Genomic DNA, 393,474 nt, shown 5'->3' on the forward strand with positions numbered 1-393,474 from the left:
CAAAAGATCGCGGCCGAAAATCCGGAACTTGCCGGGTTTGCCTATGGCGGGTTTGCCACCGCAGTGATCGCAGAGCGTGAGGCAATCGAAAAAATGATTGCCGAACAGGAAGAAAAGATCGACGTCTTCCGCGATGAAGTTGCTGACGCCTTCAAAGAATTTAAAACTGCCGAAATTGCCGAACGTAATCGGCTTGAGGCCGAACGCGCCGAAGAAGACAAGAAAGAACAAGACGAACTTGACGAAATCGGCATGCGTTCGGCGACACGCGATGACGGGCTTATGTGATTTCCGGGATAGTTAGACGGCGATATTAACGCCGGTTTCGATGCCGGTTACGCGCTTGAGGTCGCTTGTTTTAAGCTCAAACACTGTTTTCGGTGTCCCGGCGGCAAGCCAGATGGATTTCTTTGCCAGAAGCTTTTTATCGATCAGCGTTTCCACGGGTTTGGCGTGACCAAACGGTGGAACGCCGCCAATGGCGTAGCCTGTATGTTCGCGGACTTCGGCGGCATCGGCCTTGCGGACGGATAAACGCAGCAGGGCGGCGACCTTGTCGAGATCGACCTGATCGGCACCATTCATGATGATCAGGACCGGTCGGGATGCCTCGGTCATAAAGACCAGTGATTTTCCAATGTCGCTGATATCGCAGCCAATGGCGTTTGCAGCGTCGGCAGCGGTGCGTGTGCCTTCGGGAAACTCAAATACGTCGACGTTTTCAAGTTCGCGTTCCATGAAGGCGTTTGCTAGACATAGCGGCGGATCAACTTTTTTCATCAGCCATTCTCTTGCGCACGACGTTTGAGTTTACGTTTGTGGTTCAGAAGATTGAGCGTCTCGACCGACAGGCTAAAGGCCATTGCAAAATAGATGTAGCCTTTCGGCACGTGTATTTCGACCCCGTCAAGAAGCAACACAAACCCTACCAGAATAAGGAATGATAGCGCTAACATTTTGACAGAGGGATTTTGTTCGACAAAGTCGCCAATGGTCTTGGCCGCCATCAGCATCACCAGTACCGATGCGATGACCGCGATCACCATGATCGAGATATGATCGACCAGACCAACCGCAGTGATGACGCTATCAAGCGAGAAAATCATATCAAGCAGCATGATCTGCACGATGGTCATGGCAAAGCTCGACATGATTTTGCCCGGGCCGTGTTCTTCTGGCTCGTCAATTGTGTGATGAATTTCCTTGGACGCCTTGGCAATCAGGAACAGACCACCAAAAATAAGGATCATGTCGCGGCCGCTGATTTCCTGACCGAAGGCTGTGAAAAGCGGCGAGGTCAGTTGCATGACCCAGGCGATACCGGCCAAAAGCCCAAGCCGCATGCCCATCGCCGCAAGAAGACCTATGCGGCGTGCCGATGCCTGTTGGTTTTGCGGAAGTTTCGAGACAATCACCGACAGGAAAACGATGTTGTCGATGCCCAGCACAATTTCGAGCGCGGTCAGGGTGGCAAGGCCCATCCACATGTTGGGATCACTCATCCATTCAAACATCGAAAACTTCCTAAACAGGGGCGCAAAAAGCGAACAACTTGTTGCAGACAAAGTGTGTTTGATAGGCCCCTAACGCAAGCGTGAATTGATTTTATGTGCCGTCTGTTGAAAAACTGACAGGAACAAAACCAATCAACCAGTCACGCCCGGCATGCGGGAAGGGCTTTGGGTCATCAGGTAAAAGGATTGTCCGAGATGCGATCAAAAATGCGCACTTTCGTTTCTGCTTTGGCGCTGGCAATGGGGCTTGCGACGACGACGTTGTCGACGCCTGTCTTTGCAGACCCGGCGCCGGATGTCGGGAACTGGCAATCGGTTCTGGATCAGGCCCGTGGCCAGACCGTTTACTGGCATGCCTGGGGCGGGGAGCCGCGCATTAATGATTACATCGCCTGGGCCGGTGAACAGGTGCGCGAACGCTATGGCGTTGAGGTGGTCCAAGTCAAACTGACCGACACCGCCGATGCCGTTACCCGTGTTCTGTCGGAAAAGACCGCCGGTGTTGATGATGGCGGTGCCGTCGACATGATCTGGATTAACGGCGAAAACTTTGCGGCGATGAAGCGCAATGACCTTCTGTTCGGGCCATGGGCGGAACAAACGCCAAACTTTGCCTATGTCGATGTCGAAGGCAAACCGACGGTGATCAATGACTTCACCGTGCCGACCGACGGGCTTGAAGCCCCTTGGGGCATGGCGCAGGTCAGTTTTTATTACGATACTGCCAAGCTTGATACCGTCCCGAAATCCGCCCAGCAATTGCTGGAATGGTTGGTGAAACATCCGGGGCGGTTTACCTATCCGCAGCCGCCGAACTATATGGGCTCGACCTTCCTTAAACAGATACTGACCGAACTGGTCAAAGACCCAAAAGTTTTGCAACAGCCCGCCGATGAAACCGATGCCGAGGCAACCCTGGCACCGCTTTGGGGCTATCTTGAAGACTTACAACCGCTTTTGTGGCGCGATGGTCAGGCCTATCCGCAGAACGGGGCATCGATGCGCACCCTTCTGGCCGATAACGAGGTCGATATCGCCTTTTCATTCAGTTCTGGCGAAGTGTCATCTGCGATCGAGGCGTTCGAGCTTCCCGATACCGTGCGCTCCTACGTGTTTGACAATGGCACCCTTGGCAATACCAACTTCGTCGCCATCCCCTATAACGCATCGGCCAAGGCCGGCGCAGTTGTACTGGCCGATTTCCTGATGTCACCCGAAGCGCAATTGCGTAAACAGGACCCGAAATATTGGGGCGCGGATACGGTTCTGGCGATGGATAAACTTCCCCAAGACATGCAGGAGGCCTTTGCCAATCTTGATCTTGGCATCGCATCGCTTGCGCCCTCTGAGCGCGGCACCGTCTTGCCCGAACCTCATCCAAGCTGGATGTCGCTTGTCGAAACGGAATGGCAGAAGCGTTACGGCGTTGTGCAATAATCGCGCATGCTGCGATTTATCCCGATCCTGACGATTGTTCTGATGATTGGCCCGGTTTCTGCCGGGCTGATCGGAACAATCTTGCCTGCGTTCGGGATATTGCCAGCCCTTGGCGGCACGACGCCCAGCCTTGATCCCTGGCAGGCTTTGGTGGCGCAGCCGGGCTTGGGGGCCTCGATCCGGCTTTCATTGGTCAATGGATTAACTGCAACCTTTGTCTCGGTTGCGATTGTCATGCTGTTTTGTGCCGCGTGGCAGGGCACGCGCACCTTTCACGCCCTGCAACGGATCCTCTCGCCGATCCTGTCGGTACCGCATGCGACAGCGGCGTTTGGTTTGGCATTCTTGATTGCGCCATCGGGCTGGTTTGTTCGGGTGGTGGCGCAATTCACCGGGTGGGATCGGCCCCCGGATGTTGCGATCATCCATGATCCTTGGGGTATCGCCCTGATTGCCGGGCTGGTTGCCAAGGAAATCCCGTTTCTGTTTCTGATGACGCTTTCAGCCTTGCCACAGGCCGATACAGATCGCACAGCACAGGTCACGGCAAGTCTTGGCTATGGCAGGATTGCCGGGTGGTTCAAGGCGACCTTGCCGCGCATCTATCCACAGATCCGTTTGCCGGTTCTGGCGGTTCTGGCCTATTCGACGTCGGTTGTTGATGTTGCGATCATTCTGGCCCCGACAACACCGGCCCCGCTTGCGGTGCGCATTCTGGGATGGTTGTCCGATCCCGATCTTGCCTTACGGTTCATGGCATCAAGTGCAGCCGTGCTGCAATTGCTGATCGTGATCGCAGCCATGGCAATCTGGATTGCGGGCGAGCGGCTTGTCGCCGTGATTGGTGCGCGTTGGGCCATTGATGGCCAACGGTTCAAGCAAGATGGTGCTGTGCGTGGGGTATTGGCAGTGATGGCGCTGGTTGCGGCCGGGACGGTGGTTCTTGGGCTTGTGGTCTTGCTGGTCTGGAGTGTTGCCGGGTTCTGGGCGTTTCCCGGTCTGTTGCCGCGTGGTTTTTCGCTGCGTCTTTGGGCGCGGGAACTTGATGCGATTGGTAATAGCCTGACAACCACCCTTCTGATCGGTATTCCGGCGGTTGTGATTGCCGTAACACTGGTTCTGGCCTGTCTTGAGAACGAGGTACGCACCGGCAAGGTTGCCGGACGACGGGCGATGTTTTTGATTTATTTGCCGCTTCTGGTGCCGCAAATCAGCTTCATGTTTGGTTTGCAGGTGTTCTTTAGCCTGCTTGGGCTGGAACGTACCTTGGTCTCGGTTGTTCTTGGGCATCTGGTATTTGTCGCACCCTATGTGTTCTTATCGCTGTCTGAACCGTTTCGTTCCCTTGATCCGCGTTATGGGCAGACCGCACTTTGTCTTGGCGCGTCGCCCACGCGGGTGTTTTGGCAGGTGCGCTTGCCGCTGTTGACCCGTGCGTTTTTAACCGCCGCCGCGGTCGGGCTTGCCGTCACGGTCGGGCAGTATTTGCCGACACTTCTGATCGGGGCAGGGCGCTTTGCCACCGTCACGACCGAGGCGGTTGCATTGGCCTCGGGCGGGGATCGTCGGATGATCGGGATTTATGGCCTGTTTCAGATGGTTTTACCGTTTGCCGGGTTTGCCCTGGCCTTGCTGATCCCGGCGGTTTTATTCTGTCACCGTCGCGGCATGGGTGCCCAGAACAAAGGATGACAAGGATGACACATGCCTGAAGCAGCCAAAAACGGTCTGGAATTGCATGACGTACGGGTGCGCCTTGACGGGCGTGAACTGGTTGCGGTCGATCTGACCATTGCGCCGGGCGAGATCGTGACCCTGATGGGGCCCAGCGGATCGGGGAAATCCAGTTTGCTTGGGCATATCTGCGGCACCTTGCCCGATGCGTTCGAGGTGACCGGTCAGGTGGTTCTTGATGGCAGGGTGCTTGATGGTTTGGCACCACAAGACCGCCTTGTCGGCATTCTGTTTCAGGATGACTTGCTGTTTCCTCATCTTTCGGTGGGCGGCAATCTGGCCTTTGCGTTGCCCGCGCATATCAAGGGTAGTGCGGCCCGGCGTGCGCGGGTTGAGGCAGCCCTTGGCAGTGCCGAGATGGACGGGTTTTATGATCGTGATCCGGCAACATTGTCGGGCGGGCAGCGCGCGCGGGTGGCCCTGATGCGGGTTCTGTTGTCAGAACCTTGTGCCTTGTTGCTTGATGAGCCATTTTCAAAACTCGATAGCGGCCTTCGGTCCCAGATCCGGTCGTTTGTGTTTGACCTGTGTCGCAAGAACAGCCTGCCGACCCTGATGGTAACCCATGACCCTGAAGACGGTGCGGCGGCCGGTGGGCGGGTGATTGAACTGCGTGGCTAGATACGCGGACATGGATCGATGACAGGGTTTGAATTTTCTGGTATCGCGCGATGATTGGTCTTAAGAGCATCTTGTCGCAAAGAATGATCTTGGGCCCCAGACGTTAAATCAAAAGGCCCGTGCGGCCTGGAGAGTGTCGTAAATGTTCCCTGAAGAAATGTTTGCAATTGCCCCGGATGCGCTTGATCCGGCGACCTGTGACCGCCTGATCAATGGCTTTGCCCACGAGATGGATGAAGGTGGCCTCGTACAGGGGCAGGCCGCGACCCATATTCGCCGATCCAAAATCACCTGGTTTAACGAAGAACAGGAACCGGTTGTCTGTCGACGGATTGTTGATCTGGTTGCCGAGGTCAATCGCAACGTCTTTGACTTTTCCCTGACCGAGTTTGCCGAGGATGCCCAGATTGCATGCTATGCCGGGGATTTGCGCGGGCATTATGACTGGCACAGTGATGTTGGTGCATCGGACGTTGCACGCCGTCGCAAACTGACGATGGTGATCCAGCTTTCCGAGCCTGATCAGTATGAAGGCGGACAATTGCAGCTTAACCCGGCCGGGCACTTTATCGATGCACCGATGGCGCGGGGATCTGCGATCTTCTTTCCGAGCTTTGTTTTGCACCGCGTGGCACCGACCACGGCGGGTCTTCGTTATTCCCTGACCCAGTGGGTGCACGGGAACCCGTTCCGCTGATTGCTCAGTAACGTTCAAGCCGATCCAGAAGGCGCGGGTTGCCCCATTTCGGCTGCCGGTCTTCAAGCGCGGTTTCGTGGTGGAAGACCTGATCGTTATCGGCTGTCTGTTTGTCCAGACGCAGGCTGATCCAGCGTGGGACGAGTTCGTTATTGAAATCATCCATCAACAAAACGGCGGCGGCTTCGAAATTCTCGAACTCGATACTGGCGATCTCTGCGTAATATTCTGCCAGATTGCTGGTTTTAAGGATCAGGCGGTCGGGCACATAACGCAGCGTCAGGCGGGCTGGAAAGACATCCTTGGCGCCGGTCAGATTGCTTTGCAGGGTAACGACATAATCAATCCTTGTGCCCGGGTTCGGCTCTGTCTGGATCAGATTACGGCGCTGATAAATCTCAAGCATGGCTTCCAACCGTTGTCATAAGGGATGAATTCAAGGATACGTCCGCGCCCAAGGCAGGAAAAGCATTCATTTCAGAATGATGATGCTTATGCCTCGATCCCGTGGTGGGAATGCGGGTCTTTGCCATCGGGCACCGGACCAATTTCGACAAACCGCGACCCATCCTGAAACAGGATATGGCCGGTGTAACCGGCAATTTGAAGGGCCTCGCGGAAGATGCCGCGAATGTCATCGCGGTTATGGGATTGCAACGGGTTTTCGGTGCGGACAATCAGATCAAACTTGCTGTCCTCGCCCTTGACCAGACCGTCGAGCTGGGTGTGGCCGACAACACTGAAAGACAGATCCAGTAGGAAACGCGTGCCCTGATCATCGGGTTTGTCGGGATCATTTTCACGATCACCATGCCGCCAGCCCAATTGAAGCTGTTCGATCTTGTCGCCCATATTGAAGGGCATCGCCATCACGCGCCAGCCATCCGGACGTTCTTCGGTTGCCATCGCACGCAACTGGGCAAAATCACCTTCAAGCCGTTTAAGCCCGCCACCGTCTGTATCGGATAGTGTGGCCAGGCTGGTCGCGGCACGATCGCCCAGCCAGCCACGCAAACTGCCGCCTTGGCCTGTCATGGCAGCAAAGAAGAACATCATGGTGGTGGTCAGTTTGGGGCCAGCCTGGGGAATGTTGTTCAGCATGCTGAGTGCTGCGCCGGGATCATGTTGCTGCAGGGCACTAACCGCCCTGTGCAGACTGTCCCAGTCATGGGTGAGGGCGGCGGCCTGACCGCGCGCGATCAATTGTGCCTCGGTCATCGGGACGGATGTCGATACCTTGGCACCGCCCGATGGATCAACGTTAAATGACAGGGTTGCGCCCGTTGGCGCGGGAACCGGCAATTTGATGCCAACAATACCGGCGGATGTACGAAGGGCTGTGAAACCCTGCGGCAGCAGGCGGGCCTCGGCACTATCAGGGGGCAAGACTGTCCCGGTCAGCATCAAGGTGCCAGCGGGGGCCTGCCCGGCGGCTGTTTGTGCGGCAATTGTTGGTCCCATTCCGGCAGCCACGCCGCCTGTGCCTGCGCCACCAGCCATACCCGCCGAACCAGCAGAACCGGCCTGGGCCGCAGACGCCATGGCATTGGCGGCTTGCTGTGCGGTTACCGTGCCCTGACCCAGAAAGATGACTTGTGTCTGGCCTCCGGCGGGCAATTGGGTGCCATTGGGCATGGTCAGGATGGATGTCGTCACTGCGCCAAATGTCTGGCCGGGTGTCAGGCTGCTGCCAGCGATATTTCCGTTGGCAAGGGCACCGGTTACCCCGGATCCCCCCGGCGACAGGGTTTGCGGCAGAAGTTGCAGGCGCATGCCATCGGCCGGGTTGCCGCCCGTTGCGGATTGGCCGGTGGCGGGGTTGGTTGTCGGAATGCGGGCCCACAGAAGATCGCCGAGATTACTGGGAAGCGGGGTGGGGATCCTGACCGTGACCGAACCAAGGGCAGTGGCAAGGGTCAGTTGATTGCCCGATTGCGATTGGACCGAGGCCTGCAACAACGTTTCGACCGGGAGCTTGGCCAGTGCGGCAGCGACCTGTTGCGGGGTGGCGGTTGTGACGGTTGCATTGATTTGTGCCGGAACCGAACCCTGATTGGCCTGTCCGGCAGTACCACCCGCCGAAGCATGTCCACCGACGGCAGGGCCGGGCGATATTGCTTGTGGCGGGAGCGTCATGACAACCTACTCCTCAAGAAGGGTTTGGGCGATTGCCTCTATATCCTGGGCGGCATCGCAGTTCGGATGACGGGTCAGAAGCGGCGTCTGGTTGCGAATGCATTCCGATACCTTGGAATCCGCACGAATAACGCCAAGCAACGGCGGCGAAATCTTCAAGAAACCCTCGCACGCCTTGAGAAGCTTGTTGTAGATCGCCTGACCTTCTTTCTTGTCCTTGGCCATATTGACCACCACCCGGATATCGGTTTTCGGGCGGGCCATATGGGTGATCTTGATAAAGGCATAGGCGTCAGTCAAAGAAGTCGGATCGCCGTTGGTAATCACAATCACCGTATTGGCAAGGCCGGTCATCTGACGCACGCCTTGATCAACACCGGCACCAAGATCGATCAATACCTTATCATATTCCTTGCCGGTCTGGAGCAAATCGTCCGACAGCGCCTGAAGCCGGGTGGCCGGAAGGTTGGCAAGGCTGCCCGATCCGCTGCGCCCGGCAATCATATCAAAATCGCCATCCGGGAAGTGAGTGACTGCATCTTTCAGGCTGATCCGCCCGGCAATCACGCCGCCCAGATCATATTTCGGCATCAGGCCAAGCTGAATGTCGATGTTGGCCAAGCCAAGGTCACCGTCAAACAAAAGGGTCTTGTGGCCTTCGAGAACCATCGCATGGGTGAGCGTAATGGAAAACCAGGTCTTGCCAACGCCGCCTTTGCCAGATGCAACTGCAAGGACATTGCGGCCTTTGGCCCGCGGGGCAGATTTGGGTGATGCATCAGACTTGGTAGTCATTTCACGACCTCGGAGAAGCTCGGTTTCGCGGTATCAGCGCGATGGGACGGTATCAGAAGTTTTGCCAAGGCAAGGGGACTAAGGGCGGTGAGGCCGTCCGCAACCTGGGCTGTCATACTGACATTACAAAGGGAAAGATTTCCTGAATCGGCTCCATATAGCGCACCGCCAAGTCGGGCGGCAACATCAAGTCGCGAGATCACGACACGTGTTGCGCCACCATCTGCGAAGGCATTGGCAATGTCAGCCGCCTCATAGGCATCAATCCCCGCAGGGTTCACCAGCACCGGTTCACTCGGCACCGCTTTCATGAATTCACGAAGCGTGCCAATTTCGGTTTCAAGATAGGGGTTGCAGCTTGCCGTATCGATCAGGATGACATCGGCTTCGCGGATTTCGCCAAAGCGCGCCTTGAGATCGTCCGGTGATTTCGCCGCAAGCAGATCAATCTTGAGAATTCGCGTAAAGGCCTCAAGCTGGGCCATCCCGCCGGCACGTTTGTAATCGGTTGAAAGAACAGCAACTTTGCGTTTCTTCATCACCGCACGTGCCGCGGTTTTGGCAACCGCCAGCGTTTTGCCCGATCCGGGCGGGCCAACGAAGGCCAACGCGCGCGGCGTGTTCTTTTCCGGCAGGGGCGAGAAATCAAAGATTTCATCAAGCGCACCGGCCAGCAATTGTTGCTCGGATGCAGCAGCCGTTTCGCGCCCCATCAGATCACACAGGCGAATGCGCAGCCGTTCCGGCAAATTATGCCGCGTCAAGGCGGCCTCGACCGCATCCAGCTGTTCCTGAAGGGCGGGGGCCGGGCCGTCGTCATCGCCATAGTCGGGATCACGATCAAGGGCGGCGGTCAGGCGCACGCCACTGCCGGGGATATCCTGGGTGGAGACGATGATGGCATCGGTGCCCATGTGCTCTTTAACGAGCGCCATCGCCTCGGTCATGGTAGGGGCAGTGAAGGTCTTAAGACGCATTCAGTTCCCCCCGGTTTGTCATTTCCGCAAGCAGGGCGGTTTGATTGAGCATCGCCATCACACCTGCCCCAGCGTTTTCAGCTGTGCCTTGGGGTGGATTTCGTTTTGCGACATCACCACGGTGCTCGGGCGGAATCGCTCAACGATGGATCGCACATATGGCCGGATGCCCGGGCTGGTCAGAAGAACCGGGCTTTCGCCCATCATGCCAAGGCGCTCGAACGTGGTTCTGACCTTGTTGATGAATTCCTGAAGCTGGCTTGGCGGAATGGAAAGCTGCTTTTCCTCGCCCTGACCAACAAGGCTCTCGGCAAAGATCTGTTCCCACTGCGGCGACATGGTCACCAGCGGAATGACGCCGTCCTGATTGGTATTCACATCCGACAACTGACGCGCCAGGCGTGAACGCACATGTTCGGTCATGAAGGTCGGGTTGCGGGTAAAGGCGGTGGATTCTGCAATGCCTTCAAGGATTGTCGGCAGATCGCGGATGGAAACGCGTTCGGTCAAAAGGTTCTGCAATACGCGCTGAACACCGCCAACTGAAACCTGACCGGGAACGATATCCTCGACCAGTTTTTTCTGATCTTCGTCAAGTTCATCAAGCAGCTTTTGCGTTTCGGCATAAGACAGCAGTTCGGGCATGTGATCCTTGATCACTTCGGTGATGTGCGTCGTGATCACGGTTTGCGGATCAACCACCGTATAGCCACGGAACATGGCCTCTTCCTTCATGCCCTGTTCGATCCACATCGCAGGCAGGTTGAAGGTCGGCTCCATGGTCTTTTCGCCCGACAGGGTAATTTCCTCGCCGCGCGGATCCATCACCAGCAACATGTTCGGGCGCAGATCACCACGGCCTGCCTCGATCTCCTTGACGCGGAGCACATAGGTGTTGGCGGGCAGTTGCATGTTGTCCTGAATGCGCACCGACGGCATGACAAAGCCCATGTCACCGGCAAGCTGGCGACGCAGCGCCTTGATCTGATCGGTCAGTTTCTGGCCGCGTTCGGTACTGATCAGCGATAACAAACCATAGCCAAGTTCAAGACGCACATAGTCCATGCGCAACGCATTGGCGATGGGTTCTTCTGGCGGCGGGCCGGCGGCATCTGCCGCGGCCTGGGTTTCTTTCATCTGTTCTTCGGCAACGGCTGCGTTCTGGCGTTTGCTCATGTAGTAGGCGAGATACCCCAACCCGATCGCCAATCCGAGGAACCAGATCATCGGAATGCCCGGCAGAAGGGACATGCCCCCCATCAGGGCGGCAGCAACGCCGAGGGCCGCCGGGTAGTTACTGACCTGCCCGAAAACGGCCTTTTCGGTTGCGCCATCAAGGCCACCTTTGGTGACCAGAAGGCCCGCAGCGGTCGAAACGATCAGGGCCGGGATCTGCGACACCAGACCATCACCAACGGTCAGGATCGTGTAGGTTTCGGTTGCCTCGGCAAGCGAAAGGCCCATCTGGGCGGTGCCGATGATGATACCGCCAATCACGTTGATAAACGTAATCAGAATACCTGCAACCGCATCGCCACGGACAAATTTTGATGCACCATCCATCGACCCGAAGAAGGAACTTTCATCTTCGAGTTCCTTACGGCGGGCCTTTGCCTGTTCTTCATTGATCAGGCCCGATGACAGGTCGGCGTCAATCGCCATCTGTTTGCCGGGCATTGCATCAAGGGTAAAGCGTGCGGCGACCTCGGCAATACGGCCGGAACCCTTGGTGATAACGACAAAGTTGATAATGACAAGGATGGCAAAGACGATAATCCCGATGACGAAATTGCCCGAAATCAGGAAGCTGCCAAAGGCCTCGATCACTGCACCGGCGGCGTGCGTACCTTCGTGCCCATAACCAAGGATCAGTCGGGTTGTCGCAATATTCAGCGCAAGTCTGAGCGACGTCGCCACCAGCAGGATCGTCGGGAAAGAGTTGAATTCAAGAGGTTTCTGGATGAACAGCGATGTCATCAGGATCAGCACAGAGAAGCTGATCGAAAGGGCCAGCATGAAATCAAGCAGCCATGGCGGCATCGGGAACATCATGACCACAAGGATCATGATAAAGCCGAGCGCCATGGCGATATCGCCACGCTTCATGGCCGAAGCGACACGCGACTGAATGGCGCCGAGATTTAACCCGCCCGGCGCACCGCCGCCGGGGCCGTCAGAGCCGCCGGAACCAGTCGGTGTGATGTCTTGACCTTCGGCCATTGTCTTTGCTTGTTACCCTGTTGCTTGCTCGATGTTCGTTGCGCCTTTACATGCCTTGAAGATGGGGACAGCGCGCCGAAATTTCATGTTCAGTCGTGACCGTCACCAGGAGCCGGTACAGCAAGTCCTTCGTCAGTATACTGGCGCAGTTTGTTGCGCAGGGTCCGAATGGAAATGCCAAGAATGTTGGCCGCATGGGTGCGGTTGCCAAAGCAATGCTTGAGCGTATCAATGATCAGATCACGTTCGACATCAGCAACAGTACGCCCGACCAGTGCCGAGGTCACAGAACCGTTTCCAGCAGTACTGTCATCGGACGCGCCGTCATCGCCGCTGTCTGCGTCATCATCCCGAGCAGGGGCCTCATTCGCCGGTGCGGATGGGGTAGATGGTGCAGGGGCTGGTGCGCTGGGTTGATAGGCCGATGATGCTGCGCCATAGGCGGCATTGGCACTGGCATAGGCCGAACTGGCGCGTGCCGTCGTAGACGGGGCCGGTGCAGACGCAGATGGTGCGGGGGCCTGCGATACGGGGGCTGCGGCTGCCGGGGCAGGTGCGTTGCTCTCGCCAGACAGCATGATGGCTTCTGGCCCGATTTCATCGGGACCGGCGATCAGAACCGCGCGATGCATGGTGTTTTCAAGTTCGCGGACATTGCCCCGCCAATGGTGAGACAGCAGGCGCTGTATCGCAAGCGGGCTGATCGGGCGGACCGGAACGTCATTGGCATCAGAGTATTTTTTGACAAAGAACTCGGCAAGAACCGGGATATCATCGGGACGTTCGCGCAGTGACGGGATGTCGAGATTGACCACGTTCAGGCGGAAATACAAATCCTCGCGGAAGTTGCCAGCATTGACTTCGGCCTCAAGATTGCGGTTCGAGGTCGCAAGAATTCGGACATCGACCTTGACCGGGCTTTTGCCACCAAGCCGGTCAATTTCCTTTTCCTGAATCGCACGCAGAAGTTTGGCCTGAAGGCGCACATCCATTTCGCTGATTTCATCAAGCAAAAGGGTGCCGCCATTGGCTTCTTCGAACTTGCCGATACGTCGTGCCTGGGCACCGGTAAAGGCGCCCTTTTCATGGCCAAACAGTTCGGATTCAAGAAGGTTATCGGGGATGGCCGCACAGTTGACCGCAACGAACGGCTTGTCCGAACGGTTGGACTTGCGGTGCACATAGCGCGAAATGATTTCCTTACCGGTGCCGCTTTCGCCGGTGATCAGGATGGATGCCGAACTGTTGGCCACCTGACTTGCCAGTCGGAGCGTCTCGGCCATGCGCGCATCGCGATGGATCAGCGCGTGGCTTTCTTCGGTGACGGCTTCGAAAATTGCGGCAATGAGATCGGCTTCTGGGGGCAGGGGGATGAATTCCTGGGCACCTGCCTTAATCGCATTGACCGCACCATTAACGTCATTGCCGATGCCACACGCGACCACCGGGGTTGTGATGCGCTCGGCAACCATGCCTTCAATCAGGGCGGCGACATCAAGGGTGATATCCGCCATAACCAGATCAATCCGGTTGCCCGCCCGCAGGATGTTAAGCGCAGTCGTGACACTTTCGGCCAACTGGACCGAAGCGCCGCGCGCCATTGCGATCTTGCTGGCTGCGCCTATCTGTCCGCCCAGTCCACCAACGATCAGTACCTGCATCGTATCATCTCTTTCCGATCAGTTTCGGGGACCCGGCGCATCAAAAAAGCATTGATGCGCCAGAACCACCATATTCACATTCACGATCAATCGAAGTAGCTGACGCGTTTTGACGGCGGCAGGATCGAGTTGATCAGCATTTCCAGACGACGGGGGTTTTCCTGTCGACCGATGGAAACAGCACCAACCATGTAGACCGAATTCAAAAGTTCCTCGTCGCTGGAATTGCGTTCAAGCTTCCCGGCAAGCGGCATGAACACCATGTTGGCCAGAACCGCACCATAGAAGGTCGTCAAAAGCGCAACAGCCATCGACGGACCAATCGATGACGGATCATCAAGGTTACCCAACATCTGCACCAGACCGATCAGCGTCCCGATCAGGCCCATTGCCGGTGCAACGTCACCGGCCTTTTTCATGATGTTGGCGCCTTTCTGGTGGCGGCCGATGGTGGCGTTCATGTCCTTGCGCATGATGGCTTCGACTTCCTCGGGCGGGGTGCCGTCAACGACAAGCGACAAGCCTTTCCAAAGGTATTCTTCGCTTTGCAGGCTATCAAGGTGCCCCTGAAGGGACAGCACACCGCCTTTGCGGGCGATTTCGGCAAGCTGAAGAATTTGAAGTGCCGCATCCGCCGGATTGCGCGATTTGTGGAAGATCGTGCGCATCAGCACTTTGCCAGAGCCGAGAAACTCGCCCAGCGCAAAGCTGACAGCCGTAATGGCTGCTGTACCGCCGATAACAATCAGGACAGAGGGGATATCGATAAACGCACCCGGCGATCCACCAAAGATGATTGCAGCAATCACCAACGCAAAGCCAATGGCCAGTCCCCCGACTGTCGCAATGTCAAACGACGTTTTAGTCCCCCCTTCGGCCATAGTCGGATATCCTCTCTTACGTTAGCTTTTCTCGGATTTGATGATTTCCGTCATGGTCACACCAAGCCGGTCTTCCACGACCACCACCTCGCCGCGTGCGACGAGACGGTTGTTCACATAGATATCAATAGCTTCACCAACTTTACGGTCAAGCTCTACCACGGCACCACGACCAAGTTTCAGCAATTGGCTGACTTGCATGGTTGCTTTGCCAAGAACTGCCGAAACCTGAACGGGAATATCGTACACGGCTTCGAGATCCTTGGAAGTCTTCATCTGCTCGCTGCCGGCTTCGGCCGCAGCAAGAAGTTCGGTCCCTTCGCCCTCGAGTTCGATGTTATCGTCGTCGAGCTCCGAGAGTTCCAGATCGTCATCATCAGCCATTTTCGTCTCCTGCGTCTTTGGTCGGTTGCTTCACAGCAGCCGTTTCATCGGCTGTGGTCGTCGGGTCTTCCTGTGCAGCCGTCTGTTCGGTTTCTGGGCCGGAATTACCAGGCTGTGCAGGGCCTTGCGCTGTCGCCGTTGTCTCGTCTTTTTGTGGTTCAGGCTTGTTTTCCGCCTGATCTGTAATGTTTGGTTCCGGTGTCGGCTGTGGCGGCGGTGTCGTGTCCGTTTCAGGTCCGTGCATCGCGCCATCGGTGGTTGCCGATTCAGCCTTCGTATCTTCTTGCAATGTTTGCATATTCCGCGCCGCGGTGCCATCGCCTTCTTGCGTATCAGAGCCGGACTCAGCGGGTTCTTCGGCGGATGGCATCTCGGGTGTGACCTGATTTACGGTTTCGACCTGATCCGGTGCTGGTCCGGTCGATTGAACAGGTGCAGAAGGCTGTGCCGGGACCTTCACCTCGGGGGCGAGGCGGCTTTCCTGAATTGCGGGATCGCCCATATCGCTTTCGGGCAGATCATGGTCGTTGGCATGCAGGGTCAGTGCATTGTCGATGATGGCGTTGATTTCCGACCATATCCGCGCACTGTCGCGAACAGCCGTGCCATCGCCCCAGGATACCTGACAATCACCCATTGCGACGTCGGGTTCGCCAACCACAACAACCTTGCCGGAAAAGCCACGGGAGTCTGCGATGCGCTGGGCTGCTGCACCGACTTCTGTTTCAAGGTCGGGATTGACCTTGATCATGACTTTCGGCGCTTCAAACAGGTTGGCAAGACATTGCCGGACGATGTCTTCGATTTCGGTCATCTGGTACTGTTTGGACCAGGCCGGGGCCAGCTTGCGAATGACACCAAGGGCAACATTAATAGCGTCTTCGTTGATTTTGGCGTTGGCGCGCTTCTGCTGCTCGTCAATCTGGGCGAGCTTTTCGGCAATTTCGGATTCCACATCGCCAACCGCCTTTTCAAGCGACGCCATGATTTGCTGATGGGCTTCGTCAAAGCCTTGTTTGTGACCTTCGGCAAAACCCTGTTCGTGGCCGCGCTTTTCAGCATCGGCGACCATCTGTGCGCCCTGTTCCTCTGTATATACAGGCGGCGGGGCCGGCGGGGCTTCTTCTTCTTTCTTTTTCTTCTTTTTCGTGCCCAGTTCGTAATGCTCATCCTCTTTGCCTGCCGAACGGATTACGTTGTCGGCATCGTCGAAGCTGAGTGAGAATGTGAACTTTTCAATGGCCGTCATATCGAACTGCTAAAACGCCTTGAGCAACAAAAGGAAGGCAGCCCTGCGGCTGCCAGTGAGCCGATAACTGTCAGGAGAATTAGCTCTCCTGATACAGCCAGTTGCGAATGATCGAGAGAGCTTCTTCCGGGTGCTTCTCCACGATCTCGCCAATCTTCTTGACCGAGGATGCTTTCACGCGACCTTCAACCTGCGACAGGTTGATCAGTTCTTCGCCGTCATCCATGCCAGGTGCCATCGGAACGGGTGCCGGACCTTCAAGGGCCGGCGTGCCATCGGCGGTCATGTCATCGGCAAGAAGCTGACGCTGTGCCATATCCGCCGCACTCGGCAGCGTTTCGAACGCACGCGTCAGAAGCGGGCGTACCACCAGCAGGATGACGAGGATGGCAACAATCGCCAGCACCAGCATTTCGGCGATGCGGAAGATCTCAGCCTTATCAAGGCCAAGGAAGGTCTCGATCTCTTCATCCGGGAACAGGTCGGCAGTATCAGCGAACTGCATGTTGATGACCTCGACCTGATCGCTGCGCTGCGGGTCATAGCCGATGGCACTGCGCACGAGGGCTGCGATCTTTTCAAGGTCTTCCGGGGAGCGTTCCTGATACAGGCGCTCGCCATTTTCATCAGTGGTGTAGGTGCCATCAACAAGGACGGCCACCGTCACACGAGAAATCTCGCCGATTTCCTTGATCTGGGTGGTGGTTGTTTTGGAAATCTCGTAATTGACCGTTTCTTCCGTGCGGCTTTCCTGACTTTGGGTTCCTGCACCGTTGGCGGCATCAAAATTGGCATCCGGCAGATTGTTCTGCAGCGTTACCGGATCGGTGCCCTCGGTCTCGGAATTGGTCGCGTTTTCTTCAATCGTCTGGCTGGAACGAATGACGCGCTCATCCGGATTAAACCGCTCATTGGCGGTCGTAATCTTGTTGAAGTCCATTTCGACCGAAACTTCGGCGCGGACTTCGCCGTAACCAAGGGAGCGCGACAGAAGATCTTCGATGGTATTGCGCATGCGGCTTTCGGTGCGAATGCGCATTTCATCGGCGGTCTGGGTCAGGAATGTCGACGACTGCTGTTCGCCATCACCGCGCGCAAGCAACCGGCCGCGTTCATCAATGATCGATACCTTGCCCGGATCAAGTTGGGGCACCGCGGCAGCCACAAGATGCTGAATTGCGACAACCTGTTCAGGTTTCAGTTCCCCACCGGCCATCTTGACCGCGATAGAGGCACTGGCTTCCTGGGTCTCGCGTGAGAACATCTGACGTTTTGGCAGAACCAGATGAACGCGTGCCTGCTGGATCGCCTGAATGGATGCGATCGTGCGGGCCAGCTCGCCTTCAAGGGCGCGAACATGGTTGATGTTCTGTTCGAAACTGGTGGCGCCAAAGCCGTCGGAATTGTCAAATACCTCATACCCGACAGAGCCGCCGGTCGGCAGGCCGCTTTCGGCCATGGTCAGACGCATGCGGTTGACCTGATCGGCCGGGACAAGAATTTCGGTACCGTTGTTCAGCAACTGGTACTGAACCTGCTGGTCTTCGAGGCGATTGACGATCTGGCTGGCGTCTGCCGGATCCAGATCGCGATAGAGCAGTTCCATATTGGGGGCTGAAACACGCATGATCAGGAATGCAAAGAAGACAAGCAACAGCACGCCCACGCCACTGATTGCCATCAGCCGCGTTGGTCCCAGACCCTTGAGTGTTTGTAACAAGCCGCCCACGTTCGACTGCTCCGAAACGAAAATTTACCACTGTCCCCATGCGGATCGATCCGTGCGGAATACGACCAGCATTAACAACGAATAGTTCTCCATGCTGAAGAACAGGTTAACAACCGGCAATTTTTGCCCAGTCATCGGATTCAAATTTATCAGTGATTTGAATCGCTTGGATATTTGATGACCGAATTGTTCTGCCCTTAATGTAGTGAGTCAATCGGGCAAAAAGAAGCCCGGCAATTGTGCCGGGCGAGTCTCTATTGGTGCAATGTGTTTCAGGGCGGGCTAACGCCCTGAAACAGATGTCAATTACCGTTTGATACGGATCAGCTCGTCGAGCATTTCATCGGTCGTGGTGATCGTTTTGGTGTTCGCGGAGTAGGCGCGCTGGGTAACGATCATGTTGGTGAATTCCTCACCAAGATCGACGTTGGACCCTTCCAGTGCTGATGCCACAACGTTACCGGCACCGTTCAGGCCCGGTTCACGCAGCAAGTAATCACCCGACTCACGTGTCTGGCGATAAACGTTACCAGTGTGGTTTTCCATTTCATCAGGGGCTTCGAACGTTGCGATCGCCAGTTTATAGACCGGACGTTTCACACCGTTTGCGAATTCCACCTGCAGGAAGCCTTCCTCGGTGAATGCATAATTCACCATGGTACCAGCCTGCGCACCGTTCTGGTTGATGAAGTGGGTGGTGTATTCAACAAGGTTGCCGTTCGCATCCGATCCGGCGGCGAACTGGGTAATGCCGTTGCCAAGGCCGATGGTACCGAAATCAAGGGTGAATTCGCTGGTGTCGGAACCATTGGTCCATTCAGCCGAGATATCAGTGTCGACCAGACTGCCGTTTACACCGACGGTTGTGGCACCGATGGTCGCCTGAACACCCGTAAAGCTCTGAAGGTTACCAGAGCCGTCGAATGTGATCGTACCGGCCTGGATCAAACCGTTCGGGTGGTCAGTTGTATCAAGTTCACCGGCCGTGGTGTTGCCGATAAGTTCGAAGCCCCAACGGTTCTGGCCCAGCTTGACAACCTGAAGGTTCACAGTGTGCGCCGAACCAAGGGAATCATAGATCGTGACAGGCATTGAGTTGTCCTCGGCAACCGTTCCGGTTGCAAGGTTACCTGCGGTATAGGTCGGTGCGAGGGTGCCTGGGACACCAGGAACCGTAATGCCCGTTGCACTAAATGGTGTGCCGGTGACGTTGGCAAAGGTCACTCCTTGATCGGCAAAAGCAGCAGTGAGTGTCAATGTGTCGTTCGTGCCAGTTGTGGTGGTGCTGGCATTGATGCCGGTCACCGCACTGATGGCAGTTGCGAGATCTTCGAGTGTATCACCGGTATTGATGGTGATGGTCGTCGTTGTGCCGTTGTGGGTGATACTGAACTGGTCGCCGTTGTTGATGCCGGCAAGCGTCGTCAGATCAGTCGTATCATAATCGAGACCCGTGGTGGTCGAGGTTGCCGTGCCGCCGGTAACCGCCGTTTCGTCCGAGTTCAGGTTGGCACCGAATTCGATATTGGTGGTCGATGCGGCCGCTGTCAGGATAGAGTTGATATCTAGAACCTGAAGATCGGTAACAGCAGAGCTGTTCGACGTTGTGGCGTTGCCGTTTCCATCAAGAAGGCCACCGTCACGGTCAGTCGCCCAACCCTGAACATAGTAGCCTGCGGTGTTGCGCAGATAGCCGTCATCATCCGGCTTGAAGTCTCCAGCACGGGTAAAGAACAGCTCGTCATTGGTGCCCGGCGATGCGGTACCGCGAACGATGAAGAAGCCATCACCTGAAATTGCGGCTGCCGTGGTTGACGAGGTGGCCTGCAACAGCCCCTGCTTGCTGATCAGTGCGGTCGGATGGAACCGGACACCACCGGGCGTGTAGCGGGTATCTGTGGCAGATTCAGTGACAAGGGTCGAAAAGCGTCCGACAGTCCCTTTGTAACCGATCGTGTTTAGGTTCGAGATGTTGTCCGAGATGACGCCCAGGTTCTGAGACTGGGCATTCAGGCCGGAAACACCGGAAATCATTGCACCAAAAAGGCTCATTTTTCTTCTCCTGTTTCACAGGGTGTTGATCAAATCCGGATGAATGCCCTAGGCGGCTTCTTCCTGCTGTTCAGATCCGGAGTTATCCCCGGTATTATCAGTATTATCGGTATTGTCAGTGCCAGTATCGGTGCTGTTCGCGCCCAACTTGACGTTGGTGAGCGTCGAGAACGGCACAGAGACATCGCCAAGACGGAGATAGATGTCGGTATCGTCGATATCGACACTGTCGACAGTACCGATGATCCCAATCGCGACAGAAGCCGGTCTGCCCTTGTCATCCTTGAAGGTGTCACCGTTTGCGGCCATCGGTTGAACAACCAGCGTGTAGGCACCTGCGTCCTGTTCAACACCGTTGTTGTTTTTGCCATCCCAGGTAAAGGTCTGGAGGCCAGAAACATCGGTGAGTTCTTCGGAGTAGATCGTTTTCCCGCTCTGATCCTGAATTTGCAGTTTCATACGGGGAACTTCCGGCGCGACATTGTATTTGTAGGTGAGTTCCTCGCCTTCTTCGCGCCAGTTGGTGTCACCAACTGCCTCGATTTGCGCACCGACATAAGACAGCGCAGAGAGCTGACGCTGCTGTCCCTGCATTGCGAGCAGGTCCTCGAGGTTCTTGTTACTCTGAATGCCTTGCTCAACCTGGGCGAACTGGCTCAGCTGGTCAGTGAATTTGTCACTTTCCATCGGCGAGGTCGGATCCTGATTCTTGAGCTGCGTGGTCAGCAGGGTCAGAAACGTATCGAAGTTTTGCGCTAGCTGACTGGCAGAGCTGCTTGAACCGGCATTTGTGTTGGTCTGAGAGAGGCCAACGTTTGTCAGGGATGAAACGGTCATGGGATGTGCCCTCTACCTTTTCTATATCCGGATATCGACAAGGCCGTTGGGATTAATCCCGTAGCCAATGGCGACATGTTCGGCGAGTTCGGTTCCACTCATGACGTCACCTTCATCCGGGCTGCTGCCCTGATCGGCGGTCATGCGGGATTGGCCGTTGCCTTCCTGACTCTGGCCACCTTCATTCCTGTGTTCGAAGGTGAAGCTTTGACTGTCTGCATTCAGACCGGCGTCTTTCAGCGCTTGCTGCAAGGCGCGTGAGTCCTGACGCAACATGTCGAGTGTTTCGCGTGTGTCAGCCTGAATGACACCCTGGATTCGGCCATCCTGACCGATTTCCATTTTGACATCTACGCGCCCAAGATGTTCCGGTCGAAGCTGAACAGAGATCTTGTCAACGCCTTCGCTGGCTGCATTGCGGATCGAAACGGCGACTTGCTGCTGAACCTGTTGCGACGGGGCCTGACGTGCGGTGTGCGCGGTTTGACCACCCGTGTTGGTCTGATGCAGGGTGTTGGTACTTCCCGGTTGGCCATTGGCTGTTGCTGTGGCCTCAGTGCCGCCAGTTGCGGTAACCGCACTGTTGGTTGACACATTCTGCGCGGCGGTCGGGTTATTTTGTGCGTTCGGTCCGGCTGCTGCGGCGGCCATTGCCTGCTGCGCTGCTTGGGCAGTTTGTGCCGGGTTGGCTGCGGAAGCCTGTTGGGTGCTATTATTGGTCTGGACAGTGGTTGCTGCGTTCGTGGTGCCGGTGGCATCGGTTTTACCTTTGCCGTCACCGGTCATTGAATCGACAACCCGCGAGAGGAATTTGTCAGAGGACATTTCATCGCCGGCCCCCGCATCCGCACCATTCAGAGCCATCTTGGCAGAGGACGCTGCAGCAGGCTGTGACAGGGCAGTTGAATTCATCAAGCCGTCTGTCGTGCTATCCGCAGTGGCGTTACCATTGGCGGCACCGGTTGCAGCCTGACCATTTACCAGGGCTGCATTCTGGGCATTTGCTGCACCACTAGCACCAGCAGCCTTCATTTTAGCGGCTTCTGCCTTGGCCAATTCAATGGCTTCGGGGGATCCGGGAAGCGGAACGGCTTGTGCAGGCTGGTTTGGATCAACCATGCCAGCGTCGGCCGTCAGGGTGCTGTCGCCATCTGACTTGGTATCATCTGATTCTGCTGATGTGGTTTCGTCGGATGCGGAAGCAGTGTTTTCCCCGTCCTGAGGTGCAGCTTCGTTATCGTTTGAACGATCACCGCCATCGGCAGTTTCCATGTCCTCGCCAGCGCGATCATCTTCCGGGTTGGCTTCCACGTCGCGCGGTTCATCGGATTTTGGATCATCGATTTTGGCATGATCATCATGATCTTCGTAGTCATCATGTGATGCGCGCACAGGGTCTTCTTCGCGGCGATCTTCGGAACGCGCCTCATTGATGCTGCGTTCGTCGCGTGCGGATCTTTCGGCATCCATATCCGAGCGCCGATCATCGAAATTCTTCTGGGCAGATTTTGCCGCGTCGTATTTGACCTGATGACTTTGCTCAGACCAGTTGTCTGTGATTGATGCCATGACATCACCAAAGCCCGATCCCTTGCGTTCGCTAGGGTTTGTGCCGGGAATAGAGACAGTTGGCATCACGCTGTTTGTAATCGCAGAGCTGTTCATGACCTTGGTCCTTATGGAAGCAGTGTCAGAACATGTGCAAGTGGTGGGCCAGTTTTGATTGTTAACGTTTTCTACATATTTTCAGCAGGTTAGCAGTGCGTTGGCAGAAAGGGCAGATTTTGCCTTCCGCGGGGTTTGGCCGATGCCGGGCAAAAATGAACCTGTGATTTAGGGGGGCAGTCAAAAGCAGGCCAAAAACAAATAAAGACCTCCGAAAATTTCGGAGGTCTTTAATCCTGTGCGGGATACCTGGTGTTTGGGATCAGGCAGAAATTGACAGGCCGGTTTTCGCCGGTGCCTGTGGTTCTGTTTCTTCGCTTGCCGTCGCCGTTTCGTTGGTAAGCGCCGGGCGTGCTTGTTGCGCGGTCAAAACTGCTTGACGCAGTTCACCTTCGCTTTTCTCAGAAAGCTCGGCCCATGAATCCCGAAGTGGTGTCAGAAGCTTGATCACTTCTGCTGCGGCGTTGGGATCATTTTTCCGATCCACATCCATCAGACGGAGCATGCAGTGGGTATAGAGTCGTTCCAGATTTGCGGCGATTTCGCCACCCTGTTCCATATCCAAAGTGTTCGAAAGATGGGCAATCAGTTCCTGTGCACTGCAGTTCGCATTGCAACGGCCCTGAATGTCATTCCGCTCAATCGCGTGTTGCGCCTCCTGCAAGCGCGACAAGGTCTTTTCAAACAGCATGAACACCATCTTTGCCGGTGTGGCTGTATTGACCTGTTGTTGCTTGTATGTATGGGCGGCGTGTTCGTTCATGCGACACTCCTTGGTATGCTAAGCGTGAGTTCAGTGTGCATGTATGGCAGACAAAAGTTAACCACTATCTTTTCCGGCGGCCATCAATTCGTCGAGAGAACTCTGAATGTTCTTCATGCGTGCAAGGGCCGATTCCATTGCAATGAACTGATCCATAAGGACTTCTCGCTGCCGAGTAAGACGTTCGTCAATACGGTCAACTTTTTCTTCGTAGGAAGTGGTCTGGACTTCCAGATCGGAGATGGCCTGGGTCAAACTACCGTCTTCTTCGTCCAGAATAGAATCCAGTTCGAAGTAGAATTGCGCACCGATCCCGATGCTGGTGGTTACAGTCGCTGTATCGGATGCATTTGCATCCCCACCGTAAAACAAGCGCAAACCATCGGCCGTGCGGATGCTGTTGCCCGATACAACGGCGTTCTTGCCGGTCGTTGTCACGCCATTGACGGTGATATCGTAGGTGACGCTGTTGATCGTACCGCCGGATGCATCAATGTTGAACTCATAGGTTGCAGCATTGGTTTTTCCATCAAAACCGGTCATGGTGACATCAGAATTGTCAGACTTCCCGCGGAACAGGAACAGTTCCATCACTTCTTGCGGTTCGTTGAGCAACGCCTCGTTCAGGGCTGCCTCGTCAAGATCGATGGTTTTGCTGAGCATCGGGTCTTCGTTCGCGCCGTAGGCAACGAAATCCAGACCAATTTCTGCCAGGACCGAATAATCGTCCTTGTCGGGCCTATCGGTTACACCGTTCGCAAAGGAGCCCGCAATCTGTTGCAGGGCAGATTCAATACCTTTAACAGACGTATTGCCGAGCAACACCGCATCTTCCGAGGATTCGCCCGTGGTCGGGTCAACGAAAGTCTTTTCGTTGATGAATGTCTGAACAGCATTATAGGCTTCGACAAAATTGAGGATTGCCGTTTTCGCCTGATTAAGGTCCTGTTCGATTTCAATCGTGATCTCTGTGCCCGGTTCAGCGTCATAGAGGCTGATGCTCAGGCCATCAATAAGATCAGAGAATTCGTTGGACCCGCGCGTAACAGTAATTCCATCAAGCGTAATGCTGGCATTGTTGCCATCATCAATAACGTTGGCAGCATTGATCGTCGTCGGGTCTGTCAGAACACCGAGGTTTTGCAAAACACTGCCGGTGTCGTCACTAAACGACATGCGATTGGCTTCGCCTTCCTCGACCGAGGTCAGGATCAGTGTACTTTCGGTTTCGGACACCTTGACGACCGAAGCCTGAATGCCGGTCGTATCCTTGACGTTGTTGATCTTGTCACGGATGTCCTGAAGCGTATCACCGGCTGCGACGGTGACACTTGAGCTGCCAGAGCCACCGGTTATCGTAAATGTTCCAGTGCCCGTAAGCCCGGTGACGTCAGCGCTTGCCGCGACAGTCTGGGTGTTACTCGAAAGCTTGTGCTTGCTTGCGACCTGGTTGATCTCGAACTTGTAGCTTCCGGTCTCGGCGGCGTTTGAGGCGACAACACCGATTAAAGATCCTGCTTCGGTAGTGTTGCTCGTAGAAGCAAAAATCTGTTTGGATTCAAAGATATTTCGCGAGTTGTCAAAGCTGGTCGCACCATAGAGGTTCGCCATGGAGTCCTTAAGGGTACCAACAAGCGTCTGCAGCTCTTTTAGCGCAGCAATTTTCTCGTCGTTTGCTTCAATCCGTTTTTCAAGATTGTCGGCAGGAATACGACGGGCAGCAATCATCTTGTCGACAGTGTCGACGAAATCGATGTTGGAGGAGCCGCCAGACAACTGGACGCGACCGTTATCGCCAACATAGATATTATTTAAATTCAGACTGCTCATTGGTGTAGCTCCTTGGGTGCTCCCGGCTGATTTTGCCTGCTAGCGGTATGTTTTGTCAAACCGAACTGCAAGAACCGTGCCTATGTGCGCCCACTCGCTGTGTTAAATTTCTTCGTCGACAAAGCTGCCGAGATACTCGCGCATTTGCGAGAACAGTTGCTGGAGTTCCTTGGACGGCAGTTCGCGCAGGACTTCACCGCTGGTGCGGTCGGTAACTTTTGCCACGACGCGGCCGGTGTCTTGGTTGAAGTTCAGCTCAACCCGTGCGGTGCCATCGGCAAGGTCGGGCAGATCCATACTTGCAAGTGCATCCTGCATTTTCTGCGGAACTGCAGAAGGTTTGTTTTCCGGCTTTGCCACCGGTGAAGAAACCGCACTGGTTTTGGCCGGTGCGACATCAGGTACGCTCGCAGCAGCATGGGGGATGCCCCCGGAGCCACTCGACGTACTATAGTTTTTTACGACTTCCATTTTTCAGCTCCTTAAAGCCGCCATCCTGTAACAGCAGGATGAAACTTGAAAAAGACGATTACCGGCGATCAGTGCCGGGGGACGAGAGTTAGGTTACTGTAACAGACGCAGCAAGTTTTGCGGCATCTGGTTTGCTTGTGCCAACATTGCGACACCCGACTGAACCAGGATCTGCTTGGATGTGAAGGCAGTCATTTCGGCTGCAACATCAAGATCAAGCAGGGTCGAGCGTGCAGACTCTGTGTTTTCCTGCGTGGTCGCCAAGTTTTGTCCGGCGAAGTCCAAGCGGTTTTGATAGGTGCCGATATTGGCACGGGCACGCTGCAGGTCGTCAATTGCGCGACCTACAACTTCTACAGCCTCCTGTGCACCGGCAGCCGTATCAATCGCGTTTGCCCCAAGGTCAGCGATAGAAACTTCTGTGCCAAGGGCACCGGCACCCAAGGTATCGGAGTCTACTGACGAAAATTCAATCGACATTCGATCGTTTGCGGTATTTCCTGCTCCGACTTGGAAATCAACGCTCTGCTGGAGAGCCTGACCGTTGTCAGCGGCCATGTTAACGACATTCAATGAAGAGTCGTTACCGGCAACGCCGTTGAAGGTGGTGTCAGAGCCAAAGTTCGACGCACCAGTGTTGTCTGCAGCAATCGACGATACAGATGCCGAGAAGTTGGTGTTCACCGTGAAGCTCAGGCCAAGCTCATCGAAGTTCAGGGTCGCATTTTCACCTGCCCCAATTGCGGTGGTGCCGCCCGAAGCATAGTCCGTTACGTCGATCGACTGCGAACGGTTGTCGCCGTCAACAGTGGCATTCACCGTCATGATGACCTGACCACCGGCAGCGTAATCGATATCAACTTCAAAGTTGTTATCGGTGACGTCACTGTCGGTATCGGTCGCCCAGTAGTTGTTATCGGTGATGGCAAAATTGTCGAAGCCGTTGACCGGGGTCAGGGCTGCGCCGCTTCCGCCGGTTGCGAGATCGCCAAAGTTAATCGCGACGTCGCCGCCGTCACCCAGCAGCTGAATGCCGTTGAAGTTGGTGGAGGACGCAATACGGTCGATTTCTTCGCGCAGCTGAACGAATTCGTCATTCAGGAACCCGCGTTCGGTGTCGGACAAGTTGCCCGAGGATGCCTGAACAGCAAGTGTCTTCATGCGCACCAGGATGTTATCGATGGTTGCCATGCCGCCATCGGCGATCTGGAGCATCGAGTTGGCTTGACCAACGTTCACCGAAGCTGTTTTGAGAGACTCTGTCGTTGCATTCAAACGCGCGCCAATCGCCATCGAGGCAGCGTCATCTCGCGCAGAAACTACGCGTGTACCTGACGACAATTTAGATAGGGAGCGGGTCGCTGCTGTGTCTGACGCGGTCAAGTTGCGATGTGCAACATTGGCTGCATAGTTCGAAATAATGTTAAGAGCCATAACGCATCTCCTACATGGACAGCTCTGGACAACATCTTGTTGTCCGTGATCCGGCACATTTGCCAGAAAATTTTCAGCCCAGACGTAGGGATGAAAACGGTAATACATATAGGGTGAAATATACTTTTAGGTTAGATTTGTGTCCAGTGAAAAAAGATTCCTCACTTTTACCATTAAAAACAAATGGTTGCGTGGAGGCCAAAGCACTGGCTGTGCCGGGTTTGTTAATGCTTTGTAAACGAATCCGACTCCAAGTCGACGGATCTGACGCAAGTTAAGCAATTATCCTAATGTATAGATTTCGTCTGATCTTTAAAAAGATTTTGTCACTATCAAGAAAGCGATTTGGAATTTAATCGCTGCTGTAGTCATGCGAAAAGGGGCGGCCCGAAGGCCGCCCCTTTTGATAAAGACGTGTTTTGCTTTGCAGATTACTGCAGCAGACGCAGGAGGTTCTGCGGCATCTGGTTGGCCTGTGCCAGCATGGCAACACCGGACTGAACTAGGATCTGCTTTGAGGTGAACGCCGTCATTTCGGCTGCCACATCAAGGTCCATCAGGGTTGAGCGAGCTGATTCAGTGTTTTCCTGCGTGGAAGCAAGGTTCTGTCCAGCAAAGTCCAACCGGTTCTGGGAGGTGCCGATTGCGGCACGTGCACGCTGCAGGTCATCAATCGCACGGGTGACAACTTCAACAGCATTCTGTGCGCCAGCAGCAGTATCAATCGCATTGGCGCCAAGGTCCTCAAGCGAGGTTTCCGAACCAGAAGACCCGGTGCCGAGTGTGTCGGCATCAACCGAGCTCAGGTCAATCGACAAGCGGTCGTTTGCCGTGTTGCCGCCGCCAACCTGGAATTCAATGCTGGTGGCGAGCTGCTGACCGTTGTCTGCAGCCATGTTAACAACGTTCGCCGAAGAGTCGTTACCGGTAACGCCGTTGAAGGTGGTGTCAGAACCGAAGTTCGATGCACCAGTGTTGTCTGCGGCAATTGACGACACAGATGCCGAGAAGTTGGTGTTCACCGTGAAGCTCAGACCAAGCTCATCGAAGTTCAGGGTCGCATTTTCACCAGCCCCAATTGCGGTGGTGCCGCCTGAAGCATAGTCCGTTACGTCGATCGACTGCGAACGGTTGTCGCCATCAACAGTGGCATTCACCGTCATGATAACCTGACCACCGGCAGCGTAATCGATATCAACTTCAAAGTTGTTATCGGTGATGTCGCTATCGGTATCGGTCGCCCAGTAGTTGTTATCGGTGATGGCAAAATTGTCGAAGCCGTTGACCGGGGTCAGGGCTGCGCCGCTTCCGCCGGTTGCGAGATCGCCAAAGTTAATCGCGACGTCGCCGCCGTCACCCAGCAGCTGAATGCCGTTGAAGTTGGTGGAGGACGCAATACGATCAATCTCGTCACGCAGTTCAGTGAACTCGTCATTGAGGAAGCCGCGTTCGGTGTCGGACAGGTTGCCAGACGATGCCTGAACGGCAAGTGTCTTCATACGAACGAGGATGTCATCAATGGTTGCCATACCGCCATCGGCGATCTGGAGCATCGAGTTGGCCTGACCAACGTTGACAGTTGCGGTTTTGAGAGCCTGGGTGGTTGCATTCAAACGCGCGCCGATGGCCATGGAAGCGGCATCATCACGTGCGGAAACAACACGGGTACCAGACGAAAGTTTGGACAGCGAACGGGTCGCCATTTCGTCAGATGCGGTCAGGTTACGGTGTGCCACGTTAGCGGCATAGTTGGAAATAATATTGAGAGCCATTTTTCATCTTCCTACTTGGAATGAACACCAGACACCATGTCTGTATGTGCGTGGGATGTTCCTCAGGAGTTCTTCTTGAACAGCCTATAAAAGGTCCACGAGATTTTTAAATGCACTTTGTTAGGTTGGAAGTCCAGAAAAAAAATCACCTGAACAGAAAGAAAATTCTGAATCACCGGAAAAACAAGGGGTTGGGCAGAGATGATTTTGGTGGTGCGTTCTTCGGAGAGTGAGTTTCCGACAAGAAAACCCGAATCGAAGCGATCACATGACAGCTGTATGGCGATTAATCAAAACAAATAGAGGAGGGGCGGCCCGAAGGCCGCCCCTTTTGATAAAGACGTGTTTTGCTTTGCAGATTACTGCAGCAGACGCAGGAGGTTCTGCGGCATCTGGTTGGCCTGTGCCAGCATGGCAACACCGGACTGAACCAGGATCTGCTTTGAGGTGAACGCCGTCATTTCGGCTGCCACATCAAGGTCCATCAGGGTTGAGCGAGCTGATTCAGTGTTTTCCTGCGTGGAAGCAAGGTTCTGTCCAGCAAAGTCCAACCGGTTCTGGGAGGTACCGATTGCGGCACGTGCACGCTGCAGGTCATCAATCGCACGGGTGACAACTTCAACAGCATTCTGTGCACCAGCAGCAGTATTAATCGCATTGGCGCCAAGGTCCTCAAGCGAGGTTTCCGAACCAGAAGACCCGCTTCCAAGTGTGTCGGAGTCAACCGAGGTCAAATTGATCGACAAGCGGTCGTTTGCCGTGTTGCCGCCGCCAACCTGGAATTCGATGCTGGTGGCAAGCTGCTGGCCGTTATCTGCAGACATGTTTACAATGTTTGCCGAGGAGTCGTTACCGGTAACACCGTTGAAGGTGGTATCAGAACCGAAGTTCGATGCACCAGTGTTGTCTGCGGCAATCGACGACACAGATGCCGAGAAGTTGGTGTTCACCGTGAAGCTCAGGCCAAGCTCATCGAAGTTGAGCGTTGCGTTTTCACCAGCCCCAATCGCGGTGGTGCCGCCCGAAGCATAGTCCGTTACGTCGATCGACTGCGAACGGTTGTCGCCGTCAACAGTGGCGTTAACCGTCATGATGACCTGGCCACCGGCAGCATAATCGATATCAACTTCAAAGTTGTTATCGGTGACGTCGCTATCGGTATCGGTCGCCCAGTAGTTGTTATCGGTGATGGCAAAATTGTCGAAGCCGTTGACCGGGGTCAGGGCCGCGCCGCTTCCGCCGGTCGCAAGATCGCCAAAGTTAATCGCAACGTCGCCGCCGTCACCCAGCAGCTGAATGCCGTTGAAGTTGGTGGAAGACGCAATACGATCAATCTCGTCACGCAGTTCAGTGAACTCGTCATTGAGGAAGCCACGTTCAGTGTCGGACAAGTTGCCAGACGATGCCTGAACGGCAAGTGTCTTCATACGAACGAGGATGTCATCAATGGTTGCCATACCGCCATCGGCGATCTGGAGCATCGAGTTGGCCTGACCAACGTTGACAGTTGCGGTTTTGAGAGCCTGGGTGGTTGCATTCAAACGCGCGCCGATGGCCATGGAAGCGGCATCGTCACGTGCAGAAACAACGCGGGTACCAGACGAAAGTTTGGACAGCGAACGGGTCGCCATTTCATCAGAAGCAGACAAGTTGCGGTGCGCAACATTTGCCGCATAGTTGGAAATAATATTGAGAGCCATTTTGGTATCTCCTACATGGATAGCTCTGACGGAGGCCCGTCACGAAATTCCGACTACATGCCGGATCGCTTTGTGTTTTTCATGCATTGAAATTACAAAGCTACACTTTAACACATTAAACTTATACGTTTGTATCGCCTGAGTCTATCAGAATATTAACCAAGCATTAGTGAACTGACGTAGTAGGCAAAAAGAAAACGCCGGCAAAATCATTTTGCCGGCGTTTGTGTTGCTTCTATCGAGTTGTGTTACGTTAGCCCTGCAACAGGCGCAGAAGGTTCTGCGGCATCTGGTTGGCCTGTGCGAGCATTGCCACGCCAGACTGCACAAGGATTTGCTTTGACGTAAAGTTGGTCATTTCGGCGGCAACATCAAGATCAAGCAGGGTCGAGCGTGCAGACTCTGTATTTTCCTGAGTTGAGGCCAAGTTCTGTGCCGCGAAATCCAAGCGGTTTTGATAGGTACCGATATTGGCACGGGCACGCTGCAGGTCATCAATTGCGCGACTGACAACCTCCACAGCTTCCTGTGCGCCGGCAGCTGTATCAATCGCATTGGCGCCAAGGTCAGAAATGGAGTCTGCTGTACCAGCTGCTCCACTGCCCAGCGTTTCAGAGTCAACTGCGGTAAACTCAATCGCTAGACGATCATTTGCGGTATTTCCTGCCCCGACTTGGAAGTCAACAGTCTGCTGAAGAGCTTGACCGTTGTCTGCAGCCATGTTGATCACGTTCGCCGAAGAGTCGTTACCGGCAACGCCATTGAAGGTGGTGTCAGAGCCAAAGTTCGACGCACCAGTGTTGTCTGCGGCAATCGACGATACAGATGCCGAGAAGTTGGTGTTCACCGTGAAGCTCAGACCTAGTTCATCGAAGTTCAGGGTCGCATTTTCACCAGCCCCAATTGCGGTGGTGCCGCCCGAAGCATAGTCCGTTACGTCGATTGACTGCGAACGGTTGTCGCCGTCAACAGTGGCGTTCACCGTCATGATGACCTGACCACCGGCGGCGTAATCGATATCAACTTCAAAGTTGTTATCGGTGATGTCGCTATCGGTATCGGTCGCCCAGTAGTTGTTATCGGTGATGGCAAAGTTGTCGAAGCCGTTGACCGGGGTCAGGGCCGCGCCACTTCCACCGGTTGCGAGATCGTCGAAGTTGATCGCGACGTCGCCACCGTCACCCAACAGCTGAATGCCGTTGAAGTTGGTCGATGAAGCAATGCGGTCGATTTCTTCACGCAGCTGAACGAATTCGTCATTCAGGAATCCGCGTTCGGTGTCGGACAGGTTGCCCGAGGATGCCTGAACGGCGAGTGTCTTCATCCGGACCAGGATGTTATCGATGGTTGCCATGCCGCCATCGGCGATCTGGAGCATCGAGTTGGCCTGGTTGACGTTAACCGTTGCGGTCTTGAGGGATTCGGTTGTTGCGTTCAGACGTGCACCGATGGCCATGGAAGCGGCATCGTCACGTGCAGAAACAACACGGGTACCCGAGGAAAGTTTTGCAAGCGAGCGCGTCGCCATCGTGTCCGAAGCAGTCAGGTTTCGATGGGCTACGTTCGCTGCATAGTTGGAAATAATATTAAGAGCCATTTTATTCCTCCTACACGGATAAGATAGAATGGCTCAGGCCATTCAATCTTTCGGCGACATTGCCTTGGGGGACATCAAAGCAATGCGCGTGCCAATATGCTAGGCAAAAATTACAGGTCATGCTGCACAGAGTATTTTTCATTGGGCAAAATATGCTGCCAGGCGACCTGGCGCGCAGTGTCGACAAGAATGGGCGCACGCAGATTGGTCGACATCGTAATGCCCTGACCACTTGGCGCGCTCCGGATGGTGACAACCATCAGAATGGCCATGTCAGCACTTTCGATCGCGAGACTTTTCTGCGCAGTCATCAGGTCTTTGTCTGCGTAAACACCGCTTTCCATATTGTACGGTGCGACGATAAAGGACAGGCTTGCATCCGTCAGGCTTTGATAAAGCTTGAACTGATCAAGTGATGTGTTGGGGATGTTAGCCAGTCCGAAAACATGGTGTTCAGGAAAGCCAAGGAGACCGACCGGCATATAGATGCCTTTGTCCCAACTGAACTCGATGTCGCCGAAGCGTGTTTCCACGACAACGGATTCAGGTGTTTCATTCTCGGCGACGTTTTCGGTTTCCATTCCCGCAATTCTCCGACGGTCGAAAGGTTATGCCGCGCATGCTACCCTTGGTATCATGCGGACAAAACAGTTAAAGACGCAATACGATTTATATCACAATCAACGCAAATAGTTAGCCAAAGATAAATCTGCGGCGCGTGAGATGGAAATAAAGCTGGCCTGAAGGGCCGTCGTATACTGACTGACTTCCGCAAGGGTCAGGGGAACGTCAACAGTTTCGATGTCGGTGATGGCCTGGGCGGCAAAAACTTTGAAATCCTGATGGCGTTCTTCGAACCGTTCGACATTGGCAATATCGAGACCGATTTGCCCCTGAACGTTTGGAAGTTCGTTGATTGCATCGTTGATAAAGCCGAGTGCGACAGTCAGCGCATCCTGGTTTTCAGTGCTTGCGGCAATGCCAAGGCCCTGGATCAATTTCTGGAATGCCGGGTTGTCACCCAGAATGCCATAGGAGACGTCATACTTGTCGTCGACCCGCAGATCCATGATCTGGTGATCGCCCATGTAATAATCGGCATCCGGGCGCGGATTGCCCATTTTCTCCATACCAAGTTTTGAGAGAAAATCACCGCCACCCGTTTCAGTAATAGTGATTGAGCCGTTTCCGACATTTTCAATATTCAAAAGCGTTGTGCCTTCACCGCCCAACCCCCGCAGCGACGCAATGGCGCGGTTGGTTGTGACGTTATTGATGGCATCCAAGATGTCATCGATATCGTCGGTGGCGGCGTTGTAGTTGACCGTGGAGGTCGAGCTGTTGCCATCGACATCTGTGCTGACGATCTGGAGCGTGCCGTTAGTTGTTACGCCAAGTGAGGAAAGAAGTGCGCCGCTTGTCACTGACGTATTAAGTTTGCTGATGTAGTTATCAGGCGCTCCGATTTTCTCGATATCCACTGCCGGTTCTTCGGAACGTCCACCGGCAAAAAGGAAGCGTCCGTCAAGGTTGGTATTGAGCAAGTTGGCAATCTGTTGCAGTGCCTGGTCTGCTTCGTTACGGATATTGACGTCATCAGCCTGTTGAGCAGAGCTTGCCTGGATCAGCAAGCTCTTCATTTCGGTCGCGATGGTCAGCATGCTGTCAACGGCGGTTTCCATACTTTGCAGACGCAATTTACCTTGCGTTGTATTGCGCAGGTACTGTTCCGTGCGGCTATATTCGGTCTCAAGATTGAGCAGGCGTTGTGTGCTGTCGGCGATACCTGCGTAATTGCGCGATTTGTACCCGCTGGACGCCTGATTCTGAAGGTCTGTTACACGCGCAGCATTGCGGAGTGCCAAGTCCGAGAGCAATGTGTGGTTTGTATATGTCGCGACACGAGTTACCATGACAGCCTCATTTCATAATCATGCAGTTTAAACTGCATTGAGCAGTGCATCAAACATTTCCTCAACCGTGGTAATCACTTGGGCAGAGGCGGTGTAGGCACGCTGAAAAATCACCAGATCCGACATCTCTTCATCAAGGTTGACGCCGGCTTCGTTCTGAATGCGGGTGCTAAGGTCAACCACCAGATTGTCCTGAAAATCATAGGAACTTTCGGCAATGCTGGCTTTTGTCGCTGCGGTTGCCACGATCCCTGCTGCATAATCGGTTAGCGATGTGCGTTCGCCCGACAGACCATCGGTCGCGCCGAATTGGATATCGGTGCGTTCAAAGGCATTACTGATCGAGTTTGCGGCACTGTTGTCGCCTTCATGAACGCCGAAAGTGATGCCAAGCCCCAGAACGGTCGTGAGTGCATCTGCGTTGGGCAGGCCATCGTCGCTGAAATAGAACGGATCGCCATCCGCATCTATGACATGGAGTTTATAACCACCCAACTGGCTATCGAATTTGACCTCAGCAGTGATATTGTTGTCCGTCAGCGTCGCACTGTTGTTGATGGCATCAGCGATGTCTTGTAGCGAAGTGTTGGTATCATAATCGATATCAACATCTGTAAAATTGCCACTGACAGTCAGTGTATAGTTGACCGGCGGCGGTACAAGCGGGCCCAAGTTAGGAATGGCCGCGTCCGGATCGATGATTGCGGTCGAGGTATTGTAAGTGTCCGCATTCATCTGTCCGCGCACAATCCGCGAGGGATCATTCTTGATTGCAGCGGCGACATCCATGTTGCCAGACAGGGACGGACGATCTTCGGTGAAGCCGATCTTTGAGGACAACGTACCCGAGTCATCGATCGTCAGGTTGGCATTATATTCAATGACCAGACGGTAACGGTTACCATCTTCGACAATGAACGCAGCTTCTTCGGCCGCAGCGGCGGTGAAGCCTGCACCCTGAAGTGCTGTGCGGATGTTGTCGCGGATATCTTCAAGCGAGTCTGTTGCAGTGTAGTTGACTGTAATACCCGCTCCGGCAAGCGCACCCGTGCCTGCACTGATTGTAAATGAACTTGCCGTCACACCCAGCGCACTGGTCGAACTTTGTTGCGCGGCAGAGGTCATGACATCGGATCTTTTGGTGGTCGTGACAAAGTCGTTCAAACCAAAATAGTGCGACATGCCCTGCTCACGACCATCGCTCAGCGTGATCTCACTGTCTAGTTCGTTAATGGCAACGCGGTTACCATCCTGGCCTTCGATAACCAGCCGATTGTCCACCAGTGATGCCGTCAGATACGATCCAGCATCCGAGGCATTGATCGCATCAACGATGCCCTGAACCGTTGCCGGTGTTGTTGGCAGGGCAATGTCAGCCCAGCTGTCAGTGGCAACAAGGTCACCATTTTGATCGAGTGCGGCAACGCGAAATGCACCGGTCGCTGTTAACGGATCGCTGCCATCAACCGTGCGTGTGCCCGAAAGGTTTGCTGGCGGCGGGAACGAAGTGCCTTTGTTATGTTCTTCATTGATGGCATCGCGCAGTTGAGTAGCCAGTTCGTTGATCTGGTCATTCAACGCCGGAATTTCGGAATCGCGCATCTCGAACAGACCCTTCAGGGTCCCTGTGCGCAGCGTATCCGTAATGTCTTCTCCATCAAGTGAAACACCCGAGCCACCCGTACCCGGTTCGAAACCGGCAGTCTGTGTAAAGGAGAGCTTGTTAGGGGTGCGATCAAGAAGAGTGTTTGCACCAGCCGCGGAATACACGACGATCGAACCATCACTACGGCTGAAGGTCGTGATATCGATGATCTTTGATAGCTGATTAAGCTTCTGATCGCGTTGATCTTCAAGCTCTGTCGTTGGCTGATCAAGGTTGTTCAGGCGAATGATGCCGGTATTGAGCTCAGAAATCTGCGTCAGCAATGTGTTGGCACTATTCACCTCATCGGTGATCTGGTCGTCGATGTCATCGCGCAGATCCTGAAGCTGGCTTGAGAGCCGCTCAAACGATTCCATGACCTGAATTGCGCTTTCGATGGCTTCGACACGCGGGGAATTCTGGTCCGGGGTGACGCCAAGCTGTTCAAACGCGTCGGCCAGATCGTTGATGCGCTGGCTGATCGCAGCATCAGACTGGGTGGTGCCAAACAGGGTCTGAACACGCATGAAAAACTCATAACGTGCTTCTTCGCGACCGGCTTTACCCAGTTCGCCGCGCATTTCACGTACCAGGCCCTCGTTGACGTTACGATAAATGTCAGCAACCTGGGAGCCGGCACCGACACCGTCAAGCGACAGGGTCTCCTGACCGGCGATCTTTCTGGAATAGCCCTCGGTGTTCACGTTCGAAATGTTCGAAGACGTGATCGCAATGCGGGCTTGTGCCGTGTTAAGGCCAGAGATCGCAGTATTGAGTGCCTGAGTAAGTGACATGATCTTTGCCTTTACCCTTAGAGCGTTTCGTTGACGCTATAGGCGCCACCGGACTTATTGATCGTGCGACCATAACCGCCGAGCGACGCCTTGCTGGTGGTGGCAGAGCGGGTATAGGTCGTGCATTCTTCTTTGGATTTGTCATTGACCGCGCGGACGATAGCCTGAACCACGCGTTCGTTGGTCGCCTTGGCCGCCTGTAGCGTGTTCATATTGCGCCGCGCAGCTTGCTGGAACTCGGCCTGAAGCTCGCGCAGCTCTTCACGTTCCTCTTCGGACATGGCGCGGAGTTCGTCACCACGGCTGCGCAGTTTCACGACCAATTGCTCGTACTGCATTGCCAAGGCAGATTTTTCCGACAGGAATTGCTCATATTCGGCAGATGTCAGGCTACGCAGTTCACTGGATTCACGTTCCAGCAGGGACATAAGGTCATAGGTGACGCTTTTAAGTTCGGTAACCAGCTCTTGGGTGGTCATTTTCATCCCTCCTGGACTTTGAGGATTTCGCGTGTAACGGCATCTGCAATTCCGATGCCACCTGCGCGGGACATTTCTTTGGCGTATTCATCAACAAGCATTGAACGCATCATCGTCTCGCCATGCCCGCCGCCAAACATTTCGTTGGTTTCAATGCCGGCAAACATGTGGCTGAGCATCTGGCCAAGGAACATCGATTCAAATTCCTCGCCAGCCTTGCGTGCCTGTGCTTCGGTCTTGATGTGCCCATCGGTGAGTGTATCCATGCGGGCCGCGATATTGTTTTGCTTGCCGTATTGTGCGCTGGCCTGTGCCTGCGCCATCAGAGCGGCAGTGCTGTCGGTCATCATCACATCACCTCGATTTCAGCCTGAAGCGCGCCAGACGTCTTGATGGCCTGAAGGATGGTGATCATGTCGCGCGGACCAACGCCAAGGCTGTTGAGGCCATTGACCAGTTCCTGAAGGCTGACACCGCCGTTCATGATGCCCAACTGATTGTCTTCGCCCTCATCGACCTCGATATTGGTGCGGTCTACAACCTCGGTTGTGCCGGCCTGCGAAAAGGGCGAGGGTTGGGAAACCTGCGGCGTTTCGGTGACACGGATTGTCAGGTTGCCCTGCGCAATCGCGACACGGTTGATCCGGACATTTTCGCCCATCACGATGGTGCCGGTGTTTTCGTCAATCACCACACGCGCGATCTGATCGGGTTCAACGCGAAGCTGTTCGATATCGGTCAGAAGGGCGACAATATTCTGATTGTAGCGTTCCGGAATGTTCAGACGCACAGTGCCCGGGTCGCTGGCGCGTGCAGCAACTTCACCCAGATAGGCATTAATTGCTTCGGAGACACGGCGTGCTGTGGTGAAGTCCGGGTTGCGCAGGACAACTGACATGTCCTGCATGGAATTCAGGTTAAAGTCGATTTCGCGTTCAACGATGCCGCCATTTGCAATACGTGCCGAGGTCGGAACGCCTTTGACGATAGTTTCAGCGTTGCCACCAGCGGAAAAACCGCCAACCGCGAGATTGCCCTGGGCAACGGCATAAACTTCGCCATCAGCACCGACCATCGGGGTCACAAGTAACGTGCCGCCCTGGAGGCTTTCGGCAGTGCCAATCGCGCTGATATTGACATCAATGCGCGACCCTTGACGCGAAAACGGCGGCAGGGTTGCGGTGGCCATCACGGCCGCGATGTTATCAGATTCAAGGTCTTCGATCTGATCGCGGACGTTGATGCCAAGGCGTTCAAGCATCGCAACCATGCTTTGACGGGTAAATTCTGCATCGCCCAGATCATCGCCGGTACCATTCAAGCCAACCACAAGGCCATAACCCACCAGCATGTTGTCACGCACGCCTTCGAAGTCGGCGATATCCTTGATGCGTGATTGTGCATGTGCAGGGGTAAGCTGCGTCACGGCAAGCATTCCCAGCGTAAGCATTGCGAGTGCATTGCGTGCTATTTTGCCAAGACCTGTGATCATACTCTTAATTCCGGTTTTACATGGGATGCAGCGCATCCGGCAAATGAGGCGATTGATCGGGTAAACCGCGTTTGCAAAGCTATTTGCGAAAACCATGCCAACTGAGGCTTTCTGCCGATGGCGACCTTGGTAACGCCAAAATCCCCTGAAAACGACGCGTTTAAGGTGATTTTGCCTCGGGGTCATCGCGGCGGATGAGCCAACCCGGCATTTTTTTCCCGTTGCGCGTCTGGCGCGATTGAGGGAGACTCATTTCTGCAAGTTTGGTGTTTGCTCATTCTCTGGCCGCTTGGGCTGGATGAATGCATCCGACCATGCACTGCATATGTTCATTGAACAGATCGACAACAACTGAGCGGACACGGATCATGAAGGTTAGCGGTTCCAAGGCTGCTGGTGCGGGGGCAACCTCGCGCAAGAAATCGTCCGGCACATCTGGCGGAAGCGGTTTTGCTGACGCCATGCGTTCGCTCGACTCTTCCGGGGATGCTGGCGGTGCCGCTGGTGTTCGAAGTGCGGGGGCTGTAAGCGCCCTTGATGCCTTGCTTGCGCTCCAGCAAAGCGGGGATGCACTGGATTCGCCCAAAAAGGCCGCAATGTTGCGCGCAAAAAGCATGCTCGAGCAGCTTGAAGCTGTGCGAGACGGCTTGCTAAGTGGCCAATTATCCCCCGCACGTCTGCAGCAACTGGTCGGTTTGCTCGACCAGCAGCGCGAAATGATTGATGATCCCGAACTCTCTTCTGTTCTCGACGAGATCGATCTTCGCGCCCGGGTTGAGTTGGCGAAACTTGAAGTTTCCGGCCTGATCTGATTGTTTAATCAAAGGTATTTTCCATAGAAATATCGCAGAATTCTGCGCCTTTGAGGGGTGATTGGCATTTATTTGTTCAATCGGCTTGCACCGTTGGCGCGTGGCCTCTATATTCCCGCGCGATCGATGAGTCCTGTATAGAGGGCATACATGACTATCACTTTACCACCTGACTATCGTCCTGCTGAGGACGAAGAGTTCATGAACCCGCGTCAGCGGGAATATTTCCGCCAGAAACTTTTGACCTGGCGGGCAGAACTTCTGCATGAATCTTCAGAAACATTAGCGAACCTGCAAGATGGCGGGCTTCAGGAACCGGATCTTACCGACCGCGCGTCGGCGGAGACTGACCGGGCACTTGAACTTCGTACTCGTGACAGGGCGCGCAAGCTTATTTCAAAAATTGATGCTGCATTGCGTCGAATTGAAGACGGATCTTATGGTTACTGCGAAGAAACCGACGAGCCGATCAGCTTGAAAAGACTTGAAGCTCGTCCGATTGCGACCCTGAGCATCGAAGCCCAGGAACGCCACGAACGGATGGAGCGCACACGTCGCGACGATTGATCGCGCCGGGTGGAAAAAATACTTGGGATTTGGCTTGGCCGATCCCCGTCATGCAACGACATGACATGGTGGGAGATTACTGGTTAGGGATAACCAAAGTCACAAAAGCCCGGCCTTCTGGCCGGGCTTTTCGTTTTTGTGTCGCTCTGATGCGAAAAAGGCCACCCGAAGGTGACCTTTGAACGCTTCGCCATGTGATCAACCGGAACCCGGAAAAACGGGATTGAGCCACAAGACTTTTCAAATGTTAGAACGGCAGAATGATGTCGAGAACTTCACTGCCATAGCGTGGCTGCTGAACATCGGAAATCGTCCCGCGACCACCATATGAGATACGGGCTTCGGCAATCTTGTCGTAATTGACTTCGTTTGCGGAGCTGATGTCAGCGGCGCGAATAACACCGGCAATCTGAACTTCGCGAATTTCACTGTTCACACGAATTTCCTGACGGCCATGAATGACATAGTTGCCGTTTGGCAGAACCTGAATAACAATGGCTGCAACACGCAAATCAATGGCTTCGTTACGATCAAGAGTTCCGGCACCCCGGTTTGACGTGTTGCTGTCGAAATCAAGCATTGAGGTCGGATCGATGGTTTCGGGCAGAACTTTGGTCATTTCTGCCTCAAGCCCGAACAGGTTCGGAACCGCGAGATCCTCGGAATTGGTGCGCGAACGAACTGTCGTGTTGGCAAGGGCCGCGCGGTCTTCCATTTCAACAACCACGGTCAGGATGTCGCCAACCTGGTTTGCGCGTTGATCCTTGAAGAAGGACCGTGCGCCGGCACGCCATAGTGAGTTCGGGTTACGTTCAGCAACCTGCGGGGCCGGCATCGGCAAACTTACCGGGCGATAGGCCTCTGACTGTGTCGGGTTATCAATGGACGACAGTTTCGGCGGTTCGCCAACTTCGGAAAGCCGTTTCATCGCGTTGCAGCCTGACAGCAATGCTGTGGCCCCGATGAGCGAACTGACAACCGCAATGCGCCGCCATGATATCTGGGTGATTTTAGTAGGCATGAATTCCTCCTGGGTTCCTGCATTTCTTAACGCAAGTACCGTGCCAGTTCTCGGCTGGTATAAGAGGAAAAGCTTGCCGGGTTGTGTGGCGTTTTGGGGCGCGGATTACTGCGACAGAGCGGGCAGTGCGCGGACTTCGTTCTCGGCCACAACTTCGACCTGAATGGTCTTGTTGCTCGATTGGTTGACCACGCGAATGACATCACCAAGTGATCCGTCTTCCATTGCCTTGCCGCGTGCGGTCAGGGACATGTTGGCAGTGACCAGACGAATGATCACAAGCGATCCGCGACGGACCAGAATGGGGTTGCTCAGATCCCGAAACATCAAGGGTTCATTGGGATTGCTGGGCCGCATGACTTCCTTGCCAATAACATCATTGATGTCGCGAATGGCCCCGTTTGGAACTCGTTCGGACCGGAAATCACGGTATTCAACCTGATCGGCACGGATGACGGAACCGCGAGATACTGGCTCGACCAGGACGGGAACGCTTGTTAGCGGGTAATATTTGCCACTGATCCGATATGTCCGCTGTTGGGCAGTCTGGGCGCCGGTTGTCACGCTGGCAACAAAGCGCTGAGTGCGTGAATTGACCTCGATGGCACTGACATCAACACTGTTGCGGGCGTCAACGGGCAGATGAATTTGGAAATTGTCACTCGAAAGATCGACCGTGAAGGGACGCTGAATACCATAGTCAACTAGGGAAATTTCGACCGCTTCACGGATTTCATCCATGGTAATCACTTGGCTGGCGCGCGTGATCAGGACCTGATCGGCTGTTGTGCGCGGACGCCATTCGACATTATGTCGCTGGGCAATCCCGTATAGCCAGCGATAATCAAGAACGGTTTGTTTGCCCGGCTGTGGTGCATGGGCGACGGCAATATCTTGCTGTTGGGGATCAAGCCCGGAAAACAGATCACCCAAGGTCACATACTGACCTTCGACCAGGGCATCAGGTTTGAGAAAGACAGAAGAACTGCTCGGCTGATTGTTGCGAAGGCTGTTGCCTTGCGATGATTGCGCCAAAGCGCTCTCTGTCAAAGGGGGCAGAGACGCAATTGCGGACAACAGTGCGAGCGCGAGGATTATGTTCTTTATCTTCATCCGCCTACTGTACCACGGAACGGTATAAATCGCGTAAATACAGTTTGCGCAAGTTCGCAGATCATGTGACCGCGACTTGCGCAAACGAAATGCCTTCAGAACCGGAAATTATCGCAGGTTGCTGACGGCGCTCATCATCTCGTCCGTGGTCGAGATCGATTTGGAGTTCATTTCATAAGCGCGCTGCGCCTTGATCAGGTTGGTGATTTCCTGAACCACGTTGACGTTCGAGGATTCAAGATATCCCTGCTGAACCGTGCCATAGCCAACATCCCCCGGGGCGCCGACATTGGCCTGACCGGATGCTTCGGTTTCAAGGAACAGGTTGTCGCCAAGGGCGTTAAGACCCGGCGGGTTGATAAATGTCGCAAGCTGAAGCTGACCAAGGTTCTGCGGGGCAACCTGGCCATCGATCTCGGCAAAAACTTCACCGTTGGAGTTGATGGTTACCGAGCGCGCATTGGCCGGAACCGTGATGCCCGGCTGAACCGCAAAGCCATCCTTGGTCACAAGCGCGCCGTTGGCATCAAGTTTAAGCGTACCATCACGGCTATAAGCGGTTTCCCCGCTGGGCAGGTCGATCTGAAGATACCCGCGGCCCTGAATGGCAATATCAAGCTCGTTCTCGGTCATGGTCAGCGAACCCTGACCCATGTAGCGGCCGATTGCTGCGGTCTTCACACCAAGACCAACCTGAACACCGGTTGGCACGATGGTGCCGGTATCGGAGGACGGCGAACCTGCACGGCGCAAATCCTGATACAGCAAATCCTGGAATTCAGCACGCTGGCGCTTGTAGCCGGTGGTGGTCATGTTGGCGATGTTGTGCGAGGTCACATCCACGTTGGTGGACTGAGCCTGCATGCCCAAAGCGCCGATATCAAGTGACCGCATCTGTCTTCTCCTTCGATTGCGCAGATTTTGCGCTATAATTCGATGTTATCTATCGGGTGCCACTGCCGGTTCAGGCGCGGACATCCCCGAGTTTGTTGATCATGTTGCGCATACGCTCGTTCTCGCTTTCAAGAGAACGGCTGACCGATTGATACGTGCGAAGAACGTCAATCATCTGCGTCATGGCGCTGATTGGATTGACGTTGGATTTTTCCAGCGCGCCCTGAACAATGCCGGGATTTTCGACAAGTTCGACGGCGTCTGCGTTATTTTCATCTTCCGGCGCACGATAAAGGGTGTTCCCGGTGACGATCATTTCCTGCACGTTATCGACAGTAACGACCTGAAGTTTGCCGATCTGGCCGATATCGGTCGAGATGGACCCGTCGCCCTTGATTTCGATCTGGCCGTCTGCCTCGTTAAAGAACAGTGGCTGACCGGCATCACTCAGCACGGGAAAACCGTCATTGGTGATCAGCTGGCCGCCCGGATCGAGGGAAAAGTTGCCCGAACGGGTATATTGGACACCGGTTGGCGTTTCGACGGCAAAGAACATGTCCGGCTGGCTAAGCGCCACATCAAGCGGACGATCTGTATGTTCAATGTTGCCGACAGTGGTATTTCTGTATTGCGAGATATCCTGAACCAGTGAGATTTCGCGTTCGCCACGGAACGGCGCGTCCTTGTTCTTTGCGATCCAGTCAGTGAACATCATGCGCTGCTCTTTGTAACCGGTCGTGTTCATGTTTGCCATGTTCTGCGACAGGTTGTTCATCATGCTGCGCAGCGTCTTCTGACGGGACAGTGCAATGTATGAAACGTTTTCCATGGTCGAATTTCCCTTTCAGGACTGTAACTTGACCATCAGGAATGCGATCTGCGTGCCAGTTTTATTAAATAATTGATTTAAAATAATAAATTTTAAGTTCGGCATTTGTTGCCGGTCGTTTTTTGCGGTGGTTTGACTGAAAGTGCCGTTGCCGACTGCCGTTATGGGCAAAGGATTGCCGGGTGACCGGGGAGGTCGGCAAAACATGTCCGGTTTGCAGGGTGGTAAAGGACCATCTCACAATTGCGCCACAAGCCGGATACTCCGATCCGGCAATTTATTCCGGGATAGCCACGACAGGCTATTGCTTTGCGTGCCCGGGCTAAGCATATGGCGCTGAGATGGTGATATTTTCCGCTGTGACAAATCACCAATAGACCGAAACGCAACATATTTTTAACGTGATAGCGTTATGGCTTTTAATCCGGCACAGTGTTTGCTGGATCAGGAAGATAGAACTTCAAACGCAGGAATTCGCGAAGCGATGGGTGACGACGTCGACGAAATCGAAATGGACGAGGGTGGCGGTGGCCGAAGCAAGAAGATGCTGGTCGTGGTCATTCTGCTTGTGCTGCTTTTGCTGGGCGGTGCGGCGGCGGCGTATTTCACCGGCATGCTTCAGCCGGTGATAGACATGCTGACCGGCGGCGGAGGCGAGCAAACCGAGGAAGTCATCACAGAAGATTCGATTGAAAATGACCCAGGGGTTCCGGAAAATGTCGGCTTTGTCGACTTGCCGGAAATTCTGGTCAATCTGAATACGGGTGGTGGAAAGCAGAGCTACCTTAAAATCCGTGTCAGTCTGGAAGTCGCCGATCAGGGCATGCTGCCGCAGGTCGAACAGATGATGCCGCGCATTGTTGACAACTTTCAGGTCTATCTTCGCGAACTGCGTCCAGAGGATCTTTCCGGCTCCGAAGGGATGTTCAGATTGCGCGAAGAACTTTTGATCCGGGTGAGTGCCGCGGCCAAGCCTGCGAAAATAAACGACGTTTTGTTCAAGGAAATGCTGGTACAATAATCTTGTAGCAGCCCGAGTGCCAAATTCAGGAAGCAATCGCTGATGGCTGATGAAGACGAAGATGATGATGCTCTCGCCGCTGAATGGGAAGCCATGGCAGGCGGCGATGACGAGGGTGGAGACGACGGCGGCGAGGATATGGCCGCCGAATGGGAATCCATGCTCGGCGATGATGACGGCGACGATGATGGCGGCGGCGACGATATGGCCGAAGCCATGGGCGGCGGTACATCTGCGCGCGTTCTGAACCAGGACGAAATTGACAGCCTTCTCGGCTTTGATGACGGTTCGGGTGCAGGCGATCAGTCGGGTATTCAGGCGATCATCAACTCGTCGATGGTGGCCTATGAACGACTTCCGATGCTTGAAGTCGTGTTTGACCGCCTTGTGCGTATGATGTCGACGTCCTTGCGTAACTTCACATCCGATAACGTCGAAGTCTCGCTTGATAACATCCTGTCGCTGCGTTTCGGTGATTACCTGAACTCGATCCCGTTGCCGGCCATGCTTGGTGTTTTCAAGGCAGAGGAATGGGATAACTACGGGCTGCTGACCGTCGATTCAGCGCTGATTTATTCCATCGTGGACGTTTTGTTGGGTGGGCGTCGCGGTACGGCGGCCATGCGTATTGAAGGTCGTCCCTACACCACGATTGAACGTAACCTTGTGGAACGTATGATCCACGTGGTTCTTGGCGACCTTTCGGCTGCGTTTGACCCGCTAAGCCCGGTGACGTTCCGCTTTGAACGCCTTGAAACGAACCCGCGTTTTGCCACCATTGCCCGTCATGCCAACGCCGCCATCGTGGCGAAGCTTCGCATCGATATGGAAGACCGTGGTGGTCGACTTGAACTTCTGATCCCTTATGCGACGCTGGAACCGGTTCGTGAACTTCTGCTTCAGATGTTCATGGGGGAAAAATTCGGTCGTGACTCCATTTGGGAAAACCACCTCGCAAATGAGCTGTGGCAGACCCATGTTAATCTATTGGCTGTTCTTGATGAACAGATCATGGCCCTTGGCGATGTCCTCAACCTTGAAGTTGGGAACAGACTGGTTCTTAATACTGGTCCGACCTCGCCTGTCGAGGTCCGCTGCGGGGATGTGCCGTTGTTCAAGGGGTTGATGGGGCGCAAGGGTGACAGGATTGCCATTCAGGTTCGTGATCGTGCGCGCATAAACGAGGAAGACTAGCTGATGGACTTCGCGTTCTATCTGGATCTTGTGATGATCGTGCTGTTGGGGGCAACGATTGTCTATGCGATTATTCTGAACCGCAAGCTGGCAGCTTTTCGGCGTAGCCGCGAAGACATGCAGAACTTCCTGACCGCTTTCAATGCCGCCAATGAGCGCGCCGAAACGTCGATCACCGCCCTTAAGGAAATGGCGGAGCAGTCTGGCGAACGGCTGCGTGAGGATATTGAAAAGGCCGGCGCGCTGAACGAAGACCTGAGCTTTATGGTCGATCGCGGTGAAAGCATTGCCAACCGTCTGGAAAAGGCTGCGCGCGACGTTAATTCCGTGCGTCGTACCGCTGGAAATGCGGCCGATGGCATCGCTGCTGGCGGTGATGGCGGAAAATCGGCCGGGGCTGGCAATGCCGGTCTTGGGCGGATGAAGGCGGCCAAAGACCGCAATGATGTAATTGACGACCATGATCGCGTCGGTGTTGAAACCCGTGCCGAAGAACTTGCCGCCAGAATGGTCGGCGAGATCGAGCGCGGGGGAAATGGCCCGGTCGATGATGGCTATGACCGTGAAGAGCCCGCGCGTTCGGGGGGATCATATGGCAGTCGGGCGGATGTGTCCGATCCCTATGATCAGGATGAAGATGCGGGACGTTCCGAGGCAGAACGTGAATTGCTGGCGGCCTTGCGGTCGGTTCGATAGGAAGTTTCAAGCAACGAATTTGCGTTGTTGTCGGTCTTGAGATTACGAGTTTTCTATATATCTAATGGGTAGGATCCCGTTCCACTGGAACGGACAGAAATCAATCGGGAAGGAGCATGGGCACTTTGTGCCGACATGCTTGGGTGTGTGAATGTCAGGTGTGCGTATTCTGCCGTTGGTCGTTCTGGTTGGCGTGATGGTGCTTTCGATGCGGGTGGTCAACCTGTTTTCGTATGACTCCGCCAAGCAGGAAACGGCAGAGAATAAAGGTGTCAGCGTGGTGCAGATGGCCCAGGCGCAGGCACCGGCACCCGATCCTGCTGCCGAACAGGCCGCAACACCGGAAAATGGCGATCCGGGTCTGGATAACCCGGAAGGACTGACCATGGAAGGTGAGCCGATTGACGGTGTCACGGGTAACCCTGACGTGCCGCCGATGCTGGGCGGTGACCCGACCCTTTTCACCCAGGAAGAAATTGACCTGTTGCAGAACCTGTCTGTCCGCCGTGTCGAGCTGGACCGCAAGGAGCAGCGCCTTGACGAACGCGAAAGCCTGATTGCCGCCGCCGAGGCGCGCATCGATGCCAAGATCGAGGAAATGAAATCCCTTAAATCGGCCATCGAAGGTCTGGTCGAAACCAAGGAAGCGCAGGAAGACGATCGGATCAAAAAGCTGATCAGCGTTTATGAAAAAATGAAGCCGAAAGATGCGGCTCGCATCTGGAACGATCTTGATATGGATATTCTTTTGCAGGTCGCACTGGGCATGCGCGAAGCCAACACCGCAGCGGTTCTGTCAGAAATGACGCCGGATCGTGCGCGCGCGCTGACGTCCGAGCTGGCCTACAAGCAGGATATCAATATGTTACCGCTTCAATAGCGGAATGCTGCAAAGGATTGACCGCACGGCCCGAATGGGAAAGAGTGGCCGTTGGGGGGGAATTTTTGAGCGAAGACAACGTGGTGGCGAATTTAATCGTGGGTTAAACATCTTGATTAACCAATATTAAATAGGTACATCACGATTATTAGGGGCCTTGTTACTATGCGGAAGTATGGTAGGCAAGGGTGGGAGATCAGATAGCTGATGGAGTTGTGAATGGCCGTCGATCCGAATATGCCGATCCTGATTGTGGATGATTACAAAACCATGTTGCGTATCATCCGTAACCTTCTGCGGCAGCTCAACTTTACGAATATTGAAGAAGCGACCGATGGTAGCATGGCGCTTCGCAAACTGCGTGAGGCTCCGTTCAGCCTCGTGATTTCCGACTGGAACATGGAGCCGATGACCGGTCTTCAGCTTCTGAAGGAAGTCCGCGCAGACGCAAAACTGAAGGATATGCCCTTCATCATGATCACCGCTGAAGCCAAGACCGAGAACGTGGTCATGGCGAAAAAGGCAGGCGTCTCCAACTATATCGTCAAACCGTTCAACGCAGAGACGTTGAAAGGCAAGATGAAGACTGTCATTGGTGATTTCTGATCAGGAGCGCGGGGCAGGTGTCCCGCGATACCGCTATGTCTAAGGCGACCAAAGACGAACTACGTCAGTTGTTGAATGATCTTCAGGCTCGCCTTGATGGTGATGACCTGAAGGTCGAACAATTGTCCGATCTGATGGATCAGTTGTCGCGCTTTATGGGCGATAAACCGACCGATGATCAGAAACGTTTGTTTGGCGAGCTCGATGAGCTTTCCGGCATCATTCGCAAGATGAAATCGGAAATCGCCTCGCTTCGTCCGGACGATATCAAGGCCGAGTATATCCCCAACGCAACCGACGAGCTTGATGCCATCGTCGATGCGACCGCCGGGGCGACGCACGAAATCCTTGATGCCATGGACACGCTTGAAGAATTCGCAAGCACCTTGCCGCCAGAACAGGCCGAAATCGTGACCAGTGCAACGATGCGCGTCTACGAAGCCTGTAACTTCCAGGATATCACCGGCCAGCGCACCACCAAGGTGATCAAGGCCCTGAAATCCATCGAAGAACGGGTTGAAGGGCTTGTGACGGCATTTGGTGATGAAATCGCCAAATATGCTGCCGCCAACCCGCGGAAGAAAAAAGAACTGGAAGGCGAAGAGGCTTTGCTGAACGGTCCGCAGCTTGAAGGAAAAGGCGTAACGCAGGCCGACATCGACGCGATGTTTAACTAAGTGGCGTTATCATGGCGGAGATAGAGGACGATGGACCGACACCACCTTCCCCCCCTACAAACGGGGCAGTGGCGTTGTTTCTGGCGCTCTATCTTCTTCTGCTAGCCTTTTTCATTCTGCTCAATACCATTTCGACCTTTGAAGAGGTCAAAACCCGCGAAGTGCAGGAAAGCCTTTCCTCGGCATTTGCGGCCATTCTCCCGCCGACAACCAGTTTGCAGACCGTGACCTCCATCGAGGGGCCAACGGTATCAGCACAGGAAACCCAGGACAAGCTGGGGCATCTTTTTGAGACCGCCATCAAAGTGGTCCGGGTTGAAGTCATTCAGCCGGGCAAGCTGATGGAGGTCATCATGCATGTCGATCAGCTGTTTGATACCAATTCCATTCTGGTCCGCGAAAGACAGGCCGATTTCATGCGCCAGCTGGCCGAAGTGCTAGCTGATGACGATGGTTACGCCTCCTACGAGATGGAAATGGTCATGGGCAGCCAGATCGAAGACAAAGGCACGATCCAGATTGAAAACAATCTTCAGATCGCCCAGGCCGGATCATTTGCCCGCGAACTGACCGATGTCGGCGCACCCGAAGACCGTTTCTTTGTCGGGATTGATCCGGGTGCCGACCCGTTCATCGTGACATTCCGCTTTTTCTGGAATTTCGGTCCCAAGGAAGCGCCGGAACCGATCAATCGTAACGGCAATGGAAATGAAACGCCTGCGGCAACGCCGACCTCCACGACGCCGGACTCTGGCGCGAATGGCGGTGGTTCGGGCGGGCAGACGGGTGCTGTCGCGCCTCAACAATTCATGATCCCGCCGGCAAATGGTGGCGCGCAGCCATCCATTTCCCAGCCGATCCCGCTTGGACCACAAGCATCGGGAGGTGGCGGATGAGCGAAGACGCACCACGCAAGCCAGAGGTCAAGGGCCCACCGCCCTGGATGCTTAGTCTGGCGGATCTGATTTCGCTGCTGCTGACATTCTTTGTCATGCTGTTTGCCATGTCCAAGGTCAAGATCGATCGCTGGGACGAGGTCGTTGATGCCTTGTCGCAATCAATCAAACCGTCGCCGGTTGAAGATACCGACGAGCCGATGGCGAACATGAACATTCCGCGTGTGTATCGCAAACCGGCAATGAACCTTGATTATCTCAGTGCCGTGATTGACGACGCGATTGATGACAACCCGGTCCTTGGCGATGCGCGCATGTCGCGTGAAGCCGACAAACTGGTGATTTCCCTGCCGGGTGATATTCTGTTTGTTGCCGGTAGTTCGGATATGACACCCAAGGCGCAACAGGCCTTGTTTGTGCTGGGCGGGGTGTTGCGCAATATCGGTAACCGTATCGGTGTTCAGGGGCATACTGATCCAAGGCCGCTTAGTGGGCGTGGGCAATATGCATCGAACTGGGAACTTTCGCTGGCCCGTGCCGGGGCTGTTGCCAACGAGTTAAAGCAATCCGGTTACACAGATTACATAAATATTTACGGATTTGCGGCATCAAGATACGACCAGCTTCCCAAACTCTTGGATGAGGAGGCGCGATTTGCAATGGCGCGCCGGGTCGACATTGTAATCGAGCCTCACGGGGGAAGCGGGATCGGAGGCACGTAAGTATGGCGAAACTTGCCGTGCGCATCCTGCTGGCGGTTGCAATTGCGACCACCACGGCAATGGTTTTGCCTTATAGCGGAATGCGCCCTGCAATAGCCCAGGTGGCGGACCCTGTTATCATCCGCTCCGGGCTTCATAACGGGTATGGCCGAATTGTTCTGCAATGGAACGAGCCGGTCAATTACACCGCCGAGATCATCGGCGACCAGTTGGTCGTGCGGTTCGATCAGCCATTGGTGGCTTCGTTGCGCGGTGTTCTGACGCCGGTTTCACGCTATATTTCCGATGCATTCTTTGATCCTGATGGTCGCACAATCGCCTTTGTGCTGAGTGACGACTACGAAGTGCGCGCATTTAACGTCGGCAGCAACGTCGTCCTCGATATCCTAGATAAACCGGACGCACCGGCACCCGCAGTACCGACACCGCCGGCGCGTCCCGCACAGGATAACCAAACCCCCGAAATAACCCCGGCGCCGACAACACCGGTTGAAACGGTTGCCGATAACCCGGCAGAACTGGCGGAGCTTGACGTGCGGGTCGGACGCCATCCGACCTTCTATCGGCTGGTGTTTGACTGGCCAAACCGCACCGATTACGTCCTTGAAGGGGCGCAAGGCGCGCAGACCATCGCGTTTGATGCGCCGGCCCGTATCAATGCCAACGATATTTCACGACGCCTGCCCGAAGGTGTGCGTGTGCGCCAGGGCGATACCAATCCGCTGGATGTCGTTGTCGAAACGACCCCGGCACGGCAATTGCGCCATTTCCGGTCTGGCAACAAGGTCGTGGTTGATATCATGGGCGTGCAGCGTGCCCCGGCAACCACCACCGCGCAAACCCGCACGACAGACACACCAGAGGCCGGGGTGACAACCCCAGCCCCGCCTGCGCCCGCAACCCCGTCTGCAACTGCGCAGAACGAAGATGCGGCGCCAGAGGTTCCCGATGCAGGCGTGCCAACGTCCGAAGAGGGCGCGCTTGACCCCAACTCCCCCGAAGCCCTTGCGCAGGCCGCGCAGAGCGCAGGAAGCACGGTTCGAACCAATGGGCAGGCACCGATCGAACGACAAAGCATCGGCGATCTTGTTGTTACTGTTGATCAGACCGCGACCGAACTGACGCTTGGTTTCCCGTTTGGCCAGCCGGGCGGGGCGGCGGTATGGTCGCGCGCCGGGTTCTTGTGGTTGGCGTTTGATGTACGTGCCAATCTCAACCTTGATAATGTGCGCCAACAGGCCGCCCAGATCGTCGGCGTTGTCGAACAGATCGAAAGCCCGTACGCAACGATTGTCCGCATGACAATCCCCGAGGGCATCGGCCTTTACACCGGCCGGAGTGAAACGGGTGATTGGCGCATCACCATGCAGCAAGGCATCATGCAGCCGGTTGAAAAGCTGGGGCCGTCGATTGAATTGGACGAACAGACCCGTGCGCGCCTGATCGTGCCCCTTGAGGATGTCGGGCCGATTATCCCGATTGATGATCCCGAAGTCGGCGATACCCTGCGCGTGACCACGACAACCCAGAACGGCTATGGCATCGAGGTTGCGCTACGCTATCCGGAATTTGAAGTTCTGCCGTCGGTTCAGGGCGTGGTCGTTGCCCCGATGAATGACAGTGTTCAGGTCGCCGGGCGTGATGATGGACAGGCCGTGATTGTTACCGCCGAAGATGGTCTTAACATTTCACCGGAAGGTGCACGTTTGCTGGCCTCGGCAACCGGGGTGCGCGCGCAAACAGGTGATGGTCGCGAAGGTCTTATTTTCGAGCTGGATGACTGGCGGCGCGGTGGTCTGGACCAATACAACAAAACCATCCGTGGACTGCGCCGGAAGATTGCAGAATCCGGTGACGAGCATCGCAACAAGGCGCGCCTTGATCTGGCCCAGTATTATCTGGCGAACGGATTGGGCCCCGAAGCCGATGCGGTGATTTCCGCCATGGAACACGATGATCCGCTGATTGCGCAACGATTGCAGTTCCGTGCCCTTAAGGCAGCGGTCAAGTTCCTGAACCGGGAATATGAAGAAGCCGAACGCCTGCTTGAAGATGAACGCCTGCGCAAGATCCCCGAGATGCAGCTTTGGCGGGCGGTGACCCTGGCGGCGCGCGGGCGTCCGAACGAAGGTGCGCGCGATCTTCTTGAAAGTGTTCATATCCTTGATTACTACCCGCCTGAATTGCTGTCGCGTCTGGTGCCGATTGCGACTGAACAGGCCTTGATCGTCGGCAACCCCGAAGCGGGCATGGACATGATCGAAAAGATGCTGGTGACCCCGGGTCTTTCCGAAAGCAAGATCATGGATATCCAGTACCTCAAGGGTATTTTCGAAGAAGAAGCCGGCGAGCTTGAACAGGCTGTCGCGACCTGGGATCAGGTGGCAGAGGGAGAAAACCGCAAGGCGCGTGCGCACGCGATCTTTGATCGCACCGAACTTCTGATGCGGCTTGAACGCCTGACGGTCGAAGATGCGATCGAACAACTTCAGAAACTGCGTTTTGCGTGGCGCGGTGACGCGTTCGAGATGGCGTTGCTCAAACGTATTGGCGAATTGCAGATTGAGAACAAGGATTTCCGCGAAGGGCTCAATACCCTGCGTCAGGTCGCGATCTTCTTCCCGAATATGCCGGTGGCGACCGAGGCGACCGACATGATGCACAAGACTTTTGAAAACCTGTATCTCGGCGAGGAAATCAATAATATCTCGGCGATCAAGGCGGTTGCGCTATATGACGAGTTCCGCGAACTGACCCCGGCGGGTGACAAGGGCGACGAACTTATTCGCCGTCTTGCCGACCGCATGGTTGATGTCGAACTGTTTGAACGCGCCGAGGAACTCCTTGAACATCAGGTCGACTTCCGTCTGACCGGGGTGGAAAAGGCCCGGGTCGGGGCGCGACTGGCCTTGGTTTATCTTCTTGATAGCAAGCCCGAGGAAACCATCCGCATTATCGACGAGACCGAAGTGCCCGGCGTCTCCGACGAACTTGCCACCCAGCGTCGACACCTTCGGGCGCGTGCCCTGCTTGATACGGATCGCGGTGTCGAGGCGATTGCATCGCTTGAAGGCGACTATTCGCGCAATGCCGAATTGTTGCGGATCGACCATTATCGCAATACCCGCGATTACATGTCTGCCGCCGAGACCTTCCAGCGTCTGGTCGGTGAAGAACCGTTCGATGAAAACGGTATCTCTGATGAGCGTGGCCGATACATGCTCAATTGGGCGGTCAACCTGGCAATGGCTGGGCAGGAACGTACCCTTAACATGCTCAAGCGACGCTATGGCGAAGTCATGGCCCAAAGCCCCTATGCCGAGGCCTTCAGCCTGATCACATCTTCGCCAACCCAAGGGTTGATTGATTACCGGACGCTTGCCGATCGCGTCGACGAAGTAGAAGAGTTCCAAGGTTTCCTTGCAACCTATCGAGACCAGTTGGAAAAGTCGCAGCTTAGTGCTATAAATTAACGTTCAATAACTATATGGTGGCGCCTTTTTCGCCCAACGTGGGTGTAAGCGCTATGATTCTGTTGGATTTTTTTGAGCGGTGAAGAGTGTAGTGCTGTGATGGATCGTGCACTTAAAATGGTCTATTACGATGAGGCAAATGTCGAAAAAGACATTTTCGCCCAGCTTTCGCTTGCCCAAAAGCATTATCTGGGCGACGGCATGCCGCGTGATGAGTCCGCGACCCGCCGCATCCTTGACCAAATTCACAGACAGAGCCGTGCTTTTGCGGCGGTTTGCTATGGCTATATGCGCAGCAAGGGACTCGGCGTTGCCGAGGATCTTGGCGAAGGTCAGCAATGGTACCGCGAAGCGGCGTACTGGTTTAACGAAGAAGCTGCCGCTGGTGGTCCGGTATCGGCAAATAATCTTGGTTATCTCTATGCCAAGGGGCTTGGCGTTCAGGAAAATGCCGAAACGGCGGCGCACTGGTTTGAAGAGGCGATCGAGTTCGGCTCTGTCGCAGCGCTTTACAACCTTGGTGTTTGCTATCTGAACGGTTGGGGCGTGCCGCAGGACGACGAAAAGGCTGTCTCCTATTTCGAACGCGCAAGCGAACTGAATGACCCGTCTGCTGCCAGCGTTCTGGCATACCTTTATCTTGAAGGCCGCGGGGTTCGTCGCGATCCGTCGAAATCGTTCGAGTTTAACATGCGTGCGGCACGCGCCGGCAGTGTCGAGGCCGCATCGGCCCTTGGCTATGCACTTGGTGTCGGGCTTGGCGCGGAACGCAATATCGCCGAAAGCATCAGCTGGTTTGAACTTGCCGCAAGCGAAGGCGATGCCTATGCCCAGGCCAACCTTGCGATGTATTTCTGCCATTCATCGGATCTGAAACTGTTTGACCGTGGCTGGAAGATGTTGAGCCATGCGGTTAATCAGGGGGATGCATCTGCGAAATATCAGATGACCCAGATCCAGATTTTCGGTGTGCCGCACCGCGAACCCGATTACGCCAATGCGCTGGACCTTGCCATGGATCTGGCCGAGCTTGGCCATCCGGGCGGCTATCACCTGATCGGTGTAATGTACGAACATGGCCTTGGTGTGCCGGTTGATATGGTGCGCGCGGCGACCTGGTATGAACGTGCGGCCCGCAAGGGATCGGCAAATGGTCAGGCAGCACTTGGACGCCTTTATGCGATTGGCAGTGGCGTCGAACAGGACAATATTCTGGCCTATTACTGGCTGAAAATGTCGGCACCGACCGAAGGCAGTCAGGCGCAGCGCGAAATGGGGGCAATCCACGCCCGTATGAGCGAGGACGAACGCAAGGTTGCCGAAAAATACGTGGCGGAAAATCCCGGTCCGCGTCGCGGCAGCTTTGGCCTCAAGCCGCTTGAACAGGATGTTTTCAAATCCGGCCGCCGCCAAGGTTAGGACCGGATATCCGTTGGGCGCCAAAGCCCAAGTCTAGGGAAGACCAAAAGCCGTCCTGCGCTGCAGGCGGCTTTTTTATTTACCGGTCGGGTTGGAGCGATGGTGTTGTTACCCATGGCGCTGGATACAGGAAAACTAATCCATTGATGCCATCTGGATTTGAGTTATGGTTTTAAAATCAGTTCGTTAACCCAATTCATTTTCAGGTTCCACCGCAAGGCCCACAACGCCCGGTGACCGAGGTCCAAATGCAAGATGATCTGACATCGGTCTGGGAAGCGACCGCGAATAACGCCCCCGAAACACAAAAGCCCGAAGGCGACTACGCCTGCGATGTCTTGGTTATCGGTGGCGGCTTCACCGGGATGTCCTGCGCGCTTCAGCTTGCCAAGGGCGGTGCGTCGGTGATTGTTGTGGATACCATCCGGCCGGGTTTTGGTGCGTCCGGGCGCAATGGCGGGCAGGTGATCCCGGGGCTTAAACACGATCCGGACAACATAGACCGGCTTTATGGCGAATTCTCAACCGCGTTTGCCGGGAAAACCTCCGAGACGACATTCAACCTGATCAAGGAAAACGACATCGACTGTGATGCCACGCCAAGTGGCTGGATACAGGGTTCGGTCAAGCGCGATCACCTTGGCTGGTTGGAAACCCGCATGCGCGAATGGCAGACGCGCGGGGCGGATGTCAAAATGCTCGATACCGCCGAAATTCAGTCCCTTACAGGATGCCAGCGCCTTGTCGGTGGATGGCTCGATAACCGGGCAGGCCAACTTCATCCGTTGAAATACATTCGCGGTCTGACGCGGGCAGCCCAAGCAGCAGGTTGTCAGGTATTTGCACCGGCACCGGTAAAGCGCGTTAAAAGCATTTCCGGGAAATGGCATGCCGAGATTGAGAATGGCGCGGCATCAATAACAAGCGACCATCTGGTGGTTGCAACAAACGCCTATTCCGGCGACCTATTTCCGAAATTGCGCAGAAGTCTGATCCCGGTAAACAGCTTTCAGGTGGCAACAGTACCACTCAGTGAAGAACAGCTTGCGACCGTGCTACCAACCAAAACGCCCGTTTCCGACAGCCGCCGGATTGGTAATTATTTCCGCATTGGTCCGGGCGGACGCCTGATGATCGGTGGGCGGGGATCCTTTGCTGATCCCGTCAGTCGCGTGGCATTTAATGGGATCGTCTCGGAACTGCATGCCTATTATCCTTGGACGAAGTCGGTTCCGATTGAGTTTTGCTGGGCGGGCCGCCTTGCCATGACTTATGACCATTTGCCGCATATTCATCGCCCGCTGGACAATATGACGATGGCGGTTGGCTATAACGGGCGCGGGGTGGCTTTGTCGACGTCACTGGGCAAGGCAATTGCCGATAACCTGTTGGCGCCCGATACGCCGTTGCCCCTGCGGTTCAGTGACATCAGCCCGTTGATTGCCCATGACATGCACCGTGCCTATGCGACGATTGCGATCTGGTATTATCGCCTGCGCGATTACCTCGAAAGCTGAGATAGGCTGTTTTTCTGTTGTCTGGGATGCAACGTTTTTGGCCCGTCGGCCTATCCGCCGAAACTCTCGACCAGTGATCCGGCAATCAGATACCAGCCATCCACCATCACAAAGAAGATCAGTTTGAACGGCAGGGAAATGATGACCGGCGGCAGCATCATCATCCCCATCGACATCAGGATACTGGCGACAACCATGTCGATGATCAAAAACGGAATAAACAGCAAGAAGCCGATCTCAAACGCACGGCGCAATTCACTGATCATGAAGGCCGGGATCAGCGAGCGCAGCGGGATGTCATCAGGGGATGTGATTTCCTCGATCCCGGCCAGATTAACGAACAGCTGAAGATCACGTTCGCGGACCTGGGTCATCATGAAATCATGAACCGGTTTGACGGACCGCTCGAACCCTTCGAATTCATCAATGTTGCCATTGATCATCGGCTCCAGCCCCTCGTCCCAGACGCGTTCCAAGGTCGGCATCATGATAAACAGGGTCAGGAACATGGCCAGACTGATCAGAACCTGGTTTGGCGGCGATTGCTGAATGCCAAGGGCGGTTCGAAGCAGGCTGAGAACCACGATAATACGGGTAAAGGACGTCACCATCATCAGGATGGCCGGCGCAATGGACAGAACCGTGATCAGGCCGATCAACTGGATCAGACGTCCCGATGATGTCACCCCGGGGCCATCGCCAAGATCAAAGTTGAATGATTGCGCGTGAACGGTGTCACCGCCTGCCATGATGGCGATCAGCGGGATCAGCGACCAGATTGCGCAAAGCGTTAACCAGCGTGGCGCGCGCCAACCAGTTTTGGCCGGTTTCACATCCTGGGTGCGTGCCGATGGTGATGGGGTGTCACGGTTCATGCAGGCGCATTCCTGTCAGTCTGATCGGTGTCTTTTGGGCTGTCGGCCGTGATCGTGCTATCTGAAGATGCGGGGATTTCATCGGCAAGGCTCTGATTGCCAAGGATTTCGCTGAATTGTGTGCCGATATTACGTTCGATCACAGTGTCGCCATTCGGGCCGAGCATGACAAGATGTTCAGTGTCATCACGTTTGAGCAGAACCAGACGGCGTTTGGTATCGACCGGGACGACTTCAACAACGGACAGGCGTCTTTTCACACCACGGCGGTTGATGTTGCGCGCACCGGGTACAAACCGTCGTGCCAGAAGGGCAAACACGCCAATAATCCCCAGCACAAAAAGCAGGGCGGCCACAAACCGGAAATAGGCGCTTAGTTCCATCAGGCAGTTTTCCCCGTCGACAACCTGTGACGCTCAGTTGGCAGGTTGATCTTGAAACGATCACCTGTCTTCGTGTTTCTGTTTACCGTGCCGTGCAAGGTCAGGCAAGGCAGCATCCACATGGGCTGCCCCCAAAGGTCTGTTTCAAGGGCCGGTTTTAAATCAGCACCTTAGTGGCCAGGACCTATTTCGTGCGGGCGGCCTGCGCATAGGCATTGGTTGCCTGTGCGGTGTTGCTGATGCCGCGCAGCTGGCGCTGGATGTCGCTATATTCCTGCTGCATGCGGGTTTCGAACTCTGCCAGTTCCTCGCTCAATGCGGCAAGCAAAGGGGCAACATCCTGGCGCTGGTCCGGGGCCATTGTTCGGGCTTTCTCGCACAGATCGGCAATGCGGCTTTCAAGCGCAGCCAGTTCAACCACCTTGCCGTCTTCAAGGTATCGCTGTCCAGTGCGGATCAATGACAGGACGCGCTTCAGGTCGTTCTTGAACTGATCGGGCTTGTACTGTTCTGGGCTCATGATGGGCCTTCCCCGTTTACGTCATTATTTGGTGTGGCCATGATCTGATCTTCGGGATCGGACTGGCTGCGCGACGAACCGCCATAGATGCGATTTATCCGGTATATATAGTTCAAAATCTCGGCGACGGCTGCAAAGGCTTCAAGCGGGATTTCGCTTTCAACATCCACAGCCATCAGAATTTCGGTCAGGTCACTGTCTTTGCGGACCTTGATGCCGTTGGCAAAGGCGACTTGCAATATCTGTTCCGCAACGCTGCCTTCGCCCTTGGCACTTAATGTCGGGGCATTATCCTTCCCATGCCGATACCGTAGCGCGACCGCCTTTTGGTCATGCGCACCCGGTGCGGCAAGATTTTCCGTCCTGCTTGCCGGGGTGTCGGTAATGTCATAGGTGGGCTTTTTCCCGCTCATTCGGTTCTTCAACTCAGGACGGTTTGCCTTGCCAGTCTGCGGCGATCAACCTCAATAGCGTCGACCATAGACCCAAGATGGTCAACAAATCGTTGTCGCCGACAACTGCGATGAGTAGCCGCGCAAACGACCGTCAGATGACACAGTCGATAATCATCGGGCTGAGATGTTCTGGATGCGGGATGTCAGTGGGGTGGGGATTTAAGCGATAAGCGGGGCGGAGGCATAGTGCCTAATCGTCGCTGGAATCGCTCTTTTTCTCGGACACGGTCTTGTCGGATGATCCAACGGTGCCGAGATGGCGAATAAGATCTTCGCTGACCGCTGCGGAACGGTTTTCTTCCTGAATGCGATCATAAAGTTCGCGACGCAGAACCTGCACATCTTCGGGGAAGGTGAAGCCGAGCTTTACGGTCTTGCCGCGCACCTCAACGACAGTGACTTCAATATTGTCATCAATGACAACGGAGTCGCCAACTTTTCGTGTGAGATAGAGCATGCAATGTCCCGGTTTCGATAGATAGATGACAAATATAATTCGTCAGATGAGCTCAATATGCCCGGTTTCATACTCGGGGTCTAGTACCCGCATCGATTAGAACGAAATGCGGGCAAATTCAACGCTGTTTTTATGTTTGGCACGCTACGTGCATTTGTATTGGCAGGATTTATCGGGGCGGCAAAAACGGCCCTTCGAACGATCCGGGTCCGATCAGGGCGTGATGTTAACTTCGGCTTTACCCGCGCACTCAATACTGCAAGACGCGCAGACAAGGAGCAGGAAATGGATATCGGCAAACTTGGCATGTTCGCCAACCTCAAAGAGAAGATGGACTGGCTGACACAGCGTCAGGAAGTCATCGCGCAGAATATTGCCAACTCCGATACGCCGAACTACCGCGCCAACGATCTTAAGGAATTCGACCCGAAGAATATTGGCCGCGACCGTCAGTTCATCCTTGCGATGCAGGCGACCACGCCGGGCCATAGTCAGGGTCTTAACAAACCGCAGAACTTCAAGGACGAGGAAGTGCGCAAGAACTATGAAGTCGCACCGGGCAAAAACGCCGTCATCCTTGAAGAACAGATGGTCAAGATGAACGAAAACCAGGTCGATTATCAGACCATGACCCGTCTGTATGCCAAACAGAAATCAATGTTCATTTCGGCCCTTGGCCGCATTTAACCTGTCGTTAGAGAGTAAGAACCATGGAACTTTACAAGGCTTTTAAAATCTCGGCTGCCGGTATGCGCGCACAGGGTACCCGTCTTCGTGTTGCGGCTGAAAACGTTGCCAACGCAGACAGCCTTGCAACGGCACCGGGGCAGGAGCCCTATCGCCGCAAGCTTCTGACGTTCAAAAACGTCATGGACCGCGAAGTCGGCGTCGAGATGGTCAAGGTTAATAAGGTGATGCCGGATCGCTCTGATTTTGGTATGAGATATGAACCAAGCCATCCGGCAGCAAACGATCAGGGCTATGTTCAGACCCCGAACGTTGAAACGCTGGTCGAAATGATGGATATGCGCGAAGCACAGCGTTCATACGAGGCCAACCTCAATGTGATCCAGTCATCGCGCAGTATGTTGCTCAAGACCCTTGATATCCTGCAATAGGCAGTCGATATAATGGGACAAGAACAAGCTTAAGGATTGATACCCATGGTCGCAAGCTTCAACGATGCTATTTCTGCCTACCGTAATGCGGCCGCTGGCAAGACCAACACCGTTACGGAAACCGTAACCGGTTCGGGCCAGTCCGTGAATCCGGGGGAAAGTTTTGCCGACATGGTCAAGGGGGCGGCATATGATGCCCGCGATACCATGAAAGTCAGCGAACAGATGACCCAAAAGGCCATTACCGGTGATGCCGAACTGCACGAAGTGGTGACTGCGGTATCCGCCGCCGAAGTTACCCTGCGTACCGTTGTCTCGGTTCGTGACAAGGCCGTTGAAGCCTATCAGAGCATTCTCAACATGCCGGTTTGATCGGCATTTTCAGACGCCCTTGATAAAACCGCGCGATCATTCGTGCGGTTTTTGTGTTTTTGGGGAAATCCGCAAGGAAGCGTTTGATAAGTCAGGAAATCATGGCAAAACCCGTGATAAATCCTGTATGAAGGATAAAGGCCCGAAGCGGCCCGCATGACAAGACGGCGAAACAGGAAGACCCGATGGATCAAGCTGAAATCATGGACGTGGCCTATGACGCGGTGTGGACACTGCTGAAAGTCACCACGCCGTTGATGCTTATTGCGCTTGGGGTTGGCCTGATCATCGCCCTGTTTCAGGCCCTGACACAGATTCAGGAAATGACACTGACCTTCGTGCCCAAAATTCTGGTGATCTTCATCGCGCTTCTGGTTTTGCTGCCATGGATGATGACCGAGATGGTTGAATTTATGGGCCGAATGGTTGACCACTTTATCGGGCTACCGAATTAGCGTTAAACCCGCCGCCCGCCAGCGTGAATGAGTAAGGCAGTCGAAGACGACATGGATCTTCAAGAACTTCTTACGCTGAATGTTTACGTCGTCCTGATGACTTTCGCCAGGGTGGGGGCGGCCTTTGCCTTTATGCCGGGTATCGGGGCGCGTTCAGTTCCGGCACGCGCGCGCCTGTTGTTTGCCTTTTGGGTGGCGGTTGTCATTTCGCCGTTGGCCGGGCCGCTTTTCCCGCCACAGCCCGCTGATGCGCCGTCTCTTCTGGTGGGTATCGGATATGAAGTCACGGTGGGATTGTTCTTTGCCCTGTTCGCCCAGGTGATGATGGCCGGAATCCAGACTGCCGGGTCGATTATTGCCTATCTGTCATCGATGGCGAACGCCTTCACCGCCGATCCGTTGTCCGGGGCGCAAAGTGCTGTGACCGGTAATTTCCTGATGCAGGTCGGGTTGGTGTTGCTGTTTGCCACCGGGATGGATCACCTGATGATCCAGGCGGTGTTTGAAAGCTATACCCTGTTTCCGCCGGGCGGTGTTTTGCCGGTTGGTGATATGAGCGAGTTTTTTGCAAGGGCGCTGAATGACAGCTTCGCGATTGCAATGCAGATGTCGGCACCGTTTCTGGTGGTCGCGATCTGTTTGCAGATTGCGTTGGGTCTGCTTAACAAGCTGATGCCGCAATTGCCGGTGTTCTTTGTCGCGATGCCGGTCCAGATCGCGATCGCACTGCTTTTGTTGACCTTGGCCCTGCCATCCATGATGATGGTTTATCTTGCATATTTCGAGAACGGGCTTGAGGCGTTTCTTAGTCCGTAAGGCAATGACGGGCAGCATTTTCCCCCGCATTGCCAAGCATGGGTTTGCCAATGGCAGAAGAAGACGACAGCCAAAAGACAGAAGACCCCACAAGTAAAAAGCTTGAGGACGCGCGAAAGAAAGGTCAGGTGCCGGTTTCCAAGGAAGTCGGCAACTTCATGATCCTGTTCGGCGGTGGTCTTGTCATGACCATGCTCGGGCCGAGCATGGCCGCAAGCGTTCGTGATCTTGCTGTCGGTTTCCTTGAGCATCCGCACCGATTTGACGTCACCCAGGCGGGCATTCCCGGTCTGTTTGAAGACGTGATTTTGGGCATGCTTTGGGTTCTGGGCATTCCGTTTGTGCTGTTGATGTTTTTTGCCGCAGCCGGGCATATTGTCCAGAACGGTATCGTTGTTGCGATGGAACGGATCGAACCCAAGCCCGATAAACTGAACCCGCTGACCGGGCTCAAGAACCTGTTTTCGATGAAAAGCATGGTCGAGTTTGTCAAAAACGTCAGCAAGATCATCCTTGTTGGCGTTGTGCTGGGCCTCGTGATCGTGCCTGAACTGATGGACGTTGAACTGTATCCCCAGCTGTCGCTCGGCCTGACGCTGGAACGCCTTTACGACATGATTGTGATCCTGCTGATTGCGACGATCTCGCTCACTGCGGTGATTGCCGGGCTCGACTTTGCCTATCAGAAGTACGAGTTCAATCAGAAAATGAAAATGTCCAAGCAGGAGATCAAGGACGAATACAAACAGACCGAGGGTAGTCCCGAGATCAAGGCAAAGGTCCGCCAGATCAGGATGGAACGCGCCCAGCAGCGTATGATGTCAAACGTGCCCAAGGCCGACGTGGTGATCACCAACCCGACGCACTTTGCCGTCGCCCTGCAATATGACATCGATACCATGGGGGCCCCGGTATGTATCGCCAAGGGCCAGGACAATGTCGCGCTTAAAATTCGTGAAGTTGCCGAGGAACACAACATCACGATCATGGAAAACCCGCCGGTTGCGCGCGCCCTGTTTGCCACCGTTGAAATCGATCAGGAAATTCCGCCAGAACACTACAAGGCCGTTGCCGAGATCATCTCGTTCGTGTTCCGTCAGCGCGGCAAGAAACTCGGATAATTATTGCGTGTCATGCGATCACAACAATGACGCGTTCAGAGGACAACATTGTTTGAAAGGCAGGGCCGGATTTGGTTCCTGCCTTTGGCATATCTTGCGGGAACTGCGTTCTATTTGTCGTGATTGCCGGGCAGTCTTATCGACGATAAACTTGCCGGTAGCCAGTCGGGCGATAAGCAGCTAAAAGTATAGACTATTTTGTTAAGTTATTGTCGTTAAAGGCGGTCGCGTGCTGTTTCGGGGGCTTATCCTTGCTGTAAGTGTCGCATTCGTTGCGTTTGTCTTCGTCCTGATGGACGTCTTGGCAAAGGCGGGGCTTGACGCGCGTCTGATGTGGATCATCGGTGCGATGGTCACCGGTGTTGCGGTGGTCGCCGTTGCGTCATTGTCGCTGTCTGCAAAGCTTCGCAATGGCGGGCATGATGGGCTTGGTCCGCTGATTTCGGGCTTTGCCAAATCCGATATCGGGGTTGCGCTGATTGATGCCTATGGCCGCACGCTTTACGCCAACCCGGCCTTTTCATCCAAACTCGGCATTGAAGCCGGATCGGACATGCTCTCAGCGCTTGAGGCGCGCCTGTCCTTCCTTGGGATTGGCAGTGACGAACTGGCCGAATTGCGCACCCGTGCGATGCGCGGTGAGGGCGGGCAGATGTTTGTCGATCTGTCGCGTTCTGAAAAGTATCAGGCCGATCTCGCCCCCTCGGGTGCGGATGACGAAGCCCCCGAAGAAGCCAAAGACGGCGAAGAGGCTGACAAAGAAGCCGATGGCACGCCTGATACGAACAACGCCGCCAATGGTGCCTGTCTTCGCATTTCTGTCACCGCGGCCGATGCGCGTGCGGGCAAGATGCTCTGGACTGTTGACGGTGTCGACAGCGCTGTGATGGCCGATGGCGGATCTTCGTTGCTGTTGCCAGCCGAAGAGACCGAGAAACGATTTGCCCTGTCGGGGCCGCAGGCCAGTGAAATGGTTGCTAACCTTCCGGTTGCCGAGGCACAGGGTGGGTTTGAGCACGCCGATCAGATGATCGAACGCCTGCCGGTCGGGGTATGTGGGCTGGATGAAGAAGGCCGCATTCTATACCTCAACCGCCGTCTGGCGAGCTGGTTGGGCGGGGAGCCCGAAGACTTCAACAACGGGTCGGTCGAACTTGCCGATCTGATCGTTGGTGACGGTGTTAATGGCGAGGTCAAATTCAAGGTCGCCGGTGGTGAACCCATCCGCTGCTTTGTCACCCATTCGATCAATGCGCCAGGCACCGGGCCTGTGCGCAGTCAGGCCGTGATCTTCCCCGATCCGATGCCGGCCCACGAATGGGAACATGCACTGGCCGAAACCGAACGTCGGGTGCGCTGGTTCTTTGATGAAAGCCCGCTTTCGATCGTTCTGGCCGATATGTCTGGCACAGTAACGGATGCCAACCGCGCCTTTATCGATACGGCCGGTCAGATGCATCATAAGGTTGTTGGTCGTTCGATCCTGGAACTGATCGTGCCCGAAGACCGTGACGAAGTGGCGCGTTACCTGTCCAAGGCCGTTATGGGCATGGGCAAAGGGGGGCAGATTGAAGCCCGCCTCGCCGGATCACGCGGGGTTGCCGCCCAGATATATCTGCAACGTGTGGCGGGCCGTTCGGGCGAAGCCGGTGCGTTGCTGTTGAACTTCCTTGATACGACCGAACAGAAGAACCTTGAGGAACAATTTGCCCAGTCCCAGAAAATGCAGGCTGTTGGTCAGCTTGCCGGCGGGGTGGCGCATGACTTCAATAACCTTCTGACCGCGATGATCGGCTTCTGTGATCTGTTGCTGTCGCGTCACGGGCCGGGTGATCCCAGCTTTGCCGACATCATGCAGATCAAACAGAATGCCAACCGTGCGGCCAATCTTGTCCGGCAGCTGTTGGCGTTCTCGCGTCGTCAGACGTTGCAGCCGAAAATCATCAACATCACCGATGCGCTGGCGGAAATGTCCAACCTTCTGCGTCGCCTGATCGGCGAGAAGATCGATCTTAAGGTCAGCCACGGTCGCGACATCGGGTTGGTCAAGGTCGACCCGGGGCAGCTTGATCAGGTGATTATCAATCTTGTCGTCAATGCGCGTGATGCCATGGCGGGCGAGGGCGGGACGCTTACGGTTCAGACCAGCACCGAAATTATCGACGAGCCGACCGCAACCGGCACCGAGGTCATCCCGCCGGGCGATTATATCGGCATCAAGGTGACCGATACCGGCATCGGCATTCCCAAGGATAACCTGACCCGCATTTTCGAGCCCTTCTTCTCGACCAAGCAACGCGGCGAGGGGACGGGTCTTGGTCTTTCGACCGTCTATGGCATCGTCAAACAGACCGGCGGCTTTATCGCGGTCAATAGCGAAGAGGGCAAAGGCACGACCTTTACCATCTATCTGCCGCGCTATGAGGCATCCGAGGCCGAACTTGCCGAAACGCAGGCCGTTGTTGAAGAAACCCCGTCACGCGATTTGACCGGCACCGGCGCAATCTTGCTGGTCGAGGATGAGGACGCGGTGCGGACCTTTGGCGCGCGCGCCCTTCGCAGCAAGGGCTATGACGTGCTTGAAGCCAATAACGGCGACAACGCGCTTGAGGTGCTAAACAACACCGACAAGGTCATAGATCTGGTGATTTCGGACGTTGTTATGCCCGGCATTGATGGCCCGACCCTGATCCGCATGCTGCGAGAGAAAAAGCCGGAACTGAAGGTCATCTTCATCTCTGGCTATGCCGAGGATACCTATCGCGACGAGCTTGACGAAGAAAACGGTGTGCACTTCCTGCCCAAGCCGTTTTCGCTCAAAGACCTTGCGACCAAGGTCAAGGAAGTGCTCTAGCTATCAAGTGGGCGTGTATGATGAAAGTGTCTGATGAATCCGTAGGATCCAAAACCGATTCAGAAAGCTTTAGCGTAAGTACCCGTGCAACCATTGTTATTATATTGGTCGCGGCGGTTGCTGTTTGTGGGTTTTGGATAGGGGCTTGGGTTGTTGGATGGTATCCGGAACTTCTTCTTGATGGGAAAACAAGTCAGCCTTTGGCTGACGCATTTGGAAGTGTTAATGCGCTTTTCGCTGGATTGGCCTTCGCTGGCGTAATTTACACAGTTTATGTTCAAATCATTGAACTAAGAGCTACAAGAATAGAACTGCAACATACTGCAACAGCAAATAGTGAGATGGCAAAATCTGCCAACGAAAATGTTGTTTTTAATATGTTTCAAACTTACTGCAGCGAGTACTTCCAGACTGTAAAAGATCACTCGATGACTGTAATGAGCGCAGGTTTAAGTAGTGCGGCTTATCACGAATATTTAGTTAGTCGTTTAGTACCAGTAAGACAGAAAAATTTTCCTCACGGATGTTGGGATGAAATTGTTGAAAACAATCCAAGGTTTGCTGATTTTCATCCAACCGAAAAGGATTTCAAAGATCACGAACGTGATAAGAGATATAAATTTGATGAATTAATTAATTTTTTTACGATGCTCTCCCGCCAAGGAAAGGCTTATGAGGTTGTTAAGTCGTGTGACTTTTCCTACTCGTGGTGGAGGGCCTACATGTGGCTAATTGCCTTTGATTATGAAGAGCGCTACCAGCAAGTGGATAATGCTAAGGACTATTTGACAAAGATAGATTTTATCGGAGTTGTTAGGGAGCTTGATAAATTCTATGGATTAAAAAGTTTTAAGAGCAAAGATGATCTGAAGAAACATCTTGGAAACGACGATGTCGTCAAAAAGTTCAACATCGCTCCTGCGCATCGCAACTGATTTTGTTTAATCGCTTTAGATAGCGAAAAGACTAGTTGCTATGCCGCCAAATAGAACGCGGATCCCCCATAAAGAGCCAGCATCGCGAAGCTTTCCCAGCCGATATTGCCAATGCCACGGCGTTCGCGGTTGAGCATGCCTAACAGCAACACGCCGCTCATCAGGATGACCAGCGCGATGGTGAAGATGTGCTGATCGGTAAAGGCGGCGTAAATCGACCCTTCGCGATAGGCAAAGTCGGATGCGGCCAAAAACAGCACATCAAAGGCATTGCCGCCGATGATGTCGCCAACTGCCAGATTGACCGCCCCCATCCGCACCGCGGCAATGGCCGAAACAAATTCCGGGAAGGATGTTGAAATCGCAGTCAGGAAGGTGCCGACGGCGGTCTCGCTGATCCCGGTAACCGCAACGATTGCAAGGCCGGCCTGCCCGATGACGTGACCGGCAATGGCGGTCAGAAGCGCGAAGGCAAGAAATTCAACCCATAGCCGAACGGAGCTTTCCGGGTGGGTGTCGGCTTCGTCATGTTTGGCGTCTTCTTCGGTCAGGTCGGTTTTCTTGGGATGCCACATCGGTTCATCGCGGATTTCCGACAAAAGGTTCAGACCAAACGCATAAATGATAAACAGCAGGATCGATGCCGGGTGAATATGAAAAATGATCCATTCCGGCCCGGCATAGGCCAGAAGCGGCACGGACAGCATGCTTAAAAGAAGGGTGGTTTGCGCAAGGCCGGTAGCACTTGCGGCGGCATGTTCGAGATTGCCCTTGCGATAAACCAGATCGGCAATTGCCAGAAAGGTTGTCTGGGCGGCGATCCCGCCAAGGGCGTTGCCAATCGCAAGGTCGGTATGGCCCTGCCATGCGGTCGTCACCGACAGGACACTGCCCGGCAGGCTGGTCGACATGCCGACAAACAGTGCGCCTGCAATGATTTGCCCCATGCCGGTGCGCTCGGCCAGTTTGATGGCAATCCCTGCAAGTCGGGTCCCGGCAAAACCGATAATCAGTGTGCAGACCGCAAAGGTCATCACAATTATGCCGAGCGACTGCTGGCCAAGGTCAAAGGGCATGCGCTGCTTTCCGTGATCAGAGAGGACTATCTAGTCTAACTTCTCACAGGCCAGCTTGTTCCTTGGCGGATGTGGTGCGCGTGGCTTACGGAATTTCAGGGACGCTCGGACGCGGACGCATCCACGCAGGCACAAGGTTTAACACCAACGCGCAGCCCACCATGATTGTGACCCCGCCAATGAACTGCATGGCGGAAAGTTTTTCACCCAAAACTGTCGCTCCGATAAAGACGGCAATCACGGTGACCAGAAACTCAACACTGATCGCGCGGGTCGGCCCAATGGAGGCGACCAGTCGGAAATAGGCGATATAGGTGCACACACTCATCAAAACTGCGGCAATGACCAGATACAGGTAATCCATGGCAACCGGTGTGCGTTCCAATGGCACGGCAAAGATCAGCGGAAAGGTCATCAATCCGCCAAACAGAAACGCGCCGATGGTGGTTTCCCAGTTGCCACTGTTGCGCAGATGACGGCTGGCATAATTGCTGCCAAAGGCCGCACACAGGGCGGCAAGGATTGATGCCACACAGCCAAGAGCAAATTCGAACGTGACCGGGACGGCGGGGAACCCGACCAGCAACACAATGCCACTGATGCCAAGCACCAAGCCGGCAAAGCCCTGTCTCGTCGTGCGTTCAAGGCCCCAGAGTTGGCTGATGATCATGGAAAACAATGGAATGGCTGCGACAAAAATGGCGGCCATCGCAGTCCCGATCCGCGGTGCAGCATAGGAAAGGCCGATCAGTTGCACGGCAACCGTGGTGGCACCGACAATGGCAAAGGGGCGCCAACCAGCAGAAAAATCAAGTTTGCGGCGAAACAGTCGGGCAAGAAAGTAAAGCGATCCGGCGGCAATCAGGGCGCGGAAGGTGACGGCACCGACCCAGCCAAAAGCCTCGACAATTTTAACAACAACGAGGAATGACAGTCCCCACACGATGGCAAGGAACAGGTAGCGGGCGATATCCCCTGGTTTCATAGAGGGTGTCCGGAATATGGGGCGTCGTGCATCCAAGGGGGATGCAGGGCGGCACGGTTAAAAACTTTGGTGGCTTGGTGGCGCTGCTTTCCCGATTTTCGGGCCAGCCGCGCGCAGATGGTGCGCGCCATTTTTTCATCGGTCAAGCGCGGAATGCTTGTAATTCCAAAACATCGGGGGGTGCAGCATGTCGCACTCGGGACAAGATGTATCGATGCTATGAAGGATATGCGCATTCGGCGCTGGTCACATCATACAATAAGACGTATCGTTTGGTCTGTTGCGGTGCAAACGCCAGAACAAACAAGTTCCAGAGCATTCCAAAATTGCGGAACCTCGGCGAACAAAAAAGAAAATAGACCAAAGCCTCTTGGGAGTATGTATGGCCCGCTATTCAAGCCACAGGTTTGCCCGAAACTGTGTTTTTGCAGTGATATGTTTCATTGCCCTATTGCTTTCTTTCCGGCTTTTGCCCGCTGCCAGTGCAGATGAGAAATGTATTCGTATTGCAATGCCGGAAATCTACGTGGATCAGCAAAAAATCGAGCTCTATCGCAAGGCGATGGCAGACGTTGGCCTGTGCGTTCATCCCGAAGCCATGCCGCAAACACGTGCGGTGGCAGCACTGAATTCCGGGCAACTTGAAGGGGTTTTTGCATCGCGTGAAGATCTGCCGGAACTTGTTAGTGTGCCATTGATTTCCGGTGATGTGCTGCTTGGTCGATTGGCTGGATATCTTGTTGTGCGCGACGGTCCCGTCAATGGTATTTCAGATCTCACCACAGAGGTCCTTGGCGTACCGCTTGGCGCGACCTGGTGCACCAAGCTTGTTGAGCAATACGCCAACGTGATCAGGGTACCGCGCGGTACGGCGATGTTAAAGGAAATGCTGGCCGAAGGGCGCATTGATGCCATGCTGGCGGATGCTTATTCGCTTGGTCTTGCGGGCGGTGTGCCCGAAGGATACAAGGCGATTGAGGTTGATCATTTTGATGTGCATAGCTGGCTGAAAGCCGAGTTTGCCGATATCAAACCGCAATTTGACCGCGCCACGCGCGCCTTTCTGGCAAAACTTGGTATTACGATATCATGTTGCGATAAGGCGGCGCCTCCGAATTGAAACTACAGAAAACAAATAACTTGTCCTAGCCAATTGGCAGGTTTGAAGATATCGTCTGCAGCAGTGGGCCATAACGCTCCGAAAAAATTACACTTGTAGGCCAACTGCAAGGAGAATTTCCCGGGATACGGTCACTCAACAACCGTTCGGTGCCGTGGGAGTCTGAAATGGTGCGTTTTCAATTTCACAGGTACGTCAGGTCCTGTGTGCTTGCAACGATTTGTATTGCAGCTCTTTTCCTTTCCTTTACCCTGTTTCCAAGCGCGAAGGCACAGCAGCCATGCCTTCGTATTGCACTGCCCGAAACGGCCATTGGCCCGGTCGGGCCGGACGTTTATCGCGCGGTTATGGACGATGTCGGCCTGTGTGTTGATCCAGTACGAATGCCGAACGCGCGCGCATTCATGGCCTTACGCTACAATCAGGTCGACGGCGTATTTGCGATGCTTGAAGAATTCGAACAAAGCGTCGGTACACCGGTTGTGCGTGGCAACGTCCTTGTCGGCAACCCCGATGGTGTATTGGTTGTCAAACGCGACGGACCCAAAGCAGTGTCCGAACTGACCATCGAAGAGATCGGTGTTTGGCTCGGGGCGTCATGGTCGGAAAAACTTCTTGAACGCTATGACCACGTTGTTCGCGTGCCGGGGGGGCCTGAAATGATGAAAAAGATGCTTGTTACAGGGCGTCTTGATGGCATGCTAGTGAATGCTTTTTCTCTTGATCTCCGGGGTGGTGTGCCAAACGGTTTCGTGTCTATTCCCGTGAAAAAGCTTGCGGTTTACAGTTGGCTTCGCGCAGAGCATGCTGAGCTTATCACTATGTTTGACTCAGGCACGGCCAAATATCAGGAAAGAATAGTTGCCTGGGCCAAAAAACCTTCCTGACCGCCATTTGTTGCTGCACTGCGACTTATACGTTTGCCTTGGACGATTGGCAAACAGGCGCTTGCGCTTGATTTTGGATTGCACTTATAGTTTTCCCTAACGGCAAAAGCCGAAACCAAAGAGCAATGAAAATGACCCGACCGCGAACAATGACGGCGGGCAGATCAGGTAGGCTTTCAACATGTCCCGCTATCACTGGGAAGATGTTGCTTTGGGGGTGATATTATGGCGCTTCGCAAGCCCAATGCGATCGTTCGGTCGTGCATGTTTGCTATCATTTTTCTGGCAGTACTTTTCCTGTCATTTGAATTGTTGCCCGGTGCAAAGGCAAAGCAACCATGCCTGCGCATTGCCATCCCCGAAGCCACAATTGGCGATACCGGACACGATATTTATCAGGCGGCAATGAATGATGCCGGTCTTTGTGTCGAACCTGTTTTGATGCCCCATGCGCGAACGTTCATGGCAATGCGCCATGAACAGATTGATGGCGTCTTTGCCATGCTTGAAACATACGGGAAGACGACCGAAACGCCTGTGATCCGCGGCAGTGTCATTTTGGGGAAACCCGATGGTATGTTTGTCGTTAAAAAGGATGGGCCCAAAACCCTGTCAGAGCTTACGTCCGAGCAGATCGGTGTCTGGTTGGGAACAGGCTGGTCAGAAAAGCTTCTTGAACATTATGAACATGTTGTGCCCGTCGCCGGTGGACCGGAGTTGATGATGGAGATGCTTGTGAAAGGGCGTCTGGATGGCATTTTGCTCAATGACTATTCATTGCGCAGCCAGGGTGGTGCGCCGGAAGGGTTCGTTGCGATCCCTGTTGCCAATCTCGCCGTCTATAGCTTCCTTCGGGCCGAACATGCCGAACAGATGGCGAAATTTGATAATGGCACCGTCCGCTTCCGGGAAAAGATAGCGGCCTTGCGCAAGGACCCCTCCTGAGCCGCATCACATGTGGGCCAAAGGCGCTCCCGCCTTTACAGTTGTGTGTTTGCAATGCGCGATCAAAACGGCTTTGGCGCCCCGTCAGCTTGGCTCTGATTCTGGCGCGTAATGCTGCACTGCGACCTATACGTTTGCCTTAGACGATTGGCAAACAGGTGCTTGCACGCGCTTTTGGATTGCACGTATAGTTTTCCCTAACGGCAAAAGCCGAAACCAAAGAACAATGAAAATGACCCGACCGCAATCAATGACGGCGGGCAGATCAGGTAGGCTCGCAACATGTCCCGCTATCACCGGGAAGATGTTGCCTTGGGGGTGATACTATGGCGCTTCGCAAGCCCAATGCGATCGTTCGGTCGTGTATGTTCGCTGTCATTTTTCTGGCAGCACTTTTCCTGTCATTTGAATTGCTGCCCTCGGCAAAGGCAGACGAAGAAGTCTGTCTCAAGATCGCCTTGCCGGAAATGGCCGATCATGTTCGCTCTGCCGAGCGGTACCGTGCCGCGATGGCAGAGGCCGGGTTATGTGTGCAGCCGGTCTGGTTGCCAAACAAACGCACCGCTGTCTCTCTTAAACGGGGCGAAATCGATGGTGTCTTTGCCAGCGGCGAAACCATTCGACAATCGGCTGGTGTGCCGCTTGTTTCCGGGGCGGTGGTTGTTGGACGTCCCAAAAGCCTTTTGATCACGGCTGACGACACCGTGAAATCACTCAATGATCTAAAAAACAAGGAAATCGGCGTTTGGCTGGGCGACGACCACGGCAAACAGGAACTGCTCGGTCTTGCTGATATCGTCACCGTACCCGGGGGTGCCGGGATGATGTTGCGCATGCTCAATCTTGGGAGGCTAGATGGCCTGTTGATTGACGATTTCTCGCTTAAACAGACCGAAGGCGTGCCGGAAGGCTATCGCACCATCGAACTGGAAACCCTTACGACCTATAGCTGGCTGCGCAAGGAATACGAAGCCCTGTTGCCGCAATTCAATCGCGGCACCGATATCTTCCGCGCGGCTCTTGATTTGACAGGCCCGGAAACCAAGTCCTGATCAACCGACCTCGCGAGCCCAAAATCTATCGAAGCTGTCCATCTGGCGTCGGCGCGTGAGCCGTCAAACCGTCATGCAATAAAAGCAATTGCCAACGTCCGAATATTTACGGTTTATGACAGGCAGGGTTGCCCCACTACGACCCGCCAACACAACCGGCATCACGGTTGAATAACCAAACCCTTTCGGAAACGCGCCCCCATGATTTCCCTTTTTGGCGAGGCTGCTGCCTTTACTGCTGCGCTCTGTTGGGCGAGTTCCAGCATGATCTTTTCCAATATCGGCGGGAAGGCGGGGGCGCAGACGGTTAATCGCGGGCGTCTGGCCTGTTCGATTTTTTGTCTGACCATTTTGCATTGGATCCTTCAGGGCCAGCCATGGCCGAATGCCGTGACGTGGGAACAGCTTGGCTGGTTGTCGCTTTCATCGGTTTTGGGCCTGGTGATTGGCGATGCCATGCTATTTCAGGCTTTTGTTCTGATCGGTGCGCGGCTTTCGATGTTGTTGATGTCGACCGTTCCGATCATGGGCGCGGTTCTGGCCTGGGTCCTGTTTGATGAAACGCTGCGCCCGATTGAAATCACCGGGATCGCCTGTGGGGTGGGGGGGGTGTTGATTGTCATTCTTGGCAAAAAGGGCCGCCCGATCGGGCTTGAGGGACGCAATTATGCCATTGGCATTCTGTTTGGTTTTGGCGGCGCGGTCGGTCAGGTCGCAAATCTGATCACGGCGAAATATGCCCTGATTGATGGCTATTCAGCACTTTCCGCCACCTGGATCAGAACACTGGTCGCCGTGATCGCCATGTGGGGATTGGCGATCATCCTTGGCCGGGTGCGGCGGACTGTTACGGCCTGTATCGCGCCGGATGTTGGCAAATGGCTGTTGCTGGGCGCGCTTATCGGGCCCGCAATCGGTGTGTGGCTTTCAATGCTGGCGGTTCAAAACGCCAATGTCGGGATTGCCTCAACCCTGATGGCGCTGCCGCCGGTTATTCTGATCGTTTATGAAGGCCTGATCCTGCGCAAGCCGGTTGGCATTCAGGCGGTAATCGGAACCTGCCTTGCCTTTGGCGGTGTGACCTTGCTGTTCATGCCCTGATCAGTTCGACTGTTTTCGAGCCATCTGGCGACGCTGCCAAAGCATAAGCCCGCCAAACAGGTTCGCGAGGATGCTGCAGCCAAACAGGATGCTTGCCCAAATCGGCAAATCAAACAGCGCGGGCGTGCCTTGGATGGCCGTTGTCGACGACGCAGTTGCCGTCTGGCCGCCCCCCGGTGTGACTGTGGCGTTGGCGGTGTTCGTCGGCTGATAGGCCAATTGCACAACATGCCCCATGCCATCGGCCACCTTGATGTGGAGTTCACTTGGCGCATCTGGTGCTGGTGTGCCGCCAAGCCCAAGGGAGAACTGACCGACCCGGTCCGTGCGCGCCTTTTGCCAGACCTTGCCGTCCTTGGTTGTGACAACCACCTCGGCAAAGGCCATCGGGGATCCGTCGGTATATCGAAAACCATAGGTCTTTGTATTGGCACTATCTTCGACCTGCCAACCAGCACCATGGGCATGGGCGGGGGCAGGGACGGCCAATGGCCCCGCAATCAGCAGGGCCATCAGAACCAAAAGGCGATAAAAGCCGGTCCGTGCCATCATCATTTATCTACGGCGAATGATAGCGTCGCGCGGATGTTGTGGTTGCCAACGCCTTCCTCGGCATCGGGCATATCGGCCGCGATACGCACAATCCACAAACCGGGGGCCGAAACCCGGATCTTGGCAATGCCACTGCCGGCCTCGGTGCTCAGTGTCTCTGTCGCATAGGCCCAGGAGGACGGTGTTTCGGTAAATCCGGCATAGGTTGCCAGAACCGATGTCGTCAACGGGTGACCGTTCAAAAGGATCTGGAACTCGGCATCCTCGCCGACCTTGGTGTCACGCGGATCGCTGAGCGGCACGATTTCAAGTGCATCACCAAGTGGTTTGGTAACAAAATCGGCTGAGCCTTCGACACCCACCAGAAGCTTGGCAAACTTTTCATAGCGGGTCGATGCGATGGCATCGGGATGTTCATCGGCACCGCCGGCCTGCCAGCCATCGGGGGTTTGCGACCAGACAACACCCAGACGATGGCCGGAAATCCAAGCCGCCGTATCGGGCACTTCAAACGTGCCGATCAGATTGGGCGCGGTGTCATTTTGGGAAATCGCAATGTCGTTCGTGCCATTGGCGGTGATCAGCGTGGCGCGCACATCATTTACGCCTTCTGCTTCTTCCGGAAGGCCAAACTGATGGGTCGAATCAAGGATAAGTGTCGCATTCTCGCCCGGCTTCGCCGTCTCAGGCGATTGGCTTGCGATGAATTCATGCGCGTTTGCCGACAGACCGATCAGAAGCGTTGCGGCACCAATCACCATGCTTGCTGCGAACTTTGGTTGAAACATTTGCGTTCCTTTGGGAAATTGTTTTTATGGAAGAACCATGTGCGGGTATGAACTTTTCAAAAAAGATCATACTCGTCAAGCCGTTGATTGTGAGAGGTAGTCAAAATGACCCGCGTGACCGTATCGATTGAAGACGATCTGATGGAGGCGTTTGACGCGTTTCTTGATCACCGCGGCTATACCAACCGGTCAGAGGGATTTCGCGATCTGATCCGTGAAAAGCTTCAGAACACCAAGCTTGAAGACAATGCCGACGGGGTCGGGATTGCGGTTCTGAACTATGTCTATGATCACGAGGAACGCATGCTGGCATCACGCCTGATGAGCACTCAGCACGAACATCACAATCTGACGGTTTCCACGGTGCACTTCCATATTGATCATGATACCTGCCTTGAAAGTGTGACACTGCGCGGGCGGCTTTCTGAAATCCGCGCCTTTGCCGACAAGGTTCTGGCACAGCCGGGCGTGCGCCACGGGCAGCTTTACACCGTGCCGGGTGAATTGCATGTCGAAAGCCATCATCATGGCGATGATCACGATGGACATGCGCCTAAGCACGAACATCTTAAAATCACCACCTGATCGTATTGCCAAACCGTCACTGACCCCACGCCCCGCTGTTGTTGGGCGGGCGGTTGAAGCATCTGTTCTCTGAAAGTTCTAATCGAAGCCATGAGAACAAACTTGCAACATCCGAATTTTTGTGAGAATGTTCGCATTATGTTCTCAGTTGTTTTGTCGATAAGAACGCAGTGGCAGGCTGCGGCAACAGGCAAAACAGTCTAGCGGTGGCGTTCCGCATTATAGGTCCGGGGAACCGCCTGCGTTGCATCCAACCCGGCCCTGTGGAATAAGAGAGTTCGAGCAATGATTCAGACCGCGCTGCATTTGGTGGATAAGGATACTATGGATAAGCAGAAGGCACTCGAAGCCGCCCTTGGGCAGATCGAACGGGCATTTGGCAAAGGTTCGATTATGAAGCTGGGTCAGCGGGAAAGCGCCGTTGATATCTCAGCTATTTCAACCGGTTCGCTCGGTCTTGATATCGGACTGGGCATTGGCGGTCTGCCGCGTGGCCGTATCGTCGAAATCTATGGTCCGGAAAGTTCGGGTAAAACCACGCTGGCGTTGCACACGGTTGCCGAAGCCCAGAAGCTTGGCGGGACCTGTGCGTTTGTCGATGCCGAACACGCGCTTGACCCGGGATATGCCCGCAAGCTTGGTGTGAATACCGACGAACTCCTGATTTCCCAGCCCGATGCCGGTGAACAGGCCCTTGAAATCGCTGACACGCTGGTGCGTTCTGGCGCGATTGATGTTCTGGTCGTCGATTCGGTTGCTGCCCTTGTCCCGCGCGCCGAACTTGAAGGTGAGATGGGCGATACGCACGTTGGTCTGCAGGCCCGCCTGATGAGCCAAGCACTGCGTAAACTGACCAGTTCTGTTTCGCGTTCGAACTGCATGGTCATCTTCATCAACCAGATCCGTATGAAGATTGGTGTGATGTTCGGCAGCCCGGAAACCACAACCGGTGGTAACGCGCTTAAATTCTATGCCTCTGTCCGCCTTGATATCCGTCGTATCGGTCAGATCAAGGACCGCGACGAAGTCGTTGGTAACCAGACGCGTGTGAAGGTCGTCAAAAACAAGATGGCCCCGCCGTTCAAGCAGGTTGAATTCGACATCATGTATGGCGAAGGCATTTCCAAGATGGGTGAAATCCTTGATCTTGGCGTCAAGGCCGGTATCGTCGAGAAATCCGGTTCCTGGTTCTCCTACAACTCGACCCGTATCGGTCAGGGCCGCGAGAACGCCAAGAGCTTCCTGCGCGAGAATCCGGAAATGACCAAGGAGATCGAAAACAGCATTCGCGAGAGTGCCGGTCTGATCGCCGAAGCCATGACCAATATGAGCGAAGACGAACCGGTCAACGACGATTGATCTGATTGATCATTCCAACTGATTGCAAAAGGCGGCGCCACAATGGGTGCCGCCTTTTTCTTTACTGCTCACGCTGCCAGGTTGTCTTTGCCGGCTGAGGGGGCTAGGTGGAGCCTTGTTGTTGCCATTGGCTTGGCGTTTTGCCTGTAATCCGCAGGAATTCACGATTGAAGTTGGATTTGGTGTTAAAGCCGCTTTCAAGCATCGTGTTGGTCACATTTTCCCCCGCGTCAAGCATGCGGCAGGCATGCTCAATCCGGTATTTATTGATATAGCGCGACACGTTTTCACCGGTCGTGGTGTTGATCGCCATTGAAATCTGTTTGAGCGGACGTCCCATGCGTCGGGAAATTCGGGCAAGGGTCAGATCCGGATCAAGATACAACCGTTCCTGTGTCTGTAACGCGTTGAGTTCGTTCATGATGGCCCGACATTGCTCAGAACTCAGTGCGGCCTGGCTATCATCGACCGGGTCCTTCAATGCGACATCAATCGCAATGTCTGGCGACAGGCTGAGAAAGCCAATTGTCAGTAGCGCGATTGACGAGGTGACGCTGAGAACTACACCGGCAATCTCATCGTTCCCGTCAATCTTGGCCAGCAATATCAGCAGGTCGCTGATGGCTGATATGATCAGTGCAATGGCGATAAAACGCCAGACCAGTGCGGGGATCTGTCCCGATGTCAGACGCATATGTGCAAAATCACCCCGTTGGCGATGAAGCATCACCAAAATTGCCAATCCATATCCGACAAAAAGGCTGCACAAGACAGCATCAATCACGACAGGCAAAAAGAAGACACAGAGCGCGACAAGTGCCGGCATCGAAAAATGCAGCAGGTCCCCGCGTTGTAAACGGGCGCGAAGGCTTGCCTCAACAAATGCCATCCACGCTATGACCGGAATGGCAGAAGCCGTGATCGGCTGAAGCCATCTCAGCCCGTCGATGCCGTAATATTGAACAAGCCCGACCAAAAAACTTTGCGCGGCGGCAGCCAGTAGAAGTGCCATCAGCATCTTGGGCGTTTTCTGGCCGACAAGGGCGCGGACAAACAAGAACCCTAAAACCAGCGCCACAATCATCGGAACAGGTAGAACAAGCATCTGATCGCAATTTTCCGCCTAAGGGGTATCAAAACCGGTTTTGAGACGTCCACAAACCCGTTCGAGGACGCAAGGCCATCCTGTTTTGGGCAGAACTTCTTCTGTACTCCAACTTAGGACAAGGATCCTTGTGATGAAACCGATATATCTCGCCTTTGCCCTGTGTCTGTTCGCAGGCCTGAAAACATCGCCTGTACTGGCGGAACAGCAAACCGATTATGCCGGGTATGATCGTTTTGATGTGCGCGCTGCCCATCGTTCCATGCCAGTCGCGGCCTCAGTCTGGTATCCCGCAGACACCGTGATTTATAAGGCACCTGTCGGCAACAATATCATCTGGAAGGGAACAAGCGCCTATATCGGTGCGGCAATTGAACCGGGCAGGCACCCGCTGGTCCTTCTGTCACATGGCTCGGGCGGGAATATGGATGGACTTGGCTGGTTGTCTTCGCAACTGGCCTTGCGCGGGGCAATTGTTGTTGCGCTAAACCATCCCGGTACGACATCAGGGGACTCTTCACCCCGCCGGACACCATTTATTGGCGAACGCGCGGCTGATATTCAGGCGACCCTTGATCAGGTTTTGTCAAATCCGTCCTTTGCCCCCTTCATTGATCGCCAAAATATCTCTGCAATTGGCTTCTCTTTGGGCGGAACGACGGTCCTAAACCTTATCGGGGTAAGGTTTGATCAAACGCTTTTTGCGCAATATTGCGACCGATTTGGCGATGCCGCACAGGATTGCGACTTTTTGCGCAAAGGAGGCGTCGATCTTGATCATATGCCCAATGATTTCGACGTTCCCAGCCGGGATGACCGGATTACACGTAGTATTGCGATTGAACCGGGCATGGGGTTCGCCGCGACGGAGCAAAGCCTTGCAGCGGTGAAATCTCCTGTGCTTTTCATTGGCCTTGGCGAAGAAGAAAAATGGGCGGCTGCCGATTTTGGTCCGACTGGCAGCAATCTTGTTGCGCGCATCAAGAATGCGTCTTCGGCAAATTTTGCGCCTGCACATCACCTGACATTTCTTGACGAATGTCAGCCAAACGCCGCCGAAATCCTGAAAGAAGAAGGTAGCGATCCGATCTGCACCGATCCCCCTGGCACGGACCGCGCCCTGATCCATCGCCAGATCATTGATGAAATCAGTGAATATCTGGCGCTTGATGCAAAGGCATCCTGATTTCGCAGGTATTGATGTGAAGGAGGTCCACCGTGATCTCCTTCACTTGACGTGCCCCAAAATGATCACGATTGAGGAAATATCCTTTAGAATCAATCGATTGTTGTGCTGTTCGCGCCGGGAAATTTGACCGGGAAGAACAATGCCGGGAACAATTATGAGTTGTTGCCGTTTGAATTCCTGTGAGCTTTGACACGATCAACCAGGAGAATGAACATGTCGAATACAATGAAAAAGTTTCTCGCGATTCTGATGATTTCGGGTATGGGCCTTGGCCTGGCTGCCTGTGAAACCGCCGAAGGCTTTGGCGAAGACGTCGAAGATGCCGGTGAAGCAATCCAGGACGGCGCTTCCTGATCTGTAACGGATCGTTATTCATTATCTTAAAGCAACAATAGTGGGAGAATCCCATGCTAGGTTGGGCAATATTCTGTTTGGTTCTGGCACTGATCGCCGCCGTTCTTGGCTTTGGCGGACTTGCAGGGACATTCGTCGGGATCGCAAAGATCTTGTTCTTTGTTTTCCTCGTGCTGTTTGTCGTATCGCTCGTCGTCAACGCGTTGCGTGGCCGTCGCCCGCCGGTCTGATGACCAGACAGTTGCAAGACTGCACGAAGCATACATGCCTATAGAAAGGACGCCATTTCGGCGTCCTTTTCTGCGTTTAGTGCGGCAAACGGCCCTTGTGCGCGATAACGGTTGCAAGGCGGATGCCCCGAGGCCAGAATATCGCGATAAACAACAAAACAGGCGACATGCCTGTTATCCGGACTTGAATGGAGCATCCTGCAAAGATGGAAACGATGACAAAACGTCTTCTGGCCGTCCTGATGGTTATTGGCTTTGGCCTTGCGCTTGGTGCCTGCGAAACCGCCGAAGGATTTGGTCGCGATATGGAAAAACTCGGCAAGTCGATCCAGGACAGTGCAAACGACTAGTCCACGAACGGCCCATCTTCAGACAAACCGTCTTCAAACAGACCGCCTCGACCTTTCGGCGGCCAGATTGGTCGACATCCCCGACCTTTATGCCTTCCTTGGCGATCGTGATGCCATGCGGTTCACCCAGTGTGATGAAAGCTTTGCGGCGTGTCGCAAGCGCGTACTGGTCCATGAATGGTTCCGGCGCCGCGATGGATTTGCACCATGGGTCGTAAGGCTGCGCACGTCTGGCGACATCATTGGATGGGGCGGGCTGTATACTGATCCGTTTGATCCCGGTTGGGGGCCGGAGCTTGGCTATTACCTGGCGCCGAACGCCTGGGGGCAGGGGATTGGTCGGGAACTGGCGACTGCGGCGCTTGACTATGGGCGGAGAAAGACACCGATTTCGTGTCTGACCGCCTTTGCCCATCCGCAAAATTCGGCGTCGCGCAAATTGTTGCTGGGGCTTGGGTTTGAGGCCGCCGGGTTTGTCAAGGAAATGAACCGGGATCGATTCACATTATTGCTGAAAACCGGCTGAATTTTGGCTGGGTTTGGCCCGATTAACCTGCCCCAAATCGCCGAATTGGGCAAAACTTGCGGCAAATCCCCCGGACTCCTTTCGCCTGACTGGACAGGGCAGGGCCGAGCCGCTAAATAGGGCAGTCCGTTCGCCAGTATGGCGCGCGCAGTTGTTCCGCGTTTTCCGGGTTGGAGAGATATGCAGACCGTCAACGATATCCGCACCACGTTTCTGGAGTTCTTCCGCAAGAACGGCCACGAAGTCGTTTCGTCCAGCCCGCTGGTGCCGCGCAATGACCCTACCCTGATGTTCACCAACGCCGGGATGGTTCAGTTCAAGAACGTTTTCACCGGCCAGGAACACCGCGATTATTCGCGTGCCGCGACCTCGCAGAAATGCGTGCGCGCCGGGGGCAAGCATAACGACCTTGAAAATGTCGGTCATACCGCACGCCATCACACCTTCTTTGAAATGCTCGGCAACTTTTCGTTCGGCGACTATTTCAAGGAAAACGCGATTGAATTCGCCTGGAACCTGATCACCAAGGAATATGGCCTTCCGAAAGACAAGCTGCTGGTCACGGTCTATCACACCGATGACGAGGCACATGGTCTTTGGAAAAAGATCGCCGGTCTGACTGATGATCGCATCATCCGTATCCCGACCTCGGATAACTTCTGGTCGATGGGCGATACCGGCCCGTGTGGTCCGTGCTCGGAAATCTTCTTTGATCATGGCGATCACATCTGGGGTGGCCCTCCTGGCAGTGCGGAAGAAGACGGCGACCGTTTCATTGAAATCTGGAACCTCGTCTTCATGCAGTACGAACAGATGGCAAATGGTGATCGTGTTGATCTGCCAAAACCGTCGATCGATACCGGCATGGGTCTCGAACGTATTGCCGCTGTGCTTCAGGGCAAGCACGACAACTATGACATCGATTTGATGCGTGCGCTGGTCGAAGCATCGGCCGATGCCACCAACACCGATCCGGATGGTTCACATAATGTGTCGCACCGCGTGGTTGCCGACCATCTGCGTTCAACCAGCTTCCTGATTGCCGATGGTGTTCTGCCGTCCAATGCCGGTCGCGGCAACGTTCTGCGCCGTATCATGCGCCGCGCGATGCGCCACCTGCATATGGTCGGAACCCAGGACCCGACGATGTATAAGCTGGTCCCCGCTCTGGTAAGCAAGATGGGCGGTGCCTTCCCGGAACTGGTCCGTGCGCAGGCCCTGATCGAAGAAACCCTTAAACTAGAAGAGCAGGGCTTTAAAACCATGCTGGATCGCGGTCTCAAGATGCTTGATGACGCGACCGATGGTATGGATGCCGGTGCGACCCTTTCGGGTGACGTGGCGTTCAAGCTTTATGACACTTATGGCTTCCCGCTTGATCTGACGGCTGATGCGCTTAAAGAACGCAAAATCGGCATCGATGAAGCCGGCTTTACCACCGCCATGGAAGAACAGAAAGCCAAGGCACGTGCTGCCTGGTCCGGTTCGGGCGAAGCTGCGACCGAGGAAGTCTGGTTTGACATCAATGACCGTGATGGCGCGACCGAATTCCTGGGGTATGAAACCGAAACCGCCGAGGGCGTGGTTACCGCGCTGATCAAGGACGGTGCCGAAGTCAAATCCGCATCGAAGGGCGACGAAGTTGCCGTTCTTGCCAACCAGACCACCTTCTTTGGTGAGTCCGGTGGTCAGCAGGGCGATGCCGGTGTGATCAAAACCGAACATGGTGCGATCATTGAAATCACCGACACCCAGAAAAAGCTGGGAAGCTTGCATGTGCATCTCGGCAAGGTGACCGAGGGCGACGTCAAGGTGGGCGATGCCGCGGAATTCCGCGTCGATCATACCCGCCGTTCAAGCTTGCGTGCCAATCACTCGGCCACCCACCTTCTGCATGCGGTTTTGCGCAAGCATCTTGGTGATCACGTGACCCAGAAGGGATCCCTGGTCGCGGCTGATCGTCTGCGTTTCGATATCTCGCATCCCAAGGCCGTCACGGCCGAGGAAGCCGCAGTAATCGAAGCCGATGTCAACAGCCTGATCCGCGAAAACAGTGAAGTCACCACCCGTCTGATGACCCCGGACGAGGCGATTGAACTGGGCGCGATGGCGCTGTTTGGCGAAAAATACGGCGATGAAGTCCGCGTTGTGTCGATGGGCCTGCCGGTTGCCAATGAACATGCCTATTCGCTTGAGCTTTGCGGCGGTACGCATGTGAAGCGCACCGGTGATATCGGCATGTTCAAGATCGTGTCCGAGGGCGCAGTTTCAAGCGGTGTCCGCCGTATCGAGGCCCTGACCGGGGCCGATGCCGCCAAATACATGTCGGCGCGTGAAAACGTTCTGACCACGGTTGCGGCTGATCTTAAGGCCGTTCCCGAAGACGTCCCGGCCCGCGTCAAGGCGCTGCAGGAAGAACGTCGTCGTCTGGAACGCGAAGTTTCCGACCTGCGCAAGAAGCTGGCAACGGCTGGTTCGGGTGCGGCTTCTGGTGGCGATGCGTTCAAGGACGTCAATGGCGTCAAAATGGCGCTGCGGTCGCTTGACGGCATTCCGGCCAAGGAACTCAAAGGCATGGTCGACGAACTCCGCGATCAGATGGGTTCAGGCATCGTTGCCCTTGTGTCGGGTGACGGTGGCAAGGCCTCCATCGTTGTCGGCCTGACCGCGGACCTGACGGATAAATACAGCGCCGTCGATCTTGTGCGCATCGGTGTTGAAAAGCTCGGTGGCAAGGGCGGCGGTGGCCGTCCGGATATGGCACAGGGCGGCGGTTCTGATCCTGCGCAGGCGGATGCCGCACTGGCCGCGATCGAGGCACATATCGCTGGCTAAGCGATCACCCGCCAAAAAGTCTGATGAATTAAAAGGGCCCCAAACGGGGCCCTTTTCTTTTGTCTGATGATTTCGGTTGCTTTTGTTATGCGTCGTCTTCGGACGCAGAAATTTTGACCGGTTTCTGATGATGCAAAACCCGCGTGGCGGCACGAACGACGGTTTTACGGTCGTTTTCTTCGGGGATGTCGCGTTCGGCGGCATTGGCGATCATGCGGGCATGGGTGCGCAGCACTTCGCGTTGATGATCGGTCTCGGCCAGTCGCATCAGGCTTTCAAGGATTTCAGCCATCGGCAGCAACACATCCGGCTTTGCCGTCGCAGACTGGCGGATCTGGTCATAGGCCGCCCCAAGCATGCCGCCAAAATCAGACATCAGGGCATGGAGGCGAACTTCATCGTCATCATCGCGCCAGATGCCAACCGGATAGCGGAACTGCATGGCATGTGGAAGGGCGTCCCCAAGACGATAGATTGCGGCAATGGCCGTGAACGGGTCGTTGATGCCCGGTGACAGGGCGCGCAAAGCAACTTCCACCAGTTGGCGTAAGGCAAATTCGACATCCAGCATGGCCGTGCGATGCGATCCGATCATGATTGCCTCAAGAATATCGGCATGGCATTGATCGATATTGTCTTGTGCCTGTTTGGAGACGTCATCGTTTAAGGGGACGATGCGTCCGACGATATCACCGATCAGCACGTGCTGCCCGGCACGGATCACAAGCGAGATACGCGTATCGGTCTGTTTAGCGATTTCACAGATTTTTTCATAATCGACACCCTGCACATATCCCGAAGACGCAACGCAAATGGCCTGATCGCGGGGGATGTCCTGTGGGTCGGGGAGGGTTGTCTGGGCGCGTTCGGCGGCCTTGATCGGATCGGTCAGGGTGTTGCTGGCCGATTGAATGGTTTCTTCAAGGTTTTTACCAACACGCTGAATGACCTCATCGGCAACGATCGATCGGCCAAGGTGGTGGACAAACAGGATCAGGACAAAAACGCTGATGACAAACAGTGCGATACCGACCGTCACGGCCAGATGCGGCACTGGGGCAGAGTCCGGTTTTTCACCCATTAGCATAAGCGAGGTGATCAAAAACAGAATGCTGCCAACAAAAGTGCCCAGCGCGTTCTGGGTTTTGTTATCGCCCATGAAGTTGCGGATCATGCGCGGTCCAAGTGACCCGGCGGCAAGGGTCAGAACCACCATCGTGATCGACAGGGCAAAGGTCGTCAGGGTGACGAGCGTAGCCAACAGGGTTTCAAGCAACCCGCGCACCGCCTGGATTTCATTGAACCCGGGCAACAGGCTGGGAAACATGTCGCGCAGGATATCCTGGGGGGCTGCCATAATGCCAACCGCAAAGGTCGCACCGCCCAGTGCAAAAAGCAAAGGCGATACCCACAGGCTATAGGTCAGAAATTCCCAAACGCGGATCAGGCGTTGAACCATGATGCAAAAACCCCTTTCGGGTCAAAGATTGTCGCGTGACCCGGATCCGGGGAAAACGCATGGACATCATATGATTAAACGCCGATCAGCGCATGCAGTTCCCGCCTGATCTGTTTTGCGGTCGGCAAAGGGGAATTCAAAATGCGCAAGCAATGACGAAACGGGCACCGGAAGGCAGGGCAAACGTATCAGATATCGACTTGTTCGATGGCTGCTTTGCCGATCAGGGCTTCTGCCTCGGGCGTGCCCTTGCGCGCGGTGTCGGGCAGCTTTGCCAGTTGATCGGCGGCCGCCCGGATGTCGTCAAGATCATTGATCTCGTCACAGACTTCCATCACCCGGTTCCAGATTGCGTCATGATCCATCCCGCCCATAACGGTCAGGGCGATTGCGCGATAAAGCGTTGCCTGTGGATGGTTGGCATCCTGGGACAGGATTTGTTCAAACGCCTCAAAGGCTGCGATCAGATGGCCTTCACGCAGATTGATCACACCCAAATCGTTTGATGCAGCAAGCGAGGACGGATTGATCCGAAGCAGCTGTTCAACCGCACGCCGTTCGCTTTCAAAATCCTCGTTAGCGCGGTGGCATGTGGCGATCAGCCGGTGGATGCTTTCTGATCCCGGATTATGGTGGGCGGCAGTTTGCAGGGCCGAAAGGGCGGCGTCATAGCGTTCCAGGGCGATCAATGCCTGCCCGCGCAAGGTCAGCATTTCAGGATCGGTCGGTTTGGCGCGCAGCACGATATCAATGTGGTTGAGTGCGCTACGTGCGTCACCGTTTTCAAGCAATGCGCGTGCAATGTGATGCAGGCAGTCTTCATGACCCCCATCAGATTGCAGCACCGTGCGATACTCACCGATTGCTTCGATGATCGAACCTTTTTCATGAAGCGCACGCGCCAGCCCGAAACGGGCATCAAGGTTATCCATATCTTCGCCAAGTGCCTGGCGCAGCATGTTGATTGCGGCGTCATACTGTCGCTGCTTCAAGGCGGCAAGCCCCATATCAGAAAAGGACATTGCATTCATAGGAGGTCTCCCAATCCAATCGCAATCCGTTGACCGGACTGCTGAATTTATCGATTAACGATGGGATTATAATGCCCAAACCGATCATTACCAGCCCTATGTCATAACGAATTCATGACGCCAGACCTGTTGCCGTTGTGAGCCCCAAAAAGAAAAGGCCCCGGAACCAGCCGGGGCCTGTGTCAGGACCGATTTGTGATCCCTGAGCACTTAGTTCAAGAAGGTGTCAGCAATCGGTTCTTCATGTTCCTTGGTCCAAGCAATGATGGTTTCAAGGTTGGTTTTCCAGAGTTCCGTACCAAACGGGCGATCATAAGAAAACTTTTCTTCCGGGATGTAACCTGGGATTACCTCGTCGGTGGGTTGGCGGTAATTAAAGCCGTACTGCACGGTTAGCAGCTTGTTGCGGCGGGAAAAGCGATAGTTGGAAAACACCATAGTTTCGGGTTTCTTTATGTTGTTTCCACGGAAATAGGCCTCAGCCTGTTTGACGCGTTCATTTGCGTTCGCCCCGACATGCAGCGACCAATCTTCAATAATAAAGCACTTTTGATTTCCGCCTTCCTGATTGGCCGACTGCTCATAATAGAGTGTGCTCTGATCAGGATCACAATAGTCGGTCGCATAGAAATAATACCGCATCGACGTCTCAAGTGCGGTGGCAAACATTACGAGGCCATCCAGATTTTTGTCAGCATCAATTTTGGCCAAAACAACCTCACCAAATGGCTGACCTGAGTTGTTTTTTGATATTGATTTTCCGACAACCTTCCAATCGCCTGGTGGCAAAAGAACTTGGCCTTGCGGGACGCTCACTTTCCCTGAATAGATCGTGCCAATTTTGTTTTGCTCGTTAAATGCACTGGTAGCCGTTACACATCCTGCAAGCAGGGCAGCAGTCGCAAGAATGACGAATTTTTTGATCATTTGTGTCCCTTTCCTCAACGTCCCGACAATTCTTACGTGTCTGAATGGAAAGGGTAAACTATCCAAATTCATGGGGACGCGCCCATTCGGATAGTGTCGTTCGCGGGAGGTATTTGAAGCATTTCCGATGGAAGCAGGGCCGGGCGCCATCAGCCAGTCAGCGCCCGGCAAAGAGGTAGGCGATTTTAAAGCTTATGGATCATCTTGATTTCCATGAAGTCTTCAAGGCCAAACAGACCGCCTTCGCGGCCGTTGCCTGATTGCTTGTAACCGCCAAACGGACTGCCCGCCATTGGGGCGGAGCCATTCAGCAACACCATACCGGCACGCAGTTGGCGGGCGACGCGGTCGGCCTTTTTGGCATCCGGGGTCTGGATATAGGCGGCCAAACCGTATGGCGTGTCATTGGCGATCTCGATGGCTTCTTCTTCGGTGTCGAACGGGATCATCGAGACCACCGGGCCAAAGATTTCCTCGCGTGCGATGCGCATATTGTTGTTCACATCGGCAAAGATGGTCGGTTTGACGAAGTATCCCTCGTTAGTGTCGTCGGGCTTGCCCGCACCGCCAACAAGCAGGGTGGCACCTTCGTCAATGCCAGCCTGAATAAGGGTCTGAACCCGGTCAAACTGGATGTGGCTGACCAGCGGGCCGATATGGCTGCCTTCCTTGGTCGGATCGCCGACGGATGCCTGTTCGCCAACGCGTTTGGCAACCTTGACTGCGTCATCATAGATCGAGCGTTGCACCAGCATGCGGGTCGGTGCGTCACAGGTCTGGCCGGAGTTGTTGAAAACGGCATTCACACTCCAGGCGATACGGTCTTCGATATCGACATCATCAAACACGATGTTGGGCGACTTGCCGCCAAGCTCAAGCGTGACACGTTTGATGTTTTCCGAGGCATCCTTGGTGATTTCCTTGCCCGCACGGGTCGATCCGGTAAAGGACATCATGGTGATATCGGGATGACGCGACAGGGTCGCACCGGCAACCGGACCAGCCCCCTGAACCATGTTAAAGGCCCCGGCCGGGAAGCCTGCCTCGTGGATCATTTCGGCATAAAGCACGGCATTAAGCGGGGTGAATTCGGATGGTTTCAGCACGCAGGTGCAGCCGGTGGCAAGGGCCGGGATGACCTTAAGCACGATCTGGTTGATCGGCCAGTTCCACGGCGTAATCAGGCCACAAACCCCGATGGGTTCGCGCAAAAGAAGCTCGCCATTATAAAGGATTTCCTCAGTCTTGAGCTTCTTCAGCGCAACAATGAAATCTTCCAGATGGGCCGTGCCGGCTGCGGCCTGCTGTTCGTGCGACATGGTGGTCGGCGCGCCCAGTTCGGTCGTGATGGTATCTGCAACTTCGCCATAGCGGCGCTTATAGATCGCAAGCAGGTTTTCAAGCCAGCCAAGACGCTGTTCGACGGTTGTCTGGCTGTAGCTTTCAAAGGCGCGCTTGGCCGCGGCGACGGCAAGGTCGACATCTTCTTCGCTGGCCAGGGTGATTTGGGTGATGACTTCTTCGGTGGCCGGATTGATCACGTCCATCTTTTCCGAGGAAATCGGATCAACCCATTTGCCGTTGATGTAAAATTTGCCTGCGTTATCCATAGGAAGCCTTCCTGATCATGTGTGTGGTTCGGGCCAGCGCATTATCCCTAGCACTGGTGACGCTGTTGGCGCCGGTGGCGCGGTTTCAGGTTCGTTCCCTCAGCCAGTTTTTTATTATTTCCCGGTGGCGTTCGGCCCCGTAACTGGCAAAATGCCCGCCATGCACGACCCGGGCCGGCAAATCATAAAGCCGTTCCATCGATCGGACATAGTCAGCTGCATTTGCATGATAAGTGTCTTCGATCAAAGGTCCATCATAAACAATGTCGCCGGAAAACAGGATACCGGTGGCCTTTTCCCAAAGCGCAATACCGCCCGGTGAATGGCCCGGTGTGTGGATGACCTCGAAATGGCGGTCGCCCAGATCAATCACATCGCCGTCCTCGACAATGCGGGTCGCCGGTGCGGCCTTGACGGCGTAAGTGGTCGAGGCATAGGGAAGCGGCGGGAGTTTCGTGAAAATCTCGTCGGTCACATAGGGATCGGCAAGCGTGTTTTTGCGCGTGGGCGCGGCCAGAAGATCGGCTTCACACCGATGGCAAACTCGGTTTTCAAATTCGTGGTGGCAGCCGATATGATCAAAGTGGGTGTGGCTGGCAACCGCCTGAACGCTGCGTTCGGTGACAAGCGGTACCCATTCGGTCAGCGACACAACCCCCATGCCACTATCGACCAGCATGTCGCCATCGCGGCCGCGCACATGCCAGATGTTGCAGCGGTAAAATTCCTCGATGAACGGTTCGCCGATATAGGTGACGTCATCGCCGACGGTTTTCAGGCTATACCAGTCTTCGGGTTCGGCGCGGTCGATCGTCATAGGGCGGCACTTTCTGGTGTGGGGCGGGGCGGATGGCCATGCAACACCACCACCGAGGTCGGATCAAGGGTCAGTTCAACCCATGCCCCCGGTTCGATGATGGCTGATTGCGGCATGTGGGCGGTGATCGTCATGTTGGGGTAATCAAGCGGGCTTAGATGGGCGCGATGATGGGTGCCAAAGAACGATCCATCTTCGACCTTGGCCTTGCCCAGCGTGATGCGCGGGCCGGTTCCGGTGCTGGCACGGAAGTGTTCCGGGCGAATGGCAAGGGTGACCGATGCGCCGGGGGCAAAGCCCCTGCATTCGAATTCAGGCAGTTCAACAGTACCAAGCGGTGTCTTGACGGAAATGGTGCTGTCGGTTGCGCTTTCAAACGTGCCAGGGATGAAATTGACTTCGCCCATGAAGCTCGCGGTGAAAATCGTCTTGGGCTGCATATAGATGTTTTCGGGGCTGCCAACATCTTCGATCCGGCCGGCATTCATCACAACGATCCGATCAGCAATCGCCATGGCCTCTTCCTGATCATGCGTGACGTGGACAAAGGTGGTGCCGACCCGTTTTTGGATGGCTTTAAGCTCGTCCTGCATCTGACGACGGAGTTTGAGGTCGAGTGCACCCAACGGTTCATCAAGCAACAAGACATCGGGTTCGACGGCAAGCGCACGGGCAAGGGCAACACGTTGACGCTGCCCACCCGAAAGTTCATGCGGTTTCTTGTTGGCGGACGTTTTTAGCCCGACCATATCAAGCAGTTCTTCGGCCTTGGCGTGACGTTGGGCTTTGCCGACCTTGCGCATTTTAAGGCCAAAGGCGACATTGTCGCGCAAGCTCATATGCGGGAACAGGGCGTAATCCTGAAACATCGTGGTGGTCGGGCGTTTGGCCGGTGCGACATCGCCCATATCCTTGCCATTGATTTCAATCGTGCCACTGGATGGTGACAGGAACCCGCCCAGAAGGGATAACAAGGTGGTCTTGCCGCAGCCCGATGGGCCCAGCAGGACGATATATTCGCCCGCCGCGATTTCGAGGCTGATATCGTCAAGGGCGGTAAAGTCGCCAAAAATCTTGGTGGCGTTGCGAATGGAGACAGGGGCGGTCATTTCTTTGCCGTCCTTCTAAAGACAATCAATTCAAGAATAAGCAGCAGCGCAACCGAGACCAGGAAGACAACACTCCCAACCGCGTTGGTTTTCGGGTTGAGGCCCGAACGCAACATGCTCCAGATTTCAACTGGCAGGGTGACGTCAAAGCGCGACAACAGGAATGCGATGATGAATTCATCCCAGCTAAACGTTACCGACAGGAAAAAGGCCGCAAGGATGGAGGGCATCAACATCGGGGCAGACACCTGCGTCATCACTTGCCATTCGGCGGCACCCAGATCGCGGGCGGCCCGTTCGATATTTTTCTGATGATCGCCCATGGATGCATAAATAATCGCAAAGCACAGCGGCAGATTGATCACCACATGCCCGATCCCGACCGTCCCAAGCGACAATGATACACCCAACCAGTTAAAGGTGGTCAGCAAACCCAGCGCAATGATCAGGTAACTGACCGTCATCGGCGCAATCAGAAGGCCACGCTGAATACGCGATGCGGGCAGAACAAATCTCGCCAACCCATAGGCCGCACAGAAACCAAGAACACAGGCGACCGTGGCCGAGCCGATGGCAACCATCAGGGAGTTGGTCAGAGCCGACATCAGACGACTGTCAGAAAAGACCTCGCCATACCATTTAAGGGTCGCACCGTTAAAAGGCGGAACCGGCAGGCGGCCATCCTGAAATGAAAACAGGACAAGCACGGCCACTGGCAAAAAGATGAAGCCATACAGTGCGATCAGATAAGACCATGAAGCCAGTTTTGATAAGCGTGAAGAGATCATTTTACGTTCTCTCCATCTTGAGCCAGCGGGCACAGGCAATATAGGCCAGTGTCACCACCATCATCAGAATGATCGAAAGGGTGGCAGCTATCGGGAAATCAGCCCGGCGCCCGAGCTGGAGCATGATGACTTGCGGCAGGGCGAGTTCGTTATTCCCGCCCAGGATCTGCGGGGTGATGTAATCACCAATGCAGAGCACAAAGGTCAGGAACGCACCGACCATGATTCCCGGCAATGTGAGCGGCAACACAACATGCCAGAACACCTGAAACCCGTTTGCGCCAAGATCGGCCGCAGCCCTGCGATAGTTCGGCGGCATCTGCACCAGATTGGCATAGATCGTGAGCGTCAACAGCATGACAAAGAAATGCACAAACCCGATGACGGTCGCACTGCGTGTGCTGGCCAGTTCGAGCGGTTCGGAAATCACCCCCAGATAGACCAGCGTGTTATTGATCACCCCGTTTTGCGCCAGCACCAGCAGCCAGGAATAGGACCGCACCACATAGCTTGTCCAGAATGGCAGGATCGCCATGATCAGCGCCATGCGCTGCCATTTCTGTGGTACGCGTTCGGCAATGATCCAGGCCAGCGGATAGGCAAGGATCACGGAAATGATCGTGACCGTGAAGGTGATTTCAAGCGAGACAAAAAGCCCCTTAAGTAAATGGGCCTTTTCAAAGAATTCGATGTAATTGTCGAAATTCCATGCCATGACGATTTCGCGCCCCTTGCGGGTCGCAAGGCTGATCGCGGCCATGACGACAAATGGAATAACGAAAAACGCGACGGTCCAAAGCAGGGCCGGGGTCACAAAGCCCCATGCGCGGCGATTTTCGCGTGTTTCAAGGCTGGCAGTGGCCATAACGGTATCCTTTTCGCAAACCAGCCCGCCTGGATGGGTGGGATGGTTGCTTGTAACTCGCTTGGGATGGTGGGCGCCGTTGGGGTCAGCTTACCGCAAGTTTGGCACCGATGCCCCGCAAAAAGCGGGACATCGGCCGGTGGCAGTAGACAAGGGATTGCTTACTGCTGGAGCATCTCGACCCAGGCATCCTGCATCTCGGCATCGAGATCGGCATCCGGGATCGGGTAAAGCTGCGAGTTTTTGAGGTATCCGTCCTGATCATCCCAGCGAAGGGCTGCTTTCTGGGCATCGGTCAGGTTTTCGCCAGCCTTGGCGTTGGCGGGCATCCCCCAATAACAAGACGAGGTCGCAAGGCGCGCCTGGCCTTCGGGGCTCATGATGTATTGAACGAATTTAAGGGCAAGGTCAGGCTTTTCGGAATCCTTCATTACCCCGATCGACTGTGCCCAACGCAAGCCACCCTGTTTGGGGATGATCCAGTCAAGGTTCGGCTTTTCTTCGGACAACACGGCCGTGATCCATTCACCACCACCAACAAGGATATCGACTTCCCCGGTTGCAAGCGCAGTCTGGGAAGACACAACTTCACCAACCTGTTTGGAGACCTTTTTCATCGCAAACAGCTTTTCCTTGATCGCGGGCATGTCGTCCGCGCCAAGATCAGCCGTATCGATACCAAGACCCAGGCCAACAAGGCCGATCACCGGCAGGTAATAGTCATAAACGGCAATACGTCCGGCATATTTGTCCGACCAGATCACCGACATGTCTTCCATGTCCTTGGGATCAACCTTGGTCTTGTCGAACGAAATGGTGTTGTAGCCGAACTTTTCGGTGACGGCATAGGTCTTGCCATCCACGACATTGTTCTCGGCCATCACGACTTCGGGAAAGATATCGGATGTCGGCAGGGCATCGGCCGGAATTTCGGCCAGAACGCCCATTTCAACCGCGCGATGAACATCAACACCATCAATTACAAACACATCCCAGTCGCCCGGACGGGATTGCTCAATGATCGAAAGACCGGCACCGGTGCCTTCATATTCCTTGAGATTGACTTTGACGTCGTATTCTTTCTCAAACGGCTCGATCAAGGCCGGATCGGTGTGGTCGCACCAGACCAAAGCATTCAATTCTTCGGTTGCTTGTGCGGTTTGCGCCATGGCAACAGCGCCCAGAATAAAGGTCGCAGTGCTACTCAGAAACTTGTTGCGGGTCTTCCCCGTAGAGACGTGACGAGACATAGGCTCTCCCTGATTTCATAGTTGAGGCCTCCCTTGAATTGGGTTTTTCGGCGCTTATCCGGCGCCGTTGAAAAAATATTGAACGCGTTCATTTTTTGAGTCAATGTTAATTTTGAACCCGTTCAGTTTTTCCGGAGTGACGATGTCAGGACTGCGCGCCCAAAAGAAAGCCGATAAAAACCGCCGTATTCTGGAGGCGGCGACGACCCTGTTCCGCAAAGTCGGATATGACAGTGCGCGCATCGAAGACATCGCCGACATGGCCGGTGTGTCTGTCGGGACGTTCTATAACTACTTCAAAAACAAGGGCGATATGCTGATGGCCACCGTCTCGATGGAGGTCGAGGAAGTGCTGGCAGCGGGAGATGCTATTATCGCGCGCGAACATGAAGATGTCGCCACGGCCTTGTCCGAACTGATCGGGAAATATTACGATCATTCCCTGACATATCTGTCCAAGGAGATGTGGCGCACGGCGATGTCACTGTCGATTGCGCAACCCGAAACGCCGTTTTCCCAACGCTATACAGCGCTTGATCATCGCCTGTCCAAACAGGTTTGCGATCTGATTCGCGCCTTGCAGGATCGCGGTGTCGTGCGCAAGGATGTCGATTGCGATGCCACAGGCGAGCTTGTCTTTAACAACGTCAACATGATGTTCATCGAGTTTGTCAAAGACGAGGAAATGGACGTCGATGGCCTGAAGGCCAGCGTGGCACGGCAGAATGCCCCGCTGGCATTGCTGATGTCTGGTGAAGCTGCCTGAAGCTTACCAGTCTGGTTCAGAAAACAACGTCCTGATCACACCGATCATTCGTTTAACAAGACGCTTTTAGACCCATGTTAAGTTCGACTTGAGGTGCTCGCTGTCACAGACAACCCATTGATTCCATGATATCAAAGACAAAATGCTGTTGATTGCGTCGGCGGGTGATCGCATCGACAGTCAGGCAAAAATAGTGGAACGGGCAGAGTATGCAGGAGACCGGTCAGAGCGCGGATGACGCGTTTGACATGTTTTCGGATCGGGACAGCGCAGACGGTATCGGTGAGCTCAGGCTTGCCGATGGTGAAATGTTTGAATTGCCCGGTGTGACAGGGCGTCTGGAACGGATCGATTTCGATAACGGCATCTGTTTGCACCGTGCGGAATTGAATGTCCGCGAGGATTCCAGATTTGATGTTCAAAACGCTTTGCCGCCGGGCTGGCTTGCCGGATCTGTCAATATTCTGGGCGACCTTGATTTTGATTGCCCGGATGGCAGCAAACACACCATGTCGCCCGAGATTGGATTGATGATGCGCGTCGACCGGCCCGGGACGCGCTATTTTCTGCCCGGTGGACAAGTGATCCGCCATGCCGGGGTTACCATCGGGCTTGATGCGCTGCGTGCCAAGTTTGGCGATGATCTGCCAGCAGCACTTGATCCCTATCTGTCCGATGATCAAAGCGTGATTGAAGTCGGGGCGCTTGGGCTTAACAACAAGATCAGAAGCATCGTCAGTGCGATGTTCTCCGCCCAAGCGACCGGTGTTGGACGCAAGTTCAAGCTTGAAGGTTTATCAACCCTGTTTCTGGCCGAGATGATTGATGCCTATTGCGTGCTGCATCACGATGGCGAAAAGACGCCGGAACCAAGCGTTCTTGAAAAGACGGTGATCGAAGACACGATGGCCAAAATCACTGGCGATCTGGCGGCCGCGGTTTCGGTTGCCCAGTTGGCAGATGCGGGCGGCATGACCGAAAGCCGCCTTAACAGCCTGTTCAAGCACGAGACGGGCAAAAGCTGTGCGGACTTTATCCGCTCCAAGCGAATGGAGCGCGCCCGGGAGTTGCTGGCATCGCGTGATTTCACCGTCAAGCAGGTCGCAGCAGCGGTTGGCTTTAACCATGTCAGCAACTTTTCGCGGTCCTATCGCGACTGGTATGGCGAAAGTCCTGCGCAGGCACTCAAGCGCAATGGCACATAAGCTGTGCGGTGTTTGTTCCCTTGCTCAAATCAGTTGGACGCCCTAGGTTAACGCAAACGTCAACTTGTGTTGCAGGGCAAAAATGAAGTTTCAGGGTACGGAAAATTACGTCGCGACCGAAGATCTGATGGTGGCGGTCAATGCCGCGATCACGTTGCAGCGACCACTTCTGGTCAAAGGCGAACCGGGCACGGGCAAGACGGTGCTGGCCGAAGAAATTGCCAAATCGCTTGGCAAGAAGCTGATTACCTGGTCGATCAAATCCACGACGCGCGCCCAGCAGGGCCTTTATGAATATGACGCGGTGTCGCGCCTGCGCGACAGTCAGCTGGGAGACGAGCGTGTCCATGACATCGGCAATTACATCGTCAAGGGCAAGCTGTGGGAGGCGTTCGAGGCAGACGGCGAAGCGCCGGTCCTTCTGATTGACGAGATCGACAAGGCCGATATCGAGTTCCCCAATGACCTGCTTCAGGAACTCGACCGGATGGAGTTCTTCGTTTACGAGACCCAGCAGATGGTTAAAGCCACCAACCGCCCGATTGTAATCATCACCTCAAACAATGAAAAGGAACTGCCAGACGCGTTCCTGCGGCGTTGTTTCTTCCATTACATCCGCTTCCCGGATGCAGACACCATGGCTGAAATCATCGAGGTGCATTACCCCGGCATCCAGAAACGTCTGGTCGCAGAGGCATTGAACCTGTTCTACGACATGCGTGACGTCTCGGGGCTCAAGAAAAAGCCGTCAACCTCCGAGCTTCTGGATTGGTTGAAGCTTTTGATGGCCGAAGACCTGCCGCCCGAAGCGCTTCGCGCCAAGGATGCCAAAACCGCCGTACCGCCGATGCATGGGGCGCTTTTGAAAAACGAGCAGGACGTGCATCTGTTTGAACGGTTGGCGTTTATGGCACGGCGCGAAGGGCGTTAATCCCGATGTTCACCGGCTTTTTCTATAAGCTGAAAGATGCGCGCGTTCCGGTCAGTTTGCGCGAATATTTGACATTGCTTGAGGCAGTTGAAAAAGGTCTGGCCGGTTATTCGGTTGAGGATTTCTATTATCTGGCGCGGTCCGCGCTGGTGAAGGATGAACGCCACCTTGACAAGTTTGATCGCGTCTTTTCCGAGCATTTCAAAGGCGTGATTGACCTTGCCGAGGGGATGGACGAAGTCGAGAAAACCGAAATCCCTGAAGAGTGGCTGAAAAAGCTAGCCGAGAAATTCCTGACCGAGGAAGAAAAGGCCGAGATCGAAGCCCTTGGCGGTTGGGAAAAACTGATGGAGACGCTTAAACAGCGTCTGGAAGAACAAAAGGGCCGCCATCAGGGCGGCAATAAATGGATCGGGACGGCCGGGACATCGCCGTTTGGCGCTTATGGCTATAACCCCGAAGGTGTGCGGATCGGGCAAGATAAATCCCGTCATCGCCGGGCGGTCAAGGTCTGGGATAAACGCGAATTCAAGAACCTTGATGACAGTGTCGAAATCGGCACGCGCAACATCAAGGTCGCCCTGCGACGTTTGCGCAAATGGGCGCGGACCGGGGCGGCGGATGAGCTTGACCTGCCGGGAACAATCACATCAACAGCACGCCAGGGATGGCTTGATGTTCAGATGCGCCCGGAACGCCATAACGCGGTCAAGGTGTTGATGCTGTTTGATGTTGGCGGCTCAATGGATGATCACATCAAGGTCTGTGAAGAACTGTTTTCGGCGGTCAAAACCGAATTCAAGCATCTTGAATATTATTACTTCCACAACTGCCCCTATGAGGGGCTTTGGAAAGATAACGCGCGGCGCTGGAACGAACAGGTATCGACCTGGGATGTGATCAATACCTATGGTGCGGATTACAAGCTGGTGATTGTCGGCGATGCCACCATGAGCCCCTATGAAATTACCTATCCTGGCGGGGCGGTGGAATATTGGAACGCAGAAGCAGGGGCCGTTTGGATGGGCCGATTGCTGGATCATTTCGAACATGCCGCCTGGATCAATCCGCAACCGGAAAATTGGTGGCGGCACCATCAATCCATCCAGATCATGCACAAGCTGATGGAAGGGCGGATGTTTCCGCTGACCCTTGACGGTCTTGATCGCATGACCGGGGAACTTAACCGCTAGGCCCGCGTTCTTTGCTGTAACAGTTTCATGAAGATTGCACCCAAGACGCGGTGACGCGTTTTTGTGCAGCCAATCCGCGCCTATAGTCCTTGATCACAAAAGGACACTGGATAAGGAAACCCGGGATGCTGATACGCAAAATGATCAAGTCGACCTTGCTGGCGATTGGCGGGCTTGCCGCCGCAACGCTGATGCCTGTGACAGGTGCGATCAATTCGGCCGATGCGCAGGCACTTGATCAGGAAATGGTGGTCATCGCCCATCGCGGGGCGTCGGGGTATTTGCCCGAACATACCTTGCCGGCCAAGGCACTGGCCTATGGCATGGGGGCGGATTTCATCGAACAGGATGTCGTTCTGTCCAAGGATGGTGTTCCGGTCGTACTCCACGATATCCACATCGATACCACCACCGACGTTGCGGAAAAATTCCCGGATCGCAAACGTGAAGACGGACGGTATTACGCGATTGATTTCACCCTTGCCGAACTTAAAACACTTAATGTGACCGAACGGTTCAAGGCTGATACCGGCAAACAGGTCTATGCCGATCGCTTTCCGGCTGAGTTTGCCATCTTCAAGATCCCGACCCTTGAAGAAGAAATTAAACTGATCCGCGGACTGAACCACTCCACCGGGCGCAATGTTGGTATCTATCCGGAAATCAAGGACCCGGCATTTCATCGTGCGGAAGGGCAGGACATCGCCAAAACCGTGATCGCGGTGATGGAGAAGTGGGGATATAATAACCCGGACTCAAATGCCTTTGTACAATGCTTTGACTGGTCTGAAACCAAGCGTATTCGCCAAGAGCTTAACTATCAGGGCAAGCTGGTGCAGCTTATCGGTGAAAACCGCTGGGGCGCACCAGAGGGAACCGATTACGATTATCTGAAATCTGACGACGGCATCACCGATATGGCGAGTGTCGTTGATGGCATCGGGCCGTGGTTGCCGCAAGTTATTGAAGGCTTGAGCGAGAATGGCACGGCGATCATGACGCCAACCCTGATTGCCGCCCAGCGCGCGCAATTGAAGGTTCATCCCTATACCCTGCGCGCTGATCAATTGCCGAAATGGGCGGGGGATATGCAGATTGCGCTCAAGGCGATTTTTGACGATGCCGGGATTGATGGCATTTTCACCGATTTCCCTGATCAGGTCGTGCAGTATCTGGCCCGGAATCCAGATGCTTGATCCTGATGCCTGATCGGGTTCGCATTCGATAACGAACAGACTGTTTCCAAGCTGGCCGTTATCAGGGGTGCATTCTTAAGTCACTATGCAAGCCGACGAAATTCAACCAAGGAGGATGACGTGGCGAAAGTACTGGTACTTTATTATTCGATGTATGGTCATATCGAAACCATGGCCAATGCCGTTGCCGAGGGCGCACGCGGTGTTTCCGGGACGCATGTCGATGTCAAACGTGTTCCTGAAACCATGCCCGAAGATGTCGCAAAGGGCGCAGGTGCCAAGCTTGATCAGGCTGCCCCGGTTGCCGAGGTTTCCGATCTTCCGGAATATGACGCGATCATCTTTGGTGTGCCGACCCGCTTTGGCAACATGCCAGGCCAGATGCGCACCTTCCTTGACCAGACGGGTGGTCTTTGGGCCGAAGGCAAATTGATCGGCAAGATCGGTTCTGTCTTCACCTCGACCGGCACCCAGCATGGTGGTCATGAAACCACCATCACCTCGACCCATACCACCTTGCTCCATCAGGGTATGGTGATCGTCGGTGTGCCTTACAGCTGCGCTGGCCTGACCAATATGGACGAAATCACCGGTGGTTCGCCTTATGGTGCCGGTACGCTTGCGGGTGCCGATGGTTCGCGCCAGCCGTCCCAGAACGAGCTTGATATCGCCAAGTTCCAGGGCAAGCACGTGGCAGAACTTGCCGCCAAACTTGCAGGCTGATTTTCAAGTCGTCTGATCTGATCAAGGCAGTGCAGGGTTCCTGCGCTGCCTTTTTTGTTGCGATTTGATAAACAATCAGGTGCCTGATTGGGCCTTGTTTGGCGACAGTTTTGTGCGACCATGCGGGGTATGAAATTTTGTCTGGCAAGAATGCCGACAGGCAGAGGAGTTTTGAGATGTCTGAGTCTGTGAAAAACGCACGCGGTGTTGAACGTGTCTTGCGCGCGATGGATACATCTGATGGTGCGGGCGTGTCGCTGCGACGGTCGATTGGGACGCCACAGCTTGATATGCTTGACCCGTTCCTGATGCTTGATTCACTTTCGACCGACAACCCGGACGAATATATCGCAGGCTTCCCGGAACATCCCCATCGCGGCTTTGAAACCGTGACCTATATGGTCGAAGGGGCGATGCGCCATCAAGATAGCATGGGCAACGAGGGCATTTTGCGTTCGGGCGGTGGACAGTGGATGACCGCCGGTAGCGGGATTGTGCATTCCGAAACGCCAGAACAGGAAAACGGCCTTTTACAGGGCTTTCAGCTTTGGATCAATCTGCCGGCCAAGGACAAAATGATTGATCCGCGCTACCAGAATATGGAGCCCGATGAACTGCCGGAAATCTCCCCGGTGGATGGGGCGCAGCTGCGCCTTCTGGCCGGATCGATGCATGGCGCAACCGGCCCGATCAACGGTATTTCGACCGACCCGGTCTTTGTTGATGCCAAACTTGATGCCGGTGCGGAAATCACCGTCCCGCTGCCCGAAGGCCATACCGCGGTGGTGTATGTCTTTATCGGCGATGCGGTTGTTGGCGGCAAAGATGTCCCGACCCATCATCTGGCGATCTTGAAAGACGGTGATGGTGTTACGCTCAAAGGCGGTGCCGAGGGTGGCCGGATGCTGGTGATTGCTGCACGTCCGATCCATGAAGAGGTCGTGCGCTATGGCCCGTTTGTCATGAGCAGCAAGCAGGAACTGATGCAGGCGTTTGACGATTACCAGCGTGGCAATTTTGTCCGCAAGGCTGCGTCCTGACCCCAGAGACCTGACAAAATGCGATCTGGCAAAACGCCCTGAACCACATGAATGGTCAGGGCGTTTTTCATTTCACTTCGTGATGAATGCGAAGCGAATGAAACCTAATCCTTGGCGCGTTTAACGTCGGTACCGGAACTGGTATTCGTGATCCAGGGACGGCCATCTGACAACACATCCACCATGTTCGCAGTTACGTTGTTAACCTTGTCAAACGAACCGTTTGTCGCATTCCATTTTTTCAAAGCGTATGCACTGTTTTCGAATACGGTGACATAGACACTACCATCCGTCCCCGCACCTATGTCTTCGACGGTTACACTTTGACCCAACGGGCGGTTTTCAAACCTTGTGCCGGTGTACTGCTGAACAATGTTATTGTTGTCCGCGATCCACAAATCACCTGCACGGCCAACAGCCGCCTTGCGCACGTCGTCATTGCTGAATTTGGCAAAGGCATTGGTTCCGGGTTTAAGGTGATAAAGCTTGCCGCTGATGACGACATAAACCGTGCCATCCGGACCAATCGATATATTTTGAATGTTGCCCGACGTTACCGAATAGGTCCGCTGGATCGTGCCCGTTGATGACAGCTTATAGATCGAGTTCGAACTGTTTCCGTTTGTCCAGATGCTGCCATCAGTCGCAACATCAAACTTCTCGACATTCTGGTTAAAGGACAGAGAGACTTGTTCGAGCTTCTTGGTCTTGGTGTTGAACTTCTGGAACTGGTTTGCTCCCTGATCTGAGGGCGTGCCATACAGGTAGAAACCATCATCCTGTCCGACGGCAATTTCATCAATCGTATTGAGGTCCGCGGTGAATGTTTCAAAAGTTATGTTTTTTGAAAACGTAAAGGCACTCGGGGATGTAACATCCACAACAGCCGCGGTATCGCCACTGCCGGTGGTATCCCCGACGGTTGAGGCCGCAACAAGGCGATCATTCTGTTCGTCACGCTCAAAGAACTTTGATGCAAGCACAACAGTGTCAGTTGTAACAACCCAGGGATAGCCATTGGGGCCGACCGCGACGCTTTCCGGGGTGTGACCCGGTGTTTGAACGACTTCAAAGGTTTTGCCATCCGCAGCCAACCGCATCAGGAATTGATTGGCGGAAACAACATAAACGCTGCCATCCGGACCGATCGAGATGCTCTTGGCCTTTTGCGATAAAACCTCGCACGGTGATTGTTCGCACTGCTGGACAAGGTTGTCAGACCGAATTGTCCATGGGGTTCCGTCCGGGTCGACTGCAACCAAGATGCCCTGACCGGGAATGCGATCAAACCGCGTCATGGCGTCATTAAGTTTGGATAGGCTTCCGCTGGCATCGGCAATGACAACCGATCCATTCCCGCCAATCGCAATGTCTGAACCGGTTGCACCCGGTATTTGCTTCCACAGTTTTCCGGTATGACGGAATACCCGGCCCAAGGTGGAAATGCCCCACGGGTCGCCATTTGCATCAACGGCCAAACGCACCAGTGTTCCCGGAAAATCTTCAAGCCGTTTGCGACGGTTGGACCAGCGGAAAACACTTCCGGCCGCGTTCAAAGCAAACACACTTCCATCCCGACCGATTGCCAAAGCCGTGGCGTTCTCGCGGGTGTTGGTAAAGGTAATGTCCTCGGTCGTTGTTACCGTCGTCGGATCAAGACCGGCATCTTCCCCGGTTGACGGGGCCACGGTTCGGCTGGTGCCTTGCGCACCAGCATCTGTACTTGGTGTAACAGGTGACGCGGTTGCGCCAGTTGCCACCGCGACTGGTGCCGTTGACGGTGCTGCTTGTGCCGCGGGTGGTGCAACAGCTGCTGCTGGTGGCAGGGGCGGGGCTGTGACATCCGGGGCAATTGCCGCGGGCGCACTATCAACAGGGGCGACAGCATCGGGCGCGCGAATTTCCGGTGCCCGGCCTTCTTCGGTTTTGATTTTTTCCGGTGCAACCAGCAATGTCGTTGCCATGATGGCACCACCGGCGACAACCGCCCACGGTCCACCATCGGGTGTGACGGCGGTGGCTGTCGCACCACTGATACCGGCGACAATACGCCAACTGCGTTGTGTTGCATTCCATGCCCTGATCTGACCTTCGGCATCGACAATTACAACCGTATCGTTACCGGCAATGGCAATGTCGAGGGCGCGACCCGGCATGGTGGTCCAGGTCTTTCCGTCATAGGACCGAATGCCGCCATCGCGCGCCACCGCCCATGGATTTCCCGTCCTGTCGAGTGCAATGCGATACGCACTGCCGTCGATCGGCCGCCATTCACTGCGCAAGGGGTACCATTTTTTGATTTCACCACTGACTTTGGTAATAAAGACATTGCCCTGCGTATCGGCGGCAACATCGGCAACGTCGGTGTCCTTGTTTTCCCACCACAACCCGTTATAGCGATAAACCACGCCGTCGGCGCTGATTGCCCAGGGGCGATTTCCCTCGGCTGCGGAAATGCGCACAAAATTGCCCGACATTTTGCGCCAACGTTGTTCTATCGCATCCCAGCGCCACGGCGTGCCATTCGGGGCAACGGCATAGGCCTGCCCGTCACTGTTGATCGAGATGTCAACAGCCGTGCCGGGCAAACGGGTCCAGTTTGATGATGGGGCGCTGTCTTGCGCATGTGCGCCGGTGATCGGATGAACTGTCGTAAAGGCAACACAGTACAAAACCAGACAGAACCGCATGATGAGCGGTCTCATTGGACGACTTCGCATCGCAGTCTCCGAATACAAAAAGCTATAGACCAAGCAACCGGTCACGCACCATCGCGATATGTTGCTGGCCATTTTCGTCGTTCTGCCAAGACTGAATTTTCACATCTCCATTCCTGAACTCTTCGAAGAATTCGCGCCCCTGAAGCTTTTCAATGACTTCGCTGAAGGTTGCGCGCGGCGTAAACCAATCCTTGTGACGGTTTTCCAGACGTTCAATGTCCCGTTCAAGATCCGACATTTCTTCGATCATGGTGTCACGGTCTTCCTGAGCCCGACGGGCATAAAGCGGACGGCGTGGCGTCATCAGGATCAATACAGATCGTTCGAACTGGCGTTCAATGCGCTGTGAGAACAACAAATTGACAATCGGTATATCCATCAAGCCCGGTACGCCATCGGCTGATTTGGATGTTTCACGCTCACTGAGGCCACCCAAAACAAGCGTCTCGCCAAACTTCATGGTGACGGTCGAATTAACATTGGTTTTGGTGGTATCGAGACGGAATTCAAACACAACCGAATTGGACGGGTCGGTCAGGAAGGTACGTTCCGCGACCACGTGCAAGCGGATCATGTCATCGGGCAGTATTTCCGGCGTGACAGCCAGTTTGACACCAACCTCTTTTTGCACCGAAACGCTGTCACCATTGCCGCCGGAAACGGCCGCAGCCAAAATTTCCGTGCCCGAGAAGAATTCCGACGTTTGCCCGGTCTGGGCCACCAAGCTTGGCTTGGCCAGGACCTGATTGTCGGCATCGGCGGAGTTGGCAATATTGAGCGAATACGTCACGGCAGGAATACTGATGGCCCGGGTAATTGTTTGCGTACTTTGTTCCAGCCCGGTGTTCAGATAATCCTTGGTCCGTGTTGATTCATAGCCAAATCCGGACGTTCCGCTGAGCGGGTCGCCAAACTGCAACTGCAACCCGTTCAACAGGTTGATGCCGCGCGAATTACGGACATCTTCCTGTGTGCCGATCAGGACCACATCCACGACCACCATGCCGGTATCTGCAAAGCCCTGTTGTGCAGGGTTTGCCGCACCATATGGATCCTGCTGCTGAGCGGCATAGGGATCCGGGGCTGCTGCTGCGCCGTAAGGATTGCTGGAACCGTAAGGATCTTGGGCGCCGTATGGATTTGCCGAGCCATAAGGATCACTGCTGCCATAGGGATCATTTCCATACTGCGCCAGCATGACCTTGGCGTCACTGTCATAAAATGACTGCCACCCTTGAACGCGGCGTTCGAGATATTCGATGTTTTCCGGTCCCAGAACCGCCTTGCGATAGGCTGCCAAAAATGCCGACGCGCCTGTACGGTCATCCATTGCTGTCAAAGACAATGCCGCAGCTTTGAGCACTTCGGGCTGTTGTTTGGCCTCGGGTGCCACATCCATCAAACGTTTTAACGCGGCTTCCGCCGTTAGGGGATCACGCGCGTAGTATGACGCCGAAGCCAGACTATACAGTACCGCCGGGTCGTCGCCGCGATGAAGGGCGACCGCGGCAAAATAGGCCTGCGCAAGGCCATAGCGCCGTTGGTCCATATACAAAAGGCCCAACTGGTAACTGGCCGACAGGTTGCCCGGATCGAATTTAAGCGCCTGTTTGTAGCCTTGCTCTGCCAGATCAAACTTGCTGGCGTCGCCCTGCACCCCCATCAGGTGGTAGGTCAAGCCATTGAGAAACTGCAAATCCGGATTGGTAACATCAAGCTTCAAGGCCAGATTGATCAAGCGTGATGCTTCATCCATTTCCTGGGCTTCGAGGGCCAGATTACTTGCGTTCACCAGTTCCGAAACAGCATCCGCCTCGACCCCGGAATTAACAACAAACTGATTGTCCGTTTTGGTTGGTGTGTTGTTCAAAGACAGTGTTTGGCACCCTGCCAAAGTTACCAAGGCATAAACCGCAACCGTGCTGCGAAGAGACGTCATAAACAACCGCATCAAATACCTATTCCTGATGTTCCTTGTGCACGCTAGGTGCATAAATTCGGCGTGCGGGCGGGTTGGGGCCCCGATGAGCCCCAACCCGTGACGGGCTACTGCATTTGATAGATTTTATTGTTTTTGGTCAGCCGCCATACCTGACCATCGCCAGCACCAATCGCACTAGAGTCCGGCTCGTCTGCAATCGGATCCCAGTCTTGCTTGGCGCCATTAAACAGGTAGGTTTTGCCGTCCGTGCCAATGATCAACGCCGCACCCGGGATATCGACCGCGATATCAACGGCCGCGCCCGGAAGCTTTTGCCACTTCTTGTTGTTGTCATGGACAAAGATATCGCCATTTTTGTTTACGACCCACGGTCGACCATTCTGATCAATGTCGATACGTTTTGCCGTTCCCGGAAGTTTTTGCCAGCGGTTCCCATTCCGGACATGGATGGTGTTGTCAACGGCGGTAATCCAAACCCCGTTGGCACTGGCGCCAATATCTTGTGCCGCCGGGCCGGGGATTTGCCGCCATTTTGTTCCTGATTGGGCAAATATCAGGCCCGCATCATTGACGACCCATGCGTCTTTATCTGAAACAGCGATACGGACTGCCGCACCGGCCATTTTGATCCATCTTTTTGCTGTCTTGGCGCGCTTGAAGATTTCATAGCCACCGCCAGCTTTGCTTACACCGATGACATAGGTGGTTCCATCCGTGCCGATCGCAACATCGGTGGCGTCTCCCGGGATCAAGTCCCAATTCGTTGCACGACCAGCAGCGCCGACTGTACCGGTCGATTCAATCTGGCTTAACGTGATCGTGTCATTTCTAGTGTTATTTTGGCCGCCATCAATGACAGTATCGATTTCGAAGTTGCCGACAACAACATTGCCGTTGTCCAACGTCACGCTGTGATCGCCGGCACCCGTTGCCTTCTCAGCCGGCATCAATTGTGCCCAGGTCTGTGTGTTCGGCTTGATGGTCTCCTGGGTCATGAGCCCCCAGTTCATCAACACCTCGGTCCGCCCGTTATCAGTCAGTAGAAGGCGGGATAAGTTTACGGGCTTTTTTGAGTTCGCGAGGGCGTCAGTGATGATGGACTCTTGTTTGATCTGATCCAGAGCGATATCGGTTCCGATGCTGGCTACAATCGAGCTTGCGGACAAAATAATCATTGTCGGCGCCATAAAGGCCATAGAGGTGGTGCCAATACTAGTCGTCGTTACCGTTATTCTCATTGTTTCTTTCATCCCCTGCACCAAGTGGGGAAAAATTGCTTGGCCAACCGTTCCCACCGCTTTGGCGACGGACGTTGATACAAGCGTTGCGCTCCCAAGCCCTACATATGCGACGACAACCGCAGCGCCCGGCGCAAGCAACATGATATCGCCTACCTGGTCTTCCATTTGTGGCGGACGAACACCAATATCATTGGGATTCAAGCCGGTTGACCTGCCCGGACGCGCTACCTTCAAGCCGCGTTCCCAGCTTTGCCAGACGCCTTGCATTTCTTTCGCGACCAAAAGCCGGGACTGCTGAACGTATACAGCCAAATAATTCAATAAATCGCGTTCAGCTTTGGTCTTTGCCCCTCTTTTGATCACGTTGAAAACATGCATATAAACGGCCGCCTTCAGGATCGCCGATTCCTCGGGTTCCGTCAGGATCAGGTTCCAAGCTTCGGTTTTTAGCTCGTCTGCTTTGGCTTTATTGAGTCCGGCAGCTGCGATGTAATTGCTGATGCTTTCATCGATAAGCGTACGGTCCTTAATTACCTCGGCAACGATCTCATGGGCGCCAGGCAGACCGAACAACCCATTGGGTGTACGTCTTGCGGGTTCCCAACGCATGGTAAGGTATTCACAAGCCTGACTGGTCTTAACGCCATAAACCGACCGGACCGAATTCACCGGGCATGACCAGCATGTCCCGCCGTCGATGAAGTCGAAATATTCGCCAGCTTTACAGGTCAGCGCAGTTATTTTTTCTGCAGCCACCAGGCTTTCATTGCGGAAACAGGCATTGTGCGCGCTGACCGCAGCCGCCGTACGGCGATATCCGTCAGGACAGGTATAACAACTGCCATTCAGATCCGGGAACGAACCTTCTGGGCAAACCCGATCAATGAATTCTGCCCGACGTGCCGATTCAAAGATTTTACCGCAAGCATCCCATTCATTCACGGCTGACAAGGTGCGGTCAAATCCGGCTGGGCATGACCAACATTCACCGCCATTACGAAGATCTTTGAACGAGCCAGAAGGGCAGGATTTGTGTGCGCCGACGCGGGTTGCGCGTTTATATTCTGCTGAAATCTGCTTTGAACATGCCTTTTGCGTGTCCACCGCAAAACCGGTTCGGTTGTAACCGCTTGGACATGAGAAACAGGACCAGGTGCCGATGTCGAAGAAGGACCCCCGTGGGCATTCACCAACCGCCTTGCCTGTTTTGGTTGCCGATGCAAAGCCGCAAGCCCCCAAAAGGGTGTTTGTGCGCAAATCCATTGCGCCACAAATGGCATGGCCACCTTCTGTGAAGGCAGCTTGCGTCTGCTGCGCCTTTACCTCTGAAGTGCTTGCCAGAATACTGATGAACCCTGCAATCAGGACGATCAACGCCCGCCAGAGTATGTAGCCAGACTTAATACGGCTTCCCATCGATCTTTCCTCAACCAAACAACGCTTGTTATGTAAATTTTCCGCCCACCTGCCATTCAGCAGGCAGGTTCACTGCGCACATCCCACGAGGTGTGCCGCGTGGACTGCGTTGGGGATGAGAAGAAGTATAAAAATCGTAACCGCTTGCCTTGCAGCCGATCAATCAGCGACACACCAAGTCTCTTTAGAGCAAGGCCAACGCTTTGATTGTCGTTGGGTGGACAGTCCTGACCAATTTCAGGACTGTCCTGTTATCAGAGTGTTCCCCCACTCTCCATCATGTCTGAAAACAAAGGCATGACGGCCCATTCCCCGCACGGAGAATTGAGCAGCGACGACGATAAGGATACATGTAATTGGATGGTGTGGTACGTTTGCTGCGCTTACTGGATACTGAGGGCGCTTTTCGGATACCGGAGGCGAATATCAGCCGTGTTTGCGGATTGTCTCAGATGGAAGTTCGCCGAATTCCCGATGATAGTCCTGCGCAAATCGGCCCATATGGGTGAAGCCCCATTGCCTTGCGATTTCAGAGACCGTTTTTCCGTATGGTTCCGCCATCAAAATGGCCCGGACGCGTTTCAAACGCACAACACGTAAATAAGCCATCGGCGTGATGCCAAAGGCGTCCATGAAACCTTTTTGCAGCCCGCGATAGCCGCATCCGGCCGCAGCCGAAATATCGGCAAGTCCCAGTTTCTTGTAGGCATGGGCGTGAATGTAATCACGTGCACGTTTAATGTAATAGGGCACAACTTCGGTGACGGTGCGGCCATTCACAATGTCCTGATAACTGTTGGGCAACAGGCTCAGACATTGTGCGACCAGGATGTCTTTCATCTGGGTCGTGACGATCGGGTTATGCAATTCACGCAAAGGCCCGTCGAGCGCCTCGGCGACATAGTGGACTGTATTGCAGAAAACGTTCCAGCCTGGTGTGGTGGGATCAATCACAGGGTCGAACCGCAATCCATTTAATTCAACATCTTCGCCAACCACCGAACGTGTGTAGTTTTTGAGTTTGTCTTTCGATAAACGAAGGACAAAGGCGCTAAAGTTATCTTCTGTGGCGCTGACCGGTGCGGCCAAATCGCGCATGAACCCGGCATTGGGGAAGAATTCCAGTTCTTGCCCGCAATGCTGCGCAACACCCGCACCAGACGTGACAATATATAACAGCAGGCCATCGTCATCCTCTTCGGAGGATTCGACCGTCAGTCTTGAATTTCCGAATGCGACATGCATCAGACTGATGTCATCACACTCCACGGCGGCGACGCGGGCGTTAAACTCTGCGTTGTGCCCTTTGACATCCAGATCGTGTCGTGACGCAAGGTTTTTGATCGACTCCCGGACCTCATCAAGGTCGCCCGAAGATAGTATCGTGTGATTTTGCAGATAGGTCATTGCCGTCCCCCCGACGTGCATACCCGGAAAATTGTCCATTCGGCGGATCATGGAGCCCTGTGGGCGTCTGTTCCCGGCAAATGAAGACAAACAGATGATACGCGCTCGTCGTAGGATAATCTATTGCTGATTGAGATATCGGGGGCAGTGGGCCTTGGCGATCGTTCGGGAAAAAAATCAGCAAGTAAAAAAATCCCCCGCCAAAATATGGGCGGGGGAATTCCGGGTTCGCAGTTTTGACTTTTATCCAGCCAGCCTGTTCAGGTCATTGCGTGGCCAGATCCGGTACATCATCTTCAAGTACCCAGCCATCATTCGTGCGACAGGCTGATTTGATTTGGCTGCTGGTGCGGTTGCGTGCGGTGAGTTCCTGGCGATAGGTCCTGCACCAGATGCCTTTGTCCGTCTGCACGGTTTTGAGCGGGGTCACCGCGATATCAAGCGCACCGATGGATGCTGTCTTCGCATCGCCGGAATTATTGGTTTCAAGCGACTGCTGAACTGTTTTTGCCAAAAGGTCCTGTGCGGATTTTGCAATTTTTGCCGGGGCAGGGCCATATGTCACCAGTTCTTCGCTGTGATCTTCGCCGGAATTCCATGAACGGTCACGTTTGACATAAAAGCCGATCTCCGGCGCGTACCACCATTTGGTCGTCTGCATCCACCACTGTTTGTAATAGCGTGAACACTCGATAACATAGGTGTCAAACGTATCTGCGGGCACCTCGACCGTTTCAGTTGCGGGTACCGTGCAGGTCAGCCACTGGTCATATTCGTTTACTTTCCCGGTGACGGGATCGGTATTGGATGACCGGGTTGAAATACGAACGTGGTCGCCATATTCCAACGGCCAGATATCTTCCGAGCCAGCCTTGAGCGTCGTAGAACCGGATCGTTTCTGATCCTCTTCATCGGTGTAGGACCAGTCAAGGATCGGGCCGGTGAAATCGCGGGTCATTTCGAAAAGATAGTCACCGCCACCATTCCAGACGATCCGATCCCCCTTGATATCGGCGACATAAATGGCGCGTCCACCGTCATAGACAAAGGCATCGCCAATGCCAAATTCAGGCAAGGATGCGGGCGGAAGGGCCGGGCCGGTATTCTCGGTCTTTTCGGCATATTCGCCCAGACCGTCATTGAGGCTGTTTAATGAATCTTCGAAACTTTCAAGCGTTTGGCACGCTCCGAGCAATGAAAGGCTTAAAACGCAAGAAAGCGCCAAAAACGGGCGCTGGTAGTTCGGCAAATTCATTGTTCTGATCCTGCTTATTCATTTTGTCAGGTCGTTAACGTCCTGGTTCTTATTGCTTGGTTGTTACGGTTGAAAAAACACCGACAGCGACGAGGAGCCCCTCATCGCTGTCGATTTACTCAAAGCTTTTGTTTGGGCAGTGTGTCGTCAGAGCTGCCAAGGTCTGGCAGGTCGACGCCCGGGATCAGTCGGTAAACTGTTTCCCACTGGCCATCCTCTGTGCGGCAAGCCCGACCAAAGAACCCGTCGGGGCCACTTTCAACGCGGTCTGTCGGGAACGTGACGTGATATTCCCGGCAGAAACGCGTCCCCTGACGGAAGGTTCTGAGCGGTTCGATCTTGATGGTGCCGCCACTGTTTTCCGTTGCCCCCAGCGAGACCTGGCGAATATCGCCGCTCAGCGTTTCTTCCAGCGTCTTGCTGATTTGTTCATCAAGCAAAGGGTTGTTGACGGGCGAATAGGAAAACATTTGTGCATCGTTAGATACCAGGGTGCCAACAGCCGCATCACGGGTGTTTTCGTTAAACCAGTTGCCGCCAACAAACGCCAGCAGGACCGCGGCCGCCGCACCAATACCGGTCCAGATCGGCGTATTGTTGTTTGCAACGGTGCGCGGGCGCGCATCGACGTCGCTTTTGCTAACGAAGTGTTTTGCCGGTGTCTTTTTCTGATCAAGGATATCTTCGATGTCCTGAGACAGCTGGGGATAAACCCGATCTGCCAGAAGGCGTTCAGACTGATTGCGCAGAACGACCGTTTGTCCCGCCATGATATTGAACTGGCGGGTCATGGCCGGGCATTTGGCAATTCTGTCTTCCAGCTCGCGACATTCTGTCGGGGCCAGTTCGCCATCAATATAGGCGGACAGCAAAACGTAGTCGCGGTCTTCAAGTTGTTTGCTCATGACGAACCTCTGTAAATGCTGTCTTGGTCTCTTGTCTCGCCGTCATCATCATGCAGGGTTGCAAGTGTTCTTCTGGCTCTGGCGACGCGGCTCATGACCGTGCCGTCAGGAACGCCCAGAATGTCGCCGGCTTCGCGATAGCTGTATCCTTCGATCAGGACCAGTGTCAGGGCGGCGCGCTGTTCCTCGGCAAGGGACGCAAGTGCTGCCTGCAAAAACATTCTGTCGGTGCCACCGTGATTTATGCCTGGAACGGCACTGTCACGTGCATCTTCAAACGAAACCACATTTCCCTGGCGTTGATCGCGGCGCTTTTCGTCAATCCAGCTTGTCTGGATGATGCGGTAAAGCCAGCTATCAAGCCGTGTGCCTTGCTCGAACTGTTCGATCCGTTCAACCGCCTTTGCATATGCCGTTTGCACCAAATCCTCTGCCGCGACAGCATCGCGCGTCAGCGATCGCGCAAACCGCAATGCGCGCGGCAGAAGATCTGCAAGCTCTTGTCTTAAAGCAGTGTCCAAACTAGACGTCCCATTCATGATCGCAGGCGCAATTTTTCAGTCTTGTTGAACATATAACGACGGGGCCTTCGTGTTTCTTCCCTCGGCCGCGAAAAAAATATTGTGAAAAATAATTTCGACAGCCGGGAAGAAAATTCGAACCCCGTGCGTTGTCCTCCCAAATGAACGCGAAATTCACTGCAAGGAAGTGGAGCTGACAATGTTGACCAATAAGAAGAAAAGTCTGCGCAGCAGGATTACGACAGCGGGCATTCTCGGGTTTGGCGCCTTTGCGTTGGTGGTGACCCCCCTCTCGCTTGACCTTTCACAGTTTGACGTCGCAGGCAAAAGTGCCTTTGCGCAAGGTCAAGGTAATGGCGGCGGCAACGGCGGCGGTAATGGCAACGGCGGCGGTAATGGCGGCGGCAACGGTGGTGGCAATGGCGGCCCCGGTGGCGGTAACGGAAATGATGGCCCTGGCGGCGGTAACGGTGGCGGCAATGGCGGCGGAAATGGCCGCAGCGGCCCGGACGGCCCGGGGAACAGTGGTAACGCCGGTGGTGGCAATGGCGGCGGCAAAGGTAATGGTGCCGAAGCACAAGGCAAAGGTGCAGCTGCGCGTTCCAATGCCAAGGGTCTGGGTATGCAGGCCGGGGGCGTTGGACGTGGTGCATCCTCTGCAAGAGAAGGTGTCACTGGTGAAAAAGGCATGCCGCCGGGTATTGCAAATGCACCGGGGCTTGCTGGGGCTTTGCCGCCGGGGATCCAGCGGGTGTTTGGCGCGCCGACCGGTCCGGATGTCGATCCGGATGTCGAACGCGACATTATTACCAAGGGCTGGAAAGAGCTGACCGGGCCTGGCGCAGGTGATGACAGTGATACGCCAGATGATGGCGAGCCGGATACCGGTGATACCGGGGATACGGGTGATACAGGCGACACAGGTGACACCGGTGACACTGGAGATACTGGAGATACGGGTGACACCACAGGTGAGACAGGTGACGCCGGAGATACAGGTGACACGGGTGGTGACACCGGTGACGGAGCAGATAGTGGTGACACCGCCGATACTGGTGACACTGCTGCTTAAGACATCCCAGTTCAAAGCAGCTGATCCTGCTTTGACCGCCGCGGCCTGAGCCTGGGCCGTAGCAACTTGCAGCCCCGCCTGGCCCCCCGCCGGCGGGGTTCTTTTTGTTCGAATTTCAGTATTGATAAAAGAAAACCCCTGCCGATTTTCCGACAGGGGTTTTCCTGATTGGCAAACTGCCGCTTGATCAGATGGATCAGGCCATTGCAGCTTTCAGACCTTCGTCCAGTTTGTCGAGGAACTGGTTGGTGGTCAGCCATTTCTGGTTCGGGCCGATCAGCAGTGCCAGATCCTTGGTCATGAAGCCGGCTTCGACAGTGTCGACGCAGACTTTCTCAAGGGTTTCAGCAAACTTGACGACTTCCGGGGTATCGTCGAATTCACCACGGTACTTAAGACCCTGGGACCAAGCAAAGATCGACGCAATCGGGTTGGTCGAGGTTTCTTTGCCCTGCTGGTGCTGACGATAGTGACGGGTCACGGTGCCGTGGGCGGCTTCTGCTTCGACGGTCTGCCCATCCGGGGTCATCAGAACAGAGGTCATCAGACCGAGCGAGCCAAAGCCCTGTGCAACGGTGTCGGACTGAACGTCGCCGTCATAGTTCTTACAAGCCCAAACGAAACCACCGTTCCATTTCATCGCACATGCAACCATGTCGTCGATCAGGCGGTGTTCGTAGGTGATGCCAGCTGCTTCGAACTTGTCTTTGAATTCTTCCTGGAAGACTTCTTCGAACAGGTCCTTGAAGCGGCCGTCATAGGCTTTCATGATGGTGTTCTTGGTCGACAGGTAAACCGGCCAACCGAGCGACAGACCATAGTTCATGCAAGCACGTGCAAAGCCCTTGATGCTGTCATCAAGGTTGTACATCGACATGGCAACGCCCGAAGACGGGAAGTCGAAGACTTCGTGTTCAATGGGCTCGCCGCCGTCTGCCGGCTGGAATTTGATGGTCAGTTTACCTGCGCCCGGAACCTTGAAGTCGGTCGCACGGTACTGGTCACCAAATGCGTGACGGCCGATAACGATCGGCTGGGTCCAACCCGGAACCAGACGCGGAACGTTCGAGCAGATGATCGGCTGACGGAAAACGGTACCGCCAATGATGTTACGGATGGTGCCGTTCGGCGACTTCCACATCTTTTTCAGGCCGAATTCTTCAACGCGCTGCTCATCGGGGGTGATGGTCGCGCATTTAACACCAACGCGGTGTTCCTTGATGGCATTTGCTGCATCAATGGTGATCTGGTCGTCGGTCTCGTCACGTTTCTGAACCGAAAGATCGTAGTATTTCAGGTCAATGTCGAGATACGGCAGGATCAGTTTGTTTTTGATGAAGTCCCAGATGATCCGGGTCATCTCATCGCCATCAAGCTCGACGACTGGATTCTTAACTTTAATCTTGCTCATAGAATACTCCCTTGCTGGCCGCGGCCGACATGCAGCGCGGCTGCCATTCAAGATGGTTAAATCTCTGTCTTCCGGCGCGCGAGGGAGCGCCCTGGCCGCGTCGGGAGCCCGCAACATACAGGAAGCCACCAGAAAATCAAAGAGGGCTGGAATACAACAATGTGATGAGGGCTGCAAAACCCGGAAATCCGGGCATTTCGATCAGGTGAATTGGCGATTTTTGTTGCCAAAAAGATCAATAATCCTGATCGTTTAGGCGAATTTGACGACAAGTTCGAAAAAACTGTCTATCGGCCTCGCAGAGTTGATTTTTCTGATCCTGATCAATGACCAGTTGATCCGTTAGCCGATATTGTGACCGTATTGCCGGTGGATGGGGGAGACTCCGATTTCCGGGGCGCCATCAAAGGGGAACTGTCATGAACTTGGCAAGTGAAAACATCATTGTCCTGATCATCTGCGTTGTCGGCTTTTGCCTGCTTGGTTTCGGCTTTACCAATCGTGATCGCAACTGGGGTGTTGCGATGATGTGGGTTGGCGTTCTGACCATGCTGGGACCGATTGCCTGGCGGCTGTTGACGCTGTTTGCGTAACAGGCTTTGCCTGGGTGTGCCAAACGGGGCAGGGGATGTTATTCGCCAAGTCGCAGCATGGATTGCGGGCCTCAACGGCTAACTCAGGAAGTCATTTTTTCCGGATCTAGCCCGTGGCCACGCAGGAACATATCGACCGCTGCAATCACATGGCTGCGCAGATCTTTTTCCTGCGGTTCCCAATCGATATAGGACATTTGCCGGATATCGTAGTCCGCCTTGATCAGGCTGGAAAAGAACACCGCAGCTTGCCACGGGTTGCCTTTGGGAAAGTTGCCCTCGTCCATCTGACGTTCGAAATAAGACGCAATGTATCGACGCCCCGTCATCAGTCCGCTTTCATAAAAGACCTTTCCCAGTTTCGGGAAGCGGGGCACTTCGGCCAGAAACAGGCGCATATACCGGATGGTGTCGGGCATGGTCAGAAGCGTCATCAGCGTTTCGCCGTAATGGATCAGGGCCGCGCGGAGCGGCAAGTCCGACATTTCAAGGTCGCTCATGACGGATGTGATTCGCCCGGTGCAATCGCGAATGACGGCTTCGAACACGCCATCCTTATTCCCGAACAGCTCATAGATCGTTCGGCGTGATCCGCCGGCCTCGGCCGTGATCATTTCAAGCGTCGTGCCTGCAAGTCCATGTTCGCAAAACAATTCCCGCGCCGTTGCGATGATAGCTTCGCGGCGTTTTACGGTTCTGGGATCAATCTTCTTGGTGTCTTGCACAGGGGATTCCGATTCCGGACTTGACGTTTGGTACTGAGTAGTACCATAAATAGACAAATGGTACTGATCAATACCAAAAGGAAAAATCAGGCAATGAGTGTGAAAAAGATCATTCTGCCCCTGATCGCAGCGGCGATTATTGGTGGCGGTGGATATTACGGGTTCTATTGGGTGACCGAAGGTCAGTACCATGAAAGTACCGACAACGCGTATCTTCAGGCTGACGAAGTTGCAGTATCGCCCAAGGTGTCAGGCTATGTTGGCGATTTGCGGGTGGCCGAAAACCAGCCGGTGCGCAAAGGCGACCTTTTGCTGACCATCCGGGATGAGGATTTCCGCCTTGAACTGGCCAAGGCCGAGGCGGCCCTTGAAGCACGCCGCTCGGCTGTCGGCACCATGGAACAACAGATTACCCTTCAGGAAGCCGCAATCAATCAGGCCGCGGCCAACGTTGATATCGCGCGGGTCGAGTTGGAACGCACCAGCGATGATTTCAAGCGCTATGACGATCTGGTCAAAAAGGGTGCGGCCAGCCGCCAGAAATTCGATTACGCTAAGGCCGATCGTCAAACCGCGCAGGCGGAGGTGGCGGCTGCCAACGCGACATTGGCCGTCGAAAAGGGTCGTCTTGGTGTTTTGCGTGCCCAGAAGATCGAGGCGGAGCGGGCTGTAAAACAGGCCGAAGCCGCACGTGATCTGGCGCAACAGGCGATTGATGATACCAGGATTTTTGCGCCGTTTGATGGCGTGGTTGGCAATCGGTCGGTTCAGACCGGTGCATTGGTCCAGCCGGGTGAACAGCTTTTGGTGCTGGTGCCTCTGCCGGGTACCTATATCGTGGCCAATTTCAAGGAAACCCAGATCAGCCACATGGCACCGGGGCAGAAGGTTGCGGTTGAAGTTGATGCCTTCCCGGATGCCGAGATTGTTGGCCATATTGCAAGTTTTGCCCCGGCAACCGGTGCGCAATTCAGTCTGCTGCCCCCGGAAAATGCCACCGGCAACTTCACCAAAATTACCCAGCGTATCCCGGTTCGCATCGAACTTGATGACAGCAAATGGGCCAATGCACTGCGACCGGGGCTGTCGGTGGTGGTCAATGTTGATACCCGCAATGCCAGTGGCGAAGAAGAAATCGCCGGTGTTGGTCTTGCGCAAGGGATCGTCCCGACGGCGGAACTTTCGGAGCTTAACTGATGGCAGCCGTCAGCCCGACAACAGCGCCGCAATCCGAAACGCGCCCGATGGAAACCGCCCAGTTTGTCGGCTGGGTGGCGATGGTTGTCGGCATGTTTCTGGCGATCCTTGATATTCAGATTGTCGCAAGTTCGCTTGAAAACATTCAGGCGGGATTGTCGGCAAGCCCCGACGAGATCGGCTGGGTCCAGACCAGTTATCTGATTGCCGAAGTGGTGATGATCCCGCTGTCGGGGTTCCTGTCGCGCCTGATGTCAACGCGCTGGCTTTTCGTGATTTCTGCAATTGGCTTTACCGTGATGTCGGTGGCGTCTGCCTTTGCCTGGTCGATTGAAAGCATGATCTGGTTTCGCGCCATGCAGGGGTTTTTGGGCGGGGCGATGATCCCGACCGTGTTTGCCACGACCTATATCATTTTCCCGCCTGACAAACGCAATGCCGCCTCGGTGATGACCGGGTTGATTGCGACCATGGCACCAACCATCGGCCCGACCCTTGGCGGGTTCTTGACCCAGTCACTGTCTTGGCACTGGCTGTTTTTGATCAACGTTATTCCGGGTCTTGTGATTGCCGCCGTTGTCGCCATGACCTTGCGCGTGGATCGCGGGGATATCGGCCTGCTTAAGGGATTTGATCTGCGCGGGCTTTTGTCGATGGCGGTGTTTTTGGGCAGCCTTGAATATGTCCTTGATGAAGGGCCCAAGGATGACTGGTTTGATGAAACTGCGATCATCTATGGCACCATCACATGCGCACTTGCCGGGATCTATTTCTTCTGGCGGATGTTTACCTATGACAAGCCGATTGTGGATCTGAAATCCTTTGCCGATCGCAATTTCACCATGGGCTGCGTGTTCAGCTTTACCCTTGGTGTCGGGCTTTATGGCAGTGTTTATCTGATGCCGCTGATGCTGGGACGCGTGCGCGGTTATGACAGTCTTGAAATCGGGATTGTCATGGCGGTGACCGGTATCACCCAGTTCCTGTCAGCCCCGATTGCCGGGAAGATGACGGCGAAATATCCGCCGCGCGTGGTGCTGGGCATCGGGCTTGCGTTGTTTGCCACGGGTCTTGCCATGCATGGCTTTAACACCAGCGAGGTTTCGTTTAACGAGCTGATCTGGCCGCAGGTCGTGCGTGGTGCCGCACTGATGTTTTGCATGTTGCCGGTGACCAATCTGGCACTGGGCACCTTGCCACCCGAAAAGATCAAAAATGCCAGTGGGCTTTATAATCTAATGCGGAACCTTGGCGGGGCGATTGGCATGGCGGCGATCAATACGCTGCTTGATAAGCGGATCGATTATCATTTCTCGATCCTGTCCGATCACATCAACCCGGCCAGCATGGCGTTCAAGGATTATCTTGCCACACTTACCGCACGGTTTGGCGAGATGGGCCTTGCCGATCCGCATGCCGCAGCAATGAAATTCATCGTCAATATCGTCAACCGTGAAGCCTCAATCATATCGTTCAACGATGTCTATCTTGCGATGGCGGCGGCCTTTCTGATTGCCTTCCTTTTGCTGCCTCTTGCCAAGCCGCCCCGTGCTGAGCCAGGCATGGATGCCGCGCATTAAAGGTTATTGAACAGGCGCGCCAAGGACACAAGAACAAGGTCGCACACAGTTCCCCCCCGACCCCGGCAAGCATATGCTTGCGTGCGACCTTACCGGCCCCTGCATCGCAGGGGCCGGTTCCTTATGGCGATGCGCATGTGTGTCCTATTTCACAAACAAGTTATTCAACCCAAAGTTTTTATGGGGTACTATCAGTACCTCAAAGCAAGCCTCACAGGTTTACGCGCAACCCGGGTTTCGTGCGATGTGCCTTCATTGGATCCCCCGGAAATTCTCTTGCCGACATTGCTTGTGAAAGCGCGAAGGATAGGAGCAGATAATGAAGACGTTTCTGGTAGCGGCGGTGGCGGCGGTTTCCCTGAATTTCATCTGGTCTCCAGCATCTGCGCAGGACGTGGAAAGGCCCAATATCCTTGTGATCTGGGGCGATGACATCGGGTGGCAAAACCTGTCTTCCTATGGGCTGGGCACCATGGGGTACACGACCCCCAATATTGACCGGATCGCCAATGAAGGCATTCGGTTTACCGACCACTATGCACAACCGAGCTGCACGGCCGGGCGTGCGGCCTTTATTACCGGGCAATATCCGATCCGGTCGGGCATGACGACGGTTGGCCAACCGGGCGCGGTCCTTGGCCTGCAAAAAGAAAGCCCGACACTGGCGGAGCTTCTGAAAGAAGAGGGCTATCGCACCGGACAGTTTGGCAAGAACCATCTGGGCGACCGCAACGAACATCTGCCGACCGTTCACGGCTTTGACGAGTTCTTTGGCAATCTTTATCACCTCAACACGCAGGAAGAAGCCGAGCAGCGCGACTATCAACGCTTTGCCGAGCAGTTTGCCGGATCGCTTGAGGAATATGACGCGCGCTTTGGCACCCGCGGGGTGTTGCACAGCTTTGCCACCGAAGAGGACAACGGTACGGTCGATCCGCGCTTTGGCCGGGTTGGCAAACAGATCATTCAGGACACCGGTCCACTCACCCAGGAACGGATGAAAGATTTTGACGGGGCGGAAATCATCCCGGCCGCGATCAATTTCATGACGGCTGCCAAGGATGCCAACGAGCCATTCTTTGTCTGGCTGAATACCAGCCGCATGCACCTTTACACCCGCCTGAATGACCAGTGGCGTTACGCCGCCGAGGAATACACATCCGAGGCCGATTATCACGGCAGCGGCATGTTGCAGCATGACCATGATATCGGGGGTGTGCTTGATTGGCTTGATGCGCAGGGTTTGGCGGAAAACACCATCGTCTGGTATTCGACCGATAATGGGCCTGAGCATGCATCCTGGCCGCATGGTGCGACGACCCCGTTCCGCGGCGAGAAAATGACCACCTATGAAGGTGGTGTGCGGGTGCCGTCCATGATCCGCTGGCCGGGTAAACTTCCCGAAGACAAAATACTGAACGGTATTCAGGGCCATCAGGACATGTTCACATCCCTTGCCGTTGCCGCGGGGATTGATGATCCTGCCGAACGTGTGATGGAAGAAAAAAACCAGTATATCGATGGGGTGAACAACCTGCCGTACTGGCAGGGTGAAACCGACCAGTCGGCACGCGATCACATCTTCTATTATTTCGAAAGCCAGCTGACGGCTGTGCGCGTCGGACCCTGGAAACTGCACTTCGCGCTTAAGGAAGATTACTACGACAACATGACGCCGCGGAACTTCCCGATGATCTTCAATCTGCGGATGGATCCGTTCGAAAGCTACAGCAGCATTGATTCCTATGGCCACCTTGCCCAGAAGGTTTCGTGGTTGATGCAGCCTGTCAGTGTGCTGATGACCCAGCATCTTCAAACACTTGGTGAATATCCGCCTGTGCAGGGCGGGGCATCGTTTGACATGTCGAACATGGTGCAGGATTTCCTTGCCAAGGGACGCCAATAGGATGAAGGGACTGACGGTCTTCGGGAGATACATTTGTCCGGGCAATCTCCCGATCCTGTCTTTGGCGGTCGCAGGGCTTTTTGCAGCACCGGCCGCCAGTGCAACAGACCTGCCTGAGTTTGTTGAACTGTCGGGTGGCACCTTCCTGATGGGGGAAGACCGCATTTATCGGGAAGAAACCGAAATCCATCAGGTGACGGTTTCGCCATTTGCGATCAGCCGAACTGAAATCACCAATGCGCAGTTTCGCGAATTTGTCGAAGAAACCGGATATGTGACGTCCGTGGAAAAGCCGCTTGATCCGGCGGATTATCCTGGTGTGCCCGAGGAACTGCTTCAACCCGGATCGATGGTTTTTGCCCAACCCGCAGGTGCTGTGGATATGGGGGATATCGGAAACTGGTGGCGGTATGTCGCCGGGGCAAACTGGCAACATCCAACCGGACCCGACAGTAACATCGATGGCTTGGATGATCATCCGGTAACACAGGTGTCCATCGAAGATGCGCGTGCCTATGCCAAATGGGCCGGTGGCAGGCTTGCGACCGAAGCCGAATGGGAATTCGCAGCGCGCGGTGGCTTGTCGCGCAAGGCCTATGTCTGGGGCGACACATATGACCCCGCCCAAGGCTGGAAAGCCAATAGTTGGCAAGGCCAGTTCCCGACGGACGATCTGGCCGATGACGGTTATCATGGAACTGCACCCGTCGGGCAATTTACGGCAAATGGATATGGTCTTTACGACATGGCCGGGAATGTCTGGGAACATGTCAATGACTGGTGGGTGCCGGGCCATCCAAACACTGCCCAGACGGACCCAAGCGGCCCGCCGATGAAGCTTGCCGTACGTTTTGCCAGCAGTGCAACCGGCCCGATGACCGTTGTTAAAGGTGGTTCATGGTTGTGCGCGCCAAATTTCTGCCTGCGGTATCGCCCGGCGGCCCGACAACCGGCCGAGGGGCATATCGGTTCCAACCATATCGGCTTTCGCATCGTCAGGGATATCCAATGATCCTCCCTTTAGTCTGATGGCGGATTTGTTGTCAGGAAATGCTGTTTGATCTGTGCATCGGTTGTCGCCGCGACATCCGCCCCATCAACTGAGAAAGGAACAGGCTATGCTTTTCGTAAGGTTTTTAAAATTTTGCGTCCGCCAGCGGGTCCTTGCCAGTGCAGTAGGGGGTGGCATCATGCTGATGCAGGTCCCGGCGGTTGCGCAAAGTGACAATTCCGATCTTGCCAAACAGTTGGCCAATCCGGTGGCCAATCTGATCAGCGTCCCGTTCCAGGGCAATTATGACAGCGGGTATGGATCGGCAGACGGGGAAAAATACCTGATCAATGTGCAACCGGTCATGCCGATGCGCTTGAATGATGACTGGAACCTGATTTCGCGCACCATTCTGCCGTTGGTGCACCAGAACGATATCAATGGCAATAGTGGCACCGATACCGGTATTGGCGATACGGTTCAAAGCTTCTTCTTCTCGCCGGTTAAACCCACCGAAAGTGGCCTGATCTGGGGTGTTGGTCCGGCATTGTTATTGCCGACAGCCAGTGAAAGCAGTCTTGGCGTTGATCAATGGGGTGCCGGGCCAACGGCGGTCGGTTTGTTTGCCGATGGTCCATGGACCTATGGCATGTTGACCAATCATATCTGGGGCGCGGACGAGGGGTCTGCTGCCTCGGCGACCAACGCCAGTTTTTTCCAGCCCTTTATCAATTACACCACGCCGAATGCCTGGACTTTCGCGCTGAATACCGAAAGCACCTATAACTGGACCGCCGAACAATGGTCGGTGCCGGTCAATGGCATCGTTTCCAAGCTGACCAGCATCGGCGATCAGAAAATCAGTGTCGGGGCAGGTGTCCGTTATTGGGTCGATAGTCCGGATGCGGGGCCCGATGGGTGGGGCGCGCGACTGATTTTGACATTCCTGTTTCCAAAATAACTGGTGGATATCAACACAGGTTCGGGACCGCTTTGAACAGCATAAAAGCGGTGCGTAATAGTCGGATCAAACCGACAGGTGCTGCGCGTGCAACTTGGATACCATGATGGGGGGTGATATGGGACGGTCAGTTGTTGGCCAGTTTGCTGGTCATTGGGCGATTGCAGGTGTTGGGGCGTTATTTGCAACGGCGTCGCTGTCGGAGGCGCGGGCTGCCAATTGTGCCGCAGATGGTGGGCTGATTTTTGTCGGGAAAACAGCTGATAATTCCAATTCAGTGTGGCTGTCAGGCACCAGTTCCGGGGCGTTTCGCCTTGATGCACAAGGGGCAACCAAGGATAGCTGGAATCAGGCGCGTCGCGGTTTACATCTTACATTGTCTGATGTTGTATCGACCGGCAATGGCGGCACGCACCATCTTTATGACAATAGCGGTGGGGGCTGTCTGCTTGATAGCCAGAACCAGAAAGGTGGGGTGAACCTGCCGCCGATCGGACGGTTGTTTCCTGATTTTCTGACACCCGAGGTGCCGACGGTTGTTGATCCGCCCGTGGCGATCAAGCCCCCGATCGGGATTTTGCCGCCCCAAACGATCACACCGGAAATCCCCATCGCCGTGATCCCGCCAATCGGTATCCTGCCACCGACCGGCATCACGCCCGAGGTTCCGATTGCTGTCAAACCGCCCATCGGCATTCTGCCGCCCGATCTGATTACGCCGGAACTCCCGATTGGTGTCACACCCCCCATCGGCACCCTGCCGCCAACCGGGATCACCCCGGAACTTCCCATCGACACAAAACCGCCCATCGGTGTGCTGCCCCCGGAGCCGATTACGCCGGAGCGCCCGATTGGTGTGACGCCGCCCATTGGCACCTTGCCGCCAACCGGGATTACGCCAGAACTTCCAATCGGCACAAAACCACCCATCGGGGTGCTGCCCCCGGAACCGATTACGCCTGAGGTTCCAGCAATCACCCCGCCATCGCCAAACGTGCCCGAAACAGTTGCCAATGCGCAGCTTTCAAAGCGCCCTGACGCATATCTTGCGGATAGTACCTGTGCGATCCTTGAAGGGAATGGGTATCTGTATCTCGATGAAAGCGGGGCGATCTTTACCGCACCCTGCACCTTGGTCCGACAGGGTGGGTATGAGGGGATCACGGTGGCATCCTTGCTTGAACAGTCGGACGTGCCATTGACGCCGGGGCGCGATTTCATTCGGGAACCCTTGTGGAACTTCTGGTCGGAAACGCGCGGCTTTTATGCCGAGGATCGTCGCCATAATCTTGATACCGAAGGGTACAGCGGTTCGTTCCTGTTCGGGGTTGATCGCGAAATTGCCGACGATACGGTTGCCGGTATTTCTGCGTCATTTGAAACCAGCGGGTCTGATGGATATGACGGTGGGCTGGAAACTGCGGCCTATGGCTTTTCGGTCGGGCCGTATTTTGCCCATCGGCTGTCGCCACAATGGGCGGTGCAGGGATCGCTTGGCTATATGTTGTTGCAAAACGATCTTGAGGTTGTCGTTCTTGAGGGGAATTACTTTTCCCATCAACTTTCCGCCGCGGCCGCGATCAACGGGCAGTATCGTTACGAAGAATGGTTCTTGCGCCCGCGCCTTGGTCTTTCCTATGCCGAAACCTTTGTCGAGGACTATGATCTGAGCGGTACGATCAACACCACACCGGTGACGGTCAATATCGGCTCGGATCATTTTGGCTATGGTTCTGCGGAAATATCGGGCGAGGCCAGCCGGTATGTCGATCTGGGTGACGATCTTCTTGGGATGCCCTATGGCGAGCTTGGGCTGCACATCGCACTTGATCGCCCCAATGACGGAAAAATCCTGTCGGGTGATCTGCGACTTGAAGACACATCGCCTGTGACCGGCACCATCCGCGGCGGGATGCGGTTTTTCTATGAGGACCGGATCGCCTTTGACGTCGGGGCCGGGTATCTCAGTATCGGGCAGAACGGGCTTGATATCTGGGAGGCAAAGGCACGGGTATCCTTTGCCTTTTGACGGTAACAAAAAATGCCCGCCACCCAAGGTGGGGTGACGGGCACCGGATCAACTTGATATTGCGCGCGGATGCAATATCAGTTGGCAATCATCGCGGCCGGTTTTGGCGTGTCCGTGCTGCTGACTGGAAGGATCGGGTAGGTGACCTGCGGTTCCTGACCTGTCAGGGTTTGAAGGAAGGCGGTGATCGCCTTGACTTCATCCTCAGACAGCTCGGTGCCCAGTTGTGAACTGCTCATGATCGCAACCGCCTGTTCCAGATCCCAGACCTTGCCAGAATGGAAATATGGCGCGGTCAGTGCGATATTACGCAACGGACCAGCCCTGAACACATAGTCATCGCTTGCGGTCTGGGTGACGGCAAAGCGGCCCTTGTCATCAGGCGGCAGGACTTCTGAGCCCGGCTTTTCAACAACACCGAACGGATAATAACCCGTACCACCGACATTCACTCCGTTGTGGCAGGATGCACAGCCGGTATCGATGAACAGTTCAAGACCGGTCATCTCGGTTTCGGTCATGATGGTGTCGTTGCCTTCAAGGAACTGGTCAAACCGGGATGCCGGGGTGATCAGGGTGGCCTCGAATGCCTCGATCGCCTTTGCCATGTTGTCAAAGGTCACAGGATCATCTTCGCCCGGGAATGCCGTTTTGAAATGATCGACATATTCCGGGATGGATTTTAGCACGGTGACAACACGTTCCGGCGTGCTGGCCATTTCAACACCGGCCTGAACCGGGCCTTTGGCCTGTGCCTTAAGGTCTTCGGCGCGACCATCCCAGAACTGGGCTTCGTTGAAGACGGCGTTCAGAACGGTTGGTGCGTTACGCGGGCCTTTCTGCCAGCCATGTCCGATGGAGGTTTCCAGATTGTCGTCCCCGCCCATGCCAAGGTTGTGGCAGGTGTTGCACGAAATGATCGCACTGGCCGACAGACGCGGTTCAAAGAACAGCATCTTGCCCAGTTCAACCTTTTCACGGGTGACGGCATTGCCTTCGATGGCGGGAACCATCGACGGAATGACTTCGAAATAGTCCAGCGCACTTTCACGAAGTTCGGCTGGTTCTGCCGCGATTGCCGCACCGCCAAGGGCACATGCCGCAACGGTGGACAGAAGGGCTTTGGAAAACAGGCGTCGGGATGTCATTTCTCTCTCCCATTTTTGGTGGTTCGGGTACTAGACCAAAAACGGGGTTGTAAAACCGTGACATACATCAACTTGTTAATTAAATAACGTTTTATATCAATGGTTTAAATTGAATTTCAATAATGAGAATTCGCAAATGTGCCTTGGCGATCCGTGCGGGCACAAAGAAAACGCCCGGGTGGGAGGCCCGGGCGTTTCAGCCTTTCGGGGGGACACCGAAAGGCGCAAGATGCCGGGGGACATAGCGACCGGGGAAGGTCATATGTTCTCTCCGATGGAGGGGAGAGATGCATCCTGCAGGGAGATCGTGGTCTTGTCTTCTTTGGTCAGGTCGTGCTTTGGGTTGCAGGCGTACTTGCCGTTGCAGCAAGCCGTTTGGTCTTTGCGGCGTGACGGTGTTTTGAAGCTGTTATCTGGATAATCCCGATCATCACCAAAAGGGAAGAGATCCAGAACACACTGTCATGAGTTGGAGTCGGTGTGAGGTCGAATTTGGCGGCCAGCATCTCAAGGCCCAAAAGGACAAAGGGCAGGATGCTTGTCGACAGGATGTATTTCTCGACCCCGGCAATCTTGATGGATCGAAGGGTTAAAACCATTGCCGGCCCACGGAACAGAATGCCGATCAGAAGTCCGGCAATCAGGGTTTCGGTGCCAAACAGCCCATCGGTCGAGATATAGGGGATTGCAACCGGATTTATGAATTCGACCACCGGCGGAGCAATCAAAAAGACCGAGGCCGTAATCAACAACAACACCCCGGTAAAGCGCAGATGCGCCCAGGTGTCCTTGACCTGATTATCAGGATGAAGTTCCGCCAGAACCGAGGACGAAATTGCCGTGACTTCGGATGCCAGCATCAAAAGCACGGCCGGGTTGGCGAACCCGCCGGGCAAATGCCAGGCCAGCCACAGGGCGCCGGATATCAGGATCGCATGGCCAAGCCATTCCGAACGCCCCGGTGCGCGCCCAAGGATAAAGGTCGCGGCAAGGGCTGCCATCGGCATGCCGGTTTGCGACAAAATGCCGCTTTCAGGTGCGCTGATATATAAAAGGGATGCCGTCCAACTGACCCCGGTCAATACACGCAGGAACCCATAGGCCCAGTTGATCGGAAGGGCAAATTGCCGCCACGGAATGCGGCGCCCCGGTGCAAGAAGGACAAGCGCCATCCCGCCAAAGACAAGCTGCCAGCAGGTCATGGCATAGGCATCAACCGCAAAGCTGGTCAGCGCAATGCGGTTGCTGACCAACATCAGGGCCCAGACGAGTGTGGTGCTAAAAAGCAGGAGCAATACGGGCATATGAAGATTTTTTAAAAGTTATGATCTTCGGCCATGTTGCACCAAACACGACAAAAGCGCGACAGGAATTTGGGTATCAATATCTGAATTTATTTCATGAAAACAAAAGTGTGGTTCTCAGTTGTTTGGAAAGGCCGCGCGCAGATCGCACTTATTGGTCAGACAGGATCCATCCAGCGGCCTTTTCGGCAATCATCAGGGTCGGCGAATTGGTGTTGCCGCTGGTGATTTCGGGCATCACGGACGCATCGACAACGCGCAGGCCCGCAACGCCCTTAAGGCGCAAATGCGGGTCAAGAACGGCCGATGTGTCATCCTTGCGGCCCATCTTGACGGTGCCGACCGGGTGGAAAATGGTCGTGGCGATATCGCCGGCCAGCTTGGCGAGCTCTTCATCGCTTTGATATTGCACGCCCGGTTTGAATTCGTCGGGCTGGTACTTTGCCATGGCCGGTTGCGACATGATGTCGCGGACCTGTCGCAGGCTGTCGGCCGCGACTTTACGGTCTTCGTCGGTATCAAGGTAGTTAGGCGCAATTTGCGGCGCATCTCGGAAGTCCGCAGACTTGATCTGAATGCTGCCGCGGCTGGTCGGGTTCAGGTTACAGACCGACACCGTGACGGCAGGAAAGTCATGAAGATCACCGCCAAAGGCCTCAAGGCTAAGTGGCTGAACGTGATATTCAAGATTTGAATATTGCCGCGATGGATCGGACCGTGTGAAGGCGCCCAATTGGCTGGGGGCCATACTCATCGGGCCGGAGCGGCTGAGCAAATATTGCAGGCCGATTTGCGCCTTGCCGATCAGGCTGTTGGCAAGGGTGTTGAGCGTGCGCGCGCCATGCACCTTATAGATCGCGCGAATTTGCAAATGGTCTTGCAGGTTCTGCCCGACACCGGGCGCATCAAGCACGACGTCAATCCCATGCTGTTTAAGCAATTTTGCCGGACCAATGCCGGAAAGTTGCAGGATTTGCGGCGTGTTCACAGCCCCGGCAGACAGGACGACTTCCTTGCTGGCTGTAACGCCAAGTGACGTACCTGCCTTGTTGACGATTGCCCCGGTGCACACCGTTTGGCCGTCGGCATTGCTCGCAAAGGTCAGTTTTTCGACCTGTGCCTCGGTCCAGACTGTCAGGTTCTGGCGCGATTTGATCGGGCGGATAAAGGCCTTTGACGTGTTCCAGCGCCAGCCGGACCGTTGGTTGACTTCAAAATAGCCAATGCCGGTATTATCACCGTCGTTGAAATCATCGGTCGGCTCGATCCCGGTTTGACCGGCGGCCTCGATGAAGCTGTCAAGAATGTCCCAGCGAAGCCGTTGTTTTTCAATGCGCCATTCGCCGCCATGACCATGCATCTCGGTAAACGGTTTGCCACTTTGTGTCTCGGGGGTGTTGCCGTGATCAAGCTTGTAGTGATCTTCATGGCGCTTGAAGTCGGCCAGGGAATGCTGCCAATCCCAGGCTTCTTCGCCGGTGATCCTGGCCCAGTTATCATAGTCACGGGCCTGACCGCGCATATAGATCATGCCGTTAATCGATGAACAGCCACCCAGCGCCTTGCCACGCGGATAGCGTAAAACGCGGCCGTTCAGGCCCTTGTCCGGTTCGGTCTGGTACATCCAGTCGGTGCGCGGATTGCCGATGCAATAAAGGTAGCCAACCGGGATGTGGATCCATGCATAGTTATCTGCCTTGCCAGCCTCAAGCAGCAGCACCTTGTTCTTGGCATCAGCACTCAGCCGATTGGCAAGCAAACTACCGGCAGAACCGGCTCCGATGATCACATAGTCGAAGTTTTCTGTGGTTGTCATCGTTGTGACGCGCCTTCCCTGTTGGTTTCTATCGGTTTGGCTGTCGGCCCAAAGGGCCGCGCAACCAAAGGCCTACAAAGGCAATTCCGATGGCCGCTTGCTCTTTTGATCGGCAAGCGGTCTTCATTTGGTGCGAACACCGAATGTGTATTTAGCGGGCAAGCGTCGCATAAATCTAATGACAAAATCCGAATAGCAATATTAGTGTTATTTATATGACTCGTTTTTCGAACATCAACATGTTGCTGGCATTTGTCACCGTCGCACGCGAAGGAAGCGTTTCGCGCGCCGCATCGGTGCTGAACCTGACGCAACCGGCGATCAGTCACCAGATCAAGCGTCTTGGTGAGGAAACCGGCATTTCGCTTTTCAAGCGGACATCAACCGGGCTGCAAATCACGCCGGACGGGCAGGCGATGCTCAAAAAGGCTGAGATTGTGCTCGATGCGATGGACGAGTTTCGTCGTAGCGCGCGCAAGCGTGCCGGGCGTGTGGGCGGGAAGCTTCGGATCGGAACCATCGTTGATCCGGAATTCATCCGTCTTGGCCGGATGTTAAGCCAGATGCGCATTGATTACCCTGATATCGAAACTGAACTGGTGCATGGCGTTAGTGGCGAGATGCTGACAAAGGTCTGCCGCAATCAGATCGATGCCGGGTTTTACCTGAGCGGGCCGGATGTCGATGGTGATATTGCGGCCATCTCAACCGAAGAAATCCACGCGATCAAGCTTGCCGATTTTAATTATCGGGTGATCGCCCCGGTCGGTTGGGAAAAAGAGGTCGCACACGCCGACTGGGCGACACTGGCAAGGCTTCCGTGGATCGGCACGACAGACGCATCGGTGCACTCCCGGTTGCTGAGGCGGATTTTTGATCAGTATGACTGCACGCAAAATTGCGTCGCGCGTGTTGATCAGGAAGCCTCAATGCTGGAAATGGTTCGATCCGGCGTGGGGTTAAGCTTGTGTCGTGATTCCATCGCACTGCATGAAAAGCAGACCTTTGGCCTTGCCGTGTGCAACACCGTTTCCATTCCGGCCTGCCTGAGCCTGATCACAACCGAACGGCGCAAGGAACTGCCGATGATATCGGCCTTGTTTGAGGTTCTTGAAGCGACCTGGTGAAATGCTGTTTGCGTGTTGACGGCTTAACACACCATCGCCAGGGCCGGGTTGGGAAAGCGTCGACGCATCGTTACGGCATAGAATGTCTCGACAATGTCGGGCAGAACCTGTGCCTCAATCAACTCACCACGGGCAATTTCGTCTTTGACAACGATCGGCGGAATAACGGCCAGTCCGGCCCCTTCACGGGCCAAAAGGCGCATCATTGCCATATCGTCAATCTCGGCGGCGATTTGCGGCACAATATCAAGACGGTCACACAATGCGTCAAATCCCATGCGCATGCCGCTCGATGAGGATGGCAAGATCAGCGGCACAGTGCGCAAAAGGTCTTCAAGCTTGTCATTGGCGGTACATAACTTTGGTGTGCCGATCAAGCCGACCGGCTGGGTATCAATCGTTTTGACAACAAATCCTGACAGGGCATCGGAATCTGGCGGTTGGTTGGTCAGCACGACATCGAGTTGATGCGCGGTCAGGGCGTTCAAAAGTTCGGCCGAACTGCCGGACCGCAAAATCAGTTCAATGTCGGTGTTGCCCAGAACCGGGGCCAGAAAGGACAGCTGAAAGTTACGCGACAATGTCGAAATCGCCCCAATCCGCAAAGCCCGGCGTGCGACGCCCGATTGTTTCAGCGTGTTGATCAATTCACGCCCGGCAGAAAAAATTGCGTCCGCATGATCAAGCGCGATGCGGCCGGCCTCGGTCAGGATCAGGGACCGTCCACGGCGTTCAAATAATTGCTGCCCCAAACGTTCTTCCAGCTGTTTGATCTGACTGGAAAGCGCCGATTGCGAAACATGCAGCTTTTCCGCCGCCCGGGTCAGGTGGCCTTCATGGGCAACAACATGGAAATAACGCAGGTGATGATAATTCAGCTCGGCCATATCGTTCACATAAACAGAACAAAACAATAGAATCTATATATTTTAATTTACCATGGCTTTGACCCTATTGTCTGCGGAAATCGAGCGGATTGGAGATAACCATTTGTTTTCGCATCTTTTTTGCCAGTTCTGACCATTGCCTGCCTGCTGGCGGCCGGTTTGACGGGGTTTAGCAGTACCCAACGCCTGTCGCGCGGTCATGAACGCCTGATCAAGGGGCTATCCCTTGCGGGGCTGGCAAGTGCGGTTGCCACGGCAGTCGTTCTGATAACTGGCGGTGACATGCGTGCGGTGGTGCCGATAGTGGGTCCGATCCGGTTTGAACTGATGATCGATATTGTCAGCGTCACCATGCTCTGCCTTGTGGCGTTTCTGGCATGGGTCATTTTGACGTATTCCATCAGCTATCTTCGTGCCGAAGACGGTCAGGGAAAATTTGTCGGGTATCTTGGTCTGTCACTGGCAAGTGTCACAGCCTTTGTCCAGTCGGCCAACCTGATCCAGCTGGCGATCTTCTGGGTGACCACCAGTTTTCTTCTGCATCGGTTGTTGCTGTTTTATGCCGACCGCAAGGCCGCCAAGCGGGCCCAGCGCAAGAAATTCGTCATTGCGCGGTTGGGGGATGCTGCCCTGATCAGTGCGATTTTTCTGACGTATCTTCAGTTCGGGACGTTCGATATTTCCGAAATCAGCCAAGCTGTGCGGGCTATTGGCTTTGATGGTTCGGTTGCGTGGATTGTCGGCCTGATCGGGATTGCCGCGATGATGAAATCTGCGCAGTTTCCGACCCATACCTGGATTGTCGAGGTGATGGAAACCCCGACACCGGTTTCCGCCCTGTTGCATGCGGGCATTGTCAATGCCGGTGGGTTTTTGTTGATCCGGTTATCGGATCTTGTGGTTGTGGCCCCCAATGTGATGGTTGGCATTGCCATGGTCGGTTTGGTGACGGCCCTGTTTGGCAGCGCGGTGATGATTACCCAACCGGCTGTCAAGACCAGGCTTGCGTGGTCGACCATTTCGCAGATGGGCTTCATGATCCTGCAATGCGGACTTGGTCTGTTTGCCTTGGCTTTACTGCATATCGTGGCCCATTCGCTTTACAAGGCATATGCGTTTCTGTCGTCAGGCAGCACGATTGAGAAACTTCACACCTTGCGCAAGCTTGGCCCGCAAAAATCCATGGGCACGGCATCGGTTATCGGAAGCCTGGTTTTGGCCATCGCAATCTCGGTTGGGATCGGTGCGCTGTTTGGCGACGGGGGTGCGCCCGCGGTGATGGCGATCAGCGTGGTGGTGATTTTTGCAAGTTTCCACCTTGTCTGTTCGGTCCGCAAGGAAGGGGCTATTTCGCAAAGTTGGCTGATTGGCGCGCTGACATCCGTGATTATCTGCGTGACCTATTTCGGTTTTCACACATTGGCCCATCACGCAGGGCTTGATGCGTTCCCCGACTGGCAGGGCAGCCCCATCGTCATGTGGGCGATGAGCATCCTTGTCATCGTAAGCTTTGCGTTGCTTGGTCTGATGCAAAACCATGTTTTGTTCGGGCAGGCGCCGTCGCCTCGGTTGGCGCGATTTTACGTTCATCTTTGCAATGGATTTTACCTTAATGCGATCACGGACCGGGTGTTTGGCACCTGGCGCATTCCGGCAACACCGGCCAGTTTAAGTGGAGAAAAATCATGAATGTTACCGTGACCAATATCGCGTTTGAAGATGACGGCGCGGTGCCATCCTTGATTGATGATGCGATTGGGCGCGCGATTGAAAACATCGCCCCGGCTTGGCCGCTTGAAAGTACGGTTGCAGTTAATCCATTTGTCGGACAGGCCAGTAAACGTCTGGCAGAGGTCGCAGCCCAGCATCAAAGGCTGATCGGGACGGACACCTTGCAGCCGGGTGACTGGTATCTTGGCAGAATCAAGTCAGGCGCAATTGCCAAACACGCCCTGAGCGAGGCATTGGATGCCGCGCCATATTGCGTCAAGCCTGTTGGTGTTGCCGAACTTGAAGACGCGCTGCGCGCAGAGCGGGCATCAGCCTGCAAGGTGCCAACCCTTGCCGATATTGCCATGACGGCAACGGGCACCGACTGGCCAACGATTATCGAGGATTGCATTGGTCGATGGGCTGCGGCCTATTTTGATCGTGGCGGCGCACTTTGGCAGGGGGCTTCTCAGGCACAAACCGCTTGGAAGTCCTGGCAATTCTGGGTGCAACATGATCGCACGGCGCAATTGCTGGGATTGGCCGATTTTCGGGCGACTGTTCGCGATCTGCCAAGTGATGCGGTGGCGGCAATCGATGAAATGGTTGCAGTGCTTAATCCGCATAACCTTGGTCTTGATGGCCAATTGCATCAGGCATTGCTATCGATCAATGGCTGGGCGCAGCATGGGCGTTATTTGCGCTGGATCGCCGAGCTTGATGGCCGCTCTGATGATACGATCATTGATCTTTTGGCAGTGCGGTTGTCATGGGATTTCGCCCTTTATCAGGCGTTGCAGTCCCAAATCGAAGTCCATTGGCTGAGTGCCTTGTCAGACCATGCAATGCCGATCAGTGCATCCGAATTTGATATTGCGCGTGAAATTGCGCAAGACGCCTATGAACGGTCCCTGCAGGGCAACCTGACCAAGCAGCTTGGGGCAGTGGATGCGAATGACCGCAAGGATCTGGCTCCATCAATCCAAGCCGCATTTTGCATTGATGTCCGTTCCGAGGTGTTTCGTCGGGCGCTTGAAAGTGTATCAGACGATATCGTGACCCTTGGTTTTGCCGGGTTCTTTGGTTTGCCGGTCGCCCATGGTCCAGCCAACTCAGCGCTTAGCGAAAGCCGCCTGCCGGTCCTGCTGTCACCGGGATTGCAAAGCTGCACCCATGATCACGCCGAAACAAGCGGCCTTGTTAACGAGCTTGTTCATAAGGCCGTCCGCCCGTGGCATCAGGTCAAGACAGCCGCACTGACATCCTTTGCCTATGTCGATGCGATTGGGCCAACTTATATCTGGGAACTGGCGAAAAGCACGATGGGGCTGACTGGGGACAAAGGCAAAGCAGAAAAATCGCCAAAGCCGGTGTTTCAAACTGCACTTGATGATGGGGCGAAATGCGATATTGCCGAAAAGGTCCTGCGTGCGATGTCGCTGACCCATGGTTTTGCACAAACGGTTTTGTTGGCCGGTCATGGCGCGAATGTCACCAATAACCCGCATAAAAGTGCGCTTCATTGCGGGGCGTGCGGTGGGCATGCCGGGGATGTGAATGCACGTCTTTTGGCAGATCTGCTCAATGATCAGGCGGTGCGCGATGGTCTGGTAGATCGCGGTATTGGCATTCCCGATGCGACGGTTTTCGTTGCCGGTTTGCATGATACCACAACCGACAGTGTGACCCTTTATGATGGCGATATTGATCGCCCGATGGATCGCGCGGCGCTTGATCGGCTTTTGGATGTTATTGGCAAGGCCGGGATGATTGCACGTGCCGAGCGGACGGCTCGATTGCCCGGGGCCAAGTCCGAACGCGATGTTATGGCACGGGCTGCGAACTGGGCGGAAACCCGCCCGGAATGGGGGCTTGCGGGTTGTAAATACTTTATCGCCGCTCCGCGTAGTTATAGTGCGCAGACCAGTCTTTCGAGTGAAAGCTTCCTGCATGATTATGATCACCATGCCGATCAGAAGAACGATTATGCGGTTCTTGAACTGATCCTGACGGCACCGGTCGTCGTGGCAAGCTGGATCAGCCTGCAATATTACGCATCAAGCGTTGCGACAGAGCTTTATGGTTCGGGCAACAAACTGCTGCATAACGTTGTTGGCGGGATTGGCGTTTATGAAGGCAATGGTGGGCAATTACGCACCGGGTTGCCGATGCAATCGGTATCTGGCGATGACGGGGCTGGGCACGAACCGGTGCGGTTAACCGTGTGCATTGATGCACCGACATCTGCGATTTCTGATGTGTTGGAAAGGCATCCAACCGTGCGCGCCCTGTTTGATAACGGCTGGCTTCATTTGATGGCATTTGAAGGGGCTGGCAAGCTATCGCGTCGGTACACCGGTGATCTGGTCTGGGAAGATGTCCACCCGTCGGCTGACGCCTAAGACGAGTGGACCATACACTATCGAATTCCAGCGCGCAGGAACGCCTGAATGAATTGCCGCTGGAAAATCAGAAACGCCATTAAAAGCGGCGCAATCGTCATGATGGTTGCCGCACTGATCACCGAGATATCCACCCCGGTTTCCGGTGCGCCAAACAATGATAAGCCCACCGTCAGCGGCCGTGTTTCTGGCGAGTTGGTGACGATCAACGGCCACAGGAAGTTGTTCCAGTGCGTCGCAATCGATACCAGCGCGTAGGCCAGATAAACCGGTTTGGCCGCCGGCACATAGACCTTCCACAGAACGCCCATCCAACTGCATCCTTCGATCCGGGCGGCTTCTTCAAGCTCAATCGGTACGGATTTGAATGCTTGCCTTAACAGGAAAATACCGAATGCACTGGCCATGTAAGGCAGGCCGATGCCAAGTGCTGTATCAAACAGGCCAAGCTTGGACACGATGGCGTAGTTTTCGACAATCAGCACTTCCGGCAGAATGAAAAGCTGCAAAAGGACCAGGATAAAGACCGTATCGCGGCCCTTGAATTCAAAGCGGGCAAAGGCGAACCCGGCCAATGTGCACAGCACCAGTTGGCCCGCAAGGATCAGGGTTACGAGGATCACGGTATTGGTAAAATACCCACCCCACGGCACAGCACCCCAGACATAGACAAAGTTCTCGAACGTCAGCGGATTGGAGAAATCCAGACCAAGGGCGGTGCCGGATGGCTGTAACGCCGCCCAGGCGGCAAACAGCAGCGGTGAAATCCAGACGATTGCGAGAACCCATGCGCCAAGCGTATCAAGGACCTTGTCGAGATCAGGCAGTTTGAGTGTGGTGTTGGCGGTAACGGTATCTGTTTTCATCGGTAGTGGGTCCGTTTTTCAACCAGTCGGAACTGCGCGACGGCAACAAGGCCAAGGGCCAGCAAGACAAGAATGGTCATGGCGGCCGCATGCGGGCTGTCGAAATAGGCAAATGCCATTTCCCAGATCCAGTACAGGATCAGCTTGGACGCATTGTTGGGCCCGCCCTTGGTCAGGATGAACAGATGGTCGATCAGTTTGACCGAGTTGATCATCGCATTGACGAACACAAAGATCGTGGTCGGCATCAAAAGTGGCAGCAACACACGGCGTGTGTAGGTCCAGCGGCCAGCGCCTTCAATCCGGGCGGCTTCGCGCAGATCCGGCGGGATAGTCTGAAGGGCGGCAAGGTAAAAGATCATGAAGAACCCGGCTTCTTTCCAGATCGTCACGATGATGACGGATGCCAGTGCGGTTTCCGGCTGGCCCAGCCAGTTGGTTGGCGATGCGCCAAAGAAACCGGTAATCTGGTCAATCACCCCAAGATCAGGGGTATAGAAAAACAGCCACAAATTGGCCGCGGCAATCATCGGCAAAATGGTCGGCGTGAAATAGGCGCTGCGGACAAACGAGCGCGCCGGGATATGGGCATTGGCCCAAAGCGCCATGATCAGCGCAAAGATGATCGAAACCGGGATCGTCACCCCGGCATAAATCAGGTTGTTGGTTGCAACCGTCCAGAAGGTCGGGTCGGCAAACAGATCACTATAGTTTTCAAACCCGGCAAAAACAGACGGGCGGCGCGATGTGCCCCGACTAAACAGGCTGTGCCAGAAGGTCGCAATGGCCGGGTAAAAGGCAAACAGGCTCATCAGCGCCAATGCCGGTGCGGCCAGCATCCAGCCATAAAGCGCCAGCCTGCGTTTTTGAAGTCGGGCCATTTCATTCATGGTCGGCACGTCCTGCGATCAAAACGGATTAATCAAAGTCATCAAAGAATAAGGTGCCGAAGCGGGGAATATCCCGCTTCGGCGTGCAGATCGGGCGCTCTTAGTGGAAGGCCCTCAGAAGACGTTCTGCTTCGGACTGGGCATCGCCAAGGGCTTCTTCCGGGGTCTTTTCACCGGTCAGGGCCGCCTGAATGGCGTTGTTCAGACCTTCGCGGACACGCGCGGTGTCATAGGTGGAAAACTCGGCAACTGAAACTTCAAGCTGATCACGCGCGACCAATGCCGGCGGGAAGTCCGCAACATAGGCCTTAAGCGCGTCGGTTTCGTAGGCATCCGGGGTGACACCAACATAACCGGTCGCAATCGACCATTCTGCCGCACGTTCCGGTGCGGTCATGTATTTGATCAGCGCCAGCGATGCTTCTTTCTGCTCATCGGTTGAGTCCTTGAACAGATAGAAGTTGCCACCACCCGTGGGCGAGCCCGGCTGTTTGTGTTTCGGCAGCATGGCAACGCCGAAATCAAACTGTGCTTCGCGTTTGACCGCCGACAGGTTGCCGGTCGAATGCCACATCATTGCGGTCTGGCCCTGAACGAAGGCCTGACGCAGGGTTCCCCATTCAATGGTGCCTTCCGGCATGATTTTTTCTTCGGTCGCAAGGCCGTGCCAGAATTCAAGCGCCTCGACAACAGCCGGATCGTTGAAATAGGTCTCGGTGCCATCGGCACTCATCAGTTCCTTGCCATTCTGGATGGCAAAGCACTGGAACATCCAGTACGGATAACCGGTCGACGGCACCATCAGGCCCCATTTGCCGTCTTTCGAAAGTGCCTTGCCGGTCGTTACCAGTTCTTCCCAAGTCTTAGGCGGCATTTCCGGATCAAGACCGGCTTCGCGGAACATGTCCTTGTTGTAGTACATGACAATGGTCGAACGCTGGAACGGGATGCCCCAGGTTTTGCCATCGACTTCGCCATTGGCCATCAGTGCCGGATAGAATGACTTCAGCCATTCCTTGTCTTCGGCGGTTTTGACAACATCATCAAACGGAACAATCAGATCCTGTTCGATCAAGTCATAAACGTCGATTGAAAACATCACGGAAAGCTGTGCCGGATCGCCGCTTTTGATTGCCGAAACCGCGCGCAGGCGGGTGTCGTCATAGTTGCCGGCATAGATGGCGTTGACTTTGACATCCGGGTTTTCGGCTTCAAAGCCTTCTATCATGCCGTCAATCACGCTGGTCAGCGGGCCGCCAACAGCGACGGGATAATACATGGTCAACTCGGTCGCAGCAAAGGCCGGGCTCGCCGCCGTTGCCATCAGTCCGGCCGCAATAGCGGCACTGGTTACGATGTTACGCATGAACAAAAGTTCCCTGTTAAAGTGTCGAAGTTGCAGTGTCAGGTTGAGAGGTGATCTTGGTATCTTGCGCTGGTGTGCCCGGTACCGTCGGTGTCAGACGATGACCGTGTTCGCCATCAAACCAGTGGGCCGCAGCGCCAGCCCAACTGAGCGAGACTTCTGTCCCGGGCGAAATTTCAACGCGACCGGGCAGGCGGGCGGTGGCCCCATCCGTTCCCGGGATCGCGACAAATACAAATGTCTCGGCCCCCAAAAACTCGCTGCCGGTCACGGTCGCTGGAATGCCCCATGGATGATCGTTCTGCCCGGTCGACAGGATCAGATCTTCGGGGCGGATGCCAAATGTCAGGTTATTGGCATCAAGGCCATCCGGGATGACTGAGGTTGGCAGGGCACTGGCCGGGATCAGCGTCATCGGCGGGCTTCCGACAAATCCGGCGGCAAAGGCGGTGGCGGGTTTCAGGTACAAGTCGGCGGGGTCACCAACCTGCTCGATCCGGCCATCCTTCATCAGAATGACGATGTCAGCCATGCTCATGGCTTCGGTCTGATCATGGGTGACATAGACAACCGTGATGCCGAGGCGCTGTTGCAGGTCGCGGATATCCTTGCGCACGGCATGGCGCAGCTTGGCATCAAGGTTTGAAAGCGGTTCATCCATCAGACACAGCGGATGACCGGCAACAATGGCGCGCGCCAGTGCCACGCGCTGGCGCTGCCCACCGGAAAGCTGAGCGGGTTTGCGGTCTTCATATCCCTCAAGGCCGGTGACACGCAGGGCATCCTCAAGACGGGTCCTGATCTCGTCCTTTTTGGCTTTGCGCACCTTGAGGCCAAAGATGATGTTTTCGGCAACGCTTAAGTGCGGGAACAGGGCATAGGATTGAAACACCATCGACAGGCCGCGCTTGGAGGGCGGCGCACTTGTGACGTCCTTGCCATCAATCGCAATGGTTCCCTGATCGGCGGTTTCAAGCCCTGCAATCAGACGCAGGGTTGTCGACTTGCCACAGCCCGATGGCCCCAGCAGAACGACAAAGCTTCCGCGCGGAATGTCGAGTGACAGGTCATGCACGCCATTGCCGCCGTTAAACACGCGCGACACAGAATGGATGCGAATAAAAGGGGGCTGGTTGGTCATTCGTAACTTTCGCTTTTGGCAATTTGCAGACGCGCGCGAACGTCCTGACGGTCAAACAACGGATCGAAAACGCCGCCGGGCACACCATCAACGACGATCAGGTCGGGGTCGGTCAGATGGCCGCCCTTGGCCGGGGCCGGGCGGCCGAATTTGGATTGATCGGCAACAAGGATGGAATTGCGGCAATTGGCGGCAATCGCCTGACGAAGCGATACTTCGCGATGGTCGAAATCGGTAAGCGTCCCGTCCGGCTCAACACCGCCGACGCCAAACAGGCCGTAATCGACCTTGTATTTGTTAAACATGGCCTCCGCTTCGGGACTGATGACGTCGCGATCGGGCAGGCGCAGCGTGCCACCCGGAATGACAATCCTGTTGCTGGTATTGTTGCCCAACGCCATGGCGGCATTCATGTTGTTGGTAATCACGGTCAGATGGCGATGATCGACCAGATTAAGCGCAACCAGTTCAAGCGTGCTGCCGATCCCGATCAGGATCGAGGCCCCGTCAGGGATCAGACTTGCGACATGCAGCGATATGGCATGCTTGGCGGCGATATTGGTGACCTGACGACTGTCATAGGACAGGTTCATGCCCGGTTCACCAGCATATTCAACCCCGCCATGGCGACGGCGCACCAGATTGGCGTCGCTGAGCATATTGACGTCGCGCCGCACGGTTTGCGGGGTAACGTCAAAATGTTCGGCCAGCTTGTCAATCGAGACAAAGCTGTCACGGCGCAGGATGTCGATGATATCGCGCTGTCGCGTAGAAATATTCATTTGATCGTTCAATTTGTTGTTTTGAACATTGAAGCGATCATACGCGGCTTCGTTGTCACTAAGATTTCAGAAGCGTGACATTCATATGAATATTCAGACGGTTACGAACCGCGCGGAAATTATGGGGTTTTAGGGCGATGATCAAATGAACACCGTTCCCGGATCATCCATTTTGCACGGGCGCGTAACAAAAGCACCGCCGCGCGGTATGCGTGGCGGTGCCTGTTCGGATATGATTGAAGTTTGTCCCTAGTTTGCGATTTTATCGAAACACTAGCGATTGGTGCGCGCCAAACCCGGCCATGACACCGGCGGCCGACGCCAACGTTGCATTGTGACGTGCAGTTGCGGCATCACCGGCGGCAAATACCCCCGGCACACTGGTTTCCTGACTGGGATCAACAGCAATGAACGGACCCTGTGGTCCTTCATCAAATCGGCATCCCAGCATCTCGGCAACCGGGTTTGGCATGGAAACGGTCGGACCGGCGAAAATGGTTTGAATATGCAAAGTGCGCCCGTCCGCCAACCGAACACCATCAATGACCGGTGCCTTGCCCAGCAGTTCGACAATCGGCGAATGTTCGATTGTGATGCCACGATCACGCATGGCCAGTACCATGTCGTCATCGGGCATATGTTCAGACTGGCTGAAATAGGTGGTCGGACCCCAGTCGGGCAGCATCATTGCTTGATGGCTTGATGCTGGCATGGTCGCGATGACACCGATCTGGCTATCGCGCACTTCATAGCCATGGCAATATGGGCAATGCAAAACCGTTTTGCCCCAGCGTTCGGCAAGGCCGGGAATATCGGGCAGGCTATCGCGTACGCCGGTGGCCAGAATGATACGCCGGGCTTCAAGGGTGATGCCATCTGCCAGTTTCAGTCCAAACAGCGGATCGGATGCATCGCGAAGCGTGCAGGCCATGGCGTCGGTGACCAGCCCGCGACGAAAATCAACAGTTTCATAGCGACAAAGCTGATCAATGGCGGTAGTGCGAATTTCGGCCGGGGTTTTGCCGTCATGACCCAGAACTCCGTGGGCGGTGGTTGCAAAACGGTTACGGGGCTCTCCGGCATCAATCACACATATATCGCACCGGGCGCGCGCAAGCTGCATCGCTGCCGAAAGCCCGGCGAACCCGGCCCCGATAACGGCGACGTCATATTGTTTCTTGCCTGCCGGGGTTGATTGGGCAGCAGAAGGGACATTTGGTGACATTGCATTTCCTCGTCAAACATATGGATGTGCATCATGTAACTTTATAAGTATCGTGATATGAGCGAGTCAAAGGAATTCGAAACTTTTGTTGTTGCGAGATGTGCCAAGTGCTACGAATTGCTGGAAATCAAACCCGCATCAGGAGTTCGCAATGCGCCGTGACAGCCGACTTTCGCGCATGCTGCATGTTCTTATTCATATGGACCGGATAGACGGTGCTGCGACGTCTGATCAAATTGCGCAGATGCTTGGGACAAATCCGGTGGTGGTGCGACGAACCATGGCGGGGCTTCGCGATGACGGGTACGTGCATTCGGAAAAAGGTCACGGTGGTGGCTGGGTTTTGACCAGGCCCTTATCGGAAATCACAATGCTCGATATACATCGCGCCATTGGCAATCCCGCTTTCTTTGCCGTTGGAGTTGCCGTCGATCATCCGGAATGCCTTGTTGAACAGGCGGTTAATTCGGCACTTGGCAGTGCGTTCGAGGCTGCTGAAAACCTGCTGATCGAAAAATTTGTCTCTGTCACATTGGCTGATCTGGCCGATGAATTTGATCAGCGCATGGCAAAGATTGCCGATAAACCAACCTGCGAGCTTTCCCGTTAATCTTCATTCGAGCTGAAGTATCGGTTCTTCCAGTGGCGTGATTACCACAAAAAAGCCCGGTCAGGTGAGGCTGGCCGGGCTTTGGTCAGGCCATTTTGCCGAGATCAGAACAGCTTTTCGCGCGGGTCAAAGCGCGGGGCCGGTTCGGCGGCAAGCTGTTCAAAGATTTCATCGAGCGTGTTGGCCACGGTATAGAGGTTCTTGTGGCTGGGGCGGGCAAAGCCTTCGTCGATGATGGCGTCAATCATGTCAAAGCACTTGTCCCAATAACCAAGCGCATTGAGGAACACCATCGGCTTGTCATGAATGCCAAGCTGGCGGAGCGTCATGGCCTCGAACGCCTCATCGAGGCTGCCAAGCCCGCCCGCAAGGGTGACAAACGCGTCCGAGCGACGGAACATCTCGACCTTGCGTTCATGCATCGATTTGCACACGATCAGTTCGGACAGGCCAGTATGGCCGACTTCGATATCGTCAAGATGGGCCGGGATGATGCCCACGACCGATCCGCCATTTTGCATAACGCCATCTGCCACGGCCCCCATCAAACCGATCCGGCCGCCGCCATAAATCAGCGTGATGCCGCGTTCGGCCATCATTTTGCCAAAGGCGATGGCATTTTCCATGTGTTGCGGATTCTTGCCATCCGAGGCACCGCAAAAAACACAGATTGATTTTACTTTTGTCATGGCGACCTGCCTTGTGTTTCTTGTTTCGCAGGTAGCGGGGTCACGCATTTCTGAACGAAACCCCGTACGGAAAGGGACCTTAACCGATCCGATCGCATCTGTGGCAGTAATTTCCGCATAGCAGCATCTGAATTTTATCGATCCTGCCCTGATTTGTTCGCCTTTGGCCGTAATATTGCCAATTGGTTATGGCATTGACGGCCAAGCTCTGGAAGGCCGCAATTCGCGCGCTTTTTGTCGCAGGGTTAACAAGTTCTGAACCTGATTGTGGGATGGGTAATTCTCGCAGCAGGAAACTGCGTTAAGCATATTCATAAGAAGAAGGCAGGATCGCCCAACGTGTTTGTCGATAGTCCATTCATTCTCGCCATTGTGATATCGGGCATTATCGCCGCCGTTCTGATGCTGGCCTTGTGGCTGGGGTTGGAACGTTCCATCGCGCGTCGCCTTGTTCTGGGCGCGATCATTCCGGCGGTTGCCGTGGCCGTGCCCGCGGCCATCGGACTGCCTGAAACCGCACGCGGTGGTGTGGGCGCAGCACTTTTGATGTTGGTGCTTGGCGGTGTCTGTGGCGCGATCATGGATATTTCGCGACTGTCGGAACGCATATCATTGGGCGTTGCCGGGCTGACCCTGCTTTTGGGCGGCTGGTTGGTGCTGGCAGCACCGATCCGGGGGCTGTCATACCATCCCGGCGCGATCCAGATTTTTGCATGGTTGGCGTTTTTGATTGTCGGCGGATGTTTCCTGTGGGTGACGCGTCCGGATTTCACCGAGGATGACGATGACGGGGCAAAACCCGCCAAAGGCAGGAAAGCCAAAAGCGCCAAATCAAAATCCGGCAAGTCGACGACGGATGCCAAAAGCGACGTGGAAACAATCGCGAAACCCGGCCCGATTGCGGTTTTAATGACCCTGGCCCTGGGGCAGGGGATCATCGTCCATCTGTTTGGTCTTGGCGATCATGTTGTGTTTCAGGCGGCCTTGACGGTGGCGTTGTTTGTCGCGCTGATTTCTGAAAAGGCAGCCCCGCAATACCGTGTGGCGGTGTGGCTTGGTGTTGTTGGTGCGCTGATGTCGGGGGCGGCAAGTGCGATGATCATGGTGCCGGCATCCTGCCTTGCCTTTGCGGTGTTGCTTCTGGTGGTTTCAGCACGTCAGTCCTCGGTCAGGCTGGCGGCGCATCTGCCCACCGATAACCCGGCACAGGTCGCACTTTTGGGTATGATGATCCGGGTCGGTGTTCTGGCGCTGCCACTGATCATGGCCGCCCTTGTCGCCTATGTCGGGGCGGAGATGGCGGCCAGAAGCCTTTGACCTCAAGGGTGTTTGCTGCGCGCGGTTTTAGTCTCTTCATCTTTGCCTAACGGTTGCGATGTATCGTTTGTAGGTTACGTTATGGAAACTGCACGTACAAAGTAGTACAAGTTTCTAATTAACGTGCTCGCACGGGTTGTTTGAGGGGAATATGGCAAGCAATTTCAGTGTCTTGAGCATAAGAGTTATAAACATAAACATCGTTCAAGGATATTTCCGGTGAAGCGACCCTATATCCTCGTCATTGTCGGCGTTGTACTGATCATTGCAGCGATTGCGCTGAATTACATGCTGACCAAGAGTGCGGATGAAGAAACCGCATCGGCAGTAACACAGGCGCCTGCGGTTACCACCGAGACGACGCCAAATGAACCGGCGTCCGAACCGGCCACTGACGCACCTGCGATCACCAATCCAAGCTTTGATGTCGTGCGCATCGGCCCGGACGGAAATGCCGTCATCGCCGGCCGCGCCGAACCCAACAGCACGGTTCGCATCCGCGAGGGTGAAGAAGTGATTGGCGAAGCCACGGCCGACGAACGCGGTGAATGGGTCGTATTGCCAAACAAGCCGTTGGCCAGTGGCGATCGGGAATTGTCGCTTGAAGCCGAAGACGCCACCGGGAATGTTTCCAAGGCAGATGACAAAGTTGTTGTCCTGATCCCAGAGGAAAAGGCACCGGCAGCCACCAATGAACAAAGCGGTGAAACCGGCGAGACCACAGGAACCGCCGGGGCCACCGACAGCGAACCGGCAAGCGAAAAGCAGCCTGTGATCGCGCTTAAGGTGCCATCTGATGGTGACGGTGCCGTTACCGTAATGCAGGGACCGGCACCCGAAGCCGCAGCGGCACAGCAAGAAGGTTCTGATACGCAAGACGCGACCCTTCCGCGTCTGTCGATTGATGTTGTCGACTACGATACCGAGGGCCGCGTTGCAATGTCGGGCAAGGCCGACCTTAATCACACAGTTCGGGTTTACCTTGATAACAACCATGTTGGCACCGCGCCGGCCGATGAAAACGGCAACTGGGCACTGACCATCGGGCAGCCGATTGAGCCGGGCAACTACACGCTGCGCGCCGATCAGCTTGACAGTTCCGGCAAGGTGACCGCACGCGTTGAAATTCCGTTCGAACGTGCGCGGCCAGACCAAATTCTTGAGCCGGGTTCACGTTATGTCGTTCAGCCGGGTAACAGCCTGTGGCGGATTGCGCGCAGTACTTATGGCGAAGGCCTGAAATACTGGGTGATCTATCATCAGAACCGCAACCAGATCCGCGATCCTGATCTGATTTATCCGGGGCAGATTTTCGCACTGCCGAACGAAGAAAATCAGCAATAAGCATCACTTTTCTTTGCGAGGGGCAAAGCACATGGTAAGTGTGTTTTGCCCCTTTTAAGTTTGGGGCCAAACAGTTGAACGCGGGTTGCGTTGCCCATTGTCATCACTAGATGGTAGGAAGGCGCCCGCACGGTACCATGCGTACCAAATTGATACGCCCAACCATGGCAACCAGGGAATAAAGACTTTGAAATCCGTTCTTGTGCCGATCAATCCCGAAGGCTGGAAATTCGTTGCGATCTTTGCGGCGATCACTGTGGGCTTGTTCCTGATTGCGGAACCGCTGGGCTGGATCGGCGTGATCCTGACACTTTGGTGCGCGTACTTCTTCCGCGACCCGGATCGCATTACCCCGACCGATGAAAATCTGGTGATTTCCCCGGCAGATGGCCGTGTTTGCATGATTTCGCAGGCACCGCTGCCCAAGGAACTTGAACTTGACGACAAAACCCCGCGGACGCGTGTGTCGATCTTCATGAATGTGTTCAACGTTCATGTGAACCGCTGCCCGGTCAATGGCGAAATCGTTGGCGAGGCCTATGTGCCCGGCAAGTTCGTCAATGCCGAACTTGATAAGGCATCGGAAAACAACGAACGCCAGATCCTGCTGGTGCGTGACAAGGAAGGCCGCGAGTTTGGTGTTGTCCAGATCGCTGGTCTCGTTGCACGTCGCATCCTGTGTGATGTCGGCACCGGTTCGCAGCTTAAGGCGGGCGAACGTTTCGGTCTGATTCGCTTTGGCTCGCGCGTGGATGTTTACCTGCCCGAAGGTGTGTCACCCAACGTGATTGTCGGTCAAACCACGATTGCCGGTGAAACTGTTCTTGCCGATGTTTCGGCCAAGGGCAAGGAAGCCGCGGTCGGGGAGATCCGCTAATGGCAGGCGGCATCGATCCCATTCGTCGTCCACGTCGCTTCAAGGCGCTGTCGCTGACACGGCTGGTGCCCAATGTGGCAACGATAATGGGCATGTGTGCCGGTCTGACTTCGATCCGCTTTGCGATGCAGGATCGCTGGGAGGCCGCCGTTGCCGCCATTCTGATTGCCGGGATCATTGACGGTCTTGATGGCCGTCTTGCCCGGATGCTTAATGCATCCAGCCGCTTTGGCGGTGAACTCGACAGCCTGTCGGACTTTGTCTGCTTTGGCGTCGCACCGGCGATGATGCTGTATTTCTGGTCGCTGCATGAATTTGGCGGCATTGGCTGGGCGTTGTCGCTGCTGTTTGCCGTTTGCATGATGCTGCGTCTGGCGCGCTTCAACACCCAGATGCTGGGCGAACCGGAATTGCCGACATGGGCCTATCGGTTCTTTACCGGTGTTCCGGCCCCGGCCGCCGCCGCGCTTGCGATGTGGCCGATTGTTCTGACCTTCCAGTTTGGCGAAGGCATCTTTGACAGCCCGTATATCGTAGCACCTTATGGCGTGATTATCGCCGGTCTGATGGTGTCGCGTTTGCCGACCTTCAGCTTCAAGAAGGTCAAGGTGCCGCGCGCCTGGGTGTTGCCTTTGATGTTGGCGTTCGGGGCGTCGGTGGCGTTTCTGGTGTCCTCGCCGTGGCTGACACTTTCGGTGATTGCCGGGGTCTATTTCATTACCTTCCCGCTGTCCTATCGTTCCTATCGCCGTATGGGGGTCGAGAACCAGCAAGAACAGGATAAAGCGGACGAGGAAGATGATGATGGTGAACCCGATGATGATCCCGACGAGGGACTGAACCGCGTCCATCAGAACTGATCAAAAGATCAAAACAAAAGCCGGCATTTTTGCCGGCTTTTTTGTTATTGCGCCGATGATGGGCGGTATTCCAGGCGGGTTTCGAAATGCTCGGCATGGATATATTGATCGCGTGCGGCATAGAACCATTCCCGGTCACTCGCACCAAGCCAGTCGGCATAATAGTCGGTCCAGGGCATGGTCGGATGTGCATCAACGATGGCATTGATGGCTTCAATGGCCTTTTTGCCCGCCGGTGTTTTTGCACAGCCAATGGTGGCCTCAAGCAAGGTGGTGTTTCCGGCAATCGGCAGGGCCTTTATCAAAAGGTCGGGCGTCTGGGACCGACGGTAAAATTCCGCCTCGGACGGGAAATAGAGTGTCCAGTCAATCCGTTTGAGATCAAGCATCCGCACGAACTTGGTATCTTCGGCGACCTCCATGATGCGTTCTGTATTGCGATACCGGTTCAAATGTCCGTCAACCAGCGTCCCGTAAGCGCGCCCAATTCGAACCGCGGTTGAAAGTTCCTCGTCTTTGAGGAGGTCCTCGATCTTGATGTGGCCTTCGTCATTCAGGTAGGGCGCAAAGCGGGCCTCATCCTCGGCGCGGATAACGATCGAGATCGGCAAATGCAGCAGAATGGTTTTGGCAAACGTAATATAGGTGCGCCGTTCCGGTGTCGGGATCAGCGTGGTTGAGCAGCGTAATTCGCCATCGCCACTTTTCATTTCCGCCAGAAGCCGGGCCAGGGGCACATGCATAATCCGGTGCTGATACTGTGAAAGCCTGGCTGCGAACCAGTTCTGGGTATCGGCGGCATAGCCGCTGAGTTCGCCGTAATCCTTGATGAATGCCGGCGCAAAGGACGGGACCGCCCAGATAAGGGATTGGTCGGGCATGGCGTTTTCAGCCGCCACACCATGGGGGGCAAACGCGCCTAGCGCACAGACAAGTCCAAATACCTGTGATCGCGCTTTATGCCAAACAGCCCATACCATACAGATCCTTTGTTTCCGCCAGAAAACAGTTCTCGATAACTATTCTAAAAATACGCCCGGAAACATTAGGAAAGTGTGTATTCCGGCCTTCGCAGACGTAGAAGGGGTCAAAAAATTAAATGATTAAGATGTTTGAATGCAAAAGGTTGCATTGCAATTAAATCACACGGCTTTGATCACCCCGATTGAAGAAAAAGTAACCGGCCCCCGGGGAGGGGGCCGGTATAACCGCACGGCGGGGTCGGGGGAAAAGTCGCGCGGCTATTGGGTTAAAGGGATCGATTATGCAGTCGGGCCTGATGGCTTTGTCCTGTTATGTCCAAACCGCGAGGAGACAAGCGATTTCAGTCGATTGCCAATTGATGTCTTTCGCAGACGGTTGGCAATCTTGTGACGCATCATCAACGCACAAGGCGTAAAGATCAGGGTCAAAGCCGTCGCAAAGGCCAAACCAAACGCGATCGAGGTTGAAAGCTGTACCCACCACTGTGTGGACGGTGCCCCGACCGTGACCTCACGGGACGTGAAGTCGATATTGATCTGCATGACCATCGGCACCAGACCAAGAATTGTCGTGACCGTGGTCAGCATCACCGGACGCAGACGCTGCGCACCGGTTTGCAGAATGGCGGCCTCGATGCTGCTGGCGGTGTGTTTGAGCCGGTCAAAGGTATCGATCAACACGATGTTGTTGTTCACAACAATCCCGGCCAGTGCGACAACGCCGATGCCGTTCATGACGATCGAGAAAGCCTGCCCGGTGATCATCAGACCAAGGAACACACCCGCCGTCGACATGATGATGGCGATCATGATCAGAAGCGAGCTCGAGATGCTGTTGAACTGGGTGACCAGAATGATGAACATGATGAAAAGGGCCACCGTAAAGGCGTTCATCAGGAAGTCTGCCGATTTCTGTTGTTCTTCATCCTGACCCTTGAATTCGACCGATATACGCGGATCGATATCAAGGGTTTGCATCCATGCCTTGACCTCGCCAAGCTTGGTGTCGACCAGAACGCCTTCCTGCACGTCGGCCTTGACGGTCAGGGCACGGCGGCTGTCAACGCGGGTCAGCGTGCCGGTTTTGGGTTTGGGGGTGCGCGTGATGAAGTTGGACATCGGCACCAGACCCTTATCGGTCACGATCTGAAGGTTTTCAAGCTCGTCGAGGGAGCGATACTTGGCCGGGTAACGCCCGACAATATCGATTTCCTCGGTTGAATCATCGGGACGATAGGTCGTGAAATTGATCCCGTTGGTCACCAGTTTGACGACATTGCCAATCTGGTTGATATCAGCACCAAATTTCAAAGCCTGGGCGCGGTCGACTGTGTATTCCCAGTCAATGCCCGGGGGCGATTTGCCGTCTTCGAAATTGTACATCCCGCCCATTTCCTGAAGACCGTTGACCAGAATGGTCGCCGTTTCATCAAGAAGTTCAGGATAGTATGAGCGAAGCTGGATCTGGATGTCCTTTCCTTGCGGCGGACCGGCTTCTTCGGCGCGGACTTCGACGTGAATACCAGCAAGGTCGGCCGTTTCGGCAAGGATACGTTTTTCAATCTCGCTTGCCGGCGGGCGCATCTGCCAATCAGCATATTCAAGCTGAACCGTGCCGATCACGTCCTCGGATGCCTCGTTGCCGCCGGCACCATCGCCGGAACGGGCATAGACCGTATCAAACCAGTGTTCGCCTTCGTGACGGGCATCAAGGGCCAGAATGCGGTCCTCGACCTCTTTGAGAAGGGCATCCTGTTCGTAATAGGACAGGTTGCCGCGTGCACGGACCTGAACCACGGCGACTTCGGGTTCAACAGCCGGGAAGAATTCAACACCCTTGCCAAGCTTGCCAAACGCCACCCAGACCGAAATCAGAATGATGAACGCCGCCGGGATCACCAGCCAATAGAAGCGAAGCGATCCGCTGAGAATACGGACATAAAGCCCGGTGCCGCCTTTGACCTTGTGGATGTCATCGCCATGATCGGCTGCGATGGCCTCAAGGCTTTCGTTGCTTTCGCTGCCCGGTTTACCAAACCACGCGCCCACGGTCGGCACAAAGATCAGCGCCATGGCAAGCGAAGCGGTCAGCGTGAACAGAACCGTAATCGGCAGGAATTTCATGAACTCGCCGACGATATCGGGCCAGAAGGCCAGCGGCAGGAAGGCTGCAAGGGTGGTTGCGGTTGACGCAATAATCGGAAGCGCCATGCGTTTTGCCGCCAGCGGATAGGCCTTGCTGCGATGCAGGCCGTCGATCATCTTGCGGTCGGCATACTCAGTCACAACAATCGCACCATCGACCAGCATCCCGACGGCCAGGATCAGACTGAACAGAACAACGATATTGACCGTCATGCCCAGCGCCCAAAGGATCAGGATCGCGGTCAGGAACGAGCCCGGAATGGCAAGCCCGACCAGAAGACCCGACCGCCAGCCCAGCGCCCAGATGACGACCACCATCACCAGCAGGATCGCAAGGATCACGCTGTTCTGAAGGTCGGTCAGCATGGTGCGGATGTCAGATGACTTGTCCTGTGAATAGCTGATTGTCAGGTTCGGCGGGAATGCTTCCTGTGCCTCGGCGGTGACCGCCTTGATCGCATCAATGACTTCGATGATGTTTTCGCCGACACGTTTGGATACTTCAATCGCGATGGCCGGTTCGCCGTTAAGACGCGCAAAGCTTTTGGCATCCTTGAATGTCCGGCGCACGTCGCCGATGTCGCGGAACCGAATGACGGAATCGCCATCAACGATCAGCGGCATATCAAGAATGTCATTTATGCTTTCAAACAGGCCGGGTACCTTGATGTTAAAGCGCCCCGTACCGGTATCGATCGCACCGGCCGCCACCAGCGCATTGGAATTGCGCACAAGACTGACGATGTCGATACCATTCAGGCGATAGGCCTCGATCTTCATCGGGTCGATGATGAATTCGACCAGTTCTTCGCGATCACCGGCAAGTTTGGCTTCAAGCACCGCAGGCAGGCCTTCGATGGCATCTTTCAGATCGCGCGCCATGCGCAGAAGCGCACGTTCGGGCACGTCACCCGAAAGGGTTACCACCAGAACCGGGAACAGCGACAGGTTGACCTCGTGGACTTCGGGGTCGTCGGTGTCTTCGGGCAGTTCGGATTTGGCGATGTCAACGCGTTCGCGCACATCGGCAAGGGCTTCGTCGATGTCGACGTCGGAGTAAAATTCAAGCGTCACCGATGCCCCGTCCTGATAGGACTGGGAGCTCATTTCCTTGACACCTTCGATGGATCGCAATTCCTGCTCCATCGGGCGCAAAAGAAGGCGTTCGGCATCTTCCGGCGATACGCCGTCATGATGCATGGTGACATACAGAACCGGGATCTGAACATCCGGGTCGGCTTCCTTGGGGATGGCGTTATAGCCAACCGAGCCAGCCAGAAGCAGCAGGATCAAAACCAGAATGACGGTGCGCGATCGATTGAGCGCGTGATCAATCAGGGACATTTTTTATCTCCTCATGATACGCGCTATTGCGCGGAGTTTTCCGAAAGGGTCTGGCCGGTATCGTCAGACGCCGTCGAAGGTGCTTCGTCATCCTGCATGATCGGAAGGCCGTCCTTGTCGGTTTCAAGGTGGACAACCTCAACAGTTGCCCCTTCCTTGACCCAGTCATGGCCGACAACGATCAGTTCAAACGTGTCGGGCAGACCACCGATCCAGATCCGGTCACGATTGCCGCCCTGCAATTCGACAGGCAGGAAATCGACCTTGTTGTTATCGACAATGGCGCGGACGCCAAGTTCACCCTCGTCATTAAGCGTCAGGACGGACGGCCTCACCTGATGGGCCCGTTTGATGCCGACCGGAATTTCAAGTTCGGCGGTCATGCCATCAGGAATGCGCAGATCGGGATTATCAATTTCAACCTCGACCCGGAAGGTGCGGGTGTCATTGTCAGATGCCCGGGCTGTATAACGGACGATGCCGTCATGGGTGCTGCCGTCAAACAGGGTGACGCTTGCCAGTTGGCCAAGGTCAATCGCGCTGATCGAATGTTCGGGAACATGGGCAACGACCAGCATCGGGTCACCCTGGATCAGGGTTGCAACCCGATCCCCAATTGACAAAAGGTCACCGATCTCGGCCGGGCGTTCTTCGACAATGCCGTCAAACGGGGCGCGGATTTCGGTATTGCCAAGCTCGGTGCGCGCGATCATCAGATCAGCGCGCGCCTCTTCAAGCAGGGCAAGTGCCTGTGCCACACCGGTTTTTGACCGATAGTTCTTTTGCGCCAGACTTTCGGCGGCGGAATGTTCAAGTTCACGCTGTGCGACCAGCGCGCGCGCCTTGGCAACACGGGCCTGACGGTCACCGGTGTCAAGGCGTGCGATCAGATCGCCTTTCTGAACGGCCTGGCCTTTGATCGCGCCAACTTCAATCACGCGTGCTTCGGTTTCGGCACTGATTTCAACAGAAATGACCGCTTCGGTGCGGCCTGTGATGCGCAAATGATCGACGTGATCCACAGCGTGGCTGGTAATGGTGCGCACACTCGCCGTTGTTTTGGCGGCCTTGTTTTCAGTGGTCGCATCTGAGGCGCTGGTCTGTTCCGTCGTCTCATCACCACCCGTCAAATAGGCGCTGCCGATCCATACAACGGTCCCAACGACCAAAAGAATGGCGATCAGGCGTGAAGCATTCATTGTTCTGTTCCCTCAAATATTCCGCTATCGGAATGCGTCAGTGGCTCTGTTGGGCACGTCTTGCGCAAAGCGTTCGGTTGCGTCCTAGGACTTGTTGGCCTTGCGCGTCTTCAACTCGTCAAGCAGGCCCTGCTTGTTTTCGCGAATAAACTTCAGCGTCGCATTGCACATGGCCTGTCCCAGTCCGGCAACGAAACAGCATCCTGGTCTGAGTTCGCCGTTTTCATCGCGGGCATTCGATTTTTGATGCGCCGGTTTGTCGGTGTTTTCCGGATCGATCTGCTGGCTCATCAATTCATGACGGGCAGCAAATTCATCAATCAGCGCCTCGGTCAGCTCAATCGGCATTTCTTCGGCAAAGGTCAGCATGAACAAAATATCGGAACGATAACGATCCTCGGCCGGTCTGGTCTGCAACAACGTGCGCAGAAATGTGCGACGTCCTTCGGATGTCAGTTGATAGATCTTCTTGTCCGGTCTGTTTTCCTGTTCATGTTCAACAAATGTCACCAGACCGTCCTGAGTCAGTTTGGTCAGGGCCGGATAGATCGAACCAAGGGACGCGATTTGAAAATGGCTGAATGTGCCATCTTCAAACATCTTGCGGATTTCATATCCTGTTGCCTCGCCGCCCATCAGGGCGCCCAGACATAAAGTACGTACGTCCATCTTGTGTTCTGTATCCTTGTTTACGCATCCGGGACTGAGTGTGCCGCGGCGGGGGAAGTTACCAAAGCGACTATATCAATCCGATATATATCGAACTATCATATATCAATTCGATATAGTCAATTAAATATGATGGAACCTTTTGTGACAGTCCTTCAATCTGGACGAGGCATGTTTGGTTCGTGTTACAACATGATTGTTGTGATGATCGGCCACGGGGTCGGGGTATCGGTAACCATCGGGTGATCACTTTCGCAAAATCGATCCCTGGCGGCGTCCGCCTGTGCACAATCGGACGCCGATAGTGTCCGGCTGTGTATATTGAAACGATATAGTTGATCGGGCCGGACATTGTTCGTCGTCTGAAGATCCATCTGAAAAATCAGGAGCATGCCGGAATGACCGGTTGGACGTATTATGTAAGCGCTGTGGTCGCAGCCGTAGGCATCGTGCAGGCGGTGTTTCTGTGTCTGATCCTGCGGTCCGAAGGTTCGCGTGCCTTTGGGGCCAACCGATGGATGATGCTGTTTATTGCTGCTGTTGCGCTCAATCTGATTGAGGATGTGGCTGAACCTTTGGTCTCGGCCGATATGGGCGGGTTGCTTGATCTGTTCTTTAGTCCGATCAATTTTGCAATTGCGCCTGCGGTTTACCTTTATTTCCAGGAAATTTCGGGCAACCCGTCGCGCCGCCCGTGGGGGCATTTCATTTTGCTATTTGTGGTGTTTAACCTGACCGCGTGGGTTGTCACACATAATGGTGGTGGGAGCGTTTGGGCGGGGCAATATACGATCGCGGAATTCGTTGATGCCTTTAGCTGGGGTACGATCTTTATCCAGATAACGATATATATTGTTCTGTTGTGGCAGGTGGCTGGCCGCTATTTGCGCAAGACCGAAGAACAGCTTGGTGCGGATCGCAAGGCCATGCAACGCTGGATTGGCGTGGTTCTGGGTGGCCTGACCTTCGTGTTTGTTACGGTCGCGGTAAGCAAGATTGTTGAGCTTTACTTGCCCGATAATGCCGAAATGTTTGGCACCGAGATCGCGTTTGCGCTGGTGCTGTTTGCCATGAGTTATGAAATCGCCACGCAGCCGGCCGTGTTTGTCATGGCTGATTGGCCATCAGATGACGCCTTGAATGATGCCAATGAAGCCGGCGATGAGCAAAGCCAAACGGTCATGTCACCAGACGAAAATGCGCCCGTGCAAACAGCTCGGACGGATCATCGTGCGCATGACGATGCGACCCCGCGTCCGTTGCTTGATCCCGATGGTGTGGAACGGGCCTTGGCGCGCCTTGAAGACATTCAGGCGCGGGGGGATATTCTTCTGGACCCGCTGGTTTCCTTGCCGAAACTGGCGCGTGCGGTTGGCATAACACCCAATCAGCTGTCCTATGTGCTTAATCATCATGTCGGCAAAAGCTTCTTTGATTTCGTCAATTCTGCGCGCATACGCGAGGCCCGGTCCGTTCTGGTGCTTGAGCCCGATCGTACCATTCTTGATATCGCGCTCAGTGTCGGGTTCAATTCGAAATCGACCTTTAATCTGGCCTTCAAGAAAATTACTGGTGAAACCCCAAGTGCCGTGCGTGAAGCCAGGGCAGGAAATGCCAATAATGATGAGCAAGCCGGGCTCCAAAGCCTCACGGGAAAATCATGATTGACACTATGCTTGGTTATCTTGATGTGACAATCGCTGTCATTGGGCTTCTACAGGGCGGTTTTCTGTGTCTTTTGCTAAGATCGGAAGGTGTTCGGGCATTTGCTGCCAACCGATGGATGATCTTGTTTATTTGCTGTTTGATGATCAATCTTCTTGCTGATATCGGTGATAATTTCAGTTCTGAACAGGTTCGGGATTTGATCGTTCTGTTTTCCTTTCCCTGCAATTTCCTGATTGGCCCATCGATTTATCTGTATTTTCGAGAATTATCAGGCACCCCGGAGCGTGGCCCATGGGGGCACTTCCTCCTGCCGGCGTTGGTTCTTAATTTGTTGGTCGTGCTTTTTGCCGTCGACGGATTAAGTGGGCAGGCCTCAGTCGGTTCTCTAGTTTTCCTTATCGAAGGCATCAAAGGCCTTTGTTGGGTGGCGATATTTTTACAGGCCTGTTTCTATATCTATCAATTGTGGATGCTGTCTCAGGTTTATTTTCGGCAAGTTCAGCAACAGCTGGGAGTAGGTCGTCGCGTGATTCAGCGATGGGTATTTGTTATTTTCGGCGGGGTTTGTTTGATCTTTGTGACGGTTTTTGTCAGCCGGGTGGTCGCATTTTATATACCCGAGCAAATGGCAATGACCGGAACGGGTATTGCCTTTGTGCTGGTTCTTTTTGCGATGAGTTATGTGATCGCAACGCAGCCTGCGCTATTTGTCATGGCCGATTGGCCGGAAAATATCAAAAGGTCTGCAATCGCAGACGGCGTCTTTGATAACAAGCGGGCGCAAGATCAAGAAAATGGCATGGGTGTTGGTGTTGGTGTTGCTTCGTCTTCGGAAGCTGCGCGATCACTGCTTGACGAGGACGCTTTGCAAAGGGCTTTGACAAAGCTCGCCGAAATTCGGTCTTACCGCGAACTGTTACTTGATCCTTTGGTGTCTTTACCCAAACTTTCCCGGGCTGTTGGTGTGTCTCCCAATCAGCTTTCCTATGTGCTTAATCGTCATCTTGGGCAGAACTTTTTTGATTACGTCAATAGTGCACGTATTGAAGAAGCACGTGCAGTTCTGGTGTTGGAGCCCGAAAGGACGATCTTGGACATCGCACTTAGCGTAGGTTTCAATTCGAAATCGACCTTTAATCTGGCCTTCAAGAAAATCACGGGTGAAACCCCCAGTGCGGTGCGCGAGGCAGCAAGACGGGAAGTCTTGTCTGCGTCGGTGACGTCCGAACCGCCAATTGCAGGACCGGATCAACAGCATTGGACGCCAAAGATCGGGTGATCGCGGATGCTGTGGCCTCTTTATCTCAAGGGGGCATACATGCTGCAACCACGCTTTATCATTCAAGCCAATTTCAATTCTGCAACAGACGCGCACGCGGCAAAAGATCTACAGCGCATTCAGCGCTACCGAAAATGGACGCTTCGCGTCGGTGTTGTGCTGCTTTTGGCATTGGTTTGTTTTACCCGTGCAGGATTTGATCGCAACAGTGTATGGCACCACGCTATCCAGGTTGTCGGTATGATGGCGATCATGGTCTGCATCGTGGGGCGGGGCTGGTGTTCGCTTTATATTGGCGGGCGCAAAAAGACCGAACTGGTGACGTCCGGCCCTTATTCGATGTGTCGAAACCCGCTTTATGTTTTCAGCTTCATTGGTGCATTTGGTGCCGGTGCCCAGACCGGCAGTATTGCCATCGGGTTGGTCTCTGCTGTTTTGTGCTGGGCGGTGTTCCGGCATGTGGTGCTGCGTGAAGAAGCCATGCTGGCGGAGCGGTTTGGCCGGGCATTCAAGCGTTATGTGAATACGGTTCCGCGTTTTCGCCCGACATGGTTCCGCTGGCGAGACGAGAAAGAGATTTTGTGTCGACCGGCCCTGTTTTTGGCGACCACCCGCGATGCGATGTGGTTCTGGATTGCCATTCCTGTGTTGGAAGGTGTCAAAATTTTGCAAGATCACGGGTGGCTGACACCGGTATTCTGGTTGCCATAAATCCATGATCCTATGCAGGGCAGAGGTGTTGGGACGCGATCAGTTGATAACGTTCTCTGCCCGGGGTGCTTTATGTTGCGCCCTTTCGGCTTGGCATGCCGTCAGGCGGCGGCGTTATCCGTTGGCCTGCCGCCAAAGGATTTGATCATCTGATTGCGTTCATCTTCACGCAACGGATCGGAATCAAGGGCAAGGGCGGCTTCAAGCACTTGCGGTTCGACCATCAGGACGTCGATGCCGTCCTTCATGTCCTCCTTCGCCCAGAGATGGACATGACATTCCATCTTGATATAGCTGCGCATTGCAGCATCGGGATCAAGTTTTTCAAGGGTGTCGACTTCATACTCGCCAGGCGAAAGCAACCCGGCATGACCGGGCAAGTGGAACGGATGAAAGAACGTCACCGTACGATGGGTTGTGCGGGTTATGCTCATGATCATGGCTCCTTCGAGCATCCTGAAGATGACCTTGAAGGTGCGGATCTGATTTTCTTTTGAGTGTTCACCCCTTTGGGGCGGCTTAAGATCCGCAATCCCCGGTCTCTTCGGGTCATTCGGTAAAGCGCCGATACCTGTGTCATATGCTCGGGACGCACAGGCATCATTGGTCAGGCGCCAAGTGTGTCACCCTGCCTGCGAACAGGCATGGTGTATACATTATATATGGGGGGTTTCGGCCAAAACACAACGTTTCGCACAAATCTGTGCGCCATCCATGTTCGAAAAATGCGGGATAAAATGCGGCGGATTTCAAAGGATGGCTGGCTCAACGATGTTCCGGGCGGTCCGGATCTGCATCGCGTGTCAGGGCAATATCGAGATCAACCGGTTTGATGGAAAGAATTCGATCAACCATCATGCCGTTATGTTTGTATTTCAGATGCAAATCGGTCGATACCCTGCGATAGGCCGTAATCGAAACACCTTCGATCAGTTCTTCGGTGGTATCGACGACATAGCTTCCCGGTGGAAACAGATCGCTATGTCCGCGCAAGTGAAACGGATGAGCAAAGGTCACGGTTTTGTGCGTCATCCTGCTGTGCTGCATGGCACCAGCCCTTTATGAAGCGGGAAACGGGCGTTTCCTGCATGTTCATGATTTTCGGAAAAGATCGGCCAGAAAAGGCGATGGCGGAGGATAACCTCCGCCAGCACGGTATCAGTCATTCGCGCCTTGATGCGCGGTCGGTTTGGTTTCGGCAGGGGAATTTTCGGACTTTGGCTTTGCGGCAGGGCTCGATGCGCTATCTGACGATTTTGCATCCGGCTTCGAGCCCGCTTTTCCCTGGCTTGTCGAAAAACTGCGAAATGACATGATGTGATCTTTCTATTTGCCGGCGCAAAGCGCGCCCGCTAATGGGGAAGTGGTGCGCGTGCGGGCAAATAGCAAACATGCCAAACGGCCTGTAACGGGTCATCTGGCGCAATCGTGCGGGAAAGGCTCGCTTATTTCGGATAAAATATATTTTGTCGTCACTGGCAAAGTCCGGGGGCGGGTTTAAACCCCGCGCAGATTGCCCCAGACATGGACATGCCATTGCGGCAGCACGCGCACATCAAACCATTTGCGCCTTGCCACTTCATCGACCAGCCAGCGATACCGTTCAGTCAGGCCATCGATATCAACACCGTCTGCGCCATCGGGATGGGGTTCCGCGGGTGTTGTATTGACCGGCTGTAAACAGACCGGAATGCCAATGTGAAGGTTCCTCACATAATCGGCAAACATCAGGTCGGCGGCATCGCGCACCGGGAATTTCAAGGTAATGGCCGGACCATTCAGAATGCCATCGGATTGGGCTGCTTCGATACAAGCCTGCAATGCATCCTTATCAAAACTGGTCGAAGAGCTTGGCGGCTTTGGGCTGATCGTCAGGAAATTGAGGTCGGTAAACCAGTCCTTGGCGATGCTGCCTTGTGTTTCAATCGCAAAGGTAAAACCTTCGTCCTTGCCCATGGCAATCAGGTCACCCAGTGGCTGGATGGCCGGGTTGCCACCCGACAGCGTAATCAGGATCGGCTTGCCACCGGAAATCTTTTTGACCGCATCCAGTACCTCGGTCGCGGACATCGGTTTCCAGTCAGCGCGAAAGGCCGGATCAACCGCATAAAGGGTGTCGCACCACGAACAGCGGAAATCACAGCCGCCGGTGCGGACAAACACCGTCGGCATGCCGATCAGGGCACCTTCGCCCTGCACGGTCGGGCCGAAGATTTCCGAAATGCGGATTTTACCGCGTGCATCATGAAGATCGGCAAGTTTGGGGTCGTGCACCGTCATGGACGATATTCCGCCCAGGTTTTCGGCGTTTCGGACACGCGCACTGCCGAAACTTCCGGCCAGCGATCATGCGCCCATTCATAAAAGAACAGCGCAAGCCGTTCGGCGGTCGGGTGATCGTGACCAAGAACCTCGTTCAGGTGACGGTGATCAAACTCGTCATCAATCAGCCGTTTGAGCGGCCCCAATTCGCGGTAATCACGCACGAAACCACGTTCATCAAGGTCGGCACCCTTAAGCTCCACCTCGACGATATAGTTATGGCCATGCAAGCGGGCGCACGGGTGATCTTCTTCAAGGCCGCTGAGCTGGTGGCTTGCGGAAAAGGCGAATTGTTTGGTGATGGTGAACATCGGTTTTCTTTCGGTGTCGTCCATTTCTGCCACCATGAGCATGCGGATCGAGGTCCCCGCCTTCGCGGGGATGACGGTGCCAAATCAAGCAGGTCTGCGGTCGATCCGTCATGCCCGCGCAGGCGGGCATCCATGGTGCAAATTTTAATTGTATGAGGATTACTTTGCTGCGCAATCGGTGGTGGGCAAGGGGCCGAATTTGCGCGCCATATGGTCGGCACGGGCCTGTTTCCAGTAATCGCGATCGACATAAACGGTCGGATCCTTGACGCGTGCCAGTTCAAGCGCCTCGCGCCGCTCGACACAGGTGCCGCACCGTCCGCAATGGGTTTCCCCGCCCTTGTAACACGACCATGTCAGATCGACCGGCACGCCAAGACGCCCTGCCTCCAGCGCGATATCGGCCTTCGAGACATTGACAAACGGCGTATACAGCTTGACGTCTTTGACGCCCTCAAGGGCGTGGTCCTGCATGGTCTGGAACGATTTGATGAAATCGGGACGGCAATCAGGATAGATGAAATGATCCCCGCCATGCACAGCCGCGGCAACCGCATCGGCCCCGGCACTGGCCGCCGCCCCAAAGGCCACAGCCAGCATGATCGCATTGCGGTTCGGCACCACGGTGATGCGCATGGTTTCTTCGGCGTAATGGCCATCGGGCACATCGATATCATCACTGGTCAGTGACGATCCGGTCAAAAGCGCACCGACCGGGGTCAGATCAACGATGTGATGTTTGACGCCAAGATTACGCGCCGCACGGGCAGCGAAATCGAGTTCCTTTTTATGGCGCTGGCCATAATCAAACGAAATCAGGGAATGGAGCTTGTGCTCGGTCGCGACCTTATAGGCCAGCGTGACGGAATCCAGCCCGCCAGAGCAGACGACAATCGTCTTCATAGTAATCAGTCTTTCGTGTTTTTAACCTGGTGCTACGACAGGGGAAGGATCATCCTTCCAAGGGGGCGGGGTTTGCCATGCCGGTTGCCAAAACGCAAGCACAAATCCGCGCATGCGGCCATGCGTGATGCGCAGGAATGCTTGGGTTTTACAGGAAATCAGCGATCAGACAGGTTGGCCGGATCAGGCGCGCTTTGCGCTAAGTACATGAAAACAAATCGGGACCTGAAAATGGCCGTCTTCGATATAGGGGGCCAACGTTTCAAACATCGCTGCATTGATCGCGCCGACTTCCATGTCCGATGATTTGCGCAGAACATTGCCAAACAGCATATCCATTTGCGGTTTCCAGAACGGGGCGTTTTCGGGAATACGGCCAGCCGGGCTGTGGGTTGTTGCTTCAATCCCGGTAAAGCCTGCTTTCTCAAAGCGCATCATGGATTGATCGGCATCGCCAAAGCAGAACGGGTCGAGCCCGGCGGCATCAAAGCCGATGCCAAGGATGTTGCCAAGAACTGCGTCCATGGCGGCAAACAACGGATTATCCACGAGCGGCGCCCAGACCATGAACACCGCTTTGCCACCGGGGCGCAGAACGCGGAATGCCTCGCGAAGCGCCTTGTCCGGATCCTCGCAAAACATCACGCCGAAACGGCACGACACCACGTCAAAGCTTTGATCCTCGAACGGCAGTTTTTCCATATTGGCCGGAACGGCCTTGATGTTGGAAATTTCTTCTTCGGCGGCGCGTTCCATAAGGGCATCGCACATATCAGAAACGATATCGGAGGCGGTCACGTGCCCGGCAATTCCGGGGATGTTAGCGCTATCATCCGTGCCGCCGCCCAAGGCACGGGCAAAGGAAAAGGCAGGTTCACCCACCCCGGATGCCAGATCAAGCACATCAAGCGGTGCGCCATCGCGCAAAGCTGCAAGCCCCGGAAGGTCGGCTGCCTCGATCATGTGGCGGTTGATCTTTTCGGCCGCCGGTGCCAGGCGTTCGGCCCAGGTGATCCAGTCGGTCGAAAGGTTTTGCCAGGTTTGGGATGATTTGTCGGCGGTGGTGTCGGATGTGTTGTCGGATGTCGGGGTGGTCATGGCCGATCTGTCTTTCTTTGGGTGTTTAGACGACCATAGACGTAAAAGCCCCACCGGTTAAAGGATGTTTTGCAGCGCAATGAGGGTCAGAAGCCCCGCGCGGGGGCGCGGGGCTTCCTACACTCGCTGAGAGGTGGCTCTTCAACCTGCCAGCAAGCGTATCAGGTTCTGGCGTATTTCACTGACGCGGGCCAACATCGCGACACTTGATTTGATCAGGATTTGTTTCGACGCGTAGTTGGTCAGTTCCATCGCAACGTCGAGATCAAGCAGGCTTGAGCGCGCCTCTTTGACGTTTTCAAGCGTCGAGGCAAGGCTTTCGCTGGCAGCATCCAGACGGTTCTGGTTGGTGCCGATATTGGCCCGTGCGCGTTGCAGATCATCAATCGCGCGCGCCACGGCCTCGATCGCACTTTGGGCCTTGGCGGATGTGGCAATCGCATTGCTGCCCAGCTCATCAAGGCTTGTCTCCGTGCCGTTTTTGCCGGTGCCAAGGGCAGCGCCGTCAACCGCGGTCGTCGGGATCGAAAGCTGCGCACCGCCGGTATTGCCGCCGCCAAGCTGGAAGTAGATCTTATCAGGCAGTTTGTTGCCCTGATCCTCAAGAACCGAGAAAACCGGGCTGGCGCCAAAAATCTGCGCCGTGGCCGATCCATCGGCACCGGCACCATCGGAGCCTTGGGCCAGGGCGTTGGCGATGGTGGTTGCGATATTGAAGTTCAGGTTCACTTTCACACCGACATCCCCGAAATCGAGTGTCTGTGTTTGACCGGGATTAAGTGCCTTGCTGCCGCCGGACGCATAATCGGTGACATCGATGCTTTGGGTCCGGTGCGGGCTGGTGCCATCGATTTCGGATATGGCACTCAGCAGAATGCGATCCCCGGTCTTGAGCACATCAAAGCGAAGCTGATTATCCGCCGATCCGTTTTCGTTGGCATCACGCGCCCAGTAATTGTCATCGGTGATGGTGAAATTTGAAAAGCCATTGGCAACCGAAAGAACCTCGGCAGAGCCACCAGCCTGCAAATCCGAATAATCAAGGGACACATCACTGCCATCGCCGAGCAACTGGATGCCGTTGAAATTGGTTGCGGCCGCAATGCGGTTGATCTCGGTGCGCAGTGCGACGAATTCGTCATTGAGAAACCCGCGTTCCGTGTCTGACAGGTTTTCCGATGCGGCCTGAACGGCCAGTGTGTTCATGCGCACCAGCACATCGTCGATGGTGACCATGGCCCCGTCGGCAATCTGCAGCATGGAATTGCCCTGACCGATATTGACAATCCCCGATGTCAAAGCAGAGGCCGTCGAGTTCAGCCGCGACCCGATGGCCATCGAAGCGGCATCATCGCGGGCAGAGACCACACGTTTCCCCGATGACAGCTTGGCAAGCGATCTGTTCGCGGCCTCCTCGGCTCGCGCCAGATTGCGGTGCGCCAGATTGGCCGCGTGGTCGGATATGATATTTAACGCCATAACGCAGTTCCTACCTGAACAAGCAAAGATAAAGGGTGGCGGCGTGGACGACCTCCTCCTGAGATCGGCTGAAGGCAATGTTAATTAGAAAAAACTTAAATGGCAATATCTAATATTAGAATTTTCTTAATAGTAAGTATCTGAAAAATATAAGAAATATGCCATCCTACGCGAAAGAGGGGGGGCTCTCATACGGATGGAAATCAGCCGTTTTGCGGCTGCTTAGGCTCAGGACCTATTAATTTGATTGGAATGGCAGACGTTATATTTGTGAAATCCAAGGAAAGGCCCGCCGGGCGGGCTGGTATCCCGGCCAAGGGGTTTGACGCAGGAGTTTGCAAATATAACGTCTGTCCTTTGGATTCACCGGGTTTGCACGGGCTACTTTGTCGCAAAACCTTGAAAGATACATATCTTCCTGCGGTTTTGCTTCGCGTATCCGCACAAACCCGGTGAACCATTCAAACCAAATTAATAGGTCCTGAGCCTAGTTAAACCCGCGATATCGCGCGCCCTCACAGGCATTTTCGCTCCACGTCGACAGGGGACGAAACGCATGAAGGTGCCCGATGGAGCAAGAAAGACAACAAGGCCTGAACATCTGGCGGTTGGCGGGGGCGTCCATCTTGGCCGGATTGACCTGTGTGCTTTATTTCGGGTTTGTGATTACGCTGTTCGCCGGATTTACCGCCGATATTCAGCGCGATTCCCTGCTGCGTGAACTCGGTGTGTCATCGCCTGGCATGTTGGAACGACTGGTCCTGCAAGCCTTTCACGAGGCCGCCTTGCGCGAAGAGGCCGGTACTTTGCGCGATGATATGCGCGCGATTGATACCAGATCCCTTGAAGAAACCCGGAATGGACTGGCCTTGCGCAAGGATGCGATTGCCGCATGGTGGGACGCGTTTGGCAGCTATTCACAACTTGGCGCAACCGTTGCCAGCAATCGCGATGCATTTGACCCCGAATTTGCAGGCGCGTTCTTAAGCGCGCTTAATGCTGCGCATCAATTCGTGACAAGCCAGCAAACCGCCATGCCAACCGACGGGTTGTTTGATCCGCCAACCGGCATTGCCGGCGGCGGTGGTACAACCCTTGGCCGCGCCGGATCGCCAATGCTTGATGTGCCGTTTGGGGAAAGCGATGCGGACAGGAAACGTCGCGCAGACGGCATTGAAATCATGACCCGGCTTCACGCCCTGCTTGATCACCCGAAATTCACCGACAAAGCCCCGGAAACCCTGATGGATCGCGCCGGCCAGCAAGTCGATGCCATCCGAAGTTCCATGATCCGGTTTGACGAGAAAAACGCCCGCGCCCAGATCGAATGGGCCAATATCCGCGCAGAAAACCAGCACGCCGCAAAGCTCAGAACGACCTTGCAAAATGAGCTGGCCGAGATCGAGGCAGAGATCAGGCGTCAGGACGAAGAGTTTGGCCAGGATACGGTTTCGCTGGTTGCCCTGTTTCAACACCCCGTTGGCCATATGCTGTCCTATTTGATCCAGTTGCCTACCATCATGCTGACCTTGTTGGTCACAGTCGCGGCGGGCGGATTGGGGGCTGTGGTTGCCTTTACCAGACAGAATTTCGGCCAGCCGCCCACGGCCCAAACGCCGCCCAAAACACCGCTTGATGAAAATGCCACGGATCACAACGCCGCAGATCACAATGCCATGGATCAAACCGTGCCGGAGGCAGTGCACGCGCCGCAGGCCGAAACGGTGCCGCGGCTTCAGGGATGGGCACAGCTTGGCAAAAGCCTGAAGCCCGCCGCAAGGCTGCTCGTCATGACGGGGGAGGGGATCGCTGCCGCCATGGCCATCTTCCTGTGCACAGAGGCAGGCGTGCTGATGGTCAGCCAGGGCGGACCCGACGGATCAGGTCAAATCGACATCAGCCCGTTTCTCGTGACCTTCATGGCGTTTGTTTCGGGCTTTATGGCGGAGGATGCGTTTGCACGTATTCAAGCTGCGGGGCAAAAGCTGTTTCGGGTTACGGATGATCATGATCCCGGTGGGGGTGTCGGGCGGGTGTCGTAACCGGCAAAAGAAAAACCGACCCCAAGGGAGCCGGTTTTAATCTGTGCGAACGAGATGTTTGGAGGGTTAGCCGTTGGTGCCGTAGCGCGGCGCGTTGCGCTGGGCATTGCTGCCCGCTTCGGCGTAGGCTTGGCTGGCCTGTGCGGTCTGGGTGACCTGCGATTGCAGGACCTGTTCATCGCGTTCCGGCGTTGCGGCCTCGGCGGCTTCTTCTGACGCGCTGCTGTTAAACAGCTCGGTCAGGCGCTGCTCGATGCTTTGCAGGCCTTCATTCAGGCGTTCTTCGGTCTCGTTGATATTGCCGTTGATTTCGTCATTCAGCGCGCCCAACCCGTCAAGGATGGCGCGGGCATCTTCAAGGCCGGCCTGAATGCCACGGCTTGCCTGATCAAAGATCTCGCGGGCTTCGGCCTCGGAGCTTGCGTTCGAGGCAATCAGATCGCCAACGCGGGCGAGAATGCGGTCAGCAACGCCTTCTGGCGTGTAATCGTCGGGATTGACACCCTGGATCGACAGGCCGGTGGATTGCAGGCTTTCATTGATTGCGGCAACGATATTGTCCGCCGACAGCCGGTTTGCCGATTCAGAAGACAGCGAAACAGACGTCGCAGCGGCAAAGGCGGACGTGCCATTATTGTTGCCAGCTTTTTCAGTATCGCCCTGGCCCGGCAAATAGGATTGTGCCGAACGCGTAGACGCGCCGGATTGTTGGGATGACAGACCACCAATGGTGATATCCATAATCGTCCTCCCTGGACGGAGAGCTTTGAGAGCTGTGCTGACAATCAGCACTTTTCCAAGCAAGCTTGCGCGGCAGTTTCGCGCGCGAACAAAGACTTGGCAAATTTCACCTTTTAATATGGCATGGATGGCCGGGAAAATCCAGTGTTGTTGTATCAGGGCTGATGTGCAAGTTCGGGTTGATGGGGGCGCGGGTGTATGCATTCCGCGCCGGTTGGCGCGGGCGGTTGGCGGCGGGTGGCGAATGTTTGGCAAAATCGTCGGGTTTTCGCCAGAAATCTCGTTATCTGATGTTGCACGTCGATCAAAGCGCGCTTATGAACACAGCTTAAGAATATTTTGGAACCCGATCCGGGGGAGGCGCGCCATTTGGGCGGCGCCGGAGCCAGGGTCGGCGTTGGACAGGCAGGAGTTGATTAAGCGTGGCGAACTATCAGGAAAGTGCGCGGGTATTTGAAAAGCGCTGGCAGGAGTATTGGCGGGAAAACGATACCTATCGCACGCCAAATCCCGGCGATGCCGATTTCGACGCAAGCAAGAAGAAAAGCGTCATCCTGGACATGTTCCCCTATCCAAGCGGGGTTGGCCTGCATATCGGCCATCCGCTGGGCTATATCGCGACCGATGTAAAGGCGCGCTTTGAACGCATGCGCGGCAAAAACGTTCTGCATTCCATGGGCTTTGATGCCTTTGGCCTGCCGGCAGAACAGTTCGCCATCCAGACCGGTCAGCATCCGCGCATCACGACCGAAGCCAATATCGAAAACATGCTGCGTCAGTTGCAAGTCATTGGCCTTGGTCATGATCCGCATCGCCGTTTCGCTACGACCGATGTCGATTATTACAAATGGACGCAGTGGATCTTCCTGCAGCTTTTCAACAGCTTCTATGACCCGACCGTCGAATGGAAAGGCCCGCAGGGGCAGGTGATCAATGGCCGTGCGCGCCCGATTGCCGAGCTGCGCCCGTTGCTTGAGAGCGGTGAATGGCTGCTTGACGAAGACGGCGTGCCGCAGCCGAAATCGGTGATTGGTGAAGGCACCAAAGCCGAAGGCAAAGAGATTGATCGTGCGATTGATCGCGGGCGTCTGGCCTATGTCGATGAAGTGCCGGTCAACTGGTGCCCGATGCTGGGGACGGTTCTGTCGAACGAGGAAGTCACCAACGAAGGCAAGTCCGAACGTGGTGATTACCCGGTTTATAAACGTCCGCTGAAACAGTGGATGTTGCGCATTACCGACTATGCCGACCGTCTGGTTGCCGACCTTGAAGGCCTTGATTGGCCAAATGGCGTGGTCGAGATGCAGAAGGGCTGGATTGGCCGTTCTGTTGGTGCGCGGGTGAACTTCCCGGTCAAGACCGTTGATGGTGCGGATGAAAAGATCGCGGTTTACACCACCCGTCCGGACACGATCTTTGGCGCGACCTATATGGTTCTCGCACCTGAGCATCCGCTGGTTGATAAGCTTTGCGCCACCGACAAAAAGGCCGATGTTGCGGCCTATCGCGCGCAAGCGTCCGAGCTTAAGGCCGTGTCGGCCAAGGATGATGCCGAGCGTGAAAAGACCGGCGTGTTTATTGGCGCACATGCGACCAACCCGGTCACCGGTGAAGAAATCCCGGTCTGGATTGCCGACTATGTCCTGATGGGCTATGGCACCGGTGCCATCATGGCGGTTCCGGCCGGCGATCAGCGCGACTTTGAATTTGCCCATAAATTTGGCCTGCCGATCAAGGCAACCACCAAACCGTCCGAAGCTTGGCTTAAGGACAACGCACCGGCAGATGCGGCGGATGCTGATGCTACAACGCTTCTGGCGCGCTATGAGGCGGAACCGGGCGCGTTTAAGGTTGCCCAGACCGAAGTGGGCGAGACGATCAATTCCGCGAATGATGAAGTCTCGATCAACGGTCTTTCGACCCCGGATGCCAAGGCCAAGATCATCGAATGGATGGAAGCCAAGGGCATTGGCCGTGGTCGCGTGCAGTACAAGCTGCGTGACTGGCTGTTTTCGCGTCAGCGTTATTGGGGGGAGCCGTTCCCTGTTCTGTTCGATAAGGAAACCGATCAGGTTCACGGCATCGCCGAGGCGGCCTTGCCGGTTGTCCTGCCGGAAATGACCGATTTCAAACCGAAATCAAACGAAGACCCGAATTCCGAGCCGGAGCCGCCGTTGGCACGCGCCAAGGACTGGATGGAAGTCACCGGGATCGTCCTTTCTGATGGTTCGGTTTTGCCGGTCGATGCGGCTGTTGGTTCCAAACACACCCATGACGGTGCGGAATATGAAGTGCGCGCGTTCAAACGCGATGCCAACTCCATGCCGAACTGGGCGGGGTCTTGCTGGTATTACCTGCGCTATTTCGATGCCAAGAATGATGCGAAATTTGCATCAGATGATGCCGCGGCCTATTGGGCGAACAGCACGGATGCGGGTGGCAACGCCCTTCCGGGGGCGGTTGACCTTTATGTCGGCGGGGCGGAGCATGCGGTGCTGCATTTGCTCTACTCGCGTTTCTGGCACAAGGTTCTGTTTGATCTTGGTTACGTCGCAACGCCCGAGCCGTTCCAGAAGCTGTTTAACCAGGGCATGATTACGGCCGATGCCTATACCGATGCGCGTGGTGTTTATGTCGACATCCATGATGTTGAAATGCGCGATGTCGATGGCAAGAAAGTGCCGTTCAACGCCAAGACGGATGAGCAGCTGATTACCGTTCCGGGCAAGATGGGCAAACGTTACAAAAATGGTATCCCGCCCGAGGAAATCTGCGATCAGTACACCATCGATACGTTCAGAACGTACGAGATGTATATGGGGCCGCTTGATAGCTCCAAACCGTGGCAGTCGGATGCGATTGTTGGCATGATGCGCTTCCTGTCGAACGTCTGGAAAGTCACGACCCAGATGGAGCGGACCGATAGCGTTGATGGCAAGATCGAGACGCTTCTGCACAAGACAATTGCCAAGGTGACTGGCGATATTGCCGACCTGCGTTTGAATACCGCAATTGCGGCATTGATCGAACTTACCAATGCGCTGACCAAGCAGAATGCGGTGCATGATGATCATGCCAAGGCCTTGGCATTGATGGTCGCCCCGTTTGCCCCGCATCTGGGCGAGGAGCTGATGAGCCGGATGGCAGCGGACGAGTTCGGTGCCAAGAAATCGGTGATCAAGTTCGACTGGCCGGAATTTGATGCCGAAAAGGCCAAGGATGACGAGTTCGAAGTGCCGGTTCAGGTCAATGGCAAGAAGCGTGGTTCGGTCATGGTGGCAGCCGATGCCGATCAGGCAACGGTCGAGGCGCTGGCCAAGGCCGATGAAAACGTTGCCCGCCATCTTGAGGGCAAGGAGATCGTCAAGGTGATCTATGTTGCCAAGCCGACGCCGAAACTGGTCAATATCGTGGTGAAGGGCTAAGCCCAGACCGCGAGGATGGATTTTACGAGAAGGGCATGTTGCTTCGGCAGCGTGCCCTTTTTTCGTCGCGGGTTAGCGGTCTGCAAAGATGGCCTTGGGATCGCAATCGCTGATGATTGCGGAGGATGGCAATTCGCGTTCAATGATCTCCTGATCTGGCAGGAGGCTTGCGCGGCCAAACAGTTTTGCCAGGCTCCCGTCGCACAGCATTTCGTAGATCGCCTTGTTAAAGGCCTTGCGGTTTTCAATACCGGCAAGATCGGCCTTGAACAGGATCAGGACATTTTCGCTGGTGACCGGATCCTCGGTGACAGAGATGGTGTCTTCAAGGCCAAGCAGCTTTCGGACATGGTTGCCCGAAAAACGTTCGATGATGGCGGCATCGAGGCGGTTGCTGGCAATCATGCGCAACAAAAACGCATCGTCGGGCACGCGCTCAAGGTTGAGTTCCTGACGATCTAGAATGTAGTCAGGGTAATGATAAGCGGCCAGCCCAACGCGCGTGCCATCAAGGTCTTCGAGCTTGGTGACATTGCCATGACCAAATTGATTAGTGCTGTAAAAAATCAGATTTTCGCGGCGATAAAACGGGACAGAGGCCAGCGAGACCGGAATTTCAGAAAGCGACGGATATGCGCCCAGCGCATCATATTTACCGCTTATGAAGTCCTGTACCGCGCGCCGTACCGGCAGAATGTCAATTACGACGTCAGTGTCCGACCGCCTTGCTATTTCCGCATACATATCAATGAAAACACCGTGATCCTTGCTTTCTGCCATCAACGGAATATAGGGAAAAACCACCCGGATTGGTGACGTTGATGGTCTCGCCAGTGCATGACTGGTGATCAGAAGCAGACAGCCAAAGGCGAGGAAGACAAAGCGCATCAAAATAAGGTCGCAAGTTGCAGAGCATGAGAAGAAACTAGATCACGTTCCGGGAGACGGCACAAGGGCGCTCTCTTTTGCCGCAAAGCGCTTAGCAATTGACGGGGCATGGTCGGCTGGCTACAAATCGGCGACCAGATTATTTGCAAGGTTTTACCAATGAGCCACGGGCGCAAGATTTCAGTTATCGGTTTGGGCTATGTCGGATTGCCGGTGGCGGTTGCATTTGGCACATCATGTGGTCGCACTGTTGCCTTTGATATCAATCAGGCGCGCATCGCCCAGCTTAAAGCGGGACATGACGCGACGGGCGAAGTCGATGACCATGAACTTGCCGCAGCCGATCTTTTGTTGACCGCGGACGCCAAGGATCTCGCGCAAGCCGATTTCCATATCGTAACCGTGCCGACACCGATCGACAGTTCCAACCGTCCGGATCTGTCGCCGCTGCGCTCTGCTTCGAAAACCGTTGGCGCCATCCTTAAAAAGGGCGACATTGTTGTTTACGAAAGCACGGTTTATCCGGGGGCGACCGAAGAAGAATGTGTGCCGATCCTCGAAGAACTTTCGGGCCTGAAATCGGGCACCGACTTCACGGTCGGCTATTCTCCGGAACGTATTAACCCGGGTGATCGCGAACACCGCTTTACGACCATTACCAAGGTTGTATCAGGCCAGGATCAGGCAACGCTTGATATCGTCGCCGATGTTTATGGCAGTGTGGTGACCGCTGGAATTCACAAGGCGCCGACGATCAAGGCGGCCGAGGCGGCGAAAGTGATTGAAAACACCCAGCGTGATTTGAACATCGCACTGATGAACGAGCTTTCACTGATCTTTGACCGGGCTGGTATCGATACCCGCGACGTGCTTGAAGCTGCAGGCACCAAATGGAATTTCCTGAAGTTCACCCCGGGTCTTGTCGGTGGGCATTGCATCGGTGTTGACCCCTATTACCTGACCCATAAATCCGAAGAGCTCGGCTATTATCCGCAAGTGGTTTTGGCCGGTCGCCGGGTTAATGATGGTATGGGCGATGTGGTGGCCAACAAGGTTATCCGGGCACTACTGCGTGAAGGGGCAACCAAGAACCCGACTGTCACGGTACTTGGTCTGACCTTTAAGGAAGACGTCCCTGATATTCGCAATACGCGTGTGATCGATATCGTTCGGTCACTCGAAGAGGCCGGGGTCACTGTGCAGGTCCATGACGTGCATGCGGATGCTGGCGAAGTGGCACACGAATTTGATGGCTTGAAGCTTTGCTCGGACAATTGCTTGGAACCCGCCGATGCGGTCGTTCTGGCCGTGTCGCACAAGGAGTATGTGGCTAAGGGCTGGCCGCTTGTCAGCAGCTTGCTTAAAGATGGCAAGGGTTTTGTTGCTGATGTACGTGCGGTTTTGCCGCGTAATGCTGTGCCGACCGGCATCGACCTGTGGCGTCTCTAGGCTTCCGCTCCTATTCGTCCTGATAAAGATCAAGCTCGCGCTGCAGTTTTTTCGTCAAACCCTTGGCGACGATGCGGTGCGAGCTTTTTAAATGGTCCTTCAAGTCATCATCGCTCAAGCCCGGCGCATCATAGTGTTGTATCCACTTCATGCCGCGCGATGCCAGATAGGGCGCAGGACGCAGGCCAGGCATATCTTTCAAGACCTCATAGCCGATTTCGGATGTCTTGAATGTGACACCCAATGTCTCTTTTGTGGCCCAGCCACCAATGGCGAACACCTTGCCGCCGACCTTCCAGACATCCGCGTCCCCCCACTGAACAACGTGGGTTGTCTGTGGCAGGGATTTGCAAAAGGCGTTGAATTCGTCCCGATCCATTCTGGCCATCCTGTTCATGCGTTTGCCGTCGGTGTTGATGGTACGCAATCGCCCACGGCACGTCAGTGATTTTCGATAGTGCTGTGAACCAGTTGGCGCAGTTTTTCGGCAAACCTGTCTTGGCGGAAGTTCTGTCGGCACATCTGATAGGCGGCATCGCGCATTGTGGTTGTTTTCTCCGGTGAACGGATTGCTGCGCTGATCGCATTTGCCAGTTCTTCAGGGTCTTGTGGCGGACAAAGCTGACCGGTTTCACCGTCCCGGACAAACTCGGGCAGGGTTGCGATGTCGCTGGTGATCACTGGCACATTGGCCGCCATGGCTTCGAGCACCACAAGTGGTTGGGCTTCGTTGGGATAGTGGCTGGGAAAGATGAAGAGGTCGGAGTTTTCAAAGGCTCCCTGCCGTTCAGGATCGGAAACCGGCCCCAAATATGACGCTGCCGTATGCATCTGATATTTTTCAAGTAATGTGGCGAGCTCGGCTTTGCTGATGTCGCCTTCGGCCCCGGCAATCGTCAAATGGCAAGCGACATCTTGGGCGTGCAGGATCTCACAGGCAGCAAGCAGGGTTTCGATGCCTTTGGCCTGAAACAGATTGGACAGCCATAAAAGCCGGATCGGATCATGGGGCACCCATTGTTTGGTGGCTGGGCCGACGAAGGCACTATCATCCAGGCAGTTGGCGATGATGGCAGACTTGCAATCAAGGCCTTCTATTTCGGCGCGTAAGCTCTCGCCGAGCAGGATGACGGTTTGCCCTTTAAAAACCGTCTTCTGAAGCAAGTCAGACCATTTTGATCTTCGCGTTTCGGGAAGACGGCGACCGTGCAGGTGCAGGATTGTGGGCACTCGCAGGAGCTTGGCCAAAAGCACATAAATGCAGTCGCGATAATAGGCGAAACCATTTGGTGCAAAGCAGATATAAAGCGCCTTGGCGCTTGGCAATGCAAAGATCAGGCGCAGCAGTAACCAAACTGCCAACCCGATCTTGCGCAGCGAAAATTGATTTACGTCGGACAATGTCCGGGCAAAGCGCATTTCAATGACATGCAAATCAAAGTCTTTCGCCAAGGCCGTAATGGCAAACTGGTTCATTTGGGCCGCCCCGTGCATGGGCGGTGGCAACTGAACCATGGCGATGATTTTCGGGCGGTTGGTCATCGAACGTCCCTTGCCGAAAACAATTGCAAGTCGCGAAGTTTGGCAGCTGCGAGCCAGATCGAACAAGGCAGGTCAGGTCGATAACGCGCAAGAACGGAAGCACGTGTTTTCTGATAAAGCGCGTTCGGTATCCTTGCGAAATGGCGGGTGCCCGCATCAAGGGTACGTTCGATCAGGCGCCTGTTAAGTCGACTGATGCGGGCCTTGGTAACACAGCAGGCGCGCAGATAAAAATCCAGATCAATGCAGCAGGGTAAATCCGTCGCATAACCACCCGCACGCGCCCAGACAGAGCGATGCATGACAAGTGACGAATGATGTAGTGGATTACTGAAACAAAGCCGTGCGGCTGAAAAGTGCTGGACGGCTGCCATAGTCGGTCGCCACGGATCGGACATGGCGCGCGCGAAGACAAGTTGATTGTGGTTATTGCAAAGCACATCAACTTGCCGATCCAGTCGACTGGCCAAGGAAATGTCATCGATATCTTGAATGGCAATCAGATCGGTCGGGCTGTTCTCAATCGCGAGGTTAAGTGCAGCACCGCGTCCAATTTTGCCGGGATAAAGGACGATCAGTCTCGGTTCGTTGTGCCAGTCTGATGGCGTTGCAAGGGGCGCGGTTGAACCGTCATCGACAATAAACGCATGATCACGGGGACCGAGTATCTGGCGCAGATTGCCGAAATAGCGATCCATATGGGCGTCGCCATCGCGCACGGTCGTGATGATGGTGATCGGCTCACGCATCAGAATCTCCCCATGAGATGGCTAGAGTGACGTTATGCCCTTGCCCTGTCTTCGCACTGATCCTTGTTGCCGGACCAGCAGCGCTGAATGTTGCTTGTGGGATCATGTGAAGCGGGGCGCTTGCGATCAGCTTTATTCCGAGTTCTGGACAGATGATGGTGTTTTTCGCGATCTGGGTCAGGCCGATGTTGCCATCAATCAGAATTCGGAACAGTTCGACTTCGTTAGCTGCGCAGTCGGGAATCTGATCAGAGACAATAACACGCGCGTTTTGAAACTCGATCGTTCGATGACCAACAATACCTGCAAGCTCGAAACTTACATCAATCTTGTTCTCAGATATCTGGCGGGTCTGAAGAAAGCGGGCAAATTCGGTCTCGCCAATCGCGGGAAGCGGCTGTGAGGCTTGGTCATTAAGGCTGGGCGCATCCTGTTCTCCGCCGGTTGGTGGCAGGAAGATGCGGGCAGGTTTTCCTTGGTCCGAAACAATGACGGGGGCGCCGGAGACATCAAAATTCTGTCTGCCACAAAGCGTCATTTGCGCGTGATAGTAGGAGGATGAAAACTGCGCGATGGTGTTTCGGGCGATAGTTGCCGAAGCAGGTGAACGGATCCGTTTTGGCACTGGCAGTTGTGAGGCCTTCAGCAGCCAATAACCTGCAAAGGCAAGGTAATCATCGTGGCGGTTATAGCTGTACCATCCCGGTGTTTGTGGAATTTCGGGGCCGGGGTTTTCGGGCAAGGGCGCAGGGGCGAGCAGGTTGAGCGGCAGTTCACCTGCCGTGAGAACAGCATCTTCCAGCCGATGCAGGATTGCCTCTGCTTCGTCGCGGTATCCGGTTTTTAGCAACACATAAAGCGCGCAGGCCGCGCCAAAACTTTGCCCAGCACCACGTCCGAGCAGATTGACAAATCCATGGGTCCCAGCAAGTTGTGCCAGCATTTCAGTGGCCCGGTTGGCAATACGTTTATGGCGTTTATGGGGACTGTCAGACAGAAGAGCTGCGCAAAAGGCGTGGTACTGCGTGGAGAAGCAGGCTGGTCGGTCCATGAAAACTGGTGCGCGGCAATAGCGAAACGAGATGAAGGTGAAATGGACGAGGTTGAGGAGCTTTGCGGTTAGTCCAGCATTTCGTTTCTGCCGATTGATCAGCTCAAGTATTTGCCAGTTCGCGACATCGGGACGTTGCGGTTTCGCACCCCGAAGGATGTCGGTGATGGCTTCCGATGACAGGCCCGGCGTATCCAGCAACGCATATTCGATGAATTCGCGGTGGTAGGTTTTATCGCGCGGCTCTGATTTCAGGGCATGACGGGCGCGGGCAATATTTGAACCAAATTGAACGGGATCAATCCGCGTCCAGAGATTTACGGCAAAGGCCTTGGCGTAAAAGTCCGGCTGTTCAAAATGCCCAGTCGTCAGTTGACGTGTTGCGAGATCGTCTGCAATCCGCTTGGCTAGATTGAGGCAGCGTAAGCGAAGCATGTCCTGGCTCACTGAAAGTGACATGTCACCTCCATCGACAACGACTGCCCCGCTTTGAGGCGATTAAGCGGCACAGCCTGAATTTCAGGGCAGTGACGGCCCATGCGTTCGCGCAAGCGCCAGATCAGCCTTTTGAGAGGTGGCATACGCCAGAGCAAAGCTGAAAACCAACCGGGTGCCGATAGCGTGAAAAATCGGTTTGCCCAGCGCAACCAGACTTGATCAACCGGATCACTTGGCAGCAGGCGGGCATGAATGATCCAGTGATCCTCGCGATCGCGCAGATACATGTATGGATCAAACCGGCCCGCCCCGTCCGCGTGATCCAAACTCACGGAAATGGTTGCGCCATCCTGCCCGATCAGCGCGACCTTGTTGGTTGGATAAAGGCGGTATTTGTCGCCGTTGGTGTGGTGAACTGTTTTGTTTGCGATCCGCCCGTGCTTGATGGCGGTTTTGTCAAATACCAGCCGGATGACGGCATCTTGCAGCAGGATATCGTCCAGTGCCTGAATGCGTAGCTTAAGCCCGATTGTGTTTGGGGTGGGCTTGCGGGTTTCGTACGTGGTACATATTCGCCCGCCAGAAAGGTGCCAGATATCACCGATCTGTCTGGCGTTTCGCGGTTGGTCGGTGAGTGTCACAAAGGAATGCTGGTCCGAGCATTCCAGTCCCCACGGACCAAAGGTGATGTCACCATACTGGCCTTTTATCAGCTTATTGTGGGTGATGGTGGTGGTCAGTTGCCTCATGCCATGACCTGCCGTCTTGTTGCGACTTTTTGGCAGGCCAGCAGGATCAGAACCAGATAGGCCAAGCGGAGTTCGATCAGCATCATGATGTCGGGTGCGAGGTCGCGGGGCGGTATGGCCGATGCCGAGATGATCATCAGTGCAAGGCATCCCCAACCCAGCCATTTTACCGCTGATATTTCCTGCAAGATCAGGATCTGTCGGGCGATGAATGCCATCAATACCGGCCAGGCTGCACCGATTTGAAGGATCGTGATCAGATCATCAGACGGGCTGGCAAAGAATAGATCGGCCAATTTGTCTGGCAGGAACAACAGCAGGCCCGCGATCAATACCATCGGTGCCAAAAGCCAGATGTCACGTATTTGGCCCACCTCGTTTTTGGCAAACAGGGTTGAGGCAATGGCTGCAATCAGGCCGGCGCAAAACAGGAAAACGCGTTGCGCCAGAAACAGTGGATCATTGTCTGTGCCCAACAGGACAAAGTCGAGGTTTGGCAGAAACCCGGCGAGCAGGGTAAAGCCGACAAGGCCGAATACGCTGGACTTGGGGGCAGGCTCGGCGTTGGTGGAATGACATGGCGACTGTTCAAATGCAAATGCTATTGCGAGGGCAAGGCTTGTCAGAGAAACCGCAGGCACAATGAGGTAAAGCGCCAAATCTGATTGGCTGAGCGAAGCCCAAACCGCCACCACTATCCCGCATCCCTGACCAATAACCGCAATCATACCGAGCCGTGAAAACCGGGTTTTGGCCGCAATCATCCAGTCGGGCGAAAGGGCGGCGGCAATCGGGATCAGGATTAGTGGCCAATATTGCGCAAGCGGAACGCTGTTTGTCGTGACGATCAGGATCGAGGTGAACCCTGCAATCAGGAACCTTGTGGAGACAACATGCATGGCCTGTCCGAAGGCTGCATTTTGTGCCAGTCGCACCAGAAGTGGACCACTGCCAGCCTGCGTCGCGGTAACCGCAAGACCGACCATGGCGAGCAATTGGAAATAGGCGCCAAGATCGGCCTCTGAATAGGCGTGACCGATCAGAACAAGGATTGCCATACCGCCCAGCCGCGCAATCATATTGGCGCCGATCATCCACACTGGATATAGCCGAGAACCCGCTGATTTTAGGAGGGCTGACCATCTAACCATGGCGTGACAGAATGGTTTCATAGGCTCGATCAACCCGCGTTCCATAAGTGTGGCGAAGGTCACGGGCGATTTGAGCGCGGGCCGTTTGGGCGATGGTTCGGCGCATCTCGGGCTGTGTGATCAGGTTTGTTGCTGCACTTACAAGCGCATTTCGATCCCGTGGCGCGATGATCAGGCCGCTTTTCTGATTGATCACCGGGCTGCCAGCATCGAAGGTGGTGATGACAGCACAGCCGGCTGCCATCGCCTCCATGGTGGCAAGGCTGCTGCCCTCCGTCAGGCTGGGAAAGACAAAGATTTCGGAAGCCAACATATGATTGGCAACCTGATCGTGCGGCAGGGGGCCAAACCACTTCACCCCGTCGGGCAGATTTGAAAGCAGGTCCTTGGCACAGGGTTGTGCCGCGCCGATCAGGGTTAGTTCGGTCCTTAAACGGAATTGCCGGCGGATGGTTTTCCAAGCCGCCAGAAGATGGGCTGTGCCCTTGGCAAGCGACAGGTTGCCAACATAAAGAAGCCGGATGACCGTATCGTCGCGCGCGAAACGTTTTCGATCCAATAGCGCCTGACAATGTGGTGACGTAAAGGGGACGAGATATATCTTGTCAGGCGCGATGCCAGTTCTTTGCAGGCCGTCCGCGACCGTATCCGAGGGCGCAAATACCGCGTCGGAAAATCGTGCTTCGGCTGTGCGCCGACTGGCAAGGAAGGCCGATATTTCGCGGTGGGTGCGGCCGTGGGATGCATATTCGCCGACAAGCTGAACATGGCGGATTTCGGCCAGTTGGCCGGTGACATCGGAAATCGTGATCATATTTCGTGCCTTTGCGCGACGCATGGCAGGCAGGCTGTAATTGCCCTGCCCATGCAGGATGTCGGCGTTTGGCATTTGAAAGGCGGCCAGCAGCGACAGTGGAATGTCGGAATAAAGATTGCGCGCCGGTAACCGAAGCTTTTGGGCCGTTTTGCCAAGCATATCGGGCAGAAGGTGGCGGCCGGGGATATCGCAAAGTGCAGTACCGACATGGCGTGATGGCGGGCGGACAAGACCCGTACCGTCATGGCGCCAAAAACTGTCCCAACGTACCAGCCGTTTCTGATCGGCGAGGTGTTTGGCCAGAATTCTGGCCTGATCGACACGGCTGATCATCCAGACGGATGGCTCGGATTTCATGCTGCGGTTACGATGTGGCGTGATCATCCCCACCGCCGCACGTCCGGGTTATGATTAACCGCCTGATGAACTGCCTGCCACATGGTGTCGCTGTGATGGGCGGGGGTGCTATTGGCAATTTCCCTTGCTTGATGCAGACGCGTGTCCTCGAGAAGTTGCGGCGCATCAAGAAGGCGTTTGCAGGCCGTGATCCAACCTTGCGGATTATCGATCGGCAGGATTTCGGGACCGCGCAAAACATCTGGTGCGCAGCCGGTGAATGGGCTTGCGAGTGCAACCGCACCACAGGCAATCGCGTCAATTACACCAACGCCATAAGCATCGTTTCGGCTGGGGAAAAGAGCGATCTTGCTTTTGGTCAGAATGGGCGGGAGTTGATCGGGGGGAAGTTGTCCGAATATATCCACTTGATCACCAAGACCGGATGATTGCGTAAGCCTTGCGGTGTTTTTAATGTTGGTACTGCCAACAATGGCGATGCGTTTTGCAATGTCTGCCTTCGACAGTTCTGCTGCGATCCGAATAAAGACGTCAAAGCCCTTTGAAACCGTCGTACGACCACACCAAACGATGTCGTATTGTCGTTCCGCCGAGTTTTGGTTGGTGGAAATATCGGGCAAGGGAAATGACGGGGGGATGGGGGCGATCCAAATAAGATCTGGCGATGCGCGATGGCTTTCAAACCAACCCGCCCCGCGCGAACTGGCGGCGACAAAGCCATCGGCACGGGCAATCATGACCCGGCGTAATCTGCGCCGAAGCGGATTGTCATAGTTGGCATCGGAGCCTGCCCAGCCATCGAATTGCATCACGGTCGGAATGCGGTGTTTCAGTGCCCAGTTTTGCGCCTGCCATTGCGCGATGCCAAAACCGTTTATGATCAACGCATCACTTGGTTCACGGCAAACAGCCCGTGTGGCGCCAAACGGAAGTGACAGGGTTCGGTTTTCACCAAGGGGAATTCGCACGCCCGGCACGGTGATATAATCAAATGCGGGTGTTGTGATTGACCAGTTGCGTTGTGGTTCGCGATGTTGGGTACATAGTACACGCAAACCTCCGCCTGCGGCCATCGCGCGATGATGAAGCGCGTTATAGGCATCAGATCGGTAGGGTGGCACAAGGTTTGTCAGTAAAGTCACCCTCACCGCGGCGATCACCTTGAGATGCTAATATTGCCTGTAACTCAATCATAAGTTACCATTCAATTCAACCAATTAGCCGTCACTTAAATCGTTGACGGCGGCGAAAGACGGACGCCAACAGCAGGAACTTTGTGTTTCTGCCGTTTTTAACTGTCCGACCGGGGTGACAGGGGTGGCGCATGCGTGACGAACTCAAAGGGCACACAGCTGCCTTCTTCGGGTTGCCGCTCGATACGAGACGACGCCGTGTCGTCTGTGCTGATATCGCCTTGAGGCTTCGCAAAGGTACGGCGACGGCCAACCAAGCCTGTTTTCGCCACCATTGCCTGAATGCGACCAAACTGCCCGCAGCATTGCGCGATGATCGGTTGTTTTCGGCACTTTCGCGCGCAGATTGCCTGTCGGCTGATGGCATGGGGATTGTGTGGGCAGCCCGCCTGTTGGGGATCAAGGTTGCCGAGCGCGTCACTGGCATTGATCTGATGACCGATCTTCTGGCGCAGTTCGCACAGGATGGCACGCGGGTTTTCCTGTTGGGGGCGCGTCAGGATGTGTTGGATCAGTTGCAGGGGACATTGCCTGCACGTTTTCCCGGACTGATCATCGCGGGTACCCATCACGGTTATGAGCCCGATGATGAAAAGCTGGCTGATTGTGTTGCACAGGCCACACCAGATGCCGTTTTTGTCGCCTTGCCATCGCCGCGCAAGGAGCTGTTCGTTGACCAGTACGCGGCCAAGACCGGATGCCGTTTTGCCATGGGTGTTGGCGGGGCGTTTGATGTTCTGGCCGGGAATGTCCGGCGGGCCCCGGTTATCTGGCAGCGGTGCGGGTTGGAGTTCCTTTGGCGTATCTTCTGTCAGCCACGCTACATGATCCCGCGCTATGGGCCTGGGCTTTGGGCATTTGCCCGCCTTGTCGCGCCACGGATTGTGCGTTTTCAACTCCGGCGCTTTTGGTGTGCCCTACAAAAAGTGGCAACCATTTCGCTCATCTTTATGATGCTGACAACGGCCGCCGATTTACAGGCGCAGCCAACAACCACAGCGACGTTTGATCTGGAAAACCGGCAGGCGGCGATCAGCTGGATAGAGGCCGAAATCGCAAAGGTCGAAGCCACCGAAGACGTCGCCAAATTGATTGATGCACTTATCGGAGCTGTGCTGTCAGAGGATGGCACCAACCAACAATCTGACATCGATTGGCAGGTGGCAGAGGACAGCCTTAAAGTATTGCTTGGTCTGTTTGATGTGGTTCTGGGCGGCGGCAGTAGCCGTTTTTTGCTGGAGACCGTGCTGGGTGGGGTGGTCCTGCGTCTGCTTGATCTTCATCCCGACCCGGGGCGCCTTTCGGAAATCGTCCGGGGTAATTCTTCGGATTTGGCAGAGCGCCTGTTTGAACGCAATGCCAATCAAGCACTGATATTCGCAGGCGAACAACAATCATTTACCGCAAGCATCGAGCCCGAAGTCGCACCGCGTGTTGTCGGTTCCGTGCGGCCACCTGAAACCGAACGGGCGCTGCGTTATTCGCTTCTTTTTGTTGGTGGCCCGCGAAACCCCGTCGTCGATAGCTATTGGGGAGTTGAGGATTATCAGGAACCAATCGGAATTCCAGAACTTGAGGATGCAAGCCCGAGATGACAGAGCATCCCAACCATCCCGTCGCGATTACCGGCGTCACGCAAGAACGGTTTGATCCGTCCCTGCGCGATTTGTTGAGCATTCTTTGGCAAAGGCGCGGGGTTGTCGCACTGACCTTTGTTGTGGTCCTGATCGCGCTTCTGAGCGGGATCGCCAATTGGCAGGGGGATTATCGATCCGTCACCGAAATCGGGCTTTCTGCAAATGTGGAAATCGCGGAACGCCAGATGCCAGCGGCATTCAACACCGACCGGCGCATTGTAACCTCCCAGGAAATCGAAACGGCAATTGCGGAAATCAAAGGGCAGAAAACACTTTCCACCGCACTTTCGGTTATGCGCGGAGAGGGTGTTTCGCTGACGGATATGCCGGTATCCAGTGATCTCGAAACAGACGGGATCTCTCATCTTCGCAATGCTTTGGAAACCACCCGGGTTGGCAATGCGGCGGTCATTGAAGTGGCCTTTGTCGCAAGCCAGCCGGAAACAGCGCAAAAGGCGTTGATGGCCGTTATTGAAAGTTATCTGTGGCAGCGTGAAGACCGGCAAAAAGCCGCCATTCGAAGACAACTTGCCGAGGCGGAGGCGCAATTCAAATCTGCGCAAACTGACTTGGATGGTCTGGAAGGGGATCTGGCCAGCTTGCAAAACAGCGCCGGTATTCTGGACCCGGATGAGAATGCGCGGATGCTGGATCGCATCTATGCACTCGATGAGCAGGCTGAAAAACTGGGGCAGGAGGTTGTCAGCCTCAGGCTTGCGCGCCAAAGCCGCAATGAGGCGGCAAACCTTGATGATTTGCTGGCGATTGACGATGTGGCTAGCCATCCGATGGTGCGCCAAATCTCGGCCCAGTTCGAGACGACAAAACAGGAATTCGTCAGGCTTGATCAGCGTTACGGTCCCAAGCATCCGACCATGCAGGGCAAGCAGCAAGAACTGGATGATCTTCATAACCAACTGGCTGCTGTCGCCAGCAACATCGCCGGTCAAATGGATATTACCCTTGCCGGGGCGGAAGAAAAGCTGCGTCTGATCACGGCCCAACGGGATCGTTGGCAGGATCGGATGGCTCTCCGCAATACAAGCGTTCAGGGGCAGGCTGCCCTGGTGCGATCTGTCGCCATGGCGCGCGCCAATGTTCAGGAGCTGGGCCAGCAGGTACAAGCTTTGCGCCGTGAAATGGCAGCGTTTCAGGGGGATGCGGCGATCCTGCATGCGCCTACTTTGCCCGCAGCAACCGAATTTCCCGCCAAGCGCGATCTTGCCATGTTGGCGATCATGATGGCGTTGTTTGCCGCCGTGGTTGCCGCATTGCTGCGTCACTATTTCGATCAGAGCATTGATGACGACTTTGATCCTCAGGCGGCGTTGGGCATTCCGTTATTTGCCCGTATCCCGGAACGGTCCTGGGCGAACAAGGTCGCCAGCACTGCCGCCCATGACGAGGCCGCAGGCCATCTGGCAGTTCTGATGCGGATCATGGTGCAGGGCGCAGACGCAGCAAGCAAATCCGATAAGGACGGACAGGTGATTGCGCTTGGCTCAGCACTCTCGGGCGATGGCAAAAGTCATATCGTTCATGCACTGGCGGAAAAGCTGGCTGGCCTTGGGGCATCGGTGATGGTTCTCGATGCAGATTTGCATGATCCGGCACTGCCAAGCCGGGCGCGGCATGATGATGAAATGACTGCTGATTTGACTGATGTCATGTCAGGGATTGTGGATCTGGATGCCGTCCTTACCGGCGCAGAAAACGGCGAGGGGTATCGATATCTTGGTGCGCGTATGCCAGTACCTGGGAATATCGCGACGGGCATGATTGACGGGCAATTACCTGGTTTGATCAAGCACCTGCGCACCCGGTTTGATCATGTGATTGTTGATACGCCGCCGATCCTGTCGGTTGCCGATGGTGTGATTGCGCTGGGATTGGCCGATGTCAGGCTGTTTGCCCTGCGCTGCGGCCACAGCAAGCGCCGCGATATCACCCAGGCCCTGTCGCAATTGCGTGCAGCCAATATTGTGCCGGAGGGCATTGTTTTGAACGGTGCCAAGCCGCGTGCCGCCTATGGCAAGCCACAGGCGGCCATGGCGACCGAGGGGCCGACGTCATGAAGGCAGCCCTGATTGTGATTGCCCTGCTGTTGCTTGGCTCTGGCGGCATGGTCCTGGTTTCGGAAGGCAGGGCGCTATCGCAGCTTGAAAATAAACGTGCCGCCTTTGCCAACGGAGACGGCTTTGGTGCAGAGCGTGATGCGATGGTGGTCGATAGTACGGAACTTGACGAGCTACTCAAATATCGGCTGATCGAACGGCCATTTGATCCGGTTTTGCTGGGGCTGAAGGCGGGAATAGTGGTCAAGGATGATTTGGCGCTTAGCGCAAAGCTTTTCGATCAGGCGCAGGTGATTGCCCCGCGTGATCCCCGCGTGCAGGCATTGCGTGATGGGCTGCAAATGCGGCTTCAAAGCTTGACATCACCAGCATCACAACTGGCAGAATAAGGGCAGGCATGAGCATGACCCAGTCGCCCATGCTGCCAATCATTGCCATAAAAAAAAGGGCAATCAAAAGCGCACGCGTGTCGGGTTGCTGGCAGGTGGCAAGAACCGTTTTGATCGCGATGATCAGTGCCGTGGCCAGGATCAGCATAATCGGAACCCCAAAAACGATTGCGCCATCAAGCCAAAGGTTATGGCTGCTAAACCAATGGGCATTTGCGTTCAGGTCCGGGGTGGTGAAATGAGCAATGACCAGTCCAATACTGTCCGCCCCCCATCCGGTAAATGGTCGTTCTGCAATCGCATGCAGGGCGGTGATCCACAAATCATCTCGCTGGATCAGGTCGTTGCGGGCAAGGTCTTTGAAGCGGTCGAAAAGTTCCAGCGATGCGAAGGCTGTGACGGCAATGGTCGCGATGATGCCAAGGGCGATCACAATCAGCCGCTTGAAGTGGTTGGCGTTTTCGCGCGGGGTCAGAATGATAAACAGTGCCCCGCCAACCAGCGCCATTATAAAGGCCAGACGCGAGTGGCTTTCGAGAAGGGCCGCTGCAAAAAGTACAGCAATCGCCAGCCAGCCTCCGGCCTGATCAAGGCGCTTGGCCGTGCTCAGCGCCCGGCTTTGATCATACAAAAACAGGCAGGCCAGAATACCGAACGCCATCATGTTTCCGAACGCTGTGCGATTGGCGAAGCTGCCGGTCCAGTCGCCCAGATGGACTTGTTTGGCAAACCAGAACGTGGTTTGCCATCCCATCACATCGGCACCTGCGGCAAGCGCCACTTGAACGGCGCATGTGATGACAATTGTGCGGGCGATGGTGATATTCAGATGGTTGTGAAGGCGCGCCAAAAGCGCGGTCAGGCTCGCCACACCGCCCAGCCATATCAGATAGGCCGCGACATTCAGCCAACCATTCGGGGCGAGTGCAATGTGTGGTGCATTGAACGGATAAGCTTGAACTGGCCAGATCGGCAGGCTTTGCAGGATCGCCCAACCAATCAGCGCAACGATCCCGATCCAAAGAAAAAGCAGGTGCTTGCCAATTTGCACAGGACCGCGGCGCAGACAAATCGCAAGCATGCCGATACCGGTCAGGATCGCCAGAAGGGCAAGCGCCCATGGCCGCAATCCGCCCAGCAACAACGGGGCAAGAATGATCTGCACCATCAGACAGGTTTGCGCCAGCCAGAGCATCAAGGTCAGCCAATCTGCTTTGAAATCAAGAGCTTCAGACTAACCGAATTTTCGCAGCGTGTCGCGCGGCTTGCGCGAGGCGCAGCGCCATGAAAACTCTTCCGTTCGAGGTCATACAGTACTCCGGGCAGGGGCAGGGAACCGCAAGCCAAACACTCTCACTGCCGATCTGGCTGGTATTTGCGGGCAATCTTTTGATGGGCGCCTCGTTCTGGCTGATTGCAGCGGGCGGAATGGTCGCCAAGCTTATTCTGCTTGGTTTCTGGATTGCGATGCTGTGTGGTTACGCCCGCCCGGTTCGAATTACGCCGGGTTTGCTTGCGGGCTGTTTGTCTCTTGCCGGGCTGACTGGTGTCATTGCCACTGGCAACGGGGCCAGCATCGAAAAACTCCGTCTGATCGGCAACCTTATGATGCTGCCGGTCGGGCTGTTGGTCGGGCTGTTAATTGGCCGGGACAGTCTTCGGGTGATGATGCCGGTTCTGGTGGTTTATCTGCTGCTATCTAGTTCGTTTCAGATGACCCATGAAGGCATGCGCCTTAATCAGCCGTTCTTGTTTTTGGGGCTTTTTGCGCTCTGTTCGGTGGCCGGGTGGCGGGGCTGTCGACTGCTTGTCGCGGGATCGGCCTTGGCCGTGTTGCTCAGTCAAACGCGGATTGCGGTGTTGGCGATGTTGGTCAATCTGATCGGGATGATCCGGTTTTCGCGGGCGATGACGTGGATTGTTGCCTGTGTCGTCTTGGGCTTGGCTGGCTGGTTTGCAATGTCGCATCTACCGCGCCTGTTTCTGACCCATGGCAGTGGGCGGTTGGCGTTCTGGCAGGATTTCTGGGGGATGTGGCAAGGCGGCTCTGGCGGGCAAAGATGGCTTGGTTTCGGGACCGGGTCGGTGGAGGAAATCCTGTCCGGCTATCAATCCTTCGCATCCTTTGGCGCTTTGCATAACGATCATTTTCGCATGCTGTTTGAAACCGGCATTGTCGGGCTAGTGCTTTGGGCGGCGGGATGGATTGTGATGCTCTGGACCGTGCGCCATGTGCGTCTTGCCGTCTGTATCCTGCTTTCGGTGATGCTGACCATGGTGACGGATAATACGCTGAATTACGGGCATTATCTGATCTGTTGCGGTATGGCTGCCGGGATTGACGCCCGTGCGAGGTGTGCGCATGAATAGGGATCGTCTGATCGATATCCGGGATCGTGTGATGGACCGCATGGTCGCGGATGGCTTTGCCGGGGCCGATCCGTTTGACGGGCTTGAGAGTGCTTTATTCCGCGCAAGCGGCCTTGGCCGGTTCCGACTGGCGCGGTTGGTCTGGTTACAGGCAATCAAGCGTGGCCCGGAAGGCTTGCGCAAGGTTGTTCGCATTCCCAATATGGTCAATCCGAAGACACTAGCCCTGCTGGGTGGGGCCGCGCAGGGTGTGGTCCTTTGTGATGTTCGGGGACGCCTGCTTGAAATGCAAAACCCGGATGGCGGGTGGGGATATCCTTTTGAATGGCAGGCGCGGGCGTTTTACGCCAAACGTCATCAAAGCAATGCGATTGTGACAAGCTTTGTCGTTGATGCGTTACTTCAAAGCGGGATGCAAAAGGATCACCCGGCGTTGGTTCATGCGGCCGGGTTTGTTGAAGACAAGCTCTGGCGGGAAGGCTATTTCGCCTATTTCGATCATGTTGTCGTTGAAATCCATAATGCCAGCCTTTGGGCGGCCTTTGCACTGCATCGGGTGATAGGACTGAATGACAAAACCGCACTGGCGGTGGAGCGCGTTATCAATGCGCAACAGTCTGATGGCAGTTGGGCCTATGGCACGCGGTCCCATCACCAGTTCGTGGACGGGTTTCACACGGGCTATGTTCTTGATCTTCTCGACAGCTTGCGGGCGTCGGGGATGGACGGGCTGGACAAAGCCATTGAATGTGGGTGGCAATTCTATCGCGCAGCGTGCTTCGATAAAAAGGACCTGCCGCGCAGCTTTGCCGGGCGGGATGGCTACCTTGATGCCCATGCAGTGGCACAGGCGATGGCAAGTCTTTGCCGGTTTGGGGACCGCGACGGGGCGATCCGGGTATCTGAATGGGCAGCAGAAAATCTTTTTGATCCGAGCCGTGATCTGTTCTTTGCCGGGATAAAGAAAGGCGGCCGGCCAGATCGGCGCAATTACATGCGCTGGACGCAGGCATGGATGGTCTGGGCACTGTCAATCGTGATAGAAAACACCAAGCCGAACCCGTCGAGCCCGCAAGATCAAACCATGTCGAATTTTGACCCGACCACGCCACTCAGTTTTACCCATCCCGATCCGAACCGGGCGGAGAAGGAGGCGGCCTTGCGTGCCTTGCCCGAACCTGTGTTTCGCGGGCTTTATGATATCACACGCGCGGCAGCATCGCGGGCCAAGGCTGAGGGCGCGATGGAAACGCTTTATGGCCTGACGCGCGGGATGAAGACCCTGCAGCGCATCGGGGCGGAGCAGGGCGTCATCCTTGGCATCAGGCGCGGTGGCTAAACTCGGCGGTTAGCGTTGGCGCAGCTCGTCAGCGGTCAGTTGGCCATCGCCGTTTTTGTCAAGATAGTTGAACATCCGGTTATGGACGGCCTGGAATTCTTCAAGCGCCAATTGGCCATCGCCGTTGGTGTCCATCATGACGATCATCATTTCCGGGCCATGCATTTTGCCCATCATGCCACCCATCATCATGCCGCCATTCATCATGGCACCGTTCATCATACCGGGGCCCATCGCACCGTTATTGCACGGCATCGTGTTGCAGGGACCGTAACCTTGTCCGTTGCCCGGGCCATATCCCTGACCCATCATGCCCGGACCTTGCATCATACCTTGGCCCTGCATCATGCCTTGGCCGTTAGGGTTCATCATTTGCGGGCCTTGTTGGGCCTGGGCGACGCCAAGCGCACCGGCAAGCATCAGTCCGATTGCGGTAATTGCGAGATATCTTTTCATCATAAGTCTCCTGTTCCGAAGGGATGAGACCATTATGTGCAGATGACCCGTCGCATTTTTGCGGATCGAAGGCGGGAAACTGCCCAAAACAATAAAATCATTCTATCATCATCAGGGGCGCGCGCATTGAGGCCGATCAATCGGCATCCGCTGCCAGAGTAAATTCTGGCGTGATTTTCATTGCCCCGGCCAACCCCGCGGGGATATTGCTAGGCGATGCCCGCAAACAGACATCTGCTGTGCCAAGCTGAGTATTGAAAACATATGAGTTCCCGATTTCCCGCCCTGCCGATTGATGCTGTCCTGCCGGAGGTGATTTCCGCGCTGGAAAACGGCACCAATGCGGTTTTGCAGGCGCCACCGGGTGCTGGCAAGACGACAAAGGTGCCGCTGGCGCTGCTTGATTGCGCGTGGCGCGGGGATCAGAAGATCATCATGCTCGAACCCCGTCGTCTGGCCGCGCGTGCCAGTGCGCGGCGCATGGCGCAGTTACTAGGCGAGGCGGTTGGCGAGCGTGTGGGTTATCGCGTCCGCTTTGACAGCAAGGTTTCCAAGGACACGAAGATCGAGGTCGTGACCGAGGGCATTCTGGTTCGCATGATTCAGGATGACCCGGAACTGTCCGGTGTTGCCGCCGTCCTGTTTGATGAATTTCACGAACGCTCATTGGATGCCGATCTGGGTTTGGCCCTTGCCCTTGAAACGCAGGGGGCGCTTCGTGATGACCTGCGCCTTGTTGTTATGTCGGCCACCCTTGATGGTGATCCGATTGCACGATTGATGGGCGGTTGCCCGGTGATCACATCCAAAGGTCGCGCCTATCCGGTTGAAACGAAATACGTGGCCCCCAAGCCCGATAAATGGGGCAATACCCGCATTGACGCCGAAATGACCGGCGCGATCAAAACCGCCCTTCGCGAAGAAAGCGGATCGATCCTGGCCTTCCTGCCGGGGCAGGGCGAAATCACCCGGGTTGAAAGTGCGCTTAAGGATGCGGTGGGAAGTGATGTCATCATCGCCCCGCTTTATGGCGCGATGGATGCCAAGGCGCAGGATATCGCGATCCAGCCCGCCCCGGATGGCAAGCGAAAGGTCGTTCTGGCCACCGCGATTGCCGAAACGTCGCTGACCATTGATGGCATCCGGATGGTGATTGATAGCGGCCTGCAACGCCTGCCAAGGTTTGATCCGGCATCGGGGATGACGCGTCTGGTCACGGTCAAATCATCACAAGCCAGTGCCGAGCAACGTCGTGGCCGCGCCGGGCGACTGGAACCGGGCGTGTGTTATCGCCTGTGGCCGGAAAACGAACATCGTGCGCGCGCCCCCTTTACCGCGCCCGAAATTGCAGAGGCCGATTTGGCACCGCTGACGCTGGAGCTGGCGCGCTGGGGTGTTACCGATCCCGAAACGCTGCCGTGGCTCGATGTGCCCGATCGTGCCAAGATCGATCAGGCGCGCGATGTCTTGCGCGGCCTTGAAGCACTTGATGGCGAAAACCGCATTACACCGATGGGCACTGCCATGGCCGGATTGCCGGTCCATCCGCGCTTGGCGCATATGATGTTGCGCGGTGCTCAGCTTGGCCTTGAGGAGGTCGCCTGTGCGCTGGCGGCGTTGTTGTCTGATCGCGATTTCTTGCGCGGGCGCGGGGCGGATTTGCGCATTCGGGTGGAAGCGATCATCAAGGGCCGGGCGCCGAAAATGATATCGGAGGCCGCCAAACAACTTGCCCGCCGTTTGCGCGATGCCGCAAAGCAGGGCGGGTTGGCAAAACCCGATACCGCGCGGGTGGATCGGGCCGATGAGGTTGGCTTGCTTTTGGCCTTTGCCTATCCCGACCGGATCGGCGAGCGGCGCAAGGGGGCGGACGCGCGTTATCGCCTGTCGGGCGGGCGCGGCGGTGTTTTGCCCAATGAAGATAGCTTGGCGTCGGAGCCCTATATCGCGGTGGCCGAACTGGACGGGCAGGCGCGCGAGGCCAAGATTTATCTAGCCGCCCCTGTGGCGCGTGCAACTCTTGAAACCCATTTTGCCGATCAGATTTCCGAGGGCACGGAAGTTTTCTGGGACGCGCAAAGCGATGCGGTTGCCGCCCGCTGGCAACGCCGGATTGGCGCACTGGTGTTGGATGAAAAAGCCACCCATGACGAAGCCGATCCCGATGCGATTACAGCGGCCATGATCGAGGGCATCCGCAAACTCGGCCTGCATTGCCTGCCATGGGACAAGGCATCAGAAGGCTTGCGCGCAAGGCTGGCGTTTCTTCATCGGGTGGAGGGCGATGCCTGGCCTGATGTTTCTGACGACGGGCTTCTGGCATCGCTTGAAGACTGGATCGCACCCTATCTGTCGGGCATCACCAAACGTGGTCAGCTTAAACAGATCAAGCTTTCTGAGGCGTTGCTTGCCGGGATCGACTGGAACCAGCGACAGGAAATGGATCGCTTGGCCCCCACCCATTGGCAGGTGCCGACCGGATCAAACATCCGCATTGATTATAGCGGTGAAACACCTGCTTTGCCGGTGCGCATGCAGGAAATGTTTGGTGCCACCGAAACGCCAAAGGTCGCGAATGGCAAGGTCGCGGTGACGCTTCATCTGCTATCGCCCGCACAACGGCCCATTCAGGTGACGAGTGACCTAATCGGGTTCTGGAACGGGTCCTATGCCCAGGTGAAGGCCGAGATGAAGGGGCGCTATCCCAAACATTACTGGCCCGACGACCCACAAGTCGCCGAACCAACACGTCGGGTTAAGAGCCGCATGTGATTACTGATCAATTTGTCCTGGCCATAATTTCTTCCTGAAAAATATCAGCCATAACTAGAAGTAATTCACGCACTAACTCAAGGTGCTTTTCCAAGTCTAGAAGGGACAAATCTGGATCGCTTCCATGAGCAATACCATGTCGCCATCCAACAACTTCATTGTCTATCTTTAATCTGTATTTTTGGAGTTTGTCATAACTGAATGACAAAACTGAAAAATTTGTTTTTATTTTATCAAAGTTTAAGTTTGATCGAGCAAGCAAGACGCTAGTGTCATATCCTCTAGCACCTTCTTTGAGGGCAACGGACAATTTTTCAACGAAATCATGTTTGGCTTCAATTGAGTGGTTTCTAGCCCTTAAGCTCTCAAAGTTGCTCGTTAGCAGACCTAGAAGCAAACTCCAATCTACTGCGCTGAGAGGTTTGTTTAGATGGGTTAGAAATCTAAGATATGTGTGGGCGCATTCGTTGTAAAAACCTTCCCAGTGAGCATAGCTCAGTACGATTGCGGACTTGGACATTATTCCCCTAGGGTCACTGTGTGGAGAATTACAATAAAGTCGCTTTATTTCAGATATCTCACGTACTCTTTGGACGCGAACTGAATCTATCTCGCTGAGAAATCCATCAGAACTGTTCATTCGGGTTAAACCAAGCTTGTCCAAATGGGATTGTTCTTTGTAAGCGGGTTGTTCCTCTCAAACCAGCTGCGCTCATTTCATTTACTTCGGGACGCTGCCAAAATGCTGTAATTTTGTCACGAACAAAACCTACCGGATTATCTTGCCTTTCAATATCGCCTTTGTTGCGAGAGACGCCAACTGCGATGGCTTCTAGTGCTCGAAGAGAGAACCTCTTTGCAATCGCCTCGGGGGCATCATCTGGCGGTATAAGAGCCATATCTCCAGCTGCCTCAGTAAGTATCTCGGCAGTCCAAGTGATCTGTCGTATAACCTGATCTTGGTCTTCTTCAAGAAGAATTTTGACAATAGACTTGTCGAGAAATTCTTGAACGTCAGACTCGTTTTCGTAGTCGACAAGGCTGTGGACGATTAATCTAGTTGCGTACTCAATATCTAATTGACGTTTGCGCTGATCAGGGGACAGGCGGAAAAGCTCGGAGAAGACATCTCTGTTGCAAAATTCACGTATTGCGGCTGTAAAGGTGTTATTCGCGAGGACCATTGAGCAACTACGAACCTCTTGCTCATTAGCGTAAGCGCCACCCCTGTTAAGTCTTTGAAATAAATCGAACTTTGTTCTCGCAGCGCTAGGGTGTTTTAATACCTGAAAGTCTATTCGAGCCCGGCGAAAGAAAAGCTGCAGAGATTTCTCGAGTACCTTATTTTCGTCTTGGTCAACCTCTGATGTTTTCCAAATCACATCTTGCAATGATGGTAGATATTTTGCGCCCTTTAGACTTGACTGCAGGAAATGTCCCGGTTGGTCTGGGTCTCTTAATAGGCCCATGAACTCAAGAATAGTTGAGATACGTTGAAGGCCATCAATAAGCTCCCAAGTGCCATCTTCGTTTTCGTAGGCGAAAGCTGGAGGTATAGGGATGCCGATCAAAATCGACTCAATGAAGTTGGATTTCTTATCTAGAGACCAGCGGAATAAGCGCTGAAATTCTGGAAGAATTTCCAGCTCGTTGTCTCGATACATTGTTGCAATTTCACCGATCGTGATTTGAACGCGATCAGTTGTAACTAGGGCCTTTGCATCTTCAATTTCATCTCGAAGCATGGTGCCGGGCCTTTCCCAAAGTCTGGTAATTTTCTCCCTTGATAATCGCTAAATTGCTAATTTATTGCAAGTTTTACAATTTTGGCGAGTTATCGCGCGGGTAATTGATCTCAAGGACTTCGAGTTCGTCTTCGCCGGACGGTGTGCGGACCGTCACCACATCGCCGACACCCGATTTCATCAGGGCGCGGGCCACCGGGGAGATCCAGCTGATTTTGCCATTGAGGCTATCGGCTTCGTCCTCGCCGACAATGCGGATGGTTTTTTCTTCGTCGCGGGCATTCACATAGGTGACGGTGGCGCCAAAGAAGATGTGGGCGTGATCGGGTTGTTCATCAGAGCGGACAACGACGGCATCTTCGATCCGCTTGCGCAGATAACGCACACGGCGATCAATTTCACGCAAACGCTTTTTGCCATAGATGTAATCCCCGTTTTCCGAACGGTCGCCATTGCCCGCCGCCCAATGGACAACGGCCACGACTTCCGGCCGTTCCTTTTTCCAAAGGTGGTCGAGTTCGGATTTAAGGGCGTCTAGCCCTTCGGGGGTGATGTAAATCGGTCTGTCCATGGTCTGCGTTTTAACGCAAAGCCGATGGTTGGAAAAGAGGACAAAAAAGCAGCGCCCGAATAGTGCCGGGCGCTGCTTTGATTTGTGAAACGCGCGGCGAACCTATGCCTTGGCCGTGGCGCGCAGTTCCCTGTCATCAATGGGCATATGGACGATGGCGGCAAAGACGCCAAGGGCCACCGATGCCCACCAGACCGCATCGAAATTGCCGGTCAGGTCATAGACAATGCCGCCCATCCATGCGCCAAAGAATGCGCCGATCTGGTGGGACAGCATGACAATGCCAAACAGGGTCGCCATGTAACGCGGGCCAAAGACCTGTGCGATCAGGCCACTGGTCAGCGGCACGGTCGAAAGCCAAAGTGCGCCCATCGATGCCGAAAACAGCAAGATGGTTTCAGATGTTTTGGGTGCAAAGATAAAGATCACAATCACCAGCGCACGCATGCCGTAAATAAACGACAGGCCATATTTCTTGCGCCATTTGCCGCCCGCCCAACCGGCGGTCAGCGTGCCGACAATGTTAAACAGACCGATCAACGCCAGACCCTCGGCCGCAACCGAACGGGGCAAGCCGCAAAGCTCGGTAAAGGTCGGAAGGTGGGTGGCGATCACCGCGATATGAAAGCCACAGACAAAGAAACCGGCATTGAGCAACGCAAAGCCGCGATGTTTGCGGGCTTCGTGGAACGCGGCGGCCAAGCCCTGCGGACCCAGATCGGGGGTGGCGGTCGGGCTGTTGCCTTCGGCCTTGCCGGTCATGGCAAAGGCGGCCGGGATGATCAGCATCGAAATAGCAGCGAGGATAACAAGCGCCGATACATAGCCAAGCGAGCTGTTGAGCGCCTGGGTGGTCGGGGCCATCACCAACTGACCAACTGAACCACCGGCGGATGCCAGACCCAATGCGAAGCTTCGCTTTTCATTGCTGAAAACGCGGCTGATCGCGGCCAGAACAACCGGGAAGCTGGTGGCGCCAACCCCGGTGCCAATCAGGAAGCCTGCGGTCAGGTGCAACTCGCCCGGGGATTGCGACGTTCCCATCATGTAAAGGCCAGCACCGTAAACCGCAGCCCCGCCAATCAGGGTGCGCGTGGTGCCATAGCGGTCGGCAAGCGCACCGGCGATCGGGGCGGAAATACCCCACATCAGGTTTTGAATGGCAAAGGCCAGACCAAAGGTGGCAGCGTTCCAGCCCGTGTCATTGAGCATATCGGGGATAAACAGGCCAAGGGACTGACGCACACCAAGGTTTAACGACAACACAAGGCAGCCAGAAAGCAGAACCAGCCACGGGAACCATTTTTTCGCCCGCATGAGGGTCATGCGTGTGGGGCTTTGTGGCGGCGGAATTTGGGGCGAGCTTTGAGTGGGGCTCATAGACGATCCTCCGAGAGGGATTATTGTTTGGTGGCGATATTGAACGCGGGGGCGCTATGCGTCCAATTCATTCGGATTATGATGCTGATAACATTTCTGCATGGGGGGTGTCGGATGCTTTGCCGGCATTGGGTTCAGACCCTAATCACCAGTTCGCCAACCTTGTCGATCATATCGTCAAGATCAGAACTTGATGCGCGGCGGATCAGGGTGATGGCCATGCCCCAGTTCATGCCGGGAATATCAAGGATCTTGATCCGGTTTGCGGCCGGGCTGTGCTGGCAAAACCGCCGCGCCATGATCCCGTAACCCGCGCCGGCTGCGACCATTTCGATCTGTAATTCAAGGGCGGAGACCTCTAGCACGGATGTAAATTCGACCCCGTTTTTATGCGCCCATGCATTGCCAAGCGCACGGAACGTACATCCTTCGGGCATCAGGATCATCGGGTGTTTGGCAAGTTCTTTGATGGTTGTCGGATGGGGACGGGCTGATTTCGGGCCGATGGCAACGATTTCATCATCCAGCAGGGTCTGCGGCGACAGACTTGCCGGCAGATCGCGGGTTTGTACCCCGCCAACAATGCCGTTTGGGCCATCAAGCGACAGCATGGCATCAATTTCACCCCGACGCAGAAGCGGAAGAAGTTCCGCTGACCAGCCGCTTTTGATCGAAAGCGACATATCCGGGAAGGCCTGATGCAGGGAACGGAGTTCTTGGGCTGCCAAAAGCGGGGCGGCCCCGTGGCTTACGCCCAGTCGAAACGGGCCGTGGCGTTTGGTGTTGCCAAGAACCGAGTCACTGAAACCTTCAAGGCGGCGCAACAGATCGCGTGCCTCGGTAAGCGCCCGGTGCCCGGCGATGGTCGGTTGCAAGGGCTTGGTGGCGCGGTCAAACAGGCTTTTGCCAATGCGTTCTTCAAGGCGCTGAATACGGCGGGTCACCGCCGGTTGCGTCAGGCCAAGGCGATCCGCCGCACCGTGAAAGGATTGCGCGTCTGCAACGGCGATAAGGGTTTCAAGCTCGCGGGTGTCCATGGGGCTATCCTGATCCGTTCGGGATCAGGGAAGTGTCCGGGATAATTCATGGCCATGCAAGAAATCTATTGTCGCGTCACAATCGATGCGTTTCACGCATTGGTCGATGATGCGCCAAGGACCGGATCGCGCTTTCTTTTTGCCTTGAACGCGGTGGCCGCCGCGGTATAGCCGCCTTCGCCGCCATCAAGAAAATGGAAATGCGCATCACTTGTGATGGAGGGCACGATGCAGGTCATAATCGCGCTGCGTTGGCGATGGGTGCCAAAATGAACATCGCCTTGCAGTTCTGCCGCATGCAAAAGGGCTTCGACTTCCTCGGCACGGGTCAAACTGCAATTCACCGTCATCCACAGCCCATCACCGAATTTGCGAAAGTCGGTATTATAGCCGGTGTAATCGCGATAGCGCCGTGGATCAAACGCGCCCAGTTTCCAGCCGGTTTTCATCAGGATGGCCGCGATCAGCGCGATATAAAGCGCCTTCAGCCATGCTTTGATATAACCGCCTTCCTTGTGTTTGGTGGCCTCTGCCTCAAGATGCATGCCAGGCGGCGGGAAGGCGACACCGGGCCCGTCTTCGGGGATCGGGTTGCTTTTGCGCGGGCTGTCATCGAGAATGGCAAACAGGGTGCGCACCGTTTCATCAAAACGGCCCGGGTTGTCGCGCGGGGCAACAATGAGTGACAAGATAACATCTGAGTCCTCGGCACGGATGGGTGACCAGCGGCAAGACAATCCGGTTAAATCCGGGCGGGTGCCCGGTGGTGCCGGCGTAATCAGGTTATGGCCCTGTTTCATTTGGTCTTCGGCCCATTGCAGGCCGCGCCCGTTGAACATGGCATAGGAAACCGGCTTGGACACCGCATAGCGGGCAACGCGCACGTTACGACCGGTGGCACGGATGTCGCCAATCCGAACCAGCCCGACCCGCAATTCAAGATCGAGTGTTTCAAGGGCCCATGTGGCTGTGGCGGCCATCGCATCGCGCACGCCGTCAATCTGATCCGGGGGGCATGCGAAACTTGCTCCATCACCGCCAAACAGAAACGGAAAATCTGAATGGCCAAGCACATTGCTGACCGCGCAGATTACCGACGCCCCGACCATATTGACGTCCTTGTACCGACCGGCTTCGACCGCCTTGGTCGATCCAACGACGTCGGATGTACCCACCCACCAGTCATCTGGCAGGGTATGATACACCGTGCCATCAAGGACCTTTACGAAGTCGTCAAAGGTCGGTATGTCGAGATAAAGGTTGGTCAAATCGATCTTTCATTGGCAGGCACGATCGCCAGAAACCAGCAAACCCTGCGTGCCATCAATAATGCGGCGGTGGTGCGTCGTCTTCGGGTGCTGTACGCAGGAAATCGATCATGCGTTTAATATCGGACGACATTAATTTGTTCTGACGTTCAAGCAGATCGATGCGATCCCACTGTTTCTTGATCATGTCGGACAGATCGGTGACGACGGTTTCCATGTGGGCAAGCTGTATTTCAAGCTCGTTTATGCGGGTGTCGGTTTCTTCGTGGCTCATTCCGGTATCTTCTGCAAATGTGTTCAATTGGCTGTGTATGCCGTGACTTGCGATGTGCGCATGCCTGTGGCACCACTGCGCGGCACGGACCCTAACATATCTGGATGGTTGATGACTGATTTATCCGTACTGGCCCTTGTCGGCATTATTTTGGCGCTGATTGCGGGATATGCAATCCGTCTAAAGGCCGTTCCGATGCCGACATCGGCCAAGGCAGCCGACGAAATCATCGCCTATATCCCCGGTGATACCAAGGCGGTGACGGATTTTGGGTCGGGCTGGGGGGATCTGGCACTGGCGATTGCGCGCGCAAGGCCGGAGGTCAGGGTAACCGGTATCGAGCTCTCGCCAATCCCCTATGCCATCAGCCGGATGCGGGCGGTTTTGGCCGCACGACCCAACCTTGATTTCATCCGGGGTGATTTTAAAACCCTTGATCGCGATCCGGGCGACGTTGTGGTGTGTTTTCTTGATCCACGGGTGATGGGCGATGTTGGCGATGTGCTCGATCAGCGCATGGCAAATGGCGGCATTTTGATATCGCGCGCCTTTGCCATTCCGGGTTGGCAGGCGTTTGGCGAAGTGCCGATGAAAACCGGATCGGACCACCTTTATCTATATCGGATCGGCAGTCACAAGCCGGGCATTGTTGCCTGATCTGGGTTGCCTAATTTGGCCAGAGCAGCTTAGTTACCATGCCCGCAACAGCCACCGTCTTCCCCGCGCCCATGCAACTGGATCGGCGGGCAGGGGACGGTGCCATACGAACAGAAAACACAGCAATCACCAGCCTTGGGACGAAGAACAGCGCCACATCCCTTGCAGTCATAAAAGTACTGGCAGGCGTCGGTCGGCATGGTTTCGCTTTCGACATGCCCGCATTCGGGGCAGGTCAGAACCGAAACCAGTTCGACATGATCAGCGTCAGTCTTCTTCATAGACTTTGATCAATGCTGAATGATCGAGATCGCCATGGCCCATGTCGATCAATTCGTCATAAAGTTCCATGGCAAGACGGGTGATGGGCAGTTCGACCCCCAGTTCGCCTTCGGAAAATTCAAGCGCCTGGAACAGGTCCTTGCGCTGGGTGACGACCTTGCCGCCCGGTTCGAAATTACGTTCGATCATGCGTTCGCCGTGCTTTTGCAGGATGGCGGAATCGGCAAAGCCACCGGTTAGCGCAGATCGCAATTTATCAAGATCGACACCGGCTTCATCGGCCATGGAAAAGGCTTCGGCAACCGCACCAATGGTGATGCCGACAATCATCTGATTGGCCGCCTTGGCAATCTGGCCGGAACTGACATCACCGACATGGGTAACGCGCGAACCAAGGACATCAAACACCCGATGGGCACGTTCGAAATCTTCGGGCGATGCACCGACCATGATGGAAAGGGTGCCGTTCTCGGCCCCGTGGGTGCCGCCGGAAACCGGGGCGTCAATCCATGTGCCGCCGGCTTCTTCGACCACATCAGCAAAGCGCCGTGTGGCTTCGACCGACGTTGTGCCCATGTCGATGACGATGGTGCCTTCTTCGAGGCCGTCGATAATGCCGTCTTCGCCCAGAAGCACATTTTCAAGTGCGGGCGTATTGGCAACACAGATGATGACGATATCGGCCTCGGCCACGGCATCGGCCGGGGTGCCGGCAGTCGCAATGCCAAGGTCTTCGAAGGCGTTGAGCGTTTCGGGATTACGGGTATTGACGGTCAGGACTGCACCGGCCTTTTCAAGATTGAGCGCCATCGGACGCCCCATCAATCCAAGTCCGATAAAGGCAATGTTTTCCCCGGAAAGAGCGGTCATGACGGCGATCCCTTTGTGTGACGGTAGCGATATCTGAATTGGCGACGCAAAAATGGCCCGCGCCCATTGGCCCGAAACCGGCAAGTTTTGTTGGCTGGGTCCTGTCCCATTATGGATGACCAACAGCAGCAATTTCAGGGCGTAACGCCCAAAATGCGCGTTGGGTTCCACAAATTCGATCAGACAGGCCCAACACGAAGTTGGAATGCTGAATTAACCGTTTTTCACTCAACGAGGCCGTGCTGGCAAGGTGCCGCGGCCGTCGTTGCAAACATCAAAAATCACCGGGCCGGACATAGCGCGCCGCCATGGCGCGTTCGATGGCCGATCCGACCAACCGGTCAATATCAAGCCGGTGGCGAAGCAATTCAAGAATGCGGAGTTCTTCCTGGCTGATTTCACTGTCGGACAGGACAATTTCACAGGCAAACACATACGCGGTTTCGCGCAGTTTGCGCGGCAGGGCATCGCGGATCATATCCAGCGTGCGGTCCATGCCGTCTTCTTCGCCCAGCAGCTTGGCGCAGTCGCGCGCAACACTGGTGACGCCATCATTGTCAAATCCGGCAAAAATCGGAAGATAACGGACCCGGCGGCCCATCGCGGAAAGTTCGGCGTCGGTGATATCGTTATCGGCGGCCGATACCATAACCATTGTGTAGATCAAGGCGTCCTGATGCGAAATCACGTTGGTTACTCCTTATCGAGGATGGTTCCCTGAAACGCTTTTATCCGGACTTTGACGTTGGGATCCGGACAGTGTGAAAACCACCGAGCCGAGCGATGGTATGCCGATAAACTTCCCCGGGCAACAGTTAACCGATGAATTTTCAAGGATTTTAAGGATTACGTAGTGAAATCGCGTTCATTCTGTCGGCACCGGTCGCGCGGGCGTTGAAAGCCGTGAAAAAGGCGGCATGCGCGACCAAAAGAACAAAAAATGAAGCTGCTACAAAAATACAAGCAAAATGATTGGGGTGGTGGCTCTCGTCGGGGAAAATTTGGCTTTGCACTGCATGGGGTAGCAGTTATGGTCGCGCAGCGACAACAAACATGACGAATAAAGCCGCTATGGGAGACATCAACGCAATCGATTCCGTCGGTATGTTGACGGCGTTGATCAGCCACCTGTGTTTGCCGTCTGGAGCATATGATCCAGACGAAGGACGACTGCTCGTAAATTCAGCATGGCGCGAAGCCTATGACGAGAGTGTACAGGTCGGTGAATGGGTTTCTCCGGACGCAGTTGAAGGTTTGTCGGAACCGCTGGCCGAACTTTCCGCGCGGCTTTTTGATATTGGCGGCTACCATTATATAGAATGCGGGTTCCGGGATTCTGCATGCGTGTTGTTCGGCTGGAAGCTGAGCATCGGTCGGCGCACCTATATCCGCTTTACAACCATTGAAGCCACCGTTTCATCGGGCATCGGATCGTTGATTTCACCGCAACCGGTGTTGCTGGTGGAAACCAACGGTCGCCTGCGCAGCACCAATTGCGCAGCAGAGCAGCTTGCCCTTGAAATGGGCATGGCATCGCCGCTTGATCTGATGCATCCAAGCGACCAGCGCCCGCTGGTCAGTGACGAAGGTCCGCAATTTGACACCGACAGTCCGCGCACCGTCCATTACGGGCAGCGGTTCTTCCAGTGGCAATATATCACGCTGGAAAATTCGGGCTGTCTGGTGCTGTTTGGTCAGGAACGCACGCGCGAGGAAAGCTATCGCCGTGCCCTTGAACATGCGGTGCATGGTATTATCGAGCTGAATGCTGAAGGCACGATTACCAATGTGAACGAAGAAACCGCGTCACTGTTCAATTATGATTCCGTACGCGAAGTGACCCAGGCCTATTTTCGCCATCCCGAAACCTTTTATGCCAGCGACAGCGACCGCATTCAGCTGCGTCGTGATCTTGCATCCGGCAAGGGGGTTCAGGCCCGCGATATTGAAATGCGCCGAGCCGATGGCAGCCAGATCTGGGTGCGGGTGAATGCCACCGAAATTCGTGGCGAAGGCGGAATGCTGCTGGGCTATAGCGTTACCATCACCGACATTACCAAGAACCGTCAGGCGGAATATGATCTGCGTCGGCGTCAGGAACGCTATCGCGCCTTGGTTCAGACGGCGGGCAGCGTCATCCTGTTCCTCGATGCCGAGGGGCGCATTCTGGAATATAACCGCGAATGCGAATGGACGTTCGGCTATTCCTGGATGGAGGCGGCAGGTCAGAACTTCTTTGACTTTTTGCTGGTTGAAGAAGACCGGGCGCGTGTTCGGATGGCAGTGCGCCGGTTGCTGTCGGGCGAAATCATCAAGGATGAGGTCCTTTCATTCAAGCGCCGCGACGGTGAAACCCGCCTGTTGCAATGGAATGCGCGCGCGCATTTCGGCGAAGATGGCGATGTTGCCGGTGTGATCTGTATCGGTCAGGACGTGACAGAAAAACTGTCGGTCGAACGAGCACTCCGCCATGCCGAGGAAAAATTCCGCGGTATTTTCGAAAATTCGGCAGAAGGCCTGTTTCAAAGTATTCCGCTTGGCCCGATCCTGTCGGCCAACCCGGCCTTTGCATCCATCTTGGGCTATGACGCGGTCGAAAGTCTGATTGCCAAGGAGCATGACTGGGCGTTTCATTATCTGAACCCGGTCAATCGTTTGCGGTTTATCGGCCGGTTGCTGCGCGATGGAATTGTGCAGGGCTTTGAAACCGAGATGCGCCGCGAAGACGGCAAAATCATCTGGGTCGAGGAAAATGCCCGTCTTGTCCGCGATGAGAAGGGCCGTCCGACCCTCATTGACGGATCGATCACCGATATTACCGATCGCAAACGCAGCGAAGCGCGCATTCAGTTCCTTGCCCATCATGACGGCTTGACCGGGCTTCCGAACCGGACCCTGTTCCAGGAACGGCTGGCGGCGGCCGTTGCGCGCAGCAAACGCGAACGCTGCCACTTTGTCCTGATGATGTTTGATCTTGATAACTTCAAGGACATCAACGACACGCTTGGCCATCCGATTGGCGATCTGCTTTTGCAGGGGGTTGGCGAACGTATGCGGGTTTGCCTGCGCAACGAGGATGTGGTCGCGCGTCTTGGCGGTGATGAATTCGCAGTTCTGATCCACGAGCCGGGCTCGGTCGAGGAAGTGACCTTTGTCGCCCAGCGCCTGATCGAACGCATTTCCGAACGTTTCATGCTGGATGGCAATGAAGTGCAGGCATCGACCTCGGTCGGGATTTGCATGTATCCGCAGGATGGTCGCGATGAAAAGGACCTGCTACGCAATGCGGATCTGGCGCTTTATTGTTCCAAGGCCGAGGGGCGCAATCGCTATCACTTCTTTGAACCGAAACTTCAGGTCGAGGTTCAGGAACGCAAGGCGATGGAACGCGATCTGAGCCATGCGATTGAAAATGACGAGCTGGAGCTGTTCTATCAGCCGATCATTGATATCGTCGGTCATCGCATCATCGGCATGGAAGCACTGGTGCGCTGGTTCAGCCCGTCACGCGGCCAGGTCAGCCCGGTTGATTTTATCCCGGTGGCTGAACGCATGGGCATCATTGCCGATATCGGCAAATGGGTGCTGAAACGTGCCTGCGAACAGACCAAGGCATGGCGCGATGCCGGCTATGGCCAATTGACCATATCGGTCAATCTTTCGCCGCTTGAACTGGCCCGTCACGAAGACCTGATTGAAAGTGTCGGCGAAGTGCTTTCGCGCACGGAACTTGATCCCCATCAGTTGCAGTTCGAGGTGACCGAGGGGGCCGTGATGGACAATCCGCGCGAAGCCGCCATCACGCTTGGTATCCTGCGAAATCAGGGCATTCGCATTGCGATTGATGATTTCGGGACGGGGTATTCGTCGCTGGCCTATCTCAAACGCTTCCCGGTGGACAAGATCAAGATCGACCGGTCCTTCATCATTGATATCGACAGTTCTGATGGCAATGCCGCGATTGTGCGCGCGGTTGTGTTCCTGGCGCGATCATTTGGCATGGCGGTCAATGTCGAAGGCATTGAAACCGAAACCCAGCTTGAACATATCGCGTCCGAGGGTGTCGATGAAGTTCAGGGCTTCTATTTCAGCAAGCCGATCAGTGCCAGCGATATGGAAAGTCTGCTTAAGGCCAACCTGACCTCGCCCGCCCGTTTCCCGGTTGCCCAACCCAGTTCATAATCAGCATTAGTGTTGGTCCAAAAGAAAACGCACCGGAACGGTATCCCGGTGCGTTTGTTGTTTGATGATCGTGACGGCCAGTTATGCCGCGGATTGCTGTTGCGGGTCGCCTGCGACCTTGCACAGCTTGTCGCGATCGATCCGCATGGTCGATGGCATGCGCGGGTTTCGGGTGATTGCGCCCTCACGCCTCAGATTGGCGATCATGCGACTAGCCGTTTCGGTCGTGGTCGCAACGATATTGCCAAGCTTTTCACGGTTGGGCAGCGATACCAGATCATTGTGGGCAGACCACAACAGGAACCGGCAAATCCGGCGCATGGCCGATCCGGTGCCAAAACTGATCTTAAGCTGCTGACCATCCATGACCTCGCTTGCCAGAAGAGATGTCACAGCCGATTGCGTGCGGGCATCGTTTTGCTGGGCAAGACGGATCCGCTGGATCGGGATGCGTTTGATTACCGAGGGTGCGATGGTTTCAATCACAAGCGACGGGTCGGTCACCGCCAGCATTTCAAGGCCGATCGGATCGCCAGGGCGATAAACCCGGCAGACCTGCCTTTCCCCCTGTTCAGTGTATTTGCAGCGCAGTGCTAACCCGGACTGCACAATGTAAACATATGTGTGGTCCTGGCTGTGATGTCCGATGCTGGCATCGGATGGCAAAGTCAAAACGGCGGGTTCGGCAAGTTTTTCCAATACAAGCAAGGCGTCGTCTTTGTTCATGGGGATCTCCCATTGGCAACCTTACAGATACGCGGCAATGCCGTCGCGTATCGACACCAGTCTGTGAACCGGGATGTCCCGGAAGTCGCCGGCTTTACCGGCTGGCATGGGATGATGATCGGATAGAACCACGTCCGTCAGATACAGTTGTGGCGTAAAACCGCCAACAAGGCCCTGAAAGACAGTGCTTGGAAATCCGGTCAGATGGCGACCGGCGGTGCGCGCGGGGATGCGGCAATCGGGCAGAAATCGTGCAGACGTGCCGTAATGTGAAGGGCCGTGACCTTATTAGACAGCCGGATCCGATGGATCAACGGTAATTCAGGTTCAACCGGCATGCCGACCACGTGGTTGCCAAGGCCGCAACTGGCGCACTGGAAGCCATCAAAGGCGTCGGAACTGTGCGGATTGGCAGTGCGATCTGCGGCAAGGTCGGCTGGAACCGAAATGGTTTTGATGCCATTTGCGGTACAGATAATCAGCGGGACATAGGTCTGGGAAACTTCCGTGTTCGACGTCGGCACTGTTTCAAGGGCGACAGGCGCGTGCATGAACCCGAAAAACAGCGCGTTGACCAGCAACAGCCACGCCACACAAAGTGACAGGGTGCGTCGTGCAACCAAGCTGTTGAGCGGTGTGAAATACACGGGTTTCCATCCAGATTGGATAAGGTCTGGAATTTGATAGACCCTTGAAACCCCCATGTCAAAGCATCGAATTGTGAACCCGTTATCAGTTTTTCTTTATAATCGTTCTGATATGCCGGGCCAGGCCCGGCACACCCTTGGCTACGCCGTTGCCTTGCGGGCCGATCTTGCCATGGAAATGCGCAACATAACCACACCGGTTATCGCCACCGCGCCGCCGATCAGGGTCAGGATATCGGGCGTAATACCGTTTAGAGTCCATGCCAGCACAACGGCAATGGGTGGCACCAGATATAAAAAGTTTGCCGCCGATGCCGGCCCGAAATGGCCGATTGCGATGCTCCAGGTGGCATAGCCAAGGGATGCGGAAACAAGACCAAGGAACAACACCGCCGAAATCACCGAAACCGAAGCCACACTGATTTGTGCCATCCCGTCGGGCAACCAGGGTGTTAGCCATAGCGCACCGGTGATCAGTGTCCAGCAGGTGCAGGTGGCCGGGCCATATCGCGCAATCACCCCACGCACCAGAACGAAATAGGTGGCTGACAGCATGGATGCCAGCAAGATCAACGAACTGCCATTGCCAAAACGCATCGGGCCGGGTTGACCAACGGCGATCAGGACAACGCCGGAAAAACTCACCGCTGTGGCAATCCAGGCACCAATCCCGAACCGGTCACGCAGAAACACTGTCGCGAGCATCGCCGTCCAGATCGGTAATGTATTGATGATAAAGCTTGCCGCGCCCGGTGATACCGTTTGCTGCCCGGTATTGAGCAACCAGTTATAGATGCTGATGCCAAGCGCACCGCCCAATCCAAGCCGTGCAAGATCAACCAGCTTGGGCATTTCCGGGCGTTTGATCGCAAGCCAGATCACAGCCGGACAGGCCGCCAGTGTAAAGCGCACAGCGGCAAGGGGCAGGGGATCAAGCCCCGAAAGCGCAACCCCGATCAACGGAAAGGCCGCCGCCCAGGACAGAACCGTAATCAGGGCACAGGCAAGGCCCAAAGTGGCTTGTGAGAACATCAGCATTCCCCTCGTTCTATGCGAATGAATTTGTCTTCTGTCTTGCTGATAGCGCGATCATGAGTGTTGACATAGAACATAGCTTGGGGATCAGATGTGCATATGGTGCACAGCAATGACCTTTCCCTTCCGCCTCTTGCGCTTTTGCCCGCGGTGATGGCCGCGGCGCGCAACGGGTCCTTTTCGGCCGCCGCCAGTGAAATGGGTGTGACGCATAGCGTGATCAGCCGCCATGTTGCACAGGTCGAACAATGGCTTGGCTATGATTTGTTTGAACGCTATGGCCGCGGGGTGCGCCCGACGCCTGATGGGCAACGGTTTTTGCGCGAAACACAGGCGGCGATTGATCTTTTGTCGCAAGGCGCGCAGCCCTGGCGGCAACGCCGTGGACCGGATGTCATCAAAATAAGTTTGCTGCCATCTTATGCCCGGATCTGGTTCCTTAAGCTTGTGCCCGAGATCGAGCGTGATCTGAATGTGCGGCTTGAACTTGAAATTACCGAACGGCTGGCCGATTTCGATGGCGGGCAGACCGACATCGCCATTCGCTGTGGCAAGGGACAATGGCCGGGTACCAAATCAAGCTTGCTGTTTGCCGATGATCTGGTGCCGCTGATTTCCCCCAAGCTCCTCGGCGGGCTCGAACCGCAAAGCCTTGATGCAGATGCAATTGCCAACCTTCCGCTTTTAAATGACAGCGACGCGACCGGGTGGCGGCATTGGTTGGCCGAACATGGGGTTAAGTATCGGCCCAAGCCATCTGATCGCCGCTTAGAGGATTACAGTGTCGGGCTGTCTGCGGCGGATGCCGGCCTTGGTGTGATTTTGGCCCGCCTGCCGTTTGCGCGCACGGCAATTGGAAATCACGACCTGATCATGCTGCCTTTCGCACCGGTTCGAAGCCCGCTTGCGACGTTTTTGGTGCAGCCGGCCTATGACCAGCGCCCGGCTGTGCGTGCGGTGGCAGAGCGCCTGATCACGGCGGCAAAGGCCTGTGATTAAGATCAGCCCCTTGGGAACTTGTCCTATTCGACAGGCGTTAGATGGGCTATAATTTGCAGCAATTTCAGGTTGATATTGCCGCGATCCACAGCAGTCAGGAGCACCCTACCATGACCTTGATCGTTAATGACGGAACGCCGGAAATGCATGGCCTTTTGGAAAAGGGGCGCAAACGGCTGCGCAACGTCGGCGTGGTGATGCTGATCCTTGGCGTACTGGCGGTGGCCTTTCCCTTTGTCACGACAATTGCCTTTAAAACCGTGATTGGCTGGCTGTTCCTGTTTGGGGCGCTTGGTCATTTTTACGGGGCCTGGAATGCCGATACCCCGACACGGCGCAGCCTTGATGTCGTTCAGGGGATTGTCTTTGCCCTGATTGGCGGCTGGCTGGCCTTCATGCCAGAAGGTGGCATTGTGACACTGACCGTGTTGCTGGCGATTGCCTTTTTGCTGCACGGGATTTTTGAAACCCTGATGGCGCTGTGGCTCAAACAGTTTCCGGGCTGGAAGTGGATGCTGGTTTCTGGCGGGATTTCGGTTCTGGCCGGTGTCCTGATCTTTGCCGAACTGCCAAGCTCCGCCACCTGGGCGATTGGTCTGTTGATTGGCATCAATTTGTTGTCGTCGGGTTTCAGTTATCTGATGGTATCGATGGCGATGGGCAAGGTTTCGCAGGCCTGAAAACCATAAACACATAAGGGGTAAGGCATGGCAAACACGCCACCAGTTGGTGTTCTTGAACGGTGTGATGATGCCTTGTCCGCCCCGGGCCTTAACCGCACCATTCTGATCATTACCCTGCTTGCCATGGCGGGGCATTTTATCCTGATGTTTCCTGGGGTGTTTGGTCTACCCGACATGATGCTGGGCCAACGCACCGCAGACCTGCCGCTTTTGGTTTTGTTTTTGCTGGGTGGCATCCCCATTTTGGCGCAGCTTGCAATCAAGCTTTTGCGGCGCGAAATGGGCGCTGATTTTCTGGCCGCTATTGCCTTTGTTACCGGTGTGGTGCTGGCGGAATATCTTGCCGCCAGCCTGATCATTCTGATGCTGACCGGCGGGCAGGTTCTTGAAGGCTTTGCCATGCGCAAGGCGTCGTCGGCCCTGAATGCCCTGGCCAAGCGCATGCCAAGTGTCGCGCATCGCAAATCCTCCGATGGCGAGATTACGGATATCGCGATTGATGAGATCGACATTGGCGATCTGATCGCGGTCTTTCCGCATGAAACTGCGCCCGCCGATGGCATCGTTGTTGATGGCCATGGCAGCATGGATGAAAGCTACCTGACCGGGGAGCCCTATGTGGTTGCCAAGGCACCGGGCACCAATGTGCTGTCGGGCGCGATCAATGGCGAGGCCGTCCTGATCATCCGGGCGGAAAAGCGCGCGCGGGATTCCCGTTATGCCCAGATCATGGATGTCATGGCCGAGGCCGAACAAAAACGCCCGCGCATTCGCCGTCTTGGTGACCAGATCGGCGCGTGGTTTGCCCCGGCAGCGCTTTTGTTTGCGATCTTGGTCGGGTATCTGAGTGACGATTCTTCGCGCTTTCTGGCGGTGCTGGTGGTGGCGACACCCTGTCCGCTTTTGATTGCAATTCCGATCACGGTGATGAGTGCGATTTCAATCGCCGCCCGGCGCGGCATCGTCATCCGCGACCCGACGGTTCTGGAACGCTTGCCTACCTGCCAGACCGCGATTTTCGATAAAACCGGCACGCTGACTTATGGCCGTCCCGAACTGGTGGAGGTGCTGGCCGGGCCCGACATGGACGGCAATCTTGTCTTGCGACTGGCCGCCAGCCTTGAGCGTTATTCCAAACATCCGCTGGCCTCGGCGGTTTTGAATGCCGCGCGCGATCGCAAGCTGCCACTTGATGAGGTTAATCATGCGTCGGAAAAACCGGGGCAGGGGCTCAGCGGGCAGGTCGATGGCCATGAAGTCGCCGTGACCCACCGCAATAAACTGATGAAATCCGACCCCGAGATCGCGGGGCTTTTGCCGGAAACGGCAGCCGGGCTTGAATGCGTGGTGCTGGTGGATGGCAAATATGGCGCGACCTTCCGCTTCCGCGATACCCCGCGCGCAGAGGGCGAAAGCTTCGTCGGGCATCTGGGCGACATCCATCATTTCAACAAGGTGATGTTGCTGTCGGGGGATCGCGAAAGCGAGGTCAGCTACCTTTCCGAACTGCTCGGAATTTCCGAAAGTCTGGCATCACAAAGCCCGGAACAGAAAGTTGCGACCGTCCGCGCAGAAACTGCCAAGGCCCCAACCCTGTTCATGGGCGATGGCATCAACGATGCCCCGGCATTGGCCGTCGCCACGGTCGGGATTGCCTTTGGCAAGGAAAGTGCGGTGACAGCCGATGCCGCCGGTGCCGTGATCCCCGAGGCGTCGTTGGTGACCGTCGACGAGCTCCTTCACATCAGCATGGCGATGCGCCGCATCCTTTTGCAAAGCGTGATTGGTGGCATGGTGCTTTCCATCGTCGCCATGGGGTTTGCCGCGGCTGGCTATATCACGCCAGTTGCGGGGGCGCTATTGCAGGAAGGCATTGATATCATCGCGATCCTCAATGCGCTTCGACTGGCGATCCGGCATAATATTGATGCGGATATTGTCGAGGACTAGAGCGACTGAGATGGAAAGTCGCGGCCCGAATATGTTTGCGGACCGCGACGAAATAGCAGGGTTATGCCGTGCGCAATTTGCGTTGCGGGCGGGCGACCAGCAGGTAATCCAGAAGCCAGATGACAATCATGGATGCGCCAACGGTCGGATAGATGATGCCGCCAATGACAAGGATGGCGGTGACCGTTTTAAGCTTGCCTGTGTCGCGCGGCATCGGCGGGACGCCAAGGGCACCGGCTGGGCGTCGTTTCCACCACATCACACCAGCCGATACCGACATGAAAATGATCAGGGCACAGATCACCAGCAGGATGATCTGATTGGCGATGCCAAATTCCTGACCCATGTGAACATTGATGCCAAATTCCATGATCTTGCCGAACGGCCCGTAATCGGCATAGCCCATATCGATCAGGGGCCTTCCGGAATATTGATCCAAGTGAATGACCCGTTGCAGCGACAGGTCATCGGGATAGATCGACGCCGAATAAACCCCGGTTTCCGAGCGCGGCAGGGCCACGACATATCCCGGTGTGAGCCCCATATCGTTAAAGGTTGCGACGGCCTGATCAATGCCGATGGGGTTCGGCTTTGTCACCGGATTGGCTCCACCATCAACCGATTGCGGCAGCGGAATGTTTTCGTTGATCCAACTTACGTCGCCAAAGGCATCAATCATCGGAATGGTCGACAGCGGCACATCGATCCGAACGCCGGACGGATATCCATTGGGCGTGCCGTTGGCAAACTGGTTGGCATATTTGCCCCAGAACACCGACCAGAACATGCCGGTTCCGGCCATGAAGATAATGAAAACACCAATGAAGATGCCGGTGACGGCATGGGCATCACGCCACCAGATGCGGCGTTTGGGTGTTCCACGCAGGCTGACAACCCCGCCTTTCTGATTGCCGCGCGGCCACCACAAATACATCCCGGTCAAAACCAGAAGGATCGCCCAGCCTGATGCAATTTCAATGATGTAATTCGGGATGGTGCCAAATTCGGCAAGGCTGTGAATGCGCCGGACCACCCACATGATGGTAGTGCGATCGGGCATATGCCCCAGAACGTCACCTGTATAAGGATTAACGTAAACCGCCTCGCGCCCGCCGGCCTCAGTGGCAATGACGATTTCACTGCTGCGATCCGGACTTGCCGGGGGCATGACCTTGGCGGCACTGCCCGGAACGGCAAGAAGGGCCGCGTCAATCTGTTGGCTTATCGGCAGGGGCGCTTGGCCCGATGCCTCAACGAATTTAAGGTCGGCGTGATACCAGTCATCGATTTCATCGCGATAGATGTAAGCCGCCCCCGTGATCGCCATCAGGATCATGAAGGGCAGGATCAGAAGACCGGCATAAAAATGCCAGCGCCAGACAGCGCGATACAGGCTTGTATTCCCCTGTGATGCCGGGGATTTGGAAGTTTCAGTCATGTTTCTTGTCCATGCATGTGCGCAAGGCGTGCGAAGGTGTGTTGGCACGACAAGGGCACAGGTAATTTTGGGAAAAAGCAGATCTGAACGCGCAATTATCCTGTCATGGAACTTGCGGTTTTTTCAGGCGTGCTAAGGCAAATGGTCAAGAAACAGCAGGCGGGGCGCGTGGCGATGGCGCAAGCGCACAGAAAACGTGCTTGCGCGCGGTAATGTGAAGGGCAGCAACTGCGTTGCTAAGTTCGATTGCTTCAAGTTCGGGAAGTTCCGGCGTCACCGGCATGCCAAAGGCATAATTGCCCAAACCGCACAGTGCACATTCAAAGCCATCTGGCGCGTCTGCATTCTGGCCTGGTTCGTCGGGCAGGCCATCGGCGCGGACCAGAACGGTTTTGAAAGTGGATCCGGTGCAAATGACAATCGGAATGCGCACCACCCCATCCATCACCGAGGCCAGCGATGCCCCGTTGGCCTTTGCCATGGGAATATGCATGAAGCCAAACATGATGGTGTTGGCAAGGAAAAACACAGCCACCAGTGCCGAAAGGCCCTGTCTGAACATCAGACTGATCTGGTGTTTGCGTTGCACGTGTTGCGATCCATCAAGCTTTGTCTGGATCGTGTTTATGCCCTTCACCGGGATGTGTCAAAGGCTTCCAGTTTTGGGAAGGTCAGATTGCCCAACCGCGCGCGTGATTTCGGCAATGGCATTCGCGATGCCGTCTTCATCGGCGATCTTGCTTGCGATGCGTTCTGCGTTATTGCGATAGGACGTCGTTTCAAGGACCGTTTTGATCCGACGGGCCAGCATCGCGGCATCAAGTTTTGCGGGCTTGATCGGGCGTGGCGCAACGCCAAGCCTGTGCAGGCGCTTGGCCCAGAAAGGTTGATCACCGAAAAACGGAATGATGATCGACGGGCGACCGGCGCGCAGGGCGGCCGCACAGGTGCCAGCCCCGCCATGATGAATGACGATATCGACCTTCGGGAACAGCCAGTCATGGGGAACCTCGCGCACTGCAAGGATGTTGGAGGGCCAGTCAATGTCACCCATGCCGCCCCAGCCAGTTGCGATGATAGCGCTAACATCGGCCTGCGACACTGCCTTTGCAATCATTTCTGCCATCGCGGTCGGATCATTGCCGGGCATTGATCCAAACCCGATATAGATCAGGTTTTTGTGACTTTCTACAAAGTTTTGTAATGCCGGATCGGGTGGGTTTGTTTGGGTTGTCCCGTCGAGAAACCAGTATCCGGTGACAGTTGCGTGTGTTGGCCAATCTTTGGGGCGACTGATCACGGCGTTGCTAAAGGCATGAATGATGGGCAGCGTGCCGGTCTGGCAGGACTTCACAATGTCTAGATCCTTGGCATTGATCCTGTTTTGACGTCTTGCTGCCCATCTTTGAACTTGGCGACGCAGCGTTGCGTTCAAAACCCGGTAGATAAGCTTGCCGGTCACGCGGTTATACCAGCGCCCCAAGGTATCGCGCAGGCCAAGATCGGGAGTGCCCATATGGAGATAATCGCCGGTCGGGATGAAGGACGGGATCAGTTGCGCCATCACAACCGGGATGCCGAAATGCCTGGCAATCGGCAGCGCGCCAAAGGTTTTGGGATGAAAAACGATGACGTCGGGCTTGCCCTGATCAATGGCGTCGAAAATATCATCAAGCAGCGTGTCCTGAAGGGCGCGCGCCTTTTTGCCGATGGCGAATAACGATGTCAGTTTCGCCAAGGCCGATGCCTTCGGATCAGAGGCATGGGCAAACTGCGGATCATCCATAAGCGCAATCAGCGCATCGGTCAGGGGGGTGAATTCAAGATCATGATCGGTGATAAAACCGGCAAAGCGTTCCGGCGCAGTGAGCGTGACCCGATGCCCCTTTTGGATCAGCCCAGGGCCAAGCGCGACAAAGGGCTGCACATCGCCGCGCGTCCCATAGGTCATCAGCATGACATGCATGGTACGTCCTTTCCGCCGTCACAATTGAGGCCAAAGAAACCGATTAACCTTCTTCGCGATTCCGGTCGCTGCCAAGGAAGCTTCGCGTTTGCTCAATCGCCTCGCGCAGGCCAACACGCTGGACCTCGACATCATCGGGGAAGGCCCCCAGAAGCCGCGATGGCATGCGGTTATCCAGCAACACAAACACACCGCGATCTTCGGCACGCCGCACCAGGCGGCCAAAGGCCTGCTTCATACGAAGCCGTGTGAGCATGTCGTCATAGCGCGCACCGTGGAAAGCGGATTTACGCGCACGGTGCAGGATGTCTGGCCGGGGCCAAGGCACGCGGTCAAAGACGATCAGGCGAAGGCTATCACCCGGCACATCCACCCCGTCACGCACCGCATCGGTGCCGAGCAGACAGGCATCGCGCTCCACCCGGAAAATGTCAATCAGGGTTGAGACATCCATGCCATCGATATGCTGGGCCAGAAGTTGTAAACCTGCTTCATCCATGGGGCCGGTCAGGCGCTCATACACCGCCCGCAGCCGGTTGATCGCGGTAAACAGGCCAAGCGCACCGCCACCCGATGCCAAAAACAGTTCGCGATAGGCCGCCGCAATGTGGTCCGGGTTATCCCGGCCAAGGTCATTGACGATAAAGACGCGGGTTTGTTCGCGGTAGTTATACGGGCTTTTCATCGCCGCCCGGATGGCGGGCAGCGGCATGTGGGCTGCCCCCGTGCGATCCTCGGCCACGGCCCAGTCGAATTCTTCGTCGCCTGTGCCATCCCGCAGGGTCGCGGATGTCACCACCATGCCGTGTGCTGTGGGGGCAAGGGATGTGGTCAGCGGGATGGTCGGGTCAAGGTAATGACGATGCATGCCAACATCAAAGTCGCGGCCAAACTGACGTTCAATCGCAAACCAGTCGACAAAGGTTTTGGGTGTTTCCTCGACCAATGAGGCCAGCATTTCACGCCATGCGCCGACCTGCATGATCGCGCGGCGTTCAAGTGACCTTATGGCGGCATCAAGGCGCTGGCGTTCGGCACTGTCAAGCTCGTCAGCCTTTTCATCAAGCATATGGGCGATGATCTTGATCAGCGACTTGGCCGGTTTTTCCATGGCCTCCAGCGCGCGATCGAGATCCGCTGCACTGGCAAGAACTTCGTTGAGTGCTGGTTTGCAATCGGTCTCGATTGAATAACCACGATCCCCCTCGGCAGACCTTGCCATCACCTGTGCCCGGACATGGGCCAAAAAGACCTCCGCCGGGCCCTTGGCATATTGTGATCCGTCATGAATGCGCGATAGCCAGCCCTGTTCGGGCAGGCATTGCGCGGCGACAATCACCGCATTGACGGCATCACGCAGTTCGTCCCGATCCAGAATAAGCGTTTCAAGCCGTTGCTTGAGGCCGCGTGCGCGCGATGATCCTTTTTGCTCCGCGCCCAGAAGCCAACGCCGAAGTTCCTGCCCCTCCATCCCGGTCAGATGCGATGAAAATGCCTTGTCCGCCGCGTCAAACAAATGATGGCCCTCGTCAAACACGTAACGTGTCGGCATGGAGGCATCATCAAGCCCGCCCAGGGCTGCCTGCACCATGACAAGCGCATGGTTCGCAACTACGATCTCGGCCGAACGGGCGCGGCGTACGGTCTTTTCGACAAAACATTTTGAATAATGCGGGCAGGCGGCATAGATGCACTCGCCGCGCTGATCGGCTAGCGCCCCGGTAAATCTGTTGCCCAGCAATTCGGTCAGCCAGGCCGGGAAATCACCGCCCACCATATCGCCATCACGGGTATGCGATGCCCACCGCGCAATCAGGCCAAGCGGGGTGGCCTGATGTGGTTGTTGATTAAGCGGGCGTTGGGCTTCCTCGAAATTCAGCAGGCAGAAATAGTTTTCCCGTCCCTTGCGCACGACGGCCTTCAGGCGTTTGTCCTTAGGATCGTCATAGAGGCGATCCAATTCCTGATCGATCTGGCGTTGCAGGTTACGGGTATAGGTCGAAATCCACACCGCGCCGTCATTCTTCTGGGCCCACAATGATGCCGGGGCGACATAACCCAATGTCTTGCCGGTCCCCGTTCCGGCCTCGGCCAAAACAATGTTTGGCGCACCATCATGCAGGCGCGGACCAAAGGCCGAACACACCGATGATGCATAATCGGCCTGTTGCGGGCGTTCCTCGGCCCCTTCGCCGAGAAGTTCCTTCAGGCGTTTACGGGCATCCTTGGGATCAACCGGATGGTTGGCTGGTGGCGGGGGCGGGGCATGTTCAGCCCATTCGCCAAGCTTTTTCCAGACTTTAAGGCCCTCATACACCGCATAACGATGGGGGCCATCGCCATCGGCCCCAAGGGCGGCCAAAACCGAAACACCCCACGGCCAATGGCCGCGCGCCATCGGCCATGCAACCGACAGGGCCGGTCCGCGTTTGTTGCGATGAAGGGTGGCGAGTTCCTGCAAAAGCCGTTTCATGGCTTCTGCCAGTGCCTCTGCCTGACCGATCAAGTCATCGGCCGGTTTCTGGCCCGTCGCCAATGCAATGCCGCGCGGGGTCGGCACACAAAACTGTGCCGGACGGACAAAGGCAAACAGTTCCAGCAGGTCATGGGCCGGAAACGGATCGGATTTCAGGCGCCTCGCGCAGGCCGGGGTATGAACCAGAATGGGGCGTGATGACCGGGCACGTTTGGCCGCCGCCCCGTGCGGGAGTTCCTCGATCTCGCCATCGGGCGATAAAAACACGGCATGACGCAATCCAACGACCATGACAGGTGCGTTGGGCGGCATGAAACGCGGTTGGGACTCTTCGGAACGATCATCGAACATTTGGGGCACTATAAGCAGACAGCGACAGTGGCGCCACCGGGGAAATTGACCTATCTTCGAATTTATAAAGCAAACACCCAAACACAAGAAGACGGACCACAATGGCAGCCCCCAATACCCGCAATCAGCATTTCTGGCGCGACGATGCGATGCCGTTTGTCGAATTGCGGCGTGTGGCGGACGGGCATCAGGTCTGCTATGAACGCCACAGCCACGATACCTTTTCCATCGGAACGGTGAAGGGCGGTTACAGTACCTATTGGAACCGGGGCAAAACCCATGAAACGCAGGCAGGCTCAGTGGTGATCCTCAACCCCGAGGATGTGCATGGCTGCAACCCGGTCAAGGGTGCGGATTGGGTTTATGACATGCTATTTGTTGATCCGGACTGGCTTACCGATTTGCAGATTGAACTGGATGCCGATGCAGCCGGAAAGTTTGCGATGTTTTCCGATACGCTCAGCCATGATCCGCATCTTTATGATGGTTTGATTGATCTGGCCGATATGCTGGCCAATCCGGATGTCGATATTCTTGGCAAGGAAACGGCACTGGTATCGTTCTTTGGCGATCTGCATGTGCAGCTTGACCGGCGCGGTGTGTTGGCGGGAAAAGATCGTGCCACCGGTGCGGTCCATGATCGCAAGATGGCCCGGGCGGGCGAGTATATCCGCGCCCATTATGCCGAAAATATCAGTCTGGATGATCTGGCTGCACTGGTTGGCTATTCCCGGTCCTATCTGGTGCGGGCGTTTAAAAAGAGTTTTGGCATGACGCCTTATGCCTATCTGATCAATTGCCGGGTGCAGCGCGCGCGCCATGCGCTTCGGCGTGGGGAGAAGATCGTGGATGTCGCGCTTGAAACCGGCTTTGCCGATCAGGCGCATTTCCAACGCATCTTCAAACGCCTGATGGCGGCAACCCCACGGCAATATGCCCGGGCTCAGGCGGCGTGATTTGGGTGCTGTGGATGCCCGCCGTCGCGGGCATGACGAGGAAGGCTTAACTATGTCGTCATTCCCGCGCAGACGGGAATCCCTCGCCGCAAGTGTTCATCCGAAAACCAGATAGGCGGCACTGGCGATCAGCAACACCGCCATCGCCCGGTTGAACGCGCGAATACGGTATGGCTCGCCCAGGAAACGCGACAGGAACGCGCCGGCATAGGCCCAGCACGCGACCGAGGCAAAGCAGATGACAAAGTAGATGGCGGTGAATTCCCAGATCAGGGTTGGCGCGCCGGACGCGGCATAGGCGCCCATCCCGGCGATGGAGGCCAACCAGGCCTTTGGGTTGAGCCATTGCATGACGGCCCCGGTGATCGCCTTTGGCCCGGATTGGGCATCACCCCTGCCCAGCTCACCATCTGACGTTGCCAGTTTCCAGGCCATGAACAGCAAAAACGCCACGCCAGCCCACTGAATGACGGTGGTCAGTTGCGGGAAGGCTTCAAGCATTTCATGCAGCCCCAGCCCGATCAAAAGCAGCAAAAGGCAAAATCCCGCCGTCGCGCCAAAGACAAGGCGAAGGGACGGGCGAAAGCCATATTGCACACCAGAACTCAGCACCAGAATATTGACCGGTCCCGGTGTGATGGAGGCGGCCAAGGCAAAGGCAGCCATGGAAAGATGCAGGCTGAGTGTGGCGCTAAAGCCGGACATCTTGGTGTTCCTCGCACGGTGTTTTTTGTTGTTGATCAACATGCGCTGTCTGGCGGCGCGTTTATTGAACAAAATTGACCTGCGCGAGGGTGATTTCGGCTTTGGGCATAAAAAACGCAACCGGATGTGGAGCCGGTTGCGTTGCGTGCTGTCGATATCCGTGTTCCGGTTGGTGTGCCGGAACCGGTGTCAGATCAGCTTGCCGTCAGATCCATCAGAAGCGATGCACAGCGCTGAGCGATCTCGTTGTTGGGTTCGTCACTGCCCGGCATGGTTGCCCAGCCTTTTGCAATCACGAAATCGTCGCGCTTGTAAGAGCTTTCAGCCTTGAGGGCCGTAAGTTCCGCCGTCTGATTGTTGGGCGAAAGCATTTTGAACTGGGCGACACATACCGGTGCCATTGCCGAGATCGTTGCTTCCTTGCCGCTTGCATCGGCCATTTCCTGCGCAGTGCCACCAGACACCACCGAGCCGGTGCTAAAACCGACAATGGTGATCAGTGCGGCGCCGATAATGCCGCCCCAAATTCCGGGCTTTGTCCATGCAGGGATTTCGATAGCCATAAATAAAATTCCTTTTAATCAGGCCGTGAAAAGTATTTTTCGCGGCTCTGTTAGATCAAAGGAAAACATTGATGATGTAATATTACAATTGATTTATTTTTAAATATTTAAATAAAAGGTGAATTTTTTGAAGGGGAGTGGTTTTATTTTTCGATATTTCGAAGAATTATTTCGTGTTTCAACCGGAAAACATGTTCGATAAACCAGTTGCCCCACCGGCAATCATGGCATAGCGCGCCGCCTTGCCAATGGTCACCAGAATGATGAAGGGCAGAAGGCGCACCCGCATGACCCCGGCAAACAGGGTCAGCGGATCACCAATAATCGGAAGCCATGAAAGCAGTAAAGACCACAGCCCGTATTTGCCAAACCAGCGCGATGCACGATCCAGTGCCTCGGCGGAGACGGGGAACCAGCGCTTGTGCTTGAAATGCTCGGCATAAAGGCCAAGCCACCAGTTGATGAGCGATCCCAGAACATTCCCGACCGTGGCGACCAGCACCAACAACCATATGGCATGATCGCCAGACGCAATGAGGGCTGCCAACGCCGCCTCGGACGTGCCGGGCAGGATGGTTGCGGATGTCAGGGCGGAGAAGAAAAGGGCGAAAAGCACGTGTAAAAGCCAGTCAGATCAAGTCAGGCGTTATGATTTGAGGCTGAATTTACGGACTTCAAGCGGCTGTGCAAGCACTTCATCCTTGCTCTCGGCAAAGGCTTTTAGGTAGGGCATCTCGAAATGCCGGGCGAGGTCTTCTTCCGAGCGCCATGTTTCATAGGCCAACCAGAGGGCAGGATCGTCATTTGACTGGTGCATATCATAGCTGATGCAGCCTTCCTCGGCGCGCGATGGTTCGACCAATGCCAAAAGCCGTTTGCCAAGTTCGTCTTCCATGCCGGGTTTGGCGCGTGCGGTGGCAACAACGGTAAGCTGCTTGGACATTTCGGTTTCCTGTCATTTTGATTGTTTGGCTTTTGGCTAGGCTCAGGACCTATTAATTTGGTTCGAATGGTTAACCGGATTTGTGCGGATACGCGAAGTAAAACCGCGGGAAGATATACATCTTTCAAGGTTTTACGACAAAGTAGCCCGTGCAAATCCGGTTAATCCGAAGGACAGAGGTTATATTTGCAAACTCCTGCGTCAAATCCCTTGGCCGGGATGCCAGCCCGACCTGCGGGCTTTTCCTTGGATTTCACAAATATAACCTCTGCCATTCAAATCAAATTAATAGGTCCTGAGCCTAGATCATCACCAACCACAGTGCAGGACAAATGTTTGTTTCACAAGCAGGCAGAGAACAGAAAAAGGCCCGGTGCGGGGGACACCGGGCCTGGAATTGCTGGTCAGCAAGTTTGGGGGGAGCTGACCAGCAGGGGGGAGACGAAAACTAGGCGATGGTCGTGGTGACATCGACATTGCCGCGAATTGCGTTGGAATAGGGGCAAATGGTGTGCGCTGTTTCCACAAGCTTCTCGGCATCCGCCTTGTCGAGACCCGGCAGCGATACAGTGAGTTCGACAGCGATACCAAAGCCGCCTGCTTCGCGCGGACCGATACCGACTTCGGCCGAAACCCCGACGTCATTTGGCACCTTGATCTTGGTCTGGCCGCTGGCAGCCTTCATGGCGCCGATAAAGCAGGCCGAGTAGCCCATGGCAAAAAGCTGTTCCGGGTTATGACCGTCACCGCCAGCACCGCCGAGTTCCTTTGGCGTGGACAGCTTGACATCAAGCGATCCATCGTCAGTCGAGGCGCGGCCATCGCGGCCACCGGTTGCAGAAGCGAGTGCGGTGTATTTGACATCAACAGACATGGTTTTCATCCTTTGTTTGAACATTGGTTCGGTTGGTGATTACCCGGCTGTTAGGGACCAAGATCCTTCATATGTCGCCGGGGGCGGGCAGGTGCAACCGCACCTACCCGAAAGAGTGTTAAAGTTTGGGGACAATTCCCCTGTATTCGTCGTGTTATTCGCCGTGCAGGGCGGTGTGGAGATACTGACCGGCCTGGGCAATTGCGCCTTTGGCAGCCGGGGTATCGGCAAGGGCATTGAGCATGACAAAGTCATGGATCGTGCCGTTGTAACGCGTGACGGTGACATCAACGCCAGCCTGGCTCAGTTTGCGGGCATATGCCTCGCCTTCATCCCGCAGCACATCGTTTTCCGCAGTAATCACAAGTGCCGGGGCCTGACCGGCAAGCTGATCGGCACTTGCATGGATCGGTGTGATTTTCGGGTCAGTACGATCAACGCCTTCGGGCAGGTACTGGTTCCAGAACCATTCCATCGCAGGCTCGGTCAACCACGGGCCGTTGGCAAATTCGGTATAGGATCCGTTATCAAAATCGGCATCCGTCACCGGATAGAACAGAACCTGTGCGGTGATTTCCGGACCTTTGCGTTCCTGGGCCAGAAGCGAGACCACAGCGGTCATGTTGCCCCCGACACTGTCACCGGCAATTGCCAGACGGGTCGGATCGATATTGAGTTGTTCACCATGTTCAGCAACATATTTGGTAACGGCGTAATCCTGCTCAATCGCGATCGGATAGCGTGCCTCGGGGGAGCGTTCGTAATCCACAAACACCAGGGCGGCATTGGCACGAACGGCGAGTTCACGGACCAGACGATCATGGGTGCCGGTATCGCCCATCACCCAGCCTGCGCCATGGAAATAAACAATCACAGGAAGGCGATGAGTATTGCCCGCCGGGCGGATGATGCGGACCTTGGTGGCGCCTGTTGGGCCAACACCAAAGACCGTGTCAGTGATATCAACGGCCGGTTTGGCTACTTCGCCGGACTGTGCGCCAGCCAGAACGTTGCGGGCCTCAGCCGGGGTCAGGGTGTAGATGGCCGGGCCGCCGGACGCGGAAAGGACATCAATGAATTCCTGGGTGGTGTTTTCAAGAACCGGCTCTGCGAAGGCTGCGGTGCTGGTCAGGGAGGTCGACAATGCCAGTGCGCCAGTGAAGAGTGCGCCAGAGAAGACAGCAGCAGCAACTTTTGAATTGAATGGGCTCATGGGTCTGATCCTTTAAATGGGCCGTCCGTGATGTTTGATGGGCGGCGTTGCGTTTTGTTGAATTATGTATCGCATGCAATTAAATCGTGCACGATATAAAAATGAGAAACCCAGCCATGCAATAAAATCGCTTGTTATTTAATCGCGCGCGATTTAATTTACTTGGCTTTGAAAATTTCAGACCCAGGATGTTTCGAGAAGACAGACATCGCCGGTGGGTATGGAAGTCGCAGATTTCTGCGCAATGCGATGTCTTGTTGCCCTACATTAAAGGACCAGACCAATGGACAATTCATCCAAAGATGATCTGCTTCAGCTCGAAAAGTTTCTGTGCTTTTCGATCTATTCAGCCGGTCATGCCTTTAACCGGGTCTATAAGCCGCTGCTGGATAATCTGGGGCTGACCTATCCGCAATATCTGGTGATGGTGACCCTGTGGCAGGAAGATAACCAGTCTGTGCGGAGCATTGGCTCGAAGCTCTATCTGGAATCAAGTACGCTGACACCGTTGCTCAAACGTCTTGAAGCCAACGGCCTTGTCAGCCGTAAGCGCGATCCGGAGGACGAGCGATCCGTGCGCGTCAGCTTGACGGACGCCGGTAAGGACCTGCGGAACAAGGCAGAAGAAGTCCCGCCCTGCATTCTTGACGCCACCGGACTTGATATCGAGACCGCCAAACGCCTGAACCGTGATTTGCGGACCATGCGCGATCAGATGGAGGCTGGCGGTCAGAAGGTTTGAACGCGGTTAGTTCGCCTGCTGTTTGAGATCTTGTTTCCGGTCCCGGTGATAGGTCAGCGCCCAGCCAAGCGCGGTCTTGATCGCCGGTTCAGGCAGGGGACGATCCAGCGGCAGGATAATGGCGCGGTTGCCCTCGGTCGCCAGATCGGCCGAGAGCAGGCTGCGCGTCCGGTCAATCAGGTCGGTCTTACAATCAAAAAAGATCATGACCTGATCGGGTGTTTTGGCTTTCCAGTCGGCACGAATGGTAATGCCCGATCCGGATTTGGGCCGCCAGGCCGGTTCGCCCCATTTCAGGCTTTCGGTGATCGGGCCAACCCCGTCAATTTCGCCCGCCAGTTCAAGGATCCAGCCCCGGATCGACATCAATGCCCGCCGGGCATGCGCCGGGCAGGCGTTGAATTTTGCCGCGACATCCGGGCTTGCGAAATCCCGAGACCCCATCACATGCCCGCAGCGCTCAGATTGCCAAAGGACTGGATCAGAAGCCAGACACCGCAGATCGCAAGGGTGATGTGCTGCATGACCATGGCCGGTGCGATGATGCGTTTCGATCGGGTCAGGGTGCCAATGGCATGTAAAATCCGGCTTGCGATCAGAATGGCAGCCACAATCCAGATGATGGTCGATGTTGCCAGGATCGCCTCGATGGCAAGGATCAGCAGAATGCAAAGCGGGGCATTTTCAACGAAATTGCCATGCGCGCGAATGCGCCGGCGCAGCGTGGTGTCATCACCATCCCCGCTTAGCACATTAAGCTGGGCGCGCCGGATCGAAACCATCAGGCTGAGCACGGTCAGCATCAAAACAAAAACGGCGGTGATAAAGATGGTTACGGGCAGCGGCAGCATGTCAGTATTCCCGGCTTGTGAAGGGGATTGTGAAAGTGTTTTCGAATTCAATCACTGAACGCAGTTTGGATCAAACAAAAGGACGACACCAATCATGGTGCCGTCCGAAGTGTCATGGGTCGAAAGGTACTTTTTCGCCCTAGATGTTGCGCAGGCGATCAAGGAAGTTTTTGACCTGTGCGTCAAGATTGCGGGCTTCTTCGGCCAGTTGGGTCGCCCCGGCCTGAACGTTCGAGGCCGCTTCGCCGGTTTCCTGGGACGTGTTGCGAACAATCCCGATAGAGGACGAAACTTCGTTGGTGCCAGCAGCCGCCTGTTGAACGTTACTTGAAATTTCGGCGGTGGCAGCCCCTTGTTCCTCGACCGCGGACGCGATGGCGGTGGCGATTTCGTTGATGTTGGAAATGGTTTCGGTCACCCGTTCAATCGCGCCAACGGTATTTTGCGTCTCGGACTGGATGGAGCCAATCTGTTGGGCGATGTCTTCGGTCGCCTTGGCGGTCTGGTTGGCCAGGTTTTTGACTTCCTGTGCGACCACGGCAAAGCCTTTGCCAGCCTCGCCCGCACGGGCCGCCTCGATGGTGGCGTTCAGTGCGAGAAGGTTGGTCTGGGCGGCAATGTCATTGATCAGGTTAACCACTTCGCCAATGCGGTCGGCCGCCTCGGCCAGGCCGGTGACCATGGCGTTGGCACGTGAAGCTTCCTCGACAGCAGTGTTGGAGATGTCAGATGACTTTGCCACCTGGGAGCTGATTTCCTGAATGGAGGCAGACAGTTCCTCGGTCGCAGACGCCACGGTCTGGACGTTGGCACTTGCCTCGTCCGCGGCGGCGGCAACAACAACAGCCTGTTCGGAGCTTTCATCGGCAGCACGGCGCATTTGCCGGGACACTTGTTCCATGTTTCCGGCCTTGTCAGACACGTTGACAACGATGGAGCCGACCGATTTTTCAAACTCGTCAGCCATTTGCAAGCGCGTGCGATTGCGTTCGTCGCTGGCGCGCTGTTCGGCTTGAAGCTTTTCACGTTCGGCCATCTGCATGCGGGCGGAGGCCTCCTTGAAGGCTTCAAGCGCCTTGGCAATTGCCCCTATCTCGTCATCGCGTTTGAGATAGGGCACCGTAATGTCAAACTCACCCTTCTGGAGGTTGTCAATCACACTGGTCACCCGCGTCATCGGGCGCGCAACAAGGGTTCTGGTCGACAAAAGAACCACGGCAATGACAATCGCCAACAGGATGACACCGCCGATCAGGGTGATATTGCGCAGATTGTCTGCCGGGGCAAAGACGGTCGCCAGCGGCACATTGACCACAACGCCCCATTTGTTGGGGTATCCGGCAATCTCGACCGGGACAATCATGTGCATGGTTGTATCATCATCAATCCGCATCGGATCGCCCGATTGCATGGTTTTTAGGATGGCGGCATGGATCGGGTTGTTGCCATCAAGGGTGGTGCCACGGAGTTCCGGGTCTTCGTGGGCAACCCAGGTGCCTTGGGCGGAGACAAGATTGACCGTACCAGTGCCAAACGGTGTCAATTCGGCAAAGCGTTCTGACAGGGCATTGAGTTCAAGATCAACGCCCAGCACTCCCAGAAAATCACCGTTCGGGTTCTGCACCGGATAGACAAAGGATGTCAGAACAACGTCACGGCCCTGAATGTCATAGGTGATGGCGTCGGTGACATAGGGCTGATTGGTGTCACGCGGTGCCGTGTAATATTCATTGATCTCTGGATTATCGAGACCGGTCAGGTGATAGGGGGTAATGCCGTCACCGAAATTGTAATAATAGGTGACGTATTTGCCGCTGCCGTCGCCGAATGGCTCGCCCTCGTTTACGTAGTCGGCATCCTTGCCATCAAGTGCATCGGTTTCAAAGCCCGCCCATGCGCCGGCAAGTGTCGGATTGTCGATCAGTGTCCGACTGAGAATTTCGTTATATGCCGCGCGATCAACGCCGCCTTTTTCGCGGATCGCACGAAAGGCCCCGGCCAGGTTTTTTGCGACCAACATCCCGCCATTCAGAACACTACCAGCCTGCTCTGCGTGATAGTTTGCAACCCCACGTGCTTCGCCGACGGTCAGTTCCTCGGTGGTCTGGCTTGTTTGAACGGTTTGAAGAGATATACCTGCAATCAGGCAGAGCGCGATGGTTACTGCACTGACAAGAGTCAGCTTCGCGCCAAGGGACAGGGACGAAAAGTTCATACAGTCATCCTTCCGACCTATGCTTTCGTTTGAAAGATCGCAATTGAGTAATAGGCCAGCCAAGTCAATGGCTTGGCAGTGCAATAAGGCACGACATATTAGGCGATTACTCTAAGGTATAATATTTGGAAAGGGAAGCTGTCTGAATATGTAGTTTTTGTTATTAAAATCGTTTGGTTTTTCCGATTGTCGGCGCAAACACTTCCTCGGCGGGGACAGGTTTGCCAAACAGGAATCCTTGCAGCTTGATGCCCGGCACGTCGCGCAGGAAGTCATACTGCGCCTTGGTTTCAACGCCTTCCGCTGTGACCGACAGGCCAAGTGCACCCGCCATTGCCAGCATTGCGTTGATCAGGGCCACGTCATCACTGTTGCCCGGTACCCCGCTTACAAAGGCACGATCGATCTTGATGCGACTGATCGGCAGGCTTTTGATCGACCGAAGGCACGAATAGCCGGTGCCGAAATCGTCAATCGCCAATGAAACGCCGACTTCCCGCAGGTCGTGCAGGGTCCGGATCATGCTGATTTCGTCCTGGATCATGCTTTCGGTGACTTCGATTTCAAGATCCTCGGCCGGGAGGCCGGAAATCGCCAGTTCATGGGCGATGCTGTCGGCAAAACCGGGCTGTTGCATCTGGCGGACCGACACATTAACGGCCATGCGAAGTTTCTGGCCATATTCATCCTGCCAGCGACGGGCCTGGTGGCACGCTTCGCGGATCACCCAGCTGCCGATTTCAAGAATGAGGCCGCTTTTCTCGGCAATCGGGATGATTTCATGTGGCCCGACAAGCCCGTGGACCGGATGTTTCCAACGCAGCAATGCTTCGACACCGACCATGTCGCCGGTTTTGCCATCAATCTGTGGCTGGTAATGCAAAACCAGTTCTTCGTTTTCAAGCCCGCGGCGCAATTCAAGGGAGCGCGTCATGTAATGGGCTGCATTGGCCGTCATTTCCGGCTCATAGAGGGCAAAGGTCCTGCGTCCGCGATCCTTGGCCGCATACATCGCGGTATCGGCAAGCCGGATCAGATCGTGTGATGATCGGCCATGCACTGGATAGAGTGAAATACCCAAACTTGCCCCGATATTCATTTCGTGGCCACGGATATAGAACGGGCGTTGCAGTTCCTGAATGATCTTTTGCGCCAGATTGGCGGCCGCGGTTTCGTTGGGGATGTTTTCGCGAATGATCAGGAATTCATCGCCGCCCAGCCGGGATATCGTGTCGGTGCGTTCGGTAATACCCTTGATCCGGGTTGCGGCAATCAGAATGACCTGATCGCCAGCGGCATGGCCAAGTGTGTCATTGATCGTCTTGAAATCATCAATATCAAGAAACAGGCAGGCGACCATCATGCCGCTGGGTTCGCAACGTTCGATCGCGCGGTTCAGGCGGTCAGTGGCAAGCAGCCGGTTGGGCAGGCTGGTTAATCCGTCATATTGGGCGAGGTAATGCAATTCCTGTTCGGCCTGCCGGATGGCGGTCCGGTCAGAGACGATCATCACATAGTGGGTCAGCTCGTGCTCTTCGTTTTCGACGGCAATAACCTGCAGGGACAGCGATATCGGGCCACGACTGGCGTTGTGGGTATCAAGATCGCGATGCCATTGGCGGCGGGCACCCGGCCCGGAAAACAATTCCTGAAAGAACTCGGCAGGATGTTCATTGGCAGAAAGGAAATAGGGCGGCTTTTGCAGCGTGTTTTCTTCGGTCTCGCCCGTGATCCGGTAATAGGCGTTGTTGGCGTTGGTAACATTGAGGTCCGGATCAAGAATAAGAATGCCGTCCTGGGTGGTTTCAAACACCGTCATGGCTTCGCGGAGCTTGTCCTGGGTCAGGCGCTGATCGGTGATGTCTTGCATCATGCCGATGATGCGTTGTGACCCTTTGCGATCATCGCCAAAGGACTTGCCGCGGGCTCGCAGCCAGCGATAGTTCTGATCCTTGTCCAGACTGCGAAAGACAACGTCATAAAAATCGCCATGGGCAACCGCATAGGCAAAGGCCTTGCGTACCATGTCGCGGTCTTCTGTTGCGACCCGTTCAAGAAAGGCATCCCAGCTTTCGGTGACGATTTCGGCATTCTGATTAAGATCGGCATTGCCAAGCCCGGTGGAGTGCATTTGCCGGGTCAGGACATCAATTTCCCAGCAACTCATCTGTGCCGCCGTCATGGCAAGCGACAGCCGGTGTTGGCTTTCCGACAAGGCCAGTTCGGCTGTGCGGCGTTCCAGGGCCATCTGGATCGTGGCATGCAGTTCGCGATCCGAAAACGGTTTGATCAGATAGCCATAGGGACGGGTTTTTTGCGCACGCGCCAGTGTCGCGTCTTCTGAGTGGGCCGAAAGATAGATGACCGGGATCATCAGGTGCGGCGGGATGCCGGCCGCCGTTTCAATGCCATCAATGTCGCCTTCGATGCGAATATCCATCAGGATGATGTCAGGTGGATCCTCATTGATGGCCGCAAGCGCGTCACTGCCACGGGTATGTGCGCTGGTGCGCTGGTAGCCCAGCTTTTCTAGCTGCTTGCGCAAATGAAGGGCGATAACACGTTCGTCCTCGACAATCATGACATGGACTGAATGTGGCATCCCGATCACTTCCCTATTTTGAAGTTGATGACAAAGGTGGTTTCGCCATTGGTCGTGATATCAAGCGTGCCACCAATCTGGTCGGCCAGCAGTTCAATCAGTTGCAGGCCAAGCCCGTCACTCGTGCCCGGGGTAAAGTCATCGGGCATGCCACGCCCGTTATCGGATACTCGCAAGGTCACAACATCCTGCTCATTCATCTGGGTCGATACCGTGATCTGACCTTTTGCACCGTCGGGGAAACCGTGTTTCAGCGCATTGGTGATCAGTTCGTTGGCAATCAGTCCGCATGGCACGGCCTGATCGATGGTGAGTTCGACATGGGCCAGATTGCTTTTGACCTGTACCCGGCTGATATCGACATTGAATGTCGCCAGAAGCGACGAAATAAGGCTTTCGCAGAAATCGGCAAAATTCACCTTGGCGATGTCTTCGCTTTGATACAGCGACTGGTGAATTTGCGCCATCGACCGGACGCGATTGCAGCTGTCGATCAGCGCTTCGCGTGCCTGAATGTCAATGACCGAGGATGTCTGCATATCGAGCAAACTGTGAATGATCTGCAGATTGTTTTTCACCCGGTGATGGACTTCGGAAAGCAGGGTTTCCTTTTCACGCAGGGACCGAGCGATCTGTTCTTCGCGATGTTTGCGTTCAGAAATGTCGGAAATGGCTGCAAGGATTTGATGCTTTTCGCCATCAGAGATCGGGTTCAGGCCGATTTCAACCGGGAACTCGCTGCCATCCTTGCGCAAGGCATAAAGATCGCGGCCAGCCCCCATCGGGCGGGGATTGGGCTGCTCCGAATAGGATCGGCGCAAACGCGGGTGTCCGGTACGAAAACGTTCGGGGACCAGCATTTCAATCGGCTGACCCAGCAGTTCATCGCGCGCATAGCCGAAAATGATTTCGGTCTGGGCGTTCACCATTTCCATGGTGCCATCCGCACTGATCAGGATCATGGCATTTGGCGCGTATTCAACAACGCGTTCAAATCTTTGATCCGGACTTTTCGTCGGAAAGGCGTTTTCGGTGATGTGCTCACCGGTCTCTCCAAACGACATCAACACACTCCAATCATCGTGTTTGGTTCGTCGATCGGGTTTGCCTTCGCTTGCGGACGATCAATAGTATTAAATTAAACTAATAGTGTATCGCAGCATAAGCGTATGGTTATGCAATAAAAGCTCTTCTCAATTTAAGCGTGCTTACCCACTGTCGGATATTTGTCGGCAGGTGGCTGAAGTCAACTACACTTAGGTGTAGCCGCTAAGGTGGCTTTACAAGCAACCGCCTGCAGATAAATATCGGCGATTGGCCCGGTAATTCCGCGATTATTTGGCAGCCATGCGCAACAGGTGCTTGATCTTGGCCCGAAGTGGGGTATAGCTTCGCGCAAACATGCGATCAGCGTGATGCGTATATTTCCCGAGAATTTAACGATCCAACTGACAAACAAGGTTTCAAAAATGACAGCCGATCTTCGAGATGCCGCACTTAACAGCAACGTCTGGGCTTTTCAGGAAGCCAGCAAGCTGGTCAAGCGGTACAAACAGAAGGCGCCTGAAAAGGGCTATGTCCTTTTTGAAACCGGCTATGGTCCGTCGGGTCTGCCGCATATCGGCACTTTTGGCGAAGTTGCGCGCACGACCTATGTCCGTCGCGCGTTTGAAACCATGTGCGATATCCCGACCAAGCTGTTTTGCTTCTCCGATGACATGGATGGCCTGCGCAAGGTGCCCGACAACATCCCGAACAAGGATATGGTCGCCGAACATCTTGGCAAGGCGCTAACCAGCGTTCCCGATCCGTTTGGGACGCATGAAAGCTTTGCCCATCACAACAATGCCAAGCTGCGTGAATTCCTTGATGGTTTCGGGTTCGAGTACGAATTCAAATCATCGACCGACTGTTATCGTTCCGGCATGTTTGACGCGGCGCTTTTGCGCCTGCTGGAACGCTATGACGCGATCCAGAAAATCATGCTGCCGACCCTTGGTGAAGAACGCCGTGCGACCTATAGCCCGTTCATGCCAGTCGAGCCGGGCACCAACAAAGTCCTGATGGCCAAGGTGACCGAACTCAAGCCTGAGTCCGGCAGCATTGTTTACGAACATCCGGAAACCGGTGATCTGGTCGAAACGCTGGTCACGGGTGGCAATTGCAAACTGCAATGGAAGCCGGACTGGGCGATGCGCTGGTATGCGCTGGGCGTTGATTATGAAATGGCCGGCAAAGACCTTATTCCGTCGGTCGAGCTTGGCAACAAGATCGTCAAGGCACTTGGCGGCACCCCGCCGGAAGGCTTCAATTACGAGCTGTTCCTTGATGAGAACGCCCAGAAGATTTCCAAATCCAAGGGCAATGGTCTTTCGATGGAAGACTGGCTGAAATATGCGCCGGAAGACAGCCTGTCACTGTTCATGTTCCAGAAGCCGAAAACCGCAAAGCGTCTGTATTTCGATGTCATCCCGAAAACCGTGGATGAGTACCTGACCTTTGCCGAAAAGCTTAAAACCGAAACCGATCCGGAAAAAATCCTGCAGAACCCGGCCTGGCACATTCATGCCGGCACCGCACCGGATCGCGAAATTCCGTTGTCGTTCGGCATTCTTCTGAACCTTGTTTCGGTCTGCAATACTGATGATCGCGACCTGCTGTGGAAGTTCATTTCGCGCTACGCCACCGGCGCAACCCCGGAAACCTCGCCGTATCTTGATAAGCTGGTCGGCTATGCGATCAACTATTACAGCGACTTCGTCAAACCGACCAAGTCGTACCGCGCCCCGACCGAGGCGGAAAAAGCAGCCCTTCAGGATCTGCGCGATACGCTGGCCAAAATTGCACCGGGCACCGATCCGTCCGACATCCAGACCGAAGTTTTCACCGTGGGCAAAAACCACAATTACGAAAACCTGCGTGACTGGTTCAAGACGCTTTATGAAGTGCTGCTGGGGCAGGAACAGGGCCCGCGTATGGGCTCCTTCATTGCGCTTTATGGTCTTGATGAAAGTGTTGCCCTGATCGACCGTGCGCTGGCCGGTGAAGATCTCTCTGCCTAAGACGGCGCGATCAGATAAACATAAAAGACGGCTCGCCTTTGGCGGGCCGTTTTGCTTTTTGGGTCATATCATTCAATAATTTGCCGATCAGACCGGCTATGGCGGTGCTTTGCGTCACCAGCAAGGAATTGAATGATATGGGATTTTGGCAGAAATCAATGATCGCGGTTGCATGTTCCAAACCGCTTCGCACCCTTGGCGAGGCGATTGGACGCAAGACCGGACTGGCCGCACAGTTCGTCAGTGCGAACGATGGCATCGGGCATGTGTCGCGGGCAAATGCGCTGGCGGCACAAGGTATCCGGATTTCAAGCTTTTATCTTGGTGAATATGTCGAAGACATCACCCAGGTCCGCGAAACGGTCGATCAGCTTTGTTTTGTGATACCAAGCCTCGATATGTCTGGACTGGATGTGCATGTGTCGATTGATCCGTCGCAGCTGGGCTATATGCAGGGCCAGGCGGTCCTGACCAAACATGTCGATGAGATCGCAAACAAGATCCGCGATATTGCAGAACAGGCAAACTCATCCCAAACCATCCGGCTTATGATCGATATGGAAGATTTTGACATGGTCGATGATACGCTGGCGCTGCATCATCGGTTGGCGACCGCCGGTGTGCCGGTTGCCCAAACCCTTCAAGCCCGTTTGCACCGGACGGAATCTGATCTGAACGACATGATTGCACGCGGGGCGATGGTACGACTGGTCAAGGGAGCAATGGCCCCACCGGCAAGCGTAGCTTTTACCGACCGTGACCAGATTGACGCCAACTATCTGAGTCTGGCCGGCATGATGTTATCGGAAACCGCCAAGCAAAGCGGGTTTTTCCCGGTCTTTGGCAGTCACCATTGCGACTTGGTGCTCAAGATCGCGACGCTTGCTGATGACAATGGCTGGGCGCGCGATCAGTTCGAGTTCGAGATGCTTTATGGGGTCAATCAGCCGTTGCAACGTGAACTGCTTGCGGCGGGGTATCGCCTGCGGCTGTATGCGCCGTTTGGAAAGGATTGGTGGGCCTATGCCTGGCGCCGGGTGGGGGAGAACCCGCGCAACCTGTCGCTTTTGATGAAGTCGGGACTTCATCGATAATAAAACCGAACGAGGCCAGCATAGATGTGCTGGCCTCAAAGTTTTAAATCAGCTTGGTGGCAGGTAACGCCGCAACGGATGATCTTCAAATGGCGCCAGAAGCACATGGCGGGCACGTTGCCAACCCACCCCGAATGCCATCACCAGCCCGCCAACGATGAAGCAGACCAGAACGATGGTCATGGACGGATCAATCGCCGCCCCCTCGAACCCGGATTGCAACAGATAACCGACATAGATCAGGCCACTGATGATCGGCGACCGGCGATCCAGGATCAGGGACAGCACCATGGCGATGATGATCACTGGGATCATCGCAAGGGCGGCGGCCTCAAACGTTGCGGCAATCGAATGGATGGTCAGCGGCGCGCCAAAGACATAAAGCCAGAACGCACATTCTGCCCAACCATTGATCCGCTTGGGATCGCGGCTGTCGATAAAGATCGCAAGGGCGAGCAACAAGATGCCCGTCGCCGTGATCAGATAGGGGATATAGGGTTCTGCCGCCGGGCCGAATGTCGCCATCAAAGCAGACCAGAAGACCCCAACAAGGCCAGCAGCAATCAGCGCAAAGGATACCGGCAGGCGATAGCGCAGGAAGAAGCCAAGCTGGAAGGCAAAGCCGATGATGGCGACAAAGACCAGCACATTCATCGACCGCTGCCCGAAATCAATTACGGTATCAAGATCGGACAACTGCCCGGCAGGCCCGGCAAGCGACATGTAAATCGCCACCGCATAGATCATCAATGTCGCGCCAAGGGCGGCCATAATCGCGATGGAGGGCAGGGATGCCTTGAGCTTGCCGGCGATATATTCCGCCAGCGCGACATAGGCGATCATGGCAAGCGGTGGCGCGATCCAAAACGCCGGGCCATTGGCAAGCAGGCCCCACAGAACGAACCAGCCGATGGTCAGTGCGCATATGCCAAGGGCGATGAAGATGTCATTCATGCCGCGAAACAGCGTGAATTTCTCGGTTTCAGGCGACTCTTGTGCTTGTTCGGCAAGGTAGCCTTCGAGCCGTGCAAAGGCCTCTTCGCTGAGCACGCCGGCCGATACCGCATTTCGGATATCGGCAAGGGTGAAATGATTGTTTTTCACGGTGGCTCCGGAGTGTGTTGTTGCTCTTGTGCCGTTTTGGCGTGTGTCCGATGGATCAGTGATACACGCCCTGTGCAATGCTTTCAAATTTCTTGGTATGCCTAAAGGCGGACTAAGGCATCGAAAGGGCACCTAAACTACGCAGTTAACAGGAAGATAATATTTGACATATAAGTTAGTGAACTGACTTATATTTTTGAGGTATCCATGGCCACCAAGCTGAGTTCCGAGCAAAAGCGTCAAAAGCTTGCCCGTGCGGCAATGAATGTGATCTGGCGCGATGGCTATCACGCCGCCACCATTCAGGCGGTCGCGACCGAGGCCGGATTACCTGCCGGTGGCGTATTTTACCGCTTTCCCAAGAAACATGACCTTGCCCTGGTGGCACTGGAAACCATGGAAGGGGAGTTTGTCCCGCTTCTGGAAAGTCTTTCCACGTCGCGTTCGGTCGCGGATCGGTTGGCAAAGTTCTTTGATTATCTTGATGCCATGACCCCGCGCCGGGTCAGTCATGGCTGCCCGTTGGCAAGGCTGATGCTTGATCTTCCAGCGGATGATGATTTTACCCCGTCGCGCAAAACCGGGCAGGCGGTATTTGACGCCCTGATCAACTGGGTTGCCGGTCAGCTTGAAGAAGGCGGGGTAGATCGCAAAACAGCCGCAAAGACCGGCCGTCAGATCATCATGCGGTGGCAGGGCGCGATTATTCTGGCCCATAGCATGGGGGATCGGGCCATCCTTGATGATGAGATCAATGAACTGCGTGCACTGGCCAAAGATCTGATTGGCTAAACCCCGGTTGTTTTTCTCCTAAAAGTTGATTGCCATTATTTACGCATTTTCTGATGATGAATTAGGGGTTTGGCGCATTTACCCGATGCGTGTCGCACTTGGTCCGGCAAACATTTCAAACCAAAGGACACGGGCAATGACGAAGATGAAACTTGTGCTGGTGGCGATGATGGCAACGGTCTTGGCGGCCTGTGCCACAGGTCCGCGCATCTATACCGATGCTGATCCGGCGGCCGATTTCGGACGGTATCAGACATTCGCCTTTGTCGAAGGGGCTGGCAAGAATGCCGAGGCGCAATATCAGACCCTGTCGGGTCAGCGGATCGAGGATGCGATCAACACCGCAATGGTGTCGCGCGGATATCAGCTTGATATTCACAACCCCGACCTTTTGATCAATTTCCATCTCAAGACCGAGGAAAAGACACGCTCCTCTCCGCCGGTTTATATGGGCGGCTATTATGGCTATCGCAGCGGCATGTATGTCGGCTGGCCGGGCTATGTCGAACCGGGCTATGTCGATAGCTATACCGAAGGCACGCTGAGCATCGATCTGGTTGACCGTCAGACCCGTCAGATGGTCTGGGAAGGCACGGCTGTTTCGCGGGTGACCAGTTCGCTTCGCGAAGCGCCGAATGAAACAGTGCGGGCTGCGGTGGCGTCGATCTTTGCGCAATATCCCTATGTGGCGGGCAATAGCGCGCCCCGAGCCTTGGCGCAGTAAGAAAGCGTTCAGACGGAATAAAAAACGGCCCGGATATCCGGGCCGTTTGTCTGTCGATCATGTGCGAAGTGCTAACTGCAATCAGTCTTCGCTGGCCGCAACAAACGCCATGTAAAGGTCCTGCGCGCGCCGCGTGATCGGGCCGGGCTGCAGGTTGCGGTCATCCAGTTTGACGCACGGGGCGACCTTGTAATAGTTGCCGGTGCCAAAGATTTCGTCAGCGGTTTCGAGTTCTTCGTATTTGCAGGTCTTTTCCACGACATCAACGCCGTCTTCACGCAGAAGCTTGATCACGCGCTGGCGGGTCAGTCCATTGAGGAACGTGCCATTGATTGCCGGGGTAAAGACCGTACCGTCCTTGGCAAAGAACAGGTTGGCATAGGAAAACTCGGCCACATTGCCAATCGGATCGAGCATCACGCCGGTGTCAAAGCCCGAACTGGTGGCCTCGGTCACCGCGCGTCCGACATTGGGATACAGGCAGGATGCCTTGGCCTCGGTCGGGGCACTTTCCGGTGACGGGCGGCGGAAGCTTGATTTGCGGGCACTAAAGCCGGTTTGGATGGCTTCTGGCATTTCACTGACAGAAATGCACAGCACGAACTGCGCGCTTTCGGGCGTCGGCGCGATGAAGCCTTCGCCGCCAAAGACCAGCGGTTTGATGTAAAGGGCGAGTTCCGGATCGAACTTTTGAACGCCTTCCTTGACCAGGGCAACGATTTCCTCGGTGGTGATCGTCGGTTTCAGGCCCATCAGTTCGGCCGAGCGGATCACACGCGCACAATGCGGATAGAGGTCCGGCATTTTGCCATTCATGCGGCGTGCACCATCAAACACGGTCGAGGCCATCCAGAAACCATGGGTTTGCGGCCCCATGATGTTTGGGTTCCCTTCGTGCCATTGGCCCTGATACCAGGTCCAGGTAGTGACAGTGCTATCGGTGGCGGCGTGACCCATTTTTGTACTCCTGTGGGGCGGTTCATTAGCGCTGCCTAGCATAGGATTTTTGCAATCAAATGGTCAAAGAAAACATCACCGCTTTAGTGCCTTTGAAATGTCATGAAACCTTGCAAGCAGTTATGCGATAGGTTTTTCTATAGATAGTTGATTTTGAGACGCTTTCCGCTTTGAAAGGAAAACAGGATGGGTGATGACGTCAAACTTGATCTCGACGCGCGGTTCGAACATGCCCGTGACGTCATCCGCACTGCCGGAAAGCGGGCGATGGAATATTTCGACGGCAGTGCCGGCGATCTCGAGGTCGAGGCCAAGGAAAACCCGCTCGATATGGTCAGCATCGCCGACAAGAATGTCGAGGCGATCATTCGTGATCAGATCGCCGACACCTTTCCCGAGGATGGCTTCCTGGGCGAGGAAATGGGCATCGAAAAGGGCGATAATGATTGCCTGTGGGTGATTGACCCGATTGATGGCACGGCGTGCTTTGTCAATCAGATGCCAAGCTGGTGCATTTCCATCGCCCTTGTCGTCAAGGGGAAGATCGAAATCGCCCTGATTTATCAGCCGTGCGGCAAGGAATTGTTCAGTGCCCGTCGCGGTCAGGGGGCGCTTGCCAATGGCGAGCCGATCAAGGCCAGTGAGGCCAAAACCGTCGGTGATGGCGTGATGGGGCTTGGCATGTCCCATCGTACGACAAGTGACGCGATTATGCCGTTTATCAAGGACTTGCTGGATCGCAAGGGCATCTTTATGCGCAACGGATCAGGCGCACTTTCGATGGCCTATGCCGCCGCCGGGCGGATGATCGGCTATTACGAACCGCATATCAATCCGTGGGACTGTCTGGCCGGGATCCTGTTGATGCAGGAAGCAGGCGGTTGGGCCAATGATTATCTGGCAGCACCCGATGCGCTTGAAAAAGGCGCACCGATCCTGACAGCCGGGCCCAATGTTGCCGAAGAACTTAAATCCATGACCGGTATCACCCGTTAGGTGCTTCTTTCGCCCAGGATTGTCAGATGTCAACCGGTGTGCCTTGCGCCTGACGGGCTTCGAGCTTGCGGTCTTTTAGGCGCGCAAGTTCACCATTAATCGCTTCGACATCAAGGGGTTTGGTGCAATAGGCGTCAAAGCCGGACTCGCGGAACTTTTCAAGGTTGTCGTTTGAAATATCCGCGGTCAGGGCCAGTACCGGCGTGGTTGCCTTGATCGGGTCATCAAACAGACGGATGCGTCGGGTGGCTTCGATACCGTCAACACCGGGCATGTGAAGATCCATCAGAACCGCGTCGAAATCGGTGCCAGCAAGAATATCGAGCGCGATCTGACCATCAGCAGCCGTGGTAATCGTATGACCCTGTGCTTCCAGCAGTTTCTGGGCAAGGATGCGGTTGATCTCGATATCCTCAACCAAAAGCAGGTTCCATGCACCCGGATCAGCCGTCTCGGCATTTTCAGATCTGGCGTCGTCCGGGTTTGCGGTTTGTCCTTCCTGCTGGGCAACGTCGGTTTCGTTGCTGCGTGGCAAGGTCAGGTCAAACCAGAAACGGCTGCCTTTGCCTTCCTCGCTTTCGACTTGTACCCGGCCGCCCATTGCCTGAACCATGCGCTGACAAATTGTCAGGCCAAGTCCAGTGCCGCCATAACGACGCGTCGTGGTGGTGTCGGCCTGTGTGAAGGCATCAAAGATGGCTTCGAGTTTGTCATGTGCAATGCCGATCCCGTCATCACGCACAGAAATGCGGAATGAAACGGTTTCATCCCCGACATCAAGTGCCTTTACCAGAACCTGAACCTTGCCCTGTTTGGTGAATTTGATGGCGTTGGAAACAAGATTGGTCAGCACCTGTTTGAGCCGCACAGGATCGCCAATCACATGGCGCGGCAGTTTCGGATCGATATCAAGTTCAAGCGTGCTGTGCTGTGCGCGTGCCGGCACCAGCATCATCGAAACGACTTCCTCGCAGATGTGGTGCAGATCAAACGGGTTTTCTTCCAGCACAAGCTTGCCGGCCTCGATCTTGGAGATATCAAGAATATCGCCAATCAGCGACAGGACGTGGCGACCGGCCCCGCGAATGGTTGATAGGTAACTGCGCAGGGTTTCGGTCGGTTCATTGTGATCAAGACTGTCATTGGCCAGTTGGGTGTAACCCAAAATGGAGCTCATCGGGGATCGGAATTCGTGGCTCATATGGGCAATGAATTCCGATTTGGCACGATCGGCCTGCTGGGCTTGCGTCATGGCAGTTTCGGCTGCCGCACGCGCATCTTCAAGTTCGCGGGTCCGGATCGTAATCAGATCGACAATTTGCTTTTCTGTTCGATTAAGCGACCGGAGGTAAATCAGAAGCAGAACCGTGATCATGCTGCCAAAAACGAAAATGGCCCAAGGCTGCCAGTAAACAAGCGAATTCAGGCCTTCCTGATGGCGATGCAAAACAACAATCCAATCCCGATACCCGAAGGTGAAAGTTGACACATTGGGGTTAAAGGGAATGGCCTTTTCGCTCTCTATATCTTCAAGCGCGTGGTCAGGATCATGCGCACTATGAAAGAGCAACCCGGCGCGACCTGGTATCTTGGCATCCGCCAGATAAAGTCCGTAATCAACCGGGATGCGTGCGACACGTGCCGCACGTGTGATCATATCGCTGATCCGCAAAATGCCAGCTGCAATGCCCAGTGGCGGACCTTCGGGATCGCGCCGGTTCTTTACCGCCAAAAAAGCCAGTGACGAAACAAGCGATGCATCCGTCCGATATGACGGAAGCGGCTGGGTCATCGTGACATTGTTGGTCTTGATCGCAGTCTCGAGCGAGCGCACACGTGCAGGTTCACTGGCAAGGTCAAAGCCGACCCGATGTTCATTTCCCGACCGGGGGAAAATATAGAATACCGGGAAGTAGCGGTCGCGTGCGTCGGCAACGCGCATGATACCTTCGTCCATTTCACGAATCTGGAAGTTGTCAACACCGCGTAGTTCGGCATTTTCCTCGATCAGGGCGCGGGCGCGTCCTTCGACATAGGGGGCCCATTCAAGGGCGGCAACCCCCGGTCTTCGGTTGATCCAGGGGGCAACCATGGCATCGAATGTGGAGGATGAAACATCGCCATGGACATCAAACAATGTCCGCACCGCAATCAGCGCATCGGTTGCGCGGCCAAGTTCCTCGCGCAGCGACGCCTCAAACGCCAGGCGGTACTGCTCTGTGGCTAGCTGGTCGGCTTCTTCAAGTTGACTAAAGGTGTACCAGGATGCAAATCCCGAGACGCCGAAACCGATGACACCGATGAAAATCGCCAGGGCACGGCGCAGACGGTGAACGTCATCAGAGAAACTGCCGTCACGCGCGCCCTTTGTAACCAGACTTATGCGCTCCAGAACGACTGCAAGCAGCAAGGTGCCAACTGAACTGGCAATGATATAGCCGAACAGATTGTCGATGCCGGTCTCTAGTTCTGTACTGACAAAGGTCATGTTGCCAAGTGCGGCAAGGGCGATGATATCAGCAGCAATCAGCGCATTGGTGACAACCGCGCCAAGCAAGCCATAGCGGATCGTCGCCCAGATCACACAAGGCAGGGATACGAAGATAAACAGAAATTCCGGACGGGCGGTAAGCGGCGTGGTTTGAATAGCAGAAGCCAGTACCACACTGGCGAGGCCGATAAACACAAGCTCCCAATAGTGCACCAGTGGGCGCCCGGTGGCTCCCCAGTTCATAATGCGTAAAACCAGTGGCCCAACAACCAGAACCCCGATGACATCGCCCCTGAACCAGCCCAGCCAGAACGGCTCGAATTGATCAAAGTTGCCAAAGTCAAACATGCTGACATTAAGCGCCCCGAGGCTGGCCGCAAGGGCCGGGGCCAAAACACCACCAGCAAAGAGAAAAATCGTAATGTCGCGCAGGCGACCCAGTGGATAGCGGCCAGCAAAGCGCGCAATCAGAAGGGCCGGGATGACGGTTGCGATTGTGATACCTGCGGGCACCAGAAGGACGGTGGCGATATGTTGTGCCACCACGAGGTTTAACAAGAGCGCACCGATATACACGGCCGGAAAATAGCGCCAGCCCCAATAAACCAGTGCGGCCAATGCGATGCCGGCCGGGGGCCAGATCAAGGTGACACTAGTGGCAAAAAACGGCAGGTGGATACCGGCATAGCCGGTAACGAAATAGCCAAGAATGATTACCAGATAACGCACAATGTGATGGCGCTGCAGCGTCAAACGATTCTTCCTTTTCCCCTCTGGCTCAGGCCAGTTTTCTTGTCGGGTCCTAATGTAAGGTGCCCGGCATCGGATTTGAATAGCACAATGACGAAATAGGCTCTCAAAAGTATAGGATCAGAGGTCGCTACTGGCTGCACCACAGAATACGGGCGACCCAGTCGATTTCCTCTGCCGGAATAAAACGGTCTTCGAAATCGGGATTCAGGGATTTTAACTCCACACCCAGCGCACCACGCCGGACCAGTTCCTTGGCCATGACTTCGCCCTCATGGGTTTTGACAACCACGCGGTCCTTGGGGCGGATGTTTGAGGCCGGGCTGACAATGATCAGGTCACCATCGCGAAACACCGGCGCCATGGACTCCCCCGATATCCGCAACCCATAGGCGGTTGGATCGTGCAGGGCGGGAAAGGTAATGTCTTCCCAGGATCCGCCAACCGGATATCCGGCATCATCAAAAAAGCCGCGATTGCCCGCCTGGGCAAAGCCGATCACGGGGATACGCCCGGCGCCATTGCCATCCACCAGTTCGGAAAATTCCCGAAAACTGACATCGGTGACGGAAAGCACCTTTGAAATGCTTTCGGTCGACGGCCAGCGTGCCTTGCCCTGGGCTGTGGTGCGCTTGGACCGGTTGAACGTGGTCGGGTCAAGTTGTGCCAGGCGCGCCAGTCCCGAAGGGGTCAAACCGTGATCTTCGGCGATCTGATCCAGGGCGGCCCATATTTGTTGATGTCTGATCATGCCCCATTCTAGCAGCAGGCAAGATCAGAAAGAAGGAATTAATTCCTTCTTTGAGGCTGGAATCGGCATCACACAACAATCCTGCGCGGTTCAGGCACCGAAAGTCCCGCAAACCGGGCCGTTCTAATCACCGTGGGCAAAACAAAAAGTATACCGCTTTTCTTTCGGACTTGATTGCAGCTTTACCCTGCCATTTCAGGGTCTTGATGACCAAGTGGCAGGGGCTTTGATCGGATTGATGGCATGTTCCTCATCTTTGGAATAGGAAATTAATCCTTTACAATGAGAACAAAAAGGGATTATAGCTTGCATATCAACACCGGAATTGCATCTGGAAATAAGTCAGGCCTCTCGGGGACCGGCTGAAAAGACGGCGAGAACCGTCGATATGCGCGGGCGGAACACCGCCCTTGGGGACATCACAAACCATTCATCAAATCAACGTGCATCGCAAGATGCGCGAACGGGAAAGTTTTATCTTTTTCAAAGGTTTGGTGCGGTGAAGGGTTGGTTGCAGGTCCGGTGGAATGAACAGGTTTTATCCAGCAGGAGGGCGACGTGACCGAACAACGACTTTTTCCCAAACCGCATTCTGCGCGCGACATCACCCCTTTTTCCAGTGCGAGGCAGGCGTGGTTCTGGTTCGTGCGCTGTCAAACCGCGCGGATCGAAGGCGCACGTGTGGTGGCCGACGCGGGCGAGGTGGTGCGCCCCTGTGATCCTGATGATGTCTATAACGCGGTGATGCGCCTTAAAAAGGCGGGCATTCTGGGCGACCGGCATTTGCAGGTACTGGAATATTTCGGGCTGGTCGAACGTGAACCCGATGCCCGCGATCCGCGCGAAAAGGACAAGGGTGATTTATGGCAACAGGCCCTTGATGCGCTTGAAAATGTGCTGGTCACACGCGGCATCGTCAAACGCGGGGAAGACGAAAGTTTCCATCACGAAGATGTCGCCGTGGAACTGGGTGGGGATCTGTCGCCATGCGGGATGTAACCAACGTGCTCAAACAATCCAAAGCCTCTGAAACGGCGCAGGACTCCGCCGATCCATGGATGGATCACTGGGCCGATCAATCCGCATCTGGGCGCGAGGTTTCAGTGCTTGTCGTCTTTGCCGATGCGCCGGAAAAGCGCCTGTTACGTATCCTGAAACCGGGATTTCGCCACTGCTTTGTGCTGGTCTCCGGGGTGCGGGCCGGGGAATGGATTTGCCTTGATCCGCAAAGCCATCGGGTACGCTGTGAAAGCTGGTGCTATTCGCCGATCTTTGATCCGGCAGCCTATTATCGCGGCCTTGGCTATCACTGCATATGGGCGCGGTATCCGGCCTCGATTGCGCGCAAGGTTCGCTTTGGCCCGATGAGCTGTGTCGAGCTGATCAAACGCCTTTTGGGTATTTCGGCCTTCTGGATCATCACCCCCTGGCAGCTCTATCGCCATCTGCAACAGGGGATCGAGTGCGATCAGATCGGAGATGTGTTTTTTTCTGAAAAATGTTCTTGATTTGTTCTTATTAATGTGACATAAGAGACAAATCAACGCCACAGATGCGCCCGCAGGGTTTCGACCCTTGCGGGCGTTTTTGCGTTTGGCCGTGAGCTTGTGGATCGAGATTCCCGCCTGCGCGGGAATGACGTTCGCTTCATGCAGCTGTTTTGGGCACCGTCATCCCCGCGAAGGCGGGGACCTCGTGCAGCGTGCTCTTACGCAACCATCGCCCAATTTCACAACCTGGAGGCCCCGATGGGAAGTCTGTTTTCCACGCCGAAACCGGCGCGTGTTGCGCCGCCGGTTCCAGCGTCAACGGCGACTACAACCGAAGAAGACACCAGTGCCGAAGACGCCGCACGATCTGCCCGGACTGAGGCGCTTGAACGCCGCCGTTATGGTCGTGCCAGCCTGATCGGGACAAGTTATCGCGGGCTTTTGACGGACCGCATCGCCAAGGCGGGTGGCGGCAAGAACCTTTTGGGGGAATAGGCATGGCGAATTCGCAAAAGGCTGTGACTGAGGACAAGGCAACCGACGGGGCAGATATCACCCAGTTGCGCGCCCGTTTTCAAAAGGCGATGGAGCGCCGACGTAACTGGATTGCGCATTGGCAGGATTGTTATGAATTTGCCCTGCCACAGCGCAATGCTGCGGCATCCAACCAGACCAATGGCGGCAAGCGCCTTGATCGGGTGTTTGACGCAACTGCGTCCGATGCGGTCGAACAGCTTGCCGCCAGCCTGATGGCCGAAATCACCCCGCCGGGTGGCGGCTGGTTTGAGTTGGAACCGGGCGGTAATGTCGCCAATGCGGATCGACAGGCTTTGACCGAGCAACTTGGCCGGGCCGTTCGTATTTTGCAGGGGCATTTTGATCGCTCCAATTTCGCGGTCGAAATGCATCAGGCGTTTCTGGACCTGGTGACGGCCGGAACCGCGTGCTTGCGGCTGGAAAAGGCCGATTTGCACAGCCCGTCTGCTTTGCGCTTTACCGCCGTTCCCTTGCGGGATCTGGCGTTTGAAGAACGATCAGATGGCAAGATGGATGCGGTGTTTCGCAAACTGGCGCTCACCCGCGCGGAAATCCTTGCGACTTGGCCGGGGGCAAAGGGCTTTGCCGATGATGATCGCGATGACAAGGATGCACCCAAACGCTTCACCGTGATTGAGGCTGTTTTGCCTGCAACCGACCGCAAAACCGGCTATGAGCTGTGTGTCTTTCGCGAAGACGGCGATGCCAATACCAATGATCTGATCTATCGCGACCGCTTTGATGTGTCGCCCTATATCGCCTTTCGCTGGATGAAGGCACCGGGCGAGATTTATGGCCGATCACCGGTGATGAAGGCGCTGCCCGATATCAAGACCGCGAATAAGGTGGTGGAGCTGGTGCTCAAGAACGCCTCGATTGCCGTTACCGGAATCTGGCAGGCGGATGATGACGGCGTGCTGAACCCGGCAACCATCCGACTTGTGCCGGGCAGCATCATCCCCAAGGCCGTTGGATCGGCGGGGCTGAAACCGCTAGAGGCGCCCGGCCGGTTTGATGTGTCTGATCTTGTGCTCTCAGACCTGCGGGATCGCATTCGGCGCTGCTTGCTGGCCGATCGGTTGGGCCAAACTGATCAACCGGGCATGACCGCGACCGAGGTGCTTGAACGTGCGTCGGAAAACGCCCGGCTTCTGGGTGCAACCTATGGCCGGTTGCAGGCGGAATTGCTCTATCCGCTGATCCGGCGTGCGCTTTATCTCCTGACCCAAACAGGCGAACTTCCCGACATCCCGCTGGATGGCGATGTTGTGGTGCTGCGTCATGCGGCCCCGCTCGCACAACTGCCCAAGCGGGTACAGGCGGGACAGGCGCTTGATTGGCTGTCGCGGATTGCCGCCCTTGGCCCGGATGCCTTGGCAGAGGTCGATCTGCCGGTGATGGTCCGCTGGCTTGCCGATCAGTTTGGCGTGCCGGACCATTTGTTGCGGCCAAGCCTGCCACCCGAAATCACGGAGGCCGTGTGATGAGCAGTAACGGATGGGACTGGTTCGAGGCCGAGAACGAGACACTTTCGGAAAACGGCAGCGACCATTGGCAGGCCTGTTTTGATAGCGACGCCGGGGCAAAGGTCATCGCCGATCTTGAACGCCATTTCCTGCAAACAGCCCTTGGCCCGGATGCCAGCACTGCGGCGATCTGGATGCGCGAAGGGAAGCGCGCACTGGTGCTGCAGATCAAACGGCTGGCAGAGCGTTCCGCCGAGGATTGATCCCCGCCTCATCTACCAAACCCAAGTTTGACCCCATTTAGCGGAGTGTTCGCATGACAACCGAACCCGACCTTCTCGCACCGGAAACCAAGACGCCGGAAGCACCGGAAGTAGCAGAAACACCCGAGCTATCCGATACCGAAAGCGAAGTACTAGAAACCGACCTTGACGCCGCAGTCCTCGCCGATCTGGTGCCCGAAACACCGGACGCCTACGCAATCACGCTTGCAGATGGCATGGAAGATATCGATGCGGATTTGAACGAGCGCCTGCATGCGGCAGGCTTCAGCAACGCACAGGCTCAGCTGGTTTATGATCTGGCGGGGGAGGTTCTTTCACCGCTTCTGGGTGATCTTGATCAGGCCGCACAGCGGGCAACCGACCGTGCGGCGTTGACTGCCGAGTTTGGCGGGGCGGAAAGCTGGAAAAAGCTGGCCCCGAAAATCGAAAGCTGGGGCAAGGCCAACCTGCCAGAGGCCGCCTTTGAAACCCTGTGTCAAAGTGCCGATGGCGTGCGCGCCATGCATCGCATGATGACCCATGGCGATGAGGCAGCCCTTGGCAAAGCTGATGGCGGGGCGGGGGAGACCAGTCTTCGCTCCGAAATCCGGCGCAAGATGAATGATCCGCGCTATTGGCGGGATCGCGATCCAACGCTGGTGGCCGAGGTGCAGGCGGATTTCGCCCGTCTTTCCGGTGGGTAGCCAAGCCTAGCCAAGCCTAGCCTAGCCTAGAACAGCTTGTCGGCACGGTCGATGACCGCGTTGACATAGTCCGGGATCGGGGTCAGCGGCAAAAGGAAATAGCCCGCAATCCCCAGCCCGATCAGACTGAACAAAAGCAAAACCGACTTCTTCACGGCAGATACTCTTTTTCTTTGTTTTCTTGTTTGTCTTGGACCGGACCGCGCAGAAAAGCCCGTCGGGTGCAACAGGTCGGGGCAAATCAAGCGCGTGTCCTACGGAACCTCGATGGATGAGGTTTCCTGTAACAGCGCTCTTAAAACACCAAACCTTGGCCGGAAAATGACCGGTTTTGGGGCAATTGTGGCACTGGCCTTTATGGGCAGCGCAATTGAACCCCGACGGCTGCCTGCAATCACGACAAAACCATATCTGAAACAAGGGGATAAAAGGCGATGACAACCACGATTGATCAAAGCTTCATCGACCATTTCCAGGCCGATGTGCATCAGGCCTATCAACGCATGGGATCAAAACTGCGCAACACGGTGCGGGTGAAAAACGCCATCAAGGGCGCGACCACGGTTTTCCAGAAAGTCGGCAAGGGCACGGCGACCACCAAGGCCCGCCATGGCAAGGTGCCGGTGATGAATGTCGATCACGAGGCGGTCCGGTGTGACCTGCGCGATTACTATGCCGGTGACTGGGTCGATGCGCTTGATGAGCTCAAGATCAACCATGATGAAAAGATGGTTCTGGCCAATGCCGGGGCCTATGCGCTCGGCCGCAAGACCGACGAGCTGATCATCAATGCGCTGGTCGGGGCCGATGATGTCGTGCCCGATAATACCGAGGGCATGACGCTTGATAAGGTCATGATGGCGTTCGAAGGCCTTGGTGATCGCGATGTGCCCGATGACGGGCAGCGCTATGCGATTGTCGGCTGGAAACAGTGGTCGGAGTTGCTTCTGATCGATGAGTTTTCGCGATCTGACTATATCGGCGATGAAGATTTGCCGTGGAAGGGTACACAAGCCAAACGCTGGCTTGGCACGCTTTGGATGCCCCATTCCGGCCTTCCTGTCGCCTCGGGCATTCGATCCTGCTTCTGGTATCACCGCACCGCCATTGGCCATGCCATCGGCTCGGACGTTCAGTCCGACATCACCTGGCACGGCGATCACGCAGCCCACTTTGTCAACAACTCCATGAGCCAGGGTGCCACGCTGATTGATGGCGATGGTGTCACCTGCATCAAGGCGCAGGAATAACACCCACACCCGACTTTTCCCGAACCAAGGAGACCCAAATGGCAGAAGGTTTCAAAGCCAGAAACCTCAGTGTTCTGGCATACGCCAACGGCTTTACGCTGTGGCACTACATCACCCCGGACGTCGCCGCCGACGTCGATACCGCCGACTATTTTCTTGAGGCCCGCGACATGCTGCGCGTCGGCGATTTCATCATCGCCAACACCAACCGCGACGCCACCATGTCCGGCGGCCTGTTCGTCGTCGCAAGCTCCGGTGCGGGGGGCGTCGATGTCCGCGACATGACGGCAATCGGCACATCAAACACCGACTGATCGCACACCCCCGATCCACCCTTTTCATCCTCCCTCAACCTCGCCCCGGTGACATGTGTTGCCGGGGTTTCTTTTGACCAGAACAAGGATTGCCCATGTGTAACTGCAACAAGATTACCATCTGCACCGAATTTGACGCCGCCCAGATCGCCGGCCTTCAGGTGCCGATTGCTTCCATCCATGCCTTTGCCACCCAGACCGTGCCGGACGGCTATCTGATCTGTGATGGTTCGGTTGTTTCCCGCGCAGAGTATGCCGACCTGTTTGCTGCACTGGGCACTGTTTGGGGCGAGGGTGATGGCAGCACGACCTTCAATGTCCCCGATTTGCGCGGCGAGTTCCTGCGCGGCTTTGATGCTGGCCGTGGTGTCGATGAGGGGCGTGTGTTTGCATCTGAACAGAATGATGAGTTTAAAAGCCATACACACGGTTTTACCGAAACCAAGTCTGCTTTGTCAGGGTCGAGGGAGTACCCAGTCTACAGTTCGCAAGTTGTTGAGCCGAACGCTGTAGAGGAAGCTGTTACTCACACTGGTGGGGATGAAACCCGCCCGCGTAACGTGGCCGTGACTTACGCGATCAAGGCAATCCACCCTGCGAGCAACTGAGTAAGACCCGCAACCAATCCACATCTTTTCAAACGCCCTGGCAGCATCCGCTGCCGGGGTTTCTTTTTCTCAACCAAGGAGACTGCTCATGCAGGGTAATACCCCGGTCGAATGTGAAATCCTCAATGTCATTCAGGGTGCGGGCATCTGGCCCGATTGCGATGATAAAACGCAGCTTCTTCAAGCCATCGAAGCGCTGATTTCAGGCGGTGGTTCTGGTGGTGGCGGTGTCGTCGCTGGCAGTGAAATCGGTTCGGTTTCAGCTTTCGCCATGCCAACCCCGCCAACTGGCTGGCTGGTCTGTGATGGTTCAGCGATCTCACGCACCGAATATGCCGATCTGTTCGCAACCATTGGTACGCTTTGGGGGGCTGGTGATGAGGTGTCTACCTTTAACCTGCCGGACCTGCGCGGTGAGTTCGTGCGTGGCTTTGATGATGGTCGCGGCGTTGATGATGGGCGTGTGTTTGCGACTTCACAGGACTTCGCCCTTGAAAACATCACTGGGCGTTTTGGCGGAAGCGCGTTGTCGGGTGGTAACGACATCTTCGAGGGTGTTTTTGGTGACAACATCACAGGTTTGTTGGATCAGTCGCCAGGTTCGGGCGTGAAGCAGCCCTACGGCATTGATTTTGATGCTTCGCGAGTTGTCAGCACAGCTAACGAAACCCGCCCACGCAACATCGCGATGACCTATGCGATCAAAGCGTTCTATCCGACGTCTGCATAAGTCTTGCAATGAAATTTATGACCCTGGCAGACCGTGTTTGCCGGGGTTCTTTTTTGTCCAAATTGGAGAAATCATATGCAGTGTTTGAGCCCGGTTGAAAGTGAAGTTCTCAATGTCGTTCTGGCAGCCGAAATTGTTCCGGATCGCATGGACGATACCCAGCTGTTGCAGGCACTTGAAACCCTGTTTGGCGGTGGCAGTTCTGGGGGTGGGGCTGTGCCGGTTGCGACCATCCTGCCGTTTGCCGGTTCGTTGGCACCGGAAGGCTTTATGATTTGTGATGGTGCGGAACTTCTGGCGGCGGACTATGCCGATCTGTTTACCGCGATTGGCACGACCTATGGTGTCGGGCAGGCCGCTGGTAGTTTCAAACTGCCGGATCTGCGCGGTCGTGCACCGATTGGTGCCGGTCAGGGCGATGGTCTGACGGATCGTGTGATTGGTGCGGCTGGTGGTGAGGAAACGCATCAGCTTACGGTCGATGAGATGCCAAACCACACTCACCAGTACGGTGCGCCTCATCTCCAAACCTATGGCATGGGTTCATTTGCGGAACGGGGCCTAAACCCGACTTCGCAGGAATGGTATTCGGTGTCGGATGCTGGTGGCGACCAGCCTCACAACAACATGCAGCCGTTCCTGGTGGTGAATTACATCATCAAGGTCTGATTGCTGTGATCTAGAACCTTGCGGGGCCCGGTTTTCCGGGCCCCGTTTTTGTTGGGGGATGTGATGGCGTTAAGTGATGTGGCGCTGTGCGCGCGGGCGTTGGTGATGATCGGGGCAGCACCGATTTCATCGTTTGAAGAAGACGTCGCCGAGGCCGAGATTGCCCGGATGCTTTATCCCGCTGTGCGTGACGGCATGCTGGCGGGCTACCCTTGGCGGTTTGCCGGGCGGGGGTGCTGGCTCTCGCGCTTGGCGGACGGGGATGGCGCTGGGGCTGGTTCGGCCAAGGAGGACAGCAATCTGTTTGCCTTGCCACGGGACTTTATCCGCTTGCTGTCGCTTGAAAATGAGGGGGGCAAGATTGCCCGGTTTGAGTTGCGCGATCAGGCGGTTCTGGTCGCAAGTGACAGTGCGTATCTTGGCTATGTCGCGCGTTTGCCCGAGGGCAGCTTTCCGGCCTGGTTTGATATGGCCTTGATGGCACGACTGGCGGCCGAGTTTTGTCTGCCGCTGACCGAAAGCAGCACGCGCGCAGAGTACCTTTTCAAGCGGGCCGAGGATCAGTTGCGTGAAGCCAGGCTTGCCGATGCGCAGCAATCGACCCCGCATGCGATTGATGATTTTTCCCTGATTTCTGCAAGGGGGTAGGGCGGGCACGGAGCATGCCGCCATAGATCCCCGCGAAGGCGGGGATCCCGATCCACAAGCGTATGACCATAATTCAACGAGGGAGCACCCCATGGCACGCCGCGTTCTGGAGAAAAACACCTTTTCGACCGGCGAACTGGCCCCGGAATTGTGGGGGCGATCGGATCTGAGCGCTTATGCCAATGGGGCCGCACGTCTGCGCAACGTGTTTATCGAGCCATCGGGCGGGGTGCGACGCCGTCCGGGCATTCGATTGATTGATGAATTACCGGGCCCGGCCCGCCTGATCCAGTTCGAGTTCAATACCGAGCAGACCTATCTGCTGGCCTTTGGCGACAACCGTGCGCTGGTGTTTGAGGACGGGGTCGAGACGATCTGGTTTGAAACCACGTTTGGGCCAGAGCACCATGATCTTTTGAACTGGACGCAGAGTGCGGATACGCTGTTGGTCGTGCATCCCGATGCCCAGCCGGTCCGGATCACGCGCACTGGCGATGGCAGTTGGCAAACCAGCCTTTGGGCCTGGCGCGAAACCAATTTCAGAACCAGCCAACCCTATTACAAGTTTGTCGAACCGGCTGCGACCCTTAGCCCGTCGGGCACCAGCGGCACAGTGAGTCTGACCGCCAATCTGGATGTGTTCGTGCCAGGCCACGTCGGGACCCTGTGGCGGATTCAGGGGATTGAGGGCGAGATTAAAAGCGTTGCCAATGCGCGGTCCGCCACCATCGCGCTGAAGCAGGCATTGCCAAATACCAATGCCACCGTCGATTTTGTCGAGCAGGCCTTTTCCGATGTGCGTGGTTGGCCGCGCAGCGTGACCTTCCATCAGGACCGGTTGATCATTGGCGGATCGCGCGATCTGCCCAACCGGTTGTGGATGTCAAAATCCGGCGATCTGTTTAATTTCGAGCTCGGCGAAGGGCTTGATGACGAGGCGATTGAATTTGCCCTGCTGGCCGATCAGGTCAATGCGATCACCGGCATTTTTGCCGGTCGTCATTTGCAGGTCTTTACCAGCGGATCGGAATGGATGGTGACGGGTGATCCGCTCACCCCTGCCAATGTGCAGGTCACGCGCCAGACCCGGATTGGCAGCCAGAGTGATCGTACCGTGCCGCTGGTTAATGTTGATGGGGCGACGCTTTTTGCTGGCCGGAGCGGGCGCGAAATTCGCGAATTCCTGTTTACCGATGTCGAGCAGGCGTATGGATCGGCCGATCTGGCGTTGCTGTCGCGCCATCTGATCCATCATCCCATCGATCAGGCCTTTGATCCGGATCGAAGGCTTTTGCATGTGGTGATGCGCGACGGATCGCTTGCCACCCTGACGCTCTATCGGTCTGAGGCGATTACCGCCTGGTCGGCGCAGTCGGTGGCGGGATGCGCCTTTGCATCCGTTTCGGTGTCGGGTGGCGACGTCTATGTCGTACTGGAACGCGATGGCCGATATTTCCTGGGCGTGTTTGACCCGGCATGCGGATTTGATCTTTATCGCCGCCAAAGGGTGGCCGCGGGCGAGCCGCCACGCCGCCATTGGGGCAATCTTGATCCGCTCGATGGTCTGGATGTCAGCGTTTGGCACGATGGCGTTCTTGCCGATGACATCCCGGTTGCCGGGGGCACGATTACGCTGCCAGATCGTATCGGGGCAGTGGCGGAGATCGAAGTCGGCTTGCCCTTTACCCATGAGATTTTTGCCCTGCCGCCGGCCGCATCGGATGGCAGTCGCCCGCATGGCGGCAATGCCGTGCGGCTGGTTTCGGTGACACTGCGTTTGCAGGAAACTGGGCAGCTTCGCGTTGATACCGGTCGGGGATTGCGCGATGTCGCGCTGCCGGTATCCGCCGATGACAAAGACGCGCTGTATAGCGGGGATATCACGCTGCGCGCACTGGGCTGGCGGCGGGGCAGTGGCGGAGGACTGAAAAGTGGACTTTGGCGCATCGCCGGGGCATTGCCCCGGCCTTTTTTGTTGCTTGGTGTGGCCAGTGAAATGGGGGTGAATGACTGATGGGTGGATTTACATCAATCGTGCCGATGGCGGCATCGGTGCTGCAAACCGGACAACGCATTGCTGCCAATCAAAGCAATGCACAAAGCCGGATTGATCAAACCGAAGCCGCCCGTCAGGCGGAGCTGGCCGAGATCGCAGCACGTGAGCGCGAAGATGCGACCAATCGCGAGGAGGACCTTAGGCGGCGTCAGGCAACCGCACGTGCCCGGCAAGGGGCATCGGGCTTGATCGCCGGTGGATCCGGGTCGGCCAGTGCGGTTTTGGCGGGTTACGAAAAAGCCGCAAGGCAGGATGCGGACCAGAGTGCCGATGCCGCCGCGAGAAACCGCAATCGCATCAACCAACAGGCCGCCTGGCGCGAAAAGTCGCTGTTGCGATCGACACAGGATGACACGGTCGCACGGCTGAATGCCTGGTTTTCCAAGCGCGATGGCTGGGGCTGAGGTTCTGGGGCTGATCACATTTAGGGGAAGTACGCTATGGGCGCTGTTTTTGCCAATCAGATCCGTGCCGCCATTGTCTTTGTCGGCGATGGTGCGCGTGACAAATTTCCGTTTGATTTTGATGTGTTTGATGCGGGTGATCTGCGCATCATCATCGATGGCAATGAAATCGAAACCGGGTTTCACATCGCCTTGACGCCCAGTGATGAGGGCGGCGGTGGTGTGGTGCGGTTTGAACACCCGCCGGCAAATGGCAGCACGATCACCATTGCCCGCCAGTTGCATTTGCGCCGGTTAAGTGCCTTTGACGCCATGTCGATCCCGCGCGGCGATGCGCTGGAACGCGATCTTGATTTCATGACGGCCGCCCTTGGCGATGTTGATCACGCACTGACCGGGACGCTGCGTTTTAGTGCGGATCAGGATGCACCTGCGTCGGCTGAATTGCCGGTGATCAAGCCCGGTCGGGCCCTGATCTGGAACAGTGATGGTACGGGGCTTGCCAATGGCCCGACGGCCGATGATATCGCGGTCGCAAGCCATAAGGCAAGCCAGGCACAAAATGCCGCCAACCGGGCCGAGGCCGCCGAAAGCCGGTCTGAAATCGCAGCTGCGTCGTTCGAGCGATCAAACGCCTCCGCGATGCTTGATCTTGATTTTCGCAGTGGCGATGTGCTGGCGTGGGAGGATGAACGCCGCATGCCGGTGATCGACGCGCCGGTCAGCCGGATCATGGATATCCGCGAAACCGGATCGCTGGTCCGGCTTTCAAGCGGGGCGCAATTGACCTTGCCGGTGGCGTCCGTTGCGCGCAATGGCGTTCGGTTTCGGGTGTTTAACGGCGATGGCACGATGGTTGATATTACAACGGCGGCGGGCAATGTGATCCGCCCGACCAATGGCGGGGTAGAGGCAACTGTTTATCCGTTGCCGACCCGTGGCGACATGGTCGATCTGATCTGTGATGGTACGCGCTGGTTTGCTGCCCCGATCCATGAAAGCGGCCCGGTGGTGAAGCTTCTGCGGGTGGCCAGCCAATCCATCCCGGCGGGCGGGGCGTTTCTGGTCGAATGGGATCAGGTGATTGAAGACAGCCACGGGCTTTATGACAGTGCGGTGCATGGTGTCACCGGCCTCGCGCCCGGCTTTTATCATGTCGATATCGGGGTGCGTTTCCCGATTACCGACCAGTCGGTATTTACCACATTGTCGCTCGAACGCTTTGACGGCGCCGATTGGTCAAGCCACCTGCAGGCCAATGACATCACCGCCATGGGCAGCGGGGCGGCGCACAGTTTGCGCCTCAATGGTATTGCCCGGATTAATCCCACACCCGGCAGCGGATTGCGCCTGCGTCTGTCGCATAGTGATGTGCAAACACGCGACATTGGCGCAAGCGGTCTTTTGACCTGGTGTCACATTCATCGCATTGGCGGCTAGCGCACCACCATCAACCCATAGCCAATTAAACGGAGATGCATCCAATGGGATTGCGTTATCAGCCGCTTGCGGCCTGCATGAACGTGTCGCGCGCCAGCACCAAGCTTGTTCGCGGCCAAAATGGCCTGCTTGAAACCAGCGCGATTGATGAACCGGCCTATGACCATGATCGGCTTGGCCGGCGTTTGGGCCTTTTGATCGAGGGGGCGGCGACCAATTTGCTGCGCTACTCAACCGCCTTTGACAACGCGCTTTGGGAAAAGAACAGCGGTGTGACCGTGTCCAGCAGCACCATTACCGCCCCGGATGGCAGCCAAACCGCGATGCAGCTTGATCTGCCGGGCACTTCCGGTGGTGCGGACGGGCTGTATCAGAATGTCGGCGGGCTTGTCGCCAGCCAGACCTACAGCTTTGCCGTCTGGATGCGCGCGGTTTCGGGCACGGCTGACATCACGCTTGGCGGGATTGACGGGGCTTCCGCGCATGGCTTTGCCCTGGATGAAAACTGGCAGCGGGTGTGGATCGCCGAACCGGCATCCGGTACGACCCGCTATCCGAAGATCAGCACCGCGATAACTGCGCTTCCGGCCTCAATCCTGATCTGGAATGCGCAGCTTGAAGCCGGGCCAGCCCCCACCAGTGATATCATCAGCAACGGCATTCCGGCGGCGCGGGCGTGCGATTATGTGCGGCTTGATCCCGGTGACTGGTTCGCGCAAGGCCGGGGCACCTTGGTGTTTGATATCCATACCGCGTCCGATTGGGATGGCATCTGGCGGATCGTGCAGCTTTACTCGCTTAGCCTCAATGACGATCACCTTGATCTTGGCTATGACAGTGCCGCCGATCAACTGCGCATTTCGCTGCGTTCTGATGGCGTGCCGCTGATCACCCAGTCGCTTTATGGAAGCCTTGCCAGGAACACGCGCCATCGCATTGCACTTGCCTGGGATGACGATGTGATCTCGGTCGGGCTGGATGGTGTGGTGCTGTCTTCCCCCGATGGCTTTGCCATGCCGCGCAACTTTTCCAATATCGTGCTGGGTTCCTTTGGCGGCATCGACAAGGCACTGAACGGGCATGTGCGCAATCTCGCCTATTGGCCGGAAAAGCTTTCCAATGCGCGGCTTTCAGAGCTATCAATTTGACAGCTAGCAGTAGATGTTATTGTTAGTTCCCTCGTAAGCTTGATCAGGAAAGCAGTCCATGGCGCAGCCAGTTACATATTTTGTTCGTCATGCTTCCAAATTAGATATAAGCGATGAAACTTATCAGGCTTTGCTTGATCAACATCTCATCGCGATCCATTTCCCGCATGAGAAGGCAAACCCAGTACCGAAGAAGGATAGCGTGTCGACTGATCCCGCCGACTATGAAGGAACAGCTCACCAAAATCTCAAGCGTATGCATATGTTGGCGAAAAATGGTGGATATGTTTGTGCATACTACCAATTTGGGAGACGCTGTATCTTAGGAAAGGTCAAAAAGGGCAGTAATATTTCACTAACTGAAGGTCAGTGGAAGTCACAGCCAGAACGTATCGCGCAACTAAAAACACTAGAACTAGAGATGCATAGGGAGTTAACTTTAGAGCAACAGATTGCGATATTAGCTGGACGTCCTCGTCAGGGAACACTAGTTCGGTGGAAAGCTGTTGGCAGTCAAATACAGCGTCTGGTCGATAGACTTCCTGCCGAAAAAATTGCAACCAACTTATCCGTTTCTCAACAAGAAGTGATGGTTGCTGAATTTCTTAGACAGAATGTTCATGACGATCTTCCGCGCATGCAAAGCTTGCTGATGCCCGTTGGTCGTACATTGAAAGATGTGGATATCTTCGGATTATCAAAAAGCGGGCAAAAACTGCTAGTTCAAGTAACCAACAGTCACTGGGACAGCGCCGACATCAAGCATAAAGTCCGAAAACTCTCTTACTACGGTGCAACTGGAAACCAATTGATAATTGTCGGGCCCGGTTCAAAGCCCCCGGAATATAAGCAAGATCATCAGATGATTTTTGTTGGTATGCAGTATTTGATGGATCGTTTTTTAGAGACAGAGGTTGGTCAAGTTTGGTGGTCATCAGTTTCTTTCTCTTAAAGCTTGGTGCAGATTGAGCTTTCAAGGTGCGCTGATGGCTCATGTGATTGATCACCTTAAAAATGATTTATCCGTCGAATTGCCTGACGACATCGCAATGGCCCGAAACTTCGCCAACATCGTTTTGGGATCGTTTGACGGCGCAGACAAGGCGATGAATGGCCATCTGCGCAATCTGGCCTGTTGGCCGGCAAAGCTTTCCAATGCGCGGCTTTCAGAACTTTCAACTGTCTGAGGATGGGCGATGCTTGAGAGGGAAAACACCGATCCAATCGCCACCTTGCGGGCGGAGCTGCTGCGTGATTTGCCCGATGATATCAAACGGGTGCGTAATGCCTATCGCCGGGCGGCTCAGCAGGCGGCCCTTTTGCGGGATGCCAAGGATTTCAATGCGCATCAGGCGGCATGCAAAACGGCACTCGGGCATCTTGAAAGCTTGATCAAGCTTTTGCGCTGGGCGTGTGAGGGAGCGGGAGAAGTTGATAGCGACGCACCTGAGAAAAGCAATGTCGATCAGCTGATTGCCGAAGCAAAGCTCAGTCTTGCGGGCGCCTGAGGTGCTGCGCCCCACCATTCAATGAGCATGGTAGGGCGCATAAATTCAGTAGGACAATGTTACCAATTCGCATTTGGCGTTCTTGCCACCGGCATAGTCGTAGAAGACTTTCATGAAACTGCCGCTGCCGTTTTGGATATTCAGCGTGATCTGATAGCGATTTGCCGTGGTCGTGGTTGTTGCCGTGCCGCGGCGGATTTCAGATTCAAGATCTGACGGGGTCTGAATTCCGGCATTCGGGCCGCGTTCACGAACGCGGGTATAAAAGTGAAATCCTTTGTCCTGCCAGATCATAGGCAACATGTTGCTCCACTGGCTGTTCGTAACCTGTTTCCACGCATTGTCGACATTGCTGCCGCTGAGTGAAAACGTTGTCGGGGCACAGGCCGATGGCGGTTTGGCATGTGCGGGCAGTGTGACGAAAAGACCAAGTGTCAGGAAAAGAAAGGCTGCCATCAGGCCGCCAAAACGCATGCTGCGATAGGTCTGCATTATCGGGTTGCTCCTTGTTGTCATGGTACTCAGACACAGCTTTGACGTCGCCCGGACGCGAACGTGACAGAGCACAACAAGCAAATTGATGGAGTGGGGAATGCCAATTACTCAGACCGCCCGCTTCGCCGAATTCGTCTGGATCTGGGATCAGATGTTGGGGCTCAGCCTGCCGGTCCATCATCGCAAGATGGCCGATTGGCTTGAGGACTGCTGGCAGTCGGGCAAGCGGGAAATGCTTTTGATGGCGTTTCGCAATTCCGGCAAATCGACGCTGGTCGGATTGTTTTGTGCCTGGTTGCTTTATCGCGATGCCGATTTGCGCATTCTGGTGCTGGCCGCCGATCTGGATCTGGCGAAAAAGATGGTGCGCAACGTCAAGCGCGTGATTGAGCGTCATCCGTTGATGAGCGCCCTTTTGCCCGAAAAGCTGATCGATTGGGGGAGCGAGCGATTTACCGTGGCGCGAACGGCTGTGTTGCGTGATCCGTCGATGCAGGCCGTCGGGATTGGCGGCAATATCACCGGATCGCGTGCCGATCTGGTGATTTGCGATGATGTCGAGGTGCCCAAAAACAGCGACACGGCCCATAAACGTGCCGAGCTGCGCGAAAAGCTTGGCGAGATTGCCTATGTGCTGGGGCCACGTGGTGCGCAGCTTTATGTCGGCACCCCGCACAGCTATTACTCGATCTATGCCGATGAAGCGCGAACTGAAATCGGGGAAGTTGTCCCGTTCCTTGCCGGTTTTTCACGCTTTGAGCTTCCCATCGTCAATAAGCACGGTACATCAAACTGGCCGGAACGGTTTGACGCAGCCGCGATTGATGCGATGCGGATCCGCACGCCAGAGCGCAAGTTTCAAAGCCAGATGATGCTTGAAATGATGGCCCCGGTGGCAGGCATGCTCGACCCCGCAAAACTGCGGTTTTACGACGACGCGGCCGAGATCACCCATGGCAATGGCCGCATGAGCCTTCGAATTGGCGGGCGGACCATGGTCGCCAGTGCCTGCCATTTTGATCCGAGTTTGGGGTCGCTTCGGGGCGACGGGGCGGTGGTGGCATGTGTTTATATCTGTGATCAGGGGGAATATTGGCTGCAGGATATCGCGTGGCTGCGGGCGTCTGATCCGACTGACCCAACGGCAAACTGCGATATGCCTTGGCGCGATGAGGCCAGCCAGCTTTGTGCGCAAGTGGCCGACTTTATGGCGCGCCATCACTTGCCGTCGGTCCGGGTTGAGACCAATGGCATTGGCCGGTTTCTGCCCAATATTCTTCGGCGTGAATTGAAATCAATCGGATGGGCGGCGAGCGTCGTAGAACATCATGAGAGTACCAACAAGGCCACCCGGATCGAGGATGCCTTTGGTGCGGTGATGGGGGCAGGATTGCTGCATGTCCATCGCGCTGTTTGCCAGACACCGTTTCTGCGCCAGATGCGCGATTGGCATCCCGATAACAGCAATGCCAACAAAAGTGCCGATGACGGGCTTGATGCGGTGGCGGGCTGTATTTTGCATGATCCGGTGCGCTTGCCACGGGTCGATATGCCGATCAAACGCGCCGACTGGCGGGCACAAAGCGGGATTTTCCGGGCCGATAGCCATTTCAACCCGTGAGAACGGGCTTTCAATTCGTGAGGGAGTAAAAAACTTTCTCACAATGCCAAATGGTTAGCGCGGGTCTGTATCACATTTGTGAAATATTCATGGAAAATTCAGCTTTGGTCCCTACGTTTATTATATGAAAGCATAGTAAGTAATTTTTCTTCCTATACTAAAGTGAGTTTTCGAAGCCAGAAAAAGACGGGTCCCGGCCCATGAAGCCGGCACAAGGAAGCGGCCAAAGATCATTTGTTGATTGATTTTGCAGTACAGGAAAACAAGACGTCCATGTGGGCGCACCTGACTGTCAGGAGGCCTGACCATGTTGAAAACACTGAGCTTGATTGCTGTGGTGGCAGGTGCCGTTGCAGTAACACATACCCCAGCCTCGGCATCCCCCGTCTGCGGGGATCGATCCAAGGTGATCGACAGCCTGAGCGCAAAATATTCCGAAGAACCGGTCGCGGTCGGCGTGACATCCAATGGTGGCGTGATCGAGGTGCTTAAAGCCCCCGATGGCCAGACCTGGACCATCCTGTTTACCTATCCGTCCGGCCCAAGCTGCCTTGTCGCCTCTGGCGAGGCCTGGCAGGACCTGGAAGAAAAGCTCAAAGGCCCGGCAGCTTAAACCAAGCTTCCCCGCCTCCTGACTGCTTTGACCGCTTATCCAGCCCGTGGGATGTCGCCCCGGGCGGAGAAGAGGTCGACCTGACCCGCAAACCATCGGTTTGCGGGTTTTTCTTTGTCTGAAAATCGAGGCCCCCATGACCCTGCCTGTGACCCAGACGGTCGATGTGATCTGGTGGATCACGGCTGTTGAAATCCCTGCTGTCGCCAGCCTGTTCTGGCTGCATTGGCGGATGCGTTCCGAACTGCTTGGCCGGGTGGAGCAACTCCGTGCCCGCGAGGAATCAGATGCCAGCGACCTGCGCGATGCCTTGGCTGCCTTCAAGCTCGATGTCGCGCGCAACTATGTCTCCATCCCCTATCTCAAGGATGTCGAAAAACGCCTGACCGGTCATTTGCTCCGGATCGAGGCCAAACTCGACATGCCGCCCATCCCGACCAAAAAGGATCTGAGCCTATGACCGAACCCCAAACCCTGACCAGATCGGTATCAACGCCGGTCACCGATCCCGATACACTGCCCGAGGTCGAGGTGCTTGCCCGCACCCTTTATGGCGAGGCGCGCGGCGAAGAACTTCGCGGGATCGAAGCCGTGGCATCGGTCATCCTCAACCGGGTGGCGTTTGCCAAGCGGCGCGGGCGCTATTGGTGGGGCAATGACATCAAATCGGTGTGCCTGAAACCGGCACAGTTTTCCTGCTGGAACGCCAAGGATCCCAACCGCAAGAAGCTGCTGGCACTCAGCCCGCGTGACCCGGCCTACCGTTTGTGCAAACGCATCGCGAAGCGCGCGGTGGCGGGGGAGCTTCCCGATCACACCGAGGGTGCGACCCACTATCACACCCATGCGGTCGATCCGTTCTGGGCGCGCGGCCATGTGCCGGTGGCCGAGATTGGAAACCACTTGTTTTACAAAAATATAGGGTAGGGAGTTATCACATGATCCCGGCATTGCTCGCCCAGATCGGCCTGCCGCTTTTGATGAAGGCGGTGGGCGCGGGGCTTGATCATATCGACAACCCAATTGCCAAAACCGCGGCCGAGGGCCTGAAACAGGTGGAGGCGGCTGTGACCAAGGGCGACGTCACGCCCGAACAAATAAGCGCGGCCAACCGCCACACCGAACGCATGGCCGAAATCGAACTGGCGCGTGATACCGAAACCCTGAAATCCGTCAACCGCACCATCCGCGCCGAGGTCGCCAGCGAAGACGCGTTTGTCCGCCGCTGGCGCCCCAGCTTCGGCTACGCCGTCGCACTCACCTGGATCATGACCATGGGCGCCATCGCCTACGCCATCATCCTCACCCCGCTTCAAGCCCCGGCGATCATCGCAGCGCTGGTCAATACCAGCCCGATCTGGGGCATTGCGTTGGGTGTTTTGGGGGTGAGTGTTGTGAAGCGGAGTGCGGATAAGAAGATCCAATGATTTCGTTTGTTGCGAATGTTTCGAATATTGCGAATAGATGAGCGCGTGTGTATAAGTAAGAACGCTACAAGAAAAATTGTAGAAAATTTGTAGAAAACTTGTAGCCGTGCGCCGGAAAGTGAAATGGAGATTGCAATATGTCCGCAATTCGCAAAGACGATTTTGGCGGTAGATTGCCCACGCAAATTGAAAGCGCTACTGCCGATCAGCTCCGCCAGATTATCGCATCGCAGACCAAAGAAGGTGAAGATACCAAGCTGACCGTCATGCCCGGTGACGGGGAGCCGAAAACGATTACGCTCAGCCCGGCTTTGACCGAAAGCCTGATGTCTTTGTTGCGTCTGGTGTCCAGTCGTCAGGGCTTTCAGATGATCCCGCTTTCGGCGGAGTTGACGACGCAACAGGCGGCGGATTTGCTGAATGTGTCGCGGCCCTACCTGATCAAGTTGCTGGAGGCCGATGAAATCCCATACGCCACCGTCGGACGGCATCGCCGGATCAAGGCCGAGGATTTGTTTGCCTATAAAGAAGTCCGGGATGCCCGTCGCGCCGCTGCTCTGTCCGAGATGGCGGAGAGGGACGCGGATTTGATCCTCAAGGGATATTAATTCGCCATGACATACCGGTCAGACCATTTTACAGCGCTATTGGATGCATGTGTTCTGGCTGGTGTGTTCAAGCGAAACTTGTTGCTGAGTCTTGCGGAAGCAGAGCTTTTTCGCCCGCGTTGGAGTCCTGTGATCCTTGATGAGATGGAACGGGCAATCACGAAAATTACAAATGGCGAAGTTGATGCTGCGCAAGAACGAGAGAGCGTGGAAACTGCCTTCGAGGAAGCTTGCGTCACTGACTTTGAGCAGTTCATTCCGGCGATAAACCTGCCAGACCCGGATGACCGTCATGTTCTGGCGGCTGCGGTCGCCACACATGCTCAAGTTCTGGTGACAGATAACCTAAAAGACTTCCCAGCAGAAGAGCTTGGCAGGTTCTCAATCGAGCCGAAATCACTTGATGATTTCCTTGCAGATACGATTACTCTGCATGAGCATACAGCTTTCTCAGCGCTTAAGAAAATGCGGCAGCGTTTCAAAAGACCAGCCTTGTCAACCAGCGTGATTATTCAAACAGCGGAAAGTCAGGGTTTGTTGAAAACTGCGCTCTTGCTTAAAGAATACGAGCAGTATTGGTGAAGGGAGCTGGCCTCAGAGCACCAACGCTTCTGATGGATGAGATAAGAAGTAGACTTTCGTAAAGCCTTGCAGATCAAAAGACCTGCTGGTCGTTGGTGAGAGCGTGATTTTCCCACTGTTATTCAGGTGGTTGGCGACCAAAAGTAAGCGTATATCTGGTCCTGCATTCTTACGATAAGTATTCAGCTTTTTGCATTTTGTATCGATTGCGGCTTGAATGAGCTCAATGGGGTCTTGGCTTACCCATCCGACTCTGTCGTTTACAACGTACCAGCGAGAATGAAATTCTTTGGTGACCCAAACCTTGGTGCCGCAACGGAGCAAAAATTGAGTTTGGTAGCCGGTTTCTCTGCTTTCAAGGTTTTCTGCCATTAAGGCTTGATGCAGTTCTTTTAACTCGCATTGAGAGATATTTCCAGCATCTGGCTTCCTAAGGAGCCGAACATGCAAAGCCAAATTAGATTTTTTCTCAAAACTATGAGCAAATTTTTCTAATTTTTTGCTTCGATGTTGTTCTGTCTGTTTTACGGACGATCCTCCTTTGTTCTTGTTTTCATTAAGAAATATTTCCCTTACCTCCAGCCCAAAAATAAGTGCGCCCTCTTTTATGATAAAATCTGGTTTCTCGCGCTGTTCTAAAATTTCCCACGAGGTATTTAGTAGCTGAGATGCTTTGAGCACAAAGTTACGCTCATCACGCTTTTGAGAATCTGAGGTCATTCTTGAGTTCTGCCTCTTTGGAGGTGTTCAAGGAACGCCGTGATATCCTGTGCCGAATACCCCAACAACTCTCCCATCCGCGCGGAATCTGCGTCATGGTCCTTGACCGTCCCAGCGCATAAATTACGACACATAACCAACGCTTCCTCGATCCGCCATTCTTCGCCGGGCAGGGCGAAGAACAAGTAGCGCATGTCATGGGGTGGGCGCGGGATGATTTCTTGGGCGCGGATGATCCGGCCTGATTTGACATGCGGGGCAAAATCGGCTTCGGGGAAATAGTCGCTGACATGAACCGCGTCCGAGAACATTGCCATCGGCTTTGTTCCGGCCAGCATCAATTCCAGTTCTCGGTCATTGTGCGGGCCGATGCCCGGCGGGAGTTCGACATCATCATCCATGGGGTCACCCGAGTTTTCTGATCCAAGCGTCACATCGGTTCGACACATCGTCAATGATCAGATCAAGCCTTGGGCTATCGGCATCCGTGTCGCGCAATTCATTGCGCAGCGGGGTGATGGTTTCGCGCAGTTTTTTTGCCATGGTGAGCAACGCCTTGCGGAGCGCCGTGGGGGAGCTTCCGATCATGCGGGCCTGGGATTCCCAGTGTGACCAGTCCAGTTCGGTCGGGTCAAAGCATCCGCCGATGGATTGGGCGAGGCGGGGGCGCTGGCTTTTGAAGCAATCGCGAAATGCCGCACCATTGTTGACGTCATAGAGCGGACTGATCGCGGTGTGGACATTTGTTGCATTGGCATTTGTCGGGCGTTGCCGGTAGATCAAGGAATAGTTCTTGGCGTGCGCATCCGGGTTGCCGATCAGGAAATTGAAAATCACAAACCCAAGCAGCTTGGGGATATCGCGCGCCGGGATGGTGGAGGCCTGTTTGGTGAGCGTAAACATCGCGGCAAGGTCCGGTCCACCCTGACGTTCATATTTGACATCCGGATTGACGCCAAGTGCCTGACAGAAATCTTCCTGATGCAGGCGGGTCACGCGGACGCCGTTTGATGTCTGGGCATAGGCCCGGTCAAAGCGGGTGACGAACAGGACAGGGCGATCGTTAAACAGGCGGATTTTGGTGTGCGCGGCATCAAGGCCGATCTTGCGCGCAAGCTTCATGCAGAAATGCTCGGTCCGGGTAGAGTCCGGCAGGCGTTCGATATCAACTTTAAGGATATGGGTACTTGGATATCCGCCAAACGGCAGGGAGATTTCCTGTGTGGCTGGATCGATATAAACCGCGGCCTTGTCATTCACCCCGGCCAGCGACAGCACAACTTCATCCTCTTCGATGAAAAGCGGTCTTTGCGGTAGGTCGGCAATGCGTTTGGCAAGATCATCGGTCGAGATTGCCGAAAGACGGGCGTCGGGTTGCAGGGGGCTTTTTGCCTGATCGGGATGGATCAGCATCAAGGCCCCGGCGCAATCGCGCCCGATATGTTCCAGAATTCCAAACTCGTCCGTCGGGGCGACATCAAACAGTGCTGCGATCTGGCGGCGGACATCCTTTTTATCGGGCAAAAGCCCGTCAAAGAACGGTTCAATGGCCTGATGGTCAAACGCACCATCCCGCAGCGGAATGCTTTGCGAAACCGGATAGGCCGCAGGGCTTGCAAGCCATTCCGGGTCATAGGCAAACGACATATAGCCGCGCGCATCGGCGCGCAAAACGCCAACCCGGTCGCGGCCATTGGCAAGGACCAGAAGGGTTTTGGTCATGCCCGGTCTCCGTCCATTTGAGTGGGATCGGGTTCTGATGACATATCCGACCAGTCCAGCATCACCTGACCGCCAAGGGCACGGGTGATATCCAGGATATTGGCAAAGCCCGGATTGTCGGCCTTGCCGGTTTCAAGTTGGCTGAGGAACTTGACGCTCAAGCCCGTGGCAAGCGCCAGATCGGTCTGCGACAGGCCAAGCGCCTTGCGGGCCTTGCGGATTTCCGGGCCAAGCTGATCCATGCGGGTGATGTGCATGGTATCCTCCAAATTTACCTATGGGTAAATTTAGGGGGTTTTGCAGCGAATGTAAAGTGAAGTTTACCTGTAAGTAAAATTATGTGGTTTTGGGCAGATTTTTCGTGAAATTTTACTTTTGGGTAAAATTTGGCGCTTCTGCGAGTGTGCGGAAGCGCCAAAGAGGGGAGGTCTAAAGCGCAATCTCAAGGTTCTTCATTACCTTGCCCTGACCACCTGCCAGAAGGCCGGTGATGCGGTCATCTTTAAGCTCCAGCGTGACCTTGATTTCGCTTGGGGACGGTTCGGTCATGAATTCGCCCTGGGCGATCAGGAAGCTGTCCTTTTTGATTTCTAGTAAATCATGGAGGACGCAGGCCAGCGGGCCGGCGGCCATGCCGGTGGCGGCTTCCTCGGTGATGCCATAGCGCGGGGCGAACATGCGGGTGGTGGCGTCAATCCCGGCATCACCTGTGTCACCGGTGTCGGTGGTAAAGATGTAATAGCCGATCAGGTCCAGTTTCTCGCTGATCGCGTTGATGGCATCCTGATCGGGCGTGATGTTGGCGAGCGTCGCCTGATCTTTCACGGCAATGACGATGAAGTTATTGCCGGTGTTGACCAGAACCGGGCGGGCGCGGTCATCGAGATCATTAGACGTGATCGCAAGCGATTTCAGCACATCATCAAGTGTTACACCTTGATCAATCCAGCGGGCGGCCGGGGTGTAGGTCGGGGCCAGTTGCTCCATATAGGCCATGCCGTGATCAAGGATGATCTTACGCGGGCCATCGACGGTTTCCTTGGAGGTCTCGCCATCGCCAAAGCGTTCGAGTGCGGCGAGATAGGAAAAAGTCGCGATGGTCGCATGGCCGCAATGGGCGATGCGTTTGGTCGGGGTAAAGAAATCAAGCTTTATGCCGCAGGTCTCGGATTTCGAGACAAAGGCGGTTTCCGACAGGCCGACTTTCTGCGCGATGCTGAGCTTTTGCGCGTCGCTAAACTGGTCGGCATCCAGTACGACACCGGCCGGATTACCGCCCTGACCATTTTTCACAAACGCATTAACGATCTGCACCGGGACGGTTTGGGTATTTTGTTGAGATGTACTCATGACTCTATTCCTGCTAAAATCTCTGATGAGGCTGTTTTAAGTGTTTTGTCAGGAATTTCGGACTCATATATAGATGAAGAAACCTCATGAAATGTCGCGGGCGGATCTGATCGGACGGGTGAGCCCCTTGGCCCCGGTGTTGGCCGCGATTGCGCGTGAAAACAGTTTCAGCAAGGCGGCCGAAAAGCTGGGTGTGCATCAGTCGGCCGTCAGTCACCGGATCACCCAGCTTGAAGAGGCGCTTGGCTTTGCGTTGTTTGAGCGCACCACGCGCCAGATCACGCCGACCGAATATGGCCGGGTGCTGTGTGCGGCTGCGCTTGAGACGGTGGGTGTCTGGGACGGGGCGTTTGACCGGCTGGAGAAATTCAGAACGAGCGGCACGGTGCGCCTGTCGGTGGCATCCGCGCTGGCGATGAAATGGGTATTGCCCAATCTGGCGTCGGCACAGGACGCCGGGCTTGAGATTGCCTTGGACGTCAATGACCGGCCGGTGGATTTCAGCGCTGGCACGATGGATGCCGCCATTCGCTTTGGCGCCGGGCCCTATCCCGGTTTGCATTCCAGCTTGCTTAAAAAGGCAGCGATCGTGCCGGTCGCCCGTCCGGGTTATGTCGCCGGGGGCAGGGGGCTTGAAGAGGTTCTTGGCGACAGTGATGTCACCTTGCTTAAGGATGCGGTCGGGGAGCGTGATGGCACGGATTTCAGTTGGGGCTATTATTACGCAAAGGCCGGTTTAAGCCTTGATGCGGATCGCAAGGCGCTTGCGTTTGATCGTGCCGATCTGGTGTTACAGGCCGCAATCAACGGCATGGGCATCGGGCTTGGCCGAACCCTTCTGATTGAGGGCGATATCGCACAAGGGTTTCTTGCGCCGGTTGGTCCGGAGGTTCCCATGAAATCGGCCTATTGGCTGGTCTGCAGTCCGGAATTTTCCAAGACGGAACGGTATGCGAAGCTTTTGGGCTGGCTGAAGGATCAGATGAAATAGGCTTGCCGTTTCGCACGTGTCTGCCTAAATTCCCGCCATGACAAATACAACTGATGACATGATCTATCGCGTATTGGGTTCGGATGAATGGGCAGAAGCGCTCAGTGCCGGACAATATGACGGTGCGCCGCATGATATTGCCGATGGCTTTATCCATTTCTCGACCCAGGATACGCTGGCCGCAACGCTTGCGCTGCATTATGCCGGGCGGGATCACTTGAAATTGCTGCGGGTGCCGGTCGCGCCGATTGCCGCGAAAATCAAATGGGAACCGGCCCGCGGCGGCACGCTGTTCCCGCATCTCTATGATGTTCTGTCCGTGGAGCACGTGACCAAGGTCGATGAAATTCGCCTTGATGAAAACGGTGTTCACATCCTGCCCGAAGATCTGCGTTGATCTGCGCCAGCTCCGCCTGAACGCGCCGGATCTAAATCCCGCACGGCTTCCAAAGATATAATCGCCCGCCGCCTTTCTTCGTGCCGGTATCGATCACGCCGGGCAATTTCCCGGCGCGCACGGCATTCAGGAATGAATGGCCGAGTTTGACCTTGTCGCCGATATAAAGCGCGTCCCAGTCACGCCCATAGATTTCATGGAAATGAAACGGGCCGGGATTTCGCGCGGCAAGGGTTGCTTTGAGTTTATCAAGATCAAGCTGTGTCATGGGGGGATCTCAGCACAGGTGCGGCGTGTCTGCATTGTTCTGGCGCAAATTGGCCGGAAACAAGCGCGCCCGTCAGACGTTGTGGTTTCATGCATAACATTCAGATCCATAGCCGAAAGGCCCGGCCATGAAGGCGCCGAAAAATGCAAAGGTCGAGGATATCGTTGCCCGGATTGGCGAGCGCGCAGAAGGCGACCGCCATGTTTCGGTGGGCGATATCGTGGCCGAGCTGGGGCAACGCAGTCAGGGGCCGTTCCTTCTGGTGCCGGCCCTGATTGGTGTGTCGCCGATTGGTGGCATTCCCTTTGCGCCGACCTTTCTGGCCGCACTCGTTGCCGTGTTTTCCCTGCAAATTATCATCGGACGCACGCATTTATGGTTGCCCGACGTCTTGGCAGATCGGGAAATCGGGGGTGACAAGGTCCGTGTCGGGCTGGAAAAGATTGATCCGGTCGCCAAACGCATGGATCGCTGGTTCGGCGGGCGGTTTGAAAGCCTGATCAGCGGGGTTGCCGTGCGGATTGCGGCGCTGATGTGCCTGCTCCTGTCTCTGTCGATGCCGATGTTTGAACTTGTCCCGTTTGCCGCCATCGCGCCGCTGAGCGCCATTGCCGCCTTTGGCTTGGCGATTTTGGTCAGTGACGGGCTTTTGATGCTGGCGGCCATTGCCATGACCCTCGGTACCGTGGTTTTGATGTTTCAGATCATCTGAGGCATTTAGCCAACGACCCCGCCCGATATGCAAACAGCCCGCCGATGGTTCGGCGGGCTGTTTTTTTTGTGTTTGTGATCGGTGTTAACTTACGCGAGTTCTGCCAGGGCAGAGGCGTTGAAGTCTTCCAGCTGATCATAGGCGCCGCTTTTGACCTTGTTGGCCCACTGGGCGTCGCTCAGAAGTGCACGGCCAACCGCGATCAGGTCAAACTCGCCCTTTTCCATGCGATTGATCAGCTCATCAAGGCTGGCCTTTTCCGATGCTTCGCCGGAGAACGCACCGATAAAGTCCGATGACAGGCCAACAGAGCCCACTGAAATTGTCGGCACGCCGGTCAGCTTCTTCGCCCAACCGGCAAAGTTAAGGCCCTTATCGCCATCAATTTCGGGGAATTCCGGTTCCCAGAAACGGCGTTGGGACGCGTGGATGATATCGACCCCGGCCTCGACCAGCGGGCCGAGCCAATCGGTCATTTCATCGGGCGTGTAAGCAAGGCGGGCGGTAAAGTCCTGCTGTTTCCACTGGCTGACGCGCAGGATGATCGGGAAGTCCGGGCCCACGGCGGCCCGCATGGCGGTCACCACTTCGCGGGCAAAGGTTGAACGTTCCTTGATCGTCTTGCCGCCAAAGCGATCGGTGCGCAGGTTGGTGCCGGGCCAGAAGAACTGATCAATCAGATAGCCGTGCGCGCCATGAATTTCAAAGGTATCAAAACCGGCATTCTTGGCATCCAGGGCGGCCTTGGCAAAGGCTGCGATGGTGTCGGCAATATCAGATTCCGTCATGGCGTTGCCGCGCGGATCATCCGGGCCGACCAGACCCGACGGGCTTTCGACCGGTGCGCCCGGTTCCCAGCCATCCGGTGTGCGGGTTGATCCGGTATGCCAGATTTGCGGGCCCATTTTGCCACCAGCCGCATGCACGGCATCGGCAACGGCCTTCCAGCCCTTCATGGCGGCCTCGCCATGGAAAAGCGGAATGTGCGGAAGGTTACGTGATGCCGGACGATCGACCACGGTCCCCTCGGACAGGATCAGACCAACACCGCCTGCGGCGCGCTTGCTGTAATAATCCGCGTTGGCGGCGCCCGGAATGCCGTCCGGTGCCTTGTTGCGCGTCATCGGGGCCATGACGATACGGTTGGGAAGATCAAGCGTTTTCAGCTTGAAAGGTGTGAAGAGAATGTCGGGTTTTGACATTGGATATCCTTTGATCGGAATTTCTGTTTTGGTCGCTCCTAGATATTCCGGAAATCGCGGCTGTCAATCTGTGGCCACGCGATAAAAACATCGGTGCATGATTTTATGCAGTACAGCACCTGAGATCGTTGATGGACCGGCCATAAGAAAATAACCGGCCGCGTGGCACCACTTAATGCCATTGATCCTTGCCCAAAAGCCCTTGGCCGCGTAAGAAAAGGGCATGTCCTTTCAAGCACGGAGCGTCTCGCGTGGGGTGGTATAAGTCACTGGTTTTGCCGATTGTCCGCTGGATTGATGCCGAGACCGCGCATGGTCTGGCGATCTGGGCACTGAAAAACAATCTGGTGCCGCGCGCGGATGACGCAACCGACGCGACCCCGATGCTCGAAACCGAGGTGTTCGGGCGCAAATTTGCCAATCCGGTCGGGCTTGCCGCGGGCTTTGATAAAAACGCCGAAGTCCCCAACCAGATGCTGTCGCACGGGTTCGGTTTTGTTGAGATCGGCTCTGTCACGCCATTGCCGCAACCGGGCAACCCGAAACCCCGTCTTTTCCGGCTTTATTCCGACCGGGCGGTGATCAACCGCATGGGGTTCAATAACGACGGGGCCGAATTGGTGGCCGCGCGCCTGCGCAAACGTGCGCGGCGTGGCGTTTTGGGGGCCAACCTTGGTAAAAACAAATATTCCGAAGACGCGGCTGATGATTACGCCAAGGGGGTCGAGGCGCTTGGTCCCTATGCCGATTATCTGGTGGTCAATGTGTCCTCGCCCAATACGCCGGGCCTGCGCGCTTTGCAGGGCCGTGCGCCGCTTGAAAAGCTGCTTAAGGTCGTGATCAAGGCGCGGAATTCCTTTGCCAAGGGGGTGCCGGTGTTGTTGAAAGTCGCCCCGGATTTGACCGAGGAAGACAAATCCGACATCGCGGCTGTGGTCACCAAAGTCAAACTTGATGGCATGATCGTATCGAACACCACGATTGACCGGCCGGTCGGGCTTAATTCTTATGATCAGGATGAAAAGGGCGGTCTTTCCGGCCCGCCTTTGATGGAACCCTCGACCAAGGTTCTGGCCGACTTTTACCGATTGACCGAGGGCAAGGTGCCGCTGATTGGGGTTGGCGGGATTGCATCGGGCAAGGATGCCTATGAGAAGATCCTCAATGGTGCTTCGCTGGTGCAGCTTTATTCCTCGCTGGTCTATCACGGTGTGGAGTTGGTGACCGAGATCAAGGAAGACCTTGCACGGCGCCTGCGCAAGGATGGCTTTGCCAATGTATCGGATGCAGTCGGTGCCGCCTTCCCGGAGATTTCGGGCAAAGGCATTCCGGTCGATGAAGCCCGTTCTGCCAAGGCAGCTGTTGCTGCCAAATCAAACAAGAAGTAACACAAGGATCCGGACGGCATGAGCAAGCCCGCGCCCTATGAAATGATCAATGGCCTGTCCGAGGTGATTGGTAAATATGATGCCGTGATCCTTGATCTGTGGGGCGTTGTGCATGACGGGGTGACACCCTATCCAAGCTCGATCGCCGCGATGACAGCCCTTAAGGAAGCCGGTATTCCGGTGGCCCTTCTGTCGAATGCGCCGCGCCGTTCCTCGGTCGTGGTCAACCGGATGGAAGATATGGGCATTTCGCGCGATTTGTATGGCCCGGCGGTGGCATCGGGCGAGGTTGCCTATGCCCAGCTCGTCGCGCGATCCGATCCCTGGTACGCCAAGCTGGGTCGCAAGGTCCTGATGGTCGGGCCGGTGCGCGATATGTCGATGTTTGAAAATCAGGATGTCGAAATCGTCACCGAGGTCGATGATGCCGACTGGGTTCTGATCACCGGCCCGAACGAGGATCATGATCAGGTGTCGAAATACGAAGACCTTCTGCATGCGCTGAAGGCCCGCGACCTGCCGGTGCTGTGTCCCAACCCGGACCGTGAAGTGATCCGCGGTGGCAAACGCATCATTTGTGCCGGTGCCATTGCCGGGCGTTACGAAGAACTGGGTGGCAATGTCCGCTGGGAAGGCAAGCCGTTGGCAAGTGCCTATGACTTCTGCCTGCAGATGTTTGATAAGGGCCCGGATGCCAAGCTTCTGGTCGTCGGCGACAGCATCTCGACCGATATTGCTGGATCCAACAATGCCGGTCTGGATGTCGCACTCGTCACCGGCGGCATCCACGCCGAAGAACTCGACGCGCCGCGCGGTACGCTGCCGGAACGCGAAAAGCTTGATGCGCTTCTGGCCGCCACGGGCCGTCACATCACCTATGCGATGGGGGATTTCTGCTGGTAGCAGTTAGGTTGCTCTTGGCATAATCAAGCTTGTTTTTGACGGCCAATTTATCTTGGAACTCGAATGGTTACGTTGGCTAACGTGTACGAGAAGTTCGGTGAAGTTTCTGAGGCCGCCCAGCTTCTGGAAACTGAACTCGGAACAATGCTGTTTACGCATGAATGTTTGGATGCCGACCTAATTCGAAACCCTGATTCAGCCAAAGCCAGTGAGATTGTTCAAAAGGTGAACAAACACACGCTTGGTCGTTTGATTTCCGCTTTAAAAGCAAAGCAGAAAGATTCTGCGGTTTCTGCGGAAATGCTTGAGACTGCTTTGCGTGCAAGAAATTTTTTAAGCCATTCCTTCTATCGGTATCACAACTTTCGGCGAAACTCTTCTGAGGGTCGTGAGCTGATGCTGAATGATTTAGAGCGGCTCCATAATGAAATCCTTGCCGCATATTTGGCTCTATTATCTGCTTCTGGTATAGATATAGATGGGCAAATTGCATCGGGCGGAAACTCGCAGCTTCCGACGCGATGGGTGAAAATTTAGCATGTCATTTAGGTGTGGGCAGTCCTATGTATTCGGAAGGGAAACGGGCATGCTAACCGATGAGATCCGCGACTATGCCAATCGTTCGGTTCTCTGCTGGCTGGCGACAAGTTCTGATGCCGGACCGTCGGTCAGCCCCAAGGAAATCTTTGCGTGTTTTGGGGATGACCGCATCATCATCGCCAATATTGCTTCCCCGCAGTCGGTTGAGAATATCGCGCGCAATCCGCATGTTTGCGTGAGTTTCGTTGATGTTTTTTCGCAACGCGGCTGGCAGCTTTATGGCGCGGCGACCCTGATGCGCAAAGGTGACGCCGGGTTTGAAGAACGCCAAGCCATCCTGCAGGACATGGCAGGCAACGCCTTCCGGGTGGCGACCCTGTTTGATGTCACGGTCACCAAGGCGAATGAAATCCTCGCCCCCAGTTACCGGTTTAAAAACGACGTGCATGAGGCCGACATGCGCGAAAGTGCGATGCGGACCTATGGCGTCAAACCGCGCGACTAGTTTTCCGCCGCCACCTTGCTTTCGCGGAAGATCACGAAAAGCCCGCTTGCGGTAATGATGGCTGCCCCGACAAAGGTCAGAACATCGGGCGTTTCACCCCAGAACATCCAGCCAAGTGCGGTTGCCCAGATCAGGGCCGTGTAATCGAATGGTGCCACCGTCGGGGCCTCGGCAAAGCGGAAGGCCTGGGTGATCATGGTCATGCCAAGCGAGCCACAGAGCGCAATCGCCAGAAACAGCCAGATGTCCTCCGCCCGGACCGGGCTCCAGACAAAGATCACCGGTATGCTGGTCAGGATCGCGCTGGTCAGGCTGAGATAAAGCAGCAATGTCCACATGCTTTCGCGCGTATCGACAAAGCGCGCGCTTAGCATCAGGATCGCATAGGTAAACGCAGTCGCAATCGGCAGGAGCGATATCAGCTCAAACGTTGCGGCACCAGGCCGGACAATTACCAGAACCCCCAGAAAACCAACACTAACCGCAAGCCAGCGCCGCCAGCCGACCCGGGCAATGAAGATTGCCGACAGTGCGGTGATAAATAACGGTGCGACAAAGGCCAGTGCTGTGGCTTCGGCAAGACCGAGGTGGTGGATGCTGGTAAAGAACATCACGGTGGCGGCAATCCAGACGACACCGCGCATGAAATGCACGTGAACGCGGCTTGACCGCAAGCTGCGAGAACCGCCCATTTTGAGCGCCACCATAAAGGCAAAGGGAAGGGCGATGATGTTGCGCAGGAAGATGATCTGGATCGGGGAATAATGATCCATCAGGCTTTTGGCCAGCGCATCATTGATACACAGCGCTGCCACCCCGCCACACATCGTCATGATGCCGACAAGGTTGTTCTGGCGGGAAGACGTTTGCGTGGCCAATGGGGCTTCCTAGTTGGTGGTGGCGTTAGCTTTCAGCTTTACGGGAATTGTTGCGATGAGGCCAGCAGTTAAGCAAAAACGCCGCCCGAAAGTGGGCGGCGTTTCGCGGTTTGATCGGCTTTGAGGAGACGATCATCTCAGATGTTATTTGATCGGATCAGATCGCCATCTTGCGGTTGGCGTCGATATAGATCTCGCGCAGGCGCTTGGCGACCGGGCCGGGAACACCATCGCCGATCTTTTTGTCGTCAATTTCGACAACCGGGCAGACAAAGGCCGAGGCCGAGGTCGAAAAGGCTTCAGCCGCGTTCTGGGCTTCTTCGATGGTGAAGTGGCGTTCTTCGACTTTGAGCTGAAGCTCCTCGGCGCATTTCAGGACCGCCGCACGGGTGATGCCGTGCAGGATGTCGGTCGACAGTTCACGGGTGACGATTGTGCCGTCCTTGGTGACGATATAGGCGTTGTTGCTTGACCCTTCGGTGACATAGCCATCCAGCACCATCCAGGCATCATCCTTGCCCTTGGCAGCCGCATCGGTTTTGAGAAGCGACGCATAAAGAAGCTGGGTGGTCTTGATGTCGGACCGGCGCCAGCGGATGTCGGGGAAGGTCACGATCTTTTGGCCGCGTTCGGCAAGGGCCGATTTGATCAGGGATTTGCTTTGCGTGAACATCACGATGGTCGGCGGCGTTTGCGGGTCGATCGCGAAATCTCGATCACCGGCCGAACCACGCGAAACCTGCAGGTAGATCAGGCCTTCGGTGATGTCGTTAAGCTTCACCAGTTCACGGTGGGCTTCAAGAAACTGGTCAATATCGGGCTTGAACTGGAACTTGAGCTCGGCAAGCGAGCGTTCGAGGCGCTTCATGTGACCCGTAAAGTCAATCAGCTTGCCATCAAGCACCGAGGTCACTTCATACACGCCGTCGGCGAACAGGAAGGATCGGTCAAAAATCGAAATCTTTGCTTCGGTTTCCGGCAAAAACTCGCCGTTCACATAAACAGTGCGCATGGTTATTTCCCTGTCTGGCAAGCGGACCCTTCGCGATCCGTCTTGGGTGGATAAAGCGACGTTTCCAAAGACCCGTTCGCGCACGGCCAGTGCCATCGCGATCATTGGCTTGTTCGGTTTCTCCGCTCTTTAGAGTCTCAAATATCACAGGGGGACGCAATCTGTCGCGCAAAAGCTCTATATCGTGCGTGTAAAAGGTGAATTGTTGCTTGAATGGGCCGTGATCATGGGGTGAATGCTGTGAGTGGGGCCGTGATTTCAGATATTATTCGCAGATTATTCGATTTAAAGTTTTTCGATTTTTTGCGTTTGACCGTAACATAGGTTGAGGTTTTATCGTCCTGCTTCATGAGATCAAACGATGATGAAAAGACATCGTCAAAGGAATGGAGCCTTGTGATGAATAGCCACCAGCCCGTCACCCATAACGCCCCGGTCGCACCAGACCATGACACTTTGCAAAGCCGGATCAATGCCAGTTGGGCCGCCCCGATCAAACGCCCGAGGCAGGAAGTGGATCTGGATGCCTATTTCGCCCGGATCGGCTATGACGGCCCGCGCGAAGCAACGCTGGAAGTTTTGCAAACCCTGCATGCGATGCATCCGGCAACCATCCCGTTCGAAGCGATTGATGTCTTCAACGATACCCCGATCAGCATCGATCCGGAGCGCGTCGATCAAAAGCTGATCCATGACGGGCGGGGTGGCTATTGTTTTGAGCAGAACGGCCTGTTTCGCCGGGTGTTGTGCAGCCTTGGCTTTGAGGTCGAAGGTCTGGCCGGGCGGGTTTTATGGGGCTATGGCCCGAATGATCTGCCCCGTCCACGCTGCCACATGGCCAACCGGGTGATGATTGATGGCGAAGCATGGCTGGCCGATGTTGGGTTGGGCGGCTGTGTGCCAACCGGGCCGTTATTGCTTGATATCGAAACGCCACAAGCAACCCCGCACGACACATACCGCGTGACCAAGGGGGCGCACAGCTATCGGATTGAACTGGAACGCGATGGCGTTTGGAAGCCGGTGCATGAGATCGATATCGCGCCTGTTTCAAATATCGATTACGAGGTCATGAACTGGTACGCATCCGATCACCCCGACAGCGGATTCTGCAAGACCCTGATGGTCGCACGCTCTGCCCCGTTTGCCCGCTTCACCCTGCTTAATAACCGCCTGACCATCCGGCTGGTCACCGGCGAGGAAGAACAACATACGCTCAGTGTTGGGGATATTCCCCAAACGCTCAAAGACATCTTTGGCATCGAGCCGGACCCGGCCTGGCGCGGCGCCTTTGCCAGATTGGTCAATCACAGTCACGTATAAACGACTGTGCGGTGTTTATCGGGCTGTGAATGATCAAGGGCGGGGCGTTTTTGCTCCCCGCCCTAATTACCTTCAAACGGCTTATTTGCCGGCCTTCGCATTGGCCTCGTTTGTCAGGCTTTCCATATAGCTCAGCAGATCGGCGATGCTTTGGGAGGTAAAGGAAAATTCCGGCATGGTCATGTTGTCATGCGAAACCGTGATGCCTTCTGCCAGGGCTTCTTCAAGGTTTTCGAGCGGCCAGCGTTGCCCGAAACTGGCAAGGGCCGGGGCGGTGGTGACGTTCGGATCGGGCAGGGGATCGCCTTCGAATTTGGTGTGACAGCGCAGGCAGGTCTGCTCGGCAATTGATTGCCCGCGTTCGACATCGCCATATGCCTCGCCCTTGTGCGCCATGTAATCGCTGATCCCCCACATGCCCAAGGCCACAACACCGGTCAACAGGATGACAAGGCTGGTTTTCTGCATGGCGGGCTCCCGGATGGCGATTTTGAATGTGTTCTAATCACCTGTATAGCAAGCCAAGGTAACGAAATTCCTAAGCTTTCTGGCGGTTGTTACGACGGGTTGATGTCGGGTTATGAGCGGTTTGGGGCGATAGCGGTGCTGGCATGAGAGAATAAAGGGATGGCTTTGTGACATCCCTTTACACGCGTGAGATCAGTTTAGCGGAATGTCGAGCCCTATCCGGAAGGTGCTTGCCTGGGTTGAGCTTACATCCTGATTAAATGAAGATTTGAACTTGCTGTTATCCGGCAGGAAACCGAAAGTTACCGGCGTGTTTGCAATGATTTCAAAGCTATGGGACTCATAGTTCGCTAGGCCAATGCCGTCATAGGCATATTTGGCGTAGATACTTCCGCCATCTTCAAAGGTGATGTCTCCGCCAAGTTCCGCTCTGGCGCGCAGCTTTTCGGTATCTACTTGGCTTCCGTTACTATGTGCAATCGGTGGTGCCCGGAAATCCCAAATGCCGCGAAGAGCAACGAATGGCCGATATGTTGGGCCATCTTCGACTTGCAAAACGCGAACAATTTCCGGGCCGAACGTAAGGTTGCCGAAGGTTATTGTCTGGGCTTCGATCCGCTCCCCGCCAAAGTTTGTGTATGCTTTTTGTTCTTCACGGAAGTAGTTGATGCCGATCTGCGGATAAAATTCCCAATTTTCTGAGCGGATGTCGCCGGTCAGATTGGTTTCCAACTGTGAGCGTTCACCGTCATATTTGTCCCATCCCCGGCCGAGCGGATTGATCTTGTTTTTTGATTTACCCCAGGCAACGCGACCATCCCAAATCAGGTTTTCATCCAGTCGAGAGACCATATAGGGCCCGACCATCCAGCCTTTTCCCTCACCATGGCTGTCTTGGCCAGTGGCAGTCGATTTGTACAGGTCATATTGGCCAAGGATGCCAACCATCGTGTCTTTATCAACACGATAGTCGATGCCCGTCATAAACAGGCCGAAATCGCTGTCTCCTGCTGTGCCACCCCGACTATCATTAATGCCTTCCCATCTGCCCTTCACCCACAGGTTCATCGGGCTTTCAAAATTGGAAAACGCGCTGGGCGGGAGACCACCTGTATTTTGCTCTCCGGCAGCCAGTTCTCCCGTCCAGTTCATCACGCTATTGAGATTTGCTGCAAAGTTGCCTCTTCCTTCGTTCAACTCCAGTGCAACCGGTAAAGTCAAACCTGTGGATTCCGTCAAGGCATTCCCGAATGCGGCGCTGTCGCCAAACAAACCGCCAAGGCTGCCGCCGCCACGGCCAAATCCGCGTCCGGTAATCAATCCGGAAAGGCCAACACTTTGCGACGTCATGTTTCTGATATGCGTAGCAAGTACAGTCTTGATCGCAGACTGGGATTCTTCAAGGTTCCCGGCGGGGGCAAGTGTGTTGTCAAACAGCTTTAGGCTTGCTGTTCCTTTCACCGTGCCGCCTGAGTTGCGCAAGGTAAAGGAAATGAAAATATCGCGCCCGGCAATCTGGGGAAGATTGATCGTTAGGGATTGTCCTGCAATGGTGTTACCGCTCAGAATTAGTCCGTCGAAATTAGCAAATGATCCCGGCGTCGTTCCTTGTTGGATGGTGACGGTGAGCGACGATCTTCCTTGGGGCGATCCCGAGAAGGTTGCCCAAGTCAGGTCACCAGTGCCAGCGCCGCCCGCACTCGCTTCGAGAGAAATGTTGGCGTCACCAAAGGTCGCCCCGCCACTCAGCGAGATTTCCAGCGTATCGCCCGCTGCAAATCCGGATGGTGCCGGATTTGCCTCCTGGAAGAAGGTCAAGCTGTCGCCGGACACTCTTTTGCTGGCTTCGGTTGTAATCGTCTGTGTCGGTGTCGCCGCACTGCCACCCGCGTTTGTTACGCTGTAGGCATAGGCGCTATTGGGCGCGACAAGCAAAAATAGTACACCACTGCAGAGCCGCGCGAAGTTGGTTTTTATCTGCGTTGTCGATTTTGTTTTTTTGTATCGTATTGTTTCACGTTTTATATTTATTTTCAGTGCGTTGTTGGTAAACGCAGTTATAACAAGCAATGCCCGCAACAATATGTGGCCAGACTTAAAACAGCTTTCCATAGCTCAATCGTTCTCCCAGACAATGCGTTCTACGCCGCTGTTGTCTTCTGGCTGCTCTCACAGCAAACAGGGTCATCGTGTTCATGCCATAAGGTTTGCCTTATGAACTGCATCGGGGATGAGAAGAGCTCTGAAAGTCTGCTCTGTTTGCGCCTGATCACATCATCGGATTGCAAAACGCCAAGTTTTTTACCCGGGTCAATGCTTCAACGGTTATCCGCCAGACAGGTCTTTGTCTGATGCATGAATTTCCATCACGCAAAGACACCTTGAAGATCGGCTAAATTTTCAAGTGAACAAGAAGCGCTTCAATCCCCGCGCAAAAAATTAAGCTGCATTTCCGATAAAGAAACATGCAATTTGGTGCGGGCATACGTTTGCTGCGCTTTGGGGATACTCTGGACGCTTTATGGATATCGCACCCGGTTTCTAGTGCCGGCTCGACCATTTGAATGAGTCCGGACCCTAGAACAATAGACGTCGAACGTGCGTTAGAGGCAGGCGAGTGCGCGGCTGGAGATCGATACCGAATTCTTTGCCGGGTCCTTGAGGTTCGCGAACTGGTAGCTGTCGGCCTGATGGATCGGTCCGACATCGACCCCGGATTTGATCAGGGCGTCTCGGGTGCTTTCGACATCCTCGACTTCAAAGACCAGTTTGATCAAAGACTGGCCCGCTTTCTGACCTTTGCCTGCCGGATGCAGCATCAGGATCAGGCCCCCATCGGCACGGCGCAGTTCGATGATGCGATCATCGTCTGATGGATAGGGTGTTTGATTGCTGTTGATAATCAGTATCATTTGCGCTAAGCGTGTCATCCCATGCGGGCACGGGGCTTGCCCACATTGTGCAAAGGACATTCTGATTGGCTTCGAACGCGACATCAAATGTGACGTCATTGGCGCTGTTCATGCGCCAAAGATCCGCACTTGTGAACTATGCCAGCAGCATCATCGGCAGCCGTGTACAGGCCGAAGATCTGGTGCAGGAAGCATGGTTGCGTTTTGATGCGGCGACCAAGGGACGGTTTCTGGACGACACCACCGGTTATTTGTACCGGATCGTGCGCAATCTGGCCCTTGATAGCAAACGCCAGATTGCCCGTGAAAGCAGCCTGACCGCCGCATCTGATTATGACGTTGCCGTGCAAACGCGCGCATCCGACAGCCCAGACCCGGAAACGGTTGCGGTGTACAAGGATGAATACGCGATTTTGATGCAAGCCCTTTCTGAGCTGCCCGAACGCACGCGCATTGCGTGCGAGATGCATCGGGTGGGCGGGGCGAAACTGCGCGAGATTGCCGACTATCTCGATATTTCCGTGCCGCTTGCTCATAAGCTTGTGTCTGAGGGAATTGATCATTGCCGTGAACGGCTGGGTGGCTGGCCATGAGGATCATTCATTGCCCAACCAAACAGTTTGGCCTTGCAGAAATTTGCGCCATAACCCGCACAGATGGTGACGCGTTGCGTGATATCGGCTATATCGCCCTGATCGCACCAGGCGGTGCAACGGGGGCGCAATAGGGTGATGGCAGAGATAACCGATCCAGTTCAAAAACAGGCGGGCAAGGCCGCGACCGAATGGTTGATCCGCCTGCAGGAAGATCCGGAAAACCCGGAACTGCAAGCACGGTTTGCCGACTGGTGTGCCGAGGATCCAGCCAATCTTGATGCCTGGAACGCCACGCAAGAGACCGCCGATTTGATGGCAAAGGCCAAGCCATCTGGCACGGCCGATTGGCAGGCGTTCCTTGACGCGCGCCGCGTGGGTGGCGACAAAGGCGGTGCCGACGGTCAACAGAATGACGCGGTCGCGGCGCTACCGAATATTGATTACGAAAAGGCCGTTGCCGAGGGCAAGGTCATCTCGGCGCAAACCCGGTTTCAAAAGCGCGGCAATATGTCCTGGCGCGGGATCGGGCTTGGCGGGGTGGCGGTGGCTGCATCCCTTGTGGCCGCCATCATCGGGCCGGATATCGCAACCCATATGCAGGCCGATCATGTCACATCGACTGGCGAGATGCGCACCATCACGCTTTCTGATAACAGCACGGTAACCCTTGCGCCGGAAAGCGCGATTACGGTCCGTTTTGACGGCACGACGCGCTTTGTCGAATTGCTCGATGGCGAGGCGTTTTTTGACGTCACCCCGGATCCGCAAAAGCCGTTTCGCGTTGGGGCCGATCAGGTGACGGTGACAGTACTCGGCACCGGGTTTGATGTATCCGAAGGCAATGCGGTCTCCATGGTCGGCGTGGAACACGGGCGGGTACAGGTCGAAAATGCCGCCAATGTTCCGGCGGTTTTTGAAATTCTTGAGGCCGGGCAGAATGTCCGGGTCGGGCAGGACGGCACGGTGATCCGTCATCCTTCGCCGACCAGCCAGATCGGTGCCTGGCGCAAGAACCAGCTGATCGCACAGGATCAACCGTTATCCGACGTTGTTGATCAGCTTCGGCGCTATTTCAATGGCACCATCCTGATCACCGATGAGGTCCTGGCTGCCCAGACGGTCACCGGGGTCTATCGCCTTGATGATCCGGTGTCAGCCTTGCGCGGCATGGCGCGGGCGCAAAAGGCAACGGTGCGTGAAATCACCCCGTGGGTTCTGGTCGTCTCGAAGTCCTGATGGCGGTGGGGGCTGGATCTTGGCCTCGTTTATACTCACTTGCCAGAAAAAATAATGCCTCTCAAATCCGCAGAATTTTGCGGGTTTGGAACCATCTCGATGAATTCCCTCAAATATTTTTTGAAAAAACAGAACCGGCATCCGTTTTGTCTTTTATGCGAAATTGAGAAGCGTTTGCATTCTCAATTTGTTTCAGGCATAGGACATGAAACGGAGATAGAAGAAAATGAACAATGGGGGTGCAGCTCGACTGCAAAAACGTGGTCGTGCTGTGGTAATAGCCACTGCCTTGATGATGACAACCGCCTTGGCGCCGGTCGTGTTGTTTGCACCTGACGCAAATGCACAGGTCAGTGCGGGCGCGATCAATGCCGAGCACACATTTGATATTCCGGCCCAGTCACTGACCAGTGCCTTGGCCCAGTTTGGTGTGCAGGCCGGCGTGCAGGTCACCGTCGATGGTGCGCTGGCACGCGGAATTGATGCGCCGACCATCAATGGCACGATGCGCGCAAGCACAGCCCTTGAGGCGCTTCTGCGCGGCTCGGGGCTTGATTATGACGTCACCAGTGACGGGACGGTCGTGATCGAAGCCGTCACCAGCAGTGCCGGCGAGGAAGTCCTTGATACGCTGCGCGTTGAAGCAAACGCGGCAGACGCATCTGATCCGACCAACGCGATTACCGACAGCTTTGTTGCATCGCGCTCACGGACCGCGTCGAAAACCGATACCCCTATTTTGGACGCCTCAGCGGCGGTTTCGGTGGTAACCGAGAAAGAAATGGAAACCCGTAATGTTCAGGATCTTCAACAAGCGGTTTCCTATACAGCGGGTGTGCAAGCGGGTGAATATGGTTCGGACGTTCGCTATGACTATGTGCGTATCCGTGGCTTTGGCCAAACCAACCTTGGCACTTATCGCGATGGATTGTCTTCGCGGATCTACAATTTTACCACCAGTCGGCCGGAGACCTATGGCTTGCAGCAGGTTGATGTGCTTAAGGGCTCGACATCCAGCCTGTTTGGCATGAATGGCCCGGGTGGTCTGGTCAACATGACGACCAAGCGCCCGCAGGATGAAGCCAGTGGTGAAGTTCTGACCACCTTTGGTGAAAATCATCTGCGCGGTGCGGGCGACGTGACCGGCCCGGTTGGTGAAAACAGTAACTGGTCCTATCGCCTGACGGCGCTTTGGCAGGATGCCGAGCGCGGGCAGGACTATTCACAGGATGATCGCATCTATGTCGCACCGGCATTCAGCTATACCCCGAACACGGATACCAAACTGACCATCCTGACCAGCTACAGCGATCGGGAAAGCGGCCTTGGTTATGGTTTCCCGGCCGGAATTGAAACCAGCCGTGATGCATTCTTTGGCGAGCCTGATTTCAACAATTTCGATACCGAAGAAACCAATATCGGTTACGAGCTGTCGCACCAGATCAATGATAAGCTCGAGTTTCGTCAGAATGCGCGCTACACCCATGTCGATCTGACGTATGAAACGGTCTATCTCAACGATACTACGCCGCTTGGCAATCGATATGCTTTTGCGATTTACGGTGAACTTGATCGTTTCGCCATTGATAACCAGCTCCAGTATGACACCGCCATCAACGATACCTTCGACAGCAAGACGTTGGTTGGGCTGGATTACAACCGCGATCAGAACCGTGAACGCCGCTTTGACGGCACGGCCAGTCCGATTGATCCGTACAACCCGTCCTATTGCGGCATTTCGTGCATCAACTTGAACTTCACCTCTGATACCGAAATCACCCAGGCGGCCTACGGTCTTTATGCCCAGGAACAGCTGACCATTGCCGATGACTGGATCGCGACCGTTGGCGGACGGTTCGATTATGTCCAAAGCGACACCGACACCATTAGCAGCGGTACGACCGATGAACGGGATGATCATAAATTCACATCGCGTTTTGGTCTGACCTATAAGGCGACCAACGAAGTGTCGGTTTATGGGAATTATTCGGAATCCTACCAGCCAGTTTATTCCAGCCTGGCGTCGCGACCGGATGGGGTTAAGCCGCAGGAAGGAACGCAATACGAACTTGGCGTGAAATACCAGCCCGAAGCAATCGATGCACTGTTTACGGCGGCGGTGTTTGATCTGACCCAGGAAAACGTCTCACAGTACGATTCCGGGTCCGCTACCTACAAGCAAATTGGCGAAATCAATTCGCGCGGACTTGAGCTTGAAGGTAAAATGTCGCTGGGCGAGCAGACCAACATGATGGTGGCCTATACTTTCCTTGATGCTGAAATCAAGGATGATGCCACGGCAGCCAACATCGGCAACCGTCCCGCAAACGTGCCCAAGCATCAGGCTTCAGCCTGGCTTGATTACACTATTCCGGGGCAGGGCGCGCTTGGCGATCTGACCCTTGGCGGTGGTGTGCGTTTTGTCGGTGAACGTCAGCGCAATGATGGCAATACCGAAACCCTGCCGTCAAACAGCGTGTTTGATGCAGCCATCAACTATGCCGTGACAGATGACGTCAGTCTGTCCGTGAACGCCACCAACCTGCTTGATCGGGAATATGTTTCTTCAAACACATTCGGCAGTCGTTATTACGGTGAAGGTCGTACGGTTCTGGCGACCCTGAAATACAGCTGGTAACGCCAAGCCTTTAAACAGAAGCGGCCGCCTGTTGTGATCACAGGCGGCCGTTTTATTGTGTCGGGACGGGGTGTAAAACCCTAGCTGCCGTCAGCAGTACGGAAGACCGTCAGACCGTTGACGACAACCCGCCCATCGGGCAGCAACTGACCGTCATATTCGGTGGTACCCTGGGGTCCCGGGCGTCCTGCGGCAAGGCCGTTCACGGCAAAGGGCACAAGCGCGCCAAGGATGGTCGGGTTGTCGGGTGTTCCCAAAAGATCGACCAGCTTTTCCTGACCCAGAAGTCTGAAGTCGAAATCACCGGTGAAGCCATAACGTGCCGCGGCCTGTGCCAGGAATTCGCCAGAACCCAGCGCCTCAAGCCCGCGGGATTCAACATAGAATTCATCAACCTTGACCGGGGCACCGTTCTGGGCGGCCTTTTTCCACAGCGCATCGCCGATTTGGCGGCGGGCAAAGCGCGGGGCGGTGCCGGTCAGGATATCGTTGAAACCCTTTGCAATGATCGGTTGGGCATCCGACCAGGGCAGGCCGGCACTACTTGTTTTGACCCGCACCGTGCGCGGCTGCAGAAGGCTTGGCAGCCACAAACCATCATGGGAATAATCAAGGTGGGTTGCGCCGTCTTTATCAGGATAAAGCGTGAAGCTCGCCGATTTGATCGAGCCGCGCTTTTCACGGTTCGGGCCGGTCCATTCGGCCGCCTGCCAGGCGATCTTGGCCATTTCCGGCAACCATTGAATGATCAGGCCATTCATCAGCCAGTGCTTGCGCGAAACCGGCTCATCGCCGACCAGAAAATCGGCAAAGCCGTCAAAGGTAACCGGCACATTGCGCGCGGTATCCCAGCGCAGATAACCCCCGGCATTGCGGAGCGTCAGGTCGCGTTGATCTGTGGTTGCCTCGGCCAGCATTTTGGCCTGTTCGGGCAGTTTGACATCAAGATCAACCTGATTGGCACTATCGGTATCGCGCACCGTGACCAGAACGTCATCCATCGCCAGTTGGCGCGGGCTGGAATAGCCGCTGAGATCAAGGGAAACCGCGTCATAAACCAGTTCGACCGCATCGCCATCCACGGGGCGGGCATCGACCTCGGTCGCGGAAATGCCCGATTGCATCAGGATCGCATCAACCGCCGTACGGGCATCTTCAACGGAAATAGCGTCGGCACGCGTGGTCAGGCCGGCAATCGAAATAGCCAGAACGCCAAAGCCGGTAAGTGCCTTTCGCAACTGCATGACGGGATCCTTTTGCTTGCCAGAAGGGGGGGATACGCCCTCTGTTGGTAACGCAGGCCAGAGTTTACCCCAAATTTGGTAATGTTAGGGCAAAGTAATTCAAGTGTGATGCAGGTCACCCTTCGGGAATTTTCGCCAATTTTCGCCACGATAGGTCACACCTGACAGGATGCTGTCAGGAGGGGCTGGCTATAAAACCACTCAGCGACGACGAAGGGGGAGTTATTTGTTCGCGCAGTCGAACGTGTCACGCGCTTGTGGTGTTGCGACACCACACAAGAAGGTTTCAACCGCGCGGGAAACACGTTCAGCAATCTGCTGATCGGTCATTGGCGGGCGCGGATTGTGTTTCATGATGCGCGACAGCCAGTCTCCGATGACCATGGATTCAAACATTTCCGCCGAATGTTCCGGGTCGTCGACGATCATATTGCCAAGCTTTTGTTGCCTTGAAAGGTAATCGGCAAGGTGCTTGCGCGTGCTGTCGGGGCCAACTTCAAAGAATTTCTCGATCAGGGGTAGAAAATGCTGGCCTTCGGAATACAGAATCTGGGTGAAGCGGGCGACTTCCTCGGTTACAATCTTTTGGGCCAGTTTCGTACCGAAGTCCGTTAGGGCATCACGGGGAGGGAGATCGGTTTCCAGTGAAATATGCAGTTCGGCTGAGAATTCTTTGCATTGCTCGGTCATGACCGCAGCCAGCAAGCCATCCTTTCCGCCAAACGCTTCGTACAGGGTTGTGCGCGACCCGCCAGATTTTGAAATCACGTCATTGAGGGTCACGCCAGCAAAGCCACGTTCAAGCAATAACGCCCATGCAGCATCCATCATTGCACGACGGCGTGCAGTACCGCGAGAATGTTGCTTTTCAATCTTTTCGGGCGTTTCACTCATCTTTCTTGGCTCTGCTGTTTTTGGCTCTTGATCGTGCAGCGCACAATGTGTACTGTACCGTACAGTATTTATAAAAGCAATGGCAAAGCGCACACCACTCGGCTTTGCGCGGACTTAGAAGGAATAAGCATTTTGTCCATGCGATCTTGTTTGAAATTCGCTGGTATGGCAGCGCTTGTCGTGCTTGTAGCCGCCTGCAGCGAGCAGAGCGAAGGCGACCAACAGGCAGCCGCCCAGCAACAGCCACAGGCGACCCCGGTCGGTACCGTGACGCTGAACGCGCAGACTGTTGGCCTGGTTGAGGAAATGCCCGGTCGTACCGTTGCCTTCCGTCAGGCAGACATCCGCCCGCAGGTCGATGGCATTATCAAGGAACGCAACTTCACCGAGGGTGCGTTTGTTGAAGCCGGTCAGCAGCTTTATATGATTGATCAGGAAGTTTACCTGGCGCGCGTTGATGCCGCACAGGCCGAACTGACCCGTCAGCGCGCAACCCTTGATCAGACGACCAAGACGCGGTCGCGCTATGACCCGCTGATCAAGTCGCAGGCCGTCAGCCAGCAAACCTATGACGATGCAGTCGCAGCCGAGGCACAGGCAAAGGCAGCCGTTGCCGCGGCACGTGCCGAGCTTGAACAGGCGCGCATTAATCTCGCCTACACCACGGTCACCGCACCGATTTCCGGTCAGATCGGTTCGTCGGATTATTCCGAAGGTGCGCTTGTGACCGCCAATCAGTCGGCAAAACTGACCACGATCACCCAGCTTGATCCGATCTATGTTGATGTGACCCAGGCCGGTGGCCGGTTGCTGAAGATCAAGGAAGCCATCCGCAATGGTCGCATCAAGGGTATCGAGGAAGGCCAGATCGAGGTTTCCCTGATCATTGATGCCACCGGTGAGGAATATCCGCACAAGGGCACCTTGCAGTTTTCCGATGTGACGGTGAATGAAACCACCGGCACGGTGCGGTTGCGCGTTGTCTTCCCGAACCCAGATGGCACGCTTCTGCCGGGTATGTTCGTCCGCGGTCAGGTCCGTCAGGGCCATCTTGAAGGCGCATTCCTTGTGCCGCAAAAAGCGGTGATGCGTCGCCCGGATGGCTCGGCTTATGCCTATGTCGTCGAGGATGGCAAAGTGGCCTCCAAGGATCTGACGATTGAGCAGTCGCAGGGACAGGATTGGCTGGTGACGGCCGGTATCGAAGATGGCGCGCAAGTCATTGTTGATGGCATCCAGCGTATCGGACCGGGTGCACCGGTTGCGCCACAGCCCGTTGAAACCGCCAAAGCCGCCGAATAAGGACTTATTCAATGGCAAAATTCTTTATTGATCGCCCCGTCTTCGCCTGGGTTGTCGCCCTGGTGATCATGTTGGCGGGGGGGCTTTCGCTTTGGCAGTTGCCAATCGAACAGTATCCGTCGATTGCACCGCCGTCGGTCGAGATCGAGGCAACCTATCCGGGGGCGTCGGCCCAAACTGTTGAAAACACGGTCACCCAGGTGATCGAACAACAGATGAACGGGCTTGATTACCTGCGTTATATGTCCTCGACGTCTTCGGGGAACGGTCAGGCAACAGTGACCCTGACCTTTGAGCCCGAAGCCAATCCGGACATCGCCCAGGTTCAGGTGCAGAACAAACTGCAGGCTGCCATGTCGTCGCTTCCGACCGAAGTGCAGCAGCAGGGTGTTACCGTCAGCAAGTCCAGTGGTTCGTTCCTGATGGTTGTCGGCTTTGTCTCGGCAGACGGATCGATGGATGCCGAAGACCTCTCGGACTTCGTCGTTTCGTCGGTCGAAGACCCGATTGCGCGTGTGAACGGTGTTGGTTCGGTTCAGGTGTTTGGTGCGCAGCACGCAATGCGTATCTGGCTCGATCCGAACAAGATGCTGTCCTATAACCTGACGGTGATGGATGTTAACAATGCCATCGAGGCACAAAACACCGAAGTCACCGCCGGTCAGATTGGCGGCGCGCCGTCGATTGACGGTCAGCAGATCAACGCAACCATCACCGCGCAAAGCAAACTTCAGACGGTCGATGAATTTTCCAACATCCTGCTAAGGGTCGAAACCGACGGATCGCAGGTGCGTCTTGGCGATGTTGCCCGCATCGAGATCGGCGGCGAAAGCTATAACATCGTCGGGCGCTACAATGCGCAGTCGGCAACCGGTATCGGCATCAACCTTGCCACCGGTGCGAATGCGCTTGATACAGCAGATGCGGTCAAGGCCCGTCTGGCAGAACTAAAACCGTTCTTCCCGCAAGGCATCGAGATCGTCTATCCCTATGACACGACGCCGTTTGTCGAAGTGTCGATCGAGGAAGTGGTCCATACCCTGTTCGAGGCGATTGTCCTCGTCTTCCTGGTGATGTTCCTGTTCCTGCAAAACTGGCGGGCAACGCTTATTCCGACGATTGCCGTGCCGGTTGTCTTGCTTGGGACCTTCGGGATCCTTGCCGCCTTTGGCTATTCGATTAATACGCTGACCATGTTTGCCATGGTGCTGGCAATCGGCCTTCTGGTTGATGACGCGATTGTTGTGGTGGAAAACGTCGAACGTGTGATGCACGAAGACGGTCTTCCGCCACGCGAAGCAACGCGAAAATCCATGGGCCAGATTACTGGCGCGCTGATCGGTATTGCCTTGGTGCTGTCAGCCGTGTTTGTGCCGATGGCGTTCTTTGCCGGGTCTACGGGGGCGATTTATCGTCAGTTCTCGGTCACGATCGTTTCGGCCATGGCGCTTTCGGTGGTTGTGGCAATTGTTCTGACCCCGGCCCTTTGTGCGACCATGCTTAAGCCCGGTCACGAAGATCCGAGCAAGAAGAAAGGCCCGTTTGGCTGGTTTAACCGTGGGTTCGATAAGACCAACAACTTCTATCAAGGCAGTGTTGGCCATGTCGTGAACCGCAAATGGCGCTATCTGTTCGTCTACGGCATTCTTGTCGCGGCGCTGGTTGCGCTGTTTGGCCGTCTGCCGGGATCGTTCCTGCCAGAAGAAGATCAGGGCATCATGTTTGCCATGGTTCAGCTTCCGGCTGGCGCGTCTCAGGAACGCACCGTGGATGTTCTCAAGAAGCTTGAAACACACTTCATGGAGAACGAGGCGGAAAACATCGATGGTCTGTTCACGGTTGCCGGCTTCTCGTTCGCCGGGAGTGGCCAGAACGCCGGTATTGCTTTCGTGAACCTGAAAGACTGGTCGGAACGTACCCGTCCGGATCAATCGGTTGATGCGGTGATTGGCCGTGCCTATGGCGCGTTTGCGGGTATCCGTGAAGCCATGGTCTTTGCCTTTGCACCACCGGCGATTATCGAACTTGGTACCGCGAACGGCTTTGATCTGCAGCTTGTGGACCGCGGTGGCATTGGTCACGATGCCCTGATTGCGGCCCGTAACCAGCTTTTGGGCATGGCATCACAGGACCCGCGTCTTGTTGGTGTGCGTCCGAATGGGCTGAATGATACCCCGCAGCTAAACGTCAATATTGATCAGGAAAAGGCAAGCGCCCTTGGCGTGAGCATTGCTGATATCAACCAGACATTGGCCGCGGCCTGGGGCTCAAGCTACGTCAACGACTTCATCGAAAACGGCCGGGTCAAGCGCGTCTATATGCAGGCAGATGCCAAATACCGCATGATGCCCGAAGACATGGATTACTGGTATGTCCGCAACCAGATGGGCGAGATGGTGCCGATTTCGGCTGTCTCGACAAGTGAATGGACATATGGATCACCGCGTCTGGAACGCTTCAACGGTCTGTCCTCGCTCAACATTCAGGGCTCTGCCGCCCCGGGTGTGGCATCGGGTGACGCGATGAACGCAATGCAGGAACTGGTAAACAAGCTTCCGGGCGGTATCGGCCTTGAATGGCAGGGACTGTCCTATGAAGAACGTGAAGCGGGCGAACAGGGACCGGCATTGTATGCCCTGTCGATGATCGTCGTCTTCCTGTGTCTGGCAGCGCTGTATGAAAGCTGGGCCATTCCGATTTCGGTGATGATGGTCGTGCCGCTGGGTGTCCTTGGTGCGGTGATCGCAGCGATGCTGCGTGGTCTGCCCGATGACGTCTATTTCCAGGTGGCCATCCTGACCACGATTGGTTTGTCGGCCAAGAACGCCATCCTGATTGTCGAGTTCGCCCGCGAACTTTATGACCAGGGCATGGGGCTTCTTGAGGCAACAGTCGAGGCCGCCCGTCAGCGTCTGCGTCCGATCATCATGACGTCGATGGCCTTTACCCTTGGTGTCGTGCCACTGGCGATTTCGACCGGTGCCGGTGCCGGGGCCCGTGTGGCCGTGGGTACCGGTGTGATGGGCGGGATGATTGCGGCAACCGTGCTTGCGATCTTCTTCGTGCCGCTGTTCTTTGTTCTGATTGTTGGCACCTTTGCCAAGAACCGGAAGAAAAAGGACGAAGTCCAGGCCGCCCACGAACATCCGGCTGAATAAAATTTAAGGCCAGCCTTGATCAAAAGGCTGGCCTTAAACGGCATCGCGCCGTGACGGTGCAGATATAGAACATCAAGGCTCTAATCTGCATGATCCCCCGACCCCGCCGTTGCGCGTGCGAAAGAAAGGGCCGATGCGTTTGCATCGGCCCTTTTGTTTTGACCGCAACCCCCAATAAGGTCAAGCGCCTTTTGGATAGGGTGCGCCGCGCCAAACCCGCACGAACGGCGTAGATATCGAACTTTTGGGCAGGCAAAAATCAGGTTTTGCTCATGCTATCAAGGCTCTGACGGTGGGCGTGCATCTGATGGAAAATCGCGTATCTGCGATCATGATCTGCCTTGGCTGATGGATCGGGCGCATGGGCGGTTTCCTTGCCGGCCATCTGGCGCGCGGCCCGGGCAAGCCCACCTTCCGCATCAAGCGCACCTGCGGCCAGCATCGCCGATCCCAGCAGCACCGGCTCCTCGCAATCAGACATCACAACCGTGCAGCCGGTGACGTCGGCATAGAGTTTCACCAATACCTTGCTGGCGGTGTGCCCGCCGCTCAGATGGATGTGGGTGATGTCATAGCCGGTATCATTCATCGCATCGATGATATGGCGCGTGCCATAGGCAATCGCGCACGCAGTCGCCCAATAAAGCTTCAGGAAGCTCTCCTCGCTTTGATCCAGTGTCAGGCCGGAAATCACGCCAAGCGCCTCCGGATCGGCCAGCGGCGATCGGTTGCCATGGAAATCTGGCAGGACATGCAGGCGCGGCGCCAGATCGGTTTTTTCCGCCATCATCGGCATCAGTTTTTCACCGGCAAGCTTGTGGGCATCGCGGCCCATGTCATGGGAAAACGGATGCATGGCAACGATGTGATCCAGCAACGCACCGGTCGCCGACTGCCCGCCTTCATTAAGCCAAAGGTTCGGGGCAATCGCCCCGAAATAGGGGCCCCAGACACCCTTGATAAAGCGCGGTTCCGTCGATAGCGCCATATGGCATGTCGAAGTCCCTGCGATCATGGCAAAATGCTGATCAAGGTTGCCATCAAGATATTCACCAAGGGTACCCAGCGCTCCGGCATGGGCATCAATCAGGCCAGCCCCGACCACGCAATCCGTCGTCAGGCCAAGGTCGGCCGCCCCCTGTTCGGAAAGGGACCCGATCAATTCACCAACCGCAAGCGCGCTGTCATGCATGTTGATCTTGTCATTCAGGTCTTCCATGTCGATTTTTTTCAAGAAATCGCGATCCCACGGTTCATCCTGATGGGCAAGGTAGGTCCATTTACACGTCACCGTGCAGCAGGACCGGGCGTTGCTGCCAGTTGCGCGGAATGACAGGAAATCGGCCAGATCATACGCCGCACCCATTTTCTGCCAGGCGGCATTGTGATGGCGTTTCAGCCACATCAATTTGGGGATTTCCATTTCGGGTGACATGGTGCCGCCGATATATTCCAGCACCTTGGCGCCGGTGGCGGTGCATTCCTCGGCCTCGCGCACAGCGCGGTGATCCATCCAGACAATCACATCCCAGTTGTCCGCACCATTGGGGGTGACACCCAGTGGTTTGTTGTCCTGATCGCGGATCACGAGCGAGCAGGTGGCATCAAACCCGATGGCCGCGACCTTTTGCGCAGGGACCCCGGATTTGGCCATGGCATCCCGCACCGACTGACAGACCGACTGCCAGATATTTTCAGAATCCTGTTCGACGAAATCGGGTTTCGGGCGGTTCATTGCAATCGCGTGTGCGGCACTGCCAAGCAATTTGCCATTGGCGTCAAACACGCCGGCGCGCGCACTTCCGGTGCCGACATCGACACCGACAAAACAGGGGTAAGTGGGACTCATGATCGGGTACTCCTCCGCATATCCCCTGGCTTTTCGGGGTTTCTCCGATGCCGGGTGATCTTTTGTTTGGGCTGTTGGTTCGTCTGTTTTGAGCTCAATTTTGCCTGAGTTGATCAAAAGTTCATTAATTGGTCAAATGTTCATTTTTGTTGACGCTGAACTTATCTCTTAGCTACGCTGTAGCGATAACATAAATCACACAAGCCAGGTTCAACATGGCCCGAGGAAACAATGTCCAAGGCCCGACCGATGATGTCGGGGCCGGTATCGTAACGTCAGCGTCAGAGATCCAAGGTCTGTTTGACGCCTGTCGTGTTGTCCTGTTTGACTGTGACGGCGTTCTGGTCAATAGCGAACCGATCTCGCTGGCAACGCTTGTCGATGTCCTGGATCATTTTAACGCGCCGCTCAGTCTGCGCGACGTATCGGACCGATTTACCGGACGATCAAGTTCCGCACCGATTGAATATATCAAAACCCAGACGGGCCGCGATGTCAGTGCAGAATTCAAACCGTATTACTATAAAATGCTGTTTGACCGCTATGACCGCGACCTGACCAAGATTGACGGGATCGAAACCGTCCTGACCGTCCTTCAGGCACGCGATATTGCCTTTTGTATTTCATCAAGCAGTTCTGTCGAACGGCTTGAAAAAACCATGCAGGTCACGGGCCTTGGCCCATGGTTTGACGGGCGTGTCTATAGCGCGGATTTCGTTGAAAACGGCAAGCCGGCCCCGGATCTTTTCCTGCATGCGGCCAATGCCATGGGATATGCCCCGGGTGATGCCATCGTGATCGAAGATTCTGTTGCCGGGGTGACGGCGGCACGGGCGGCGGGCATGAAATGCATCGGCTTTGTCGGCGGCGGGCATTATGCCGATGATCCCCAAACCGCCAGCCAGCGACTTTATGACGCGGGTGCTGATATCGTCATTAAGGATATGGCGATCCTGGCACAGGCGATTGCGGTTTAGTGCCGCTTACCGCTGGGTCAGAAGTTTCTGATAGCGGGTCTGGCTTTGGCTGAGGTGATCGCGCATCGCCTTGCGGGCGGTATCTTCGTCGCGCGCGGCAATCGCATCATAAATCCGGCGATGTTCACCGGTGATCATCTGCATATAGGCCTTTTGGTCTTCGGCCTCGGGCGGGCGACGGCGCAATTGCGCGCGCGGGATGGTTTTGTCGCCCAGATGTTCGAGGAACTCGGCAAAGCGGCGATTGTTGGTGGCAGACGCAATCGCGCTGTGAAATTCGAAATCGGCCTGTTCGGTCGGCTCGCCCTTTTCAAGGGCGCGTTCCATTTTGGCCATCGCCTCGTAAATCTTGGTTTGCTGCGCAACAGAGCCTCGCGTGCAGGCAAGCCCGGCCGCCTCGATCTCGACCGCCATGCGCAATTCAAGAATTTCCAGAACGTCGGACACTTGTGCGTAATCAACCGCAAAGATCGATTTATCATTGGCCCGCGTTTGCGGTGACAGAACAAACACCCCGGCACCCTGACGCGGCTCCAGCAACCCGTCGGCCTTAAGGGCGGCAATTGCTTCGCGGATGACGGTGCGGCTGACGCCAAACTGTTCGGTCAGAACCGGTTCGGTCGGCAATTTGCTTCCGGGTTCGCGTTGCCCGCTTTCGATCTCTTGGCGCAGGCTGGCAATGACCTTTTCGGTCAGTGATACTTTGCGCGGGGCGGCCGACACACGGGGTTTGTTCATTTTGCGTATCCGATAATTCCGGTGTAAAACAACCAGATAAAAAATGGCGGGTTGGCGTTAATCTTTGTTTGCGCCATTACAGTTACCATCTTCAATTAATCGAACGATAGTGGTTCTGTAAAGTCATCATATGATTTTGGTTGGATTTGAGGCACACAGGAATGGCCAAAAAAGGCGAACCTGAATACCGTTGGAACAGTGGTCCTTTTCAGATCGGAATTGTCCCAGAGGGCGGGGCGATATCGCGGATTGACTGGATCCGCCCGGATGGCAAGGGCATTATCAATTTGTTGCGTCCGGTCACCCCGGAGGCGATTGCATCGGGCAATCCTTCAAATTTGGGCTGTTTCCCGATGGTGCCGTTTGCCAACCGACTGGCCTTTGCCGAGTTCGAATTTGATGGCCGCATCGTCAAGGTCCCGGCCAACCGCCCACCCAGCCCGCATGCCATTCACGGCTTTGGCCGATCTTCGGAATGGCAGATCGAACGCCCGACGGTTGATACGCTGCGCTTCAATCACAAACATGACGATACGCAAAGCGGCTTTGTCTATGTCGCCTGGCAGGAAATCAAGGTCACCGAGGGGGATGTGACCATCGAAATCGGTGTGCGTCATCTGGGCCGAACACCGATGCCCTATGGTATTGGTTTACACCCCTGGTTCCCGGGTGGCGAAGATGTTTCGGTCGCCTTTATTGCCTCTGACAGTTTCGCAACCGACGAGGATATGCTGCCGACCGCGCGCACGGTGATTGATCTGGGCCGCGATTTTTCCAATGGCCGCATGATCCGTCATAACCTGGCACTTGATGCCCATTATGCCGGTTGGCACCTTGAAGCCGATATGGTCTGGCAGGATGCCGGTTACAGTGTGAAGATGCTGGCAAGCGACAGCCTGTCAAACGTGCAATTCTATATCCCCGAAGACGGCAAGACATTCTGTGTCGAGCCGGTCTCCCACGTGCCAAACGTTCATAACCGTCCGGAATTCAAGGAACTCGGCGATCTTGTCGTGCTTGATAACAACCAGACGCTGACCGGGACCATGACGCTGATCCCGACCTTGCTTGAGACACCCGATAACGGCTTGGTCGACGAGGACGAGGTTTTCGGCAAACCGGGCAACCGCGACTATTCGCTGGTGGATTGATCCGAAACGGCGGGCAGATCGGCAAAGGCTTTACCGACCAGAAGTTTATCGATAAAAACTTACAAGTAAGTTTTACAAGATAACAAGTCCGGGGGACGGATGTCGGAATTGCTTTTAAGGGTTCAGAAGCGCGAAAAGCTTGCCGATCAGCTTTATGGTCAGATCCTTGAACAGATCATCTCGGGCAACCTTGCCGAAGGTGCCAAGCTGCCCTCGGAAAATGAAATCTGTGCGTCCTTTGGCGTGTCGCGCCCGGTTGTGCGCGAAGCTTTGCGTAAACTGCAATCTGATGGGCTGGTCTATGCCCGCCAGGGGGTTGGGTCGTTTGTTAAAAAACGCCCGCCACAAGGCCTGATCGAGTTTGGTGGTGTCAGTGATGTCGCGGGGCTTCTGCGCTGCTTTGAGGCACGTTCCGCGATTGAAGGCACAACGGCCCGCATGGCCGCCGAACGCGCCAGCCCCCGCCATCATCGCGAAATTGAAAATGCGCTTAAACTGCTCGAAGACGGGGTATCGGCCGGTGATATTGCCGATAAGGCCGATCTGGCCTTTCACATGGCGATTGCCCGTGCCAGCGGCAACGAGATTTTCGTGACCATCCTGAATTCCCTGCATGAAGTAATGTCGAAATCCATGCGTGTGGCGCTTAATATCACACGCGGGGGCTCTGCCGAACGTGCGCAAAAGGTGCTTTCCGAACACCGCCAGATCTATGATGCGATCCTTGGTCATGATGGCAATAGTGCCGAATTGATGATGCGCTATCACCTGCATCAGGCCCGTCAACGCGTCACCGATCACGCCCGCGACAAGTAATCAGATGTGCTGCCCGGCCTGACGGATACGGGGACGGGCGGGCACAAATCCTGTTGACGAACAGGGCCCCGGACTGGCAAACCAGACACAACAAAAATTAATCATATGAATTTGGGAGTGTGCGATGACCGGTGGTGTAATGTATCAGCCGGAAATTCTCAGTGATGAGACTTTCACGTTGGCGGAATGCCCCAATTGGGATGCGGCCAACAATCGGCTTTACTGGACAGACATCCTTAATTGCAAACTGCACGCGCTTGATGTTGCCACGGGCCTTCGCAAAACATGGACCTTTGACAGCGAGCTTGGCTGTTTCGGGCTGACCGATCAGGGCCGCATTATCGTGGCCCTGCGTAAGGATATCCTTTTCCTTGATCCGAAAACCGATGCGCGTGCGCCGCTGTGTCGCATTGAAGACGGGATCAACAGCCGCACCAATGATGGCAAGATCGGCCCGGATGGCGCGTTCTGGGTCGGCACCATGGATGACAATCCTGAAAAGATGCCAATTGCCTCGCTCTATCGCATTACGGCCGATGGCAAGATCGAGGAAAAGGCAACCGGTTTCAAGATTTCCAACGGTATTGCCTGGTCCGGTGACGGATCGAAAATGTATCATTCCGACTCACGCGGGCCGTGGGTCAATCGCTGGGATTTTGATGTTGCCACCGGCAATATTTCCAATTGCACGCGTTATCTTGATCTCAATGATCGGCTTGGCCGTCCGGATGGCGGCGCTGTGGATGCTGAAGGATGCTATTGGTCGGCGGGTGTGTCGGCGGGCAATCTTAACCGCTTTGCCCCCGACGGGACGCTTTTGAAATCAATCCCGATGCCAATGCCCAATCCGACCATGCCGTGCTTTGGCGGGCCGGACATGAAAACGCTGTATGTCACCAGCCATCAGGAAGGCTATAGCCCGGAAAAGCGTGCTGAGTTCCCGCATGCCGGGAAGCTGGTCAAGCTGCGCGTTGAAGTGCCCGGTGTGCCGGTGACCAAGTTCCGCGAAAATAGCGAGCGCCGCGCGCAACCCCGCTAAGAGGTCTGCTAAAACCAAAAAGGCCATGCAGGGAAATCTGCATGGCCTTTTTCTTTGGGGTCGGTTTGATCAGACCTTTTTGATTTCAGCCGTCACAGTACCAAGCCCCTCAAAGATCGCCTCGATCTTGCCATGCGGCGTAATGGTCGGAAGGGCGCAGGCACCGGTGGTGATCACATCACCTGCTTTAAGGCTTTTGCCACGTTTGGCAAGGAACCCGACCAGATATTCAAGCCCGCCAAAGATCTCTGGCCAGGCATCCGGATCATCATTGCTGGCAAGGACTTCACCGTCACTTTTGGTGGTGACTTTGCCGCCGATAAAACCAAGATCGCGCCAACCGTCAATTTCAGCACCCAGGATGAAGTGACTGGTCGAATTCAGGTCGGCCAACGTCTGGATCGGGTCCTGCTTGTCGTGATAGCGGCGATCCGCAATCTCGATTGCCAGATGCATGCTTTTGATATGATCAAGGATGTCGCTTGATGTCGCATCCGGGGCAGGGGTGCTGTCCATGACAACCGCGATTTCCGCCTCGATATTGGGGAAATGGATGTCCTTGGTGGTCAGCGTCGCGCCATCGCCAAGAATACGGCCATCCAGCAACGGCCCCACCAGCGGGCCATCGGCACCGATCTTTTCCTGTGCCGCACGGGTCGCAACAGCAAGCTTCCAGCCCGCCTGCGCAATGCCGACCTCGGCAAGGGTGGCGTCCTGAATGGCATAGGCCTCCTCAAAGTTTTTGGGCGCAATGTCAGCAGGCAGGGGATCAATCAGGGTGTGGGTGGTAAAGGCATCGGCAAGGATGCGGCTGGCGGCGGTGATATCAGTCATTCCCGGTCTTCTTGTTTGTGGCAATTGATTTGGTCGCCAGAGCCTAGCGGGCTTTGTTGCCAAAGTCATCATACCAATTGCCGCGATTCGGTGAAATCAACCAGATCTTCCTGATTCATTCCAAAGTCGTACATTGTCGGAATGCTCAAGAAATCCCTGTTTTTTGCGGTTTACGGCGATTTCAAAAAGTCTGAGTATTATGTTTGACAAAGTGATATGATGAATTTATAGAATCGTCATAGTTATTTGACGTATTCAGACATTAGGGACGCTTGATGCACTATCTAGAGATGAAAAAGGCGATTGGCGCCGGGTTGCTTTCTTTTCCGGTGACGCCTTTTGATGCCGAAGGCGCGCTTGATCTTGCGACCTATCGCACGCATGTCGGCTGGCTGTCGCAATATCCGGCAACCGCCCTGTTTGCCGCCGGTGGCACCGGGGAATTCTTTTCCCTGACCCCGGCCGAGGTGGTCGAAACCGTGCGCGCGGCCAAGGAAGTTGCGGGCGATACTCCGATCATTGCCGGGTGCGGATATGGCACGGCAATGGCGGTTGAGCTTGCCAAGGCCTGCGAGGACGCCGGTGCAGATGGTCTTTTGCTGTTGCCGCAATATCTGGTCGGTGCCGAACAGGAAGGCCTGTTTGCCCGCGTGAAGGCGGTGTGTGATGCGGTTGATATCGGCGTGATTGTCTATAACCGCGACAATTCGATCATTACGGCTGAAACACTCGCCAAGCTATGTGACGTCTGCCCGAACCTGGTCGGGTTCAAGGATGGTCATGGCAATATCGAAATGGTCACCAAGGTTTGCACCGTGATCGGGGATCGCCTGTCCTATATCGGCGGCATGCCGACAGCCGAGGTTTTTGCCAAGGCCTACAAGGCAGCCGGGGTGACAACCTATTCATCGGCGATCTTTAACTTCCTGCCGCAACAGGCGCTTGATTTCTATGACGCGCTGGGCCGTGACGATGACGCCGCGATGAGCCGCGCACTGACCGAATTTTTCTATCCGTATTTGGATATCCGCAATCGTGGAAAGGGCTACGCCGTTTCCATCGTCAAGGCGGGCATGCGGGTGATCGGGCGCGATACCGGCCCGGTGCGCAGCCCGCTGACCGATTTGACCGATGCGGAACATGACATGCTGGCCGATGTGATCCGCAAGGCCTATGGCGACGCGGCCCTTCGCGCTGCCTGATGGCGGGTCGCCAACGCGACATATGACTTGTTATTTCCCGGCAGGGTCGCCTGCCGGGCGACAGAATGGGACGCTAAAACTGCAATCGGTGATCGGGAATTTGATGCCGTTCGCAACTTAGTTGTTAACAAATCTTACAGTTATGTTTACAAGTGCTGAATTGTAGGATTAAATGATAAGAACAAGACCCAAAAGGGCAAAATGCTTCAATGAAATAGACAACAGATTGTCTGGGAGGACCTGAAATGAACAAGTTTATCAAAACCACAACGCTGACGATTGCGGCGGCTGCCGTGTCGGTGGCGCTGGCATCCGGTGCGCAGGCCAAGGAATGGCGCGGCTGGAACATTCATCCACCGGAATACCCGGTTTCGACCGGCATGGAAGAATTTGCCAAGCTGATCAATGAAAAGACCGGTGGCGATCTGGAAGCAAAGGTTTACCACGGCGGCGTTCTGGGCGATCAGCCTGATGCGATCCAGCAGGTCCGCCTTGGCGGTCTGGACTGGGCTGTTTTCAACCTCGGCCCGCTGGGTGAAGTCGCCCCCGAAGCCAACGTTGTCTCACTGCCTTTCATCTTCAAAAGCGTCGATGCCATGCATGACGTCATGGATGGCCCGGCTGGTCAGCAGATCGCCGATGGCCTGATCGAAGCTGGCCTGCAGCCGCTCGGTTGGTATGACTCTGGTGCGCGTTCGTTCTATAACTCCAAGCGTCCGATCAATACCCCGGCTGACCTTGACGGTTTGAAATTCCGCGTCATGAGCAACGATCTTTATGTTCAGATGGTTGATGCGCTTGGCGGTAACGCGACCCCGATGGCCTATAGCTCGGTCTATCAGTCGCTGAAAACCGGCGTGATTGACGGTGCGGAAAACAACTACCCGTCTTATGACAGCTCCGGCCATTTTGAGGCGGCGAAATACTATTCCGTCACCCAGCACCTGATCCTTCCGGAATGCCTGTGCATGAACAAGGCGCTTTATGACAGCCTGTCGGACGAGGAAAAGAAAATCGTCCACGAAGCAGCTGAAGCATCGGTGACCGTACAGCGTGCCGCATGGGCTGATCGTGCAGAGCAGTCCAAGGAAAAAGTGATTGCCGCCGGTATCGAAGTCAACGAGATCGCCGACAAGCAGGCTTTCCAGGATGCCATGCAGCCGGTCTATGACAACTTCCTGAAAGCCAACCCGGATCTTGCCGATCTGGTCAAGGCGATCCAGGACGCGCAGAAATAAGGCCTTAAATATCTGAAGGGCGGCGATAATATCGTCGCCCTTCTTTTTGGCCGCGCTTAGTATGTTCGTCGTTTATCTGTTTCTGGTAGCGCGTAGATGTTTTCTCGTTTTGTTAATGTGATTGATCGCTTGGGCGGCGGGATTGCCGGGGTGCTGAACCTGATTGGTGGTTTGGCCCTTGTCGCACTGATCCCGAGTTTCGCCTGGCTGGTGTTCGGGCGTTATGTTCTCAATGAAACACCGACCTGGGTCGAACAGGTTTCGCTTATTCTGATTGTGCTGATTACCTTTCCGGTCGCAGCTGCTGGCATCCGCGACAACAGCCATCTTTCCGTTTCCTTTTTCCGCGATGCATTGCCGCCGAAAATGGCCGCCATTGTTGCGGCCATCGGGTATGGCGCGTCGGCCTGGTTTGGCTATTGGATGCTGCTTGGGGCGATGGATCTGGTTGCGTTTAACTGGGCCAAGACCATGCCGATCATTCATATTTCTGATGGCTTGCGGTCCGTGCCGATGGCGGTGTGCGGTGCGGGGATCATGTTTTACAGCGTGGTTCATATCCTCAAGATCGCGGCGCGGTGGAAAACCATTTCCCAGGCCCGCATTTACCATGATGATTTGCTGAACGAGGACGTGAAATAACATGGGCATGACCATTCTTCTGGGCGTGTTTGCCATTGGTATTCTGATTGGCATGCCCGTTGCCATCGCACTTGGCATTGCCGCCCTTGGCGCGTTCTTTGTCGAAGGCCTTCCGACCCTGATTGCGTTTCAGCGCATCGGATCGGGGATCTCGGCCTTTTCGCTGCTGGCCATTCCGTTCTTTATTTTTGCCGGTGAACTGATGCTTCACGGCGGGATTGCGACCAGGCTTGTGCAATTTGCGACCGCCCTTGTCGGCAGTCGCCGCGGCGGCCTTGGCATTGTGAATGTGTTTTCATCGATGCTGTTTGGCGGCATTTCCGGTTCTGCTGTGGCCGATACGTCGGCCCTTGGCTCGATCCTGATCCCGGTGATGAAAAAGGAAGGCTACCGTGCGGATTATGCGGTCAACGTCACCGTGACCTCATCAATCGCCGGGATTATGATCCCGCCCAGCCACAACATGATCCTGTATGCGGTGGCGGCCGGTGGCGGCATTTCGATTTCCAAACTGTTCATGGCCGGTGTGGTGCCGGGCATTATCATGTGCCTTTTGCTCGGGCTTGCGACCTGGTTGGTTGCGATCAAGCACGGCTATCCGGCGGAGCCGTTCCCGGGTTGGGCTGTGGTTTGGCGTACGGCGGTCCGCGCACTGCCGGGCTTCTTTACCGCCGTCATTATTGTCGGGGGTGTCTTGAGCGGTGTGTTCACCGTAACCGAATCAGGGGCCATCGGTGTCGCCTATGCGCTGATCATTACCGGGTTGGTCTATCGTGAACTGAGCTGGGCCGGTTTTATCGCCGCGGTCAAACAATCGGCCAAGACGACCGCCCTTGTGATGCTGCTGGTCGGTTGTGCGTCGGCCTATGGGTATATGCTGGCGTTCTATCAGGTGCCTGATGCCCTGGCCGATGCGATCACCGGCATTACCGATAATCCGATCATGGTGCTGTTGCTGATCAACGTCATGTTGCTGGTTGCCGGCATGATCATGGATATGGCGGCCCTCATCCTGATTTGCACGCCGATCTTCCTGCCGCTTGCCATGCAGTTCGGCATGGACCCGATCCAGTTCGGCATGGTTTTGATGATGAATTTGGGCCTTGGTCTGTGTACACCGCCTGTGGGATCGTGCCTGTTTGTCGGCTGTGCGATTGGCGGGGTAAAAATCGAAAAGGCCGTTCAGACGATCTGGCCGTTTTATCTGGCGATCCTGACAGCCCTTTTGCTGACAACCTATATTCCTGCGATTTCATTGACGCTTCCGAACCTTGTGTTCGGGGGTAGTTGATTGCAGGAAAAATCGATACCAAAGAGGATAATTATGAAACGTTTGCTGATCACCGGTGCCGGTGGAAACCTTGGCAAGATCTGCCGCGAAGGGCTTAAGGGCTATGCCGATGTCATTCGCCTGTCTGACATTTCCCCAATGGACCCGGCTGGCCCAAACGAAGAAGTCGTGCAATGCGATCTGTCGGATCGTGCGGCCGTGATCGAGCTGACCAAGGATGTCGATGGCATCATTCATCTTGGCGGCATTTCAATCGAGGCCGCCTTTGATGACCTGCTTCAGGCCAATCTTGCGGGCACCTATAACCTTTATGAAGGCGCGCGTCAGAACGGCGTCAAGCGCATCATGTTTGCCAGCTCCAACCATGCGATTGGTTTTCACAAACGCACGACCAAGCTTGATGACACATCCGCACAGCGCCCCGATAGCCTTTATGGCGTGACGAAATGTTACGGCGAGGCGATGGCGAGCTACTATTTCGACAAGTTCGATGTTGAAACCGTCTCGGTGCGCATTGGGTCCTGTTTTGAAAATCCAAAGGATCGCCGGATGCTGTCCACCTGGATGAGCCCGCGTGATTTTATCTCGTTGATGAAGGCGATCTTTAACGCCCCGATGACCGGCAATCTCGTGATGTACGGGGTGTCGGACAACAAATCGAAATGGTGGAGCAATGATCACGCGGACTTCCTTGGCTGGAAACCGCAAGACAGCTCCGAACAGTTCCGTGCCGAGATCGAGGCTGCTTTCCCGCCCGAAGATCGCAAAGACCCGGCTGTGATTTATCAGGGCGGTGGTTTTGCCGCCAAGGGCCATTTTGAAGACTGATACAGGATCGTCTTTCGATCTTAGATCCGCCTAAAATCAATGGCCCGAACGATTTTCGTTCGGGCCATTGTTGCAACAGGTAGGCACGTCAAAAAGTTTGTCGGATTTGGTCCGTTAGCCTTGCAGCAACCGCAGCAGGTTTTGCGGCATCTGGTTGGCTTGGGCCAGCATGGCAACACCGGACTGAACCAGAATCTGTTTGGATGTAAAGGCCGTCATTTCGGCGGCAACATCCAGATCAAGCAGGGTGGAACGCGCCGATTCCGTATTTTCCTGCGTCGATGCAAGGTTCTGGGCGGCAAAGTCCAGACGGTTCTGGGAGGTACCGATTGCGGCACGGGCGCGCTGCAAGTCGTCAATCGCACGCGTTACGACTTCGACTGCGTTCTGGGCGCCAGCAGCAGTGTTAATCGCATTAGCACCCAGATCCTCGAGCGTTTCCTGACCGATACCAGATGATCCCAGTACCGCAGAATCAACTGCGCTCAAATTAATCGAAAGACGATCATTGGCGGTGTTGCCGCCACCGACCTGGAACTCAATTGTGTCGGAAAGCTGCTGGCCCGAGTCCTCTTCCATGAAAAAGAGCTGACCGGCGGATGTGTCGACGCCAGTTCCCATGAAATCGGTGTTAACCGAACCAAAGCCGAAATCATTGGAACCTGCGGTACCAGCCCTAACATAATCAACGGTGTCGGAGAAGTTGGTGTTTACCGTAATTGAAAGACCCAGCTCATCAAAATTGAGCACCGTGTTCTCGCCAGCAGCAATGGATCGTGACCCGCCGGTCGCGGCAAAATCGGTGATATCAATTGACTGGGTCCGCTCGATAGAGCCATCAATCGCGGTAAGTACAGTCATGATGACCTGCTCGCCGGAACCTTCGTTAATTCTTATCTCTAAACCGTTATCGTCGACACCATCTGCAGCTGCGTCCTGTGCCCAGTAATTGTTGTCCGTGATCGCGAACCGGTCAAAACCGAAAGCGGGCGTGAGCGCTTCATTGTTGGTGGCAGGTGTGAGATTGATTGCAACATCACCCCCATCGCCAAGCAGTTGAATGCCATTGAAGTTGGTCGAAGACGCGATCCGGTCGATTTCGTCACGCAGTTGGACGAATTCGTCATTGAGGAAACCGCGTTCGGTATCTGAAAGGTTGCCAGAGGATGCCTGGACAGCCAGGGTCTTCATACGAACGAGAACATCATCAATGGTTGCCATACCGCCATCAGCGATCTGGAGCATCGAGTTGGCCTGGCCAACGTTAACGCTTGCTGTTTTGAGAGCCTGGGTGGTTGCGTTCAAACGCGCACCGATGGCCATGGAGGCCGCATCGTCACGTGCAGAAACAACACGGGTACCAGAAGACAGTTTCGACAGCGAACGGGTCGCCATCTCGTCAGAAGCAGACAAGTTGCGATGCGCAACATTTGCCGCATAGTTGGATATAATGTTGAGTGCCATTGGATTTCCTACCTGGAAAGTGGCGATGGTTTACTACGTGTAAAGTTCGCAATTAGTGATAAAGCTATAGTAACAACTATAAGTAAAATATCCTCTTGTCGAGCGAAATCTAATTTATACGACAGATAAACAGTAAGATCCTATTCTTTAGAGTAGGTTATGGGCGGGTTTTTCCGATGAATAGGGTGCGAAATAATGCCGTTCTGAGGCCGCATGTGGGGTTTCTGTGCCGGGACTCGCCATTCTGTCATTGGAATAGGTCCGCCACAGAGTTGAGCTTAAATCGGCAGTTGTTGTGTGGCCAACACAGCAAGATTGTCAGATAGCGATGCTGGTTTTCAATCCCGGGACTTTCCCACGGGGAATGGTCGAAGGGGCCTATGCTTTTTGAATTGACGTATGGTCAGGATTGCCTATAAGCATAAACGATAATGATAACAGTTATCATTATCGAATTCTGGATGTGCAGCTATGGCGGTCTGTGACCGTTCCTGGGATAGTCTTTATCAGCAATATCATGACCGTTTGTTGCGACAGGTGCAGAAATATCTGCCGGCACGCGACGAAAGCCAGGATGTGTTGCAGGATCTTTATGTGCAACTGCGCCATCGCGATATTGACCCGGCTGACATTGCCAATCCGCCGGCCTTTCTGATGCGCATGGCGACCAATCTGGCAATTGATGCCGTGCGTCGTCACAATCGCAATCCGGTTGAATTCACCGACCCGGCTGAAATCAGCGAGATGGATGGCGCCGGCAGCCAGTCCGTCACCCCCGAACAGATCAGTTCAGATCGCCAGCGGCTTGAGATCATCCGACGTGCGATTGATGATCTGCCGCCGCGCTGTCGCGAGGTGTTCTTGCTGTGCAAGCGCGATCATCTGAGTACCGTGGAAGTGGCCGAACAACTTGGGATCAGTCGCAATATGGTCGAAAAGCATTTGCGTCAGGCGCTCGGACATTGCAAACAGGTGCTGGCGCGCCATGAAAATTAAACATCCTCTTTTGCACGGCCCGTTCGTCAAACCTACAACAGCCCCCTCCGTCAGAAGCCGGGTAACGACACTGCCATGACCGAATTCCGCTATCCCGACGACTGCCAAAGCAATGACGACATTGCCGATTACTGGGCTGTACGCCTTGATGATGTGCAACTATGTGCCGCTGAAGAAATCGCCTTTGAACACTGGCAGGCGGCGGATCCGAAAAACCCTGCACGCCTGATCCGGGCGCGCCAGACATGGCAGGGCATGGAAATCGCCGCAGCAGAATTTTCAGACGATGAAGACCTTTCGATCGGATCGCGCAAACCGGGTGATAACACCGGCTTTGATAGCGAAGCCGTCCGGCGTGATCTGGAACGATTGGGTGCGCTTGAAGGCGGCAACAGTCGCCTGCCGGGCATGCGATCGGCCAAACGCCGCGCCCGTCCGATGTTGGCGATTTTTACCATTCTGTTGCTGGTGGGCCTTTGGGGTTATTCCGCGTTTCAACCTGATGCCGACCTGATTGCGGCCAGCACTTCTGGTGTTGTCGGTGAAGTGCATGAACTATCAGATGGATCACGCATCTGGATGGAGCCGGGCACGCGTGTTGCCTTGGCCTATGGCGATCAGTACCGTGATTTGACCGTCCTTGAAGGCGGTGTATTCATCGAAGTCGCCAAGGACAGCACAAGACCGCTTCGTATTCATCTGAACAAACTGACGGCAACGGCGGTTGGCACGGCATTCAGCGCCTCCAAATGGGGTGGGCATGTCCGGGTCGAGGTATCCGAAGGCACGGTCAATCTTGAAAGCCGCACTACAAAACTCGCCCGCCTGACTGCCGGGCGGGCATCCTGGCAGGATGCGGATGGCGACATGCATTACGGTATGGTGGCATTGGATCGGGTTGGCGCGTGGCGCGATGGTCGTTGGGTGGTCAATGACATGCCGATTGATGAGTTGTTTGCCCGTCTTTCGCCTTTGATGGACGGTATCAGCTTCGTGCGCGATCCGCGCTTGGGCGATATCACTGTTTCGGGCAGCTTCGATCTGACCAAACCGGACGGGGCCTACGGTGCCATTCTTGCGGCCTATGGTCTTACGGACCGCGCTGTTCCGGGCGGGTTCAGAATAATTTCAAAAAAATAGAAAATTTCACCTCCTCATTTCGCGGCGGTGTTCGTCATGAAGATAATAGTGATTTGCATTATTATTCTCATGCGAAGGGGTTCGAACTTGAATATCGTGACTTTTGGGGAAACCAGAAAATTCGGAATGTCCCGTCTTTTGGGCACGACGACACTGTTTGCCACACTGATGATTGCATCGGTCCCGCACGCCTTGGCGCAAACCGCATCTGACACCGCACAGCCGGTAACGGTCGCCGCCGGGGATCTGCGCACCGCCCTTGATCAGGTTGCCGATCAGTTTGGTTTGCAGCTTGTCGTGCAGGGTGATCTTTCTGGCATCGAAAGTGGTGCGCTGACCGCTGACATGTCCGCCCGCGAGGCGTTGAAAAGCTTGCTTTCGGGCAGCGGTTACGGGTTTGAATTTGTCTCTGATGACAGCGTCATCATCAAGCCTCTTACGACTACCACCGGCGATGCACAGGGCCAGGTGATCCTGCCCGAAGTCGTCGTGACCGCCACCCGTTCGCGCAGATCGATTGCCACCATGTCGCCGTCGGTTGTGGTGATCGGCCCTGATCAGATCGAAGCCCAATCCGCCAAAAGCAGCGACATCACCAATGTCATTCGCAACAATGTGCCGGGCTTCATGTTTGATGATCAAAGCCTGATCTCAAGCACCGAAACCTTCCGTGGCCGTGATGTGCAGGTGCTGGTTGATGGGATTGCGCGCAACACGCCGCTACGCAACAGCAGCCGTATCCTTTCAATGATCGACATCCAGCAAGTCGAAAGCATCGAAGTCATTCCGGGCTCAAACGCGATGAATGGCGATGGCGCAACCGGGGCGACCATCAACATCATCACCAAGACCGGCGAAGTCGGCAAAAACGTCTTTGTCTTGGATGCCCATGCCAAAAGCTACACGGATGATATCGGCGACAGCTTCTCGCCTTCGCTGACCCTTTCGGGCAGTGGTGGTTTTGGTGCGGTTGATCTGGCGGCCAGCGTCACCGGTTCGAAAACCGGTAATGCCTATGACGGTTACGGCAATCAGGTGCCCTCGGATGCGATGCTCGGGCAGGGCGGGTTCGATAATGCCGAGGACCTTAATGTCTTTGGCAAGGCGGGTGTCACGCTTGCCGAAGGCCATCGTCTGTTTCTATCCTCGGAAGTCGTGCGGTTCCGTCAGGATATTGAATACTTTTCAGATCTGACCACTGACCCGGTCTCGGTGAACTACGATAATCCCTACAATGGACAGCCGCTCGAAGAGGAAAGTCAGTATTTCACCGGCGGTTACGAATATGACCTTGGCAAGATCGGTACAGGTGATCTGAAGCTGTTTTACAACGACAGCTACAAACAAGCCGCTCGTGCCGAACGTTCACGATACAACACTGCATTGATTGCGCTTGCGGACAATCCAACGGTGGTCGATCCGCTTGGTCAGTCGGTTATTGATACGAAAAAATACGGGGCAAAGCTCTCGACCGACACCGGTCTTGATGCTGCTTATGAGGGCCTGACCCTGACCTGGGGTGGCGACCTGACTTTTGACGATGTTAAATACGAAACCGTAGGTGGACGCAATATCGGCGCTCCTATGGAGCAAGAAGGCTACGCATTATTTGGTCAACTCAGTGCGCCAATCACGCAGTATCTCGATCTTTCAGGTGGCGTCCGCTACGAAAAATATGACCTCACGGTAAGCGACTTCACGCGACCCAACTATATTGCGGGAGCGATGACAATTGCGGCGGCAGACTTCACCGGAGGCAGTGCAACATACAGTGCAGTAACCTACAATGCATCTGCAGTGGTTCATTGGACAGAACGGTTCGACACATCGCTTAGTTACAGCGAAGGATTCTCAGTGCCAGATGTTGGCGCTTATACCCGTCGCGCGGGTGAACCAAGGACCTCTGTTCCTTTGAACTTTGCCAACATTGATGTTCAAGCCTCCAAGGTCAAAACCTATGAACTGGCAGCCCGGTATGATGGTGCTGACTTCCGTACAACGGGTGCGGTTTATATGAGCACCAATGACTTCGGTAACAATTATGATGCCACCAACAACAAGCTCAGCCAGGAAAAGGAGCGCATCATCGGTGCTGAACTGACCGGCGAATATGACATCTCGGACGAGACCTATATCGGGGCGTTGGCATCCTATGTCGAAGGCCGTTATGACACCAACGAAGACGGCGATCTGGATAGCTGGCTTCCCAATAACCGCATCCCGTCGCCGTTCCGCTTTACCGGTTATGTCGATAGCTACGTTTGGGGTGATCTGAACATGCGCTTTGACGGGACCTATACGGCGGGTCGTTACAAGATCGAAGATGCCAAGATCAAGCCGAGCCTTGTCTTCAACCTGTCGGGCAACTATCCGCTGCTGGGCGGGACGGCGCGCTTCGGGATCGAGAACATTTTTGATACCAGCTACGAAAATCCGGCGGCAACCGCCCTTCGCGGCTATTCGGTTGCCGGGCATGGCCGCACTGTATTGATCGGTTATCGCCGCGAATTCTGATGACGGCATCTCCATCGGATAGACCCATTAACGGCCCGGCGGTTTTCCGCCGGGCTCTTGCGCGTAAAGGAAACCAGTATGTTTCGATCAAGCAACCCGGCCCCGGATATCGTCCTGTTTGAAATGATTGATCGGCAAAGTGATGCGGATGGTAAGGCCTATCTTGCCGCACTTGAGGCACTGGCCGCCCGCCGCGATCCGGCCATTCTGATTTTCCGCGTGGCGGGATTTGCCGATCAGGATCACGAAATCCGCAAACAGGCGGCCATCTGGTTCAAGCAAAACCGCGACCGGTTGAACGTCTTTGCCAAGGGCCTGATCCGCGTCGATGAGGGGCACCATCATGGCGATGGCGCGGTTCACCGTCACGATGAAGAGGACCCGGAACAAAGCAATTTTGCCCGGATGCTGCCATTCCCCGTCAAACATGTTGCATCGCTTGATGCCGCATTTGCCCTTGCCCGTGATTGGCCGCCGTCGGACCGCTAACGGGTCGGGGGCCTGAATGCAGATCCGGGCTTGGAATGTGATAAATGTTCATGTTATGTTCTTTTTGAAGGGCTCACATAACAGGATTTAAAAATGATCAAGGGAAGCTGCCTGTGCGGCAAGGTTACGTTCGAAATTGCCGGCGAACCATCATCGCTAAGCTATTGTCACTGTTCGCGCTGCCGCAAGGCGGCGGGTGTGTTTTCCGCGGTGGTGATTGGCAAGGCGGATGATCTTCATATCTTGACGGGTGAAGAGGTGATTGGTCGCTATAAGGGGCCGGACGCAAAGTTTGACCGCTGCTTTTGCAAGGAATGCGGCACGTCGCTGGGTGATTTGTCTTCGGGCGACATTTACGTTGTGGCGGCATCCGCCCTTGATGATGATCCGAAAATTCGCCCATCCGTGCATATCCATACGGCGTCGAAGCCCGACTGGTATGACATAAAGGATGATCTGTTGAAGTTTGACGGCGACTACATCCCGCCAAACGGCTAACGCGAACAGACCAGATTTCGACAGGCGTCATGAAGTGCCGTGACGCCTGTGATCACCGTTTGCGGATCGCAAGGATCAGGAAGTAGCTCGTGCCGATCAGGGCGGCGATCAGGCCGGTCGGCAATTGTGCTGGATAAATCATGTTACGCGCCAGCCATTCGGCAATCATCATCACATTGACCCCGATCAGAACAGCACCGAGCAAATGACCACCCGCAAGGCGATATCCCGCCACGCGCGCCAGATGTGGCGCCATCAACCCGACGAAGCTGAGCGGCCCGACAAGAAGGGTTGCGCTGGCGGCCAAGATTGCAGCAAGCAGCATCATGGCAAACTGGAAGCCGGAAATCCCAAGACCCAAGGACACGGATTGATCCGTGCCGAGTGATGCCAGTTCCAGCGGACGACGAAGTGCAATCGCCACCACCAGAAGCACACCGGTGACACCGGCAACAATCATCACCTCGTCCATATTGGTGAAATAGGTCGTCCCGGCCAGCCACGACATCAGCATCGATGTCTGCGTGCCGCCGCGGGTCAGAACAATGCGGACAATCGCGCCCAAAATGGCGGTCATCGCAAGACCGTTGAGTAACATGTAATGCGGCGCGTGGGTGAATTTGCGACAAAGGGCAAGCAAGACGAAAAGCGATGCAATCCCGCCCGCGGCCCCGATCACCATCAGTTCCGCGCGCTGGCCAAATCCGAAAATCGCCAGTGCCATGATCATGGCAAGGGCCGTTGCCGAACTGACCCCGGTGATTTCGGGGCTTGCCAGCGGGTTACGCCCGACACGCTGAATAAGCGTGCCCGAAACCGCAAGGGCGGCGCCGCAAATCATCGCGGCAAAGGTCCGTTCCGAACGGCCGATCAGGATATCAAAATTACTATCCTGCCAGCCCAGAACGACAAAACCATTGCCATCCAGCGAGACGAACAATGAAAACACCACACCGATGACAAGGCTGAGGGAAAGCGCAATCGAAAGGGCGGTTTTGGACACGATCTGTTGATCACTGTGATGATCGTCGCTTTGACTGCCGGGCATGATGCGCGCCTTGCGCAACATGAAAATGATGAACGGTGCGCCAAAGAGTGCGGTGGCGGCCCCGGTTGGCAAGGGATCGCCGCCAAACTCGTTAAACTGGCGCACCAGAAAATCAATCACGACCAGCGCAAAGCCACCGGTGAAAACCGAATAGATCATCAAATCGCGCGACCGCGAAAGTCCGGCAATCCGCAGGGCCGCCGGAATGGCAAGCCCGACAAAGCCGATCATGCCTGCGGCCGAAATCACCGAAGCGGTGATGAAAACGGCAAGACCAAGGATCAGCAGTCTAAGAACCGTAACCTTCGCGCCCAGAGAACTTGCCGTGTCGTCGCCAAGGGCGAGAAGATCAAGCGGGCGCGACAGGGCCAGAATGGCAATCATGCCAATCAGCACACGCGGCCAGACAAACTGCGTATCCTCCCAGCCATTCTGGGCCAGGTCACCAGCCCCCCACATGAAGATCGATTGCAGATATTGCTCGTTAAACAGCAGGATGATCTGCGATCCCGACTGCAACAGCAGATTGACGATCATCCCGGCGAGAATGAGCCAAAGTGTTGCATTGCCGCGATTGGCCGCAATCAGATAAACCGCCGCCAGCGCAATCAAACCCCCGGCAAGGGCAAAGGCCTCCTGAAACATGGCAAGCGATGCCGGGGCCAGCAGGACAAACAGGGTCAGGGCAAATTCAACGCCCGCCCCGACGCCAAGGGTCGTGGGTGATGCCAACGGATTGCGCAAAACTGTCTGGATGGCCGCACCGGCAAGCGCCAGGCCCGCCCCGCACAGAAACGCCATCGCAAGGCGGGGCAGGGTGCTGTAATGAAACAGGATCTGGTCAAAATCGGTTTCATCCGGGCTGAACAGGGCCTGCGTGACCTGCCCATTGCCAAGATGCGGCCAGAAATCAATTACCAGCACGGCAAGGGTCAACAGTCCCAGAATGCCTGTCAGGATCGCTGGAATGGACAGCGTCCCGGGAAAGCCGGATCTGCCTGAGCCGTGAAGTGCCGAGTTACTCATTATTGCGGGCCGTTTTCAATGGTCTCGGTCAGGAGTTTGGCAAAACGAAGCCCGGAGGGCACCCCGCCATAGGCCCAGACCACCGGTAATTCATAAACCCGGTTGTTGCGGGTGAAATCCATCACCTTCCAGATCGGGGAATTCAGAAGTTTATCAAGCACAATTTCGGGCACCGGATTGGTATAGACCAGCGTTTCCTTGGCATAGGGGGCAAGTATCTCCAGCCCGCCACGGCCAAAGCCCCACTTGTTGACTTCCCCGTCATAGGCAACCGGCACGCCCATTGCTGTCATCACCGAACCGGGCAGGGAGATATCGGCAAAGATCCCGACATTGCTTTCATCAAAGAAGAACACAACGTTGATTGTCTGATCGGGCCCTATGGCCGTTTTGATGCGGTCGCCATACTTGACCAATTCCTGATCAATATCGGCCAGATATGCTTTGGCCTCTTCCTCGCGTCCGGTGGCCTTGGCGATTTTGCCAAACACCTCGCGCGCGGTTTCAAAGGCTGGGCGCTTGCCATCAAACAGTCTGAGTTCCAGAACCGGCGCAATCTCGGCCAGTTTTTCATACGACATTCCGAGATCGGGCACGGAAATGATCAGGTCCGGCTTTGACGCACGGAGCGCCTCCAGATTGGGCGATGAACGCTGGCCAAGGTCAACGAAGTTGTCTGGAAGATCAGGCTTGGCAACCCAGTCGACGTAATCTTGCGGGTCGGCAATAGCGACCGGATCAAGGCCAAGGGCAATGACGCTTTCGGTAAAGGCCCAGTTGATGGTCGCCACCCGCGTGGCCGGGGCATCAAGGCGCAAAATGCCGCGTTCATGTTCGATCTCGATCGGATCGGCGATGGCGGTTGACGCATGTGCACCGATCAGGGCAGCACACAGCAAAATCGGGCAGATAAGCGCGCGAAGGATGTTCATGCCAGATGTCCCTTACGAACCGCTTGCGGCGGTGTCAGTATTCGTAACCGCATCGGCCAGCAATTCGGCAAAGCGTGCCGCGGACAATACCCCGCCAAAGGTCCAGCTTGCCGGGATGGCATGGACGTGGTCGTTGCGCGCAAACGGCATCGCTTTCCAGATCGCGGAGTTAAACAGGGTTTCGCGTGTGGTCGGTGCGATCGGCTCGACATAGGCGAATTGCACATCGCCCATTTTGGCCAGATCCGACACATCGCCATTATGAAACGCCCAGCCATTGACATCCCCGTCCCAGGCATTGGCAAAACCCATGCGACCAAGCACGGAGCCAAACAGCGATGTCTTGCCATGAATGCGGAAATGCGATTCATCAAGAATACGAACAACAGCGAATTTCGCATCATCGCCGACATGATCGCGGATGCGCTTGGCGGCGGCCCCAATCCGGGCATTGACCGATGCAATGACATCCTCGGCGGCGTCCGGTTTACCGGCCAGTTTGGCGACATTGCGCAACAGGGTTTCGGCCCGGTCAATCGCGGGCTCATCACTGCCGGTATTATAGATGGAATAGACAAATGTCGGCGCATAGCCAGACAGTTTTTCATGGGCCATGGCGACATCGGTGCTGATCAGGATGGCGTCCGGCTTGGCCTCGCGCAGGGCTTCAAAGTTCGGCTCCCGGCGGGTGCCAAGGTCGGTGAAGCTTTCGGGCAGTTTCGGTTCCACCACCCAGGCACGGTATCCATCAGATTCCGGGATCGCCACCGGATCAATGCCCAACGCGATCAGGCTTTCGGTCAGGGCCCAGTTGGAAACCGCAAAGCGGGTCGGGTGGGTATCAAGGCTGATCTCACCCAACTCGTGGGTAAAGGTTTCCCCGGCTATGACGGGCTGGGGCGTTGCAAATGCGCCAAGCGTACCGGCGACAAGCAAAAGGCGCGCCGCAATGCTGCCAATCCAAGGTTTTGATATCATGATTTCCCTGATCCCTGTTGATGTGGAGACGTGCGCAAGCAGCTAGGCGACATAGCTTATGAAGCGGTCCGGGTTGCTGAGTTTGATGACGTCGATATCGGTCTGGAAAATATCGCGCAGCGTATCGCCATTCATGAAATCGTGCGGCGTGCCCTGCCAGCGGGTGCGCCCGCCGCGCAGTGCCAGAATGTGATCGGCAAAGCGCCCGACCATGTCGATGTCATGCAAGACGGCAATCACGGTCAGATTGTTCTGATCCTTAAGGTTGGCGACCAGTTGCAAAATGTCGCGCTGATGACCGACATCAAGGGCCGAGGTCGGCTCATCAAGCAGCAGCACCGGTGCATCCTGGGCGAGCAACATGGCAAGCCAGACCCGCTGGCGTTCCCCGCCCGAAAGGCTTGCGACCAGACGGTCGGAAAACTCCGTCACGTGGGTTAGTTCCATCGCCCGATCGATTTTGGCGTGGTCTTCGTCGCGATAACGGCCAAACGCGCCGCGCCATGGATAGCGGCCAAAGGCCACCAGTTCGCGCACACTCAAATGCGGTGGGACAACCGGGTTTTGCGGAAGGTAGGCGACCTTGCGGGCGAAATCGCGTGTGCCATGATTGGCAAGGTCCTGTCCGTCGAGTGCGATGGCCCCGGATGCCGGTTTGTTTTTGCGCGCCAGAAGCTTGATCAGCGTGCTTTTGCCCGATCCGTTATGGCCGACAATCGCGCTGAACACCCCGGTCGGGAAGCCGACCGTGATGTTCTCAAGCAGCGTCTTTGGCTTTTTGCCATCACTTTTGAAAGCGACGTCTTTCAGGTCGAACATGGACGGAAACTCATGCGCCGGGAAATGGAAACTGCGCCATCGCCGGATCGCGGCAAGCAGGCGCGCTGTAAAGTCTGAGAATGCTTATCAATTACTTTCTCTAAATGCAACCGAGTTGCGATTGCAGCCTGCGGAAAATTAAAGCAGCCGATCCAATCATCATATAAAATTACTTTTCAGCGGGCATCATTCCGGTTAGCAATGAAAGCTTATAATTTTGATCGCATCGGGCGGTTTGCCGCGATAAGAATGGTCATACAATTACAAGGCGCCAAAACAGACGCGCCGCGATCAGGGAGAACCCATGTCTAACGTAAAAACCGTTTTGCCAAATCTGCGATGCACACTGGGGGAAGGCCCGCATTGGGACGCCGACGATGGCGTTCTGTACTGGGTTGATATCGTCGGAAAGACGGCTTATGCGCTCCGCCCGGATGACGGCGGATCGCGCAGCTGGGTATTTGATCAGCCGGTTGCCGCCATCGTGCCGCGGCAAAAGGGCGGGCTTCTGGTAGCCCTTGCTGACGGGTTGGCCTTTCTGGATCCGGACAGTGGCAAAACCACCCCGTTTGTCGCCCCCGATGGCGATCATCCGGGCAACCGATCGAACGAAAGCCGGGTCGATCCGATGGGCCGTTTCTGGATCGGGACCATGCAAAACAATATCGGGCCGAATGGCGAAGACCTGCCGGTCACCATTTCCACCGGGACGCTGAACTGTGTCACGGCGGACGGCGAGACATCGCGTTTTGGCGAAAATATCGGGATTTCCAACACGCTGTTGTGGTCGGCCGATGGCACAAAGATGTTCTTTGGCGATACCATCACCAATACGCTCAATGTCTATGACTTTGACATGAAAACCGGTGTGCCATCCAATCCCAAGGTCTTCTTTGGCCCGCAGGATCGCGGCAATATGGATGGCTCGGCGATGGATGCCGATGGCTATATCTGGAATGCGCGGTGGGGCGGGGGATGCCTGATCCGCTTTGCGCCGGATGGCAGTGTTGATCGCATCATCGAACTGCCGGTGACCCAGCCGACCAGTTGTGTGTTTGGCGGCCCGGACCTCAAGACACTTTATATCACCTCGGCCGCGGTCGGGTTGGAAGGCAATGGCAATCCGCTTGAAGGTGCGCTGCTGTCGATCCGCACAGAAGTCGCCGGCCAATTGTGCCACCCGTTTACCGGCTAGGCTTTTTTCGTCAGGATTGCATCGCCTTACGTGCAAATCGCGCCAAACAGCCCCTTGGGTGCTCTAAATCGGGTAATTGGCGCGATTTGCCCATTTTTGGCCTTGGTTTTCAGTATGTTTGGCGTCACCATTATGTGGTGGCAGAATACATCACCAAAAATACGAGCAAGCCGGGGTTAAAATGAAACCTGTTACCGCCGCAACCATGTGGGCAAGGGCGCTTATTGCCTTTGGCGTTGTCGCAATATTGTCGGGCTGTGCCGCCCTGCAATCACCAAGCAACAGCGTCACCGGATCGGTCAGTTACCGTGAACGGATCGCACTTTCGCCGGACAATACCTTCCTTGTTGTGCGGTTGCTTGATGTCTCGCGTGCTGACGCGCCATCGGTGGAAATCGCATCGCTGCGCCAGCCGGTGGCAAATCCGCCGATGGTTTTCATCCTGCCCTATGATCTTGATGATATCGAGCCGCGTCACAGCTATGCGGTCGAAGCCAAAATCGTCAATGCCAATGGCGATCTTCTGTTTCGCAACGATCAAAGCTACCCGGTCCTGACCCGTGGTGCGCCAAACGACGTTGATATCGTCGTTCGCCAGGTGCCGCGCGTTCAGGGTGATGGTGCGCGTAACGGCGATGGATCGGATGTGCCTGACGACATCGCAGCGATCGAGGCCAAACTGGCCGACATGCGCGTCATTCCCGGCCAGTATTCGGCATCGGACCACACCGTGACCTACAAGGCCTATGTCACGACGGATGGCGAACCGCTTCTGGTTGATGAACATCGTGACCTTGGTGATTACGGATCAAGCGACGTCAAACTTTATTACCGCAACGGTCAATTGCTGCGCTTTGCCGAGGACGCCAAACGGGTCAATTACGGCGGGGAGCAAAGCGACGCACCGCTGCAATACACCCTGACACTTGATTTCGCCCAGGGGCGCTTTTCAAGTGGCACCAAAACCGTCAACGGCACATCCAGCCAGCCCGATGAACATGAAATCAGCGGTGCATTGTCGCAAAGCAAGGTGGCACTCAGCCGGATCGAGGCGATGTTAAGCCAGCTTAACAGCACCCCGGATCCGATGACCGGCCCGGAATTGTTTATCTGCGATGATCAAAGCCGCTTTGCCGTGACATTCGATCATGACGCGGAACGCGCCATTGTCGAAATGCGCGGACGCGAACCGATCAGTCTGGCACAGATGCCGACCGGTTCGGGATATGGTTATGGCAATGACATGTACGAATTGCGGGGCAAGGGGGCCGATGCAATCTGGACAACGCCGTCGGGCGATTTCCATTGTGCGGTTTCATCGATGCCGGTCGAGGCCGCAAGCCTTGCCCTTGCACCGGGTGATTTCCCGGTGGTCTCGGTTGCCGAGCTTAAAAGACAGGGCGATGGTATCTGGACGCGCTATTTCGATGACATGATGCCCGCCATCACCGCCTGCCTTGCCAAAAATCCCGGTGATCTGGTGTCGGTGCTGAAAGCCTGGCCGATGGATCATGGCATGGTCGGTGTCCGCACCATCAATGGCAGTGGCGGGCGTTATGATTGTCTGGTGCCGTCTGATGGCATGGGCACGGTCCATACCGAACAGGTCGAAACCACGACCAACATTCTCCCAGGCGAAGACGTCGTACGTTTTACTCCGGCGAATGGGGCGTATCCAAACGGTAAGTGTTTTAGCCATGAACGCCTTGAGCAAGATGGTGTCTTTGTCGGTTGGTTGTCGCAGAAAGCCTGCGAACAGTAATTGCCGACGACGTTTCATATCCGCCTTAACAAAATGTCCGAGTATTGGAAAATGCTCGGCCATTTTGTTGGGTATAGGGGTAAGTTTCATTTCAAAGACGCAAAGTCGATTCGTTCAATGTTCAAGGCTAAACTATTCTTATGAGTGTCTTTTAATTGATCTGCACAATGCCATATAGAATCAGGGAGACAATTTTTCGGTGGCTATATGATGTATGGGTTGTGTTCTCTGAGGGGGGGCATGAGATGTCAAATTGTGTGAAGCAAACCAGGATCGTCATCGCGACCTTGGCCGTCGCATTGGCTGCGATTTCTATCGCTGCGCATCTTGTCTTCTCGCCCGGGACCAGCGATTTTCTGATTGCAGCCATTGTGATTCTGGCGGGACTGTCAGTCTATTCCAGCATGCGTGGTCGAAACTTCGCGTTGGGTCAGCCTGAAGACGCCGAAATGACAACCAGGTATTCCGATCTGGCGACTTGCGTAGACATGGTTCCAGCGCCAGCCTTTGTGATTGATGAAACCCACTTGATCATTGCGTGCAACAACTTTGCCGAAAAGGTGTTTGAGCGATCCCGGTATGCTTTAGAGGGCCTTGAGCTCGGGTTTTCTGATCAAGGGCGTCCTCATCGAGAGTTTTTTACGCAGGGTGATGACGACAGCCGGGATTGGTGGTCAATCCGTCAACAAACCCTGCTGTTGGCAGGGCATGAAGAAACAACTGTAAATGCGCTGATTGTCGCACTTACACCGGCCACGCATTTGGACCGGTATGCCTTGGTAGTCATTACGCCTGCGAAGTCGGACGATATGCCAAGCTATGAGCCGGTATCAATTAGTGTCCAGCCCACCAGTCGTTTGATTGATGACGACAAGTTGCTACTACGCGAGTTGAACTTTGACATGCGGTCACGGTTCCAAAGTGCGCTGGGTGTACTTGATCTGATTGCCGCGAATGTCCCAAATCGGGAAAGCCAGCGTTACATCGGCAGCATTCAAAAGACCTATCGAGAGACCGTCGATTGTTTGGACTCACTTGTGTCTTTCTTCGAACTTGATCTAACGGTTTCAGATGGTGGATTTCAGACATTCGGCCTTGATGAGTTGCTCAATGATGTCGCCTTTGGGCTTGGACTGCGCAAGGATATCGAAGAAAACGAAGTGCTGTTTGATACGGATCGGAGTGTCGAAAAAGCCATTCGCTATCATAAGGAACTTCTGGCCAAGGTGATTTATCACCTCGTTTTGTATGTGGTGGGTACTGGCAGGGGTAAAACCGTTCTAATCCGGGTAAGACTTTCCGATGAAACTGATGCAAAGCCGGTCTTGACCATAGAAGTGCTGACAAAGGATCAGGTTGGGGAACGTCAGGTTAATGACATTGACCTTAATTTGGAAATTGCTCGGCGTGTTGCTTCGCGGATTGATGGTGAATTGTATCTCGGTCACCAGAGGCAGGATTATTCAGGATGCTTGTTCCAGGCAAACATCGAAGGAATAGATGAGTTTAATTCAGGGCTTGTTATTCCAGCGCACCTTAAAAACCTGCAGGCATTGATTGTTGATGATAATGAAGCATCGCGTGCGGTGTTCGAACAACTTACATCAGCACTCGGCTGGAATGTGGATGTTGCGGCATCTGGCGAAGCCGCGATGCATATGATCCGGTTCCAGCAAGGTGTCAGGAAAAACTATGACGTGATCCTGATTGACTGGCGTATGCCGGGTTTGGACGGTTGGGAGACAAGTAAGCAAGTCCGCGCGATGAAAGATAACGGCAGTACGCCGATCATTGTGATGATCTCGGCCCATAACAGATCATTTCTTTCCAAAAATATCGAAGACCGCGGGCGCGTTCTAAATGGCTTTTTGACTAAGCCGGTTACGTTGACGATGTTACTTGACGCGGTCGCCGATGCCACGGCGCATGTTCAAGAACCGGTCATTGAAGGTAATGATCCGTCGATTGAAGCCGAACCGCTTGCGGGTAATACGGTTCTGGTTGTGGATGACAATCAGATGCACCGTGAAGTTGCCAAGGAGTTTCTGGTCCGTAATGGGGCCAAGGTGCACAGCGCTTCGGGGGGATATGAAGCCATCAGCAAGGTTCAGAACGGTGGTGATCAGATAGACGTCGTGTTAATGGATGTCCAGATGCCGGATCTGAACGGATATGAAGCGTGCAGTCGCATTCGTGATCTAGGTTATCAGGACATCCCCATTCTGATGATGACGGCAAACAACACATCAGAGCTGTATCACAAAAGCCTTGAGGCCGGTGCAAATGACGTCGTCATAAAACCATTCGTGATGCGCGAGATTGCCTCGGCCTTGTCCGAGCATGTTGGACACGCACGTCGCAGCCGTCGTGCGCGGGCCAAACAGCTGGTGTCGGTTGACGTTTCGCAAGTCGCCGAAGCTTTGGGCTTTAATACTGACGTGATTGACCAGCATTTTGAGGGGCGGCTGTCAGGATATGTCAAATCGCTTCGAACATTTGTCGAAGATGCAAAGCGATTTCTCAAGAAGATCGAACGCGTTCCGACAGGACGCCAGCTTGAGGATGTGGTGCGCGAAATTCGCGCGCTTGGCGGGATGATGTCCATTGCCGGCGCGCCAGATGATGGTCAACGTGCGAAACAACATGCAGAGGAATTACTACAGATTTTGAGCAACGCAAACCAAAGCGAAGCGGAACAGAAGGCTGTCCTTGCGTGTGTCCATGAACTGGTCCAGTCACGACTGTCAGCATCTGAACGGTTTTTGTCTCGTCTTGAGAAGGATCTTGAAGACGTATAGCCGGTTCGTGTCCACCTTACATTGGTAGGGTTGTTGACGTACCCGGTTTGGTCAGAGTGCAATGGTTCTGAGCTACGCGAGCTTGAAACTCAGGCTCTTTGTTGGAGCGTGCGCAGGACTGAGAGTGTTTCTTCAATCACGATATCGAACCGTTCCAGCAGTTCTGCCACAGCGTCCAGATCATTAGCATTGCTGAGCCGTTCAAGATCACCCGAGGCAACGGTAATACGACTGGCGGCGATTTGGGCGGACGATCCTTTCATGATGTGGAACTGCTCCCCCAGGGTATTGGCATCACGTTCTTTTAAAGCCTGACGGATTTTCAACTGACAGTCACGGGCTTGGGGTTCGAAAAGTCTGCATAAGTGATCATACAAATCCATGTTCCCTGCAGTCAGGCCGTGGACTTTGCTCTCATCATGCAACGGGGCATCGGCCCAGTCATTATGTGATCCATCCTTTAGGCTCTTCTGATATGTTGTGGCCCCCGCAAGGTCATCAGGCTGTGCTGTTGGCTCAAAATCAATTGCGCTGAGAGCGCGCGGTGCGTGCTGAACAATTTTCGAAACAATCAGTTCAAAATCAAACGGTTTGCCGACGAAATCATTCATGCCTGCTTCGCGGCATTTTTGTTGTTCATTTTCCAATACGCCGGCGGTCAGTGCGATGATTGGCAGTTCAAGCTCAGGATATGTAGCACGAATGCGTTGCGTTGCTTCAATTCCCGTCATTTCAGGCATCTGAACATCCATCAAAACGATGTCGAACTTGCCGTTTTCAATCGCGGCAACGGCTTCTACCCCATTGACTGCCAAATGAACATTCGCGCCCAAAGAGCACAATAAATCCTTGGCGACTTTCTGATTGATCGGATTGTCTTCTGCAACCAGAATTTCATAACCATCAAGGGTTTCATTCGCCATGTTCCTTGCTGATGGACTACCGGGCCGAATAGCAGAGCTTGCGCCACTGACAGCAGTTATAGCGTTAAAGAAAGACGAACCGGTGACCGGTTTGGTCAGTAGTTCATACTCGTGACCGTCTGCTGTTTGTGACAGTAACTCGCGTTCATAAGCAGTTACCATAATAATGGATGGCATCTTTACCAGCTTGCTTTCTGGCAACCGTTTTATGGTTTGCAGGCCGTCAAGTTCAGGCATCTGCCAATCAATCATCAGAATGTCATAGGGCTTTGTCGCGTTGACGAGCATATCAATAGCGGATTTCCCATTTTCCGCCGTGTCTGCGTCGACAAACAGGGACTGAGCAATGGCTTGAAGAGCTTCACGCGTTTGCGCGTGATCATCAACGATCAAAACCCGAATGTTTTGATGTTCATCATCAAATTTCAGCGGCGGCGCAATGTGACTTGGTCCATCTTTGAGAGGCACTTTAAGCGTGAAGGTTGATCCTTTGCCCGGCTGGCTTTGAAGTGTAATGTTTCCGCCCATTGCCAGCGCCAATCGGTTGGAAATCGCAAGCCCCAGTCCCGTGCCGCCAAATTTGCGGGTTGTGGATGCATCCGCCTGCGTGAAAGGATCAAAGATTGACTGTTGCTGGGCTTCGGGGATGCCAATGCCACTATCCACAACCGAGAAGCAGATTTGATCAGATTTCTCGTCACTTGCTTCTTTACGCACTTCGAGGCGGACATAGCCGGACTCGGTAAACTTGATCGCATTGCTGATCAGGTTAACAAGGATCTGTTGAAGGCGATGAGAATCCCCAACGACCGAACGCGGAACATCCGGTGCCACCTTGATCACGGTTTCAACCGGCTTGTCATTGACAGACATCGACATGATCGACCCGACATTATCAATGACGTCCGGGAGAACAAACGGCTCGGAATCCAGAATCAGTTCATTTGCTTCGATTTTTGAGAAGGTCAGGATTTCATCAATCACGCCCAACAGGAATTTCCCGGAAAGCCCGATCTGACGGACATATTCCTTTTGCTGTTCTTCAAGCGGCGTTCGTTTGAGAAGCTGTGTCAGACCGAAAATTGCATTCATCGGTGTTCTGATTTCGTGGCTCATATTTGCCAGGAAATCGTCTTTGATGTTGGCCAGCCTTTCTGCGTCGCTTTTGGCGATCTCAAGCTCGCTATTGATGGTTTTGAGCTTCTCGTTATAACGCTGCGTGGCGATGCCGCGCAGATGGATGAACCACAGAATCGCAACCATAAAGACCATGACAACGATGGATGCGATTGTCATGCCAGACGCGAACACCTGCCAATATTGCATGGCATACTCGTAGGGTCGGGATGTGGAAATTACCAGACTGTCATGAAACACACGTTCGCCAACACCAAACCTGACTTGTCCGGTAAATACGTTGGCATAGATTTCGGCAACGTGACCGTCAGGTGAGTTGGCAACATCGGTATAAATCTCGGCATTGGCCATCGACTTGCCAATCATCTCTTCTTTTGCTGGCTGCCGAGCGACGAGGTTAAAGTTACGATCCAGTAAGGTGACGTAATCGACTTCGTTTGCAGATTGGGCGATCCGGTCAATCATCGTGCCTGGATCAATCACCGTTGAAATCACACCAACCAGTTCTCCGGAAGGGGCGCGGATCGCGCGTGATAGCGAAATTTGCCATCTGCCATCGACAAGGTTCTTGACCGGCCCGGAGAGGAAACGTTGCGCTTCGCCACCACTTAAGAAGAACTGGACGTAGTCGCGCTCCGAGAGATCTACGTCCGGCGCAGGAAAAGTACGCGACGAATGTATGATCCGCCCGTTTATGTCAGTAATGCCAAACACTCGAACAATATCAAGCGCATCCGCCGCCTGTTTGAGAAGAAGGTGCTTTTCACGTGCGGAGTAGCGATTGTCATTGGCAATGCTGCCAAGCGCGGTCAAGGTTGTTTCAACCCCGATCATTTGTTCTTCGACCTGGCGGGCATAGCCATCAAGCAAGGTCGACAGTGTGCGTAACTCGCGCTGTTCGGCATTCTGCGCCAATGGGAAATGCACATAATAATTGAAGCCCAGGACAAGAAGCGCAATGGTCATAGCCGCAAACGTGACGGGCAAGCTTTGAGGGCGAAAAAAGGCCAGCTTTAAAGCATTAAGCATCGAACATATCCGGGCTGAGGTTGGTGTGTTTTCGGACCAGAAAGATCAGTTTAACATCAATGCATTACAACTTGGTGAGTATGCCATTAATTGCAATGGACGAACATAGAATTTTACCCGACCAAAGGGCGACAGAGCATTGGCGTTTGCTGACCTTCACGACATGTCACCGCGTGCGGCATTGCGTCACCTGCGCGAACATAAAAAAAATCCCGGCAGGGGGCTAGCCATACCGGGATTTCAAGGGGGAATTCTTGATGTTGGTTCTAGTGGGTCATTGCGCCGGTTGCGTAAAGCATACCTTGCGCGCCAGTCAGAACATCTTCATTACCAAGATGGACCGCCTGGAACCGGTGACGGTCAAAATGGCCGGGCATCAAAAGCCCGCTTGCGGGGGCCGCATGGAAGCCAAAGCGTGCGTAGTAGTCCGGATCGCCCACCAGAAGAACCGAACGGTGACCGGCAGCCTGTGCCGCATTAAGGGCGGCATAAACCAGACCGGCACCCACGCCGGACCCGCTATAGATCTTGTCGACGGCAAGCGGGCCGAGCAGCAATGCATCACCTGCATTGCCAGCATTGACATTCCACAACCGGACAGTGCCGATCATTTGTTTGCCGTCGTGGGCGACAAACGCAAGACCGTCCGCCGGAAGCCGATTACGGCGCAGGATTTCAGACGATTTCTGAAACCGCGCCTGACCCATTACGCGATCAAGCAGCTTTTCGCGTTCAATGTGCGAATATGCGCCTTCGCGATCAATTGTGATCATTGGCCTATCTTTCCCGAATGGGGTCAGATGATGTAGGCGGCAAGCGGCGAGAAGCCGTTGAACGCCACAGATGCATAAGTGGTGGTATAGGCACCGGTTGCCTCGATCAGAACCTCGTCACCGATGGTCAAAGAGACCGGCAGGTCATACGGGGTCTTTTCATACAGCACGTCAGCCGAATCACAGGTCGGACCAGCCAGAACGCACGGGGCAACTTCGCCGCCATCGTGGATCGTGGTGATCGGATAGCGGATGGCTTCGTCCATGGTTTCGGCAAGGCCACCGAATTTACCGATATCAAGGTAAACCCAGCGCACCGGATCGTCGGCATGCTTGCGCGAAATCAGAACAACTTCGGCTTTGATCACGCCGGCATCACCCACCATGCCACGGCCCGGTTCGATAATGGTTTCGGGCATGTGATTGCCAAAGTGGTTGTGAAGCGCATCAACAATCGCCGCACCGTATGCTTCGGTTGCCGGAATGTCGCGCAGGTAACGGGTCGGGAAGCCCCCACCCATATTGACCATGCGAAGGTGAATGCCTTTTTCCGCCAGGGTACGGAAGATCGAGGATGCTTCGGAAAGGGCAGTGTCCCAGGCGTCAAGGTTGCACTGCTGCGACCCGACATGGAACGACACGCCATAGGCATCCAGACCCATGTGATGGGCATGCTGAAGAACTTCGAGCGCCATGGAAGGCGCGCAACCGAATTTGCGCGACAGCGGCCATTCTGCGCCAACGCCGTCGGTCAGAATGCGGCAGAAAACCTGCGCACCCGGTGCGACACGGGCAATTTTTTCGACTTCTTCGACGCAATCAACCGCATAAAGGCGCACACCGAGTTCAAAAGCGCGCGCAATGTCGCGTTCTTTTTTGATGGTGTTACCAAACGAAATGCGGTCCGGGCTTGCACCAGCGGCCATCGCCATTTCGATTTCCGGGACGGATGCGGTGTCAAAGTTGCTGCCAAGATCGGCAAGCAGGCTCAGAACTTCCGGTGCCGGGTTTGCTTTGACCGCATAGAAAATGCGCGAGCTCGGCAGGGCACGGGTAAAGGTTTCGTAGTTGCGCTGAACAACGTCAAGGTCAACAACAAGGCACGGGCCTTCCGGGCGGTTCTGTGCGAGAAAATCAATAATACGCTGAGTTGCCATTGGGGCGTTCTCCCATTCCACGATATGGCAGCGTGCATGTACCTGATGCGTGTGCGCGGTGGAGGCGCAATGACGCGGACTACTTGCGTGCTGTTTAGCCCCGGGGCCAACCGGAACTGCGAAGTTAAGTCTGCCTCGCTATGGAATGGGGAGTTCCCGTTCCGCACGTGGGCAATGATGGTGTGCCTCTTTAGTGTCGGTGGATTTGGACGCCACCTGAGACCAAAAAAGCCCTACACCGTCGTTGCTTTAAGTAAGTCCTACGGGTTCCAGTAAGCAGGACCACCACAGGCACGTGCGACTTTGGGCAAGTCCGCATGTACGCCCGTTGCTTTTTCCGCGCAAGTGAAATTTTCACCCGTTTTGTCATGAAACAATCGCAGGATCGTCGAAGAACTGATGTCGCAACGCACAAAATGGCTCAAATGGCCGCGTTCGGGCTTTGCAAGAATTTCAGTTGGCGCATTTCGGTATGGGGCATTGCAATTTGCGCATAACCCGAACGTGAATATCAAGCCGATTGACCGTTTCCCGGCGGCGCTGTAGCCATTATTCGAAACGCGGCAGTCGCCGTGGTCATGGGGGCATTTTATGAATTGGCTGATCGCCGTTGTTTTTGTTCTGGTCTATATCGGCATGGCGCTGGGGCGCTGGCCGTGGCTTGCGATCAATCGCACCGGCATTGCCGTGTTCGGCGCGGTGATCTTGCTGATCAGTGGGGTGGTTGACCGCGATGGCGCGCTGGCGTCGATTGATTTTGCCACCCTTGCGGTGTTGCTGACATTGATGGTGCTGTCGTCACAATATGCGGCAAGCGGCTTTTTTGACTGGATCGGCCATCGGATCACCGCGCTCAAATGCGGGCCGGGCGGGCTACTGGCCGGGGTGATCGTCATGTGCGGGGTGCTGTCGGCCTTTCTGACCAACGATGTTGTGGTTTGGGCGGTGACGCCGGTTTTGATTACCGGGGTGATTGCGCGCGGGCTTGATCCCAAACCCTATGTGATTGCGGTGGCGTGTGCGGCCAATGCCGGATCGGCAGCCACCCTGATCGGTAATCCGCAAAACCTGATGATTGCCGAGTTTGGCAATCTTGATTTTGTCGGCTTTGTTCTGGCCTGTGCTGTGCCTGCACTCTTGGCACTTGGCGTCGTCTATGTCGTGATTTTGCGAAGCCCCTTGATGCGCGGGCAAACACATGCCGCCGCGGCGGGGGCAATTGCAAATGCGCGATCAGTTGATCAACCGGTTTGCCCGCTTGATAAAACCATCCTGACCAAGGCGGTTTTGGCGACCATTGCCGTGATCGCGATTTTTGTCTTTGTTGAAGACCGTGCGCTTTGGTCGCTTCTGGTCGTGGGGGCCTTGCTGCTTAGTCGTCGCCTGTCGACCGATCAGGTTCTGGGGCGGGTTGACTGGCATTTACTGGCGCTGTTTTGCGGGTTGTTTATCGTCACCGGCGCAATGGCGCAAAATGACGTGATTGCCAGCCTGTTTCGCGATGTCCTGATCACGTTGCAAATCCATCATCCGGGTGTTCTGGCCGGGGTGTCGCTGGCCGGGTCAAATACGATTGGCAATGTGCCGCTGGTGATGATGTTGCTCTCACTCGGGCCGGAATGGAGCACGGAAATGTTGCATGCGCTGGCGATTTTTTCGACATTGTCGGGCAACTTCCTGATTGTTGGTTCGGTTGCCAATATCATTGCCGTTGAACAGGCCGCAAAGGCCGGAACGGTGATTTCATTTATCGATTATGCGCGCCTTGGCGTGCCCGTAACATTGATCAGTCTGGCGCTGTCGCTGGGTTGGGTCATCCTGATTTCATAGGAAACATCATGTCCAATATCAAAATTACCGCTGGTCCCTTCACCTTTGACGCGGTGCTCGAAATCGAAAAGGCACCGCATACCTGCAAGGCGTTCCTTGATCGCATGCCGTTTGAAAGCAAGGCGGTCCATGTCCGCTGGAGCGGCGAGGGTGTCTGGATGCCGCTTGGCGATTATCAGTTCGGTGTTGATTATGAAAACCACACCAGCTTCCCGGCCCCGGGACAGATCATCCTCTATCCCGGCGGGATCAGCGAAACCGAAATCCTGCTGGCCTATGGCGGGGTGCATTTCGCATCCAAGGTCGGCCAGCTTGCCGGCAACCATTTCATCACGGTCACCAGTAATCTCGAAGACCTTGAAAAGCTTGGCAAGATGACGCTGTGGGAAGGCGCTCAGTCAATCCGGTTTGAACTGGCGTAATCAACGCAACTGTGATCGGGCACACTTTCAAGCGTGCCCGGTTTGGCCTAGAAGGCGAACCACCATCCAATAAGTGCAGGCGGACGTGCCGTGTTTGAGACGATTAATCTGTGGATTCAGGATCATCAGGATCTGGTCTATATCCTGATCTTCACCTATTGCGTCAGCAAATCCAGCATCCTGCCGGTGTTTGCCGGCATGCTGGTGGCGGCCGAAAGCCTGATGATTGTACCGGCGGTTACATCAATGATCGCGGGCGGTCTTGTTGGTGATGTGTTGCGCTTTGGGTTAGCTCGCAAATACGGCGATACGATTGTCCGCAAGCTGCCCAAATCCCTGTCAGACTGGATGGGCAAGACCCTGCGATTGTTTGAGCATTACGGTGTCGCCTATATCCTGCTGTGTCGCTATCCGCATGGGGTGCGATCGTTTGGGGTGTTCCCGGTCGGCATGAGTTCGATGTCGTTCATTCGCTTCCTGCCGCTTAGCATCGCATCAGTTCTGCTTTGGGTCGGGCTCTATTACGGGCTGGGTCATAGTCTGGGGGCCGGGATGTCCGAACTGGTTGAACAAAACCTTGCGATGCTCAGCCCGATCTTGCTGATCGTGTTTCTTGTGCTGGGCTGGTTTGCGCTCCGCCGGATTGATCGGCTGGAGCAACAGGCCGAACGCGCTATTAAGTAATCCAACGAAAAACGGCAGCATCGAAATCGAATGCTGCCGTTTTTGTCTTTGCGATAGGTGGGCTGCTTATTCAGCAGCAATCGTCTTGCCGTCTTTTTCAAGCATCTCGCCCTGTTTGCGCTTGGCAAGAATTTCGCGCGCCTTGGCGTAGCTCTCATCGTGCCAGAAGATCAGGCAGCCATTGCAACCCCGGCCACAGCAGCCCTTGGTGCCAACACGCGGGGTGCGGAAGGAGCGTTCCTTCTGACGATCATCAAGGGCGGTCTGAAGCGCTTCGCGTTTCGCGTCATAGCGTTCTTCGTTGCCTTTGCCCATCTCGATCTTGTGGCCTTCCTGATCAAGTTTCAGGCGTTGCCACTCGTCTTCCGAAAGCGCCTTTTCCTTGCGCACGATGGTCATCGGCAGGATTTCGCGTTTCAGGAATTCCGGGTCTTCCTGTTCAAACAGGCTGAACGGAAGGCGGATGCGCGGATGGGTATTGGCATGCACCGCTTCGCCGACCTTGCCGGTTTTGGCATCGATGAATTCATACATGCGGATGAAGATCGTCTGGCGCGTACGCGGCGGCACGATTTCGATCACATCGCCGGGCAACATGCGGTTTTTGACCGACATGATAAAGGCGTCGTCTTCGACTTCCTCGATCATTCCGGCAAATTCCCAATCCGACACATTGGTGTTGCTGTCATAGCCATGTGCGTAGTTGGTCAGGCGCCCGTCATGGAAGGCCAGCGTGTAACCGCGGTTCGGGATGGTCGCCAGTTCCTTCATGTATTCTTCGGCCGACCAGTTTTCCGGATCCTTGTACCAGTCATCAATCGCCATGCGGTATGCACGGGCAACGAGACCGGCGTAATACGGGCTTTTGCCGCGGCCTTCGACCTTGAGGCTGTCGACACCGATTTTCAGGTAATCCTCAAGCTTCGGCATGATGCACAGATCGCGCGAGTTCAGGATGTACGATCCGCGCTCGTCTTCCTGAATTTCCATCAGCTCGCCCGGACGCATGTCTTCTTCGAGGAAGAAGTCAAACATTTCCAAGTTTTCCTCGGTCAGTTTGAGTTCCTTGACCGTGCCGTCCTTAAGCTTCATGTGGACTTTGTATTTCCAGCGGCAGCTGTTGGCACATGCCCCCTGGTTCGCCCCACGTTCGGCCATGAAGTTCGACAGCAGGCAGCGACCGGAATAGGTCATGCACATCGAGCCATGCACGAATGCCTCGATCTTGATGTCCTGGCATTTTTCGCGGATTTCGGTCAGTTCCTCATAGGAAACTTCACGCCCGAGAACGACCAGCTTGGCTCCGATGCTCTGCCAGAATTTGACACTCTGCCAGGAACATACGTTTGCCTGTGTCGAGACATGCAAATCAAGTTCTGGCGCATGTTCGCGGACAAACATGAACACACCCGGATCGGCAACGATCAGGCCATCCGGGCGGACCTTGCGCACGGTATCGACATATTCCGGAAGCTTGTCGATGTCCTTATTATGCGAAAACAGGTTCAGTGTGAGGTAAACGCGCACACCATGGCTGTGGGCAAAGTCGATGCCCTCGACCACGTCATCGAGTGACATCTGGCTTTTAACGCGCAGCGACAGGTCCGGCGTGCCCATGTAAACGGCGTCTGCTCCATAGAGCACAGCAACTTTCAGCTTTTCGAGCGAGCCTGCGGGCATCAGCAATTCGGAACGGCGCGATTGATTACTCATCACTTGCGGGTCTTTTCTTTTGGTCGTCTGCGGGAAATCTCTCTGGCGCGGCTTCTATCACAGCCTGCTGCCTGTGCCGATTAAAATCGCATATTTCACAAGCCTTGCATAGCTATGGCCGTGATGATCTGCCATGCCGGACTTGCAGGGCGCCAAGCAAAACACCCCCGCCAAGGGGCAGGGGTGTTTGGAATCGTTTCAAAGTTTGGCTTACTTGACCTTCTTGATCTCGCCGCTTTCGATCTTGGCCCAGTATTGTTTGACCTCCCCGCGCACCACCGGCATCAGGAAATAAAGGCCGATGATATTGGGGATCGCCATGGCAAAGATCATGGAATCCGAGAAATCAATCACGGGACCGAGGCTCATGGACGCACCGACGATCACGCACAGGCAGAAGAACAGTTTGAAAATGATCTCCTTGCCCTTGCCTTCACCGACCAGATAGGTCCAGCTTTTAAGCCCGTAATAGGACCAAGACAGCATGGTCGAAAAGGCAAACAGCACAACCGCCAGTGCAAGGATCAGCGGGAACCATGTAAAGGCCGATGCAAACGCGGCCGAGGTCAGCTCAACCCCGGTCAGACCAGAATTCAACTCGCCACTGATGGTGATCACAAGGGCGGTCATGGTGCAGATCACCACCGTATCAATGAACGGTTCAAGAAGGGCGACATAACCCTCTGTCACCGGTTCCTTGGTGCGAACGGCTGCGTGGGCGATGGCGGCTGAGCCAATGCCGGCCTCGTTCGAGAAGGCTGCACGTTTGAAGCCCTGGATCAATGCACCGATCACACCGCCGGCAACACCGGCACCGGTAAAGGCACCGACAAAAATCTGGGCAAAGGCATCACCGACCATGGTGATGTTCGACAGGATAATGATCATGCCGGCGGTGACGTAAATCACGGCCATAAGTGGCACGATCTTTTCGGTCACCTTGGCGATGGATTTGATGCCGCCAATGATCACGACGCCAACAATGATTGCCATGACTAGGCCAAAGAGCCAGCCCGATCCGGCCAAAAAGCTGTTTTCCCCGCCTGTGACATTGACTACCTGCTGGAAGGCCTGATTGGCCTGAAACATATTGCCGCCGCCAACAGCGCCACCAATACAACAGATCGAAAAAACCACGGCCAAGACCTTGCCCAATCCCGGTTTGCCTTTTTCAGCCATGCCCTTGGACAGGTAATACATCGGGCCCCCCGAAACGCGCCCGTCGTCATATTCGTTACGGTATTTAACGCCCAGCGTACATTCTGTGAATTTCGATGCCATGCCCAAAAGTCCGGCCAGGATCATCCAGAATGTTGCCCCCGGTCCGCCAATGGAAACGGCGACTGCGACACCGGCAATATTGCCAAGCCCGACCGTGCCCGAAAGGGCGGTGGCAAGGGCCTGAAAGTGCGAAACTTCACCGGCATCTTCGGGGTGGGAATAGTCGCCCTTGACCAGCGCAATGGCATGGCCAAATCGACGGAACTGAACAAAGCCGAAATAAAGCGTGAAAATGGTGGCGGCAACAACAAGCCAGCCGACAATAAGGGGAAATTCTGTGCCGGCAATCGGCACGGAATAGAACATGGTGCCGGCAATCACGTTAGAAATCGGTGCGATCGCCTGATTGATTCTTTCATCAAGGCCGACTTCCTGCGCAAGTGCGATTTGCGGCAGGGTGGCCGATATCATTGCAACGGCGCTGGCCGCTGCTGTCTTTTTCCAGAACATGATGGTTCTCCGGTTTAACTTCGTGATTGCCTTACGGAACGACAGTGACCGGAACAGGCGATGCCTGAACCAGGGTAAGCGGCAAACTGCCCAGCAGCCGCGCGCTCAATGTCGATCCACCCTTCCTGCCGACGATGATCTGACAGGCGCCTTTGTCTTCGGCGATCTTGCAGATCAATTCGCCGGAATGGCCGTAGCGGACTTCCGAAGTTACCGGTATTTTAAGTTTGTTAAGCGCGTCCAACGCGGGCTTGAGGGTTTCCTCCGCCCGCGACAGTTCTTCTGTTCGCCTTTGATGGCGTTCTTCAAGTTCCTGTGTCGACAGGAAGCTGTAGGGGGACCATTCAAGAACGTAAACCAGATGAATGGCGCAGCCTTCGGCTGTTGCGCGTTTGCCCGCGAATTCCACGGCACGCTGTGCTGCATCTGTTCCGTCATAGCCCACAAGAATTGGCTGATCGGTCATGTGCTTCTCCTGATCAGAGACTGAAATGTCGGATAAGACTCTCCCACTTCCTCTCGCAATACAGGTGTCGGCCTGTACCATGTCGCTTTAGGGGCAGGACCTATTAATTTGTTTCGAATGGTCGACCAAATTTGAGCGGATACGCGAAGCGAAAACGCAGGAAGATATATATCTTTCAAGTTTTTGCGACAAAGTAGCCCGTGCAAATTCGGTCGATCCGAAGGACAGTGCTTATATTTGCGAACTCCCGCGTCAAATCCCTTGAGCGGGATACCAACCCGCCCAGCGGGCTTTTCCTTGGATTTCACAAATATAAGCACTGCCATTCAAACCAAATTAATAGATCCTGCCCCTAATCCCTGACACCAGCACACGACGGTTCCCCCGAATTTCATTTCCAGCGCCAAGTGAAACGACATCGGGGAATGATACATAAAACTGAAACGAATTCGCCAAAAAGTTGATATATAAAAATAAGATGTTCTGTTTTGGCGTGTTATTTGCCGCCCAAACAAAATAAAACGCGCCGAATTTTTCGGCGCGCGCGGGAATGTTTTGTATGAACGCTTAAAAAAAGTGGGTCGACCGGATTGATCAGGCCGTTTCTGTGCCAGAAATTCCTTTGATAGGGCCGACCATTTGCAGGAAGTCGATCAAAACGCGGGCGGCAACATTGATATCCTCGGGCGTGACGGCTTCGTCGGGATGGTGGCTTAGCCCGTCGCGACACCGCACAAACAACATGCCAATGTCGCACAGGTCATGCATGGCAAGTCCGTCATGGCCAGCCCCGCTAAACAGCCGAAAGGGTTTTATGCCCTGTTCACCAATTGCCTGACCCAGCCCATCCATGATCCAGTTGGCGCACGGCACGCCTTCGGCCTCATAGGTCAGGTCGGCCGATATTTCCACACGGCGATTGGTCGCGATATTGGGCAGTGCCGACAGGATTTGTCCGCGACCATTGACCCGAACGATCCGTTCAGGTGCGCGCAGTTCGATGGTCAGATCGACATGATCGGGAATGACATTGACGGCATTCGGGCTGACTTCGATCTTGCCGACGACACCGACCATGCCATCGGTCATCGAACAGATGCCTTCTACCTGATGGATGACATCGGCGGCTGCCACCAAGGCATCGTGTCGGTCATTCATCGGGGTTGTTCCCGCATGGCTGGCCTTGCCCTGAATACGGATGCGGTGGCGTTCAATGCCGGTCAGTGCGGTAACAACGCCAACGGGCAGATCACGTTTTTCAAGAACCGGGCCCTGTTCGATATGGGTTTCGATAAAGCCCAGTACATTGGCCTTGTCACGTTTGAGGCCTGCGATATCTTCGGGCCTACAGCCAAATGCGCGCAAGGCATCGGCAACAGAGATGCCTTTATCATCGGTGGCCTCCAGCGATTTCGGGTCATGTTTGCCCGCCAGCGCCCGAGAACCGACGAGTGTTGATTGAAAGCGCGTACCTTCTTCATCGCCAAAGGCGACAATTTCGATGCCGAAGGGCAAGTCGATCCCTGATTTATTGAGTTGTTCGATCACCGCAATTGGCAGGGCAACGCCCAGCATTCCGTCATATTTTCCGCCTGAAACAACAGTGTCCTGATGGGATCCCATAATCAGGGTAGGCGCGCCATCCAGCGCCTTTTGATCACGCCCGACAATATTGCCTGCGGCGTCAATTTCACTGACAAGGCCCGCCCTGGTCATCCAATCGCGGATCAGCGGCGTGACGGCGCGGTGTTCGTCACTCAAGAACAGACGGGTAACACCCGGACTGGGTTGGCTGTGGATGGCGGCCTCTTCAAGGCGGTCAAAGATCAGTTGGCCAAGCATGGCGATTTTTGCCCTGGTTCTAGTATTGGTGAGGTTTGTCAGGCGTCGGCAGACGATCAAAGAAGTAACGGTATTCCGGGTCCTGTGTTTTGCCATACAGGCGCATCAGTTCGTGCACGGGATCAGAATGATCATCAACACGCAGATCAAGGGGCAGGCGGTTTGGCGTCATGACCTTGATCACTGCCGATGTTGTGCCACGCACATCACCCCCGGCCTTGAAACCTGCGACGAGCGCTTCGAGAATGCATTTTTCAAATGGCTCTTGTGCCTTGCGCATCATGGTGAACTTTTCACGCATGGCATCGGGTACATTGCTGTGGGCCAGCATATTTCCGGCAATCGCCAAATCACGCTCGGTGATATCGGCGGTTTCTGATCGGTTTTTATCCCCCGTCCAGACAGCCGTTTCACCAGTCTGGTCAAGGACGATCAATTGTCGCCAATTGCGACCATCGTCATCGCCGGTCAGTTTTTCTCGGACCGACTCCGCAGATTTTCCTTGTTCAAGCAGTGCCAGACCATTGATGCCGTACCAAAAATTGGTCGAGAAACCCTGTGTGGCGATGGCACCAATACCCGGCGCAATATGCGGGACAAACCCGCCAACGGCCAGATTTCCCGTTGCGCTGGCGATGCCAAGTGCATTGGTTTTCGGGTCTCTGGCGACGATTGTGAAGGTCATGTTTCCCGCCTGTCAGACAGCTTGTTGAATGTGCTGTCCTAAATTTATCATGATAAATAATTGCCGAATTCGAATTTATCATTATAAATAGGTTTTGCAACCGTGACATCCGAAAGCATCGACAACGGGTTCGGAATTCAGGAAACGTCCAATCAAAAAGAACACCTCACATACGGTGCGTTGTCGGTCGGTTCGGTATGAGCCGGGGGTAACAGGAAGGTTTCAACATGGGAGGCTTGAATGAAAAGCCTGTTTAAAGGGGTGCTTGCAGCAGCAACCCTTGCGGTTTCCGCAATCGGTTTCGGCCCGGCCGAAGCCCAGACGCCACCGGGTGTCCTGGTGGTCGGTCAGATTGCAGAGCCCAAATCACTTGATCCGGCGGCAGTGACCGCCGTGAATGATTTCCGCATTCTGATGAATGTTTATGATGGTCTGGTCCGCTACAAGGACGGCACGCTCGAAGCCGAGCCCGCCCTTGCAGAAAGCTGGACGATCTCAGATGACGGCACGGTTTACACTTTCAATCTGCGGGATGATGTGACCTTCCATGACGGCACACCATTCAATGCCGAGGCGGTCAAATACAATTTTGACCGCATGCTTGATGAAAATCATCCTGAACATGACACCGGTCCTTTCCCGCTTGCCTTCTTCTTTAGCGCGGTGGAAGAGGTCGAAGTCGTCGATGACCTGACCGTCAAGTTCCAGCTGAACGCACCTTATGCGCCGTTCCTGTCCAACCTTGCCTATCCGACCGGCCTGATTGTTTCGCCGACGGCTGTTGCGGAAAACGGGGCAGACTTTGGCCGCAGCCCGGTGGGCACCGGTCCGTTCAAATTTGCCGAATGGGAAAGCAACGCCAAGGTGGTTGTCGTACGCAACGACGATTACTGGGAAGATCCTGCCAAGCTTGAAGCAGTTGTGTTCCGTCCGATCACGGATGCCAACACCCGTGTGGCCGAATTGATGGCTGGTGGTATTGACCTGATGGTCGAAGTCCCGCCAGACAGCCTGACCCAGCTTGCGGGCGACGATAACTTCAGCGTCTATGAACAGGCAGGCCCGCACTTGTGGTTCCTGATCCTCAATCTGAAAGAAGGCCCGTTCCAGGACAAGAAAGTCCGTCAGGCGATCAACTATGCGATTGATAAAAAGGCATTGGTGGAAAACGTGCTTCAGGGCACGGCTGAAATCGCATCGGGTCCGACCCCGCCTGCCTTTGCATGGGCTTATAACGAACAGCTCCAGCCTTATCCGCATGATGTGGAAAAGGCCAAACAACTGATCAAGGAAGCTGGCGCCGAAGGGGCAGAAGTTACCTTCTATGTCACCGAAGGTGGCTCGGGTATGCTTGATCCGGTCCCGATGGGGGCAGCCATTCAGGCTGATCTGGCACAGGTTGGCTTGACGGTTGCAATTGAGACCTACGAATGGAACACCTTCCTTGGCAAGGTGAACCCGGGTCTTGAAGGCAAGGCGGACATGGCAGAAATGGCATGGATGACCAACGATCCCGACACCCTGCCATATCTGGCGCTGCGCACCGATGCGTGGCCGGACAAGGGTGGCTTCAATTCGGGGTACTATTCCAACCCGGAAGTGGACAAACTTCTTGAAGCAGCCCGCTCTTCGACCGATCAGGCCGAACGTGCCAAGCTGTATCGCGAAATGCAGGAAATCGTCTATGACGATGCGCCATGGGCCTTTATCGCAAACTGGAAACAGAATGCGGTTTCAAGCACGCTGGTGGATGGTTTCAAATTGCAGCCGTCCTTCTTCCTGCTGCTTGATGATGTCGTAAAGAACTGATCTGATACATCAATGCCGGGGCATGGCCTGCCAGCCCCGGCATTTTTGGTTTAAATCCCATTTCCCGCACATAGCCAGACGAGCCTTGCCATGCACGTCTATATTTTACGTCGATTGATCCTGATGGTGCCGGTTTTACTGGGCCTGACCGTGATCGTTTTTCTGATTATGTCGATGATCCCTGGCGATCCGGCATTGGCGATCCTTGGATCCTATGCCACGCCGGACAATGTCGAGAAGTTGCGTGCCGATCTTGGTTTGGACAAAACCATGGTCGAACAATACTGGATCTGGCTGACCAATATGCTTCAGGGCGATTTCGGGCGATCCTATAGCCTGAACCGGCCGGTTCTGGATGAAATCCTTGAACGGTTTGGCGCGACCCTAATCCTTGCGGGTACGTCGCTTGTCCTCTGTACGATTTTTGGCCTTTTGACCGGGGTAATTTCCGCCGTGCGTCAATATGGCTGGGCGGACAAGGCGCTGACCTTTGCGGTCCTGATTGGCATTTCCGTGCCCAGTTTCTGGCTGGGTCTTTTATTGATGATGTTCTTTGCCGTTGAATTGCGGTGGCTTCCGGTCAGCGGCATGTATGCGATTTATGGTGGTGGGGATTTGCCCGATCTGATCCGCCATTTGATTTTACCGTCGGTCACGCTTGCCGTGGTGGCGACCGGGATTATTGCCCGGTTGACCCGATCAAACATGCTTGAAGTCCTGCGTCAGGATTTCATTCGCACAGCGCGCGCCAAGGGGCTTGATGAAAACCGTGTGATTTATCGCCATGCCTTCAAGGCAGCACTGGTGAATGTCATTCCGGTGATCGGGGTGCAGGCGGGCTTTGTTCTGGGCGGGGCGGTTTATATTGAAACCGTGTTCCAGTGGCCCGGAATTGGTCGCATGCTGGTCAATGCGATTTCGACCCGTGATATCCTGCTTGTACAGGGAGGCGTGGTTCTGGTCGCGGGCAGCTATGTTCTTTTCAATCTGTTTGCCGATGTGTTGCAGCATCTGCTTGATCCGAGGGTGAAGGCATGACCAGCAACACAGCAACAGCACCGGATATCAAAGCCAAAAAGCGTTCTGCGCGGCCCTCGGCGTTTAAGCTTTTGGCGCGTAATCAGCTGGCCCTGATGGGGGCTGCGATCCTTGCCCTTGTCATCGCGCTTGTCTTGATCACGCCGATCCTTCCGCTGCCCGATCCGGATGTGACCGACCCGGCGCAACGTTTGTTGCCGCCTTTCTCGGAGGGGCATTTTCTGGGCACGGATCATTTGGGACGTGATCTCTTGTCGCGTTTGCTTTGGGGCACACGGGTCAGTCTTGCGGTCGGGATCTCGGCATCCCTGGTGGCGGCCCTGTTCGGATCGACCATCGGGATTGTGTCGGGCTATTTCGGCGGGCGGACAGACAACATCATGATGCGCGGCATCGATATGTTGATGGCCTTTCCCTATATCCTTCTGGCACTGGCGATTGTCGCAGCCCTTGGACCGGGTCTGATGAATGCGCTTTATGCGATTGCGGTCGTCAATATTCCGTTCTTTGCGCGGAACATTCGCGGTGTGACGGTGGGTATTGCGCATCGTGAATTCGTTGATGCCGCCAAGCTGTCTGGCAAGGGGCATATCCGTATCTTGGTGACGGAAATCCTGCCAAATGTCATGCCGGTGATCGTGATTACGATTTCGACCACGGTCGGCTGGATGATCCTTGAGACGGCAGGTTTGAGCTTTTTGGGGCTTGGTGCGCAGCCGCCACAGGCCGACCTTGGCTCCATGCTGGGCGAGGGGCGCAAACTGATCACGACCGCCCAGCACCTTTCGGCCATTCCCGGTGCGATGATCTTTATTCTGGTGATGAGCATCAACTTGCTGGGTGATGGCATCCGTGATGTGCTTGATCCGCGTTTGAAATCGGGCGCGCTCGCACGTCCGGCGCCCATGACCAAGATTGATCGCAGCGACGAGGGCACAGGTCATCCGGTTGACGATGACACCGTTCTGGCCGTTGACGAACTTCGCACCGAATTCGTTCTGGGAGATGACACCTACAAGGCCGTGGGTGGTGTCAGTTTCTCGGTCGGCAAGAATGAATGCGTTGGTCTGGTGGGCGAGTCCGGGTCCGGCAAATCGGTAACCGCACTTTCGCTTTTGGGGCTTGTGGCATCGCCACCCGGCACGATTGCCGGGGGCCGGGTGATGTTTGATGGCAAGGACGTGTTTGACATGTCCGAACGCGAGGTCCGCGACATTCGCGGTGGCAAGGCGGCCTATGTATTCCAGGATCCGCTTTCAACGCTGCATCCGCTGTTTTCCATTGGCGATCAGCTGGTCGAGGCGATCCGCGCCCATAACGCCATGAGCTACAAGGATGCCTGGGCCAAGGCGGTTAAGCTTTTGGGCATGGTGCGTATTCCCAACCCGGAACGCCGGGCGGAAAACTATCCCCATCAACTTTCGGGCGGTATGCGCCAGCGTGTCGGCATTGCCATGGCCCTTGCCAATGAGCCGCAACTTATCATCGCCGATGAACCGACGACGGCCCTTGATGTCACCGTGCAGGCGCAGATTTTGAAATTGATGAACAATTTGCGCACCGATCACGGGACTTCGGTCCTGTTCATCACCCATGATTTTGGCGTGGTGTCGGAAATTTGTGACCGGGTGGCGGTGATGTATGCCGGACGCATTGTTGAAATGGGCACGACCGAACAGGTTCTTGGCCATCCGGCGCATCCCTATACCAAGCGTCTGATTGACTGCGTGCCGCGTCTGGGTGAGCCGGACCGTCGCACTGCGGCTATTCCGGGATTGCCACCGGCCGTTAACAACCTGCCAGCCGGGTGTGCCTTTGCTGATCGCTGCGAACGGGCAGAGGATAAATGCCGGGTTGGTGAGATCAGCTTTGATGATTTGGGCGACGGCCATGGTGTGCGCTGTATCAAACCGATGGAGGCGGCAAATGTCTGAGACGTCTGACGTCGTTTTGCAAACCAGCGACCTTGTGCGCACCTTTGGCGGCGGCCGCACGATTTTGGGCGGGCCGAAACCCATGGTCTATGCCGTGCGCGGCATTGATGTGGCGGTGCGCAAGGGTGAAACATTGGGCATTGTCGGGGAATCAGGTTGTGGCAAGTCAACACTGGCCCGCATGCTGGTCGGGCTGGATCGCCCGACAGAGGGCAATATTACCCTGACCGGATCGGATATGAATGATCTGATCGCCCAGGATCGCCACGCCTTGTCCAAGCGCATCCAGTATGTCTTTCAGGATCCGATCAGCTCGCTTAATCCGCGCAGGCTGGTCCGTGAAACGCTGGCGGCCCCCTTGCGTCATTTGCGTGGTCTTTCGGGCGATGCGCTCGATAAGCGGATGAAGGAATTGATGGATGCGGTCAATCTGCGTCCGGAATTTCTTGATCGTTACCCGCATGAGTTTTCCGGCGGGCAGGCCCAGCGCATCGGCATTGCGCGCGCCCTTGCGGCAGAACCGGAAATCATTGTGCTTGATGAACCGGTCTCGGCACTTGATGTGTCTGTGCAGGCGCAGGTTTTGAACCTTCTGGCGGAACTCAAGGCGCAATTTGGCCTGACCTATGTGTTTATCAGTCATGACCTTTCCGTGGTCCAAGCAGTCAGTGACCGGGTGGCCGTGATGTATTTCGGCCGGGTCGTTGAACAGGCGCCGGGACGGGCATTGTTTGAAAAGCCGCAGCATCCCTATACCCGGTTGTTGCTTGATAGTGCGCCAGTACCGGGTAAACGCGGCCTTACGGTCGAAGATGCCAGTGCCGAATTGCCCGATCCGCTGGCCCCGCCGCCGGGCTGTGCCTTTGCGCCACGCTGCCCGCGGGCCCAGGATGATTGTGTTGCCACCGTCCCGGATGCACAATACGGCTTGGATAACCACGATGCGGCATGTCTGCATCCGCTCAATCCGGTGACAAGGTCCTGAAAAAGGATAGAATAGGGGCCGGAATGCGTTTGGGCGCGACAGGGAAAAACAAATGACAAAAAACCCGATCAAGGGGCCGAAACAGGACTTGGAACTGACCACACGCCCGCGCAAGCGAGAGCGTAAACGTTCCGATATCATTGCCGACGCGCTGAAAGACTATATCGCGCAAACGGGGCTGCGTCCGGGCGAGCGTCTGCCACAGGAAGCGGAACTGATTACACTGTTGGGCGCATCCAAGGGGACCGTGCGCGAAGCTCTGAAATCAATGGAAACGCAGGGGATTATCGCAACCCGGACCGGACCGGGCGGCGGGGCGTTTATCGATACCGTGTCCGAGGGACGCGCGGTCGAACTTCTGGCCAATTACTTCTTTTTCAAGGATCTGACGATCCGCGACATTTACGAGCTTCGGATCTTGCTGGAACCGGAAATGGCCGCGGCCTGTATCGGTCATCTGGAAGAGGACGATTTTGAAAGGCTTGAAGAGGTCATGACATGGTATGCAAGCCATCCGACCTCGATCGAGGAAGCGCGACGCCAACGCATCAAGGAACTGGAATTCCATCTGGTTCTGGTGGAGCTTTGCCCCAATCCGCTGTTGTCATTTATCTGCCGGTTCATGATCGATTTGCTGATGAATTTGACGGTCTGCAAAAAGATTTATGATCAGCCCAACACCGAACTGCGCGAAACGGGGCGCAACTATCAGTTCCGCCTGATCGAAGCGCTTCGCAAGGGCGATGGTGAAACGGCGCGTGCGGTTACCTATCAACACATGTGTGCCGCCCAACGTTTGATGGAAGAACAGGAAGCGGTGGTCGAAAACCGCTTTTTCCGGTCGGGCAATATCGATCTGCCGCGTGACTTGTCACCCAGTGCCGAATTGCGCGCGCTTTCGGGTATCGCAACCAAACACTGATCTTTGAGCCGACATTATCTAGGAATTTAAGGACGGGTATCATGTCTGAAACCCATATTGATCGACAATATCTCAGTGCGGTTCTGGCAAGGCTTCTGACGATTGACAGCCCGACGGGCATGACCGAGCGCGCCGTGGACTTCGTCTGTGACGAGTTGCGCGATATGGGAATATCGTTTGAACTGACCCGGCGGGGGGCGATCCGGGCTGTCATTCCGGGTCAGGCCAAGGGATCCGACCGTGCGGTCGCAGCCCATCTTGATACGCTCGGCGCGATGGTCAAACAGATCAAGGATAATGGCCGACTGGAAGTCGCCATGATCGGGCATTGGTCTTCGCGCTTTGCCGAAGGGGCGCGCGTGACGGTCTATTCCGATAACGGCAAAACAACACGCGGCACGATCCTGACGATCAAGGCATCAGGCCATACCTATAACACCGAAATCGAAAGCCAGCCGGTTACATGGGAACAGCTTGAGCTGCGTCTGGATGCGCGGGTGTCAAACGGAGATGACGTGCGCGCCGTTGGCATCAATGTCGGGGATATGGTTGCGATTGATACCAATGCCGAATTTACCGACAGCGGCTTTGTCGTGTCGCGCCATCTTGATGACAAGGCGGGTGTGGCGGCTGTTCTGGCGGCTGTCCGTGCGCTTGTGACGGGAAAGGTATCCTTGCCGGTCGATTGCAAAATCCTGTTTACCATTGCCGAAGAAGTCGGTCATGGCGCGCCACATATTCTTGATGATGATATTGCCGAACTGGTGGCAGTTGATAACGGCACCTTCGCACCGGGGCAGAACACCAGCGAGTATGGCGTGACCATTGCGATGAAGGACATGTCCGGCCCGTTTGATCGCAAGCTTAATCGCCATTTGCTTGATCTGTGCGAAGCAAACGGCATTGAGCATTCCCGCGATGTGTTCAAGTTTTACCGAAGCGACGTGGCCGCCGGGATTGAAGCTGGCTATGACGCGCGCGGATCATTGATCTGTTTCGGGCTGGATGCATCGCACGGGCATGAACGTGCTCATATCGACAGCTTCGTCGCGGTCGGTGAATTGCTTGTGGCGTATCTGCAAAGTCCGTTGCTTGGCTCGGATGTTTGACCCGGAGACTTGATCACGCCTCTGACAAGGCGTCTTCCGGATCGGGGTCAAGCGGGCGGGGGCGACCAGCCTCATCGAGCGCGACAAAGGTAAAGATACCTTCGGTCACCTTATCGGATGTTTCTTCAAAGCGGGTCTGGCGCCAGGCCTGGACATGGATGCGAAGGGATGTGCGCCCGACATGGATGATTTCGGTGAAGAACGACACTTCATCGCCGACATGGACCGGACGCAGGAACGACATGCTGTCGACAAAGACGGTTGCGGTTCTGCCCTTGGCCCGGCGTGCGGCCGCGGTTCCGGCGGCAAGGTCCATTTGCGACATCAACCAGCCGCCAAAGATATCCCCGGTCGGGTTGGTATCAGACGGCATGGCAACGGCACGCACCGACGGTTGACGGTCAGGCAGGGTGTCGGTGGCATCGTTTACAAGGGTCATCGAAGGCTTTCCGAAGTGGGTTTGTCCGATGACGTTACTTTAGTTTGTCTAAATAAAGCCAGCACAAAATGTTGCCAAATCAGGGACATACCGGATGTCCAATGGGCTGCTATCCGATGTGGATATGATGGTGCCGGGCCCCGGTTTTTCGGCGTGGATGCAGGTGTTTTGCGACCCAACCAAGAATTCGGATTTTTAATCTTGACCAAATGATCAGGATTGGACATGCTGTATCCGTCAGAGAGAGGCATCTGCACGTGTATCAACCGGGGATAACCCCGAAACTATAACCACACGGCAGATCAAATACTGGGAAACAGTTCAGCATTGCCTGAACGGATACGCCAAGAATGTCAGTACGAGAGACCCTGAGTTGGTCGGGCCCGCCCGTCCACGTAACGCCATAATTGCATTCTGATCGCGCGATAGCTGCGATCATTTTTGGCCAGCGGTCGATTGTAATGTCATTCTTGTTTTGTCTCTCGATGACGTCAGGAGAGGACGCCTTTTTGGCAGGGAGACAAACAAATGACCACCTTGCAGGCCAAGCAAGCTTCAAAATCCGGTGCCGTTCATGGCGGTGCTGGTCACAATGACGCAGATGACGGCTTTTCCGATCTGCATCCGGCCTATTCCACGCTTCAGGCGATGGCGGAAAGCAACCGCTGCCTGTATTGCTATGACGCGCCATGCGTGACCGCATGCCCGACATCAATCGATATTCCATCCTTCATTCGGAAAATCAGCACCGGCAACCCGGACGGGGCGGCAAAGACCATTTTGTCGGCCAACATCATGGGCGGCACCTGTGCGCGGGCTTGCCCGACCGAAGTGCTGTGCGAAGAGGCCTGCGTTCGTAACGTCGCCGAAGATACCGCCGTTGAGATCGGCAGCCTGCAACGATACGCGGTTGATCATCTGATGGCGCGCGATTTGCCCCATCCGTTCAAACGTGCGCCAAAAACCGGCAAGACCATTGCCGTTGTCGGTGCCGGCCCGGCGGGCCTTTCATGCGCGCACCGTGCGGCGATGCTGGGCCACGACGTTGTCGTGTTCGAAGCCAAGCCGAAACCGGGCGGGCTTAATGAATATGGTCTGGCTGCTTATAAGATGACCAACGATTTCGCCCAGCGCGAAGTTGAATTCCTTCTGGGCATTGGCGGGATTGAAATCGAATATAACAAGGTGCTTGGCAAGGACATCAACGTTGCCGACCTCAAGGCAAAATACGACGCCGTCTTCGTTGGTGTCGGCCTTGGTTCGACCAATGATCTTGGCCTTAAGGGCGAAGATTTCCCGGGCGTTGATGATGCAATCAATTTCATCGAAAAACTGCGTCAGACCGAACCGAAATCCGACATGCCGGTTGGCAACAACGTGATCGTCATCGGCGGTGGCAACACCGCAATCGATGCCGCGGTACAGGCCAAGCGTCTGGGCGCTGAGGAAGTGACCCTTGTTTATCGCCGGGGTGCGGAAAACATGTCCGCGACCGAGTTCGAACAGGATTTGGCCAAAACCAACGGCGTTGTTGTGCGTTACTGGGCAAAGCCGGTTGCAATCAAGGCCAATGGCAAGCTGATGGGTATGGAGTTCGAAAAAACCGAACTTGATGCCAGTGGCAAACTTGTTGGCACAGGCGAAACCTTTGAAGTGCGTGCAGACCAGATTTTGAAGGCCATCGGACAGAAAATCAAAACCGATGACCTTGCCGGGATGGAGATCACCGGTGGCAAGATCGTGGTCGATAAAAACTATCAGACAACCGCCCCGGGCGTGTTCGCCGGTGGGGACTGCATCAAGAGTGGCGAAGATTTGACTGTTCAATCGGTCGAAGACGGCAAACAGGCCGCCATCGCCATTGATGCATTCCTGAAATCCGCGTGAAACGCTAGCCAAAGGGAGAGAGAAAATGGCTGATCTAAGCTGCAAAATCGCCGGTATTGATTCGCTAAACCCGTTCTGGCTGGCCTCCGCGCCGCCAACGGACAAGAAATACAACGTCGTTCGCGCCTTCGAAGCAGGCTGGGGCGGGGTTGTCTGGAAGACGCTGGGCATCGATCCACCCGTGGTCAACGTGTCGTCGCGCTATGGCGCGCACCATGACCAGAACCGTCGTCTGCTGGGGATCAATAATATCGAGCTGATTTCCGACCGTCCGCTTGCCACCAACCTTCAGGAAATCCGCGAATGCCGGAAAGAATATCCTGATCATGTCATTATCGGTTCGATGATGGCCCCGATCGAGGAACGCGCCTGGAAGGACCTGGCCCAGCAGATCGCCGAAAGCGGTGTGCATGGCCTGGAACTTAACCTTGGTTGCCCGCATGGCATGTGCGAACGTGGCATGGGTTCGGCCATCGGTCAGGTGCCGGAAATGGTCGAACAGGTCACCCGTTGGGTCAAGGATGCGGTCGATATTCCGGTCTTTACCAAACTGACCCCGAACATCACCAACATTCTGTGGTCGGCCGAAGCAGCGCTTAAGGGCGGGGCGGATGCCGTATCGTTGATTAACACCGTTAACTCCATCGTCTCAGTCGATATCGACAACATGATCCCGGAGCCGGTTGTTGACGGCAAGGGCACGCATGGCGGTTATTGCGGATCGGCCGTCAAGCCGATTGCGCTGAACATGGTTGCTGAAATCGCCCGCACACCCGAAACCCGCGATCTTGAGATTTCCGGTATCGGGGGCATCACCACCTGGAAAGACGCCGTTGAATTCATGGCGCTTGGATCGAACGCCGTTCAGGTTTGCACGGCTGCGATGATCTATGGCTTCCGCGTGGTCGATGACCTGATTGACGGTATGAGCCAATGGATGGATGACAAGGGTTATACCAGTGTCGAACAGTTCACCCGTGCTGCCGTTCCGCAGGTTTCCGACTGGAACGAGCTTAACATGAACTTCGACACCAAGGCGGTGATCAACCCGGATAACTGCATCGAGTGCGGTCGTTGCCATATTGCGTGCGAAGATACCTCGCACCAGGCAATCACCATGACCGACAAGCCCGAAGGCGGCCGTCTGTTTGAAGTGGTCGATGAGGAATGCGTTGGGTGTAACCTTTGCTATCACATCTGCCCGGTGCCCGATTGCATCACCATGGAGCCGGTCAAGACCGACAAGCCGCCGATGACCTGGCCGGAACATCCGCTTAATCCCATGCGCGTGGCTGCTGAATAAGCCATCCGCGCAAACGCCACCAAAACCAAAAGGACTGACGAATGACTGCTCAACCCAGTGTACGTAACCTGTCAATTGATGGTGACCGCCTTTGGGATAGCCTGATGGAAATGGCCAAGATCGGCAAAACCGCAAAGGACGGCGTTTGCCGTCTGGCGCTGACCGATCTTGACCGTGAAAGCCGTGATCTGTTCATCGACTGGTGCAAGGCAGAGGGCTGCTCGATCCGGATCGACAAGATGGGCAATATCTTCGCCCGCCGCGAAGGCCGTAATCCCGATCTGCCGCCGGTGGTGATGGGAAGCCACCTTGATAGCCAGCCAACCGGTGGCAAGTATGACGGCGTTTACGGGGTGCTGTCGGGTCTTGAAGTGATCCGCACGCTTAATGAAGCCAAATACGAAACCGAAGCGCCGCTTGAGGTCGTTTGCTGGACGAACGAGGAAGGCTCGCGCTTTGCCCCGGCAATGGTGGCATCCGGTGTCTTTGCCAAGGTGTTTGACCTTGAATACGGTCATTCCCGTGCAGATGTTGATGGCAAAACCATGGGCGAGGAACTGGAACGTATTGGCTATATGGGACCGGACGAGGCGACCATTGATGCCCATCCGATGGGGGCCTATTTCGAAGCCCATATTGAACAGGGCCCGATCCTTGAAGATGAAGGCAAGGATATCGGTATTGTCACCGATGCCCAGGGCCAGCGTTGGTATGAAATCAAGTTCACCGGTGTCGAAGCCCATGCCGGCCCGACCCCGATGAAGACGCGTAAGGATGCATTGCTTGGTGCTGCACGCGTGGTTGATCTGGTCAACAAGATCGGTCTGGATCGCTCCCCGCTTGCCTGTGCGACGGTCGGTATGATGCAAATCCATCCAAACTCGCGCAACGTCATCCCGGGCGAGGTGTTCTTTACCGTCGATTTCCGTCATCCCGATGATGCGGTTCTGGCCGATATGGACAAGGCATTGCGCGAAGGTGTCGAAAAGATTGCCAAGGATATCGGCCTTCAGACCGAGCTTGAGCAGATCTTCTATTACGCACCGGTTCCGTTCGATAAATCCTGTGTCGATGCGGTGCGCATGGGGGCCGAACTTGGCGGGTTCTCTGCGCGTGAAATCGTCTCGGGTGCTGGGCATGATGCGTGTTATCTGGCGCAAGTCTGTCCGACGGCGATGATCTTTATCCCGTGTGTTGATGGCATTTCACATAACGAAATCGAAGAAGTGCATAAACACTGGTCGGATGCCGGTGGTCAGGTTCTGCTGCATGCGGTTCTGGCCAAGGCCGATGAAACGGTGATGCAAAAATAGGGTCCCGATATTTCACGGGAACCAAACACAAAGCAGGGCGCATATAACGCCCTGCTTTTTTGTTGTGGCAACACGCCGCCGTTAACTCGCCCCTTCGGACACATCAAGAAGATGGTTCTCTGTCCACTGATCAAGCGTTCCGTCCTCGGCAAGCTGTTCGATCAGGATATTCAGGTTTCTGACATGTCCCATACAGGGGCTTTTGCGTGAAAACATGAAATGGACCTTGTTGCTGTCAATCGGTGGTTCGACCACGAAGATCTCGTCGATCAGATTGTCGCGATAGATATTGGTCAGCCCGTCAAAGCGTCCCAGCATCACATAATCGACCCGCCCATTCATCAGGACGTCAAAGATGCGATTGCCAGTGGGGGAAAAAATCATGTTCAGCCGTTGTTCGGCAAAGCGGTCGATATAATCGCCGTAACTGCCACCTTGCGGACGCGCACCGTCATACCCGATCAGGTCGCTCAGTTCGACAACCGGAAAACGATTGTCGTTGCGTTGAAAGACCATGATGTCGTCATTGGCAAATGGCGCACTGTAAAAGTGGACCTGATCGCGTTCGTGGGTGAAATAGGCGCCAGCAATCACATCCAGTTCACCCTTGCTGAGCATCTGAATGGCGCGTGTCCAGGGAATGTCGAGATTGAGATCAAGCTTCAAATCGTGACGGTTGGCGTAATCCTGCAAAATGTCGATTGCAAGTCCGGTCTGTTGGCCATCATCACGGATATAGGTGATCGGCTCCCAACCGTCTGCGCCGCCAACCGACAGCTTCCTGCAATTGCTGGCAGGCGGGGTGTTTTGTGTCTGGGCTAAAATTGCGTTTTCGGCAGCTGCCGGGAATGTCATCAGGGACGCAGATCCGCCGATCAGGACAGCGGAAATACAGCCACAAACAGCGCGAAGAGATGGTCCGATACACAGCATTATTGTCTGCAAACATCGTGATTATCAGGAATAACTAAAATTGGTCCCGCGATAATCCGATACAACTATACAGAAGTGGTGACGTCGGCCGCTGTTAGGTCCCCAAACGGGGGATCAGGCGAGGCCAACACCCTTCAATATGATGCGCACGACATTTTCCTTGGCCTCGGCAAACTGCGCGTCGGTCAGTGGCTTGTCATTGTTGAAAATCTCGATCTGGCGGCCAAAGTCGGCATAGTGTTGGGTGGTGGCAAAGATCATGTACATCAGGGTGTAGGGTTCGACATCATCCATCTTGCCCTCGTCAATCCAGCCCCGAATGACCTCCACACGGCTATCGAGCCAGTTTTTCACCGTGGTCGAGATATATTCCGACGAGAATTTGGCGCCACGGATGATTTCATGTGCCCAAAGACGCGATCCGTATGGACGAACGCGCGATAATTCCATCTTGGCCTCAATATAGCCACGCAGAATGAAGGCGGGGTCGGCACTGTTATCGAACGTCATTGCCGCTTCGAGCCAGTGGTCACAGACATCTTCCATGATGCGACGATAAAGCGCCTCTTTGGTGCTGAAATAGTAATGCACATTGGCCTTGGGGACATTGGCGATTTCGGCAATCCGCGCGGTGGTCGCCCCCTTGAACCCGAAATCGGCAAAGACCCGTTCGGCAGCGGCCAGAATCTGTTCTTCGTTTTCCTGTCGGATCGCGGCCTTGTGTGCGCCGTTTACTGCGGGTTTTGTGCTCATTTTTGTGTCCCGTTTCGCGCCGATTTTGATGGATCTCAATCGTGCTGTCTAAATCGCGTCATTTATCTTGACCGTTTGGTCAGGTTAAAATAACCTCTACTGCAAATATCAAAAAGAAACTTTTTATGCGCGTCGCGCCTAGGGTCCAAACTTATCCAAATGACCGTTCCGGTCGCCCGGATTTGTGCGGATATGCGAAGCAAAATTGCAGGAAGATGCACATCTTTCAAGATTTTGCGACAACGTAGCCCGTGCAAATCCGGGTGATCCGAAGGACAACTGATATGAGAGAAAGCCTCTGCGTCAAATCCCTTGATTGGGGATCACCCCAATCTGCGGGCTTTTCCTTGCTTTTTCTCTCATATCAATTGCCGGATCGATCATTTGGATGAGTTTGGACCCTGGCCATGGTCAAGAGTCGGTTTTGTCCGAAATATCGAACAGTACCGATGAAAGATAAACACAAAATAGACGCCGTAAATAAAAATCAGGGTCGCCGAAATGGTGTTTGACAGTCGAATATTCGAAACAGTTCCGCGGTGGTATTAAAGCGCTAGTGCGTGGGCATGTCTCATGCTAACGACGTTTGTGTGCCCGCAACAGGTCGGGCCGTCCCGGGAAACGAATGTGCGACATTTTGGTCATTAGGCCAGATACCTTTTCGCGAAAACGGGATGAAGAATATCAGATGCCGGTGCACGGTGGCCCGCCACCGAACCGGTCGAGGGAAGAACTTGAAAAGGTACGGGAGACCTTTTGATGACAGCCACCACGAAAATTAGCCGTCCGAACGATCTTTCGGCGTTCTGGATGCCCTTTACTGCCAACCGTCAGTTCAAGCAGACCCCGCGTATGCTGGTGTCGGCCGATGGCATGTATTACAAAACCGACGATAACCGCGACATCCTTGATGGCACCGCTGGCCTTTGGTGCTGCAACGCTGGTCACAAGCGTCCGAAAATCGTCGAAGCGGTCAAGGCGCAGATGGACGAGCTGGATTATGCCCCGGCATTCCAGATGGGCCATCCCAAGGCGTTCGAACTGGCCAGCCGTCTGGCACAGTTGATGCCGGGCAATCTCAACCACGTTTTTTATACCAACTCCGGTTCTGAGTCGGTTGAAACCGCGCTTAAAATCGCACTGGCCTATCACCGTGCACGCGGCGATGGACAGCGGACCCGCCTGATTGGCCGTGAACGCGGCTATCACGGTGTGAACTTTGGCGGTATTTCTGTTGGTGGTATTTCGGGTAACCGCAAAACATTCGGCCAGATGCTGGGCGGTGTTGACCATATGCGTCACACTTACCTGCCGGACGAAAACGGTGTTACCCGTGGTATGCCCGAACATGGCGCCTACCTTGCCGAGGATCTGGAACGCATTTGCGCGCTGCATGATCCGTCGACCATCGCGGCCGTCATTGTCGAGCCGGTTGCAGGCTCCACCGGCGTTCTGATCCCACCAAAAGGCTATCTGGAACGCCTGCGCGAGATCTGCACCAAGCATGGCATCTTGTTGATCTTTGATGAGGTCATCACCGGTTTTGGTCGCCTGGGTGCGCCGTTCGCAGTCGATTATTTCGGTGTTCAGCCGGATCTGGTCACGACCGCCAAGGGCCTTACCAACGGTACCATCCCGATGGGGGCGGTGTTTGCCACCGACGAAATCCATGATGCCTTCATGACCGGCCCGGAAAACATGATCGAGCTGTTCCATGGCTACACCTATTCGGGCAACCCGGTTGCCTGTGCGGCTGCGATGGCAACGCTTGAGACCTATGAAGAAGAAGGTCTGTATTCCAAGGGTAAGGAACTTGGTCAGTATTGGGAAGATGCGGTGCACAGCCTGATCGATCTGCCGCTGGTCAAGGATGTCCGTAACCTTGGCCTGATCGGTGCGATCGAGCTGGAGCCGATTGAAGGCTTCCCGACCAAGCGTGCGTTCAATTCCTTCCTCAAGGCGTTTGAGAAGGGCATTCTGATCCGCACCACGGGTGATATCATTGCGCTGTCGCCGCCGCTGATCCTTGAAAAATCACATATTGATCAGCTGTTCGGCACACTGCGCGAAGTGCTTAAAGAGATCGACTAGGATTACGATTTTCGTTCCCTGCCTGCGCAAACGGGCAGGGGACACCCGGCTTGCAGAACCATCAAAAACAAACGGGTCTGCAACGCCACGGAGGAAACAACTGTTTCGCGATTTTTCTGATCGCGTCCCGTCTGGGAACGAACCCGTAAAAAAACAAACAGGGTTCTTGGGGCGCGTTTGGGCATAAGTCCGTCAGACCACAGAAGTGGCAAGGACATAAAAATATCAGATCAAGGAGGTATCTCGGATGTCAAAGCTGAGAGGTGGCCTGATTCAAATGAGCCTTAAGGGTTCAACCGATCAGTCCCCCGAAGAAATCCGCAAGGCCATGATCGACGCGCACCTGCCCTATATCGAAGAGGCGGGCAAAAAAGGTGTGCAGGTTCTGTGCTTTCAGGAAGTATTCACCCAGCCCTATTTCTGTCCGAGCCAGGACAAGAAATGGTACGCGGCTGCAGAAAAAATCCCTGATGGCCCGACCACACAGCTGATGTGTGAGTTGGCCGCCAAATACAAAATGGTGATCGTTGTTCCGATCTATGAGGAGGACATCACCGGTGTTTATTACAACACCGCTGCCGTGATTGACGCCGACGGTACCTATCTTGGCAAATACCGCAAAACCCACATCCCGCATGTCGCCGGTTTCTGGGAAAAATTCTTCTTCAAGCCGGGCGTATCGAACTGGCCGGTCTTTGATACCCAGTATTGCAAACTTGGCGTTTATATTTGTTACGACCGGCACTTCCCGGAAGGCTGGCGTGCCTTGGCGCTTAATGGCGCGGAATATATCGTCAATCCGTCGGCGACCGTTGCCGGGGTGTCGGAATATATCTGGAAACTCGAACAGCCGGCGTCGGCTGTCGCCAATGGGTGCTTTATCGGCGCGATCAACCGGGTTGGCCGCGAACAGCCATGGGATATTGGCGAGTTTTACGGCCAAAGCTATTTCGTCAATCCACGCGGCGAAATCGAAGCACAGGCATCACGCGATAATGACGAATTGCTGGTCCATGACATGGATATGTCGATGGTGCGCGAAATTCGCGATAACTGGCAGTTCTTCCGCGACCGTCGCCCGTCGACCTATACCCGTCTGACGGACGGGAACTGATTTCATGATACCGGCGAGCGGTCAAAGCGCTGCTCGCCGTTTTGCCTTGATCGACAGGTGGGGTATCATTCCCCGTTCCCGGCAACGACCGGGCAAAGGCTTTATGCGTTTGATCAATGTCGACAAGGTTCAGGGCAACGTCCCTGAGGGAGGCTTCCATCGACTGTGCCAAAAGAGACGCTTTTGGTTCTGAGAGAGACATACGATCAGGGGAAACCCCATGACGCTAAAACAAGTCGTCAATAATGTTGCTGAGATGCCCGCATCGAAAAAAGCAGTTGTTGATATCAAGAAACTGTCGCTGACCTTCCAGACGGCAGACGGTCCCGTTTACGCCCTTTCCGATGTCGATCTGACCATCGAGGAAGGCGACTTTGTTTCCTTTATCGGCCCGTCGGGTTGCGGCAAAACAACACTTTTGCGTGTGATCGCCGACCTTGAACAAGCCACCGGCGGCGAAATTTCGATCAATGGTGTGACGCCGCACGAAGCGCGTGAAAAGCGTGCTTATGGCTATGTGTTTCAGGCACCGGCCCTTTTGCCGTGGCGTTCGATCGAACGCAACGTGACCTTGCCGCTCGAAATCATGGAAATCTCCAAGGAAGAGCGCGTCAAGCGCGCCCAGGAGGCCCTGAAACTGGTCGAGCTCAATGGTTTTGAAAAGAAATTCCCATGGCAGCTGTCAGGCGGCATGCAGCAACGTGCATCAATCGCGCGTGCCCTGTCGTTCGACGCCGACCTGTTGCTGATGGACGAACCGTTTGGCGCGCTTGATGAAATCGTGCGCGATCACCTGAATGAACAGCTGTTGAAACTGTGGGCGCGGACCAACAAGACGGTGGCGTTCGTCACCCATTCCATCCCCGAGGCCGTGTATCTGTCGTCCAAGATCGTTGTGATGTCACCCCGTCCGGGGCGGATCATTGACGTGATCGAAACCGACTTCCCGAAAGACCGCACACTTGATATCCGCGAAACGCCGGAATTCCTCGAGATTGCGCATCGGGTGCGCGAAGGGCTGCGTGCGGGGCACAGCAATGACGAGTAACACTGCTGCCATGACCGGGTCCGTTCGCGGACCATCGACCTGGACACGCATGATGTCTGGCCAGACCGGGCCGGTTTGCGTTGTTCTGATCGCCCTTCTTGTTCTGTGGTATGTCGGGGCGGTTTTCATGAACGCGCCGACCCAGATTGACCGTTACAACCGTGCTGACCAGACCTGGACCGCAGGCCAGCTGATCGAAGATACACTGGCGCAAGATCGCCCGATCCTGCCCGCCCCGCATCAGGTCGCGGTCGAGATGTATCACACCATCTTTGCCATCAAGATCACGTCGAAACGGTCGCTGGTCTATCACAGCTGGGTAACGCTTTCCTCGACCCTTCTTGGGTTTGGGATTGGCACGTTGCTCGGTGTGTTGCTGGCGGTTGGCATTGTCCATGTCATGACGCTTGAAAAAAGCCTGATGCCATGGGTGATTTCATCGCAAACCATTCCGATCCTTGCCATCGCGCCAATGATCATCGTTGTTCTGGGCGCCATCGGGATCAAGGGACTGGTGCCAAAGGCGGTTATTTCGACCTATCTCTGCTTCTTCCCGGTCACGATCAGCATGGTCAAAGGCCTGCGTTCCCCGCAGGTGATCCAGCTTGATCTGATGCGGACCTATAACGCCTCGAAATGGCAGACCTTCTGGCAGCTTCGTTTGCCGTCGGCCATGCCCTATCTGTTTGCCAGCCTGAAGGTTGCGATTGCGATCAGTCTGGTCGGTGCCATCGTTGGTGAATTGCCGACCGGTGCGCAGGCGGGTCTTGGCGCGCGTTTGCTGGCCGGCTCCTATTACGGACAGACCATTCAAATCTGGTCGGCCCTTCTAACCGCGGCGTTTGTGGCCGCCATCCTTGTCGTCATCGTCGGCTGGTGTGAACGCAGGGTTCTTGTGCGGATGGGGGTGAAGTCATGACCTGGACGAAATTGGACAAGTTCTGTCTCGTCGCGGCGATTGCGGCCTTGCTCGCCCTGATCTTCCCGCTTGCGGGGGTGGATGGCGATACCGGCAAACAGGTTGCCTTTGTCGGGGATATTCCCGGTCTTGCCGTTGCCATGGCGCTCTGTGTGATTGCCGGGTCGGCCTTTACCTGGCTTGGTGTCGGATCCGTCACCGCCGGTATGGTCATTCTTGCGATTGCGGTATTTGGCTGCTGGCAGGCGATCAGTGTTCTTTATGACTACGGGGTTGCTGGTTATGCCGGGCCGGGGTTCTGGTTGTTCATTCTTTCGCTTTGGGCGTTTGTCTGGCGCGGGATTGATGTGATTGCCAATTTCCACAGCCTTGATCGCACCAAACAGCATCTGGCGAACTTCGTCGTGCCCGTAGCCTTTGGTGTGTGGCTTCTGTTTGTCTGGGAAGTCGTCGTTTCAGGCTTTGGCGTGCCACAGGTCCTGTTGCCGCCGCCCAGCATGATTGGCGAACGTTTCGTCAATTCCACCGACATTCTGGCCGCCGACTTCCACCAGACCTTTGTGAAGGCGGTGCTGAGCGGCTATGTCATGGGCTGTGGTTCGGCCTTTATCGTGGCGATCGCGGTCGACCGTGTGCCGTTCCTCAAACGTGGTCTTTTGCCACTTGGCAATATGGTCTCGGCCCTGCCGATCATCGGGGTCGCACCGATCATGGTGATGTGGTTTGGCTTTGACTGGCAATCGAAGGCGGCTGTGATCGTGATCATGACCTTCTTCCCGATGCTGGTGAACACCGTGACCGGGTTGAATGCCGCAGGAAAGCTTGAAAAGGACCTGATGGCGACATACGCGTCGGGCTATTGGTCAACGCTGTTTCGTCTGCGTTTGCCGGCCGCCATGCCGTTTGTTTTCAACGCACTTAAAATCAATTCCACGCTTGCGCTGATTGGCGCAATCGTCGCCGAATTTTTCGGCACCCCGATTGTTGGTATGGGCTTCCGCATCTCGACCGAGGTCGGGCGGATGAATATCGACATGGTCTGGGCAGAAATCGCATTGGCGGCCCTTGCGGGTACCGCCTTCTACGGGGCTGTGGCTTATATCGAAAGAAAAGCGACGTCATGGCATCCGTCATTCCGGGTACGTCGCCATTAAAGGCATAAAACAAGACGACCCGTCGGGAGGACTTGACTACAACCTGAGGAGACATCGACGAATGAATAAGTTTATTTCGACTGCTATGGGGTTGAGTTTCGGGTTGGCATCGTTTTCGGCGATGGCAGCAGACGAGGTAACCCTGCAGCTTAAATGGGTCACACAGGCCCAGTTTGCAGGCTACTATGTGGCACTCGACAAAGGTTTCTACGAAGAAGCCGATCTTGATGTGACCATCAATCCGGGTGGTCCGGACGTTGCCCCGCCACAGGTGATTGCCGGTGGTGGTGCGGATGTGATCATCGACTGGATGCCATCCGCCCTTGCATCGCGCGAAAAGGGTGTGCCGCTGGTCAACATCGCACAGCCGTTTGCCAAGTCGGGCATGATGCTGACCTGCCTGAAGGAAACCGGGATCGAAAGCCCGGATGACTTCCCGGGTCGTACCCTTGGTGTCTGGTTCTTTGGTAACGAATATCCGTTCCTGAGCTGGATGTCGAAACTCGGCATTCCGACCGATGGCGGCGAAAACGGCGTCACCGTGCTCAAGCAGGGCTTCAACGTTGATCCGCTGATCCAGAAGCAGGCCGATTGCGTCTCAACCATGACCTATAACGAATACTGGCAGGTGATTGATGCCGGTATTCCGGCTGATGACCTTAAGGTCTTCAAATACGAAGATCAGGGTGTCGCAACCCTTGAAGACGGTCTTTATGTTCTTGAAGACAACCTTTCGGATCCGGCATTCGTCGACAAAATGTCGCGCTTTGTTGCAGCCAGCATGAAGGGCTGGAACTGGGCCAAGGAAAACCCGGAAGACGCCGCGATGATCGTTCTTGATAACGACATGACCGGTGCCCAGACCGAAAAACATCAGGTCCGCATGATGACCGAAATCGCCAAACTGCTTGGTGATTCTGCGGTTCTCGACGAAGCAGCCTATCAGCGTACCGTTGACAGCCTGCTTTCGGGTGGTTCCGATCCGGTGATCACCAAGGAACCGGAAGGTGCCTGGACCCACGCCGTGACCGACAAGATGTAATCTTCCATCTTGTAACTTTTATCCGTCCGGCGGGGTTTGGGCTTCGCCGGACGGGATGACTTCCAGGACTATGACGATCGATTGAAGACTGATTGAATACCCTCTGGGTGTTTGGAGATAACGGGCGAAATGCCGGGATGGCCCGCAACTTTTCGCCGCAGAGACAGACAAGGAGCCACCCATGTCCATGGTTATTCGTGGCGGAACCATCGCTACCGCCGACCTGACCTACAAATCCGATATTCTGATCGAAGACGGCAAGATTGCCGCCATCGGGGACAACCTGACCGGGGACAAGGTGATCGAGGCCGACGGCTGCTATGTGATGCCCGGCGGGATTGATCCGCATACCCATATGGAGATGCCCTTTATGGGCACCTATTCCGAAGACGATTTCGAAAGTGGCACCAAGGCCGCCGTTGCCGGTGGCACGACCATGGTGGTCGATTTCTGCCTGCCGGCCCCGAACCAGTCGCTTCTGGAAGCGCTGCAAGCCTGGGATAACAAATCCTCCAAGGCGGTGTGCGACTATTCCTTCCACATGGCCGTCACCTGGTGGAGCGAGCAGGTCTTTGATGAAATGAAGACCATCGTTCAGGAAAAGGGCATCAACACGTTTAAGCACTTCATGGCCTACAAGGGTGCGTTGATGGTCGACGATGACGAAATGTTCGCATCCTTCTCGCGCTGTTCGGAACTGGGCGCGATGCCGCTGGTGCATGCTGAAAACGGTGACGTGGTCGCCACCTTGCAGCAGAAATTGCTCGCCGAAGGCAATAACGGGCCAGAGGCACACGCCTATTCACGTCCTGTCGATGTCGAGGGCGAGGCATGTAACCGTGCGATCATGATTGCCGATATGGCCAATGTGCCGCTTTATATCGTGCATGTATCGTGCGAGCCGGCGCACGAAGCCATCCGTCGCGCACGTGCCAACGGCAAACGCGTGTTTGGCGAACCGCTGATCCAGCACCTTATTCTCGATGACAGCGAATATAAAAACGCCGATTGGGATCACGCCGCACGTCGCGTCATGTCCCCGCCGTTCCGCAGCAAGGAACATCAGGATGGTCTGTGGAATGGTCTGGCATCGGGCAGCCTGCAGGTTGTCGCGACTGACCACTGTGCGTTCACGACCGAACAGAAACGCATGGGCGTTGGCGACTTCACCAAGATCCCGAACGGTACGGGTGGTCTTGAAGACCGCATGCCGCTTCTTTGGACCTATGGCGTTGGCACCGGTCGGCTGACCCCGAATGAGTTCGTGGCCGTGACCTCGACCAACATTGCCAAGATCCTCAACATCTATCCGCGCAAGGGTGCGATCCTTGTCGGGGCGGATGCCGATCTTGTTGTTTGGGATCCGAAGGCCTCGAAAACCATCACCGCCAAACACCAGCAGTCGGCAATTGACTACAACGTGTTTGAAGGCATCGAGGTCACCGGCCTTCCGCGCTACACACTCAGCCGTGGCCGCATTGCTGCCGAAGAAGGTGTGGTTCTTGCCAAATGCGGCGACGGCGAATTCATCGCCCGCGAACCGTATCCGGCCGTCAACAAGGCGCTTTCCAAATGGAAAGAAATCACATCGCCGCGTAAGGTTGAACGCAGCGGTATTCCAGCTGGCGTCTAAGCCAATCGAGCACGATCCATCAAAAACGGGGCAGCCATCGGTTGCCCCGTTTTTCTGTTTGCAACATGGGCTCACCAAGGTTGGCAAAACATAGTCCAGGCGCAGCAATATTTGCGTGACCAACGGGCTTACGATAAGGCCAGGCGATCCCAGTAGGGCGGTTTTCCCGTAGCTTCCGAAAGAAAGTCCAGAAAGACAGTTACCTTGGGCGAACGCATTCGGTTCTCCGGAAACAGAAGATGAATGGCATCGTTTATCGTATAGGCTTCTGCTTGCCAGTCGGTCAGGATCGGCAAGAGATGTTTTTGGCGGATGTGCTCGTGTAAAAGCCATGTCGGGAACAGAATAATCCCCTGTCCCTGACGTGCTGCGGTAATAAGGCTGTCGGCATCATTGCTGCGTAGTGAACCCTTTACCCTATAGGGTCGGAAAGGCTCATTTCCCTTGCGAAAGAGCCATGGCATTTCCCCGTTTGCCCCCTTGTAAACAAGGCAATTGTGGTCGGCGAGCGCGTCGGGGGTTGGTGGTGCGCCATGTTGCTCGAGATATGACGCCGCACTCACAGCGACGTAGCGCTGCGCGGCAAGTTTTCGACTGACAAGGCTGGAATCACGAAGTGTCCCGATGCGTATGACCACATCGGCCCCTTCTGAAATCGGGTCGATAAAGGCGTCTGTCAGGGTCAGGTCAACTTCGATTCCGGGAAACCGGTGCTGGAACTCGGCAAGATGGGGCGCAATGTGATGGCGGCCAAATGCGACGGGTGCGTTGATGTGCAACCTTCCCTGCGGTGTGGTGGCATTGCCCCTGACCGCGTCGCTGGCAATATCGAGAGCGGCCAGAATTTCGCGAACTTCATGCACGTATCGGGTTCCGGCGTCGGTCAATCTGACAGCACGGGTATTGCGCACAAGGAGTTTGTGCCCCAAGCGGGTTTCCAACGCATTGATATGGCGTGACACGGAAGATGTCGGCAGGCCGCGCCGACGGGCAACGTCACTGAAACTGCCCTGTGTTGCCACATCAATAAAAAGGCGTAGCGCCTGAAGGGTGATATCTTTGCTCATTTTGCAAAAGTAATTTCCAAATTCGGGTAATTGTTGCCCAGTTTGGTGCAAAGTATGTTCCGTTGCAAGTTAACGGAGTTTGAAATGAAGCAGATATTGATATTGCTCATCGTGTTTGCAGCGGGCATGGGGCTGTCTGTCGAGGCAGGGCTACTCGGGCCGTTGGGTGAGAATGTCGGACACATGTCCGCGACCCTGTGCATTTTTCTGGTTGGTAGTTTGCTGTTGTCACTGGCGCTGGTGTTCGCCCGCAATCGGTCTTTGCCACAATTGTTTGCGCAACCGCGCTGGATGTTGACGGGTGGTGTTTTAGGTCCGGTTTATGTCGTTGTCATTACCACCACCACGCCGATTATCGGTGTTGGCGCAACAATGGTTGCAATCCTGTTTGGACAACTCGGCGCAAGTCTGTTGTTGGATCATTACGGCGCCTTTGGTGTGCAAAAGCAACCGGTAGATCGTTATCGGTTTGGCGCATTGATCCTGATTGCGTTGGCACTCTGGCTTATCCACTGAGGTGACTGATGGTTACGTTTTTTGTTATTCTTATCGCGTTGCTCGGTGGCTGTGCGCTGTCGGTGCAATCATCTGTGAACGGGCGGCTTGGGGCGGCTGCGGGCGTGTTGGGCACCGCTTGGCTGACATTTGTTCTTGGCGCTGTAATCAGTATCTTACTGGTACTGTTTGTTCAGCCGCCGCAGGAACTGACATTGCTTGACGCCCCCAAGTGGCAGCTGACAGGCGCCTTTTTTGGCGTCTGCTATATTGTGGTAATGGTGTTTGCCGTGCCACGTGTTGGTATTGCTGCTGCTACGGTTGCTGTGATTTCCGGACAGCTTGCAATGAGTTTGCTGATCGATAATTTTGCATGGCTCGGGAATGATCAGATTGCATTGGACCCGAAGCGATGGGCGGCAATTGCCTTGCTGCTGGGTGCGATGGTTTTGGTGTATCTCGGCAATCGCAAATTTGAACGACGTGCGGCCAGCTAAACAATGGAAATCAACGGCGCAGTCACAGGCTGCGCCGTTCGTCTATCTGCCGTTTGGCTTTTTTTACGTACGAAGGGTTAGCTCGGACTGAACAATTTCAGCATCACGATCCCGGAAAGGATCAGCGCGATAGCGACCAATCGTCCGGGGTTGGCGGGTTCGCCGACCATGATGATGCCAAAGATCACCGCACCGGCGGCACCGATGCCGGTCCAGATTGCATAGGCCGTTCCGATCGGGATGGTGCGCATGGCGATTGAAAGTAGCCAGAAGCTGGCGGCGATCGCGGCAATGGTCAAGGCACTAGGGATAGGCTTGGTGAAGCCTTCGGTGTATTTCAGGCCAATCGCCCAGCAAATTTCGAGAAATCCGGCAATAACCAACGCTGTCCAGGCCATGGGGGCCTCCTGTCTTGCGGGGCCGTCCCCATTGATCGGATCAGGAATACCGGTCGTCCGGCATCAAGGCGGAAGTCGCAAAGTCTTTAATCACTCTAAATCAATGCCTGTAGGGCGACAATGTAAAAATGACGCAGTGCAGCATTAGGGCGCGGCTTTAGAAAACGCGTTCGTGACAAGACGACAGATGCAACGGTTGACGCACTGGATTATGATGAGGGCGCCTGATTATTCGCCCCCTTCAAAGGTTTGGTCTTATCGTGAACACGCCCCAATCCCAACATGTCCCAACCCTTGGCCTTGTTCTCGCCGGGGGCGAGGCACGACGTATGGGCGGGAACAAGGCGTTTCGCGAGGTCGGGGGCAAAAGCCTGATCGGGCGGGTGATTGATGTTGCCCAAGCCCAATGCGATCAGGTGATGATTTCATCCAATGCCGGGACTGAGGCGTTTATGGATTACCGCCTGCTGGTGGTTGGTGATGCGCCCAAACCGGGGCAGGGGCCACTGGGCGGTATTCTGGGTGGTCTGTTAGCCTTGCCGGACGGTATCGATTGGCTGGTGACGTTTCCCGTCGATTGCCCGATTGTGCCGCTTGATATGGTGGGGCGTTTGCAGGCCGCAGCCGAGGATGCCGGGGCGAAGGCGGCCTTTGCCAGTCACGCAGACCGCGACCATTACCTTTCAAGCATCTGGCACCGCGATGCGGCCCCGGTGATTGCCGATCTGCTGGCGTCCGATGATCGGCGGGTACGCGGTCCGTTGCAGGCGCTGGGTGCGCCGCGGGTGGTGTTTGAAGATAGGGTTTACGGGTTGGAACCGTTTACCAACGTCAATACGCCAGATGATCTGAAGCTGATCAACAGTGCGCTTGCCAGCGCTGTATCTACGCAGGATTAATCAACCGCGCAGGCCCGCCAAGGCTGCCACGGTTCGTAGTTCTTGAAGAACTCGGACAGAAAATGATCGACGCGTTCGCGGTTGATCGCGCGGTCTTTGGGCGACAGGTCCTTGTCAAACTGGCCGCAGTTCTTTTCGACCGCATCACCGATGGTTTTCCAGTCGACATCTTCGTTATGACCTGGCATGCCGGTCGCAATAGCGCACCAGCCAACGGCTTCGGCCTTGTCATCGACCGTGCGGGCTTCTTCGGCAAGGTAGGCGGCCGCACGCATTTCGCCGTGTTGGGCAGCACGGCGCAAATATGTCAGGCGATCGACATCGCTTTTGGCAAAGCGGTTGGCAAGAAGTGTCGCCGCACGTGGATCACCAAGTTCCCACGCCTGTTTAAGGTGGGCTTCGGCCTGTGCCGCATCGCCGCGATCAAGCGCATCAAGGGCCAGCCAAAGCATTGCCTGCGTGTTGTTCTTTTGGGCGGCGGCAATATAGAGGCCGCGAATTTTGTCTTTGTCACCGCCCATCGCCTCGAGACGCCTAGCCATGACAACGCTGGCATTTGGGTTGTTGTTATCTGATGCCTGTTCCATCAGCATCCAGCCTGCATCTTCGTTGGCAGTAACGCCAACGCCATTGATGGTCTGGCAGGACAGAAGATATTGCGCGGTGGCATCACCGTTGTCTGCCAGCGATGAGAAAATACCGGCCGACTTTTCAAATTCCCCGTGGCGATAGGCCTTGATGCCGTCATCAAGGGCCGACGATGCCAACACCGGGGCTGAACCCAGGGCGATCATCGAGGTAATCACCGTGGCAAGTGCCAGAGCACCAACGCGTGTGGCTTTCAAACAGGATGGTTTTGCTGAACGGGCGATGATGTTTTTCATGGTGTCTTGTCTAACATTTCTGTGCCAGGCGGGCGAAAAAAAATGTGCCAGAACAGACCTGATGGCCTGTCCTGGCAGTTTGCTTTCATCGCAGGGAGGCAACTTCTTCTGGTTGATTGCGGGATGTCGTTTGGGGCTGTTCCGAACGGATGGTGCGCAGGAAGTCACGAACCCGATTGCCCAGATCATCGGACTGGTTGCGAAGGCGACCTGTCGCATCAAGCAGGCCGTCAACCGCGGCAAGGTTGTCATCTGCTGCGGCGCTGACCTGCGTAATCGTGCCATTCATCTCGCTGGCAGCTGTTGCGGATTGTTCGACGTTGCTGGCGATTTCAGCAACGAATTCCTGCTGCTCGGATACAGCGTCCGACATTTCGCCCACGGTTTCATGGATGCCGGTGATGCTGTCTCGAATTTCGGCGATGGCCTTGACGGCAACCCCGGTGGTCGACTGGATTTCGTTGATGCGCTGGGCAATGCGGTCGGTGGCCGTTCCGGTCTGGTTGGCAAGGTTTTTGACTTCCTGTGCGACAACCGCAAACCCTTTGCCAGCTTCACCGGCACGGGCGGCTTCAATCGTTGCATTCAGCGCCAACAGATTGGTCTGGGCTGCAATGTCCTGAATAAGGTTCAGGATCTCGCCGATTTCCTGCGCACCGGTTTCAAGTTCATGCATGGTGGCATTTGTCCGTTGGGCAGCTTCGACCGCACTGGTGGCGGCACCAACCGACTTTTGCGCCCGATGCCCGGTATCGCGCACCCGATCCGAAAGCGACTGTGTGGCATCCGATACCGATGCCATATTGATCGATATTTCCTCGGACGCGCCAGCAACACCGGTGGCATTGGTCGAGGCCACCTGTGCCCGATCACGGACCTGATCGGATGTGGTCTGGATGTTTTCTGCCTCGTGCGCGACGTCCTGGGCGACTTGCAGGATTGACGTTTCAAACGCATCAGCCAGATCAAGCATTGCGCGCCGCCGTTCGTGTTCAGCCTGTTCGCGTTCGCGGGCAACTTTTTCTTCGGCCTGTTGTGCGGCAAGGCTGGTTTCACGGAACTGTCCGAGGATTTCGGCCATTCGGCCAATTTCATCCCGGCCGGTATCGTTGACTTCGGTCGAAAGATCGCCGTTGGCAACCTTGCGCATTCCGTCAATCACGCGCAGAAGACGCTTGATCAGGTTGCCGCGCACATAAAACAGCATGATCAGAAGCGATATCAACAGAACAGAAATCCCGATGATCGCAATGACCTGTTGATCCCATTCGACCTTTGAAAGGGCTTCGCTGGCGTTGGCGTCAACCTCGGTGCGCTTGGTGTCGACCATCAACGCGATGGCGTGTGACAGCGCCTCGGCGGTTGCCAGTGTGGCATCAAGGGTTTGTTCCGTTTCATACTGGTTGTCCCATTCTGCCTCGCGCAGATCAAAGACACTGTTGCTGCCTTTGCCAAAGGCCAGAAGGGCATTGGCAAGTTCACGGATACGCTTTCCGTCATCATTGTCTGGCAGTTCTTCAAGCGCATCGGTAATGCGCAGCTCCGCCCAGCTCCATTGACTGCGGACTTCATCCATGGCCTCGCCCTCGGGCACGGCGATGGCGGCGGTCAGCATGCCAAAGGCAAGGTTCACATTGGCGCGGATTTCGGCAATCAGCTGTGAAAAGCCGATGGTCTCTCCAAGCTTTTCTGCTGCGTCGGTGTTGCCATTGGCGACGCGCGATATACCGCGATCGACATCAATATCAACGACCTCGACCAACGGGCTCAGGAACTCTGACAGGTCGCTATAGGCAAAGACCATATCAAGGGTCAGATCACCGCGCAGCTTTTCAATCTCAAGGCGTCTGGTGGTCAGTTCATGAAGGTGTTCACGCCCGGTGACGATGTTATCAAGATGCTCTCTTAGAATGGAAATGGCATCGACAAGTTCCGGCTCTGGCGCAGTGGTTTGCGCATCAGCGCTTTGTGCTTCGGAGCCACCAGTGCTCTCCGTGCCATCGGCAACCGCGGGTGCGTTGGCCCCTTCACGTTCACCCTCACCTGCGCCGACGTTCCGGGCGGCAAGGTCAATAATGATGGAATCCGGATTGGCTTCGGTGATTTCCTGAAGTCTGGCCCGTGCATTGGCAACAAGTTGATCAAGGCGGGCCTCGGTTGCTGCCAGTTCTTCGGCATCCCGTGACGCGGCAAGCACGGGGGCTTGTGCGGCAAGGCCAACACCGTTCGTCGCCAGTTCCATCTGACGGATGATCGAGGGCAGGCTGTTGGTCGTGATATCAGCGACAAGATCGCGATTGCTGCCAAAAGATACCCATGACACGGCCGATGAAATCCCGGCCAGAACCAGAATCAAGGCAAAAGAAGCCATAAGCCGACCTTGAATGCCAAGGCCCGCGCGACGTTTTTTGATGGCGGTATTCACTGTTTCCTCCCTGTCTGGCCCTTTGTTTTTTCTTTGGGCAGACAATTCCCTTTTTGGGAAATGTGCATCCTTTTTACGGACTTCTTGGGTTTTTATGACTTAACGGAATACGCGTCGGAAATATGAATTCTATTGGAAAATCGGGTGGGACGGTCGGGGGTGAAAAAATCACCCCCGACACCCCCAGTAGTGTAGCCCGAATTACTGGGCTGCACGCCATTCCGCGATCAGATCGTCATATTTGACGGTCTCACCCTGCGGTTTTTCGTTGGCAAGTTTCGGTTTCGGTGCGCCCGGCTGGTCGAACCAGTACTGGGCATCACGTTCTTCGTTCAGCTTCGGTGCGCATTCACCACCGATGCCTGCACGCTCAAGACGCTCCATCACACGGTCCATGGAAGTCGCAAGGTTGTCCATGGCTTCCTGCGGGGTCCGTTCGCCGGTTACAGCTTCGGCAACGTTCTGCCACCAGAGCTGCGCCAGTTTCGGATAATCCGGAACGTTGGTACCGGTCGGCGACCACTGAACACGGGCCGGCGAACGATAGAACTCGACCAGACCACCCCAGTTCGGAGCGATATCGGTCATTTCCTGGGTATCCAGGTCAGACTGACGGATCGGTGTCAGACCAGTCAGGGTCTTTTTCAGCGATACGGTTTTCGAGGTGGTGAACTGTGCATAGAGCCATGCAGCTTTGCGGCGCTCAACCGGGGTGGACTTCATCAGAGTCCAGGAACCCACATCCTGATAACCAAGCTTCATGCCTTCTTCCCAGTACGGGCCGTGCGGCGACGGGGCCATACGCCATTTCGGCGTGCCGTCTTCGTTCACAACCGGAGTACCTTTTTTCGCCATGTCGGCGGTAAAGGCGGTGTACCAGAAGATCTGCTGTGCGATCTGGCCCTGTGCCGGAACCGGACCAGCTTCACCAAAGGTCATGCCGGCTGCTTCTGGCGGGGCATAAGCCTTGAGCCAGTCGATATATTTGGTCAGGGCATAAACCGCTGCCGGGCCGTTTGCGGCACCGCCACGGGTCACGCTTGAGCCAGCAGGCGAGCAACCTTCAACACGGATACCCCATTCGTCGACCGGAAGGCCGTTCGGGATGCCCTTGTCGCCAGCGCCAGCCATGGAAAGCCACGCATCGGTGAAGCGCCAACCCAGTGACGGGTCTTTTTTGCCGTAATCCATGTGGCCATAGACTTTCTGGCCATCGATCTCACCAACGTCATTGGTGAAGAATTCGGCGATGTCCTGATAAGCCGACCAGTTGACCGGAACGCCCAGGTCATAGCCGTACTTGTCCTTGAACTGCTTTTGCAGGTCTTCACGCTGGAACCAGTCATAACGGAACCAGTAAAGGTTCGCGAACTGCTGGTCAGGAAGCTGATAAAGCTTGCCATCCGGACCGGTGGTGAAGGACAGACCGATGAAGTCGTCCAGATCCAGGGTCGGAGAGGTAACGTCCGAACCTTCGCCCGCCATCCAGTCGGTCAGCGGCACAACCGCGTCATAACGCGCGTGGGTCCCGATCAGGTCCGAGTCATTGATGAAGGCGTCATAGATGTTGCGGTTCGACTGCATTTGGGTCTGCAGTTTTTCGATGACATCGCCTTCGCCGATCAGGTCATGGGTCAGGTTGATCCCGGTGATTTCCGAGAAGGCCTTTGCCAGGACCTTGGACTCATATTCGTGCGTGGTGATGGTTTCAGACACCACGTTGATGTCCATGCCGCGGAACGGTTCAGCTGCTTTGATGAACCATTCCAGTTCGGCCATCTGGGCGTCTTTGCTCAGGCTCGACGGCTGGAACTCGCTGTCGATCCATTTTTTCGCCGCGTCGGTATATTGATCTGCCATGGCCGGGTTCGCCAGCACAGCAAGACCAAGGGCGACTGCAACGGCGCTGCCTTTAACAACGCTTTTGGCACCTTTGGCTTTAACGATCATGTCGTTTTCTCCCTGGTCGTCTTCCTTATTGCTCATCCGGTAAACCCGGTCATCGACGCTGGGGGAAGACGGACAGCCCACCGTGATGAATTCGTTCGAAAACGGCACCGCTGCAGGACGCGGTACCGTTTTGGTTGTTAACCCCAGCGCATCACAATGACGAGCCAGACAAGTGCGATGATGGAACCGATCCAAAGGGCGGCATCGGTAAATGCCAGCCAGCCAAGATGGATATAGGCGGCTCCAAGCAAACTGATAAACAGGCGATCACCGCGTGTGGTGGTCAGTGGCAAAAAGCCACGCCGCGGAACGGTCGGTGAAACCGCCTGCCAAATTCCCATCCCGATCAGCATCAAAAAGATGCAACCAAAGAACGCGGCGGTAATCGGGGTCCAGGCCATCCATGCCATTTTGATATTCCTCCTGTTTTCCGATTACACGCGACCCATCGCGAAACCTTTGGCGATGTAGTTGCGAACGAACCAGATCACCAAGGCGCCCGGGACGATTGTTAAAACACCCGCAGCCGCCAGAACGCCCCAATCAAGGCCCGATGCCGAAACGGTACGGGTCATGGTGGCGGCAATCGGCTTGGCCTCGACCGAGGTCAGTGTGCGCGCCAGCAGCAGTTCAACCCAGCTGAACATAAAGCAGAAGAACGCGGTCACACCGATGCCGGACCTGATCAGCGGCAAGAAGATCGTGGCAAAGAACCGCGGGAACGAATAACCGTCGATATAGGCGGTTTCATCGATTTCCTTTGGAATGCCCGACATGAAACCTTCAAGGATCCAGACGGCCAGCGGCACGTTAAACAGGCAGTGTGCGAGTGCCACAGCGATATGGGTGTCAAACAGGCCGACACTTGAATAAAGCTGGAAGAACGGTAACAGGAACACGGCCGGCGGTGCCATACGGTTGGTCAGAAGCCAGAAGAACAGATGCTTGTCGCCGGTAAAGTTGAACCGCGAAAAGGCATAAGCCGCGGGCAGGGCGACCACGAGCGAGATCACCACGTTGATACCGACATAGATCATCGAGTTGATATAACCCGTGTACCATGCCGGATCGGTCAGGATGGTTGCGTAGTTGGCCAATGTCGGATTGTCCGGGAACAGGGTCATTGCGCCCAGGATTTCCGTATTGGTCTTGATTGACATGTTGAACAGCCAATAGATCGGAACCAACAGGAACAGGATATAAAGAAGAAGTCCGATATGTCGTTTCTGGAACTGCATTTTATTGTTCCCCCTGCTTTCCGGCGTTCATCACGACGGTATAGAAAACCCAGCAAACCAACAGAATGATCAGGAAGTAGACCAGCGAGAAGGCCGCAGCAGGACCAAGGTCAAACTGACCGACTGCCATCCGGGTCAGGAACTGGCTGAGGAAGGTGGTTGCGTTACCCGGACCGCCACCTGTGAGGACGAACGGTTCGGTATAGATCATGAAGCTGTCCATAAAGCGCAGCAGGACACCGATCACGAGAACCGACTGCATCTTCGGCAACTGAATGAAGCGGAACACGGCCCAGCGCGATGCACCGTCAATCTTGGCCGCCTGATAATAGGCATCCGGGATTGACCGCAAGCCAGCATAGCACAGCAGCACAATCAGGCTTGTCCAGTGCCAGACATCCATGACAAGCACCGTGATCCACGCGTCCATCGGGTTCTGGGCATAGTTGTAATCAATGCCCATCAGATTGATGACATAGCCACCCAGACCAATGTCTGCACGGCCAAAGATCTGCCAGATGGTGCCAACCACGTTCCATGGAATAAGCAGCGGCAAGGCAAGCAGCACCATCGATGCCGAAACGCCCCAGCCCTTGCGCGGCAGGGTCAGTGCAACCGCAATGCCCAGCGGAATTTCGATGAATAGAACCGAAAGGGTGTAGATGATCTGACGCAGCAGCGCATCATGCAGGCGACTGTCGCCCAGAACCTGTTCAAACCATTCGGTACCGACAAAGAAACGCGTCTGCGGATCGAAAATGTCCTGAACCGAATAGTTCACAACCGTCATCAGCGGAATGATCGCGCTGATGGCGACGATAAAGAACACTGGCAGGACGAGGAACCAGGCCTTGTTGTTGGTAATCTTGTTCATTTCCCCATCCCCCCTTACGCGACCAACTGACTGTCGGCGTAAAGCTTGGTCCATTCCGGCGCAAAGCGCAGAATGCCGGACTGGCCGACAACCTGTTCGTCTTCGCCGAGCTTGACCTTGATTTCAGATGCGCCGAACCGGGTGGTCGCGATCTTGAACTGGCCAAGGTCTTCGACCTTGGTGATGTTAACTTCGATCCCGTCTGATCCCTTGTCGGCGTTGCCGGTTTCAAGGGTCAGGAATTCGGGACGAATGCCGAGTTCAAGCTTGCCGGTCTGTTTGGAAACGGCTTCAAGGTGACGGTCCGAAAGACCGATCCGCTGACCATCAACCCAGGCCGCACCATCATCGATCTTGCAATCCATAATGTTCATGCCGGGGCTTCCGATGAAGTAACCGACAAAGGTATGGGCCGGATTTTCAAACAGTTCCTGCGGGGTGCCCAGCTGCACGACCTTGCCGCCATACATGACGACAACCTTGTCGGCAAAAGTCAGAGCTTCGACCTGATCATGGGTGACATACACCATGGTCGGGCGCAGCTTGTTGTGAATTTCTTTAAGCTTGCGGCGCAGAACCCATTTCAGATGCGGGTCAATCACCGTCAGCGGTTCGTCAAACAGAATGGCCGAAACATCGTCACGCACCAGACCACGCCCCAGCGAGATCGTCTGTTTTTCATCCGCACCAAGGCCGCGCGCCTTTTGCTTGAGCTTGCCGGTCAGATCCAGCATGCCGGCAATTTCACGCACACGGGCATCAACGCGCTTTTCATCAATGCCGCGATTGCGCAGCGGGAAGGCCAGGTTGTCATAGACCGTCATGGTGTCATAGATCACCGGGAACTGGAAAACCTGTGCGATGTTGCGCTCTTCCGGGGCAAGGCTTGTGACATCCTTGCCATCAAACAGGACCTGCCCATGTGACGGGGTCAGAAGGCCGGAGATGATGTTCAGCAAAGTCGTCTTGCCGCAACCCGACGGGCCCAACAGGGCATAAGCACCGCCATCTTCCCAGACATGCTCCATGCGACGCAGGGCATAGTCCTCGTCCGTTTTCGGATCGGGGAAGTAGGAATGCGCAAGGCTTTTAAGATCAATACGTGCCATTTTCTTACTCTTCCCTCACGCCGCTTTGCCGTTTGAAATTTCGACCGGCGGGGCGGCCACGAGCGCACCATTCGCATCAAAGGCAAACAGGCGTGTCGGATCGACATAGAACTGGGTTGCTTCGCCAAGGCGCGGATTGTGAACGCCTTCTTCCTGGATCACCCAGGACACATCATTGAAATGGACGTGGACAAAGGTTTCCGAACCGGTGATTTCGGCCAGTTCGACCTGTCCCTGCATCGCGATCGTGTCATCCCCGGTCGGATCAACCGACAGGTGGTTGGCGCGAATGCCAAGGGTGTAATCGCCATTGGACAGGTTCGCCAGATGCCCTTTCAGCGGCACCTGATGGCCGCTTTTCATAAAGATCGCGCCATCGCGGACTTCGGCTTCAACAAGGTTGATCGGCGGATCGGAAAAGATCAGGCCGGTCTTGACCGAGGCCGGGTTGTGATAAACCTCGGTCGTCGGACCAAACTGGGTCATCCGGCCTTCATGCATCACCGCGCACTTGCCACCCAGCAACAATGCTTCCATCGGCTCGGTCGTGGCATAGACGACAATGGTGTCGCGCTCGGCCAAAAGGTTGGGGATCTCTTCGCGCAGTTCTTCGCGCAGCTTGTAATCCAGGTTGACCAGCGGTTCGTCAAGCAGCAGCAACTTGCAATCCTTGACCATGGCGCGTGCCATGGCGGTACGTTGCTGCTGACCACCGGAAAGTTCCTGTGGCAGGCGATCAAGCAGATGTTCGATATGCATGAGTTCGGCTGTCGAACGCACACGCTTTTCGATTTCTGCCTTATCAACGCCCTGCAATTTCAGGGGGGATGCGATGTTGTCAAACACGTTCATCGACGGATAGTTGATGAATTGCTGATAGACCATGGCGACATTGCGTTTCTGCACGGCCATGCCGGTTACATCAGCATTATCAACAAGGATGCGGCCCTTGGTCGGCGGCTCAAGCCCCGCCATAATCCGCATCAGCGTCGTCTTCCCGGCAAGTGTCCGCCCCAAAAGGACGTTGAACGATCCCGGTTCGAGCGTCATCGACACATCGTCGATATGGGTCTCCCCACCCACGGTCTTGGTTATGTTTTCAAGCGTAAGGGTCATTTTCCACTGTTTCCTTCGCCCGCTTTCACGGTGTTTTTTGATGTCGGTTCGGTTTTGAACCATTGGACAATGGCATTACGCGTCTCATCCGAAAGGTGCAGCCCCAGTTTGGAGCGGCGCCACAAAATATCATCGGCCGTTCTGGCCCATTCGTGATCCACCAGATAGCGCAATTCGCACTCGTATACGTCGTCACCGAAGTGCTTTCCAAGCCCTTTCAGATCGCTGGCATCGCCAATGATCATATTGGTGAGTGTGCCGTAGTTTTGCACGTAACGGTATAGCTGTGCTTGTGCAATCCAGGGAAACTTCTTGTGCATCGCAGTAAGATAGCGTTCGAAATCCGCATCGGGGATATCGCCGCCCGGAAGCGGTTTGTCCGCGGTCCATCTTGTATCGTTGCTGCCAAGTAGCGGGCAAAGCTTGCTCATCGCTGATTCCGCAAGCTTGCGATAGGTGGTGATCTTGCCGCCATAGATGTTTAGAAGCGGCGCACCATTATCGGCATTTTCGCCCCGGTCAATTTCCAGAACATAATCGCGGGTTACCTGGGATGCGTCTTCGCTGCCATCGCCATACAGCGGACGGACACCGGAATAGGCCCAGACAACGTCATCGGTGGTGATTTTCTTTTCGAAGTAGGTATTGGCAAGTTCGCAAAGATATTTGGTTTCATCTGCGCTGATCGCGACCTTGGCCGGATCGCCTTTGTAATCACGATCGGTCGTGCCGATCAGGGTAAAGTCCTGCTCATAGGGGATGGCAAAAACAATCCGCCCGTCCGGATTCTGGAAGATATAGCAATAGTCATGGTCAAACAGTTTTGGCACCACGATGTGGCTGCCCTGAACCATACGAATGCCTTGTTTCTTCTTGGCCTCAACCCGTTTTTCAAGAAGCTCGGCACACCAGGGACCTGCGGCATTGACCAGTGATTTGGCCTGAATGGTTTTTTCCGACCCGTCGTCGATATTGCGCAGTGTCACGGTCCAAAGGCCATTTTCGCGTTTGGCCGATACACATTCGGTGCGGGTTTCGATATCGGCCCCGCGATCACGAGCATCCATGGCGTTCAGCACCACAAGGCGCGCATCCTGAACCCAGCAATCGGAATAGACAAATGCCTTGTCCATTCCCTTGACCAATGGCGCACCGGCCGGGTGGGTGGCAAGCTTGATGCCCTCGGACCCGGGAAGTTTTTCACGACCGCCAAGATGGTCATACAAAAACAGGCCAAGCCGGATCATCCATGCCGGGCGCAGACCCTTGACGTGGGGCAGGACAAAGCGAAGCGGCCAGATGATGTGCGGGGCGGCACGCAAAAGAACTTCGCGCTCAATCAGCGCTTCACGCACAAGGCGGAATTCATAATGTTCAAGATACCGCAGGCCACCATGGATCAGCTTTGTGCTGGCCGACGAGGTCGCGCTGGCAAGGTCATCCTTTTCACACAGATAGACGCTTAGCCCACGACCTGACGCGTCACGCGCAATGCCCGTGCCATTGATCCCACCACCAATAATGGCGATGTCATATGTTTTTGGAGTGAGCAACCGATTCCTCCCCAATTGCTCTTATTTGTGACAGCTGTTCTCAACTGCCATTCTATTCTTTCACAAACGTTACGAACGCCCCAAAATAATTGCAAGCGAAAATTATGGCTGTTTGGAATTTTCATTAACGAAACTGAATTTCTGAAATGTAACAGATTGTAATCATTGGAGGATTGAACAATTCCCTTGTTGGGCAGCAGGCAAATCTTTGTTTCTTTCGTTTGCAATCAGGGCGGAAAATCCATTGGAATCGGTTGAAACTGAAAAAATAAGCGATGAAAGCCGCCAAATATGCGGGGCTGAATATCAAAACTCTTTTGCGATTGAAAATGATTATCATTGTTGTTAGCTTGCGCTTCCGGGTTGCCGTGTGATCGGAAATCGCATTGTGGCCCGACGCGACAATTCGCGACAAAGCGTGACCAAGCGACAGCAGATGATCCAAATATGAAGCCCTGGCAGAACACGCTCTCAAAACTGTTTGAGGACCACCGTCGGCAACTGGTCTCGATGGCCAATCGTCGTATCGGTGACCGTGAGACGGCGGATGAAATTGTTCAGGACGTCTATGCCAGACTGTTGCTTTCGGGGGATCACGGCACGGACGAAGAAAACGTCAAGGTTCTTTATGCGTCTGTGCGCAATGCCGTGATTGATCATCATCGCAGCACAGCGGGGCGCACAGGGCTCATGCGCCGGATCTTGCCCGTTCAGCTATGGCAGAGAGAAACATCATCCCCGCACGATCATGCCCAGTCGCGTCAGGCCCTCTCGGCACTGGATCGGGCCTTGCTGGAACTGTCCCCCAAAGCGCGCGAGATGTTTGTTTTGCATCGGGTCGAAGGGGTTTCAAACGCAAAACTGGCGCAGAAATACGGAATATCTGTCAGCGCAGTGGAAAAGCAACTTGCACGCACCATGCGCCATTGCCAGCAACGCCTTGAAGCCTATCGGGATACAGATTGAAAAGTTTGAGCCAAACGGCATGAGGATATTTTGTTCTCAGCCGTTTATTCGTTATAGAAATCGCATAACAGCCAGTACCGTGTGGACCGATAACAGATCAATGCAAGGCGACGTTAAACTGACCGAGGCGCAAAAGGACGAAGCAGCCCTTTGGCACGTAAAGCGTGCAGGTGGGGCGCTGACGGCCTCGCAGGAGCAAGAATTTGATGCTTGGCTCAATGCCGACACAGGCAACCGCCTTGCCTATGATCAGATGCGTGTTCTTTGGGCGCAGGTCGAAGAGCCAGCCCGCCGCATTGCAGTCAGAGACGCCGGGCAGGTGCCAGTTTGGCAAAGGATGCTTGACTGGTTCTCTCCGCTACGGACTGTGACGTCATGTGCGGCGGCGGTGGCGGTATTGGCGATGGTTGCCTTTCTTAACCCCGATGCCCTGGAAAATCTTCAGGCCGATATTGTTACCGATGCCGCGACGGTAACCGAGATGCGGTTGCCGGATGGATCCGCGGTTTTTCTTGCCGCCAACAGCGCAATTGCCACCGACTTTGAAGACGGGAACCGGGATGTCGAACTTTTGCGTGGTCAGGCATTTTTTGACGTCATGCATCGCGATGGCGACAGCTTCCGGGTTCGGGCCGGTATGGCAACAGTCGAAGTGGTTGGGACGCGCTTCAATGTTGATTACCTGACGCACGACACAACGGTCGGCGTCGAAGAGGGCGCTGTCCGGGTGTCGACCTGGGCCGATACAAGCAGTGTCATGCTCGGACCGGGGGATGCAGTGGCCGTCGGGGCTGGCGGGCTAAACGCCAAGGAGGCCGTCGATATTGCATCCGTGCAAAGTTGGATGCATGGGCGTCTGAGTGTTCAGAACGTGCGTCTGGATGATCTGGTTGCGCGTCTTGATAACTTCGCACCGGGCCGTCTGATGGTTTTAGGTGAGATCGGAAACAAAACCGTTTCGGGCAGTTTTCCGACCAATGATGTTGCCAGGTCCCTTGACACGCTTGCCGTTGCGGTGGGGGGATCGGTGATCAAAACATCACCTTGGTTAACCATTATTTATTAAGATTGCGAAAAATTCGCAAAAAAGTGCTTCCTCATGTGAGGAGTTTATTTTCCCGCTCGTTTGTTTTTCTAGGTGCAGGGGGACCTGCCTGAAAAACCAATCTCAGAATGGAGCGGGAATTTGTATTCCAAGCAGGCAAAATCAAAAAAGAATATCCTGATCTCGGCATTGTTGATGACATCCTCAATCGGTCTGCCGACCGCTTTGATGGCGGCGGAAACCAACACTCAAACCGTGCCGGGCAAACAGGTCGAAGTCGCGCAAGCACTTTACAGCTTTGATCTTAGCGTCAGGTCAATCGCCGAGGGTATCAGCCAGATTGGCGATGTTTCCGGCTGGAGTATCGCCTATACTATCGAACTGCCCGAAATTTCCGGAACGCGCGAAATCCGTGGCGATTTTTCTGTCCCGGCGGCAATCGAAATGCTTATTCGCGGCACGGATTTGTCCTATCGCGCGATTGGCAGCCGTTCACTGATCATTACCGACACAAGCACGCAGGATAGCGCCAGCGGCGAAATGGTCACCGATCCGGTGATTGTCGAGGCCACCGGCACGCAATCCGATCTTGCCCCGGCCTATGCTGGCGGGCAGGTGGCAACCGGCGGACGACTGGGCATGCTCGGCAATACCGACATCATGGATGCTCCGGTCAGTATTACGAGCTACACCAGCGACTATATCGCCGATCAGCAGGCGGAAACCATCGCGGATGTTCTGCAAAATGACCCGTCTGTGCGTGCGCCGAATGCCGAAACGGCCAACCTCGATACCTATCAGATCCGTGGTTTTGGCGTGAACCTGTTTAATACCGGCGAAGTTTCGTTCAACGGTGCCTATGGGGTGGCACCGACCTATCGTGTGATGTCCGGTTTGGCAGAGCGGATCGAAGTCGTCAAAGGTCCCAATGCGTTGCTAAACGGTATGTCGCCCACCGGCGCGGTTGGCGGGGCGATCAATATCGTGCCAAAGCGGGCCGGTGAAAAGGATCTGACACGCACAAGCGTTGATTACGGTCGCGGTGAACAAGCCAGCGGTGATATTGATTTCAGCCGCCGTTTCGGGGCGGATGACGAATTTGGCGTTCGCTTTAACGGTGGTTATCACAATGGCGACACGTATCTGGATCGTCAGACACGTGAAGCATCCCTTGGTGCGCTGGCCCTTGATTACCAAGGGGATCGCTTCCGGGCATCGCTTGATCTGATTGATCAGCGTGAAAACCTCGATGCGCCTGCACGTGAACTGCGTTTCAATTCCGGCTTTGCCATTCCCGACGCGCCCGATGGTTCCACCAACCTCATTCAGGATTGGGAATGGTCGGATGCAGTTGATCGTTCCGGCATGATTCAGGCGGAATATGACCTGTTTGATGACGTTACGGTCTTTGGCAGCTTTGGCGGCGGGCGCACCGAACTTGATCGTCTGTTTGGCACGCCGACAGTTCAGAATGCGGCTGGCGATTACATCGACAGTGGTCTTTCCTATCGCCGTTTCCAGACGGATCGATGGTCTGCCAGCACAGGCGTGCGGGGCGAGTTTGAAACCGGTGAGGTCAAGCACAAGCTCTCGCTTCAGGCGACACGTTACGAAGACGAGCTACGTCAGGGCATCAGCAATGCCGGATCAAACCCGTCGGCCAACATTTACACCACGGCTGCGGTCGCGCCGATTGCCGTCAGTGCCCCGGCCAGCAAGCCCAAAACATCTGCATCGGAACTAACCGGCTTTGCATTGGCCGATACGCTGGCCTTCCTTGATGAAACGGTTCTCGTTACCCTTGGGGCGCGGCATCAAAGCATTGCTGTTGATAACTACAGCAGCGGTGTTGTTAGCAGCTCCTATGACGACAGCGAAATCAGTCCGATGGCAGGCATCGTTGTTAAGCCGACTGAAACTGTGTCGGTTTACGCCAACTATATCGAGGGCCTCAATCAGGGAGATATTGCACCCAGCAGTGCCGCTAACGCGGGCGAAGCGATGGCACCTTATGTCGCCAAACAGATTGAAACAGGCATCAAACTTGATTTCGGGAATATTGGCGGTTCCATCTCTGCCTTCCAGATCACGCAGCCGGACGGTGATACCGATGACGGCACCAATATCTTTACTGCCGATAACGAACAGCGAAACCGTGGTATTGAGCTCAATGTTTTTGGTCAGGTGACGGATGATATTCGGTTGCTTGGTGGTGTGATGTTCCTTGAGTCGGAAATTACCGAAGCCGTCAACGCAGATAACTTGGGCAAGCGGCCGGTTGGAACGCCTGAAATGCAGATCAATCTTGTTGGCGAATGGGACACCCCGTTTGTCGATGGTCTGACACTAAGCAGTACGGTCACACACACATCGTCGCAATTTGTCGATACCGCCAATACTCAAGACATTCCGGAATGGACGACGCTTGATATCGGTGCGCGTTACAAGACTGAACTTTACGACACCCCCGTAACCATTCGGGCGACGGTTCAGAACGTCACCGATGAAAGTTACTATTCGGGTGTGAACCAGTGGCGCTTCGTCTCGTTGGGCGCTCCGCGTACAGCACTGTTGTCGCTAACCGCGGACTTCTGATGTGACCGGAAACCTGATCGGGACAAACAGGAAAATCCATCTCCTGTTTGTTCTGCAACTGGTTTCGATGGGTGCCATGGAAATGAGCGGGCCTTTTTGGCCCGTTCATCTGCGTTCACTTGCCAGTTCGGATGATCTGTTCACACTCGCCGGTGTCGGCGTTTATGTCGGGCCGATGCTGGGTATCATGTTGACCAGCACGTTTTGGGGACGGGTCGGGGATCGGTTCGGCCACAAGGCGATGATGATACGCGCCCTGTTTGGCTTGGCCGCGACCCAGCTTGCATTGGCCTTTTCTGGTGACGTTTTTTCGATCCTGATCTTGCGGTTCTTGCAAGGGGCCTGTGCTGGTTATATCGCGCCGGCCCAGGCGTACGGGGTCAGTGTCGAAAGCCCGGCACGGCGGGCAAAGCTGTTTGCCTATTTGCAGGTATCGACCAATCTCGGTTCGCTGTGCGGGGCGTTGGTTGGTGGTGTGATCCTTGATCTTGCCAGCTTCTTTTGGATCAACTTTTCGGCGGCCATACTGTGTGCACTCTGCATGATTTCGGTTTGGGTGTTACTTCCGACTGTCGCCACTCCGGTGCGGCCTAAGACAGGTGACAGACCGGATACCAAGCCGAGCATCGTGCGATCGCCACAGGTAATTTCCTTGCTGACGATCATCGGCGTTCTGTTGCTTGGCCGAATGGTAACGCAATCGCCGTTTCCGATTTATGTCCTGCACACTTTTGATGTCGGCAACTGGGTTGTAGGGCTGTGTTACGGCCTTTTGGCGATGGGCTTTGTGACAACCGCGTCGCTTTGGGCGCGTTATTTCGAAGGGCGTTCCGCGCCCGGCGTTTTGGGCCGGCTGTGTCTGGTCATTGCCGGATGCATTGTCGTGACCGTAACGGCCGGGCTGACCGGGTCGGTCATTGTTTTTGCCGCGATGTATTTCCTGTGGGGAATGCTTTTGGGCGCGACCACGCCGGTTCTGACCGCACTGGTGTCACGCAGCGCGTCTGATCATCAGCAGGGATATTTGCTGGGACTGGCGCAAAGCACGGCCCAGTTTTCATCGATTGCCGGGATCGCAATTGGCGGCTGGTTCGCGCAAGTTTCCGGGCTTTCAAACATCTATTTTCTCGTCGGTTTTGTCTATTTCGTCGGCTTGGTGCTGACCGCTGTGACGCGGGTTGGTGTCGGTCGTACGACAAACCCGACTGAGCTATCAGGGGAGTAAAACGAGGATGCGTAAACTTTCACAGATGCTTGTGTTTATGGTTTTGGTTCTGATTGGGCCGATGCCAGCACAGGCCGAAACCATCACGGTAACCGATATCGCCGGGCGCGAAGTTGCGGTCAATGTCCCGATAAAACGTGCCATCCTTGGCGAAGGCCGTCAGCTTTACATCATTGCCGCCCTTGATCGCGAAAATCCGGCGGCGCGCATTGTCGGTTGGCGCAAGGACCTGATCGAAGCCGATCCGGCAACCTATCAGGCCTATCTTGCGAAGTTCCCGGAATTTGCCGATATCCCGGCCTTTGAGGGGCTGGAACAAAGCCTGATTGATATCGAAACCACGATTGCGCAAAAGCCTGATATCGTTTTCCTCAATCTTGAAACCAAGCGCGCGGTGGAAGAAGCCGCCTATATCGAAAAGCTTGGAGCCCTTGATATTCCGGTGGTCTATGTCGATTTTCGCAACCGCCCGGAAATCAATACCGAACCGTCCATACGTTTGTTCGGAAAACTGTTTGGCAAGGAAGACCGTGCCGAGGAATTTATCGCGTTCCGTGCTGGCGAAATCGCAAAAATCACTGATCGTCTGGCAAGTGTGAAACCGGAACGTCCAAAGGTATTCATCGACCGCGCCGCCGGGTTTTACGAGGATTGCTGCCATTCATTTGGTGATGGCAATTTCGGTGCGATGGTTGAAATGGCCGGTGGCGACAATATTGCCAAGGATCTGATCCCGGGCACCTTCGGGCAGATCAATGCCGAACAGGTCATTGTTTCTGATCCGGACCACATCATCGTCACCAGCGCGATGTGGAATGTTTATGTGCCGGGGGGCAAATGGGTTCCGGTTGGTCCGGGTGCCGACCAGGACGAGATTGTTGAAAAGTTGAAATTCTATCCGACCCGACCGGCCTATCTCGGGATCAAGGCGAAAAAGACCAACGCATTTCATGCGGTCTGGCATCAGTTTTACAACAGCCCCTATCAGTTCGTCGCCATTCAGCAGATGGCCAAATGGTTTCACCCCGATCTGTTTGCAGATATCGATCCTGATGAAACCTTCAAACAGCTTCATGACCGGTTTCTGCCGATTGATTATCAGCCGGGCTATTTCGGGACGCTGTCGAACTAGGTGTGTTTTTACGCATAACACAATAACGCGACGACTGATCATGGCGGGAGCAACAATGTTGTTCCCGCTTTTTTGCGCAAATATCGCAGGTTCTGCTAATCGGCGGTGGTTGGCTGTCCTTTGATGAAATCTTCTAGCAAAGCAGGCCTCGGCCCCGGTTTGCGATTGCTATTGGGTAAATATCTCGCAAAAATGTGGCATCCACCACGGAGCAGACTAGATAAAGACCAGAATGCGATCATGTCGCTCCCAATAATGCTTTCCGGAGGCACTCAAATGATTTCGCTTAAAGACCCCAGTCTTTTCACCCAGCAGGCCTATGTCGGCGGGGAATGGGTCGATGCCCCAGACGGGAAAACAGCCGAGGTAACCAACCCCGCAACCGGTGAAGTGCTTGGCACCGTTCCGGTTCTTGGCCGTGATGAAGTTGCGCATGCCATTGATGTCGCCGAAAAGGCGCAGAAGCTTTGGAAAAAGCGCACCGCCAAGGAACGCGCGGGCATCCTGATGAAATGGTACGACCTGATGATGGAAAATCAGGATGACCTGGCCGCCCTGATGACGGCAGAGCAGGGTAAACCATTGACCGAGGCCAAGGGCGAGATCGCCTATGGCTCATCCTTCCTGCAGTGGTTTGCCGAAGAAGCCAAACGCGTCTATGGCGATGTGATCCCGACCTTTGCCGAAGGTCGCCGTGTAATGGTTCTGAAAGAACCGATTGGTGTTTGTGCTGCCATCACGCCGTGGAACTTCCCGACCGCGATGATCACCCGTAAAGCCGCCCCGGCCTTGGCCGTTGGCTGTGCAATGGTGGTCAAACCGGCGATGGAAACACCGTATTCCGCGCTTGCCATGGCCATTCTGGCCGAACGTGCCGGTCTGCCCAAGGGGCTGTTGTCCATCGTGACCGGTGATGCGCCGGTAATCGGTGCGGAAATGACCGAAAATGCCAAGGTCCGCAAATTGACCTTTACCGGTTCGACCGCCATTGGTCGTCTCCTGATGCGCCAGTGTTCCGATACCGTCAAAAAGGTCAGCCTTGAGCTTGGCGGCAATGCGCCGTTTATCGTCTGTGAAGATGCCGATATCGATGCGGCGGTCGAAGGCGCGATTGCGTCCAAATACCGTAACGCCGGTCAGACCTGTGTTTGTGCCAACCGTCTGTTCGTCCATGATGCAATCTATGACGAGTTCGCCGAGAAATATGCAGCCAAGGTTGCCAAAATGACCGTCGGCAATGGTGCGGACGAAGGCGTTGTGATCGGCCCGCTGATCACGGAAAAGGCTGTCGAGAAGGTCGAAAGCCAGATTGCCGATGCGGTTGCCAAGGGTGGCCGTATCCTGACCGGTGGTAAGCGTCACGAAAAGGGTGGCTCGTTCTTCCAGCCGACCGTGATTGCCGATGCCACCCGCGAAATGACCGTCTTCCGCGAGGAAACCTTTGGCCCGATGGCACCGCTGATCCGCTTCAAAACCGATGATGAAGTGCTTGAGATGGCCAATGATTCTGAGTTTGGTCTGGCATCCTACTTCTATTCGCGTGACATCAACCGGATCTGGAAGCTGGCCGAAGGCCTCGAAAGCGGTATTGTCGGGGTTAATACCGGCATCATCTCGACCGAGGTGGCGCCGTTTGGTGGCGTCAAACAATCCGGTGTCGGCCGTGAAGGCTCGAAATACGGTGTCGAGGACTACCTCGAAGTCAAATATGTTTGCATGGGCGGCGTTGACGAATAACGCTTATCCCCCAGAAGGCATACCAGAAGTCAGAAAAAAAAGGGCGCTGCAACTCGCAGCGCCCTTTTGTGTTGAAGGCTACAAGGCCGCACTCAGACATCAAAGATGTTTTTCTTGCGTGCGCCAGAGGCTTCATCCTGTTCGTCCTGCTTGCCAGTAATCGACTGCGACGAGCCGTTTGGCAGTTCGGACTGCAATTCGGTAAACACATCGAACATGTTCGGGTTAAACGCGATCCGTGCCTGCAACCGGTCGCGGCGCTCATCAGCGGTTTCATCCCCGTCGGCGGATTTGCCAAGTTCGGCCTCGGCCATGCTGTTGCCGTTCAGGCGCTGCTCGATGGCATCGGCAATGACTTTTTCGATGGCCTGGCGATCATCGGCATCCATTTCGGCCAGTTTCTCTTCATCAAGGCCCATGCTTTGCAGGATCTTCGCACGCAATTCTTCGATTTTGCGTTCCTCGATTTCCTTTACATAGGTCGTGAAACCATGTTCGCGGATATAGGCCAGCTCGGCATTTTCTTCCTTCTTCTTTTCGGGAAGCGGGACGGTGTTCGATGAAATGGTCTGGCGGAAACTGGCCGCACTTTTGGCGCTTTGTGCGGTGTTGGTGACAGCAGCCAACGTTTCATACAATCCCATCAGAAACCTCCATGGGGAAAAAGATGCCGGTTGAAATTCATTCTCCTGTTTTCGTTGCAAACCCTGTGCCGTACTTAAGCAGGCACGTTTTTACCGCCTGTTTGATCAACAGAAGCGGCTTGAAAATTCCCTTGTAAAACAGGGGTATGAACGCATTGCGCAGAAAAATTTTCGAAAACGAATTGTTTTTTGCCGCGATTTTTTTCTAAATAGAGCGATAAAACCAATGGCACCGTCATTAGGGCGGGCCGCAACGCATCAATGTATGCAGGGTCGGATGGCAGGAAACCTGCCGGCTCGGGAGGAAAACAAACATGTCAGAAACGCGCTATATCCTTGCCATTGATCAGGGAACGACAAGTTCACGCGCCATTGTCTTTGATGAAAACGGCCGCTCCGTTTCCGTCGCCCAGCAGGAATTCCCGCAACATTTCCCCAATAGTGGCTGGGTCGAACATGATCCGGAAGACCTGTGGAGCACCGTGGTCGCCGTCTGCAAGGAGGCATTGTCACGGGTTGATATCGCCAAGGTCGCCGCAATCGGCATCACCAACCAGCGTGAAACCACCGTTGTCTGGGATCGCAAGACCGGCAAGGCGATCTATAACGCGATTGTCTGGCAGGATCGCAGGACCGCAGCGCTGTGTCATGATCTTAAAAAGCGTGATCCCAAGCTGGAAGAGGCCGTAAATGCCAAGTCCGGTCTGTTGATTGATCCGTATTTCTCGGCCACCAAGGTCGCGTGGATCCTTGATCATGTTTCGGGCGCACGTGCGCGTGCCGATCAGGGGGATCTGGCGTTTGGGACGGTCGACAGTTTCCTGTTGTGGCGCCTGACCGGTGGCAAGTCGCATGCAACCGATGCGACCAATGCGGCGCGCACCAACCTGTTCAATATCCGCGAAAATGCCTGGGACGACGAACTTTGCAAAATCTTCCGCGTTCCGCGCAACATGCTGCCCGATGTCAAGGACTGTGCGGCTGATTTCGGGGTGACCGATGCCGATCTGTTTGGCGCGGAAATCCCGGTGATGGGCATGGCGGGTGATCAGCAGGCGGCGGCATTCGGTCAGTGCTGCTTTGAGCCGGGCGATATCAAAAGCACCTATGGCACCGGCTGCTTTGTCATCCTTAATACCGGTGATGAGGCGGTGACCTCCCAGCATCGCCTTCTGACCACGGTTGGCTATCGCATCAATGGCAAAACAAGCTATGCCATCGAAGGTGCCATCTTTGTTGCCGGGGCGGCTGTTCAATGGCTGCGCGACGGGCTTGGTATCATCAAGTCGGCGGCTGAAACCGAAGGATTGGCAAAATCGCTTGATGACAATCATGGTGTCTACCTTGTCCCGGCCTTTACCGGCCTTGGTGCACCTTATTGGGACCCGGATGCCCGCGGGGCGATTTTCGGACTGACCCGTGATACCGGCCCGCGCGAGTTCGTACGTGCAGCCCTTGAAAGCGTTTGTTATCAGACATTTGATCTGTTCGAAGCCATGGCGGCCGATGGTGTGTCGCCCAAGGCGGTTCGGGTTGATGGCGGCATGGTTGCCAATGACTGGATGTGTCAGATGCTTTCAGACGTTTTGGGCATTTCGGTCGAACGCCCCGAAGTCACCGAAACCACAGCACTGGGGGCAGCCTACCTTGCCGGATTGCAGGCCGGTATTTACCGCGATCTCGATCATATTGCCGAAAACTGGCACCTTGATGCCAGCTTCGAGCCTGATATCGAACCGGGCCGCCGGCAGGGGTTGCTCAATGGCTGGAAAGATGCGGTCAAGCGCGTGCAAACAGCGCCAAGTGACTGATACGCATGGCTGCCTTGCCAATGGAATTGCCGGGCAGGGCTGGTAACACTGCAAAATGATTTGTACTATCAAAGGACAGCGTCAATGATGCTGTCCTTTCTTTGTGCGTGATCGACGTGGGTTACCCGATCTGTTGCGCTGCTCTGGGCTTTGATGCTCATTCTCGCCTTTGGGGGAAACATGCTTGATCTGATCGTCGGAAAAGTTGGACCGGTCTTTTTGACGATCCTGTGCGGTTTTCTTCTTACCCACATCAAAATCATCAAGCGTGAAGGCATTCCGTTTCTGGCAAAACTTGCCATGAACGCCTTTATCCCGGCGATGCTGTTTCAGACCCTGTCACAATCCGACATCAGCGCGCATTTCGATCTGCGGCTTTGGGGAAGTTATTATTCCGGCGTGCTGTTGAACTTTGCGCTGGTATTTATAATCGCCAAGCTTTGGCTGAGTGCCAAAACCGATGAAGCAGCCGTCACCGCGATGGGCGGCGTCTTTTCCAACATCGTTCTTCTCGGCATTCCTCTGGTACAGGCGGTCTACGGCGAAGAGGGCCTGGTGCCACTTTTGATCGTGCTTTCAATCCATCCGGTGACCCTGATGGGTATGACAATTCTGATTGTTGAAGGCAGCCGCGGTGGCGATGGTCATTGGTTGTCCAATGTATTTCGCAGCATCGTTCGTGTGGCCAGAAATCCGATCATTGCGGCGATTGTGCTTGGCGTTCTGGCGTCGCTTTTTGAAATCCGCATGCCCGAAATGGTCGATGGGACGCTGGAACGGTTCCGTACAGCCGGTCCGACCATTGCGCTTTTGCTGGTCGGGGCTGGGCTTTACGGGCAGTCGGTGCGCGGTAACCTCAGTGCCAGCTTGCTCTGCACCACGGCCAAGATGTTTGTCCAGCCGCTTCTGGTGTTCTCGGTAGGGCATTTCATTTTCGATCTGCCGCCGCTTTGGCTGATGATCGTTACACTGGTGGCTGCCCTGCCAAGCGGGGCGAATGTCGCGATTGTCGCGGGCAGTTATAATGTCTGCATTGATCGGTCATCCACGACGATCTTGCTGACCACCATCATCAGTATGCTGACCTTGCCGCTTCTGATCCTCTATGCTGGATTACTCTAATTCGGCGTTTGGGCGGTGGTCGTGTTGGCGGCCGTCAGGATACACGCCATCAGATCAATCTCGTCCTCAATGCTTGGCATCAGGGCAGGGTGCTTGCCACTTAAAACGGCGCGTGTAAACGCCTCTATCGCAGCCGCCTGACCCTTGTCCTGCCCAAGCCAGTTGCGTTTTACGACCCGGCCATTAACCCGAAGCCTTTTCCAGTCAAACAGGCTGGCCGAGAAATTCGGCGCCGTTACCTCAAGCACTTCCTTGGGCTCCCCCCGATTGCCGTGCAGGTAACTGATCTCGCCCATTGACCCATCGGCAAAGCGCAGCTGCCAGATGCTGTCACCCGCCGCGCGATCAATCCAGTGACAATTGAGTTCAATCAGTTCGCTATCGGTCAGGCTTGCAATCAGATCAATAAAATGACTGATCTCGCCAATTGTGCGCCCGCCCTGATCCGAATGGTGAAGCCAGTGATCAGCCTGAAGCGGCGTGATGCGAACCCGGTAGTGAAATTGTTTTACGCCAGTTGGCAACGCTTCACGGAGTTTCGCAGCCATCGGTGCATAACGACGGTTATGTCCGACCATGAAGATGTGTCGGGGCGTGCGATCAGCGACTTCTCGCAGCAAATCCAGACCTGCGCGATCAATCGCGATGGGTTTTTCCAGCCAGACATTTTTGCCGGCAAGAATGGATGCGGCGGCCAGTTCAGCGTGACTGTCATGACGTGTCGTGATGACAACGCTGTTGACACTTTGATCCTCAAGCAGTTCATCTGCCCCGCCATACATGCGCAGCCCATCAATCTTCTTTGAGAGCGCAATCGCCGCCAACCCGCTTTGAGAGCAGCAGGCTGCAATCTCGACTTTCGGGTGCTCTTGCAACAGGGGCAGCAAACCGCCGCCGAGATAGCTGCCCGCCCCGATCAGTCCGACCCGCACATGGTCATGGGCCGGCACGGATGTCTGCGCCGATGGAGCAGGGGGCTTTAGGGGGACGTTTTCTGCATTTCTATATCGCACCAGTGTCGCCAATTGTGCCGGGTCTGGCCCCTTGGCGAAGTGATCTGCGATATTGGCAAAATCAATCTCGGACGTGATTAGTGCTATCGGATCAAGGCGGCCATTTGCCATCAAATCAAGGGCGGCCTGCATGTTGCGCTTGATGGTCCAGCGCACATGACCAAGCGGATAATCTTCGCCACGTTCTTCATAATTGGGATCATAACGCCCCGGTCCATAGGAGCGGACCTGCCGAATGGTGATTTCCTTTTCATACAGCGCTTTGCGCTTGCCATTCGGCGTCACATCGCCAACGCATATGATTGTCCCCCGGTCACGACAAAGGCGGGCGGCGTCGTCGATCAATCGATGATTACCCTTGCCCGGCGCGCAGATAAAGACGCTGTCAAATCCGCTTCGCGGTGCAGCGCTCGCCTTGGCAAAACCATTGGCACGGCCTTTTCTGGTTGCAATCTTGCGGCGTGCAAGGTCCGGCTCGATCACGGTCACCAACGCACCGGCAGCCCGTGCTGTGTCAGCGACAAGCTGCCCAATCAAACCCGCCCCGATAACAGCGACCTGATCGCCAACTGACGTCTCTCCCTGTCGAAGCGCATGCAAGGCCAAGGCATACAATGTTGCAAACACAGCCTTGCGGTCGGGAACTTCATCCGGAACCGGGCAGGCAAGGTTAACCGAAACCTGATTCCACTCGGCATGATTGGCCTGCCCCATCCCCGCAATCGCAACACGTTGGCCAGCTTTGAGGTCCGTAACATTCTCGCCCGTGGCTTCGATCCGCCCGACAGCGCAATAGCCCATCGGGATCGGACGCCCCAGACGGTTTTCAACACGCGCACGCATTCTCCCAAAGCCTTCCGATTTCAGATGCTTGAACGTCAGCGCGACCAGATCTGGCCGCTGCCACGCCTTTTGCAACAGGGATGCGTGCGTCTGGTTAGCTTGAGTGAATTCAGTTCCGGGACTGATGACAGAGTAGGCCGTTTTGACAAGGACAGCATTTTTGCCCGGTGCCGGGATGGGGCAATTGGCCAGCGCAAGTTTGCGTTCACCGGGAGAGCGCAACAAAGCCTTCATCTCCGTCATCATCGCCCTCAAGTTTAATTGGTTGAAAATTATGATGATGATTAAACCATATGTCGTGCCAACTGGTCGACGCGTTCTTGCAATGATGATTGACGCGAAAGCGCCGCGCGTTTAGCAAGGTGACAGACTTCAATTTGGAACCGCCCATCATGCAACAGACCGTCTCGACCCGGCATTGGCGCGATACAATGCTCGGCATCGCTGCCATTTTGTTTGGCATTTCGGCACCCTTGTTCTTTTTTGGTCGGGCGGCTCTCGGGATTGGTCTTGGACTGTCACTGATCTGTGCGGTTGTGTCTGCTGATCATGGTGAAGCATGGCGCAAAATGCGCCGTGATATCGCAACGCCAATTGGCGGGCTGGTTGTTGCCACACTGATTGTGTTTCTGATTTCGGCAAGCTTTTCTGTCGTGCCAGAGAAGTCGCTGGGCACCTGGCTTGGACGTTTCGCGATGGTTGCGGGCATCTGGTACTTGATGCGTCTGATCGAGCCCAAAGCCAAACTGGCATGGGATGCTTGTATTTATGCCACCTGGATACTCGTTAGCTATTGCCTGCTTGCGATCTTGGTTCAACCAGAAGTCCTGTCGCTTAAAGCGCTACGAGAACCCGATTTCGATTTTGACATTACTCGGCGCTTGAAACCTGTGGGCAGTTTCCTGATCTTTGGTGCGATGATCTTGGTTTTCGATGCGGTTGATCGGAAGAATGCAAGCCGGTTTTTCTCGCTCGCAATTGCCGTCGCGATTGTGCCGATTCTCGAGGTTTCCCATGGCAGAGCAAACGTTGCCGCAATGCTGGCTGCGTGCGGCGCGATTGGTTTTTGTGCAGTATTTCTGATTCGTTCGCGTCTGGTGCAAGTGGCTATCGCCGCTGCAATTGGAATATTGGTCGTGATCGCGCTTTCCTGGCTCGGCGACGTGACAGGTAATATGTCCGACCTGCGTGGATTTGAGCCTTATCTGCCAATATGGCTTGTTGATGTACATCGACAAATGATCTGGCAGTTTACCTTTAGCCATGTCTTTGACCATCCGCTTATCGGCTATGGGATTAACGCGGCACCTTGGGTGCCGGGTGCGAATGAATTGGCGGGTAGCTCAACGCAATCTGTTTTGCCGGGGCATCCCCATAGCTGGTTTATGGAAATCTGGTTGGAAGCTGGCGCACTTGGATTGGCGGTGGTTGTCCCGCTCGTTTTAATGATCGGACTCACCGGTTTTAAGGATGTGCGCCACAACGGAATTGTCAAAGGTGGATTGACGTTGATGATGATGGCGTCCTACTGGTTTGCCGGGTTGTTCAATTACTCATTCTGGACCTCGTGGTGGTTTGGTGTGGTGATGCTGACATTTACGTTGGCCTTCCTAAGGCGTGAGCGACTTCTTGTTAAGGACGCCACCGTGAAGCGTCGTAAAACCCTGATCGTCTGTGCTGAAGACTGGTCCTTTGTTTCGCACAGGATCGTTTTGGGGCGTGCCGCATTGGTGCGTGGGGATGATGTTGTCGTTGCCTGCAACACGGCTGCTGCGACTGAGGGCTTACGCAAGGAAGGTTTTCGCCTGGTCCATGTGCCGATTGCGCGCGGTGGCCTAAGCCCGCTCAAATCCCTCAAAACCATTACAGCGCTGGCTTGTTTGATCCGGCGTGAAAATCCCGATGTTATCGTCAATGTGGCGATCCAGTGCGTGGTTCTATCTTCATTTGCGGGGATTCTGGTCGGTGCAAAGCGGTCGGTTAACATGGTTACAGGTCTTGGCTTCCTGTTTGTCTCAGATGGGGCAAAAACAAAGATCTTGCGTCAGATCGTTTCATTGTTGCTGCGCTTTTACGCGCTTTGCCCATCGATCCGGGTGATCGTGCAGAATGCGGATGACTATGCCTTGATGAAGAGGCTTGGCTATAAGGAAAGGTGTCTGGCACTGATCCGTGGATCCGGTGTTGATATCTCGGCCTTTAGCCCGGCAGGGGAGAAAACGTCCGAGCCCAAATCAGCGATTTTTGTCGCGCGCATGCTCTGGTCCAAGGGGCTTGGTGAACTGATTGAGGCTGCGCGCATTCTGAAATCGCGCAAACGCGATTACCGCCTTGTCTTGGTCGGTGACGTAGATCCGGCCAATCCCGATAGCGCCAGCAAGCAAGATTTGCAAAGCTGGCAGTCGGAAGGTCTGGTTGAATGGCTGGGCAAACGATCAGACATCGGCAAACTCCTGCGTGAGTCCGATCTTGCGGTATTGCCGTCCTGGCGCGAAGGCTTGCCTAAGTCCTTGCTTGAGGCGGCTGCAAGCGGACTTGCCATGGTGGCAACCGATGTGCCCGGTTGTCGAGAGATCGTGCGCCATGGCGAGAACGGAGTTCTTGTTCCTTTGCGTGACAGCACAGCACTCGCCGGTGCGATCGAAGAACTGATGGAAGACGACACTCGGCGGAAGGCGTATGGCAAGGCCGCCCGAGAGCTAGTAGAGCGCGACCTTTGCGATAGCGTCATCATTGCCCAGACCCTTGCCTTCGTGACAGGTGATGAGGCCACGGAGGCAAATCATTCAGCAAAGGCCACTGCGACAGCGTGAAGACGCTTGACTGTCCGTGTCAGATTTATCGCATCGAAAGGGTCCGTTTCCGGACCCTTTTTCTGTTCGAAAAAAATCCCGTTGCATCGTGATCTTTAGTTTTGTATACAATATACATGAATTGAATGCGGTCGCCGTTGATCGGGGCTGTGATGCTTAAAGGCGCCGGTATGTTACCGTGCTGCCATAACAGGAGGTTTCTTTCTATGCAGGTAAACTGGACTGGCGTTTTCCCCGCCGTTGCCACCCAGATGAACGAAGACGGTTCGATCGATTTCGATATGACCGCCAAACAGATCGAAGACCTGATCACGGCCGGTGTCGATGGCCTCGTCATGCTGGGTTCGGTTGGTGAAAACACCGCCCTTGAGCCGGACGAAAAAATCGCCGTTCTGAAACTGGCCGTCGAAGTTACCAAGGGCCGCATCCCGGTCCTGTCCGGTGTGGCCGAAAATTCGACCCGTGCGGCCATCCGCTATGTTCAGGAATGCGAAAAGCTCGGTGCTGATGGCCTGATGCTTCTGCCGGGCATGGTCTATACCGCTGACCCGCGCGAAAATATCGAACATTTCCGCACGGTCGCGGGCGCGACCAAGCTGCCGATCATGATATATAACAACCCGGGTGCCTATCGCATCGACATCAAGCCCGAAGAGTTCAACCAGCTTGCCGATGTCAAAAACCTTGTCGCGATCAAGGAAAGCTCGGGCGATCCGCGTCGTATTACCGACATCTATAATGCCTGTGGTGATCGTTTTGTTCTGTTCTGCGGCATGGATGACCTTGTCATGGAAACGCAGGTTCTCGGTGCTGTTGGCTGGATTTCCGGTTTCACCGATGCCTTCCCGAAAGAATCGGTCGCGCTCTGGAAGCTGCTGTCGGAAGGCAAATACACCGAAGCGCTTGAAATCTATCGCTGGTTCACCCCGGTTCTGCACATGGATGTCCATGCCAAGCTGGTTCAGTACATCAAGCTTGCCCAGGAAATGACCGGCGTTGGCAAACCGCACGTCCGTGCACCGCGTCTGCCGCTGGTTGGTGAAGAGCTTGAAACCATCAAGGCCACCATCCAGAAAGCCATCGATACCCGCCCGTCTCTTTGATCGGCAGTCCTTTGCAATCAGGATGCATATCGCGCAACACCGTGATTGCATTGAGACGGTATTTGATGAAACAGTGAGCTCCTCCGCCTATCTCGCGGGGGAGCTTCCTGCTATCTGTTTGCTGCTCAGAAGCACCAAAATACGCATCGTCGAAATTCGAGAGGCCCCAAAATGACATCAGCCAAAACCGCTACGCCATCCGATACCGCCGCCGGTCAAAAGGTCGTTGTGATTGGTGCGGGTATTGTCGGGGCCAATGTCGGGTTGGCGCTACTTGATAAGGGCTATGACGTCACAATTCTTGATCGCGGCGAACCGGGCATGGGCGCATCCTTTGGCAATGCCGGCGGCGTTGCGGTTTCTGAATGCGCGCCGGTTGCCATGCCGGGCGTGCTTAAAAACGTGCCCGGTTGGTTGATGGACCCGTTGGGCCCGCTTTCGGTGCGCTGGGGCTATTTGCCAAAAATGATGCCCTGGTTGTTGATGTTTCTGGCATCCAGCAGAAAGCAACGGGTCGAACAGATCGCAACCAATATGGCGACCTTGCTCAACCGCGCATGGGATGATTACGACCCGGTCCTTAAGGAAGCTGGCCTTGCGGATGCGGTTTTCAAAAAACATGGTGCGATGGCGGTGTATCGCAGCAATGCGTCTCGTCAGGCGGCCGAATATGCCATTGATCTGCGTCGGCGTAACGGTATCAAGCTGCGCGATCTGACCCGTGATGAAGTGCGCGATATCGAACCGGATCTGGCGCCGATCTTTGCCTGTGGCGTGATGGAAGAAGACTGGGGCCATGTCCTTGATCCGTTCAAAATCACCACCGGCATTTTCAAGCATTTCCTCGATCGTGGCGGCAAGTTCGAGACCGCCGATGTCACCAATTTTGTCTTCCGCGACGGCAAACCGCGTGCTGCCACCACCGATGCTGGCGACATGATCACGTTTGATCATGTGGTTGTCGCCTGCGGTGCCTGGTCAAAGACGCTGGCCAAGCGGTTGGGCTCGCCGGTGCCGCTTGATACCGAACGCGGCTATAACACCACCGTGCCCTATCACGATGCCAAACTGTCGCGCATGATTGTCTGTGCCGATGACAGCTTTGTTTTAAGCCCGCTTGAAATGGGCATTCGTGTTGGTGGGGCTGTCGAGCTTGGGGGGCTTCTGGCCGCGCCCAACTACGAACGTGCCAAGGCGCTGTTTGCCAAGGGCAAGGAAGTCCTGCCCAAACTTAGTGCCGAAGGCGGTACGGAATGGATGGGCTTCCGTCCCTCCATGCCGGATTCAACCCCGGTCATTTCCAAAAGCCCGCATCATGCGAATGCCTATTTTGCCTTCGGGCACGGGCATCTTGGCTTAACACTTGGGGCCACGACCGGGCGTCTGGTTGCCGATCTGATGGCAACGGGCAAAACGCCGGTCGATATGACCCCGTATCGCATTAATCGTTTCTCTCGTTTCTATAGCATCTAGGGCCCCCTCCATGGCGAAAAGCAGTTTCTTTTGTGTCGACGGTCATACCTGTGGCAACCCGGTGCGTCTGGTTGCCGGAGGTGGTCCCAAGCTTGACGGTGCGACCATGCTTGAAAAGCGTGCGCATTTTCTTCATGAGTATGACTGGATCCGTACCGGGCTGATGTTTGAGCCGCGCGGCCATGATGTGATGTCGGGATCGATCCTTTATGACCCGACCTCGGATGACTATGACGTCGCGGTGCTGTTTATTGAAACGTCTGGCTGCCTGCCGATGTGTGGCCATGGCACGATCGGTACTGTCACCATGGCGATCGAGGAAGGGTTGGTGAAACCCAAAACCCCCGGCCGCCTGCGCCTTGAAACACCGGCGGGCCTCGTCATTGCCGAATATAAACAAGTTGGCGATTACGTTGAATCGGTCAAGCTCACCAACGTGCCGTCGTTCCTTTATAAAACCGATATCGAAGTCGATTGCCCCGATCTTGGTCCGATCAAGGTCGATGTTGCCTATGGCGGTAATTTCTATGCGATTGTCGAACCGCAGGAAAACTATCGCGACATGGCCGATTTTTCGGCCGGTGATCTGCAACGCATCAGCCCGGAACTCCGCCGTCGCCTGAACGAACAGAACGAATTCGTGCATCCGCTTTATCCCGACATCAAGGGCCTGTCGCACATCCAGTGGACTGGCAAGCCGACCCAACCCGACAGCACACATCGCAATGCGGTGTTTTATGGTGACAAGGGTATTGATCGCTCGCCATGTGGGACTGGCTCCTCGGCCCGTCTCGCCCAACTGGTTGCCAAGGGGCAGTGGGATCCCGAGCATGAATTGGTCCATGAAAGCATCATCGGATCACAGTTCCGGGTGTCGGTGGTCGAGAAAACCAAGGTCGGTGAATTTGATGCCGTAGTGCCGGGGATTGAAGGCTGGGCGCGCAAGCATGGCTACAACACCATCTTCATTGATGATCGCGATCCCTATGCCCATGGCTTCATTGTCAAATAGGCAAAGTGCTGTCGATCACACAAAGGGGGCTTCATGCCCCCTTTGTCGTATATCGGCGAAGTTTGGCTGCTAATACAGTAGGCAATTGTATTGCGACTTGTTTGACCCAACGCTATGAATAGCAAAACTGACAGATTCTGTCGGATGGAACTTTGCCCGATTGATCAGCATGCCATGTCGCGTCGGGGTAACACCATAAAAGAGCTGAAATGACCGCATCACCGCGATTTACCCGCCGTACCATCACCGATCAGGTGACCGAAGATCTTCGTGCACGTATTCTGACCGGCGATTTCCCTGCCGGCTATCAATTGCGACAGGATGCCATCGCGGGTGAATATAATGTCTCGCGCATTCCGGTTCGTGAAGCCCTGCAGCGCCTTGATGCCGAAGGGCTCGTCTCGTTCCAGCCGCACAAGGGCGCGATTGTCTCGCAGCTCTCGCTTGACGAGATTGAGGAACTGTTTGAAGTCCGCAAGCTGCTTGAATGTGATCTTCTGCGTCATGCCGTCCCGCGTCTGACCCCGGCGGACCTGAAATCGGTCGAAGATATCCTGATGGTCTATGACGAGGCGTTCCGATCCGGCGATGTTTCCAAGTGGGGGGAGCTCAATCGCGAATTCCACGATCGGCTTTACCGCGCATCGAACCGTCCCAAGACGCTCGAGATTGTCCGCATGATCGGTAACAACACCGTGCGCTTTACCCAGGCACAGCTGGCCCTTTCCGGCGCAACCGACCGGGCCGAGCGCGAACACCATCAGATATTTGACGCCTGCAAGGCCGGGAATGTCGAAGAAGCCGTCGAGCTTCTCGCCAACCACATTCAAAGTTCGGCCGACAGCCTGATGGACTGCCTGCGCAAGGCGCGTGAATAGGCGAACCAAGTCCGACCAAGTCTGAAACGTAAAAAGGGATGCTGATGGCATCCCTTTTCTGTTTCTGTCTTATTGAACTCGGCCAACAATAAAACCCCGCCCGATTACATCGTCTTCTTCAAGCCAGAAACTGGCCTTGCCACTATAATGCGCCTTGCCCGTGACCGAGGCGATGATGGCCTGATGCGGACCGCAGTTCGTTGTGGCTTCGACCGATCCTTCAAAGCTTGATCCGATCACGCTTTCAAACACGCGGATATCGCCCGGTGCAATCAGTCCCTTGGCGTGTTGAATGGCAAGGCGGGCGCTGACACCTGATCCCGTCGGGCTGCGGTCGACCTGATTTTTGGCAAACACACATATATTACGTGTCGCAGATGCCTCAAACGCATCGCGTCCGTCGGTCAGGATCGCCCCATATAAAAAGGCCAGATCGTCATGATCGGGATGGGCCAGCGTGACGCTGTCATTCACCGCTTGGCAAATCGCCTCTGCCAGACGCGTCAGTTGGCG

General features: G+C 55.2%; 354 protein-coding genes (2 of these 354 only partly in view). 179 read left to right on the forward strand and 175 right to left on the reverse strand.

Annotation, left to right across the window (positions count from 1 at the left end; genetic code table 11):
* Positions 1-288, forward strand: partial view of a hypothetical protein gene (locus tag IT893_RS03660; protein WP_197146856.1) — the 3' portion only. The gene continues 141 nt to the left of window position 1, outside the view; only the last 288 of its 429 coding nucleotides appear in the window; the start codon falls outside the window, past its left edge; the stop codon is at positions 286-288.
* Between the two features lie 12 nt (positions 289-300).
* Here IT893_RS03660 and IT893_RS03665 read toward each other — a convergent pair whose 3' ends face one another.
* Positions 301-780 carry a YbaK/EbsC family protein gene (locus tag IT893_RS03665; protein ID WP_120225445.1) on the reverse strand — a complete coding sequence of 160 codons (480 nt, stop codon included), beginning with the start codon at positions 778-780 and terminating at the stop codon, positions 301-303.
* Positions 780-1,514 carry a TerC family protein gene (locus IT893_RS03670; RefSeq protein WP_197146857.1) on the reverse strand — a complete coding sequence of 245 codons (735 nt, stop codon included), beginning with the start codon at positions 1,512-1,514 and terminating at the stop codon, positions 780-782. Before IT893_RS03670 ends, IT893_RS03665 begins: the two co-directional genes overlap by 1 nt.
* Positions 1,515-1,721: 207 nt before the next feature.
* Here IT893_RS03670 and IT893_RS03675 point away from each other — a divergent pair, with 207 nt between their 5' ends.
* The 4 genes from IT893_RS03675 to IT893_RS03690 all read left to right on the forward strand — a co-directional run bounded on the left by IT893_RS03675 (position 1,722) and on the right by IT893_RS03690 (position 6,003).
* On the forward strand, positions 1,722-2,951 hold the full coding sequence (locus IT893_RS03675; protein ID WP_252724070.1) for an ABC transporter substrate-binding protein: 1,230 nt from the start codon (positions 1,722-1,724) through the stop codon (positions 2,949-2,951).
* 6 nt (positions 2,952-2,957) lie between these two features.
* Positions 2,958-4,643, forward strand: coding sequence for an ABC transporter permease (locus IT893_RS03680; protein WP_197146859.1), 1,686 nt, complete (start codon positions 2,958-2,960; stop codon positions 4,641-4,643).
* Between the two features lie 12 nt (positions 4,644-4,655).
* The gene (locus IT893_RS03685) at positions 4,656-5,306 is read left to right on the forward strand and encodes an ATP-binding cassette domain-containing protein (RefSeq protein WP_197146860.1); all 651 of its coding nucleotides are present in this window, start codon (positions 4,656-4,658) and stop codon (positions 5,304-5,306) included.
* Between the two features lie 142 nt (positions 5,307-5,448).
* Positions 5,449-6,003: a 2OG-Fe(II) oxygenase gene (locus IT893_RS03690; RefSeq protein ID WP_197146861.1), complete on the forward strand. Its 555-nt coding sequence runs from the start codon at positions 5,449-5,451 to the stop codon at positions 6,001-6,003.
* Positions 6,004-6,007: 4 nt separating this feature from the next.
* On the opposite strand, the gene IT893_RS03695 is transcribed toward IT893_RS03690, so the two are convergent.
* The 26 genes from IT893_RS03695 to IT893_RS03820 form a co-directional block, all read right to left on the reverse strand.
* The gene (locus IT893_RS03695; protein ID WP_064788884.1) at positions 6,008-6,409 is read right to left on the reverse strand and encodes a hypothetical protein; all 402 of its coding nucleotides are present in this window, start codon (positions 6,407-6,409) and stop codon (positions 6,008-6,010) included.
* A gap of 86 nt (positions 6,410-6,495) precedes the next feature.
* Positions 6,496-8,139 (reverse strand): hypothetical protein, encoded by a 1,644-nt coding sequence (locus IT893_RS03700; RefSeq protein ID WP_197146862.1) that lies wholly within the window; start codon positions 8,137-8,139, stop codon positions 6,496-6,498.
* Positions 8,140-8,145: 6 nt separating this feature from the next.
* Positions 8,146-8,934 (reverse strand): MinD/ParA family protein, encoded by a 789-nt coding sequence (locus IT893_RS03705; protein ID WP_197146863.1) that lies wholly within the window; start codon positions 8,932-8,934, stop codon positions 8,146-8,148.
* Entirely contained in the window at positions 8,931-9,911 is a 981-nt protein-coding gene (locus tag IT893_RS03710; protein ID WP_008891634.1) for a GTP-binding protein, read from the reverse strand. The genes IT893_RS03705 and IT893_RS03710 overlap by 4 nt, the downstream gene beginning before the upstream one ends.
* 57 nt (positions 9,912-9,968) lie before the next feature.
* On the reverse strand, positions 9,969-12,131 hold the full coding sequence (gene flhA, locus IT893_RS03715; protein WP_008891635.1) for a flagellar biosynthesis protein FlhA: 2,163 nt from the start codon (positions 12,129-12,131) through the stop codon (positions 9,969-9,971).
* An 89-nt stretch (positions 12,132-12,220) separates the two neighbouring features.
* The gene (locus IT893_RS03720; protein WP_197146864.1) at positions 12,221-13,792 is read right to left on the reverse strand and encodes a sigma-54 dependent transcriptional regulator; all 1,572 of its coding nucleotides are present in this window, start codon (positions 13,790-13,792) and stop codon (positions 12,221-12,223) included.
* Between the two features lie 86 nt (positions 13,793-13,878).
* The gene (locus IT893_RS03725) at positions 13,879-14,673 is read right to left on the reverse strand and encodes a motility protein A (RefSeq protein WP_008891637.1); all 795 of its coding nucleotides are present in this window, start codon (positions 14,671-14,673) and stop codon (positions 13,879-13,881) included.
* Positions 14,674-14,694: 21 nt separating this feature from the next.
* Entirely contained in the window at positions 14,695-15,057 is a 363-nt protein-coding gene (gene fliN / locus IT893_RS03730) for a flagellar motor switch protein FliN (RefSeq protein ID WP_008891638.1), read from the reverse strand.
* Positions 15,050-16,306 carry a FliH/SctL family protein gene (locus IT893_RS03735; protein WP_197146865.1) on the reverse strand — a complete coding sequence of 419 codons (1,257 nt, stop codon included), beginning with the start codon at positions 16,304-16,306 and terminating at the stop codon, positions 15,050-15,052. Before IT893_RS03735 ends, fliN begins: the two co-directional genes overlap by 8 nt.
* A 79-nt stretch (positions 16,307-16,385) precedes the next feature.
* Positions 16,386-17,987, reverse strand: a complete 1,602-nt coding sequence (gene fliF / locus IT893_RS03740) for a flagellar basal-body MS-ring/collar protein FliF (protein WP_252724071.1) — start codon at positions 17,985-17,987, stop codon at positions 16,386-16,388.
* Positions 17,988-18,341: 354 nt separating this feature from the next.
* Positions 18,342-20,087, reverse strand: coding sequence for a flagellar hook protein FlgE (locus IT893_RS03745; RefSeq protein WP_197146867.1), 1,746 nt, complete (start codon positions 20,085-20,087; stop codon positions 18,342-18,344).
* 48 nt (positions 20,088-20,135) lie between these two features.
* Positions 20,136-20,924 (reverse strand): flagellar hook capping FlgD N-terminal domain-containing protein, encoded by a 789-nt coding sequence (locus IT893_RS03750; protein WP_197146868.1) that lies wholly within the window; start codon positions 20,922-20,924, stop codon positions 20,136-20,138.
* Positions 20,925-20,945: 21 nt separating this feature from the next.
* The gene (locus tag IT893_RS03755; RefSeq protein ID WP_197146869.1) at positions 20,946-22,589 is read right to left on the reverse strand and encodes a flagellar hook-length control protein FliK; all 1,644 of its coding nucleotides are present in this window, start codon (positions 22,587-22,589) and stop codon (positions 20,946-20,948) included.
* 262 nt (positions 22,590-22,851) lie between these two features.
* A complete protein-coding gene (gene fliS / locus IT893_RS03760) occupies positions 22,852-23,352 on the reverse strand; it encodes a flagellar export chaperone FliS (protein WP_008891644.1) in 501 nt (166 codons plus the stop codon).
* A gap of 57 nt (positions 23,353-23,409) precedes the next feature.
* On the reverse strand, positions 23,410-25,182 hold the full coding sequence (fliD, locus tag IT893_RS03765; protein ID WP_197146870.1) for a flagellar filament capping protein FliD: 1,773 nt from the start codon (positions 25,180-25,182) through the stop codon (positions 23,410-23,412).
* A 102-nt stretch (positions 25,183-25,284) separates the two neighbouring features.
* Positions 25,285-25,653, reverse strand: coding sequence for a flagellar protein FlaG (locus IT893_RS03770; RefSeq protein ID WP_197146871.1), 369 nt, complete (start codon positions 25,651-25,653; stop codon positions 25,285-25,287).
* Between the two features lie 93 nt (positions 25,654-25,746).
* Entirely contained in the window at positions 25,747-27,087 is a 1,341-nt protein-coding gene (locus IT893_RS03775) for a flagellin (RefSeq protein WP_197146872.1), read from the reverse strand.
* Between the two features lie 431 nt (positions 27,088-27,518).
* Positions 27,519-28,859, reverse strand: a complete 1,341-nt coding sequence (locus IT893_RS03780; RefSeq protein ID WP_167727174.1) for a flagellin — start codon at positions 28,857-28,859, stop codon at positions 27,519-27,521.
* A gap of 359 nt (positions 28,860-29,218) precedes the next feature.
* Positions 29,219-30,559, reverse strand: a complete 1,341-nt coding sequence (locus IT893_RS03785) for a flagellin (RefSeq protein ID WP_167727172.1) — start codon at positions 30,557-30,559, stop codon at positions 29,219-29,221.
* 253 nt (positions 30,560-30,812) lie between these two features.
* Positions 30,813-32,156, reverse strand: a complete 1,344-nt coding sequence (locus IT893_RS03790; protein WP_167727170.1) for a flagellin — start codon at positions 32,154-32,156, stop codon at positions 30,813-30,815.
* A 110-nt stretch (positions 32,157-32,266) separates the two neighbouring features.
* Positions 32,267-32,737, reverse strand: a complete 471-nt coding sequence (gene fliW / locus IT893_RS03795) for a flagellar assembly protein FliW (protein WP_008890411.1) — start codon at positions 32,735-32,737, stop codon at positions 32,267-32,269.
* Positions 32,738-32,836: 99 nt separating this feature from the next.
* Positions 32,837-34,069, reverse strand: coding sequence for a flagellin (locus IT893_RS03800; protein ID WP_083997195.1), 1,233 nt, complete (start codon positions 34,067-34,069; stop codon positions 32,837-32,839).
* A gap of 27 nt (positions 34,070-34,096) precedes the next feature.
* Positions 34,097-36,508: a flagellar hook-associated protein FlgK gene (gene flgK, locus IT893_RS03805; protein WP_197146873.1), complete on the reverse strand. Its 2,412-nt coding sequence runs from the start codon at positions 36,506-36,508 to the stop codon at positions 34,097-34,099.
* Positions 36,509-36,525: 17 nt separating this feature from the next.
* Complete coding sequence (locus IT893_RS03810) at positions 36,526-36,987, reverse strand: hypothetical protein (RefSeq protein WP_157194018.1); 462 nt, start codon at positions 36,985-36,987, stop codon at positions 36,526-36,528.
* Between the two features lie 2 nt (positions 36,988-36,989).
* Positions 36,990-37,337 (reverse strand): rod-binding protein, encoded by a 348-nt coding sequence (locus IT893_RS03815; protein ID WP_064782350.1) that lies wholly within the window; start codon positions 37,335-37,337, stop codon positions 36,990-36,992.
* On the reverse strand, positions 37,337-38,479 hold the full coding sequence (locus tag IT893_RS03820) for a flagellar basal body P-ring protein FlgI (protein ID WP_197146874.1): 1,143 nt from the start codon (positions 38,477-38,479) through the stop codon (positions 37,337-37,339). Before IT893_RS03820 ends, IT893_RS03815 begins: the two co-directional genes overlap by 1 nt.
* Before the next feature lie 368 nt (positions 38,480-38,847).
* Between IT893_RS03820 and IT893_RS03825 the strand changes: the two genes are divergently transcribed.
* The gene (locus IT893_RS03825) at positions 38,848-39,291 is read left to right on the forward strand and encodes a flagellar assembly protein FliX (protein WP_008890404.1); all 444 of its coding nucleotides are present in this window, start codon (positions 38,848-38,850) and stop codon (positions 39,289-39,291) included.
* 150 nt (positions 39,292-39,441) lie between these two features.
* A complete protein-coding gene (gene dksA / locus IT893_RS03830; RefSeq protein WP_008890403.1) occupies positions 39,442-39,858 on the forward strand; it encodes an RNA polymerase-binding protein DksA in 417 nt (138 codons plus the stop codon).
* Positions 39,859-40,105: 247 nt separating this feature from the next.
* On the opposite strand, the gene flgH is transcribed toward dksA, so the two are convergent.
* The 4 genes from flgH to IT893_RS03850 form a co-directional block, all read right to left on the reverse strand.
* Positions 40,106-40,879: a flagellar basal body L-ring protein FlgH gene (gene flgH, locus IT893_RS03835; RefSeq protein WP_197146875.1), complete on the reverse strand. Its 774-nt coding sequence runs from the start codon at positions 40,877-40,879 to the stop codon at positions 40,106-40,108.
* 105 nt (positions 40,880-40,984) lie between these two features.
* The gene (gene flgA / locus IT893_RS03840; RefSeq protein WP_197146876.1) at positions 40,985-41,914 is read right to left on the reverse strand and encodes a flagellar basal body P-ring formation chaperone FlgA; all 930 of its coding nucleotides are present in this window, start codon (positions 41,912-41,914) and stop codon (positions 40,985-40,987) included.
* Between the two features lie 186 nt (positions 41,915-42,100).
* A complete protein-coding gene (gene flgG, locus IT893_RS03845; RefSeq protein ID WP_008890400.1) occupies positions 42,101-42,886 on the reverse strand; it encodes a flagellar basal-body rod protein FlgG in 786 nt (261 codons plus the stop codon).
* Between the two features lie 70 nt (positions 42,887-42,956).
* Positions 42,957-43,715: a flagellar hook-basal body complex protein gene (locus IT893_RS03850; protein WP_008890399.1), complete on the reverse strand. Its 759-nt coding sequence runs from the start codon at positions 43,713-43,715 to the stop codon at positions 42,957-42,959.
* 484 nt (positions 43,716-44,199) lie between these two features.
* Between IT893_RS03850 and IT893_RS03855 the strand changes: the two genes are divergently transcribed.
* The 11 genes from IT893_RS03855 to IT893_RS03905 all read left to right on the forward strand — a co-directional run bounded on the left by IT893_RS03855 (position 44,200) and on the right by IT893_RS03905 (position 56,816).
* Positions 44,200-44,736, forward strand: a complete 537-nt coding sequence (locus IT893_RS03855; RefSeq protein WP_008890398.1) for a flagellar basal body-associated FliL family protein — start codon at positions 44,200-44,202, stop codon at positions 44,734-44,736.
* A 42-nt stretch (positions 44,737-44,778) separates the two neighbouring features.
* A complete protein-coding gene (gene fliM / locus IT893_RS03860; protein WP_063087511.1) occupies positions 44,779-45,930 on the forward strand; it encodes a flagellar motor switch protein FliM in 1,152 nt (383 codons plus the stop codon).
* Positions 45,931-45,933: 3 nt separating this feature from the next.
* Complete coding sequence (locus IT893_RS03865) at positions 45,934-46,626, forward strand: DUF6468 domain-containing protein (protein ID WP_197146877.1); 693 nt, start codon at positions 45,934-45,936, stop codon at positions 46,624-46,626.
* Between the two features lie 151 nt (positions 46,627-46,777).
* The gene (locus IT893_RS03870) at positions 46,778-47,506 is read left to right on the forward strand and encodes a MotE family protein (RefSeq protein ID WP_197146878.1); all 729 of its coding nucleotides are present in this window, start codon (positions 46,778-46,780) and stop codon (positions 47,504-47,506) included.
* Between the two features lie 219 nt (positions 47,507-47,725).
* On the forward strand, positions 47,726-48,112 hold the full coding sequence (locus IT893_RS03875) for a response regulator (RefSeq protein WP_008890394.1): 387 nt from the start codon (positions 47,726-47,728) through the stop codon (positions 48,110-48,112).
* A 35-nt stretch (positions 48,113-48,147) separates the two neighbouring features.
* A complete protein-coding gene (locus IT893_RS03880; RefSeq protein ID WP_064788592.1) occupies positions 48,148-48,789 on the forward strand; it encodes a protein phosphatase CheZ in 642 nt (213 codons plus the stop codon).
* Positions 48,790-48,800: 11 nt separating this feature from the next.
* Positions 48,801-49,685: a flagellar motor protein MotB gene (locus tag IT893_RS03885; protein WP_231959694.1), complete on the forward strand. Its 885-nt coding sequence runs from the start codon at positions 48,801-48,803 to the stop codon at positions 49,683-49,685.
* Entirely contained in the window at positions 49,682-50,407 is a 726-nt protein-coding gene (locus tag IT893_RS03890; protein ID WP_008890391.1) for a flagellar motor protein MotB, read from the forward strand. The genes IT893_RS03885 and IT893_RS03890 overlap by 4 nt, the downstream gene beginning before the upstream one ends.
* A 2-nt stretch (positions 50,408-50,409) precedes the next feature.
* A complete protein-coding gene (locus IT893_RS03895) occupies positions 50,410-53,880 on the forward strand; it encodes a hypothetical protein (protein WP_197146879.1) in 3,471 nt (1,156 codons plus the stop codon).
* Between the two features lie 99 nt (positions 53,881-53,979).
* A complete protein-coding gene (locus IT893_RS03900; protein ID WP_008890389.1) occupies positions 53,980-55,299 on the forward strand; it encodes a tetratricopeptide repeat protein in 1,320 nt (439 codons plus the stop codon).
* Between the two features lie 248 nt (positions 55,300-55,547).
* Positions 55,548-56,816, forward strand: a complete 1,269-nt coding sequence (locus IT893_RS03905; protein ID WP_197146880.1) for an FAD-binding oxidoreductase — start codon at positions 55,548-55,550, stop codon at positions 56,814-56,816.
* A 50-nt stretch (positions 56,817-56,866) separates the two neighbouring features.
* On the opposite strand, the gene fliP is transcribed toward IT893_RS03905, so the two are convergent.
* The 5 genes from fliP to csrA all read right to left on the reverse strand — a co-directional run bounded on the left by fliP (position 56,867) and on the right by csrA (position 59,506).
* Positions 56,867-57,691: a flagellar type III secretion system pore protein FliP gene (fliP, locus tag IT893_RS03910; RefSeq protein ID WP_197146881.1), complete on the reverse strand. Its 825-nt coding sequence runs from the start codon at positions 57,689-57,691 to the stop codon at positions 56,867-56,869.
* Complete coding sequence (locus tag IT893_RS03915) at positions 57,688-58,074, reverse strand: flagellar biosynthetic protein FliO (protein ID WP_197146882.1); 387 nt, start codon at positions 58,072-58,074, stop codon at positions 57,688-57,690. Before IT893_RS03915 ends, fliP begins: the two co-directional genes overlap by 4 nt.
* Positions 58,075-58,258: 184 nt before the next feature.
* Positions 58,259-58,594, reverse strand: a complete 336-nt coding sequence (locus tag IT893_RS03920; protein WP_008890385.1) for a flagellar protein FliT — start codon at positions 58,592-58,594, stop codon at positions 58,259-58,261.
* Positions 58,591-59,007, reverse strand: a complete 417-nt coding sequence (locus IT893_RS03925) for an EscU/YscU/HrcU family type III secretion system export apparatus switch protein (protein WP_197146883.1) — start codon at positions 59,005-59,007, stop codon at positions 58,591-58,593. The genes IT893_RS03920 and IT893_RS03925 overlap by 4 nt, the downstream gene beginning before the upstream one ends.
* A gap of 232 nt (positions 59,008-59,239) precedes the next feature.
* A complete protein-coding gene (gene csrA, locus IT893_RS03930; RefSeq protein WP_197146884.1) occupies positions 59,240-59,506 on the reverse strand; it encodes a carbon storage regulator CsrA in 267 nt (88 codons plus the stop codon).
* A gap of 159 nt (positions 59,507-59,665) precedes the next feature.
* Here csrA and IT893_RS03935 point away from each other — a divergent pair, with 159 nt between their 5' ends.
* From IT893_RS03935 to IT893_RS03970, 8 genes are all read left to right on the forward strand, one after another.
* On the forward strand, positions 59,666-60,193 hold the full coding sequence (locus IT893_RS03935; protein WP_232308331.1) for a flagellar basal body protein: 528 nt from the start codon (positions 59,666-59,668) through the stop codon (positions 60,191-60,193).
* A 23-nt stretch (positions 60,194-60,216) separates the two neighbouring features.
* Positions 60,217-60,624, forward strand: a complete 408-nt coding sequence (gene flgC, locus IT893_RS03940) for a flagellar basal body rod protein FlgC (RefSeq protein ID WP_063087529.1) — start codon at positions 60,217-60,219, stop codon at positions 60,622-60,624.
* 45 nt (positions 60,625-60,669) lie between these two features.
* Positions 60,670-60,996, forward strand: a complete 327-nt coding sequence (gene fliE, locus IT893_RS03945; RefSeq protein ID WP_008890380.1) for a flagellar hook-basal body complex protein FliE — start codon at positions 60,670-60,672, stop codon at positions 60,994-60,996.
* 185 nt (positions 60,997-61,181) lie between these two features.
* Entirely contained in the window at positions 61,182-61,451 is a 270-nt protein-coding gene (gene fliQ / locus IT893_RS03950) for a flagellar biosynthesis protein FliQ (RefSeq protein ID WP_063087530.1), read from the forward strand.
* 27 nt (positions 61,452-61,478) lie between these two features.
* Positions 61,479-62,267 (forward strand): flagellar biosynthetic protein FliR, encoded by a 789-nt coding sequence (fliR, locus tag IT893_RS03955; RefSeq protein ID WP_252724072.1) that lies wholly within the window; start codon positions 61,479-61,481, stop codon positions 62,265-62,267.
* A gap of 50 nt (positions 62,268-62,317) precedes the next feature.
* Positions 62,318-63,388 (forward strand): flagellar biosynthesis protein FlhB, encoded by a 1,071-nt coding sequence (gene flhB / locus IT893_RS03960; RefSeq protein ID WP_063087532.1) that lies wholly within the window; start codon positions 62,318-62,320, stop codon positions 63,386-63,388.
* Between the two features lie 229 nt (positions 63,389-63,617).
* Positions 63,618-66,242 carry a PAS domain-containing sensor histidine kinase gene (locus tag IT893_RS03965; RefSeq protein WP_197146885.1) on the forward strand — a complete coding sequence of 875 codons (2,625 nt, stop codon included), beginning with the start codon at positions 63,618-63,620 and terminating at the stop codon, positions 66,240-66,242.
* 17 nt (positions 66,243-66,259) lie between these two features.
* Entirely contained in the window at positions 66,260-67,177 is a 918-nt protein-coding gene (locus tag IT893_RS03970) for a hypothetical protein (protein ID WP_197146886.1), read from the forward strand.
* 38 nt (positions 67,178-67,215) lie between these two features.
* Here the strand turns inward: IT893_RS03970 and IT893_RS03975 are convergent, their stop codons facing one another.
* Positions 67,216-68,253: a sodium:calcium antiporter gene (locus tag IT893_RS03975; RefSeq protein WP_197146887.1), complete on the reverse strand. Its 1,038-nt coding sequence runs from the start codon at positions 68,251-68,253 to the stop codon at positions 67,216-67,218.
* A gap of 85 nt (positions 68,254-68,338) precedes the next feature.
* On the reverse strand, positions 68,339-69,238 hold the full coding sequence (locus tag IT893_RS03980) for a DMT family transporter (RefSeq protein ID WP_197146888.1): 900 nt from the start codon (positions 69,236-69,238) through the stop codon (positions 68,339-68,341).
* A 526-nt stretch (positions 69,239-69,764) separates the two neighbouring features.
* Between IT893_RS03980 and IT893_RS03985 the strand changes: the two genes are divergently transcribed.
* The 5 genes from IT893_RS03985 (at position 69,765) to IT893_RS04005 (ending at position 74,343) form a co-directional block, all read left to right on the forward strand.
* On the forward strand, positions 69,765-70,358 hold the full coding sequence (locus IT893_RS03985; RefSeq protein ID WP_197146889.1) for a hypothetical protein: 594 nt from the start codon (positions 69,765-69,767) through the stop codon (positions 70,356-70,358).
* A 167-nt stretch (positions 70,359-70,525) separates the two neighbouring features.
* Positions 70,526-71,245, forward strand: a complete 720-nt coding sequence (locus tag IT893_RS03990; RefSeq protein WP_197146890.1) for a hypothetical protein — start codon at positions 70,526-70,528, stop codon at positions 71,243-71,245.
* 225 nt (positions 71,246-71,470) lie between these two features.
* The gene (locus IT893_RS03995; RefSeq protein ID WP_197146891.1) at positions 71,471-72,190 is read left to right on the forward strand and encodes an ABC transporter substrate-binding protein; all 720 of its coding nucleotides are present in this window, start codon (positions 71,471-71,473) and stop codon (positions 72,188-72,190) included.
* A gap of 326 nt (positions 72,191-72,516) precedes the next feature.
* Positions 72,517-73,242, forward strand: a complete 726-nt coding sequence (locus IT893_RS04000) for an ABC transporter substrate-binding protein (RefSeq protein ID WP_197146892.1) — start codon at positions 72,517-72,519, stop codon at positions 73,240-73,242.
* 201 nt (positions 73,243-73,443) lie between these two features.
* Entirely contained in the window at positions 73,444-74,343 is a 900-nt protein-coding gene (locus IT893_RS04005) for a DMT family transporter (RefSeq protein ID WP_197146893.1), read from the forward strand.
* On the opposite strand, the gene IT893_RS04010 is transcribed toward IT893_RS04005, so the two are convergent.
* Complete coding sequence (locus IT893_RS04010) at positions 74,344-74,898, reverse strand: hypothetical protein (protein WP_197146894.1); 555 nt, start codon at positions 74,896-74,898, stop codon at positions 74,344-74,346.
* A complete protein-coding gene (locus tag IT893_RS04015) occupies positions 74,895-75,683 on the reverse strand; it encodes a DUF4198 domain-containing protein (RefSeq protein ID WP_197146895.1) in 789 nt (262 codons plus the stop codon). Before IT893_RS04015 ends, IT893_RS04010 begins: the two co-directional genes overlap by 4 nt.
* A 105-nt stretch (positions 75,684-75,788) precedes the next feature.
* Here IT893_RS04015 and nikR point away from each other — a divergent pair, with 105 nt between their 5' ends.
* Together nikR and recA are read left to right on the forward strand one after the other, a co-directional pair.
* Positions 75,789-76,268 (forward strand): nickel-responsive transcriptional regulator NikR, encoded by a 480-nt coding sequence (gene nikR, locus IT893_RS04020; protein WP_197146896.1) that lies wholly within the window; start codon positions 75,789-75,791, stop codon positions 76,266-76,268.
* Positions 76,269-76,553: 285 nt separating this feature from the next.
* Positions 76,554-77,627, forward strand: a complete 1,074-nt coding sequence (gene recA / locus IT893_RS04025; protein ID WP_040823385.1) for a recombinase RecA — start codon at positions 76,554-76,556, stop codon at positions 77,625-77,627.
* A 103-nt stretch (positions 77,628-77,730) separates the two neighbouring features.
* Here the strand turns inward: recA and IT893_RS04030 are convergent, their stop codons facing one another.
* Positions 77,731-78,732 carry an AraC family transcriptional regulator gene (locus IT893_RS04030; protein WP_197146897.1) on the reverse strand — a complete coding sequence of 334 codons (1,002 nt, stop codon included), beginning with the start codon at positions 78,730-78,732 and terminating at the stop codon, positions 77,731-77,733.
* 133 nt (positions 78,733-78,865) lie between these two features.
* Here IT893_RS04030 and IT893_RS04035 point away from each other — a divergent pair, with 133 nt between their 5' ends.
* The 6 genes from IT893_RS04035 to alaS all read left to right on the forward strand — a co-directional run bounded on the left by IT893_RS04035 (position 78,866) and on the right by alaS (position 84,216).
* Positions 78,866-79,918 (forward strand): hypothetical protein, encoded by a 1,053-nt coding sequence (locus IT893_RS04035; RefSeq protein ID WP_197146898.1) that lies wholly within the window; start codon positions 78,866-78,868, stop codon positions 79,916-79,918.
* A gap of 216 nt (positions 79,919-80,134) precedes the next feature.
* Positions 80,135-80,275, forward strand: coding sequence for an entericidin A/B family lipoprotein (locus IT893_RS04040; RefSeq protein ID WP_008890360.1), 141 nt, complete (start codon positions 80,135-80,137; stop codon positions 80,273-80,275).
* Between the two features lie 53 nt (positions 80,276-80,328).
* On the forward strand, positions 80,329-80,505 hold the full coding sequence (locus IT893_RS04045) for a DUF1328 domain-containing protein (protein ID WP_008890359.1): 177 nt from the start codon (positions 80,329-80,331) through the stop codon (positions 80,503-80,505).
* Positions 80,506-80,711: 206 nt separating this feature from the next.
* Positions 80,712-80,855: an entericidin A/B family lipoprotein gene (locus IT893_RS04050; RefSeq protein WP_008890358.1), complete on the forward strand. Its 144-nt coding sequence runs from the start codon at positions 80,712-80,714 to the stop codon at positions 80,853-80,855.
* Positions 80,842-81,381: a GNAT family N-acetyltransferase gene (locus IT893_RS04055; protein ID WP_197146899.1), complete on the forward strand. Its 540-nt coding sequence runs from the start codon at positions 80,842-80,844 to the stop codon at positions 81,379-81,381. The genes IT893_RS04050 and IT893_RS04055 overlap by 14 nt, the downstream gene beginning before the upstream one ends.
* A 180-nt stretch (positions 81,382-81,561) precedes the next feature.
* Entirely contained in the window at positions 81,562-84,216 is a 2,655-nt protein-coding gene (gene alaS, locus IT893_RS04060) for an alanine--tRNA ligase (RefSeq protein ID WP_197146900.1), read from the forward strand.
* 85 nt (positions 84,217-84,301) lie between these two features.
* Here the strand turns inward: alaS and IT893_RS04065 are convergent, their stop codons facing one another.
* The 9 genes from IT893_RS04065 to IT893_RS04105 all read right to left on the reverse strand — a co-directional run bounded on the left by IT893_RS04065 (position 84,302) and on the right by IT893_RS04105 (position 94,072).
* Positions 84,302-85,675: a DUF2254 domain-containing protein gene (locus tag IT893_RS04065; RefSeq protein WP_197146901.1), complete on the reverse strand. Its 1,374-nt coding sequence runs from the start codon at positions 85,673-85,675 to the stop codon at positions 84,302-84,304.
* 188 nt (positions 85,676-85,863) lie between these two features.
* Positions 85,864-86,706 carry a lipopolysaccharide assembly protein LapB gene (locus IT893_RS04070; RefSeq protein ID WP_197146902.1) on the reverse strand — a complete coding sequence of 281 codons (843 nt, stop codon included), beginning with the start codon at positions 86,704-86,706 and terminating at the stop codon, positions 85,864-85,866.
* 210 nt (positions 86,707-86,916) lie between these two features.
* Positions 86,917-87,633, reverse strand: coding sequence for a hypothetical protein (locus IT893_RS04075; RefSeq protein WP_064782326.1), 717 nt, complete (start codon positions 87,631-87,633; stop codon positions 86,917-86,919).
* A 185-nt stretch (positions 87,634-87,818) separates the two neighbouring features.
* Positions 87,819-89,243, reverse strand: a complete 1,425-nt coding sequence (locus IT893_RS04080) for an aldehyde dehydrogenase family protein (RefSeq protein ID WP_197146903.1) — start codon at positions 89,241-89,243, stop codon at positions 87,819-87,821.
* Between the two features lie 85 nt (positions 89,244-89,328).
* Positions 89,329-90,060, reverse strand: coding sequence for an MBL fold metallo-hydrolase (locus IT893_RS04085; protein WP_197146904.1), 732 nt, complete (start codon positions 90,058-90,060; stop codon positions 89,329-89,331).
* Positions 90,057-91,169: an ABC transporter ATP-binding protein gene (locus IT893_RS20295; protein WP_197146905.1), complete on the reverse strand. Its 1,113-nt coding sequence runs from the start codon at positions 91,167-91,169 to the stop codon at positions 90,057-90,059. Before IT893_RS20295 ends, IT893_RS04085 begins: the two co-directional genes overlap by 4 nt.
* Positions 91,166-91,957, reverse strand: a complete 792-nt coding sequence (locus IT893_RS04095) for an ABC transporter permease (RefSeq protein WP_197146906.1) — start codon at positions 91,955-91,957, stop codon at positions 91,166-91,168. Before IT893_RS04095 ends, IT893_RS20295 begins: the two co-directional genes overlap by 4 nt.
* A 1-nt stretch (position 91,958) precedes the next feature.
* Positions 91,959-92,822, reverse strand: coding sequence for an ABC transporter permease (locus IT893_RS04100; protein WP_197146907.1), 864 nt, complete (start codon positions 92,820-92,822; stop codon positions 91,959-91,961).
* 161 nt (positions 92,823-92,983) lie between these two features.
* Positions 92,984-94,072 carry a PotD/PotF family extracellular solute-binding protein gene (locus IT893_RS04105; protein WP_064782320.1) on the reverse strand — a complete coding sequence of 363 codons (1,089 nt, stop codon included), beginning with the start codon at positions 94,070-94,072 and terminating at the stop codon, positions 92,984-92,986.
* Positions 94,073-94,214: 142 nt separating this feature from the next.
* On the opposite strand from IT893_RS04105, the gene IT893_RS04110 reads away from it, so the two are divergent.
* From IT893_RS04110 to IT893_RS04140, 7 genes are all read left to right on the forward strand, one after another.
* Positions 94,215-94,838, forward strand: coding sequence for a TetR/AcrR family transcriptional regulator (locus tag IT893_RS04110; protein ID WP_197146908.1), 624 nt, complete (start codon positions 94,215-94,217; stop codon positions 94,836-94,838).
* Between the two features lie 209 nt (positions 94,839-95,047).
* On the forward strand, positions 95,048-96,043 hold the full coding sequence (locus IT893_RS04115) for an AraC family transcriptional regulator (protein ID WP_197146909.1): 996 nt from the start codon (positions 95,048-95,050) through the stop codon (positions 96,041-96,043).
* 82 nt (positions 96,044-96,125) lie between these two features.
* A complete protein-coding gene (locus IT893_RS04120) occupies positions 96,126-96,974 on the forward strand; it encodes a MoxR family ATPase (protein WP_008890344.1) in 849 nt (282 codons plus the stop codon).
* Positions 96,975-96,979: 5 nt separating this feature from the next.
* Positions 96,980-98,167, forward strand: a complete 1,188-nt coding sequence (locus tag IT893_RS04125) for a VWA domain-containing protein (protein WP_197146910.1) — start codon at positions 96,980-96,982, stop codon at positions 98,165-98,167.
* Between the two features lie 125 nt (positions 98,168-98,292).
* Positions 98,293-99,363, forward strand: coding sequence for a glycerophosphodiester phosphodiesterase (gene glpQ / locus IT893_RS04130; protein WP_197146911.1), 1,071 nt, complete (start codon positions 98,293-98,295; stop codon positions 99,361-99,363).
* A 120-nt stretch (positions 99,364-99,483) separates the two neighbouring features.
* Positions 99,484-100,086 carry an NAD(P)H:quinone oxidoreductase gene (gene wrbA, locus IT893_RS04135; RefSeq protein ID WP_197146912.1) on the forward strand — a complete coding sequence of 201 codons (603 nt, stop codon included), beginning with the start codon at positions 99,484-99,486 and terminating at the stop codon, positions 100,084-100,086.
* A gap of 176 nt (positions 100,087-100,262) precedes the next feature.
* Entirely contained in the window at positions 100,263-101,126 is an 864-nt protein-coding gene (locus IT893_RS04140; RefSeq protein ID WP_197146913.1) for a pirin family protein, read from the forward strand.
* A 104-nt stretch (positions 101,127-101,230) separates the two neighbouring features.
* On the opposite strand, the gene IT893_RS04145 is transcribed toward IT893_RS04140, so the two are convergent.
* From IT893_RS04145 to IT893_RS04175, 7 genes are all read right to left on the reverse strand, one after another.
* Positions 101,231-103,831, reverse strand: a complete 2,601-nt coding sequence (locus IT893_RS04145; protein ID WP_197146914.1) for a hypothetical protein — start codon at positions 103,829-103,831, stop codon at positions 101,231-101,233.
* Positions 103,832-103,868: 37 nt separating this feature from the next.
* On the reverse strand, positions 103,869-105,797 hold the full coding sequence (locus IT893_RS04150) for a hypothetical protein (protein ID WP_197146915.1): 1,929 nt from the start codon (positions 105,795-105,797) through the stop codon (positions 103,869-103,871).
* Positions 105,798-105,892: 95 nt separating this feature from the next.
* A complete protein-coding gene (locus IT893_RS04155) occupies positions 105,893-108,445 on the reverse strand; it encodes a tectonin domain-containing protein (protein WP_197146916.1) in 2,553 nt (850 codons plus the stop codon).
* A gap of 426 nt (positions 108,446-108,871) precedes the next feature.
* Positions 108,872-109,852, reverse strand: a complete 981-nt coding sequence (locus IT893_RS04160) for a helix-turn-helix transcriptional regulator (RefSeq protein ID WP_197146917.1) — start codon at positions 109,850-109,852, stop codon at positions 108,872-108,874.
* 265 nt (positions 109,853-110,117) lie between these two features.
* Positions 110,118-111,107 carry a hypothetical protein gene (locus IT893_RS04165; RefSeq protein ID WP_197146918.1) on the reverse strand — a complete coding sequence of 330 codons (990 nt, stop codon included), beginning with the start codon at positions 111,105-111,107 and terminating at the stop codon, positions 110,118-110,120.
* 119 nt (positions 111,108-111,226) lie between these two features.
* Positions 111,227-112,012, reverse strand: coding sequence for a zf-HC2 domain-containing protein (locus tag IT893_RS04170; protein WP_197146919.1), 786 nt, complete (start codon positions 112,010-112,012; stop codon positions 111,227-111,229).
* On the reverse strand, positions 112,009-112,551 hold the full coding sequence (locus tag IT893_RS04175; protein WP_197146920.1) for a sigma-70 family RNA polymerase sigma factor: 543 nt from the start codon (positions 112,549-112,551) through the stop codon (positions 112,009-112,011). Before IT893_RS04175 ends, IT893_RS04170 begins: the two co-directional genes overlap by 4 nt.
* 181 nt (positions 112,552-112,732) lie before the next feature.
* Here IT893_RS04175 and IT893_RS04180 point away from each other — a divergent pair, with 181 nt between their 5' ends.
* Positions 112,733-113,605: a hypothetical protein gene (locus IT893_RS04180; protein WP_197146921.1), complete on the forward strand. Its 873-nt coding sequence runs from the start codon at positions 112,733-112,735 to the stop codon at positions 113,603-113,605.
* 196 nt (positions 113,606-113,801) lie between these two features.
* Here the strand turns inward: IT893_RS04180 and IT893_RS04185 are convergent, their stop codons facing one another.
* Positions 113,802-115,016, reverse strand: coding sequence for an NADP-dependent isocitrate dehydrogenase (locus IT893_RS04185; RefSeq protein WP_063087614.1), 1,215 nt, complete (start codon positions 115,014-115,016; stop codon positions 113,802-113,804).
* Between the two features lie 419 nt (positions 115,017-115,435).
* Between IT893_RS04185 and IT893_RS04190 the strand changes: the two genes are divergently transcribed.
* Entirely contained in the window at positions 115,436-115,609 is a 174-nt protein-coding gene (locus IT893_RS04190; RefSeq protein ID WP_167351223.1) for a hypothetical protein, read from the forward strand.
* 83 nt (positions 115,610-115,692) lie between these two features.
* Here the strand turns inward: IT893_RS04190 and IT893_RS04195 are convergent, their stop codons facing one another.
* On the reverse strand, positions 115,693-116,334 hold the full coding sequence (locus tag IT893_RS04195) for a TetR/AcrR family transcriptional regulator (RefSeq protein WP_197146922.1): 642 nt from the start codon (positions 116,332-116,334) through the stop codon (positions 115,693-115,695).
* A gap of 93 nt (positions 116,335-116,427) precedes the next feature.
* Between IT893_RS04195 and IT893_RS04200 the strand changes: the two genes are divergently transcribed.
* From IT893_RS04200 to IT893_RS04225, 6 genes are all read left to right on the forward strand, one after another.
* Entirely contained in the window at positions 116,428-117,531 is a 1,104-nt protein-coding gene (locus tag IT893_RS04200) for an HlyD family secretion protein (protein WP_197146923.1), read from the forward strand.
* Complete coding sequence (locus IT893_RS04205) at positions 117,531-119,111, forward strand: DHA2 family efflux MFS transporter permease subunit (protein WP_197146924.1); 1,581 nt, start codon at positions 117,531-117,533, stop codon at positions 119,109-119,111. The genes IT893_RS04200 and IT893_RS04205 overlap by 1 nt, the downstream gene beginning before the upstream one ends.
* Positions 119,112-119,430: 319 nt before the next feature.
* Positions 119,431-121,017, forward strand: coding sequence for an arylsulfatase (locus tag IT893_RS04210; RefSeq protein WP_197146925.1), 1,587 nt, complete (start codon positions 119,431-119,433; stop codon positions 121,015-121,017).
* Between the two features lies 1 nt (position 121,018).
* On the forward strand, positions 121,019-122,029 hold the full coding sequence (locus IT893_RS04215; RefSeq protein WP_197146926.1) for a formylglycine-generating enzyme family protein: 1,011 nt from the start codon (positions 121,019-121,021) through the stop codon (positions 122,027-122,029).
* 178 nt (positions 122,030-122,207) lie between these two features.
* Positions 122,208-122,969 carry a transporter gene (locus tag IT893_RS04220; RefSeq protein WP_245227915.1) on the forward strand — a complete coding sequence of 254 codons (762 nt, stop codon included), beginning with the start codon at positions 122,208-122,210 and terminating at the stop codon, positions 122,967-122,969.
* Positions 122,970-123,087: 118 nt separating this feature from the next.
* The gene (locus IT893_RS04225; protein WP_197146927.1) at positions 123,088-124,998 is read left to right on the forward strand and encodes an autotransporter outer membrane beta-barrel domain-containing protein; all 1,911 of its coding nucleotides are present in this window, start codon (positions 123,088-123,090) and stop codon (positions 124,996-124,998) included.
* A gap of 77 nt (positions 124,999-125,075) precedes the next feature.
* Here IT893_RS04225 and IT893_RS04230 read toward each other — a convergent pair whose 3' ends face one another.
* From IT893_RS04230 to IT893_RS04240, 3 genes are all read right to left on the reverse strand, one after another.
* Positions 125,076-126,146: a cytochrome-c peroxidase gene (locus tag IT893_RS04230; RefSeq protein ID WP_064781722.1), complete on the reverse strand. Its 1,071-nt coding sequence runs from the start codon at positions 126,144-126,146 to the stop codon at positions 125,076-125,078.
* Positions 126,147-126,472: 326 nt separating this feature from the next.
* Positions 126,473-127,450, reverse strand: a complete 978-nt coding sequence (locus IT893_RS04235; protein WP_197146928.1) for an EamA family transporter — start codon at positions 127,448-127,450, stop codon at positions 126,473-126,475.
* Positions 127,451-127,601: 151 nt separating this feature from the next.
* Positions 127,602-129,266 (reverse strand): GMC family oxidoreductase, encoded by a 1,665-nt coding sequence (locus IT893_RS04240; protein ID WP_197146929.1) that lies wholly within the window; start codon positions 129,264-129,266, stop codon positions 127,602-127,604.
* 215 nt (positions 129,267-129,481) lie between these two features.
* Between IT893_RS04240 and IT893_RS04245 the strand changes: the two genes are divergently transcribed.
* Positions 129,482-130,393: a LysR family transcriptional regulator gene (locus IT893_RS04245; protein WP_197146930.1), complete on the forward strand. Its 912-nt coding sequence runs from the start codon at positions 129,482-129,484 to the stop codon at positions 130,391-130,393.
* Positions 130,394-130,416: 23 nt separating this feature from the next.
* Here IT893_RS04245 and IT893_RS04250 read toward each other — a convergent pair whose 3' ends face one another.
* On the reverse strand, positions 130,417-131,280 hold the full coding sequence (locus IT893_RS04250) for a LysR family transcriptional regulator (RefSeq protein WP_064781725.1): 864 nt from the start codon (positions 131,278-131,280) through the stop codon (positions 130,417-130,419).
* 120 nt (positions 131,281-131,400) lie between these two features.
* Here IT893_RS04250 and IT893_RS04255 point away from each other — a divergent pair, with 120 nt between their 5' ends.
* On the forward strand, positions 131,401-132,969 hold the full coding sequence (locus IT893_RS04255) for a proton-conducting transporter membrane subunit (RefSeq protein WP_064781871.1): 1,569 nt from the start codon (positions 131,401-131,403) through the stop codon (positions 132,967-132,969).
* The gene (locus tag IT893_RS04260; protein ID WP_197146931.1) at positions 132,966-135,392 is read left to right on the forward strand and encodes a YbcC family protein; all 2,427 of its coding nucleotides are present in this window, start codon (positions 132,966-132,968) and stop codon (positions 135,390-135,392) included. The genes IT893_RS04255 and IT893_RS04260 overlap by 4 nt, the downstream gene beginning before the upstream one ends.
* A gap of 17 nt (positions 135,393-135,409) precedes the next feature.
* Here the strand turns inward: IT893_RS04260 and IT893_RS04265 are convergent, their stop codons facing one another.
* From IT893_RS04265 to IT893_RS04290, 6 genes are all read right to left on the reverse strand, one after another.
* Positions 135,410-136,258 (reverse strand): carbohydrate ABC transporter permease, encoded by an 849-nt coding sequence (locus IT893_RS04265; protein ID WP_197146932.1) that lies wholly within the window; start codon positions 136,256-136,258, stop codon positions 135,410-135,412.
* Positions 136,255-137,148 (reverse strand): carbohydrate ABC transporter permease, encoded by an 894-nt coding sequence (locus IT893_RS04270; protein ID WP_197146933.1) that lies wholly within the window; start codon positions 137,146-137,148, stop codon positions 136,255-136,257. The genes IT893_RS04265 and IT893_RS04270 overlap by 4 nt, the downstream gene beginning before the upstream one ends.
* 100 nt (positions 137,149-137,248) lie before the next feature.
* Positions 137,249-138,514 carry an ABC transporter substrate-binding protein gene (locus IT893_RS04275; RefSeq protein WP_197146934.1) on the reverse strand — a complete coding sequence of 422 codons (1,266 nt, stop codon included), beginning with the start codon at positions 138,512-138,514 and terminating at the stop codon, positions 137,249-137,251.
* A gap of 16 nt (positions 138,515-138,530) precedes the next feature.
* Positions 138,531-139,655: an ABC transporter ATP-binding protein gene (locus IT893_RS04280; RefSeq protein ID WP_197146935.1), complete on the reverse strand. Its 1,125-nt coding sequence runs from the start codon at positions 139,653-139,655 to the stop codon at positions 138,531-138,533.
* The gene (locus IT893_RS04285; RefSeq protein ID WP_063087636.1) at positions 139,652-140,437 is read right to left on the reverse strand and encodes a DeoR/GlpR family DNA-binding transcription regulator; all 786 of its coding nucleotides are present in this window, start codon (positions 140,435-140,437) and stop codon (positions 139,652-139,654) included. Before IT893_RS04285 ends, IT893_RS04280 begins: the two co-directional genes overlap by 4 nt.
* A gap of 262 nt (positions 140,438-140,699) precedes the next feature.
* Positions 140,700-141,662, reverse strand: coding sequence for an NAD(P)/FAD-dependent oxidoreductase (locus IT893_RS04290; RefSeq protein ID WP_197146936.1), 963 nt, complete (start codon positions 141,660-141,662; stop codon positions 140,700-140,702).
* A 151-nt stretch (positions 141,663-141,813) separates the two neighbouring features.
* Between IT893_RS04290 and IT893_RS04295 the strand changes: the two genes are divergently transcribed.
* Positions 141,814-142,272, forward strand: coding sequence for an Rrf2 family transcriptional regulator (locus IT893_RS04295; protein ID WP_197146937.1), 459 nt, complete (start codon positions 141,814-141,816; stop codon positions 142,270-142,272).
* Positions 142,273-142,376: 104 nt separating this feature from the next.
* Here the strand turns inward: IT893_RS04295 and IT893_RS04300 are convergent, their stop codons facing one another.
* A complete protein-coding gene (locus IT893_RS04300) occupies positions 142,377-142,961 on the reverse strand; it encodes a TIGR00730 family Rossman fold protein (protein ID WP_008890311.1) in 585 nt (194 codons plus the stop codon).
* A gap of 339 nt (positions 142,962-143,300) precedes the next feature.
* On the opposite strand from IT893_RS04300, the gene IT893_RS04305 reads away from it, so the two are divergent.
* The 4 genes from IT893_RS04305 (at position 143,301) to pssA (ending at position 147,359) form a co-directional block, all read left to right on the forward strand.
* On the forward strand, positions 143,301-144,278 hold the full coding sequence (locus IT893_RS04305) for a hypothetical protein (RefSeq protein WP_197146938.1): 978 nt from the start codon (positions 143,301-143,303) through the stop codon (positions 144,276-144,278).
* 219 nt (positions 144,279-144,497) lie between these two features.
* A complete protein-coding gene (locus IT893_RS04310) occupies positions 144,498-145,622 on the forward strand; it encodes an Ig-like domain-containing protein (protein WP_197146939.1) in 1,125 nt (374 codons plus the stop codon).
* Between the two features lie 148 nt (positions 145,623-145,770).
* Positions 145,771-146,499, forward strand: coding sequence for a phosphatidylserine decarboxylase (locus IT893_RS04315; protein ID WP_083952836.1), 729 nt, complete (start codon positions 145,771-145,773; stop codon positions 146,497-146,499).
* The gene (gene pssA, locus IT893_RS04320) at positions 146,499-147,359 is read left to right on the forward strand and encodes a CDP-diacylglycerol--serine O-phosphatidyltransferase (RefSeq protein WP_063087647.1); all 861 of its coding nucleotides are present in this window, start codon (positions 146,499-146,501) and stop codon (positions 147,357-147,359) included. The genes IT893_RS04315 and pssA overlap by 1 nt, the downstream gene beginning before the upstream one ends.
* Before the next feature lie 44 nt (positions 147,360-147,403).
* Here the strand turns inward: pssA and IT893_RS04325 are convergent, their stop codons facing one another.
* The 4 genes from IT893_RS04325 to IT893_RS04340 form a co-directional block, all read right to left on the reverse strand.
* Entirely contained in the window at positions 147,404-148,240 is an 837-nt protein-coding gene (locus tag IT893_RS04325) for a transporter substrate-binding domain-containing protein (protein ID WP_252724074.1), read from the reverse strand.
* A gap of 381 nt (positions 148,241-148,621) precedes the next feature.
* Positions 148,622-151,831, reverse strand: a complete 3,210-nt coding sequence (locus IT893_RS04330) for an efflux RND transporter permease subunit (protein WP_252724075.1) — start codon at positions 151,829-151,831, stop codon at positions 148,622-148,624.
* A gap of 23 nt (positions 151,832-151,854) precedes the next feature.
* Positions 151,855-153,030 carry an efflux RND transporter periplasmic adaptor subunit gene (locus IT893_RS04335; protein WP_197146941.1) on the reverse strand — a complete coding sequence of 392 codons (1,176 nt, stop codon included), beginning with the start codon at positions 153,028-153,030 and terminating at the stop codon, positions 151,855-151,857.
* Positions 153,031-153,114: 84 nt separating this feature from the next.
* On the reverse strand, positions 153,115-153,699 hold the full coding sequence (locus tag IT893_RS04340; protein WP_197146942.1) for a PadR family transcriptional regulator: 585 nt from the start codon (positions 153,697-153,699) through the stop codon (positions 153,115-153,117).
* Positions 153,700-154,097: 398 nt separating this feature from the next.
* Between IT893_RS04340 and IT893_RS04345 the strand changes: the two genes are divergently transcribed.
* From IT893_RS04345 to IT893_RS04355, 3 genes are read left to right on the forward strand one after another with little or no spacing between them, the layout of a single operon-like run.
* Positions 154,098-155,363, forward strand: a complete 1,266-nt coding sequence (locus IT893_RS04345; protein ID WP_197146943.1) for an AraC family transcriptional regulator — start codon at positions 154,098-154,100, stop codon at positions 155,361-155,363.
* The gene (locus IT893_RS04350) at positions 155,360-156,646 is read left to right on the forward strand and encodes an AraC family transcriptional regulator (RefSeq protein WP_252724076.1); all 1,287 of its coding nucleotides are present in this window, start codon (positions 155,360-155,362) and stop codon (positions 156,644-156,646) included. Before IT893_RS04345 ends, IT893_RS04350 begins: the two co-directional genes overlap by 4 nt.
* Before the next feature lie 39 nt (positions 156,647-156,685).
* Positions 156,686-157,357, forward strand: a complete 672-nt coding sequence (locus IT893_RS04355; RefSeq protein WP_197146944.1) for an isoprenylcysteine carboxylmethyltransferase family protein — start codon at positions 156,686-156,688, stop codon at positions 157,355-157,357.
* Between the two features lie 101 nt (positions 157,358-157,458).
* Here IT893_RS04355 and IT893_RS04360 read toward each other — a convergent pair whose 3' ends face one another.
* The 7 genes from IT893_RS04360 to IT893_RS04390 form a co-directional block, all read right to left on the reverse strand.
* Positions 157,459-157,791, reverse strand: a complete 333-nt coding sequence (locus IT893_RS04360) for a hypothetical protein (protein WP_197146945.1) — start codon at positions 157,789-157,791, stop codon at positions 157,459-157,461.
* Positions 157,792-158,122: 331 nt separating this feature from the next.
* Positions 158,123-158,389 carry a hypothetical protein gene (locus tag IT893_RS04365; RefSeq protein ID WP_083997126.1) on the reverse strand — a complete coding sequence of 89 codons (267 nt, stop codon included), beginning with the start codon at positions 158,387-158,389 and terminating at the stop codon, positions 158,123-158,125.
* A gap of 465 nt (positions 158,390-158,854) precedes the next feature.
* Positions 158,855-159,637, reverse strand: a complete 783-nt coding sequence (queE, locus tag IT893_RS04370) for a 7-carboxy-7-deazaguanine synthase QueE (RefSeq protein ID WP_197146946.1) — start codon at positions 159,635-159,637, stop codon at positions 158,855-158,857.
* The gene (gene queD, locus IT893_RS04375; protein WP_252724077.1) at positions 159,634-160,014 is read right to left on the reverse strand and encodes a 6-carboxytetrahydropterin synthase QueD; all 381 of its coding nucleotides are present in this window, start codon (positions 160,012-160,014) and stop codon (positions 159,634-159,636) included. The genes queE and queD overlap by 4 nt, the downstream gene beginning before the upstream one ends.
* A gap of 135 nt (positions 160,015-160,149) precedes the next feature.
* Entirely contained in the window at positions 160,150-160,893 is a 744-nt protein-coding gene (gene queC, locus IT893_RS04380; protein WP_197146947.1) for a 7-cyano-7-deazaguanine synthase QueC, read from the reverse strand.
* A 183-nt stretch (positions 160,894-161,076) separates the two neighbouring features.
* Entirely contained in the window at positions 161,077-161,991 is a 915-nt protein-coding gene (locus IT893_RS04385) for a class I SAM-dependent methyltransferase (protein ID WP_197146948.1), read from the reverse strand.
* 141 nt (positions 161,992-162,132) lie between these two features.
* A complete protein-coding gene (locus IT893_RS04390; RefSeq protein WP_197146949.1) occupies positions 162,133-163,470 on the reverse strand; it encodes a flagellin in 1,338 nt (445 codons plus the stop codon).
* A 569-nt stretch (positions 163,471-164,039) separates the two neighbouring features.
* Here IT893_RS04390 and IT893_RS04395 point away from each other — a divergent pair.
* Positions 164,040-165,512: a hypothetical protein gene (locus IT893_RS04395; RefSeq protein ID WP_197146950.1), complete on the forward strand. Its 1,473-nt coding sequence runs from the start codon at positions 164,040-164,042 to the stop codon at positions 165,510-165,512.
* Between the two features lie 66 nt (positions 165,513-165,578).
* On the opposite strand, the gene IT893_RS04400 is transcribed toward IT893_RS04395, so the two are convergent.
* The gene (locus IT893_RS04400) at positions 165,579-166,253 is read right to left on the reverse strand and encodes a DUF5610 domain-containing protein (RefSeq protein ID WP_197146951.1); all 675 of its coding nucleotides are present in this window, start codon (positions 166,251-166,253) and stop codon (positions 165,579-165,581) included.
* Positions 166,254-166,675: 422 nt separating this feature from the next.
* Between IT893_RS04400 and IT893_RS04405 the strand changes: the two genes are divergently transcribed.
* A complete protein-coding gene (locus tag IT893_RS04405) occupies positions 166,676-169,678 on the forward strand; it encodes a leucine--tRNA ligase (protein WP_197146952.1) in 3,003 nt (1,000 codons plus the stop codon).
* A 72-nt stretch (positions 169,679-169,750) separates the two neighbouring features.
* Here the strand turns inward: IT893_RS04405 and IT893_RS04410 are convergent, their stop codons facing one another.
* On the reverse strand, positions 169,751-170,566 hold the full coding sequence (locus IT893_RS04410) for an ABC transporter substrate-binding protein (protein ID WP_197146953.1): 816 nt from the start codon (positions 170,564-170,566) through the stop codon (positions 169,751-169,753).
* 159 nt (positions 170,567-170,725) lie between these two features.
* On the opposite strand from IT893_RS04410, the gene IT893_RS04415 reads away from it, so the two are divergent.
* Positions 170,726-172,015 (forward strand): nucleotide sugar dehydrogenase, encoded by a 1,290-nt coding sequence (locus tag IT893_RS04415; protein WP_197146954.1) that lies wholly within the window; start codon positions 170,726-170,728, stop codon positions 172,013-172,015.
* A 10-nt stretch (positions 172,016-172,025) separates the two neighbouring features.
* On the opposite strand, the gene IT893_RS04420 is transcribed toward IT893_RS04415, so the two are convergent.
* The 8 genes from IT893_RS04420 to IT893_RS04455 all read right to left on the reverse strand — a co-directional run bounded on the left by IT893_RS04420 (position 172,026) and on the right by IT893_RS04455 (position 180,011).
* Positions 172,026-172,394, reverse strand: a complete 369-nt coding sequence (locus IT893_RS04420) for an MmcQ/YjbR family DNA-binding protein (RefSeq protein WP_120226580.1) — start codon at positions 172,392-172,394, stop codon at positions 172,026-172,028.
* Between the two features lie 62 nt (positions 172,395-172,456).
* A complete protein-coding gene (locus IT893_RS04425; protein ID WP_197146955.1) occupies positions 172,457-173,557 on the reverse strand; it encodes a glycosyltransferase family 4 protein in 1,101 nt (366 codons plus the stop codon).
* Positions 173,554-174,306, reverse strand: a complete 753-nt coding sequence (locus tag IT893_RS04430; protein WP_197146956.1) for a glycosyltransferase family 2 protein — start codon at positions 174,304-174,306, stop codon at positions 173,554-173,556. The genes IT893_RS04425 and IT893_RS04430 overlap by 4 nt, the downstream gene beginning before the upstream one ends.
* Positions 174,299-175,816, reverse strand: a complete 1,518-nt coding sequence (locus IT893_RS04435) for a hypothetical protein (RefSeq protein ID WP_197146957.1) — start codon at positions 175,814-175,816, stop codon at positions 174,299-174,301. The genes IT893_RS04430 and IT893_RS04435 overlap by 8 nt, the downstream gene beginning before the upstream one ends.
* Positions 175,801-176,544 (reverse strand): hypothetical protein, encoded by a 744-nt coding sequence (locus IT893_RS04440; protein ID WP_197146958.1) that lies wholly within the window; start codon positions 176,542-176,544, stop codon positions 175,801-175,803. The genes IT893_RS04435 and IT893_RS04440 overlap by 16 nt, the downstream gene beginning before the upstream one ends.
* Positions 176,541-177,644, reverse strand: coding sequence for a hypothetical protein (locus IT893_RS04445; RefSeq protein WP_197146959.1), 1,104 nt, complete (start codon positions 177,642-177,644; stop codon positions 176,541-176,543). The genes IT893_RS04440 and IT893_RS04445 overlap by 4 nt, the downstream gene beginning before the upstream one ends.
* Positions 177,645-177,687: 43 nt before the next feature.
* A complete protein-coding gene (locus IT893_RS04450; RefSeq protein ID WP_197146960.1) occupies positions 177,688-178,896 on the reverse strand; it encodes a glycosyltransferase family 4 protein in 1,209 nt (402 codons plus the stop codon).
* Positions 178,893-180,011 carry a glycosyltransferase family 4 protein gene (locus IT893_RS04455; RefSeq protein WP_197146961.1) on the reverse strand — a complete coding sequence of 373 codons (1,119 nt, stop codon included), beginning with the start codon at positions 180,009-180,011 and terminating at the stop codon, positions 178,893-178,895. The genes IT893_RS04450 and IT893_RS04455 overlap by 4 nt, the downstream gene beginning before the upstream one ends.
* Before the next feature lie 182 nt (positions 180,012-180,193).
* Between IT893_RS04455 and IT893_RS04460 the strand changes: the two genes are divergently transcribed.
* Together IT893_RS04460 and IT893_RS04465 are read left to right on the forward strand one after the other, a co-directional pair.
* Positions 180,194-181,657: a WecB/TagA/CpsF family glycosyltransferase gene (locus IT893_RS04460; RefSeq protein WP_197146962.1), complete on the forward strand. Its 1,464-nt coding sequence runs from the start codon at positions 180,194-180,196 to the stop codon at positions 181,655-181,657.
* Entirely contained in the window at positions 181,654-183,774 is a 2,121-nt protein-coding gene (locus IT893_RS04465; RefSeq protein WP_197146963.1) for a hypothetical protein, read from the forward strand. Before IT893_RS04460 ends, IT893_RS04465 begins: the two co-directional genes overlap by 4 nt.
* 261 nt (positions 183,775-184,035) lie before the next feature.
* On the opposite strand, the gene IT893_RS04470 is transcribed toward IT893_RS04465, so the two are convergent.
* Positions 184,036-185,358, reverse strand: coding sequence for an O-antigen ligase (locus IT893_RS04470; RefSeq protein ID WP_197146964.1), 1,323 nt, complete (start codon positions 185,356-185,358; stop codon positions 184,036-184,038).
* An 89-nt stretch (positions 185,359-185,447) separates the two neighbouring features.
* Between IT893_RS04470 and IT893_RS04475 the strand changes: the two genes are divergently transcribed.
* A complete protein-coding gene (locus tag IT893_RS04475; RefSeq protein WP_197146965.1) occupies positions 185,448-186,533 on the forward strand; it encodes an O-antigen ligase in 1,086 nt (361 codons plus the stop codon).
* Complete coding sequence (locus tag IT893_RS04480; RefSeq protein WP_197146966.1) at positions 186,526-187,872, forward strand: prenyltransferase/squalene oxidase repeat-containing protein; 1,347 nt, start codon at positions 186,526-186,528, stop codon at positions 187,870-187,872. Before IT893_RS04475 ends, IT893_RS04480 begins: the two co-directional genes overlap by 8 nt.
* Before the next feature lie 9 nt (positions 187,873-187,881).
* Here the strand turns inward: IT893_RS04480 and IT893_RS04485 are convergent, their stop codons facing one another.
* Entirely contained in the window at positions 187,882-188,328 is a 447-nt protein-coding gene (locus IT893_RS04485; protein ID WP_197146967.1) for a hypothetical protein, read from the reverse strand.
* Between the two features lie 264 nt (positions 188,329-188,592).
* Here IT893_RS04485 and hrpB point away from each other — a divergent pair, with 264 nt between their 5' ends.
* Positions 188,593-191,100 carry an ATP-dependent helicase HrpB gene (gene hrpB / locus IT893_RS04490; protein WP_197146968.1) on the forward strand — a complete coding sequence of 836 codons (2,508 nt, stop codon included), beginning with the start codon at positions 188,593-188,595 and terminating at the stop codon, positions 191,098-191,100.
* Positions 191,101-191,107: 7 nt separating this feature from the next.
* Here the strand turns inward: hrpB and IT893_RS04495 are convergent, their stop codons facing one another.
* The 7 genes from IT893_RS04495 to IT893_RS04525 all read right to left on the reverse strand — a co-directional run bounded on the left by IT893_RS04495 (position 191,108) and on the right by IT893_RS04525 (position 197,375).
* On the reverse strand, positions 191,108-191,740 hold the full coding sequence (locus IT893_RS04495) for an MAE_28990/MAE_18760 family HEPN-like nuclease (protein WP_197146969.1): 633 nt from the start codon (positions 191,738-191,740) through the stop codon (positions 191,108-191,110).
* Complete coding sequence (locus tag IT893_RS04500; protein ID WP_197146970.1) at positions 191,727-192,845, reverse strand: DUF262 domain-containing protein; 1,119 nt, start codon at positions 192,843-192,845, stop codon at positions 191,727-191,729. The genes IT893_RS04495 and IT893_RS04500 overlap by 14 nt, the downstream gene beginning before the upstream one ends.
* Positions 192,846-192,918: 73 nt before the next feature.
* The gene (greB, locus tag IT893_RS04505) at positions 192,919-193,416 is read right to left on the reverse strand and encodes a transcription elongation factor GreB (protein ID WP_197146971.1); all 498 of its coding nucleotides are present in this window, start codon (positions 193,414-193,416) and stop codon (positions 192,919-192,921) included.
* Between the two features lie 102 nt (positions 193,417-193,518).
* The gene (locus tag IT893_RS04510; protein WP_252724078.1) at positions 193,519-194,796 is read right to left on the reverse strand and encodes an MFS transporter; all 1,278 of its coding nucleotides are present in this window, start codon (positions 194,794-194,796) and stop codon (positions 193,519-193,521) included.
* A 134-nt stretch (positions 194,797-194,930) separates the two neighbouring features.
* A complete protein-coding gene (locus IT893_RS04515) occupies positions 194,931-195,833 on the reverse strand; it encodes a LysR family transcriptional regulator (RefSeq protein ID WP_197146972.1) in 903 nt (300 codons plus the stop codon).
* 92 nt (positions 195,834-195,925) lie between these two features.
* Positions 195,926-197,101 (reverse strand): DUF3095 domain-containing protein, encoded by a 1,176-nt coding sequence (locus IT893_RS04520; RefSeq protein WP_197146973.1) that lies wholly within the window; start codon positions 197,099-197,101, stop codon positions 195,926-195,928.
* Between the two features lie 55 nt (positions 197,102-197,156).
* Positions 197,157-197,375 carry a SlyX family protein gene (locus IT893_RS04525; protein ID WP_197146974.1) on the reverse strand — a complete coding sequence of 73 codons (219 nt, stop codon included), beginning with the start codon at positions 197,373-197,375 and terminating at the stop codon, positions 197,157-197,159.
* A 111-nt stretch (positions 197,376-197,486) separates the two neighbouring features.
* Here IT893_RS04525 and IT893_RS04530 point away from each other — a divergent pair, with 111 nt between their 5' ends.
* On the forward strand, positions 197,487-198,032 hold the full coding sequence (locus tag IT893_RS04530; RefSeq protein ID WP_197146975.1) for a trans-aconitate 2-methyltransferase: 546 nt from the start codon (positions 197,487-197,489) through the stop codon (positions 198,030-198,032).
* 29 nt (positions 198,033-198,061) lie between these two features.
* Here the strand turns inward: IT893_RS04530 and IT893_RS04535 are convergent, their stop codons facing one another.
* The 3 genes from IT893_RS04535 to IT893_RS04545 all read right to left on the reverse strand — a co-directional run bounded on the left by IT893_RS04535 (position 198,062) and on the right by IT893_RS04545 (position 199,872).
* Complete coding sequence (locus IT893_RS04535) at positions 198,062-198,313, reverse strand: GDCCVxC domain-containing (seleno)protein (protein ID WP_197146976.1); 252 nt, start codon at positions 198,311-198,313, stop codon at positions 198,062-198,064.
* The gene (locus IT893_RS04540) at positions 198,300-199,184 is read right to left on the reverse strand and encodes an NAD(P)-dependent oxidoreductase (protein WP_197146977.1); all 885 of its coding nucleotides are present in this window, start codon (positions 199,182-199,184) and stop codon (positions 198,300-198,302) included. Before IT893_RS04540 ends, IT893_RS04535 begins: the two co-directional genes overlap by 14 nt.
* A gap of 274 nt (positions 199,185-199,458) precedes the next feature.
* A complete protein-coding gene (locus tag IT893_RS04545; RefSeq protein ID WP_008890260.1) occupies positions 199,459-199,872 on the reverse strand; it encodes a tellurite resistance TerB family protein in 414 nt (137 codons plus the stop codon).
* 365 nt (positions 199,873-200,237) lie between these two features.
* On the opposite strand from IT893_RS04545, the gene IT893_RS04550 reads away from it, so the two are divergent.
* A complete protein-coding gene (locus IT893_RS04550; RefSeq protein ID WP_252724079.1) occupies positions 200,238-203,366 on the forward strand; it encodes an EAL domain-containing protein in 3,129 nt (1,042 codons plus the stop codon).
* An 81-nt stretch (positions 203,367-203,447) separates the two neighbouring features.
* Here the strand turns inward: IT893_RS04550 and IT893_RS04555 are convergent, their stop codons facing one another.
* The 3 genes from IT893_RS04555 to IT893_RS04565 form a co-directional block, all read right to left on the reverse strand.
* On the reverse strand, positions 203,448-204,092 hold the full coding sequence (locus IT893_RS04555; RefSeq protein WP_008890258.1) for a Crp/Fnr family transcriptional regulator: 645 nt from the start codon (positions 204,090-204,092) through the stop codon (positions 203,448-203,450).
* 200 nt (positions 204,093-204,292) lie between these two features.
* The gene (locus IT893_RS04560; protein ID WP_064781777.1) at positions 204,293-204,739 is read right to left on the reverse strand and encodes a DUF2946 family protein; all 447 of its coding nucleotides are present in this window, start codon (positions 204,737-204,739) and stop codon (positions 204,293-204,295) included.
* 141 nt (positions 204,740-204,880) lie between these two features.
* Positions 204,881-205,771 (reverse strand): DMT family transporter, encoded by an 891-nt coding sequence (locus IT893_RS04565; RefSeq protein WP_197146978.1) that lies wholly within the window; start codon positions 205,769-205,771, stop codon positions 204,881-204,883.
* Positions 205,772-205,873: 102 nt separating this feature from the next.
* Between IT893_RS04565 and IT893_RS04570 the strand changes: the two genes are divergently transcribed.
* The 3 genes from IT893_RS04570 to IT893_RS04580 all read left to right on the forward strand — a co-directional run bounded on the left by IT893_RS04570 (position 205,874) and on the right by IT893_RS04580 (position 209,406).
* Positions 205,874-206,773, forward strand: a complete 900-nt coding sequence (locus tag IT893_RS04570) for a LysR substrate-binding domain-containing protein (RefSeq protein WP_064781779.1) — start codon at positions 205,874-205,876, stop codon at positions 206,771-206,773.
* A 110-nt stretch (positions 206,774-206,883) separates the two neighbouring features.
* Positions 206,884-207,453 carry an HdeD family acid-resistance protein gene (locus tag IT893_RS04575; protein ID WP_252724080.1) on the forward strand — a complete coding sequence of 190 codons (570 nt, stop codon included), beginning with the start codon at positions 206,884-206,886 and terminating at the stop codon, positions 207,451-207,453.
* 27 nt (positions 207,454-207,480) lie between these two features.
* A complete protein-coding gene (locus IT893_RS04580; RefSeq protein ID WP_197146980.1) occupies positions 207,481-209,406 on the forward strand; it encodes a heavy metal translocating P-type ATPase in 1,926 nt (641 codons plus the stop codon).
* Between the two features lie 61 nt (positions 209,407-209,467).
* Here the strand turns inward: IT893_RS04580 and IT893_RS04585 are convergent, their stop codons facing one another.
* From IT893_RS04585 to IT893_RS04600, 4 genes are all read right to left on the reverse strand, one after another.
* Complete coding sequence (locus tag IT893_RS04585) at positions 209,468-210,844, reverse strand: PepSY domain-containing protein (RefSeq protein ID WP_197146981.1); 1,377 nt, start codon at positions 210,842-210,844, stop codon at positions 209,468-209,470.
* A 145-nt stretch (positions 210,845-210,989) separates the two neighbouring features.
* Entirely contained in the window at positions 210,990-211,433 is a 444-nt protein-coding gene (locus IT893_RS04590) for a DUF2946 domain-containing protein (protein WP_252724081.1), read from the reverse strand.
* Positions 211,434-211,490: 57 nt separating this feature from the next.
* Entirely contained in the window at positions 211,491-212,810 is a 1,320-nt protein-coding gene (locus IT893_RS04595) for a glycosyltransferase (protein ID WP_197146982.1), read from the reverse strand.
* Between the two features lie 43 nt (positions 212,811-212,853).
* Positions 212,854-215,637, reverse strand: coding sequence for an ATP-dependent DNA helicase (locus IT893_RS04600; RefSeq protein ID WP_197146983.1), 2,784 nt, complete (start codon positions 215,635-215,637; stop codon positions 212,854-212,856).
* A 101-nt stretch (positions 215,638-215,738) separates the two neighbouring features.
* Here IT893_RS04600 and IT893_RS04605 point away from each other — a divergent pair, with 101 nt between their 5' ends.
* Positions 215,739-216,593, forward strand: coding sequence for an AraC family transcriptional regulator (locus IT893_RS04605; protein ID WP_197146984.1), 855 nt, complete (start codon positions 215,739-215,741; stop codon positions 216,591-216,593).
* Positions 216,594-216,689: 96 nt separating this feature from the next.
* Here the strand turns inward: IT893_RS04605 and IT893_RS04610 are convergent, their stop codons facing one another.
* The 6 genes from IT893_RS04610 to IT893_RS04635 form a co-directional block, all read right to left on the reverse strand.
* Positions 216,690-217,298 (reverse strand): LysE family translocator, encoded by a 609-nt coding sequence (locus IT893_RS04610; protein ID WP_197146985.1) that lies wholly within the window; start codon positions 217,296-217,298, stop codon positions 216,690-216,692.
* Positions 217,299-217,492: 194 nt separating this feature from the next.
* Positions 217,493-217,861 carry a hypothetical protein gene (locus IT893_RS04615; RefSeq protein WP_063087745.1) on the reverse strand — a complete coding sequence of 123 codons (369 nt, stop codon included), beginning with the start codon at positions 217,859-217,861 and terminating at the stop codon, positions 217,493-217,495.
* A 178-nt stretch (positions 217,862-218,039) separates the two neighbouring features.
* Positions 218,040-218,477: a YqaA family protein gene (locus IT893_RS04620; RefSeq protein WP_197146986.1), complete on the reverse strand. Its 438-nt coding sequence runs from the start codon at positions 218,475-218,477 to the stop codon at positions 218,040-218,042.
* A gap of 30 nt (positions 218,478-218,507) precedes the next feature.
* Entirely contained in the window at positions 218,508-218,804 is a 297-nt protein-coding gene (locus IT893_RS04625) for a putative quinol monooxygenase (RefSeq protein ID WP_197146987.1), read from the reverse strand.
* Between the two features lie 448 nt (positions 218,805-219,252).
* Positions 219,253-219,678 (reverse strand): organic hydroperoxide resistance protein, encoded by a 426-nt coding sequence (locus IT893_RS04630; RefSeq protein ID WP_008890243.1) that lies wholly within the window; start codon positions 219,676-219,678, stop codon positions 219,253-219,255.
* A 154-nt stretch (positions 219,679-219,832) separates the two neighbouring features.
* Positions 219,833-220,891 carry an alpha/beta hydrolase gene (locus IT893_RS04635; protein ID WP_197146988.1) on the reverse strand — a complete coding sequence of 353 codons (1,059 nt, stop codon included), beginning with the start codon at positions 220,889-220,891 and terminating at the stop codon, positions 219,833-219,835.
* Positions 220,892-221,174: 283 nt separating this feature from the next.
* Here IT893_RS04635 and IT893_RS04640 point away from each other — a divergent pair, with 283 nt between their 5' ends.
* The gene (locus tag IT893_RS04640; protein ID WP_197146989.1) at positions 221,175-221,633 is read left to right on the forward strand and encodes a MarR family winged helix-turn-helix transcriptional regulator; all 459 of its coding nucleotides are present in this window, start codon (positions 221,175-221,177) and stop codon (positions 221,631-221,633) included.
* A 6-nt stretch (positions 221,634-221,639) separates the two neighbouring features.
* On the opposite strand, the gene IT893_RS04645 is transcribed toward IT893_RS04640, so the two are convergent.
* From IT893_RS04645 to IT893_RS04665, 5 genes are all read right to left on the reverse strand, one after another.
* The gene (locus tag IT893_RS04645) at positions 221,640-222,077 is read right to left on the reverse strand and encodes a DUF1801 domain-containing protein (protein WP_197146990.1); all 438 of its coding nucleotides are present in this window, start codon (positions 222,075-222,077) and stop codon (positions 221,640-221,642) included.
* Positions 222,077-222,484, reverse strand: coding sequence for an MAPEG family protein (locus IT893_RS04650; protein WP_064781792.1), 408 nt, complete (start codon positions 222,482-222,484; stop codon positions 222,077-222,079). The genes IT893_RS04645 and IT893_RS04650 overlap by 1 nt, the downstream gene beginning before the upstream one ends.
* A gap of 139 nt (positions 222,485-222,623) precedes the next feature.
* Complete coding sequence (locus tag IT893_RS04655; RefSeq protein ID WP_197146991.1) at positions 222,624-224,699, reverse strand: methyl-accepting chemotaxis protein; 2,076 nt, start codon at positions 224,697-224,699, stop codon at positions 222,624-222,626.
* A gap of 163 nt (positions 224,700-224,862) precedes the next feature.
* The gene (locus IT893_RS04660; RefSeq protein WP_197146992.1) at positions 224,863-227,301 is read right to left on the reverse strand and encodes an EAL domain-containing protein; all 2,439 of its coding nucleotides are present in this window, start codon (positions 227,299-227,301) and stop codon (positions 224,863-224,865) included.
* A 5-nt stretch (positions 227,302-227,306) separates the two neighbouring features.
* Positions 227,307-228,365 (reverse strand): sensor histidine kinase, encoded by a 1,059-nt coding sequence (locus IT893_RS04665; protein ID WP_197146993.1) that lies wholly within the window; start codon positions 228,363-228,365, stop codon positions 227,307-227,309.
* A gap of 405 nt (positions 228,366-228,770) precedes the next feature.
* On the opposite strand from IT893_RS04665, the gene IT893_RS04670 reads away from it, so the two are divergent.
* Positions 228,771-230,363 (forward strand): lysine--tRNA ligase, encoded by a 1,593-nt coding sequence (locus tag IT893_RS04670; RefSeq protein ID WP_197146994.1) that lies wholly within the window; start codon positions 228,771-228,773, stop codon positions 230,361-230,363.
* A 137-nt stretch (positions 230,364-230,500) separates the two neighbouring features.
* Complete coding sequence (locus tag IT893_RS04675) at positions 230,501-231,457, forward strand: proline dehydrogenase family protein (protein ID WP_197146995.1); 957 nt, start codon at positions 230,501-230,503, stop codon at positions 231,455-231,457.
* Between the two features lie 48 nt (positions 231,458-231,505).
* On the opposite strand, the gene IT893_RS04680 is transcribed toward IT893_RS04675, so the two are convergent.
* On the reverse strand, positions 231,506-232,561 hold the full coding sequence (locus IT893_RS04680; RefSeq protein ID WP_008890233.1) for a hypothetical protein: 1,056 nt from the start codon (positions 232,559-232,561) through the stop codon (positions 231,506-231,508).
* A gap of 207 nt (positions 232,562-232,768) precedes the next feature.
* Here IT893_RS04680 and IT893_RS04685 point away from each other — a divergent pair, with 207 nt between their 5' ends.
* Positions 232,769-233,353 carry a TetR/AcrR family transcriptional regulator gene (locus tag IT893_RS04685; RefSeq protein ID WP_197146996.1) on the forward strand — a complete coding sequence of 195 codons (585 nt, stop codon included), beginning with the start codon at positions 232,769-232,771 and terminating at the stop codon, positions 233,351-233,353.
* Positions 233,354-233,489: 136 nt separating this feature from the next.
* The gene (locus IT893_RS04690; RefSeq protein ID WP_197146997.1) at positions 233,490-234,077 is read left to right on the forward strand and encodes a DUF4136 domain-containing protein; all 588 of its coding nucleotides are present in this window, start codon (positions 233,490-233,492) and stop codon (positions 234,075-234,077) included.
* Positions 234,078-234,158: 81 nt separating this feature from the next.
* On the opposite strand, the gene IT893_RS04695 is transcribed toward IT893_RS04690, so the two are convergent.
* Positions 234,159-235,034: a branched-chain amino acid aminotransferase gene (locus IT893_RS04695; RefSeq protein ID WP_197146998.1), complete on the reverse strand. Its 876-nt coding sequence runs from the start codon at positions 235,032-235,034 to the stop codon at positions 234,159-234,161.
* Between the two features lie 186 nt (positions 235,035-235,220).
* Here IT893_RS04695 and IT893_RS04700 point away from each other — a divergent pair, with 186 nt between their 5' ends.
* Positions 235,221-236,030 (forward strand): inositol monophosphatase, encoded by an 810-nt coding sequence (locus IT893_RS04700; protein ID WP_197146999.1) that lies wholly within the window; start codon positions 235,221-235,223, stop codon positions 236,028-236,030.
* 22 nt (positions 236,031-236,052) lie between these two features.
* Here IT893_RS04700 and IT893_RS04705 read toward each other — a convergent pair whose 3' ends face one another.
* The gene (locus IT893_RS04705; protein WP_252724082.1) at positions 236,053-239,274 is read right to left on the reverse strand and encodes an ATP-binding protein; all 3,222 of its coding nucleotides are present in this window, start codon (positions 239,272-239,274) and stop codon (positions 236,053-236,055) included.
* 127 nt (positions 239,275-239,401) lie between these two features.
* On the reverse strand, positions 239,402-240,022 hold the full coding sequence (locus IT893_RS04710; RefSeq protein ID WP_008890227.1) for a helix-turn-helix transcriptional regulator: 621 nt from the start codon (positions 240,020-240,022) through the stop codon (positions 239,402-239,404).
* 558 nt (positions 240,023-240,580) lie between these two features.
* Between IT893_RS04710 and IT893_RS04715 the strand changes: the two genes are divergently transcribed.
* From IT893_RS04715 to IT893_RS04740, 6 genes are all read left to right on the forward strand, one after another.
* Positions 240,581-241,021: a hypothetical protein gene (locus IT893_RS04715; protein WP_197147000.1), complete on the forward strand. Its 441-nt coding sequence runs from the start codon at positions 240,581-240,583 to the stop codon at positions 241,019-241,021.
* Positions 241,009-241,530 (forward strand): hypothetical protein, encoded by a 522-nt coding sequence (locus tag IT893_RS04720; protein ID WP_197147001.1) that lies wholly within the window; start codon positions 241,009-241,011, stop codon positions 241,528-241,530. The genes IT893_RS04715 and IT893_RS04720 overlap by 13 nt, the downstream gene beginning before the upstream one ends.
* Positions 241,531-241,770: 240 nt before the next feature.
* Positions 241,771-242,007 carry a hypothetical protein gene (locus IT893_RS04725; RefSeq protein WP_197147002.1) on the forward strand — a complete coding sequence of 79 codons (237 nt, stop codon included), beginning with the start codon at positions 241,771-241,773 and terminating at the stop codon, positions 242,005-242,007.
* Positions 242,008-242,009: 2 nt separating this feature from the next.
* Positions 242,010-243,533, forward strand: coding sequence for a portal protein (locus tag IT893_RS04730; RefSeq protein ID WP_197147003.1), 1,524 nt, complete (start codon positions 242,010-242,012; stop codon positions 243,531-243,533).
* Positions 243,533-243,778, forward strand: a complete 246-nt coding sequence (locus tag IT893_RS04735) for a hypothetical protein (protein ID WP_197147004.1) — start codon at positions 243,533-243,535, stop codon at positions 243,776-243,778. The genes IT893_RS04730 and IT893_RS04735 overlap by 1 nt, the downstream gene beginning before the upstream one ends.
* Before the next feature lie 53 nt (positions 243,779-243,831).
* Positions 243,832-244,482 carry a hypothetical protein gene (locus IT893_RS04740; RefSeq protein WP_197147005.1) on the forward strand — a complete coding sequence of 217 codons (651 nt, stop codon included), beginning with the start codon at positions 243,832-243,834 and terminating at the stop codon, positions 244,480-244,482.
* 26 nt (positions 244,483-244,508) lie between these two features.
* On the opposite strand, the gene IT893_RS20225 is transcribed toward IT893_RS04740, so the two are convergent.
* Positions 244,509-244,637 carry a hypothetical protein gene (locus tag IT893_RS20225; protein ID WP_256430730.1) on the reverse strand — a complete coding sequence of 43 codons (129 nt, stop codon included), beginning with the start codon at positions 244,635-244,637 and terminating at the stop codon, positions 244,509-244,511.
* Between the two features lie 112 nt (positions 244,638-244,749).
* Here IT893_RS20225 and IT893_RS04745 point away from each other — a divergent pair, with 112 nt between their 5' ends.
* The 14 genes from IT893_RS04745 (at position 244,750) to IT893_RS04810 (ending at position 255,257) form a co-directional block, all read left to right on the forward strand.
* Positions 244,750-244,920, forward strand: a complete 171-nt coding sequence (locus IT893_RS04745) for a hypothetical protein (RefSeq protein ID WP_197147006.1) — start codon at positions 244,750-244,752, stop codon at positions 244,918-244,920.
* Positions 244,917-245,732: a phage capsid protein gene (locus tag IT893_RS04750; protein ID WP_063087797.1), complete on the forward strand. Its 816-nt coding sequence runs from the start codon at positions 244,917-244,919 to the stop codon at positions 245,730-245,732. Before IT893_RS04745 ends, IT893_RS04750 begins: the two co-directional genes overlap by 4 nt.
* Positions 245,733-245,770: 38 nt before the next feature.
* On the forward strand, positions 245,771-246,046 hold the full coding sequence (locus tag IT893_RS04755) for a hypothetical protein (RefSeq protein WP_197147007.1): 276 nt from the start codon (positions 245,771-245,773) through the stop codon (positions 246,044-246,046).
* Between the two features lie 95 nt (positions 246,047-246,141).
* Complete coding sequence (locus IT893_RS04760) at positions 246,142-246,654, forward strand: tail fiber protein (protein WP_197147008.1); 513 nt, start codon at positions 246,142-246,144, stop codon at positions 246,652-246,654.
* A gap of 88 nt (positions 246,655-246,742) precedes the next feature.
* The gene (locus IT893_RS04765; RefSeq protein ID WP_197147009.1) at positions 246,743-247,384 is read left to right on the forward strand and encodes a phage tail protein; all 642 of its coding nucleotides are present in this window, start codon (positions 246,743-246,745) and stop codon (positions 247,382-247,384) included.
* A 75-nt stretch (positions 247,385-247,459) separates the two neighbouring features.
* Positions 247,460-248,053: a phage tail protein gene (locus IT893_RS04770; RefSeq protein WP_197147010.1), complete on the forward strand. Its 594-nt coding sequence runs from the start codon at positions 247,460-247,462 to the stop codon at positions 248,051-248,053.
* A 63-nt stretch (positions 248,054-248,116) separates the two neighbouring features.
* The gene (locus IT893_RS04775) at positions 248,117-248,701 is read left to right on the forward strand and encodes a hypothetical protein (RefSeq protein ID WP_197147011.1); all 585 of its coding nucleotides are present in this window, start codon (positions 248,117-248,119) and stop codon (positions 248,699-248,701) included.
* Between the two features lie 91 nt (positions 248,702-248,792).
* Positions 248,793-250,715, forward strand: a complete 1,923-nt coding sequence (locus tag IT893_RS04780) for a hypothetical protein (RefSeq protein ID WP_197147012.1) — start codon at positions 248,793-248,795, stop codon at positions 250,713-250,715.
* Positions 250,715-251,161 (forward strand): hypothetical protein, encoded by a 447-nt coding sequence (locus IT893_RS04785; RefSeq protein ID WP_197147013.1) that lies wholly within the window; start codon positions 250,715-250,717, stop codon positions 251,159-251,161. Before IT893_RS04780 ends, IT893_RS04785 begins: the two co-directional genes overlap by 1 nt.
* Before the next feature lie 36 nt (positions 251,162-251,197).
* Complete coding sequence (locus tag IT893_RS04790) at positions 251,198-252,601, forward strand: hypothetical protein (RefSeq protein WP_197147014.1); 1,404 nt, start codon at positions 251,198-251,200, stop codon at positions 252,599-252,601.
* Positions 252,602-252,645: 44 nt separating this feature from the next.
* Positions 252,646-253,749, forward strand: coding sequence for a hypothetical protein (locus tag IT893_RS04795; protein ID WP_197147015.1), 1,104 nt, complete (start codon positions 252,646-252,648; stop codon positions 253,747-253,749).
* Positions 253,750-253,807: 58 nt separating this feature from the next.
* Positions 253,808-254,701 carry a hypothetical protein gene (locus tag IT893_RS04800; protein WP_197147016.1) on the forward strand — a complete coding sequence of 298 codons (894 nt, stop codon included), beginning with the start codon at positions 253,808-253,810 and terminating at the stop codon, positions 254,699-254,701.
* Positions 254,702-254,735: 34 nt separating this feature from the next.
* Positions 254,736-254,936 (forward strand): hypothetical protein, encoded by a 201-nt coding sequence (locus IT893_RS04805; protein WP_197147017.1) that lies wholly within the window; start codon positions 254,736-254,738, stop codon positions 254,934-254,936.
* Between the two features lie 9 nt (positions 254,937-254,945).
* Positions 254,946-255,257: a hypothetical protein gene (locus IT893_RS04810; protein ID WP_197147018.1), complete on the forward strand. Its 312-nt coding sequence runs from the start codon at positions 254,946-254,948 to the stop codon at positions 255,255-255,257.
* Positions 255,258-255,302: 45 nt separating this feature from the next.
* Here the strand turns inward: IT893_RS04810 and IT893_RS04815 are convergent, their stop codons facing one another.
* Positions 255,303-255,749 carry a hypothetical protein gene (locus IT893_RS04815; protein WP_064781811.1) on the reverse strand — a complete coding sequence of 149 codons (447 nt, stop codon included), beginning with the start codon at positions 255,747-255,749 and terminating at the stop codon, positions 255,303-255,305.
* A 100-nt stretch (positions 255,750-255,849) separates the two neighbouring features.
* Between IT893_RS04815 and terL the strand changes: the two genes are divergently transcribed.
* The 7 genes from terL to IT893_RS04850 all read left to right on the forward strand — a co-directional run bounded on the left by terL (position 255,850) and on the right by IT893_RS04850 (position 260,603).
* A complete protein-coding gene (gene terL, locus IT893_RS04820) occupies positions 255,850-257,373 on the forward strand; it encodes a phage terminase large subunit (protein WP_197147019.1) in 1,524 nt (507 codons plus the stop codon).
* A 307-nt stretch (positions 257,374-257,680) separates the two neighbouring features.
* Complete coding sequence (locus IT893_RS04825) at positions 257,681-257,986, forward strand: hypothetical protein (RefSeq protein ID WP_008890208.1); 306 nt, start codon at positions 257,681-257,683, stop codon at positions 257,984-257,986.
* A gap of 136 nt (positions 257,987-258,122) precedes the next feature.
* A complete protein-coding gene (locus IT893_RS04830) occupies positions 258,123-258,446 on the forward strand; it encodes a hypothetical protein (RefSeq protein WP_040823358.1) in 324 nt (107 codons plus the stop codon).
* A complete protein-coding gene (locus tag IT893_RS04835; RefSeq protein ID WP_197147020.1) occupies positions 258,443-258,913 on the forward strand; it encodes a cell wall hydrolase in 471 nt (156 codons plus the stop codon). The genes IT893_RS04830 and IT893_RS04835 overlap by 4 nt, the downstream gene beginning before the upstream one ends.
* Before the next feature lie 11 nt (positions 258,914-258,924).
* A complete protein-coding gene (locus tag IT893_RS04840; protein ID WP_197147021.1) occupies positions 258,925-259,413 on the forward strand; it encodes a 3TM-type holin in 489 nt (162 codons plus the stop codon).
* A 137-nt stretch (positions 259,414-259,550) separates the two neighbouring features.
* Positions 259,551-260,021 carry a helix-turn-helix domain-containing protein gene (locus tag IT893_RS04845; RefSeq protein ID WP_197147022.1) on the forward strand — a complete coding sequence of 157 codons (471 nt, stop codon included), beginning with the start codon at positions 259,551-259,553 and terminating at the stop codon, positions 260,019-260,021.
* 6 nt (positions 260,022-260,027) lie between these two features.
* Positions 260,028-260,603, forward strand: coding sequence for a PIN domain-containing protein (locus tag IT893_RS04850; protein WP_120226498.1), 576 nt, complete (start codon positions 260,028-260,030; stop codon positions 260,601-260,603).
* A gap of 12 nt (positions 260,604-260,615) precedes the next feature.
* Here the strand turns inward: IT893_RS04850 and IT893_RS04855 are convergent, their stop codons facing one another.
* The 5 genes from IT893_RS04855 to IT893_RS04875 all read right to left on the reverse strand — a co-directional run bounded on the left by IT893_RS04855 (position 260,616) and on the right by IT893_RS04875 (position 264,395).
* Positions 260,616-261,323, reverse strand: a complete 708-nt coding sequence (locus IT893_RS04855; RefSeq protein ID WP_197147023.1) for a hypothetical protein — start codon at positions 261,321-261,323, stop codon at positions 260,616-260,618.
* Positions 261,320-261,724, reverse strand: coding sequence for a hypothetical protein (locus tag IT893_RS04860; RefSeq protein WP_197147024.1), 405 nt, complete (start codon positions 261,722-261,724; stop codon positions 261,320-261,322). Before IT893_RS04860 ends, IT893_RS04855 begins: the two co-directional genes overlap by 4 nt.
* 4 nt (positions 261,725-261,728) lie before the next feature.
* Positions 261,729-263,045 (reverse strand): type II toxin-antitoxin system HipA family toxin, encoded by a 1,317-nt coding sequence (locus tag IT893_RS04865; RefSeq protein WP_197147025.1) that lies wholly within the window; start codon positions 263,043-263,045, stop codon positions 261,729-261,731.
* A complete protein-coding gene (locus IT893_RS04870; RefSeq protein WP_197147026.1) occupies positions 263,042-263,302 on the reverse strand; it encodes a helix-turn-helix domain-containing protein in 261 nt (86 codons plus the stop codon). The genes IT893_RS04865 and IT893_RS04870 overlap by 4 nt, the downstream gene beginning before the upstream one ends.
* A gap of 172 nt (positions 263,303-263,474) precedes the next feature.
* Positions 263,475-264,395 carry a PhzF family phenazine biosynthesis protein gene (locus IT893_RS04875; protein WP_197147027.1) on the reverse strand — a complete coding sequence of 307 codons (921 nt, stop codon included), beginning with the start codon at positions 264,393-264,395 and terminating at the stop codon, positions 263,475-263,477.
* 73 nt (positions 264,396-264,468) lie between these two features.
* Here IT893_RS04875 and IT893_RS04880 point away from each other — a divergent pair, with 73 nt between their 5' ends.
* Entirely contained in the window at positions 264,469-265,386 is a 918-nt protein-coding gene (locus IT893_RS04880; RefSeq protein ID WP_197147028.1) for a LysR family transcriptional regulator, read from the forward strand.
* Between the two features lie 37 nt (positions 265,387-265,423).
* The gene (locus IT893_RS04885; protein WP_064781822.1) at positions 265,424-265,783 is read left to right on the forward strand and encodes a DUF952 domain-containing protein; all 360 of its coding nucleotides are present in this window, start codon (positions 265,424-265,426) and stop codon (positions 265,781-265,783) included.
* A 31-nt stretch (positions 265,784-265,814) separates the two neighbouring features.
* Here IT893_RS04885 and IT893_RS04890 read toward each other — a convergent pair whose 3' ends face one another.
* A complete protein-coding gene (locus IT893_RS04890; protein WP_197147029.1) occupies positions 265,815-266,051 on the reverse strand; it encodes a DUF1413 domain-containing protein in 237 nt (78 codons plus the stop codon).
* Between the two features lie 127 nt (positions 266,052-266,178).
* On the opposite strand from IT893_RS04890, the gene IT893_RS04895 reads away from it, so the two are divergent.
* Complete coding sequence (locus tag IT893_RS04895; protein WP_197147030.1) at positions 266,179-266,763, forward strand: exopolysaccharide biosynthesis protein; 585 nt, start codon at positions 266,179-266,181, stop codon at positions 266,761-266,763.
* 89 nt (positions 266,764-266,852) lie between these two features.
* On the opposite strand, the gene IT893_RS04900 is transcribed toward IT893_RS04895, so the two are convergent.
* Entirely contained in the window at positions 266,853-267,965 is a 1,113-nt protein-coding gene (locus tag IT893_RS04900) for an NADH:flavin oxidoreductase (protein WP_197147031.1), read from the reverse strand.
* Positions 267,966-268,216: 251 nt separating this feature from the next.
* Here IT893_RS04900 and IT893_RS04905 point away from each other — a divergent pair, with 251 nt between their 5' ends.
* From IT893_RS04905 to IT893_RS04920, 4 genes are all read left to right on the forward strand, one after another.
* On the forward strand, positions 268,217-269,353 hold the full coding sequence (locus tag IT893_RS04905; RefSeq protein ID WP_197147032.1) for a quinone-dependent dihydroorotate dehydrogenase: 1,137 nt from the start codon (positions 268,217-268,219) through the stop codon (positions 269,351-269,353).
* An 18-nt stretch (positions 269,354-269,371) separates the two neighbouring features.
* A complete protein-coding gene (locus IT893_RS04910) occupies positions 269,372-270,256 on the forward strand; it encodes a TIGR01459 family HAD-type hydrolase (protein WP_197147033.1) in 885 nt (294 codons plus the stop codon).
* 63 nt (positions 270,257-270,319) lie between these two features.
* Complete coding sequence (locus IT893_RS04915; protein ID WP_197147034.1) at positions 270,320-270,793, forward strand: hypothetical protein; 474 nt, start codon at positions 270,320-270,322, stop codon at positions 270,791-270,793.
* Positions 270,794-270,842: 49 nt separating this feature from the next.
* A complete protein-coding gene (locus IT893_RS04920; RefSeq protein ID WP_197147035.1) occupies positions 270,843-271,301 on the forward strand; it encodes a pyridoxamine 5'-phosphate oxidase family protein in 459 nt (152 codons plus the stop codon).
* Here the strand turns inward: IT893_RS04920 and IT893_RS04925 are convergent.
* Together IT893_RS04925 and IT893_RS04930 are read right to left on the reverse strand one after the other, a co-directional pair.
* On the reverse strand, positions 271,298-272,179 hold the full coding sequence (locus IT893_RS04925; protein WP_197147036.1) for a DMT family transporter: 882 nt from the start codon (positions 272,177-272,179) through the stop codon (positions 271,298-271,300). The two genes, IT893_RS04920 and IT893_RS04925, sit on opposite strands and share 4 nt — an antisense overlap.
* Positions 272,180-272,336: 157 nt before the next feature.
* Positions 272,337-273,191: a D-amino-acid transaminase gene (locus IT893_RS04930; RefSeq protein WP_197147037.1), complete on the reverse strand. Its 855-nt coding sequence runs from the start codon at positions 273,189-273,191 to the stop codon at positions 272,337-272,339.
* 399 nt (positions 273,192-273,590) lie between these two features.
* On the opposite strand from IT893_RS04930, the gene IT893_RS04935 reads away from it, so the two are divergent.
* Complete coding sequence (locus tag IT893_RS04935; protein WP_197147038.1) at positions 273,591-274,514, forward strand: arylamine N-acetyltransferase; 924 nt, start codon at positions 273,591-273,593, stop codon at positions 274,512-274,514.
* A gap of 81 nt (positions 274,515-274,595) precedes the next feature.
* Here IT893_RS04935 and IT893_RS04940 read toward each other — a convergent pair whose 3' ends face one another.
* The 3 genes from IT893_RS04940 to IT893_RS04950 all read right to left on the reverse strand — a co-directional run bounded on the left by IT893_RS04940 (position 274,596) and on the right by IT893_RS04950 (position 277,894).
* A complete protein-coding gene (locus IT893_RS04940) occupies positions 274,596-274,982 on the reverse strand; it encodes a c-type cytochrome (RefSeq protein WP_064781830.1) in 387 nt (128 codons plus the stop codon).
* A 192-nt stretch (positions 274,983-275,174) separates the two neighbouring features.
* Positions 275,175-277,094 carry an autotransporter outer membrane beta-barrel domain-containing protein gene (locus IT893_RS04945; protein ID WP_197147039.1) on the reverse strand — a complete coding sequence of 640 codons (1,920 nt, stop codon included), beginning with the start codon at positions 277,092-277,094 and terminating at the stop codon, positions 275,175-275,177.
* Positions 277,095-277,585: 491 nt separating this feature from the next.
* The gene (locus IT893_RS04950; RefSeq protein WP_197147040.1) at positions 277,586-277,894 is read right to left on the reverse strand and encodes a VOC family protein; all 309 of its coding nucleotides are present in this window, start codon (positions 277,892-277,894) and stop codon (positions 277,586-277,588) included.
* 65 nt (positions 277,895-277,959) lie between these two features.
* Between IT893_RS04950 and IT893_RS04955 the strand changes: the two genes are divergently transcribed.
* The 4 genes from IT893_RS04955 to IT893_RS04970 all read left to right on the forward strand — a co-directional run bounded on the left by IT893_RS04955 (position 277,960) and on the right by IT893_RS04970 (position 282,364).
* Complete coding sequence (locus tag IT893_RS04955) at positions 277,960-278,487, forward strand: sigma-70 family RNA polymerase sigma factor (RefSeq protein WP_231959681.1); 528 nt, start codon at positions 277,960-277,962, stop codon at positions 278,485-278,487.
* Positions 278,484-278,621 (forward strand): hypothetical protein, encoded by a 138-nt coding sequence (locus tag IT893_RS04960; RefSeq protein ID WP_156518940.1) that lies wholly within the window; start codon positions 278,484-278,486, stop codon positions 278,619-278,621. The genes IT893_RS04955 and IT893_RS04960 overlap by 4 nt, the downstream gene beginning before the upstream one ends.
* Positions 278,622-278,625: 4 nt before the next feature.
* Positions 278,626-279,726: a FecR family protein gene (locus IT893_RS04965; RefSeq protein WP_197147041.1), complete on the forward strand. Its 1,101-nt coding sequence runs from the start codon at positions 278,626-278,628 to the stop codon at positions 279,724-279,726.
* Positions 279,727-279,952: 226 nt separating this feature from the next.
* Complete coding sequence (locus tag IT893_RS04970; RefSeq protein WP_197147042.1) at positions 279,953-282,364, forward strand: TonB-dependent siderophore receptor; 2,412 nt, start codon at positions 279,953-279,955, stop codon at positions 282,362-282,364.
* Positions 282,365-282,444: 80 nt separating this feature from the next.
* On the opposite strand, the gene IT893_RS04975 is transcribed toward IT893_RS04970, so the two are convergent.
* Together IT893_RS04975 and IT893_RS04980 are read right to left on the reverse strand one after the other, a co-directional pair.
* On the reverse strand, positions 282,445-283,608 hold the full coding sequence (locus IT893_RS04975; RefSeq protein ID WP_197147043.1) for a hypothetical protein: 1,164 nt from the start codon (positions 283,606-283,608) through the stop codon (positions 282,445-282,447).
* 222 nt (positions 283,609-283,830) lie between these two features.
* The gene (locus IT893_RS04980) at positions 283,831-284,502 is read right to left on the reverse strand and encodes a TetR/AcrR family transcriptional regulator (protein WP_197147044.1); all 672 of its coding nucleotides are present in this window, start codon (positions 284,500-284,502) and stop codon (positions 283,831-283,833) included.
* Between the two features lie 165 nt (positions 284,503-284,667).
* Between IT893_RS04980 and IT893_RS04985 the strand changes: the two genes are divergently transcribed.
* Both IT893_RS04985 and IT893_RS04990 read left to right on the forward strand, forming a co-directional pair.
* Positions 284,668-285,804 (forward strand): efflux RND transporter periplasmic adaptor subunit, encoded by a 1,137-nt coding sequence (locus IT893_RS04985; RefSeq protein ID WP_245227934.1) that lies wholly within the window; start codon positions 284,668-284,670, stop codon positions 285,802-285,804.
* 11 nt (positions 285,805-285,815) lie between these two features.
* Positions 285,816-288,962, forward strand: a complete 3,147-nt coding sequence (locus IT893_RS04990; protein ID WP_197147045.1) for an efflux RND transporter permease subunit — start codon at positions 285,816-285,818, stop codon at positions 288,960-288,962.
* Between the two features lie 259 nt (positions 288,963-289,221).
* On the opposite strand, the gene IT893_RS04995 is transcribed toward IT893_RS04990, so the two are convergent.
* Positions 289,222-290,811: an FGGY-family carbohydrate kinase gene (locus IT893_RS04995; RefSeq protein ID WP_197147046.1), complete on the reverse strand. Its 1,590-nt coding sequence runs from the start codon at positions 290,809-290,811 to the stop codon at positions 289,222-289,224.
* A gap of 215 nt (positions 290,812-291,026) precedes the next feature.
* Between IT893_RS04995 and IT893_RS05000 the strand changes: the two genes are divergently transcribed.
* Positions 291,027-291,788, forward strand: coding sequence for an HAD family phosphatase (locus IT893_RS05000; protein ID WP_197147047.1), 762 nt, complete (start codon positions 291,027-291,029; stop codon positions 291,786-291,788).
* A gap of 6 nt (positions 291,789-291,794) precedes the next feature.
* On the opposite strand, the gene IT893_RS05005 is transcribed toward IT893_RS05000, so the two are convergent.
* Positions 291,795-292,526, reverse strand: a complete 732-nt coding sequence (locus IT893_RS05005; protein WP_197147048.1) for a FadR/GntR family transcriptional regulator — start codon at positions 292,524-292,526, stop codon at positions 291,795-291,797.
* A 161-nt stretch (positions 292,527-292,687) separates the two neighbouring features.
* Here IT893_RS05005 and IT893_RS05010 point away from each other — a divergent pair, with 161 nt between their 5' ends.
* From IT893_RS05010 to IT893_RS05020, 3 genes are all read left to right on the forward strand, one after another.
* Entirely contained in the window at positions 292,688-293,677 is a 990-nt protein-coding gene (locus IT893_RS05010; protein ID WP_197147049.1) for an aldose 1-epimerase, read from the forward strand.
* A 99-nt stretch (positions 293,678-293,776) separates the two neighbouring features.
* Entirely contained in the window at positions 293,777-294,493 is a 717-nt protein-coding gene (locus IT893_RS05015; RefSeq protein ID WP_008890164.1) for a FadR/GntR family transcriptional regulator, read from the forward strand.
* A 124-nt stretch (positions 294,494-294,617) separates the two neighbouring features.
* Positions 294,618-295,532, forward strand: a complete 915-nt coding sequence (locus IT893_RS05020; RefSeq protein WP_197147050.1) for an SMP-30/gluconolactonase/LRE family protein — start codon at positions 294,618-294,620, stop codon at positions 295,530-295,532.
* Positions 295,533-295,601: 69 nt separating this feature from the next.
* On the opposite strand, the gene IT893_RS05025 is transcribed toward IT893_RS05020, so the two are convergent.
* A complete protein-coding gene (locus tag IT893_RS05025; RefSeq protein WP_197147051.1) occupies positions 295,602-296,366 on the reverse strand; it encodes a 2-keto-4-pentenoate hydratase in 765 nt (254 codons plus the stop codon).
* 275 nt (positions 296,367-296,641) lie between these two features.
* On the opposite strand from IT893_RS05025, the gene kdgD reads away from it, so the two are divergent.
* The 5 genes from kdgD (at position 296,642) to IT893_RS05050 (ending at position 301,567) form a co-directional block, all read left to right on the forward strand.
* Positions 296,642-297,568 carry a 5-dehydro-4-deoxyglucarate dehydratase gene (kdgD, locus tag IT893_RS05030; protein WP_197147052.1) on the forward strand — a complete coding sequence of 309 codons (927 nt, stop codon included), beginning with the start codon at positions 296,642-296,644 and terminating at the stop codon, positions 297,566-297,568.
* 245 nt (positions 297,569-297,813) lie between these two features.
* Positions 297,814-298,806 (forward strand): TRAP transporter substrate-binding protein, encoded by a 993-nt coding sequence (locus IT893_RS05035; RefSeq protein ID WP_197147053.1) that lies wholly within the window; start codon positions 297,814-297,816, stop codon positions 298,804-298,806.
* A 96-nt stretch (positions 298,807-298,902) separates the two neighbouring features.
* Positions 298,903-299,448, forward strand: a complete 546-nt coding sequence (locus IT893_RS05040) for a TRAP transporter small permease (RefSeq protein WP_197147054.1) — start codon at positions 298,903-298,905, stop codon at positions 299,446-299,448.
* A gap of 1 nt (position 299,449) precedes the next feature.
* Positions 299,450-300,739, forward strand: coding sequence for a TRAP transporter large permease (locus tag IT893_RS05045; RefSeq protein ID WP_008890158.1), 1,290 nt, complete (start codon positions 299,450-299,452; stop codon positions 300,737-300,739).
* Positions 300,740-300,772: 33 nt separating this feature from the next.
* Entirely contained in the window at positions 300,773-301,567 is a 795-nt protein-coding gene (locus tag IT893_RS05050) for an NAD(P)-dependent oxidoreductase (RefSeq protein ID WP_197147055.1), read from the forward strand.
* Between the two features lie 114 nt (positions 301,568-301,681).
* Here the strand turns inward: IT893_RS05050 and IT893_RS05055 are convergent, their stop codons facing one another.
* On the reverse strand, positions 301,682-303,031 hold the full coding sequence (locus tag IT893_RS05055; protein ID WP_197147056.1) for a flagellin: 1,350 nt from the start codon (positions 303,029-303,031) through the stop codon (positions 301,682-301,684).
* 471 nt (positions 303,032-303,502) lie between these two features.
* Between IT893_RS05055 and IT893_RS05060 the strand changes: the two genes are divergently transcribed.
* The 5 genes from IT893_RS05060 (at position 303,503) to IT893_RS05080 (ending at position 308,668) form a co-directional block, all read left to right on the forward strand.
* A complete protein-coding gene (locus tag IT893_RS05060; protein WP_197147057.1) occupies positions 303,503-304,027 on the forward strand; it encodes an RNA polymerase sigma factor in 525 nt (174 codons plus the stop codon).
* Positions 304,028-304,102: 75 nt separating this feature from the next.
* Positions 304,103-305,167, forward strand: coding sequence for a FecR domain-containing protein (locus IT893_RS05065; protein ID WP_197147058.1), 1,065 nt, complete (start codon positions 304,103-304,105; stop codon positions 305,165-305,167).
* A 126-nt stretch (positions 305,168-305,293) separates the two neighbouring features.
* A complete protein-coding gene (locus tag IT893_RS05070) occupies positions 305,294-307,681 on the forward strand; it encodes a TonB-dependent receptor (RefSeq protein WP_197147059.1) in 2,388 nt (795 codons plus the stop codon).
* Between the two features lie 78 nt (positions 307,682-307,759).
* The gene (locus tag IT893_RS05075; RefSeq protein ID WP_197147060.1) at positions 307,760-308,170 is read left to right on the forward strand and encodes a hypothetical protein; all 411 of its coding nucleotides are present in this window, start codon (positions 307,760-307,762) and stop codon (positions 308,168-308,170) included.
* A gap of 93 nt (positions 308,171-308,263) precedes the next feature.
* A complete protein-coding gene (locus tag IT893_RS05080) occupies positions 308,264-308,668 on the forward strand; it encodes a GFA family protein (protein WP_197147061.1) in 405 nt (134 codons plus the stop codon).
* Between the two features lie 52 nt (positions 308,669-308,720).
* Here the strand turns inward: IT893_RS05080 and fhuB are convergent, their stop codons facing one another.
* From fhuB to IT893_RS05100, 4 genes are read right to left on the reverse strand one after another with little or no spacing between them, the layout of a single operon-like run.
* Positions 308,721-310,742, reverse strand: a complete 2,022-nt coding sequence (gene fhuB / locus IT893_RS05085; RefSeq protein WP_197147062.1) for a Fe(3+)-hydroxamate ABC transporter permease FhuB — start codon at positions 310,740-310,742, stop codon at positions 308,721-308,723.
* Positions 310,742-311,674: an ABC transporter substrate-binding protein gene (locus IT893_RS05090; RefSeq protein ID WP_197147063.1), complete on the reverse strand. Its 933-nt coding sequence runs from the start codon at positions 311,672-311,674 to the stop codon at positions 310,742-310,744. The genes fhuB and IT893_RS05090 overlap by 1 nt, the downstream gene beginning before the upstream one ends.
* A gap of 12 nt (positions 311,675-311,686) precedes the next feature.
* The gene (locus IT893_RS05095; protein WP_197147064.1) at positions 311,687-312,652 is read right to left on the reverse strand and encodes an iron-siderophore ABC transporter substrate-binding protein; all 966 of its coding nucleotides are present in this window, start codon (positions 312,650-312,652) and stop codon (positions 311,687-311,689) included.
* A gap of 42 nt (positions 312,653-312,694) precedes the next feature.
* Positions 312,695-313,471: an ABC transporter ATP-binding protein gene (locus IT893_RS05100; RefSeq protein WP_197147065.1), complete on the reverse strand. Its 777-nt coding sequence runs from the start codon at positions 313,469-313,471 to the stop codon at positions 312,695-312,697.
* Positions 313,472-313,775: 304 nt separating this feature from the next.
* On the opposite strand from IT893_RS05100, the gene IT893_RS05105 reads away from it, so the two are divergent.
* The 3 genes from IT893_RS05105 to IT893_RS05115 all read left to right on the forward strand — a co-directional run bounded on the left by IT893_RS05105 (position 313,776) and on the right by IT893_RS05115 (position 319,226).
* Positions 313,776-314,666, forward strand: coding sequence for an SMP-30/gluconolactonase/LRE family protein (locus IT893_RS05105; protein ID WP_197147066.1), 891 nt, complete (start codon positions 313,776-313,778; stop codon positions 314,664-314,666).
* 181 nt (positions 314,667-314,847) lie between these two features.
* Positions 314,848-316,428 carry a YbaY family lipoprotein gene (locus IT893_RS05110; protein ID WP_197147067.1) on the forward strand — a complete coding sequence of 527 codons (1,581 nt, stop codon included), beginning with the start codon at positions 314,848-314,850 and terminating at the stop codon, positions 316,426-316,428.
* A gap of 245 nt (positions 316,429-316,673) precedes the next feature.
* Positions 316,674-319,226, forward strand: a complete 2,553-nt coding sequence (locus IT893_RS05115) for a response regulator (protein ID WP_197147068.1) — start codon at positions 316,674-316,676, stop codon at positions 319,224-319,226.
* Between the two features lie 89 nt (positions 319,227-319,315).
* Here the strand turns inward: IT893_RS05115 and IT893_RS05120 are convergent, their stop codons facing one another.
* The 3 genes from IT893_RS05120 to IT893_RS05130 form a co-directional block, all read right to left on the reverse strand.
* A complete protein-coding gene (locus tag IT893_RS05120; protein WP_197147069.1) occupies positions 319,316-322,252 on the reverse strand; it encodes a response regulator in 2,937 nt (978 codons plus the stop codon).
* A 329-nt stretch (positions 322,253-322,581) separates the two neighbouring features.
* A complete protein-coding gene (locus IT893_RS05125; protein ID WP_197147070.1) occupies positions 322,582-323,088 on the reverse strand; it encodes a GNAT family N-acetyltransferase in 507 nt (168 codons plus the stop codon).
* Positions 323,089-323,111: 23 nt separating this feature from the next.
* Positions 323,112-324,245, reverse strand: coding sequence for a type III PLP-dependent enzyme (locus IT893_RS05130; RefSeq protein ID WP_008890144.1), 1,134 nt, complete (start codon positions 324,243-324,245; stop codon positions 323,112-323,114).
* A gap of 399 nt (positions 324,246-324,644) precedes the next feature.
* On the opposite strand from IT893_RS05130, the gene IT893_RS05135 reads away from it, so the two are divergent.
* The 4 genes from IT893_RS05135 to IT893_RS05150 all read left to right on the forward strand — a co-directional run bounded on the left by IT893_RS05135 (position 324,645) and on the right by IT893_RS05150 (position 327,181).
* Entirely contained in the window at positions 324,645-324,791 is a 147-nt protein-coding gene (locus IT893_RS05135) for a hypothetical protein (RefSeq protein ID WP_197147071.1), read from the forward strand.
* A 45-nt stretch (positions 324,792-324,836) separates the two neighbouring features.
* Entirely contained in the window at positions 324,837-326,075 is a 1,239-nt protein-coding gene (locus IT893_RS05140) for an SLC13 family permease (RefSeq protein WP_197147072.1), read from the forward strand.
* An 8-nt stretch (positions 326,076-326,083) separates the two neighbouring features.
* On the forward strand, positions 326,084-326,497 hold the full coding sequence (locus tag IT893_RS05145) for a DUF3830 family protein (protein ID WP_008890142.1): 414 nt from the start codon (positions 326,084-326,086) through the stop codon (positions 326,495-326,497).
* Positions 326,498-326,587: 90 nt separating this feature from the next.
* Complete coding sequence (locus tag IT893_RS05150) at positions 326,588-327,181, forward strand: DedA family protein (RefSeq protein ID WP_197147073.1); 594 nt, start codon at positions 326,588-326,590, stop codon at positions 327,179-327,181.
* A 66-nt stretch (positions 327,182-327,247) separates the two neighbouring features.
* On the opposite strand, the gene IT893_RS05155 is transcribed toward IT893_RS05150, so the two are convergent.
* The 5 genes from IT893_RS05155 to IT893_RS05175 all read right to left on the reverse strand — a co-directional run bounded on the left by IT893_RS05155 (position 327,248) and on the right by IT893_RS05175 (position 333,618).
* Positions 327,248-328,894 (reverse strand): U32 family peptidase C-terminal domain-containing protein, encoded by a 1,647-nt coding sequence (locus tag IT893_RS05155; RefSeq protein WP_008890140.1) that lies wholly within the window; start codon positions 328,892-328,894, stop codon positions 327,248-327,250.
* Positions 328,895-329,104: 210 nt separating this feature from the next.
* Positions 329,105-330,625, reverse strand: coding sequence for a sodium:alanine symporter family protein (locus IT893_RS05160; protein ID WP_197147074.1), 1,521 nt, complete (start codon positions 330,623-330,625; stop codon positions 329,105-329,107).
* Positions 330,626-330,656: 31 nt separating this feature from the next.
* On the reverse strand, positions 330,657-331,091 hold the full coding sequence (locus IT893_RS05165) for a universal stress protein (protein WP_064781861.1): 435 nt from the start codon (positions 331,089-331,091) through the stop codon (positions 330,657-330,659).
* Between the two features lie 594 nt (positions 331,092-331,685).
* On the reverse strand, positions 331,686-332,933 hold the full coding sequence (locus IT893_RS05170) for an allantoate amidohydrolase (protein WP_197147075.1): 1,248 nt from the start codon (positions 332,931-332,933) through the stop codon (positions 331,686-331,688).
* Between the two features lie 19 nt (positions 332,934-332,952).
* A complete protein-coding gene (locus IT893_RS05175) occupies positions 332,953-333,618 on the reverse strand; it encodes a DUF1028 domain-containing protein (protein ID WP_197147076.1) in 666 nt (221 codons plus the stop codon).
* A gap of 240 nt (positions 333,619-333,858) precedes the next feature.
* On the opposite strand from IT893_RS05175, the gene IT893_RS05180 reads away from it, so the two are divergent.
* From IT893_RS05180 to IT893_RS05205, 6 genes are all read left to right on the forward strand, one after another.
* Positions 333,859-335,427, forward strand: a complete 1,569-nt coding sequence (locus IT893_RS05180) for an ABC transporter substrate-binding protein (RefSeq protein ID WP_197147077.1) — start codon at positions 333,859-333,861, stop codon at positions 335,425-335,427.
* Between the two features lie 90 nt (positions 335,428-335,517).
* Complete coding sequence (locus tag IT893_RS05185) at positions 335,518-336,465, forward strand: ABC transporter permease (protein ID WP_062955687.1); 948 nt, start codon at positions 335,518-335,520, stop codon at positions 336,463-336,465.
* Positions 336,462-338,399, forward strand: coding sequence for a dipeptide/oligopeptide/nickel ABC transporter permease/ATP-binding protein (locus IT893_RS05190; RefSeq protein WP_197147078.1), 1,938 nt, complete (start codon positions 336,462-336,464; stop codon positions 338,397-338,399). Before IT893_RS05185 ends, IT893_RS05190 begins: the two co-directional genes overlap by 4 nt.
* Complete coding sequence (locus IT893_RS05195) at positions 338,392-339,384, forward strand: ABC transporter ATP-binding protein (protein WP_197147079.1); 993 nt, start codon at positions 338,392-338,394, stop codon at positions 339,382-339,384. Before IT893_RS05190 ends, IT893_RS05195 begins: the two co-directional genes overlap by 8 nt.
* Before the next feature lie 52 nt (positions 339,385-339,436).
* Entirely contained in the window at positions 339,437-340,306 is an 870-nt protein-coding gene (locus IT893_RS05200) for a FadR/GntR family transcriptional regulator (protein ID WP_064788377.1), read from the forward strand.
* A gap of 41 nt (positions 340,307-340,347) precedes the next feature.
* Positions 340,348-341,415 carry an osmoprotectant NAGGN system M42 family peptidase gene (locus IT893_RS05205; RefSeq protein ID WP_197147080.1) on the forward strand — a complete coding sequence of 356 codons (1,068 nt, stop codon included), beginning with the start codon at positions 340,348-340,350 and terminating at the stop codon, positions 341,413-341,415.
* A 13-nt stretch (positions 341,416-341,428) separates the two neighbouring features.
* On the opposite strand, the gene IT893_RS05210 is transcribed toward IT893_RS05205, so the two are convergent.
* Complete coding sequence (locus IT893_RS05210; protein WP_120226549.1) at positions 341,429-341,854, reverse strand: acyl-CoA thioesterase; 426 nt, start codon at positions 341,852-341,854, stop codon at positions 341,429-341,431.
* A 528-nt stretch (positions 341,855-342,382) separates the two neighbouring features.
* Here IT893_RS05210 and IT893_RS05215 point away from each other — a divergent pair.
* Genes IT893_RS05215 through IT893_RS05225 form a run of 3 tightly spaced genes read left to right on the forward strand, consistent with a single transcriptional unit; the run spans position 342,383 to position 346,357 of the window.
* Positions 342,383-343,741: an NAD(P)-dependent oxidoreductase gene (locus IT893_RS05215; RefSeq protein WP_197147081.1), complete on the forward strand. Its 1,359-nt coding sequence runs from the start codon at positions 342,383-342,385 to the stop codon at positions 343,739-343,741.
* Positions 343,742-343,766: 25 nt separating this feature from the next.
* The gene (gene preA / locus IT893_RS05220) at positions 343,767-345,044 is read left to right on the forward strand and encodes an NAD-dependent dihydropyrimidine dehydrogenase subunit PreA (RefSeq protein ID WP_008890132.1); all 1,278 of its coding nucleotides are present in this window, start codon (positions 343,767-343,769) and stop codon (positions 345,042-345,044) included.
* A gap of 41 nt (positions 345,045-345,085) precedes the next feature.
* A complete protein-coding gene (locus IT893_RS05225; protein ID WP_008890131.1) occupies positions 345,086-346,357 on the forward strand; it encodes a Zn-dependent hydrolase in 1,272 nt (423 codons plus the stop codon).
* Between the two features lie 81 nt (positions 346,358-346,438).
* Here the strand turns inward: IT893_RS05225 and IT893_RS05230 are convergent, their stop codons facing one another.
* Both IT893_RS05230 and IT893_RS05235 read right to left on the reverse strand, forming a co-directional pair.
* Positions 346,439-347,212 carry an ABC transporter substrate-binding protein gene (locus tag IT893_RS05230; RefSeq protein ID WP_197147082.1) on the reverse strand — a complete coding sequence of 258 codons (774 nt, stop codon included), beginning with the start codon at positions 347,210-347,212 and terminating at the stop codon, positions 346,439-346,441.
* A gap of 192 nt (positions 347,213-347,404) precedes the next feature.
* Complete coding sequence (locus IT893_RS05235) at positions 347,405-348,043, reverse strand: TetR/AcrR family transcriptional regulator (protein ID WP_197147083.1); 639 nt, start codon at positions 348,041-348,043, stop codon at positions 347,405-347,407.
* 759 nt (positions 348,044-348,802) lie between these two features.
* Here IT893_RS05235 and IT893_RS05240 point away from each other — a divergent pair.
* The 7 genes from IT893_RS05240 (at position 348,803) to hydA (ending at position 357,044) form a co-directional block, all read left to right on the forward strand.
* Positions 348,803-350,134: an aspartate aminotransferase family protein gene (locus IT893_RS05240; RefSeq protein ID WP_197147084.1), complete on the forward strand. Its 1,332-nt coding sequence runs from the start codon at positions 348,803-348,805 to the stop codon at positions 350,132-350,134.
* A 247-nt stretch (positions 350,135-350,381) separates the two neighbouring features.
* On the forward strand, positions 350,382-351,248 hold the full coding sequence (locus IT893_RS05245; RefSeq protein WP_008890127.1) for a nitrilase-related carbon-nitrogen hydrolase: 867 nt from the start codon (positions 350,382-350,384) through the stop codon (positions 351,246-351,248).
* Between the two features lie 256 nt (positions 351,249-351,504).
* Complete coding sequence (locus IT893_RS05250; protein WP_008890125.1) at positions 351,505-352,296, forward strand: ABC transporter ATP-binding protein; 792 nt, start codon at positions 351,505-351,507, stop codon at positions 352,294-352,296.
* Positions 352,286-353,215: an ABC transporter permease gene (locus IT893_RS05255; RefSeq protein ID WP_246879181.1), complete on the forward strand. Its 930-nt coding sequence runs from the start codon at positions 352,286-352,288 to the stop codon at positions 353,213-353,215. Before IT893_RS05250 ends, IT893_RS05255 begins: the two co-directional genes overlap by 11 nt.
* Positions 353,212-354,369 (forward strand): ABC transporter permease, encoded by a 1,158-nt coding sequence (locus IT893_RS05260; RefSeq protein WP_064781867.1) that lies wholly within the window; start codon positions 353,212-353,214, stop codon positions 354,367-354,369. Before IT893_RS05255 ends, IT893_RS05260 begins: the two co-directional genes overlap by 4 nt.
* Positions 354,370-354,430: 61 nt before the next feature.
* Positions 354,431-355,411 (forward strand): ABC transporter substrate-binding protein, encoded by a 981-nt coding sequence (locus IT893_RS05265; protein WP_008890122.1) that lies wholly within the window; start codon positions 354,431-354,433, stop codon positions 355,409-355,411.
* A gap of 181 nt (positions 355,412-355,592) precedes the next feature.
* Positions 355,593-357,044: a dihydropyrimidinase gene (gene hydA, locus IT893_RS05270; protein WP_197147085.1), complete on the forward strand. Its 1,452-nt coding sequence runs from the start codon at positions 355,593-355,595 to the stop codon at positions 357,042-357,044.
* Between the two features lie 128 nt (positions 357,045-357,172).
* On the opposite strand, the gene IT893_RS05275 is transcribed toward hydA, so the two are convergent.
* On the reverse strand, positions 357,173-358,111 hold the full coding sequence (locus IT893_RS05275) for a LysR family transcriptional regulator (protein WP_197147086.1): 939 nt from the start codon (positions 358,109-358,111) through the stop codon (positions 357,173-357,175).
* Positions 358,112-358,144: 33 nt separating this feature from the next.
* On the opposite strand from IT893_RS05275, the gene IT893_RS05280 reads away from it, so the two are divergent.
* Together IT893_RS05280 and IT893_RS05285 are read left to right on the forward strand one after the other, a co-directional pair.
* On the forward strand, positions 358,145-358,627 hold the full coding sequence (locus IT893_RS05280; RefSeq protein ID WP_197147087.1) for a DMT family transporter: 483 nt from the start codon (positions 358,145-358,147) through the stop codon (positions 358,625-358,627).
* An 8-nt stretch (positions 358,628-358,635) separates the two neighbouring features.
* Complete coding sequence (locus IT893_RS05285; RefSeq protein ID WP_197147088.1) at positions 358,636-359,103, forward strand: DMT family transporter; 468 nt, start codon at positions 358,636-358,638, stop codon at positions 359,101-359,103.
* A 77-nt stretch (positions 359,104-359,180) separates the two neighbouring features.
* Here the strand turns inward: IT893_RS05285 and sugE are convergent, their stop codons facing one another.
* Entirely contained in the window at positions 359,181-359,501 is a 321-nt protein-coding gene (gene sugE, locus IT893_RS05290) for a quaternary ammonium compound efflux SMR transporter SugE (protein WP_008890117.1), read from the reverse strand.
* A gap of 260 nt (positions 359,502-359,761) precedes the next feature.
* On the opposite strand from sugE, the gene mobA reads away from it, so the two are divergent.
* Positions 359,762-360,400, forward strand: a complete 639-nt coding sequence (gene mobA / locus IT893_RS05295; protein ID WP_197147089.1) for a molybdenum cofactor guanylyltransferase MobA — start codon at positions 359,762-359,764, stop codon at positions 360,398-360,400.
* Here the strand turns inward: mobA and IT893_RS05300 are convergent.
* From IT893_RS05300 to glpD, 9 genes are all read right to left on the reverse strand, one after another.
* Complete coding sequence (locus tag IT893_RS05300) at positions 360,397-361,284, reverse strand: tetratricopeptide repeat protein (RefSeq protein WP_252724083.1); 888 nt, start codon at positions 361,282-361,284, stop codon at positions 360,397-360,399. The two genes, mobA and IT893_RS05300, sit on opposite strands and share 4 nt — an antisense overlap.
* Positions 361,285-361,369: 85 nt before the next feature.
* A complete protein-coding gene (locus IT893_RS05305) occupies positions 361,370-363,709 on the reverse strand; it encodes a methyl-accepting chemotaxis protein (RefSeq protein WP_197147090.1) in 2,340 nt (779 codons plus the stop codon).
* Positions 363,710-363,910: 201 nt separating this feature from the next.
* The gene (locus tag IT893_RS05310) at positions 363,911-365,659 is read right to left on the reverse strand and encodes an ABC transporter substrate-binding protein (RefSeq protein ID WP_197147656.1); all 1,749 of its coding nucleotides are present in this window, start codon (positions 365,657-365,659) and stop codon (positions 363,911-363,913) included.
* A 137-nt stretch (positions 365,660-365,796) separates the two neighbouring features.
* Entirely contained in the window at positions 365,797-366,069 is a 273-nt protein-coding gene (locus IT893_RS05315; RefSeq protein WP_063087963.1) for a DUF2160 domain-containing protein, read from the reverse strand.
* A 24-nt stretch (positions 366,070-366,093) separates the two neighbouring features.
* Entirely contained in the window at positions 366,094-366,897 is an 804-nt protein-coding gene (locus tag IT893_RS05320) for a carbohydrate ABC transporter permease (RefSeq protein ID WP_008890110.1), read from the reverse strand.
* Between the two features lies 1 nt (position 366,898).
* Positions 366,899-367,771: a carbohydrate ABC transporter permease gene (locus tag IT893_RS05325; protein WP_197147091.1), complete on the reverse strand. Its 873-nt coding sequence runs from the start codon at positions 367,769-367,771 to the stop codon at positions 366,899-366,901.
* Positions 367,772-367,785: 14 nt separating this feature from the next.
* Complete coding sequence (locus tag IT893_RS05330) at positions 367,786-368,880, reverse strand: ABC transporter ATP-binding protein (RefSeq protein ID WP_064788364.1); 1,095 nt, start codon at positions 368,878-368,880, stop codon at positions 367,786-367,788.
* A 15-nt stretch (positions 368,881-368,895) separates the two neighbouring features.
* A complete protein-coding gene (locus IT893_RS05335; RefSeq protein WP_008890107.1) occupies positions 368,896-369,996 on the reverse strand; it encodes an ABC transporter ATP-binding protein in 1,101 nt (366 codons plus the stop codon).
* Complete coding sequence (gene glpD / locus IT893_RS05340; protein WP_064782497.1) at positions 369,993-371,549, reverse strand: glycerol-3-phosphate dehydrogenase; 1,557 nt, start codon at positions 371,547-371,549, stop codon at positions 369,993-369,995. The genes IT893_RS05335 and glpD overlap by 4 nt, the downstream gene beginning before the upstream one ends.
* Before the next feature lie 447 nt (positions 371,550-371,996).
* On the opposite strand from glpD, the gene IT893_RS05345 reads away from it, so the two are divergent.
* The 6 genes from IT893_RS05345 (at position 371,997) to IT893_RS05370 (ending at position 380,249) form a co-directional block, all read left to right on the forward strand.
* Positions 371,997-372,515 (forward strand): RNA polymerase sigma factor, encoded by a 519-nt coding sequence (locus IT893_RS05345; RefSeq protein WP_197147092.1) that lies wholly within the window; start codon positions 371,997-371,999, stop codon positions 372,513-372,515.
* Positions 372,516-372,615: 100 nt separating this feature from the next.
* Positions 372,616-373,581 carry a FecR domain-containing protein gene (locus IT893_RS05350; protein WP_197147093.1) on the forward strand — a complete coding sequence of 322 codons (966 nt, stop codon included), beginning with the start codon at positions 372,616-372,618 and terminating at the stop codon, positions 373,579-373,581.
* 120 nt (positions 373,582-373,701) lie between these two features.
* Positions 373,702-376,155 carry a TonB-dependent siderophore receptor gene (locus IT893_RS05355; RefSeq protein ID WP_197147094.1) on the forward strand — a complete coding sequence of 818 codons (2,454 nt, stop codon included), beginning with the start codon at positions 373,702-373,704 and terminating at the stop codon, positions 376,153-376,155.
* A gap of 1 nt (position 376,156) precedes the next feature.
* Complete coding sequence (locus tag IT893_RS05360) at positions 376,157-377,380, forward strand: MFS transporter (protein ID WP_197147095.1); 1,224 nt, start codon at positions 376,157-376,159, stop codon at positions 377,378-377,380.
* A gap of 7 nt (positions 377,381-377,387) precedes the next feature.
* Positions 377,388-378,512, forward strand: coding sequence for an ABC transporter substrate-binding protein (locus tag IT893_RS05365; RefSeq protein ID WP_197147096.1), 1,125 nt, complete (start codon positions 377,388-377,390; stop codon positions 378,510-378,512).
* A 276-nt stretch (positions 378,513-378,788) separates the two neighbouring features.
* Positions 378,789-380,249 carry an NAD-dependent succinate-semialdehyde dehydrogenase gene (locus tag IT893_RS05370; protein ID WP_008890100.1) on the forward strand — a complete coding sequence of 487 codons (1,461 nt, stop codon included), beginning with the start codon at positions 378,789-378,791 and terminating at the stop codon, positions 380,247-380,249.
* A gap of 92 nt (positions 380,250-380,341) precedes the next feature.
* Here IT893_RS05370 and IT893_RS05375 read toward each other — a convergent pair whose 3' ends face one another.
* On the reverse strand, positions 380,342-380,893 hold the full coding sequence (locus IT893_RS05375) for a hypothetical protein (protein WP_197147097.1): 552 nt from the start codon (positions 380,891-380,893) through the stop codon (positions 380,342-380,344).
* Between the two features lie 314 nt (positions 380,894-381,207).
* Between IT893_RS05375 and glpK the strand changes: the two genes are divergently transcribed.
* Positions 381,208-382,704, forward strand: coding sequence for a glycerol kinase GlpK (gene glpK / locus IT893_RS05380; RefSeq protein WP_197147098.1), 1,497 nt, complete (start codon positions 381,208-381,210; stop codon positions 382,702-382,704).
* A 180-nt stretch (positions 382,705-382,884) separates the two neighbouring features.
* A complete protein-coding gene (locus IT893_RS05385; RefSeq protein WP_063087976.1) occupies positions 382,885-383,826 on the forward strand; it encodes an AEC family transporter in 942 nt (313 codons plus the stop codon).
* Here the strand turns inward: IT893_RS05385 and IT893_RS05390 are convergent.
* Positions 383,823-385,907: a bi-domain-containing oxidoreductase gene (locus IT893_RS05390; protein ID WP_197147099.1), complete on the reverse strand. Its 2,085-nt coding sequence runs from the start codon at positions 385,905-385,907 to the stop codon at positions 383,823-383,825. The two genes, IT893_RS05385 and IT893_RS05390, sit on opposite strands and share 4 nt — an antisense overlap.
* A 167-nt stretch (positions 385,908-386,074) precedes the next feature.
* On the opposite strand from IT893_RS05390, the gene IT893_RS05395 reads away from it, so the two are divergent.
* From IT893_RS05395 to IT893_RS05415, 5 genes are all read left to right on the forward strand, one after another.
* The gene (locus tag IT893_RS05395) at positions 386,075-388,495 is read left to right on the forward strand and encodes a glycosyltransferase (protein ID WP_197147100.1); all 2,421 of its coding nucleotides are present in this window, start codon (positions 386,075-386,077) and stop codon (positions 388,493-388,495) included.
* A 206-nt stretch (positions 388,496-388,701) separates the two neighbouring features.
* Positions 388,702-389,598, forward strand: a complete 897-nt coding sequence (locus tag IT893_RS05400) for a dihydrodipicolinate synthase family protein (protein ID WP_008890095.1) — start codon at positions 388,702-388,704, stop codon at positions 389,596-389,598.
* A gap of 171 nt (positions 389,599-389,769) precedes the next feature.
* Positions 389,770-391,071, forward strand: coding sequence for an FAD-binding oxidoreductase (locus tag IT893_RS05405; protein WP_197147101.1), 1,302 nt, complete (start codon positions 389,770-389,772; stop codon positions 391,069-391,071).
* 10 nt (positions 391,072-391,081) lie between these two features.
* Positions 391,082-392,083: a 4-hydroxyproline epimerase gene (locus IT893_RS05410; RefSeq protein ID WP_197147102.1), complete on the forward strand. Its 1,002-nt coding sequence runs from the start codon at positions 391,082-391,084 to the stop codon at positions 392,081-392,083.
* A gap of 209 nt (positions 392,084-392,292) precedes the next feature.
* A complete protein-coding gene (locus IT893_RS05415; RefSeq protein WP_008890092.1) occupies positions 392,293-392,961 on the forward strand; it encodes a GntR family transcriptional regulator in 669 nt (222 codons plus the stop codon).
* Positions 392,962-393,030: 69 nt separating this feature from the next.
* Here the strand turns inward: IT893_RS05415 and IT893_RS05420 are convergent, their stop codons facing one another.
* On the reverse strand, positions 393,031-393,474 hold the 3' portion of the coding sequence (locus IT893_RS05420; protein WP_252724086.1) for a proline racemase family protein. The gene runs 543 nt beyond the window's last position; 444 of the gene's 987 nt are visible here — the last part of the coding sequence; the start codon falls outside the window, past its right edge — the gene reads right to left on this strand; it ends in the stop codon at positions 393,031-393,033.

Source organism: Thalassospira sp. A40-3 (assembly GCF_015871485.1).
GTDB lineage: Bacteria > Pseudomonadota > Alphaproteobacteria > Rhodospirillales > Thalassospiraceae > Thalassospira > Thalassospira tepidiphila.

What these genes read in the sequence shown, in the direction of transcription:
- IT893_RS04075 (WP_064782326.1), bottom strand. Translation starts at nt 87,633, where the DNA reads ATGATCAAAAAATTCGTCATTCTTGCGACTGCTGCCCTGCTTGCAGGA.
- IT893_RS04430 (WP_197146956.1), bottom strand. Translation starts at nt 174,306, where the DNA reads ATGCGTGAGCCGATCACCATCATCACGACCGTGCGCGATGGCGACGCC.
- IT893_RS04150 (WP_197146915.1), bottom strand. Translation starts at nt 105,797, where the DNA reads ATGCGGTTGTTTATGACGTCTCTTCGCAGCACGGTTGCGGTTTATGCC.
- flgC (WP_063087529.1), top strand. Translation starts at nt 60,217, where the DNA reads ATGGAACTTTACAAGGCTTTTAAAATCTCGGCTGCCGGTATGCGCGCA.
- IT893_RS05210 (WP_120226549.1), bottom strand. Translation starts at nt 341,854, where the DNA reads ATGACCCTTGTAAACGATGCCACCGACACCCTGCCTGACCGTCAACCG.
- IT893_RS03855 (WP_008890398.1), top strand. Translation starts at nt 44,200, where the DNA reads ATGGGTGACGACGTCGACGAAATCGAAATGGACGAGGGTGGCGGTGGC.
- IT893_RS04660 (WP_197146992.1), bottom strand. Translation starts at nt 227,301, where the DNA reads ATGCCACATTCAGTCCATGTCATGATTGTCGAGGACGAACGTGTTATC.
- kdgD (WP_197147052.1), top strand. Translation starts at nt 296,642, where the DNA reads ATGCACTATCTAGAGATGAAAAAGGCGATTGGCGCCGGGTTGCTTTCT.
- IT893_RS03755 (WP_197146869.1), bottom strand. Translation starts at nt 22,589, where the DNA reads ATGAACAGCTCTGCGATTACAAACAGCGTGATGCCAACTGTCTCTATT.
- IT893_RS04770 (WP_197147010.1), top strand. Translation starts at nt 247,460, where the DNA reads ATGCAGTGTTTGAGCCCGGTTGAAAGTGAAGTTCTCAATGTCGTTCTG.
- fliD (WP_197146870.1), bottom strand. Translation starts at nt 25,182, where the DNA reads ATGAGCAGTCTGAATTTAAATAATATCTATGTTGGCGATAACGGTCGC.
- IT893_RS04030 (WP_197146897.1), bottom strand. Translation starts at nt 78,732, where the DNA reads ATGCTTGTTCTACCTGTTCCGATGATTGTGGCGCTGGTTTTAGGGTTC.
- IT893_RS05060 (WP_197147057.1), top strand. Translation starts at nt 303,503, where the DNA reads ATGGCGGTCTGTGACCGTTCCTGGGATAGTCTTTATCAGCAATATCAT.
- IT893_RS04655 (WP_197146991.1), bottom strand. Translation starts at nt 224,699, where the DNA reads ATGAACTTTTCGTCCCTGTCCCTTGGCGCGAAGCTGACTCTTGTCAGT.
- IT893_RS04365 (WP_083997126.1), bottom strand. Translation starts at nt 158,389, where the DNA reads ATGACGCACAAAACCGTGACCTTTGCTCATCCGTTTCACTTGCGCGGA.
- IT893_RS05140 (WP_197147072.1), top strand. Translation starts at nt 324,837, where the DNA reads ATGAATTGGCTGATCGCCGTTGTTTTTGTTCTGGTCTATATCGGCATG.
- IT893_RS04210 (WP_197146925.1), top strand. Translation starts at nt 119,431, where the DNA reads ATGAAGACGTTTCTGGTAGCGGCGGTGGCGGCGGTTTCCCTGAATTTC.
- IT893_RS05190 (WP_197147078.1), top strand. Translation starts at nt 336,462, where the DNA reads ATGACCAGCAACACAGCAACAGCACCGGATATCAAAGCCAAAAAGCGT.
- IT893_RS04450 (WP_197146960.1), bottom strand. Translation starts at nt 178,896, where the DNA reads ATGATCACGCCACATCGTAACCGCAGCATGAAATCCGAGCCATCCGTC.
- IT893_RS04415 (WP_197146954.1), top strand. Translation starts at nt 170,726, where the DNA reads ATGAGCCACGGGCGCAAGATTTCAGTTATCGGTTTGGGCTATGTCGGA.
- IT893_RS04205 (WP_197146924.1), top strand. Translation starts at nt 117,531, where the DNA reads ATGGCAGCCGTCAGCCCGACAACAGCGCCGCAATCCGAAACGCGCCCG.
- IT893_RS04775 (WP_197147011.1), top strand. Translation starts at nt 248,117, where the DNA reads ATGGCGTTAAGTGATGTGGCGCTGTGCGCGCGGGCGTTGGTGATGATC.
- IT893_RS05235 (WP_197147083.1), bottom strand. Translation starts at nt 348,043, where the DNA reads ATGAGCACAAAACCCGCAGTAAACGGCGCACACAAGGCCGCGATCCGA.
- IT893_RS05015 (WP_008890164.1), top strand. Translation starts at nt 293,777, where the DNA reads ATGTCGGAATTGCTTTTAAGGGTTCAGAAGCGCGAAAAGCTTGCCGAT.
- IT893_RS04830 (WP_040823358.1), top strand. Translation starts at nt 258,123, where the DNA reads ATGACCCTGCCTGTGACCCAGACGGTCGATGTGATCTGGTGGATCACG.
- IT893_RS04145 (WP_197146914.1), bottom strand. Translation starts at nt 103,831, where the DNA reads ATGAGACCGCTCATCATGCGGTTCTGTCTGGTTTTGTACTGTGTTGCC.
- greB (WP_197146971.1), bottom strand. Translation starts at nt 193,416, where the DNA reads ATGGACAGACCGATTTACATCACCCCCGAAGGGCTAGACGCCCTTAAA.
- IT893_RS04280 (WP_197146935.1), bottom strand. Translation starts at nt 139,655, where the DNA reads ATGACCAACCAGCCCCCTTTTATTCGCATCCATTCTGTGTCGCGCGTG.
- IT893_RS04695 (WP_197146998.1), bottom strand. Translation starts at nt 235,034, where the DNA reads ATGGGTCACGCCGCCACCGATAGCACTGTCACTACCTGGACCTGGTAT.
- IT893_RS04160 (WP_197146917.1), bottom strand. Translation starts at nt 109,852, where the DNA reads ATGACCTATCTGCAAAATCACACGATACTATCTTCGGGCGACCTTGAT.
- IT893_RS04645 (WP_197146990.1), bottom strand. Translation starts at nt 222,077, where the DNA reads ATGGGGTCTCGGGATTTCGCAAGCCCGGATGTCGCGGCAAAATTCAAC.
- IT893_RS03785 (WP_167727172.1), bottom strand. Translation starts at nt 30,559, where the DNA reads ATGGCTCTCAATATTATTTCCAACTATGCGGCAAATGTTGCGCACCGC.
- IT893_RS05205 (WP_197147080.1), top strand. Translation starts at nt 340,348, where the DNA reads ATGTCTGAAACCCATATTGATCGACAATATCTCAGTGCGGTTCTGGCA.
- IT893_RS04330 (WP_252724075.1), bottom strand. Translation starts at nt 151,831, where the DNA reads ATGTCCCTGATTGATCACGCGCTCAATCGATCGCGCACCGTCATTCTG.
- IT893_RS03750 (WP_197146868.1), bottom strand. Translation starts at nt 20,924, where the DNA reads ATGACCGTTTCATCCCTGACAAACGTTGGCCTCTCTCAGACCAACACA.
- IT893_RS04785 (WP_197147013.1), top strand. Translation starts at nt 250,715, where the DNA reads ATGGGTGGATTTACATCAATCGTGCCGATGGCGGCATCGGTGCTGCAA.
- fliW (WP_008890411.1), bottom strand. Translation starts at nt 32,737, where the DNA reads ATGGAAACCGAAAACGTCGCCGAGAATGAAACACCTGAATCCGTTGTC.
- IT893_RS05185 (WP_062955687.1), top strand. Translation starts at nt 335,518, where the DNA reads ATGCACGTCTATATTTTACGTCGATTGATCCTGATGGTGCCGGTTTTA.
- IT893_RS04000 (WP_197146892.1), top strand. Translation starts at nt 72,517, where the DNA reads ATGGCGCTTCGCAAGCCCAATGCGATCGTTCGGTCGTGTATGTTCGCT.
- IT893_RS05040 (WP_197147054.1), top strand. Translation starts at nt 298,903, where the DNA reads ATGTTTTCTCGTTTTGTTAATGTGATTGATCGCTTGGGCGGCGGGATT.
- IT893_RS03705 (WP_197146863.1), bottom strand. Translation starts at nt 8,934, where the DNA reads ATGACTACCAAGTCTGATGCATCACCCAAATCTGCCCCGCGGGCCAAA.
- IT893_RS04935 (WP_197147038.1), top strand. Translation starts at nt 273,591, where the DNA reads ATGAATAGCCACCAGCCCGTCACCCATAACGCCCCGGTCGCACCAGAC.
- IT893_RS04710 (WP_008890227.1), bottom strand. Translation starts at nt 240,022, where the DNA reads ATGATCAGACATCAACAAATATGGGCCGCCCTGGATCAGATCGCCGAA.
- IT893_RS05230 (WP_197147082.1), bottom strand. Translation starts at nt 347,212, where the DNA reads ATGACATTCCCGGCAGCTGCCGAAAACGCAATTTTAGCCCAGACACAA.
- IT893_RS05135 (WP_197147071.1), top strand. Translation starts at nt 324,645, where the DNA reads ATGTCGCAACGCACAAAATGGCTCAAATGGCCGCGTTCGGGCTTTGCA.
- IT893_RS04540 (WP_197146977.1), bottom strand. Translation starts at nt 199,184, where the DNA reads ATGACCGCTCTTTCCGGGGAAAACATTGCCTTTATCGGACTTGGATTG.
- recA (WP_040823385.1), top strand. Translation starts at nt 76,554, where the DNA reads ATGATTCAGACCGCGCTGCATTTGGTGGATAAGGATACTATGGATAAG.
- IT893_RS05195 (WP_197147079.1), top strand. Translation starts at nt 338,392, where the DNA reads ATGTCTGAGACGTCTGACGTCGTTTTGCAAACCAGCGACCTTGTGCGC.
- IT893_RS05255 (WP_246879181.1), top strand. Translation starts at nt 352,286, where the DNA reads ATGACGAGTAACACTGCTGCCATGACCGGGTCCGTTCGCGGACCATCG.
- IT893_RS05145 (WP_008890142.1), top strand. Translation starts at nt 326,084, where the DNA reads ATGTCCAATATCAAAATTACCGCTGGTCCCTTCACCTTTGACGCGGTG.
- IT893_RS05330 (WP_064788364.1), bottom strand. Translation starts at nt 368,880, where the DNA reads ATGGCACGTATTGATCTTAAAAGCCTTGCGCATTCCTACTTCCCCGAT.
- IT893_RS03885 (WP_231959694.1), top strand. Translation starts at nt 48,801, where the DNA reads ATGGCGGAGATAGAGGACGATGGACCGACACCACCTTCCCCCCCTACA.
- glpQ (WP_197146911.1), top strand. Translation starts at nt 98,293, where the DNA reads ATGCTGATACGCAAAATGATCAAGTCGACCTTGCTGGCGATTGGCGGG.
- IT893_RS04950 (WP_197147040.1), bottom strand. Translation starts at nt 277,894, where the DNA reads ATGATACTGATTATCAACAGCAATCAAACACCCTATCCATCAGACGAT.
- dksA (WP_008890403.1), top strand. Translation starts at nt 39,442, where the DNA reads ATGACTATCACTTTACCACCTGACTATCGTCCTGCTGAGGACGAAGAG.
- IT893_RS05025 (WP_197147051.1), bottom strand. Translation starts at nt 296,366, where the DNA reads ATGACTGATATCACCGCCGCCAGCCGCATCCTTGCCGATGCCTTTACC.
- IT893_RS05260 (WP_064781867.1), top strand. Translation starts at nt 353,212, where the DNA reads ATGACCTGGACGAAATTGGACAAGTTCTGTCTCGTCGCGGCGATTGCG.
- IT893_RS04435 (WP_197146957.1), bottom strand. Translation starts at nt 175,816, where the DNA reads ATGTCACTTTCAGTGAGCCAGGACATGCTTCGCTTACGCTGCCTCAAT.
- IT893_RS05160 (WP_197147074.1), bottom strand. Translation starts at nt 330,625, where the DNA reads ATGTTCTGGAAAAAGACAGCAGCGGCCAGCGCCGTTGCAATGATATCG.
- IT893_RS04295 (WP_197146937.1), top strand. Translation starts at nt 141,814, where the DNA reads ATGCGCCGTGACAGCCGACTTTCGCGCATGCTGCATGTTCTTATTCAT.
- IT893_RS05405 (WP_197147101.1), top strand. Translation starts at nt 389,770, where the DNA reads ATGACATCAGCCAAAACCGCTACGCCATCCGATACCGCCGCCGGTCAA.
- IT893_RS04870 (WP_197147026.1), bottom strand. Translation starts at nt 263,302, where the DNA reads ATGCACATCACCCGCATGGATCAGCTTGGCCCGGAAATCCGCAAGGCC.
- IT893_RS03800 (WP_083997195.1), bottom strand. Translation starts at nt 34,069, where the DNA reads ATGGTAACTCGTGTCGCGACATATACAAACCACACATTGCTCTCGGAC.
- terL (WP_197147019.1), top strand. Translation starts at nt 255,850, where the DNA reads ATGCCAATTACTCAGACCGCCCGCTTCGCCGAATTCGTCTGGATCTGG.
- IT893_RS05000 (WP_197147047.1), top strand. Translation starts at nt 291,027, where the DNA reads ATGGCCCGAGGAAACAATGTCCAAGGCCCGACCGATGATGTCGGGGCC.
- IT893_RS04390 (WP_197146949.1), bottom strand. Translation starts at nt 163,470, where the DNA reads ATGGCGTTAAATATCATATCCGACCACGCGGCCAATCTGGCGCACCGC.
- IT893_RS05045 (WP_008890158.1), top strand. Translation starts at nt 299,450, where the DNA reads ATGGGCATGACCATTCTTCTGGGCGTGTTTGCCATTGGTATTCTGATT.
- IT893_RS04275 (WP_197146934.1), bottom strand. Translation starts at nt 138,514, where the DNA reads ATGCGTAACATCGTAACCAGTGCCGCTATTGCGGCCGGACTGATGGCA.
- alaS (WP_197146900.1), top strand. Translation starts at nt 81,562, where the DNA reads ATGCAGACCGTCAACGATATCCGCACCACGTTTCTGGAGTTCTTCCGC.
- IT893_RS03665 (WP_120225445.1), bottom strand. Translation starts at nt 780, where the DNA reads ATGAAAAAAGTTGATCCGCCGCTATGTCTAGCAAACGCCTTCATGGAA.
- IT893_RS03900 (WP_008890389.1), top strand. Translation starts at nt 53,980, where the DNA reads ATGGATCGTGCACTTAAAATGGTCTATTACGATGAGGCAAATGTCGAA.
- IT893_RS04700 (WP_197146999.1), top strand. Translation starts at nt 235,221, where the DNA reads ATGGGTGATGACGTCAAACTTGATCTCGACGCGCGGTTCGAACATGCC.
- IT893_RS05080 (WP_197147061.1), top strand. Translation starts at nt 308,264, where the DNA reads ATGATCAAGGGAAGCTGCCTGTGCGGCAAGGTTACGTTCGAAATTGCC.
- sugE (WP_008890117.1), bottom strand. Translation starts at nt 359,501, where the DNA reads ATGGCCTGGACAGCGTTGGTTATTGCCGGATTTCTCGAAATTTGCTGG.
- IT893_RS04930 (WP_197147037.1), bottom strand. Translation starts at nt 273,191, where the DNA reads ATGCGCACTGTTTATGTGAACGGCGAGTTTTTGCCGGAAACCGAAGCA.
- IT893_RS05130 (WP_008890144.1), bottom strand. Translation starts at nt 324,245, where the DNA reads ATGGCAACTCAGCGTATTATTGATTTTCTCGCACAGAACCGCCCGGAA.
- fliE (WP_008890380.1), top strand. Translation starts at nt 60,670, where the DNA reads ATGGTCGCAAGCTTCAACGATGCTATTTCTGCCTACCGTAATGCGGCC.
- IT893_RS04105 (WP_064782320.1), bottom strand. Translation starts at nt 94,072, where the DNA reads ATGTCTCGTCACGTCTCTACGGGGAAGACCCGCAACAAGTTTCTGAGT.
- IT893_RS05115 (WP_197147068.1), top strand. Translation starts at nt 316,674, where the DNA reads ATGTCAAATTGTGTGAAGCAAACCAGGATCGTCATCGCGACCTTGGCC.
- IT893_RS04840 (WP_197147021.1), top strand. Translation starts at nt 258,925, where the DNA reads ATGATCCCGGCATTGCTCGCCCAGATCGGCCTGCCGCTTTTGATGAAG.
- IT893_RS04325 (WP_252724074.1), bottom strand. Translation starts at nt 148,240, where the DNA reads ATGCCCGACCAATCCCTTATCTGGGCGGTCCCGTCCTTTGCGCCGGCA.
- IT893_RS04420 (WP_120226580.1), bottom strand. Translation starts at nt 172,394, where the DNA reads ATGGATCGGGACGAATTCAACGCCTTTTGCAAATCCCTGCCACAGACA.
- IT893_RS05320 (WP_008890110.1), bottom strand. Translation starts at nt 366,897, where the DNA reads ATGCAGTTCCAGAAACGACATATCGGACTTCTTCTTTATATCCTGTTC.
- IT893_RS04745 (WP_197147006.1), top strand. Translation starts at nt 244,750, where the DNA reads ATGGATGAGGTTTCCTGTAACAGCGCTCTTAAAACACCAAACCTTGGC.
- IT893_RS04965 (WP_197147041.1), top strand. Translation starts at nt 278,626, where the DNA reads ATGGCAGAGATAACCGATCCAGTTCAAAAACAGGCGGGCAAGGCCGCG.
- IT893_RS04980 (WP_197147044.1), bottom strand. Translation starts at nt 284,502, where the DNA reads ATGAGTGAAACGCCCGAAAAGATTGAAAAGCAACATTCTCGCGGTACT.
- IT893_RS04400 (WP_197146951.1), bottom strand. Translation starts at nt 166,253, where the DNA reads ATGGATATCACCATTGGTGGTCTGTCATCCCAACAATCCGGCGCGTCT.
- IT893_RS04440 (WP_197146958.1), bottom strand. Translation starts at nt 176,544, where the DNA reads ATGAGGCAACTGACCACCACCATCACCCACAATAAGCTGATAAAAGGC.
- IT893_RS04885 (WP_064781822.1), top strand. Translation starts at nt 265,424, where the DNA reads ATGACAAATACAACTGATGACATGATCTATCGCGTATTGGGTTCGGAT.
- IT893_RS04360 (WP_197146945.1), bottom strand. Translation starts at nt 157,791, where the DNA reads ATGAGCATAACCCGCACAACCCATCGTACGGTGACGTTCTTTCATCCG.
- IT893_RS04225 (WP_197146927.1), top strand. Translation starts at nt 123,088, where the DNA reads ATGGGACGGTCAGTTGTTGGCCAGTTTGCTGGTCATTGGGCGATTGCA.
- IT893_RS04615 (WP_063087745.1), bottom strand. Translation starts at nt 217,861, where the DNA reads ATGGCTATCGAAATCCCTGCATGGACAAAGCCCGGAATTTGGGGCGGC.
- IT893_RS04170 (WP_197146919.1), bottom strand. Translation starts at nt 112,012, where the DNA reads ATGAGCAAACAACTTGAAGACCGCGACTACGTTTTGCTGTCCGCCTAT.
- IT893_RS04750 (WP_063087797.1), top strand. Translation starts at nt 244,917, where the DNA reads ATGACAACCACGATTGATCAAAGCTTCATCGACCATTTCCAGGCCGAT.
- IT893_RS03675 (WP_252724070.1), top strand. Translation starts at nt 1,722, where the DNA reads ATGCGCACTTTCGTTTCTGCTTTGGCGCTGGCAATGGGGCTTGCGACG.
- IT893_RS04665 (WP_197146993.1), bottom strand. Translation starts at nt 228,365, where the DNA reads ATGTCGTTTGGAGAGACCGGTGAGCACATCACCGAAAACGCCTTTCCG.
- IT893_RS03775 (WP_197146872.1), bottom strand. Translation starts at nt 27,087, where the DNA reads ATGGCTCTTAACATTATTTCGAACTATGCAGCCAATGTTGCACATCGC.
- preA (WP_008890132.1), top strand. Translation starts at nt 343,767, where the DNA reads ATGGCTGATCTAAGCTGCAAAATCGCCGGTATTGATTCGCTAAACCCG.
- IT893_RS04485 (WP_197146967.1), bottom strand. Translation starts at nt 188,328, where the DNA reads ATGAAAAGATATCTCGCAATTACCGCAATCGGACTGATGCTTGCCGGT.
- IT893_RS05375 (WP_197147097.1), bottom strand. Translation starts at nt 380,893, where the DNA reads ATGGGATTGTATGAAACGTTGGCTGCTGTCACCAACACCGCACAAAGC.
- IT893_RS04175 (WP_197146920.1), bottom strand. Translation starts at nt 112,551, where the DNA reads ATGAATGGGACGTCTAGTTTGGACACTGCTTTAAGACAAGAGCTTGCA.
- IT893_RS04685 (WP_197146996.1), top strand. Translation starts at nt 232,769, where the DNA reads ATGGCCACCAAGCTGAGTTCCGAGCAAAAGCGTCAAAAGCTTGCCCGT.
- IT893_RS05070 (WP_197147059.1), top strand. Translation starts at nt 305,294, where the DNA reads ATGTCCCGTCTTTTGGGCACGACGACACTGTTTGCCACACTGATGATT.
- IT893_RS04080 (WP_197146903.1), bottom strand. Translation starts at nt 89,243, where the DNA reads ATGGATAACGCAGGCAAATTTTACATCAACGGCAAATGGGTTGATCCG.
- IT893_RS04260 (WP_197146931.1), top strand. Translation starts at nt 132,966, where the DNA reads ATGAATGTTACCGTGACCAATATCGCGTTTGAAGATGACGGCGCGGTG.
- IT893_RS04110 (WP_197146908.1), top strand. Translation starts at nt 94,215, where the DNA reads ATGTCAGGACTGCGCGCCCAAAAGAAAGCCGATAAAAACCGCCGTATT.
- IT893_RS03680 (WP_197146859.1), top strand. Translation starts at nt 2,958, where the DNA reads ATGCTGCGATTTATCCCGATCCTGACGATTGTTCTGATGATTGGCCCG.
- IT893_RS04860 (WP_197147024.1), bottom strand. Translation starts at nt 261,724, where the DNA reads ATGGATGATGATGTCGAACTCCCGCCGGGCATCGGCCCGCACAATGAC.
- IT893_RS05240 (WP_197147084.1), top strand. Translation starts at nt 348,803, where the DNA reads ATGACAGCCACCACGAAAATTAGCCGTCCGAACGATCTTTCGGCGTTC.
- IT893_RS05200 (WP_064788377.1), top strand. Translation starts at nt 339,437, where the DNA reads ATGACAAAAAACCCGATCAAGGGGCCGAAACAGGACTTGGAACTGACC.
- IT893_RS04340 (WP_197146942.1), bottom strand. Translation starts at nt 153,699, where the DNA reads ATGGACGTACGTACTTTATGTCTGGGCGCCCTGATGGGCGGCGAGGCA.
- IT893_RS04605 (WP_197146984.1), top strand. Translation starts at nt 215,739, where the DNA reads ATGGCAGCCCCCAATACCCGCAATCAGCATTTCTGGCGCGACGATGCG.
- IT893_RS04385 (WP_197146948.1), bottom strand. Translation starts at nt 161,991, where the DNA reads ATGACCACCCCGACATCCGACAACACATCCGACACCACCGCCGACAAA.
- IT893_RS04755 (WP_197147007.1), top strand. Translation starts at nt 245,771, where the DNA reads ATGGCAGAAGGTTTCAAAGCCAGAAACCTCAGTGTTCTGGCATACGCC.
- IT893_RS04045 (WP_008890359.1), top strand. Translation starts at nt 80,329, where the DNA reads ATGCTAGGTTGGGCAATATTCTGTTTGGTTCTGGCACTGATCGCCGCC.
- IT893_RS04475 (WP_197146965.1), top strand. Translation starts at nt 185,448, where the DNA reads ATGAAAACTCTTCCGTTCGAGGTCATACAGTACTCCGGGCAGGGGCAG.
- IT893_RS04940 (WP_064781830.1), bottom strand. Translation starts at nt 274,982, where the DNA reads ATGCAGAAAACCAGCCTTGTCATCCTGTTGACCGGTGTTGTGGCCTTG.
- IT893_RS04920 (WP_197147035.1), top strand. Translation starts at nt 270,843, where the DNA reads ATGCTAACCGATGAGATCCGCGACTATGCCAATCGTTCGGTTCTCTGC.
- IT893_RS03820 (WP_197146874.1), bottom strand. Translation starts at nt 38,479, where the DNA reads ATGATCACAGGTCTTGGCAAAATAGCACGCAATGCACTCGCAATGCTT.
- IT893_RS03865 (WP_197146877.1), top strand. Translation starts at nt 45,934, where the DNA reads ATGGACTTCGCGTTCTATCTGGATCTTGTGATGATCGTGCTGTTGGGG.
- IT893_RS05100 (WP_197147065.1), bottom strand. Translation starts at nt 313,471, where the DNA reads ATGTTCGACCTGAAAGACGTCGCTTTCAAAAGTGATGGCAAAAAGCCA.
- IT893_RS03720 (WP_197146864.1), bottom strand. Translation starts at nt 13,792, where the DNA reads ATGCAGGTACTGATCGTTGGTGGACTGGGCGGACAGATAGGCGCAGCC.
- IT893_RS04915 (WP_197147034.1), top strand. Translation starts at nt 270,320, where the DNA reads ATGGTTACGTTGGCTAACGTGTACGAGAAGTTCGGTGAAGTTTCTGAG.
- IT893_RS05090 (WP_197147063.1), bottom strand. Translation starts at nt 311,674, where the DNA reads ATGAACATCCTTCGCGCGCTTATCTGCCCGATTTTGCTGTGTGCTGCC.
- IT893_RS05110 (WP_197147067.1), top strand. Translation starts at nt 314,848, where the DNA reads ATGAAACCTGTTACCGCCGCAACCATGTGGGCAAGGGCGCTTATTGCC.
- IT893_RS04595 (WP_197146982.1), bottom strand. Translation starts at nt 212,810, where the DNA reads ATGCATGTCATGCTGATGACCTATGGGACGCGCGGCGATGTGCAGCCC.
- IT893_RS04215 (WP_197146926.1), top strand. Translation starts at nt 121,019, where the DNA reads ATGAAGGGACTGACGGTCTTCGGGAGATACATTTGTCCGGGCAATCTC.
- fliR (WP_252724072.1), top strand. Translation starts at nt 61,479, where the DNA reads ATGAGTAAGGCAGTCGAAGACGACATGGATCTTCAAGAACTTCTTACG.
- IT893_RS03815 (WP_064782350.1), bottom strand. Translation starts at nt 37,337, where the DNA reads ATGATGACCGACAGCACTGCCGCTCTGATGGCGCAGGCACAGGCCAGC.
- IT893_RS04625 (WP_197146987.1), bottom strand. Translation starts at nt 218,804, where the DNA reads ATGTCCAAGCAGCTTACCGTTGTTGCCACCGCACGCGCCAAACCCGGC.
- IT893_RS05010 (WP_197147049.1), top strand. Translation starts at nt 292,688, where the DNA reads ATGGCCAAAAAAGGCGAACCTGAATACCGTTGGAACAGTGGTCCTTTT.
- IT893_RS05285 (WP_197147088.1), top strand. Translation starts at nt 358,636, where the DNA reads ATGGTTACGTTTTTTGTTATTCTTATCGCGTTGCTCGGTGGCTGTGCG.
- queC (WP_197146947.1), bottom strand. Translation starts at nt 160,893, where the DNA reads ATGAAGACGATTGTCGTCTGCTCTGGCGGGCTGGATTCCGTCACGCTG.
- flhB (WP_063087532.1), top strand. Translation starts at nt 62,318, where the DNA reads ATGGCAGAAGAAGACGACAGCCAAAAGACAGAAGACCCCACAAGTAAA.
- IT893_RS05415 (WP_008890092.1), top strand. Translation starts at nt 392,293, where the DNA reads ATGACCGCATCACCGCGATTTACCCGCCGTACCATCACCGATCAGGTG.
- IT893_RS04575 (WP_252724080.1), top strand. Translation starts at nt 206,884, where the DNA reads ATGACCTTGATCGTTAATGACGGAACGCCGGAAATGCATGGCCTTTTG.
- IT893_RS04635 (WP_197146988.1), bottom strand. Translation starts at nt 220,891, where the DNA reads ATGAGCCCATTCAATTCAAAAGTTGCTGCTGCTGTCTTCTCTGGCGCA.
- IT893_RS04550 (WP_252724079.1), top strand. Translation starts at nt 200,238, where the DNA reads ATGACGAATAAAGCCGCTATGGGAGACATCAACGCAATCGATTCCGTC.
- IT893_RS03980 (WP_197146888.1), bottom strand. Translation starts at nt 69,238, where the DNA reads ATGAAACCAGGGGATATCGCCCGCTACCTGTTCCTTGCCATCGTGTGG.
- flhA (WP_008891635.1), bottom strand. Translation starts at nt 12,131, where the DNA reads ATGGCCGAAGGTCAAGACATCACACCGACTGGTTCCGGCGGCTCTGAC.
- IT893_RS05035 (WP_197147053.1), top strand. Translation starts at nt 297,814, where the DNA reads ATGAACAAGTTTATCAAAACCACAACGCTGACGATTGCGGCGGCTGCC.
- IT893_RS05105 (WP_197147066.1), top strand. Translation starts at nt 313,776, where the DNA reads ATGTCTAACGTAAAAACCGTTTTGCCAAATCTGCGATGCACACTGGGG.
- IT893_RS05175 (WP_197147076.1), bottom strand. Translation starts at nt 333,618, where the DNA reads ATGACCTTCACAATCGTCGCCAGAGACCCGAAAACCAATGCACTTGGC.
- nikR (WP_197146896.1), top strand. Translation starts at nt 75,789, where the DNA reads ATGACCCGCGTGACCGTATCGATTGAAGACGATCTGATGGAGGCGTTT.
- IT893_RS04070 (WP_197146902.1), bottom strand. Translation starts at nt 86,706, where the DNA reads ATGAATGCAATGTCCTTTTCTGATATGGGGCTTGCCGCCTTGAAGCAG.
- IT893_RS03905 (WP_197146880.1), top strand. Translation starts at nt 55,548, where the DNA reads ATGCAAGATGATCTGACATCGGTCTGGGAAGCGACCGCGAATAACGCC.
- IT893_RS04265 (WP_197146932.1), bottom strand. Translation starts at nt 136,258, where the DNA reads ATGAAAACAGATACCGTTACCGCCAACACCACACTCAAACTGCCTGAT.
- IT893_RS04495 (WP_197146969.1), bottom strand. Translation starts at nt 191,740, where the DNA reads ATGAACAGTTCTGATGGATTTCTCAGCGAGATAGATTCAGTTCGCGTC.
- IT893_RS04200 (WP_197146923.1), top strand. Translation starts at nt 116,428, where the DNA reads ATGAGTGTGAAAAAGATCATTCTGCCCCTGATCGCAGCGGCGATTATT.
- IT893_RS05275 (WP_197147086.1), bottom strand. Translation starts at nt 358,111, where the DNA reads ATGAGCAAAGATATCACCCTTCAGGCGCTACGCCTTTTTATTGATGTG.
- IT893_RS04835 (WP_197147020.1), top strand. Translation starts at nt 258,443, where the DNA reads ATGACCGAACCCCAAACCCTGACCAGATCGGTATCAACGCCGGTCACC.
- IT893_RS03780 (WP_167727174.1), bottom strand. Translation starts at nt 28,859, where the DNA reads ATGGCTCTCAATATTATTTCCAACTATGCCGCTAACGTGGCACACCGT.
- IT893_RS04190 (WP_167351223.1), top strand. Translation starts at nt 115,436, where the DNA reads ATGAACTTGGCAAGTGAAAACATCATTGTCCTGATCATCTGCGTTGTC.
- IT893_RS05125 (WP_197147070.1), bottom strand. Translation starts at nt 323,088, where the DNA reads ATGATCACAATTGATCGCGAAGGCGCATATTCGCACATTGAACGCGAA.
- IT893_RS04005 (WP_197146893.1), top strand. Translation starts at nt 73,444, where the DNA reads ATGATTTCCCTTTTTGGCGAGGCTGCTGCCTTTACTGCTGCGCTCTGT.
- flgH (WP_197146875.1), bottom strand. Translation starts at nt 40,879, where the DNA reads ATGCCTACTAAAATCACCCAGATATCATGGCGGCGCATTGCGGTTGTC.
- fliM (WP_063087511.1), top strand. Translation starts at nt 44,779, where the DNA reads ATGGCTGATGAAGACGAAGATGATGATGCTCTCGCCGCTGAATGGGAA.
- IT893_RS05155 (WP_008890140.1), bottom strand. Translation starts at nt 328,894, where the DNA reads ATGAGTAATCAATCGCGCCGTTCCGAATTGCTGATGCCCGCAGGCTCG.
- pssA (WP_063087647.1), top strand. Translation starts at nt 146,499, where the DNA reads ATGGCAGGCGGCATCGATCCCATTCGTCGTCCACGTCGCTTCAAGGCG.
- IT893_RS04480 (WP_197146966.1), top strand. Translation starts at nt 186,526, where the DNA reads ATGAATAGGGATCGTCTGATCGATATCCGGGATCGTGTGATGGACCGC.
- IT893_RS05370 (WP_008890100.1), top strand. Translation starts at nt 378,789, where the DNA reads ATGATTTCGCTTAAAGACCCCAGTCTTTTCACCCAGCAGGCCTATGTC.
- IT893_RS04690 (WP_197146997.1), top strand. Translation starts at nt 233,490, where the DNA reads ATGACGAAGATGAAACTTGTGCTGGTGGCGATGATGGCAACGGTCTTG.
- IT893_RS04270 (WP_197146933.1), bottom strand. Translation starts at nt 137,148, where the DNA reads ATGAATGAAATGGCCCGACTTCAAAAACGCAGGCTGGCGCTTTATGGC.
- fliQ (WP_063087530.1), top strand. Translation starts at nt 61,182, where the DNA reads ATGGATCAAGCTGAAATCATGGACGTGGCCTATGACGCGGTGTGGACA.
- IT893_RS05300 (WP_252724083.1), bottom strand. Translation starts at nt 361,284, where the DNA reads ATGAAAAACATCATCGCCCGTTCAGCAAAACCATCCTGTTTGAAAGCC.
- glpK (WP_197147098.1), top strand. Translation starts at nt 381,208, where the DNA reads ATGTCAGAAACGCGCTATATCCTTGCCATTGATCAGGGAACGACAAGT.
- IT893_RS04875 (WP_197147027.1), bottom strand. Translation starts at nt 264,395, where the DNA reads ATGAGTACATCTCAACAAAATACCCAAACCGTCCCGGTGCAGATCGTT.
- IT893_RS03915 (WP_197146882.1), bottom strand. Translation starts at nt 58,074, where the DNA reads ATGGAACTAAGCGCCTATTTCCGGTTTGTGGCCGCCCTGCTTTTTGTG.
- IT893_RS03890 (WP_008890391.1), top strand. Translation starts at nt 49,682, where the DNA reads ATGAGCGAAGACGCACCACGCAAGCCAGAGGTCAAGGGCCCACCGCCC.
- IT893_RS04240 (WP_197146929.1), bottom strand. Translation starts at nt 129,266, where the DNA reads ATGACAACCACAGAAAACTTCGACTATGTGATCATCGGAGCCGGTTCT.
- IT893_RS04970 (WP_197147042.1), top strand. Translation starts at nt 279,953, where the DNA reads ATGAACAATGGGGGTGCAGCTCGACTGCAAAAACGTGGTCGTGCTGTG.
- IT893_RS04740 (WP_197147005.1), top strand. Translation starts at nt 243,832, where the DNA reads ATGACAACCGAACCCGACCTTCTCGCACCGGAAACCAAGACGCCGGAA.
- fliS (WP_008891644.1), bottom strand. Translation starts at nt 23,352, where the DNA reads ATGAACGAACACGCCGCCCATACATACAAGCAACAACAGGTCAATACA.
- IT893_RS03970 (WP_197146886.1), top strand. Translation starts at nt 66,260, where the DNA reads ATGATGAAAGTGTCTGATGAATCCGTAGGATCCAAAACCGATTCAGAA.
- IT893_RS04960 (WP_156518940.1), top strand. Translation starts at nt 278,484, where the DNA reads ATGAGGATCATTCATTGCCCAACCAAACAGTTTGGCCTTGCAGAAATT.
- IT893_RS05170 (WP_197147075.1), bottom strand. Translation starts at nt 332,933, where the DNA reads ATGCTTGGCCAACTGATCTTTGACCGCCTTGAAGAGGCCGCCATCCAC.
- IT893_RS04425 (WP_197146955.1), bottom strand. Translation starts at nt 173,557, where the DNA reads ATGACCAACCGCCCGAAAATCATCGCCATGGTTCAGTTGCCACCGCCC.
- hrpB (WP_197146968.1), top strand. Translation starts at nt 188,593, where the DNA reads ATGAGTTCCCGATTTCCCGCCCTGCCGATTGATGCTGTCCTGCCGGAG.
- IT893_RS04235 (WP_197146928.1), bottom strand. Translation starts at nt 127,450, where the DNA reads ATGCCCGTATTGCTCCTGCTTTTTAGCACCACACTCGTCTGGGCCCTG.
- IT893_RS04765 (WP_197147009.1), top strand. Translation starts at nt 246,743, where the DNA reads ATGCAGGGTAATACCCCGGTCGAATGTGAAATCCTCAATGTCATTCAG.
- IT893_RS03700 (WP_197146862.1), bottom strand. Translation starts at nt 8,139, where the DNA reads ATGACGCTCCCGCCACAAGCAATATCGCCCGGCCCTGCCGTCGGTGGA.
- IT893_RS03695 (WP_064788884.1), bottom strand. Translation starts at nt 6,409, where the DNA reads ATGCTTGAGATTTATCAGCGCCGTAATCTGATCCAGACAGAGCCGAAC.
- IT893_RS03670 (WP_197146857.1), bottom strand. Translation starts at nt 1,514, where the DNA reads ATGTTTGAATGGATGAGTGATCCCAACATGTGGATGGGCCTTGCCACC.
- IT893_RS04335 (WP_197146941.1), bottom strand. Translation starts at nt 153,030, where the DNA reads ATGAATGCTTCACGCCTGATCGCCATTCTTTTGGTCGTTGGGACCGTT.
- IT893_RS05335 (WP_008890107.1), bottom strand. Translation starts at nt 369,996, where the DNA reads ATGACCCTTACGCTTGAAAACATAACCAAGACCGTGGGTGGGGAGACC.
- IT893_RS04165 (WP_197146918.1), bottom strand. Translation starts at nt 111,107, where the DNA reads ATGAATTTGCCGAACTACCAGCGCCCGTTTTTGGCGCTTTCTTGCGTT.
- IT893_RS03875 (WP_008890394.1), top strand. Translation starts at nt 47,726, where the DNA reads ATGGCCGTCGATCCGAATATGCCGATCCTGATTGTGGATGATTACAAA.
- queE (WP_197146946.1), bottom strand. Translation starts at nt 159,637, where the DNA reads ATGACGGTGCACGACCCCAAACTTGCCGATCTTCATGATGCACGCGGT.
- IT893_RS04125 (WP_197146910.1), top strand. Translation starts at nt 96,980, where the DNA reads ATGTTCACCGGCTTTTTCTATAAGCTGAAAGATGCGCGCGTTCCGGTC.
- hydA (WP_197147085.1), top strand. Translation starts at nt 355,593, where the DNA reads ATGTCCATGGTTATTCGTGGCGGAACCATCGCTACCGCCGACCTGACC.
- IT893_RS04100 (WP_197146907.1), bottom strand. Translation starts at nt 92,822, where the DNA reads ATGGCCACTGCCAGCCTTGAAACACGCGAAAATCGCCGCGCATGGGGC.
- IT893_RS04220 (WP_245227915.1), top strand. Translation starts at nt 122,208, where the DNA reads ATGCTGATGCAGGTCCCGGCGGTTGCGCAAAGTGACAATTCCGATCTT.
- IT893_RS04975 (WP_197147043.1), bottom strand. Translation starts at nt 283,608, where the DNA reads ATGCAGTTGCGAAAGGCACTTACCGGCTTTGGCGTTCTGGCTATTTCG.
- IT893_RS05345 (WP_197147092.1), top strand. Translation starts at nt 371,997, where the DNA reads ATGAAGCCCTGGCAGAACACGCTCTCAAAACTGTTTGAGGACCACCGT.
- IT893_RS04630 (WP_008890243.1), bottom strand. Translation starts at nt 219,678, where the DNA reads ATGTCTGTTGATGTCAAATACACCGCACTCGCTTCTGCAACCGGTGGC.
- IT893_RS04035 (WP_197146898.1), top strand. Translation starts at nt 78,866, where the DNA reads ATGAAACCGATATATCTCGCCTTTGCCCTGTGTCTGTTCGCAGGCCTG.
- IT893_RS05120 (WP_197147069.1), bottom strand. Translation starts at nt 322,252, where the DNA reads ATGACCATTGCGCTTCTTGTCCTGGGCTTCAATTATTATGTGCATTTC.
- IT893_RS04535 (WP_197146976.1), bottom strand. Translation starts at nt 198,313, where the DNA reads ATGAAGAAGACTGACGCTGATCATGTCGAACTGGTTTCGGTTCTGACC.
- IT893_RS05215 (WP_197147081.1), top strand. Translation starts at nt 342,383, where the DNA reads ATGACCACCTTGCAGGCCAAGCAAGCTTCAAAATCCGGTGCCGTTCAT.
- IT893_RS04735 (WP_197147004.1), top strand. Translation starts at nt 243,533, where the DNA reads ATGAGCAGTAACGGATGGGACTGGTTCGAGGCCGAGAACGAGACACTT.
- queD (WP_252724077.1), bottom strand. Translation starts at nt 160,014, where the DNA reads ATGGACGACACCGAAAGAAAACCGATGTTCACCATCACCAAACAATTC.
- IT893_RS04515 (WP_197146972.1), bottom strand. Translation starts at nt 195,833, where the DNA reads ATGGACACCCGCGAGCTTGAAACCCTTATCGCCGTTGCAGACGCGCAA.
- IT893_RS04760 (WP_197147008.1), top strand. Translation starts at nt 246,142, where the DNA reads ATGTGTAACTGCAACAAGATTACCATCTGCACCGAATTTGACGCCGCC.
- IT893_RS04900 (WP_197147031.1), bottom strand. Translation starts at nt 267,965, where the DNA reads ATGTCAAAACCCGACATTCTCTTCACACCTTTCAAGCTGAAAACGCTT.
- IT893_RS04065 (WP_197146901.1), bottom strand. Translation starts at nt 85,675, where the DNA reads ATGGTTCAACGCCTGATCCGCGTTTGGGAATTTCTGACCTATAGCCTG.
- IT893_RS04720 (WP_197147001.1), top strand. Translation starts at nt 241,009, where the DNA reads ATGCGGGATGTAACCAACGTGCTCAAACAATCCAAAGCCTCTGAAACG.
- IT893_RS04585 (WP_197146981.1), bottom strand. Translation starts at nt 210,844, where the DNA reads ATGACTGAAACTTCCAAATCCCCGGCATCACAGGGGAATACAAGCCTG.
- IT893_RS04725 (WP_197147002.1), top strand. Translation starts at nt 241,771, where the DNA reads ATGGGAAGTCTGTTTTCCACGCCGAAACCGGCGCGTGTTGCGCCGCCG.
- IT893_RS04865 (WP_197147025.1), bottom strand. Translation starts at nt 263,045, where the DNA reads ATGACCAAAACCCTTCTGGTCCTTGCCAATGGCCGCGACCGGGTTGGC.
- IT893_RS05065 (WP_197147058.1), top strand. Translation starts at nt 304,103, where the DNA reads ATGACCGAATTCCGCTATCCCGACGACTGCCAAAGCAATGACGACATT.
- IT893_RS05165 (WP_064781861.1), bottom strand. Translation starts at nt 331,091, where the DNA reads ATGACCGATCAGCCAATTCTTGTGGGCTATGACGGAACAGATGCAGCA.
- IT893_RS04640 (WP_197146989.1), top strand. Translation starts at nt 221,175, where the DNA reads ATGGACAATTCATCCAAAGATGATCTGCTTCAGCTCGAAAAGTTTCTG.
- IT893_RS03725 (WP_008891637.1), bottom strand. Translation starts at nt 14,673, where the DNA reads ATGGCCGAAGGGGGGACTAAAACGTCGTTTGACATTGCGACAGTCGGG.
- IT893_RS04855 (WP_197147023.1), bottom strand. Translation starts at nt 261,323, where the DNA reads ATGACCTCAGATTCTCAAAAGCGTGATGAGCGTAACTTTGTGCTCAAA.
- fliP (WP_197146881.1), bottom strand. Translation starts at nt 57,691, where the DNA reads ATGAACCGTGACACCCCATCACCATCGGCACGCACCCAGGATGTGAAA.
- IT893_RS04500 (WP_197146970.1), bottom strand. Translation starts at nt 192,845, where the DNA reads ATGCTTCGAGATGAAATTGAAGATGCAAAGGCCCTAGTTACAACTGAT.
- IT893_RS04945 (WP_197147039.1), bottom strand. Translation starts at nt 277,094, where the DNA reads ATGGAAAGCTGTTTTAAGTCTGGCCACATATTGTTGCGGGCATTGCTT.
- csrA (WP_197146884.1), bottom strand. Translation starts at nt 59,506, where the DNA reads ATGCTCTATCTCACACGAAAAGTTGGCGACTCCGTTGTCATTGATGAC.
- IT893_RS05095 (WP_197147064.1), bottom strand. Translation starts at nt 312,652, where the DNA reads ATGATATCAAAACCTTGGATTGGCAGCATTGCGGCGCGCCTTTTGCTT.
- IT893_RS04290 (WP_197146936.1), bottom strand. Translation starts at nt 141,662, where the DNA reads ATGTCACCAAATGTCCCTTCTGCTGCCCAATCAACCCCGGCAGGCAAG.
- IT893_RS04355 (WP_197146944.1), top strand. Translation starts at nt 156,686, where the DNA reads ATGCTGCAACCACGCTTTATCATTCAAGCCAATTTCAATTCTGCAACA.
- IT893_RS04410 (WP_197146953.1), bottom strand. Translation starts at nt 170,566, where the DNA reads ATGCGCTTTGTCTTCCTCGCCTTTGGCTGTCTGCTTCTGATCACCAGT.
- IT893_RS04140 (WP_197146913.1), top strand. Translation starts at nt 100,263, where the DNA reads ATGTCTGAGTCTGTGAAAAACGCACGCGGTGTTGAACGTGTCTTGCGC.
- IT893_RS05400 (WP_008890095.1), top strand. Translation starts at nt 388,702, where the DNA reads ATGCAGGTAAACTGGACTGGCGTTTTCCCCGCCGTTGCCACCCAGATG.
- IT893_RS04780 (WP_197147012.1), top strand. Translation starts at nt 248,793, where the DNA reads ATGGCACGCCGCGTTCTGGAGAAAAACACCTTTTCGACCGGCGAACTG.
- IT893_RS03880 (WP_064788592.1), top strand. Translation starts at nt 48,148, where the DNA reads ATGTCTAAGGCGACCAAAGACGAACTACGTCAGTTGTTGAATGATCTT.
- IT893_RS04245 (WP_197146930.1), top strand. Translation starts at nt 129,482, where the DNA reads ATGACTCGTTTTTCGAACATCAACATGTTGCTGGCATTTGTCACCGTC.
- IT893_RS04845 (WP_197147022.1), top strand. Translation starts at nt 259,551, where the DNA reads ATGTCCGCAATTCGCAAAGACGATTTTGGCGGTAGATTGCCCACGCAA.
- IT893_RS05075 (WP_197147060.1), top strand. Translation starts at nt 307,760, where the DNA reads ATGTTTCGATCAAGCAACCCGGCCCCGGATATCGTCCTGTTTGAAATG.
- IT893_RS04510 (WP_252724078.1), bottom strand. Translation starts at nt 194,796, where the DNA reads ATGAGCCCCACTCAAAGCTCGCCCCAAATTCCGCCGCCACAAAGCCCC.
- IT893_RS05245 (WP_008890127.1), top strand. Translation starts at nt 350,382, where the DNA reads ATGTCAAAGCTGAGAGGTGGCCTGATTCAAATGAGCCTTAAGGGTTCA.
- IT893_RS03995 (WP_197146891.1), top strand. Translation starts at nt 71,471, where the DNA reads ATGGCGCTTCGCAAGCCCAATGCGATCGTTCGGTCGTGCATGTTTGCT.
- IT893_RS04670 (WP_197146994.1), top strand. Translation starts at nt 228,771, where the DNA reads ATGACAGCCGATCTTCGAGATGCCGCACTTAACAGCAACGTCTGGGCT.
- fliN (WP_008891638.1), bottom strand. Translation starts at nt 15,057, where the DNA reads ATGGCTGATGATGACGATCTGGAACTCTCGGAGCTCGACGACGATAAC.
- IT893_RS03850 (WP_008890399.1), bottom strand. Translation starts at nt 43,715, where the DNA reads ATGGAAAACGTTTCATACATTGCACTGTCCCGTCAGAAGACGCTGCGC.
- IT893_RS03975 (WP_197146887.1), bottom strand. Translation starts at nt 68,253, where the DNA reads ATGCCCTTTGACCTTGGCCAGCAGTCGCTCGGCATAATTGTGATGACC.
- IT893_RS04730 (WP_197147003.1), top strand. Translation starts at nt 242,010, where the DNA reads ATGGCGAATTCGCAAAAGGCTGTGACTGAGGACAAGGCAACCGACGGG.
- IT893_RS04805 (WP_197147017.1), top strand. Translation starts at nt 254,736, where the DNA reads ATGGCTCATGTGATTGATCACCTTAAAAATGATTTATCCGTCGAATTG.
- IT893_RS04650 (WP_064781792.1), bottom strand. Translation starts at nt 222,484, where the DNA reads ATGCTGCCGCTGCCCGTAACCATCTTTATCACCGCCGTTTTTGTTTTG.
- IT893_RS04890 (WP_197147029.1), bottom strand. Translation starts at nt 266,051, where the DNA reads ATGACACAGCTTGATCTTGATAAACTCAAAGCAACCCTTGCCGCGCGA.
- IT893_RS04250 (WP_064781725.1), bottom strand. Translation starts at nt 131,280, where the DNA reads ATGGCCGAGCTGAATTATCATCACCTGCGTTATTTCCATGTTGTTGCC.
- IT893_RS05265 (WP_008890122.1), top strand. Translation starts at nt 354,431, where the DNA reads ATGAATAAGTTTATTTCGACTGCTATGGGGTTGAGTTTCGGGTTGGCA.
- IT893_RS04985 (WP_245227934.1), top strand. Translation starts at nt 284,668, where the DNA reads ATGGCAGCGCTTGTCGTGCTTGTAGCCGCCTGCAGCGAGCAGAGCGAA.
- IT893_RS04580 (WP_197146980.1), top strand. Translation starts at nt 207,481, where the DNA reads ATGGCAAACACGCCACCAGTTGGTGTTCTTGAACGGTGTGATGATGCC.
- IT893_RS04050 (WP_008890358.1), top strand. Translation starts at nt 80,712, where the DNA reads ATGGAAACGATGACAAAACGTCTTCTGGCCGTCCTGATGGTTATTGGC.
- IT893_RS04185 (WP_063087614.1), bottom strand. Translation starts at nt 115,016, where the DNA reads ATGAGCAAGATTAAAGTTAAGAATCCAGTCGTCGAGCTTGATGGCGAT.
- IT893_RS20295 (WP_197146905.1), bottom strand. Translation starts at nt 91,169, where the DNA reads ATGACCGCCCCTGTCTCCATTCGCAACGCCACCAAGATTTTTGGCGAC.
- IT893_RS05350 (WP_197147093.1), top strand. Translation starts at nt 372,616, where the DNA reads ATGCAAGGCGACGTTAAACTGACCGAGGCGCAAAAGGACGAAGCAGCC.
- IT893_RS04040 (WP_008890360.1), top strand. Translation starts at nt 80,135, where the DNA reads ATGTCGAATACAATGAAAAAGTTTCTCGCGATTCTGATGATTTCGGGT.
- IT893_RS05310 (WP_197147656.1), bottom strand. Translation starts at nt 365,659, where the DNA reads ATGATCGTTAAAGCCAAAGGTGCCAAAAGCGTTGTTAAAGGCAGCGCC.
- IT893_RS03990 (WP_197146890.1), top strand. Translation starts at nt 70,526, where the DNA reads ATGGTGCGTTTTCAATTTCACAGGTACGTCAGGTCCTGTGTGCTTGCA.
- IT893_RS05365 (WP_197147096.1), top strand. Translation starts at nt 377,388, where the DNA reads ATGCGTAAACTTTCACAGATGCTTGTGTTTATGGTTTTGGTTCTGATT.
- IT893_RS04180 (WP_197146921.1), top strand. Translation starts at nt 112,733, where the DNA reads ATGTTGACCAATAAGAAGAAAAGTCTGCGCAGCAGGATTACGACAGCG.
- IT893_RS04155 (WP_197146916.1), bottom strand. Translation starts at nt 108,445, where the DNA reads ATGGGAAGCCGTATTAAGTCTGGCTACATACTCTGGCGGGCGTTGATC.
- IT893_RS04460 (WP_197146962.1), top strand. Translation starts at nt 180,194, where the DNA reads ATGCGTGACGAACTCAAAGGGCACACAGCTGCCTTCTTCGGGTTGCCG.
- IT893_RS05020 (WP_197147050.1), top strand. Translation starts at nt 294,618, where the DNA reads ATGACCGGTGGTGTAATGTATCAGCCGGAAATTCTCAGTGATGAGACT.
- IT893_RS03825 (WP_008890404.1), top strand. Translation starts at nt 38,848, where the DNA reads ATGAAGGTTAGCGGTTCCAAGGCTGCTGGTGCGGGGGCAACCTCGCGC.
- IT893_RS04795 (WP_197147015.1), top strand. Translation starts at nt 252,646, where the DNA reads ATGGGATTGCGTTATCAGCCGCTTGCGGCCTGCATGAACGTGTCGCGC.
- IT893_RS05315 (WP_063087963.1), bottom strand. Translation starts at nt 366,069, where the DNA reads ATGGCATGGATGGCCTGGACCCCGATTACCGCCGCGTTCTTTGGTTGC.
- fhuB (WP_197147062.1), bottom strand. Translation starts at nt 310,742, where the DNA reads ATGAGTAACTCGGCACTTCACGGCTCAGGCAGATCCGGCTTTCCCGGG.
- IT893_RS04530 (WP_197146975.1), top strand. Translation starts at nt 197,487, where the DNA reads ATGACTGATTTATCCGTACTGGCCCTTGTCGGCATTATTTTGGCGCTG.
- IT893_RS05225 (WP_008890131.1), top strand. Translation starts at nt 345,086, where the DNA reads ATGACTGCTCAACCCAGTGTACGTAACCTGTCAATTGATGGTGACCGC.
- IT893_RS04120 (WP_008890344.1), top strand. Translation starts at nt 96,126, where the DNA reads ATGAAGTTTCAGGGTACGGAAAATTACGTCGCGACCGAAGATCTGATG.
- IT893_RS05410 (WP_197147102.1), top strand. Translation starts at nt 391,082, where the DNA reads ATGGCGAAAAGCAGTTTCTTTTGTGTCGACGGTCATACCTGTGGCAAC.
- IT893_RS04810 (WP_197147018.1), top strand. Translation starts at nt 254,946, where the DNA reads ATGCTTGAGAGGGAAAACACCGATCCAATCGCCACCTTGCGGGCGGAG.
- IT893_RS04815 (WP_064781811.1), bottom strand. Translation starts at nt 255,749, where the DNA reads ATGCAGACCTATCGCAGCATGCGTTTTGGCGGCCTGATGGCAGCCTTT.
- IT893_RS05055 (WP_197147056.1), bottom strand. Translation starts at nt 303,031, where the DNA reads ATGGCACTCAACATTATATCCAACTATGCGGCAAATGTTGCGCATCGC.
- IT893_RS04675 (WP_197146995.1), top strand. Translation starts at nt 230,501, where the DNA reads ATGGGATTTTGGCAGAAATCAATGATCGCGGTTGCATGTTCCAAACCG.
- IT893_RS04850 (WP_120226498.1), top strand. Translation starts at nt 260,028, where the DNA reads ATGACATACCGGTCAGACCATTTTACAGCGCTATTGGATGCATGTGTT.
- IT893_RS04345 (WP_197146943.1), top strand. Translation starts at nt 154,098, where the DNA reads ATGACCGGTTGGACGTATTATGTAAGCGCTGTGGTCGCAGCCGTAGGC.
- IT893_RS04610 (WP_197146985.1), bottom strand. Translation starts at nt 217,298, where the DNA reads ATGTCCGGCTTTAGCGCCACACTCAGCCTGCATCTTTCCATGGCTGCC.
- IT893_RS04555 (WP_008890258.1), bottom strand. Translation starts at nt 204,092, where the DNA reads ATGAACAAAGACGACGCCTTGCTTGTATTGGAAAAACTTGCCGAACCC.
- IT893_RS05385 (WP_063087976.1), top strand. Translation starts at nt 382,885, where the DNA reads ATGCTTGATCTGATCGTCGGAAAAGTTGGACCGGTCTTTTTGACGATC.
- IT893_RS03920 (WP_008890385.1), bottom strand. Translation starts at nt 58,594, where the DNA reads ATGAGCCCAGAACAGTACAAGCCCGATCAGTTCAAGAACGACCTGAAG.
- IT893_RS04085 (WP_197146904.1), bottom strand. Translation starts at nt 90,060, where the DNA reads ATGACGATCGACCGCGCCGAACCCGAAGACTGGTATAGCCTGAAAACC.
- IT893_RS04470 (WP_197146964.1), bottom strand. Translation starts at nt 185,358, where the DNA reads ATGCTCTGGCTGGCGCAAACCTGTCTGATGGTGCAGATCATTCTTGCC.
- IT893_RS04350 (WP_252724076.1), top strand. Translation starts at nt 155,360, where the DNA reads ATGATTGACACTATGCTTGGTTATCTTGATGTGACAATCGCTGTCATT.
- IT893_RS04115 (WP_197146909.1), top strand. Translation starts at nt 95,048, where the DNA reads ATGCAGGAGACCGGTCAGAGCGCGGATGACGCGTTTGACATGTTTTCG.
- IT893_RS03735 (WP_197146865.1), bottom strand. Translation starts at nt 16,306, where the DNA reads ATGACGGCCATTGAAAAGTTCACATTCTCACTCAGCTTCGACGATGCC.
- IT893_RS04525 (WP_197146974.1), bottom strand. Translation starts at nt 197,375, where the DNA reads ATGAGCCACGAAGAAACCGACACCCGCATAAACGAGCTTGAAATACAG.
- IT893_RS04600 (WP_197146983.1), bottom strand. Translation starts at nt 215,637, where the DNA reads ATGTTCGATGATCGTTCCGAAGAGTCCCAACCGCGTTTCATGCCGCCC.
- IT893_RS04465 (WP_197146963.1), top strand. Translation starts at nt 181,654, where the DNA reads ATGACAGAGCATCCCAACCATCCCGTCGCGATTACCGGCGTCACGCAA.
- fliF (WP_252724071.1), bottom strand. Translation starts at nt 17,987, where the DNA reads ATGGCAATCAGTGGCGTGGGCGTGCTGTTGCTTGTCTTCTTTGCATTC.
- IT893_RS04910 (WP_197147033.1), top strand. Translation starts at nt 269,372, where the DNA reads ATGAGCAAGCCCGCGCCCTATGAAATGATCAATGGCCTGTCCGAGGTG.
- IT893_RS04570 (WP_064781779.1), top strand. Translation starts at nt 205,874, where the DNA reads ATGGTGCACAGCAATGACCTTTCCCTTCCGCCTCTTGCGCTTTTGCCC.
- IT893_RS04800 (WP_197147016.1), top strand. Translation starts at nt 253,808, where the DNA reads ATGGCGCAGCCAGTTACATATTTTGTTCGTCATGCTTCCAAATTAGAT.
- IT893_RS04790 (WP_197147014.1), top strand. Translation starts at nt 251,198, where the DNA reads ATGGGCGCTGTTTTTGCCAATCAGATCCGTGCCGCCATTGTCTTTGTC.
- IT893_RS04300 (WP_008890311.1), bottom strand. Translation starts at nt 142,961, where the DNA reads ATGACAAAAGTAAAATCAATCTGTGTTTTTTGCGGTGCCTCGGATGGC.
- IT893_RS04010 (WP_197146894.1), bottom strand. Translation starts at nt 74,898, where the DNA reads ATGATGATGGCACGGACCGGCTTTTATCGCCTTTTGGTTCTGATGGCC.
- IT893_RS03690 (WP_197146861.1), top strand. Translation starts at nt 5,449, where the DNA reads ATGTTCCCTGAAGAAATGTTTGCAATTGCCCCGGATGCGCTTGATCCG.
- IT893_RS05250 (WP_008890125.1), top strand. Translation starts at nt 351,505, where the DNA reads ATGCCCGCATCGAAAAAAGCAGTTGTTGATATCAAGAAACTGTCGCTG.
- IT893_RS03895 (WP_197146879.1), top strand. Translation starts at nt 50,410, where the DNA reads ATGGCGAAACTTGCCGTGCGCATCCTGCTGGCGGTTGCAATTGCGACC.
- IT893_RS04565 (WP_197146978.1), bottom strand. Translation starts at nt 205,771, where the DNA reads ATGTTCTCACAAGCCACTTTGGGCCTTGCCTGTGCCCTGATTACGGTT.
- IT893_RS05180 (WP_197147077.1), top strand. Translation starts at nt 333,859, where the DNA reads ATGAAAAGCCTGTTTAAAGGGGTGCTTGCAGCAGCAACCCTTGCGGTT.
- IT893_RS03870 (WP_197146878.1), top strand. Translation starts at nt 46,778, where the DNA reads ATGTCAGGTGTGCGTATTCTGCCGTTGGTCGTTCTGGTTGGCGTGATG.
- IT893_RS03745 (WP_197146867.1), bottom strand. Translation starts at nt 20,087, where the DNA reads ATGAGCCTTTTTGGTGCAATGATTTCCGGTGTTTCCGGCCTGAATGCC.
- IT893_RS05325 (WP_197147091.1), bottom strand. Translation starts at nt 367,771, where the DNA reads ATGAACAAGATTACCAACAACAAGGCCTGGTTCCTCGTCCTGCCAGTG.
- IT893_RS04895 (WP_197147030.1), top strand. Translation starts at nt 266,179, where the DNA reads ATGAAGGCGCCGAAAAATGCAAAGGTCGAGGATATCGTTGCCCGGATT.
- IT893_RS05005 (WP_197147048.1), bottom strand. Translation starts at nt 292,526, where the DNA reads ATGAACAAACCCCGTGTGTCGGCCGCCCCGCGCAAAGTATCACTGACC.
- flgK (WP_197146873.1), bottom strand. Translation starts at nt 36,508, where the DNA reads ATGTCACTTACTCAGGCACTCAATACTGCGATCTCTGGCCTTAACACG.
- IT893_RS05050 (WP_197147055.1), top strand. Translation starts at nt 300,773, where the DNA reads ATGAAACGTTTGCTGATCACCGGTGCCGGTGGAAACCTTGGCAAGATC.
- IT893_RS03710 (WP_008891634.1), bottom strand. Translation starts at nt 9,911, where the DNA reads ATGCGTCTTAAGACCTTCACTGCCCCTACCATGACCGAGGCGATGGCG.
- IT893_RS04995 (WP_197147046.1), bottom strand. Translation starts at nt 290,811, where the DNA reads ATGAGTCCCACTTACCCCTGTTTTGTCGGTGTCGATGTCGGCACCGGA.
- IT893_RS04880 (WP_197147028.1), top strand. Translation starts at nt 264,469, where the DNA reads ATGAAGAAACCTCATGAAATGTCGCGGGCGGATCTGATCGGACGGGTG.
- IT893_RS03790 (WP_167727170.1), bottom strand. Translation starts at nt 32,156, where the DNA reads ATGGCTCTTAATATTATTTCCAACTATGCAGCGAACGTAGCCCATCGA.
- flgG (WP_008890400.1), bottom strand. Translation starts at nt 42,886, where the DNA reads ATGCGGTCACTTGATATCGGCGCTTTGGGCATGCAGGCTCAGTCCACC.
- IT893_RS03685 (WP_197146860.1), top strand. Translation starts at nt 4,656, where the DNA reads ATGCCTGAAGCAGCCAAAAACGGTCTGGAATTGCATGACGTACGGGTG.
- IT893_RS03810 (WP_157194018.1), bottom strand. Translation starts at nt 36,987, where the DNA reads ATGACCACCCAAGAGCTGGTTACCGAACTTAAAAGCGTCACCTATGAC.
- IT893_RS04825 (WP_008890208.1), top strand. Translation starts at nt 257,681, where the DNA reads ATGTTGAAAACACTGAGCTTGATTGCTGTGGTGGCAGGTGCCGTTGCA.
- IT893_RS04230 (WP_064781722.1), bottom strand. Translation starts at nt 126,146, where the DNA reads ATGACATCCCGACGCCTGTTTTCCAAAGCCCTTCTGTCCACCGTTGCG.
- IT893_RS04990 (WP_197147045.1), top strand. Translation starts at nt 285,816, where the DNA reads ATGGCAAAATTCTTTATTGATCGCCCCGTCTTCGCCTGGGTTGTCGCC.
- IT893_RS04095 (WP_197146906.1), bottom strand. Translation starts at nt 91,957, where the DNA reads ATGATCTCTTCACGCTTATCAAAACTGGCTTCATGGTCTTATCTGATC.
- IT893_RS03925 (WP_197146883.1), bottom strand. Translation starts at nt 59,007, where the DNA reads ATGAGCGGGAAAAAGCCCACCTATGACATTACCGACACCCCGGCAAGC.
- IT893_RS04285 (WP_063087636.1), bottom strand. Translation starts at nt 140,437, where the DNA reads ATGAATATTTCTACGCGACAGCGCGATATCATCGACATCCTGCGCCGT.
- IT893_RS03770 (WP_197146871.1), bottom strand. Translation starts at nt 25,653, where the DNA reads ATGGAAGTCGTAAAAAACTATAGTACGTCGAGTGGCTCCGGGGGCATC.
- IT893_RS05395 (WP_197147100.1), top strand. Translation starts at nt 386,075, where the DNA reads ATGCAACAGACCGTCTCGACCCGGCATTGGCGCGATACAATGCTCGGC.
- IT893_RS04395 (WP_197146950.1), top strand. Translation starts at nt 164,040, where the DNA reads ATGGAGCAAGAAAGACAACAAGGCCTGAACATCTGGCGGTTGGCGGGG.
- IT893_RS04015 (WP_197146895.1), bottom strand. Translation starts at nt 75,683, where the DNA reads ATGTTTCAACCAAAGTTCGCAGCAAGCATGGTGATTGGTGCCGCAACG.